This window comes from Tessaracoccus sp. MC1865 (genome assembly GCF_017815535.1).
GTDB lineage: Bacteria > Actinomycetota > Actinomycetes > Propionibacteriales > Propionibacteriaceae > Arachnia.
In genome coordinates this window covers 801454-1258252 of the sequence record NZ_CP072596.1, presented here as the reverse complement: position 1 = coordinate 1258252, position 456799 = coordinate 801454, and the positions used below count along the sequence as shown (strand labels likewise).

The 456799-nt window shown below is 68.4% G+C and carries 427 protein-coding genes, 6 tRNA genes, 4 pseudogenes, 1 riboswitch and 1 other annotated feature (2 of these 439 running past the window's edge); of the genes and pseudogenes, 164 read left to right on the top strand and 273 right to left on the bottom strand.

Annotation, left to right across the window (positions count from 1 at the left end):
* Both J7D54_RS05715 and J7D54_RS05710 read left to right on the top strand, forming a co-directional pair.
* On the top strand, window positions 1–734 hold the 3' portion of the coding sequence (locus tag J7D54_RS05715; protein WP_182764312.1) for a glucose-6-phosphate dehydrogenase. 628 nt of this gene lie to the left of the window's left edge; only the last 734 of its 1362 coding nucleotides appear in the window; its start codon lies off the left edge, out of view; its stop codon occupies window positions 732–734.
* Between the two features lie 61 nt (window positions 735–795).
* Window positions 796–1086 carry a hypothetical protein gene (locus J7D54_RS05710; RefSeq protein ID WP_182764313.1) on the top strand — a complete coding sequence of 97 codons (291 nt, stop codon included), beginning with the start codon at window positions 796–798 and terminating at the stop codon, window positions 1084–1086.
* Window positions 1087–1139: 53 nt separating this feature from the next.
* On the opposite strand, the gene J7D54_RS05705 is transcribed toward J7D54_RS05710, so the two are convergent.
* The gene (locus J7D54_RS05705; protein WP_209455221.1) at window positions 1140–1709 is read right to left on the bottom strand and encodes a DinB family protein; all 570 of its coding nucleotides are present in this window, start codon (window positions 1707–1709) and stop codon (window positions 1140–1142) included.
* 18 nt (window positions 1710–1727) lie between these two features.
* Here J7D54_RS05705 and J7D54_RS05700 point away from each other — a divergent pair, with 18 nt between their 5' ends.
* Window positions 1728–2075, top strand: coding sequence for a helix-turn-helix transcriptional regulator (locus J7D54_RS05700; RefSeq protein ID WP_182764315.1), 348 nt, complete (start codon window positions 1728–1730; stop codon window positions 2073–2075).
* A gap of 17 nt (window positions 2076–2092) precedes the next feature.
* Here J7D54_RS05700 and arsA read toward each other — a convergent pair whose 3' ends face one another.
* Together arsA and arsD are read right to left on the bottom strand one after the other, a co-directional pair.
* Window positions 2093–3832, bottom strand: a complete 1740-nt coding sequence (arsA, locus tag J7D54_RS05695) for an arsenical pump-driving ATPase (RefSeq protein ID WP_182764316.1) — start codon at window positions 3830–3832, stop codon at window positions 2093–2095.
* Entirely contained in the window at window positions 3829–4209 is a 381-nt protein-coding gene (gene arsD, locus J7D54_RS05690; RefSeq protein WP_182764317.1) for an arsenite efflux transporter metallochaperone ArsD, read from the bottom strand. The genes arsA and arsD overlap by 4 nt, the downstream gene beginning before the upstream one ends.
* 96 nt (window positions 4210–4305) lie before the next feature.
* Between arsD and J7D54_RS05685 the strand changes: the two genes are divergently transcribed.
* From J7D54_RS05685 to J7D54_RS05670, 5 genes and pseudogenes are all read left to right on the top strand, one after another.
* Window positions 4306–5352, top strand: a complete 1047-nt coding sequence (locus J7D54_RS05685; RefSeq protein ID WP_182764318.1) for a low molecular weight phosphatase family protein — start codon at window positions 4306–4308, stop codon at window positions 5350–5352.
* Between the two features lie 71 nt (window positions 5353–5423).
* Window positions 5424–5534 (top strand): annotated as a pseudogene (locus tag J7D54_RS14425) (ArsB/NhaD family transporter); the annotation flags it as partial.
* A 63-nt stretch (window positions 5535–5597) separates the two neighbouring features.
* On the top strand, window positions 5598–6299 hold the full coding sequence (locus J7D54_RS05680; protein WP_245244211.1) for an ArsB/NhaD family transporter: 702 nt from the start codon (window positions 5598–5600) through the stop codon (window positions 6297–6299).
* 77 nt (window positions 6300–6376) lie between these two features.
* Entirely contained in the window at window positions 6377–6763 is a 387-nt protein-coding gene (locus J7D54_RS05675; RefSeq protein ID WP_182764319.1) for a hypothetical protein, read from the top strand.
* A gap of 128 nt (window positions 6764–6891) precedes the next feature.
* Window positions 6892–10269 carry a hypothetical protein gene (locus J7D54_RS05670; RefSeq protein ID WP_182764320.1) on the top strand — a complete coding sequence of 1126 codons (3378 nt, stop codon included), beginning with the start codon at window positions 6892–6894 and terminating at the stop codon, window positions 10267–10269.
* A gap of 6 nt (window positions 10270–10275) precedes the next feature.
* Here J7D54_RS05670 and J7D54_RS05665 read toward each other — a convergent pair whose 3' ends face one another.
* Entirely contained in the window at window positions 10276–10935 is a 660-nt protein-coding gene (locus J7D54_RS05665; RefSeq protein ID WP_182764321.1) for an HAD family phosphatase, read from the bottom strand.
* A gap of 219 nt (window positions 10936–11154) precedes the next feature.
* On the opposite strand from J7D54_RS05665, the gene J7D54_RS05660 reads away from it, so the two are divergent.
* The 6 genes from J7D54_RS05660 to J7D54_RS05635 all read left to right on the top strand — a co-directional run bounded on the left by J7D54_RS05660 (window position 11155) and on the right by J7D54_RS05635 (window position 18005).
* Window positions 11155–11814, top strand: a complete 660-nt coding sequence (locus J7D54_RS05660) for a hypothetical protein (RefSeq protein WP_182764322.1) — start codon at window positions 11155–11157, stop codon at window positions 11812–11814.
* Window positions 11814–12863, top strand: a complete 1050-nt coding sequence (locus J7D54_RS05655) for a hypothetical protein (protein ID WP_182764323.1) — start codon at window positions 11814–11816, stop codon at window positions 12861–12863. The genes J7D54_RS05660 and J7D54_RS05655 overlap by 1 nt, the downstream gene beginning before the upstream one ends.
* Window positions 12860–13996 carry an energy-coupling factor transporter transmembrane protein EcfT gene (locus J7D54_RS05650; protein ID WP_245244163.1) on the top strand — a complete coding sequence of 379 codons (1137 nt, stop codon included), beginning with the start codon at window positions 12860–12862 and terminating at the stop codon, window positions 13994–13996. Before J7D54_RS05655 ends, J7D54_RS05650 begins: the two co-directional genes overlap by 4 nt.
* Complete coding sequence (locus J7D54_RS05645) at window positions 13993–15573, top strand: ABC transporter ATP-binding protein (protein ID WP_182764325.1); 1581 nt, start codon at window positions 13993–13995, stop codon at window positions 15571–15573. The genes J7D54_RS05650 and J7D54_RS05645 overlap by 4 nt, the downstream gene beginning before the upstream one ends.
* Window positions 15560–16396: an ECF transporter S component gene (locus J7D54_RS05640; protein ID WP_182764326.1), complete on the top strand. Its 837-nt coding sequence runs from the start codon at window positions 15560–15562 to the stop codon at window positions 16394–16396. The genes J7D54_RS05645 and J7D54_RS05640 overlap by 14 nt, the downstream gene beginning before the upstream one ends.
* 148 nt (window positions 16397–16544) lie before the next feature.
* Entirely contained in the window at window positions 16545–18005 is a 1461-nt protein-coding gene (locus J7D54_RS05635) for a hypothetical protein (RefSeq protein WP_209455218.1), read from the top strand.
* A 63-nt stretch (window positions 18006–18068) separates the two neighbouring features.
* Here J7D54_RS05635 and dprA read toward each other — a convergent pair whose 3' ends face one another.
* The 15 genes from dprA to J7D54_RS05560 all read right to left on the bottom strand — a co-directional run bounded on the left by dprA (window position 18069) and on the right by J7D54_RS05560 (window position 30234).
* The gene (dprA, locus tag J7D54_RS05630; protein ID WP_182764328.1) at window positions 18069–19169 is read right to left on the bottom strand and encodes a DNA-processing protein DprA; all 1101 of its coding nucleotides are present in this window, start codon (window positions 19167–19169) and stop codon (window positions 18069–18071) included.
* Window positions 19169–20701: a YifB family Mg chelatase-like AAA ATPase gene (locus J7D54_RS05625; protein ID WP_182764329.1), complete on the bottom strand. Its 1533-nt coding sequence runs from the start codon at window positions 20699–20701 to the stop codon at window positions 19169–19171. The genes dprA and J7D54_RS05625 overlap by 1 nt, the downstream gene beginning before the upstream one ends.
* Entirely contained in the window at window positions 20698–21066 is a 369-nt protein-coding gene (locus J7D54_RS05620) for a YraN family protein (protein WP_182764330.1), read from the bottom strand. Before J7D54_RS05620 ends, J7D54_RS05625 begins: the two co-directional genes overlap by 4 nt.
* Window positions 21067–21156: 90 nt before the next feature.
* Entirely contained in the window at window positions 21157–21471 is a 315-nt protein-coding gene (locus J7D54_RS05615) for a DUF2469 domain-containing protein (RefSeq protein WP_182764331.1), read from the bottom strand.
* 12 nt (window positions 21472–21483) lie between these two features.
* Complete coding sequence (locus tag J7D54_RS05610) at window positions 21484–22134, bottom strand: ribonuclease HII (RefSeq protein WP_182764332.1); 651 nt, start codon at window positions 22132–22134, stop codon at window positions 21484–21486.
* Window positions 22134–22943 (bottom strand): signal peptidase I, encoded by an 810-nt coding sequence (gene lepB / locus J7D54_RS05605; protein WP_245244161.1) that lies wholly within the window; start codon window positions 22941–22943, stop codon window positions 22134–22136. The genes J7D54_RS05610 and lepB overlap by 1 nt, the downstream gene beginning before the upstream one ends.
* 121 nt (window positions 22944–23064) lie before the next feature.
* Window positions 23065–23412, bottom strand: a complete 348-nt coding sequence (rplS, locus tag J7D54_RS05600; RefSeq protein ID WP_182764333.1) for a 50S ribosomal protein L19 — start codon at window positions 23410–23412, stop codon at window positions 23065–23067.
* A gap of 225 nt (window positions 23413–23637) precedes the next feature.
* Window positions 23638–24393, bottom strand: coding sequence for a succinate dehydrogenase/fumarate reductase iron-sulfur subunit (locus tag J7D54_RS05595; RefSeq protein WP_076062330.1), 756 nt, complete (start codon window positions 24391–24393; stop codon window positions 23638–23640).
* Window positions 24390–26408, bottom strand: a complete 2019-nt coding sequence (locus J7D54_RS05590; protein WP_182764591.1) for a fumarate reductase/succinate dehydrogenase flavoprotein subunit — start codon at window positions 26406–26408, stop codon at window positions 24390–24392. The genes J7D54_RS05595 and J7D54_RS05590 overlap by 4 nt, the downstream gene beginning before the upstream one ends.
* Window positions 26409–26431: 23 nt before the next feature.
* Window positions 26432–27109, bottom strand: coding sequence for a succinate dehydrogenase cytochrome b subunit (locus J7D54_RS05585; protein ID WP_370585871.1), 678 nt, complete (start codon window positions 27107–27109; stop codon window positions 26432–26434).
* Between the two features lie 174 nt (window positions 27110–27283).
* A complete protein-coding gene (gene trmD, locus J7D54_RS05580) occupies window positions 27284–27982 on the bottom strand; it encodes a tRNA (guanosine(37)-N1)-methyltransferase TrmD (protein WP_182764334.1) in 699 nt (232 codons plus the stop codon).
* Window positions 27979–28497: a ribosome maturation factor RimM gene (gene rimM, locus J7D54_RS05575; protein WP_182764335.1), complete on the bottom strand. Its 519-nt coding sequence runs from the start codon at window positions 28495–28497 to the stop codon at window positions 27979–27981. The genes trmD and rimM overlap by 4 nt, the downstream gene beginning before the upstream one ends.
* A 72-nt stretch (window positions 28498–28569) precedes the next feature.
* Window positions 28570–28818 carry an RNA-binding protein gene (locus J7D54_RS05570; protein WP_076062339.1) on the bottom strand — a complete coding sequence of 83 codons (249 nt, stop codon included), beginning with the start codon at window positions 28816–28818 and terminating at the stop codon, window positions 28570–28572.
* A gap of 2 nt (window positions 28819–28820) precedes the next feature.
* Window positions 28821–29309, bottom strand: coding sequence for a 30S ribosomal protein S16 (gene rpsP, locus J7D54_RS05565; RefSeq protein WP_182764336.1), 489 nt, complete (start codon window positions 29307–29309; stop codon window positions 28821–28823).
* Between the two features lie 214 nt (window positions 29310–29523).
* The gene (locus J7D54_RS05560) at window positions 29524–30234 is read right to left on the bottom strand and encodes an FAD-dependent oxidoreductase (RefSeq protein WP_182764337.1); all 711 of its coding nucleotides are present in this window, start codon (window positions 30232–30234) and stop codon (window positions 29524–29526) included.
* A 293-nt stretch (window positions 30235–30527) separates the two neighbouring features.
* On the opposite strand from J7D54_RS05560, the gene J7D54_RS05555 reads away from it, so the two are divergent.
* Both J7D54_RS05555 and J7D54_RS05550 read left to right on the top strand, forming a co-directional pair.
* The gene (locus tag J7D54_RS05555; protein ID WP_182764338.1) at window positions 30528–30797 is read left to right on the top strand and encodes a hypothetical protein; all 270 of its coding nucleotides are present in this window, start codon (window positions 30528–30530) and stop codon (window positions 30795–30797) included.
* A 136-nt stretch (window positions 30798–30933) separates the two neighbouring features.
* Window positions 30934–31281, top strand: coding sequence for a metallopeptidase family protein (locus J7D54_RS05550; RefSeq protein ID WP_209455217.1), 348 nt, complete (start codon window positions 30934–30936; stop codon window positions 31279–31281).
* Here J7D54_RS05550 and J7D54_RS05545 read toward each other — a convergent pair.
* Entirely contained in the window at window positions 31278–32489 is a 1212-nt protein-coding gene (locus J7D54_RS05545) for a S49 family peptidase (RefSeq protein WP_182764339.1), read from the bottom strand. The genes J7D54_RS05550 and J7D54_RS05545 overlap by 4 nt on opposite strands.
* A 109-nt stretch (window positions 32490–32598) precedes the next feature.
* Here J7D54_RS05545 and J7D54_RS05540 point away from each other — a divergent pair, with 109 nt between their 5' ends.
* Complete coding sequence (locus J7D54_RS05540) at window positions 32599–33531, top strand: hypothetical protein (protein WP_182764340.1); 933 nt, start codon at window positions 32599–32601, stop codon at window positions 33529–33531.
* Here J7D54_RS05540 and J7D54_RS05535 read toward each other — a convergent pair.
* Together J7D54_RS05535 and ffh are read right to left on the bottom strand one after the other, a co-directional pair.
* Complete coding sequence (locus J7D54_RS05535) at window positions 33524–34597, bottom strand: amidohydrolase family protein (RefSeq protein ID WP_245244157.1); 1074 nt, start codon at window positions 34595–34597, stop codon at window positions 33524–33526. The genes J7D54_RS05540 and J7D54_RS05535 overlap by 8 nt on opposite strands.
* A gap of 34 nt (window positions 34598–34631) precedes the next feature.
* The gene (gene ffh / locus J7D54_RS05530) at window positions 34632–36176 is read right to left on the bottom strand and encodes a signal recognition particle protein (RefSeq protein ID WP_182764341.1); all 1545 of its coding nucleotides are present in this window, start codon (window positions 36174–36176) and stop codon (window positions 34632–34634) included.
* A 139-nt stretch (window positions 36177–36315) separates the two neighbouring features.
* Between ffh and J7D54_RS05525 the strand changes: the two genes are divergently transcribed.
* The 3 genes from J7D54_RS05525 to J7D54_RS05515 all read left to right on the top strand — a co-directional run bounded on the left by J7D54_RS05525 (window position 36316) and on the right by J7D54_RS05515 (window position 41531).
* A complete protein-coding gene (locus J7D54_RS05525) occupies window positions 36316–38457 on the top strand; it encodes an ATP-dependent DNA helicase RecQ (protein ID WP_182764595.1) in 2142 nt (713 codons plus the stop codon).
* Window positions 38458–38575: 118 nt separating this feature from the next.
* On the top strand, window positions 38576–40111 hold the full coding sequence (locus tag J7D54_RS05520) for a Re/Si-specific NAD(P)(+) transhydrogenase subunit alpha (protein ID WP_182764342.1): 1536 nt from the start codon (window positions 38576–38578) through the stop codon (window positions 40109–40111).
* A gap of 1 nt (window position 40112) precedes the next feature.
* Window positions 40113–41531, top strand: a complete 1419-nt coding sequence (locus J7D54_RS05515) for an NAD(P)(+) transhydrogenase (Re/Si-specific) subunit beta (protein ID WP_182764343.1) — start codon at window positions 40113–40115, stop codon at window positions 41529–41531.
* Here J7D54_RS05515 and ftsY read toward each other — a convergent pair whose 3' ends face one another.
* The 10 genes from ftsY to J7D54_RS05465 all read right to left on the bottom strand — a co-directional run bounded on the left by ftsY (window position 41532) and on the right by J7D54_RS05465 (window position 52557).
* Window positions 41532–42695 (bottom strand): signal recognition particle-docking protein FtsY, encoded by a 1164-nt coding sequence (ftsY, locus tag J7D54_RS05510; RefSeq protein ID WP_182764344.1) that lies wholly within the window; start codon window positions 42693–42695, stop codon window positions 41532–41534. It abuts the gene before it with no gap.
* Between the two features lie 57 nt (window positions 42696–42752).
* Window positions 42753–46313 (bottom strand): chromosome segregation protein SMC, encoded by a 3561-nt coding sequence (smc, locus tag J7D54_RS05505; protein WP_182764345.1) that lies wholly within the window; start codon window positions 46311–46313, stop codon window positions 42753–42755.
* A 1-nt stretch (window position 46314) separates the two neighbouring features.
* Window positions 46315–46887 carry a GtrA family protein gene (locus tag J7D54_RS05500; protein WP_182764346.1) on the bottom strand — a complete coding sequence of 191 codons (573 nt, stop codon included), beginning with the start codon at window positions 46885–46887 and terminating at the stop codon, window positions 46315–46317.
* On the bottom strand, window positions 46884–47723 hold the full coding sequence (gene mutM, locus J7D54_RS05495; protein ID WP_182764347.1) for a bifunctional DNA-formamidopyrimidine glycosylase/DNA-(apurinic or apyrimidinic site) lyase: 840 nt from the start codon (window positions 47721–47723) through the stop codon (window positions 46884–46886). Before mutM ends, J7D54_RS05500 begins: the two co-directional genes overlap by 4 nt.
* Window positions 47716–48393, bottom strand: a complete 678-nt coding sequence (gene rnc, locus J7D54_RS05490) for a ribonuclease III (RefSeq protein ID WP_182764348.1) — start codon at window positions 48391–48393, stop codon at window positions 47716–47718. Before rnc ends, mutM begins: the two co-directional genes overlap by 8 nt.
* A gap of 23 nt (window positions 48394–48416) precedes the next feature.
* Entirely contained in the window at window positions 48417–48608 is a 192-nt protein-coding gene (gene rpmF, locus J7D54_RS05485) for a 50S ribosomal protein L32 (RefSeq protein ID WP_076062368.1), read from the bottom strand.
* A 26-nt stretch (window positions 48609–48634) separates the two neighbouring features.
* Window positions 48635–49183: a DUF177 domain-containing protein gene (locus tag J7D54_RS05480; protein WP_182764349.1), complete on the bottom strand. Its 549-nt coding sequence runs from the start codon at window positions 49181–49183 to the stop codon at window positions 48635–48637.
* An 81-nt stretch (window positions 49184–49264) separates the two neighbouring features.
* Window positions 49265–49738, bottom strand: a complete 474-nt coding sequence (gene coaD, locus J7D54_RS05475; protein WP_182764350.1) for a pantetheine-phosphate adenylyltransferase — start codon at window positions 49736–49738, stop codon at window positions 49265–49267.
* 30 nt (window positions 49739–49768) lie between these two features.
* The gene (rsmD, locus tag J7D54_RS05470) at window positions 49769–50344 is read right to left on the bottom strand and encodes a 16S rRNA (guanine(966)-N(2))-methyltransferase RsmD (protein WP_182764351.1); all 576 of its coding nucleotides are present in this window, start codon (window positions 50342–50344) and stop codon (window positions 49769–49771) included.
* Window positions 50341–52557, bottom strand: a complete 2217-nt coding sequence (locus J7D54_RS05465) for an ATP-dependent DNA helicase RecG (RefSeq protein WP_182764352.1) — start codon at window positions 52555–52557, stop codon at window positions 50341–50343. Before J7D54_RS05465 ends, rsmD begins: the two co-directional genes overlap by 4 nt.
* 38 nt (window positions 52558–52595) lie before the next feature.
* Here J7D54_RS05465 and J7D54_RS05460 point away from each other — a divergent pair, with 38 nt between their 5' ends.
* Complete coding sequence (locus tag J7D54_RS05460; RefSeq protein ID WP_209455216.1) at window positions 52596–53795, top strand: MFS transporter; 1200 nt, start codon at window positions 52596–52598, stop codon at window positions 53793–53795.
* A gap of 49 nt (window positions 53796–53844) precedes the next feature.
* On the opposite strand, the gene rpmB is transcribed toward J7D54_RS05460, so the two are convergent.
* The 5 genes from rpmB to J7D54_RS05435 form a co-directional block, all read right to left on the bottom strand.
* On the bottom strand, window positions 53845–54030 hold the full coding sequence (gene rpmB / locus J7D54_RS05455; RefSeq protein ID WP_076062379.1) for a 50S ribosomal protein L28: 186 nt from the start codon (window positions 54028–54030) through the stop codon (window positions 53845–53847).
* A 95-nt stretch (window positions 54031–54125) separates the two neighbouring features.
* On the bottom strand, window positions 54126–55118 hold the full coding sequence (locus tag J7D54_RS05450; RefSeq protein ID WP_182764353.1) for a ribonucleotide-diphosphate reductase subunit beta: 993 nt from the start codon (window positions 55116–55118) through the stop codon (window positions 54126–54128).
* Window positions 55119–55146: 28 nt separating this feature from the next.
* A complete protein-coding gene (locus tag J7D54_RS05445) occupies window positions 55147–57666 on the bottom strand; it encodes a ribonucleoside-diphosphate reductase subunit alpha (RefSeq protein ID WP_182764354.1) in 2520 nt (839 codons plus the stop codon).
* Window positions 57667–57760: 94 nt separating this feature from the next.
* Window positions 57761–57953: riboswitch (cobalamin riboswitch) on the bottom strand.
* Window positions 57954–58041: 88 nt separating this feature from the next.
* Window positions 58042–61077: an Rne/Rng family ribonuclease gene (locus J7D54_RS05440; protein WP_220486369.1), complete on the bottom strand. Its 3036-nt coding sequence runs from the start codon at window positions 61075–61077 to the stop codon at window positions 58042–58044.
* Between the two features lie 202 nt (window positions 61078–61279).
* Window positions 61280–61984 carry a TIGR03936 family radical SAM-associated protein gene (locus tag J7D54_RS05435; RefSeq protein ID WP_182764355.1) on the bottom strand — a complete coding sequence of 235 codons (705 nt, stop codon included), beginning with the start codon at window positions 61982–61984 and terminating at the stop codon, window positions 61280–61282.
* A gap of 19 nt (window positions 61985–62003) precedes the next feature.
* Here J7D54_RS05435 and J7D54_RS05430 point away from each other — a divergent pair, with 19 nt between their 5' ends.
* From J7D54_RS05430 to J7D54_RS05405, 6 genes are all read left to right on the top strand, one after another.
* Complete coding sequence (locus tag J7D54_RS05430) at window positions 62004–63212, top strand: AGE family epimerase/isomerase (protein WP_245244155.1); 1209 nt, start codon at window positions 62004–62006, stop codon at window positions 63210–63212.
* Window positions 63209–64396 (top strand): MFS transporter, encoded by a 1188-nt coding sequence (locus J7D54_RS05425; protein WP_182764357.1) that lies wholly within the window; start codon window positions 63209–63211, stop codon window positions 64394–64396. Before J7D54_RS05430 ends, J7D54_RS05425 begins: the two co-directional genes overlap by 4 nt.
* A gap of 73 nt (window positions 64397–64469) precedes the next feature.
* Complete coding sequence (locus tag J7D54_RS05420) at window positions 64470–65510, top strand: glycosyltransferase family 1 protein (protein ID WP_182764358.1); 1041 nt, start codon at window positions 64470–64472, stop codon at window positions 65508–65510.
* Window positions 65507–66550, top strand: a complete 1044-nt coding sequence (locus J7D54_RS05415) for a glycosyltransferase (RefSeq protein WP_182764359.1) — start codon at window positions 65507–65509, stop codon at window positions 66548–66550. The genes J7D54_RS05420 and J7D54_RS05415 overlap by 4 nt, the downstream gene beginning before the upstream one ends.
* Entirely contained in the window at window positions 66547–67521 is a 975-nt protein-coding gene (locus tag J7D54_RS05410; protein WP_182764360.1) for a glycosyltransferase, read from the top strand. The genes J7D54_RS05415 and J7D54_RS05410 overlap by 4 nt, the downstream gene beginning before the upstream one ends.
* Window positions 67521–68348 carry a glycosyltransferase family 2 protein gene (locus tag J7D54_RS05405; protein WP_182764598.1) on the top strand — a complete coding sequence of 276 codons (828 nt, stop codon included), beginning with the start codon at window positions 67521–67523 and terminating at the stop codon, window positions 68346–68348. The genes J7D54_RS05410 and J7D54_RS05405 overlap by 1 nt, the downstream gene beginning before the upstream one ends.
* A 14-nt stretch (window positions 68349–68362) precedes the next feature.
* On the opposite strand, the gene J7D54_RS05400 is transcribed toward J7D54_RS05405, so the two are convergent.
* A complete protein-coding gene (locus tag J7D54_RS05400) occupies window positions 68363–69865 on the bottom strand; it encodes a DUF1846 domain-containing protein (RefSeq protein WP_245244153.1) in 1503 nt (500 codons plus the stop codon).
* 62 nt (window positions 69866–69927) lie between these two features.
* Between J7D54_RS05400 and J7D54_RS05395 the strand changes: the two genes are divergently transcribed.
* Window positions 69928–70686 (top strand): alpha/beta fold hydrolase, encoded by a 759-nt coding sequence (locus J7D54_RS05395; protein ID WP_182764361.1) that lies wholly within the window; start codon window positions 69928–69930, stop codon window positions 70684–70686.
* 33 nt (window positions 70687–70719) lie between these two features.
* Here J7D54_RS05395 and J7D54_RS05390 read toward each other — a convergent pair whose 3' ends face one another.
* From J7D54_RS05390 to J7D54_RS05370, 5 genes are read right to left on the bottom strand one after another with little or no spacing between them, the layout of a single operon-like run.
* Window positions 70720–72666, bottom strand: a complete 1947-nt coding sequence (locus J7D54_RS05390; protein WP_182764600.1) for a TIGR03960 family B12-binding radical SAM protein — start codon at window positions 72664–72666, stop codon at window positions 70720–70722.
* A 45-nt stretch (window positions 72667–72711) separates the two neighbouring features.
* Window positions 72712–73746: a CPBP family intramembrane glutamic endopeptidase gene (locus J7D54_RS05385; RefSeq protein ID WP_182764362.1), complete on the bottom strand. Its 1035-nt coding sequence runs from the start codon at window positions 73744–73746 to the stop codon at window positions 72712–72714.
* 31 nt (window positions 73747–73777) lie between these two features.
* A complete protein-coding gene (gene ndk, locus J7D54_RS05380; RefSeq protein ID WP_182764363.1) occupies window positions 73778–74185 on the bottom strand; it encodes a nucleoside-diphosphate kinase in 408 nt (135 codons plus the stop codon).
* On the bottom strand, window positions 74182–74535 hold the full coding sequence (locus J7D54_RS05375) for a DUF4233 domain-containing protein (RefSeq protein ID WP_182764364.1): 354 nt from the start codon (window positions 74533–74535) through the stop codon (window positions 74182–74184). The genes ndk and J7D54_RS05375 overlap by 4 nt, the downstream gene beginning before the upstream one ends.
* Window positions 74532–75866, bottom strand: a complete 1335-nt coding sequence (locus J7D54_RS05370; protein ID WP_182764365.1) for a folylpolyglutamate synthase/dihydrofolate synthase family protein — start codon at window positions 75864–75866, stop codon at window positions 74532–74534. The genes J7D54_RS05375 and J7D54_RS05370 overlap by 4 nt, the downstream gene beginning before the upstream one ends.
* Before the next feature lie 159 nt (window positions 75867–76025).
* Between J7D54_RS05370 and J7D54_RS05365 the strand changes: the two genes are divergently transcribed.
* Window positions 76026–76829 carry a thioredoxin domain-containing protein gene (locus J7D54_RS05365; RefSeq protein ID WP_182764366.1) on the top strand — a complete coding sequence of 268 codons (804 nt, stop codon included), beginning with the start codon at window positions 76026–76028 and terminating at the stop codon, window positions 76827–76829.
* A gap of 110 nt (window positions 76830–76939) precedes the next feature.
* Window positions 76940–79498, top strand: a complete 2559-nt coding sequence (gene valS, locus J7D54_RS05360; protein ID WP_182764367.1) for a valine--tRNA ligase — start codon at window positions 76940–76942, stop codon at window positions 79496–79498.
* A 62-nt stretch (window positions 79499–79560) separates the two neighbouring features.
* Here the strand turns inward: valS and J7D54_RS05355 are convergent, their stop codons facing one another.
* The 5 genes from J7D54_RS05355 to tig form a co-directional block, all read right to left on the bottom strand.
* Window positions 79561–82788 carry a S41 family peptidase gene (locus J7D54_RS05355; RefSeq protein WP_182764368.1) on the bottom strand — a complete coding sequence of 1076 codons (3228 nt, stop codon included), beginning with the start codon at window positions 82786–82788 and terminating at the stop codon, window positions 79561–79563.
* A gap of 52 nt (window positions 82789–82840) precedes the next feature.
* The gene (clpX, locus tag J7D54_RS05350) at window positions 82841–84121 is read right to left on the bottom strand and encodes an ATP-dependent Clp protease ATP-binding subunit ClpX (RefSeq protein ID WP_182764369.1); all 1281 of its coding nucleotides are present in this window, start codon (window positions 84119–84121) and stop codon (window positions 82841–82843) included.
* Window positions 84122–84260: 139 nt separating this feature from the next.
* On the bottom strand, window positions 84261–84911 hold the full coding sequence (locus tag J7D54_RS05345; RefSeq protein ID WP_370585864.1) for an ATP-dependent Clp protease proteolytic subunit: 651 nt from the start codon (window positions 84909–84911) through the stop codon (window positions 84261–84263).
* Window positions 84908–85504, bottom strand: coding sequence for an ATP-dependent Clp protease proteolytic subunit (locus J7D54_RS05340; protein ID WP_076060599.1), 597 nt, complete (start codon window positions 85502–85504; stop codon window positions 84908–84910). Before J7D54_RS05340 ends, J7D54_RS05345 begins: the two co-directional genes overlap by 4 nt.
* Before the next feature lie 174 nt (window positions 85505–85678).
* The gene (gene tig, locus J7D54_RS05335) at window positions 85679–87031 is read right to left on the bottom strand and encodes a trigger factor (RefSeq protein WP_182764370.1); all 1353 of its coding nucleotides are present in this window, start codon (window positions 87029–87031) and stop codon (window positions 85679–85681) included.
* 103 nt (window positions 87032–87134) lie between these two features.
* On the opposite strand from tig, the gene J7D54_RS05330 reads away from it, so the two are divergent.
* From J7D54_RS05330 to J7D54_RS05320, 3 genes are all read left to right on the top strand, one after another.
* Window positions 87135–88046 (top strand): patatin family protein, encoded by a 912-nt coding sequence (locus tag J7D54_RS05330; protein ID WP_209455214.1) that lies wholly within the window; start codon window positions 87135–87137, stop codon window positions 88044–88046.
* A gap of 50 nt (window positions 88047–88096) precedes the next feature.
* Window positions 88097–88167 (top strand) — tRNA-Gly (locus tag J7D54_RS05325).
* 53 nt (window positions 88168–88220) lie between these two features.
* Window positions 88221–88296, top strand: a tRNA-Pro gene (locus J7D54_RS05320).
* Window positions 88297–88332: 36 nt separating this feature from the next.
* Here the strand turns inward: J7D54_RS05320 and J7D54_RS05315 are convergent.
* On the bottom strand, window positions 88333–89202 hold the full coding sequence (locus J7D54_RS05315; protein WP_209455213.1) for a DDE-type integrase/transposase/recombinase: 870 nt from the start codon (window positions 89200–89202) through the stop codon (window positions 88333–88335).
* On the bottom strand, window positions 89199–89528 hold the full coding sequence (locus J7D54_RS05310) for a helix-turn-helix domain-containing protein (RefSeq protein WP_209455212.1): 330 nt from the start codon (window positions 89526–89528) through the stop codon (window positions 89199–89201). The genes J7D54_RS05315 and J7D54_RS05310 overlap by 4 nt, the downstream gene beginning before the upstream one ends.
* 269 nt (window positions 89529–89797) lie before the next feature.
* Between J7D54_RS05310 and J7D54_RS05305 the strand changes: the two genes are divergently transcribed.
* Window positions 89798–90289, top strand: coding sequence for a TspO/MBR family protein (locus J7D54_RS05305; RefSeq protein ID WP_076060591.1), 492 nt, complete (start codon window positions 89798–89800; stop codon window positions 90287–90289).
* Window position 90290: 1 nt separating this feature from the next.
* On the opposite strand, the gene J7D54_RS05300 is transcribed toward J7D54_RS05305, so the two are convergent.
* The 4 genes from J7D54_RS05300 to J7D54_RS05285 all read right to left on the bottom strand — a co-directional run bounded on the left by J7D54_RS05300 (window position 90291) and on the right by J7D54_RS05285 (window position 96095).
* Window positions 90291–92501 (bottom strand): MMPL family transporter, encoded by a 2211-nt coding sequence (locus tag J7D54_RS05300; RefSeq protein WP_182764372.1) that lies wholly within the window; start codon window positions 92499–92501, stop codon window positions 90291–90293.
* Window positions 92502–92551: 50 nt separating this feature from the next.
* Window positions 92552–93022, bottom strand: a complete 471-nt coding sequence (locus tag J7D54_RS05295; RefSeq protein WP_182764373.1) for a MarR family winged helix-turn-helix transcriptional regulator — start codon at window positions 93020–93022, stop codon at window positions 92552–92554.
* A gap of 773 nt (window positions 93023–93795) precedes the next feature.
* Entirely contained in the window at window positions 93796–95658 is a 1863-nt protein-coding gene (locus J7D54_RS05290) for an HYR domain-containing protein (protein ID WP_182764374.1), read from the bottom strand.
* Window positions 95655–96095: a hypothetical protein gene (locus J7D54_RS05285; protein ID WP_182764375.1), complete on the bottom strand. Its 441-nt coding sequence runs from the start codon at window positions 96093–96095 to the stop codon at window positions 95655–95657. The genes J7D54_RS05290 and J7D54_RS05285 overlap by 4 nt, the downstream gene beginning before the upstream one ends.
* 288 nt (window positions 96096–96383) lie before the next feature.
* Between J7D54_RS05285 and J7D54_RS05280 the strand changes: the two genes are divergently transcribed.
* Entirely contained in the window at window positions 96384–96869 is a 486-nt protein-coding gene (locus J7D54_RS05280) for a VOC family protein (protein WP_182764376.1), read from the top strand.
* Window positions 96870–96874: 5 nt separating this feature from the next.
* Here J7D54_RS05280 and J7D54_RS05275 read toward each other — a convergent pair whose 3' ends face one another.
* Window positions 96875–97972 (bottom strand): YihY/virulence factor BrkB family protein, encoded by a 1098-nt coding sequence (locus J7D54_RS05275; protein ID WP_182764377.1) that lies wholly within the window; start codon window positions 97970–97972, stop codon window positions 96875–96877.
* Between the two features lie 244 nt (window positions 97973–98216).
* On the opposite strand from J7D54_RS05275, the gene J7D54_RS05270 reads away from it, so the two are divergent.
* On the top strand, window positions 98217–98441 hold the full coding sequence (locus tag J7D54_RS05270) for a hypothetical protein (protein WP_182764378.1): 225 nt from the start codon (window positions 98217–98219) through the stop codon (window positions 98439–98441).
* A gap of 419 nt (window positions 98442–98860) precedes the next feature.
* On the opposite strand, the gene J7D54_RS05265 is transcribed toward J7D54_RS05270, so the two are convergent.
* From J7D54_RS05265 to J7D54_RS05235, 7 genes are all read right to left on the bottom strand, one after another.
* Window positions 98861–99604: an SDR family oxidoreductase gene (locus J7D54_RS05265; protein ID WP_182764380.1), complete on the bottom strand. Its 744-nt coding sequence runs from the start codon at window positions 99602–99604 to the stop codon at window positions 98861–98863.
* Between the two features lie 140 nt (window positions 99605–99744).
* Entirely contained in the window at window positions 99745–100365 is a 621-nt protein-coding gene (locus J7D54_RS05260) for a response regulator transcription factor (protein ID WP_182764381.1), read from the bottom strand.
* Window positions 100362–101588, bottom strand: a complete 1227-nt coding sequence (locus J7D54_RS05255; RefSeq protein WP_182764382.1) for a sensor histidine kinase — start codon at window positions 101586–101588, stop codon at window positions 100362–100364. Before J7D54_RS05255 ends, J7D54_RS05260 begins: the two co-directional genes overlap by 4 nt.
* Window positions 101589–101812: 224 nt before the next feature.
* Entirely contained in the window at window positions 101813–103108 is a 1296-nt protein-coding gene (locus J7D54_RS05250; protein WP_182764383.1) for a hypothetical protein, read from the bottom strand.
* The gene (locus tag J7D54_RS05245) at window positions 103105–105612 is read right to left on the bottom strand and encodes a glycoside hydrolase family 65 protein (protein ID WP_182764384.1); all 2508 of its coding nucleotides are present in this window, start codon (window positions 105610–105612) and stop codon (window positions 103105–103107) included. The genes J7D54_RS05250 and J7D54_RS05245 overlap by 4 nt, the downstream gene beginning before the upstream one ends.
* Window positions 105609–106322, bottom strand: coding sequence for an HAD family phosphatase (locus J7D54_RS05240; protein WP_182764385.1), 714 nt, complete (start codon window positions 106320–106322; stop codon window positions 105609–105611). The genes J7D54_RS05245 and J7D54_RS05240 overlap by 4 nt, the downstream gene beginning before the upstream one ends.
* Before the next feature lie 58 nt (window positions 106323–106380).
* Window positions 106381–107208, bottom strand: a complete 828-nt coding sequence (locus J7D54_RS05235) for an Fpg/Nei family DNA glycosylase (RefSeq protein WP_182764386.1) — start codon at window positions 107206–107208, stop codon at window positions 106381–106383.
* Between the two features lie 32 nt (window positions 107209–107240).
* Between J7D54_RS05235 and J7D54_RS05230 the strand changes: the two genes are divergently transcribed.
* A complete protein-coding gene (locus J7D54_RS05230; protein WP_182764387.1) occupies window positions 107241–107402 on the top strand; it encodes a hypothetical protein in 162 nt (53 codons plus the stop codon).
* A 119-nt stretch (window positions 107403–107521) separates the two neighbouring features.
* On the opposite strand, the gene J7D54_RS05225 is transcribed toward J7D54_RS05230, so the two are convergent.
* Together J7D54_RS05225 and ligA are read right to left on the bottom strand one after the other, a co-directional pair.
* The gene (locus tag J7D54_RS05225; RefSeq protein WP_182764388.1) at window positions 107522–107968 is read right to left on the bottom strand and encodes a ribose-5-phosphate isomerase; all 447 of its coding nucleotides are present in this window, start codon (window positions 107966–107968) and stop codon (window positions 107522–107524) included.
* Between the two features lie 7 nt (window positions 107969–107975).
* Entirely contained in the window at window positions 107976–110060 is a 2085-nt protein-coding gene (gene ligA / locus J7D54_RS05220) for an NAD-dependent DNA ligase LigA (protein WP_182764389.1), read from the bottom strand.
* 164 nt (window positions 110061–110224) lie between these two features.
* Between ligA and pepN the strand changes: the two genes are divergently transcribed.
* Entirely contained in the window at window positions 110225–112819 is a 2595-nt protein-coding gene (pepN, locus tag J7D54_RS05215; RefSeq protein WP_182764390.1) for an aminopeptidase N, read from the top strand.
* A gap of 60 nt (window positions 112820–112879) precedes the next feature.
* Here pepN and J7D54_RS05210 read toward each other — a convergent pair whose 3' ends face one another.
* Window positions 112880–113089, bottom strand: coding sequence for a hypothetical protein (locus J7D54_RS05210; RefSeq protein WP_076060554.1), 210 nt, complete (start codon window positions 113087–113089; stop codon window positions 112880–112882).
* 77 nt (window positions 113090–113166) lie between these two features.
* On the opposite strand from J7D54_RS05210, the gene pyrR reads away from it, so the two are divergent.
* The 5 genes from pyrR to J7D54_RS05190 all read left to right on the top strand — a co-directional run bounded on the left by pyrR (window position 113167) and on the right by J7D54_RS05190 (window position 120997).
* Window positions 113167–113700 (top strand): bifunctional pyr operon transcriptional regulator/uracil phosphoribosyltransferase PyrR, encoded by a 534-nt coding sequence (pyrR, locus tag J7D54_RS05205; RefSeq protein WP_182764391.1) that lies wholly within the window; start codon window positions 113167–113169, stop codon window positions 113698–113700.
* On the top strand, window positions 113697–114626 hold the full coding sequence (locus J7D54_RS05200) for an aspartate carbamoyltransferase catalytic subunit (RefSeq protein WP_182764392.1): 930 nt from the start codon (window positions 113697–113699) through the stop codon (window positions 114624–114626). The genes pyrR and J7D54_RS05200 overlap by 4 nt, the downstream gene beginning before the upstream one ends.
* Window positions 114627–114629: 3 nt before the next feature.
* The gene (locus tag J7D54_RS05195) at window positions 114630–115904 is read left to right on the top strand and encodes a dihydroorotase (RefSeq protein WP_182764393.1); all 1275 of its coding nucleotides are present in this window, start codon (window positions 114630–114632) and stop codon (window positions 115902–115904) included.
* Window positions 115905–116051: 147 nt separating this feature from the next.
* A complete protein-coding gene (locus J7D54_RS14235) occupies window positions 116052–117389 on the top strand; it encodes a beta-galactosidase (RefSeq protein WP_245244150.1) in 1338 nt (445 codons plus the stop codon).
* Window positions 117390–117685: 296 nt separating this feature from the next.
* Entirely contained in the window at window positions 117686–120997 is a 3312-nt protein-coding gene (locus J7D54_RS05190) for a beta galactosidase jelly roll domain-containing protein (RefSeq protein WP_255433777.1), read from the top strand.
* Here J7D54_RS05190 and J7D54_RS05185 read toward each other — a convergent pair.
* Entirely contained in the window at window positions 120960–121166 is a 207-nt protein-coding gene (locus tag J7D54_RS05185) for a hypothetical protein (RefSeq protein WP_182764394.1), read from the bottom strand. The genes J7D54_RS05190 and J7D54_RS05185 overlap by 38 nt on opposite strands.
* Between J7D54_RS05185 and J7D54_RS05180 the strand changes: the two genes are divergently transcribed.
* Complete coding sequence (locus tag J7D54_RS05180; RefSeq protein ID WP_182764395.1) at window positions 121150–121650, top strand: hypothetical protein; 501 nt, start codon at window positions 121150–121152, stop codon at window positions 121648–121650. The genes J7D54_RS05185 and J7D54_RS05180 overlap by 17 nt on opposite strands.
* A gap of 389 nt (window positions 121651–122039) precedes the next feature.
* Here the strand turns inward: J7D54_RS05180 and J7D54_RS05175 are convergent, their stop codons facing one another.
* The 3 genes from J7D54_RS05175 to J7D54_RS05165 form a co-directional block, all read right to left on the bottom strand.
* Window positions 122040–122966, bottom strand: a complete 927-nt coding sequence (locus tag J7D54_RS05175; protein WP_182764603.1) for a carbohydrate ABC transporter permease — start codon at window positions 122964–122966, stop codon at window positions 122040–122042.
* Complete coding sequence (locus tag J7D54_RS05170) at window positions 122966–123913, bottom strand: carbohydrate ABC transporter permease (protein WP_182764396.1); 948 nt, start codon at window positions 123911–123913, stop codon at window positions 122966–122968. Before J7D54_RS05170 ends, J7D54_RS05175 begins: the two co-directional genes overlap by 1 nt.
* 89 nt (window positions 123914–124002) lie before the next feature.
* Window positions 124003–125376, bottom strand: coding sequence for an ABC transporter substrate-binding protein (locus J7D54_RS05165; RefSeq protein ID WP_245244148.1), 1374 nt, complete (start codon window positions 125374–125376; stop codon window positions 124003–124005).
* Between the two features lie 309 nt (window positions 125377–125685).
* On the opposite strand from J7D54_RS05165, the gene gndA reads away from it, so the two are divergent.
* From gndA to J7D54_RS05145, 4 genes are all read left to right on the top strand, one after another.
* Window positions 125686–127128: an NADP-dependent phosphogluconate dehydrogenase gene (gndA, locus tag J7D54_RS05160; RefSeq protein WP_182764397.1), complete on the top strand. Its 1443-nt coding sequence runs from the start codon at window positions 125686–125688 to the stop codon at window positions 127126–127128.
* Complete coding sequence (locus J7D54_RS05155) at window positions 127128–131693, top strand: DEAD/DEAH box helicase (protein ID WP_182764398.1); 4566 nt, start codon at window positions 127128–127130, stop codon at window positions 131691–131693. The genes gndA and J7D54_RS05155 overlap by 1 nt, the downstream gene beginning before the upstream one ends.
* Window positions 131686–132516 carry an Fpg/Nei family DNA glycosylase gene (locus J7D54_RS05150; protein WP_182764399.1) on the top strand — a complete coding sequence of 277 codons (831 nt, stop codon included), beginning with the start codon at window positions 131686–131688 and terminating at the stop codon, window positions 132514–132516. Before J7D54_RS05155 ends, J7D54_RS05150 begins: the two co-directional genes overlap by 8 nt.
* Before the next feature lie 115 nt (window positions 132517–132631).
* Window positions 132632–133654 (top strand): LacI family DNA-binding transcriptional regulator, encoded by a 1023-nt coding sequence (locus J7D54_RS05145; RefSeq protein ID WP_182764400.1) that lies wholly within the window; start codon window positions 132632–132634, stop codon window positions 133652–133654.
* On the opposite strand, the gene J7D54_RS05140 is transcribed toward J7D54_RS05145, so the two are convergent.
* The 5 genes from J7D54_RS05140 to J7D54_RS05120 are packed head-to-tail and all read right to left on the bottom strand — an operon-like array spanning window position 133597 to window position 138688.
* Window positions 133597–134274 carry a YesL family protein gene (locus J7D54_RS05140; RefSeq protein WP_182764401.1) on the bottom strand — a complete coding sequence of 226 codons (678 nt, stop codon included), beginning with the start codon at window positions 134272–134274 and terminating at the stop codon, window positions 133597–133599. The two genes, J7D54_RS05145 and J7D54_RS05140, sit on opposite strands and share 58 nt — an antisense overlap.
* Window positions 134271–135503, bottom strand: a complete 1233-nt coding sequence (locus J7D54_RS05135) for an arabinan endo-1,5-alpha-L-arabinosidase (RefSeq protein ID WP_182764402.1) — start codon at window positions 135501–135503, stop codon at window positions 134271–134273. The genes J7D54_RS05140 and J7D54_RS05135 overlap by 4 nt, the downstream gene beginning before the upstream one ends.
* 1 nt (window position 135504) lies before the next feature.
* Window positions 135505–136353 carry a carbohydrate ABC transporter permease gene (locus J7D54_RS05130; protein WP_182764403.1) on the bottom strand — a complete coding sequence of 283 codons (849 nt, stop codon included), beginning with the start codon at window positions 136351–136353 and terminating at the stop codon, window positions 135505–135507.
* Between the two features lies 1 nt (window position 136354).
* The gene (locus J7D54_RS05125) at window positions 136355–137284 is read right to left on the bottom strand and encodes a carbohydrate ABC transporter permease (protein WP_182764404.1); all 930 of its coding nucleotides are present in this window, start codon (window positions 137282–137284) and stop codon (window positions 136355–136357) included.
* A gap of 60 nt (window positions 137285–137344) precedes the next feature.
* On the bottom strand, window positions 137345–138688 hold the full coding sequence (locus J7D54_RS05120; RefSeq protein ID WP_182764405.1) for a sugar ABC transporter substrate-binding protein: 1344 nt from the start codon (window positions 138686–138688) through the stop codon (window positions 137345–137347).
* 258 nt (window positions 138689–138946) lie between these two features.
* Here J7D54_RS05120 and J7D54_RS05115 point away from each other — a divergent pair, with 258 nt between their 5' ends.
* The 4 genes from J7D54_RS05115 to J7D54_RS05100 are packed head-to-tail and all read left to right on the top strand — an operon-like array spanning window position 138947 to window position 145345.
* The gene (locus J7D54_RS05115) at window positions 138947–140443 is read left to right on the top strand and encodes an alpha-N-arabinofuranosidase (protein ID WP_182764406.1); all 1497 of its coding nucleotides are present in this window, start codon (window positions 138947–138949) and stop codon (window positions 140441–140443) included.
* Window positions 140440–141447: an arabinan endo-1,5-alpha-L-arabinosidase gene (locus J7D54_RS05110; RefSeq protein ID WP_182764407.1), complete on the top strand. Its 1008-nt coding sequence runs from the start codon at window positions 140440–140442 to the stop codon at window positions 141445–141447. The genes J7D54_RS05115 and J7D54_RS05110 overlap by 4 nt, the downstream gene beginning before the upstream one ends.
* Window positions 141448–141455: 8 nt before the next feature.
* Window positions 141456–142967, top strand: coding sequence for an alpha-N-arabinofuranosidase (locus J7D54_RS05105; RefSeq protein WP_182764408.1), 1512 nt, complete (start codon window positions 141456–141458; stop codon window positions 142965–142967).
* Between the two features lie 20 nt (window positions 142968–142987).
* Complete coding sequence (locus tag J7D54_RS05100) at window positions 142988–145345, top strand: LamG-like jellyroll fold domain-containing protein (RefSeq protein WP_182764409.1); 2358 nt, start codon at window positions 142988–142990, stop codon at window positions 145343–145345.
* Here J7D54_RS05100 and J7D54_RS05095 read toward each other — a convergent pair.
* Both J7D54_RS05095 and J7D54_RS05090 read right to left on the bottom strand, forming a co-directional pair.
* Window positions 145294–146154: a thioesterase family protein gene (locus tag J7D54_RS05095; protein ID WP_255433780.1), complete on the bottom strand. Its 861-nt coding sequence runs from the start codon at window positions 146152–146154 to the stop codon at window positions 145294–145296. The genes J7D54_RS05100 and J7D54_RS05095 overlap by 52 nt on opposite strands.
* Window positions 146155–146194: 40 nt before the next feature.
* Window positions 146195–148030 (bottom strand): long-chain fatty acid--CoA ligase, encoded by a 1836-nt coding sequence (locus J7D54_RS05090; protein WP_182764411.1) that lies wholly within the window; start codon window positions 148028–148030, stop codon window positions 146195–146197.
* A 109-nt stretch (window positions 148031–148139) separates the two neighbouring features.
* Between J7D54_RS05090 and J7D54_RS05085 the strand changes: the two genes are divergently transcribed.
* From J7D54_RS05085 to J7D54_RS05070, 4 genes are all read left to right on the top strand, one after another.
* Window positions 148140–148595, top strand: coding sequence for a MarR family winged helix-turn-helix transcriptional regulator (locus J7D54_RS05085; protein ID WP_182764412.1), 456 nt, complete (start codon window positions 148140–148142; stop codon window positions 148593–148595).
* 63 nt (window positions 148596–148658) lie between these two features.
* On the top strand, window positions 148659–151445 hold the full coding sequence (locus tag J7D54_RS05080; protein ID WP_182764413.1) for an FAD-binding and (Fe-S)-binding domain-containing protein: 2787 nt from the start codon (window positions 148659–148661) through the stop codon (window positions 151443–151445).
* A gap of 79 nt (window positions 151446–151524) precedes the next feature.
* The gene (locus tag J7D54_RS05075; protein WP_182764414.1) at window positions 151525–152016 is read left to right on the top strand and encodes an RNA polymerase sigma factor; all 492 of its coding nucleotides are present in this window, start codon (window positions 151525–151527) and stop codon (window positions 152014–152016) included.
* On the top strand, window positions 152009–152974 hold the full coding sequence (locus tag J7D54_RS05070; protein ID WP_182764415.1) for a hypothetical protein: 966 nt from the start codon (window positions 152009–152011) through the stop codon (window positions 152972–152974). Before J7D54_RS05075 ends, J7D54_RS05070 begins: the two co-directional genes overlap by 8 nt.
* Window positions 152975–153047: 73 nt before the next feature.
* On the opposite strand, the gene J7D54_RS05065 is transcribed toward J7D54_RS05070, so the two are convergent.
* From J7D54_RS05065 to J7D54_RS05045, 5 genes are all read right to left on the bottom strand, one after another.
* Complete coding sequence (locus tag J7D54_RS05065; protein ID WP_182764416.1) at window positions 153048–153536, bottom strand: hypothetical protein; 489 nt, start codon at window positions 153534–153536, stop codon at window positions 153048–153050.
* Between the two features lie 118 nt (window positions 153537–153654).
* On the bottom strand, window positions 153655–155334 hold the full coding sequence (gene ettA, locus J7D54_RS05060; RefSeq protein ID WP_182764417.1) for an energy-dependent translational throttle protein EttA: 1680 nt from the start codon (window positions 155332–155334) through the stop codon (window positions 153655–153657).
* 69 nt (window positions 155335–155403) lie between these two features.
* Window positions 155404–157014 carry a GTPase gene (locus J7D54_RS05055; RefSeq protein ID WP_182764418.1) on the bottom strand — a complete coding sequence of 537 codons (1611 nt, stop codon included), beginning with the start codon at window positions 157012–157014 and terminating at the stop codon, window positions 155404–155406.
* Window positions 157014–158735 carry a GTPase domain-containing protein gene (locus J7D54_RS05050; RefSeq protein WP_182764419.1) on the bottom strand — a complete coding sequence of 574 codons (1722 nt, stop codon included), beginning with the start codon at window positions 158733–158735 and terminating at the stop codon, window positions 157014–157016. Before J7D54_RS05050 ends, J7D54_RS05055 begins: the two co-directional genes overlap by 1 nt.
* A complete protein-coding gene (locus J7D54_RS05045) occupies window positions 158732–160129 on the bottom strand; it encodes a PrsW family intramembrane metalloprotease (RefSeq protein ID WP_182764420.1) in 1398 nt (465 codons plus the stop codon). The genes J7D54_RS05050 and J7D54_RS05045 overlap by 4 nt, the downstream gene beginning before the upstream one ends.
* Window positions 160130–160205: 76 nt before the next feature.
* Here J7D54_RS05045 and J7D54_RS05040 point away from each other — a divergent pair, with 76 nt between their 5' ends.
* The 3 genes from J7D54_RS05040 (at window position 160206) to J7D54_RS05030 (ending at window position 162372) form a co-directional block, all read left to right on the top strand.
* Entirely contained in the window at window positions 160206–160802 is a 597-nt protein-coding gene (locus J7D54_RS05040) for a 2'-5' RNA ligase family protein (protein ID WP_182764421.1), read from the top strand.
* A 129-nt stretch (window positions 160803–160931) separates the two neighbouring features.
* The gene (locus tag J7D54_RS05035; protein WP_182764422.1) at window positions 160932–161819 is read left to right on the top strand and encodes a metallophosphoesterase family protein; all 888 of its coding nucleotides are present in this window, start codon (window positions 160932–160934) and stop codon (window positions 161817–161819) included.
* 19 nt (window positions 161820–161838) lie between these two features.
* Entirely contained in the window at window positions 161839–162372 is a 534-nt protein-coding gene (locus J7D54_RS05030) for a DUF1697 domain-containing protein (protein ID WP_245244207.1), read from the top strand.
* A gap of 228 nt (window positions 162373–162600) precedes the next feature.
* On the opposite strand, the gene J7D54_RS05025 is transcribed toward J7D54_RS05030, so the two are convergent.
* A tRNA-Arg gene (locus J7D54_RS05025) sits at window positions 162601–162673 on the bottom strand.
* A gap of 60 nt (window positions 162674–162733) precedes the next feature.
* On the opposite strand from J7D54_RS05025, the gene orn reads away from it, so the two are divergent.
* From orn to J7D54_RS05010, 3 genes are all read left to right on the top strand, one after another.
* Window positions 162734–163405, top strand: coding sequence for an oligoribonuclease (gene orn / locus J7D54_RS05020; RefSeq protein ID WP_182764424.1), 672 nt, complete (start codon window positions 162734–162736; stop codon window positions 163403–163405).
* Window positions 163406–163469: 64 nt separating this feature from the next.
* Window positions 163470–163542: transfer RNA gene (locus tag J7D54_RS05015), tRNA-His, on the top strand.
* 64 nt (window positions 163543–163606) lie between these two features.
* Entirely contained in the window at window positions 163607–164131 is a 525-nt protein-coding gene (locus J7D54_RS05010; RefSeq protein WP_182764425.1) for an SRPBCC domain-containing protein, read from the top strand.
* Between the two features lie 9 nt (window positions 164132–164140).
* On the opposite strand, the gene J7D54_RS05005 is transcribed toward J7D54_RS05010, so the two are convergent.
* Complete coding sequence (locus J7D54_RS05005) at window positions 164141–164569, bottom strand: DUF1801 domain-containing protein (RefSeq protein WP_182764426.1); 429 nt, start codon at window positions 164567–164569, stop codon at window positions 164141–164143.
* A gap of 40 nt (window positions 164570–164609) precedes the next feature.
* On the bottom strand, window positions 164610–165236 hold the full coding sequence (locus J7D54_RS05000) for a trimeric intracellular cation channel family protein (RefSeq protein ID WP_182764427.1): 627 nt from the start codon (window positions 165234–165236) through the stop codon (window positions 164610–164612).
* Window positions 165237–165271: 35 nt separating this feature from the next.
* Here J7D54_RS05000 and nadE point away from each other — a divergent pair, with 35 nt between their 5' ends.
* The 6 genes from nadE to J7D54_RS04970 all read left to right on the top strand — a co-directional run bounded on the left by nadE (window position 165272) and on the right by J7D54_RS04970 (window position 170302).
* On the top strand, window positions 165272–166096 hold the full coding sequence (gene nadE / locus J7D54_RS04995) for an ammonia-dependent NAD(+) synthetase (protein WP_182764428.1): 825 nt from the start codon (window positions 165272–165274) through the stop codon (window positions 166094–166096).
* The gene (locus tag J7D54_RS04990) at window positions 166093–166662 is read left to right on the top strand and encodes a cysteine hydrolase family protein (RefSeq protein ID WP_182764429.1); all 570 of its coding nucleotides are present in this window, start codon (window positions 166093–166095) and stop codon (window positions 166660–166662) included. The genes nadE and J7D54_RS04990 overlap by 4 nt, the downstream gene beginning before the upstream one ends.
* Before the next feature lie 7 nt (window positions 166663–166669).
* A complete protein-coding gene (locus J7D54_RS04985) occupies window positions 166670–167668 on the top strand; it encodes a DNA topoisomerase IB (RefSeq protein WP_182764430.1) in 999 nt (332 codons plus the stop codon).
* Between the two features lie 240 nt (window positions 167669–167908).
* On the top strand, window positions 167909–168241 hold the full coding sequence (locus J7D54_RS04980; RefSeq protein WP_182764431.1) for a thioredoxin family protein: 333 nt from the start codon (window positions 167909–167911) through the stop codon (window positions 168239–168241).
* Between the two features lie 81 nt (window positions 168242–168322).
* Window positions 168323–168398 (top strand) — tRNA-Lys (locus J7D54_RS04975).
* 305 nt (window positions 168399–168703) lie between these two features.
* Complete coding sequence (locus J7D54_RS04970; protein ID WP_182764432.1) at window positions 168704–170302, top strand: PHB depolymerase family esterase; 1599 nt, start codon at window positions 168704–168706, stop codon at window positions 170300–170302.
* A 366-nt stretch (window positions 170303–170668) separates the two neighbouring features.
* On the opposite strand, the gene J7D54_RS04965 is transcribed toward J7D54_RS04970, so the two are convergent.
* Complete coding sequence (locus tag J7D54_RS04965; RefSeq protein WP_182764433.1) at window positions 170669–171460, bottom strand: hypothetical protein; 792 nt, start codon at window positions 171458–171460, stop codon at window positions 170669–170671.
* 266 nt (window positions 171461–171726) lie between these two features.
* Between J7D54_RS04965 and J7D54_RS04960 the strand changes: the two genes are divergently transcribed.
* The 4 genes from J7D54_RS04960 to J7D54_RS04945 all read left to right on the top strand — a co-directional run bounded on the left by J7D54_RS04960 (window position 171727) and on the right by J7D54_RS04945 (window position 174401).
* Window positions 171727–171969 (top strand): DUF2249 domain-containing protein, encoded by a 243-nt coding sequence (locus tag J7D54_RS04960; RefSeq protein ID WP_182764434.1) that lies wholly within the window; start codon window positions 171727–171729, stop codon window positions 171967–171969.
* A 228-nt stretch (window positions 171970–172197) separates the two neighbouring features.
* The gene (locus J7D54_RS04955; RefSeq protein ID WP_182764435.1) at window positions 172198–173085 is read left to right on the top strand and encodes a serine/threonine-protein kinase; all 888 of its coding nucleotides are present in this window, start codon (window positions 172198–172200) and stop codon (window positions 173083–173085) included.
* A 1-nt stretch (window position 173086) separates the two neighbouring features.
* A complete protein-coding gene (locus J7D54_RS04950) occupies window positions 173087–173515 on the top strand; it encodes an HIT family protein (RefSeq protein ID WP_182764436.1) in 429 nt (142 codons plus the stop codon).
* A gap of 25 nt (window positions 173516–173540) precedes the next feature.
* Window positions 173541–174401: an exodeoxyribonuclease III gene (locus J7D54_RS04945; protein WP_182764437.1), complete on the top strand. Its 861-nt coding sequence runs from the start codon at window positions 173541–173543 to the stop codon at window positions 174399–174401.
* Here the strand turns inward: J7D54_RS04945 and J7D54_RS04940 are convergent.
* Both J7D54_RS04940 and J7D54_RS04935 read right to left on the bottom strand, forming a co-directional pair.
* A complete protein-coding gene (locus J7D54_RS04940) occupies window positions 174398–175183 on the bottom strand; it encodes a TspO/MBR family protein (RefSeq protein WP_182764438.1) in 786 nt (261 codons plus the stop codon). The genes J7D54_RS04945 and J7D54_RS04940 overlap by 4 nt on opposite strands.
* A 79-nt stretch (window positions 175184–175262) precedes the next feature.
* Complete coding sequence (locus J7D54_RS04935; protein WP_255433747.1) at window positions 175263–176189, bottom strand: MerR family transcriptional regulator; 927 nt, start codon at window positions 176187–176189, stop codon at window positions 175263–175265.
* A 76-nt stretch (window positions 176190–176265) separates the two neighbouring features.
* On the opposite strand from J7D54_RS04935, the gene idi reads away from it, so the two are divergent.
* Genes idi through J7D54_RS04920 form a run of 3 tightly spaced genes read left to right on the top strand, consistent with a single transcriptional unit; the run spans window position 176266 to window position 180274 of the window.
* The gene (gene idi / locus J7D54_RS04930) at window positions 176266–177921 is read left to right on the top strand and encodes an isopentenyl-diphosphate Delta-isomerase (protein WP_182764440.1); all 1656 of its coding nucleotides are present in this window, start codon (window positions 176266–176268) and stop codon (window positions 177919–177921) included.
* Window positions 177918–179387 (top strand): phytoene desaturase family protein, encoded by a 1470-nt coding sequence (gene crtI, locus J7D54_RS04925; RefSeq protein ID WP_182764441.1) that lies wholly within the window; start codon window positions 177918–177920, stop codon window positions 179385–179387. The genes idi and crtI overlap by 4 nt, the downstream gene beginning before the upstream one ends.
* Window positions 179387–180274 carry a phytoene/squalene synthase family protein gene (locus tag J7D54_RS04920; RefSeq protein ID WP_182764442.1) on the top strand — a complete coding sequence of 296 codons (888 nt, stop codon included), beginning with the start codon at window positions 179387–179389 and terminating at the stop codon, window positions 180272–180274. Before crtI ends, J7D54_RS04920 begins: the two co-directional genes overlap by 1 nt.
* Here J7D54_RS04920 and J7D54_RS04915 read toward each other — a convergent pair whose 3' ends face one another.
* Genes J7D54_RS04915 through J7D54_RS04885 form a run of 7 tightly spaced genes read right to left on the bottom strand, consistent with a single transcriptional unit; the run spans window position 180275 to window position 185043 of the window.
* A complete protein-coding gene (locus tag J7D54_RS04915; RefSeq protein WP_182764443.1) occupies window positions 180275–181783 on the bottom strand; it encodes an FAD-dependent oxidoreductase in 1509 nt (502 codons plus the stop codon).
* The gene (locus J7D54_RS04910; RefSeq protein WP_182764444.1) at window positions 181780–182496 is read right to left on the bottom strand and encodes a class I SAM-dependent methyltransferase; all 717 of its coding nucleotides are present in this window, start codon (window positions 182494–182496) and stop codon (window positions 181780–181782) included. Before J7D54_RS04910 ends, J7D54_RS04915 begins: the two co-directional genes overlap by 4 nt.
* Window positions 182493–182810 carry a lycopene cyclase domain-containing protein gene (locus tag J7D54_RS04905; RefSeq protein WP_182764445.1) on the bottom strand — a complete coding sequence of 106 codons (318 nt, stop codon included), beginning with the start codon at window positions 182808–182810 and terminating at the stop codon, window positions 182493–182495. The genes J7D54_RS04910 and J7D54_RS04905 overlap by 4 nt, the downstream gene beginning before the upstream one ends.
* Entirely contained in the window at window positions 182803–183138 is a 336-nt protein-coding gene (locus tag J7D54_RS04900) for a lycopene cyclase domain-containing protein (protein ID WP_076060413.1), read from the bottom strand. The genes J7D54_RS04905 and J7D54_RS04900 overlap by 8 nt, the downstream gene beginning before the upstream one ends.
* Before the next feature lie 28 nt (window positions 183139–183166).
* Window positions 183167–184348, bottom strand: coding sequence for a cytochrome P450 (locus tag J7D54_RS04895; RefSeq protein WP_076060411.1), 1182 nt, complete (start codon window positions 184346–184348; stop codon window positions 183167–183169).
* A 51-nt stretch (window positions 184349–184399) separates the two neighbouring features.
* Complete coding sequence (locus J7D54_RS04890) at window positions 184400–184696, bottom strand: co-chaperone GroES (RefSeq protein ID WP_076060408.1); 297 nt, start codon at window positions 184694–184696, stop codon at window positions 184400–184402.
* Window positions 184697–184719: 23 nt separating this feature from the next.
* Window positions 184720–185043: a DUF3618 domain-containing protein gene (locus J7D54_RS04885; protein ID WP_076060406.1), complete on the bottom strand. Its 324-nt coding sequence runs from the start codon at window positions 185041–185043 to the stop codon at window positions 184720–184722.
* Window positions 185044–185150: 107 nt separating this feature from the next.
* Here J7D54_RS04885 and J7D54_RS04880 point away from each other — a divergent pair, with 107 nt between their 5' ends.
* A complete protein-coding gene (locus tag J7D54_RS04880; RefSeq protein WP_182764446.1) occupies window positions 185151–185630 on the top strand; it encodes a peroxiredoxin in 480 nt (159 codons plus the stop codon).
* A complete protein-coding gene (locus tag J7D54_RS04875) occupies window positions 185623–186276 on the top strand; it encodes a YigZ family protein (protein ID WP_370585866.1) in 654 nt (217 codons plus the stop codon). Before J7D54_RS04880 ends, J7D54_RS04875 begins: the two co-directional genes overlap by 8 nt.
* A 64-nt stretch (window positions 186277–186340) precedes the next feature.
* Here J7D54_RS04875 and J7D54_RS04870 read toward each other — a convergent pair whose 3' ends face one another.
* Genes J7D54_RS04870 through J7D54_RS04855 form a run of 4 tightly spaced genes read right to left on the bottom strand, consistent with a single transcriptional unit; the run spans window position 186341 to window position 190146 of the window.
* Window positions 186341–186739 (bottom strand): ATP-binding protein, encoded by a 399-nt coding sequence (locus tag J7D54_RS04870; RefSeq protein ID WP_182764447.1) that lies wholly within the window; start codon window positions 186737–186739, stop codon window positions 186341–186343.
* 19 nt (window positions 186740–186758) lie between these two features.
* Window positions 186759–187088, bottom strand: a complete 330-nt coding sequence (locus tag J7D54_RS04865) for an STAS domain-containing protein (RefSeq protein WP_182764448.1) — start codon at window positions 187086–187088, stop codon at window positions 186759–186761.
* A complete protein-coding gene (locus J7D54_RS04860; protein ID WP_182764449.1) occupies window positions 187085–189034 on the bottom strand; it encodes a glycosyltransferase family 2 protein in 1950 nt (649 codons plus the stop codon). Before J7D54_RS04860 ends, J7D54_RS04865 begins: the two co-directional genes overlap by 4 nt.
* A complete protein-coding gene (locus J7D54_RS04855; RefSeq protein ID WP_182764450.1) occupies window positions 189031–190146 on the bottom strand; it encodes a PP2C family protein-serine/threonine phosphatase in 1116 nt (371 codons plus the stop codon). Before J7D54_RS04855 ends, J7D54_RS04860 begins: the two co-directional genes overlap by 4 nt.
* A gap of 193 nt (window positions 190147–190339) precedes the next feature.
* Here J7D54_RS04855 and J7D54_RS04850 point away from each other — a divergent pair, with 193 nt between their 5' ends.
* The 4 genes from J7D54_RS04850 (at window position 190340) to J7D54_RS04835 (ending at window position 193644) form a co-directional block, all read left to right on the top strand.
* Window positions 190340–191113, top strand: a complete 774-nt coding sequence (locus J7D54_RS04850) for an amino acid ABC transporter ATP-binding protein (RefSeq protein WP_182764451.1) — start codon at window positions 190340–190342, stop codon at window positions 191111–191113.
* Between the two features lie 42 nt (window positions 191114–191155).
* Window positions 191156–192013 (top strand): glutamate ABC transporter substrate-binding protein, encoded by an 858-nt coding sequence (locus tag J7D54_RS04845; protein ID WP_182764452.1) that lies wholly within the window; start codon window positions 191156–191158, stop codon window positions 192011–192013.
* Window positions 192014–192085: 72 nt separating this feature from the next.
* Complete coding sequence (locus tag J7D54_RS04840; RefSeq protein ID WP_143570909.1) at window positions 192086–192766, top strand: amino acid ABC transporter permease; 681 nt, start codon at window positions 192086–192088, stop codon at window positions 192764–192766.
* Entirely contained in the window at window positions 192763–193644 is an 882-nt protein-coding gene (locus tag J7D54_RS04835; RefSeq protein WP_182764453.1) for an amino acid ABC transporter permease, read from the top strand. Before J7D54_RS04840 ends, J7D54_RS04835 begins: the two co-directional genes overlap by 4 nt.
* On the opposite strand, the gene J7D54_RS04830 is transcribed toward J7D54_RS04835, so the two are convergent.
* Both J7D54_RS04830 and thpR read right to left on the bottom strand, forming a co-directional pair.
* Window positions 193626–193707: transfer RNA gene (locus J7D54_RS04830), tRNA-Leu, on the bottom strand. The two genes, J7D54_RS04835 and J7D54_RS04830, sit on opposite strands and share 19 nt — an antisense overlap.
* A 21-nt stretch (window positions 193708–193728) precedes the next feature.
* On the bottom strand, window positions 193729–194307 hold the full coding sequence (gene thpR / locus J7D54_RS04825) for an RNA 2',3'-cyclic phosphodiesterase (RefSeq protein ID WP_182764454.1): 579 nt from the start codon (window positions 194305–194307) through the stop codon (window positions 193729–193731).
* Between the two features lie 70 nt (window positions 194308–194377).
* Between thpR and J7D54_RS04820 the strand changes: the two genes are divergently transcribed.
* Both J7D54_RS04820 and J7D54_RS04815 read left to right on the top strand, forming a co-directional pair.
* Window positions 194378–195682: a DUF2254 domain-containing protein gene (locus J7D54_RS04820; protein WP_182764455.1), complete on the top strand. Its 1305-nt coding sequence runs from the start codon at window positions 194378–194380 to the stop codon at window positions 195680–195682.
* A gap of 81 nt (window positions 195683–195763) precedes the next feature.
* Complete coding sequence (locus J7D54_RS04815) at window positions 195764–196162, top strand: VOC family protein (protein ID WP_209455209.1); 399 nt, start codon at window positions 195764–195766, stop codon at window positions 196160–196162.
* Between the two features lie 15 nt (window positions 196163–196177).
* Here J7D54_RS04815 and J7D54_RS04810 read toward each other — a convergent pair whose 3' ends face one another.
* The 10 genes from J7D54_RS04810 to clpS all read right to left on the bottom strand — a co-directional run bounded on the left by J7D54_RS04810 (window position 196178) and on the right by clpS (window position 204538).
* Window positions 196178–197551, bottom strand: a complete 1374-nt coding sequence (locus tag J7D54_RS04810; RefSeq protein ID WP_182764457.1) for a DNA polymerase IV — start codon at window positions 197549–197551, stop codon at window positions 196178–196180.
* Window positions 197552–197592: 41 nt separating this feature from the next.
* A complete protein-coding gene (locus tag J7D54_RS04805) occupies window positions 197593–198078 on the bottom strand; it encodes a dihydrofolate reductase (protein ID WP_182764458.1) in 486 nt (161 codons plus the stop codon).
* Complete coding sequence (locus J7D54_RS04800) at window positions 198075–198890, bottom strand: DUF1707 domain-containing protein (protein ID WP_182764459.1); 816 nt, start codon at window positions 198888–198890, stop codon at window positions 198075–198077. Before J7D54_RS04800 ends, J7D54_RS04805 begins: the two co-directional genes overlap by 4 nt.
* Before the next feature lie 23 nt (window positions 198891–198913).
* Entirely contained in the window at window positions 198914–199726 is an 813-nt protein-coding gene (locus J7D54_RS04795) for a thymidylate synthase (protein ID WP_182764460.1), read from the bottom strand.
* A 1-nt stretch (window position 199727) separates the two neighbouring features.
* A complete protein-coding gene (gene rdgB, locus J7D54_RS04790; protein ID WP_182764461.1) occupies window positions 199728–200336 on the bottom strand; it encodes an RdgB/HAM1 family non-canonical purine NTP pyrophosphatase in 609 nt (202 codons plus the stop codon).
* Window positions 200333–201058, bottom strand: a complete 726-nt coding sequence (rph, locus tag J7D54_RS04785; RefSeq protein WP_076060371.1) for a ribonuclease PH — start codon at window positions 201056–201058, stop codon at window positions 200333–200335. Before rph ends, rdgB begins: the two co-directional genes overlap by 4 nt.
* A gap of 245 nt (window positions 201059–201303) precedes the next feature.
* A complete protein-coding gene (gene murI, locus J7D54_RS04780) occupies window positions 201304–202113 on the bottom strand; it encodes a glutamate racemase (protein ID WP_182764462.1) in 810 nt (269 codons plus the stop codon).
* A 98-nt stretch (window positions 202114–202211) separates the two neighbouring features.
* The gene (locus tag J7D54_RS04775) at window positions 202212–203639 is read right to left on the bottom strand and encodes a tyrosine phenol-lyase (RefSeq protein WP_182764463.1); all 1428 of its coding nucleotides are present in this window, start codon (window positions 203637–203639) and stop codon (window positions 202212–202214) included.
* 9 nt (window positions 203640–203648) lie between these two features.
* Entirely contained in the window at window positions 203649–204248 is a 600-nt protein-coding gene (locus tag J7D54_RS04770; protein ID WP_076060363.1) for a DUF2017 family protein, read from the bottom strand.
* Window positions 204245–204538 (bottom strand): ATP-dependent Clp protease adapter ClpS, encoded by a 294-nt coding sequence (clpS, locus tag J7D54_RS04765; RefSeq protein WP_182764464.1) that lies wholly within the window; start codon window positions 204536–204538, stop codon window positions 204245–204247. Before clpS ends, J7D54_RS04770 begins: the two co-directional genes overlap by 4 nt.
* Between clpS and J7D54_RS04760 the strand changes: the two genes are divergently transcribed.
* The gene (locus tag J7D54_RS04760; protein WP_371811079.1) at window positions 204497–205921 is read left to right on the top strand and encodes a nicotinate phosphoribosyltransferase; all 1425 of its coding nucleotides are present in this window, start codon (window positions 204497–204499) and stop codon (window positions 205919–205921) included. The two genes, clpS and J7D54_RS04760, sit on opposite strands and share 42 nt — an antisense overlap.
* 5 nt (window positions 205922–205926) lie before the next feature.
* Here the strand turns inward: J7D54_RS04760 and J7D54_RS04755 are convergent, their stop codons facing one another.
* Both J7D54_RS04755 and J7D54_RS04750 read right to left on the bottom strand, forming a co-directional pair.
* Complete coding sequence (locus J7D54_RS04755) at window positions 205927–206796, bottom strand: WXG100 family type VII secretion target (RefSeq protein ID WP_182764466.1); 870 nt, start codon at window positions 206794–206796, stop codon at window positions 205927–205929.
* Complete coding sequence (locus J7D54_RS04750; RefSeq protein WP_182764467.1) at window positions 206793–207119, bottom strand: hypothetical protein; 327 nt, start codon at window positions 207117–207119, stop codon at window positions 206793–206795. Before J7D54_RS04750 ends, J7D54_RS04755 begins: the two co-directional genes overlap by 4 nt.
* Before the next feature lie 53 nt (window positions 207120–207172).
* Between J7D54_RS04750 and J7D54_RS04745 the strand changes: the two genes are divergently transcribed.
* Entirely contained in the window at window positions 207173–207802 is a 630-nt protein-coding gene (locus tag J7D54_RS04745) for a YbaB/EbfC family nucleoid-associated protein (protein WP_182764468.1), read from the top strand.
* Window positions 207803–207811: 9 nt separating this feature from the next.
* Here J7D54_RS04745 and J7D54_RS04740 read toward each other — a convergent pair whose 3' ends face one another.
* From J7D54_RS04740 to J7D54_RS04730, 3 genes are all read right to left on the bottom strand, one after another.
* Window positions 207812–208330 carry a hypothetical protein gene (locus J7D54_RS04740; RefSeq protein WP_182764469.1) on the bottom strand — a complete coding sequence of 173 codons (519 nt, stop codon included), beginning with the start codon at window positions 208328–208330 and terminating at the stop codon, window positions 207812–207814.
* Between the two features lie 73 nt (window positions 208331–208403).
* The gene (gene malQ, locus J7D54_RS04735) at window positions 208404–210554 is read right to left on the bottom strand and encodes a 4-alpha-glucanotransferase (protein ID WP_182764470.1); all 2151 of its coding nucleotides are present in this window, start codon (window positions 210552–210554) and stop codon (window positions 208404–208406) included.
* Window positions 210555–210564: 10 nt separating this feature from the next.
* Window positions 210565–211416, bottom strand: a complete 852-nt coding sequence (locus J7D54_RS04730) for an RDD family protein (protein ID WP_182764471.1) — start codon at window positions 211414–211416, stop codon at window positions 210565–210567.
* A 69-nt stretch (window positions 211417–211485) separates the two neighbouring features.
* Here J7D54_RS04730 and J7D54_RS04725 point away from each other — a divergent pair, with 69 nt between their 5' ends.
* Complete coding sequence (locus J7D54_RS04725) at window positions 211486–212595, top strand: serine/threonine-protein kinase (RefSeq protein WP_182764472.1); 1110 nt, start codon at window positions 211486–211488, stop codon at window positions 212593–212595.
* On the opposite strand, the gene J7D54_RS04720 is transcribed toward J7D54_RS04725, so the two are convergent.
* Window positions 212577–213935 (bottom strand): MFS transporter, encoded by a 1359-nt coding sequence (locus J7D54_RS04720; RefSeq protein WP_182764473.1) that lies wholly within the window; start codon window positions 213933–213935, stop codon window positions 212577–212579. The two genes, J7D54_RS04725 and J7D54_RS04720, sit on opposite strands and share 19 nt — an antisense overlap.
* A gap of 66 nt (window positions 213936–214001) precedes the next feature.
* On the opposite strand from J7D54_RS04720, the gene J7D54_RS04715 reads away from it, so the two are divergent.
* Window positions 214002–214244: a DUF3039 domain-containing protein gene (locus J7D54_RS04715; RefSeq protein WP_182764474.1), complete on the top strand. Its 243-nt coding sequence runs from the start codon at window positions 214002–214004 to the stop codon at window positions 214242–214244.
* A 72-nt stretch (window positions 214245–214316) separates the two neighbouring features.
* Here the strand turns inward: J7D54_RS04715 and ahcY are convergent, their stop codons facing one another.
* From ahcY to J7D54_RS04685, 6 genes are read right to left on the bottom strand one after another with little or no spacing between them, the layout of a single operon-like run.
* Complete coding sequence (gene ahcY, locus J7D54_RS04710; protein ID WP_182764475.1) at window positions 214317–215786, bottom strand: adenosylhomocysteinase; 1470 nt, start codon at window positions 215784–215786, stop codon at window positions 214317–214319.
* Window positions 215752–216174: a type II 3-dehydroquinate dehydratase gene (locus J7D54_RS04705; RefSeq protein WP_182764476.1), complete on the bottom strand. Its 423-nt coding sequence runs from the start codon at window positions 216172–216174 to the stop codon at window positions 215752–215754. The genes ahcY and J7D54_RS04705 overlap by 35 nt, the downstream gene beginning before the upstream one ends.
* A 16-nt stretch (window positions 216175–216190) precedes the next feature.
* Window positions 216191–217213: an SIS domain-containing protein gene (locus J7D54_RS04700; protein WP_245244143.1), complete on the bottom strand. Its 1023-nt coding sequence runs from the start codon at window positions 217211–217213 to the stop codon at window positions 216191–216193.
* Window positions 217210–217398 (bottom strand): Trm112 family protein, encoded by a 189-nt coding sequence (locus J7D54_RS04695; RefSeq protein WP_076060328.1) that lies wholly within the window; start codon window positions 217396–217398, stop codon window positions 217210–217212. Before J7D54_RS04695 ends, J7D54_RS04700 begins: the two co-directional genes overlap by 4 nt.
* A gap of 26 nt (window positions 217399–217424) precedes the next feature.
* Window positions 217425–218783, bottom strand: a complete 1359-nt coding sequence (manB, locus tag J7D54_RS04690; protein WP_182764477.1) for a phosphomannomutase/phosphoglucomutase — start codon at window positions 218781–218783, stop codon at window positions 217425–217427.
* Between the two features lie 22 nt (window positions 218784–218805).
* Window positions 218806–219186 carry a DUF3499 domain-containing protein gene (locus J7D54_RS04685; RefSeq protein ID WP_256437890.1) on the bottom strand — a complete coding sequence of 127 codons (381 nt, stop codon included), beginning with the start codon at window positions 219184–219186 and terminating at the stop codon, window positions 218806–218808.
* A gap of 37 nt (window positions 219187–219223) precedes the next feature.
* On the opposite strand from J7D54_RS04685, the gene J7D54_RS04680 reads away from it, so the two are divergent.
* On the top strand, window positions 219224–219661 hold the full coding sequence (locus J7D54_RS04680) for a metallopeptidase family protein (RefSeq protein ID WP_182764479.1): 438 nt from the start codon (window positions 219224–219226) through the stop codon (window positions 219659–219661).
* Window positions 219662–219679: 18 nt separating this feature from the next.
* On the opposite strand, the gene J7D54_RS04675 is transcribed toward J7D54_RS04680, so the two are convergent.
* From J7D54_RS04675 to J7D54_RS04655, 5 genes are all read right to left on the bottom strand, one after another.
* On the bottom strand, window positions 219680–220924 hold the full coding sequence (locus J7D54_RS04675; RefSeq protein WP_182764480.1) for a DUF5719 family protein: 1245 nt from the start codon (window positions 220922–220924) through the stop codon (window positions 219680–219682).
* Window positions 220921–223908 carry a glycosyltransferase gene (locus tag J7D54_RS04670; RefSeq protein ID WP_182764481.1) on the bottom strand — a complete coding sequence of 996 codons (2988 nt, stop codon included), beginning with the start codon at window positions 223906–223908 and terminating at the stop codon, window positions 220921–220923. The genes J7D54_RS04675 and J7D54_RS04670 overlap by 4 nt, the downstream gene beginning before the upstream one ends.
* A gap of 7 nt (window positions 223909–223915) precedes the next feature.
* Complete coding sequence (locus J7D54_RS04665; RefSeq protein ID WP_182764482.1) at window positions 223916–224170, bottom strand: WhiB family transcriptional regulator; 255 nt, start codon at window positions 224168–224170, stop codon at window positions 223916–223918.
* Window positions 224171–224250: 80 nt separating this feature from the next.
* Window positions 224251–224733, bottom strand: coding sequence for a hypothetical protein (locus tag J7D54_RS04660; RefSeq protein WP_182764483.1), 483 nt, complete (start codon window positions 224731–224733; stop codon window positions 224251–224253).
* A gap of 26 nt (window positions 224734–224759) precedes the next feature.
* Complete coding sequence (locus J7D54_RS04655) at window positions 224760–225839, bottom strand: mannose-1-phosphate guanylyltransferase (protein ID WP_182764484.1); 1080 nt, start codon at window positions 225837–225839, stop codon at window positions 224760–224762.
* 30 nt (window positions 225840–225869) lie between these two features.
* Between J7D54_RS04655 and J7D54_RS04650 the strand changes: the two genes are divergently transcribed.
* Window positions 225870–226520, top strand: coding sequence for a TIGR03089 family protein (locus tag J7D54_RS04650; protein ID WP_182764617.1), 651 nt, complete (start codon window positions 225870–225872; stop codon window positions 226518–226520).
* Here the strand turns inward: J7D54_RS04650 and J7D54_RS04645 are convergent.
* Genes J7D54_RS04645 through J7D54_RS04630 form a run of 4 tightly spaced genes read right to left on the bottom strand, consistent with a single transcriptional unit; the run spans window position 226514 to window position 231582 of the window.
* On the bottom strand, window positions 226514–227611 hold the full coding sequence (locus J7D54_RS04645; protein ID WP_182764485.1) for a hypothetical protein: 1098 nt from the start codon (window positions 227609–227611) through the stop codon (window positions 226514–226516). The two genes, J7D54_RS04650 and J7D54_RS04645, sit on opposite strands and share 7 nt — an antisense overlap.
* Window positions 227608–228984, bottom strand: coding sequence for a hypothetical protein (locus J7D54_RS04640; protein WP_182764486.1), 1377 nt, complete (start codon window positions 228982–228984; stop codon window positions 227608–227610). The genes J7D54_RS04645 and J7D54_RS04640 overlap by 4 nt, the downstream gene beginning before the upstream one ends.
* Before the next feature lie 32 nt (window positions 228985–229016).
* Window positions 229017–230009 carry a glycosyltransferase family 2 protein gene (locus J7D54_RS04635; RefSeq protein WP_256437889.1) on the bottom strand — a complete coding sequence of 331 codons (993 nt, stop codon included), beginning with the start codon at window positions 230007–230009 and terminating at the stop codon, window positions 229017–229019.
* A 43-nt stretch (window positions 230010–230052) separates the two neighbouring features.
* Window positions 230053–231582, bottom strand: a complete 1530-nt coding sequence (locus J7D54_RS04630; RefSeq protein WP_182764487.1) for an LCP family protein — start codon at window positions 231580–231582, stop codon at window positions 230053–230055.
* 131 nt (window positions 231583–231713) lie between these two features.
* On the opposite strand from J7D54_RS04630, the gene J7D54_RS04625 reads away from it, so the two are divergent.
* Complete coding sequence (locus J7D54_RS04625) at window positions 231714–232898, top strand: LCP family protein (RefSeq protein ID WP_182764488.1); 1185 nt, start codon at window positions 231714–231716, stop codon at window positions 232896–232898.
* A 66-nt stretch (window positions 232899–232964) separates the two neighbouring features.
* Window positions 232965–234656 (top strand): hypothetical protein, encoded by a 1692-nt coding sequence (locus J7D54_RS04620; protein ID WP_182764489.1) that lies wholly within the window; start codon window positions 232965–232967, stop codon window positions 234654–234656.
* Here J7D54_RS04620 and purE read toward each other — a convergent pair.
* The 4 genes from purE to J7D54_RS04600 are packed head-to-tail and all read right to left on the bottom strand — an operon-like array spanning window position 234653 to window position 237637.
* Window positions 234653–235153: a 5-(carboxyamino)imidazole ribonucleotide mutase gene (gene purE / locus J7D54_RS04615; RefSeq protein ID WP_182764490.1), complete on the bottom strand. Its 501-nt coding sequence runs from the start codon at window positions 235151–235153 to the stop codon at window positions 234653–234655. The two genes, J7D54_RS04620 and purE, sit on opposite strands and share 4 nt — an antisense overlap.
* Window positions 235146–236306, bottom strand: coding sequence for a 5-(carboxyamino)imidazole ribonucleotide synthase (locus tag J7D54_RS04610; RefSeq protein ID WP_182764491.1), 1161 nt, complete (start codon window positions 236304–236306; stop codon window positions 235146–235148). The genes purE and J7D54_RS04610 overlap by 8 nt, the downstream gene beginning before the upstream one ends.
* 9 nt (window positions 236307–236315) lie before the next feature.
* On the bottom strand, window positions 236316–236822 hold the full coding sequence (locus J7D54_RS04605; RefSeq protein ID WP_182764492.1) for a PH domain-containing protein: 507 nt from the start codon (window positions 236820–236822) through the stop codon (window positions 236316–236318).
* Between the two features lie 26 nt (window positions 236823–236848).
* Window positions 236849–237637 carry a biotin--[acetyl-CoA-carboxylase] ligase gene (locus J7D54_RS04600; protein ID WP_182764493.1) on the bottom strand — a complete coding sequence of 263 codons (789 nt, stop codon included), beginning with the start codon at window positions 237635–237637 and terminating at the stop codon, window positions 236849–236851.
* Between the two features lie 90 nt (window positions 237638–237727).
* Between J7D54_RS04600 and J7D54_RS04595 the strand changes: the two genes are divergently transcribed.
* The 8 genes from J7D54_RS04595 to J7D54_RS04560 all read left to right on the top strand — a co-directional run bounded on the left by J7D54_RS04595 (window position 237728) and on the right by J7D54_RS04560 (window position 246693).
* Window positions 237728–239302 (top strand): acyl-CoA carboxylase subunit beta, encoded by a 1575-nt coding sequence (locus J7D54_RS04595; RefSeq protein WP_182764494.1) that lies wholly within the window; start codon window positions 237728–237730, stop codon window positions 239300–239302.
* On the top strand, window positions 239299–239508 hold the full coding sequence (locus J7D54_RS04590) for an acyl-CoA carboxylase subunit epsilon (protein ID WP_245244139.1): 210 nt from the start codon (window positions 239299–239301) through the stop codon (window positions 239506–239508). Before J7D54_RS04595 ends, J7D54_RS04590 begins: the two co-directional genes overlap by 4 nt.
* A gap of 4 nt (window positions 239509–239512) precedes the next feature.
* On the top strand, window positions 239513–240118 hold the full coding sequence (locus tag J7D54_RS04585; RefSeq protein ID WP_182764495.1) for a nucleoside triphosphate pyrophosphatase: 606 nt from the start codon (window positions 239513–239515) through the stop codon (window positions 240116–240118).
* Between the two features lie 40 nt (window positions 240119–240158).
* Entirely contained in the window at window positions 240159–240590 is a 432-nt protein-coding gene (locus J7D54_RS04580) for a hypothetical protein (RefSeq protein ID WP_182764496.1), read from the top strand.
* A gap of 9 nt (window positions 240591–240599) precedes the next feature.
* Window positions 240600–242012, top strand: coding sequence for a mechanosensitive ion channel family protein (locus tag J7D54_RS04575; protein WP_209455208.1), 1413 nt, complete (start codon window positions 240600–240602; stop codon window positions 242010–242012).
* A gap of 97 nt (window positions 242013–242109) precedes the next feature.
* Complete coding sequence (locus tag J7D54_RS04570) at window positions 242110–243888, top strand: biotin carboxylase N-terminal domain-containing protein (RefSeq protein ID WP_182764497.1); 1779 nt, start codon at window positions 242110–242112, stop codon at window positions 243886–243888.
* A gap of 119 nt (window positions 243889–244007) precedes the next feature.
* On the top strand, window positions 244008–244880 hold the full coding sequence (locus J7D54_RS04565) for a hypothetical protein (RefSeq protein WP_182764498.1): 873 nt from the start codon (window positions 244008–244010) through the stop codon (window positions 244878–244880).
* A gap of 136 nt (window positions 244881–245016) precedes the next feature.
* Entirely contained in the window at window positions 245017–246693 is a 1677-nt protein-coding gene (locus tag J7D54_RS04560; protein WP_182764499.1) for an AMP-binding protein, read from the top strand.
* A gap of 117 nt (window positions 246694–246810) precedes the next feature.
* On the opposite strand, the gene J7D54_RS04555 is transcribed toward J7D54_RS04560, so the two are convergent.
* On the bottom strand, window positions 246811–248214 hold the full coding sequence (locus tag J7D54_RS04555) for an NAD(P)H-quinone dehydrogenase (RefSeq protein ID WP_182764500.1): 1404 nt from the start codon (window positions 248212–248214) through the stop codon (window positions 246811–246813).
* 58 nt (window positions 248215–248272) lie between these two features.
* Between J7D54_RS04555 and J7D54_RS04550 the strand changes: the two genes are divergently transcribed.
* Together J7D54_RS04550 and J7D54_RS04545 are read left to right on the top strand one after the other, a co-directional pair.
* Window positions 248273–249070, top strand: a complete 798-nt coding sequence (locus J7D54_RS04550) for a purine-nucleoside phosphorylase (RefSeq protein WP_245244136.1) — start codon at window positions 248273–248275, stop codon at window positions 249068–249070.
* On the top strand, window positions 249070–250734 hold the full coding sequence (locus J7D54_RS04545; RefSeq protein WP_182764502.1) for a phospho-sugar mutase: 1665 nt from the start codon (window positions 249070–249072) through the stop codon (window positions 250732–250734). Before J7D54_RS04550 ends, J7D54_RS04545 begins: the two co-directional genes overlap by 1 nt.
* On the opposite strand, the gene J7D54_RS04540 is transcribed toward J7D54_RS04545, so the two are convergent.
* The gene (locus J7D54_RS04540; protein ID WP_182764503.1) at window positions 250731–251372 is read right to left on the bottom strand and encodes a response regulator transcription factor; all 642 of its coding nucleotides are present in this window, start codon (window positions 251370–251372) and stop codon (window positions 250731–250733) included. The two genes, J7D54_RS04545 and J7D54_RS04540, sit on opposite strands and share 4 nt — an antisense overlap.
* 111 nt (window positions 251373–251483) lie before the next feature.
* On the opposite strand from J7D54_RS04540, the gene J7D54_RS04535 reads away from it, so the two are divergent.
* Window positions 251484–253283: a DUF2207 domain-containing protein gene (locus J7D54_RS04535; protein ID WP_182764504.1), complete on the top strand. Its 1800-nt coding sequence runs from the start codon at window positions 251484–251486 to the stop codon at window positions 253281–253283.
* Window positions 253284–253346: 63 nt separating this feature from the next.
* On the opposite strand, the gene J7D54_RS04530 is transcribed toward J7D54_RS04535, so the two are convergent.
* Window positions 253347–253814, bottom strand: coding sequence for a hypothetical protein (locus J7D54_RS04530; protein WP_182764505.1), 468 nt, complete (start codon window positions 253812–253814; stop codon window positions 253347–253349).
* A gap of 183 nt (window positions 253815–253997) precedes the next feature.
* Between J7D54_RS04530 and J7D54_RS04525 the strand changes: the two genes are divergently transcribed.
* The 4 genes from J7D54_RS04525 (at window position 253998) to J7D54_RS04510 (ending at window position 258011) form a co-directional block, all read left to right on the top strand.
* Entirely contained in the window at window positions 253998–254588 is a 591-nt protein-coding gene (locus tag J7D54_RS04525) for a uridine kinase (protein WP_182764506.1), read from the top strand.
* Window positions 254589–254704: 116 nt separating this feature from the next.
* Window positions 254705–255355, top strand: a complete 651-nt coding sequence (locus J7D54_RS04520; RefSeq protein WP_245244205.1) for a succinate dehydrogenase cytochrome b subunit — start codon at window positions 254705–254707, stop codon at window positions 255353–255355.
* On the top strand, window positions 255352–257265 hold the full coding sequence (locus J7D54_RS04515; RefSeq protein ID WP_182764507.1) for a fumarate reductase/succinate dehydrogenase flavoprotein subunit: 1914 nt from the start codon (window positions 255352–255354) through the stop codon (window positions 257263–257265). The genes J7D54_RS04520 and J7D54_RS04515 overlap by 4 nt, the downstream gene beginning before the upstream one ends.
* Window positions 257262–258011 (top strand): succinate dehydrogenase/fumarate reductase iron-sulfur subunit, encoded by a 750-nt coding sequence (locus J7D54_RS04510; RefSeq protein WP_182764508.1) that lies wholly within the window; start codon window positions 257262–257264, stop codon window positions 258009–258011. The genes J7D54_RS04515 and J7D54_RS04510 overlap by 4 nt, the downstream gene beginning before the upstream one ends.
* 13 nt (window positions 258012–258024) lie before the next feature.
* On the opposite strand, the gene metG is transcribed toward J7D54_RS04510, so the two are convergent.
* On the bottom strand, window positions 258025–259809 hold the full coding sequence (metG, locus tag J7D54_RS04505) for a methionine--tRNA ligase (protein WP_245244135.1): 1785 nt from the start codon (window positions 259807–259809) through the stop codon (window positions 258025–258027).
* A gap of 252 nt (window positions 259810–260061) precedes the next feature.
* Between metG and pflB the strand changes: the two are divergent.
* The 9 genes and pseudogenes from pflB to J7D54_RS04460 all read left to right on the top strand — a co-directional run bounded on the left by pflB (window position 260062) and on the right by J7D54_RS04460 (window position 269208).
* A pseudogene (gene pflB, locus J7D54_RS04500) lies at window positions 260062–262398 on the top strand (formate C-acetyltransferase).
* A complete protein-coding gene (gene pflA, locus J7D54_RS04495) occupies window positions 262395–263252 on the top strand; it encodes a pyruvate formate-lyase-activating protein (RefSeq protein ID WP_245244131.1) in 858 nt (285 codons plus the stop codon). The pseudogene pflB and the gene pflA overlap by 4 nt, the downstream one beginning before the upstream one ends.
* Window positions 263253–263287: 35 nt before the next feature.
* The gene (locus J7D54_RS04490; RefSeq protein WP_182764510.1) at window positions 263288–263596 is read left to right on the top strand and encodes a hypothetical protein; all 309 of its coding nucleotides are present in this window, start codon (window positions 263288–263290) and stop codon (window positions 263594–263596) included.
* Entirely contained in the window at window positions 263593–265209 is a 1617-nt protein-coding gene (locus J7D54_RS04485; RefSeq protein WP_182764511.1) for a hypothetical protein, read from the top strand. Before J7D54_RS04490 ends, J7D54_RS04485 begins: the two co-directional genes overlap by 4 nt.
* Window positions 265209–265991, top strand: coding sequence for a hypothetical protein (locus J7D54_RS04480; RefSeq protein WP_182764512.1), 783 nt, complete (start codon window positions 265209–265211; stop codon window positions 265989–265991). The genes J7D54_RS04485 and J7D54_RS04480 overlap by 1 nt, the downstream gene beginning before the upstream one ends.
* Before the next feature lie 32 nt (window positions 265992–266023).
* A complete protein-coding gene (locus J7D54_RS04475) occupies window positions 266024–266425 on the top strand; it encodes a hypothetical protein (RefSeq protein ID WP_182764513.1) in 402 nt (133 codons plus the stop codon).
* A gap of 117 nt (window positions 266426–266542) precedes the next feature.
* Window positions 266543–267154: a hypothetical protein gene (locus J7D54_RS04470; RefSeq protein ID WP_182764514.1), complete on the top strand. Its 612-nt coding sequence runs from the start codon at window positions 266543–266545 to the stop codon at window positions 267152–267154.
* A complete protein-coding gene (locus J7D54_RS04465) occupies window positions 267151–267534 on the top strand; it encodes a YchJ family protein (protein ID WP_182764515.1) in 384 nt (127 codons plus the stop codon). Before J7D54_RS04470 ends, J7D54_RS04465 begins: the two co-directional genes overlap by 4 nt.
* A gap of 162 nt (window positions 267535–267696) precedes the next feature.
* The gene (locus tag J7D54_RS04460) at window positions 267697–269208 is read left to right on the top strand and encodes a SulP family inorganic anion transporter (protein ID WP_182764516.1); all 1512 of its coding nucleotides are present in this window, start codon (window positions 267697–267699) and stop codon (window positions 269206–269208) included.
* Window positions 269209–269358: 150 nt separating this feature from the next.
* Here the strand turns inward: J7D54_RS04460 and J7D54_RS04455 are convergent, their stop codons facing one another.
* The gene (locus J7D54_RS04455) at window positions 269359–270282 is read right to left on the bottom strand and encodes a ribonuclease HI family protein (RefSeq protein ID WP_182764517.1); all 924 of its coding nucleotides are present in this window, start codon (window positions 270280–270282) and stop codon (window positions 269359–269361) included.
* A gap of 68 nt (window positions 270283–270350) precedes the next feature.
* Window positions 270351–271241 (bottom strand): GNAT family N-acetyltransferase, encoded by an 891-nt coding sequence (locus J7D54_RS04450; RefSeq protein ID WP_182764518.1) that lies wholly within the window; start codon window positions 271239–271241, stop codon window positions 270351–270353.
* Window positions 271242–271359: 118 nt separating this feature from the next.
* On the opposite strand from J7D54_RS04450, the gene J7D54_RS04445 reads away from it, so the two are divergent.
* Window positions 271360–273636, top strand: a complete 2277-nt coding sequence (locus J7D54_RS04445; protein WP_182764519.1) for an excinuclease ABC subunit UvrA — start codon at window positions 271360–271362, stop codon at window positions 273634–273636.
* Window positions 273637–273646: 10 nt separating this feature from the next.
* Here the strand turns inward: J7D54_RS04445 and J7D54_RS04440 are convergent, their stop codons facing one another.
* From J7D54_RS04440 to J7D54_RS04420, 5 genes are all read right to left on the bottom strand, one after another.
* A complete protein-coding gene (locus J7D54_RS04440) occupies window positions 273647–274192 on the bottom strand; it encodes a DinB family protein (RefSeq protein WP_182764520.1) in 546 nt (181 codons plus the stop codon).
* 96 nt (window positions 274193–274288) lie between these two features.
* Complete coding sequence (locus J7D54_RS04435) at window positions 274289–274909, bottom strand: response regulator transcription factor (protein ID WP_182764521.1); 621 nt, start codon at window positions 274907–274909, stop codon at window positions 274289–274291.
* Complete coding sequence (locus J7D54_RS04430) at window positions 274906–276120, bottom strand: sensor histidine kinase (RefSeq protein WP_182764522.1); 1215 nt, start codon at window positions 276118–276120, stop codon at window positions 274906–274908. Before J7D54_RS04430 ends, J7D54_RS04435 begins: the two co-directional genes overlap by 4 nt.
* Window positions 276117–276563, bottom strand: a complete 447-nt coding sequence (locus J7D54_RS04425) for a DUF2871 domain-containing protein (protein ID WP_182764523.1) — start codon at window positions 276561–276563, stop codon at window positions 276117–276119. The genes J7D54_RS04430 and J7D54_RS04425 overlap by 4 nt, the downstream gene beginning before the upstream one ends.
* 85 nt (window positions 276564–276648) lie before the next feature.
* A complete protein-coding gene (locus J7D54_RS04420; protein ID WP_182764524.1) occupies window positions 276649–277719 on the bottom strand; it encodes an adenosine deaminase in 1071 nt (356 codons plus the stop codon).
* A 59-nt stretch (window positions 277720–277778) separates the two neighbouring features.
* On the opposite strand from J7D54_RS04420, the gene J7D54_RS04415 reads away from it, so the two are divergent.
* Entirely contained in the window at window positions 277779–278804 is a 1026-nt protein-coding gene (locus J7D54_RS04415) for a hypothetical protein (protein ID WP_182764525.1), read from the top strand.
* A 58-nt stretch (window positions 278805–278862) separates the two neighbouring features.
* Here J7D54_RS04415 and J7D54_RS04410 read toward each other — a convergent pair whose 3' ends face one another.
* From J7D54_RS04410 to J7D54_RS04375, 8 genes are all read right to left on the bottom strand, one after another.
* Window positions 278863–279258 carry a cytidine deaminase gene (locus J7D54_RS04410; protein ID WP_182764526.1) on the bottom strand — a complete coding sequence of 132 codons (396 nt, stop codon included), beginning with the start codon at window positions 279256–279258 and terminating at the stop codon, window positions 278863–278865.
* Window positions 279258–280562, bottom strand: coding sequence for an ABC transporter permease (locus J7D54_RS04405; RefSeq protein ID WP_182764527.1), 1305 nt, complete (start codon window positions 280560–280562; stop codon window positions 279258–279260). The genes J7D54_RS04410 and J7D54_RS04405 overlap by 1 nt, the downstream gene beginning before the upstream one ends.
* Window positions 280559–281743 carry an ABC transporter permease gene (locus tag J7D54_RS04400; RefSeq protein ID WP_182764528.1) on the bottom strand — a complete coding sequence of 395 codons (1185 nt, stop codon included), beginning with the start codon at window positions 281741–281743 and terminating at the stop codon, window positions 280559–280561. The genes J7D54_RS04405 and J7D54_RS04400 overlap by 4 nt, the downstream gene beginning before the upstream one ends.
* Entirely contained in the window at window positions 281736–283289 is a 1554-nt protein-coding gene (locus J7D54_RS04395) for an ABC transporter ATP-binding protein (protein ID WP_182764529.1), read from the bottom strand. Before J7D54_RS04395 ends, J7D54_RS04400 begins: the two co-directional genes overlap by 8 nt.
* A 156-nt stretch (window positions 283290–283445) precedes the next feature.
* A complete protein-coding gene (locus tag J7D54_RS04390; protein WP_182764530.1) occupies window positions 283446–284636 on the bottom strand; it encodes a BMP family protein in 1191 nt (396 codons plus the stop codon).
* Window positions 284637–284753: 117 nt separating this feature from the next.
* A complete protein-coding gene (locus J7D54_RS04385; protein WP_182764531.1) occupies window positions 284754–285965 on the bottom strand; it encodes a phosphotransferase in 1212 nt (403 codons plus the stop codon).
* Window positions 285958–287316, bottom strand: coding sequence for a hemolysin family protein (locus J7D54_RS04380; protein WP_370585872.1), 1359 nt, complete (start codon window positions 287314–287316; stop codon window positions 285958–285960). Before J7D54_RS04380 ends, J7D54_RS04385 begins: the two co-directional genes overlap by 8 nt.
* Before the next feature lie 9 nt (window positions 287317–287325).
* A complete protein-coding gene (locus tag J7D54_RS04375) occupies window positions 287326–288174 on the bottom strand; it encodes a formyltetrahydrofolate deformylase (protein ID WP_209455254.1) in 849 nt (282 codons plus the stop codon).
* 170 nt (window positions 288175–288344) lie between these two features.
* On the opposite strand from J7D54_RS04375, the gene J7D54_RS04370 reads away from it, so the two are divergent.
* The gene (locus J7D54_RS04370; RefSeq protein WP_182764533.1) at window positions 288345–288692 is read left to right on the top strand and encodes a DUF485 domain-containing protein; all 348 of its coding nucleotides are present in this window, start codon (window positions 288345–288347) and stop codon (window positions 288690–288692) included.
* Window positions 288689–290314 carry a cation acetate symporter gene (locus J7D54_RS04365; RefSeq protein WP_182764534.1) on the top strand — a complete coding sequence of 542 codons (1626 nt, stop codon included), beginning with the start codon at window positions 288689–288691 and terminating at the stop codon, window positions 290312–290314. The genes J7D54_RS04370 and J7D54_RS04365 overlap by 4 nt, the downstream gene beginning before the upstream one ends.
* 66 nt (window positions 290315–290380) lie before the next feature.
* Here J7D54_RS04365 and J7D54_RS04360 read toward each other — a convergent pair whose 3' ends face one another.
* Complete coding sequence (locus tag J7D54_RS04360; protein WP_182764535.1) at window positions 290381–291370, bottom strand: malate dehydrogenase; 990 nt, start codon at window positions 291368–291370, stop codon at window positions 290381–290383.
* 91 nt (window positions 291371–291461) lie between these two features.
* On the bottom strand, window positions 291462–292124 hold the full coding sequence (locus tag J7D54_RS04355) for a vitamin K epoxide reductase family protein (protein WP_245244128.1): 663 nt from the start codon (window positions 292122–292124) through the stop codon (window positions 291462–291464).
* A 383-nt stretch (window positions 292125–292507) separates the two neighbouring features.
* Here J7D54_RS04355 and J7D54_RS04350 point away from each other — a divergent pair, with 383 nt between their 5' ends.
* Together J7D54_RS04350 and J7D54_RS04345 are read left to right on the top strand one after the other, a co-directional pair.
* Window positions 292508–293434 (top strand): type IV toxin-antitoxin system AbiEi family antitoxin domain-containing protein, encoded by a 927-nt coding sequence (locus J7D54_RS04350; RefSeq protein WP_182764536.1) that lies wholly within the window; start codon window positions 292508–292510, stop codon window positions 293432–293434.
* Between the two features lie 139 nt (window positions 293435–293573).
* On the top strand, window positions 293574–294737 hold the full coding sequence (locus J7D54_RS04345) for a PrsW family intramembrane metalloprotease (RefSeq protein ID WP_182764537.1): 1164 nt from the start codon (window positions 293574–293576) through the stop codon (window positions 294735–294737).
* Here the strand turns inward: J7D54_RS04345 and J7D54_RS04340 are convergent.
* From J7D54_RS04340 to J7D54_RS04320, 5 genes are read right to left on the bottom strand one after another with little or no spacing between them, the layout of a single operon-like run.
* Entirely contained in the window at window positions 294734–295063 is a 330-nt protein-coding gene (locus J7D54_RS04340; RefSeq protein WP_182764538.1) for a DUF3017 domain-containing protein, read from the bottom strand. The two genes, J7D54_RS04345 and J7D54_RS04340, sit on opposite strands and share 4 nt — an antisense overlap.
* Window positions 295047–295907, bottom strand: a complete 861-nt coding sequence (locus J7D54_RS04335; protein ID WP_182764539.1) for a bifunctional methylenetetrahydrofolate dehydrogenase/methenyltetrahydrofolate cyclohydrolase — start codon at window positions 295905–295907, stop codon at window positions 295047–295049. Before J7D54_RS04335 ends, J7D54_RS04340 begins: the two co-directional genes overlap by 17 nt.
* A 14-nt stretch (window positions 295908–295921) precedes the next feature.
* Complete coding sequence (gene purH / locus J7D54_RS04330) at window positions 295922–297475, bottom strand: bifunctional phosphoribosylaminoimidazolecarboxamide formyltransferase/IMP cyclohydrolase (RefSeq protein ID WP_182764540.1); 1554 nt, start codon at window positions 297473–297475, stop codon at window positions 295922–295924.
* The gene (gene purN, locus J7D54_RS04325) at window positions 297472–298047 is read right to left on the bottom strand and encodes a phosphoribosylglycinamide formyltransferase (RefSeq protein WP_182764541.1); all 576 of its coding nucleotides are present in this window, start codon (window positions 298045–298047) and stop codon (window positions 297472–297474) included. Before purN ends, purH begins: the two co-directional genes overlap by 4 nt.
* A gap of 9 nt (window positions 298048–298056) precedes the next feature.
* A complete protein-coding gene (locus tag J7D54_RS04320) occupies window positions 298057–299331 on the bottom strand; it encodes a DUF6350 family protein (protein WP_182764542.1) in 1275 nt (424 codons plus the stop codon).
* A 100-nt stretch (window positions 299332–299431) separates the two neighbouring features.
* Here J7D54_RS04320 and J7D54_RS04315 point away from each other — a divergent pair, with 100 nt between their 5' ends.
* Window positions 299432–301213 carry a hypothetical protein gene (locus J7D54_RS04315; RefSeq protein WP_182764543.1) on the top strand — a complete coding sequence of 594 codons (1782 nt, stop codon included), beginning with the start codon at window positions 299432–299434 and terminating at the stop codon, window positions 301211–301213.
* On the opposite strand, the gene sucD is transcribed toward J7D54_RS04315, so the two are convergent.
* On the bottom strand, window positions 301214–302113 hold the full coding sequence (sucD, locus tag J7D54_RS04310; RefSeq protein ID WP_182764544.1) for a succinate--CoA ligase subunit alpha: 900 nt from the start codon (window positions 302111–302113) through the stop codon (window positions 301214–301216).
* Window position 302114: 1 nt separating this feature from the next.
* Window positions 302115–303290, bottom strand: a complete 1176-nt coding sequence (gene sucC, locus J7D54_RS04305; protein WP_182764545.1) for an ADP-forming succinate--CoA ligase subunit beta — start codon at window positions 303288–303290, stop codon at window positions 302115–302117.
* A 199-nt stretch (window positions 303291–303489) separates the two neighbouring features.
* Here sucC and J7D54_RS04300 point away from each other — a divergent pair, with 199 nt between their 5' ends.
* A complete protein-coding gene (locus J7D54_RS04300) occupies window positions 303490–304563 on the top strand; it encodes a M23 family metallopeptidase (RefSeq protein ID WP_182764546.1) in 1074 nt (357 codons plus the stop codon).
* A 105-nt stretch (window positions 304564–304668) separates the two neighbouring features.
* On the opposite strand, the gene pcrA is transcribed toward J7D54_RS04300, so the two are convergent.
* Entirely contained in the window at window positions 304669–307092 is a 2424-nt protein-coding gene (gene pcrA, locus J7D54_RS04295) for a DNA helicase PcrA (RefSeq protein ID WP_182764547.1), read from the bottom strand.
* 55 nt (window positions 307093–307147) lie between these two features.
* On the opposite strand from pcrA, the gene J7D54_RS04290 reads away from it, so the two are divergent.
* Window positions 307148–308380, top strand: a complete 1233-nt coding sequence (locus J7D54_RS04290; protein WP_182764548.1) for a phosphatidylserine/phosphatidylglycerophosphate/cardiolipin synthase family protein — start codon at window positions 307148–307150, stop codon at window positions 308378–308380.
* Between the two features lie 87 nt (window positions 308381–308467).
* Here the strand turns inward: J7D54_RS04290 and J7D54_RS04285 are convergent, their stop codons facing one another.
* Window positions 308468–308743 carry a GlsB/YeaQ/YmgE family stress response membrane protein gene (locus J7D54_RS04285; RefSeq protein ID WP_182764549.1) on the bottom strand — a complete coding sequence of 92 codons (276 nt, stop codon included), beginning with the start codon at window positions 308741–308743 and terminating at the stop codon, window positions 308468–308470.
* Between the two features lie 112 nt (window positions 308744–308855).
* Here J7D54_RS04285 and J7D54_RS04280 point away from each other — a divergent pair, with 112 nt between their 5' ends.
* Window positions 308856–309197: a hypothetical protein gene (locus tag J7D54_RS04280; protein ID WP_182764550.1), complete on the top strand. Its 342-nt coding sequence runs from the start codon at window positions 308856–308858 to the stop codon at window positions 309195–309197.
* Between the two features lie 3 nt (window positions 309198–309200).
* On the opposite strand, the gene J7D54_RS04275 is transcribed toward J7D54_RS04280, so the two are convergent.
* From J7D54_RS04275 to J7D54_RS04235, 9 genes are all read right to left on the bottom strand, one after another.
* A complete protein-coding gene (locus J7D54_RS04275; protein WP_182764551.1) occupies window positions 309201–309812 on the bottom strand; it encodes an A24 family peptidase in 612 nt (203 codons plus the stop codon).
* Entirely contained in the window at window positions 309809–310687 is an 879-nt protein-coding gene (locus J7D54_RS04270; RefSeq protein WP_182764552.1) for a type II secretion system F family protein, read from the bottom strand. Before J7D54_RS04270 ends, J7D54_RS04275 begins: the two co-directional genes overlap by 4 nt.
* A gap of 12 nt (window positions 310688–310699) precedes the next feature.
* Window positions 310700–311635 (bottom strand): type II secretion system F family protein, encoded by a 936-nt coding sequence (locus tag J7D54_RS04265; protein WP_182764553.1) that lies wholly within the window; start codon window positions 311633–311635, stop codon window positions 310700–310702.
* Window positions 311632–312885, bottom strand: coding sequence for a CpaF family protein (locus tag J7D54_RS04260; RefSeq protein ID WP_245244126.1), 1254 nt, complete (start codon window positions 312883–312885; stop codon window positions 311632–311634). Before J7D54_RS04260 ends, J7D54_RS04265 begins: the two co-directional genes overlap by 4 nt.
* Window positions 312886–313172: 287 nt before the next feature.
* Window positions 313173–314243: an AAA family ATPase gene (locus tag J7D54_RS04255; protein WP_182764555.1), complete on the bottom strand. Its 1071-nt coding sequence runs from the start codon at window positions 314241–314243 to the stop codon at window positions 313173–313175.
* 113 nt (window positions 314244–314356) lie between these two features.
* Window positions 314357–315139, bottom strand: a complete 783-nt coding sequence (locus tag J7D54_RS04250) for a Flp pilus assembly protein CpaB (protein WP_182764556.1) — start codon at window positions 315137–315139, stop codon at window positions 314357–314359.
* Between the two features lie 55 nt (window positions 315140–315194).
* Window positions 315195–316190: a Tad domain-containing protein gene (locus tag J7D54_RS04245; RefSeq protein ID WP_182764557.1), complete on the bottom strand. Its 996-nt coding sequence runs from the start codon at window positions 316188–316190 to the stop codon at window positions 315195–315197.
* Window positions 316187–316537 (bottom strand): TadE/TadG family type IV pilus assembly protein, encoded by a 351-nt coding sequence (locus J7D54_RS04240; RefSeq protein WP_182764558.1) that lies wholly within the window; start codon window positions 316535–316537, stop codon window positions 316187–316189. The genes J7D54_RS04245 and J7D54_RS04240 overlap by 4 nt, the downstream gene beginning before the upstream one ends.
* An 82-nt stretch (window positions 316538–316619) precedes the next feature.
* Window positions 316620–316826, bottom strand: a complete 207-nt coding sequence (locus tag J7D54_RS04235) for a Flp family type IVb pilin (RefSeq protein WP_209455206.1) — start codon at window positions 316824–316826, stop codon at window positions 316620–316622.
* 289 nt (window positions 316827–317115) lie between these two features.
* Here J7D54_RS04235 and J7D54_RS04230 point away from each other — a divergent pair, with 289 nt between their 5' ends.
* The gene (locus tag J7D54_RS04230) at window positions 317116–318603 is read left to right on the top strand and encodes a VWA domain-containing protein (RefSeq protein ID WP_182764559.1); all 1488 of its coding nucleotides are present in this window, start codon (window positions 317116–317118) and stop codon (window positions 318601–318603) included.
* A gap of 13 nt (window positions 318604–318616) precedes the next feature.
* On the opposite strand, the gene J7D54_RS04225 is transcribed toward J7D54_RS04230, so the two are convergent.
* Together J7D54_RS04225 and J7D54_RS04220 are read right to left on the bottom strand one after the other, a co-directional pair.
* Window positions 318617–319282, bottom strand: a complete 666-nt coding sequence (locus J7D54_RS04225) for a response regulator transcription factor (RefSeq protein WP_076064146.1) — start codon at window positions 319280–319282, stop codon at window positions 318617–318619.
* Complete coding sequence (locus J7D54_RS04220; RefSeq protein ID WP_182764560.1) at window positions 319279–320529, bottom strand: ATP-binding protein; 1251 nt, start codon at window positions 320527–320529, stop codon at window positions 319279–319281. Before J7D54_RS04220 ends, J7D54_RS04225 begins: the two co-directional genes overlap by 4 nt.
* A gap of 113 nt (window positions 320530–320642) precedes the next feature.
* Between J7D54_RS04220 and J7D54_RS04215 the strand changes: the two genes are divergently transcribed.
* The 3 genes from J7D54_RS04215 to J7D54_RS04205 are packed head-to-tail and all read left to right on the top strand — an operon-like array spanning window position 320643 to window position 322257.
* Window positions 320643–321797, top strand: coding sequence for a PspC domain-containing protein (locus J7D54_RS04215; RefSeq protein WP_182764561.1), 1155 nt, complete (start codon window positions 320643–320645; stop codon window positions 321795–321797).
* Window positions 321794–321991 (top strand): hypothetical protein, encoded by a 198-nt coding sequence (locus J7D54_RS04210; RefSeq protein ID WP_182764562.1) that lies wholly within the window; start codon window positions 321794–321796, stop codon window positions 321989–321991. Before J7D54_RS04215 ends, J7D54_RS04210 begins: the two co-directional genes overlap by 4 nt.
* On the top strand, window positions 321988–322257 hold the full coding sequence (locus tag J7D54_RS04205) for a PspC domain-containing protein (RefSeq protein WP_182764563.1): 270 nt from the start codon (window positions 321988–321990) through the stop codon (window positions 322255–322257). Before J7D54_RS04210 ends, J7D54_RS04205 begins: the two co-directional genes overlap by 4 nt.
* A gap of 46 nt (window positions 322258–322303) precedes the next feature.
* Here J7D54_RS04205 and guaA read toward each other — a convergent pair whose 3' ends face one another.
* Window positions 322304–323854, bottom strand: coding sequence for a glutamine-hydrolyzing GMP synthase (gene guaA / locus J7D54_RS04200; protein ID WP_182764564.1), 1551 nt, complete (start codon window positions 323852–323854; stop codon window positions 322304–322306).
* A gap of 179 nt (window positions 323855–324033) precedes the next feature.
* Between guaA and cysK the strand changes: the two genes are divergently transcribed.
* Entirely contained in the window at window positions 324034–324963 is a 930-nt protein-coding gene (gene cysK / locus J7D54_RS04195) for a cysteine synthase A (RefSeq protein WP_182764565.1), read from the top strand.
* Window positions 324964–325032: 69 nt separating this feature from the next.
* Window positions 325033–325866 (top strand): NAD(P)-dependent oxidoreductase, encoded by an 834-nt coding sequence (locus tag J7D54_RS04190; RefSeq protein WP_209455205.1) that lies wholly within the window; start codon window positions 325033–325035, stop codon window positions 325864–325866.
* Window positions 325867–325877: 11 nt separating this feature from the next.
* Here J7D54_RS04190 and J7D54_RS04185 read toward each other — a convergent pair whose 3' ends face one another.
* Genes J7D54_RS04185 through J7D54_RS04155 form a run of 7 tightly spaced genes read right to left on the bottom strand, consistent with a single transcriptional unit; the run spans window position 325878 to window position 331930 of the window.
* The gene (locus tag J7D54_RS04185) at window positions 325878–326870 is read right to left on the bottom strand and encodes a hypothetical protein (protein WP_182764566.1); all 993 of its coding nucleotides are present in this window, start codon (window positions 326868–326870) and stop codon (window positions 325878–325880) included.
* The gene (locus J7D54_RS04180) at window positions 326870–327835 is read right to left on the bottom strand and encodes a hypothetical protein (protein WP_182764567.1); all 966 of its coding nucleotides are present in this window, start codon (window positions 327833–327835) and stop codon (window positions 326870–326872) included. Before J7D54_RS04180 ends, J7D54_RS04185 begins: the two co-directional genes overlap by 1 nt.
* A gap of 50 nt (window positions 327836–327885) precedes the next feature.
* On the bottom strand, window positions 327886–328590 hold the full coding sequence (locus tag J7D54_RS04175) for a DNA alkylation repair protein (RefSeq protein ID WP_182764568.1): 705 nt from the start codon (window positions 328588–328590) through the stop codon (window positions 327886–327888).
* Window positions 328591–328593: 3 nt separating this feature from the next.
* On the bottom strand, window positions 328594–330225 hold the full coding sequence (locus J7D54_RS04170) for an ABC transporter permease subunit (protein WP_182764569.1): 1632 nt from the start codon (window positions 330223–330225) through the stop codon (window positions 328594–328596).
* A complete protein-coding gene (locus J7D54_RS04165) occupies window positions 330222–331106 on the bottom strand; it encodes an ABC transporter ATP-binding protein (RefSeq protein WP_182764570.1) in 885 nt (294 codons plus the stop codon). Before J7D54_RS04165 ends, J7D54_RS04170 begins: the two co-directional genes overlap by 4 nt.
* Entirely contained in the window at window positions 331103–331744 is a 642-nt protein-coding gene (locus J7D54_RS04160) for a TetR family transcriptional regulator (protein WP_209455204.1), read from the bottom strand. The genes J7D54_RS04165 and J7D54_RS04160 overlap by 4 nt, the downstream gene beginning before the upstream one ends.
* 15 nt (window positions 331745–331759) lie before the next feature.
* Complete coding sequence (locus tag J7D54_RS04155) at window positions 331760–331930, bottom strand: alpha/beta fold hydrolase (protein WP_182764571.1); 171 nt, start codon at window positions 331928–331930, stop codon at window positions 331760–331762.
* A 103-nt stretch (window positions 331931–332033) separates the two neighbouring features.
* Between J7D54_RS04155 and J7D54_RS04150 the strand changes: the two genes are divergently transcribed.
* Entirely contained in the window at window positions 332034–332414 is a 381-nt protein-coding gene (locus J7D54_RS04150) for a globin (protein ID WP_182764572.1), read from the top strand.
* 36 nt (window positions 332415–332450) lie between these two features.
* On the opposite strand, the gene J7D54_RS04145 is transcribed toward J7D54_RS04150, so the two are convergent.
* The 9 genes from J7D54_RS04145 to J7D54_RS04105 all read right to left on the bottom strand — a co-directional run bounded on the left by J7D54_RS04145 (window position 332451) and on the right by J7D54_RS04105 (window position 341971).
* On the bottom strand, window positions 332451–332747 hold the full coding sequence (locus J7D54_RS04145; protein WP_076060148.1) for a chorismate mutase: 297 nt from the start codon (window positions 332745–332747) through the stop codon (window positions 332451–332453).
* 14 nt (window positions 332748–332761) lie between these two features.
* Window positions 332762–333862 (bottom strand): GuaB3 family IMP dehydrogenase-related protein, encoded by a 1101-nt coding sequence (locus J7D54_RS04140; protein ID WP_182764573.1) that lies wholly within the window; start codon window positions 333860–333862, stop codon window positions 332762–332764.
* A 25-nt stretch (window positions 333863–333887) separates the two neighbouring features.
* The gene (gene guaB / locus J7D54_RS04135; protein WP_209455252.1) at window positions 333888–335393 is read right to left on the bottom strand and encodes an IMP dehydrogenase; all 1506 of its coding nucleotides are present in this window, start codon (window positions 335391–335393) and stop codon (window positions 333888–333890) included.
* A 163-nt stretch (window positions 335394–335556) separates the two neighbouring features.
* Entirely contained in the window at window positions 335557–336024 is a 468-nt protein-coding gene (locus tag J7D54_RS04130; protein WP_182764575.1) for a nucleoside deaminase, read from the bottom strand.
* 27 nt (window positions 336025–336051) lie between these two features.
* Window positions 336052–337539, bottom strand: a complete 1488-nt coding sequence (locus J7D54_RS04125; protein ID WP_182764576.1) for a cytosine permease — start codon at window positions 337537–337539, stop codon at window positions 336052–336054.
* Window positions 337540–337598: 59 nt separating this feature from the next.
* A complete protein-coding gene (locus J7D54_RS04120) occupies window positions 337599–339017 on the bottom strand; it encodes a DUF1116 domain-containing protein (RefSeq protein ID WP_182764577.1) in 1419 nt (472 codons plus the stop codon).
* Window positions 339017–340573 (bottom strand): acyl-CoA synthetase FdrA, encoded by a 1557-nt coding sequence (fdrA, locus tag J7D54_RS04115; RefSeq protein WP_182764578.1) that lies wholly within the window; start codon window positions 340571–340573, stop codon window positions 339017–339019. The genes J7D54_RS04120 and fdrA overlap by 1 nt, the downstream gene beginning before the upstream one ends.
* Entirely contained in the window at window positions 340570–341367 is a 798-nt protein-coding gene (locus J7D54_RS04110; protein WP_182764579.1) for a DUF2877 domain-containing protein, read from the bottom strand. Before J7D54_RS04110 ends, fdrA begins: the two co-directional genes overlap by 4 nt.
* Window position 341368: 1 nt before the next feature.
* Entirely contained in the window at window positions 341369–341971 is a 603-nt protein-coding gene (locus J7D54_RS04105; RefSeq protein WP_182764580.1) for an ankyrin repeat domain-containing protein, read from the bottom strand.
* A 66-nt stretch (window positions 341972–342037) separates the two neighbouring features.
* Between J7D54_RS04105 and J7D54_RS04100 the strand changes: the two genes are divergently transcribed.
* Window positions 342038–342970, top strand: a complete 933-nt coding sequence (locus tag J7D54_RS04100; RefSeq protein WP_182764581.1) for a carbamate kinase — start codon at window positions 342038–342040, stop codon at window positions 342968–342970.
* Between the two features lie 6 nt (window positions 342971–342976).
* Here J7D54_RS04100 and J7D54_RS04095 read toward each other — a convergent pair whose 3' ends face one another.
* The 5 genes from J7D54_RS04095 to groES form a co-directional block, all read right to left on the bottom strand.
* Window positions 342977–343648, bottom strand: a complete 672-nt coding sequence (locus J7D54_RS04095; RefSeq protein WP_182764582.1) for a GntR family transcriptional regulator — start codon at window positions 343646–343648, stop codon at window positions 342977–342979.
* A gap of 7 nt (window positions 343649–343655) precedes the next feature.
* Window positions 343656–346619, bottom strand: coding sequence for a DUF3427 domain-containing protein (locus J7D54_RS04090; RefSeq protein WP_182764583.1), 2964 nt, complete (start codon window positions 346617–346619; stop codon window positions 343656–343658).
* Complete coding sequence (locus J7D54_RS04085) at window positions 346610–346996, bottom strand: (deoxy)nucleoside triphosphate pyrophosphohydrolase (protein WP_209455203.1); 387 nt, start codon at window positions 346994–346996, stop codon at window positions 346610–346612. The genes J7D54_RS04090 and J7D54_RS04085 overlap by 10 nt, the downstream gene beginning before the upstream one ends.
* A 146-nt stretch (window positions 346997–347142) precedes the next feature.
* A complete protein-coding gene (groL, locus tag J7D54_RS04080; protein WP_076059621.1) occupies window positions 347143–348729 on the bottom strand; it encodes a chaperonin GroEL in 1587 nt (528 codons plus the stop codon).
* 15 nt (window positions 348730–348744) lie between these two features.
* A complete protein-coding gene (gene groES / locus J7D54_RS04075) occupies window positions 348745–349041 on the bottom strand; it encodes a co-chaperone GroES (RefSeq protein WP_076059623.1) in 297 nt (98 codons plus the stop codon).
* Between the two features lie 856 nt (window positions 349042–349897).
* Between groES and J7D54_RS04070 the strand changes: the two genes are divergently transcribed.
* A complete protein-coding gene (locus tag J7D54_RS04070; protein ID WP_245244200.1) occupies window positions 349898–350575 on the top strand; it encodes an IS30 family transposase in 678 nt (225 codons plus the stop codon).
* 51 nt (window positions 350576–350626) lie between these two features.
* Here J7D54_RS04070 and J7D54_RS04065 read toward each other — a convergent pair whose 3' ends face one another.
* From J7D54_RS04065 to J7D54_RS04055, 3 genes and pseudogenes are all read right to left on the bottom strand, one after another.
* Window positions 350627–352174, bottom strand: a complete 1548-nt coding sequence (locus J7D54_RS04065; RefSeq protein WP_182761887.1) for a cell wall metabolism sensor histidine kinase WalK — start codon at window positions 352172–352174, stop codon at window positions 350627–350629.
* A gap of 303 nt (window positions 352175–352477) precedes the next feature.
* Window positions 352478–352756 (bottom strand): annotated as a pseudogene (locus tag J7D54_RS04060) (ABC transporter ATP-binding protein); the annotation flags it as partial.
* A 234-nt stretch (window positions 352757–352990) separates the two neighbouring features.
* Window positions 352991–353659: a response regulator transcription factor gene (locus J7D54_RS04055; protein WP_182761889.1), complete on the bottom strand. Its 669-nt coding sequence runs from the start codon at window positions 353657–353659 to the stop codon at window positions 352991–352993.
* Between the two features lie 51 nt (window positions 353660–353710).
* Between J7D54_RS04055 and J7D54_RS04050 the strand changes: the two genes are divergently transcribed.
* On the top strand, window positions 353711–354232 hold the full coding sequence (locus tag J7D54_RS04050) for a DUF427 domain-containing protein (protein ID WP_182761890.1): 522 nt from the start codon (window positions 353711–353713) through the stop codon (window positions 354230–354232).
* Between the two features lie 83 nt (window positions 354233–354315).
* Here the strand turns inward: J7D54_RS04050 and J7D54_RS04045 are convergent, their stop codons facing one another.
* From J7D54_RS04045 to J7D54_RS04010, 8 genes are all read right to left on the bottom strand, one after another.
* Complete coding sequence (locus J7D54_RS04045; RefSeq protein ID WP_182761892.1) at window positions 354316–354621, bottom strand: monooxygenase; 306 nt, start codon at window positions 354619–354621, stop codon at window positions 354316–354318.
* A gap of 618 nt (window positions 354622–355239) precedes the next feature.
* Window positions 355240–356538 carry a right-handed parallel beta-helix repeat-containing protein gene (locus tag J7D54_RS04040; RefSeq protein ID WP_182761894.1) on the bottom strand — a complete coding sequence of 433 codons (1299 nt, stop codon included), beginning with the start codon at window positions 356536–356538 and terminating at the stop codon, window positions 355240–355242.
* A gap of 39 nt (window positions 356539–356577) precedes the next feature.
* Complete coding sequence (locus J7D54_RS04035) at window positions 356578–357588, bottom strand: LacI family DNA-binding transcriptional regulator (RefSeq protein ID WP_182761896.1); 1011 nt, start codon at window positions 357586–357588, stop codon at window positions 356578–356580.
* On the bottom strand, window positions 357585–360569 hold the full coding sequence (locus J7D54_RS04030; protein WP_182761898.1) for a glycoside hydrolase family 2 TIM barrel-domain containing protein: 2985 nt from the start codon (window positions 360567–360569) through the stop codon (window positions 357585–357587). The genes J7D54_RS04035 and J7D54_RS04030 overlap by 4 nt, the downstream gene beginning before the upstream one ends.
* Before the next feature lie 18 nt (window positions 360570–360587).
* Window positions 360588–361475, bottom strand: coding sequence for a carbohydrate ABC transporter permease (locus J7D54_RS04025; RefSeq protein ID WP_077339720.1), 888 nt, complete (start codon window positions 361473–361475; stop codon window positions 360588–360590).
* Complete coding sequence (locus tag J7D54_RS04020) at window positions 361475–362383, bottom strand: carbohydrate ABC transporter permease (RefSeq protein ID WP_077339718.1); 909 nt, start codon at window positions 362381–362383, stop codon at window positions 361475–361477. Before J7D54_RS04020 ends, J7D54_RS04025 begins: the two co-directional genes overlap by 1 nt.
* A gap of 8 nt (window positions 362384–362391) precedes the next feature.
* The gene (locus J7D54_RS04015; RefSeq protein ID WP_182761900.1) at window positions 362392–363666 is read right to left on the bottom strand and encodes an ABC transporter substrate-binding protein; all 1275 of its coding nucleotides are present in this window, start codon (window positions 363664–363666) and stop codon (window positions 362392–362394) included.
* 284 nt (window positions 363667–363950) lie between these two features.
* Window positions 363951–365215, bottom strand: a protein-coding gene (locus J7D54_RS04010) for an IS3 family transposase (RefSeq protein WP_370585828.1) whose coding sequence is annotated in 2 segments (ribosomal slippage) — window positions 363951–364924 and window positions 364924–365215 — 1266 coding nt in all. Because the reading frame shifts where the segments join, the coding sequence is not laid out codon by codon here.
* Window positions 364803–364931, bottom strand: a sequence feature (AL1L pseudoknot). Its footprint overlaps the gene before it by 129 nt.
* A 584-nt stretch (window positions 365216–365799) precedes the next feature.
* Between J7D54_RS04010 and J7D54_RS04005 the strand changes: the two genes are divergently transcribed.
* Together J7D54_RS04005 and J7D54_RS04000 are read left to right on the top strand one after the other, a co-directional pair.
* Window positions 365800–366477: an IS30 family transposase gene (locus J7D54_RS04005; protein WP_245244200.1), complete on the top strand. Its 678-nt coding sequence runs from the start codon at window positions 365800–365802 to the stop codon at window positions 366475–366477.
* A gap of 179 nt (window positions 366478–366656) precedes the next feature.
* Entirely contained in the window at window positions 366657–367856 is a 1200-nt protein-coding gene (locus J7D54_RS04000) for an MFS transporter (protein ID WP_182761902.1), read from the top strand.
* A gap of 8 nt (window positions 367857–367864) precedes the next feature.
* Here the strand turns inward: J7D54_RS04000 and J7D54_RS03995 are convergent, their stop codons facing one another.
* The 14 genes from J7D54_RS03995 to J7D54_RS03930 form a co-directional block, all read right to left on the bottom strand.
* On the bottom strand, window positions 367865–368743 hold the full coding sequence (locus J7D54_RS03995; RefSeq protein ID WP_182761903.1) for a bifunctional 2-polyprenyl-6-hydroxyphenol methylase/3-demethylubiquinol 3-O-methyltransferase UbiG: 879 nt from the start codon (window positions 368741–368743) through the stop codon (window positions 367865–367867).
* A gap of 18 nt (window positions 368744–368761) precedes the next feature.
* A complete protein-coding gene (locus J7D54_RS03990) occupies window positions 368762–369247 on the bottom strand; it encodes an 8-oxo-dGTP diphosphatase (protein ID WP_182761905.1) in 486 nt (161 codons plus the stop codon).
* Window positions 369226–370380 carry a methyltransferase domain-containing protein gene (locus J7D54_RS03985; protein WP_245244124.1) on the bottom strand — a complete coding sequence of 385 codons (1155 nt, stop codon included), beginning with the start codon at window positions 370378–370380 and terminating at the stop codon, window positions 369226–369228. The genes J7D54_RS03990 and J7D54_RS03985 overlap by 22 nt, the downstream gene beginning before the upstream one ends.
* Entirely contained in the window at window positions 370377–372125 is a 1749-nt protein-coding gene (locus tag J7D54_RS03980) for an ABC transporter ATP-binding protein (RefSeq protein ID WP_182761908.1), read from the bottom strand. The genes J7D54_RS03985 and J7D54_RS03980 overlap by 4 nt, the downstream gene beginning before the upstream one ends.
* A 2-nt stretch (window positions 372126–372127) precedes the next feature.
* Entirely contained in the window at window positions 372128–373102 is a 975-nt protein-coding gene (locus J7D54_RS03975) for an ABC transporter permease (protein ID WP_182761909.1), read from the bottom strand.
* A gap of 15 nt (window positions 373103–373117) precedes the next feature.
* Complete coding sequence (locus tag J7D54_RS03970; protein WP_182761911.1) at window positions 373118–374638, bottom strand: ABC transporter permease; 1521 nt, start codon at window positions 374636–374638, stop codon at window positions 373118–373120.
* 169 nt (window positions 374639–374807) lie between these two features.
* Complete coding sequence (locus J7D54_RS03965; protein ID WP_182761913.1) at window positions 374808–376712, bottom strand: ABC transporter family substrate-binding protein; 1905 nt, start codon at window positions 376710–376712, stop codon at window positions 374808–374810.
* Between the two features lie 189 nt (window positions 376713–376901).
* Entirely contained in the window at window positions 376902–377966 is a 1065-nt protein-coding gene (tsaD, locus tag J7D54_RS03960) for a tRNA (adenosine(37)-N6)-threonylcarbamoyltransferase complex transferase subunit TsaD (RefSeq protein WP_182761915.1), read from the bottom strand.
* Window positions 377959–378447 (bottom strand): N-acetyltransferase, encoded by a 489-nt coding sequence (locus J7D54_RS03955; RefSeq protein ID WP_076059648.1) that lies wholly within the window; start codon window positions 378445–378447, stop codon window positions 377959–377961. The genes tsaD and J7D54_RS03955 overlap by 8 nt, the downstream gene beginning before the upstream one ends.
* Window positions 378444–379118 (bottom strand): tRNA (adenosine(37)-N6)-threonylcarbamoyltransferase complex dimerization subunit type 1 TsaB, encoded by a 675-nt coding sequence (gene tsaB, locus J7D54_RS03950; RefSeq protein ID WP_182761917.1) that lies wholly within the window; start codon window positions 379116–379118, stop codon window positions 378444–378446. Before tsaB ends, J7D54_RS03955 begins: the two co-directional genes overlap by 4 nt.
* Window positions 379115–380032, bottom strand: coding sequence for a tRNA (adenosine(37)-N6)-threonylcarbamoyltransferase complex ATPase subunit type 1 TsaE (gene tsaE, locus J7D54_RS03945; RefSeq protein ID WP_182761919.1), 918 nt, complete (start codon window positions 380030–380032; stop codon window positions 379115–379117). The genes tsaB and tsaE overlap by 4 nt, the downstream gene beginning before the upstream one ends.
* 19 nt (window positions 380033–380051) lie before the next feature.
* Window positions 380052–382151, bottom strand: coding sequence for a DEAD/DEAH box helicase (locus J7D54_RS14225; RefSeq protein WP_182761921.1), 2100 nt, complete (start codon window positions 382149–382151; stop codon window positions 380052–380054).
* 212 nt (window positions 382152–382363) lie between these two features.
* Window positions 382364–383500 (bottom strand): glycosyltransferase family 1 protein, encoded by a 1137-nt coding sequence (locus J7D54_RS03935; protein ID WP_182761923.1) that lies wholly within the window; start codon window positions 383498–383500, stop codon window positions 382364–382366.
* A gap of 82 nt (window positions 383501–383582) precedes the next feature.
* On the bottom strand, window positions 383583–384098 hold the full coding sequence (locus tag J7D54_RS03930) for a copper chaperone PCu(A)C (RefSeq protein WP_182761925.1): 516 nt from the start codon (window positions 384096–384098) through the stop codon (window positions 383583–383585).
* Between the two features lie 84 nt (window positions 384099–384182).
* On the opposite strand from J7D54_RS03930, the gene J7D54_RS03925 reads away from it, so the two are divergent.
* Window positions 384183–385385, top strand: coding sequence for a Dyp-type peroxidase (locus tag J7D54_RS03925; RefSeq protein WP_245244122.1), 1203 nt, complete (start codon window positions 384183–384185; stop codon window positions 385383–385385).
* Here the strand turns inward: J7D54_RS03925 and J7D54_RS03920 are convergent.
* The 3 genes from J7D54_RS03920 to glmS all read right to left on the bottom strand — a co-directional run bounded on the left by J7D54_RS03920 (window position 385372) and on the right by glmS (window position 389057).
* Complete coding sequence (locus J7D54_RS03920; protein WP_182761929.1) at window positions 385372–386805, bottom strand: NAD(P)H-hydrate epimerase; 1434 nt, start codon at window positions 386803–386805, stop codon at window positions 385372–385374. The two genes, J7D54_RS03925 and J7D54_RS03920, sit on opposite strands and share 14 nt — an antisense overlap.
* The gene (locus J7D54_RS03915) at window positions 386802–387152 is read right to left on the bottom strand and encodes a holo-ACP synthase (protein ID WP_182761932.1); all 351 of its coding nucleotides are present in this window, start codon (window positions 387150–387152) and stop codon (window positions 386802–386804) included. The genes J7D54_RS03920 and J7D54_RS03915 overlap by 4 nt, the downstream gene beginning before the upstream one ends.
* 72 nt (window positions 387153–387224) lie before the next feature.
* Complete coding sequence (gene glmS, locus J7D54_RS03910) at window positions 387225–389057, bottom strand: glutamine--fructose-6-phosphate transaminase (isomerizing) (protein WP_182761934.1); 1833 nt, start codon at window positions 389055–389057, stop codon at window positions 387225–387227.
* A 131-nt stretch (window positions 389058–389188) separates the two neighbouring features.
* On the opposite strand from glmS, the gene coaA reads away from it, so the two are divergent.
* Window positions 389189–390148, top strand: coding sequence for a type I pantothenate kinase (coaA, locus tag J7D54_RS03905; protein ID WP_220486218.1), 960 nt, complete (start codon window positions 389189–389191; stop codon window positions 390146–390148).
* 55 nt (window positions 390149–390203) lie between these two features.
* Window positions 390204–391649, top strand: coding sequence for an aminopeptidase P family protein (locus J7D54_RS03900; protein ID WP_182761938.1), 1446 nt, complete (start codon window positions 390204–390206; stop codon window positions 391647–391649).
* A 63-nt stretch (window positions 391650–391712) separates the two neighbouring features.
* Here J7D54_RS03900 and J7D54_RS03895 read toward each other — a convergent pair whose 3' ends face one another.
* The 4 genes from J7D54_RS03895 to J7D54_RS03880 form a co-directional block, all read right to left on the bottom strand.
* Complete coding sequence (locus J7D54_RS03895) at window positions 391713–392537, bottom strand: alpha/beta fold hydrolase (protein ID WP_182761940.1); 825 nt, start codon at window positions 392535–392537, stop codon at window positions 391713–391715.
* Between the two features lie 76 nt (window positions 392538–392613).
* Complete coding sequence (locus J7D54_RS03890) at window positions 392614–393225, bottom strand: class I SAM-dependent methyltransferase (protein WP_182761942.1); 612 nt, start codon at window positions 393223–393225, stop codon at window positions 392614–392616.
* Window positions 393222–393722: a general stress protein gene (locus J7D54_RS03885; RefSeq protein WP_076059679.1), complete on the bottom strand. Its 501-nt coding sequence runs from the start codon at window positions 393720–393722 to the stop codon at window positions 393222–393224. Before J7D54_RS03885 ends, J7D54_RS03890 begins: the two co-directional genes overlap by 4 nt.
* A gap of 50 nt (window positions 393723–393772) precedes the next feature.
* The gene (locus J7D54_RS03880) at window positions 393773–394687 is read right to left on the bottom strand and encodes a CoA ester lyase (protein WP_182761944.1); all 915 of its coding nucleotides are present in this window, start codon (window positions 394685–394687) and stop codon (window positions 393773–393775) included.
* A 30-nt stretch (window positions 394688–394717) separates the two neighbouring features.
* On the opposite strand from J7D54_RS03880, the gene J7D54_RS03875 reads away from it, so the two are divergent.
* From J7D54_RS03875 to J7D54_RS03855, 5 genes are all read left to right on the top strand, one after another.
* Window positions 394718–395998, top strand: coding sequence for a magnesium transporter MgtE N-terminal domain-containing protein (locus J7D54_RS03875; RefSeq protein WP_182761946.1), 1281 nt, complete (start codon window positions 394718–394720; stop codon window positions 395996–395998).
* On the top strand, window positions 395991–396500 hold the full coding sequence (locus J7D54_RS03870) for a DUF1003 domain-containing protein (protein WP_182761948.1): 510 nt from the start codon (window positions 395991–395993) through the stop codon (window positions 396498–396500). Before J7D54_RS03875 ends, J7D54_RS03870 begins: the two co-directional genes overlap by 8 nt.
* On the top strand, window positions 396497–396892 hold the full coding sequence (locus J7D54_RS03865) for a hypothetical protein (protein ID WP_182761950.1): 396 nt from the start codon (window positions 396497–396499) through the stop codon (window positions 396890–396892). Before J7D54_RS03870 ends, J7D54_RS03865 begins: the two co-directional genes overlap by 4 nt.
* 105 nt (window positions 396893–396997) lie before the next feature.
* Window positions 396998–398155, top strand: a complete 1158-nt coding sequence (locus J7D54_RS03860; RefSeq protein WP_370585829.1) for an Mrp/NBP35 family ATP-binding protein — start codon at window positions 396998–397000, stop codon at window positions 398153–398155.
* A gap of 7 nt (window positions 398156–398162) precedes the next feature.
* Entirely contained in the window at window positions 398163–398483 is a 321-nt protein-coding gene (locus tag J7D54_RS03855) for a hypothetical protein (protein WP_182761954.1), read from the top strand.
* Here J7D54_RS03855 and J7D54_RS03850 read toward each other — a convergent pair.
* The 4 genes from J7D54_RS03850 to J7D54_RS03835 all read right to left on the bottom strand — a co-directional run bounded on the left by J7D54_RS03850 (window position 398480) and on the right by J7D54_RS03835 (window position 401812).
* On the bottom strand, window positions 398480–398920 hold the full coding sequence (locus J7D54_RS03850; protein ID WP_182761956.1) for a sec-independent translocase: 441 nt from the start codon (window positions 398918–398920) through the stop codon (window positions 398480–398482). The genes J7D54_RS03855 and J7D54_RS03850 overlap by 4 nt on opposite strands.
* A 28-nt stretch (window positions 398921–398948) precedes the next feature.
* Window positions 398949–400370, bottom strand: a complete 1422-nt coding sequence (locus J7D54_RS03845) for a zf-HC2 domain-containing protein (protein WP_182761958.1) — start codon at window positions 400368–400370, stop codon at window positions 398949–398951.
* On the bottom strand, window positions 400371–400949 hold the full coding sequence (gene sigE, locus J7D54_RS03840; RefSeq protein ID WP_245244118.1) for an RNA polymerase sigma factor SigE: 579 nt from the start codon (window positions 400947–400949) through the stop codon (window positions 400371–400373). It lies immediately after the preceding gene.
* Between the two features lie 218 nt (window positions 400950–401167).
* Window positions 401168–401812: an O-methyltransferase gene (locus J7D54_RS03835; protein ID WP_245244116.1), complete on the bottom strand. Its 645-nt coding sequence runs from the start codon at window positions 401810–401812 to the stop codon at window positions 401168–401170.
* 48 nt (window positions 401813–401860) lie between these two features.
* Between J7D54_RS03835 and dapA the strand changes: the two genes are divergently transcribed.
* Window positions 401861–402766, top strand: a complete 906-nt coding sequence (dapA, locus tag J7D54_RS03830) for a 4-hydroxy-tetrahydrodipicolinate synthase (RefSeq protein ID WP_182761964.1) — start codon at window positions 401861–401863, stop codon at window positions 402764–402766.
* A gap of 60 nt (window positions 402767–402826) precedes the next feature.
* Here dapA and glgC read toward each other — a convergent pair whose 3' ends face one another.
* On the bottom strand, window positions 402827–404053 hold the full coding sequence (glgC, locus tag J7D54_RS03825; protein WP_182761965.1) for a glucose-1-phosphate adenylyltransferase: 1227 nt from the start codon (window positions 404051–404053) through the stop codon (window positions 402827–402829).
* 108 nt (window positions 404054–404161) lie between these two features.
* Between glgC and glgA the strand changes: the two genes are divergently transcribed.
* Window positions 404162–405349, top strand: coding sequence for a glycogen synthase (glgA, locus tag J7D54_RS03820; protein ID WP_182763309.1), 1188 nt, complete (start codon window positions 404162–404164; stop codon window positions 405347–405349).
* A 69-nt stretch (window positions 405350–405418) separates the two neighbouring features.
* Here glgA and J7D54_RS03815 read toward each other — a convergent pair whose 3' ends face one another.
* The 8 genes from J7D54_RS03815 to J7D54_RS03780 all read right to left on the bottom strand — a co-directional run bounded on the left by J7D54_RS03815 (window position 405419) and on the right by J7D54_RS03780 (window position 412418).
* A complete protein-coding gene (locus J7D54_RS03815; RefSeq protein WP_076059707.1) occupies window positions 405419–405586 on the bottom strand; it encodes a DUF3117 domain-containing protein in 168 nt (55 codons plus the stop codon).
* Between the two features lie 45 nt (window positions 405587–405631).
* The gene (locus J7D54_RS03810; protein ID WP_182761967.1) at window positions 405632–406078 is read right to left on the bottom strand and encodes a hypothetical protein; all 447 of its coding nucleotides are present in this window, start codon (window positions 406076–406078) and stop codon (window positions 405632–405634) included.
* A 3-nt stretch (window positions 406079–406081) separates the two neighbouring features.
* Window positions 406082–406846: a TIGR00730 family Rossman fold protein gene (locus J7D54_RS03805; RefSeq protein ID WP_182761969.1), complete on the bottom strand. Its 765-nt coding sequence runs from the start codon at window positions 406844–406846 to the stop codon at window positions 406082–406084.
* Window positions 406843–407919 (bottom strand): succinyl-diaminopimelate desuccinylase, encoded by a 1077-nt coding sequence (gene dapE, locus J7D54_RS03800; protein WP_182761971.1) that lies wholly within the window; start codon window positions 407917–407919, stop codon window positions 406843–406845. The genes J7D54_RS03805 and dapE overlap by 4 nt, the downstream gene beginning before the upstream one ends.
* 150 nt (window positions 407920–408069) lie before the next feature.
* A complete protein-coding gene (locus J7D54_RS03795; protein ID WP_182761973.1) occupies window positions 408070–408963 on the bottom strand; it encodes a rhodanese-related sulfurtransferase in 894 nt (297 codons plus the stop codon).
* A 70-nt stretch (window positions 408964–409033) separates the two neighbouring features.
* A complete protein-coding gene (locus J7D54_RS03790) occupies window positions 409034–410386 on the bottom strand; it encodes an MFS transporter (protein ID WP_182761975.1) in 1353 nt (450 codons plus the stop codon).
* A 50-nt stretch (window positions 410387–410436) separates the two neighbouring features.
* Window positions 410437–411465 (bottom strand): 4-hydroxy-2-oxovalerate aldolase, encoded by a 1029-nt coding sequence (dmpG, locus tag J7D54_RS03785; RefSeq protein ID WP_182761977.1) that lies wholly within the window; start codon window positions 411463–411465, stop codon window positions 410437–410439.
* The gene (locus tag J7D54_RS03780; RefSeq protein ID WP_182761980.1) at window positions 411462–412418 is read right to left on the bottom strand and encodes an acetaldehyde dehydrogenase (acetylating); all 957 of its coding nucleotides are present in this window, start codon (window positions 412416–412418) and stop codon (window positions 411462–411464) included. The genes dmpG and J7D54_RS03780 overlap by 4 nt, the downstream gene beginning before the upstream one ends.
* Window positions 412419–412563: 145 nt before the next feature.
* On the opposite strand from J7D54_RS03780, the gene J7D54_RS03775 reads away from it, so the two are divergent.
* The 3 genes from J7D54_RS03775 to J7D54_RS14420 are packed head-to-tail and all read left to right on the top strand — an operon-like array spanning window position 412564 to window position 415149.
* Complete coding sequence (locus J7D54_RS03775) at window positions 412564–413334, top strand: IclR family transcriptional regulator (protein ID WP_182761982.1); 771 nt, start codon at window positions 412564–412566, stop codon at window positions 413332–413334.
* A gap of 52 nt (window positions 413335–413386) precedes the next feature.
* The gene (gene dapD, locus J7D54_RS03770; RefSeq protein ID WP_182761984.1) at window positions 413387–414322 is read left to right on the top strand and encodes a 2,3,4,5-tetrahydropyridine-2,6-dicarboxylate N-succinyltransferase; all 936 of its coding nucleotides are present in this window, start codon (window positions 413387–413389) and stop codon (window positions 414320–414322) included.
* Entirely contained in the window at window positions 414322–415149 is an 828-nt protein-coding gene (locus J7D54_RS14420) for a hypothetical protein (protein ID WP_182761985.1), read from the top strand. Before dapD ends, J7D54_RS14420 begins: the two co-directional genes overlap by 1 nt.
* A 4-nt stretch (window positions 415150–415153) precedes the next feature.
* Here J7D54_RS14420 and J7D54_RS03760 read toward each other — a convergent pair whose 3' ends face one another.
* The 10 genes from J7D54_RS03760 to J7D54_RS03715 form a co-directional block, all read right to left on the bottom strand.
* Window positions 415154–417076, bottom strand: a complete 1923-nt coding sequence (locus J7D54_RS03760) for an ABC transporter ATP-binding protein (protein ID WP_182761987.1) — start codon at window positions 417074–417076, stop codon at window positions 415154–415156.
* Window positions 417069–418925, bottom strand: a complete 1857-nt coding sequence (locus J7D54_RS03755) for an ABC transporter ATP-binding protein (RefSeq protein WP_182761989.1) — start codon at window positions 418923–418925, stop codon at window positions 417069–417071. The genes J7D54_RS03760 and J7D54_RS03755 overlap by 8 nt, the downstream gene beginning before the upstream one ends.
* Window positions 418926–419183: 258 nt before the next feature.
* Window positions 419184–420275, bottom strand: a complete 1092-nt coding sequence (gene dapC / locus J7D54_RS03750) for a succinyldiaminopimelate transaminase (protein WP_182761991.1) — start codon at window positions 420273–420275, stop codon at window positions 419184–419186.
* Complete coding sequence (gene fdxA / locus J7D54_RS03745; protein WP_182761993.1) at window positions 420275–420595, bottom strand: ferredoxin; 321 nt, start codon at window positions 420593–420595, stop codon at window positions 420275–420277. The genes dapC and fdxA overlap by 1 nt, the downstream gene beginning before the upstream one ends.
* A gap of 61 nt (window positions 420596–420656) precedes the next feature.
* Window positions 420657–422357: a VanW family protein gene (locus J7D54_RS03740; RefSeq protein WP_182761995.1), complete on the bottom strand. Its 1701-nt coding sequence runs from the start codon at window positions 422355–422357 to the stop codon at window positions 420657–420659.
* 75 nt (window positions 422358–422432) lie between these two features.
* Window positions 422433–424109, bottom strand: a complete 1677-nt coding sequence (gene sppA / locus J7D54_RS03735; RefSeq protein ID WP_182761997.1) for a signal peptide peptidase SppA — start codon at window positions 424107–424109, stop codon at window positions 422433–422435.
* A 147-nt stretch (window positions 424110–424256) separates the two neighbouring features.
* Complete coding sequence (gene tkt / locus J7D54_RS03730; RefSeq protein ID WP_182761999.1) at window positions 424257–426311, bottom strand: transketolase; 2055 nt, start codon at window positions 426309–426311, stop codon at window positions 424257–424259.
* A gap of 140 nt (window positions 426312–426451) precedes the next feature.
* A complete protein-coding gene (locus tag J7D54_RS03725; protein ID WP_182762002.1) occupies window positions 426452–426682 on the bottom strand; it encodes a hypothetical protein in 231 nt (76 codons plus the stop codon).
* Window positions 426683–427186, bottom strand: a complete 504-nt coding sequence (locus J7D54_RS03720) for a phosphoribosyltransferase (RefSeq protein ID WP_182762003.1) — start codon at window positions 427184–427186, stop codon at window positions 426683–426685.
* 48 nt (window positions 427187–427234) lie between these two features.
* A complete protein-coding gene (locus J7D54_RS03715) occupies window positions 427235–427747 on the bottom strand; it encodes a GNAT family N-acetyltransferase (RefSeq protein ID WP_182762005.1) in 513 nt (170 codons plus the stop codon).
* Window positions 427748–427794: 47 nt separating this feature from the next.
* Here J7D54_RS03715 and J7D54_RS03710 point away from each other — a divergent pair, with 47 nt between their 5' ends.
* Window positions 427795–428601, top strand: a complete 807-nt coding sequence (locus J7D54_RS03710) for a hypothetical protein (RefSeq protein WP_182762007.1) — start codon at window positions 427795–427797, stop codon at window positions 428599–428601.
* A gap of 1 nt (window position 428602) precedes the next feature.
* On the opposite strand, the gene J7D54_RS03705 is transcribed toward J7D54_RS03710, so the two are convergent.
* On the bottom strand, window positions 428603–428989 hold the full coding sequence (locus J7D54_RS03705) for a hypothetical protein (RefSeq protein ID WP_182762009.1): 387 nt from the start codon (window positions 428987–428989) through the stop codon (window positions 428603–428605).
* 165 nt (window positions 428990–429154) lie between these two features.
* Here J7D54_RS03705 and J7D54_RS03700 point away from each other — a divergent pair, with 165 nt between their 5' ends.
* A complete protein-coding gene (locus J7D54_RS03700; RefSeq protein WP_182762011.1) occupies window positions 429155–429718 on the top strand; it encodes an isochorismatase family protein in 564 nt (187 codons plus the stop codon).
* Here J7D54_RS03700 and J7D54_RS03695 read toward each other — a convergent pair.
* The 8 genes and pseudogenes from J7D54_RS03695 to J7D54_RS03660 all read right to left on the bottom strand — a co-directional run bounded on the left by J7D54_RS03695 (window position 429705) and on the right by J7D54_RS03660 (window position 434961).
* The gene (locus J7D54_RS03695) at window positions 429705–430121 is read right to left on the bottom strand and encodes a rhodanese-like domain-containing protein (protein ID WP_182762014.1); all 417 of its coding nucleotides are present in this window, start codon (window positions 430119–430121) and stop codon (window positions 429705–429707) included. The genes J7D54_RS03700 and J7D54_RS03695 overlap by 14 nt on opposite strands.
* Window positions 430118–430546, bottom strand: coding sequence for a CBS domain-containing protein (locus tag J7D54_RS03690; RefSeq protein WP_076059765.1), 429 nt, complete (start codon window positions 430544–430546; stop codon window positions 430118–430120). The genes J7D54_RS03695 and J7D54_RS03690 overlap by 4 nt, the downstream gene beginning before the upstream one ends.
* Window positions 430547–430593: 47 nt before the next feature.
* On the bottom strand, window positions 430594–431460 hold the full coding sequence (gene cysE / locus J7D54_RS14345) for a serine O-acetyltransferase (RefSeq protein ID WP_182762016.1): 867 nt from the start codon (window positions 431458–431460) through the stop codon (window positions 430594–430596).
* Window positions 431461–431540: 80 nt separating this feature from the next.
* On the bottom strand, window positions 431541–431912 hold the full coding sequence (locus J7D54_RS03680; RefSeq protein ID WP_245244113.1) for a response regulator transcription factor: 372 nt from the start codon (window positions 431910–431912) through the stop codon (window positions 431541–431543).
* A 40-nt stretch (window positions 431913–431952) separates the two neighbouring features.
* Window positions 431953–432201: pseudogene (locus J7D54_RS14415) on the bottom strand (ATP-binding cassette domain-containing protein); the annotation flags it as partial.
* Between the two features lie 87 nt (window positions 432202–432288).
* Window positions 432289–433731, bottom strand: a complete 1443-nt coding sequence (gene nhaA / locus J7D54_RS03670) for a Na+/H+ antiporter NhaA (protein ID WP_182762020.1) — start codon at window positions 433729–433731, stop codon at window positions 432289–432291.
* A gap of 211 nt (window positions 433732–433942) precedes the next feature.
* Window positions 433943–434497 carry an NADPH-dependent FMN reductase gene (locus tag J7D54_RS03665; protein WP_182762022.1) on the bottom strand — a complete coding sequence of 185 codons (555 nt, stop codon included), beginning with the start codon at window positions 434495–434497 and terminating at the stop codon, window positions 433943–433945.
* Between the two features lie 83 nt (window positions 434498–434580).
* Window positions 434581–434961 carry a hypothetical protein gene (locus J7D54_RS03660; RefSeq protein ID WP_182762024.1) on the bottom strand — a complete coding sequence of 127 codons (381 nt, stop codon included), beginning with the start codon at window positions 434959–434961 and terminating at the stop codon, window positions 434581–434583.
* Between the two features lie 85 nt (window positions 434962–435046).
* On the opposite strand from J7D54_RS03660, the gene J7D54_RS03655 reads away from it, so the two are divergent.
* The 3 genes from J7D54_RS03655 to J7D54_RS03645 all read left to right on the top strand — a co-directional run bounded on the left by J7D54_RS03655 (window position 435047) and on the right by J7D54_RS03645 (window position 437478).
* A complete protein-coding gene (locus J7D54_RS03655) occupies window positions 435047–435466 on the top strand; it encodes a GNAT family N-acetyltransferase (RefSeq protein ID WP_182762026.1) in 420 nt (139 codons plus the stop codon).
* A 213-nt stretch (window positions 435467–435679) separates the two neighbouring features.
* A complete protein-coding gene (locus J7D54_RS03650; RefSeq protein WP_182762029.1) occupies window positions 435680–436696 on the top strand; it encodes an NAD-dependent epimerase/dehydratase family protein in 1017 nt (338 codons plus the stop codon).
* Window positions 436693–437478 (top strand): YqjF family protein, encoded by a 786-nt coding sequence (locus J7D54_RS03645; protein ID WP_182762031.1) that lies wholly within the window; start codon window positions 436693–436695, stop codon window positions 437476–437478. Before J7D54_RS03650 ends, J7D54_RS03645 begins: the two co-directional genes overlap by 4 nt.
* Here the strand turns inward: J7D54_RS03645 and J7D54_RS03640 are convergent.
* The 5 genes from J7D54_RS03640 to J7D54_RS03620 form a co-directional block, all read right to left on the bottom strand.
* On the bottom strand, window positions 437381–437830 hold the full coding sequence (locus J7D54_RS03640) for a pyrimidine dimer DNA glycosylase/endonuclease V (RefSeq protein ID WP_182762033.1): 450 nt from the start codon (window positions 437828–437830) through the stop codon (window positions 437381–437383). The two genes, J7D54_RS03645 and J7D54_RS03640, sit on opposite strands and share 98 nt — an antisense overlap.
* A gap of 9 nt (window positions 437831–437839) precedes the next feature.
* Entirely contained in the window at window positions 437840–438859 is a 1020-nt protein-coding gene (locus J7D54_RS03635; protein WP_182762035.1) for an NmrA family NAD(P)-binding protein, read from the bottom strand.
* A 6-nt stretch (window positions 438860–438865) separates the two neighbouring features.
* Window positions 438866–439594 (bottom strand): CPBP family intramembrane glutamic endopeptidase, encoded by a 729-nt coding sequence (locus J7D54_RS03630; protein ID WP_182762037.1) that lies wholly within the window; start codon window positions 439592–439594, stop codon window positions 438866–438868.
* 68 nt (window positions 439595–439662) lie between these two features.
* Window positions 439663–440778: a cell wall metabolism sensor histidine kinase WalK gene (locus tag J7D54_RS03625; RefSeq protein ID WP_182762039.1), complete on the bottom strand. Its 1116-nt coding sequence runs from the start codon at window positions 440776–440778 to the stop codon at window positions 439663–439665.
* A complete protein-coding gene (locus tag J7D54_RS03620) occupies window positions 440775–441482 on the bottom strand; it encodes a response regulator transcription factor (protein WP_182762041.1) in 708 nt (235 codons plus the stop codon). Before J7D54_RS03620 ends, J7D54_RS03625 begins: the two co-directional genes overlap by 4 nt.
* A 120-nt stretch (window positions 441483–441602) precedes the next feature.
* On the opposite strand from J7D54_RS03620, the gene J7D54_RS03615 reads away from it, so the two are divergent.
* The 3 genes from J7D54_RS03615 to J7D54_RS03605 are packed head-to-tail and all read left to right on the top strand — an operon-like array spanning window position 441603 to window position 443388.
* Window positions 441603–441905, top strand: coding sequence for a glutaredoxin (locus J7D54_RS03615; protein WP_209455202.1), 303 nt, complete (start codon window positions 441603–441605; stop codon window positions 441903–441905).
* Complete coding sequence (locus J7D54_RS03610) at window positions 441905–442837, top strand: cytochrome c biogenesis CcdA family protein (protein ID WP_182762043.1); 933 nt, start codon at window positions 441905–441907, stop codon at window positions 442835–442837. Before J7D54_RS03615 ends, J7D54_RS03610 begins: the two co-directional genes overlap by 1 nt.
* Window positions 442834–443388, top strand: a complete 555-nt coding sequence (locus J7D54_RS03605) for a peroxiredoxin (RefSeq protein ID WP_182762045.1) — start codon at window positions 442834–442836, stop codon at window positions 443386–443388. Before J7D54_RS03610 ends, J7D54_RS03605 begins: the two co-directional genes overlap by 4 nt.
* A gap of 21 nt (window positions 443389–443409) precedes the next feature.
* Here the strand turns inward: J7D54_RS03605 and J7D54_RS03600 are convergent, their stop codons facing one another.
* The 3 genes from J7D54_RS03600 to J7D54_RS14340 all read right to left on the bottom strand — a co-directional run bounded on the left by J7D54_RS03600 (window position 443410) and on the right by J7D54_RS14340 (window position 444915).
* On the bottom strand, window positions 443410–444195 hold the full coding sequence (locus J7D54_RS03600; RefSeq protein ID WP_182762047.1) for an enoyl-CoA hydratase/isomerase family protein: 786 nt from the start codon (window positions 444193–444195) through the stop codon (window positions 443410–443412).
* Between the two features lie 157 nt (window positions 444196–444352).
* Window positions 444353–444559, bottom strand: a complete 207-nt coding sequence (locus J7D54_RS03595; protein WP_076059814.1) for a cold-shock protein — start codon at window positions 444557–444559, stop codon at window positions 444353–444355.
* A gap of 230 nt (window positions 444560–444789) precedes the next feature.
* Window positions 444790–444915, bottom strand: a complete 126-nt coding sequence (locus tag J7D54_RS14340; protein ID WP_255433444.1) for a hypothetical protein — start codon at window positions 444913–444915, stop codon at window positions 444790–444792.
* Between the two features lie 81 nt (window positions 444916–444996).
* Between J7D54_RS14340 and J7D54_RS03590 the strand changes: the two genes are divergently transcribed.
* Entirely contained in the window at window positions 444997–445752 is a 756-nt protein-coding gene (locus J7D54_RS03590) for a DUF1801 domain-containing protein (protein ID WP_182762049.1), read from the top strand.
* A gap of 15 nt (window positions 445753–445767) precedes the next feature.
* Here J7D54_RS03590 and J7D54_RS03585 read toward each other — a convergent pair whose 3' ends face one another.
* On the bottom strand, window positions 445768–445938 hold the full coding sequence (locus J7D54_RS03585; protein WP_182762051.1) for a hypothetical protein: 171 nt from the start codon (window positions 445936–445938) through the stop codon (window positions 445768–445770).
* A 170-nt stretch (window positions 445939–446108) separates the two neighbouring features.
* On the opposite strand from J7D54_RS03585, the gene J7D54_RS03580 reads away from it, so the two are divergent.
* The 4 genes from J7D54_RS03580 to J7D54_RS03565 all read left to right on the top strand — a co-directional run bounded on the left by J7D54_RS03580 (window position 446109) and on the right by J7D54_RS03565 (window position 454217).
* Window positions 446109–447512 carry a short-chain fatty acyl-CoA regulator family protein gene (locus tag J7D54_RS03580; RefSeq protein ID WP_182762053.1) on the top strand — a complete coding sequence of 468 codons (1404 nt, stop codon included), beginning with the start codon at window positions 446109–446111 and terminating at the stop codon, window positions 447510–447512.
* A gap of 210 nt (window positions 447513–447722) precedes the next feature.
* Window positions 447723–449312 carry a malate synthase gene (locus J7D54_RS03575; protein ID WP_182762055.1) on the top strand — a complete coding sequence of 530 codons (1590 nt, stop codon included), beginning with the start codon at window positions 447723–447725 and terminating at the stop codon, window positions 449310–449312.
* A 42-nt stretch (window positions 449313–449354) separates the two neighbouring features.
* Window positions 449355–453563, top strand: a complete 4209-nt coding sequence (locus tag J7D54_RS03570; RefSeq protein WP_209455201.1) for an isocitrate lyase/phosphoenolpyruvate mutase family protein — start codon at window positions 449355–449357, stop codon at window positions 453561–453563.
* A 99-nt stretch (window positions 453564–453662) separates the two neighbouring features.
* Window positions 453663–454217 carry a hypothetical protein gene (locus J7D54_RS03565; protein WP_182762057.1) on the top strand — a complete coding sequence of 185 codons (555 nt, stop codon included), beginning with the start codon at window positions 453663–453665 and terminating at the stop codon, window positions 454215–454217.
* A 73-nt stretch (window positions 454218–454290) separates the two neighbouring features.
* Here J7D54_RS03565 and J7D54_RS03560 read toward each other — a convergent pair whose 3' ends face one another.
* Window positions 454291–455751, bottom strand: a complete 1461-nt coding sequence (locus tag J7D54_RS03560; RefSeq protein WP_182762059.1) for an HNH endonuclease signature motif containing protein — start codon at window positions 455749–455751, stop codon at window positions 454291–454293.
* A 305-nt stretch (window positions 455752–456056) separates the two neighbouring features.
* On the opposite strand from J7D54_RS03560, the gene J7D54_RS03555 reads away from it, so the two are divergent.
* Window positions 456057–456461: a hypothetical protein gene (locus J7D54_RS03555; protein ID WP_182762061.1), complete on the top strand. Its 405-nt coding sequence runs from the start codon at window positions 456057–456059 to the stop codon at window positions 456459–456461.
* Between the two features lie 16 nt (window positions 456462–456477).
* Here J7D54_RS03555 and J7D54_RS03550 read toward each other — a convergent pair whose 3' ends face one another.
* Window positions 456478–456799: the 3' portion of an OsmC family peroxiredoxin gene (locus J7D54_RS03550; RefSeq protein WP_182762063.1), read on the bottom strand. The gene runs 110 nt beyond the window's last position; the window shows 322 of its 432 coding nt (coding positions 111–432); the start codon falls outside the window, past its right edge; its stop codon occupies window positions 456478–456480.

Here is a 456799-nt window from a genome sequence, read left to right as displayed (position 1 = left end):
GTTACTACGACGGTGCGGGTGCACTCCGCGACATGATCCAGAGCCACCTCCTGCTGGTCCTGGCCCTGTTCGCGATGGAGGAGCCGCCGTCGCTCAACGAGCGTGACGTTCGCGACCTCATCGCCCTGATGCTCCGGCACACCCACGTGTGGGATGACGACCCGGTGGCCTCCTCCCGTCGCGCGCGGTACACGGCCGGCCGGGTCGGCGGCGAGGCCGTCCCGAACTACGTCGACGAGCCGGGTGTCGACGCCTCGCGGAACACCGAGACGCTGGCGGAACTCACCGTGAGGATCAACACGGACCGGTGGGCCGGAGTCCCGTTCCGGTTGCGCAGCGGCAAGGCGCTCGGCGACGCCCGCAACGGCATCACCGTGGCTTTCCGTCCGGTGGACCACGTGCCGGAGGGCTTCACGGAGGCGCCGCCGAACGTGCTGAGCATCGGCATGAAACCCGCCAACATCAGGCTGGGGCTGTCGACCAACGCGGAGTCCAACCGCTTCCAGCTGGACCAGTCGGTGCTCTCGACGGACCTCGCGGAGAGCCCGCTCAAGCCCTACGGCGAAATCCTCGACTCCATCTTCCGCGGCGACCCGCTCCTGACCGTGCGCGGTGACGTGGCCGAGGAATGTTGGCGGATCGTGCAACCGGTCATTCACGCCTGGCAGCAGGGGCTGGTGCCCTTGGATGAGTATGTGGCAGGAGGAGCAGGGCCGACGCGCTGGAACGCGTGACGGAAACAGTTCGGGACGCCTGGCGGACACAGCACGAAGGGTGTGGGCGTAGTTTGGCTCAATGACGCAAGCTTCCGACGTGTCGCCGACCCCGCCGGGCTGGAAGCGGGCCTTCGGCATCCTGGGGATCCTCGCTCACCTCGTGGTGGGCTACATCTACCTGACGGTGGGGCTTGTCACCCCTATGCCATGGCTCCTGGGCTTCTGGGTGATCTGGGTGGTGCTCCTGCTGGTCTGCCTCCGGCTGTTGCGGGACCGTCCGTTGCTTGTCCTCCTGGTCCCGGTTCTGGCGCTCGGCATCCTCATCGGCGGGCTGTCGCTCGGTGAGGCGCTACTGGGGTGGAGTGCCTGACCGGGCAGTGCCACGACGAGGTGGGTGGCCACAGAATGCGCACAGTCCCGGGGTCAGAGGCTCAGGGTCAGTTGGGCGCGGTGGTGTCGATAGTGCTTAGGCGCCCAGTCCAGCACGTCGAGACGCGTCATCCAGGACGCGAAGTAGGGGTCCCAACTCTCGGGCACCGGCATGCCGAGCCTCAATTCGGCGTCGCTGGCGCCCCCGGCCCAGGTCAGGAGCCAGCGGGTGTCGGCGTCCATCCACCGCTCAAGTCGCCCCCTGGAAACGATCCTCACGCCAGCGACCGGTCCGGCGTAGTTGATCCAGTTGTAGGGCCGGCTCAACGCCGTCAGGCCACGCGCGTATCCCGCGGAGACGGGGCGCGGCAGGCGGCCGAAGACCCCGAACAACGGAACGAACACCCTGGCGAGGTGCTGGCCGAACCACATGTGGAACAGCAACTCCCGGTTCGTCCACCGGGTGCCCCGGGTGGGCGCCACCAGATCTGCCGGATTCGCCTCCCTGACGAGGCCTCGGAATTCCTCCCGGCAATCCTCGAGCCGGGCCAGCACCTCGTCGGGCACGACCATGACCCAGTATCCCCCGTCGCAGTTCCGGGGTCGCGCATCGACGTTCGTCAATGCACCTAAGCTGGATGGATGTCCACCGCCCCAGAGTGCGCAACAGCCCCCACCTCGATGATGTCGGCAGAGCGAGCAGCGTGTCTGGCCGAACTCTTCAAGGCGCTCTCAGACCCCACCCGGGTACGGCTCCTGACCCACATCGCGGACTCCCCCGACGGCACCGCCTGCGCCTGCCACATCCCCGACACTCTCGGCATCAGCCAGCCGACCCTGTCGCACCACCTGAAGAAGCTGACGGCCGCCGGCCTCGTGACGCGCGAACAGCGGGGGCGCTGGGCGCACTACACGGCGGCCAGCGACGTGCTGGAGGTGGCGCGTGAGTTCCTGGGCACCACCACTGAGGACGCGGCCCGCTGCTGCTGACGGGCCGCGCCCCCGGTTCAACGTGCGGCGCTCAGGCCCGCCAGTTGGGCGCCGATCGGCGGGACCTGCTGCATGACGAGTTGCGCCAGCCTGGGCGCGCCGGCACTCACCTGGGCCAGCGGACCGGCCTCGTTCGCCGCCCGCTGCCTGAGCAGGGGTGACGAGGTGCCGGTTTGGGACAGGGTCTGGTTGACCACCCACGCCCAGGGCGCGATCCCCGCCCGAGCCAGGTCGTCGACGAGACTCTGCGCCTCCAGCACCGGGGTCGTCTCCGCGGTGGTGACGATGACCAGCTTCGTGTAGTCCGGGTCCTGGAGCCGCATGAGCGGTGTGGTGAACCTGGCACTGCCCAACCCGCGGGCCACCTCCCGGTGGTACGAGCCGGTGGCATCCATCAGCAACAGGGTGTGCCCGGTGGGCGCGGTGTCCATCACCACGAACCGCTTGTCCGCCTGCGCGATCGCCTTCGAGAAGGCCTGGAAGACCGCGATCTCCTCCGTGCACGGCGATTTGAGGTCCTCCTCCAGCGCAGCGCGACCGGCCGCGTCGAGGTTCTTACCCTTCGTGGCCATCACCCGGTCCCGGTAGTCCTGGGTGGCGCGGTCCGGATCGATGCTGGTGACCTCGATCCCCGCCGCGTCCATGCCGACGGTCCTGTCCAGATGCGCGGCGGGATCCGTCGTCGTCAGCAGTACGTCCTTGCCCCGTTCGGCCAGCGCGACGGCCAGTGCAGCGGCAACGGTCGTCTTGCCGACGCCGCCCTTGCCCATACACATCACGAGGCCCTTGTCCGCGCTGACCAACGCGTCGACCAGGGCGCCGAGCCCCGGGGCGCCGGCCGCTGGCTGTCCGGCCGCCACGGCCGCGGGCGGATCCGCCGGGCCGAACATCCGGCGCAGCGCGTCGACGCCCACCATGTTGGTGGCCCTGAGTGGCAAGGTGTCGAGCTCGAGGCGCCGTAGCCCGAGGGGCAACTGCTCCACCGCCTTTGCCTCGCGGGCACGGATGGCGTCGGCGAGCGCATCGTGGATCTCCTCCTGGGGCAGGACTCCGTTCACGACGAGGTGGCTGGCATGAATGCCGACGGTGGCCAGTTCGAGCAGTGCACGCTCAGCCTCGTCGAGGCTGGACCGATCAGCCCGGGCGACCAGGATGATCCTCGTGCGCGCCGGGCTCGCCAGCGCCTCGACGGCCGCCGCATAGGTGCCGCGGGCCTTGTCCAACCCGGACATCGGCCCGAGGCACGAAGCGTCGCCCAACCCCTCGTCGAGGAACCCCGTCCATTCGCCGGGCAGTTCCAGCAGCCGGATGGTGTGTCCCGTAGGTGCGGTGTCGAAGATCACGTGGTCGTAGGCCGCCGTCCGGGCAGGTTCTGCCAGCAGTTCGGTGAACTCGTTGAACGAGGCCACCTCCGTCGTGCACGACCCCGACAGCTGCTCGGTGGCCGCCGCAAGATCCTCAGGCTTCAGGAAGTCGCGCACCGGGGCGAGAGTCCGCTCCCGGTAGCGGTGGGCAGCCTCCTCCGGGTCGATCTCAATGGCATCGAGCCCAGGGACGGCCGGCACCGACACGACGCGGTGACCCACCTCGACGCCGAACACCTGTCCGACGTTGGACGCAGGGTCGGTGGAAATCAGCAGGACACGCCTGCCCTCATCCGCCAGCCGCGTGGCCAGGGCGCACGCCACACTGGTCTTCCCCACCCCGCCCTTACCGGTGAGGAACACGTTGCGGGGCAGGTCCGTGAGGAACCTCATGAGCAGCATCCGCCTCCGCCACAGCAGCCGCCCTCACCAGCGGTGGCAGCCGTGAGGCCCAGATCCGGGTGTTCGTCGACGCCGGCGAATCGCGCCAGCTCAGAGCGGTCCGGGTAACGGCCGGTGAGGACGGTGGTGCCGCCCACGACGACCAGCGGTAGGCCGTCGATGCCGGCCACCCGCATGAATTCCTTGGCCGCCTCTTCCTCTGCGAAGGCTGCCGGGTCCGACGCCAGGTTCGCCCGCGTCACCGCACCCCCACGCTCCTTCAACCAGGCGACGTCCGCAGCGAAGTCCACCAGTGTCTGGTCCACATCGGTGCCACAGACACCGGTGTTGCAGCACAGCGGCGGTTCAAAGACCTTGATCGCGCTCATCATGAGACTCCCTTGTATTGATGCACATCGATATGATTCTCTGAGCATACAACTCGTCCAGCTGAGACTCCCCCCGCCCCTGAGAAAGTGGAACTGATGCCCAAGACCAAGCCCCACCTCCTGTTCGTGTGCGTCAAGAACGGCGGCAAATCGCAGATGGCAGCCGCCCTCGCCCGCCAGTTCGGCGGCGACGCCGTGGAGGTCACGTCAGCGGGCACGAAGCCCGGATCATCCCTCAACGAGGCGTCCGTCGAAGCACTCGCGGAGGTGGGGGCCTCCATGGAGGGCGAGTCGCCGAAACAACTCACCGACGACATGCTGAGGGCCGCCACCCACGTCATCCTCGTAGGAACCGAGGCGCAAGTTGAGCCGGTCCCCGGCATGACCGCCCCCGTCGAGGTCTGGGACACAGACGAGCCGAGCCTCCGCGGCATCGAGGGCGAGGAGCGGATGCGGCTGGTCCGCGAGGACATCTTCACCAGGGTGGCCGAACTGGTCCTCGAGGTGACCGGGCAGAACCGTGCAGACCTCGAGCGGTACCGCGGCATCGTCGGCGACCTGGCACGGCACTATGACGGCATCTTCAGCTACGACGAGGTGCGCGCCGCCGTTCGCACGGCCCACGCCGAACTGGCAGCCACCACCAAGGCACCCCAGTTCCTGCCGCTCTTCGTGGAGCGGTTCGCCCACGACAAGCTCCGCGCTGCAGCGAAGGCCAAGGGACAGCCCACCGACGGCAAGCCGGAATTGCTGTTCGTCTGCGTCCAGAACGCGGGACGCTCGCAGATGGCCGCTGCCATGGCAAAGCACTTCTCCGATGGACGGGTCAACGTGCGCTCGGGAGGATCCAGGCCTGCGGGCAAGCTCAACCCGGACGCCGAGGCAGTCCTGGCCGAGCGTGGCATGGATGCCACCTACCTGTTCTCCAAGCCGCTCACCAACGACGCCGTGGAGGCCTCGGACGTCGTGATCACCATGGGCTGCGGCGACGAGTGCCCGTTCTACCCCGGGAAGCGCTACGAGGACTGGGCGGTAGAGGACCCCAACGGCCGCCCCATCGAGGACTTCCGGCGGATCGCGGACGACCTCGAGACCAGGGTGAAGGCGCTGCTGAGCGACCTCGGCGTCCTTGAGCGTCAGTGAAGCGCACCTCCCGCACCGGGGTTTGACCTGGAGGGAGGTTGGCCCCTAGGTTCATATCGATTTTCATCGATATGTCAGGGTGGACCATGGTCCTGGCGGCAGCAATCTTCGTGGCGACTCTCGTGCTGGTCATCTGGCAACCCCGCGGACTGGGCATCGGGTGGACAGCGTTGGGAGGAGCCGCCGTCGCGCTGGCCCGCCGATCCCCTCGGAGTGCCCGTGGCAGCAGTGGCGGCACCTGCGCCGTGGTCATCTCGTTGATCGCGGCCCGGCAGCCCCGGGCCCTGTTCGGCCTGCTGCTGCCTGCTGCCCCGCAAACGCGCACCCCCGTGGAGGATGCCGAGGAACTGCTCAGCGTGGGTGCGGGACATGTCGCCACGGACCTCCCCGCTGCGCAGGTCGACCACGCCTCCCACACCTCGAATGCTGCGCCCACTTCCACCGCGCTGCGTCCCATCATCGACGTCTGGACCGTGGTGCGGTCCGCGCCGTGGCAGATCGTCCTGTTCAGCCTGGGGATGTATCTCGTCGTCTACGGCTTGCGCAACGCCGGCCTGACCGATCACCTCGGCCAGCTGCTGGCATGGGTGGCGGGCCATGGTCACACTGCCGCCGCCGTCGGCACGGGCTTCCTCGTGGCGGTCATGTCCTCCGTCATGAACAACATGCCCACCACCCTGATCGCCGCCCTCGGGATCGACGCGGCAGGGGTCACCGGCCTGACCCGGGAACTGATGGCCTATGCAGCCGTCATCGGCGCCGACCTCGGGCCCAAGATCACCCCCATCGGCAGCCTGGCGACCCTGCTGTGGTTGTCGGTGCTGGACAAGAAGGGCATGCACATCGGGTGGGGCACGTACTTCCAGGTGGGCATCGTGCTGACCGTCCCGGTGCTCGCCGTCACGTTGCTGGCGCTGGCGGGGTGGCTCACCGTGCTCAGCCTGTGACGGAGGGCCGCGCCACCTGGGTGCGTCAGGCTTCGGTACGCTTGCTCAATACCCTCCCCCGGACACAGGAGTCACCCATGGGCATTCTCAACAAGCTGTTCGGCCGATCTTCGGCCGACGACGACGCCCCGGTGACGCTGTCCGCCTTCGACCCCGATGCGGTCCGCGTGAAGATCGACGAACTGATCGGCTCCTTGGGCGAGCTCGCGGACGCGATGGACACCGATGACGCGCCCCTCTCCAACCCCGGTTGGCGCGGGCGGCTCCGCGACGTGCGCAACGCGCGTGGCGAACTGCGTCTGCTGTCCCGCAGGTCCCAGTTCACCAAGGACGATCTCTATGAGGTGCTGACCACCGTCCGTCCGCTGTACCGGGGTGAACCGCCGAAGGATTTCGCTCACCTCGCGGGCCTCAATGAGCGAGTGGTCAACGGAATCGAAGCGGTCCACACGGCCGCCAACTGAGCCGGCCGCCATAGGGACGCTCAGAGCACTGAGCGATCGAGCAGCCGACGCATCGTAGCGCCACCGGGATTGAGCGATGAGCCACCCCGGCGTGACTGTCGCCACCGCCCCCTCCATAGAGTGGGGCCATGGCGACTTTCGCGGACACCGCTGCAATCAATCTCCGCCTCGGCCTGCTGGGACTTCCCCTCGTCGAGGGCAAGGACTCCCAGGAGGCCCTTAACCTGGTCCGGCCCGTGCTGGCGCGTCAGAGGGAAGCCAACCGGCGCCTCGGGCACCGCCTCCCCGCGGTCGACACCCGGATCCAGAACTTCCTCGATGCCTATCTCGAGGGCGTCGACGCCAAGCCCCGGCTCCCCCGCCAGACCCTGGTGCTCGACCAGGCGGGCCTCGCGCGCGAGATGAGCCTCCCCGTCGACGGTGACACCTTCACCTCCGCACAACTCACGAGCTACCGCCTCGTCAACGGCATCCTCCACAACCCGGCCAACGACCGCCGCACCACCAAGGGCGTGTTCCACATCGCCGAGGGTGGCCTGCCCATCCAGGACGACAAGATCGCCGTGCCCCGAGGCACCTTCGGCAAACTGCTGGAGGAGGCGTTCAACCCGCCGGCCGAGGCGATGATCCTGCCCTACACCTCTGAGCAGCCGGAGCAGCCGAAGTGCTGGGTCTCGCTGCTGATGCGCCCCATCGTGGTGCCGGAAGTGCCGGGCTACATCCAGCAGAAGTCCATGGAGACCCGGTTCTTCGCCCCCGCCACCCTCATGGCCAACCTCGACTTCGTCGAGGGCATCTTCGGCAACGGCGGCGACCCGTACATCCCCGAGAACGACGCGAGCCTCAACCCCGAGACCTGGACGGGCCACACCGGCGCCGTCATCCTGGCACCCCACCTGACCAGGCTGAGGAAGAAGGACCTCGGGCTACCCCACTGGGACGACGCCACTGAGCGCCAGCGCCGCGACGGCATGTGCTGGAAGGACGAGGACGAGCTCTACAACGGCGGCTCCGCCTTCAAGGCCTGTGCCCGCGACGAGCGTGGCGTCATCGTCACGGTCATCGCCGACAACTACTTCGGCTACTGCAAGAAGGAGGTCAAGGCGCAGATCAGCTACGCCGCGAACCTCCTGGGCCTCGTCGAGGAGGAGCACTCGGGCGGCGCCATCGCCTTCCCCCGCTACAACCTGGGCCAGACCTTCACCGCCACCTACACGGACGAGTCATTCAGGATCGCCGACGTGGTGGCCCGCGACCCCGAGCGCTTCACCGTCCAGCCCGAGGGCCACGCCCTCGACGCAGAGCAGCCGCACGTCATCCTCGTGCCGGAACAGGCGAGCTACTCGCTGCGCGATTCGACGGTGAGCTGGCCCATCGACGGTGAGACCCGCACGATCCCGCTGCGCGCCGACGTGCAGTACGTCGGCCCGGACGGCTACCTCGTCGAACTCGGTCACATCGCGGCCGACGGCGACCAGTGGACGCTGCTGGGCACCTCGCCCGTCGCCACGAACTGCCACAAGCCGGCCACGGTGTCCGGCGGCGGCAAGTCCGAGATCTCCAAGTCCATCACCGACGCCTTCGTCTTCGGCAACGCCTACGTCAACGACTTCGTCGAGGACATGGCCGCCGTCGCTGCGATCGTCGACCGCGACTTCTCGACGCGGTTCATCGACCCCGCCGCGGACGACCACCGCCCACTGCTGTCCGACGCGCGCAGCGTGGGCTCCGTGATCAAACTCCTGACCCCCAGCCGCGAGTTCACCGACGAATACAACGAGTGGCTGGCCACCATCCCCCACCACATCAAGGAACTCGTGTTCGTGGTCAAGCGCTTCTACCGCCCCGAGTGGGGTGGCGACTGGGCCTCTCACTTCTCGGTGGGTCGCATCAACGGTCGCGCCGGTCACGCCATGCGTCTCGACGGCGACAAGATCACGGTCAACATGCTGCGGGTGGGGTTCGCACCGGACGGCTCCTGGCGGCTCTTCGGGTTGCGCCACGACTTCCATCCCTCAGCCAAGGTGCAGACGGAGGACGACATCAGCGCCTCCATCGTCGTGCCGGGTGAAGCGGCCGGGCGCGAGGACGGGTTGTCGCGCAAGTACACGACCAACTGCGAGTCGCTGCTCTTCCAACGGCCCGACGACGCCATCCACCGCGGCTACGACAAGCAGGCAGAGGCCGACATCGCCGGCGGCGCGTTCATCAGCAACTTCGAGCCCCTGACCCGCGACGACGCCAGCGCCCTGGTGGACAACGCGATCGAGTTCTCGAAGTTCACCAAGCCGATGCAGAAGCTCATCCGCCGCATGGCGAAGGGCAACCAGAAGGCCGGCTACTTCGTCTCCTCCGCCCATCCCAGGATCATCAACGGGGCCCGCTCCAAGAACCCGCGCTACCTGCAGATCCGCTCCGACGTCTCCCACCCGAGGGCCACCGCAACCGCCGAAATGGTCACTCGCCTCCACCGGTCGCTGCCGATGGACGCGCCGCTGCGCCTCCCCGTCGACATCGTGGCAGCCGGCCGCCGCAACAACGCGGCCGAAGAGGGCGTGCCGCCGCTGTGTTCCTACGCCCCGCTGCACTACATGGAACTGCCTGAGCTGTTCATGGAGTTCATCTCGTCGATGACCGGCAAGTCGCCGTCCACGACGGGCGCGGGCTCCGAGGGTGCGATGACGAAGGGCCCGTTCAACGCGCTGCCCTCCGCCGTGGACCTCAACGCCGCCTTCCTGTCGTTCGCGCTCACCGGGTACGACGGCTGGCTCTCCAGCGCCGGGGTCATCGGCCCCAACGTGCGCGTCGACCATGACATCTCGTTGCTCGTGCCGGAGGTGTTCTGCCGGATGACGCCCGAGGAACGTGACGCGAAGCACCTCATCGGCGAAGGCGCCCTGGAGCGGGTCGAGGACTTCGAACACGACGGCGAGACGCTGGAGGCCTCCCGCCTCGGCTACCGCATGACCGCGAAGTTCCAGTCGAAGTACTTCGGTCGCATCTTCATGCACCCGCACGTGGTGTTCTCAGAGCCCATGCTGAAGCCTGAACTGCAGGACATCGACGCCTACGCAGAATCAGTGCGCACCATCGTCAAGACGCACCAGCGGGTGGCCCAGTCGTACATCGACGACGGGACCATCGCGCTGGCGGTGCCGCCGATCCGGGCGCTGTTGGAGATCATGGCCACCGGAAGCTCCGCCGAGCGCCTGACGTTGCACGACGAGGCGTTCCGCGCCATGTTCGACCGCGACAACGTGCTGGCCTCCGACTGGTACTTCGAGCGGCTCCGCTCGAAGACCGCTGCTGACGCCAAGTTGGCCGAGATGGCCACCGGCGCGATGCAGCGGTTCATCAGCGAAGAGGTCAACGCCGACGCCGCCCAGCGGCTCTGCATCAGCGAGAAGATCTCGGCGATGCAGTCCAAGCTGAAGAAGGCGTCGGGCCAGGAAGCCGCCGAAGCCCTCCGCGGCACCCTGGGCCGCCAGGTCAACTGGCGGTTCTAGCGCGGCTCAATCCGCCACGAGGCCCTCGACAAGCTCATGCGTGAGCTCGTCGAGGGTCTCGAGCGTTGTGGTCTCAGCCAGGAGTTCGGCGGCCGGCGGGTGGAAGTGGGGCGGTACGGCGACCACGGCCATCCCGGCCGCCAGGGCCGACTTGATGCCGTTGGTCGCATCCTCGACGGCCACGGACCGCGTGGGGTCAACGCCGAGCAGTTCACAGGCCCTGAGGTAGCCGTCGGGGGCGGGCTTGCCGCGCTCGACCTCCTCCGTGGAGACACTCACCCGGACGACGTCGGCCAGACCCATCACCTCGACCCCGGTGTCGATCAGCAGCCGGGGCGACGAGCTGGCGATGGCGATCGGGTAGCGCTCAGCCATCCGTCGCACCGCTTCAACCGCTCCGGTGAGCACCGTGATGCCCCTGCGATAAGCCGCCGCCATCCCCTCGATGGTGCGCTGGGCCGCCTCCTCCGGCGCGTACGGCAGCCCCACGACATCGACCAGGTGCCGGGCCCACTCCTGCGTCGACATGCCCATCATCGCCTGGGTCGACCCGTCCGGCCAGGTCAGCCCGGCGTCGGCGGCGAGCCCGCGACGCACCTGGTCCCAGATCTCCTCTGTGTCCGTGAGCGTGCCGTCCATGTCGAACACGATGGCCTGTGGGCCCATGGGTGTCTCCTAACTCGATGCGGTTCCGCGCCAGCCTAGTTCTTTCGATAGCATGGGCTCTTGTCGGACGGCTGAATTCGGTGAGATCCCGGAACTGTCGCGCAACCGTGATCCCGCTGCTGCGGGGAGTCGGACCTCCGCCCGGCACCACGGTTACCTCCGTCGCGACCAGCGGAACCGCCTCTCGGGCGACGGACCTACACAGAAGAGGTCCAGCAGATGCTCCGACGCACCGCCCTCAACCGCCTTGCCGTTCCCACCGCCGCCGTCCTGACCATCGGTCTCGCCATCCCTGCGCTGCATGCCGCCGCCGCCCCCAGCGAAGCCGAAGAATGCGTGCAGGCAGGCAACGTCTGGGTCCACATCGAATACGACGAGACCGTTACCGGGGCCTGCGCCACGGAGTTCGCCAGCGCCCAGGAGGCGCTCCTGAGCACCGGCGTGACCGAGGATGACAGCTGGATCCAGACCGTGGACGGCCGGCTCTCCGAGGGCACCGAGTGGTGGTCCGTCTACTTCATGTCGCCCAACGACGACGGCACGTACCCCGGCGAGTGGGAATTCGCGGAGGTCGGCGTCGCCGAACTGGAGATGTACCCCTCGGAGGTGCTGGCCCTGAAGCTCCAGGACGACTACAACTTCATGGACCAGACGCTCGCTCCCGCCGTGAACCCCGTCGAGGGTGTGGTGCTGACCGACGAGGAGCCCGCCCCCAGCCCGTCGCCCAGCCCCTCGGTGAGCCAGTCCCCCGCCCCGTCCGCCTCGCCGACGGTGTCCGCATCGCCGGTTGCTTCGCCCTCCGCCTCGGTGGAGGTCGCAGACACCGCCACAGCCACCGCCGCTCCGAGCCGCCCGGGCCTGCCCAAGACCGGTAACTGATGAACGTGCGTCCTGCCGCCCTGCTCGCCTCCCTGTTCCTGGCCGTCGCCGGTAGCTGGGTGGCATCACCGTCCGCCTCGGCAGCCGTCACAGACGGTCACTGCACGACGGATACCGGGGTCACCCTCGTGGTGGACCACCAGGAGCTGGGCGGCGGACGCATCATCAAGTGCGTCGAGGACGTACCCGGAGGCACCAGCGGCCTCGGGCTCCTCAAACTGGCCGGCCTGTCGGCCGAGGGAACCCTCCACGACGGGCCCGGCTTCGTGTGCCGGATCAACGGGCGCCCCTCGCTCAACGAGAGCATCCCGGTGGACGGCAGCCCCGACTACAGGGAACGCTGCGTCGACACCCCGCCCAAGACGGCGTTCTGGAGCTACTGGCACGCCCCCAACAACGGTTCCTGGACCTTCTCGCAGATGGGCGGAGGCAACCGTGAGGTGATCCCCGGCGGCTACGAGGGCTGGTCCTTCTCCCTCAACAACACCGAGAACAGCAACCCGCCGCCCGGCGTGACGCCGTCGCACCGGGTGGTGAAGCCGCAGCCCGCCCCCACCACGAAGGCGCCGGCACCCACCACCCAGGCACCGGCGGCCACCACGACAGCCCCTGCCGCGACGACGGCCGCTGCCACCACGCCGGCTCCCGCGACGACGCCGGCGGCCCCCACCACTGCGGCCCCGGCCAGGACGACCACGCAGCCCCGAACGAGCACCAAGCCCCGCGTCGTCAGCACGCCGACGGAGCCGAGCCGGAGCGCGAGCCCTGAGGCCCCGGCCATCACGCCGTCGTCCGCGGCCCCCGAAAACGTCGAGGCCACGCCTTCCGCGTCGGCCAGCCCCACCGTCGCATCCGTCGTGACGGAAACCGCTGCTGCGTCAGCGAGCCCCACTGACGAGCAGGTGGCGGCACCGGAAGGTGCCCCGCCGGTGGCCGCCACTGTCGCCGATGACGGCGGCGTGCCGACGGGCACGCTCGTCGGAGCAGGGGCCGTCGCCGCCATCGGGCTGGGTGGTGGCGTCATGTGGTGGCGACGCCGCGGCCTGTGATCAAACGCTACTTCCTTCCCCGACAACTGCACCCGTTCGCCTGGTGGGGGTGGGCGCTCGCGCTCGCCGTCGCCGCGTCGTCGACCTCCAACCCGCTGTTGCTGGCGGGTTTCATGGCAGTGGCCTCCCTGGTGGTCATCGCACGACGCGCAGACTCGCCCTGGGGAAGGGCCTTCAAGCTGTACCTCTACCTGGGCCTGTTCATCGTGGTGCTACGTGTGGCGTTCCGGATCGTCTTCGGAGGCGGCGACGGCCCCACCGTCCTCTTCACGTTGCCCGAGGTCCCGCTGCCCGTCTGGGTGCGGGGCATCCGGCTGCTCGGGCCGGTCTCCCTGGAAGCGGTGTTGACCGGCTTCTACGACGGAATGCGCCTGGCCACGATCATCGTGTGCGTGGGCGCCGCCAACGCCTTGGCCAACCCCAAGAAGCTCCTCGCCAGCCTGCCCGGCGCGCTGTATGAACTGGGCACTGTGATGGTGGTGGCCGTGTCCGCGCTCCCCCAGCTGGGAGACTCCCTGCAGCGCGTGGCCCGCGCCCGGAGGCTGCGCCGCGCGCCGGCCGCACGGGGTCGCAGGCAGCGGCTGAAGGTGGTGGAGACCATCATCGTGCCCGTCCTGTCGGACGCCCTCGAGCGCTCCCTGGCGCTGGCCGCCTCCATGGATGTGCGCGGCTACGGCCGGGCCGGCAGCGCCTCCCCCAGGGACAGGGCCGTCTCGTTGGCGCTGGGGCTGGGCGCGATGTCGCTGTTGGCGGTGTGGGCCTACCGCTTCCTCGCCGCCGCGCCGGACCAGTACGTGTTCCGGGTGCCGGTAGCCTCCACGCTGCTCCTCCTCGCCGGCGTCACCGCCGCGGTGGGTGCCCTTCGGGTCTCCGGGCGAACGGTGAAGCGAAGCCAGTACCGGCCCATCCGATGGGCGCTGGCGGAAACCGTGGCGGTGGCCGCGGGGGTGGGCGCCGCGGCGGTGGTTTACCTCATCGCCGACTCCGACGACGCAGGGGCGCTGTTCCCCAGCATCTATCCCTTCGTCTGGCCGGAACTGACGCTCCCGCTGCTGTTGGCGCTGGGACTCGCGGCGCTGCCCACATTCGTCACCCCGCCGCCCACCGCCGTCCAGAGGAGGACCAGGGCATGATCCGTTTCGAGAACATCTCCTTCCACTACGCCAGCAGCGAGACGCTGCGCCTCGACGCGGTGGGCTTCCGGATCGACGAGGGCGAACTCTGCCTCGTGGTGGGGCCCACCGGCACCGGCAAGTCCACGCTGCTGGGCTGCATCAACAACCTGGTCCCGCGGTTCACCGGCGGCATCCGCACCGGCCGCGTCTTCATCGACGGCGTCGACACCACGCTCCTGCAGCCCCGCGAGCTCGCCACCACCGTCGGCTACGTCGGCCAGGACCCGCTGGCGGGCTTCGTCACGGACACCGTGGAAGAGGAACTCGCCTATTCCATGGAGCAACTGGGGTTCGCGCCTCCCGAGATGCGACGGCGGGTGGAGGAGACGCTGGACCTGTTGGGCATCGCGGAACTCCGCGACCGCAACCTGCGCACCCTGTCGGGCGGCCAACAGCAGCGGGTGGCCATCGGCAGCGTGCTGGCCAGCTCGCCCAAGGTGCTGGTCCTGGATGAGCCGACCTCGGCCCTCGACCCCATCGCGGCCGAGGAGGTGCTGGCGATCATCAGCCGGCTGGTGCGCGACCTCGGTACCACCGTCGTCATCGCCGAACACCGGATGGAGCGCGTCATCGAGTTCGCTGATTCAGTGCTTCTGGTGGGCGATGAGGTGCACCACGGCGACACGCGCGACATCCTGGCGAAGGCCAGCATCAAGCCCCCGCTCGTCGAGCTGGGCACCCGCATGAGCTGGTCGCCGCTGCCCCTCACCATCCGCGAGGGACGACGGTTCGCCGCAGAGCATCGGCGCGCCTGGGCCGAGGTACCGCCGGCTCTCCCCACGCCGACCCCCCGGACGGAGCCGGAGCTCACCGCCCGCGACATCATCGTGCGCTACGGATCGAAGGTCGCCGTGGCCGGCGTCGACCTCACGTTGCACGCGGGCGAGGTCACCGCGCTGATGGGCCGCAACGGGTGCGGCAAGTCCAGCCTCCTGTGGGCACTGCACGGCGCGGGCAGGCGCGACGGCGGCTCCGTCACCATGCCCGCCCCTGGCCAGGTCTCCGAGGTGCCGGGCATAGCGCTGGTGCCCCAGACCCCTTCGGACCTGCTCTACCTCACGTCGGTGGCCGCCGAATGTGAGCAGAGCGACCGCAGCGCCGGCCTGCCCACGGGCAGCACCCTGGCGCTGCTGCGCAGGCTGGTGCCGGACATCGAGCCCGACGCGCACCCGCGCGACCTGTCCGAGGGCCAGAAGCTCGCCGTCGTCCTCGCCGTGGAACTGGCAGGCAACCCCCGGGTGGTGCTGCTCGATGAACCCACGCGCGGGCTGGACTACGCAGCCAAGCAGGCGCTCACAGAGATCGTGGCCGGGATGGCCGCCGATGGCCGCGCGGTGCTGATCGCCACCCACGACGTGGAGATGGTGGCCCAGACCTGCGAGCGGGTGGTGGTCATGGCCGAGGGCGAGGTCGTCTCCGACGGCCCCACGCGCGATGTCCTCGCGGGGTCCGCGCTGTTGGCCACCCAGGTGGCGAAGGTGGTCAACCCCGTTCCGCTGCTCACGGTGGAGGAGTTCCTCGATGCGGCCCGCTGACCCCACGTTGGAGATCCCGGCGCCGGTGGTGGGCGTCGCCATCGGCTGGCGCAGCTGGCTGGTGATGGCACTGTCCACCGTGCTGGGGCTGTTCGCCATCGGCTGGCCGCTCCTCATCCCGGCCGTCGGGGTCGCCCCCGAGCATGCCGACGACGCCCCCTTCGTCTTCGCGGCGCTCCTGCCGGTGATCCTGCTACTGGTGATCGCCCAGGTCAGCGAGGGCGGACTCGACGCCCGCTCGCTGGCGGTGCTGGGGGTGCTGTCGGCCATCAACGCGGCCATCCGCCCCGCCCTGGGAGCGGGGACGGCCGGCATCGAATCGGTCTTCTTCCTGCTGATCCTCGCCGGCAGGGCCTTCGGCCCCGGCTTTGGCTACCTGCTGGGGTTCACGTCGCTGTTCGCCTCTGCGCTGCTGACCGCCGGCGTGGGTCCGTGGCTGCCCTTCCAGATGCTGTGTGCCGCCTGGGTGGGCCTGGCCGCCGGCCTGCTGCCCAAAAGAGTGAAGGGTGGCTGGGAGATCGGGATGCTGATCGGGCTGGGCATCGTGTCGGCCTACCTCTACGGGGCGCTGATGAACATGTGGTTCTGGCCGTTCATCACGGGGATCAATCTCGACGGCACCGGCGGCAGCCTCGACTACGTGCCCGGCGGCCCCATCCTCGAGAACCTGACCCGCTTCGGCTGGTTTACCCTCCTCACCTCGACTGCGGGCTGGGACACGGGCCGGGCCATCACCACCACCATTGCGCTGCTGATCGTGGGCCGCCCCGTGCTCACGGTGCTGCGCCGGGCCTCGGGAATGGCCAGGGTCCACACCGGTTGATAGAGTCAGGGGCGTCGAGCGGAGAACGCCGGTGTGAATCCGGGACTGACGCGCAACCGTAACTCCAGTGGAGAAGTCGGACCGAAGCTCGTGCATGGATCACCCGCACATCGTGTGCGGGTCTTACGCGAAAGGATCCTCAGTGCGTATGCGCACCCGCCTGATGGCGCTCCCCCTGATTGCCGGCCTCACTTTAGGCCTCGGCTCCCTTGCCTCCGCTGACACCACCAGCGATGCCCGCGCGGCCATGACCTGGGTGGCTGCCCAGACTAACCCCAATGGCACATTGTCTTCCTACGAGGACTATCCGGACATCGGCTTGACTCTTGATGCGGCGCTGGGCGCCGTTGCAGTGGGCGCGCCACAGGCAACAATTGATCGCTGGCTGGCTGGTGTTCAGAATGCGTCGGGCCCGAGTTTCAAGGACCTGACAACGGGCAGCAGCCCCGACAACGGCATGATCGGGAAGGCTCTTGTCACCCTCGCAGCGGCTGGAAAATCAACCACCTCGTTCGGTGGGATCAACCCAGCAAAACTCGCAGAAGGCTCCCTTACTGACAAAGCCATGCCTGGGCACGCGGCCGGTACCAACGCTTTCGGCCAGGCCTACATCATGATTGGACTTACTCGAACCAGTGTCCTTCCGCCGAACACGGTCTCGTTTCTCGCCGGTCAGCAATGCTCCAGCGGCGCATTTCCAATGTTTTTCGACGCCGATCCGGCTAAACACTGTGACGTGGCCAAGAAATCACACGATCCTGACGGAACGGCCATGCTCGTGATGGCACTGCGCGCCGCTGACGCGGCTGGTGTGACCGCTGCCAAGTCCCCGCTTGCCAAGGCAGTGGCCTGGCTGAAGGCTCAGCAGCAAACTGATGGCTCGTACACAGGCGCCATACCTTTCACACCGAGCCGGAACACAAACTCCTCAGGGCTGGTGGCCGCAGCCCTGTCCGGCCTCGAGCCAACGGTCGTTTCGAAAATCGGCAGCTGGGTCAAGACGCTGCAGTTGACGGGACCCGAAAACACCGGAGCTATCGCCTACAACAAGGACGCGCATATTGACGGCACGATCTCCAGCATCGCGCGTGGCCAATGGCTCCGCGCAACGACCCAGGCGGTCTTCGCCCTTTCACCGGTGGATCTCCTGCACGTGGGTGCTTCCCGACACACACGCACGGCGCCCTACACCCTCGCAGGGCAGCACTCTGTCAATGGGCGACAGTGGAAAACACAGTGCGAGCCGTATTCTCGGACTGAGCGCTGCCGCACGGAGATTCTCGCCACGGTTGTTCGAATTGAGAACGGCCTTTTCGTGCGCAGGACTGACTGGGCTTTCAACAACCTCACCTACCTCCCCTACATGACGGAGGCGGCGTGGCAGGGCAACCCCCTCGCCGCGGGCGATGAGGACGGTTTCACCTCCGGTGGGCGAAAGTGGCGCACTGAATGCCATACCGCCCAGACCGGCACCGGCGCGTGCCGCTCCTACACCATGACGACGGTGTACGGCGCCACTGCGAAGCCTTCCCGCGGCTACACCTTCAGCCAGGCCAACCAGTGGGTGTTCAACAACATCGTGATGTTCGGCGGCCCCGAGAAGCGCTGACGCGATCAACCGAACGGGGCCCCGGGGCCTGCGGCTCTGCCGCGGCCCCGGGGCCTCGTCCGTTCAGCGCATGGTGGGCAGGGAGAAGAGCCCGCCCTGCTCGTCGAGCCACCCGGATTCCACGAGTTCTGCAGCGTTGGCCAACGCGTCCATCATCGCCTGGCCGGTACGGGCGGACAGTTGCGCAGCGCTCACGCGCTCCTTCGAGCCAATCGCCTCCCTGATCTCCATGAGCGGGAGCGGCAACTGGTCGATGGGCCGGCTTTTTCCACGACCGGTGGGCTCGGCCACTGCGCCCAACGGGGACAGCACCGCTTGGACGTCCTCAGCACCCGTGACGAGGATGGCCTCGCCGTCGCGGATGAGCTTGTGCGGCGTGGACGACAGCGACGACGTGATGGGGCCTGGCACCGCGAGCACCGGGCGGCCCAGCGAGTTGCCCCACGAGGCAGTGTTCTTGGCGCCGGACCGCGCGGCAGCCTCCACCACGATCACCGCGTCCGCCAGCGCCGCGATGATCCGGTTGCGTGCCAGGAAGGCATAGCGGGTGGGGCGGTAACCCGGAGGCAACTCCGACACGAGCGCGCCCGACTCGATGATCCGATCGGCCAGGCGGCTGTTGGCCGCCGGGTAGGGCTCGTCGACCCCGCTGGCCAGCACCGCCACCGTGGTGCCACGGACCCCGAGCGCACCCCTGTGGGCGGCAGCGTCCACCCCGTACGCAAGCCCGCTGATGACGGGATGATCCTGCATCGCCAGGTCTGCCGCCAGCGTCACGGCTGCGTGTTCGCCGTAGGTGGTGCAGGCCCGGGAACCGACGATGGCCACTCCACCGCCCAGCCCGGTCAGCGGCCGCCCCCTGATCCACAGCCCGATGGGCTCGCCGGTCTGCTTGGCGACCTCCGCCGTTGCCAGGCCGGCCAGGGCGGACGGCCATTCGTCATCTCCCGGGATGATGAACCTGGACCCGCAGCGCTCTGTGCTCCGCTGCAGCCCAGGCAGATCGATCACCTCCGCCCGCCTCCCCCACGACGTGTCCGGCTGGGAGAGGAATCCCCGCCAGAGTTCCTCGGCACCGAAGCGCGCCAGCGCCTGCACCACATTGGGCTGCCCCAGAGGCGTGAGGGCGCACAGCGCCATCCGGGCCTCTCTCTCCGTGACCATCACGCCGCCCTCTCCTGGTCACCCTGGCGAAGGTGCAGCGCGACGCGCAGTTCCCTGTCCGAGATCCCGCTCCCGCCGGCCAGGTCCGCCAGGGTCCAGGCCAGCTTCAGCACCTTGTCCACGCCGCGCGCGCTGATGGTGCCGCGCTGCAGCGCGCTGTTGAGCAACCCCAGATCCAGGGGCAGCGGCAGCTTCTTGCGGAGATAGGGCCCCGCCACCTCGCCGTTGGTGGTCCAGGGAGTACGGCGCAGCCTGTGCCGCTGGCGCTCCCGGGCCTCAAGCACGCGCTGCAACACCACGGCGCTGGGCTCCGGGGCCGCGACATCCGAATCCAGCAGCACCCGGTTGATGCCTGCCATCTGGTGCTTGATGTCGATGCGGTCGAGGATGGGCCCGCTGAGCCGCTCCTGATATCTGCGCACCTTGACGGGCTCGCAGGTGCAGTCCATCCCCGCCACCCCGAAACGTCCACAGGGGCACGGGTTGGCGGCCAGTACCAACTGGAAACGGGCAGGGAAGCGGGTGGACATGCGGGCCCGGCTCACGTTGATCCACCCGTTCTCCAACGGGGTGCGCAGCGCATCCAACTTGCCGCCGAAATCCGGGCACTCGTCAAGGAAGAGCACGCCCCTGTGAGCCAGCGAGATGGCGCCCGGCTTCAACTCGCCGGAGCCGCCCCCCACGAGCGCCACCTGCGTGGTCGAGTGGTGCGGGTCCGCGAAGGGAGGTCGGGTGATCAACCCCGAGAGCTCGTGCCCCGCCAGCGAATGGAGCGCAGACACCTCCACCGACTCGTCGGGGTCCAGTTCCGGCAGGATCGAGGGCAGCCGCGACGCCAACATGGTCTTGCCGACGCCCGGTGCGCCCGTGAGGAACAGGTGGTGCCGGCCTGCAGCCGCAACCTCGAGGGCGAACTTGCCGTCCTCGTGCCCCACGACATCCGCGAGATCAGGGACGAAGACGGAGCCGGGCCCGGCCATGGGCTCGGACGGTGGGGCGGCCTCAGTAGGGTTGTCGACCGTCAGCCCGTTGACCAGCCTGACCACCTCGTCGAGGCGACCCGCTCCGTCCACCGCGATGCCCGGCACCAGGGCAGCCTCCTCCTGCTGGCCGTAAGGGACGATGGCACGCTCGAAGCCGGCTTTCACCGCGGCCAACATGGCGGGTAGGATTCCGCGCACCCTCCGCACCCGCCCGTCGAGCGCCAACTCGCCGATCAGCACCGTACGCGCGGCCCTGCCGGGGCTGATGTAGCCCTGAGTGGCGAGCGCCGCCACGGCGATGGCCAGGTCGTAGTGGGTACCCGCCTTGGGCAGGCCCGCCGGGGACAGGTTGATGGTGACCAGTTGTTCCGGCCACTTGAATTCGCACGCCCGCACGGCCGCCTTGACCCGCTCCTTGGCCTCGTTGAGCGCCTTGTCCGCCAGCCCCACGATCTGGGTGCGGGGCAGGCCGCCGCCCTCCGCGGCCTCCACCTCCACCGGATGCCCGTCGATGCCCTGCAGTGCCACTGACCACGACGACAGGCTCACCGCTCCTCGATCCCACGGGCGTGCACCAGTTCAGAGCCGCCGTTCCGGGGCCAGAGGATGCCGATGGCGTCCACCCTCAGCCGGGGCAGCCCCAACTGGGACTGCCGGGCGTAGATGCCGGCCAGTTGCCGGAGCCGGCGGGCCTTGGCGTACGTGATCGTCTCCAGCGGCGAGCCGAACCCCAGGCCTGCGCGCGTCTTCACTTCGACGACCACCAGGGCCTGCGCATCGGGGTCTATCGCAATGATGTCGGCCTCGCCCTCCTTGCAGCGCCAGTTGCGCTCAAGGATCTGCCAGCCGCATTCCAGCAGGTAGTCCGTTGCTCGTTGTTCTCCCAGACGCCCGAATGTCTGTTTGTGGTTCATGGGTCATCACCTCGGACCCATTTATGGTCAGCGGGGGTGGTCGATCACCGTTATCCACAGATTCCGGCGAACCGGGTGCTGGACGAGGACTCAGTCCTCGTTGTCGGGCACCTGGAGATCCGAGTGCGCGATCTCCTCGATCGACACGTCACGGAACGTCAGCACCTTCGCCGACTTCACGAAGCGGGCCGGGCGGTACATGTCCCACACCCACGCATCGCCCATGGAGACCTCGTAGTAGACGTCACCGCCTTCGGTGCGCACCTTGAGATCCACCGCGTTGCACAGATAGAACCGCCGCTCCGTCTCCACCGCGTAGGTGAAGATGGACACGACGTCCTTGTACTCGCGGTACAGGTCAAGCTCGAGCTTGCTCTCGTACTGTTCAAGATCCTCGGCACTCATGGTTGCTCAACTCTAGCTTGATTCGGCCGCGGTAACATCTGCCCGCCTGGCACTGAGCCGGACGTTCTCAAAGCACCAACGGTGGATGGGTGAGGGCCCGTACTCCTGCAGGGCGCTCTGGTGCACCTTGGTGTTGTAGCCCTTGTGGATGGCGAACCCATAGCCGGGGTAGGTGGCGTCGTATTCGGTCATGATGCGGTCTCTGGTGACCTTCGCGACGATGGACGCGGCGGACACGCAGGCGGCCACCTTGTCGCCCTTCCACATCGCCAGCCCCGGCACGCCGAGGCCGTCCACGGGGAAGCCGTCGGTCAGCACGAAGCCGGCCGCCACCTCCAGGCGCCCCACCGCTCGGCGAAGACCGTGCAGGTCTGCCTGGTGCATGCCCAACTCATCGCATTCCGCCGGCTCCACCAGCGACCACGCAACGGCAACCGCACGCTTGACGATCTCGTCGTGGAGCCGCTCACGGGCTGCGGCGGTGAGGACCTTGGAGTCGTCGAGGCCCTTGATGGGCCTGTCCGGGTTGAGGATGACGGCGGCCGCGACGAGGGGACCGGCAGATGCGCCACGCCCGGCCTCGTCGGCACCGGCGACGGGACCCAGCCCGGCGCGTACCAACGCTCTTTCATACCCGTAGGGGCCTCGACCCGGCCGAATCATCAGCAGCCGGGCTCCACCCGGATGAGGTCCGGCTTGTCCGGCGCAGGGTCCGCCGGCGCGGGCACGCTCGCGTAGGTCTCCGGCACGGTGAAGGTGGAGAGCCTCTGCAGCGGCGCCACGATGGCCACTGACGAGCCCACCACCTTGCTCACCGGCACGAAGGCGCGCTCCCCCGGCACCTGCGACACGTCGCCCAGCCGACAACGGGAGTCGTTCGAGGCGTTGCGGTGGTCTCCCATCACGAAGATGCGGTCCTTCGGCACGATGATGTCGAACGGGACGGTGAACGGAGCCACCTGGACGCCGTTGGCGGCGTACAGGTACGCCGACTCCTCCAGTTTGTGGCCGTTGACCTCCAGGAAGCCGTCATCCGTGGTGCGGACGTGGTCTCCCGGCATGCCGATGACGCGCTTGATGAGGTGCTCGGTGCCTGAGTTGGGCAGCACACCGATGAACTCGAGGGACTTCTTGACCGGGTTGTCCGTGGGGGTGCTGGGCGGCAACCAGTTGCCCGGATCCTCGAAGACGACGACGTCGCCGCGCTGGAACCCCCCGAACTTGGCCACCAGCACCCGGTCATTGACCTGAAGCGTGTTCTCCATGGATCCCGAGGGGATGACGAACATCTGCCCGACGAACGTGCGCAGGAGCGTGGCTATGACGACCGCCCCGACGATGATCAGGATGCCCTCCCCCAACCAGCCGAGCAGGCGACGGCCGAACCCCGGCGGGGCGGGCTCGACATGCTCTGTCGGCGTCTGGGATGCCCCGACTGCGAACGGTTCGGTTGGCTCGGTGGTGGATGCCACGAATTCAGTCCTTAGAGATCAGGCGGGGTCGCTCGTCTGAGCATACCGCCGCCCACAGACGTGGATAACGCAGAACCGCCGGGCACGGCCCGGCGGTTCATGCAGCTCTAGGAGCAGGTGATCAACGCTTCTCGCGGATCTTGGCGGCCTTGCCGCGCAGGCTGCGGAGGTAGTACAGCTTGGCGCGACGAACGTCACCGCGACGCTCGACCTCGATCTTCTCGATGATGGGAGAGTGCAGCGGGAACGTACGCTCCACGCCGACACCGAAGCTCACCTTGCGGACGGTGAACGCCTCCTGCACACCACCGGCGTTGCGGGCGATGACGACGCCGGCGAACACCTGGATACGGGAGCGGCTGCCTTCAACGACGCGCACGTGCACCTTGACGGAGTCACCGGCGCGGAACTGCGGCATGTCATCGCGCAGCGACGCCTTGTTGACCTCTTGGATGAGGGGGTTGGTCATGTTCAAACCTTTCCGTCAGTGCCACAGGTCACCGCGGTGTTGTCTGGCCCGGCAGACGCTCAGACGATCCCCCCGTGGCAGGAGCTGGCATTGCTGGGGTTGCCCAGGTGTGGGCAACGGCTACTCATTATGGCACCTTGCGCGCACCGTCGGAAATCAGGGTCGGTCCCACACAACGAGAAAGGGGCGGCGCCGAAGCGCCGCCCCTCCCTGTGTGGCAGATGACTACTTGCCGTCGCTCATGAACATCGCCTTGATGAGGTCGCGGTTCAACTGTGAGATCGACTCCAACGGGATGCCCTTCGGGCAGACAGCGGCGCACTCACCGATGTTGGTGCAGTTGCCGAAGCCCTCTTCATCGTGCTGCGCCACCATCGACTTCACCCGGCGGTACCGCTCAGGCTGACCCTGCGGCAGCATCGCCAGGTGCGTGATCTTCGACGAGGTGAACAGCATCGCGGAGCTGTTCGGGCAGGCCGCGACGCAGGCGCCGCAACCGATGCAGGTGGCGTTGTCGAAGGCCAGATCTGCTTCGCGCTTCGGTGCCGGGGTTGCGTGGGCGTCCGGCGCCGAACCGGTGTTCGACGAGATGAAGCCGCCTGCGGCGATGATGCGGTCGAACGCGGTGCGATCGACGGCGAGGTCCTTGATCACCGGGAAGGCCCCAGCACGCCAAGGCTCGATGTCGATCGTCGCGCCGTCCTCGAAGGAACGCATGTGCAGCTGGCAGGTGGTGGTGCGGAACTCGCTACCGCCGTGCGCGATGCCGTTGATGACGACGCCACACATGCCGCAGATACCCTCGCGGCAGTCATGGTCAAAGGCCACCGGCTCCTCGTTGCGCTGCGTGAGCTGCTCGTTGAGAAGGTCAAGCATCTCCAGGAACGACATGTCCTCGGACACGCCGTCGAGGTCGTACTCGACCATCTTGCCGGCCGCCTGCGGGCCGGCCTGGCGCCAGATACGTAGCTTGAGCTTCACTTGTAACTCCGTTGCTTCAGTTCGATTGCCTTGTAGATGAGAGGCTCGCGGTGCAGCACGGGCTTGCCGCCCTCGCCACCCCACTCCCAGGCGCCGACATAGAGGTACTCGTCGTCGTTGCGCATGGCCTCGCCGTCCTCCGTCTGCGACTCGGCGCGGAAGTGACCGCCACACGATTCGCGACGGTGCAGGGCGTCGACACACATCAGTTCGCCGAGTTCCATGAAGTCGGCCACACGGCCGGCGCGCTCGAGGGCCTGGTTGAAGTCCTCGTTGACACCCGTCACGCGGACGTTGGTCCAGAATTCCTCACGCAGCGCACGGATGAGGCCGATGGCCTTCGTGAGGCCCTCCTCGGTGCGCTCCATGCCGCAGTACTCCCACATGATGTGGCCGAGTTCCTTGTGGAAGGAGTCGACCGAGCGGGTGCCCTGGATGCTGAGCAGCTTCTCGATCCGGCCGCGGGCGGACCCGACGGCTTCGATGACGGCCGGGTGATCCAGGTCGACCTTGTCGAACGGGGCATCAGCCAGGTAGTCGTTGATGGTGTTCGGCAGCACGAAGTAGCCGTCGGCCAGGCCCTGCATGAGGGCCGAGGCGCCCAGGCGGTTCGCGCCGTGGTCCGAGAAGTTCGCCTCGCCTGTCACGTACAGGCCGGTGATCGACGACTGGAGGTCGTAGTCCACCCACAGGCCACCCATCGTGTAGTGCACCGCCGGGTAGATACGCATCGGCGTCTCGTACGGGTTCTCGCCGGTGATCTGGGCGTACATGTCGAAGAGGTTGCCGTACTTGGTTTCGACGGCCTTCTGACCCAGTCGGTTGATGGCATCCGAGAAGTCGAGGTAGACACCGCGACGCATGTGCCGCTCGTTGCCCTCGGAGTCACGCTCGGCGACCGCCGGGCCGACGCCGCGACCCTCGTCGCACATGTTCTTGGCCTGCCGGGACGCGATGTCGCGCGGCACCAGGTTGCCGAACGCCGGGTAGATGCGCTCCAGATAGTAGTCGCGGTCCTCCTCGGCGATCTCGCGGGGATCCTTGCCACAGTCTTCGGCGCGCTTGGGCACCCAGATGCGGCCGTCGTTGCGCAGCGACTCGGACATGAGCGTGAGCTTCGACTGGGTCTCACCGTGCACCGGGATGCAGGTGGGGTGGATCTGCGTGTAGCAGGGGTTGCCGAAGTAGGCACCCTTGCGGTGCGCGCGCCACGTCGCCGTGACGTTGCAGCCCATCGCGTTGGTGGAAAGGAAGAAGACGTTGCCGTAGCCACCGGTGCCCAGCACGACGGCGTCTGCGGTGAAGGCCTCGATCTTGCCGTTGATCATGTTGCGGGTCACGATGCCGCGCGCCCGGCCGTCGACGACGATCAGTTCGATCATCTCGTGACGGGCGTACATCTTGACCGTGCCCGCGGCGATCTGACGCTCCAATTGCTGGTAGACGCCGATCAGGAGCTGCTGGCCCGTCTGGCCACGCGCGTAGAACGTGCGCTGCACCTGCACGCCGCCGAAGGAGCGGGTGTCGAGCAGGCCGCCGTACTCGCGGGCGAAGGGCACGCCCTGGGCGACGCACTGGTCGATGATGTTGGCCGACACCTCGGCGAGACGGTGCACGTTGGTCTCGCGGGCGCGGTAGTCGCCGCCCTTGACCGTGTCGTAGAACAGGCGGTGCGTCGAGTCGTTGTCATTGCGGTAGTTCTTCGCCGCGTTGATGCCGCCCTGGGCGGCGATCGAGTGGGCCCGACGCGGGCTGTCCTGGTAGCAGAAGTTCAGCACGTTGTAGCCGGCCTCACCGAGCGTCGCGGCGGCGGCGCCACCGGCGAGGCCGGTGCCGACGATGATGACGCTGAGCTTGCGGCGGTTGGCCGGGTTGACCAGGCGGGCCTGGAACTGGCGGGTCTTCCAGACCTCGTCGATGGAGACGCCCTGCGGCGCCTTCGTGTCGGAGATGTCCTGGCCGACGGTCCAGAAGTCCGTGGCCGCAGGCGTGGTGACGGCGGGCGCGGTCTCCACAGGAGCGGTTGCAGTGGTCTCGGTCACGAGATGACTCCAATCAGAACGGCGATCGGCATGACCATGAAGCCGATGAACAGGACAGCGGCGACGATGACGGACAGGATGTTCAGCCACTGGCGCGACTTGGCGCTGGGGTTGCCGCCGAGCGTCGCGAAGGCGCTCCAGAAGCCATGACGGATGTGCATGACGATGAGGACCATGCAGATGCCGTAGATGACGACCATCCACCACAGGCTGAAGCTGGCCAGCACCATCTCGTGGGGGTGTTCGCCACTGCCACCGGCGCCGAGGGAGCCGGGGACGATCGTGAACTGGAGGAGGTGGAAGATCAGGAAGGCCGCGATGATGATGCCGCCCCAGCGCATGGTGCGCGACGAGTAGGTCTGGACCTTCTTCTTCGAGGTCACGTACTTGTCACCACGCTGCGCGAGGGTCTTGGCGGACAGCGTAGCCGCCGACCAGATGTGCAGGACGACCGAAAGCACCAGGGCGAAGCGGAACACCCAGATGAAGGTACCGGCGGGCATGATCGGGTACAGGATGCCGCCATCGGGCGTCTTGCCCTTGAGCCATTCTGCGTAGTAGTCGAAGGCATGGAAGTTGTCCGCCGTGTAGAACATCTTCAGGTTGCCGTACATGTGCACTAGGAGGAAGGCGATCATGATGAGACCGGTCACCGCCATGATGACCTTCTTCACGACCGTGCTTCGCCTCGCACGTTGATGAATGGTGAGATTTGTTGCCACGCCGACACTCTAGCCAACGTGAATCACCTCGTGGGCCAAGGGGGCAGGTTAACCGACAGGCCCTCCTGATCCGCTATTTACGTGCGTTTCCCCTCGCCAAATTCGCTGGAGGTGACCAGGTGGTTGTCAGCCCTCGTGGAGGAGGTCCGGGCGCCGCTCCCGGGTCCGTTCGGTGGCCTGCTCCAGACGCCATTTCGCGATATTCGCATGGTGTCCACTGAACAGGATCTCCGGCACCTCGCGGCCACGCCAGAGCGGGGGCTTGGTGTAGTTCGGGTACTCGAGCAACTGGTGCTCGGAGGAGTGGGATTCCTCGACGAGCGACTCGGGGTTACCCACGACGCCCGGCAGAAGGCGGACCACGGCCTCGGTAACGGCGAGCGCGGCCACCTCTCCCCCGTTGAGCACGTAGTCGCCCAGACTCAGCTCGATGACCTCGTAGCGCTCGGTGCAGTGGTCGATGACGCGCTGGTCGATCCCCTCGTAACGGCCACAGGCGAACACCAGCCGCTCCCTGGCAGTGAGTTCGTAGGCCAGCGCCTGGGTGAACGGCCGGCCGGTCGGGGTGGTCACGATGACGGTCATGGGCCGGGGATCTGATTCCTCCAGCGCGTCGAAGGCCTCACCCCAGGGTTCGGGCTTCATCACCATGCCGGCGCCGCCGCCGTACGGCGTGTCGTCGACGGTGTGGTGCCGGTCATGGGTCCAGGTGCGCAGGTCGTGCACGTCCACGTCGATGATGCCGCTGTCGATGGCCTTGCCCACCAGCGAGAGCTGGAGCGGTGCGAAGTAGTCCGGGAAGATCGTGACGTAGTCGAGCCTCATTCGATGTCCTCCAACAGGCCCGGTACGTCGGCGAGTTGGATGTAGCCCGCCTCCACCTCGACGGTGGGCACCAGCGCCTCGACGAACGGGACGAGCCGCTCCTCACCGTCGACGTCCAGCTGCAGCACGTCCTGCGCCGGGAGGTGCAGCACCTCCGTCACGGTGCCGCGTTCCGCGCCCGTGTGGTCACGCACGACGAGGCCGACCAGGTGCCGGTCGAAGAACTCCTCGGGTTCGCTGGGCAGCTCGGACTCCGCGACCCGGTCGTAAAGCAGCTCTCCGGTGAGCTTCTCGACGGCCGTGCGGTCCGGGGTGTCCGCGAAGCCGACCAGCAGCCTGCCGCGGTTCCAGCGGACGGATGCGAGCTTCACCGGGCGGCGCTTGTCCCCCATCTGCAGCGTGCCGCCGGCGATGAACCGGCGCGCCGGCTCGTCCGTGCGCACGTCGATGAACACCTCGCCCCGGAGGCCGTGGGCCCGGCCGATGCGGCCGACGATGACTTCAATCTCGCTCATGTCTTCATGTCCTAGATAGGCGATGCCCCGGGACTTTCGTCCCGGGGCATTGCTCGGCTTGTGAGGCTGCTGTCAGCGGCGGCTGGGCCGGTCCACATCGACGAAGTCGACACGGACGCTCTCTTTGCCCGCCAGCGCACCGACCACGGTGCGCAGGGCCTGGGCGGTGCGGCCCTGACGGCCGATCACCTTGCCCACGTCGTCGGGGTGCACACGCACCTCGAGCAGACGACCACGGCGCAGATCCTTGTCCTTGACAGTCACGTCGTCAGGATTCGACACGATTCCCGCGACGAGGTGCTCCAGGGCTTCAGCAAGCATGCTCAGGCCTCTTCGGCGGGAGCCTCGGCATCTTCGGCCGGGGTGGCCTCTGCGGCCGGGGCCTCAGCGGCGGCGGCTTCCGCAGCAGCCTTCTTGGCAGCCTCCTCATCGGCCTTCTTCTTGGCCTTCGAGATGGCCGGCGCGGAAGCGTCGGAATCCTCGGCGAGGGCGGCGGCGAACGCGGCGTCGCGGTCACGGGGCTCACGCTGCGGCAGGACGCCGGACGGCGAGGTGTCGCCGGAGAACTGCTGCCAATCACCGGTGCGCTTCAGGATGGCGACCACGGCCTCCGTGGGCTGCGCACCGACACCGAGCCAGTACTGCACGCGCTCAGAATCGACGCGGATGAGGCTGGGCTCGTTCTTCGGGTGGTACAGACCGATCTCTTCGATGGCCTGACCGTCGCGCTTGGCGCGCTCGTCGATCACGATGATGCGGTAGTGGGGCGAGCGAATCTTGCCGAGACGCTTCAGACGAATCTTGGTAGCCACGTGTGTGGGGTCTCCTGTTGTATCTGCCTCTGGGAGGCTGTGTCGAAAGGTGCCGCGCGACGTGTGGGGCACGTCGCACGTAAACCAAAGGGTCCCGCCGGGCGCGTGAGAGGGCACGCCTCGACGAGGTGCATCCGCCATTCTGCCAGAAACGATGCCTCTGGCCCAAACACCGGTTCAAGGTGCCCGTGGCGCACATTCCCGGCGACGGCGGTCAGTAACCCGAGAACTCCTCGGTGCGGATGTTGTCTTCATCTGCGCCGGCTTCCAGAACTAGTCCGCGCATGGCCTTGACCATACCCGCCGGCCCCGACAGATAGTAGATGGGGGCGGCGAGGTCTGCGACATGGCGGCGCAGCATCGCGTGGTCGATCCGCCCCACCTCCCCCTGCCAGTCCTCAGTCGGGCTGGAGAGGGCCTGGACGTAGGTGAAGTTGGGGTTCTCGGCCGCGAACCGTTCGAAGTCGGCGACGAACGGCGCCCCGCTGGCGTCCTCGTTCGCGTGGATGAGCAGCAGCTGGTGCCCGGTCCGGTCGTGGGTCGCCTGCGAGATGATGCTGCGCACGGGCGTCACGCCGATGCCGCCGATGAGGAAGACGGCCGGCGTGGACTCCTTCTTGTGCAGCCTGAAGTCACCCCAGGGCCCGTCGAACTTCACTTCGGTGCCGACGGGAGATTCCCTGAGCACCCGCTTGAAGGCACTGTCACGGAGTCTCGTGGCGAGGACGATCTCGCCCTCATGCGGCGCCTGCACCAGCGAGAAGATGCGGGAGTTGCCCGCCTCGTCGGTTTCCGGAGGATCAAGGAGTGTGAATTCCCCGTACTGACCCGCCCGGAATTCGAAATCCGCGGGCTTCTTGAAATGAAAGGCCATGGTGCCCTCAGCAACCAGTTCCTTGCTCAGCAACCTCAACTTTTCGACCATGAAAAGCCTCCGATCTTTGGCACATAGTATGCCCGCAATGCACGCGTTGAACAGGGCGCACGTCCCTGGACGGAGAACCGCCGGTATAGCTACCGCCGGCCTTCGAAGTGGCCGCATACACCGTCGTCATGGTGTAGCTACGGCACGCACCACGGCCGGTCGCGGGGGTGTCGCATTCGGTGCGCCACTGCCGTCCGGCTGACGAGAACGCCCCGTCCGCGGTGGCGGCAACATCACCGAGCGGGTTGCCCCGCCAAGACTCGCGCGCCATGTACGGGAGGTAGGTGAGGTTGTTGAACGCCCACCCCGACTTCCGCACGAACTGGCCGTCCTCGATGACCACGATGGTCGCCCAGATGTCGGTGCGGCAGCGCTCGGTCTGCGAGTACGACTCGCAGGTGGTCATCCACTCCCGGTTGTTGACCGTGTGCTTACCCGGTGATGTGTACGGTGCGGTGCGCTCGCACTTCGGCGGGGTGGGCGGCGTCGTCGTCGGCTTGCCGGACGGCGACGTCGAGGGCTTCGGCGACGGTTTCGGCGACACCGTCAGCGTGGAGAAGTAGATATTGATGGCCGGCTTCGCGTCGGCGAGCACCTCACTCTTGCTGGGGTCCGTGTCGAAGTCGAAGTGCTGGGTGCTAAAAGTCCGAGCAGTATGAGTGCGCACTTCCTTGGGCCCGCCCGCCTAGGATCGGGTCCGTGGAGATCAGTGGGGATGTGTTTGAAGGGCTCGTCGAGGAGGCGCTCGAGATGCTGCCCGAGCGTCTCACGGAGCGTCTGGACAATCTCGTCTTCGTGATCGAGGACGAACCTGAGGACGGCTCGGACACGCTCGGCTGGTACGAGGGCACCTCGCTGACGGACCGTGGCGAGACCTACGGCTACGGTCAGCTACCCGACCGGATCGTGCTGTTCCAAGGCCCGCTGACCCGCCTCTGCGAGACGGAGGACGATCTCTACGAGGAGATCTGGATCACGCTCGTGCACGAGTTGGGGCACTACCACGGGATCGAAGAGGACTCGCTCCACGAGCTGGGTTGGGGCTAGCCGCAGACTGCGGCCAGTTCGCCGGAGAACGCCAGCGGCTGTCCCCCACCGCACAGGGCGCGGCTCACCGCCGGCACCATGCCTGGCCCCTGCTCGACGGCGGGAGCCTCACCGAAGGCCCGCTGGGCGCCCAGCAATGCTTCCCACGCCGTGGGTTGGCGGGTGGCTTCGACGCGGGTGTTGTCCGGGTCCAGACCGGCGGCCTCCGCCGCGTGCCTGAAGAAGGCGTCGCGGCCCATGATGTCGTCGATGAGGCCGTGTTCCTTCGCCGTCTCCGGGTCGAAGAGGTACGCCCCCAACTGTCCGGTGATCTTCTCTGCCGGGATGTCGCGATGCGTGGCCACGTGGGAGACGAAATTGTCGTACTCGACGTCGAGGCCGGCCAGGTAGTGGGCCCGCTCCTCCTCCGTGATGGGGCGGAAGGGGTTGCCGAAGTCTTTGCCCTTGCCCGCGGACAGGTATTCCTCGGTGATGCCGCCGGTGGTCGTGACGCCGGATTCGAGGATGGTGCCGGTGGTGGCCACCACGTCGGTGTACTGGCGGAACGGGCCGAAGATCACGCCGATGGAGCCGATGAGCGCTCCGTGGTCCGAGATGATCTCGTCTGCCGAGGCCGTGGCGTAGACGCCGCCGGAAGCAGACATGGAGGTGACGTGCACGAGCACCTTGTGTCCGGTGCGCTCCTGGTAGCGGTCGACGGCGTCGCTGATGGCGCGCGACCCACCGATGCTGCCGCCGGGGGTGTTGACCAGCAGCACCAGCCCCGAGGCGTCCTCCGCCGTCAGTTCGTCGATCTGGGTGGCCACCTCGTTGCCGAAGGTGCCCGCGGAGAGCAGCGCCCCGTCGGAGGCGTCGGACAGAATGGCGCCGGAGACGTTGACGGCGCGCAACGTGTCGGAACCGCTCCCCCACATCGTGGTCAGACCGGTGCTCGCGGAGCCCGCAGCTGACGGGGTGAGCGCCGCGAGACCCACCACCATCATGAGGGTGGTGACCAGCGAGGTCACCAGCAGCATCCCGCCCAGACCCAGGCCGAGCCCGACCCCGCCGCCGAAGCCCCGTGCGAACGCCCCCTTCGCCGGGGACGGCCCCACCGGGAGGGGCGGTGGCCCCAGCGGGCCCTGCATGGGCGTGGGATGGGGCGACTGGATGTCGGCGCCGCGTTCGCGGGGTGAGGGTGGGGGAAAGTTGTGCCTGTGGTCGTTCACTGCCTGATGCCTCCTGGTACGCCATGCCCACCCTAGTGGAGCGCCAGTCCGGTAGATTCAAGAACACCTCTCGCCGGCTGTGGTGGAGCCACGGATCAGGAGTAGTCAGATGAAGACCGTCACCCGTTGGGCAGCCGTGATCCTGAGTGCACTCGCGCTGGTCGTAGGTTCCGGCCCGGTGGCTGAGGCTGACTACCCCACCCCCGCCTCCTCGGTCGGGCAGCACCTACTGGACATCGTCAGCGGGTGGAACCAGATTTTCCCGGGCTCGGTCGACGCATGGGAACTCCACGGGTCGGCCGCGCACCTGGCCTATCTCGACAGCTCGGTCCTGACCTGGCCGAGCATGCAGGAGGATCTGCGCCAGAAGATGCGCAAAGCCGGCGCCACCACGGTGAGCTTCACCCCGGTTGCGATACCGTACGCCACCGTCGAGGCGGCCGTGGCGGCGCTCGAGAAGCGTTACGCGGCGGAGTTCACCAGCGGGGCGTTGGCGGCGATCTACCCCACCCCCGGCCTCACGCAACGGTCCCTGCAGGTGGCTGGGGAAAGCGCCGGAGTCGCGCTGCTGCAGGCACAACTCGGCACCAGCTACCAGGGCCTGCCTGTGGTCTACCGCGTGGGCGCGCAGCCGGCACCCGCAGGCCTGGACGTCTACATCACCCCTGGCATGCACCTGCTGAACGGCAGGGAGTGGCGCACCCGATGCGAGCCCTACTCGCGAACCAAGCGCTGCCGCACCGAGATCAAGGCCACTACCATCCAGAACTCGAGCGGCAGTTACGTCCAGACCACCGGCTGGGTGTTCAACAACCTCACCTACGCCGCGTCGCCGCGTTCGCTGTGGAAGGGCAACCCCCTGGGTTACACCGTGCGCTGGTCCGCCGCCGACAGCCGGCAGTGGCGCACGGAGTGTGACACGGCGCTCACCGGTCGCAACGCGTGCCGCTCGTTCGTGATGTCGACGTTCATCGCGTTGGAGAACGGCCGGTTCGTGCAGAAGACGGACTGGCAGTTCAACAACATGGTGCGCTTCAGCTGAGGGCCACCCCGCGCAGCACCATCGCCAGCGGCTGACGGATGGTTTCGGCGCTGGTGCGCGGGTCCGCGTCGAGCACGATGAGGTCTGCGCTGGCCCCCACCTCAAGGCCGTCCGCGCCCAGCCATTCGCGGGCCGCCCAGCTGGCGGCGGCCACGGCGAACGCTCGGCCCCCCACCTCTGCGAGGGCGTCGATCTCGTCGCGGATGCGGCCGTGTTCAACGACGGTGCCCGCGTCGGTGCCGGCGAACACCGGCACCCCGGCTTCGATCGCCTTGCCGATGGTCTGCTTACGGCGCGCGTGGAGGTCGTGCATGTGGGCGTAGTAGCTGGGAAACTTCTCCTGTGCCGGAGCGGCGTACATCGGGAAGTTCTCCAGATTGATCATGGTCGGCACCAGAGCCGTGCCCAGGCCGGCCATCTGCTCGATGCCCTCGTCGCTGAGGCCGGTGCCGTGCTCGATGCAGTCGATGCCGGCGGCAACGAGCTCATGGACGGCCTGCTCGCCGAAGCAGTGGGCGGTCACGCGAGCGCCCTCCTCATGGGCGGCGTCGATGGCCTGCTGCGCGATGTCCGCCGGCCAGAGCGGCGCGAGGTCTCCCACGCCGCGCTCGATCCAGTCGCCGACGAGCTTGATCCAGCCCTCGCCGGAGCGGGCCTCGTGCCGCACCTGTTCGACGAGCTGGTCCGGCTCCACCTCGACGCCGAGGTAGCGGATGTAGCGCCGGGGGCGGGCGATGTGGCGGCCGGAGCGGATCAGCCGGGGCAGGTCGTGCTCGCCGTGCACCCACCTGGTATCCGACGGCGACCCCGCGTCGCGCACGAGCATCGTGCCGGAGCGCAGGTCCTGCGTCGCCTGCCGGCGGGCCGTCTCCGGGCTGACCGCGCCTTCGACGCCCAGCCCGATGTGGGAGTGGGCGTCCACGTAGCCGGGCACGATGAAAGCGTTCCGGGCGAGCATGGTGGCGTCGCGCACCGGTTCGTCGGTGAGGACGCCGTCGACGACCCAGAGGTCGCGCGGCTCCTCCTCAGGGAGGAACGTGCCATGGATGTGCAGGGGTTGGGTCACGGGTCGCTCCTCTGGCTGTCCTCAGACTCGAGAATCAGAACTTCGGCTTGTTCTCGTTGAACATCTTCTGCAGTTCCGGCGGGAGCTGGAAGTCGTCGATGGTCTGCGGGATCTGCGGCGCGGCGGGCTGGGCCGCCGGGCGGTTCGAGCCGGCGGGGCGTGCGGTGCCGCGGCGACCCTTCTTGCCCTTCTGGTTGTGCTGCTTCTGCGGCTTGCGGCCACCGGGCATCCCCGGCATGCCGCCCATGCCGGGCATCCCGCCCATACCCGGGAACTTGCCGCCGGCCATGGATTCCATCATCTTGCGGGCCTCGACGAAGCGGTTGACCAGCTTGTTGACGTCGGAGACCTCGACGCCCGCGCCGCGCGCGATCCGGGCCCGGCGCGAGCCGTTGAGGATGGCCACGTCGTCGCGTTCCTTCGGCGTCATGGAGAAAATGATCGCCTCGATGCGGTCGATCTCCTTCTCGTCGATCTCGTTGATGGCCTGCTTGAACTGCCCGGCGCCCGGCAGCATGCCGAGGATCTTCGACATGGGGCCCATCTTGCGCAACTGCTGCATCTGGGAGAGGAAGTCCTGGAGACCGAACTGGTTCCGGCTCATCAGCTTCTCGGCCGCAGCACGCGACTCTTCGGCGTCGAAGGTCTTCTCCGCCTGCTCGATGAGCGTGAGGACGTCACCCATCCCGAGGATCCGCGAGGCCATCCTGTCCGGGTGGAACATGTCGAAATCTGCCAGCGACTCGCCGTTGGAGGCGAACATGATGGGCTTGCCCAGTACGCGGGCGACCGAGAGCGCGGCGCCACCGCGGGCGTCGCCGTCGAGCTTGGTGAGCACCACGCCGTCGACCCCGACGCCCTCGTCGAACGCCTTGGCGGTGTTGACGGCGTCCTGGCCGATCATCGCGTCCACGACGAACAGCGTCTCGTGCGGGTTGACGGCGGCCTTGATGTCCGCAGCCTGCTGCATCAGCTCCGCGTCGATGCCGAGGCGGCCGGCAGTGTCGACGATGACGACGTCGTAGAGCTTGGCCTCCGCGTGGGCGATGGAGCCCCGGGCGACCGCGATGGGATCACCGACTCCGTTGCCTGGCTCCGGTGCGTAGACGTGCACTCCCGCGCGCTCGCCGACGATCTGGAGCTGCTGCACGGCATTCGGCCGCTGGAGGTCAGCCGCCACCAACAGCGGGGTGTGCTTCTCCGACTTCAGCCAGCGGGCGAGCTTGCCCGCGAGCGTGGTCTTGCCGGCGCCCTGGAGGCCGGCGAGCATGATGACGGTGGGCGGCCGCTTCGCGAAGCGGATCGTGCGCGCCTCCCCGCCGAGGATGGAGACCAGTTCCTCGTTGACGATCTTGATGATTTGCTGCGAAGGGTTCAGGGCCTTGGACAGTTCAACTTCCAGGGCGCGGGTCTTGACCGCTGCGACGAACTCCTTGACGACGCCGAGGTTGACGTCGGCCTCGAGCAGCGCGATGCGGATCTCGCGCATCGTGGCGTCGATGTCGGCCTCGGTCAGCCGGCCCTTGGCGCGCAGCCCCTTGAACACCGACGCGAGCCGGTCCTGCAGAGTGTCAAACACTGAGTCAATCCTTCTACGGTTGGAGGCAACTGAATCAGGATACCCAACGGTGCCCCGACCCTGATCCACGGCGGCGGATGCGGTCACACCGGGGGCTGCTGTTGATAACTTTGGGGGCTTGTCCGAGGGTCGTGCTTCCATGGTGGGCATGAGCGACGAAGCACTCGGCATCCTCCAGCAACTCACCGGCCGGCCGGACGCGCAGTTCCACCCGGGCCAGCGCGAGGCCATCGAAGCACTCACTGAGCACGGGCGCCGTGCGCTGGTGGTGCAACGCACAGGTTGGGGCAAGTCTGCGGTGTACTTCATCGCCGCCCTGATGAGGAGGCGGGCAGGCCACGGCCCGGCGCTGATCATCTCTCCCCTGCTGGCGCTCATGCGGGACCAGGAGGCGGCTGCCGAGCGGGCCGGCGTGCGCGCGGTGGCCATCAACTCCTCCAACGTCACAGACTGGGGCCAGATCGAGGAACGCCTCGCTGAGGACTCGGTCGACGTGCTGTTCGTGTCGCCGGAGCGCCTCGTCAACCCCCGCTTCCGCGCCGAGCAGCTCCCCCGGCTGATGGCCCGCACCGGCCTCCTGGTGATCGATGAAGCGCACTGCATCAGCGACTGGGGCCATGATTTCAGGCCGGATTACCGCCGGCTGCGCACCCTCATCGCAGAACTCCCCGACGGCGTGCCCGTCCTGGCCACCACGGCCACAGCCAACCAGCGCGTCGTCGAGGACGTTGCCGAGCAGATGGCCGCAGGCGGACATGAGGTCTTCACGCTGCGCGGCGCCCTGGCACGCGAATCGCTGCGCCTCGGGGTGCTCGACGTGGGCACGTCCTGGCGCCGGCTGGCATGGCTGACGCAGCACCTGGGGGACCTTCCGGGCAGCGGCATCGTCTACTGCCTGACGGTCTCCGCTGCGGAGGACACGGCTGCGGCCCTCCGCGCCGCGGGGCACCAGGTGCTCGCCTACACCGGTCGCACGGACCCGGCTGACCGTGTTGCGGCCGAAGAAGCGCTCAAGAACAACGAGGTCAAGGCCCTGATCGCCACCTCGGCGCTGGGGATGGGCTTCGACAAGCCGGACCTCGGGTTCGTCGTGCATGTGGGGGCACCGTCGTCGCCGGTTGCGTACTACCAGCAGGTGGGCCGCGCCGGCCGCGCCACGGACCATGCGGAGGTGTTGCTCCTGCCCGGCACTGAGGACCGGGAGATCTGGCACTACTTCGCCACCAACGCGATGCCGACGGAGACCAAGGCCGGCGCCATCCTTGAGGCGCTCAATGCTGAGGGCCGGCCGCTCTCGACACCGGCGCTCGAGGCCCGTGTCGACATCCGCCGCTCGCAACTGGAACTGCTGCTGAAGGTCCTCGCGGTCGACGGCGCGGTGCAGGCGGTGCAGGGCGGTTGGGAGGCGACGGGCCGGCCCTGGGTCTACGACCAGGAGCGCTACGACAGGATCGCGGCGGCGCGGGTTGCGGAGCAGCAGGCCATGGTGGAGTACCAGCGCCTGCCCGAAGGATCCTGCCGGATGGAGTTCCTCACCTCGGAGCTAGACGACCCCACGTCGGCGAGGTGTGGCCGGTGCGACACGTGCGCCGGGCCCTGGTATCCCACGGAGGTCACCGTCGAAGCGGCGGAGCAGGCGCGCTCGACGCTCGACCAGGTGGGCGTGCCCATCGCGCCGCGGGGCCAGTGGCCCTCCGGCCTGGACCAATTGGGCGTCACGGACGAGGACGGAAAGCCGATGCGCGGCAAACTGTCCGGCAACGAGACCCTCGACGAGGGGCGGGTGGTGGCCCGCCTGACGGACCTCGGCTACGGCAACGCCCTGCGCGAACTCTTCGCACCTGGTCCTGACGGGCAGCCCCTCGACGGCGAGGTGCCGGCGGAGCTGGCCGGCGCCTGCCTGCGGGTGCTGAAGGAGTGGAGCTGGCAGGAGCGGCCGACGGCGGTGGCGTGGGTGCCCAGCCTGTCGCGCCCGCAACTGGTGGAGTCGCTGGCCACGGGCATCGCGCGCGCCGGGAGGTTGACGTTGCTCGGGCCGCTGGATCTGAACCCCGGCGCTGAGGAGCTCAGCAGGTCAACCAACAGCGCCTTCCGGGTACGGGACGCGTGGCACCGGTTCCGCGTGCCCGCTGCCATGGCGGAGTCGCTGGCGGCTGGAGGACCGGTCCTGCTGATCGATGACCTGGTGGACTCGCGCTGGACCCTGACGGTCGCCGGCCGGTTGCTGCGTCGGGCCGGGGCCGGCTCGGTGCTGCCCTTCGCGCTGGCCAGCGTGGCCTGACACGCCGGGTCGTCGTCGGCGCCCGATAAAGGGACCCCTGCCCTTCCGCGCCGCGGGTTCCACCAGTAGCCTTCCAGAAGCGAGTCCGCTGCAAGTCAGGACAAAAAAGGAGGCAGCGGTGTTGATCGGCATTCCCAACGAGGCGCCGGAGGCGCGCGTGGCCGCCACGCCGAGCACCGTGGCCCATCTGGCACGTCTCGGGTACGAGGTGGCGGTGGAGGTCGGGGCGGGCTCACGCGCGTCGTTCCCGGACCACGCCTTCGCCGAGGTGGGCGCTCAGGTGGTGTCCACCGAGGCGGTGTGGCAGAGCGACGTCATCGCCATGGTCGGCGCCCCCACTCCGGAACAGACCGCCCTCCTGCGGCCGGGCCAGACGCTCGTCGGGTTCCTGCATCCCCGCACCGATTCGTCGCTGACGGAGGCCCTCGCGGAGCGGGGCGTGACGGCGCTCAGCATGGACATGGTGCCGCGCATCTCGCGCGCCCAGTCGCTCGACGCCCTCTCCTCGATGGCGAACATCGCAGGCTACCGCGCCGTGATCGAGGCCGGTCACGCGTTCGGTCGGATGTTCGGCGGGCAGGTGACTGCCGCCGGCAAGGTGCCGCCGGCCAAGGTGTTCGTCATCGGCACCGGTGTCGCCGGGCTCGCTGCCGTGGGCGCGGCCCGCAGCCTGGGAGCCGAGACCTTCGCGACGGACGTGCGGCCTGAGACTGCCGAGCAGGTCGAATCCATGGGGGCGCGGTTCCTGCACATCGCCACGGCCAAGCAGGTCTCCGCGGACGGGTACGCCCAGGAGGCCTCCGCCGACGACGCCGACAGGGCCGCCGCGCTGTACGCAGAGCAGGCCCACACCGTCGACATCATCATCACCACGGCGGCCATCCCCGGCCGGCCCTCCCCCAAGCTCATCACCGCAGACATGGTGGCCAGCATGCGTCCCGGCAGCGTGATCGTCGACCTCGCCGCGGCCGGCGGCGGCAACTGCGAGCTGACCCGCCCGGGCGAGTCCTACACCACCGACGGCGGTGTGACGATCATCGGCTGGACCGACCTCGCCTCCCGTCTCCCCGGCCAGGCTTCCCAGCTCTACGGCACCAACCTGGTCAACCTGTTCAAGCTGCTCACCCCGCAGGCCGACGGTGCACTCACCGTCGACTTCGACGACGAGGTGCACCGCCAGATGACCGTCACGCGCGACGGCGAGATCACGTTCCCTCCGCCGCCCATCCAGGTGTCGGCAGCCCCCGCGAGGACCACACCGGCCCAGGTGCCGGCCCCGGTGGCCAAGGCCTCCCCACCCGATCAGTGGGCACGGTTCCGGCGCCTGATGCTCGTGGTGGCCGCCTGGCTCCTGCTGGCCCTGCTCCTCCCTGGTGGGTTCCTCAGTCACGTCCTGGTCTTCGGGCTCGCCTGCGTGGTGGGCTACTACGTGGTCTGGGGCGTGCAGCCAGCGCTCTACACCCCGCTGATGAGCGTGTCGAACGCCATCTCCGGCATCACGATCGTCGGGTCCATCACCCAGCTCACGTCGCCCCTGTTGTACGTCCAACTGATCGCGTTCGTCGCGATCGTCCTGGCCGGCATCAACTGCGTCGGCGGCTTCGCCATCACCCAGCGGATGCTGGGCCTGTTCGCTTCGTCGAAGGAGGCCTGAGGTGCTCGACGCCTTTGTCTTCGGCTGCTACATCGCCGCCGCCCTGCTGTTCATCCTGAGCATCGTCGGGCTCGCGAAGCAGACCACCGCCCGCTCCGGCAACGCCTACGGAATCGTCGGCATGACGCTGGCGGTCATCGCCACCGTGGTCCAGACGTTCGCCGCCCAGTGGAACCTCCTCGGGTTCGCGCTGCTGGTGATCGCGCTGGTGATCGCCTTCGCCGTCGGGCTGCTGTACTCGGCCAGGGTCGCCATGACGGGCCTTCCCGGCCTGGTCGCCCTGTTCAACGCCTTCGGCGGTCAGGCGTCCGCGTTCGTGGGCATCAACGCTGCCCTGGGCGTCGAGAGCTACCCGGCGCTGACGGACCAGATCGTGCATGGCGTCGAGGTGTGGGCTGCCGTGTTCGTCGGCTCGCTGACGTTCTCAGGCTCCATCGTCGCCTGGGGCAAACTCAACGGGAAGATCACCTCGAAGCCCACCGCGCTGCCCGCCAAGAACCTCGTCGTAGGCCTGCTGGTGCTGGGCCTGATCGGTTCCCTGGCCTGGCACCTCATCAGCCCCAACCTGTGGGCGCTCATCATCGCCCACCTCCTGGGCTACGCCTTCGGCATCATCATGGTGCTCGCCATCGGCGGCGCGGACATGCCCGTGGTCGTCAGCTTCCTCAACTCGTTCTCCGGCTGGGCCGGGGCGCTGTCGGGCTTCGCGGTGGGCTCTGACCTGCTGATCGTCGCCGGCACCATCGTCGGTCTCTCCGGCATCATCCTGTCCGTCGTGATGGCCCGCGGCATGAACCGTTCCATCACCAATGTGCTGCTCGGCGGGTTCGGCACCGGAGACTCCTCCGGCGCAGCGGTGGCGATCCTGGACGCCGACGGGAACCCGAAGCAGGCTGTCATCACCAACGTCGACGAAGTGGTGGGCTGGCTCACCGATGCCCGCCGGGTGGTCATCGCCCCCGGGTATGGCATGGCTGTCGCGCAGGCCCAGCACCCCGTCGCCGAACTGGCCAAGCGGCTGATCAGCAACGGCACCCAGGTGCGCTTCGCGATCCACCCGGTCGCCGGTCGTCTGCCGGGGCACATGAACGTGCTACTGGCCGAGGCGCACGTCCCCTACGACATCGTGCTGGAGATGGACGAGATCAACGACGACTTCCACGAGACCGACGTGGTGCTGGTGATCGGCGCCAACGACACCGTGAACCCCGCCGCCATGGAGCCGGGCACGCCCATCAGTGGCATGCCGGTGCTGCGCGTGTGGGAGGCCGACAGGGTGATCGTCTTCAAGCGCTCGATGGCCCCCGGCTACTCCGGGGTGGAGAACCCGCTGTTCTTCGAGGACAACGTCACCATGTTGTTGGGGGACGCCAAGGTGAGCTCCGATGCCCTCGTTGCGGCCATCGGGGCCCGCGTCTGATTACTCGCCCAGGATGCCTTGGACGAAGTTCTCGGGGTCGAAGGGCGCGAGGTCGTCGACGCCCTCGCCCAGGCCCACCAACTTGACGGGCACGCCGAGTTCGCGCTGCACCTGGATGACGATGCCGCCCTTGGCGGAGCCGTCCAGCTTGGTCAGCACGATGCCGGTCACGTTGACCACCTCGGCGAAGATGCGGGCCTGGGCCATGCCGTTCTGACCGGTGGTGGCGTCGAGCACGAGCAGCACCTCCGTGACGGGCGCCTTCTTCTCGATGACGCGCTTGACCTTGCCCAGTTCGTCCATGAGCCCGGTCTTGGTGTGGAGCCGGCCGGCCGTGTCGATGATCACGACGTCCACGCCGTCGCGGGCACCCTTGTCGACGGCGTCGAACGCGACGGACGCGGGGTCTGCGCCCTCGCCCGAGCGCACGGTCTCGACGCCGACGCGCTCACCCCACGTCGACAACTGCTCAGCGGCGGCCGCCCGGAAGGTGTCTGCCGCCCCCAGGACCACGGACTTGTTCTCAGCCACCAGCACGCGGGCCAGCTTGCCGACGGTGGTGGTCTTGCCGGTGCCGTTGACGCCGACGACCAGGACGACGGCCGGGTCACCGTCGTTGGCGGGGGTGAGGTTCAGCGACCGGTCGAGGGTGGGGTCCACCAGCTTGAGGAGCTCGGTGCGCAGCACGTTCTTCGCGCGGACGGGGTCTGCCACACCGTCGATGGCGAGCTCCCTGCGGAGCGCCTCCGTCAGTTCAGTGGTGGGGCCGACGCCCAGGTCCGAGGTGATCAGCGTGGTCTCGAAGTCCTCCCACACCTCCTCGTCGATTCGGTCCGCGCTCAGGAGGTCGCCCAGGGCGCGGGCCAGGGCGTTGTTGCTGGAGGAGAGCCGCCTGCGCAGCCGCGCCCAGCGCGTGCCCGCCGCTTCCGGAGCCTCGATGCCGGGCTCCACCACCACGGGTTCGGGTGCGACCACGGGCGGCGCCGGTTCGACCACGACCTCCTCGGGCGCGACGACCGGCGGTTCAAGATCGGTTGGTTCGATCTCCGCCCGGGTCTCAGCCTCGAGCCGGCGCTGCCTGCGTCCGTCGACGGTGATGATGATGCCCGCGACCACGATCGCGAGGCCGATGATCCCGATGATTACCCAGAAAAACCAATCCACGCGCTCATCCTACTGGGCACGCGCGTCCCGGCTGCGGGCGGCTGCGGGGAGCGGGGTTCAGCCGGCCTCTTCGGCAAGTCGCTGCGAGACGACCGTCGAGATGCCGTCGCCGCGCATCGTCACCCCGTACAGCGAATCCGCGATCTCCATGGTGCGCTTCTGGTGAGTGATGACGATGAGCTGCGACGAGGCCCGCAGCTCCTCGTAGATGCCCAGGAGCCGGCCGAGGTTGGCGTCGTCGAGCGCCGCCTCCACCTCGTCGAGGATGTAGAAGGGGCTGGGGCGGGCGATGAACAGCGACACCAGGAAGGCCACCGCCACCAGCGAGCGTTCGCCACCGGACAGCAGCGACAGCCGCTTGACCTGCTTGCCCGCGGGCCGCGCTTCGACGTCGACGCCGGTGGTCAGCCAGTTGCCGGGATCCGTGAGCACGAGCTTGCCCTCGCCGCCGGGGAACAGGCGGGCGAAGACCTTGTCGAAGCTCTCCTCCACGTCGCGGTAGGCGGCCTCGAAGACCTCCTGGACCCGCTTGTCGACCTCGGCGACGATATCGATCAGGTCCGTGCGCGTCTGGCGCAGGTCCTCGAGTTGCTCCGCCAGGAACTGGTGGCGGGCCGTCATGGCGTCGAACTCCTCGAGCGCCAGCGGGTTCACCCGCCCCAGCACGGCGAGGTTCCGCTCAGCGGCGCGCAGCCGGGAGGTCTGCTGATCCCTGTCGTAGGGCACCGACTCGGGCTGCTCGTCGTCATCGCCCAGCGCCGTACCATCGGGGCGCGTGATCACGGGCACCAACTCGTCCGGCCCGTACTCCGTCACCAGTTGCGACGGCTCGAGGCCGAGTTCGCTCAGGGCGCGGTCCTCGAGTTGTTCGATGCGCATCCGGTGTTCGATCCGCACCATTTCATCGCGGTGGGCGCCGCGTACGATCTCGTCGAGGCGCTGGGAGGCGGCCTTGGACGCGTGTCTGGCCCGCGTGGTGCCGGCTTCGGCCTCACGCCTGGCGGCGTCCGCGGCGTCGCGCTGGGCGGCGGCCTTCTGACGGGTGGCCTCCACGCGCTCCGCGAGGATCAGGGCCGCGTCGTTGACCACGCGGGCGATCTCGCCCTCGCGACGCAGGTGCTCCGCCCGCTGCCTGGCCTTCGCCCGCGACTGTCGCTCGTGTTGCGCGGCCCGCAGCAGCGACTCGGCGCGGCCGGAAATGGCCTTGACCTGTTCCTCGACGGAGCGCAGGGCCAGCCGCGCGTCCATCTCGGCCTGTCGTGCACGACGGGCCTCGCCGGCCTTCTCGTCGCGCTCCGCCGGGTCCGGCTCCGTGACGTCCTCTTCGGTCGACGCGGCTTCCAGCCGGTCTGTCAGCTCAATGAGTTGCTGTTCGTCGCGCGCGCGGGAGGAGCGCGCCGTCTCGATCGCCTCGGCGAGCCGCTCGGCCTCTTTCATGGCGGCGGCCTGCGATTGGCGGAAGGAGCCCAGTTGATCGGCGACAGCGGCGAGCTGGGCATCCGAATCGTGCAGGGCCGCCAGTGCGTCCGCCTCGGCGCGCCGCGCGGCGATGAGCTTCTCCTCCAACTCGTCCGCAGCGAACTTCAGGCGGTCCGATTCGTGCCCCGCGGCGGTGAGTGCGTTCTCGGCCTCGGTGAGTTCGGCCTGCACCTCGAGCAGCGACGGAGCCGCCGCGGTGCCGCCCTCGACCAGCCAGGACGAGAAGAAGTCGCCTGCCCTGGTCACAGCGGTGAGGTGGGGATGCTCCCCCACCAGCTGCGCAGCCTCCTCGGCCGTCTCGACCGCAACGGTGTCGCCGAGGAGGCGGTCAAGGGCAGCCGAGAGCGAACCCGGCGCCTCGACGAGGCTCAGCAGCGAAGTGCCCGGCGCGCCCTCCGGCCGAGCGTCGGGCGCCGGGCTCGCGGAAGGGTCTGCCACGACCAGGGGCGCCCGGCCCAGGTCCTGGTCCGCCATGTGTCTCGAGGATGCCAGCGCCCCGTCGAGGCCCTGCACGACGACGGCCTCTGCCAACCCGCGCAGCGCCGCCGACACGGCGGTCTCCCAGCCGGACGTGACGGTGAGCAGGTCGCTCAGGCGGCCCACCACCTCGTCGCGGCCGGCCCCGAGCAGATCCGCTGAGCCGTCCTTGCGCTGGGTCAGCAGCCGCAGCGCGTCCACGCGCGCGTTCAGCCCTGCCCGCAGCCTGCCCACGTCCGCTTCCCGCGCCTTGAGCGCAGCACCGTCGGCCTCGAGCGCTTCCAACGCAGCCGCGGCCTTCTCGTAGTCGGCATCGAGATCCGATTCGGAGGCGCCCAGCCCCGCCAGGGAGGATTCGGTGTGGTGGAACTTCGTCGCAGCCTCCTCGGCGCGGTGCAGCGCTTCGGCCCGGCGGTTGTCGAGCCGGGCGATCTCCTCGTCGGAGGCCTCCAACCGTGACTTGATCGAGTTCACGCGCCCAGTCAGCCGGGCCAGCCCCTCGCGCCGGTCCGCGATCGCCCGGAGCGCGGAGCTGTAGGCCTGCTCGGCGGCCGAATGCTCCTGCTCGGCGCCGTTGCGGCGCAGCGTCGCGTCCGTCAGCGCGCTGTTGGCCGCCTCCACCTCGCGGCGCAGCCCCTGCTCCTTCACGCGGACGTCGGCCGCCTCGGCCTCGAGCGCTTCGGGGTCGCGCCCGCCGACGTCGAGCGTGGGCTGGTTCTCGCCGGCGCGCATGCGCTCTGCGGAGATCGAGATGGTCGTGGTCACGCGCTCGCGCAGGCCGGCCAGCGCGTACCACTGCTCCTGCGCGGCGTCGAAGTCTGTTGCTGCCGCCCGGAGCCGGCGCTCGGCGGCCTCCTCCGAGGCCTGGGCCTCTGCCACGGCCTGCTCGGCGCGCGCCTTGGCCTCCTTGGCGGCCGCCTCGTCTGCCAGTTCGGCCTTCAGTTTGGCCTGCGCGCTGGACAGGTCGTCCGCCAACAACCTGGCCTTCGCGTCGCGCAGTTCGGCCTGGATGACCGCTGCCTTGCGCGCGGCCTGCGCCTGCCGGCCGAGCGGCTTCAACTGGCGTTGGAGTTCGCCCACCAGGTCCTGGAGGCGCTCGAGGTTGGCGTTGGTCGACTCGAGCTTCCGCAGCGCCTTCTCCTTGCGCTTGCGGTGCTTCAGGACTCCGGCGGCCTCCTCGATGAAGCCGCGCCGCGACTCGGGGGTGGCCTGCAGAATGGCGTCGAGCTGCCCTTGGCCGACGATGACATGCATCTCCCGGCCGATGCCCGAGTCGCTGAGCAGCTCCTGGACGTCCAGGAGCCGGGCAGGCGTGCCGTTGATCGCGTACTCCGAACCACCCGAGCGGAACATCGTTCGGGTGATGGTGACCTCGGCGTACTCGATGGGTAGCGCCCCGTCGGTGTTGTCGATGGTGAGCTCCACCTCAGCCCGGCCCAGCGGGGCACGTTTGGCGGTGCCGGCGAAGATGACGTCCTCCATCTTGCCGCCGCGCAGCGTCTTGGCACCCTGCTCACCCATCACCCAGCTGAGGGCGTCGACGACGTTCGACTTGCCGGACCCGTTGGGCCCGACCACGCAGGTGATGCCGGGTTCGAAGACCAGCGTCGTCGCGGACGCGAAGGATTTGAACCCACGCAGGGTGAGTTTCTTGAGATACATGTCAGACGGTGGGTCTCTCTTCGACGGGAGCCTCTGCCACCGTCAGCTTAGAGGAGCGCACCGCCCTGAACGTCCAGACCTTGTTCACGATGAAGTTGATCGGCATGGTGAGCATGATCGCGATCAGCTGTGCCCAGTATTCGCGGGAGCTGAGGCCGCGTTCCTCGTGGAAGTAGGGCTCCGGCAGGTAGACCGGGCTCGAGGGGTTCGTGAGCAGGATCTTGATCACCAGGCCCACTGCGGCCGCCACGGAGCCGACGGCGAGGAAGGGCCAGAACTCGGCCCACCAGGTGGCGTGCTTCGTGCTCTGGAACGTCCACCAGCGATTGAGCTGGAAGTTGTAGAGGTTGGCCACCAGGAACGCCACGATCCACACCACAGCCGTGAAGCGCAGGTTGAACTCGCTGCCCGGGATGGACCAGACGATGTCCTGGGCGTTCTGGGAGCCGCCGTTGAGCCGGTTCATCACCACGGCCACCACCATGTTGACGAGCACGCCGGAGCCGCCGACGATGCCGAACTTCAGGAACTGCCCGAGCGACCTGCGGTAGCGCGCTTTCTGAGAATCGTTCACTGACGTCCTTTCGGGGCCCGCTGACAGGCCGGGCACAGGTAGGAGCTGCGGTTCATGAAGACCCGCCGCACGATGGGGCGGCCGCAGCGGTGGCACGGTTGGCCTTCCCGACCATAGGCGTTGAGGGAGCGGGAGAAGTAGCCGGATTCACCGTTGACGTTCACATAGAGGCTGTCGAACGACGTGCCGCCCTGCTCGAGCGCCTCCGCCATGACCTCACCCGCGGCCCGGATCAGCTCCACCGCCTTGCGCGGCCCCAGATCCGGCGTCGGGGTGTCGAAGTGGACGCGGACCCGCCACAGGGCCTCGTCGGCGTAGATGTTGCCCACGCCGCTGATCAGTGACTGGTCCAAGAGCGCCCGCTTCACGGTCGTGCGTCTGGCCCGCATGCGGGCGGCGACGGCGCGGGCGTCGAAGCAGGGGTCGAACGGGTCCAGCGCGATGTGCGGCACGGGGCACGCGGCCAGTCCAGGACGGAGGTCTAGGCCACCGAACATGCGCTGGTCGACGAACCGCAGTTCGGTGTCGTCGTCCAGGTGGAACACCACGCGGGTGTTGCGCACGAGATCGTCACCCGGGGAGTTGAACCGGAACTGGCCGCTCATCCCGAGGTGCGCCACCAGGGCGTCCTCACCGAGCACGGCCCACAGGTACTTTCCCCTCCGCCGGATCTCGTCGATCCGACGCCCGGCCAGGTCCGCACGGAACCCTTCCGGACCCACCGCGTGGTAACGCACTGGCCGCGGGTGGTGGACTGTCACGTCCGTGATCGTGCGGCCGGCGGCGTGGCGGTGGAGGCCCAGGCGGACCACCTCCACCTCTGGCAGCTCAGGCACCGGTGAGCTCCGCCACGGCGAGCCGCGCGGCGATCTGTTCAGCGCGCTTCTTGCTGGGAGCCGTCCCCTCACCCACGGCGCGTTCCTGCACGTGCACCACTGCGGTGAATGTGCGCTGGTGGTCTGGGCCGGTGCCGTTCACGACGTACCGGGGCAGGCCCCAGCCGTTGGCTGCGGTGAGCTCCTGGAGGACCGTCTTGTAGTCCGCGTAGTCACCGGACTGGGCGGAGGCGGCGATCAGAGGATCGAAGTTGTGGTGGATGAACCGTGCGGAGGCGTCCGGGCCTTCGGAGAGGTGGATGGCGCCGATGACGGCCTCCATCGTGTCCGCCAGGATGGAGGTCTTCTCCTGGCCGCGCGTGGCGATCTCGCCCTTCCCCAACCGCAGGTGCTCACCCAGTTCCAGGGAACGGGCGAGCTCTGCCAACGGTGCGGAGCTCACGACGGAGGCGCGCAGCTTCGCGAGGTGGCCCTCGGCCAGCTCCGGGTAGCTACGCACGATGTGCTCGGTCACCACGATCTGCAGGACCGCGTCGCCCAGGAACTCCAGCCGCTCATTCGAGGGGAGGGAGTTCTCGTAGGCGAAGCTGCGGTGCGTAAAAGACAACTCAAAGAGCTGGGCGTCAACCTCGACGCCCAGCTCCTTCAGCTGGTTTTCAAGCCTGCTCATCCCCTGGCTCGGGGAGAGCCCGCTCAGGCCTCGACGACCTGGCGGCGCGCGCCGCGGGGGCCGTACTGGCCACAGGCGGGGCACGCGGTGTGCTGCAGGTGCGGCTCACGGCAGGCGGGGTTGGCGCACACAACCGTGGGCACAACGCTCGTCTTCCACTGCGCACGGCGCGAACGGGTGTTGCTGCGCGACATCTTCCGCTTCGGAACTGCCATGATCTTCTCCTAGATTCTCAGCAAAGTCAGTTGTTGCTCTCGCCGCTCAGTCCAGAGAGGTTCTCCCAGCGGGGATCAATCTTCTCCCCGTGGCTGTGAGCGGGATCGTCGTTGCGGTTGAAACCGCAATCGGGGCAGAGCCCGAGACAATCTTCGCTGCACAGTGGCGTGAACGGCAATTCGAGCACCACAGCGTCGCGCAGGGTTTCGTCCAGATCGATCGTTTCGTCGACCACGACGCACTCGTCCTCATCGACCTCGCGGCCGGGATAGAAGAAGAGTTCCTGCATATCGAAGGACGCTTCGTCCTCGATGTCATCCAGACAGCGGGCGCATTGGCCGTGCAGTTGCACGGTTGCGGTTCCCGTCACCAGGATGCCTTCGACCACCGCTTCGAGCTTGAGATCAAGATCGATATCGGAGCCCTGTGGCACTCTGATCACTTCGATACCAAGGTCGGCAGGCGCCGGAACCGTCTCGTGGATCACCTTCGTGGAGCCTGCGCTCCGACCAAGCTCATGCACCTCGAGAACAAGGGGTGAGCGACGATCGGGGTGCTGCTGTACCGGTGACACGTCGGATTCCCTTCGCCTAACCGTCCATGACCTCGTCATGACCGACTGCCAACTCTACCGAATCTCCAGGCCCCGGCCAAATCACCGTGCGCGTCTGGACTGGAGCGCCGCGGCCACGTTCGCCGGCACGTACCTAGAGACGTCGCCGCCCAGGTTGTGGACCTGCCGGATGATCGTCGACGACATCGTGACGTGGTCACGCGCGGCCGGCAGGAGGATGGTGTCGAGGGCCCCCATGTCGTAGTTCATGTGGGCCTGCTGCAACTCGAAATCGAAATCTGCACCGAACCTGATGCCCTTGACCACTGCCCCGATCCCACGCTCGCGGCAGAAGTCGACGAGCAGCCCTTCCATCGACTCGACGGTGATCCCCTCCAGGTTGGTGGTGGCCCCCTCGACCAGCGCCACCCGCTCGTCGAACGAGAACAGGTACTTCTTCGACGAATTGTTGCCGATGGCCACCACCACCTCGCCGAACAGTGCCTGAGCACGGCGGATGATGTCGAGGTGCCCCACCGTGATGGGGTCGAACGAGCCGGGGCACAGAACCTTCATCCCGCAACCCTAGCGGCCAAGCCGCGCGGCTCAGTCGACCGAACCGTAGTAGAGGACCGTCTCCCCGTAGCGCTTCTCCCATGTCTCCGTGAAAGCTGGTGGCCAGACGGGCGCCCGATCGCGTTTGGACCGCTCCACCACGACGAGCCCACGCTCCGCGACGACACCCCGGGCGAGGCTGGCCAAGAGCTTTTCGACTTCATCGGTGGTCACGCCGTAGGGCGGGTCCATGATCACCACGTCGAATGACCTGTCCGTGCCGTCGACGAACGTCTGCGCCTTGGCGGCGCGCACGTCCACGTCCACCCGGATGGCGCGGGCGTTGGCCGAGATCAGCCCCGCCGTCACCCTGTCCGCTTCCACCAGCACGACGGGGTTCGCCCCCCGGCTGGCGGCTTCGAGGCCGATGGCCCCCGAGCCGGCGAACAGGTCGAGAACGGAGCACCCGCTGAGATGCTGCGAGGAGTCGTGGTCCACGGTGTCGAACCAGTTGACCAGCGAGGAGAACAGGCCCTCGCGGGTTCGGTCTGTGGTGGGCCGCGTGTTGTCGCCCTTCGGCGTCTCCAAGCGGCGGCCCTTCGCCCGGCCTGCGATGATCCTGCTCACGTCTTCTCCATCCACTCTGCTGCGGCCACCTCTTCGGCTTTGGCCATGAGGTCTGCCAGCAACGGGTCTGTACCTGACCGCGGGTCCGCCAAGACCTTCTCGGCCAGCTTCCTGGCGCGTGTGATGACGTCCGCATCGTCCAACGCGCGCAACAACTTCAGCGAACCGGCTCCGGACTGGGCGGCGCCCAGCACGTCACCCTCGCGGCGCAACTGAAGATCCAGTTCTGCCAGCTCGAAACCGTCCGTAGTGGTGGTCAGCGCGGTGAGCCGCGTGTGGGCGTCGACGTTGTCACCGATGGCCGCCAACAGCAGACACAGGCCCGTGTGGCCGCCCCGGCCGATGCGTCCGCGGAGCTGATGCAACTGGGAGAGACCGTAGCGGTCTGCGTCCATGATCACCATGACGGTGGCGTTGGGCACGTCCACGCCCACCTCGATGACGGTGGTGGCCACCAACACGTCGAGGTCGCCCGCCGCGAAGGCCTCCATCGCCGCATCGCGGTCCTGGACGTGTTGCTTGCCGTGCACGACGCCGATCCGGAGGCCTGCGAGCGGCCCTGCCGCCAGCAGCGGGGCGAGTTCCTCCACGGCGGTGAGTCCCTCCCCCTCTTTCGCCGTGATCGCCGGGCACACGACGAAGGCCTGACGCCCCTGCCCGACCTCCTCGCGGACCCGTTCCCAGGCGCGCGTGACCCAGGTGGGGCTGCGGTGGGTGTCGACGAAGACCGTCTGCACCTCCCCGCGTCCCGCGGGCCGTTCGCGCAGTTCGCTGGTCTCGAGGTCACCGAAGACCGTCATGGCGATGGAACGCGGGATGGGGGTGGCGGTCATCACCAGGGTGTGCGGCTTGTGTTGCGCCTTGGCGGACAGCGCGGCCCGCTGCTCGACACCGAAGCGGTGCTGTTCATCCACCACCACCAGGCCCAGGTCGAAGAACTCGACGGGATCCGACAGCAGGGCGTGCGTGCCGACGACGATGCCCGCCTCGCCCGTGACAATGGCGTTGAGGGCCTCCCTCTTGGCCTGCGTCGAGCGGGAGCCGGTGAGCAGCACCACGCCCGTCGCGTCGGGATGGGCACCCAGGGAGCGGCCCTGACCCAGGTCTCCCATGAAGCGCGCGATGGTGTGGAAGTGCTGCTTGGCGAGCACCTCCGTGGGGGCGAGCAGTACCGCCTGGCCGCCGGAATCCACCACCGCGAGCATGGCGCGCAGCGCCACCAGCGTCTTGCCTGAGCCCACCTCGCCCTGCAGAAGGCGGTTCATGGGGGCGGGGCGCGCCAACTCGCCGAAGACCTGCTCGCCGATGGCGAGCTGACCCTTCGTCGGCGTGAACGGCAGCCGCTCGTCGAAGGCGTCCAGCAGCCCACCCACCCGTCGGGGGCGGGGCGTGGCCGATTCCCCGGCGTACTGGGCGCGACGGTGGGCCATGGCCAACTGGATGCCGAAGGCCTCGTCGAACTTGAGCCGCGCCTTGCCCACCTCCGCCTGCTTCCTGTCCGTGGGCTCGTGGACGGCGGTGAGAGCCTCCTGGAACGGCAGCACGCCGGCCTCCTGCACCACCCACGGGGGCAGCGTGTCGCCGGCAACGGCGGGCAGGGCCATCTGGATGGCTTCCGCGATCACCCACGTGGGCAGCTTGCCGTGCGCCGGGTAGAGGCCCACGAGCGTGGAGCGCTGCACCGCGCGGCTCATGGCGGCGCGGTTCTGCTGCTTCTCGGTCTTGGGATTGCGCACGGCGGCGCCGTCCAGCATCACGAACTCCGGGTGCGTCAGCTGGAGTTGGTCACGGAACACGCCGACCCTGCCGATGAAGATGCCGCGCCTGTCCCCCGAGAGCAGTTCCTTCACCCACCAGTCCGCCATGTTGCTGGCGCGGCCGTAGGACGTGTTGTTCTTCACACGCGGGGCGAAGAACGTGACATCCACATCCGTCTGCCCGTCGGTGATGACCGCGTTGACGCGGAACTGCCCGTTGGATTCGGCCTTGGCGGCCCCCTTCACCTGTGCCACCAGCGCCGCGTCCTCGCCGACGCGCAGGCCCGAGAAATCCGACATCTCCGAGCCGGCCAGGTACCGGCGCGGCACGTGCCGCAGCAGGTCGTCGACGGTGTGGATGCCCAGCTTGGCGAATTCCTTGGCCGTGGGCCCACCGACCACGTCGCCGAGACGTCGGTTCAGTTCGCGGTAGAGGGTGGTGCGCCACATGCGCATAACCCTACCGAGCGCCGCGGACAGTACGATCGGCCATCATGTACCGCCTGATCTTCTGGCCGGTCCTCATGCCGTCCTTCCTGTTCGCGGTCGGCGCGGGCGCGATGCTCCCCGTCATGGTGCTGGCCCTGCTCCAGCTCGGCGCTTCGGAGTCGTTCGCCAGCGCCACCATGGCGCTGTTCGGCGCGGTCGCGCTCATCGTCACCGTGCCGGTGGGGGCCGTCATCGACAAGGTGGGCGACAAGAGGGCCATGACGCTCGCCACGATCTCCTCGGCGGTCCTCTTCGGCGTCAGCGTGGTGGCGCTGGCCTACCCGTCGTCGTTCTCCCTGGCGCTGTTCGTGGGCGCGCTCGTGCTCCAGACGCCCGCCGCCGTCGCGTGGAACCTGGCGCGCCAGGCGGTACTGGCGGAGACGGTCCCGGAGGCCCAGCGTGGCCTCGCCATGACGGCACTGGGCGGCACCATGAGGGCCGGCAACCTCGTCGGCCCGTTGTGCGGCGCTCTCCTGCTGCTGTGGCTCCCCCTGTGGTCGGTCTTCGTCCTGGGCTCCGTCATGGCGGTGGTGGCCACGGGCATGTTGTACATCAAGAGGCTCAACCGCGACTTCGATGCCCAGGTCCAGCGCAACAGGGCGGCGCACCAGCAGGACGAGGCCACCGTCGGCGTGCGGTGGGCGGCAGTGAACCTGGCCGGCATCGCGATGACCACCCTGACCGTGGCCCGCATCGCGCAGCCCATCCTCATCGCCCTGTGGGGCGTCCACCTCGGCTGGAACGAGGCGCAGATCTCGTTCCTCGTCGCGATGGGATCCGGCATCGAACTGCTGTTGATGATGCCTGGCGGCTACGTCAAGGACGCGATGGGCAGGGCCTTCACCCTGGTGGTGTGCCTGGTCATCTACGGTTCCGGCTTCGCGCTCGCGGCGCTGTGGCCCACGTCGTTCGGCTTCATCGCGGCAGTGGTCGTCATGAGCGTCGGCAACGGACTGGGCGCGGGCATCAACATGACGATCGGCGCAGACCTCTCACCGGCGAGGGGGCGCGCCAAGTTCCTGAGCATCTGGGCGATGTTCAGTCAGGGCGGGGCGCTGGGTGGGCCGCTCCTGATCTCAGGGCTGCTCGCAGCAGCGTCCCTGCCGGTGGCGATGTTCAGCGTCGCCGCGGTGGCCGGGGCCGGCGCCGCGTGGATGGCCGCGTGGGCACGCGTCATCGGACTGCCCGGCAGGCGGAGGCAATAGAGAACCGGCGGCCCGCTCAGCGGACCGCCGGTTGTCAGATTGTCTCAGCTCAGCGCGCGACCTTACCGGCCTTCAGGCAGGAGGTGCAGACGTTGACACGCATAGCGGCACCATTCACGGTGGCGCGGACGCGCTGAATGTTCGGGTTCCAGCGACGGTTGGTCTTCTTCTTCGACCAGGGCTTGTTGTGACCGAAGCCGGGTCCCTTGGCGCAAACTTCACACTTGGCAGCCACTGGAATCTCCTTGTTGGTTCGTTAGGGGTACCTTCAAAAAGGCAACCGCACAATGTTAACCCGTTGCGGACAGATTCGCCAAACCGGGGAGCGGTTCAGCTGTGCCGTCCGGTGGCCATCGCATTGACCTCGTAGGACGTGTTGGTGGCTTCGAAGAAGTTCACCAACTGCAGGGTGTCGTTGGCCGTGGCCATCCACTTTGCGGGGTTGGGCACATGATACTCGGGCGCGAAGCCGAGCTCCTCCAACCGTCGATCCGTGAGGTAGCGCACGTAGTCGTTGACCAGCTCGGCGTTCAGCCCCAGGATGCCGCGCGGGAGCAGGTCTCGGTTGTAGGCGACCTCCAGGTCCACTGCCGACAGGATCATCTCCCGGATCTCCGCCGCGAACTCCTCCGTCGCGATCTCGGGGTTCTCCTCGAGCACGGTCAGGATCAGATTGATGCCGAACTTGAGGTGGAGCGACTCGTCGCGCACGATCCAGTCGATCAGCGAGCCGAAGTTGCGCAGCAGGTTGCGCTGCCTGAACGACAGGGCCACCATGAACCCGGAATAGAACCAGATGCCCTCGAGGATCACGTTGTAGGCCACCAGGTTGCGGACGAAATCCTGCTTGCCGGCCACCGTCGAGATGTCGAGGGTGTCCTGCGTCATGCGCCGGATGTAGCGCACTTCGAACTCCTCCTTGGCGGCCATCGACGGCACGCTCACATGCGACTCGTAGGCCGCCTCCCTGTCGACGGGGAACGTCTCCAGCACGTACTCGAACGCCATGCAGTGGTTGGCCTCCTCCCACATCTGCTTGGCCAGGTAGAGATGCGCCTCGGCCGCGTTGACGTAGGGGTAGACGCCGAACGCCAGCGCCTTGTTCACCAGGAGTTCGTTGGGGTTGAAGTAGCTCATCAGGTGGGTCAGGGCATGGCGCTCGTCGTCGCTCATGCGGTGGAAGTCGGCCAGGTCCTCCCCCAACTGGATCTCGTTGGGGAACCAGGTGTTGGCCACGGCCTGGTTGTACAGGTCGTAGGCCCAGGGGTAGGTGACGGGCTTCAACAGGAGCCCGTCCTGGATGCCGGTGCCGAGGATGCTCATGGGTGTGTCCTTCGTGGGAGTGGGGTCGTCACTGGCAGGAGTCGCACTGGAGGCGCTCCTGAGGGTCCACGGGGCAGGCGGCCCCGTCGACGATGTCGATCTCGACGGCGGGACGGGCCACCGCCACGTCCACGGCCGCAACCGCCGGGCGGGCGGCACCGAAGCCACGGCGCGGCGCTCCCCCGGCACCGGCCAGTTCGGCCGCCTTGTTGATCCTGACCGTGCTCTGCTCCGCGGTGTGGCGGGGCATCATGTGCAGGTAGTAGGTGGTCTTCACACCCATCCGCCACGCGAGTCGGTAGAGGTCCTCCATGGTCGCCACGTCACGGTCGGCGAGGTAGATGTTGCGGCTGATGGCCTGGTCGATCCACTTCTGCGCGCGGGCCGCCACCTGCACGTAGGCCGCCGGGTCCACCTGGAAGCTCGTGCGGTAGGTGGCCTTCAGGTGGGCCGGCACCGTGGGCAGCACGCTGAGGTCGCCCTGGCTGCGCAGGAGGTCGTCGCGCACCTCCTCCCACAGGCCCAGGGCCTTGAGGTCGTCCACGAGGTTGCGGTTGACCTCCAGGAACTTGCCCGACGAGGTGGCCCGGCTGAACAACTGCGAGAACTGGGGGTCGATGCCGGGGGTGGTGCCCGCGACCAGCCCGATGGAGGCGGTGGGCGCGATCGCCAGTAGCGTTGCGTTGCGGATGCCCCCGCGGACCTTGACCCGCAACGCATCCCAGTCGAGGCGTTGCGTCCGGTCCACGTCGACGCGCACCCCCCTGTCCTCCTCGAGCGCGTCGAGCGAGTCGATCGGCACCCAGCCCTGCGACCAGCGGGAGCCCACGAAGTTACGGTACGGGCCGCGCTCGCGGGACAGGTCACAGGAGGCGTCGATGGCGTGCCAGCTGATGAACTCCATCACCTCGTCGATGAGCTCATAGGCGGCCGTCGAGTCGTAGGCGTGGCCCAGTTTCTCGAGCACATCCGTGAAGCCCATCACGCCCAGCCCGACGGCGCGGTTGTCGCGGTTGGCACGCTCCGCCTCGCTGACCGACGAGATGGTGATGTCGACCAGGTTGTCCAGCTGCCGCACCGCCGTGCGCACGGTGGCAGCCAGCCTGTTCCAGTCGAACCCGCGCCCCACGAGGTGTCGCGCGAGGTTGACCGACGCCAGGTTGCACACCGCGATGTTGTCGGCGTCCTGCGGCAGGCAGATCTCGGTGCAGAGGTTGGACAGGTGGATGGTGCCGGTGTTGTTGTTCAGGGCGCGGGTGTTGATGGTGTCCTTCCACGTGAGCCAGGGGTGGGAGGTCGTCTGGAGGGTCACCAGGATCTGGCGGTACTGCTCCCGCGCCCCGATCTTCCGGAAACGGCGCAGCTCGCCCGCCTCCGCCATCGCGACGTACTCGCCGTAGCGGGCGGAGAACGCGGCACCGTAGAGCTCGACGAGGTCCGGCGTGTCCAGCGGGTCGAACAGGTACCAGTCGGCGTCGTCGGCCACCCGCTTCATGAACTCGTCACTGATCCACACGGCGGTGTTGGCGGTGCGGACGCGGCGGTACGGGTCCCCCGGGTTCTGCTTCAGGTCGAGGAACTGGGCGAAGTCGAGGTGCCAGTTCTCCATGTAGAAGCACAGCGCGCCGAACTTCTTCCCGCCGCGCGACACCGCCCGCAGCGTCGAGTCGATGGTGTGCATGAACGGGATGGGGCCCGTGGAGGTCGTCTGGTTTGACCGAATCGGGGACCCCTCGCAGCGCAGCTTCGACACCGACAACCCGATGCCGCCGGTGCCCTTCGTCAGCCACATCACGTCGCGCACAGACTTGCCGATGTGTTCGATCTCGTCCTCCATCTGCATCACGAAGCAGTTGGACAGCTGTGCGTAGCTGGTGCCGGCATTGGCCAGGGTGGAGCCGGCAGCGAGGTAGCGCAGCTGGCTCATCGCCTGGTACAGCTCCAGCGCCACGGCAGTGGGGTCTGCCTCGTTCAGGCTCAGCCCCATCGCCACGCGCATCCAGAAGAACTGCGGCACCTCGAGCAGGCGACGGTGCTCGCCGGTCAAGAGGTAGCGGTTGCGCATGGTGGTCACCCCGATGTGGCGCAGCAGGTCGTCGCGCTCGGGGCGCAGGGCGAGAGCCAGCGCCTCTAGATCGAACAGCTCGACGAGCCGGGTATCCAGCAGCCCGCTCCCGACAGCCTTGGCGATCGTCGGGGCGAAGTGTGCAACGTGGAGTTGGCGGATGGTCTCCGGGCCGCCGTCGCCGAACAGGTCGTGGGTGTCGCCGAAAACCAGCTTGTAGATGTGCTTGACCAGCAACCTGGCAGCGATGGTGTCGAAGGCGGGGTCGTCCTTGACATTGGCCAGGGCCACCTGGATCACGGCCTCGTCGAGTTCTTCGGTGGTGATCTGGTCGAAGAGGGTGATCTCCACCTCGGAGCGGAGCTGGACCGCCCGCGTGAGGTCGTCGTCGAGGCCGCGAGCGGCGTCGGAGATGGAGGCGGCGACTTCGGCGCCGTCATAGGGAACCAGGGAGCCGTCACGTTTACGCACACGGATGTACATGGGTGTTTCCTCGCACTCGATGGGGAGTTCGAGAATGCGCGAAACACGATCCTGCGTACGGGCCGTTTCCACGCGGCTCTCGAACCGGACCCCGCGGATGCGGGGCCACGCAGGCAGGTCTTCGGACTCGCGAGCCACCTACTGGCCGTCGCTTCCCGGGGGATCACCCAGTGCTGATGACGGCGGTCGTTCTCACTTACCGCTGCGGGACAGTTCCGGATTTGCACCGGATTCCCTCTTAGCCGACAACCCTGGGGTTGGCGGAACCTTGCGTTGCCGCAACCATATCTGGTGAATCACACGGATGTAAACACCATATATTGGGAATGCGAAAGGGGCGGGTGACACATCGTCACCCGCCCCTTCAGGGCCTGATCAGCGGCCGCGGCCGCCGCGTCGGCGGTTGCCGCCCTTGCGCTCGCCACCGTCGGACGGCGCCTGCGAATCCACCGGCTCTTCGAAGCGGTGGTACCCGGCGCCGTCGCAATGCTCGCACGGCTCGGTGAAGGCTTCCTGCAGACCGGTGCCGATGCGCTTGCGCGTGAGCTGCACCAGACCCAGGCTGGTGACCTCCGAGACCTGATGCCGCGTCCGGTCACGGCTCAGGCACTCGACGAGCCTGCGCAGCAGGAGGTCACGGTTGCTGGGCAACACCATGTCGATGAAGTCGATGACGATCATGCCGCCCAGGTCACGCAGCCGCAGTTGGCGCACGATCTCTTCCGCAGCCTCCAGGTTGTTGCTGGTGACCGTGGCCTCGAGATTGCCCCCGGCGCCGGTGAAGCGGCCGGTGTTCACGTCGATGACAGTCATGGCCTCGGTGCGGTCGATGACGAGCGAGCCACCCGAGGGGAGGAACACCTTGCGATCGAGCGCCTTGGCGATCTGCTCGTCGATCTTGAACTTCGCGAAGATGTCCTTGCCGTCATCCCCCACCTCGAAGCGCTCGAGGCGCTCAGCCAGGTGCGGGGCCACGTGTGACACGTAGGCCGCGATGGCGTCGTAGGAGTCCTCCGGGCCACCGTCGCCCTGGACGATGAGCTGGCCGAAGTCTTCGGTGAAGAGGTCACGCACGATCCGCAGCGTCAGGTCCGGCTCCGAATACAGCGCCTGCGGGGCACTGCCCTTCTTGGACGCCTTCTCGATGACCTCCCACTGCGCCTTCAGGCGGTTCACGTCGCGGACGAGCTCGTCCTCCGGAATGCCCTCGGCGGCGGTGCGCACGATAACCGACTCGTTGTCGGAGATCAGCGAGCTGAGGATGCCGCGCAGGCGGTTGCGCTCGGTGTCCGGCAGCTTGCGCGAGATGCCGGAGAGGTGGCCACCCGGCGAGTACACGATGTAGCGGCCCGGCAGGGAGATGTGGCCGGTGAGGCGCGCACCCTTCGCTCCGACCGGATCCTTGGTGACCTGCACCAGAACGGACTGGCCGGACTTCAGGACGTTCTCGACCTTGCGGTTCTCGCCGCTGACCTGGAAGGCGTCCCAGTCCACCTCGCCGGCGTAGAGCACGGCGTTGCGGCCACGGCCGATGTCAATGAACGCGGCCTCCATGCTGGGCAGGACGTTCTGGACCTTGCCGACGTAGACGTTGCCGATGAGCGACGCGGCCGAGGCCTTGTCCACGTAGTGCTCCACGAGGATGCCGTCCTCGATGACGGCCAGCTGCGTGTAGTCCTCCGACTGGCGGATCACGAGCTTGCGGTCCACCTGTTCGCGGCGGGCCAGGAACTCGGCCTCGCTGAGGATGGGGGCGCGGCGACGGCCTGCGGCGCGGGACTCCTTGCGGCGCTGCCGCTTGGCCTCCATGCGGGTCGAGCCCTCGATGCCGGTCACCTCGTCGTCGTGGCCGCCCTCACCGGAGGATTCTCCGTTGCGACGGCGGCGACGGCGACGACGGCGTACTGTGACGCCTTCGCCATCGGCATCGTCGGCAGACTCCGGGCTGTCGGCGTGCTCGTCCGAATCAGCAGAGTCGTTGTCATCGTCGTCCGACTCCTCGGACGAGTCGTCGTCGCCCTCGGAATCAGCGCGGCCACCACGACGGCGGCGACGGCCCCCCCTGCGACGGCGGCGACGCGTGGGACGGTCGTCGTCCGCCGAGTCTTCATCGGATTCCTCGTCGGAATCGTCGTCGGAATCGTCGTCCGAGGTTTCGTCGTCCTGGGTCTCGGAATCGGACTCGTCCGCGTCGGTGTCAATGTCGGTGTCGACGGTTTCCCCGTCGTCCTCGTCCTCAGCCTCGTCGTCGGCGGTTTCGGCCAGCGCCGAATCTGCCGCGATCGCGCCGGCCAGGGCGGCGAGCTGCGCGTCGCGGGCGGCGGCGGTCATGAAGGGGTCGCTCAGCACAGCCTTGCGGGCCTCTGCGATCTCCTCGGCCGCACGGAGCGCGGCGGCGATGGGGTCTTCGTCGGGATCTGCGGCGGTGCCGCGACGCTCAGGCGCTGCGGCCGGGCGGCTCACGCGACGACGGCGCCCCCTGGGCGCGGTCTCTTCGCGGGCGGTCTCTTCGCTGGGGGTCTCCTCGCGGAGGATCTCCTCACGCGGAGCAGCCTCTTCCTTGGGTGCCTCAGCCTCCTCGGCGACCTCAGGGGCCGGGGTGCTCTCGATGGCCCGCGCCTCAGCACGGCGACCGAGGGCGCGTGACTGGCGTCCACGGCCCAGGGCAGCGGGCTCGCGCTGCGGTTCGGGTTCGGCGGCAGCCTCGGGCGTGCCGGCAGCCTCCGGGGCGGGCGCAGCTTCGGGGGCTGCCGCCTTGCGGGTGGCGCGCCGACGACGGGCGGGCTGGGCGGACTCGGCCGGCGCCTCGACGGGTGCCGGTGCCTCGGCCTGCACGGGCTGGGGTTCGGGTGCGGACTCGACGGCTTCGGTGGTGGTCTCTGCGGGCGAGCCTTGGACCTCTGAGGGGGCTGCGGCCGCGGTGCTGCGGGTGGCGCGGCGACGGGTGGGGCGCTTCTCGGCGACGGGCGCGGCGGCCTGCGCCTCGGGCTGGGCCACCTCGGGCTGGGCGGCCTCGGCCTGGGGCGATTCCGCAGGCTCACTGCCCTCGGCCTTCGGCTCCACGTCGACCTTGCGACGACGCGTGGTGGTGGTGCGGGTGGCGGGCTTCGTCGAGGCCCGGCGACGCTTGGGCGCCAGATCCTCGGCGGGGGCTTCGCTCGTTGTCTCGGGGACGGCCGCGTCAGCGGCCGGCTCGGAAGCGGCCGGGGCGGGGGTGGCATCAGGAGTGGCCCGGCGGGTGGTGCTCTGGGCGGGGGTGCTCTGGGGGGCGGCGGCCGGGGCCTCGACCTGCGCTTCCGCGGCGACTTTGGGGGCACCAGCGGGGCGGGAGGCGGCGCGACGGCGGCGCTGCGTCGGGGCGGGGGTGGCGCTGTCCGGCGTCACTTGATCATTGTTCTCTGATGTGAGCATGCGGCTCCTTACGCGCACTGGGCGCGGACCGGGCACAGCGGACTGTGCCGTAAGACTGTGATCCTCTGAAGCCAGCGAGCAGTCGCGGAAGAATTGTGCCGCGGTGCAGTCTCACTGCCTCAGGGTGGCACCGGGCGGCGCCATGACCTTCGCTCATTCTTCCACACATCACGAGAAACCGTCGCACCGGTTGTACGTGTCGTCAGTTGTGCGGACGCAGGGGGTCCCCGATGTCGCCTTCTTTGAGTGGCCCCTGGCTGAGCCGATTGAGCAACATCTCGCTGGGGATCGTCTCGTCGATGGTGCGCAGCGCGGCCACCACGTCGTCGGGCCGCACCAGCGGAGTGCCGATGTGGGAGCGCAGGCGCAACACTCCATCGTCGACGACCTCGAGCGAGATGATGGCCTCCCGCACGTCGAACGCGCGCATGCCGCGTTTGGTCATGCGCTCGACGGTGAGGTGCTCGCGGCTGAGCAGCTCCGCCACGGCGGCGCTCAGCGCACTTGGGTCGCAGTTGAGCCGGATCTCCCAGTCCGAGGCTTGCAGGAGGTCCCCCAGCGACTCCTTGACCGCCACCGCGGCATCGAGCATCTCGAAGCCTTGGGGCAGTACCTCGTTGAGCGCCCCGACCACCTTCGCCGGATCACAGGCCTCGCTGAGCCCGAGTTCCACGTACTCCGCCTCCGACGACGCGGAGGTGGGCGACGGGCTGGCGTAGGAGATGCGCGGGTGCGGGTTGAAACCGGATGAGTACGCCATGGGGAGGTCCGCCCTGCGGATGGCCCGCTCCAGGGCGCGCCCGAAGTCGCGGTGGGACGTGAAACGCGCGGGGCCGCGCTTGGCGTAACGCAGGCGCAGTTTCTGCTCCGGTGGCGGCTGCTGTACAGGCGGTTGGCGAGTACTCATGGGGCGTAGTGTATGCGCCATGACTGACTGGCTGACCGCCCCCACTCATCGTGCCTGGCTGCAGCAGGAAACCGAGCGGCTCCTGGCGTTCGGGTCCGCCGCGCCGGTCGCCGGACAGGGCGCGGCCTACCTGGACGCCCGGGGCGTCCCGGACCCGACCAGACCCATCGAGACCTGGGTGACCTGCCGCATGGTGCACGTGTACTCGCTCGGCCACCTGATGGGGGTCCCCGGTTCGCGGCCCCTCGCCATCCGCGCGATGAGCGGGCTCACCGGCGCCCTCCATGATGAGCGGCACGGCGGATGGTTCCACACCTCCGCCAGGGACGGCGGCAAGCAGGCCTACGACCACGCGTTCGTGGTGCTGGCCGGCTCCTCCGCCACCGTCGCCGGACTGCCCGGGGGTCGCGAACTGCTCGACAACGCCCTGGCCGTCCTCGACGAACGCTTCTGGGACGAGGCGCACGGCATGGTGGCAGATGCCGCCGAGCCGGACTGGTCATCGGTGGATCCCTACCGCGGGATCAACGCGAACATGCACACCGTGGAGGCCATGCTCGCCGCCGCCGACGCCACCTGGGACCAGCGTTGGCTGGAACGGGCCGAGCGCATCGCCTCGTTCGCCCGCCACCAGGCCGCCGTCCACGACTGGCGCCTGCCGGAGCACTACGACGACACCTGGCAGCCGCAGCTGGAGTACAACGAGGCGCAGCCCGAGGACCGGTTCCGGCCCTACGGCGCCACCATCGGCCACGGGCTCGAATGGGCCCGCCTGTTCCTCCACCTCGAGGCGGCCACGAACAACACCGACGGCACCTGGCTCGACGCCGCCCAGCACCTCTACAACCGGGCGGTCACGGACGGCTGGGGCCGCGACGGGGCCGAGGGCTTCGTCTACACCACAGGCTGGGACGGCACCCCCGTCACGACGGACCGGCTGCACTGGGTCGCTGCCGAAGCCATCGGTGCGGCGGCCGCCCTGTTCCACCGCACCGGCGACAAGCGCTACGCCGCGGACTACTCACGCTGGTGGGACCATGTGGCGGAACACTTCCTCGACCCCGAGCACGGCTCGTGGCACCATCAGCTCGACGGCGGGCTCCGCGTCGCCACGTCGGTGTGGCCCGGCAAACCGGACATCTACCACGCCCTCCAGGCGACGCTGATCCCCCGCCTCCCCCTCGCACCGCAGATGGCCATGGCGTTGGCCCAACGGCAGCTCGTTTGAGCGCGCTCCGCCGCTGGTGGCCGCTGATCGCGCTGCTGGCCCTGGCGTTCAATCTGCGCCCCGTCGCGGTCTCGGTCGGACCGGTCCTGACCGAGATCAGCCGCGACATCGGCCTCGACGGCTTCACCGCCGGTCTGCTCACGTCGCTTCCCACCCTCTGCTTCGCGATCTTCGGCGCCATGGCCCCCTGGATCGCCCGCCGCATCGGGGCGCACCGCTCGATCCTGGTCGCGCTCATCGCCCTGATCTTGGGGCAGGCGGGCCGGCTGCTGGTCGATGACTCAGCCGCATTCCTGGCGTTCTCCACCTTGGCGCTGGCGGGCATGGCGCAGGCGAACGTGTTGCTGCCCTCGCTGGTGCGCCGACACTACCCCCACCAGGTGGGGACGGCCACGGCCCTGTACTCCCTCACCCTGACCATCGGCGTGACGCTGGCCAGCACCGCCACCGTCCCCATGGCCCATGCCTTCGGGGGCTGGCGCGCCTCCCTCGCGGCCGGTGTGGTCATCGCCTTCGCCTCCCTGCTGTGCTGGCTGCCGCTCGCGATCGCCGCCGGGCGGCCGAAGAAGGGCGGCGAGCCCGACATCACGCTCGCGGCCATTTCGCGTACCAGGCTGGGCTGGGCGCTCGCCATCATGTTCGGCGTCCAATCGGCGCAGGCCTACTCGGTGTTCGGCTGGCTGCCCACCATCTTCCGCACGGCGGGCATGGACCAGACGACGGCGGGCTACATGCTCGGCATCGCCACCGGCGTCGGAATCGTCCCGGCCTTCCTCATCCCGGCCTACGTCGCCCGCACGCGCAACCCCAGCGCCCTCTTCCTGTGCCTGATGGCCTTCCTCATCACCGGCTACCTCGGGCTGCTGAACGCGCCGCTCGCCGCGCCCGTCCTTTGGTCCGTCGCCATGGCCCTGGGCACTGCGTCGTTCCCGCTCGTCCTGGCGCTGTTCGGCACCCGGGCACATTCCCCCGCGGCCACGGCGGCGCTCAGCGGCTTCGCCCAGTCAGTGGGCTACACCATCGCCACCCTCGGCCCGCTCAGCTTCGGCATCCTCTACACGTTGTTCGACTCCTGGACCCCTCCCATCATGCTGCAGTTGGGGTTGGCCGTCCCGATGACCATCGCCGGTCTGTACGCCTGCCAGCCCCGGATCATCGAGGACCAGCTCCCCCGTCCGCACTAACCCCCAAGGGGGTGGCGCGCCCGGTACGGCAAGCGTTCCAATAGGGGCACGGCGTGGACGAAGGGGGATCGATTTGATCAGAGTCGCATCTGTTCCTGAGGGGCACGTATACGTCAGGCATCTGGCTGACCCCTGCAACGGCCACGACGTCGTGCGGCTCCCAGATCCGGGCGGGAAGGCGTGGCCCTCGGCCCTGCTCTCGCCCCAGTGGATCGACCAGAATGCTGAGAGCTTCGATGTGTTCCACATCCACTTCGGCTTCGACGCCCTCTCCACACGGGACCTGACCGACGTCCTCGAGGCGCTCGACCGCAACGACAAGCCGCTGGTCTACACGGTCCACGACCTGCGCAACCCGCACCACCTCGACCGGTTGGCGCACGACGAGGCGCTCGATGTGCTGATCCCGGCCGCAGCGGAGCTGATCACGCTCACCGCGGGGGCGGCCCAGGAGATCCGCCGGCGGTGGGACCGCGAGGCGACGGTGCTGCCGCATCCCCACGTCGTGGACCCGGACACCCTGCACCGCCCCAGGCAGCAGCACGCCCGGCCCCGCGTCGGGGTCCATCTCAAGAGCCTGCGCGCCTCCATCGACCCGCTGCCCATCCTCGCCATCCTGGAGCGGGAAGTCCCTGCCCGCAGGATGGAGCTGGTGATCGACGTCCACACCGACGTCATGACCCCCGGCGAGTACCACCACGACGCCGAGGTGGCCGCCTACCTGAAGGGGCTGATGGGGAAGGACGGCGTCACGGTCCACGTGCACGACTACTACTCCGACGACGAACTCTGGGCCTACTTCCTCAGCCTGGACCTGTCGGTGCTCCCCTACCGGTTCGGCACCCATTCCGGGTGGTTGGAGGCCTGCTACGACGTCGGCACCCACGTCATGGCGCCGCTCCTGGGCCACTACCACGACCAGCATCCCGGCATCTTCGGTTACCGCGTGGGCGACGACGGCCCCAGCGTCGCCGACATCGCCGCGGCACTCGACGCGCTGCCGGATGCCGCACCCTGGCGGGCCGATCCGGACGAGCGCCACGCTGAGCGACAGTTCCTCGCGGGCTGCCATGCAGACATCTACCGGCGGGCCATGGCCCGCGTGCGAACGTGAAGGTCGCGATCCTCGCCAACGACCGGTTCCCCATCTCGGCCCCGTTCGCAGGCGGCCTGGAATCGTTCACCTGGCACCTGGCGAAGGGGCTTCGGGACCGTGGCCTCGAGGTCGTGCTGTTCGCGGGACCGGGCAGCGACCTGACGCTGGACTGCGAGGAACTCCCCGTCGCCCGGTTCGCCCTCAGCGACGACGCGCGCGGCGACATCGCGATGCCACCGGAGTCGCAGGTCACCGCCACCATCGCCTACGCCCACGCGCTGCGCACGCTCGCGGGTCGCCCCGACATCGACGTCGTGCACAACAACTCGCTGCACTACCTGCCGATCGTGTTGTCCGATTCGATCCCCCAGCCTCTCATCACGACACTGCACACCCCACCGCATCCCTGGCTAGAACCGGCCCTGCGCCTCACGCCACGGGCCAGGACTGTGGCGGTGTCGCACTGGGTGTCCGAGCGATGGGCCGGGTTCACCGCCGCCCAGGTCATCCACAACGGCATCGACCTCTCCGTCTGGCTGCCGGGCCCCGGCGGCGACGATCTCGTATGGACCGGGCGGATCGCCCCGGAGAAGGCTCCCCACCGCGCCGTCCTGATCGCGCGCCACCTGGGGCGTCGGCTGCGGATCGCCGGCCCCATCGTCGACGTGGCGTACTTCCGCTCCGCGCTCCAGCCGCTCCTGGGCGACGACGTCAGCTACGAGGGCCACCTCGGGCCCTACGCGCTGCCCACGCTCGTCGGATCGTCGGCCGCGTGCCTGGTCACCCCCGAATGGGACGAGCCCTACGGGTTGGTGGCAGCCGAGGCCATGGCGTGCGGCACGCCGGTGCTGGCACTGGCCCGCGGCGGGTTGCCGGAGATCGTGCGCCCGCCGGGTGGGGAGTGCGTCGACCCGTCCGCGAGCCCGGAGGAGGCGGCCGTCGCCCTGGCCCGGGTAATCGGAATGGACCGCGCGGAGGTGCGCCGCCATGCAGAGGTGGCCTGCGGCCTCGACGCCATGGTCGACCACTACGTCGCCCTGTACGAGGAGCTCACATGATCGGCTGGTACGTGCACCACCAGGGGTTGGGACACGCCACGCGAGGCACCCAGATCGCACGCCAACTCGGGCGCGAGGTACTGGGCTTCGGATCCATGCCCACCCCCGACGGCTGGCCCGGAGCGTGGGTCCAGCTCCCCCGGGACATCGCGGACGAACCTGCGGACCCGACGGCCGGCGGCGTGTTCCACTGGGCTCCGCTCGACCACGCCGGGCACCGCGAGCGGCTGGCGCTGATCGCCGAGCGGCTCCGCGGCGACGTGTCCGTGATGGTCGTGGACGTCTCGGCGGAGGTGGCGCTCCTGTCCCGTCTCATGGGGGTACGCACCGTGGTCATGGGCATGCGAGGCGACCGCAGGGACCGCCCGCATGAGGCCGCCTACGATTCGGCCTCCCTGCTGATCGCACCCTGGCCCGAGAGCGCGCCGGAACCCACATGGCCCCTCCGGTGGCGCCGGAAGACCCGGTATGTCGGCGCCATCTCCCGCTTCGACGACCGCGTGCCGCCGCCCCTGACCCGCAGCCGACGCCGCGTGCTGGTGGTGTGGGGCGCCGGCGGCACCGGCGTTACCGACGACGACCTCCGCGCCGCAGAGGCGGCCACCCCCGGCTGGGAGTGGAAGGTCCGCAGCCCCGGACGGGCGGGCTCCCCAGACGTCTGGGCGGACCTCGAGTGGGCAGACGTCGTCGTCACGCATGCCGGGCAGAACGCCGTGGCGGAGGTGGCCGCGGCCGGTCGCCCCGCGGTGGTGGTCGCCCAGCCCAGGCCGTTCGACGAGCAGCTGGGCACCGTCGAGGCGTTGGGGAGCCTGCGGTGCTGCGTCGCACTGCCGCAGTGGCCGGGTGCCCGTGAGTGGCCGGGTCTCCTCGACGAGGCCGCAGAGTCCTGCGGTTGGCACCGCTGGACCACCCGCGACGGGGCCGCCCGGGCCGCCGCCGCGATAGCCGCGCTCGCGGACGGGGTCCCGTGATGGAGCTCGCCATCGTCACCATCGCGCACGGACGCCACGACCACCTCGGCCGTCAGCTGCGCTGGATCGAGGCGCTCGATCCCCGGCCCCTCGTCCACGTCGTGGTGGCGATGGGCGACCCCGCCATCGCAGGCCTGATCGGCGGCAGGGAGCGGACGGTGCTCGTCGAGCTGCCGGCCGACGGCGAACTACCCCTGGCCGGTGCCCGCAACCGCGGGGTGGCCGCAGCCGGGGAGGCGGGGGCGACGATGGTGGCGCTGCTGGATGTGGACTGCCTTCCGGAACCGGGATTCGTGGCCGACTACACCTCCCGTCTGCGTGACGCCGCCACGCAGCCCGGCCCCTCAGTGGTGACCGGACGGGTGAGGTATCTCCCGGAGGGACTCAGGGGGGACGACTACACCCCGGAACGGCTCGCGGAGGTCGGGCGCGACCATCCCGCCCGGACGGTGCCGGAGACCGACGACCTGCTGGCGGCCGATGTGAACCTGTTGTGGTCGCTCAACATCGCCACCAGCATCACCGACTGGCACCGCATCGGCGGTTTCGACGAACGCTACGTGGGCTACGGCGGCGAGGACACCGACTTCGGCCGCCGGCTGGCCGTGGCCGGAGGCCACCTGTGGTGGATCCGCGGGGCCGGGGCGTTCCACCAGTGGCACCCGTCGAGCAGCCCACCCGTCGAGCACGCGGCTGCGATCGCCCGCAACGCGAACCTGTTCCATTCCATCTGGGGCGAGTACCCCATGCCGGGCTGGCTGGAGGCGATGGAGCAGTCCGGCCACCTACTCCGGACCGAGGAGGGCTGGGCGCCGGGCACGCCCTGAGCGCGTCCCAGCCGTCAGCCCTTCTTGTACAGCTTCTTGCTCTGGTAGACCGGCTCGCAGGTGACATGCACCCCGAGGTTGCGGAAGATGGACTCGTCCACCGGGCCGAGGATGACGGAGGCGTGCACGTCGCAGCCGCGCAGCTGCTGCAGTTCGGCCAGCGCCCGGCGGGCGTTCTCGTCGAAGCGGGCGCCGACGGACAACGCGATGAGCACCTCGTCGGTGTGGAGGCGCGGGTTGGCGCTGCCCAGGTGACGGGTCTTGAGGGTCTGGATGGGCTCGATGGTCTCCGGGTCGAGGAGGCGCACCTCATCGGGGAGGCCGGCGAGCATCTTCAGCGCATTGAGCAGCATGGCGGAACTGGCCCCGAGCAGCGCCGAGGTCTTGCCCGTGACGACGGTGCCATCGGGAAGCTGGATGGCGGCGGCCGGGCCCTTGGTGCGCTTCTCCAGTTCGAGCGCCGGCCCGACGACGGGGCGGTCGTCGCGCGTGATGCCGAGGGTGGACATGATCAGGGCGATGCGGTCCGACTGGTGGGGTTCGGACTCGTCGCGGCGTTCGGCCACGAGCGCCTTGAAGTAGCGCCGCAGCACCTCCTGCTTCGAGGCCTCGCGGCACACCTCGTCGTCGGAGATGCAGACGCCCGCCATGTTGACGCCCATGTCCGTGGGTGACTGGTAGGGGCTCTCCCCCGTCAACTGCTCGAAGAGGAGCTTCAGTACAGGGAAGGACTCGACGTCGCGGTTGTAGTTGACGACCTGCTCGCCGTACGCGGCGAGGTGGAAGGGGTCGATCATGTTGACGTCGTCAAGGTCTGCCGTGGCCGCCTCGTAGGCCATGTTGACCGGGTGGTCCAGCGGCAGGTTCCAGATGGGGAAGGTCTCGTACTTGGCGTAGCCGGAGGCGATACCGCGCTTGTGGTCGTGGTAGAGCTGGGAGAGACAGGTGGCCATCTTGCCGCTGCCCGGGCCCGGGGCGGTGACCACGACGACGTCGCGGGTGGTCTCGATGTACTCGTTGCGGCCGTAGCCGTTCTCGCTCACGATCAGCGGGATGTCGTTGGGATAGCCCTTGATCGGGTAGTGGCGGTACACCTTGAGACCCAGCCGCTCCAGCTTGCGCTTGAAGTTGCGGGCCTGGCGGTGGTCGTCGGCCATCTGCGTGATGACCACGGAGCCGACGTAGAGCCCGTAGGTGCGGAACTCGTCGATGAGCCGCAGCACGTCGGCCTCGTAGGTGATGCCGATGTCGGCGCGCACCTTGTTGCGGATGAGGTCGTGGGAGGAGATGACCATGACGATCTCGACCTCGTCGGCGATGGTGTTGAGCATCTCGATCTTGTTGTCCGGGGTGAAGCCGGGCAGGACCCGCGCCGCGTGGTGGTCGTCGAAGAGCTTGCCGCCGAACTCGAGGTAGAGCTTCCCGCCGAAGCGCTTGCGTCGCTGGTCGATGTGCTCCGACTGGAGATCGAGGTACTTCTGACGGTCGAATCCGGGTTTACGAATGCTCTGAGCCACGGACCGCCAGCCTACACGCTGTGGACCTCCCAGCCCTGACCGGAAGGGGGTAGGTTCCTGTCATGGCGCAGCTCAACGTCCACGAACACGGCGACCCCACAGCCCCACCGCTCGTCCTCGTCCACGGCCTGACCGACGACGGCACCTGCTGGCCGGATGCCGTCGCCCGCTGGGAATCAGACTTCCGGATCCTCGCCGTCGACCAGCGCGGGCACGGCCGCTCCCCCCGCTTCACCGACGAGGAGTTGGGCCGCGTCCCCGAAGTGCTGCGCGACGACGTGGCAGACGTGCTGCGCGGGCTGGGCCGGCCGGCATTGGTCGTGGGGCATTCGCTCGGCGGGTTGGTCGCCGCCCGCGTCGCGCAGGCGTATCCGGAGCTCGTGCGCGCCCTCGTGCTGGAGGACCCGGCCAAGCCCGCCCCGCACTGGGATGCGGCGGAGCGGGAGTTCGCGCGCCAGCAGCTCGCCTTCGTGGAGACGGTGACGGACGACCCCGACGGCGAGGTCACCCGCATGCTGCAGGAGACGCCGTGGACGGACACCGAGCTGAAGCCGTGGGCGGAATCGAAGGCCCGTGTCGACCGTGAATACCTCCGACGGGGTCTCTACCTGGGCGCCACCGCCTGGGAGGAGATGTTCACCGGGCTGAGCGTGCCGACGCTGATCCTGGTGCCCGTCAACGGCGAGATGGCCCCTGATCCCGCGAAGATCCACAACGACCTGGTGCGGGTGGTGGAGGTACCGGGCGCCGGGCACTGCATCCGCCGCGACCGCCCCGAAGCCTTCTACGAGCTCGTAGAGGCGTTCCTGCACGTGGGCTGAACCACCCGACGACCCGGGGCGGGCCGGCGGGGGTCAGGCCAGGTTGGGCTTGGCGACGGTGAGCGGCAGCAGCACCTTGCCGGTGGGGCCGATCTGGATCTCGGTGTCCAGCTGCGGGCACACGCCGCAGTCGAAGCACGGGGTCCAGCGGCAGTCCTCGACCTCGCGGCCGTCCAGCGCGTCCTGCCAGTCCTCCCAGAGCCAGTCACGGTCCAAGCCGGCGTCCAGGTGGTCCCACGGGAGAACCTCTTCGTAGCTTCGTTCCCGCTGGGTGTACCACTCCAGGTCGATGCCGAACTTCGCCAGCTCCTCGCTGGCCGAGGAGACCCAGCGCTCGTAGGAGAAATGCTCGCTCCAGCCGTCGAACTTGCCGCCCTCGCGCCAGACGCGCTCGATGACGCGTCCGATGCGGCGGTCGCCGCGCGACAGCAGCCCCTCGACCACACCCGGCTCGCCCTCGTGGTAGCGAAGACCGATCGCGCGGCCGTAGTTGCGGTCCTGCTTGATGGTCTCCTTCAGGAGCATCAGCCGGCTGTTGATGGTCTCGGAGCTCGCCTGACCGGCCCACTGGAAGGGCGTGTGTGCCTTCGGAACGAAGCCGCCGATCGAGACGGTGCAGCGGATGTCCTTGGTACCGGACGCCTGGCGGCCGGTCTCGATGACGCGGCGCGCGAGGTCTGCGATGGCCAGCACGTCCTCGTCGGTCTCCGTGGGCAGCCCGCACATGAAATAGAGCTTGACCTGGCGCCAGCCGGAAGAGAAGGCGGCGGCGACCGTGTTGATCAGGTCCTCCTCGCTGACCATCTTGTTGATGACCTTGCGCATGCGCTCCGAGCCGCCCTCGGGCGCGAACGTGAGGCCGGAGCGCCGACCGTTGCGCGAGAGTTCGTTGGCGAGGTCGATGTTGAACGCGTCCACGCGGGTGGACGGGAGCGAGAGCGAGACGTTGCTGCCCTCGTACCGGTCCGCCAACTGGCGGGTGACTTCAGCGATCTCCGAGTGGTCCGCCGACGACAGCGACAGCAGCCCGATCTCCTCCAGACCGGTGGCCTTGAGGCCGCCCTCCACCATGGCGCCGATGGTCTCGATGCTGCGTTCGCGGACGGGGCGCGTGATCATGCCGGCCTGGCAGAAGCGGCAGCCCCTGGTGCAGCCGCGGAAGATCTCCACGGAGTAGCGCTCGTGAACTGTCTCCGCCATGGGGACGATGGGCTTCTTGGGATAGGGCCACGCGTCGAGATCCATGAGCGTGTGCTTGCGCACCTGGAACGGCACCTCGGGCCGGTTCGGGGCGACGCGTTGGATGCGCCCGTCGTCGAGGTAGTCGACGTCGTAGAACTTGGGCACGTAGAACGCGCCGGTCATGGCCAGGCGCAGCAGCAGCCCGTCGCGGCCGCCTTCGCGGCCCTCGGCCTTCCACTCCCGCACGATGTCGGAGATGTGCAGCGAGGCCTCCTCGCCGTCGCCGAGCACCGCGACGTCGATGAAGTCCGCGATCGGTTCCGGGTTGAATGCCGCGTGCCCGCCGGCCACGACGAGCGGCTCGTACTCACCGCGCTGGTCGGCGTGCAGCGTGAGGCCGGACAGGTCGATGAGGTTGAGCAGGTTCGTGTAACCCAGCTCCGTGGAGAACGAGACGCCCAGCAGGTCGAACATGCCGACGGGGCGGTGGGCGTCGAGCGTGAACTGCGGGATGTGGTTGTCGCGCAGCACCTTCTCCATGTCCGGCCAGACGGAGTAGGTGCGTTCCGCGAGGATCCAGTCGCGTTCGTTGAGGATCTCGTAGAGGATGGCCACGCCCTGGTTGGGCTGGCCCACCTCGTAGGCGTCCGGGTAGGAGAGGCACCAGCGCACGCTGACGCTGTCCCAGTCCTTCACGACGGAGTTGTGTTCACCGCCCACGTACTGGATGGGCTTGCTGACGCTCGCCAGCAGCGGCTCGAGGCGGTCGAACACCGAGTGCGTGGGCAGAGTGGGCATCGTAGTCATAGCGTGCTCAAGGATATCTGCGGGGTGCGCTTTGGCCTAGCCCCGGCCGAGCGTCGCCAGTCGCCGTCGCCGCGCCAACACGTCCAGCAGCACCACGAGGATCACCGAGGCGGTCAGCTGCCACAGGATCACGGGGCCGCCGGCGCCGACGGAGCGGTCGAACAGGCCGCTGACGTCCTGGAAGGGCACGATGGAGAAGCCGATCATGTTGTTGACGATGTGGACCGCGGCCGCCGCCTCCAGGCCACCGGTGCGCCACGTCAGCCAGCTCAACAGGGCACCCAGGCTGAAGTAGAAGACGTTGAGCCACGGGTCTGCCGCGCCGTGCATCACCATGAACAGCGCCGCGTTCAGGACGGTACCGACAATGAAGGCCACGACGGGGGGCCGGAACCAGGAGCCCACGGTGCGGAAGACCACGCCCCGCAGCAGGTACTCCTCTGCCGCTGCCTGGAACGGCGTCACCAGCAGCAGCCCGATCAGCAGCCACCAGGTGTAGGGCCGGATCTGCAGCTCCAGGTCCGCGGTACCCGTCAGCGAGAGTTCGATGCCCATGTTCAGCCCGAGCACCACCAGCGATGCGGCCACGCAGATCCAGAACCAACCCCAGCGCACCCGTCCGACCACCGAGTGCAGGAAGCCGGGGCGTTGCTTCACGAGGTGGCCGGTCAGCAGCGAGAACGGAAGCAACAGACCGATGGCGATGCTGTTGGCCAGCACCAGACCCGGCGTGACACGGCCCTCCTCGAGCATGCCCATGAGGTCGTCGGGGTCCACCACCCCCGTGGCCACCTCGACGCCCACGGCGGCCAGCGTGGCGAGCACCGCGAAGCCGAAGAACGCCACCGCCAGGATGAGCACCACGACGATGGGGCGCCACGGGGCTATCCCCGGCGCGCGCCAGAACTGGTGGTACCCGACCGGCGTCGTCGGCATCGACGGGGGGGCCGGGGTCCAGGGCGGCGCAGGGAACGGCACGTCGCGTCGCTGCTCAGGCAGCGGCGGCGCCCATTGCTGGGGTGGCCCCCACTGGGGGGAGGGCTGTCGTTCGGGCGGGGGAAGCTGGCTCACAGCCCCACCCTAACCTCGTGGGGTTCCGGGGTCAGAGGGCCGGGAACCAGAGCGCGATCTCACGCGCCGCGGACTGAACCGAATCAGAGGCGTGCACCGCGTTGCGCGGGCCGCTGTCGCCGAAATCCGCCCGGATGGTGCCCGGCTCGGCCTTGGCAGGATCCGTGGCCCCGTTGAGCTCACGCACCTGGGAGATACAGTCCGGCCCGCACAGGACGAGGGGGATCATGGGGCCGCTGGTCATGAAGGTGCGCAGCTTCGGGTAGAAGTCCCGCGCCAGGTGCTCCTCGTAGTGCCGGTCCGCGAACGCACCGTCGATGGTGCGCAGTTCCATGGCGACGATGGAGAGTCCGGCCTCCTCGTAGCGGGCCAGTACCTTTCCTGCGTTACCGGCCTCCACCACGTCGGGCTTGATGATGACGAGCGTCTTTTCGCTCACTGTGGGTTACCTCCATGCCGGTGGGCCTCAATCCTCTTGCCGAGGATCACACACGTCGCCCAGATCAAAGCGAAGATGATACCCATGGCGTACATCCACGGGGTGAGAACGCCCAATCCGATGAGGACGGCCTGGGCGGCCCAACCCACGAGATAGCCCCAGCGCTTCCGCAGACCGGCGAGGCCGCCGATGCACAGGAGGGTGGCCACGGCGCTCCAGACGGCCGCTACCGCGAGATCGATGCCGGAGACCTGGATCATGCCGATGTAGGCCAACCAGATGATGATCACCTCGAAGAGCAGCACCGACATGGCCGCGCTACGCATGGGGTTGTCGGGCGCGAGCGTCACTTGGCGTCCTTCTTCTTCAACAGGTCGCGCGCCTCGCCCGCGGCGATGACGGACCCGGCGACGAGCACACCGGCCTGGACGCTGGCGGTGTCTGCCAACATGACGGCCAGGTCCAGCGCCTCACGCATGCTGGCGGCGCGGTGCACCTTGCTGGTCTCCCACACCGTTTCGGCGATGGCGGCGAGGTCGTCGACGGGCCGAGCCCGGGAGGTCGAGGAGACCTGGGTGATGACCACCTGGTCCATCTTCTCCGCGAAGATCTCGAGCACCTCCGCGGCGTCCTTGTCCTGCATCATGGCCACGACACCGATGGTGGGAGCGAAGTCGAAGCTCTCCTCCACGGCGTCGATGGTGGCGCGAGCGGCCTGCGTGTTGTGGGCGGTGTCGATCACGATCGGCGGCGAGGTGCGCACCAGTTCCAGGCGCGCCGGGGCCTCGACGGCGCCCAGCCCCTCGACGATGATCTCCGGATTGAGCGGCTTGCCGCCCAGGAACGCCTCGACCGCCGCCACGGCGAGCACCGCGTTGCGGGCCATGTGCTCCCCGTAGAGGGGCAGGAAGACGTCAGCCACGGGGCCGCCGACGCTCTCGATGCGCAGCAACTGGCCACCCACGGCGAGGCCGCGCTCCAGCAGGCCGAAATCCGGGCCCTCGGCCTTCATCGACGCGCCGGCCTCGACGGCGGCGGCCAGCAGCACCTTGGCGGCCTCGGGAGCCTGGCCGGCGAAGACTGCGGTGCCCCCCGGCTTGATGATGCCGGCCTTCTCGCCCGCGATCTCGGTCAGCGTGTTGCCCAGAATGTGGGTGTGGTCCATCCCGATGGGCGTGACCACGGCGACCGACGCGTCGGCCACCGACGTGGCGTCCCAACGCCCGCCCAGCCCCACCTCCATGACCGCGACATCGACGGGGGCGTCGGCGAACGCCGCGTACGCCATGCCGGTGATGACCTCGAAGAACGTCATGGCCACGCCGTCGAGCTGCTGCTCGTCGACCATGCCGACGTAGGGCTCGATGTCCGCCCACACCTCAGCGAAGCGTTCCTCGCTGATGGGTTCGCCGTCGATCACGATGCGCTCGCGCACGTCCGACAGGTGCGGGCTGGAGAACCGCCCGGTGCGCAGGCCTGCGGAACGCAGCAGCGTCTCGATCATGATGGCGGTGCTGCCCTTGCCGTTGGTGCCGGCCACCTGGATGACGGGATAGGCCCGCTGCGGTTCACCGAGGAGGTCCATCAGTGCGGCGACCCTGGTCAGGCTGGGCGCCACCCGGTGCTCGGGCCAACGGCTGGTCAGGGCCGCCGTCAACGCGGCGTGTGAGGTTTCAGTCATGGTGGGGCCAGCCTACTCGGCCGGGCACCGCGCAGTAGGATTCCGCAGTGTGTAGTAGCTGATTCAACCACCTTGGGCGCGCTGGTTATCATTACTTCCGAACGCGCAGCACTCCACGGTGCCCGCAGCCCCGCACTGGATTTCTGAAGGAGCACCGACATGGCCAACAACTCGAACCTCAGCAAGCGCGCCGCGCTGCGGCAGGCTCAGGAGATGGACGAACGCAACAAGCGCAACAAGCGCATCATGGGGTTCGGTTTCGGCCTGGCGGCCCTGGTGGTCGTCGTGGTGCTCGCCATCGTCATCGTGCAGGCCATCGGCAACCGCACCTCGGTGGCAGAAGAACAGCTGACGCCGCCCGCCGCCACCGAGGGCTACGGCATCCCGCTCGAAGGTAATGCCCCCAGCGCGGACAAGCCGCACCTCGTGCTGTGGGAGGACTACCAGTGCCCGGCGTGTGCCAGTTTCCACGCAACCCTCGGCCCGATCGTGGATCAGCTGGTTGCCGACGGCTCCATCACCACCGAGATCCGCACCGCCCACTTCCTGGATCAGGCCCGCGAGGACGGCCCCTCGTCCCGCACCGCCGTGGCGGCCGCCGCTGCAGCTGAGGTGGGTGCGTTCGAGGACTTCCACCGTGTCGCGTTCGACTTCCAGGACACCGGCTACACGGACCAGGTGCTCCGCAACGACATCCCCCAGGCCGCGGGCATCACCGGTGAAGACCTGACCCGCTACGTCGAGCTGTACAACTCCCGCTCGTTCCAGGAGTGGGTCGACAACGCGGACCAGAAGTTCCTCGACGACGCCGTCGACGCGACCCCGGCCTACGTCGTCTCCGGCCAGCGCCTCGATCTCGGCTCCATCGAGCCCACCACAGAGGGCTTCCTCCGCGCCGTGACCGCCGCCTGGGAAGAGGGCGGCAAGGAGATCGACGTCAAGCCTGAGCCCTACCAGCGCTGATCGCCTCCCCGCACACACCAGCAGCCCGGACGTCCACCGTCCGGGCTGCTGCCGTTTGAGGCCCGTTCCCCGGATCGGCACCAGTGGCGAATCTCGCTAAGATCAACCGCATGACTGACACCACCGCGCCCAAGGGTGCCCTGCCCGACAAGCCCGTCCTCGAAGGACTGGAGGCCAAGTGGGGCGAGGTATGGCAGACGGAGGGCACCTACGCCTTCCGTCGGCCGTCGTCGCGCGACGAGGTGTTCAGCATCGACACTCCCCCGCCCACCGTGTCCGGCTCGCTGCACGTGGGGCACGTCTTCAGCTACACCCACACCGACACCATCGCGCGCTACCAGCGGATGCGCGGCAAGGAAGTCTTCTACCCCATGGGCTGGGACGACAACGGCCTGCCCACCGAGCGCCGGGTGCAGAACTTCTACGGCGTGCGCTGCGACCCGTCGCTGCCCTACGACGCCGGCTTCCAGCCGCCCGCCAAGCCGGACCCGAAGCGGCAGATCCCGATCAGCCGCCGCAACTTCATCGAGCTGTGCCAGGAACTGACGCAGGTGGACGAGCAGGTCTTCGAGGACCTGTGGAAGCAGCTCGGCCTGTCGGTGGACTGGAACACGCTCTACACCACCATCTCGCCCGAGGCCCAGTCCGTCGCGCAGCGCGCGTTCCTGCGCAACCACGCCCGAGGCGAGGCCTACCTCGACCATGCACCGACCCTCTGGGACGTGACGTTCCAGACGGCCGTCGCGCAGGCCGAGCTCGAGGCCCGCGACTACCCCGGCCACTACCACCGGGTCGCCTTCCACAAGCCGGACGGCGAGCCGGTGTGGATCGAGACGACGAGGCCCGAACTCATCGTGTCGGTCTGCGCCCTCATCGCCCACCCGGACGACGAGCGCTACCAGGACCTCTTCGGCACGACCGTGACCTCGCCCATCTTCGGCGTCGAGATCCCCGTGCTGGCCCACGCCGCGGCTGAGCCCGACAAGGGTGCCGGCATCGCCATGTGCTGTACCTTCGGCGACCTCACCGACGTGCTGTGGTGGCGTGAGCTGAACCTGCCCACCCGCACCGTCATCGGCCGCGACGGCCGTTTCCAGGCCGAGACGCCGGAGTGGATCGTCAACACGGAGGCCTATGAAGGGCTGGCGGGCAAGACCGCCTTCTCCGCCCGCGAGGCCACCGTCGCCCAGCTGCGCGAGCAGGGCGACATGCTGGAGGACCCCAAACCCACCACGCGCATGGCCAACTTCTACGAGAAGGGCGACAAGCCCCTCGAGATCGTGGCCACCCGCCAGTGGTACATCACCAACGGCGGCCGCGACGAGGAACTCAAGGCCACCCTCCTGGAGCGCGGCCGGGCCCTCGAGTGGACCCCCGAGCACATGTTGCACCGCTACGACAACTGGGTCTCGGGCCTCAACGGCGACTGGCTCATCTCGCGCCAGCGCTTCTTCGGCGTGCCGTTCCCCGTCTGGTACGAGCTGGACGCCGACGGTGAGCCGCGGTACGAGAGCCCCCTCGTGGCGGACGAGGCCTCGCTGCCCATCGACCCCATGACCGACACCCCGGAGGGCTTCTCCGAGGAGCAGCGCAACCAGCCCGGCGGCTTCATGGCGGACCCCGACGTGATGGACACCTGGGCGACGTCGTCGCTCACCCCGCACCTGGCCACCGGCTGGGAGCGCGATGAGGAGCTGTTCAATCTCACGTTCCCCATGGACATGGCCCCCCAGGCCCACGACATCATCCGCACCTGGCTGTTCAGCCGCGTGGTGCGCGCGCACTTCGAGAACGGCACGCTCCCCTGGAAGCGCGCCACCATCTCGGGCTTCGTCGTGGACCCGGACCGCAAGAAGATGTCGAAGTCGAAGGGGAACGTGGTGGTGCCCACCGACATCCTCGTCAAGTACGGCTCGGACGCCGTGCGCTGGCGCGCCGCCATGGCCCGTCCCGGCCAGGATTCACCGTTCGACGAGACCCAGATGAAGGTGGGCCGTCGCCTCGCGATGAAGATCCTCAACGCCGGCAAGTTCGTGCTCTCGATGCAGGACGCGCCCGCCACGCTGGACGCCGTGACGAACCCCGTGGACAAGGCGCTGCTGCGCGGCTTGGCCGTCGTCGTGGAGAAGGCCACTGAGGAGTTCGAAGACTTCGACTACAGCGGCGCGCTCGAGGCCACGGAGACGTTCTTCTGGTCTTTCTGCGACGACTACCTGGAACTGGTCAAGGAACGCGCCTACACCGGCAGCGACGAGGGCAAGAAGTCGGCGCAGGCCGCGCTGGCCATCGCGCTGAGCGTGCAGGTGCGCCTGTTCGCACCCTTCCTGCCGTTCGTGGCGGAAGAGGTGTGGCGCTGGACCAACGACTCGTCCGTGCACCGCTCCGCCTGGCCCACCGCGGAGGAGTTGTCGATCGACGGCGACGCCGCGCTGCTGGCAGATCTCGCGGAAGCGCTCATCGCCATCCGCGGCGCGAAGTCCAACGCGAAGGTCTCCATGCGGGCAGAGGTGGCGAAGGCCGTCTTCCGCGGGCCGGCCGGCTCCGTCGAGCGGTTGAAGACCATCGAGCCGGACCTGCGCGCCGTGGGCCGTCTGGTGGGCGACGTGGAGTGGGTCGAGGACGGCCAGCACATCGTCGCCGACATCGAGCTGGCGCCCGTCGCCGGGTGATAGTTCCCTGAAACGACGAAGGCCTCGGAGTCCCACGACTCCGAGGCCTTCCTCTCACCCGCTCAGAAGCGCGGCGGCGGGAAGCTCGGCGCCACCGCTGCCGGAGTGCCGTTCAGGCGCAGCAACGCCTCATCCACCGCCGCGTCGAGCTGCTTGTCGCCGTCGGATTCCCAATCAGCCGGTCCCACCTCCACCACGATGTCCGGGTCGACGCCGTGGTTCTCCAGCCCGAAGCCGTGCTGGTCGAAGGCGATCCAGTAGCGCGGCTGTGTCACCTCGGTGCCGTCCACCAGGGTGAACCGGCCGTCGATGCCGACCACGCCGCCCCAACTGCGTTCGCCCACCACCGGGCCGAGGCCCAGGTTCTGTGCGGCGGCGGTCACGATGTCGCCGTCCGAGCCGGCGAACGGGTTCGTGAGGAACACCACGGGACCGCGCGCGGCCTGGCTGGGGTAGGTGCTCGCCCCGTCGTGGTGACGGGCGCCCACCCAGCCGATGGCCCGGCGCGTCAGCCGCTCGATGACCAGCTCTGAGGTGTGGCCGCCGCCGTTGAAGCGCACGTCCACCACCACCCCGTCACACGCCATCGCGGCGTCGATGAGCCGGTGGAACTCCGCCCAGCCGCGGGCCACCATGTCCGGTACGTGCACGTAGCCGATGCGTCCGCCGGAGCGTTCCCGCACGTACTCCACGCGGCTGGTCACCCACTGGTGGTAGCGCAGCGGCGACTCGTTGCTCGTGGGCACGACGGCGACCCGACGCTTCTGGCGCCCCCTGGCCAGGGTCAACTCGACGACCTTCTCCGCCGCGCCCTGGAGCAGCGCTCCGATGTGCGGCGCGTCGGCGGTGGGCCTGCCGTCGACGGCGACGATGACGTCGCCGGGCTCAGCGGCGACGCCGGCCGCCCTCAGCGGCGACCGCGCCGTGGGGTCCGACGTTTCGCCGGGCAGGATGTCGGCGATGACCACTTCGCCCTTGGCGTTGCGGGTGAAGGTGGCGCCCAGGTAGCCGACAGAGGGACCGTCGTCGTCAGGAAGCGACACATAGGCGTGCGAGGTGTTGAGCTCGCCGACGGTCTCCCACAGCACGTCGAGGAGGTCGTCGTGCGTGGCCACGACGTCGAGCAGCGGCCGGTAGCGCGCCACCGCGGCAGCCCAGTCCGTGCCGTCGAAATCCGGCCGCCAGAAGTGGTCGCGCATCAAGCGGGAGTTCTCCTCGAACATCTGCCGCCACTCGGCGCGGGGATCGATCTCGCGCCGCAGCCGGCCCAGGTCGACGGCGACCCGGGCGTCCTCGTCGTCACCGGGGGCCTGCTCGGCGCTCTGCACCCAGACCTCGTCGCCGTTGCGGACGACCAGACGCTCGCCATCGCCGCTGACGCCGGCCCCGTCGCACCCCTCGACCACCGTGGTGACCTTGCGGGTCTTCAGGGAGAAGTGCTCCACGACATCCTTGACCTCGCCCTCGACCCCGGCGCGCAGCGCGCCGAGCTCGCCGGCGGAACGCAGCGACTGCCACACGAACCCGTGCTTGGTCGCCTGGAGGTGCACGTAGCGGCCCGACGGCACGGGGAACGGGACCATCCGGTCCTCCACTCCCCCGACGTCGAAGGCGACCGAGACCTGCTCGGGCTCCTTGCCGTCCTTGCCCTTCTTGCCTTCCTTGGCCGGCTTCCCTGAGTCGTCGTCCTTCTCGTCGTCCTCATCGGCTTCGCTGATGACCCAGCCGTCCGGCGACGGGCCGAACGGGGCGGGCTCTGCCGCGCTCAGTGGCACCAGCCACGGACGCACGGTGTTGGTGAAGGAGAGGTCGAACGTCAACTCGTCGTAGGTGGGGTCGATGGTGCGGCTCGACAGGAACACGAGGTACTTGCCGTCGGCGGTGAAGACCGGCGAGAAGTCGTTGAACTGGCCCCTGGTCAGCGTGAACGCTCGCTTCTCGGTGACGTCGTAGCCGACGAGCTGCCCGAGCATCCCCTCCTGCGCGATGGCGTTGCGCCACACGAGGTAGCGGCCGTCCGGAGACCAGGCGAAGCCGGATGCCTCGCCGACGGTGGACCGGCCGATGTCCTTGACGTTGCCGCGCGCCACGTCGACGAGGTAGACCGTGCCGTCGTGGCTGCCGACGGCGATCCGGGTGCCCTGCTTGTTGGGCTCCAGCGTCATGACGCGGCCGAGGCGGCCCGCTCCGATGCGGCGGGCCTTGTCGCCGCCCTCCAGCAGGCGGATCTCGAGGGCGTCCTCGCCCTCCGCGTCGGTCACCCACACCGCCTTGCCGCCCTTGTGGTCGAGGAAGCGCGGCTCCCTGACCCGAACGCCGGCGTTGTCCGCGAGGGCCCGGGCAGGGCCACCGCGGTGCGTGAGGTAGTAGGCTGCACCCCGCCACTCCAGCAGCGACCCGTCGCCGCCGTTGTCCGGCACGATCGCCTCGAGCCTGTCCGTGGGATGCACCTGCACCGGCGACGGCGCCCCGATGCCGGTGGTCAGTTCGATGAGTTGGGGCTCAGCCTTCAGGCTGACGAGGTGGAACAGTTGGCCGCGCGAGTGGTAGACGACGCCCTGGCCGTCGCTGGTGGCGTCGCGGACGTAGCCGTCCTCTGCGGTGTGGGTGGTGTGGTTGCGCAGATCCGTGCCGTTCAGATCCACCGACCACACCTGCGCCTGCACGTCCGGCGCTTCTCCCAGATCCGAGGTGAAGACGAGGCGGTCGCCCACCCAGGTGGGGTGGTGCAGGCCTGCCTCGATCTCCGGCAGGACCCGGATCCAGTCGCCCTGGCCGTCGCCTATGTGGAGGCGCGCGGCCATGCCGCCGCGGTAGCGCTTCCAGCCCGAGGGATCGCGGTGGTTGATGGACGCGACGGCCACCCTGCCGCTGCTGTGCACGGTCGCCGAGGTGGCGCCGCCCCAGGGCAACCGGGTCAGCTCACCGTCGAGCGAGAGCGAATACATGTAGGTGTCGACCCGGTGGAGCCCCTCGTGGTCCGAGCTGAGGAGGACGTGCTGGCCATCCAGCCACCCTGAGATGACCAGCCTGCGCGTCCCCAGCCAGGTGAGCCTGCGGGTGCCGCCGTCGAGGTCGACGACGTAGGCGTCCCACCGGCCGTGGGTCGTGGCCGCGTAGGCGACCTTCGACCCGTCCGGGGAGAACCGTGGGCTGCGGGGGGTGCCTTCCGCCACCGTGATGCGTGCGGCGCGGCCGCCCGAAAGCGGCCCCAACCACAGGTCGTCGTCTGCGACGAAGACGACCTCGTCCTGATGCAGGTGCGGGAAACGTCGATAACCTCGGCTCACCCGCCCAACCTTACTGGCCCTGCGGATTCCTGAGAGCTTCCGCCGCAGCCGATCAGGCCGAGAGATCCCGACGACGCGCCACCTTGGCCCGCGGGACGAGCGTGGGCGATTCCTCGCCGAGCACCGATTCCTTCGTCACGATCACCTGGGCCACGTCCTCGTCGGAGGGCACGTTGAACATCACGTCGAGGAGCAGCTCCTCGAGGATGGCCCGGAGCCCGCGTGCACCGGTACCGCGTTCTAGCGCCAGACCCGCGATGGCGGCAATGGCCCCGTCCTCGAAATCCAGTTGCACGCCGTCCAGCTCGAACAGCTTCTGGAACTGGCGAACCAAGGCGTTCTTGGGCTCCACCAGGATGCGGGTGAGAGCCTCCTCGTCGAGCGGCGAGACGCTGGTCAGCATGGGGAGGCGGCCGATGAACTCCGGGATGAGGCCGAACTTGTGCAGGTCTTCGGGACGCACCTGGGAGAAGGGGTCCGCCTGCGGCATGCGGGCTTCGGCCTTGTTGTTGAAGCCGAGGGGGCGACGACCGACGCGCTGGTTGATGATCTCGTCCAGGCCTGCGAACGCGCCACCGACGATGAACAGCACCTTGGTGGTGTCGATCTGCAGGAAGTCCTGGTGGGGGTGCTTACGGCCACCCTGCGGCGGGACGGCGGCGACGGTGCCCTCCAGGATCTTGAGCAGCGCCTGCTGCACACCCTCGCCGGACACGTCACGCGTGATCGAGGGGTTCTCCGACTTGCGGGCCACCTTGTCGATCTCGTCGATGTAGATGATGCCTGTCTCCGCCTTGGCGATGTCGAAATCCGCCGCCTGGATCAGCTTCAGCAGGATGTTCTCGACGTCCTCACCGACGTAGCCGGCCTCGGTCAGCGCGGTGGCGTCCGCCATGGCGAACGGGACGTTCAGCATGCGGGCGAGGGTCTGGGCCAGGTACGTCTTGCCGCAGCCCGTGGGGCCGATGAGGAGGATGTTGGATTTGCCGACCTCGATGTCGTCAGAATCCGAACGGCGACCCCGGCCGCCGTGCTCGGCCTGGATGCGCTTGTAATGGTTGTACACGGCCACCGACAGCGTCTTCTTCGCGCTGTCCTGGCCGATGACGTAGGTGTCGAGGAAGTCGCGGATCTCGCGCGGCTTGGGCAGTTCCTTGACCAGACCGGCCTCGGGGGCGTCCGGGAACTCCTCCTCGATGATCTCGTTGCACAGGCCGATGCACTCGTCGCAGATGTAGACGCCAGGGCCGGCGATCAACTTCTTCACCTGCTTCTGCGTTTTCCCGCAGAAGTTGCACTTGAACAGGTCGCCGGATTCACCGATACGAGCCACGACGTCCACCTCCCATCAACAGTTCCTGATTGTTTGCCTTGTTTAACCACCCTACCCGGCAGGCGGGGCGGGAGAAGAGCGAACCGCCGGGCATCCGGGTCGCATTGACCCAGTTGCCCGGCGGGCCCGGTCCGAGCTGTCAGAGACCCTTCAGCGAGGGCAGGATGTCGTCGATGATGCCGTACTCGATCGCCTCCTGGGCGGTCAGGTACTTGTCGCGCTCGATGTCCTTGCTGACCTTTGCCACTTCCTGGCCGGTGTCGACGGCGAGCATCTCCTCCATGAGGGAGCGGATGCGCAGGATCTCGCGGGCCTGGATCTCCAGGTCCGAGGACTGTCCGTAGCCGCCCTCGGTGGCCGGCTGGTGGATGAGGATGCGCGAGTTGGGCAGCGCGAGGCGCTTGCCCTTGGTGCCGGCGGCGAGGATCACGGCGGCGGCCGAAGCCGCCTGGCCGAGACACACCGTCTGGATGTCGGGCTTGATGTAGCGCATCGTGTCGTAGATGGCGGTCAGCGCGGTGAACGAGCCGCCGGGCGAGTTGAGGTAGATCGAGATGTCGCGCTCGGGGTCCATCGACTGGAGCACCAGCAGCTGCGCCATGACCGCGTTGGCCACGTCGTCGTTGATGGGGGTGCCGAGGAAGATGATGCGGTCCTCGAAGAGCTTCGTGTACGGATCCACGCGGCGGATGCCGTAGCTGGTGCGCTCCTCCCACTGCGGGATGAAGTAGTTCATGTCCGGGCCGACGGGGGCCGCGCCCTGGGGCAGGGCGAACGTGTTGTTGATCATTGGTTGGGGGCCTCCGTCTGGATCTGCGACGCGCGCTCATACACGTGGTCGATGAAGCCGTACTCGAGCGCCTGCTCGGCGGTGAACCAGCGGTCACGGTCTGAATCAGCTTCGATCTGCTCGATGCTCTGACCCGTGTGCTCAGCGATGAGGTTGGCCATGGTCTTCTTGATGTGCAGCGACTGCTCCGCCTGGATGCGGATGTCTGAGGCGGTGCCGCCCAGACCACCCGAGGGCTGGTGCATCATGATGCGGCTGTGCGGCAGCGCGAAGCGCTTGCCGGGGGTGCCCGCCGAGAGCAGGAACTGGCCCATCGAAGCGGCCAGGCCCATGGCGACGGTGGCCACATCGTTGCTGATCCACTGCATGGTGTCGAAGATCGCCATGCCGGAGTCCACCGACCCGCCGGGCGAGTTGATGTACAGGTAGATGTCCTGGGTGGGGTCTTCCGCGTTGAGCAGCAGCATCTGCGCGCAGATCGCGTTGGCGTTCTCGTCGCGCACCTCGGAACCGAGGAAAATGATGCGGTTGGCCAGCAACGAGGAATACACGTTGTCTGTCATGCCGAGGCCGGCGCCTGCGGGCCCGGCCATCCGGATCGGGTGGATTGGAGTTTGAGTCACACCAATAACCTACCGGGTGATTCAGACAACCGAAGCGAAGCGCGGCCTGTTCGCGCACAGCGTGCACCGGCGGGAACAGCAACGCCGCCGGTCCCCTGCGGGACCGGCGGCGTCGGCGTCACGCTCATCGCAAGGCGGCTGGGATCACTCCCCGGCGTCCTCGGTCTCCACGGAGGCGAGCGACGTGTCGACGGCGTTGCCCTCGGCATCCTTCACAGTGGCCGCGGCGCAGATCGAGGCCAGGGCCTTGCCGCGGCGGATCTCGTTCATCCACTCGGGCATGTGGTTGTGCTCCATCATGTGGTTGATCTCATCCTGGGGCGAGGAGCCGGACTGCTGCGCCTTGCGGAAGATGAGTTCGGTGAGCTCCTGCTGGGAGACGTCGATCGAGTTGGCCTCGGCGTAGACGTCGAGCACGATCTGGGCGCGCAGCGCATCCGTGGCGCGCTTGTCCATCTCGGCCCAGAACTCTTCGACCGTCTCGGCCTCTTCCTCTTCGGTCTGCTCGAGGTACTGGTCGACCGTCATGCCGCCGCGGGCGAGCTGGCGCTCGATGTCGGCACGGCGTGCTTCGAGTTCCTTCTTGAGGACGTTCTCGGGCAGTTCGAAGTCGACCTTCTCGAGGATGGCTTCGAGCACCTTGTCGCGGGCGTCGGCGATCTGGTCGGCGTTCACCTGCTGCTCGGCGCCGGAACGCAGGTCGGCCTTCATCTCCTCGACGGTGTCGAACTCAGAGATGAGCTGTGCGAAGTCGTCGTCGACCTCCGGCAGTTCCTGCTCGGAGACGGTGACGACGGTCACCTCGATCTCGGCCTCTTCGCCGCGGTGGGCGCCGCCCACGAGGGTGGAGGTGAAGGTCTTGGACTCGCCGGCCTTCAGGCCGGTGACAGCCTCGTCCAGGCCGTCGAGCATGCCCTGGTCGTCGCCGACCACGTAGGCGATGCCTTCTGCGGTGGCGTCGTCGAGTTCCTCGCCGTCCTTGGTGGCCTTGAGGTCGATCTTCAGCAGGTCACCCTCGGCGGCGCCGCGCTCCACCTCGGTGGTGGTGGCGAAGCGCTTGCGGAGCAGTTCGATGCGCTCTTCGACGAGTTCGTCGACGGAGGACGCGCCCTCGACGGTGGCCTCGATGGTGTTGAAGTCCGGCAGCTCGACCTCGGGGCGGATCTCCACCTCGGCGGTGTACTCCACCACGTCCTTGTCTTCGAGCTTGGTGATGTCCACCTCGGGCTGCGCCATGGGGTAGATCTTGTGCTCGTCGATGGCCTGGTTGTAGGTGTCCGGGATGGCCTCGTTGATGGCCTCCTGCAGGACCATGCCGCGGCCGAACCGCTGGTCGATGACCGTGTTGGGCACCTTCCCCTTACGGAAGCCGGGGATCGTCACCTGCTCGGCGATCTCCTTGTAAGCCTTGTCAAGGTAGGGCTTGAGATCAGCGAAGGGGATCTCGACGGTGAGCTTTACCCGGGTGGGCTTCAGCTTCTCAACGGTGCTGGGCACGAGTGGACTCCTGAGGTGTCAATTTTCGAATCGCGCGTCAGTCTATCGGTCGATGCTCCGGCCACCAACACGCGGGCTCCCGCGCCCGGCTAAAGTCGGGGCCGTGAGCGAGCTGACCAGCAACGTGACCGACACCGCCCTCATTTTCGAAGGCGGCGGCATGCGCGCATCGTTCTCCTCAGGGGTCGTGAGCGTCCTGCTGGAGGCCGGGATCCACGCAGACTGGGTGGGCGGGATCTCCGCTGGGTCGAGTTGCGTGGCCAACTACGTCTCGCGCGACGCCCCGCGCGCCGAGAAATCCTTCGTCGACTTCGCGGCCGAGCCCGAGTTCGGCAACTGGCGAACCTGGCTGCAGGGCAAGGGCATGTTCAACGCCGAATGGATCTACGAGCGCACCTCCCTCCCCCATCAGGCGCTCCCCTATGACTGGGAGACGTTCCAGGGGAACCCGGCGCGCGTGGCGATCGGGGCGATGCGCTGCCACGACGGCGAGATGGTCTACTGGGGTCGCGAGGACATCCATCGCATGTATGACCTGATGAAGCGTGTCCGCGCCTCGTCGACGATGCCGTTCTTCATGCCGTTGGCCACCGTCGACGGCGAGGTCTACTGCGACGGCGCGCTCGGCCCCACCGGAGGGTTCGCCCTGGATGCTGCCAAGGCGGCCGGCTTCGAGAAGTTCCTCGTCGTCATGACCCGCACCCGCGGGTACCGCAAGCCGCCGGCCCGGTTCCCCCACGGCTACCGCCGGCTGTTCCGCCAGTATCCGTCCATCGCCCACGGAGTGCTGGAGCGGCCCGCCAACTACAACCGCACCCTCGGGGAATTGTTCGAGCTCGAACGGCAGGGGCGCGCCTACCTGGTGTTCCCGGAGCGGATGCCGATCAGTAACTCCGAGCGTCGGGTCCCGGTGTTGCGCTCAGTCCTCGACGCGGCCCGGGAACAGACCCAACGCGAACTGGACGCCATCCGGGACTTCCTGGGCCTGGAGGGCGCCGGAGACGGTGGCCGATGAGCAGGTTTCCAGGCTTCGGTCAGATCGCTGATACAATCGTCTGCGGTTCTGCGGATGTAGCTCAATGGTAGAGCCCTAGTCTTCCAAACTAGCTACGCGGGTTCGATTCCCGTCATCCGCTCGATGCAGAGATCCACCTGGCCGGAAGCTTCCGGCTAGGTGCTTCCCTGTTCACGGGGCGTAGCGTAGTGGCTAGCGCGCCTGCTTTGGGAGCAGGAGACCGCAGGTTCGAGTCCTGTCGCCCCGACCATTGTGATGTCTCAGGACATCGGAATAGCCTGAACCCTCATTGTGAGGGTTCGGGCTTCTTCTTTTTCGGGTCGATGGGTTGATAGTCCTTGTGGGGGTCGAGGGTGAGCTCGCGCAGGATCTCGCCGGTGGTGGCGTTGATGATGGTGATGTCGAGGTCCTGGATGAGGAGTTTGATGCAGGTTCCCTTGTAGGTGCGGCCGATGCCGATGTGGTGGAGGCGGCCGGCGTGGCGCAGGGTGACGACGCCTTGGGTGTCGACGTGGTCGAGGCGGACCCGGTCGTGGGGCCTGCCGGGCTGGGTGGGGTCTGGGCTGGCTTTGGGTGTGGTGGTGTAGACCGTGGCCGGGGTGGCGTGGTGGGGCAGGGAGCGATGCCCGCGGTGGTGGTTGTAGACCTCGACGAATGTGTGGAGGAGGGTGTCGAGCTCGGCGATCGTGGTGGGCTGGTCGGGTTGCGCGGCGAGCCATTTCTTCATGGTCTGTTGGAAGCGTTCGACTTTGCCGCAGGTGGTGGGGTGGTTGGGTCGGGAGTTCTTCTGGATGATGTGGTGTTCGGCCAGGAGTTCCTCCAGCGGGGTGCGGCCACCTCGGCCGGTGGCGAAGCGGACGGTGTAGACCATGCCGTTGTCGGTGAGGGTGGATGCGGGGTATCCGTACTTGTCAGCGGCTTGGGTGAAGGTTGCGGCCGAGATCGCCGCGGTGATGCGGCGGTGGGCTGAGATGTGTAGCGCGTAGCGGGAGCAGTCGTCGATCCAGGAGATGATCTCGATGTCGTGGCCGGAGGCCAGGCGGTAGTGGGTGAAGTCGGATTGCCAGCAGCCGTTGGGCTGCTCGGCCTGGAACCGGATCCAGGAAGAGCGGGGCCGTTTCCGGGGTTGGGGTGTGACCTGGCCGTGGCGGTTCAAGATCCGGTGGATCGTGGCGCGGCTGACGGTGATGCCGGTGCGCGTTGCAGATGCCAGCCGATCGTCTCAGCGCCGGCGTCGAGTCCTTGAGTGGCGAGGTCTGCGCGCAGGGCCAGGATCATCTCCACCACGGTCGGGTCGGTGGCGTTGGCGATCGTTTTCGGGGCTCTCGAGGCCGGTTCGAACACGGCAGGACCCTCGCGGCGATAGGCCTTCATCAACCGGGATATCCAGCCCTGGGAGACCTCGTACCGGCGGGCTGCTTCGGACTGGGACATCCCCGCCAAGACCGCCTCAATCACCAATCTGCGCTTCGCTGCTGCCATCCACGCAGACTCGCAGAGCCATTCCGATGACCTGAGACAGGGGTATTCCGATGACCCGAGACACCCTATTCCGATGTCCTGAGATCACACACTGTCGCCCCGACCATGTGTTGTCTCAGGAAATCGACGACCCTCCCTCGACGCGAGCGCAAGCTCGTTGGTCTGCCTCCGCACGGTGGCAGAGCGACCCGACGGTAGGGTGGAGGCAGCGGCCACGGCCAGCCACGGTGCTCCACTGAGGCATGCCGGGCCCCTCCGGAAGGACATTCATGGCGACGAGGAAATGGTTCGAACGACCCCTGGCATTGACCAGCGCACTGACGGCCGTCACCGCCCTCTCCGGGTCGCTCGCGACCGACCCCGGCTCGGCCTGGTATCGAGCCTTGGACAAGCCCGGGTGGAAACCCCCGAGCTGGGTGTTCCCCATCGTCTGGACCGCCCTCTACACCGACATCGCGCTGACCAGCGCAAAGGTCATCGAAGACCTTGAGGCCCAGGGCGACCCTGCGTCCGCGGATCGATACCGAAACGCCCTGGTGCTCAACCTCGCCCTCAACCAGGGGTGGAGCTGGGCGTTCTTCCGGGCCCACAGGTTGGGCTCCGCGACCGTTCTGGCCGGGCTCCTGGCTGCCAGTTCGTGGGACCTGGCCCGCCGAGCAGGGCCATCCGGCAGCAGCCGGATGGCCGCGCTGGCGCCCTACGCGGCGTGGTGCAGCTTCGCGACATTCCTCACCGCGGAGATCCGCCGCCGCAACTCCTAGGTCAGCCCACCATTTCCGGTTCCCTCGGCTTCATGGAGTCGACCTGGCCACTGACGTCCGCCGGGGCGGTCGCCGGGTGAGGTGATCGCGTCCGCCGCGGCCACCAGAATGCGTCACCGAGGAGGACCGCAATCGCGGGGACCAGGACAGTGCGCACGAGCAACGTGTCCAGCAGGACGCCGACCCCGATGACGACACCGATCTGGGCTAGCACCACCAGCGGGAGAACGCCCAGCACCGCGAAGACTGCGGCGAGCAGGATCCCTGCGCTGGTGATGACGCCACCGGTGGCCGTCAGAGCCCTCAGCATTCCGCGCCTGCTGCCGTGGTGCCTGCCTTCTTCCCTGGCCCTCGTGACCAGGAAGATGTTGTAGTCGATGCCGAGCGCCACCAGGAAGAGGAAGGTCAGCAGCGGCACGCTGGAGTCCAGTCGTTCGAAGCCCAGCACCTCCACGAAGAGCACCCATGAGGCACCGAGCGCCGCGACGTACGTGCCGACGACGGTCGCCACGAGCACGAGTGGTGCGACCACGGACCTGAGAAGGACGAAGAGGATGCCCAGCACCAGCGCGAGGATGAGCGGGATGATCGTGCGTTGGTCCTCGGCGGCCCCGTCCAGACTGTCGACGGACTGGGCCTCCGTTCCGCCGACGAAGGTCGGCGCGAGGCCCTCGAAAGCCACCCTCAGGTCGCGAACGACCTGACGCGCTTCGTCGCTTCCAGGCTCGGGTTCGAGCACCACGCGCAGCTGGGCGAGGTTCTCTGCGGTCCCTGCAGGAGTGGCAGACACCACCCCGGGGACGCCCTCAGCAACTTCTGCCACGCGCGTGGCGTCCTCTTCTGTGATGACGATCGCGGGGTCGGACTGGCCCGCCGGGAACGACTCGCCGAGGCGCTCCAGCGCCACGATCGCCTCCGGCTTGCGGAGGAACTGGTCCGACGGGCCGAGGCCGGTCTCGATCCGGAACAGCCCGGCACCGAGTACAGCGAGCAGCGCGACGCTGGCCAGCACGAAAACAGTGGGGCGGCGGGCCACCTGGGCCCCGACCCGCGCCCAGACGGAGCGGCCGCTGTCGACCAGTGCCGGTTGCCCCACACGGGGAACGAGTGGCCAGAAGACCCAGCGGCCGAACAGGACGAGCACCGATGGCAGCACGACGAGTGCATAACCGGCCGCGATGACGATGCCGACCGCGCTGGCGAGACCAAGGCCCCGGGTGGCCGGGAAGACCGACAAGAGCAGCGTCAGAACGCCCAGCACGACCGTGGACGCGCTCGTGAGTACGGCCTCGCCGGAGTGTCGCAGTGACGTACGCATGGCCTGGAAGCGGTCCTCACTGCTCCGGAGTTCGTCGCGGTAGCGCGAGATCAACAAGAGGGCGTAATTGGTGCCCGCGCCGAACACCAATACGGACAACACGCCGATGGTGGATTCGTCCCACGGGACGCCGGTCAGGCGCAGGGTGTGCGTGGCCAGGATGGCGGCAAGCCTGTCAGCCAGGCCCACGACGACCAACGGGATGATCCACAGCACCGGGCTGCGGTAGGTCAGCAGCAGGAGGATGGCGACCACCGCGGCGGTAGCGGCGAGCAAGCGGAAGTTCGCCCCGCTGAAGACGGCTCCCAGGTCCGCGCGGATGCCCGCGGGCCCCGTCACCTGCACGTCGACGCCCTCCGCGGCCTCGTCGCGGAGTTCCGCGCGCAACACCTCGACATCGTCGCGATTTTCGGTGGCGGAGTCCGCCTCGACGCTGATCGTCCCGAAGGCGGCTGTGCCGTCCTCACTCACGAGGGGCAGGGGCGGAGGCCCCGAAGGTGGCCCCCCAGCAGCGCCGGCGTCAGAGCCGGTGACGCCGGGAGGCGGCCCGGCGCCGTCCGGAGCGCCCTCGCCGGGCTGCGGCTCTGCGAAACCCGCGTCCCCGGACAGGCGGCTGAGGAGAGACTCGCGGGCGGAGGCGATCTGCTGTTCGGTCAGCTTCCCCCCATCCGTGGACGTCCACAGGATCAGGGCTGTGGCGTCCCCCTCCTGCGGGAACTGCTCGGACAACTCCACCACGCGGGTGCTGTCGAATCCCTGGGCCAGGGAGTCGGTCGGTGAGGCGTCTCGTTCAGCCTCTGGGACGAGGCCGACGACAAGGCCTGCGAGGAGGACGAAGAAGATCGCCACGATCCACGAGCGTCTTCTTCCGATGTACAGGGAGGGGATGGACATGGTGGTCTCCTGAGCTGGTTGGCGGCTGAGTGGCCGATATGACGTGGGGGTCACTGGGCGGATTCGAGGGTGGCGAGCGATTCGAGCCGCTCAGCCAGGCAGGTGTTCATGAAGCGGAGGAACGCGCTCACGGCTCGCACTTCATCGGCGTTGAGCGCCTTCAGGTGGTCGTCGGTGGCGTCCATGAGCGGCCGCATCAACGCCATGATCCTGGTCCAGCCGAGAGGGGTGGTTTCGAGGGTCACCTGACGACGGTCGACCTCGCCTCGACGTCGCACTACGTAGCCCGCGCGCTCGAGCCTGTCCACCAGAGCGGAGGTCGTGGCGGCGGAAGTGCCGAGGGCTCCCCCAAGGTCGCCCAGGGTGACGGCCTTGTCGCGAGGGAGCTGCTGGAGGGTGGAGAGCGCCCGGTAATCGGTTGCGTTCAATCCGAGCAGCCGCGCCAGTTCCCGCTCAAGGCCGTTCGACAGGGCGATGATCGCCTGCATCGCATACGCATCGGGATGGTAGGCCTGCGCCATGGGTTTCCTTTCGTCGGTATGAATATTACTTCAACGGCCCGAAATGTCAATTGTGATTGACTAATTACCTGCACGGGTTGGGCCTCTTCGCAGCACCGGACACCGCCTCCGCCCAGCTGGCGATCGTTGCCGCCGCCCATCTGCGACCTTCTGATATGGCGTGCAAGGACTACAACATGACTTGGTGCCCGCACTATTCGGCAGACTCGACGTCTCAAACCGCTACGAAGGGGCGTGTCCCATGAAGAGGCTTGTTCTCAAGCTCGCGCTGATCCTGACCGGCTGCGCGGCGACTTCGCCTTCGGCGTCTCCCCCCTCCCCCGGGGCCCAGACGCTCCCCCCTGCCACGGTGGCCATACAGGTGGACGGGTCTTCTACGAGACTATTGATGACACGCAGCGAAATCGGACGCCATCGTGGCGGTGAGGATCAAGGCATCGCGCGCCGAGTGGCCCTCTCGCGAACTGGCAGTATCCAGTCGCCGGGGTGATCCGTGAGCAGGTCCAGTTCGAGGGTCTGCATCGGAGTCAGCAACACCGTGTCTTTGCGTAACCCCCGCTCCCTGGGAGCCCCCAGGTGTGGCCGTGGATGTGCTGCGGCCGGCCCGGCCACGGTTGAGATCAACGTGCCGGAGTACCCCAGCGGTGGAGGCGCCGGTCACGACCAGCATTGACAGGCCGCCCATGGACCGCCCTGGAGCCTCTGACCGCACACGAGCAGTGCCCGGCCATATGCCGGGGCCGGGCACTGCTGATGTGCTATTCAGGGCCGATCTATTTGGCCAACTGGACGGTGACGGAGTGCTTGGACCCGTCGTCGAGGACGGCGGTCAGCGTCCACGTACCAGTCGTGAATGCCGTCACCGTGCTGGAGCCCGGGTTGGTGTAGCCCGCCTTGGTGCTGAGGTTGAAGATGTACTGCCCGTCGCTGTACCGGAAGAGATTGCCCGTGGTGGAAGCCGCAGTCGAAACAGCCTCATCCACCCCGGCGTTCGGGACGCCATCCGCCCTCTTCACGTAGAGCTTCGCAACCGCCGTCGAGATCGGCGTGCCGTCGCAGTCCAACCGGAACTTCACCGGGACGGTGCTGCCCAGCTTGAACCTGCTGAGTCCATCCATGTTGATGGGCTGTCGGAAGCCGCCCCACGCGCCGGAGCCGTACACCACGTCGTAGGTGCGGGTCTCAGATGCCGTGTTGTCGGCCTTGTCTCTCGCCGAGGCGGTGTAGCTATAGGTACCCACCCCGGAGGCCGCTGACGGCTCGGCCCACGCCTCGCTCATGGTGGCCGGATCCACCCCGGAAAGGACGTCGCTGGGAGCGAAGGTCGGCTTCGTCGTCGAGCCTGCGGTGCAGAGGTCGACCGTGGCACCGTCAGCCGGGCCGCTGACGTCGAGCAGCGGCGCCGTGCGGTCGATCATGATCCCGGACTTCGTGTCGGAGGTCGCGTTGAGCGACCCGTCCGCGCAGGTTCCGGTGGCGGTCAGCGAACTGCCCTCCCCCGTCACCGTCTCCTCGACGGTCCATTCGCCATCGACGATGTCGAGACACTCCCACACCACCGTGACGTCATCGTTGTACCACCCGTGCGCATTGGGTACGGGTTCGGTGCTCCGCCAGGAGATCGAAGGTGCCGTGGTGTCCACCACGGTGACGGTGAAGCTGGCGGTCGACCGGTTGCCCCAAGCGTCCTCGGCGGTGCAGATCACGACGGTTTCCCCCACCGGATAGAAGCTGGGGTTGTCGCAGGTGACCAGCGGTTCCGCGTCCACCGTGTCAGTCGCCGTGGGCATGGTGAACGAGGTGAGTGCGCCACCCAGTGTGTTGCCCTCGACGGTGAAGCTCTCGGGCATGCTCTCCAGCGTCGGAGGTGTGGTGTCCTCCACGGTGACGGTAAACGTCTGGGCAGCGGAGGCGTTACCCGCATCATCGATGGCCGTGCAGGTCACCGTCGTGGTGTCCAGCGGGAAGATGTCGCCCGACTCCGGGCTGCACGTGACGACCGGGACGGACACCGCGTCAGTCGCGGTGGCCGTGAAGGAGACGACCGCACCCGACGGCGAGGTGGCCTCTGCCGTGATGCTGCCCGGCACGGTGAGCTCCGGAGCTGTGGTGTCCGCCACGTTGATCTGGAATTGGGTTGTCTGGCTGTTGTTCGAGCCGTCCGTCGCAGTACAGATGACCGACGTTGCGCCTAGCGCGAAGGTGCTGCCGGAGGCAGGTGAGCAATCCACTGAAAGGCTCCCCCAAACGACGTCAGAAGCTGCGGGGCTAGTCCAGCTATACGACGCACCCGCCCCTGAGGTGGCCTCCACCGTTGCGCTGTCGGGCGTCCCGGTGATCACCGGTGGAGTCGTGTCGACGATCGTGACGCTGCCCGAGTCATCCGTCGTCTGGCCTGCGGAATCCGTGGCGGTGCACGTCACATCTGTCGTGCCGAGGGAAAGGAGAGATCCGATGGCTGGGGCGCAGGTCACCGCCGGAGTGCTTTCCGCGTCGCTGGCCACGCCCACGTCCCCGAACTCGAGCGTGCGACCCCCCAGGGTGTTGCCCTCCAGCGTCACGTCGTCCACCGTGATGCTGGGCCCCTCGTCGCAGGAGATGACGCTTGCGGTCAGTGCAATCGGATCGCTCTTCACGGTAAGCCCCGAGCCGTTGGCTTTGTTCCCGTGGATGTGAAAGTGACGGAACCGGTACTGGGCCCGACAACGGAGGCATCGAGAGTGATGAGCGAGGTCACGGCGGCTGTCAGGACGTTGTTGTCGACGTTCCGCCAGTCGTCAGGGATAGCAATCTCGTTGCCGACGTCGAAGGACGAGGTGTAGCCGGCACCGGAGACATCCGCGGTGACCACCGCTGTCGTTTCGTTCTTGAAGACGTTCGAGTTGTCGTAATTGCCGTTCCGCTTGATTGCCACATTGACTGTGCGCTGGGCAGCTGAGCCCAGGCAGACCGTCCCGAAATCGATCGTGGAGCCCGAGATGACGGTGGTGGAGTCTCCGGCTGCGACGACCGTGTTGTCGGCGTGGCCCGCCAATGGAGCCGCCAGCATGAGGAGCGCCGTGGCGAACGCCACGGCAGAGCGCTGTAAACAAGTATCTCTCACGATTCCCCCAGGTAGGACAGCGCTCCCCCCTGGCAGCGCTTTGGCCACATTGTGCCTGACCAGCACTTTTCCCGCACGAAATCCTGACAACAGGCGGCTACCTGGAGCCCATGATCGGCAACTATCACGTCACAGGGGATGGTGGAATCTGATTCACGGAGCGCGGTCTCGCCCCCAGTGCAGCCACTTTGGTCAGCTATTGCCGCGGATGGAGAGCAGGGTTAACGTGACGTTCAGTCGACATCGAAGGAGCCGATGATGGCAACCCCCAAAAACAAGATCTGCTTGTGGTTCGTCCAGGACGCACAGGCCGCAGCAGAGTTCTATGCCTCTGTCTTCCCAGACAGCGAGGTGCGGGCTGTGTACCGGGCCCCGGGCGACTACCCCAGCGGCAAAGAAGGGGACGTCCTCACTGTGGATTTCACCGTCTGCGGCATCCCCTGCATGGGACTCAATGGCGGGCCTGAGTTCACCCAGAGTGAAGCCTTCTCCTTCCAGATCGCCACGGACGACCAAGCGGAGACCGACCGCTACTGGAACGCCATCGTCGGCAACGGCGGCCAGGAGAGCGCCTGCGGCTGGTGCAAGGACCGCTGGGGAGTGTCATGGCAGATCACGCCCCGAGCCCTGACCGACGCCCTGGAATCCGAGAATGCAGGCGTGCGGGAACGCGCGTTCGCCGCGATGCTCACCATGCAGAGGATCGACGTCGCGGAGATCGAGCGGGCCGCCGCGCGGGCCTGAAGCCCTCAGCGATCCGTGGAGCGGTCGTTCTCGAGTCGCAACTCCCTGCCCCGCGTGACGAGTCTGCTGTGCCTGTCGGCAAGCTTCTCGGACGCACGGGTGTCGCGCGGGGGCAGCTTGATCGTCTCCTCCGCCTCGATTCCACCCTGGAGTTGCCGCCCACGCTCGATCTCCGCGTCGACCTCAGCGCCGAACAACAGCACATTGTTGACGATCCACAGGCCCAGCAGCAGGACGATGAACGAGCCGATGATGCCGTAGGTGGCGTTGTAGGACGCGAAGTTGGAGACGTAGATCGAGAAGGCTGCCACCGCCACGGCGGCCACCACGAGGGCCAGCACGGCGCCGACGCTGATCCAGCGCAACCTGGGCTGCTTCACGTTGGGGGTGTAGTAGTACAGCATCGCGATGACCAGCACCGCCAAGGCCACGATCACCGGCCACTTCGCAATGTTCCACACCAGCACCGCGGTGCTTCCGAGGCCGATCAGGTCCCCCACCGACTGCGCCAGGTCCCCGGACAGGACCATGGCGAAGACCATGACGGCCAGGATGATCACCAGGACGAGGGTCAGCAGCAGCATCTGTGGCTTGTGCTTCCAGAAGGGGCGGCCCTCCTCAACCTCATAGATCCGGTTCATCGCCCGCGAGAACGCCCCCACGTACCCAGAAGCCGCCCACAACGCCAGGACAAGGCCGGTCACCAGCGCAAAGCCGGCGCCCGTCTGCTCCGCCAACCCGCTGACGGTGTCTCCCAACAGCCCGGCGAGTTCCTCGGGGGCGTACTGCTCGATGAGGGTCCGGATGCCCTGCGCCGACTGCTCCCCCTGTCCGAAGACGCCCAGCAGGGACACCAGCGCCAGAAGCATGGGGAACATCGACAGGACGGCGAAGTAGGTGAGGCTCGCCGCCAGGTCCGTCACGTGGTCTTTCGAGAACTCGGACAGTGCCCTCGTGAAGGCGTACTTCCAGGATGGCTTGTGCAGGTCCGGGGGAGAGTCCGGCTTACGCCCGTCGTTGGGCCCGGGGGCGCTGGCCGCCTTGTCCCGGGTCTGCTCCACTGACTCTGGTTGTGAGGCATGTTCGGCTGCGTGGTTGGGCATCGTGCTGCTCCTTCCGCCGGGCCAGTCGCGAGGAGTCGAGTGCTATGCCCCGATTCCACCGGGAAGGTGGGAACTCGTGGCCAGGTCTCACATCGTAACGGCCAACCCTTGACTATGGAATGGCTGACAGTAAGCGTCCCGACCGGACCTTTCCCTGTCCCCCGCCTACCCTGCGCCGGATCCTCCTCCGGCGGCACGGGCGGCACCGGCGAAGCTCGCAGCCAACTATTCGGCCATCCCAACTATGCCAACGGCCCCCCGGCGACGGTGGGAACCGGAGGTCGGCTTCCTGATCCAGAGGGCTGACAACGTCACCTTCACGAGGCGTGGTCAACGCGACGGTGGGGCCCAACATCACGTCGTTCAGCCAGCCGGCACCGCCGCGAAGACCTACTACTACCGGGTCCTCGCGTTCACCAACACGATCCAGTCGCCGTGGTCGAACACCGCCACGGTCGTCGTCCCGTAACCCACCCACACGACGATGGACCCCGAAGCGTTCTCCGCTTCGGGGTCCATCGGTTCTGTGCCGGCCAACGACTACGCATACCCACCCGAGGGGCGGGGCGCGACGGGCGGCAGGGCGCCGCTGTGGACGCGTCGGATGAAGTAGGTGATCAGTGAAGCGAAGGAGCGCTTCGGCTCGGTCGGCGATTGTGGTCGCTCAAGCTCAAGGCGTCGGAGGGTGGCCTCCCGCTCGAGCTCCGCTGCGCGTTCCTGGTGGATCGCGTATGGAACGTGGTAGTCGTACATTGTGGTCCCCCCGGTCTCGCGGACCCTGCTCCGGATCCGCGCTATTGCTGACAGGTCTAACTGTCCGCCGGAGGGACACCCCGTCGCATCGGGCAGATGCCCTAACCGGTCTCCGCGCCCCATGCCTGGAGCCCATCAGTCATGCGGCACGTCCTCGTCGACCCCCTGCAGGAACGGACCCTGCGGGCCCACCCCCTCCGTGAGCGCGTTCACCGTCTGGCCGCTGTTCCGGCGCACCAGCGAGTCCAGCGCCAGCCCGACGGGATGCACGCCGTCGCGGAACCTGATGGTGATGCCGGGTAGATCCGCCCGGCCGACGACGGCAGCGACCAGCTGGGCGACATTGCCGCGGGAGGTCTCGCCCGAGAGCACGTGGTCGCCGTACTCGATCTTCCCCGTGGCCGGTTCCTCCGTGAGTTGGCCGGGCGCGACAATCGTCCAGTTCAGCGACGACGCCCTCAGGTGCTGGTCGGCGTCGGCCTTCGCCACCGCGTAGTGGTGGAAGGGGTTGTCCTCGGGGACGTCGTCGACGCCGGAGCCCACATAGGAGACCATCACGAACCGCCAGACTCCCGCCTGCAGGGCGGCGTCGACCGCGCGCATGGCCGCGTCCCTGTCGACGGCGTAGGTACGCTCGGGATTGCCGCCGCCGGCGCCGGCCGACCAGATGACGGCGTCCAAGCCGTCGAACTGGGCTGCCAGGCCGTCGGTGTCGAGGTTCTCCACGTCGGCCACCACAGCGCGGGCCCCCGTCTCCTCCACGTCGCTCACCTGGGCCGGGTTGCGGATCAACGCCGCGACCTCGTGGCCGCCCTGCACCAGGAGGGGGTGCAGGAGCAGAGCGATCTTTCCGTGTCCACCGATGATGCAGATCTTCATGCCACCGACCCTACGTGGGTTCGGCGACGTCCGGAAGGACCCCGACGGGGCGTTTACCGTGAGCAATTGGATGGGGTCACGGTGGCGACACGCCGACGAACAGCGTTACAGGTGCCGTGACCCCATCGAATTGCTCGCGGTCAGAGCCAGCCGTTGTCGGTGGCGGTGCGGAGCGCCTCAGCGCGGTTGCGGGCGCCGAGTTTGCCGATGGTGGAGCTGAGGTAGTTGCGCACCGTCCCCTCGGACAGGTAGACGCTCTGCGCTATCTGGGCCGTGGTCGCGCCGCCGGCCGAGGCGGCCAGGACCAGGGCCTCCTTCTCCGTCAGCGGCGAGCGGCCGATGCTCAGCGAGGCGGCCGCCAACTCCGGGTCCACGGTGCGGAGCCCCTCGGACACCCGCCGGATGGACTCCACGAGCCTGTCGACGGGGGTGTCCTTCACCAAGAATCCCACCGCTCCCCGTTCCAGCGCCCGGCGGAGGTAGCCCGGACGGCCGAAGGTGGTCACCACGATGATCCTGCTCTTGGGGGCGACGTCGAGCACGTGCGGGATGGCTTCGATGCCGTCGTCGACGCCCAACCCGCCGTCGGGCATCTGCACATCGAGGAGGATGACCCCGGGCTGGGTCTCCAACGCCCGCTGCACCACCTCTGCGCACGTGCTGGCCTGACCCACCACCTGCAGGTCCTCCTCCAGCGCGAGCATGGTGGCCAGCGCCGTCCGGATCAGCGTCTGGTCATCCGCGATCAGCAACGTGGTCATGCGGCGCCCTCCGGCACGGCCGGCGCCCCGCTGCGGGACTGCGAATAGGACTCGATCTTCGACAGGCAGGACGATCGCAGCGACGCGCCGGACCCGGTGGAGGACACCCCGGTGGAGGCCACCACGGTGGTGCCCACTCCGTCGGCCACCACCTCGAGCCGCCCTCCGGCTTCCGCCACGCGGGCGCGCAGGCCGCTCAGGCCGGTGCCGTTCCGCTCCCGGTCCCCGATCCCACGGCCGTCGTCAGAGACGGTCAGCACCCCGTCGCTGTAACAGATGGTGCAGGTGGACGCTTCGGCGTGCCGCACGACGTTGGTCACGCTCTCCCGTACCACGTAGCCGAGCAGTTCCGACGTCCGGTCGTCCAGGGCAGGCAGGGCCGTCGGGATGACCGCCTCGATGCCGGCTGCGGTCAGCACCGAGCGTGCCGAGGCGATCTCGCTCGCGAGGCGCACCTTGCGCATCCCGGAGGCAGTCGCCCGGACGTCGGCGAGGGCCTGTCGGGCGATCTGGGCCAACTCGGCCACCTCCGCGCGGGCGGCAGTGGCGTCGCGGTCGATCAGGCGTTCTGCCAGGTCCGCTTTGACCGCCACCGCAGTCAGCGAGTGCCCGAGGATGTCGTGGAGATCACGTCCGATCCGCTCCCGCTCCGCCGCGACCGCCAGCACCGCGGTGCGCTGCTCCGACAGCCGCAGCCTGTCGCGGGTGCGGCTCGTCTCCAGCGCCAGCGCGATCACCAGGCCCATAGCCAGCCCCAGGGCACCCATCACCACGATCTGCAGGTTCCGCTCGACCAGTGCCGTCAGGATGGCGACCGCTGTGGTCACGAGGATCACGACACGCGAATGCCGGAATGGGAGGAGCACGGCGGCCGTGGTGGTGATGTAGGGCACCTGGTAGATGGGCATCGTGTGCCCTGGCGACAGCGCCATCAGCCCGACGGTGCCGAGGACGGCCGCCATCCAGAGCCATCGGCCGCGTGCATTCCAGTGGGCAATGGCGGTGGAACCCACCACGAGGAACCCGAGCAGCAGGGAAGTCGCCACCACGAACAGCCAGATGTGCAGCGGCGCCCCGGAGGCGAACACGATGGGGATGAGGACGAAGGCGGCACCGGGCGCGATGTACAGGCCGCCCTGCATCACCATGCGCCGGTACCACGGCAAACCGTCTGCCGCCGGCTGGTGGGCCGGGGCCCGGCTTTCGTCGAGAACGCTATCCATCTACAACCTTCAGGGGTCGGGGTGCGACCTGCGCACAGCATGACCGTAGCCGAGTCCACAGGGCGCAACGCGTCAGACCATCATCGCGGAGCCGGTCATGCCCCCAAGGGCCGTGTGGCACTACATCACCGACGCCGCGACGACGAATGGACCTGCCCCAGCTTCACGGCTGGCACCGCGCGGCGCCAGTAGGCGATGTCACCACTCTGGAATGACATCTGTCATCAACCGACGGACAGCCAGGCCAGATCCACCGGCGACTGCTGCGCCGACAACCAGCACAGGAGACGGTGCTCGGCCATCATCGCGCACGACGAGGCGCGCAGCCCCTGCTCCGTCTCCCCCAGCCCGGCGGCGAACAACTTGGCCACCGCCACGTCACGGCCCCTCATCGGAGCACCCGCCGAGCGGACCCGGCCGTAGCCGATGCGCGACATCGCCTCGATCCCCAGTTCCCGGAAGTTGCCGACCGGCCAGGCTCCGCCGGCCAGGTCGATGGGCACCATGCCGTGCATCGTCAGCACGATCACCTCGTCGACGCGGCCCCGCGACAGCACCTGGGTGGCCGCCTCCTGCGCCTCCTGCTCCAGCGGGAGGCCGAGCTGGGTGGCGAGGTGCGCGGCGACGGCGCCCCACGCCGTAGGCTTCTCGAGCACCTGCCCGAGCACGAAGTCGACGCGGTCCACCAAGTCATCCGGGGTCCAGCTCTCCATCATGTGCCGCACGGCGACATAGGCCCAGGCGTCGTCCACCAGACGCTCAGCGGCCAGCTTCTCGCGGAGCTGCGCCGGGTCGAGGTGGGAGCCGATCTCCAGCAACGTCCGGCCGCCGGGGCCCCATACCCCCACCGTCGACAGCCCGGGCGGCGGGTACAGCTCGAACTCCCCGTCGGTGTCCGTCACCCGGACGCTCTCATCGGCGACCACCAGGCCGTCGGGGACACTCAACTCGACGCCGTGCCCGACGCCGGGATAGCGGTCGAACGGGAACCACGACGGCTCCAGCGGCATGTCCAGAATGTCGCCCTCGAGGGCCTCATAGGTCCACGCCGACGACAGGATGCTCTTCGGCCGCAGCAGCGGCTCCGCCTCCAGGAGGTATGCGGTGCCAGGCTCGGGGCCGTCGCTGCACAGCCCGCGTCGCTGCGTGAGCAGCCCAGGGCCGTGTTCCGACGGGAGGACGATCTCGCCCGACGCCTCGGCCAGCCAGCAGATGGGGGCCTGCTCCCCCACCACCCGCAGCAGGGGGCCTGGGACGGTGACGGTGTCGTCGATCTCCGAGGTGAGGTTGACCTGCAGCCGCAGGCGCGGGCCGGACGACAGCCGCACCGAGCCGGTCACGCCCGAGGTGTGCCGCAGCTCGGCCCCCGCATCGTCGACGGTGTCGTCGAGCAGGGTCCAGCCGTCACCGAATTCGACGCTCAGGTGCCGCAGCCGGCCGTCCCCGCTCATCTCGAAACCGTCCGCCCGGGGGCGCGTCTCGAAGTGTTCGCTGGCGACCCCCGTGAGTTCCAGGCTCATGATGTCTCCTCGGCGATCTCCTGCGGGTGCGACTCCGGCAGCACCGCCTGGACGACGGAACCGTCCTTGCGACGCCCGCCCACCAGAGGGTGACTCCCCTCCAACGATGGCAGGAGGGGACCCTGCCCGTCGAGCGGCACCGCCACCGGACTTCCGGGCAGCACCGTCAACGGCCTCCCGCGCACGGCCAGTTCGACCGGTCCGCCCTCCTCCACGTCGAAGGCGATCGAGGTGCGCTCAAGGCGCACGCGCAGGCGCGACCCGTGCACGGTGATGGAGAAGGTCAGCGACGGCCAGTCCTGGGGCAGGCGTGGGTCGAACGTGAGTTGCCCGTCGTGGTCGCGCAAGCCGCCGAAGCCGTGCACGAGCGCCTTCCACACGCCGGCGGTCGACGCGATGTGCACGCCGTCGCGGGCGTTGGAGTGCAGGTCCGCGAGATCCACGAACAGGCCGGACGTGAAGTACTCCATGGCCATGTCCTGGTACCCCACCTCCGCCGCGAGGATGGACTGCACCACGCTGGAGAGGGTGGAGTCGCCGGTGGTGATGGGGTCGTAGTACTCGAAGTTGGCCTTCTTCTGCTCCGCCGTGAACTGGTCACCCTGCAGGAACATCGCCAACACCACGTCGGCCTGCTTCAACACCTGGAACCGGTAGATCACCAGCGGGTGGTAGTTCAGCAGCAGCGGCCGCTTGTTGTCAGGGGTGTTCTCCAGGTCCCACATCTCCGAGTAGAGGAACTTCTCGTCCTGCGGGTTGATCCCGAAGGTCTCGTCAAAGGGGATCACCATGCCCTTGGCGCAGGCCTCCCACTCGAGCACCTCGTCGTCGGTCAGGCCCAGCTCCTCCACCACGCGCTGGTACGCCGCCTCGTCCATGTGGCGCATCTCGCGGATGAGGGAGACCGCGTAGTTGAGGTTCGCGCGGGCCATGACGTTGGTGTAGAGGTTGTTGTTGACCACCGCGGTGTACTCGTCCGGCCCGGTGACGCCGTGGATGTGGAAGTTGTTGGCGCCCTCGGCGTCGGTGCGCCAGAAACCGAGATCTGCCCACATACGTGCGGTCTCCACCAGCACGGCGGCACCGTCGCGGTACATGAACCTCTGGTCTCCGGTGATGTCGCGGTACTTCTCGAAGGCGAAGGCCACGTCGGCATCGATGTGGTACTGGGCGGTGCCCGCCGCGTAGTACGCCGACGCCTCCTCACCGTTGATCGTGCGCCACGGGAACAGCGCGCCGCGTTGCGACAGCACCGCAGCCCGGTCACGGGCCTGCGGCAACATGATCACCCTGGAGCGCAGCGCGTTGCGGGCCGCCCGCGGCGAGGTGTACGTGAGAAACGGCAGCAGGTAGATCTCCGTGTCCCAGAAGTAGTGGCCCTCGTAGCCCGAGCCCGTCACGCCCTTGGCGGGGATGCCCAACTGGTCCGCGCGGGCCGACGCCTGCGCCAGTTGGAAGAGGCACCAGCGCACGGCCTGCTGGATGGCCGGCTGACCCTCGACGACCACGTCGGAGTCGCGCCAGAAGTTGTCCAGCCAGTGCCGCTGCTGGTCGTAGAAGTAGTCGAAACCCTTGTCGCGGACGCGGTCGAGCGTGCGGCGACAGCGGTCCGACAGTTCGGCCACCGGCACCCCACGCGAGCTGTGGTAGACCGCGGCCTTCGAGATCCTGATCGGCTCGCCCTGCTTCGCGTCGAAGCGGTACACCTGCTTGCCCACGTCTTCGGTGGTGGAGATCACCGCCTCGTACCGGTTCTCCGTCTCCAGGTAGTGGTCTGCCGCCACCGCGAGCGTCATGCCGGAGCGCGCCGTCTGGAAGCCGAGCAACATGCGATCGCCCTTGCTCCAGTTGAGTTCCGGGTTGAGCACCCGCTCCTGGAACGTGCTCGTGCGCCGCGGGTCGAAGCCCTCCGCCTGCTCGGTCGCCCGGTAATCGGAGTACCCGTCCTGCCGGTTGACGATCTGCGAACTGACCACGATGGGGGCCTCACCACCCTCAAGCAGTGTGATCTCGATCTGCATGAGGGCAAGGTGACGGTCGGTGAACGAGACCATGCGGCTGCTCCTGATCTCCACCACCTTGCCTGACGGCGTGCGCCACACCACCTTGCGCTTGAGGCAGCCGGAGCGCAGGTCGAGGACCCGCTCGTAATCGTCGAGGTCTGCCACCGTGAGCGTCAGCGGCTCGTCGTCGACATAGACCTTGAGCAGCTTGGCGTCCGGCACGTTGACGATCGTCTGGCCGGTGTGGGCGAACCCGTAGGCGGCCTCGGCGTGCTCGATGGGCCACGTTTCGTGGAAGCCGTTGATGAACGTGCCGTTGGCGTAGCTGACGCGCCCCTCCTCAGGGTTCCCGCGCATGCCGAGGTAGCCGTTGCCGACGGCGAAGAGTGACTCCGTGGTGCCCACGTCCTTGGCGCTGGGTTCCACCTCCACCAACCGCCACGGGTCCACCGGGAAGCGCGAGCGGTTCATCGGGTCGCTGGTGATCTCCCGGGTCTTCATGCCGTCAGCTCCCGGAGGTCGTCGACGACGACGTCGGCGCCGGCGACGAGCAGCGCCTCGTGCCCGACGCCGCGGTCCACCCCGATGACCAGGCCGAAATCGCCCGCCGCGCCCGCGGCCACGCCCGAGATCGCATCCTCCACGACGACGGCGCTGCGGGTGGGCACGTCGAGCATCTGGGCGGCGTGGATGAAGGTGTCCGGAGCCGGCTTGCCGGCGATGTGCGCCCGGGCGGCGACGTTGCCGTCCATCACCACGGGGAAGTAGGGGGCGAGCCCCGCGGCGCGGAGGATGGCCGGCGCATTCTTCGACGACGACACCACCGCGAGCTTGAAACCGCCGGCCGCGAGCTGCTCGACCAGGAGTTTCGAGCCGGGATAGGGGGCCACGCCGTCGCGCTCGATGATGGTGTTGAAGGCCTCGTTCTTCCGGTTGCCGAGCCCGCACACCGTCAGCTGGCTCGGGTCGTCCGTCGGCCGGCCCTCCGGTAACACGATGCCGCGGGACAGGAGGAAGTCGCGCACCCCGTCGTAGCGCGGTTTACCGTCCACGAAGGCGAAGTAGTCGTCGTCGGTGTACGGCAACTGGCCGCTGCGGGTACTGAGGAAGCCGTTGAACATGTCGGCCCACGCGTGCATGTGCACCTCAGCGGTTGGGGTGATCACTCCATCGAGGTCGAACAGGACTGCTTGGTAGTCGCTCCACTCCATGGGCCCACCCTATGCGGCGCTGGCGGCCGCCGAGCGGATGCGAGGCCGGTCCCGGTATTTACCGCGCCGGTGCTGAGCGACCGACCCGCTTCCGGCGCTGACAGCGACCGCACCAGTACATGTTGCGACCCTCCAGCATGGCGGTGCGGATCTCGGAGCCGCAGACCAGGCACGGCTGCCCGGCCCGGCGATAGACGTAGACCTCCCCGCCGTGCCGGTCGACCCGCGGGTCGCGGCCCTGGGCCTCCGGGCCGTGCTCCTCGCGCACCGTGTCGATGCGGCCGGCGCCGACGGCGTAGTGCATCAGCTCGACCAGATCCGCCCAGATGGCGTCCCAGGTGCGGCGGTCGATGTCACGGCCGGGTATCGCGGGGTCGAGTCGGTGCCGGTAGAGCACCTCAGCGCGGAAGATGTTGCCCACCCCTGCGGCGACGCGCTGGTCCATCAACAGGGCGGCGATCGGCTTGCCGGAGCGCCGCACTCGTTCGAAACCCCGCGACGGGTCTGCGTCGGCGCGCAGCGGATCGGGACCGCTCGAGGCGACCACCGCGTCGCGCTCCTCCGGGGTGATGATGCGGCACCATTGCGGCCCCCGCAGATCTGCGACGGTGACGCCGTTGTGGATGCGCAGCCGCACCTCGCCGACAGGTGGGGCCAGGGGCTCGAAGCGGATCTTGCCGATCAACCCCAGGTGGATGTGCACGACGTCGCCCGTGGCGAAGTCGAGGAAGAGGTGCTTGCCGACGGCTTCCCCGTGGTTGAACACGGAGCCGTCGAGCGGTGTCGCGTCGAAACGGCCCTGCGGGGAGGTGACGGAGACCTCGACCCCGCCGAAGGTGGCGGTGTATTCGGAAGCGAGCCGGTGAATGACGTGACCCTCAGGCATTTCGCCACCTTAGCCGGCCGTAGACTCGGCCCATGAGCGAAGAGCAGCGGCGTGAGTTCGGGCGCGACGGCGTGTCCGGCCTGGTGGACCGGGAGCGGGCCCTTCGGGCCAAGCTGCTCCCGCGTCGGGACCGCAGCACCGAGGACCAGCAGAAGCACCAGCGGCTCCGGAACCGCAACGCCCAGGGAAGTTGAGCGATCAACGGTGTGACTAGGGCGTCCGCACAGATGGACGCCCGAGGTTCCTGGGCAAACTGCGCATAGACTCTGCTCATGTCTCCGAACGACCCGACCAAGGGCGCACTCTCTAAGGCTCAGCGGTTCTCGTATTCCGAAATGAGGTCGATGCGGCGCTGATGCCGGTCCTCCCCCGGGAACTGCGTGGTGACGAAGGTCTTGACGATGTCGTAGGACTCTTCCAGCGACTGCATCCGGCCGCCCAGTGAGATGACGTTGGCGTCATTGTGCTCGCGCGCCAGCCTGGCCAACTCCACGTTGTAGGCCAGCGCCGCGCGCACACCCTTCACCTTGTTGGCCGCGATCTGCTCACCGTTGCCGGAGCCGCCCAGCACGACGCCCAGGGAACCGTCCTCCGCGACGACTGCCTCTGCACAGGGGATGACGAAGGGAGGGTAGTCGTCCAGCGCGTCGTACTCGTGCGCGCCGTGGTCGACGACCTCGAAGCCGTCCTCCTGAAGCCGCTCGACGAGGTAGTTCTTCAACTCGAAGGCCGCGTGGTCAGTGGCAATGTGGATTCGCATGGGTCAACTATCCCAGCCCTGCGGGGCCGCTGCTCAACAGGGTGACGAATCCGGCCTCGTCCAGGATGGGCAGCCCAAGCTCCTCCGCCTTGGCGGCCTTCGTGCCCGCGTTGGCGCCCACCACGACGTAGTCGGTGTTCTTGCTCACCGAGCCCGCGGCCTTGCCCCCGCGGCTGATGATGGCCTCCTTCGCGCCGTCCCGGGTGAAGCCCTCCAGCGAGCCGGTCACCACCACCGTGACGCCCTCCAGTGTGCGGGGCTGTGACTCGTCCACCTCGTCAGCCATCCGGACCCCGGCGGCCGCCCACGTGTCGACGATGGCGACGTGCCAGTCCACGTCGAACCAGTTCTTCACCGACTCCGCGATCACCCCGCCCACGCCCTCCGTCGAGGCGAGCTCCTCCAGCGAGGCGGCGCGGATGGCGTCGAGCGACGCGAACCTGGCGGCCAGCGAGCGGGCGGCCGTGGGGCCGACGTGCCTGATGGACAAGGCCACCAGGACGCGCCAGAGGGGCTGGGTCTTGACGGCCTCGAGGTTGGCGAGGAGCTTCTCCCCCACCGTCGACAACACGCGGCCGTTGCGGCAGGGCGCGTCGGCGTCTGCGGGCTTGGCCAGCCTCGTGTAGAAATCCGTGGCGAGCAGGTCTTCGACCGTCAGGTCGAAGAGGCCGCCTTCGTCCGTCAGCAGACCGGCGCTGAGCAGCGCGTTGGCGCCCTTCTCGCCGAGCGCCTCGATGTCGAACGCGCCACGGGACGCCAGGCTGAACAGACGTTCCCGGAGCTGGCTGGGGCAGGTGCGGGAGTTGGGGCACCGGATGTCCTTGTCGCCCTCCTTCTCCGGCCGCAGTTCGGTGCCGCAGGACGGGCAGTGGGTGGGCATCACGAACGGCCGCTCCGAGCCGTCGCGCAGCGCCACGACGGGCGCGACGATCTCCGGGATGACGTCGCCGGCCTTCCGGAGCACGACGGTGTCGCCGATGAGCACGCCCTTGCGCTCTACCTCGAACGGGTTGTGGAGCGTGGCCATCTCCACCGTCGAGCCACTGACGAAGACGGGCTCCATGATCCCGTACGGGGTGACGCGCCCCGTGCGGCCCACGTTGACCCGGATGTCGAGGAGCTTGGTGTTGACCTCCTCCGGCGGGTACTTGTACGCGATGGCCCAGCGAGGAGCCCTCGACGTGGCCCCCAACCGGTCCTGCTCCGAGAGCTTGTCCACCTTCACCACGACACCGTCGATCTCGTGGGTCAGGCCGTGGCGGTGTTCGCCGTAGTAGGCGACATACTCCGCCACCTCCGCCCGCGATTCCAGCACCTTGTAAGCCGGGGACACCGGCAGGCCCCACTCCTTCAACTGCTCGTAGGCTTCTGACTGCGACTCGAAGGCGGCCCCCTCCACGACGCCGATGCCGTGCACGATCATCTGCAGCGGGCGCGAGGCGCTCACCGCGGGGTTCTTCTGGCGCAGCGAACCCGCCGCGGCGTTGCGCGGGTTGGCGAAGGGCGCCTTGCCGACCTGGACCAGCGCCTCGTTGAGCCGCTCGAAACCGGCGACGGGGAAGAAGACCTCGCCGCGTACCTCCAGCACGGCCGGGGCCGCGCCCTTCAGCCGCCGCGGGATGCCCTTGATAGTTTCCACGTTGGGTGTGACATCTTCGCCCACGCGCCCGTCGCCGCGCGTGGCCGCGACACTCAGGCGGCCGTCGAGGTAGAGGAGGTTGACGGCGAGCCCGTCGATCTTCAGCTCGCACAGGTAGCGGTCTGCCGGGGTGCGGTTGAGCCAGCCGGTGAGTTCCTCGTCCGAGAACACGTTGTCGAGGCTGAGCAGGCGACGGCGGTGCTCCACGGGCTTGAAGTCCGTGATCCGCGCGGTGCCCACGCGCTGGGTGACGGAATCAGGCGTGACCAGCGACGGGTGGGCGTCCTCGAGCGCCTGGAGCTCACGCATCGTCTCGTCGTACTCCGCGTCCGACATGGTGGGCGAATCAGCCCCGTAGTAGGCCTCCTGGGCCTCGGTCAGGCGCGTGTTGAGGTCAGTCCACTGGCGGCGCAACTGCGGGGATTCCACCCCGGCCCGGCTCTCTTCACTCATAGGTTTTATCGTTGCATACGCTGGTGACACCACCCAGATCTACGGTGGCGGAATCATTTGCTCCCGGGAGCGCCCTAAATCCCACCGCCCAGGGCAGTTCAGTAGAACAATGCAGGAAACCCTGACGAGGGCGGACAACATCGACACAGGAGAATAGACACCCCATGGCTACGGCGAACATCACGCGCGACGAGGCCGTCGCACGGTCCCAGATCATGACCACCGAGGCCTACCGTGTTCTCGTGGACCTCACCGGTCGTGAGGTCGAACAGCCCGCCCGGCAGTTCGTCTCGACCACGCACCTCACCTTCTCCTCCGCGGGCGGCTCGACCTACCTCGACCTCATCGCCGACGACGTGCGTGAGGCCACCCTCGACGGTGAGGCGTTCGACACCTCGGCCTTCGACGGCTACCGCCTCCCCCTCCCCGAACTCCTGGAGGGCCAGCACGAGGTGCAGGTCGTGGCCACGTGCCGCTACTCCAACACGGGCGAGGGCCTGCACCGTTTCGTGGACCCCGCCGACGACAAGGCGTACCTCTACACCCAGTTCGAGACGGCCGACGCGCGCCGCATGTTCGCCAACGCCGAGCAGCCGGACCAGAAGGCCACCTTCCAGCTGACCGTGCTGGCCCCGAGCGAATGGGTGGTGTTCACCAACTCGGCCCGCGTGGAGCCGCACGACATCGGCGACGGTTTCGGCCGCTTCGAGCACGAGCCCACACCGCCGGTCTCCACCTACATCACCGCGCTGGTCTGCGGCGAGTTCCACGTGGTGGAGGGCACCATCACCACCGACGGCAAGGAGATTCCGGCGTCGGTAGCGTGCCGCCGCTCCCTGGCCCAGTACCTGGACGCGGACCGCATCCTCACCACCACGCAGCGCGGTTTCGAGGTCTTCGAGGACTCCTTCGGCGTGCCCTACCCCTTCTCCACCTACGACCAGATCTTCGTGCCGGAGTTCAACGCCGGGGCCATGGAGAACGCCGGCTGCGTCACCTTCCGCGACGAGTACCTGTTCCGCTCGCGGGTGACGTCGCGTGAACTGGACGCCCGCGACAACACGATCCTCCACGAGCTGGCCCACATGTGGTTCGGCGACCTCGTCACCATGCGCTGGTGGAACGACCTGTGGCTCAACGAATCCTTCGCCGAATGGGCCTCGCACTACGCCAACGACGAGATCTCGAAGCGCTACGACACCGGCACCAACTCCTGGGCGTCGTTCAGCAACGAGCGCAAGGCCTGGGCCTACCTGCAGGACCAGCTCTCCACGACGCACCCCATCGCCGCCGACATGAGCGACCTCGAGAAGGTCGAGCAGAACTTCGATGGCATCACCTACGCCAAGGGCGCCTCCGTCCTGAAGCTGCTGGTCTCCGTCGTCGGCCGCGAGGCGTTCCTCGCCGGCGTGCACGAGTACTTCCAGAAGCACGCGTGGGGCAACACGGAGCTCTCTGACCTCCTGGTTGAACTGGAAGCGGCCTCCGGCCGCGACCTGTCGTGGTTCTCCACGCAGTGGCTCGAGACGGCCGGTGTCAACACGCTGGCCGCCAGCTTCGACCTCGACGAGGAGGGCCGCTTCACCCGCTTCGATGTCGTGCAGACGGCACACGCGGACTGGCCGACGCTGCGCACGCACCGCCTGGGCATCGGCGTCTACAGCCTCGGCGAGGACGGCCTGCTCACCCGCAGCCACTACGTCGAGACCGATGTGGACGGCGAGCGCACCGCCATCGAGGACCTGGTGGGGGTGCACCGCGGCGACGTCGTGCTCCTCAACGACGGCGACCTCACCTACGCCAAGGTGCGCTTCGACGACGATTCGGCCGCCGCGCTCGTGGAGCACATCGGCGCGCTGACAGATCCCCTGGCCCGCGCCGTCTCGCTCACCGCCTTCTGGGAGATGACGCGCGACGCGGAGTTCCCGGCACAGCAGTACAAGCGCCTGGTGCAGGCCGCGCTCCCCTCGGAGAACGACATGGCTGGCGCTTCGACGCTGCTGGCTCAGGCCAGCAACGCCGCCCTCGCCTTCACTGCTCCGGAGCTGCGCGACGACCTCAACACCCGCTGGGTGGCGGGGCTGGCGCAGCTCCTCAAGGAGACCGAGCCGGGCTCGGACAAGCAGGTGCTGATCGCCAAGGCGCTCATCGGGAATGTGCGCACCGCGGAGGGCATCGAGCTCATCCGCGGGTGGCTCCACGGCGAAGAAGTGCCCCAGGGGCTGGTCATCGACACCGGCATGCGCTGGGCGATCACGGCGGCCCTGGCCAAGCTGGGCGCCATCGGCCACGACGAGATCTCCGCCGAACTGGACCGCGACAACACCTCCGCCGGCGCCGAACAGGCCGCCGGCGCGGGGGCCGCGCTCCCGGACGTGGACTCCAAGTCGCAGGCGTGGGCGCTGGCCACGGACGACCCGGACGTGCCGAATGAGACCCACCGGTCCATCTGCATGGGCTTCTGGCGCTACGGCCAGGACGAGGTGCTGGAGCCCTACCCGGCCGCCTACCTGGACCTGCTCGGCCGCATCTCGCGCCGCGAGGGCACGTGGGCCGACAGGGGCTACGCCACCGTCGGCACCGCGCTGCGTTGGCTGTTCCCGACGCCGCTGGTGACGGAGTCGCTGGTGGCCACCATCCAGGCGTGGCTCGACGACAACGAGCCCAGCGAACAGGTCCGCCGCTCCGTCACTGAACGCCTCGACGAGGCACGCCGCTCGCTGAGGGCCCAGGAGCGCAGCCGCCTCGACGCGTCCTGAACAACGACGAAAGGGCCGCCGGGCAACAATGCCCGGCGGCCCTTCGTCGTTCAGGTGCGGTCAGTTCGGACGGGTGTTCTCCAGTTCGGTGCTGCTGGCCTTCAGCTCGCGCTCGCGGCGTTCGCGCGCCAGCTTGGGGCCGAAGTAGAGCAGAGCCACGATGACGCCGAAGCCCAGCGGGCCAAGCACCATCAGGAACATCAGGAGCATGTCAGAGACGGGCTCCGGCTGGGGCCAGCCCGGCAGGACCTCGAGTGGGAGCAGGTTCATGGCAGGCACTCTATACGGAACTGGCGTGGGAGAGGAGTCAGTCCGTACGGTAGATTGAGCCGACCACGGGAGGAACCATGGAGCCACGCGCCGTAGTAGATGGCGACGAGATGCAGTGGGCGTTGAACCGCATGACGCACGAGATCCTCGAGAAGAACCACGGCAGTGCCGACGTGATCCTGTTGGGCATCATCACACGCGGCGCCCCTCTGGCGGAGCGGATCGCCGCCATCGCCGAGGCGCAAGGGCACACGATCCCTGTCGGGCGACTGGACATCACGATGTACCGCGACGACCTGCGCCGCAACCCCACCCGCATGCCCAGCCCCACCGTCCTGCCGGAGGAGATCGACGACAAGGTCGTGGTGCTGGTGGACGACGTGCTGTTCTCCGGACGCACTATCCAGGCCGCGCTGCTTGCGCTGGCAGACCTGGGCCGGCCGCGCTCCATCCAACTGGTGGCACTCATCGACCGCGGTGGACGCGACCTGCCCATCCAGGCGGACATCGTCGGCAAACACATCCCGACCGCCCGCGACGAACGGGTCCGCGTGAACCTCACCGAGACCGACGGCCAAGACCTCATCACCATCGAACGGAGCGGCCAGTGAAGCATCTCCTCGGCATCGCCGATCTCAGCGCAGAAGAGATCTGGACCATCCTCGACACGGCCGAGGAGATGCACGACATCCAGTCGCGCCCCATCAAGAAGCTGCCCGCCCTGCGCGGCCGCACCATCGTCAACCTGTTCTTCGAGGACTCGACGCGCACCCGCTCGTCCTTCGAGTTGGCGGCCAAATGGCTGTCGGCAGATTCCATCAACATCGCGGCCAAGGGGTCGTCGGTGTCGAAGGGCGAGTCCATGAAGGACACGCTGCAGACCCTCGACGCCATGAGCGTCGACGCCATCGTGATGCGGCACGCCGGCTCCGGCTCGGTGGCGCAGGCGGCCGGCTGGGTCCGCGCGTCGATGATCAACGCCGGCGACGGCATGCACGAACACCCCACCCAGGCGCTCCTGGACGCCCACGCCATCCGTCGGCACCTGCGCGCCAACGATCTGGGCGACCTGAAGGGCAAGCGCATCGCCATCACCGGCGACCTCCTGCACTCCCGCGTGGTGCGCTCCAACGTGCTCCTGTGGGGAAAGGTGGGCGCCAGCGTGGTCCTGGTGGCTCCCCCGACGCTCATGCCGCCCGGCGTGGAGACGTGGGGCGTCGAGACCACCGCGACCTTCGACGAGGTGCTGCCGGAGGTCGACGTGGCCATGATGCTGCGCGTCCAGCGCGAGCGCATGCAGGGCGGGTTCTTCCCCTCAGAGCGCGAATACATCGACGCCTACGGCCTCACCCCCCGACGCCTCAGGATGCTGAAGGACGGCGCCTGCATCGCACACCCCGGCCCGATGAACAGGGGCCTCGAAATCTCGTCAGCGGCCGCCGACGCCGCGCGCTCGATCATCCTCGACCAGGTCTCGGCCGGTGTCGCGGTGCGGATGAGCGTGCTCTACCACCTGCTTGCCGGAGAGGAAAAGTAGTAGATGACCGCCACCACGCTCCACGGGGTGCAACTGCCGGACGGCACCCGCACCGACCTCCACCTTGCCAACGGCGTGATCACCGAGTCAGCACCGGCCGACGCGCGGATCGTGGACTGCCACGGGCTCATCGCGCTGCCGGGCCTCGTCGATCCCCACACCCACCTGCGTGAGCCGGGCCGTGAAGACGCCGAAACGGTGCTGAGCGGCACTGAGGCCGCCGCGCGCGGCGGGTTCACGGCAGTGTGCGCCATGGCGAACACCCAGCCCGTCACCGACACAGCAGAGAAGGCCGAGCACGTGCTCGACCTGGGCCTCAACGCCGGCCTGGTGGACGTCGTCGTGATCGGCGCCATCTCCAAGGGCCTCAAGGGAGAGGAACTCGCCGAACTGGGCCTGATGAACCGCTCCCGCGCCCGCGTGACGATGTTCTCCGACGACGGCATGTGCCTGATGAACCCCCAACTCATGCGCCGCGCGCTGGAGTGGGTGCGCCCCTTCAACGGCGTGGTCGCCCAGCACTCGCAGGATTCGTTCCTGGCCGGCCCCGGCGCCTGCTGCCACGAGGGCGAGTTGTCCGGGCGCCTCGGCCTGGGCGGCTGGCCGCCCGTAGCGGAGTCGACGATCATCGCCCGCGACGCCATGCTGGCTGAGGCCACCGGTTCCCGGCTGCACGTGTGCCACATCACCACCGCCGAGGGCGTCGAAGTGGTGCGGTGGGCCAAGCAGCGCGGCGTGCAGATCACGGCTGAAGTCACGCCCCACCACCTGCTGCTGGGCACCGAGGAACTCACCGGCTACGACACCGTCTACAAGGTGAACCCGCCGTTGCGCACCCCCGAGCACATCGAAGCACTGCGCGCCGCGCTGGAGGACGGCACCATCGACGTGGTGGGCACGGACCATGCGCCCCATGCGCCGCAGGACAAGGACCATGCCTTCGTCGACGCCAGGCCCGGCATGCTGGGTCTGGAGCAGGCGCTGTCCGTCGTCATCGAGACCATGGTCAAGCCAGGGCGTCTCACCTGGGCCCAGGTGGCCGAGCGGATGAGCCACGCTCCCGCCCGGCTGGCGTCCCTGGCGGATCAGGGGCGCCCGCTCCGGGTGGGCGAGCCCGCCAACATCGTGCTGGCCAACCCTGATCGGACCGCGACGGTGGACAGGGCTCAGTCGAGGTCGCTGAGCCGCAACAACCCGTACCACGGACGCACCCTGCCGGACCCTGTGGAGGCCACCTTCCTGAGGGGTCGCCAGACCTTCGCGCGCACCGATTCCTGAGGGGTCCCCGCGCTGGGGGGCCCTGATCCGGCCGGGGCGTTCTCAAACGCTCGTTGAGAACGCGTGATCGTCAGAATTCTTTGCACCTGAACGCTCCGCCTTGCGACACTCACCGCACCTGCACTGTCGCACGGAAGGCCCCCCAGCGTGAATAACCGCTTGTCAAGAAGAGTTCTTGCCATCCTCGCCGTGATCGCCCTCGCGATCACCGGCTTCGTAGCACCCGGCACGGCGAAGGCCGTCGACCCGCCTGCCCACCAGGGCAACAAGATCACGTTCCCCGGCAACGATGGCCAGGATCATGCCGTCTCCTGGGACGGCCATTCGTTCAAGATCGACGGAGAGCGCCTCGTCATCTGGTCCGGCGAACTCCACCATTGGCGGGTACCGCACGAGGACGGATGGCGTGACGTCTTCCAGAAGCTGCGCGCTGCGGGCTTCAACGCAGTGTCTCTCTATTTCTTCTGGGGATTCCACCAGAACGAGGAGGGTGGCCCCTTTGATTTCTCCGGTCCCCGTGATCTCGACAAGCTGCTGACTCTCGCCGCTGAGGAGGGCCTCTACGTCATCGCGCGACCTGGCCCGTACGTCAACGCCGAGGTGTCCATGGGCGGCCTCCCCGCGTACATGGTCAACAAGACTGCCGGCTCCCTGCGCTCCACCGATGCTTCGGTGCTGGAGCCCTCCAAGGAATGGCTCTCCGCTTTCAACGAGATCGCTCGGGAGCACCAGATCACCGACGGTGGCGGTTCCATCATCATGTACCAGGTTGAGAACGAGCTCATCACTGAAGACACCAACCGTCGCGCCTTCCTGAAGACGCTGGCGGAGCACATCGCTGCAGACGGCATCGATGTGCCCCTCTTTCACAATGACTGGGGCATGGGCGGCCGCTTCTCGGACGTGGAGAACCTCGGCCTCGACTATTACGCCTACGACCAGTACCCGCTGGGCTTCTCCTGCGACGCTGGCCGCAACGCGATCAACGATCAGGAACAGGGCTTCCGCAACATTTCCCAGGACACGCCGCACTTCATCACGGAAGCTCAGGGCGGAGCATTCTCCCCCTGGGGCGCACTCTGGACCGAGAACGACAAGTGCAAGGAGTTCGCAGACCCGGCGTTCACCCGTCAGTGGGGTGCGAACAACATCGGTCAGGGCATCACTGCCTTCAACTACTACATGATCATCGGCGGTACGAACTGGGGTTACACCGGGCTCCCGGCTCCGGCTTCACCAGCTACGACTACGGTGCTGCCCTCAACGAGGACCGCACCATCACTCCGAAGCTCGCTGTGCAGAAGGAATTGGGCTACTACCAGCGCGGCTTCCCTCAGCTCACCTCGATGGCGCCAGCACCGCGCATCACCGCTACTGAGCGCACTGGCGGCAACGTCAACATCTACCAGCGCGTCGCCACCGATCAGGAACACAAGGCGCTCTCCGTCAGCGGCAACGGCCCGCGCTACATCGCTGCGCGCCTGAGCAATTCGAATGACACCACCGAGACCTCGTTCACGTTCCCGCTGAGCCTCGGCGAGCCCACTGGTCCGGTAGCGGACGCCTACACCAACGACGACCGTTCGGCCACTATCACGTACTCCAGTGGCTGGACCCAGGTTGCCGACACCTCGGCGTACAAGAGCACCCTGAGCCGCTCTTCGACGGCGGGGTCAACCGCAGCGTTCACGTTCACCGGAACCGGACTTGAGGTCATCGTGCCCACTGGTCCTGATTACGGCAAGGCAACGCTGACCGTCGACGGTGGCACCCCCGTTCAGATGGACGCCTCCTACAACACCAATCAGAACGCCCCTGTGCAGCAGGTTCGTGGCCGCGTCGAGGGTCTGACGCAGGGCACCCACACCGCCACGATCACCGTGACCGGTCAGGCTGGCGCCAACGCCACCGGAACTGCCTTCGCCATCGACGCGCTCAACGTGCTCGGCGCCAGCACCGGCTCCACGAGCACCGTGTACAACAACTCGGACACGGATTTCTTCACCTTCACCCCCGCCCCAGTGGTCTTCACTCCTACGTCCGGCGCGGAAGCCGCGAACTGGACTCAGGCGTCGGGTCACCGCTGGACGTCCGGGAACATCAGCGGCGACGAGACCTACACCCGCACCGCCGGGGACTCGGTGGAGTTCACCTTCACCGGCACGGGCTTCGACGTCATCGCCGCCCACTCCAGCAACCACGGCCCGGCCGATGTCTACATCGACGACGTCCTTGTGGGCCAGACCGAGGAGGACGTGACCCCGAACGCTGTTCCCCAGCAGGTCATCTTCTCCAAGAAGGACCTGTCCGATGGCGAACACACTGTGCGTCTCGTGCACAAGGGTGTGTTCTTCCCAGGAGCTCAGGACCCACGCGGTGTCTACTTCTCGGTCGACGCCGTGCGCGTTCACACCGGTGACGCCACCGTCGATCCGGAGGTTCCGTCGGGCGAGATCGTCTGGCCGCGAGTGCCCCAGAAGGCTGACACCAAGCTGGCCCTGCACGGCCGTGACGCACTGATGATCACCGCAGACGTGAAGCTCGGCGGGGTCCACGACCTGTACTACACCACCTCCCAGCTGTTCGACGAGCCGTTGATCACTGACGCAGGAATGATCCAGACGCTGGTGGGCCACCGTGCCGACGCCGGCGAGACCGTGCTGCGCGTGCCGGCGGGTTACTCCGTCAACGCGCCCGCGGGCGTAACGCAGGACTACGACGCTGCCACGCAGCAGTTGCGCCTCAACTACACCCACGGTGCCACCGCGCAGGACATCAAGGTCACTCGTGCTGACGGGAAGATCCTGATCCTGCGGGTCCTCGATCGCCAGACCGCTGCCACCACCTGGCACATTGAAGGCATCCGTGGCGACGGTAACGACACCGTCGCAGTGCACGGGGCGTATCTGGTGCGCACCGTCGAGTTTGAGGGCACCACCGCCCACCTGACCGGTTCCATGGCTCAGAGCGGCACCCTCAACGTGACCCTGCCAGCAGGTATCACCTCCTACACCTGGAACGGCCAGACACTGACCGGCAATAACGCCCCGTCTCCCGCAGCCGTTGCGACGCCAGCCCTCAACTGGGTGAAGAAGGCCGAGCCCCTGCCCGTCGCAGTCGACTACGACGACTCCGACTGGACCGTCGCCAACGCCCGTACCCCGCTCAACTCACAGCAGGGCCCCGGCACCAATGGTGTGGTGCTCGACTCGAACCGCTACGGCTTCCACAACGGTTCCGTCTGGTACCGCGCCGAGTACACGGCAGCCGACACCGCACCGACGAGCCTGTCGTTCCGCGGTAACGCCGGCACGTACGGCGCGCAGCGCAAGGCGCCGGGCTTCTTCCAGGTCTGGGTCAACGGCCAGTACGCCGGTGCCCGCACCCTCAACGGCTCCACCCAGAGCGTCCCGGTGCCTGCCGGGTCCATCGTCGGCGGCCAGGAAGTCGTCGTCACGGTGCTGGCCAACAACCTGGGTCTGAACCTCGACTGGTCGGATGACGGCCTGTCGCGACAGAACCGTGGTCTCTTCGAAGCCAACCTCGGTTCGAAGGCCGGCACCGAGACCTGGAAGTTGCAGGGCTCCGCAGATGCGTTCGGCCAGTCCGACGCCATGCGTGGCATGTACAACACCGGCGGCAAGATCGGCGAGCTCGAGGGTTGGCACCTACCGGGCGTCGACACCACTGGCTGGACCCCCGCGTCCACGATGGAGGCCACCGAGGCCGGCACCACCTGGTACCGGACCGAGGCCGACCTCAACGTGCCCGAGGGCCAGGACACCGCTTGGCGCCTGGTCATCGACGCCGACAACTTCGGCGGCACCACCGCCACGCGCACCAACGGCAGCCAGGTCGACCTGTACGTCAACGGCTGGAACGCCGGCGTGTTCATCGGCGACGTCGGCCCGCAGTCCGAGTTCACCATCCCGGCGGGATGGCTGAACCCGCGCGGCGAGAACGAGATCGCCGTGTCCGTGGTCGCGAAGTCTGCTGGCCAGGGCCCCACCACCATCCGTCTGGTCCCGGTGCACTCCACCACCGGCGCCCCGGCGGACTGGCAGCCCTATCCCGCCGCCAACCAGGCGCAGTACCTGAGCGGCATCCTCACCGCGCCGTCGATGACGGTCACCTCGGCCCCGGCCGAACTGACCTGGGGCGCCAGCAGCACCGTCAGCTTCGCCATGACCAACGTGCCTGCGGGCAGCACGTTCACCGTCGACGCCCCTGCGGGCTGGACGGTGACGCCTGCGACGCAGACCACCACCGGTGACACCGCGTCGGTGACGGTGAAGGCCCCGCTGGACGGTACTTCGGGCACCATCCGAGCGGTGGCCAGGCTCGCGGACGGTCGCACCGCCAGCGTCTCCACCGCGATCCGCTTGATCGACCCGTCGGTCCTGGACATCGCCGGCATCGTGGCGTGGAACTCCGCCGAACCGAACGAAGGCGGCGGCAGCGGCTACGTCACGGCGTTGGCAGACGGCAACCCGAACACGTACTGGCACACCCGCTGGAGCGGCGGCACCACGCCCTTCCCGCACTACGTGGTGCTAGACCTGGGCGAGGTCAAGGACATCGCCTCGTTGACCTACCTTCCGCGCCAGAGCAGCACCAACGGCCTCATCGGTGAGTACGAGGTCCACGTGGCCGCCGCGGGCGACTTCGGCGTCCGCACCGACGAGCAGCTCAAGCAGATGGCGTACCCCGAGCCGGCCGGTGTCCAGTACACCAAGGTGGCCGAGGGTACGTTCAGCGACGGTCTGGGTCTGAAGACGGTCGAGATCCCCGACGGCCCCGTCGAGGCGCGCTACGTGAAGTTCGTCGCGGTACACCCCCTGATTGCGGGGCACAACTGGACGACTGTGGCGGAACTGACCGTCTCCGGAGATGCTCCGGTGGCGGTGGCCCCCACCCTCGCCGCCATCACCAACCAGTCGGGCAAGGTGGGCACCGCGGTGTCCATCCAACCGACGGTGACCGGCACCGCTCCCTTCACCTGGAGCGCCAGCGGCCTGCCCACCGGCGTGACGATCAACACGACCACGGGTCTCATCACCGCACCCCCACCGTGGACGGGGCGTTCCCCGTGATGGTGTCTGTGACGGACGGGACCGGGCTCAGCGGCTCCACCACGTTCACCCTGAGCGTGGCGAAGACCGCCACTGCCTCGCCTAGCCCGTCGGTGTCGCCTTCGCCGAGCGTGTCGCCGAGCCCCTCGAAGTCGCCTTCGGTGAAGCCCTCGGTGTCGCCTTCGGTCAAGCCGTCGGCGACCCCGACCAAGCCGTCCGACACGTTCGTCCGGACCGCGCCCTACACCGAGCCCGGCACGCACGACTTCAACGGCCGTCAGTGGATGACCATCTGCGAACCGTATTCGCAGACCGAGCGCTGCCGCACCGAGATCTGGGCCACCGTGGTCAAGGTCGAGGACGGCACGTTCGTCCGCAAGTCGGGTTGGGCCTTCAACAACCTGACCTACCTGCCGTACATGACGCGTCAGGCCTGGAAGGGCAACCCCCTCGGTGACCTGGGCTCCACCACGAACGGCGTGTTCACGTCGGCCGGTCGGCAGTGGAAGACCGAGTGCGACACCGCCGCCACGGGCAGGGGTGCCTGCCGCTCCTACACCTGGACGACGGTCTACGCCGCCACGGCGAAGGCTGCGGGTGGGTATTCCTTCTCGCAGAGCAACGAGTGGGTGTTCAACAACATCGTGATGTTCGGAGGACCGGAGAAGCGTTGATCCGTTCCTTGGGCCGGGCGCGCAGTGCCCGGTCGAAGGGGCGGTGAGGTGACTCTCCGCTGAAGTGGACCCCCGGGCTTTCAGGCAACCTGCTTGGAAGCCCGGGGGTTCTTCGCGTGTGCGCTGCTGCTCTCGGCCTCTGGTGCACCCCGTGGGCGAAGGCAGCCAACGCGCGAGCGGGGTGGGCCCGCCGTCGTCCGGCGATGGAGCTGCGATTCCTGCTGGGTCGGCGCTGCCGACGGCGCCACACTCAGCAGTGAAACGGGGCTGGCTGTTCACTGCTGGAGTTGATGCCCAGGACCGCATCAAACCCAGCACCCACCCGCCATGCACAACGACGCGGGGCCGGGCGCAATGCCCGACCCCGCGTCGAATGATCCGGTGGTGGATCAGCCCTTCACGGAACCAGCTGCCAAGCCGGCCTTCCAGAAGCGCTGGAGGAACAGGAACAGGGCGATCAGCGGGATGACGCCCAGGAGTGACCCGAGCATGACGGCACCCCGGTTGGGGTCGAAGTAGCTCATCATCCCGTAGAGACCCAGTGTGACGGGTTTCAGCTCCGCGGAACTGATCATCATCAACGGCAGGAGGAAGTTGTTCCAGGTGGCGACGAAGATGAACAGGAAGACCGTCACCATTGCGGGTGAGAGGAGACGCAACACCATCGTGAAGAAGATGCGGGCCTCGCCGGCGCCGTCGATGCGGGCGGCTTCGAGCAACTCCGTGGGCACCGACGTGGCGGCGTACACGTTGCCGAGGAAGACGCCGAAGGGGGACACCATGCACGGGATGAGAATCGACCAGATGGTGTTGGTGATTCCCATCTGCGTGAACAACAGGTACATCGGAACCGTGAGCAGCGCCACCGGCATCAGCAGGCCGGTCATGACGGCGCCCAGCATGATGCCTCGACCCGGGAACCTGAACTTGGCCAGCGCATAGCCACAGGCCACCGAGATGAGCGTCCCGACTGCTGCGGACACCGTGGAGTAGAACACCGAGTTCGCTACCCAGCGGGGGAACAGGTCCTGCGTCCACGACATCAGGGCGCTCCAGTTGGCCCCCCAGCTGACGTCGTTGCCGAACCAGAAGCCGAAGGTGCCCAAAAGGTCACCCTTGGTCTTGGACGACGCGAAGATCACCCAGACAATGGGCAGGAGGAAATACAACCCGATGAGGGCGAGGACCACCGTCGTGAGGTTGCGGGCCGTCTTGCTCGGCGCGATGGCACGCGGGGGCAGACCGTCGATCGACGGGCGGTACACCAACCCGTCCGGAGTGGTTTTCGTCTTGGGGTTCTTGACCCTGGTGAACATCACTTCTGAAGCCTCCGCTGCGCGAGGAAGTAGACGATGGCGAGTGAGCCGGCGATCAGGGCCATCAGGATGGAGATGGCGGATGCCATTCCAGCGCCGCTCGGGGTGATCTGACCCATCATCGTGTTGTAGGCCATCATCATCGGCGTGTAGCTGTTGGGCATCCAGGTGGCCAACGTCTGCACGACTGCGGGCTCGTTGAACAACTGCACCGTGCCGATGATCGACAGCAGCACTGCCAGCAGCGCTGCGCTGCCCACCATGGGGATCTTGATCTGCGTGGTGATCTTCCAACCCGAGGCGCCATCGATGCGGGCAGCTTCGTACAGGTCTCCGGGGATCGCCTGCAGGGCAGCCAGGAAGATGAGCATGTTGTAGCCCGTGTAGGTCCACGTGGTCATGTTGGCCATGGACCACAGCACCACAGGGGGCGACAGGAAGAAGGGGGATCCCTGGACGCTGCCGAAGGCATCCGCGAAGGGCGACACCTCGGGGATGTAGAGGTATCCCCACACGATGGCGGCGATCAAGCCCGGGATGGCGTAGGGCAGGAAGTAGGACAGGCGCCAGAAGCCGGGGCGGCGAACCAGGTACGAGTCGAGGAGCAGCGCCAGGAGGAGCGCGACTCCGATCATGACGGGAATCTGCACCAGGCCGAACAGCATGACGCGTCCGACACCTTCCCAGAATGCAGGGTTCGACGCCGCGACCCGGAAGTTCTCCAGACCGACGAACTGCTCCGTCATCGTGCCACCACCGTAAAGTCCCCCGCTCGCCTTCATGGTGAACAGGGCCGAGCGGGCGGACGAGACGATGGGAGCGATGAAGACGAGGCAGAACGCCAGGAAGAACGGCAGTGCGAACGCCCAACCGCTGATCGCCTGATGCCTAGCCTGTCGGCTCCACCTTCTGCGTTTCGGCTCAGCTGTAGTGCTGGGCGAGGACATATTCTCTCCTATACATCTTGTGCGGACGGAAACCGGGCCTGGGTGCGGAGGCTCCGCTCCCAGGCCCGGGTCCACTGGATCATCGACGATCAGCTGGCAACCGAAAGACCAGCATCCTGCAGGGCAGCGATGGATGCGGCCTGCGCAGCCACGAACACATCAGCGACCTTGCCGGAACCGTTGGCGGCGGCAGCAGCTGCCTCAGCCATCTTCGGACCCACGGCGGAGAAGCCCGGGATGTAGCCGAACTCGGTGCTCATGCGCTCGTTGGCCTTCACCAGTTCAGCCATGACGTCCTGGCCACCGAACTGGCGGCTCATCTTCTCGGGCGTCGCGGCCACGGCGGTGGCGGCGGGAACGAGGCCCTGCTGCGCGAGGTCATCGACCTGGGTGTTGAACCAGGCGTTGAACTCCATGGCCTCAGCCGGGTTGGCGCAGCCCTTCATGACCGCCACGCCAGAGCCGCCGTTCGGGCCGGTCAGCTCGGAACCGTTGATGGCGGGCATCTGAGCGACGCGCCACTGGCCCTCGAAGGCAGTCCCGTCCAGGGCATCGAGTGCGAAACCCGTCTCCCAGGCGGCGGCGATGTTGCCGATGAGGCTGCCGTCGACCAGGGCTGCGCCGTAGGCGTCGCCCCACCGGTCGTGCGTGAGGACGGCCTTGTTGTCCAGCAGTTCCTGCCACATGGCAGCGACGGCCTGGGATTCCGCGGTGTCGGTCTTCACGACCCACTGATCGTTCTCAGCCCCGTACCAGACGGCGCCGGCGCCGGCGGCCTGGCCGGACAGCCAGTACTGCGCCTCGTCAGGGGTGAAGTCAGCGATGTACTTGCCCTTAGCCGCGGCGGCCTTGGCGGCCTCGACGAACGACGCGGAGTCGGTCGGGACCTCGATGCCGAGCTTCTCGAACTCAGCCTCGTTGTACAGGTAGACGAGCGGGCCCGAATCCTGCGGCAGGCCGACCATGGTGCCTCCGACCGACATCTGGCCGAACGCGCCGCCGAAGTCACCCTCGTACTTCTTGGCCTCTTCAGTGACGTCCTCGACCAGGCCCTTGACGAACATCTCGGGAACTTCGGCGTAACCGAGTTGCGCGAGGCAGGGAGCGTTGTTCGCGTTGACGTCCGTCTCGAGCTTGGTGATCATCTCTTGGGCCTTGCCATCGAACTTGGTGGCGGTGACCTGGATGTCTGGGTTCTCGTCGTTCCAACGCTGAACGATCTCGCTGACCGGGGTCATGCCCTCGCCGTCGGGGAGACGGTGGAGGTACTGGATCTCCACGGGCTCGCCGGCGGGCTCTTCAGCGGGCGTGCTCTCCTCGGCCGGGGTGGTCTCCTGTGCAGGGGTGCTGGCAGCGGGGGTTTCCTCAGCGGCGGGTTCGGTGGTGCCGGTGCCACAGGCACTCAGGCCCAGGGCTGCGACGGCCAGCACTGCGCCGGCCTTCATGTAACGCTTGAAAGTCATTAATCCTCCGGATCTACTTCGAGCAGGAGCTATTCCTAGGGACAGACCGTACACTCGCTCATTCCGCGCCCCACCATTTGGACGCGTTAACGCTCATAGCGAACGACTGATTGAACGGTTAAGGTGAGCGATCCGTAATCATTCCGTGACCAAGCCTTCATCGGTGAGCGTGAGCGGCCGCAGAGTGACACGAAGACATCTTGACGTCAAGGAATATCTGGAGCGGTTTGGGCGCGGCGGCGCAGACGGGCTCCTCCTACTAGCCCCGCACCACTAGGCTCAAGGGGAACGAACGTGAGGAGAACTTCCATGAGCAATCTGGCAGCTGTCGGCGTCATCGGAATGGCGGTGATGGGCTCGAACCTGGCCCGGAACCTGGCACGCAACGGCCATCGCGTAGCTGTGTGGAACCGCAGCCCGGAACGCACCAACGAGCTGGTCGCCGAGCACGGCCACGAGGGCGACTTCGTCCCCGCCGTCGAGCTGGCAGATTTCGTCGCCTCGATCGAGCGCCCGCGCCGCATGATCCTGATGATCAAGGCCGGCGCCCCCACGGATTCCACCATCGACCTGTTGGTCCCGCTGCTCGACGAGGGCGACATCGTCGTCGACGGCGGCAACGCCCACTTCGAGGACACCCGCAGGCGTGAGCTCAAGCTGCGCGAACTGGGCCTCCACTTCGTCGGCGCCGGCATCTCCGGTGGCGAGGTGGGCGCGCTCGAAGGCCCCTCGATCATGCCCGGCGGCTCTCCCGAGTCCTACGAAGCGCTCGGCCCCATCCTCGAATCCATCTCCGCCAAGGTCGACGGCGAACCCTGCTGCACCTACATCGGGCCGGATGGCGCGGGCCACTTCGTGAAGATGGTGCACAACGGCATCGAGTACGCCGACATGCAGTTCATCGGCGAGGCGTACGAACTCCTGAAGGCCGTGGGGTTCTCGCACGACGAGATGGCCGACGTGTTCGCCACCTGGAACACCGGCGACCTGGACTCCTACCTCATCGAGATCACCGCAGAGGTTCTGCGCAAGAAGGATCCCCGCACCGGCCGCCCCCTCGTCGAGGTGATCGTCGACGCCGCCGGCATGAAGGGCACCGGCACCTGGACGGTGCAGTCGGCCCTCAACCTGGGCACCCCGGTCAACACCATTGCCGAGTCCGTCTTCGCCCGCGCGATCTCGTCGGCCCCTGAACTGCGCCAAGCGGCGCAGGCCGCGTTGCAGGGTCCCGACGCGAAGATCCAGGTGGCGGACCGCGAGGCGTTCGTCGAGCAGATCCGCCAGGCGCTGTGGGCCTCCAAGGTGGTCGCCTACGCGCAGGGTCTCGACGAGATCCGCATGGCCGGGGCCGAATACGGTTGGGACATCAACGTCGGCGAGGTGGCCAAGATCTGGCGCGCCGGCTGCATCATCCGCGCGAAGCTGCTCGAGCGCATCCGCTCGGAGTACGCGGACAGGAAGCTCGCCACGCTGCTCGAGGCGCCCTCCGTGGCTGAGGGCCTGGCCAGCACGCAGGACGCGTGGCGCGAGGTGGTGTCGGTGGCCGTCAAGGCCGGCGTCCCCGTTCCCGGCTTCGCGGCAGCCCTGGCGCACTATGACCAGGCGCGCGCACCCCGTCTCAACGCGGCTCTCACCCAGGGCCTGCGCGACTACTTCGGTGCCCACACCTACCGCCGCATCGATGCTGAGGGTGCCTTCCACATCAACTGGAGCACCGACGGCACCGAGGAGCCCGCGGACACCGCTGGCTGATGACCACACCTGACCCGCTGGCGAACTTCTCCGCTCCCACGCGCGAGTGGTTCGCCAGCGTGTTTTCGGCCCCCACCGCAGTCCAGGCCGAGGCCTGGACGGCGATCGCGCGGGGCGAGCATGCGCTCGTCGTCGCGCCCACCGGCTCCGGCAAGACGCTGTCGGCCTTCCTCTCCGCCATCGACGGCCTGGCGACGCGGCCCGAGAGGCTCCCGACGGCCGGGACCAGCGTCGTGTACGTCTCGCCGCTCAAGGCGCTGGGCGTCGACATTGAACGCAACCTGCGCGCGCCACTCACCGGCACCCGATTGGCCGCTGAGCGCCTCGGCGTCCCGTGGAGCGAGGTGTCGGTGGGCGTGCGCTCCGGCGACACACCGCAGCGGGAGCGCGCCGCCCTTATCCGGAGGCCGCCCGACATCCTGATCACCACGCCCGAGTCGCTGTACCTGATGCTGACGAGTTCGGCCCGGCGCACGCTGACCTCCGTCGAGACCGTGATCGTGGACGAGATCCACGCCGTGGCGGGTACGAAGCGTGGCTCGCACCTGGCCCTGTCCCTCGAACGGCTGGACATGCTGGTGGGACGCGACGTCCAACGCGTGGCGTTGTCCGCGACCGTGCGCCCCATCGAGCAGGTCGCTTCGTTCCTCGGCGGCGACAGGGCCGTCACGGTGGTGGCCCCGCCCGCCCACAAGTCGTGGGACGTGACTGTGCGCACCGCGGTGGAGGACCTCACCGACATCCCGGATCCCGACGCAGGCGACGGCACTGCAGGCGACCTGCTGGACCTGCTGCGCAGCGGCCCGGCCACGAACGGCTCGATCTGGCCGCATGTGGAGCGGGAACTCTACGACGCCGTCAAACAGGGCCGCTCCACCCTGATCTTCACCAACGGCCGCCGCTCGGCCGAGCGCATCACCGGCCGGCTCAACGAGATGTGGGCGGAGGAGCACGATCCCGACACGCTCCCACCCATCCCGGCACGCCCGCCCGCCCAGGTGATGGCACCCGTGGACACGGTCCGCGGTGCACCGCTGGTCATCGCGCGCGCCCACCACGGCTCGGTCAGCAAGGAGCAGCGCGCCGAGATCGAGGGCGCGCTGAAATCCGGCGAGCTCAAGTGCGTCGTGGCCACCAGCTCGCTCGAGCTCGGCATCGACATGGGGGCGGTGGACCGGGTCCTCCAGGTCGCCTCTCCCCCGTCGGTGGCCAGCGCCCTGCAGCGCATCGGTCGCGCGGGGCACATCGTGGGAGCCACGTCCGTGGGCCAGGTCTTCCCGTTGCACAGGGGCGACCTCGCCTCGGCCGTCGTCACGACGGAGCGGATGCTAGCCGGCGACATCGAGGAACTCCACATTCCCCAGCATCCGCTGGATGTGCTGGCCCAGCAGACGGTCGCCGCAACGGCCGCAGAGGGCGACGAGGGGCTGGACGTCGACGGGTGGTTCACCGCCGTCACGCGCTCACGGCCCTACTCGGATCTGGACCGGTCGCTGCTCGATTCCGTGGTGGAACTGCTCACGGGCGCCTACCCTTCAGCCGACTTCGGCAACCTGCGCGCCAGGCTGGCGATGGGCGAGGACAACCGGCTCTACCCCAGGCCGGGCGCACTGCGGGTGGCCGCCACCTCGGGCGGCACCATCCCGGACCGGGGGATGTTCGGCGTGTTCCTCGCCGGCGAGGAGGCGGGTGCCCGGCGGGTGGGTGAACTCGACGAGGAGATGGTCCACGAATCACGGGTGGGCGACGTCTTCACGCTGGGCGCGTCGTCATGGCGCGTGGAGGAGATCACGCGCGACCGGGTGCTCGTCACGCCGGCCCCGGGGAACACCGGCCGGTTGCCGTTCTGGCGCGGAGAGGACGAGGGGCGGCCCGCGGAGTTGGGCAGGAACATCGGCCGCCTCCAGCGGGAGGCCTCGCGCAATCCGGAGCGGCTGGACCGCCCCTTCCTGGACAGGAACACCCGCCGCAACCTGGAGCGCTACCTGGCTGAGCAGCGCACGGCGACGGGGTCGGTGCCGGACGAGCACACCGTCGTGCTGGAGCGGTTCCGCGACGAGCTGGGCGACTGGCGCGTGGTGGTCCATTCGCCGCTCGGCCGACGGGTGCTGGGGGCATGGTCGCTCATCATCGCGGACTCGCTGTCGCGGGAGGTCAGCATCGACGTCGTGCCCGTGGCCGGCGACGACGGCATCGTGCTGCGCCTCCCGGATTCGGATCTCGTCGAGCGCCTCCCCGAACTCCTCCTGACCGACCCCGACGACGTGGGCCGCATCGTCGTCGAGCAGGTGGGCGGCACCGCCCTGTTCGCCGCGCGCTTCCGCGAGTGCGCCGCCCGGGCGCTGCTCCTCCCCCGGCCCAACCCGGGCCGGCGCGCGCCGCTCTGGCAGCAGCGGCAGCGCTCGGCCCAACTCCTGGAGGTGGCCAGGCACCACCCGAGGTTCCCGATCATCATCGAAACGGTGCGCGAGGTCACGCAGGACGCCTACGACCTGCCCGGCCTCGTCGAGCTCATGCGCGGGCTGCGCTCCGGGGCAGTGCGGCTCGTGGAGGTGGTCACCGATCAACCCAGCCCGTTCGCGGCCACGCTCCTGTTCCGCTATCCCGGGGCCTTCATCTACGACGGCGACGCGCCGCTCGCGGAGCGCCGCGCCGCCCTGCTCGCCATGGACCCGGAGCTCCTGGCCGCCGCCCTGGGCACGCTGGACCTGCGCGAGGTGCTCGACCCGGACGTCGTGGCCGAGGTGGTCGCCGAGCTGCAGCGCACCGCGTCGAACCGACGGGCCGGCCACGACGACGCGGTGGCCGCGCTGCCGCGGGAACTGGGACCGGTTCCCCTCGTCGAGCTCGAGGGGAAGGTGTCGCCTGAGTGGTGGGCCGCCTCCGGAGCCACCGTGGCGGAGCGGCTCAACGACGTGGTGGTGCTCAACCTGGCCGGGCGCCCGCACCTGGTGGCGGTCTCGGATCTGGCCCTGCTGCGCGACGCGCTCGGGATCCCGGTACCCGCCGGGCACGCCGCGCCCCCGGTGGAGGGCCGCGACCCGCTGACCCAGCTCATCGCCCGCTACGCCCGCACCCACGGCCCGTTCAGTGCGCAGGAGGTGGCCGACGCGTTCGGCCTGGGGGTGGCCACCGTCGGGTTGGTGGTGGAGCGGGAGCGGGTGGCAAAGCGCCTGGTGGCCGGGCGGTTCACCGCCACGGAGCCCCAATTCGTGGACCCGGAGGTGCTCCGCCGGCTGCGCAGCCGCTCGCTCTACAAGGCGCGCTCGGAGCTGCAGCCCGTCTCGCAGGAGGGCTTCGCACGCTTCCTGGCGGCATCACACCACGTCGATGACCGGCCGGTGTCCAGCCCCGACGAGGTGCTGCTCGCCCTGCAACGGCTCGCCGGAGCGGCGCTCCCCGCCAGCGCCTGGGAAACCCACGTGCTGCCCGCCCGTCTGGCGGGTTACCAGGCAGCGCACCTCGACGCGCTGCTCGCCGAGGGCGAGGTGGTGGTCCGCTTGCGTGGCTCCGCGGGGCCGAACGACCCGCTGGTGGCGTTGGTCCCGGCGGACGACCTCGACCTGCTCGGGCCACCGGATCAGCCGCCGTCGGAGGAGGCGCTCGCCGTGGCCGACCGGCTCGCGGAGGGCGACGGTACGTTCGCGTCGATCCACGGCGCTGAGTCCGCTGTGGAACTCGCGGACGCACTCTGGCGCGCGGCGGAGGAGGGCGCGATCGCCCCGGCGTCGATGGCTCCCGTGCGGGCCCGGATCGGCGGCGCCGCCCGGGGAGCGCACAAGGCCAGCCGCCCCTCGCCCCGACGGCGTGCCCGCCTCCCCCGCCCGTCTCGCGCGCTGTTGAGCGGGCAGGGATCGCTCACCCCACCGCAGGTCTCGGGCCGGTGGTACCGGGTGCGGGACACCCAGCCCACCCCAGCTGAGGCGGCCTTGGCGTTGGCGTCCTCGTGGCTCGAGCGCTTCGGCGTGATCACGCGCGGTGGGGTGACGGCTGACGGCACGCCCGGCGGTTTCGCCGCCGCCTATCGCCTGCTGTCCAAGCTGGAGGAAGCCGGCAAGATGCTGCGCGGCTACCTCGTGGAAGGCCTGGGCGGCGCGCAGTTCAGCACGCCGGACCTCATCGAGCAGCTTCGCTCGCACGAGAATCGGGTCCCAGCCGTTCCCGAAGGGTCGGCGGTGGAGGGGCCTCGTAACCTCCAGGTCCTGGCCGCCCTCGACCCGGCCAACCCGTACGGCTCGATCCTCCCTTGGCCCGCGCACCCGACGGCCCGCCCTTCGCGCGCGGCCGGCGCCCTCGTCGTGCTGGGCGACGGCGGCTGCCTCGCACACCTCACCCGCGGGGGCCGCATCCTCACCCTCTTCGGCGGCTCCGAGCACCGCGAACGCCACGCCACCCTGGTCATCCACGCCCTCGTGCGCGCCGTGGGTGAGGGAAGGATGGGCCGGCTCCGCATCGAAGAGGTCGACGGCGAACGTGTGGGGGCGTCGGGTCTCGAGGCCACGCTGCTGGCCGCCGGTGCACGGCTCACGCCGAAGGGCATCACGGTGGAGGCGCCCCGTGCCTGAGGGCGACACCGTCTGGCAACTGTCGCAGCGGCTCCAGCCCCTCGTCGGGCGGATCATCGAGCACAGCGACTTCCGCGTGCCCGCGCTCGCGACTCAGTCCTTGGTGGGCACCACGATCGACCGCATCTGGCCCTACGGCAAGCACCTCTACTGGCAGTGCGCGGACCGCATCCTGCACACGCACCTCCGCATGGACGGCACCTGGCGCATCCATGCGGTGGGGGCGAAATGGTCGGCGCCCGCCCATACCGCCCGCCTGGTGATCCGGGTCGACGGCGGGGTCGAGTTGGTGGGGCATTGGCTCGGCGTCGTCGAGCTCTGGCCCGCCGGGGAGTACGACCGACGCACCGCCCACCTCGGCCCTGATGTGCTCGCCAGCGACTGGCACTCCCCCGGCCGCTGGGACCCCACGGGGCGCGACGAGGCGGTCCGCCGGGTGTCGTCGCGCCCCGAGCGGACCATCGGCGAGGCGCTGCTGGACCAACGCAACCTGGCGGGCCTCGGCAACGAGTACCGCGTCGAAGTCTGCTTCCTGCAGGGCCTCCACCCGACGACGTCGGTGGCCCTGTGCGACGTCCCCGCCGTCGTGGACCTGGCCGCGAAACTGATGCGCGGGAACCTCACGAACCCCGTCCGGACATTCACCGGAATCCACCGGCGAGGAGAGAACACGTTCGTGTTCGGGCGCCGGCACCGCCCATGTCGCCGATGCGGCACGCTGATCGAGGCCTCGGAACTGGGCGGCGGCAGGTCCGTCGCCGACGCCGACGTGGACCAGCAGCGCGTCATCTGGTGGTGCCCCACCTGCCAGCCCGCGCCATAGCGGGGCCGTCGCTTTCCTATCGATGGAATGCGTGTGGAACAATGAAGTTGCGTTGAATTCATCCGCTCCTCCAGAGCAGAATCACCGCGGGGAAGGACTCGAAGTGGCCGCTACGATGCAGGATGTTGCGAAGCTTGCCGGCGTTTCGGTCAAGACCGTTTCCAACGTCGTCAATGAATTCCCACATGTGCGTCCCGAGACCCGCAAGCGGGTTGAGAATGCCATCGAAAAGCTCGGCTATGAGGTGAACTTCACCGCCCGGAACCTCCGTCGTGGACGGACGGGCCTCATTGGACTGGCACTGCCCGAATTGAAGCTCCCCTATTTCGCGGAACTCGCTGATTCCGTCATCGTGGAAGCTGAGAAGGCAGGCCTGCGCGTGTTGATCGAGCAGACCAACTCGGATCGGAACCGCGAGATCGACGTCCTGCACGGTCCGCTCCGCACCATGACCGACGGCACCATCTTCTCGCCGCTGGCCCTCGGGCCGGAGGACATCAGGCTGTTCACCGTCGACTTCCCACTCGTCCTGTTGGGCGAGCGTGTCTTCGGTTCTCCGAACGACCACATCACGATGAGCAACGTGGACGCGGCCGCGGCGGCCACCCGGCACCTCATCGAGCAGGGTCGGACCCGCATCGCCGTCGTCGGCGCGCACCCCGGCGAGGTGGTCGGGTCCGCAGCACTGCGTGAGCGCGGGTTCCGCCGGGCCATGGGCGAGGCCGGGTTGCCCGTCCGGGAGGAACTGATCCGGCCCACGGGGCTGTGGCACCGCAACACCGGAGCCGAGGCGACCGATGAACTCATCGAGTCCGGCGCGGAATTCGACGGCGTCGTCGCCCTGAACGACACGCTCGCGCTGGGCGTGCTGCACTCCCTGCATTCACACCGGATCGACGTGCCCAGCCAGGTGGCGGTCATCGGCTTCGACGACATCGAGGATGCCGCCTTCACGCGCCCCACCCTCAGCACCGTATCTCCGGGACGCCAGCAGATCGCCCGGGTGGCGGTGGCGATGCTGGAGGACCGCGTCCGTGAGGCAGCCACTCCCCTGAAGGACCGGCTGCCCGTGCGCCACCTCTATGCAGACTTCACCATCGTCGAGCGTGAGTCCTCCGGGGCGAAGACCCCGGTCTGATCCAGGCGGCGGCGCATCAACCACGCGGTGAGCAGCGCCACCAACCCCGGCACGGCCAGTGGGACCAGGATCGGGAAGCGCCAGGCGACGACGGCCAGGCCTGCGGCGCTGACCGCCCAGGCAGCCGCCGTCGCCGGCGACACGAGGCAGACGCCCAGCGCGGCACGCCACAGCGTGAGCACGGGGACGCGACGGCCGCGCTCGTCGGCCAGCATGGGCACGACGTAGGCCAGCCCCAGCGACAGGCACGCGGCGACGCCCACCGTGACCACGAACATCGGGGCCATCCACGGCTCATCGCCGAGGCTCAGCACCCAGCCGTTGAAGCCCAGGACGACGAGGGCAAGCGTCGCCGGCCAGCCGACCACGGTGCTGCGGACCAGGGTGGCGCGCCAGGCGCGGACGAAGTCACCGAGCGGACGGGTGCTGGCGTCGTCGGTGCCCAGCCTGCCGAGAACCGACACGGCGGCCACGCTGGCGGGCAGGTGGCCGAACAGGATCAGGCCGAGCAGGGTCGCCACCCACCAGGCGAGGCTGACCTCCACCACCTGGGTGCCGGTGCCGAGCCAGCGCATCGCTGTCTCCGCCCACCCGCCGCCCGTGCGAGGCGACCGCTTCACGCCTTGATGCCCCACACCGTCACTCCCTGCTCGTCGATTCCCGCGAACGCGAGTTCCCCGTCATGGGCGAAGCACACGGCGTCGACGACCTGCCCCGCCAGCGACACGCTCCCGCGGCCAGCCGTGGCGAGTGCCGCTAGATCTGCACCGTTGAGCTCCACCCGAGTGGGGCGCACGGGAATGGGGGCCGACGCCTCCAGCCGGTAGACGAGCCAGTGGCCCGCCCACACGGCGTCCTCGGGCACGTCGTGCCCGGGTGCAGGCAGCGGGTTGGCCACCGGCCAGCCACCGGCGGTCCACTTCAGCGCCCGGAGGTGCGCCGTGTGGCGGGTCGGGTCAACGCCGTCGCGGACGTGGTGCACGAGGACCAGCCCCGAGGACGTCACCAGGTGCGAACTGTGGCCGGGCGCAGCCCAGATGGTGCCGTCCGGCGCTTCGTAGCTCGTCAGGATCAGGGTCCCGACCTGAGCAGGCGGCTCCGAGTCGTCGATGAGGCCGGCTCCGGTGGCGTCCACGTACGGGCCGGTGATCGAATCCGAGGCGGCGACGCGAACGTTGTAGGTGTCGAAGAGCGAGTCGAACGAGCACACCAGGAAATACCGCCCCCGTGCGGCGATGATGTGGCCGCCCTCGACGGCACCGTTGATCGACGCGGCCCGGTGCACGACGGGCTCCCCCAGATCACCGGGTTCCAGCGGGAACCCCGCCTCGTCCAGCGGGAGGATCCGCAGACCACCGAAGAACGAGCCGTACAGCAGCCAGTCGGTGCCGTCGGCATCGGTGGTCACCCCGGCGTCAATGGCGTTGACGTCGTCGGCGTCGTGCCGCGTCGACACGACGAGGGCCCGGTGTTCCCAAGGACCGGTGGCATCAGGGGCCGTTGCCAGCGCAATCGCCGAGGTGCGGGAGCCGAAGGAACTGGCCGAGTAGTACATGCGGTACTCCTCGCCACGCCGGATGACCTCCGGGGCCCAGATGCCGTGGGCACCCGACCACTCGGCGGCGGGACCGGGCACCCCGTCGAAGGCGTGCCCGAACCAGCTCCAGGTCTCCAGATCCCAGGATTGCCGGATCTGGACGCCGGCACCGGGAGCGCCGGCCACCGCGGTGTCCGTGGACATCATCAGCCACCGGCCGTCCCGGGCCCGGACGACGGTGGGGTCATGGGCGCCCCAGAGACCGGGATCGGTGTGGGAGACGGCCTTCACAGCCAGGTAGTCGGGTCCCATGTCAGCCCTTCGTCCCGGTGAGTGCGACGGATTCGATGATCTGCTTCTGGAAGGTGACGAAGATCACGAAAACCGGCACAAGTGCAATCACCGAAGCGGCCATGATCAACGGATAGTCGGTCTGAATGGCGTAATTGGCATTGAAGTTGGCAATGACCACCTGGAGCGTCTGTTTCTCCGGGCTGTTGAGGTAGATGATCGGCGCCAGATAGTCATTCCACACCGCCATGAACCACAGAATGAATTGCGCGGCGATAGCGGGCCGAATAAGAGGCAGCACTATGGAGCCGAAGATCCGCAGATAACCGGCGCCGTCAATCTTGGCGGCCTCAATGAGGGAATCCGGCACGCTGTGCAGGTATTGGCGGAGGAAGAAGATCATCATGATGTTGCCGAACAGGCCCGGAATGATCAGCGGCAGCAGGGTGTCGATCCAACCCAGCTTCGAGAACATCACGAACTGGGGAATCATCAGGGTGGGGAACGGGATCATGATGCCGGCGAGCATGAACAGGAAGATCGCGTTCTTCCCGGGGAGGCGGAGCTTGCTGAAGGCGAACGCCGCCAGCGTCGAGGTGATCGAGCCCACGATGGTCACCGTCAGCGACACGATCAGCGAGTTCTTGATGCCACTGGCCAACGGGCCGGCATCCCACACCCGCAGGTAGTTCTGCCATTGCGGCAGTGGCGGGATCCACTCCGGAGGGAGGGAGAAGACGCCGTCCTGGGTCTTCAGCGAGGTCGACACCATCCACAGCAGCGGAGCCACCATCACGATGCCGCCGATCAGTAGCAGTACCGCGACGATGATGTTGCCGGTGCGATAGCGGGTCTTGGCTGTCGACGCCATGTCACTCAGCTCCTTCGTGGCCGTGCCTGGCGTTGAACCAGAACTGCAGGGCCGTGATGATGAAGACGAGCAGGCCGAGGAGGACCGCCATCGCCGACGCGTAGCCCATCTGCAGGTTGGCGAAGGCCTTCTGCCAGATGTACCAGACGATCGACGCCGACGAATATTCCGGGCCGCCCGTGGGGGTCATGATGTTGATCTCGGTGAAGATCTGGGAGCCGCCGATGACGCCGGTGACAACCAGGAAGAAGGTCACGGGCTGGACCATGGGCAGCGTGATGTGCCAGAACCTGCGGAAGGAACCGGCGCCGTCGAGTTCAGCCGCCTCCATCAGCGAGGCCGGCACGCTCTGCAGCGCGGCGAGGTAGAGCAGCATCGAGTAACCGAGGCCCTTCCACACGGCCATGATGATGAGGGCAGGCTTGACGGTGGCGGTGTTCTGCAGCCAGTTGGGGCCGTCGATGCCGATGAGCTCCAACACCTGGTTGACGAGGCCGAAGTCACCGTTGTAGGCCCATTGCCACAGGATCGAGACGGCCGCGAGCGAGCTGACCACGGGCACGTAGTAGATCGAGCGGAACAGCGCCCGGCCGGGCATGCGCCGGTTCATGGCCAGCGCGAGGGTCAGGGCCAGCACCAGGCCGATCGGGATGCCGATCATGTAGAAGAAGGTGTTGCCCAGCGACGTGAGGAAGTAGGGGTCGTTGAAGGCGGTGACGTAGTTCTGCAGGCCGACAGGCTGGGGGTCGCTGAGCATGTTCCAGTTCGTGAACGACGCATACACCGCGTACAGGAACGGCCCGATGGCGAACACCAGGAAGCCGAGCAGAGGCAGGGCGATGAAGGCTGCGGCGACCCAGTGCTCCCGTCGGTACAGATGGCTCTTTCGCGTGCGGGCCTTGTGGCCGGCAACGTTGACGCTGGTGTGCACAGTGCTCTCCCGTCATGGGGGTGGGACGGGGCAGGAGCCCCGCCCCACCGTCGAAGGTGATCAGATACCGGCGGCCTGGTTGGCGGCGTCGAGCTTCTGCTGCATGCGCGGCTGGACGTCCTTGCAGTAGTCCGCCGCGCTGATCTTCCCGTCGAGCACCGGCTGGATGCCCACCCAGAACTCGTCGTACCACTCGCCGGACCAGGTGGTGGCGGCGGGCAGGGCGCGGCCGTACTCCTCGGCGATCTGGACGAACTCGATCTTGTTCTCGGGCATGCCCTCGGACTCGGCGTATTCGCCGTGGGCCATGTCCACCAGGTTGGGGATCTGGACGCCGGCCTTGTACAGCTGGCGCTGGGTCTCCTCGTTGGCGGAGAGGAACATCGCCAGTTGGGCCGCGAGCTCGGAGTTCTTCGTCTTCGACGACACCGCGATGCCGAGCGAACCCACCCAGGTGGCGGTCTTGCCGGTGGAACCCACCGGGTAGGGGATGAGATCCCAGTCGAAGGGCAGCTTCGCGTAGGTGGAGACGTCCCAGGGGCCGACGGGGAAGAAGCCGATCTGGCCGCGCATCCACCGCTGGTAGGTGTCCATGGTCTGGGCCTGCTCGACCGACGGCGTGGACTTGTCGACCAGCTGGATGTCGGCGAAATCCTGGAAGGCTTCTGCGAACTCGGGGGTGTCGACGGCGACCTTCCGGCGGTCAGCATCGGCCCAGTCGCCGCCGTTGGACCACACCCACGCCTGGAGGTTCCAGGTGACGTTGAGGCCGGTGCCCCACTGTTCGCCCGTGGTCAGTTGCTTGGCGACGTCGCGGAACTCCGCCCAGGTGTAGGGGGTGTCCTTGTCGGGCAGCGCGATGCCGGCCTTCTCGAACATCGTCTTGTTGTAGCCGAAGGAGAAGGGGCCGATGTCCTTGGGCAGCCCGTAGAGGGCGCCTTCGCCCACCTTGGACCCGTCGAAGCGGTAGGAGTCCACGCCGTACTTCCAGACCTTGTCCACCTCGATGCCGGCGGTCTCGATGTCGGCGGTGATGTCCTTGACGACGCCGTTCTTCGCAAACGCCATCACAGCGCCCTGTTCGAGGTAGAAGACGTCCGGCGTCTGGTTGCCGGTGATGGCTGCCTGCAGCTTGGTGCGGTACGAGTCGGCGTCGGTCACGATGACCTTCACCTTGGCGCCAGTCTCGTCTTCGAAGGCCTTGATGGCCTGGTCGTATGCCTTGCGCTCGTCCTCACCGCCACGGAACATGTAGGTGAGCTCGACGCCGGAGCCGGAGCTCCCGCCGTTGCCGCCTGAGCCGGAAGCCGGGTCGTCGCTGCCTCCGCAGGCGGCGAGCGTGGGGGCTGCGAGGGCTGCACTGGCGCCGATAAGGAAGTTGCGGCGGTTGAAGTTGCCAAACATTTCTGGCCCTTTCGTCTCTTTGGGGGCCGGGACCCACGCACCCTCGGTCGTTGAGAGGCGTCACGTTCCCACCCTGGAACTGGTAGCCAGGAAACTACACTTACATCGATGTACACGCAACCGCCGTTATCGAATCGTGACCTTTGCAGGACTCCCTACGCTCAGAAACTACAGTTGCGGCCAGGCCTTGACCTTCCACCGCGCCAGGTGACATGCTGGATTTCCATCGATGTACAGTTTCAGCAAAGGGGCTCAGGCATGCATCATGCCCATGTGGTCATCAATCCAGCGTTCCGGGTCGGCCCGGTGCGCCGACGGACATTCGGCTCGTTCGTCGAGCACCTCGGACGATGCGTCTACACCGGCATCTACGAGCCGGGGCACCCGACGGCCGACGAGAACGGGTTCCGGGGCGACGTCCTCGACCTGGTGCGTGAGCTCGGGGTGTCCACCGTGCGCTACCCGGGCGGCAACTTCGTCTCCGGGTACCGCTGGGAGGACGGCGTGGGGCCCGTCGAGGATCGGCCGCACCGGCTGGATCTCGCCTGGCACTCCTCGGATCCCAACACGTTCGGCACCGACGAATTCATGGCCTGGGCGCGGCTTGCCGGGATCGAGCCGATGATGGCGGTCAACCTCGGCACGCGTGGCACGCAAGAGGCCCTCGACCTGTTGGAGTACTGCAACGTGCCCGGCACGTCCCACTTCGCGGAGCAGCGTCGGGCCAACGGCGCTGACGAGCCGTACCGGGTCCGGATGTGGTGCCTCGGCAACGAGATGGACGGTCCCTGGCAGATCGGTCACAAGACAGCCGAGGAGTACGGCCGCATCGCCACCGAGACGGCCCGCGCCATGCGGATGATCGACCCCTCCCTCGAGCTGGTCGCGTGTGGCTCCTCGCAGCGCTCCATGCCGACCTTCGGTGAGTGGGAGCGCGTCGTCCTCACAGAGGCCTGGGACCACGTGGACATGATCTCCGCGCACGCCTACTACTGGGAGGGCGAGCACGGTCTCCAGGAGTTCCTCGTGTCCGCCGAAGACATGGACCGCTTCATCAGCCAGGTGGGCGCGACGATCGACGCCGTCGGCGCCGCCCGGAAGAGTGACAAGAAGATCGGCATCTCCTTCGACGAGTGGAACATCTGGTACCAGGACCGCACGCCGTCGAGGCCGCCCACCGGCGACGACTGGCCCGTGGCACCCCGACTGCTCGAGGACAACTACTCGGTGGCCGACGCCGTCGTCTTCGGGAACCTGCTCATCTCGCTGCTGCGCCACACCGACAGGGTGTGGTCGGCCAACCTGGCGCAACTCGTCAACGTCATCGCGCCGGTGATGAGCGAGCCCGACGGCCCCGTCTGGAAGCAGACGACCTTCCACCCGTTCGCGCTCACCTCCAGGTACGCCCGGGGCGAAGTGCTCCGCGTCGTCATCGACTCCCCCACGATCGAGAGCCACGCGTTCGGCGTCGTCCCCGCGGTGGACGCCGTCGCGACGTGGGACGAGTCGGCCGGTGCGCTGTTCCTCGTCAACCGCTCCGAGTGCGAGACCATCGAGGTGGGGGTCGATGTCCCCGCAGGCGTGTCCCTGACCGAGGCCGTCACCCTGCACCACACCGACCCCCGGTGGCAGGCCGGCGTTGACGACGACACCACCGTGGCACCGCGCCCGAACGAGAGCGCCACGCTGACCGACGGCTCCCTGGAGATCTCACTTCCGCCGATCTCCTGGACGATGGTGAGGTTCGCCGGATGACCGTCAGGTGGGTCGCGGGCGTGGTGGCTGCCCTCCTGGTGGCAGGCTGTCAGGCGGGCTCCCCCGTGGCGGAGGAACTCGACGTGTCGGGTGACCTCCGCACACACGATCCGGGCCTCGTCGTCGGCAACGACGACCACCCGTGGTTCGTGTTCTCCACCGGCGACCCCCGCGTCGCCCAAGGCGCCATCCAGGTCCGCACCTCCGCTGACGGGCGTGAATGGCGCTACGCCGGTGAGGCGTGGGGGCCCGACACGGCGCCCCAGTGGGCCGTCGAGAAGATCGCCGGCGTGGAGAACTTCTGGGCTCCAGAGGTGGTGGAGCACGAGGGCACCTGGTACCTCTACTACTCCGCCTCCACGTTCGGCTCCAACACGTCGGCCATCGGCCTGATGACCAACGAGGAGCTCGATGCCGAGGATCCGTCGACGGGCTGGACCGACCGGGGCGAGGTGGTCTCGTCCGACGGATCCAAGGACTACAACGCCATCGACCCGGCCGTGCTCGTCGACCAGGAGGGCCAGGGCTGGATGGCGTTCGGGTCGTTCTGGGGCGGCATCCAGTTGGTGCCGCTGGATCTCCCCTCCGGCACGGTCGCGGAGGGAGCCGAACCGGTGACCATTGCCAGTCGCCAGACCGCCACCAACGCCATCGAGGCGCCGGCGCTGCTGTACCGCGACGGCTGGTACTACCTGTTCGTCTCGTTCGACTCGTGCTGCCGGGGTACGGCCAGCAGCTACAACATCAACGTCGGGCGCGCCAGGTCACCCGAGGGGCCTTACCTGGACGCGGAGGGGGTCGATCTCGCAGAGGGCGGCGGCACGCTGCTGCTCGAAATCGTCGACAACCGCATCGGCCCCGGCGGCCAGTCCGTCTCGGGCGACCACATCGCCTACCACTACTACGACGCCGACCTCGGCGGCGACTTCCAGCTGGCCATCCGCACCTTCGGTTGGCGCGACGGCTGGCCGATCCTCCGGACCGAGTCCGAGACCACGAAGTAAGGAGACCCATGCTCACCACCGCCGTCATCAACCTCGACGTCCCCGGCCCCAGGATCAGCCGACACCTCTACGGGCACTTCGCCGAGCACCTCGGCCACTGCATCTACGAGGGGATCTTCGTCGGCGACGATTCCCAGATCCCCCACACCCGTGGCATGCGCACGGATGTGGTGGAGGCGCTGAAGGCCCTGGACATCCCCAATCTCCGGTGGCCCGGCGGCTGCTTCGCCGACGAGTACCACTGGCGCGACGGCGTCGGCCCCCGGGACCAGCGCCCCACCGTGGTCAACACCCACTGGGGCAACGTGGTGGAGGACAACTCCTTCGGCACCCACGAGTTCATGGACCTGTGCGACCAACTGGGCACCGAGCCGTACATCTGCGGCAACGTCGGTTCCGGCACCGTGCAGGAGATGGCTGACTGGGTGGAGTACCTCACCCGCTCCGGCGACGCCCCGATGTCGAAGTTGCGCCGCAAGAACGGGCGCGACGAACCGTGGCGCATCCCCTTCTGGGGCGTGGGCAACGAGTCCTGGGGTTGCGGCGGCAACATGCGCGCCGAGTACTACGCCGACCTGGCCCGCCAGTACTCGACCTACTGCCGCGAACACGACGGCAACAAGCTCTACAAGATCGCCGGCGGCGCCAACGTGGACGACTACCACTGGACCGAGACGCTGATGAAGACCCTCGGCGACCTGGGCTGCGGCTGCAACCCCCGTCATTTCTTCGACGCCATCTCGCTGCACTACTACACGTACCCGGGCGAATGGCCGCCCACCTACAGCGCCACCGAGTTCAGCACGGACGTCTACTACGACACCATGCGCTCGGCGTTCCGGATAGAGGAACTCCTCACGCGGCACGGCACCATCATGGACGCCTACGATCCCGGCAAGCGGATCGGCCTCGTGCTGGACGAGTGGGGCACCTGGTTCGCAGCCGAACCCGGCACCAATCCCGGCTTCCTGTTCCAGCAGAACACCATGCGCGACGCGCTGGTGGCAGCAGTACACTTCGACTCCTTCCACCGCCACGCCGACCGCCTGGTCATGGCCAACATCGCCCAGGTGCTCAACGTCCTGCAGGCCGTCCTCCACACCGACGGCGACCGCCTGGTCAAGACCCCCACCTACCACGTGTTCGAGATGAACAAGGGGCATCACGACGCGGACTCGCTCGCAGTGTCCTGGATCGGCGAGCCGGTCAGCACCCGCGAGGTTGGCAAAGCCACCGTGCCGATGGTTTCGGCATCGGCCTCCACCAAGGACGGCGCGGCGCTGGTCTCCCTGAGCAACATCGATCTCGAGGCCGCCACCACGGTGCGGCTCGCCCTGCGCGGCCGTCCCGTCACAGCGGTGACGGGCCGGGTCCTGACCGCCCCGTCGATCAGTGACCACAACAGCCCCGACGTGCCCGACGCGGTGTCCCCGTCGTCGTTCGAGGTCGGTCTCCCGTCCGACGGCGTCCTCGAGGTCGAACTGCCGCCCCACTCCTTCGTCACCCTGTCCCTGACCTGATACCCACCTGAGGAGCAACAATGTCGTCTCTCCGCTCTCCCCTGTCTATTTCCGTGGCGGTGGTGGCCACTGTGTCGCTGATCGCCGCCTCACCCGCTGAGGCACGGCCGCCCGAGGCACCCCAGCCACCCACGCCGACGTTCGCGGACGCCACGGTGCACGACCCCGACCACATCGAGGTCGACGGTGTGCATTACGTGTTCGGATCCCACCTCCAGGCGGCCTCGAGCACGGACCTGGTCGAGTGGGAGCAGATCGCCGCCGATGTGACCCCTGAGAATCCGTTGTTCGACGACGTCACCGCCGAGCTCTCCGAGGCGCTCACCTGGGCGGAAACCGAAACGCTGTGGGCACCGGACGTGATCCAACTGGCCGACGGCCGCTTCTACATGTACTACAACGCCTGCCGCGGCGACTCACCCCGCTCCGCGATGGGCATCGCGGTGGCCGACGAGGTCACCGGCCCGTACGAGGACCTCGGCCTCATCCTGAAATCCGGCATGTGGGGCCAGCCCTCCGAGGACGGCACCATCTACGACGCCACGGTCCACCCCAATGTCGTCGACCCGGATGTCTTCTTCGATGCCGACGGCCGTCTCTGGATGGTCTACGGCTCCTTCTCAGGAGGCATCTTCATCCTCGAGCTGAACCCCTCCACCGGCTTCCCGCTGCCGGACCAGGGGTACGGCAGGCACCTCTGGGGCGGCAACCACGCCCGCATCGAGGGGCCTGCCGTCAGCTACGACCCCGCCACCGGCTTCTACACCCTGTTCGTCACCTACGGCGGGCTGGATTCGACGGGCGGTTACAACATCCGCGTCGCCCGCGCCACGAGCCCGGACGGGCCGTACCTCGACGCGGAGGGACGCGACATGGCCGAGGTCAAGGCGGACCCGGCCAAGCCGCTGTTCGACGATGCCTCCATCGAGGAGTCAGCCGTGAAGTTGCTGGGCAACCACGAGTTCCAGCGGCTGCCCGGCGACCCCGGAGTGGGACGCGGCCTCGGGTACGTCTCCCCCGGCGGCAGTTCCCCGTTCGTCGACGAGGCCACCGGCCAGCAGTTCCTGGCCTTCCACACGCGCTTCCCGGGCCGCGGGGAGGAGCACCAGATCCGCGTGCACGAGATATACACCGACGTTGACGGGTGGCCGGTCGTCGCGCCGCTGCGCTACGGAGGCACCACAGCCAGGGACATCAAGAGGCACGACGTCGTCGGCAGCTACGCGGTGGTGGACCACGCCCCGCGCACCATCGACACCGACATCCATCAGGCCGACTCCATCGAGTTGACGCAGCAGGGCCAGGTCACCGGCGCCATGAGCGGCACCTGGGAGCGGGACGGCCAGTCCCGCCTCATCCTGCGGCTCGGCGGAACCACGTACGTGGCGGAGGTCGCCCGCCAGTTCGACCCTGACCAGGGGCGATGGGTCACCACCTGGACCGCGCTGGCACCCGACGGGGCGGCACTGGGTGCCATTGGGCGGCTGCAGGTGAGCCCGGACGAGGCGGTGGAGCGGGTGCTGGCCGACCTCACGGTGCCGGACACCGCCATCAGCGACCTCGCTCTGCCGACCGCCGGCACCCAGGGGTCGACCATCGTGTGGACCAGCTCGGACGAGTCGGTCATCGCCGCTGACGGTTCGGTCGTCCGGCCCACGGCCGGGGAGCCCGACGCGACGGTGGAGTTGACCGCCACCGTCACCAACGGCGTCGTCACCGGCTCGCGGCAGTTCACCGTCGTGGTGCCCGCCCGCGTTGAGGGCGGGCTGGTGGCGAGCTACCCCTTCGACGGCGACCTCGACGCCGCCGACGGGCAGACCGCAGGCACGGTGAGCGGCCCGCGGATCGGTGCCCCTGGCGGCAGCATCACGTTCGGCGAGGGGGTACAGGGCCAGGCTGCAATGTTCGACGGCGGCTCGGGCGTGCGGCTCCCCGATGGCCTCGTCTCCGGGCCCACCTGGTCGGTGTCCCTGTGGTTGAAGCCCACCGTGACCACGCAGTTCACCCCCACCTTCTTCGCCGCGCGCGACGAGACCTCCTGGGTGAGCCTGCTGCCGTCCGGCCACGGCGGCGTGGGCGGTGACTCGATGATCTGGTCCGGCTCGGCCTGGTACGACGCCGGCTTCGGGCAGAAGCTGCCCGTCGGTGCCTGGTCCCACGTGGCGTTCACCGTCGACTCCGGGAAGCTCACGGCCTGGGTGGACGGCACCCGGGTGTTCGAGGGCACCGGCTTCCCGGACGTGCTCACCACCACCGACGGGGTCTTCAGCCTGGGCGTGAACTGGTGGGATGCCCCCTACTCCGGGGCGATGGATGAGCTCCGGGTCTACAACGCGCCGCTGTCCGACCCTGAGGTGGCGGAGTTGGCCGCGCGCTGAGGCACCAGGCGCCTCTCCAGGTTGGCCCGCAGTGCCCCGGGCAGCGTCGTCTTGTTCAGGGCCTGATCGGCCACCACCAGGATGGTCCGCGCCCGGTTGTGCACCGTGCCGGTCGCCGGGTCGACGATCTCCGAGGCCAGCACGATCGACGACGATCCCAGGTGCACGGGCGCGACCCGCACCTCGTACGGCTCCGGGCGGTGTTCGAGCTGCGCCAGGTAGTCGACGTCCTGCCGCGCGACGAGCCACATGTGCTCTGCGCCCTCCGAGCCGGCCCGGGCCATCGTCGGATCCCACTGCGTGGTGGCCTCGATGCGCGCCTGCTGCAGGTAGTCGTAGACCTTCGCGTTGTTCACGTGCCCGTAGCTGTCCAGATCCGTCCAGCGCACCGGCAGCGACACCGGGGTCCCCGCGCCCTCCAGCGCCGGAGCCCTCAGCTCGCGCAGCGGCTCCACCTCCTTGCGGTGGGCGTCGAAGAACTCGCGGTACTCGGGCTTCAACCGGATGGGCCGTTGCTCGTCGAAGCAGAAGGCGCACAGCATCGTGCGCGCCACGAGGGCCGCCTCACCGCCCTGGGACACCTCGTAGGCGAGCTCCACCCGCGAGGCCCCCAGCCGTGACACCCCCAGCTCGACGACCACCTGAGCGCCGTCGTAATGGATGGGTCGGCGGTACTCCACCTGGTGGCTGACCACGACGATGCCCTCGTCGAGCAATCCCGAGGCGGCCCCGCCACGCAGGAAGACGACGCGCGCCTCCTGCAGGTAGTCGACCATCACGGCATTGTTGATGTGCCCCTGCGCATCCATGTCCGACCAACGCAGGGGGCACTCCCAGCGGAACAAGGGGTCAGTCCTCCCGCGGGTACAGCGTGTCGACGACATCGGCGTACTTGTCGGTGACCGCGCCGCGGCGCACCTTCATGTTGGCCGTGACGCCGGCGTTCTCGACGGTGAGCTCGTGGTCGAGGATGGCGAACTGCTTCACCGTCTCCCACTTCTCGAGCCGTTCGTTGACCCGGCTCATCCACTTCTCGATGGAGGCCCGGATCTCCGGTCGCTGCGACAGTTCGGCGTAGCTGAGGTTCCCGAGTTCGCGCTTGTCGGCCCACTTCTGCAGCATCACCGGGTCCAGCACGATGAGGGCGGCCACGTACTTGCGCCCCTCGCCCACCGCGATGGACTGCGACACGTAGGGGATGTTCGCCTGGATGGCGCCCTCCACCTTCTGCGGAGCCACGAACTTGCCGCCGGAGGTCTTGAACAGGTCCTTCTTGCGGTCCGTGATCTTGACGTGGCCGGTGGGGGCGATCTCAGCGATGTCGCCGGTGTGGTACCAGCCGTCGTCGTCGATCGCCTCAGCGGTCTGGTCCGGCAGGTTGTGGTAGCCGGGGGTGATGATGGGGCCGCGCAGCAGCAGCTCGCCGTCGTCAGCCAGCTTGCTCTCGACGCCCGGGACGATGGCGCCTACGGTGCCGAAGTGCGGGTCCGCCGGCAGGTCGACGGCGGCGATGGCGCTGGTCTCCGTCGCGCCGTAGCCCTCCACGATGAGGATGCCCGCGCCGTAGAACCACTTCTGGATCTGCGGGCTGAGCTTCGCGGAGCCCGAGATCATGAACTTCATCTGGCCGCCGAGGCGTTCCTTCAGCTTGGAGAACACCAGCTTGTCGGCGATCTTGTACTGCACCGCGAGCGCACCCTTGAGCGGTCGGCCGGCGAGCCGGTCGTCGATGGAGCGGTAGCCCACGGAGAACGCCCAGCGCGCGATCTTCCCCTTGACGCCGGTGCTGCTGGTGAGGACGGCGGCGCGCACCTTCTCGAAGATGCGCGGCGCACCACACATGAAGGTGGGGTGCACCTCTCCAAGGCCTTGGACGATCTTGTCGATGCGGCCGTCGACGGCGGACGCGAAACCGTAGTCCAGCTGCGCGGCGATCAGCGCCTTGCCGAAGACGTGGCTCAACGGCAGCCACAGGAACTGCAGCTCGTCTGGGCCGATGATCTCGAGGTACTTGGTGGCCGCCCCCTCGTACACCCAGGACAGGTGGTTGAGCCGCACGCCCTTGGGGCGGCCGGTGGTGCCGGAGGTGTAGATCAGTGTGGAGAGGGTGTCGTGGTTCGTCGAGGCGATGGATTCGTCCAGCGCGTCGGGCTTCTCCTTGAGGTGGGCCTCGCCCAGTTCCATCAGCTTGTCGTAGGAGATGATGCGGTCGTCGAACGTGACGCCGGTGCCGTCGATCACGACGATGGTGTGGATCTGCTCTGCGAAATCCGGTGTATCCAGCACCTTGGCCAACTGTTCGGCGTTCTCTGCCACGAAGACGCTGGAGCCGGAGTCGCTGACGATGTAGTGCACGTCGCCGGAGGCGGTGTTGGGATACACCGTCGTGGTGGCCCCCGCGGCCACGGCGATGGCGAGGTCCATGAAGATCCATTCGACGCGGGTGCTGGAGCAGATCGCCACCCGGTCCTCGTACTTCACCCCGCGGGCCAGGAGCCCCGCGCCGAGCTTGTCGATGATCTCGTTGGATTCGCGCCAGGTGAGGGCGCTCCAGGTGTTGGGACCCTCGGCCTTCCCGTCGGGATACATGAACGCCAACTTGTCGGGCGTCTCCGCCACACGCCGCCGCAGCATCTGGCCGACCGAATCGGCCGAAAGCGACATGATCTCTTCACGAAGTCCCATGGGGTCCCTTTCAACGGTTGCAGGCTAGGTTAACGTGCCGCTGCGGCGTCGGCTAGGGATTTGGCGGACCAACTACTTGAATCCTCAACCATTGTGCTATCCTGGTCACATGACAGAACCAGTTGCAGGCTGGCTCACGGAGAGCCAGCAACGTGTCTGGCGGAGCTACCTCCTGGCCAACACGCATATCAATGAGTACCTCGACGAGGCGCTGAGCCAGTTTAACCTCTCGCTGCCCGAATATGAGGTGTTGGTACGGCTCAGCGAGTCCCCCAACCACACGCTGCGCATGGGCGAACTCGCCTCCTCGGTGGGCCACTCCCGTTCGCGGTTGACGCACACCGTCAAGCGTATGGAGCGGATGGGCCTGGTCTCGCGCAATTCGTGCGATTCCGACGGCCGCGGCGTGCAGGCCACCATGACGGAAGAGGGCTTCGACCTCCTCAAGCGGGCAGCGCCGCACCACGTCGATTCGGTGCGTAGGGTCTTCGTCGACGCCATCAACCCTGAGGATTACGCGGCCCTGGGCCGCGCGATGCAGTCCGCACTCGCCGTCACGGACTGACCTGCCGAGCGGCGTCGGTGGATACCTTTCGACATTCTCCTCCCGACGCACGAAACTAGGGGGGTGACCGTCGACACCGCTGCCCCCCACGCCCGGCTCCTGAGTGAGCTGGGTGAACTCGCCGGCATCGTCGACACCTCCACGCTGACGCGCGCGCTCTACTCCTCGGACGCGTCGTTGTACCGCGTCGAGCCGCTTGCCGTCGCCCACCCGCGCACCTCCGATGAGCTGATCGCCCTCGTGCGCGCCTGCCTGGCCACCGACACCCCCATCACCGCCCGCGGCGCGGGTACCTCGTGCGCCGGCAACGCCGTCGGGCCCGGGCTGGTGATCGACGTGGCGAAGCATCTCCACACGATCCACTCCATCGACCCCGTCGCCGGCACCGCCGTCATCGATCCGGGGGTGGTGCAGGATCAGCTCCAGATCGCCGCGCGCCCCTACGGCCTGCGGCTCGGGCCGGATCCGTCGACCTCCAGCCGCTGCACCGTCGGCGGCATGATCGGCAACAACGCCTGCGGCCCCCGAGCCCTTGGCTACGGCCGCATGTCGGACAACGTCGTCTCCCTCGACATCATCACCGGCACCGGCGAGCTACTGACGCTCGGGGTCGACGACGTGCCTGAGCTCCGCACGCTCGTCGCCGCCAACCTGGGCGTGATCCGCACGGAGTTCGGCACGTTCATCCGTCAGGTCTCCGGCTACTCGCTCGAACACCTCCTTCCGGAGAAGAAGTTCGACCTGCCCAAGTTCTTCGCCGGCACCGAGGGCACGTTGGGTGTGATCGTGCGCGCCACCGTGCGGCTGGTCACCGACGCGCCGGTCAGCGTGATGGTGGCGCTGGGCTACCCCACGATGCCGGACGCCGGCGACGACATCGCCAACCTGCTGCGCTTCCAGCCCACCGCGTGCGAGGGCATCGACAGGCGCATCGTCGACGTGGTGATCGCCAAGAACGGCCTTGAGGCGGTGGGTGAACTCCCGACCGGCGACGGCTGGATGTTCCTCGAACTCGTCGGCGACGACCGCGCGGAGGTCCTCGAGCGCGCCCACGCCGTCGTCGCCGGATCCGCCGCGACGGAGGGCTGGGTGGTCGACGACCCCGCCCGCGCCAACAGCCTCTGGAAGATCCGTGCCGACGGCGCCGGCCTGGCCGGCGTGAGCCTCGAGAAGCCCGCCTACGGCGGCTGGGAGGACGCGGCCGTCCCGCCGCAGCACCTGGGCGAGTACCTGCGTCGCTTCGACGAACTCCTCGGCCGGTACAACCTGCACGGGCTGCCGTACGGCCACTTCGGCGACGGGTGCGTGCACTGCCGGATCGACTTCCCGCTCACAGAGCCGGACGGCGCCGAGCGCTACAAGGCCTTCGTCGAGAAGGCGGCACAGCTGGTGGCGTCCTTCGGCGGCTCCATGTCCGGCGAACACGGGGACGGCCGCGCCCGCTCCGCCCTGCTGCACCACATGTACTCCCCCGAGGCGCTCGGCCTGTTCCGCCAGATCAAGAACGTCTTCGACCCCAAGGGCCTGCTGAACCCCGGCGTCCTGGTCGACCCTGCCCCCATCGAATCCGACCTGCGGATGGTGGCGGCCAGCAGGTCGCCGTTGTCGCTGAGCCACGCAGATTTCGTCGAGGCCGTGCACCAGTGCTCCGGCGTCGGCAAGTGCCTGGCGAACTCGACGGCGGCCGGCGGCGTGATGTGCCCCAGCTACCAGGCCACCCGCAACGAGAAGGACTCGACGCGCGGCCGGGCGCGCGCCCTCCAGGAGATGGTCAACGGCTCGCTGATCACAGGCGGGTGGCGCTCGCCCGAGGTGCACGCCGCGCTCGACCTCTGCCTCAGCTGCAAGGGTTGCGCGCGCGACTGCCCCACCGGCGTCGACATGGCAGCGTACAAGGCGCGCGTGATCCACGAGACGTACAAGGGTCGCCTCCGTCCCAGGGCGCACTACGCCCTGGGCTGGCTGCCGCGCTGGGGTCGCCTGATCACGCGCGTCCCCGGCCTGGGCAGACTGGTCAACCTCGTCGGCGGCGCGCCCGTGCTGGGTCGCCTCCTGAAGTTCGCCGCCGGCGTCGACGGCCGCCGCCAGATCCCCCGCTTCGCCTCGAACACCGCCCGCAGCTCCCTGAGCCTGGGCGCGGCCGAAGGCACCAAGGGCCGGGTGCTCATCTGGGTGGACTCCTTCTCTGACTGCTTCGAATCCACCTCTTTCGCCGCCATGGTGCAGGTCCTCGTCCGCCTCGGCTACGAGCCCGAGGTGCTCGACGAGGCTGCGTGCTGCGGCCTCACCTGGATCTCCACCGGGCAACTCGACGGCGCCCGCCGCCAACTCACGAACGCCGCGGCCGTGCTCGCCCGGTATGTCCGCGACGGTGTGCCCATCGTCGGCGTGGAACCCTCCTGCACGGCGGTGTGGCGCAGCGACGCCCCTGAACTGCTGCCCGAGGACGAGAACGTCGCGGCACTCGACGGCAAGGTCCTCACCCTGGCCGAGTTCCTCACGGCAGACCCGGATTTCACCCCGCCGGATCTCAGCGGCCACACCATCGTCGCTCAGCCGCACTGTCACCACGCGTCCGTGATCGGGTGGGCGAAGGACCAAACGATCCTGCTGCAGACCGGCGCCGACCTGGTGCAGGTGGGCGGCTGCTGCGGCCTGGCGGGCAACTTCGGCGTCGAACGAGGCCACCACGAGGTGAGCGTCAAGGTCTTCGAGCACGATCTGGGCCCCGCCGTTGAGGCGCACCCGGACGCGATCGTGCTGGCCGACGGCTTCTCCTGCCAGACGCAGCTCACGTCGCTGGCCGGCCGCTCGTCGATGTCGCTCGCGGAGCTCCTCGCCACGCACTGATCGAAGTTGCTCCAGAATCGATGCAACCGAACTCAGGGGCCGTGCGTATTCACAGCAGAACACGCTGAGAGGAGGCGCCATGGACGAGGCACAGTTCGACCGGTTGTACACCGGGTCGTTCCAGAAACTCGTCGGCCAGATCTACGCGATGTGCGGCAATCTGGCCGAGGCGCAGGACTGCGTCCAGGAGGCGTTCATCCGCGCCTGGGACCATCGCAGAAAACTTGACTGGGACCAGAACCCCGAGGCCTGGATCCGCACCACCGCCTACCGCCTGGCCGTCAGCCGCTGGCGCAAGGCCCGCCGGGGATTCCGCCAGGCCGACCGTGCCGTCGAACCGGAGCGCACCTACGAGCCGAGCCCGGACAGGGTCGCGATCAACAGGGCGCTCGACCAACTGCCCGACGACCAACGCCGCGCCATCGTGCTGTACCACCTCTGCGACATGAGCGTGTCTCAGGTGGCCGACGAGGTCGGCTCACCCACCGGGACCGTCAAGGCCCGACTCGCCCGGGGCCGCGCCACGCTGGCGCGTCTTCTCAACACTGACTTGGAGGTCCGACATGCCTGATCGCATTCCTGAGCTGGACCGCCTGGCCGCCGATGCCAAGAAGGTCGACATGCTTCCCCCGTCTGAGATCCGCCGCCGCGGCAACCGGCGCCGCACCACCCGCCACGTGTCCGTGGCTGCAGGCGTCATGGCGCTGGTGCTGACAGCAGGTGTGGGTGTCTGGCAGAGCCCGCTGCTCGACCAGTTGCGCACCCCCCAGTGGGCCAACACCGCCATCCCCCAGACGCCGTCCCCCACGGCGTCCGACGGTGCCACCGAGGTGCCCACGCAGTCGCCGTCGCCCTCACCGACCCCGCAACCGACCGAGACCGTGACCTCGGGCTCCCCCGTGGTGCCGCCCACGGACCCGACGGTGGCCGCCCCCTCGTATGCGAACCTGCCCACGGCGGAGATGCTGTTCCTCGACCAGTCCCCCGGCGTGATCAAGAACGAGTTCGAAGGGCTGGGCGTCTCCTCGCTGTGCCTGCCGGGTGACGTCGGTGCTCCGATCACCGTCCTCAGCCGCGAGTACGGCAGGGAGGGTGACTGGCCCGCCTACATCAGCGCCGCGGTGCTCGGGTACGCCACCCCGGAGGAGGCTTCGGCCGGGTTCGACCTGCTGAAGGCCGACTCCCTGACGTGCACCGACGTCAGTCCCAAGTTCGGGGCCCCGTCGGAAGTCACCACGCGGGATCAGACCGACGAGGTACCGTTCGACGATTCGGCGGTGGACGCCTCCCCTGCTCGGATGAGCTACGTCACCGGCCTCATGATCCTGACCGAGCCGGAGAAGGAGGGCTTCGGCGTCTTCACCGACACCGTCGTTGTCCAGGCAGGGGAACGTGTGTTGTTGCTCACTTCGGCATTCGAGGGCATGGACAACAACTGCGAGCCCAGCGGAGAGGATCCGGACATGGGGCAGTGCCAACTTCCCGCCGCCATTCCAGAGGCGATCCAGGCACTGGTGGAGCCCAGTTGACGGCAACCTCGACGGCCCCGAATGGAGCCCCCGGGCGCTCAAGCCACCCTTCTTGAGCTGCCTGGGGGCTCCGTCACGCCGTGGGGGCCCTCCGCCACTTCCTGACGGCCCTCTCCCCCTCGACGATGATCGACGCCAGCAATGTGACGTACAGCACCGGAACGAGCCAGAACAGCACCGCCGACAGGCCGTTGGCGAAAGCGCTGCCGAACAGCCCCATCACGAACGACGGGTAGACCTCGCCCGGACGCGCTTCCGGTAACGCCAGGGCCAGCACCACCCAGGCGGCGTAGTAGATGAACGACAAGCGTGCCCCCACCGGCCCCAACCAGTGCCGCCACTGGCGACGGCGATAGGTCCACGCCAGCATGCCCGCGATGACCTGCCCGGCGATGATGGCCGGCAGCCCGATGATGGTGAAGAGAGCGAACGTCATGTCCGTGGGAGCGGCTGCGAACCGGACCACCGCCAGCAGCAGCGGGAGCAGCACACTGCCCCACCACAAGCCCTGATACGCATACTCACCCAAGGGGTACCTCGGGACCGGCGTGTGCGAAGGCATGGATTCCAGCCTACCGCGGCCCCGTGCAGCCGCACCGATGACCACCCGTCCCCAATGGGAAACGCCCCGTGGCGCATTGCGCAGACGGGGCGTCGCCCATGCTCAGGGGAACCGACGATCAGCGGGTCAGGCGGCGGTGGGCCGTCGACTTCGGGCGCGACGCCATGGGGCCGAGGCGCTCGATCTTGTTCTGCTCGTAGTCGGCGAAGTTACCCTCGAACCAGAACCAGTTCGCCGGGTCCTCGTCGGTACCCTCCCACGCCAGGATGTGCGTGGCGACACGGTCCAGGAACCAGCGGTCGTGGGAGATCACGACGGCGCAGCCGGGGAAGTCGAGCAGTGCGTCTTCGAGCGACTGCAGCGTCTCCACGTCCAGGTCGTTGGTGGGCTCATCGAGCAGGAGGACGTTGCCGCCCTGCTTCAGCGTCAGCGCCAGGTTGAGGCGGTTGCGCTCACCACCGGACAGCACGCCGGCCAGCTTCTGCTGGTCCGGGCCCTTGAAGCCGAACGATGCGACGTAGGCGCGCGACGGCATCTCGAAGTTCGCCACCTTGATGTGGTCGAGCCCGTCGGAGACGACCTCCCACACGTTCTTCTTCGGGTCGATGCCCGAGCGGCCCTGGTCCACGTAGCTGAACTTCACCGTCTCGCCCACCTTCACCGTGCCGGCGTCGGCCTCCTCAAGACCGGTGATGGTCTTGAACAGCGTGGTCTTGCCGACGCCGTTGGGGCCGATGATGCCCACAATGCCGGCGCGCGGAAGGGTGAACGTGAGGTCGTCGATCAGCACCCGCTCACCGAAGCCCTTCTTGAGGTTGCGCACCTCGAGGACGACGGAGCCCAGGCGCGGGCCCGGCGGGATGTTGATCTCGGAGAGGTCGACGGCGCGACCCCGCTCGGCCTCGGCCGCCAGTTCCTCGTAGCGGGCCAGGCGGGCCTTGCTCTTGGCCTGGCGGGCCTTCGGGTTGGAGCGCACCCACTCGAGTTCCTTTTCGAGGATCTTGGCGCGCTTGGCGTCCTTCTTGCCCTCGATCTGCAGGCGCTCCCGCTTGCTCTGCAGGTAGGTGGAGTAGTTGCCCTCGTACGGGTGCAGCCGGCCGCGGTCGATCTCACAGATCCACTCCGCGACGTTGTCGAGGAAGTAGCGGTCGTGCGTGACCGCCAGGACGGCGCCCGGGTAGTTCTTGAGGTGCTTCTCCAGCCAGTCGACGGATTCGGCGTCGAGGTGGTTGGTGGGCTCGTCGAGGAGCAGCAGGTCAGGCTCTTCCAGCAGCAGCTTGCACAGCGCCACGCGGCGTCGCTCGCCACCGGAGAGCACGTTGACCGGGGCGTCCGGCGGCGGGCACTGGAGCGCGTCCATGGCCTGCTGCAACTTCGAGTCGAGCTCCCACGCCTCGCGGTGGTCGAGCTCCGTCTGGAGCGTGCCCATCTCTTCGAGGAGCTTGTCGAAATCTGCGTCCGGCTCCCCCATCAGGGCGCCGATCTCGTTGAACCGGTCCATCATCGCCTTGGTTTCGGCGACGGCCAGTTCGACGTTCTCGATGACGGTCTTGTCCTCGTCGAGCGGGGGCTCCTGGAGCAGGATCCCGACGGTGGCGTCCTTCTTGAGGGCGGCTTCACCGTTGTTGGGCCGCTCGAGGCCCGCCATCACCTTCAGGAGGGTGGACTTGCCGGCTCCGTTCGGACCGACGACGCCGATCTTGGCGCCTGGCAGGAAGTAGAGGGTGACGTTATCCAAAATGACCTTTTCACCGGCGGTCTTCCGGACGTTCTGCATGCTGTAGATGAACTCAGCCACGTGTATCGGTTTTCCCTTCGTAACGGACCGCGGGCCAGTCTATGCGGGAATGCGGACAACCCAGAAACGCTAGCTGAGCCGATCCAGGGCGGAGCGGGCCTGCACGTAGCGCTGAACCTCCGCCTCGGCAGGGGCGACGACGTGCTCGCTGCCCACCTCCGCCACCGACGCGTTGAGCGCCTTCCTCGCGCGCTTCGCCGCGCCCTTCGCGGCGGCGCTGATCGCGAGGCCGGACAGGCCCGAGAGCACGATCCCGGCCACCACCCCACCGATCACCATCAGCGTGGGCACGGGCAGTTGGAGCCCGCCGTCGGGGCCGACCGGGTAGATGTCCACCTTCGGCAGCCCGAAGTAGCTCAGCACCACGTTGAGCGTCAGCCACAGGGCGCCCGCCACGACGGCGACGATCAGCACCCACTGCAGGGCCCTGATCAGCTGCCACCACACGGGCGTGCGGTCCACCTTGAGGTCGGTGGCGACGACGGCGCGGTCGAGCTGGTCCGGCAGCGTCGCCTCCGACGTGTGCACGGCGCGGCTGATGGCGTCGCGCCAGCCGGCGGGCATGCCGTCGCCCAGTTCGTTGGCGAGCCCACGCAGACCCGTGGAGAGGTGTGACGACGCCGCGGCCGAGCGTGCCGGCAGCGAGCTGCGCGTCAGCCCGCCCGGCGGTTCCAGCTCAGCCGGTGCCGCGCCGCGCTTCACCCCGAGGCGCAGCCGCTTCAACGGATCCGGCTTCAACCTGCCGATCCACTTCACCAGCGGCCAGCCCGTGGCCAGGCGACCCCGGTGCTTCACCGAGTTGCGCACCGCGTCGACCACGATGGGCACCCCCGCTGCGGCGGACAGTTGGGCGTTGAGCCGCTGGACGGTGTCCTTGCTCACGCCGCGGGTGACGGCGCGGCCCATGGCCGCGTCGAGTTCCCGGGCGGCGACGGCGGCGTCTGCCTGGAGCCGGGTGGTCGCCGCGCGCTTCCCGGTGGCAAGCTTCGCCAGGCGGCCGCGGAGGTCGTCGATCCCCATGCCGGTGACCGCCGACGTGGCGAGGATGGGCACGCCGTGGAGCCCGTCGTCGTCGAGCAGCCGGCGGATGTGCGCGAGGCAGCGCGCCAGGTCTTCGGGAGAGAGCTTGTCGGCTTGGTTCAGCACCACGGTGATGACCTCGCGGTGCCGGGCCAACGGCCGCAGGTAGCGCTGGTGGAGGGCGGCGTCGGCGTACTTCTGGGGGTCGAGCACCCAGGTGAACTGGTCGACGAGCGCCACGAGACGGTCCACCTCGTCGCGGTGGGCCGTGGCGGTGGAGTCGTGGTCCGGCAGGTCGAGCAGGATCAGGTCCTGCATGCCGCCTGCGGGCGGCTCCACCTCGTGGCGGCGCGCCACCGCCAGCAGGTCCAGCAGGCGGCTGTTGGTGGCGGAGAAGCTGGCGGCCATGGTGAGCGCCGTCGTGGGCCTGCGGGGGCCCTGCTCTGCCAGGCGGGTGCCGGTGAGGGCGTTGAAGAGGCTGGACTTGCCGGATCCGGTGGCGCCCGCGATGGCGACGACGGTCTGGGCGCCGGCGGCCAGCCTGCGGGGGGCGTGCGCCAGGACGGCGCGGGCGCGGGCCTCCGCCTCGGCTGGGATGCGGCCCTGCGCGAGGTCGAGGACCTCGGTGAGTGCTGCGAGGTGGTCGGCGATCAGGGACATCACAGCTCCGGGGCGGTCAGGTCGTCGAACGCGCTGCGCGCGGCGTCCCGGAGGGTGACGGCGGCGCTCTCGAGTTGGGCGGTGGCGCCGTCGTCGACGGCGAGCGAATCGAGGATGGCGCCGTAGCGTGACAATTCGACGGACAGCACGCCCTGGACGCGGGCCTCGAGGTCTGCCTGGGCCTGTTCGGCGAGCTTCCGGACGGCGCCTTCGCCGAAGACGGCTTCGAGGAGTCGCTGGGCGAGCACCGAGGCGCCGCCGGCGATGCCCACCTCCGCTCCGGTGAGCCCGCCGGTGGCGGCGAACACGACGATCATCAGGGCCAGCGCGAGGATGTTCGTGCCCAGCGCGAGGAAGCGGGCCTTCATGCGTTTGCCGCGGCCCTGCTCCTCGACGAGGCGCATCACGTCGGACTGCCAGGCGCGGATGGCGGCGGTGGCCGCGGCGTCGAAATCCGGCGACGGGTGGGCGAGGCCGGGCTCGGCGACGATGATGTCGCGGCCCCAGCGGGTGCGTGACCACTTCACGGCCACCTGTTCCGCGGCCCACTGGCCCTTCTCCTGGAGGACGGCGGCGAGGTTGTCGGAGATGGCGACCTCGACGGCGTGCACCTCGGGTTCGCCGCGGAACCAACCGGTGAGGCGGTCGCGGAAGGCGCTGATGCGTTCCTCGATGGAGCGCATGAACTCGCCGGTGCCGACGAGGTCCTGCCACCGGCTGAGGATCTCACCGCGCAGCATGGTGCCGTCGCCAGCGGCCTCGGCGACGTCGACGACGGCCTGACGGTAGGTGCTGACGGACTGTTCGCGCAGCTCCTCGATGGCCTCGTTCTGGCGGTGGATGCCGCCGATGAGTTCGTGCAGCTGCGGGTCCAGCGAGCGCACGGAACCGGCCAGCGACTGCACCGCCACCTGCGCCCGGGCCTCGGTCTGCGAGGCGAGCTGCCCCAGCCACTGCCGCAACCCGCCGACATCCGGCAGCGGGAGCATCCCGTCATGCCCCAGGGCGCGCTCGACGATGGCGAACAGCTTGGCCGACGCCAGGCCACGCTCTGCGAGCATCTGGGCGAGGTGCCCGGCCACCTGGGCGATCGCGCCCGGTGGGCAGCGGTTGACGACCACCGCCAGCATCGTGTTGCGCTCCTGCGCCTGGTGGAGGTAGTCCCAGGGCACGGCGTCGGCGTAGCGGGCGGCGGAGGTGACGAAGACCCAGAGGTCTGCCGCGAGGAGGAGTTGGCGGGCCAGCGCCCGGTTGGCGTCGTCGACCGAATCGATGTCGGGTGCGTCGAGCAGAGCCAGGCCCGGGGGCAGGTCGGGGAACGCGACGATGTGCAGCGCCCGGGAGTCGTGGAGTTGGGTGTCGGTGCGCACCAGCCCGGGCAGCACCTTGTCGGAGCGGAACCACTCCTCGTCGTCGGGGTGGCAGATCAACACAGGCGACTTCGTCGTCGGGCGCAGCACACCCGGGCGCGTCACCTCGGCCCGGAGGAGCGAGTTCACGATGGTGGACTTGCCGGCGCCCGTGGAGCCGCCGACCACGGCGAGCAGCGGTGCGTCGAGCCGGGAGGCACGCGGCAGCAGATAGTCGCGGACCTGGTGCGCCAGCGAACCCGCGAGGCTACGCAGGGACTCGGCGCCGTCGAGCGGAAGCGGGAACTGCGCCGACGGCAGCGTGGCGTCGAGCAGGTGGAAGGCGTCGACGAGCTTCTGGGATCCGCTCATGAACGCACAGGATAGTTGCCGCCGACGCCGGCCGGGCCGGGCGCGACGGGTTGGGCATAGTTGCTGGTGAGCGGCCCACCCGGCCCGGCTTCGGGCGGCGGGGGCAGCTCGCTGGCCTTCTTCTTGCGCGGCGGGATCATCGGATGGCCCGCGTAGTCGCTGAACGTGATCTGCTGGAGCGAGTGGATCTCGGTGATCAGTTGGTGGGCGCGGTCGTCGCCGGCCTCCGAGACGAGGCCGCGCGTCATGGCGTTGCGCAGGTACGCCAGCTCCGTGACGCGACGCACCAGCTTCGAGGTGCGCCACCAGATGCGGGGGCCGCGGAACAGGGCGTAGAGCAGCAGCTTGGCGCGGCGGAGGGGACGGCCGTACAGCTCGACGTCGCGCTCGGTGAGCCAACCGGCGTGCTGGTAGTCGCCCAGGCGGGCCCGGATGATCTGCGCATTGCCGACGATGCTGACGATCAGGGAAATGACGATCACGGCCACCAGACCCAGCGCCATGTACCACTGGATCATGAGGTTGTCGATGGAGTTCGTGGACGACAGGCCGTTGAACAGCATGTGGCCCGCGCAGGCGAGCAGATAGCCGCCCACCGGCGCCATGACCCGGACCCACTTCGAGCGGGCGCCCAGCCCGATCGCGAGGCCCGCGGCGGTCATCATCGTGAACAGCGGGTGGCCGAACGAGGTGTACACGCCGCGCAGCATCACCAGTTCCATGAAGGACTCCGCGGGTTCCGCGATGGTGATGTCGTGCGTGGCCTGCATCCAGACGCGGCCGTAGTAGATGATGTTCTCGGTGAACGCGAAGCCGACGGCGGACAGCCCGGCGAGCGTGATGATAGAGAGCCGCGACACGATCTTGTTGCGCCAGAGGATCACCAGCAGCACCAGGATGGTGGCCTTGGCGAACTCCTCCACGAACGGAGCGGAGAAGATCGCGGCGCGCGACCCCGCGTCGGAGTTGGCCTGGGTGGTGGCCATGGCCTGGCCCATCCAGGTGTTGACGTGGATGGAGAACCAGGTGGAGGCGCAGGCTCCCCACCCGAGCGCCAGTAACCAGACGACGGGGCTCGAAGCCCGGAACCGGTCGAGCAGGATGAACAGCGTCGTGTACGCCAGGCCGGTCCACATGGCCCAGTACGCGCCGAGCTTGAGGGCCTCGTTGCTGATGCCCAGCGAACGGGTGCCGTCCTCGAACGTCTGCTCGGGGTGCAGCATCCAGTACTGGTCGTAGAGCGCCCAGAAGTACAGCGGAAACAGGATCAGCGCCAGCCAGAACAGTGGGCTGCGCAGGAGCCGCAGGTACCAGGGGCGCCTGGGCCCATCCTGCGGCAGGCCGTTCAGCCAACGGCCGCGCGTCGTGGGCTGGCTGATCTGCGCTGTACTCATAGTGCGCCCAGACTACCGGCCGATCGTCCTGCGCCCGAGGATCCGCCGCCCGCTTCCCATCGCTAGGCTCAGCGCCATGCGCAGCTTCTTCGAGCAGATGACCCCCTGGACCCAGAACGACGGGTCGCTCCACGTGTACGCCCTCCCCACAGACGACGTCCAGGACCGCCTCGACGAGGCCGCGTCCCGTCTCGACGGCCTGCCGAACCTTCCTCTGATGCCCGCCTCGTGGCGGCACTTCACCGTGCGCCGGCTGGCCCAGTTCGACGACCTGAAGCACGCGGACCTCAGCCGCCTCGCGCAGCACCTGACCGACGAGCTCGACACCGTCCGCGCCTTCGACCTGAACCTGAGCGCGCCCCAGCCCCAACCTGTAGCCGTGGAATGCGTCGCGGACTCAACTTCCGCGTGGGTGTCGCTGGTCGAGGCCGTCGGCCGTGCGGCGGCCAGTTACGGCGGCGACGTCCTCGGGGCGCCGTACGGCCCCCACGTCTCCCTGGCCTACGCCACCGGCGAGGTCGACGACGCGGAACTCCAGCGCCGACTCGAGGGCGCCCCCGAGGTGGGTCCCGTGCGCATCGGGTCCGTCCATCTGGTGTCCGTCACCGTGCGCCCGGAGTTGGGCTGGTTCGACTGGATCGAGCTCGCCAACTGGACCCTCGACGCTGATTGAGGGCGGTTCAGACCGCTCTAAGGCTCGCCCGGCTCGGCAGTGGCCCGTCGAGAAATCGGGGACGACGGCAGCAGCTCAGACCTATGATCGAAGAGAAGCCAGCGAAGGGCGGTGATTCCCGTGAAGACGATGACACGTCTCTCGGAGGCCTACAGGGATGCCCGGGTTGAGCTGATCGACGACACCTCGCGCTACGTGATCATGAGCGACTGCCATCGCGGGGACGGCTCGAAGTCCGACGAATTCCTGAAGAACAAGAACACGTTCACGGCAGCGATGGACTATTACTGGCGCAACGGGTTCACCTACGTGGAGGCCGGGGACGGCGACGAGCTCTGGGAGCACGACTACAAGCACATCATCAGAGCCAACCGCGCCGTGTGGGAACAGGTGCTCCAGTTCCACCGTGCCGACAGGTACATCCGGATGTGGGGCAACCACGACATCGTGTTGAAGGAGCCCCAGTACGTCCGCGAGCACCTGTGGACCGCGAAGGATGTCGCCACCGGCGAGGTGGAGCCGTTCTTCGACGGCTTGGAGCCGGTGGAGGCGGTCGTGTTCCGCCACAAGCGGACGCACCAGGACATCCTGCTGGTGCACGGGCACCAGGGGGACCTGCCCAACGACCAGGCATGGCGATTCAGCCGGTTCATGATGCGCGCCTTCTGGAGGTATGCGCACGCCTTCGGTTTCCACAGCCCCACGAGTCCGGTGGCCAACGCGGACAAGCGGCACAAGGTGGAGCGCAACTACGCGAAGTGGATTCGTCAGAACCGGACGGCACTTATCTGCGGCCACACCCATCGCGAAAGGTTCCCCCGCGAGAACGGGGTGCCCTACTTCAACTCGGGCAGCTGCGTCTACCCGTCGCACATCACGGCCCTGGAAATCACTGGGGACACCATCGCTCTTGTGCGCTGGCGCGTGGACCCGAACGAGGACGCGCTCCTGCAGGTCACCCGCCGGGTGATGGCGGGCCCCGAACCGCTGTCGAAGTTCGATCTCCGCCACGGCTGAACGCGATGGGCCCGTGAGCATGCAGGTGGCGTTCTTCAGGAACATGAACCTCGGCCAGGCGCGGAGCCGGTCGCCGCGCAGTCCCGAGCTGTTGGATGCCTTCGCTGCGGCCGGCGCGACCCGTGCCGTGAACTTCCAGACCAACGGGACCGTGATCTTCTCCGGCGACGAACCCGCCGCACTCGCGGAGTCCGTAGTCGCCCGCCTCACAGCTGTCACGGGTTACTCAGACCTTGTTGTGGTCCGCTCGGCGGACTGGCTCATCGACACCGTTGGGCACCTCGATCCCGACCTACCTGGCGGCGAGTTCACCCTCTTCGACGCCGCCAGCATCCCGGAACTCGTGCTGCCTCACGTCGAGCGCGTTCCCACCGGTGAGCTCGTGGTGCACGCGCTCAGCTCAAGTCACGCGGTCACGAGCGCCACCGGTTCAGGGATCTCCGCCGGCCCGGAGCTGACCCGGTTGCTCGGCATTCCGGTGACCTGCCGGGGAGTCCCCACGATGCAGCGACTCGTCGCCCGGTTGACGATCCTCGCCGCGCAGCAAACGTAGACCCACCTGCGGGACGCATTCATCGGCTACCTACGAACGCCAAGGGCGTACGGCACGATTGCCCTGCTCGAATCAGAGCGTCGCCTCGAGCTCAGGGGCTTGTCAAGTGCCACGCCCATGCCGTCCTTGCCGACGTGAACCATCAGGCCACCATCGGTGACGCCCCGAAGAAGCCTGAACCCCACAATGAGGGTCCAGGCTATTCCGATGTCCTGAGACATCACAAAGCGCCCCAGGCAGGAATCGAACCTGCGCACTACAGATTAGAAGGCTGTTGCTCTATCCGCTGAGCTACTGGGGCTTCGGCCAAACAGTGTAGCCCGTTGGCGTGCAGGTGGCCCGGAGTCATAGGTTGGTGCCCATGAGCGAAAAACTGGTGTGGATCGACTGCGAGATGACGGGTCTAGACCTCGGGGCCGACGCGTTGATCGAGGTCGCCGCCCTCGTGACCGACGGCGACCTCAACGTCCTGGGCGACGGCGTCGACGTGCTCATCAAGCCGACGGACGAGCAACTCACCGCCATGGGCGACTTCGTCCGCGAGATGCACACCAAGTCCGGCCTCCTCGACGAACTCAGCACCGGCACCACCATGGAAGACGCCATGACCCAGGTGCTCGACTACGTCCGCACCCACGTGCCCATCGCCCGCAAGGCGCCCCTGGCCGGCAACACGATCGGCACCGACCGCGCCTTCCTCGCCCGCGACATGCCGGAGCTCGAGCAGTGGGTGCACTACCGCAACGTTGATGTGTCCTCCATCAAGGAACTGGCTCGCCGCTGGTACCCCCGGGTGCAGTACCTGGCCCCCGTGAAGTCCGGCAACCACCGCGCCCTGGCCGACATCCAGGAGTCCATCGAGGAGCTGCGCTACTACCGCGACGCGCTCTTCGTCCCGCGGCCGGGACCCACGTCGTCACAGCTGCGTGAGATCGCCGCCCGCCACCGCGGGGCGCTCACCGGCGCCACCGGGTCCGCGGCCGTCACTCCCCCGGTCGAGACGCCCGCCGAGACCCCCGTCGACGAGGTCTGACGCTCGATTCGCGCAGGCCATTCCCATCCGCTACGATTAGTGGCTGCCGGATCAACCGGCGATGGTGGGTATAGCTCAGCTGGTAGAGCACCTGGTTGTGGTCCAGGAAGTCGCGGGTTCAAGTCCCGTTACTCACCCCGAAGAGAATCGGCCCCGGCTTATGCTGGGGCCGATTGCTTTGTCGCCGAGTTGAGGATGATCATGGCTCCGAACAGCCCACATGGCACGCTCGAATCGGTCGACGGGCGCCCCGCGCTGCGCTTCGAAATCGAGCTCCCCTACCCAGTCGAGCGGGTCTGGCAGGCGGTCAGCAACCCCGCTGAGCTCCAGGAGTTCTTCCCCGGCGCCGCCCCTTGGGGGCCGGAAACCGGCGAGAGCATCGACCTCGGCGGGATGACCCTCACCGTCGACGAGGCCAGCGAGCCGTCGCGCCTGGCATGGACGTTCGCCGGCCAGCCCCAGAGTTTCGACCTCGAACCTACGGAGACCGGCACCCGCCTGACCTTCACCCACACCATCGACGACCTCCCGGCCGCGCAAACCGCCACCGGCTGGCACACCTACCTGTCGCGGCTGGAGCCGCACCTCGCCGGCCAGCCCATGTCCGAGGATGAGGCCCACAAGCACTGGCGCGCCATCCACGAGGGGTACGCCGAGCGGTTCGGCGCAGATCCGGATCCCGGCAGACGGTGGGCCGACCAGTACCTCCCCGCGTCGGCGGACTGACCCCAGCGCCTACATCCGTTCGCCGGGCAACTTGCTCGCCTGCTCGATCCAGGACCTCAGCTGGGCTTCGTCCAAGTCGTCGTCCTCATGGATGTCCAGGTAACGCACCTCCGCATGCTTAGATTCCTTCGGCGGCATGGGCTCCAGTGAGGTGCCCTTCAGGAACTGCACCTGGACGTACTTGGTGTAGCAACGAAACGACAGGAACCAGCCGTCCCCCTCGTTCCCGTAGTGCGGCTGGTTCCACTTCACGGCCCTGCGGACGTCCGGAACCGCCTCGACGATGAGCTCGTCCAGGCGTTGCCCGATGGGCTGCTTCCAGCCGGGCATCGCGGCGATGTAGTCGCGCACAGGGCCGGGACCTTCGCCCTTCGGGATCTGCGGGTTGCCGCCAGAGAGCAGCTTTGGGCGGGCCTGGGTACTTCCACTGTCCTCCATGCCCCATCCTCACCCGGCCTGCGACAAATCTCCAGCCCTTTCAGCGCACCTCGCCCTTTTGGGGCAGCGTCCACCGGTAGCGGTGCGCCAAGAGCCCCAGCACGGTGCACGTCAGGATCGACGCCGCCATGCCCAGGTTCGGGTACCCCAGCTGCGTGAGGATCAGGCTCTCCGCTGCCCCGATCACCGCCACGGACGCGTAGAGCGTGTTACCGCCGAACACCACCGGGATGCGCCCCGTGACGACGTCGCGGATCATCCCCCCGCCCACGGCAGTCAGCACGCCCAGCAGGATGGCGGGCAGCGGGTCGAGCCCGAAGCCCAACGCCTTGATGGTGCCGGTGGCGCTCCAACAGCCCAGCGCGAGCATGTCCAACGAGGTCAGCAGCCGGCTCATCCATCGGCCCTTGAACGTCACCAGGTAGGCGACCCCCGCGGCGCTGACTGCGCCCACGAGGTACAGCGGGTCGATGAAGGCAACGGGACGGGTGGTCAACAGCACATCGCGAAGCATGCCCCCTCCCAGGCCGGTGAGGATGGCGAGGAACAGGAAGCCGATGATGTCGAACCTCAACCTGCGCGCCACAAGGGCCCCGAGTAGCCCGTTGGCGACCACACCCGCCACGTCAACGAACCGGAAAAGCACCGAGGGATCGAACGCATCCACGGGCCAATGGTGCCACCATCCAGCACAATGGGGTGATGCGTGAACTTCAGCAGACCATCATCGACGAGTTCGGTGTGCGGCCCGAGATCGATCCTGCGCAGGAGATCGAGCGGCGCATCCAGTTCCTGGTCGACTACCTAGCCGCCTCTCACACCCGTGGCTACGTGCTCGGCATCTCGGGCGGCATCGACTCCACGCTCGCCGGGAGGATCGCGCAGCTCGCCGCGGAGCGGGTGCGTGCGCAGGGCGGCGACGCCACCTTCTACGCCATGCGGCTGCCCTACAACGTGCAGCACGACGAGGCCGACGCGCAGGCCGCGATGGACTTCGTGGGCGCGGACCGCGACCTCACCTTCAACGTCGGCCCCGCCGTCGACGGCTTCGAGGACGAGTACGCCACGGCCGTCAGCGAGGAGATCACCGACTTCAATAAGGGCAACGTCAAGGCCCGCATCCGCATGGTGGCGCAGTACGCCGTGGCAGGCGACAACAACGCCCTCGTGCTGGGTACGGACCACGGCGCGGAATCCGTCATGGGCTTCTTCACCAAGTTCGGCGACGGCGGCGCGGACATCCTGCCGCTGTTCGGCCTCAACAAGCGCCAGAACCGCCAGCTCCTGAAACACCTGGGTGCGCCTGAGCGGCTGTGGGGCAAGGTGCCCACCGCGGATCTGCTCGACGACAAGGTGGGTCAGCCGGACGAGGTGGAGCTCGGCGTCCCCTACGACGACATCGACGACTACCTCGAGGGCCGCGACGTGCCCACGGCCTCCGCTGAGCGGATCGAGCAGACCTGGCTGCGCAGCAGGCACAAGCGGACGGTGCCGGTGACGATCTCCGACACCTGGTGGCGGGAGTGAGCGGCGACGCCGGACTGGCGCTGGTGGTCATCGACCTCCAGAAGTCCTACTTCGAGCTTCCCGGCCTGGCCGGCAAGGAGGAGCTGCTCCTGCCTCCCACCAACGAGCTGATCGCCGCGGCCCGCGCCAACGGCCGCCCGGTGATCCTGGTGCGGACCCAGCACGAGCCCGACAAGTCCACCTGGACCCTCAACATGCTGGAGGACGACCAGGGCTTCGCCTTTCCCGGCAGCGAACAGGCGGAATTCCTGGACGGCCTCGACACCACCGACTGCGTCGAGATCGTCAAGACCCGCGACAACGCCTTCTTCGGTACCAACCTGAAGGAACAACTCGACTTCCTCGGCATCGACCGCCTGCTGATCTGCGGGGTGTCCACCCACAGCTGCGTGGCCCAGACCGCCATCGGCGCCTTCGCGCACAACATCCGCGCCTACGTCGCCGGTGGCGCCATCGCGTCGGACCATCGTCCCCTCGCCGAAGCCCTACTCGACTTCCTCCGCGAGGAGATGCGCCAGCCGGTGCTGACCCAGCGCGAGAGCCTCAACCTCCTCGCTGGATCCTGAGGTCCTCATGGTCAGGCTCCGTCGGGTCAGCCCACGCATGATGGGCTTCACGCGCCGCAAGCGCGGCAGTGGCTTCAGCTACACAGACGCAGACGGCAACGCGCTACCCAAGGACGAGGTGGAGCGCGTCAAGGCCCTGGCCATCCCGCCCGCCTGGACCGACGTGTGGATCTGCCCCCACCCCAACGGCCACCTGCAGGCCCTGGGCACCGACGACGCGGGCCGCCGCCAGTACCTCTACCACCCGGACTGGCGGTTGAAGCGCGACCGCTCCAAGTTCGAGCGCATCACCGCCGCGGCCGAGATGCTGCCCTCGGCCCGCCGTCGGATCTCGGCCGACCTGGCGCTCGAGGACTCGTCGCTGGAGTGCGTCTGCGCCACGGCCGTGCGGCTGCTCGACATCGGGTACTTCCGCATCGGCAACGACGCCTACACCGACGCCCACGGCTCGTTCGGGCTCACCACCTTGGAGAGGCAGCACGTCCGCCGACGGGGCGACGACCTGGTGTTCTCGTTCACGGGGAAGTCCGGGATCGCGCACACCATCGCCGTCGACGACCAGCCGGCCATCACGGTGCTGGAGAAGCTGCGCAAGCGCACCGACGACTCCCAGCGGCTGCTGGCGTACCGGCAGGACGGCCGGTGGCGCGACCTCAGCAGCGCCGATGTCAACGGGTACCTCTCAGACCTCTTCGGGGGCGCGCTCACCGCGAAGGACTTCCGCACCTGGCACGCCACGGTGATCGCCGCGGAATCGCTGGCGCTGACCGAGGAGCCCGGCACTTCGAAGGCGTCGCGGCAACGCGCGATCAGGCAGGCGGTCCAGGAAGTGGCCAGCTACCTGGGCAACACGCCGACGGTGGCGCGCTCGTCGTACATCGACCCGCGGGTGCTCGACGCCTACGAATCCGGCGACACCATCGCCGAGGCCGCCCGGAAGAAGTACAGCTCGGCCAATGCGCGCCAGACGGGCCTGGAGAAGGCCCTCCTTGCATTGTTGGAGTGACGGGGCCACCTGGACGGTCCCATCAGCGTGGTCGCGGGGCGAGGCGCAGGGGATGCAGGGGGATGCGGGCCCAGTAGGAGCAGTCCCCCATCGAGGTGACTCTCCGCCACGGCGAAGCTGAGACCGGCTACGGCGCCGGGTCAAATGCCCTTGTCTCCATGGACACCGTCCTGCGCCGGATGGTGGGCCAATGTGGCCGATCTCCGGCCTCTGCCCAGGGAGGTCGCCTAGCCTGGGGACATGACGCTCGGTTACCAGGATGAACAGCCCACACGGGAAGAGATCGATGCAACGCGCGGCCTCGTCGCGTTGGAGTTCGGCCAGAACTGGTGCGGCTTCTGCGCCCGGTCCGCGCCGGCGCTGAACGAGGCGTTGGGCAACAGGCCGGACGTCGAGCGCATCAAGGTCGCCGATGGGAAGGGCCTTCCGTTGGGGCGCTCGTTCAAGGTGAAGTTGTGGCCCACGATGATCCTGTTGCGCGACGGGCAGGAGGTCGCCCGGGTGGTGCGGCCGGACTCGCCGCGGGAGATCGACGAGGCGCTGGACCGCGCGCTGCCAAACATCATCGAATAGGCTGCTGACAGCGGGTTTCGTGGAACAGAAGGCCCCGATTGGACAAGCCGAACGGCGAGGGTCTAGAGTTATTCCTCGCGCGCACCACTAGCTCAACTGGCAGAGCAGCTGACTCTTAATCAGCGGGTTCAGGGTTCGAGTCCCTGGTGGTGTACCAAGCCAAAAGCCCCGACTTCGGTCGGGGCTTTTCGGTTCCCAGCGCCCACTGGCCCCCTCGTCAACGGAATCCACGCGAACCATTCATCCGGCCCGGTCCATTCGCGGACCGCTGCCGAATCCACAATGGTTCTTTTGTTGTGCGTCACTACTAATGACCCCGTCGATGGTTAGCATCAGTTCGTGACCGGTCACTATCCAGTGCCTGATCACCGCCGACGGCGCCGCGAGGAGGCGGCGAGGCCTCGGCGAAGTGCGTATTCGGGGGAAAACGACAGGTAACGAACCACACACAGAGAGATCACAATGAAGAGATTCCTCACCGTCGCCATCTCGCTTCTGATGGCCTTCACATTCATCGCCCCCGCCCGGGCGCTCGACATCCCCACCAGCAACAACGTGCACACCCTCCAAGCCGGCGACTTCGGCTCCCTTGACGGCTGGTACTCCGGCGAGATCACCGTCGGCTGGCACGGCAACGCCAACAACTCGGCGGAGCTCACCTGGTCGGGCAACGGCGGCGACGTCGTCGTCGCTCCGTACGCCGTCGACAGCAACCAGCAACGCGACGGCGTGCTGGACGTGCGGATTCAGCAGACCACCCAGGAACAGAGTGTCGTGTTCACCATCACGAAGGTCAACGGGAAGACCATGAGCGCCACTGTTGTCGTTCCGCCGCTGTACAGCGGGCCGATCGGCTACGAGGCGCTCCGCACGTCGAGCAACCCGGGCTACTACTACTCAGGCGCCATCATCGACCTCGGCGCAACCGTCAGCGCCGATGCGATCGACAAGGACACGTTCTCAGCCAAGGCCAGGATCACCGAGGCCGACGGCAGCGTCCAGGGCGGCTTCGGCAACTTCGGCTGGGATCCGGAGAAGGAGAGCTACGCCCTCGGCGACGGCTGGGCCCAGTGGAACATCCTCGACGCCTACGTCGTGGACGCTGACGGCAACCCCGCCGAGCAGGGCCAGTACGTGAAGCTGGAGATCGAGTGGAACACCCGCACCGAACCCAACGGCGCCAGCAGCGCCAACCGCTACGACGTGCCGGCCACGCGGGCGGCCTGGTACACCATCAACGGGCTGATCGCTTTCGCCAGCATCGAGTTGGACATCACACAGCAGAAGGCCATCGCTGGTCTTCACGAGAATGATTACGTGCAGGGCGACACCCGTCACGATCCCATCTTCGACCGGTTCGAGGTCGCGGATGCGCCGGGCGGCGGCACCTACTCGCTGTACACCCCGGCCAACGCGAGCGAGGAGAACCTGCGCCCGCTGTTCGTCTGGTTCCACGGAACCGGTGAGCGCTTCCACGGCACCAACCCCGGCGCCAACCTGATCGGCAACCGGGCGCTCGCCTTCGCCGACACCGAGTTCCAGGACGCTCTGGACGGGGCCTACGTGTTGGCTCCTCAGTCGACGACGACGGGCTGGGGCGCGCACAGGCTGGCCGACATGGAGGCCCTGATCGCCACGATCATCGCCGACAACAACGTCGACCCCGACCGGGTCTACGTGGGCGGCCTGTCCATGGGCACCGCGATGACGACACCGCTCATCACGTCGCAGACCGAGAACCAGCTCGACTTCGCCGCCGCCATCCTCACCTCCGGCGGCAACCTCAATGCCGAGCAGGCCGCGATCGTCGCAGCCAAGGGTTTCCCCGTCTATCTGGTGGGCAACACGTCCGACTGGGCCGCCGCCTCCCAGCCCGCCACGCTCGCGAATCTGCTGGCCGCCGGCGTAGACGCCCAGATGGCCCGCTACCCGGCGGGCCCCGTGTATGACGGTGAGCACTACTTCGGCGCTCACGACTCGTGGAACTACGTGTACAACAATCTCGTGGTCGACGATGAGGGCGAAACCATCTTCGAGTGGATCGCCAAGCAGAGCCGATGAACCCCGAGCGGCCAGCCGACCATCACCCCCGAGATGGCTGGCTGGCCGTTCCCCTGCTCGAAAGAGGGAGCCTTATGCTTCGGCGCGCCGGCCGCGCGCGGCCCCGAGGCCACCTTCTGACGATCGAGTGCAAAGACGCCGCAATGGAACGCGGCCTGGTTATGGATTCACGAAAAGATCGTTAGTGGGGAGGCCAAGGAGCAAGCAGGGCAACGGCCTGACGCTCCGCGCAAACACCAGCGCACAGTCAGGCTCGTTACTCGGTGGTCGCCGCGCGCCAGCCTGCCGTCTCGGCTAAATGTTGTTCCGCCAGCTCAGGCATCGATAGACGTGTACCTGATCTCGGTCAGATGCGAAGCGCCGACACTACTTGGTCCGATCAGCCCGTCGGGCGCTCTGCAACCTTTTGAGGGGATCGTCCCCAAGCAACTCGCGAGCAGCCCTGGCGTCCTCGACACGCTGCTGGGCACTCGCCGTCAACTGCTCGCCTTCGTTGGTCACCGACTCTACGAGCGCGCGGTACTGACGCTCGAATTCCTCGTAGCCCTGCGCTGCCGCGTTCACACTGTGCACGAACTGGCGAACGCCCAGACCAGCTTCCGGTGAGACGCTGCTCACCTCGCTCCATCCGCGCCCCGTCACCACGAAATAGATCTCGCGGGTATCGAGTTTCTTGATTTCGTTGAAGTTGTACGTTTTTCCGCGGGACACGTGGGCACCTCCAGCGACGTGCCCCACTCCAGCCCCGACTGCTAGTCCGGTTGATTTGTGGGTACTGCTTGTGGTCGAAAGGAAACCTGTCACTTCACCAAGAGATTCCAACTCAGCGCGGACATCTGCGCCCATTAGGTACGTCTTTTTGTTCACGGTGACCTCAAGCGGCGTCAAGCTATGTCCTTCTACCGAGGCCACAATCGGGACCTCCTTGGCCTCCTTGACAGCTTTGTCGGCCTTCGCTGATGTCGATTTGAGTTCTCGTTCTGCCGTCTTGATGTCCTTGTCTGCTGCCAGGCATCGGTCGTGCAGTTCTCGATCCGACGGAGACAGGCTGGCCACATCTGCTTGGTGCCGCTTCACTGCTCGGACAACCAGAAAGACCACGCCAACAACCAGCAGGACGACTGCGATCCCGACGACGAGCTGACCTGTGCTGGGCATGATGACTCCTCAGTGAGCCGAAAGAGAAAGGCGCTTCAGCGCCCTCCACCATTCTGACACAGACGACTCGCCGGCCCTGCTGGCGGCGGCGTTAGGCTTCAGCTGCAGGCAGCACATGCCCCCCCCCCGATTGGACCATCCGGAAACAAGTTCGGCGGGGACATCATTCGAGATCCCGGCCCTCCGCTACGGCACCGGGTCTTCCGAGGGTCGAGGCAAACGGCGGACCCATGGATTGTTACCAGGAACCTGTACAATCTCGTGGCATGACGCAAACACCTGATCTGGACGTCCGCGAACTCGCCCCCGCCCAGCGCCACTCGACCATCTTCGGCACCTGGTCCGCCCTGGCTCCCGGCGAGGCTTTCGTCCTCGTGAACGACCACGACCCCAAGCCGCTCTCCTACCAGTTCGCCGCTGAGCACCCGGGCGAGTACACCTGGGACTACCAGGAGAGCGGGCCCGACGTCTGGCGCGTGAAGATCGGCAAGACCGACAAGACCGCCTGACCGGGAGCCCAGAATTAACAGGGAGATTCCTGCCACATCGCCCATACATGGCCCGATGCGGCAGGGATTTCCCTCCGAATTTCAGCCCTAGTTGGCCGGGCGTAACAGCGACTGACTAGCGAAGACAGCAACCAGAACACCCGGCGCAGAATGCAGGTGAAAACACCCCGCCGGGTTATACTCAGAAAGATCCGATACCTCGCCGCGAGGGTGGGTCGGGGAGGTGTCGTGCAACGACTACGGCCGGGACTGGTGCTCTCGGAGCGCTATCGATTGATCGGCCACGTCGCGTCAGGCGGCATGGGGCAGGTCTGGGAAGCTTTCGACGACGTTCTTGAACGCCGTTTGGCACTGAAGATCATGCACCCACACACCCAGGAAGAGCTTGCGCTCGTGGAACGCTTCCGCGACGAGGCGCGCTTCGCCGCGCAGCTCACCCACCCCAACATCGTGACCATCCACGACTACCTCGAGGAAGACGGACTGTCTTGCCTGGTGATGGAGTTCGTCGACGGGCCCACCCTGTACCGCATGCTCTCCGACGGTCCGCTGTCCCCGGAGATCACCCGAACCATCCTCTTCGAGCTGGCCTCGGCGTTGACCGTGGCCCACGAGGCCGGCGTCATCCACCGCGACATCAAGCCGGCCAACGTACTGGTCCCGGAAACCGGGGCCAAGCTCACCGACTTCGGCATCGCCCGTTCGATCGACCGCGATTCGCGCACCCTCACCGGGCAGGTCCTCGGCACCGCCCACTACCTGAGCCCAGAGCAGGCGCTCGGCCAGCAGGTCGGCCCCGCGTCGGACATCTACGGCCTGGGCGTGCTGGCCCACGAGATGCTCACCGGCAAGAAGCCCTTCGACCGCACGAGCCCCATCGCCACCGCGCTGGCCCACGTGCAGGATCCGCCGCCGCCGCTTCCAGAGGGCACGCCGCCTGATCTCGAGTCGCTCATCACCGCCTGCATGGCGAAGGAGCCCGAGGATCGGCCCACCGCTGCCCTGGTGGCGAAACTGCTCGAGCCGGAGACGGTGCCGGTGGCCAGCGAAGAAGAGTTCGACCCCGATGCCACGGCGGCCCTCCCCGCCATCCCGCGGCGCGCCGTCACCATCTGACATGGTCGCCTCCCCGGGCGTCGACATCGTGTGCGGCCTCGCGGCCGGGCAGGTCGAGGCGGAGGTGGTCTACCGCGACGAAGGCATCATCGCCTTCCTCGACCACAGGCCGCTGTTCAAGGGCCATGTTCTCGTGTGCCCCGTCAAGCACGTCGAAACGCTTCTGGAACTGCCCGGGGAGGAGATCGCCCCCCTCTTCGCCGCCGTGCAGCGCGTGGCACGAGCGGTGGTCGAGGCCCTCGGCGCGCAAGGCAGTTTCACCGCGATCAACACCGTCGTCAGCCAGTCGGTGCCCCACCTGCACGTGCACGTGGTGCCCCGCACCAAGGGCGACGGACTCCGGGGATTCTTCTGGCCCCGCACGAAATACGCCGACGGCGAGGCCGCCCAGTACGCGGAGCGCCTTCGCGCCGCACTCACCACCTCGTGACGCACGGCGGCGGTAGCCTCGAGGGGTGAGGATCGCCACCTGGAACGTCAACTCCGCCAAGCAACGGATGCCGCGGCTGCTGCCCTGGCTGGAGGCCCGCCGGCCCGATGTCGTCTGCCTGCAGGAAACCAAACTGACCGACGACGCCTTCACCGATCTCTTCACCGCACCCCTGGCCGAACTGGGCTACGAGGCGGCCCACCACGGGCTGGGCGGGTTCAACGGCGTCGCCGTGTTGTCCCGGGTGGGCATGGAGGACGTGGAGCGGAACTTCGCCGGCCAGCCTGACTACCTCGGCGCGACGGAGGGCCGGGCCATCAGCGCAACCTGCGCCGGCATCCGCATCCACAGCCTGTACGTGCCCAACGGCCGCACCGTGGGCTCAGACCACTACGCCTACAAGCTCGAGTGGCTCGACGCGCTGGCGGCCGCCGTCGCCGCAGGGCCTGCCGAGGTCGCACTGTGCGGCGACATGAACGTGGCGCCCAGCGACGCGGACGTGTTCGACCCCTCCGCCTACGTGGGACACACCCACGTGACCCCGGCTGAGCGTGCGCGGATCGACGCGTTCCGGCTGGTGGACGTCGTGCGGGCCCGCTGGCCCGAGCACGAGCGCCTCTTCAGCTACTGGGACTACCGCGCCGGGATGTTCCACCAGGACCTGGGCATGCGGATCGATCTGGTGCTCGCGTCCCAGCCGGTGGCGGACAGGGTCGCGGCCGCATGGGTGGACCGAGCCGCGCGGAAGGGCAAGGCACCCAGCGACCACGCCCCCGTCATCGTCGACCTCGACGAGGCCCACGACGGCGACATCGGCCCCGTGGTGCCCGCGCCGTCGAACCCGAAGCGTGTGGGCAGGACGAGGCTGCCCCAGTCGCGCGACTAAGCTGCCGACGTCCTGAGCACGGGCTGGCGACGCAACAGGAAGGCTGCGGCAACGACGATCAGCGCAGCGACGATGGCGGAGATGCCCACCAGCGTCGACTCGGGCGCATCGCCGAGGCGCGCGATGGCGATCCACGCCAGACCCCAACCAGCGGCCGCAGCCACTGCCAGGCGGCCGCCGAACTGCCACGCGAACAGCGCGCCGAGGCCGGCGGCAGCGGCGAGCACGACGACGGCGATCACCTGGTCTGCCAGCGCGCCCACGGACCAGCCTGAGGCATCGCCGGCGGCGGCGACATTGGCGCAGGTCGCGACGGTGACCCAGCCCAGGTAGAGGCCGAAGGTGCCGTCGACGACGATCCGCTCAGCCGTGCTGGCACCCGGAATGGCCGTGAGGCTACGCACGATGAAGCCCAGCACGAGAGCCAGGACGGCGATCACCAGCACGCTCACCCAGATCCAGCCGACCTGCGTCACGAGGATCCACGCGGCGTTGAGCAGCATCGACGCCCCGGCGAGCCAACCGGTGGCGCGGGCCCGCTCCGACGTCCTGTTGGCCGGCAGCCACTGCCAGATGGCATACGCGAACAGGCCGATGTAGATCACCGACCAGATGGAGAAGGCGGGGCCGCCGGGCGCGAGCAGCGTCGCGTCGGCAGACAGCGCACCACCCGATGACTGCTCGACGGGGGTGCCGACGACGCCGAAACCGAGCAGCGTGCCGTACACGCAGAGCACGGCGGAGACGGTGACCCAGAGTTGGCGGAGAAGGTCGCGGTTCATGATGTGTCCTCGTTCTGTGGGGTAGATGTCACCACAGTAGCCCAACCGGAGGGTCTTGTTCAATGTTTGTCTAAGGTTGCTACGTTCGGCCGGCCACCAACGCCCGGTGCAATACCTTCGCCGCTTCGGAGGGGGCGTCGGGCAGCGACTCGGCCCCCTCCACTTCCGCGCGTCGCGAGCCGCCGGCCCAGACACTCACCGGCGGGGCGATGCCGGCCAGGCGACTCACCACCTCCTGCGCACCATCAGCAGGCTTCTGCACCGACGTGACGCCCACGACGGCCGCCCGGCCGCGGTGCTCGCGGGCCGCTCTCTCCCACTCAGCCGCGGGGACGTCCGCACCCAGGTAGACGACATCGGCACCGAGACGCCGCAGGCAGGCCGCGAAGGCGAACAGCATCAACTCATGACGCGCCCCGGGCGGCAGGCCCACCAGGACCTTGCCCGGGGTGGTCGCCGGGCCTGCCGCGTCGAAGGCGGCGGCGATGGTGCGCATGAGCGCGGCGCTGGCGAAATGCTCCGCCGCGACACCCAGCTCGCCGCTGGCCCAGGCCTCGCCCAATTCCCGGAGGCCATCCGGCAGCCACACGTCGGCGAACGCCTCAAAGCCCTCGACGGGGGCGGCAGCGGCGATGGCAGCTTCCAGCGCCACGGCGTCGAGGCGCGCCGCAGCTTCCACCATGCCCTGCCCCCCAGGGAAAGCGCTGACGGCGGCACCCGGATCCCGCACCTCGGCCAGCAGGGTGGCGGCGGCGCGCGAAGCGGGCACGCCGGCCCCAACCAGGGCCGCCATCTCCCGCAGCACAGCCACTTGTTCGTCGCTGTAAAGGCGGTAGCGGCCCTCGGATCTCGAGGGCTCCACGATGCCGTACCGGGATTCCCAGGCACGCAATACCGCTTCCGAGACACCAGTGAGCCCCGAAACCTGTTTGATTGTGTACACCTCTGCTCCAGACTGAGGAGGAACGCTTGTCGACCATAACGCTAGCAAGCCTTGGACAAACATTGAACACCGGCCTTGCCTGCATCTCACTTTCACGTTAGAGTTCCATCAACCTTAGACAAACGTTAGACAGGTCGCGATGTCAGTTCACACTTCGGCTCAGAGCACGTCGAGCCCCTCCAATCCGGACCAAGTCATCCTCCTCGACGAGGCGGGCCGCCCCGTCGGCAGCGCAGACCGCCTCACCATCCACACCGACTCCACTCCGCTACACCTGGCCTTCTCCACATACCTCTTCAACGCCGCCGGGCAGGTCCTCGTGACCCGCCGTGCGTTGTCGAAGAAGACCTGGCCAGGCGTGTGGACCAACTCGGCCTGCGGTCACCCCCGGCCGGGCGAGCAGATCGAGGACGCCGCCCGACGCCGGATCCGCGAGGAGATCGGGCTGCACGTCGGTCCCCTCGTATCGCTGCTGCCGCAGTTCCGCTACCAGGCCACGGACGCATCGGGCATCGTCGAGAACGAGATCTGCCCCGTCTTCGCCGCCTTCGTCGGCGACGAGGACCCTGTGGCGAACCCCGAGGAAGTGGCCGAGTGGGCCTGGATCGACTGGGCAGACCTGCACCGCGCGATCGAGGCGACCCCCCACGTCTACAGCCCGTGGGCCGCTCTCCAGATTCCGGAGATCAACACCCTCTTCCCCGGTGCCCACGACCTGCAGCACCGCTCCACCGCCGACCCCGACGCAGCGGTGGCCGAGGTTGACCAGCGCATCGCCGCCGAACTCAACGCGCTCGGCACCGAATGGGGCGCCCTCATCGGCGACCTCGGCGTCGACATCCTGGCCGACGACCTCCCCCAGTGGCTGGCCCGGCTCAGCTCCGGCGGCAAGCGCATCCGCGTGCGGCTGGCGTACTGGGGCTTCATCGCCGGCGGCGGCGCCCACGGCAGCGAGTCCTACCTCCGCCTCCTGCGGATCACCGCCGCCCTCGAACTCCTCCATCTGTTCGCGCTCATCCACGACGACGTAATGGACGAGTCCGATTCCCGCCGCGGCCACCCGTCGGCCCACGTGGAGGCCGCCGACTGGCACCGCAACAGCGCCGCCGTCGGAGAGGCACGGCGCTTCGGCGAGAGCCTGGCGGTCCTGTTGGGCGACCTCGCCCACACCGTCGCCGACCGGCTGGTCGACGGGCTCCCCCGCCGCCTGCGCGAGACGTGGTACCGGCTCTGCGTGGAACTCATCGCCGGCCAGCGCGCGGACCTCACCGGCGCCGTCGCCGGACGCTGGGACCGCCACCACGCCGAATCGGTCGCCCGCCTGAAGTCAGGGCGCTACACCGTGATGCGGCCGCTCCAGTTCGGCGCGATCGCCGCCGGCGCCTCCGCCGAGGCCGAGGAGGCCCTTCTGGCCTGTGGCGAGCTCCTCGGCCGCGCCTTCGCCCTCCGCGACGATTACCTGGGCGTGTGGGGAGACCCCCACATCACCGGGAAGCCGGCCGGCGACGACCTCGTCGACGCGAAGGCCACCGTGCTCCTGTCCATCGCGCGGGAACGGCTCACCGGCACCAGCCGCGACACCCTCGAGGCGCTCGGCACGGACGGATTCGCCCGGAGCGACGCCCCGGAACTGGCCCACGCCATGCGTGAGGCCGGCGTCGATGTCGAACTCGAGAAGCTGATCGCCGACGACCTGGCCGCCGCCCTCGCCCACCTCGACGACGTGGGCCTGGTCCCTGCCGGCGTCGACGGTCTGCACGACGCGGCCCGCGCCGTCGCCTGGCGGGACGCATGAGCAAGAAGGTAGTGATCGTCGGCGCAGGCCTCTCCGGCCTGTCCGCAGCCCTGCACCTAGCCGGCGCGGGGCACCGGGTCACCCTCCTGGAACGCGACGTGGTGCCCGGTGGGCGCAACGGGATCCTGGAGCGCGACGGCTTCCGGTTCGACACCGGGCCGGTGGTGTTCACCATGCTCGGCCTGCTCGAAGAGGCCTTCGCCGCCGTCGGGCGGAGCAGTCGCGACTACGTGCAGATGGCGCTGCTCGACCCCGCGTACCACGCGTTCTTCGCCGACGGCTCACAGCTGCTGGTGCGCCCCGGCCATGAACTGATGCGCGAAGAGATCCTCGCCCAGTGCGGCCCGAAGGACGCCGCGGCGTTCGACCGCTTCGTCGCATGGCTGAAGCGCCTCAACGACGTCGAGGTGCCCAACTTCATCGACACCAACTTCTCCTCCCCGCTCAGCCTCCTGCGCTCCCCCGCCGCCGCGCTGGAGTTGCTGCGGCTCGGGGCGTTCGGTCGCCTCGGCCCGGCCGTCGCGCGCCGCTTCGACGACGAGCGCCTCCACCGGGTGTTCAGCTTCCAGGCGATGTATGCCGGCCTCGCGCCGGCCCAGGCCCTGGCGCTGTACGCGGTGATCACCTACATGGATTCCATCGAGGGCGTGTGGTTCCCCGAGGGCGGGATGCACGCCGTGCCGCGCGCCATGGCCGCGGCGGCGGTCGACGCCGGGGTCGAGGTGCGCTACAACGCCACCGTCGAGAGGGTGCTGCGCGGAGCCGACGGCGCCGTGACCGGGGTCCGCCTGACGGACCACGAGGTGGTGCCCGCGGAAGCCGTCGTCGTGACGGCCGACCTCCCCGTCGCCTACGAGCGGCTGCTGCCAGATCTTCAGGCCCCGAGGGTCGCCCGGCGGGGCAAGTTCTCGCCGTCGGCGCTGGTGTGGCACCTGGGTGTGAAGGGAGACCTGCCTCCCCAGGTGGGCCACCACAACATCCACTTCGGACGCGCGTGGGACGAGGCCTTCACCGACCTCCTCAAGCGCGGCGTGCCCATGGCGGACCCGTCGCGCTACGTGGCGGTCCCGACGGTGCACGCCCCCGACGCAGCGCCCGCGGGTCACCACACGCTCTACGTGCTGGAGCCGGTGCCGAACCTGCAGGTCGGGAAACTCGACTGGGCCCTGGAAGGCCCCCGCCTGCGGGAACGCATGCTGCGTTTCCTCGAGGGCGCCGGCTACCCCGTCGACATCGTCACCGAGGAGCTGGTCACGCCCGCAGACTGGGCCGCCCAGGGCATGGCGGCCGGCACGCCGTTCGCGCTGTCGCACGCCTTCTCACAGACCGGCCCGTTCCGCCCGCGCAACGTGGACAAACGTGCCCGGGGGCTCATCTTCGCGGGCTCCGGCACCACGCCCGGCGTGGGCATCCCGATGGTGCTCATCTCCGGCAAACTCGCCGCCCGACGTGTGGAGGAACTCTGATGGACCAGATGCTCGAGGCGGGCTACCGGCGATGCGGTGAACTGACCCGTCAGTACGGCACCACCTACTACTGGGGAGCGCTGCTCCTGCCCCCCTCACAACGCCGGGATGTCTACTCCGTCTACGCGCTGTGTCGGCTCGCGGACGACATCGTCGACGAGCCGGAACGGGTGGATCTGGCGGTACCCCAGGACGGTACCCCCGCGGAGCGGCTCGACGCGTTCCGGCAGGTGTTCTTCACGGCACTGGCCTCCGGGCAGTCGTCGGATCCGGTGATGGCCGCGATCGCGGACAGCATCCGCCGCCGCGGCACGGATCCCGAATGCTTCGAGCGCTTCTTCGACGCCATGGCCCTGGACCTACACACGGAGACGTGGCCCACCTGGGAGCGCCTCCGCGACGGCTACATGGAGGGCTCGGCGGCCGTGATCGGCGAGATGATGCTGCCGGTGCTCGAGCCGTACACCGTCGAAGCGAGGGGGCCGGCGCGCGCGCTGGGCCACGCTTTCCAGCTGACGAACTTCCTCCGCGACATCGAGGAGGACCTCGACCGGGGCCGCGTCTACGTGCCCCAGGCGGACCTGGCGAAGCACGGCGCGGATCCCTGGCTGCGCCGGGTCACCCCGCAGTGGCGCGCCATGATGGCCGAGCAGTTCGAGCGCAACCGCGCGCTGTACGCCGAGGCGATGACCGGGCTGCCCATGCTGCCGCCGGCGTCGCGCCGCTGCGTCGGCACGGCCCTGGTGCTGTACAGCCGCATCCTGGACCGCATCGAGGCCCGCGGTTACGACGTCTTCTCAGGTCGGGTCCGGGTGCCGGTGGGCGAGAAGCTCGGCGTGGTGGCCCGTACGCTGACCGTCGGGCTCCCCCAGCCGACGCTGGCCTAGTCAGCGCCGGGCGCCGAGGAGTCCGCGCATCGGCACGGTCCACACGTCGTGGCCGGCTGCGCCCCAGCCGGCCAACAGCTCGTTGGCAGCCAGGAAGCCGGTCGTCGCGGCTCGCTCCATGAGCGCCACCGGGTAGTCGCAGCGGAGCCAGTCGCCCGCCAGCACGAGCCGGGAGTCCGGCGTCGTGACGCCTGGGCGCTCACTCCAGCCCGAGGGGCCGATCAGCGTGCAGTCGTCGCGGATGAGCACCTCACGGCCCACCACCCCGGCCGTCGCCGTTTCGGGGAACACCCTGTGCAGTTCCGCCTCCAGCCGCTGCACCACGTCGCCGGCAGCGGCCTGGTCCTCCATGACGGCCGGGTCGCAGGCGTAGGCGTGCAGCTCGACGACTGAGCCGCCGTTGCTCTCGGCCCACCGCTCGGCGCCGTCCTCGAAGCGTTCCAGCACTGAGACGTTGTCGAGCGGGCCGTAGCCCGACGTGCCGAGGAACGCGGGGCGCGTGGCCAGCACCGGGGTGTCGAGCCACAGGCGGACGACGGCGAACGGCGGCGCGTTGTACGTGGCGGCCACGGAGTCACGCCAGGCGGCGAGCCCTTCGCCGTCGACGGTGGCGGCCAGCGCGCGGGCAGCCCGTGGGTCTGCGGCGAGCACCATGGCATCGCCCTCGATGCGCTCAGAGCCGACGGTCACGGCCGCGCCGTTCTCCCCCAGCTGAATCGAAGCGACGGGGGCGCCGAAGCGGATGTCGACGCCCAGGCCGCCGAGCACGCGGGCAAGCGGCGCCCACAGGGCGGTGTCGTAATCGTCGTCCGGCACGTCGAAGAGCAGGCCCTCGGCCGAGCCCAAGAAGTAGGTGTGGAACATCGCCACGAGTTCGCCGGCGCCGAACTCGCGCGGGTCGGCGAAGAAGGAGCGCGCGAACACCTCCAGCGCCAGGTCGCGGGCCCCGTCGGGGAACCGGAGCCGGTCCAGGAAGGCCGCGGCGGATTCGCCGTCGTAGCGCTCATAGGTTTCGGGGAACTGCACCTGGAGCAGCTCGAGGGCCGCAGGGATGCGCACCTTGGCCAGCCCCTTCAGCGAGAACGCGGGGCTGCGGGCGACGAACTGCAACACAGACCACGGCGGCGTCTTCGCCAGGCCGGTGAACGAGTCGCGCAGCCCGTCCGGCCGCTGCAGGGGGTAGTCGTCGATAGGGACGAGGAACGACAGATCGACATCTGCGCGGCGCAGCAGCCGGCGCAGGTTGTAGTACTGGCGGAAGAAGGCGTGGAAGCCGCGGCTCATGGTGCGGCCGTCCTCCAGCGGCCAGGCGGCGACGCGGCCGCCGAGCCTGTCGCCGGCCTCGAACAGCGTGACGCGCACCCCTCGCTCAGCCAGTGCGGTGGCGGCCGCGAGGCCGGCGATGCCGCCGCCCACCACCAGCGCGTGGCGGCCCCCGTCGAGATGACGGGCGCCGGCCTGCCCAGGGTGGCGGACGGCGCGCTTGTCCCTGCCGGGGCGTTGGCTCATGGGGTCTCCTCCGGTTTGCGGGCGATGAAGGTGTGGAGCACTCCGCGCTGCCACCCCACGGCCGTGCGGTGGGCGACATCGACGAACCCGGCAGCGCTCAACCTGTCGGCGAACGTGGAGACCGAATCGAAGTCGATCACGCTGCGCCAGAGGTATCGGTACAGCGTCGGGTTGCGGTCCACGACCGAGCCCAGCGGGATGGTCACGCCGTGGCTGACGGCGTCCCACACCCGGCGCGCGGCGTTGTTGCCGGCCACCGAGTACTCCTGCACGCACAGCCACGCACCGGGGCGCAGCAGCTCGAACACCTCGGCCACCGCGCTGTCACGCTGCTCCCCGGGCACGTTGCGGAACAGGTAACAGGCGAGGGCGCCGTCGAAAGTTCCGCGGGCCCACCTGTCCAGGTTCAGCTCGCCAATGGTGGCCCGCTCGAACCGGACCTGCGGAGGCCAGCGCTTGGCACGGGCCCGCTCCAGCATGCCCGGCGACGCGTCGAGGCCCAGGATGTAGGACCCCTCTGGGGCCGTGTCGGCCAGCGCCCGGGTGGAGGCGCCCGAGCCGCAGGCCAGATCCAGCAGGGCCTGGGGATCACCGTCGAGACGCGACGTCAGGGCCTCGGCCGCGCGGCGCAGTTCGCGGTGGTAGCCGGGGTTGAGCCGCACCATGAGGTCATAGCGGCGGGCACCGCGGTCGAAGGCTTCTGCCATGTTCATGCGGGCTCTCCCTTTCGTCGACCCAGCGCCACCCATACGAGCATTGTGAGGGTGAGCATGGTCCACCCGAAGCCGAAGTCCTCAATCGGGATGTCCCAGGGGAACCGGATGCCGGAATGGTGTGCCGGGTTGTAGAGCACGATGGGGTCTGAGAGCTTCGTGAGCCAGCCGTCGACCAGGCCCTGGAAGAAGAAGATGATGGCCATCGAGATCCAGTACTGCAGCGAGCGGAACAGGCCGGTGCGCAGCCAGAAGGCCTCCAGGGCGATGACGGCGAGGATCCCGATGACGGTAAGGACCGTGTACTCAGGCATCGTCTTTCCTCCCGCGGAGGCGGCCAAGGACGTAGCCGACACCCTCGTACGTCAGCAGCCCGCAGATGGGGATGACCAGGAAGAACAGCAGCTCCTCGAGCGGAAGCACTCCGAGCATGATCCCCGTGGTGAAGCGCTCGCTGTAGGTCCAGTGGTCGCGCAGGATGCCCAGCACGTCCCAGGCGAGGAAGACCACGAGCATGGGGAGCATCGCGAGCAGCAACCGGAGGGGACGCCGGTAGACCCGGGCGCGGAGCACGAACTCGAGCGGCAGGGTGATCGCCACGCACGCGGCCATCAGGATCAGGTACTGGTAGCTGTCAGCCATCACTGTCACCCTAGAGGTTCGACAAACTTTATACAAGCAGTCGGAGGCCACGGAGTACGTAACCCTCGATGAGGTCGTCCCAGGTCAGCGTCGGCTCCTGCGCAAGACGGGGGCGGCGGGCTAGGAGACGCGTGAGCAACTCGTCGGTCTCGAAGATCGCCAGGGGCTGGCCGGGGCACCGATGGGCCCCGTCCCCGAAGGTCATGACGGCCTCGTCGACCCCGGGCGGAAGCTCGCGGGCCGGGCGGAGGGCGAGCGGCCCCTCCCCTACGGCTTGGGCGTCGGCGTTGACCTGCCGGACGCACACGTCGACGAGGTCGCCTGGAGCGATGGTGGCGCGCTGCTCCCCGTCGGTGATCTCGATCTCCTCCTGCGCCCGCCGGTAGAGGTGCCCGACGACGGGCTCCAGCCGGATGATCTCGTTGAGGATGGCGTGGCGCTCCACGCCCCCCGCGACCAGGTAGCGCTCCAGCAGCGCCGGAGTGGTGAGGAGGTGCCAGGCGGCCATCGTGATGAACTCGCGGGTGGTCACCATGCCCGCCGTGCCGTAGGTGACGCACTCCACCAGGATGTCAGCGTTGGTGTAGCCCTCGTCGATGAGGTGGCTGATGACATCGCCCTGGCGTTCCCGTCGACGGCGTCGCACCGCCGGCCGCACATCTGCCCCGTAGAACCTGGCGACGGGCACGAGCCCGCGCCAGGCAGCCTGCATCCATTGGCGACGGGTGCGGCCCAGGTCCTTGCGGGTGATGTCGAGGGGCGGTTGGCGGAAGAACGAGACGAGCCGGGTGGCCATCTTCTCCACCGGCGACTCCGTCAGCCCGACGATCCGCGACGTCACCTCGACGCTGTAGAGGAGCGCCAGGTCGTCGAGGACGACCTCTCCGGAGAGGCCGTCGACGTGCCGCGCGGCCGCCAGGGAGATGTGGTCGCCGTGGCGCTCACGCACCACCTTGGGCGCGAAGAACCGGCCCACCTTCGAGCGCTGCTCGTCGTGCAGGGGGCCGTCCGACATCAGGATGGGGTGGTGCTTGAGCACGCCCTTGGGGATGTACTCGGCGGTGAAGCCCGCCTGGGTGGTGGCGTGGCGGGCGCGCAACACCTGGCGGGCAGCTTCGAGGGAGCGGATCCGCCAGAGGTCTCCCACGCGCTCCAACCTGGGTTCGGTTGGCTCGCCCGGCTTGTGGGCGCGGCGCTGGTCGTCGGTCATTGCACCTCCTGTGACCCTCAGCCTAGGCGGCCGACGGACCGCGGGCGCAGGTCAGAGGTAGAGGCCGGTGCCACCGTCGGCCACGGAGGTGGAGGCGACGGCGTGGATGTCGCGCTCCCGCAGCAGCACGTAGGTGCGCGCCTGGAGTTCGACCTCCGCCCGGTCTTCGGGGTCGAAGAGCACGCGGTCGTCCGTCTCGACCGAGCGCACATTGGGGCCGATGGCCACCACCTTGGCCCAGGTGAGTCGCCTACCCATCTGCACGGTGGCTGGAATGAGAATCCCCCCGCCGCTGCGTCGCTCACCGGACACCGCGTCGACATCGACGAGGACCCGGTCGTGCAGCATTCGAATGGCCAGGTTGGGTTCGCTCACTTCTCGATCGCCCGACGCGCCTGCGAAGCCAGGCTGCGTCTGTTCGCCACCGACGAGACGGCCATGAAGAACACCACCGCCCCCACGACTGCGCCGCCGATCATCAGCAGACGGTCTGTGCGCCAGGCGCCGCTCTCGTCCTTGAACGACGACGTGGCGGTCTCGAACTCGGTCTTGGCGAACTCCTTGACCTGAGACACCGATTCGCGGGCGATGTTCTTCGGCTTCATCGACTCGACGGCCTCGGAGGTGGCGTTGGCCAGCTTCGCGCGGTTGGCGGCGAGGTCGACGCGGATCTCATCGACTGAACGGGTGCTCATAGAGTGCTCCTCGGTAGGTTCTCTGCCCTCCAGCCTATTGACACTGGGGCTCTCACGCCAGAAGACGCGGAGAACGGGCGCGGCGCCGCCGCACTACACTGGCGGCCATGACCGCACGTTTGACCACCGGAACGCCCGCTCCTGACTTCACGCTGCCCGACGAGGCCGGCAACGACGTCTCGCTCAGCAGCTTCGCGGGACGCTCGGTCATTCTCTACTTCTACCCCGCCGCCATGACGCCGGGCTGCACCACGCAGGCCGTCGACTTCTCGGCGTCGTTGAACGCCTTCCAGGACGCCGGATACACCGTGCTCGGCTGCTCACCGGACGCTGTGGAGCGGCTGGCGAAGTTCAAGGCGAACTCCGACATCGAGTTCACGCTGCTGGCAGACCCGGAGAAGAAGGTGCACAACCTTTACGGCGCCTACGGGGTGCGCAAGCTGTACGGCAAGGAGATCGAGGGTGTGCTCCGCTCCACCTTCGTGATCGACGTCGACGACGAGGGCCACGGCCTGGTCCGCGTCGCGCAGTACAACGTGAAGGCCACCGGACACGTGGCGAAGCTGCGCCGCGAACTGGGTGTCTGACCACTTCCTGACCATCGACGCCCCGCCGGGGCACGGCGTCGACGTCGAACTCGAGATCAAGCGCTCCCGCTTCCTCACCCGTCTCAGGCGGGTGACGACCGAGGACGAGGCGCGCGCGGTCATCGAGGAACGCCGCTCGGTGCACTTCAGCGCCAGACATAACTGCTCGGCGTTCGTGCTGGGCCCCGACGCCCGCACGGCGCGAAGTTCTGACGACGGCGAGCCCGCCGGAACCGCGGGGATACCGATGCTGCAGGTGCTGCAGAAGAACTCGCTGACTGATGTCGTGGCCGTGGTCACCCGCTACTTCGGGGGGATCAAACTCGGCGCAGGGGGTCTCGTGCGGGCCTACTCCGACACTGTCGCCCAGGCCGTGGACGCCGCGGGGATCCGGACGGTCCAGCTGTGCCGTCTGCTGCAGATCGACGTCGACTTCGCGTCCGCCGGCGGCATGGAGGACCAGCTCCGCGGCCTGGTGCTGCCGTCGGGCGAGGCGGTCGTCGTTGACGGCGTTGAGTGGAGCGACAAGGCGCACATCAGGGTGGCGGTGAGCGCTGGGCACGAAGAGGAACTGGCGACGGCGCTGGCGACGATGTCGGCCGGCGCCCTCACGGCAACCGGCATCGGCGAGCGCTGGGTCGGCTGATCCGGTGCCCGTCACCCCGAGGCGTGGCGGTCGCCTGGTAACGGCCCCGAACCTTGGTCCTCGATCAGCTACGCACGCCGAAGGAGCGGCCCAACCGCCAGATGTTGCCGCCGGGCGACGGCTCGTGGCTGAACTCGTCGAGTACCGCCTGAGCCAGCGCCAGTCCCCGGCCCGACTCGCTGTCGGCTTCCGGCATCGCGATGGAATCCCAATCAAGGTGGGCGGGAATGGCGTCGTCGGTCAGGCACGCCCCTGCACCCTCTGGCGTGAGGGTCATCCTGGCCGTCAGGGTCACCGCTGTGTCCGTTCGGCTGTGCTGGATGATGTTGGTGGTGACCTCGCTCAGGGCCAGTGCGAAGAGTTGATGGTCCTCCTCGTCCCCGGACGGCCAGCCCTGGCGCAGAAGCTCGTACGCCTCCAGGACCCGCTCGATCAGAGCGGTCTCGGCCAGTCCCTCAACCACGCTGACGCGTGTGGTGTCATCACGCATCGAACGCCGAGTCAGGCGTGGCGTGGTTGCGCAGGACCCTGTCGAGGTTCGTGAGACGCAGCACCGAAACGACCTGCTCGGGCGCGGCCGCGATCCGAAGATCACCTCCGGCAACTCTCGCCGCCTTCAAAGCGCCGATGAGTGCACCGAGGCCGGAGGAGTCAATGAACGCAGTGGCGCCCAGGTCCACCACCACCCTGGTGTGCCCCTCTGAGATGAGGTCATCGACGCGGTGGCGTAGCAGCGGCGCCACCGCGGCGGTGAATCGACCTTCGATCGAGACAATCACATATCGTTCAGCGACATTGGTCGTGAGATTCACTGTTCTCCTTCAGCGAGGGCGGGACGCGGGCCGCGGTAGGCGGCTGCCTGGATGATGACGCTCAGGACGATCAGGTCATAGGCGACCCAGGCGGTGTTGACGAGGGTGCCCAACCCGTCGGCGGTGCCGGCCACGACGCGCAGCGCACCGACGACGACGGCCACGAGCAGCACGGCGATCGCCGTCAACTGCGGCCAGATCTCGCGCCACGGCACGCCTGAGGGATCGCCGCCGTCCTTGCGGGTGACCGCGAAGTTGAGCGGTTTGCGCAGAACAACGTTGGCGAACGCCGTCCAGCACGCCTTGAGCCACACCGGGAACAGGGCCAGCGAATACTGCTGCCCGCGCCAGGTGCGCATCCCTCGGCCCACGACAACGAACAGCAACTGGTTGATGAGGAACGCGGGAATGAACCGGATGAAGAAGTCCTGGCTCCACGCGGAGACCGGAAGCACCCCGAACAGCAGGTAGATCACGGGGGCTGCCAGGTAGACGATGGCGGCGAACCCGGCCAGATAGCTCCACATGGTGGCGAAGTACATGAGCCGCTGCCCGAGCGACAGCCCCCGCTTGACCAGCGGGTTGTCGCGCAGCATCACTTGGAGGGTGCCCTGGGCCCAGCGCAGGCGCTGGGTCAGCATGGTGCGCAGATCCTCCGGAGCCAGGCCGGTGGCCAGCACCTCGTGGTGGTAGACGCTGCGCCAGCCCAGGGCGTGCAACTGCATGGCGGTGGCCATGTCTTCGGTGACGGAGATGGTGGCCAGCGGGAGAACCGGCTGGGCTTCCGCCCCCCGGTCGATGCGCAGCGCATCCAGCAGCCGGGCCACCACTTGGATGGAAGCCACCGGAGACAGATCTGCCTCCGTCAACCTGTCGAGTGCCTGCTCGTCGATGACCACCGTGTCCAGTTCGGCGTCGTGTTCGACGGGCAGGAGGCTGAGTTCGGCGAGGTCCACCTGCATGGCGGTCAGGTCGCGCGCCGCCATCCGCTGTGAGGAGGTGGACACGAGTTCGCGCAGTTCGTAGGTCACCTCGGCGATCGGTTCACCGTCGGCGATGCGGGTGCGGCCGGAGGCCAGCGCGGCCCGCAGTTCAGCGAGCTCGACGCGAAGGTCCTCGTCCGCGGATCTGCTGATCTCGCGGCCGAGCATCTTTTCGGAGGCGCGCAGCACGCGGCGCGTCGAGGCTGCCACGTCCCGCACGTAGCCGACGATGCCCAGCTGCATGAGGGCTTCCCGGCGCAAAACCGCATTGGATCCGCAGAAGAAGGCCGCGTTCCAGCCGTCCTTGCCCTGTTGGATGGGGCCGTAGAACAAGGGGGCCTGGCTACCGAGCACATCGGCATCGTCGACGTTGCCGAACCACTGGGGCGTCTGCACGAGGGCAACCTCAGGGTCGTCGGCGAAATAGCCGAGGGTGCGGTGCAGGATCAGCGGGTCCGGTACCTGGTCGGCGTCGAGGATGAGCAGGAATTCGCCGTCGGTCTGGAAGAGGGCGCTGTTGAGGTTGCCGGCCTTGGCGTGGCGCGGTTTCCCCGCCCAGTCGTCGGGCCTGATGATGTAGCCGATGCCCTCGGCACGCGCGGCGAGCGCCAGGTCCTCACGGGCCCCGTCGTCAAGGATCCACGTGGTGTGTGGGTAGGCGATCCGCTGGGCGGCGCGGGCGGTGCGCAGCACCATCTCGATGGGCTCGTTGTAGGTAGTGATCAACACATCGACGGTGCCCTGGGGCGGTGACATGGGCGCCGGGCGCTCCCTGGAGCGCCACATGGTGAGGGCGAACAGGAAGGTGTCGATGACGCTGTAGGTCTCAGCCATCACCAACGGGACCGCGATCCACCAGGCAGACCAGTTGACCGATTCGAGCCAGCGCCACGCGACATAGTTCGTGCCCAGCAGCACAGTCAGCACCGCTAGCACCCGGATCGCGATGAAGCGCGCGTTCACTGGTCCCTCCGGATGGCCAGAACGGTGAGGTCGTCCGTCGCCGGCGTCGAGGTTGCCAGCGCCATGGCTTCGCGGACCGCGCCGTTGGGGCCGAGCGCCCGCAGCGTCTCCGCCACCTGGGCGAAGGGGTCGTCGGGGTCGAGTACATCGAGCAGGCCGTCGCTGCAGCACAGGAACATGTCGCCCTCCAGGAGGCGGGTGCGGGTGGACACCCGCTGCTCGCCGAGCCCTGCACCCATTCCGAGGGGCAGCCCGGTGGAGCGCAACTGCTCGAACTCCCCGTCGGCTCGCAGGATGAACGCCAACCCGTGGCCGGCATCGACGATTTCCAACATGCCCGAATCGATGTGCAGTTCGGCGTGGACGGCGGTGACGAACAAGGTGGTATCCCACTGAGCAGAGTCGAGGAGACGGTCTGCCTCCGTGACCGCCTCGACGATGTCGCGGCCGGGGGCCGTCCCCAGCGAGGCACGGACGAAGGATGAAGCGATCGCCGGCCCGATCCCCTTGCCCATCGCGTCCGCCAAGCTGACACGCAACCTGCCGTCGCGCAGCACCATGTCATACATGTCGCCGGAAAGGGTGCCGACGGGGCGGGTGTCAGCGGCCACCGTGTAACCCGGCACCTGGGGCAGCGTTCCGGGGCGCAGCGCCTGCTGGACCAGCGCGGCGTGGTTCATCTCCTGATCACGTGCCAGTTCGGATTCAACCCAGAACGCCAGGTCACGCAGCACGCTCATTTCTGCGTCGCTGAAGGCCCTGGGCCTGACGTCGATGATGCAGAGGGTGCCCACAGGTTCGCCCCCGGGCGCGTGCAGCGGCTCCGCGGCGTAGAACCGCACGTGCGGCTCCCCCACCACATAGGGGTTGAGTCCGAACACCTCCGACGAGGTGGCGTCCTCCACCACCACGCTGGCGTTCTGCCGCACCGTGTAATCGCAGAATGAGTCCTGCCGGGGGGACTCCGAGGAGCCGATCCCGACCTCCGATTTGCGCCACTGCCGGTCTCTGTCAATGAGCGAGACGCTCACCATGGGGACGTTGAACATCTGCTGCGCCAGCCTGGTCACGCGGTCCACCCGCTCATCGGGCGGGGTGTCAAGAATGCCCATGGCATCCAGCGCGGATTGGCGTCGTACCTCGTCGATAAGCAAAAGGCCCCCTTGTCAGGCCAGAGCCTAGGCCACCAACCGGACATTCCGGTAGCCGAAAGATGGGGCGGGGAGAGACTGAGCAAAAGTCACGATCCCGTTACAAACCCCGCCTATGCCTGCGAGTGACCGGCCAGGCAACTAACTTGCCTCCATGACCGACACCACTTCGACACGCGACTCCGGGCTCGGCCAGCCTCTCGTCGTGCTCAAGGACGTCAACAAGCACTTCGGTGAACTGCACGTCCTGAAGGACATCAACCTCACCGTCAGGGAGGGCGAGGTCGTCGTGGTCATCGGCCCGTCCGGCTCCGGCAAGTCGACGCTCTGCCGGACCATCAATCGCCTGGAAACCTTCGAGTCCGGCTCCATCACCATCGAAGGCACGGAGTTACCTGAAGAGGGAAAGGCCCTGGCGCAGTTACGCGCAGACGTGGGCATGGTCTTCCAGAGCTTCAACCTCTTCCATCACAAGACGATCCTCGAGAACGTCACGATGGGACCCATCAAGGCCCGGGGCGTCAAACCCGCCGTCGCGAAGGAGCGGGCGATGGAACTGCTCAAGCGGGTCGGCGTCCAGGAGCAGGCCCACAAGTACCCGGCGCAACTCTCCGGCGGCCAGCAGCAGCGTGTCGCGATCGCCAGGTCGCTCGCGATGGAGCCGAAGGTGATGCTCTTCGATGAGCCCACGTCGGCGCTGGATCCGGAAATGATCAATGAGGTCCTCGACGTCATGACCAAACTGGCCCAGTCAGGGATGACGATGATTGTCGTCACCCATGAGATGGGCTTCGCCCGCAAGGCCGCCGACAGGGTTGTGTTCATGTCGGACGGCGCAATCGTAGAGGAGAACACCCCGGAGGAATTCTTCACCAAACCCCAGTCAGCCCGAGCCAAGGATTTCCTCGGCAAGATCCTCACACACTGAGAACCCTTCCCTTCACCACAGACTTTCAAAGGAGAAAGATCCATGCGTAGGACCACTTACCGAATCGCCGCCATCGCGGCGGCGGCTGCACTCGCCCTCACCGCCTGCGGCGGCGACGGCAACGACACCGGGACCGACACCGAAACCGGTGGCGACGGCGCAAGCAGCGGCACCATCAAGATCGGCACCAAGTTCGACCAGCCGGGTCTCGGCCTCCAGGAGGGGGGCGAGATGTCCGGCTTCGATGTCGACGTGGCCAAGGCCGTCGCCGAAAAGCTCGGCTACTCCGAAGACCAGATCGAGTGGACCGAGTCGCCGTCGCCCCAGCGCGAGACCATGCTGGAGGCCGGCACCGTCGACTTCATCGTCGCCACCTACTCGATCACGGATTCCCGCAAGGAACGCGTCCAGTTCGCCGGCCCCTACCTGGTCGCGGGCCAGGACCTGCTGGTGAAGGCCGATGACGACACCATCAACGGGCCTGACGACCTCGAGGGCAAGATCCTCTGCTCGGTGTCGGGTTCGACGCCGGCTGAGCGCGTGGCCGAGGAATACCCGGGCGTGCAGCTGCAGGAGTACGACACCTACTCCTCCTGCGTGGACGCTCTGGCATCGGGCAGCGTCGACGCGCTGACCACCGACGATTCGATCCTCGCCGGCTACGCCGCCCAGGAGCAGTGGGCCGGGCAGTTCCGCGTGGTGGGCCAACCCTTCAGCGAGGAGCTGTACGGCATCGGGGTGGCCAAGGAGAGCGAGCTCTGCGAGCAGATCAATGAGGCGCTCGTCGAGCTGTTCGAGGAGGGCGCCATCGACGAGGCCATCGAGAAGAACCTGGGGCCGGCGAAGTACACGCCGAACCCCGACACCAACCCCGCTGAGCCGGGCGGCCACTGCGACTGACGCGTGACCGGGCGCGACGGGTGCCCCACGCACCCGTCGCGCTCTCCCATCCACATCTGACGAGGAGGTGCCGTGCTGGAACTCATCGAACGCTTCAACTTCCTGGGAGCGGTCTGGCTGACCCTGCAGCTCACCCTGTGGGGCGCGCTGCTGGCGTTCGTGCTCGGCACCATCGTCGCCATCATGCGGCTGACGCCCGTGCGGGCGTTGAACTTCGCCGGCTCGGTGTACGTCAACGTGTTCCGCAACACCCCGCTGACGCTGATCGTGATCGCGGCGAACCTCATCCTGTGGAACCAGTTGGGCCTGCAGCTCGCCTCCCGCGAGTCGGCCACCTACATCATCGACACCAACATCCGGCTGGCCATCATCGCGCTGGCGGTGTACCACGCGGCGTTCGTGTGTGAGGCACTTCGCTCCGGCGTCAACACCATCCCCGTCGGGCAGGCAGAGGCGGCGCGTTCCATCGGCCTGACCTTCAGCCAGAACCTGCGCCACATCATCCTTCCCCAGGCGCTGCGCGGCGCCATCACCCCGCTGGGCAACGTCCTCATCGCGCTCACCAAGAACACCACGGTGGTGACGGCCATCGGTGTGGCCCAGGTGTCGCACTCCATGGCGCGCATGATCGAGTTCCGCTCCGACGTGATCATCCTCATCTTCGGCCTGGTGGCCCTCACCTTCGTGGTGCTCACGCTGCCGATGGGGCTGCTGACCGGCTGGCTGTCGAAGAAGCTGGCGGTTCGTCGGTGAACAGCGCAGCCGCCCTCTTCGACCCGCCCGGCCCCAGCACCCGCCGTCGCCACTTCATCTACGCCTCCATCGGCGTGCTCATCATCTTCGGCGCCGGCGCCTGGATAGTGCTGACGCTCTGGAACGCCGGACAGATCACGCCGGACCGCTGGGCTCCCGTGTTCACGCTGGAGGCGTGGCAGCAGTACTTCCTGCCCGGCATCCAGCAGACCGTCCTCGCCGCCGCCCTCAGCATGGTGTTGGCGTTCATCTTCGGGCTCATGTTCGCGATGGGCCGGATGTCGGACCTCAAGGTGTTGCGGTGGCTCTCGTCGGTCATCGTCGAGTTCTTCCGCGCCGTGCCGGTGCTGATCATGATGCTGTTCGTCTTCTACCTGCTGACGTACAACACGGACCTGGCGGGCCCTTCACTCAGCTTCAGCGCAGTGGTGGTGGGCCTGACCTGCTACAACGGCGCGGTGATCGCCGAGGTGGTCCGCAACGGCGTCGGCTCCCTCCCCTCGGGCCAGCGTGAGGCGGGCCTGTCCATCGGACTGACAGCCAGCCAGACCCGCCGCCTGATCCTGGTACCTCAGGCCCTGACGGCCATGATGCCCACGCTGCTCAGCCAGCTCGTCGTCGTCCTCAAGGACACCGCGCTGGGCTACATCATCCTGTACCCCGAGCTGCTGAACCGGGTGCGCCAGATGGGCAACCGGTTCGGGAACCTGACGGTGACGTTCGTGGTGGGCGCGCTGCTGTTCATCCTGCTCAACCTGCTGGTGACCAGCCTGGCCCAGTTGGTGGAGCAGCGGCTGAAGCAGCGCGGCAAGACGGCCGGGCGAATCACCGCGGCGCAGCCGCCGGCCCGGGAACTGAGTACGCAAGAAGGGACTTGAACCCTCACGCCCGAAGGCACAGGAACCTAAATCCTGCGTGTCTACCAATTCCACCACTTGCGCAAGCGAGCTAGATTCTAGCCGCTACGCGTAGGGATGAACCACAGGCTGTCCCAGCGCGAAACGCGCGGCCACCTCATAGCCGAAGCCGTACCCGGTGCTCCGGGATTCGATGAGCACCAGCTCGTCGGCCTTCCAAGACCAGCCGGGGAACGAGTCCAGCACGGTCAACCACCGGGTGGCCTGTACCCCGCGACTGTTGCGGGCCAACGTCAAATGCCCGACGAACCTGCTGCCGTCGACGTCGATCCCGGCCCGGGAGGCGGCTGTGCGGCAGTGCGCGGAGAGCGACGCCAGCGGCTCGTGGCCCACCGGCACCCCGAGGCCGATGATGCGGGCCCTGACCGGGTTCGGGAACGCGATGCCCCCCGCAATGCGCACCTCGAACGGTTGTGTCCCCGCCGCGACCTCCGCCAGATGGTCCTCCAGGTATTCATCGCGCCCGACACCCACGTGGCCCATGAACGACGTCGTCAGGTGCCACCCCTCGGGGCGGGTCCAGCGCAGGTCACGGTCAGCCTCGCGGCGCGGGGCGACGTAGCTGTCCAGCTCCTGGATCACCTCTGGCGGCGGCAGCACGGCCGTGAACATCCGCTTCGACATACCTCAACGCTACTGGCCTCCCCTGAACCTGTCTGCGGTAGCGTCGAACGACGACGACGAGGAGGACTCCGTGGGCCGATTACGAGCGTTCCTGACCAGCATCCCGCAGCGCTTCTGGTTCGTGCCTGCCCTCTTCATCGCCGCCGCGATACTGGTGGCGCAGACCCTCGTCGCCGCAGATCGCGCCTCGCTCGAGCTTCCCGGCTTCATCCGGAGCTTCCTCTTCGACACCGGCGTCGACGGCGCCCGCGCCCTCCTCGCGTCAGTGGCGGCCTTCCTGGGCGTGGCCGGCACCGCGTTCTCCATCACGATTTCGGTCATCAGCACCGCGTCCACCACCTACGGGCCGCGCCTGGTGCGCAACTTCATGCGCAACCGCGACAACCAGGTGGTGCTGGGGGTGCTCACCGCCACCTTCGTCTACACCCTCCTGGTGCTGCGCACCATCCGTTCGACCAGCGACGACGGCACGGTCTTCGTGCCCCACCTCGCCGTCAACGCGGTCATTCTGCTGGGCATCATCGACGTCTTCCTGTTCGTCTGGTTCATCCACCACATCGCGAGCTCCGTGCAGGTCGAAACCATTTCTGAAGGCGTCCGCCGCGACTTCCAGCGGGCGGTGGGGCGCAACTGGCTCGACCCGGAAGCGCCGGAGCACGACACCATCGACGCCCCCACCGACGGCGGCGCGGTCCTCGGCTCCCCCGTCGACGGCTACCTCACCCATATCGACGGGCGCGCGCTCGCGGACGCGGCCACGGCGGCCGGGGTGTCGGTCCGGCTGCTGAAGCGGGCCGGCGACCAGGTGATCGAGGGCGAGCCCATCGCCCAGATGTGGCCGGCGGAGCGCGCTGAGGGGGTCGAGCCACACCTGAGGGACCACCTCCACACACGGCCCAGCCGCTCCACGGAGCAGGACGTCCGCTTCGCTGAGCAGCAGATCGTCGAACTGGCAGTTCGCGGCCTGTCGCCGGGCAACAACGACCCCTACACCGCCGTCAACGCCATCCAGCAGGTGGCCTCAGGAGTGACGACCGTCGTCAGCCGCGCCGAGAGCGCCAACGTGCTGGTCGACGAGGAGGGCGTGCCCCGCGTCTACCTGCGCCCCGTGACGATCGGGGAGATCGTCGACACGCCCTTCGACCACATCCGCCCCTACGCGCTCGGTGCCCGCATCGTGTTGGAGGCGCTGGTGGACCTGGCCGCACGGATCCGGGTGGCCGCCGTCGATCCCGAGGTCGCCCGCCTCGCTGACCTCCACGTCGACACCATCCTGAGCGAAGCGGAGCTGGGCGCGCGCGACACCGCCGCGCTGCGGAGCTACGTGGAGACCAGCCGGGCTCAGAGCACGCTCACGCCGCCGGCCAAGCCCTGAGGCGGGCCGCCTGAAGGAACCGTCGCCGCGTGGACCCCGGGCGTCGTAGCGTTGGAAGCCCCAACCGGAAGGAACGGTTCCATGCTTCGAATGAGCCCGTACATCGCGTTCAACGGCCAGGCCACCGCCGCCCTGGAGTTCTACCAATCGGTCTTCGGCGGCGAACTGACGACCACCCCGTTTGCGGACTACAGCTCCGCCCCTGAACTGGAGCACAAGATCATGCACGGCCAGCTCGACGCCGAGGGCTTCACCCTGATGGCCGCAGACACCCCGACGAACGACGCGCCCGAGGAGAAGGGCAACACCACCATCGTGATCTGGGGCGAGGACGCCGAGACCGGTCGCCGGTGGTTCGACGCGCTGGCCGAGGGCGGCACAGTGGTCACGCCCTTCGAGCAGCAGATGTGGGGCGACCACTACGGCGACCTCACGGACCAGTTCGGCGTCGAGTGGGGCATCAACATAGCCGCCGGCTAGGCAGCTGCCGTCCCCTCAATCAGCGTCCTCGTCCGGCAACGGGAAGGCGAGCGGCTCCGGGTCTGCCGGGTGCAGGGCCGGATCGTCGACGGGGAACGTGGCGATGCGGCCGCGCCCGCTGTGCCGCGACTCGAACCGCACCGTCACCCGCCCCAGCCCCGAGCCCCAGACCCAGCCGCGGCCGTGTTCGTCGTGCTCGACGTCGGCACCGGGATAGAAGCCGCCCTGCCCACGCACCCCGCTGAGGGGGACAGCCTCGGGGTCCTCACCTGCCACCGTCTGTTCGGTCACGTCGACGGCGCCGCCGGCGCCGGCGCCGGCCGCAGACCCAGGTCCGAGGTCGAAGAGCTTCTCTTGCGCGGCCGTCACGAAATTGGACACGCCGATGCCCAACAGCCGCACGCCCGCGCGGATGTCCACATCGCCGAGCAGGCTGATGCCTTCGGCGGCGATCTCGGCGCCGTCGGCGGTGGCGCCCCCGAGGCTGCGGGCGATGGTGCGCGTCGTGAAGTCTGCGAACCGCACCTTCAGGGTGACGGTGCGCGCGAAGAAGCCGGCCCGGGTGAGCCGTCGGGCCACGTCCGCCGAGTCGCGGCGCAGGATCTGTTCCAGTTGGCCGCGGTCGGTCAGGTCGACGGCGAACGTGTCCTCGGTGGAGATCGACTTCGGGTCGCGTTGCGGCTGCACCCGCCTCGGGTCGCGGCCCCAGGCGAGTTCCGCGAGGCTCTCCCCCGCCGACTGGCCGAGTTCCCTGACCAGCTCCCTCCGGTCGGCCCCGCGCAGGTCTTCGATGGTGTGCAGACCGATGCCGACGAGCTTCTGCTCCGTCGCTGGGCCAACGCCGGGGATGGCGCGCACCGCCAGCGGCGCCAGGAAATCCAGTTCCTCCTCGGGCCGCAGGATCCGGTGGCCGTTCGGCTTGGCGGCTTCGCTGGCCAGCTTGGCCAGGAACTTCGCGGAACCCACCCCCACCGAGGCGGTCAGCCCTTCCGTGCGCCGCTCCAGCTCGGCGCGCAACCATTCGACACGCTCGCCCAGTTCGTCGTCGGGCCAGTCGCTGGGTTCGAGGTCGACGAATGCCTCATCGAGGCTCAACGGCTCCACCAGGGGCGACACTTCGCGCAGGAGCCCCATCACCACCCGCGACGACGCCCGGTAGGCCTGGAACCGGCCGCCGAGGAAGGCCGCGTGCGAGGCCCGCCGTCGCGCCTCGGTGCCGGACATCGCGGAGCGAACACCGAACTTCCTGGCCTCGTAGCTCGCCGTCGCCACCACGCCTCGCGGCCCCGAGCCTCCCACGACCACCGGCTTCCCCCGCAGGGACGGCTTGTCACGCTGCTCGACGGCCGCGAAGAACGCGTCGAGGTCAAGGTGGAGGATACGGCGCATGGAGATCCTCGGGGGTCTCTGACCAGCCGGTGCCGGCTGGCTCAGGAACCGGCGGACGGGGTTGGGCGGTACTGAGCGAAGTCGTAGCCCTGGTGCACCTCGCGGCTGACCTCGGTCCATTCGTTGCTGGAGATCAGCGGGAACGTGGCCACGCCCTCAGGCTCCTGGTGCACGTGCGTGATGTCGAGTTCCGTCAGGTACGGCCACGCCCCCGCATAGATCTCGCTGCCCCCGCCGACGTAACAGATGCGCTCCGGCGTCTCCGCGGCCAGATCAAGCGCCTCGGTGATGGAATGCGCCACCTCGACGCCGTCGTCGCTCCACTCTGGATCCCGCGTCACGACGATGATCCGGCGGTCCGGCAACGTCCGGCCGATCTGCTCGTGCGTCCTGCGCCCGAAGATCAGCGTGTTGCCGCTGGTGACGGCCTTGAAGCGGCGGAAGTCCGGCGGGATGTGCCACAGCATGTCGTCACCGGAACCGATGACCCCGTTGTCTGCCACTGCCGCGATAGCGACGATTCTCACCGGTTCTCCTCCAGAGCGATCAGGTTTCCGTCGATGTCGTACTGCGCGGTGCCCAGCGGGTGCGGGTCCTCAATGGCGAGCACCGTCACCAGTGCCGTGGGACTCCCGCGATCCGTGAACACGAGCTCGACACGGTCAGAATGGCCGTATCCGCCCAAATCCATCGGCGCCTGTTCGATGCTCATCATCACCAGCGACTGCCAGGGCTCCAGTTCCACGGCGGGCGGCACCTCGCCCTCCCACCCCTCAGAGATGACCATGGGCCGGTCGATCCGCCGGCTGAAGGTCCGCAGTTCACCAGGCGCCCTCGGCGACATCGCAGTGCCCGTCACCCCGCCGATCTCGACGGTGAACTCACTGATCAGCGTCAGGCCACGCTCCTGCAGCGTGAAGAAGGTCTCCTCGAGAGCGCCGTAGTCGATCGCGTAGGTCTCGACGTCCCCACCGCCCATGGACGGCTGGGGCTCGACCTCCTCCATCATCGGTCCCCCCATCATGGGGGAACCCAACCGGGCGCCGAACACCCAGGACGCGATGCCACCGACGCCGACCACTGCAGCCGCGGCGAGCCCGCCGATCAGCAGCCCCCGTCGCCCCAGGCCGGCCGGCCGTCGGGTGCGGGTGCCTTCCCGGTAACGCGGCTGCGGCAGCCCGTCGAAGGCGCGCAACGCGTCTCCGTGGCTGGTCGACTGGAGCACCATGTCGCGGCGCGCCTCGAAGTCGGCGTCATCCAGGAGTCCGTCGGCGTAGTGCTGCGCCAACCGGTCTAGATAGGCGTCGCGCTCCGGGAAGTGGGGGCGCAGTTCACTCATGCGAGAAGGGTAGCTCAGCGGGGTCACACCGCGATGGGTGCCTTGATCGCCGGATGCGGGTCGTAGCCCTCCACTACGATGTCGCCCAGTTCGAACGCGTCGATCTCTCGCACATCCGGGTTGAGGCGCAGGGCCGGCAGCGGCCGGAACTCCCGCGCCAACTGCTCCGCGACCTGGTCGAAGTGGTTGGAGTAGATGTGGGCGTCGCCGAAGGTGTGGACGAACTCGCCCACCCGCAGTCCCGTGACCTGGGCCACCAGGTGCGTGAGCAGGGCGTACGAGGCGATGTTGAACGGCACGCCGAGGAACACGTCGGCCGAGCGCTGGTACAGCTGGCAACTCAGAGTGCCGGGGCCGCCGTCGGCCGACGGCGCGACGTAGAACTGGAACATCGTGTGGCACGGCGGCAGCGCCATGTCGTCGACGTCCGCCACGTTCCAGGCCGACACGATGTGGCGACGCGAATCCGGGTTGGTGCGCAGCGACTCGACGACCTTGGCGATCTGGTCGACGTGGTGCCCGTCCGGGGTGGGCCAGGAGCGCCACTGGTAGCCGTAGACCGGGCCGAGGTTTCCGTCGGCGTCCGCCCACTCGTCCCAGATGCTGATGCCGTTGTCGTGCAGCCAGCCGATGTTGGTGTCGCCGCGCAGGAACCACAGCAACTCGCCGAAGACGGAGCGGGTGTGCACCTTCTTGGTGGTCAGCAGGGGGAACCCGTCGCGCAGGTCGAAGCGAAGCTGGTGGCCGAAGACCGACCGGGTGCCCGTGCCGGTGCGATCGGACTTGTCGACGCCGGTGTCCATGATGTGCCGCAGCAGCTGGTGGTACTGGCGCATGTCAGCCGAGTTCCTTGAGGTAGTCGACGAACGCACGCACGGCGATGCCGCGGTGCGAGATCGAGTCCTTCTCCTCCGCCGTCAGCTCACTCGACGTGACGGTCATCCCTGCGGGCACGAACAGCGGGTCATAGCCGAAGCCGTTCTCCCCCGCAGGCTGGTCAGTGATCCGTCCGGGCATCCGGCCGTGCCACACACGACGCTCGCCGTCGGGCGCGACCATGGCCAAGGCGCAGACGAACCGGGCGGAGCGGCGCTCGTCCGGCAGCCCGTCCAGCTGGGCCAGCAGGAGCGCGTTGTTGTCCTCGTCATCGCACGCGGGCCCCGCCCAGCGAGCGGAACGCACCCCGGGCATGCCGTTGAGTTCGTCGACTTCCAGGCCGGAGTCGTCCGCGACGGCGAGCAGCCCCGTCGCGCGCATGGCCGCCTCGGCCTTGAGGAAGGCGTTGCCCTCGAACGTGCGCTCGGCCTCCTCGGGTTCGGGGTAGCGCTCGAAGTCGCCCAGCCCGAGCACCTCGATGTCGAGGCTGGCGCCCTCGAGGATGCGCCGCAGTTCTCTGAGCTTCTTCGGGTTGTTGGTGGCCAGCACCAGCTTGTCTGGGCGGGTCACGCCAGCGCCTCGCGCTGAATCCGGGTCAGTTCGGCGCAGCCGACGGTGCCGAGGTCGATCAGCTCCCCCAACTCCTCGCGGCTGAACGGCACGCCCTCGGCGGTGCCCTGCACTTCGATGAACTTACCGGAGCCCGTCATCACGATGTTCATGTCGGTCTCGGCGGCCACGTCCTCGTCGTAACAGAGGTCCAGCAGCGCGGTGCCCGCCTTGTCGAAGCCGACGGAGACCGCGGCGACGGAGTCGGTCAGGGGCTCCCCTGCGAGGGCGCCGAGGCCCCGCAGGTGGGCGACGGCATCCGCCAGGGCGACGTAGGCGCCGGTGATGGCAGCCGTGCGAGTGCCGCCGTCGGCTTGGAGCACGTCGCAGTCGAGGACGATGGTGTTCTCGCCCAGCGCCTTGTAGTCGACGACGGCGCGCAGCGAGCGGCCGATGAGGCGGGAGATCTCGTGGGTGCGGCCGCCCACCTTGCCGCGGATCGACTCGCGATCCGAGCGGGTGTGGGTGGCGCGGGGCAGCATGGCGTATTCGGCGGTCACCCAGCCGAGGCCCGAACCGGAGCGCCAGCGCGGCACCCCGACGGTGACGGATGCTGCCACCAGCACCCGGGTGCGGCCGAACTCGACGAGCACGGAACCTTCCGCGTGGTCCAGCCAGTTTCGGGTGATGCGCACCGGGCGCAGTTGATCAGTGGTGCGGCCGTCGATGCGGGTCACAGTCATGGGCTCCAACTTAGCTTCTCGGTTGTGCTTGGGCGTCCTTCGAGACCCCTCGCGAGACCACGCCGGCTCGACACCGGGTGGTCCCTGGGAGGCGCTCAGGACCAGGGATCTTTGTCAGCGGGGGCAGTCGCAGCGCTCGGGGACGGGAACGCCCTCGAGGGCCTCTTCGATGTGGGCTCCGCAGCCCTGCCAGGTGGGCTTTCCGCACCGGGCGCAGGTGACTTTCATGCACATGGCGTATCTCCTCAATCGTTGTCGATGACGACGGTGGTGGCGTCCGTGACGAAGCCACCCAATAATCTACGCCCGATTCCCTGGAAGTTATGGGCGTCTCCCGTGGTGAGGAAGATGCGCTCCGCCTCCCGTGGCTGGTGGTGCAGCAGGCCCGCCTGGGTGAGCTGCGAGTAGGTCGACTGGGCGCAGGCCTCCGCCGACGAGACCAGTGTGACGCCGGTGCCCAGCACGTAGCCGATGAGGCCCTGGAGCAGCGGGTAATGCGTGCAGCCGAGGATCAGCGTGTCGACCTGGGCCTTCTTGATGGAGGCCAGGTACTCCTCCGCGATGCCCAGCAACTCGTCGCCGCCGGTGATGCCTGCCTCCACGAATTCCACGAAACGCGGGCAGGGCTGCGGGGTCAGGGAGATGTGGGGCGCGATGGCGAAGGCATCTTCGTAGGAGCGTGAGTTCACGGTCGACTGCGTGGCGACCACGCCGACCCTGCCGTTGCGGGTGGCGGCGACCGCGCGGCTCGCGGCGGGCAGGACGACCTCGGTGATGGGCACGTCGTACCGTTCCCGGGCGTCGCGCAGCACGGCGGAGGATGCAGAGTTGCAGGCGATGACGAGCGCCTTGACGCCGCGCTCCACGAGGTGGTCCAGCCCCTGGAGGGCGAACCTGCGCACCTCCGCGATGGCCCGGGGGCCGTACGGCGCGCGCGCGGTGTCGCCGAGGTACACGAAGTCTTCGTTGGGCAACTGCTCGACCAGCGAGCGGAGGACGGTGAGACCACCGAATCCGGAGTCGAAGACGCCGATGGGTTGTTCGATGCTGGTCACGAGCGGTGATTCTAGCCCTCTGCCCCAATCCTCCAACTATGTGGGTGTGCAGGGCCCTTCCCTGGACCGAGGCTTGCACGCCCACATCGTTGGGGAACTCAGAGGGGTTCGAAGCGAGCCTGGAAGAAGCGCAGGTACCGGGGCTCGTGGACCATCCTGAGCCCACTCACGGATTCGCGGTGGTCGAAGCAGGCCTTCACCGATTCGGCCACCACATCCATGTGCGCCTGCGTGTAGACCCGCCGCGGGATGGTGAGGCGCGTCAGCTCCAGCTTCGGACGGTGGTTCTCACCGGTCACGGCGTCACGGCCGGCCGACACGATGCCCCGTTCCATGGCCCGGATCCCGGACTCGAGATACAGCTCCGCGGCCAGGGTCTGGCCGGGGAACTGGTCCTGCGCCAGGTGCGGATAGAAGTCTCGCGCGTCGAGGAAGATGGCGTGGCCGCCCACCGGTTTCACGAACGGGATGCCCCACTGCTCCAGGAGGGCGCCGAGGTACCGGACCTGGCCGATGCGGCTCTTCATGTAGTCGTCGTTGAGCGCCTCACGGATGCCGATCGCCATGGCCTCCATGTCGCGTCCAGCCATGCCGCCGTACGTGTGGAGGCCCTCGTAGACGACCACCAGGTTGCGCGCCTCCTCGAAGAGTTCGCGGTTGTTGGTGCTCAGCCAGCCGCCGATGTTGACCAGCGGGTCCTTCTTGCCGGACATCGTGGCGCCGTCGGTGTGCGAACAGAACTCCCGCAGGATCTCGGCGATCGGCTTGCCCGCGTAGCCCTCCTCGCGCTCCTGGATGAACAGGGCGTTCTCCATCGCGCGGGTGGCGTCCAGGTAGATCGGGATGCCGTGCTGCTGGGTGAGTTCGCGGACGGCACGCAGGTTCGCCATGGAGATGGGCTGCCCGCCAGCCATGTTCACCGTCGCCGCGACGCAGACGTACGGAATCTTGTCGGCGCCCACCTCGTCGATCAACGTGGAGAGCTTCTCCAGGTCGACGTTGCCCTTGAACGGGTGCAGCGAGTGCGAATCGTGCGCCTCGTCGATGATGATGTCGTGGAAGGTGGCACCGGCGCGCTCCTGGTGGAAGCGGGTGGTGGTGAAGTACATGTTGCCGGGCACGTGGTCCCCCGGCTTGATGAGGCTCTGGGACAGCAGGTTCTCCGCGCCGCGCCCCTGGTGGGTGGGCACCAGGTACTCCCAGCCGTAGCATTCCCGCACGGTCTGTTCGAGGTGGTAGAAGTTCTCGCTGCCTGCGTAGGCCTCGTCGCCCAGCATGATGCCGGCCCATTGGCGGTCGCTCATCGCGTTGGTGCCGGAGTCCGTCAGCAGGTCGATGTACACGTCCCGCGAGCGCAGCAGGAAGGTGTTGAACCCGGCCTCCGCGAGCGCCTGCTTCCGCTCCTCGGCGGTGGTCATGCGCAGCGGCTCCACCATCTTGATCCGGTAGGGCTCAGCCCAGCTGCGTCGGTCCTGCTGCTGTCCCATGGTGTGCAGGGAGCTGGGTGGTTTCGCGTCTCCTGGCATCCACCGATCCTAGGCGTCCGGGCCTGTCAATGGTTCGTAATCGTCGGGGTCGTACACCGACCCGGTGCGCAGGCAGCGCTCCCGCGAGTCGATGAGGTCCTCCAGGATGTAACCCAGCCATTCGACGAGGTCCACCAGGCCGGGATTCGCGGAGGCGACCGCCGGCGTCGGCCGGGCCAGCCGCTCGGTGCCGGCCAGTTCCGCCCACCAGAACAGCCGCAGCGCGCCCAGGGTCCGGGCCCAGTCGTCGACCGCGCCGAGCGTCACCGGGATGTAGTCGTGGTAGGCGTCCAGATTGTCGACGACCACTTGGGCCGCCTCGATCCGCGCCCTCGTCTGGGCGTGGATGGAGTCGCGCCAGAACTCGTCCGTCTGCTTCGCGTCGCCCAGCGCGGCCGGGAACAGCCGGGCGAGGCGGGGGTTGGCGAGCATGCGGTTGGTGGGGTCGTCGGACATGTCGGCGACGATCTGCTCGAACGGGTCGTCGCTCTCGGCGGGGAGGAGCTCCTCCAGGTGCTGGGTGTAGAACCGCACCATGGAGGCCAGCCCCTTGTCGCGGCCGTCCGCGCCGTCGAATTCCCAGACGATGTCCTCAGGCTCCAGGGTCACGACTGCTCCATCGTGGCCCACAGGTTGTACCCCTGCATGGCCAGCACGTCGCGTTCCATGGCTTCTCGGTTGCCGCTGGAGACCACAGCTTTGCCTTCGTGGTGCACGCGCAGCATGAGCTCCTCCGCCTTCTCCAACGGGTACTTGAAGTACTCCTGGAACACGTAGGTGACGTAGCTCATCAGGTTGACCGGGTCATCCCACACGATGGTGACCCACGGCGCGGCGCTCAACGGCGACTCCGTGGGTTGCTCGACGACCTCAACCCCTCCTGCTGGTGCTTGGCTCATGCCCCCTACTCTGCCACTACGCTGAAGCGCATGACCACAGCCCTGCTGACCGATCATTACGAGCTGACGATGGTGCAGGCGGCGATGAACGCCGGCACCGCGCAGCGGCGGAGTCTGTTCGACCTGTTCACCCGTCGCCTCCCCGAAGGTCGCCGCTACGGCGTCGTGGCCGGCCTGGGGCGCGCCATCGATGCCATCGAGAACTTCCGCTTCGGCGACGAAGAGCTCAGCTTCCTGTTGGGGAAGAACATCATCCACGACGAGTTGGCCGAGTACCTCGCCACCTACCGGTTCACCGGCGACATCTGGGGCTATCCCGAGGGAGAGGTGTACTTCCCGGGCTCCCCCGTCCTGTCGGTCGAGGGCACCTTCGCCGAGGCGGTGCTCCTGGAGACCGTCCTGCTCAGCATCTACAACCACGATTCCGCCATCGCCGCCGCCGCTTCACGGATGACCGCGATGGCCGGCAACCGGTCCTGCGCGGAAATGGGCGCCCGCCGAACGCAGGAATATTCAGCCGTCGCCGCCGCCCGGGCCGCATACGTGGCGGGCTTCGCATCCACGTCGAACCTCGAGGCGGGCCGCACCCACGGCATCCCGACGATCGGCACCGCCGCCCACTCGTTCACGCTGCTGCACGACACGGAAGAGGACGCGTTCCGCGCCCAACTGGCCACGCTGGGCGACAACACCACGCTGCTCGTCGACACCTACGACGTCGAGGCCGCCATCCGGCTGGGCGTCGAGCTGACGGAAGGCCGGCTCGGGTCCATCCGCCTGGATTCCGGCGATCTCGCCATCATGGCCCGCCAGGCGCGAGACCTCCTCGACGACCTCGGCGCCACCGCCACGAAGATCATGGTCACCTCAGACCTCGACGAATGGCAGATCGCGCAGTTGCAGGGCTCCCCCGTCGACGGTTACGGCGTCGGCACGTCGCTGGTGACCGGCTCCGGCCACCCCACGTGCGGCTTCGTCTACAAGCTGGTGGCCCGCGCTGAATCCGAGGCGCCCGACGCCCCGTGGGTGCCGGTCGGTAAGAAGTCCAAGGGCAAGAACACTCTGGGCGGCCGCAAGTTCGCCATGCGCCGGCTGGGCTCCGACGGGCGGGCCGAATCCGAGGTGATCGGGCTGGGCACCCCGCCGGTCAACGACGGCAACGACCGCGAACTCCTGGTGCCCATCTACCAGGACGGAAAGCTGGTGCACCACGCCACGCTCGACGACGCCCGTCGCCGCCACCGCGAATCACTGGCTGAGTTGCCGCTGTCCGCCCTGCGGATCTCGAAGGGAGACCCGGCGCTGGAGACCGTCATCCTGGACGCCGCCGGCGATGTGACGACCAACCCGTACCAGGCCGCACCGATCGTCACGAACCTCTGACGCGGTCAGCGGGCGGCACCCACCGCCTCGTTGGAACTTCCGACGGCGTCGGTGGCGTCACCTCCGGCGTTGAGCACCTCGCCGACGCCGCCGGGCATGGACAGGCCCGGCACCCCCGTCACGGCGCTGACTCCGCCGAGCGCGGCGTTGCCCGCCAGGGTGGTGGGGATCTTGATGGGGGCGGCCAGCGCGGTGAGCAGTGCCTTGTCCACCAGCCCGGCGCCCTTCTTGGCCTTCTGGATGGCCAGGAACAGCTCGCGGATGGCCTTGAGGACGTCGGCGACCTTCTTCATCACGGCCTGAATCTTCGTCAGGGCACGTGCCAGCGCCTGGAGCACCTTGGCGGCCCGCTCGACCCCCTTCAGCACAGTGGCCAACGCCTGCGCACCCTTGGCCAGGTTCGCGGCGACCCAGGCGACTGCGGACGCGCCGGCGGTGAAGACGGCCAACGCCCCCGCCACCGCCAGGGATGACACCAGGAACTCGATGACCCCGCGGATGATGTCCAAGATCAGGTTGGCGCAGCTGACGCTGGTCTCCGCGGCCGAGCGCAGGATCTCCTGCGTCTGCGAGATCGCCGGCGCCAGCGACTCGAGATTCTGCCGCACCTGCCGCATCTTCGCGTCGAACGCCATCCGTGCCTGGCCATCCCACATCCCGATGCCGGCCCGCGCCGATTCCACCTCCGCCCCAAGCTGCTGTACCCGTTGGGCGATGGCGTCGTAGGTGGGCGCGTAGCCGGCGACCCTGTTGGGATCGCCCGTGATCCAGCGCAGCGCCTCAGAGGTCTTCTGGTAGGGCCATTCGAGCACCTGCTGCACGGGCCAGGGGCACTGCTGGTACCAGGAGTCCAGGGAGTTGTTGTACTCGGTCACTGCCCGGCCTCCCCGAAGAAGTTGTTGATGGCCTCCGTGGCGGCGGTGTCGATCGCCTCGTACGACTCCGCGGACAACTGGAGCCCATCCGACGTGGAGCCCAGCACGTCAGCCAGTTCCTGCAGGACGGTGGTGCACTCGGCGGTGTGCTCCTGGAAGGACTCGAAGATGCGCGTCTGCAACCATGGGACGCGTCCGAAGTCTGCCTGGGTCAGCTGCACCGAGCCCAGCGTCGACACCTGGTCACTGGCTGTGGCGTGCATCTCGCCGAAACGCTCTCCGGCGGCGCGTAGGTCCGGGTAACTCACAGCGAAATCTGTCACCGGCCTAACGTACGTCACGCCGGGTCCACCCCTGGTCATGCTTCAATTCCCTCATGTCTGATTTCCCACGCGATGCTCTCGACAGCCCCCAGTTGAGGGAACTGATGGCACTCGCCGAGGCCACCTACACCGGCCACAGCCAGGACGGCTCGGCCACGGCCGTCGTCGACGGCGGCCTGTCGGTGCTGTCCACCGACGCCGGGCCCGTGGAGCGGCCTGCCCAGGCCGGGACGGCCCTCGTGCAGGCCATCAACGACGCACTGGCCAACGCCGAGCGCGACATCGAGAGCCGCGTCGAATCCGGCAGCCTGCTCTCCCCGCAACTCCGGGCGGTGTTCGAGACGGGGGTGCTGCCCGACGACGATGCGCCTCCGGTGGGAGACGTGCTGCGCACCTTCGAAGGAGCCTCTGACGACGGCGCGGTGGTCATTCAGGTCGACGCGAGGACGCGCCGTCTCACGGCCTGCTACGTACAGGACGTGCGGCCGGAGACCCTTGCCCAGGTGCCCGCGGCCGCGAACCGGGCGCTCGCCTCGTCGCAGGTGGGGCGCGACGACGCCCAGCCGCTCAGCGAAACCCTGGACAAGCTGCTCAGCCACTTCGACACGGACATGACTGCCCTGGAAGGACGCCTCACCGCCGTCGACGACCAGCTCAACGAGATCCTGCGCAAGCTCAGCTAGCGCAGCCTGTTACCGCGGGAGGCCGACAAGCTCACGCCACGCCGTGACGAGCCGCTGGGCGCGCCGCCAGAAGAACAGGCCTGCGACGAGCCGCACCATCGAGCCGTCCGACATCGTGAGCCGCAGCCGGCCGTGCTGCCCCAGCCGTGGGTCGTGCCGGATCTCCGCCACCGCATCGAGCGGCCAGGCGCCCTTGACGACGGGGGTGCCGTTCACCGGCAGGTCGACGGCGAGCACCCGCGCGTCGGTCAACACCAGGTGGGCGTGTCCGTCGAAAGCCCGCGCCACGTCGGCGGCCAGGGATGCCTGCGAGCCGTTCAGCGTCAGGCCGGAGATGGCTGACTCGGCGGCCCGGTTCCACCGGGGCACGGTCAAACCGTCGATGATGTCGAACGTGACGACATTGTCCTCGGGGCCGGTCTGCTCGCTGCCCGCCATGTAGGCGACGTACGGCGCAGCCACGATGCGTTCCCCCGGCTCGAGGACCCGGGCGAACTCGTCCGCGTAGATCTTCACGGGATCAAACATGGGGCACCTTCCGTTCAACGACTGGCCCGAGTATGCCGCACCACAGGGCGCAGGATGCGTGCTCACCCAGGGGTCAGCCCCAGCGCGACTCGGGCTGGCTGTCGACCCCGTTCATCACCGCGGCCAGGCGTCGAGGCAGCTCGGCCTGGAAGATCTCCGCCAGGTCCAGGCGATGCCCGGTGGCGTCGCCCAGCGGTACCCGCCAGTTCGGGTACTCGTTGATGGTGCCCGGCTGGTTCTGGGCCCGGCGCTCCCCCACCGCGTCGGCGAGGGCCGCGAGCAGCACCTTCGACGGCGTTCGCAGCAGGAATTGGTGCAGCGCGAGCATGACCTCGACGGGGTCGTCGCGGTGCGCGGGATCCAGCAGGCCGTCGACGATGAGCTTGGTCACCCAGTCAGCCTGCTCCTGCTGCGCCGCGGCGAGTTCGGTCTCGAGCGGCTCCGTGAGCAGCCCCAGGTCATGCCGGAGCCGGACGTGGTCGCCGGCGAGGTAGCCCAGCGTCGGCGGAAGGTCGTGAGTGGTGACCGAGGCCATGCAGTACTCGCGCCACCACTGGGCGTCGAGCGGTTCCCCCTGCAGCCCGGATTCGAACCACAGCACCGAGGTGCCGAGGAGCCCACGGCGTGAGAGGTAGTCGCGCACCCAGGGCTCCACCGTGCCGAGGTCTTCCCCGACGACGAGTGCCTGGGCGCGCTGCGCCTCCAACGCCAGGATGCCGATCATGGCCTCGTGGTTGTTGCGCACGTAGGTGCCTGCGGTGGGGCCCAGCCCCTGCGGCACCCACCACAGGCGGAACATGCCGATGATGTGGTCCACCCGCAGGCCACCGACGCGGCGCAACGCCGCCGCCACCATGGCACGGAACGGTTCGTAGGCCAGTTCCTCGAGCCGGTCAGGGCGCCAGGGCGGCTGGCCCCAGTCCTGCCCCGACTGGTTGTACTGGTCCGGCGGTGCCCCGACGCTCATGCCTTGGGCGAACACGTCAGGCATCATCCACGTCTCGGCGCCGTAGCGGTGCACGCCGACGGCGAGGTCTGTGACGATGCCCACCGGCATGCCCACCTCGTCGGCGACGGTCTGGGCGGCGGACACCTGCGTCTGCGCCACCCACTGCAGCCACTCGAAGAAGTCCACCTCCTCGGCGTTCGCCTCCGCGAAGGCAGCCACCGCGGGCGACGAGGGCGAGCGGTAGGCCTCCGGCCACTCCGCCCAGAACTGACCGAACTCGATGCTCAGTGCGCTCCAGAGTGCGAAGAACCGCAGGCCGATGCCCTCGCGGCCGCGGAAGTCCTGGAACGCGATGTGCCTGGCCGGGCGCATGCCCGCCCCGTGGATGATCCGCAGGGCCTCGAGCTTCAACGGCCAGATGGCGTTGCGGTCCACGATGCCGGAGGTGTCGGCCGCCTCCTGCGCCTGCTCCAGCAACAGCTTGATCCGCTTGCGCTCGTCCTTGCCGAGGGTGGCGTACTCGGGGATGGATTCGGGGTGGATGTAGATGGGGTTGATGAACCGGCGGCTGGCGGGCAGGTACGGCGACGGCTCGATCGGGGGTGCCGGCTCAGCCGCGTGGAGCGGGTTGATCAGCACGTAGCCGGCGAACTGGCGCGTGCCGGACCAGGTGATGAGGTCTGCCAGGTCGCCCAGGTCGCCGATGCCCCAGGAACGCGAGGAGGTGACCGAGTACAGCTGGGTGCCGTAGCCCCAGATCCGGTCGCCGCGCATGCGCGTGGGGAAGCCGACGAAGCTCGGCGTGATGATCAGCGACGACCGGTGCTTGCCGGCGACGGTGTGCGCCACGATCTCGTGGTAACCGATGGGCAGGTCGTCGCCCAGCCAGAAGGTCGCCTCCCCGATGGGTGCACCGTCGACCCACCGGTCCGGTCTGGCGTTCTCCGACTGCCACGTGGTGCGGGTCTCGCCGGATTCCAGCCGCACCGAGATCTCGACGGAGGTCCCGGCGGGGACGTGCACGTCGACGTGGATGCCCTGGCCCTCTTCCGCCACGGTGCACGCGGGGAGGGTGCGGCGCCAGCGGTCGTCCTCCAGCCGGGTGAGCGCGTCGTCGGCCGCCTGCGGGGTGGAGGCGTCGATCTCGAAGGCGCGGAGCACCTCGATGATGGTCTCGGCCGGAATGGCCTGGTGGCGGCCCTTCCAATCCCAGAATTCCTGGGCGATGCCGAACTTCTCCGCCAGCTGGGCAAGCCCTGGGTACACGTCGCTCACCGCAACGACCCTAACGGATCTTCAGGACGACGGTGCGCGCGATGAGGTCTGCGAGTGTCTGCTTGCGCGGGGTGAAGGCCGCGAAGAGCCCGTTGATGAGCCCGATGAAGGACAGCGCGTAGAGCACTGGCGACACGATGGAGCGCAGGACGATCGTGCCCCAGCCCATCTTGGCGTCCGGATTGGCGGCGGGCACCGTGCGGGCACCGATGGCCATCTGTCCGAGCGTGGCGCTCTTCCAGGCGTACATGGCGATGCGGTACACCGCCCACACCGCCACTTGGATGAGGGACAAGATGAGGACCGCCTCATTGAAGTCCGCCGGGAGGTCCGGCGGCGCTGTGGTCTGGCTCTCGGACCAGACCATCAGGTCGCGGAACCACTGCTCCATCGCGCCCGTGGCGCGCGCCGTGATGCCGGTGGCAGCGCCCACCAGCCAGTTGGGGATCATGATGACGAGGCCGTCGATGATGAAGCCCAGCACGCGCCACCAGAAACCGGCCGGACGCGGCAGCTGCTGCGCTCCGTAGCCGGCGCCGTAGCCCTGCACGCCGCCGTAGGGCTGCTGCCCGTACTGCGGTTGATAGGGCTGCTGTCCGTACTGGGGCTGCTGCCCGTAGGGCTGCTGGCTGTACTGCTGCTGGGGCTGCTCCCGCTGCTGTGGGGGGCCGGCGTAGGACTGCGTCGCGCCGTAGCCGGACGCCCCGGCCGACCCACCGGGGGCTGCGCCCGGCGCTGCCTCGGGAGCCGCCTTGTCCCGGGTGGACTGCGACCATGCAACGCCGTCCCAGAACCTCTCACCCCCGGATCCGGCGGGATCCGGGTACCAACCGGCGGGGGGCTGCTGCGGGGTATTCGTCATGGTTCCAAGGATGCCAGAGATCAGCGGACTTCCCCGGCGGCTTGTTTTTAGGGGAGAATGCTTATCGCAATGGAGATGATCGGGCGCTACAGGATCACCGGACGTATCGGGTCCGGGTCTTTCGCCACCGTCTACCGCGGCCAGGACGACACGCTCGACGTGCCGGTGGCCGTCAAGGTGCTCGCCGATAACTGGGCCACCAACGACGATGTGCGCGCCCGTTTCCTGGCGGAGGCGCGCCTCCTGCGCCGGATCTCGGATGAACGCATCGTGCGGGTCTACGACATCGGCACCACGGACCGGGGGCAGCCCTACTTCGTGATGGACCTCGCCAACGGCGGGTCGCTGGAGCAGTTGCGCAAGCGCATGGTGGCTCCCGGCCTGGCGCTACGGCTCTGCGCCGAGGCCGCCCGCGCGCTCGAGGTGCTGCACCGCAACCAACTGGTGCACCGCGACATCACGCCCGGCAACATCCTGCTCACGAACTCGTCTGGCGGCGTGCGGGTGATGCTCGCAGATCTCGGCGTGGCGAAGTCGCTGCTGGACGAGTACCGCGACACCATGACGGCCGGCACCCCCGCCTACATGGCGCTGGAACAGGCCAACTCGTCGCAGCTGGACCAGCGCTCGGACATCTACTCGCTGGCCTGCGTCACCTACGCCCTGCTGACAGGACGCCCGCCGTTCCCGGTCAAGACGCTCGCGGAGTTGCTCAGCCGCAACCACACCATCGGCCCGGCCGCCATCGCGGACCAGATCGGCGCCCCGGAACTGCTGGACCAGCTGATGGCCTCGGCCCTCTCGCCGGATCCCAACCGGCGCCCCCAGACCGCCGCCCAGTTCGCGGAGGTGCTGGACCGCTTGGCGGACAAGCTCCCCGGCGGCGACTCGTACCAGCCGCGGCCCATCACCTCGACGACGGCGGTGATCGGGCAGATGCCCTCCGCGCCGCAGCCCATGGGCGCCCTGATCAGCGGCGGCAGGCAGAACGGTGGCAGTCTCCCTTCTCGCAGCGAGACCCCGGCCTCCATGCTGGACAACTACATCGGCCGCGGTCGCTACGCCCCGAAGAAGTCGGTCGAGACACACTCGCCGTGGTTCTACGTGTGGGTCACCAGTTCCGCCATGCTCCTGCTCGGCCTGACGATCTGGCTGACCATCTACGTGCTCACGCGCTGAGCACGCAACTCGTTCTCGATCCAACCGATGCGTCGGCTGAGCGCAATGGCCGCCACCGCGAGGAGCAGCACCGCACCGAGTGACACCGTGTAGCTGAGCTTCCTCGGCTCCCCAAACAGCAGCGCGGTGTAGATGCCGCCGGCGACCGCGGTCACCACGGAGTTACCGACCGATTCGGCCAGTTGGAGCGACGACTGGTGCCGCCCCTGCTCGAACTGCGACGACAACCCCATCACCGCCACGGAGCTGCTGGGCATCGTGAGCCCCATGCCCAGCCCTGCGACGATCCACCCGGCCAGCGCGGCCGCCAGCGGCATCCCGGCGTACCAGGCGAAAGCCACCAGCGTCGCGATCCCGAACGCCGAGAGTGCCGCCCCCAGCGTGATGAAGGCGTCTCGGCTGAGGGGCACCCAGCGCTGCGCCTGCAACCACGACGCGAGGGTCCACCCGAGGCTGCCGACGGTGAGCGCGAGGCCCACCTGGAACGGCGTGTAGCCGCGCAGGTGCTGGAGCGTGACCAGCACGATGGTCTCGGCCGCGAAGAAGGCGCCCGCCTGGGTGGCGCGGGCCAGGACGATGCTCGGGATACCGGGCCCGAACCCCAAAGCCTTGGGCGCGATGATGCGCTTGAGCCCCCAGGCCAACGCGGCCACACCCGCGGTGGCAGAGACCCAACGCCAGAGCCCCAGCGGCTGGCCGGCGAGCAGGATGAACGACGGCGCCAGCGTCACCGCGATGGTGGCGGCGACCGGGACGGGCGGCACGTCGCCGTCGCCGTGGAACTCCGCCTGGACGCGCCGCAGCCCGGGCAACGTGATGGCGAACGCGATGACCATCAGCGGCACCATCACTGCGAAGACCAGCCGCCAGTTGGTCAGCGTCAGCCAGGCGGCGATGGGCGGGCCGACGAAGGCCGGGAGCAGCCAACAGAACGACACCAACGCCATGGCCTTGGGGCGGTCCTCGGGCCGGAACCCGTGCGCGACGATCACCATCAGCGTGAGGTTGAGCGCGCCGGCACCCAGGCCCTGGACGACGCGGCCGGCGAGCAGCACCCACACCGACGGAGCGAGCCAGCCCATCACCAGCCCGATGCCGAACAGCGCGAAGCCCACATAGATGGGGAGCGACGGGCCGCGCCGATCCGTGACCCGGCCGGCCACGATGACGGCCAACAGCATGCCCGACACGAAGGTGGTGAAGGCCCAGGGGTACAGGACGGCGGCGCCCAGGTCCTCCATGACGGTGGGCAACGCCGTCGCGATGCCGATGGCCTGGAAGGCGACCGCGAAGACGCTCAGCATGATGCCCACGATGAGCGCCCACCGTCCCTGCGTCATGAAACCTCCTTGGCCGCGCCCCATTGTGCCGCACGTGTCTCTGCGCGGCCACGTAGAATCTGTCGCATGAGTGAACTGGCCCCCGGATCCCAGACGGTTGTTGACGAGCGCACGGAGTTGTTCGAGGACGGCGACCAAGACCGCTTCTCGCACTACGTGCCCAAGGACAAGCTGATGAAAGCCATGGTCACCGGCACGCCGGTCGTGGCGTTGTGCGGCAAGGTCTGGGTGCCCACCAAGAACCCCGACAAGTTCCCGGTGTGCCCTGAGTGCAAGGAGATCTGGCAGACGCTGAGGCCGGGCGAGTAACACCAACTGTTGGGCAAAAGAATCGCCGGCGAGCAGGTGCTCGCCGGCGACTCGTTTCGGTAGCGGGTTCGCTCAGTAGCGGTAGTACTCGGACTTGTACGGGCCGGCGACGTCGACACCCAGGTAGGCGGCCTGCGTGGCGGACAGTTCCGTCAGCTTCACGCCCAGCGCACCCAGGTGGAGGCGCGCCACCTCCTCGTCCAGCTGCTTCGGGAGCACGTAGACGCCCACCGGGTAGTCGGCCGGCTTGGTGAACAGCTCGATCTGTGCGAGCACCTGGTTGGTGAACGAGTTGCTCATCACGAACGACGGGTGGCCGGTGGCGTTGCCCAGGTTCAGCAGTCGCCCCTCGGACAGGACGAGGACGGAGTGGCCGTCGTCGAAGCGCCACTCGTGGACCTGCGGCTTGATCTCGACCCGCTGCACATCCGTGCGGGCCTCGAGGCCGGCCATGTCGATCTCGTTGTCGAAGTGGCCGATGTTGCCGACGATGGCCTGGTGCTTCATGCGGGCCATCTGCTCGTGCGAGATGACGTTGAGGCAGCCGGTGGCGGTGACGAAGATGTCTGCGGTGTCCACCACGTCGTCGAGCGTGGTGACCTGGTAGCCGTCCATCGCGGCCTGCAGCGCGCAGATGGGGTCCACCTCCGTCACGACGACCCGGGCGCCCTGGCCGCGCAGCGACTCCGCACAGCCCTTGCCGACGTCGCCGTAGCCGCACACGACGGCGACCTTGCCGCCGATCAGCACGTCGGTGGCGCGGTTGATGCCGTCGATGAGCGAATGACGGCAGCCGTACCGGTTGTCGAACTTGGACTTGGTGACCGAGTCGTTGACGTTGATGGCCGGGAACAGCAGCGTGCCGTTCTTCGACATCTCGTAGAGGCGGTGCACTCCGGTGGTGGTCTCCTCGGTCACGCCCTGGATCGACGCGGCGAGGGCCTCCCAGTCCACCTGACCGAACGCGTCGCGCAGGGTCTGCTTGACGACGCGGAACTCGTGGGAGTCGTCGTCGGCGTCAGCCGGGGCCTCGCCCGCGCGCTGGGCTCCGACGCCCTGGTGGACGAGCAGCGTGGCGTCGCCTCCGTCGTCGAGGATCATGTTGGGGTGCCGGCCGTCCGGCCATTCGAGGATCTGGCGGGTGCACCACCAGTACTCCTCCAGCGTCTCGCCCTTCCACGCGAACACCGGGACACCCTGCGGGTTGTCCGGCGTGCCGTCGGGGCCGACGGCGATGGCCGCGGCCGCGTGGTCCTGGGTGGAGAAGATGTTGCACGAGGCCCAGCGCACGTCGGCGCCCAGCGCCACGAGGGTCTCGATCAGCACCGCTGTCTGGATGGTCATGTGCAGCGACCCGGCGATCCGGGCGCCCTTCAGCGGCTTGGAGTCACCGAACCGTTCGCGCATGGCCATGAGGCCGGGCATCTCATGCTCGGCGAGGGTGATCTCCTTGCGGCCGAAGTCGGCCAGGGACAGGTCAGCTACACGAAAATCCACGGGCCCAACTCTACATGGCGGCCACGTGGGCCAGCGCGAGGTCATATCCACCCACGCCGCAGCCGATGATGATGCCGGCCGCCTTGGCCGACAGCACGCTGTGTTCCCGGAAACCCTCGCGCGCGTGCACGTTGGAGATGTGCACCTCCACGTACGTGGTCAGCGCCGCAGCATCCGCGATGGCATACGAGTAGTGCGTCCAGGCCCCTGCGTTGAGGACGACGGGGAGGCCACCGTCGGCCGCCTCGTGGAGCCACTCGATCATCTGGCCCTCGTGCTCCGTCTGCCGGACGTCGACCTCGAGGCCCATGCCTTCACCGGTCTCGACGAGGTGCTCGGCTAGGCCGGCGTAGGTCATGGCGCCGTAGATCTCCGGCTGACGGGTACCGAGCCGGCCGAGGTTGGGGCCGTTGAGGACGAGAACCTTGCGCATGCGCTGAGGATATCGGTCACTCGGTGGCGGTCAGGCCGATCTCCAGGTAAGCAGCGCCGTAGAGGCCCTTCTGCAGCAACGTGATGTAGCGCTCGACGTCCGTGGCGCCGAGGTCCGCGTCGCCGGACGAGACGCGGGCGACCCGCAGGCCGCGCGATTCGGCCACGTCAGCCAGGTCCATCGCCACGCCGGACACCCGGTCCGGCAGTTTGTCGTCGTCGAGCAGGACCAGCACCGGCTGGGTCTCGGAGTCGCCGTCGAAGGGGTCTGCGAACGGGTCACGGATGGGGGCGGAGGTCAGCAGGGTGCGGATCTCCGACGCATCTGCGGCGAGGGCGGGGCGACCACAGGCGCGGCGGACCGCTTCGGCTATGCGCCGCGACGCACGTGCGGCCAGCGTCGTGCCACCCCAGATCAGCGGCAACCTGTCCGCGAGCGCGAGCGCGAGCTCCTTGCCGGGGTTCTCCGACAGGTCACTTGTGGGCGCGCACGCCTCGGCCACGAGGTCTGCCGCGTCTGCCACATGTTCGGGGTACACCAGCGGCCCGAGCCCGAGCGCGCCCAGCTGGGCCAGCACAGACACGGCGGCCGCGACGGGGTCGTTCTCCTCCAGCGGAATCAGCGTGGTGGTGTTGGAGCGCGTCACCTCCGTCAGTTCGCAATCCTCCGGGGCGGCGACGATCAGCGTGGCGCCACGACGGTTGGCCTCCGCGGCGCACTGCACCACCCACCCGGGGGTGTCCGTGGTCCCGAGGATGACCGCGAGGTCCAGAGGACCCACCCAGGCGGGCAGCCCGGGGCCCGGCCAGGCCATGAACGGCACCGGGCAGGCGGGCTCGAGCACGGCGCGCACCAGCCTGGACTCGGCACCCATCGCCAGCACACCCCGCGGGCGGTCTGCCCGCTCGAGGTGCCCGTGCGGCTCGGTCAGCGCGGCGCGCCGGATGCGGGCACCGGCCATGGCCAGGGCGCGAAGGCCCTCGTGCTGCTCGAGATCAGCAGCTTCGAGGCGCGAATCGTCGAACTGGGGGCCGTTCACTGGGTGCTACGGGCCTGGTCGATGAGCAGCACGGGGATCCCGTCGCGCACCGGGTACGCCAGCGCACAGGCGTTGTTGGTGCACACGAGTTCCTGCTGGTCGTAGTCGACGGCGAACTTGGCGTGGCACGCGGGGCACGCGGCGATCGCCATGAATTCGGGCGACAGCTCGAGAGTTTCGGCCATGGTTCCTCCTCAGTGGTGAAGTCAGCTTAGTCGGGCTGCCCGGCCCGGACGAGGGCGAGCACCTCGTCGCGCAGGGCTTCCATCGTGGCCTGGTTGCGGGCCTCCACGTTCAGCCGCAGGAGCGGCTCGGTGTTGCTGGGGCGCAGGTTGATCCACCAGCCCTCCGTAGGGTTGCGGACGCTCAGCCCGTCGAGCCGGTCCGCCTCTCCCCTGCCCTCGAACGCGGCGGCGACCGCGTCCATGCAGGCCTCCGCGTCGTCGACGGTGGAGTTGAGTTCGCCGGAGCGGCGGTAGGAGTCGTAGACGGCGGCCAGCTGCGAGAGCGGCCTGTCCGCGGAGCGGAGCAGTTCGATCACGTGCAGCGCTGCGAGCATGCCGGTGTCGGCCGACCAGAAGTCGCGGAAGTAGTAGTGCGCGGAGTGTTCCCCGCCGAAGACGGCGCCGGTCTCGGCCATCAGCGCCTTGACGTAGGTGTGGCCCACGCGCGACTGCCGGATGGTGCCGCCGGCCGCCTCCACGGCCTCGCCGACGCCCCAGGAGGTGATGGTGTTGGTCACGATGGTGGAACCGGGGTGCTTCGCCAGTTCCGCCACCGCGATCATGGCGGTGATGACCGAGGGGTCCACCACCTCGCCCTGCTCGTCGATGATGAAGCAGCGGTCGGCGTCGCCGTCGAAGACCAGACCGAGGTCGGCGTCGTTGTCGACGACGGCGCGCTGCGCGTCGACTAGGTTCGCGGGCTCCAGGGGGTTGGCAGGATGGTTCGGGAACGAGCCGTCCAGGTCGAGGTAGAGGCCGACGATGTCGAGGGATCGCCCGGCCAGCGCGGTCAGCGCGGTGTGACCGGCCATGCCGTTGCCCGCGTCGACAACGACGGTGAGCTCGCGCTCCCCCGTGGCCGGGACCAGATCGCCGAGCTTGTCCGCGTAGTCCTCCAGGCAGTCGAGTTCGCGGACCTCGCCCCGCACCTCGTCGCCGAGTTCGACCGTGGCGGCGAGGTCACGCAGCCGGTTCATGAAATCCGGCGGCACGGGCCTGGCGTCCGCCAGGCAGAACTTGATGCCGTTGTATTCGGACGGGTTGTGGCTGGCGGTGAACTGCACGCCGGGCAGGCTCAGCTGGCCCGACGCGAACCACAGCTGGTCCGTCGAGCTGAGGCCGATGTCCACCACGGAGGCGCCGGCGCGGCGCGCCCCGTCGATGAAGGCCCAGGACAGTTCGCGGCCGAGCACCCGCATGTCGCGGCCGAGCACGAATTCCTCCGGCTCGAGCAACTCGACGAAGGCGGCGCCCAGCGCCCGGGCCCCGTCAAGGTCCCACTGTGGGTTGTCGCCGACGACGATGCCGCGGATGTCGTTGGCCTTGAAGATGTCTCGCTCAAGCACCTGCTCAGGGTAGCGAACCTGGTCACTCGCCCGTCGGGACGAGCCGCAGGTGGCCGCCACGGGCCGGATCGGGCGCAGCGGCGACGACGGGGATGACCACGCTGGTCAGCGGCGGCGCGACGTCGTCATTCCGTAGGCCGATGGCCCGCACCGCATCCGCCAGCGCCATGAGGTCGTCGGACGTCTCCTGCGTGGGGGCGGGGGCGGTGCCGTTGAGCGGCAGCCGGATCATCTCCCAGCCGTTCGGCGGGCTGGTGCGCTCCGCGTGGCGCTGGCACAGGTCGTAGATCCCCGGTTCCGGCGTCAGCGACAGGGGCCCCAGGACCGCCGTGGAGTCTGCATAGACGTACGTCATCGTCGCCACCGCCGGGGCGGCACACGCGGTACGGGAACAGGAACGCACCCGAGCAAGGTATCTCACCCGCTACTAGAGTGGCGACATGCCACGCAGAAGAGACCGACATGACCGCGGAATGCGGGGCCCGTTGGCCACGCCCAACCCGCTGTCGGGCAAGCCGGTGCCCCTCGGCCGGCCCACGCGCGTGGACTACTTCAACGAATGCGTCACCAACGCGATGGTCGACATCGCCGGTGCCTGCCCGGATGCGCTGAACGGGATCATCGTCGGGGTCGAGGAGGTTCCCCACCTGCGTGGCGGTTGGACGGGAGACCGCGTGCCGCTGTCCGCGGCGGTGGAACCGAGCAGGGGCCGGAAGGCCCAGATCGTGATCTTCGAGCGTCCGCTCGAGCACCGCGCCTCGTCGCGCGCGGAATTGCGCCGCCTGGTGCACCGCACCATCGTCGAGCAGTTGAGCACGCTCACCGGCCGGAGCATCGAAGACCTGGGGGGCGACGAGAACTGGGACGACTGGGACTGACGCCCGCCGGACGGCGGGTCACCTCAGGTGGGCGTCCAGCTCCGCCCTGCCGGTCGAGCGTGGCTCATCGGCCACACCGCCCAGCGGCACGATGATGGTGCCCGTTGCCTCCGACGTGGCGGCCGAAGCGATCACAGGGTCGTCCGCCGTCACGGTGATGAGCTGCTGGGCCGCCAGGGGGAGGACCTGCACGACGGTGGTCCCGGGCGACACCGTCAGCGTGAACCCTTCCCCGGCAGACACCTTCACCTCGACCGGGTCGGTCCCCGGGTTCGTGATCTGGAGGGCGCCACCCATCGTGGTGGCCGCCAGCTCCGGTGCGGCCTCCACGTCGACCAGGGTGGCGGGGCTCCCCGTCGGGCCGCTCACCACCACCCCTGCGGCCACCTCCTGGGTGGATTCGACGCGGATGGCGCTCGCCTCGCCGCCGAGCGATTCCGCGATGGGAACCACGACGCTCGACATGGGCTCGACGCTCAGGTCTGCGGTGGCGGCGAGTTCGTAGGACGACGTGGCGCCCAGCGCGGTCACGGTGATGTCGGCGCGTTCCTCGCGCGGGTTGCTGATCACCAGTTGCACGTCTGACGCGCCGGGGGGCACGCCCCCGATGAGGTGCTCCAGGGCGGGGCGCGTGGGCGCCACGTATCGGGCGGCGCGTCCCTCGACGTTGACCGCAGCCATGGCCACGCGCCCCTCGCTGGCCCGGAATGACACGCCCACCGGCCCCTCCGGGGACAGCACGGACAGCGCGATCCTGCGGGACACACCCGGGGCCACCGCGATGCCGCGGGCACCGATGGCGGCCACCTCACCGTCCGGGCCGAGCAGGGTGAGGTCCACGATGGCCTCGTTCGCGTCGCTGTTGGTGATCAGCAGTTCGGCGTCGCCCGGCTCCGTGACCACGATGGTGCCGGACGTCGCCGCGGGCGCACAGGGCGCGAACGTGCGGGCCGGCCCGGCCGCGTAGATGCCCGCGACCGCCAGGGCATCGGCGCCGATCACGAACGGCCCGTCCACCCCGGCGAACAGGCCCGAGCCGGTGCGGGAGAAGACCTGGTCGCCGGACTCCGTGGCCGTGGCGGTCATCGTCCCGGCCGAATAGGCCAGCGCGTCGCCCGACTGCAGGCAGGTCATCCGCGTGGTGCGGGGCAGGTCCACCGTCGCGGAGGCCGGCACCCGGGCCGGGGTCAGGAGCGACAGTCCCACAGCGAGGCCACCGATGACCAGGAACGCCACGAGGGTCACGAGTATCCGTCTGATCATTCCTGTCCCCTCCGGGCCGCCGTGGCGGCCCCCAGGGTGGGCGCCGCGAGCAGCGCGAGGCCCAGCATCACCAGGAGGTGCAGCACGAACCTGCCGTCGCGCGGCGCAGGCTCGACGACGAGTTCGCCCGCCTCGGCACCCGCGTCGAACGTGAGCATCTCGGTGTCCAGGGCCGCCCAGGAGAACCCGCTGGTGCGCTCAAGGTCGCGGCCGTTGAGCGTGGCCACCCAGTCTGACTCTGCCGGCTCTGCGACGACCAGGTAGCGCCCGTCGTCGCCCTCGGGAAGGTGCCCGTCGGTCACGGGTACGGGTTCCGGGTCCTCCGCTGCGTACGTCACGCGCGAGACCAGCCCGCTGACCGTCCAGACGACGGATCGGTCGTCCGCGGCGGCGCCCACCAGACCCTCCAGATTGTCCATGGCGGCCCGCTGGTCGTCGTCGAAGCCGCGCAGCCACACGTGGGACACGCCCATGAGGCGCAGTCGCTCAGCCAGGTCGTCCGGCACGGAACCGCTCGCGATGGCGTGCACCAGCGTGGTGAACTGGCCGGCGAAGGACCCCGCCGGATTGCGCTCCGCCGAACCCCAGCGGGGCTGGCGCGCATCCACGACGTTCCAGTCGACGGTGCCGTCCGGAGACAGCTCGACGGCCAGGGCCCTGGTGTCACGCGGGGAGAACATCACGTCGCGGACATAGCCCGGCAGCACGCTGGTGGTGGAACGGACCGGGCCGGCGAAGCCCACCCAGCCCCAGGCGCCGAAGGCCAGCAGGGCGGCCAGGACCAGCGCCAGCAGCGCCGCGCGCCGTTTCCGGCCCGCGTCCCGTTCGGCGAACACGACGGGTGCCAGCAGCGCCGCCACCACGAGCAGCGCCCACGGCGACAGCAGCGCGCGGGCCGTGCCGCCGTCGACCTCGAGCGTGAGCCGAGACAGGAGCGTGCCCAGCACCAGGGGCGCCGCGATGCCCACCAGCGTCCAGAGCCACTGGCGGTACCTGAGCCCGGCGACGGCGAACAGCGCCACGACGCCCAGCACAGCGAAGAACGCCACGTTGGCCCAGACGGGTAGGCCCGAGGGGAGGATGCGACCCACGACCAACGCGTACGAGGCGGGCGGGAAGTCCGGCCAGGCGAGCGGGTCCACCCCCGTCAGCAGGCGCCCCGGGTAGCGCGCGAGGGTGGGCAGCCAGGGCGCGAAGAAGATCCAGGCGGGAAGCACCCCCACCACCACGTCGACGACGCGGTGCCGGTGCCGCGCGCCCCAGGCGACGCCCGCGATGGTCACGAAGAGGAGAGCGGCAGGCCACACCGAGGCCACCACGATGAGCCAGAAGCCGGCGCCGGCAGGCGCGCGGAGCCGTTCGGCACCGCTGGCCTCGCTCCGCACGACGGCGAGCACCGCCCGAGCCAGCAAGGGCCCGGCCACCGAGAGCACCATGCCGCTGACGTCGCCGGCCGTCACCAGCCCCAATAGGATGGTGGCGCCGGCCCAGACCGCGCTCACCGCGGCAGCGGGCCCCGCCGCGAGTCCCACCCGCCGCAGCAACGCGAGGGCGGCCAACCCGGCCAGCAGCGGTGTCAACAGCACGGCGAGGAAGGCGAACCAGCCGGGGCTGCCGAGCCCGCCCAGAGACGCGAAAGCGGCCAGGCCCAACCAGGGGGCCTCGCCCGTGAGGTAGGCCTGCCAGGCGGCGCCGAGGGACGACGGCGCCGGCAGCATGCCGCCGCCCGAGACAGGGCCTGCACCCAGCAGGGTGCGCCCGGCGATGAACGCGGCGATGAGCAGGACGACGACCAGGGCGGTCACCGGCGAGAAGACCCTGCGGCGGATCTGCCCGCCGGCGAAGTCATCGCCGGTGAGTTCGTCGATCGAGGTGTCCGCCGAGACGTCGGTGAGGTTGCGGTAGCGCTCGGAGAGTCCGTGGCCCACCTTGTCCGCCGCGTTGCGCACCGGCCACCAACGGTTGGGCAGCAAGTCTGAGGGCGTCATGTCCTCGGTGGGGAAACGGTCCTTCAGCGACCGGGTGAGGGACGAGCTGCGCTGGTACCTGCCCAGCGCGCGCATCTCCGCAGCGGCGAACGACGGCGACTTGCCCAGCAGGAAGCCCAACGCCCGGAACACCGAGGCTGCGGCCAGCCCGAAGCCCGAGGCCCCGCGGGCGCCCGCGATGCGTAGCGCCGCCAGCCTGTCGTCGAGGTGGGGGTGTTGTTTCGAGGGCCGCTCCCCCGTGTGCCCCACCCGCCGGTGGTGCAGCGAGGCCGCGGGCCACGTCAGCACGCGGAAACCAAGCGCGTTGGCGCGCCAGCCGAAGTCGACGCCGTCGCGGTGCCGCTCCACCTCCGGGGCGAGACCACCCACCTCGCGCCAAGTGCCGCCGCGGATCAGCAGGCCCGCGGTGGAGGCGCCCAGCACGTCGCGCGGCTCGGTCTGCCCCTGATCGACGTCGCCGGCCTCCACCATGGGGACCCGGAGCCCGCCCGGTGTGATGGCCTGGCCCACCTCGGAGAGGGTCTCGGGATAGTTGCGGCGCTTGGGCTGCAGGAGTTTGGGCACCACGACGTCGGCCTGGCGGGCGCCCTCCAACAGATGCGCCAGCGCGTCCCGGTGGGGTGCTGAGTCGTCGTGGAGGAGCCAGATCCATTCCGGCTCGGTGTCCGCGAGCGCCGCATGGACCGCGCCACCGAACGTGGTGGTGGCGTCGGCGCGGAGGAAGTCGTCAATGACGCCCTCGTCCAGGGCCCGCGCAACCAGTTCTGGAGTCTCGTCAGTTGAGCCGGTGTCGACGACGACGATCCGGCCGGGTCGGGTGCTCAGCATCGCGACGGACAGCAACTGCCGGGGCAGCCATTCAGCTGCGTTGTGGGTCACCATGACGGCGACCACAGAAGAAGGATCGACCTCGGGGACGTCAGCGACGGGGTCTTCGTGCTCGATCCACGACCAGAGGTCGTCGTCGATCACCCCGCGCTGCGGTTCCTCGGTCACGAGGCGCTCAGCCGGCAGCGCGCTTGAGCTTGCGGCGCTCCCGCTCAGAAAGCCCGCCCCAGATGCCGAAACGCTCGTCGTGTGCGAGGGCGTATTCAAGGCATTCGGTGCGCACTGTGCAACTCAGGCAGACCCGTTTCGCATCACGGGTCGACCCACCCTTCTCAGGGAAGAAGGCTTCCGGATCGGTTTGGGCACACAGCGCTTCAGCCTGCCATGCAAAAGTCCCCTCATCAGCGAAGAGCTCCCATGTCTCGTCCATGTACCCCTCCTTTCTTGCCTTGAATTACACACGAGTGATTTTGATCGGTCAAGCGGAAGGCGGATATCCGTCGAAACTATTCACGCATTGCGGTTGCTCACCCTGTAAGGCGGACGGATCAGGGTGCCGTTGGGATCCTCTTCGTCGGCGCGGGGCCAGGGAGTGGTCGACGTCGTCCATGTCCCGGGTGAGTGCTGCGACTGCTGTTCCGACGGCGTCTGGGGCGACCCGGCCGGTTCCCGCTTGGGGTTGATCACCGTCGAGTGGGCCTCTGGAGTGGGCGCCGCTGTAGGGGGCGGGAGTTGGGCTCGAGCCTGCCGATCCTGGGGCGACGACGACGCCGCCATGGCAGACACCCGGACCACCGTGGTCGCCCCCCAGACGACGACACCGAGGCTCACCGCGAGCGCCGTCACGGACAGCGGCCAGAGGAGGAAGCTGCGCCCCGACTCACCGACGGGGAGGAGGACCAGCCCGACGAGCAGCAGCGCGCTGACGTGAACCACCGCGGAAGCCACCAGGACGACCGCGAGGAGACGCCTCACGAACCGGGTGTCTCGCATGGTTCCTCCAGACGGCTGCGGACGGGTTAGGCGTATTCTGCCCCAACACGGGTTCGCACCAGCTCGACGAGTTCACGGATCCGCTCGGAATCTTCGAGGCCGGCCACCAACGTGGCAGTCTCCGTGGCCACCACGAGACAGTTCTTCAGGCCCAGCGCGGCCACCACATGGTCCGGCCCAGCGGCGTTGACCAGCACCGAGCCCGACGAATCCAGGGTCACCGTCCGGCCGTCGACGGCGTTGCCGTGCTCGTCGCGGGTGAACAACTCCGCGAGCGACAGGAAACCACCCACGTCCTTCCAATGGATGTGCAGCCCGACGCTGACCACCTCGGCGTCGGTCTTGCCCACGGAGGCGGGCTCCATCACCGCGTAGTCCACGGAGATCTTCTGGAGGGTCGGGAACAGCTCATCCAGGCGCTCGGGATGCGCCACGATTTCGCGCACGGTCCGGGCCGTGTCCGGCAGCAGCTGGTCCAGTTGGCTGAGCAAGGTGTTGGCCCGCCAGACGAACATGCCGGCGTTCCACCAGTACTCCCCCGAGTTCACGTATGCGACGGCGACGTCCCGGCTGGGCTTCTCCTTGAACTCCGCGACGCGGTGGACTCCGCTGAAGCCCTCGAGTTCGTCCGCGCGGTGCAGGTAGCCGTAGCCGGTGTGCGGCGAGGTGGGCACGACGCCGAGGGTGACCAGCGCGTTGGGGCGGGCCTCCGCGACGTCGAAGGCGAGCGACAAGGAACGTTGGAACTCGTCGACGGGTTCGATGATCTGGTCAGCCGTCACCATGGCGACCACCCCGTCGGGATCACGGTCCGCGACGACGGCTGCGGACCAGGCCACCGCGTTGAGGGAGTCGCGGCCCTCGGGCTCCCCCAGGATGTTGCCGGGCGCGAGTTCCGGAAGCTGGCGTGCCACGTCGTCGGCGTAGCTGCGGCCCGTGCAGACCAGGATGCGGTTCTTGTCGACGAGTCCGTCCAGTCGTTCGTAGGCCAGCCGGAGCAGGGACTTCCCGCCCACCATCTCCAGCAACTGCTTCGGCCTGCCCTTGCGCGAGAGCGGCCACAGGCGCGTGCCGGACCCACCGGCCATGATGACGACGTAACGCATGGAAAGACCCTAGCCGTCTAGGCTGCACCCATGCTCGTTTCCGCCCTCCAGAAGCGCGTCGCCCGGCAGGGCGCGCAGCCGCTGTTCACCTACTACGACGGAGCGGAAGGCTCACGCATCGAACTGTCCGCGGTCACGTTCGCCAACTGGGTGGACAAGACCGCCAACCTCATCGCGGACCTCGGGCACGACGACGGCGAGCCCATCGACGTCGCGCTGGCCTCGTCGCATCCCGGCCACTGGGTGACGATGGTGTGGATCGCGGCCGCCTGGCAGCGGGGCTGCCCCGTCAACAGCGACGCGACGGGCGCGGATTTCCTGGTGGTGGGGCCCGGCGATGACCGCCGCGCGGAGATCACGGTGGCCTGCTCGCTGCATCCGCTGGGCCTGGGGTTCACCACCCCGCCCGTGGACGCCGTCGACTACCGCGAGGTGTTCGGGCAGCCGGACCTCCACGACGTGGCGCTCGACGGCGAGTCCTTCTCCTGGGACGGCGCCGCCGCCCCGGAAGTGGGCGCGAGCGACGGGCGCGTGCTGCTGCGTGACCCGGCACCCGGGTGGGAGACGGTGGCGCGTGCGTTGGTTGCGCCGGTGCTGGGCACCGGCTCAACCGTCGTGGCCGTCAACACCTCAGACGACGAAGCCGCCCGGATCGGTGCCGACGAGCGCGTCACTCACTGAATGTCTTCGGCGCCCTCTGCCGGGTCCTGATCGTGGACGCGGTTGTCAGGATGGGTCTCGCCCTCGTTCTTCGCGCCTTCGGATGCCTCCTGGGCGTGGACGCGATCATCGTCGTCGTGCTGATGATCCACGTTCGCCGGATCTGCCTGGTTCTGTGACATGGCTGCCTCCTGGTTGTCGACCACCGCGAGCGCGGCGCCTCCACCCAGTGTGGCAAGCATCTGGCGCACATTGGACAGTTGCGCCGTAATCGAATCGCGACGCTGGGTCAGCGCCGACAGTTCGCGGTCCGAGTCGCGGCGGATCCGGTCTGCCTGCGTGCGGGCCTCCCCGATCAGCTCGTCGGCCTCGGCCTGCGCCTTGTTGCGGATGGATTCGGCCTGCGTGTTGGCGTCGGCGATCACGCGCAGCGCGTCGTTCTCGGCGCCGCGCAGGTTCTCCTCGGCGGCAGTGAGCTGCTCCTCGCGCTGGCCCATGGCCAGGTTGAAGTCTGCGGTGGCGGCGTTGCGGCGTTCGGACAGCGTCCGCTCGAAGTCCGCGGCGGCCTGGGCGGCGCGGGCCTGCTGGGACTCGTAGACGGCCTCGGCCTCTTCGCGACGGGCCGCGGCCTCGCGGTCCGCGTTGTCGAGGATCTCGTCGGCCCGGCGCTGGGCGCCGGTGAGCTTCGCCTCGGCGTCGGCGTCTGCGGAGCTGCGCGTGTCGACGGCGTACCGGTCGGCCTCGGTCAGCGCGGCCTGGGCCCTCTTCTGCGCGTCCTCGACGAGCTGGTTGGCCTTCTCCTTCGCCGCCCGTTTCATCTCCTCGGCCTCTTCCTCGGCCAGGGTGAGGATGCGGCCCACGCGCTCGCCGAGATCGGTGAAGGCCGGGCGCGACACCATGGACGCGGCGCGGGACTGCTCCTCGGATCGGCTCTTGGCGGCGGCCAGTTCCTGGGCCAGTTGCTCGCGCTCCGCGGCGGCCTCCTTGAGGCGGATGGTGAACTCACCCAGCTCTGCGCGGGCGGAATCCAGCGCCTGCTGCAGCGTGGCGATCTCGGCGTCGACCTGGGCCGGCTCGTAGCCACGAAGCACGGTGCGGAAAGTGGAGCTCATGAGTGTTCCTCGTCTTGAGTGGTGGTACCTGGCACTGACAGCGCTTCGATCACGCCGGAGAGCGAATTGAGTTGCAGGGTGATGTCGTCGCGGCGCTTCGTCAGCCCCGCGACTTCCTGCCGGGCAGCGGCCAGCATGTCGCGGGCCTGCGTGCGGATGGTCTCGGCCTCGACCCGCGCGTCGGACAGGAGGCGGACGGCCTCCTCGCGGGTGGCGCGGGTGCGTTCGTAGGACGCCTTCTGGGTGCGCTCGAGCTCTGCCGTGAGCTGCTCGCGGAGCATCTCGGAGCTGGCTTCAGCCTCCGTCATGCGCTGATCCGCCCGCTGCACGATCGCCTCCGCTTCGCGCTTCGCCCGTTCCACGGTGTCGGCAGCCTGCTGGTCCGCCTCCGCCCGGGTGCGCTGGGCGTGCTGTGCGGCGGCGGCGAGTTCGGCGTCGGCCCTGCCGCGGGTGTCGTGCGCCTCCACGTCTGCCGCGCGCAGCCGCTGGCGGGCTGCGTTCACGGAACGCTGGGTGGTGGCCGACAGCTTGGCTCTCAGCTCCGCCGTGCGGCGGGCCTGGTCGAGGTGCGCCTGCTGCTTGCGGCGCGCCACGTCCACGCGCGCGCCGTCGAGCAGCGCCGCGACGGTGGTCTGGGCCCACTCCATCTGGCTGGAGGCCGCCGCGAGTTGCGCGTCGGCCTGCCGCTGCGCCTCGGACGTCAGCCGGGCCACCTGGCCCGCCGTCTCCTCGCGCAGCTGCGTCATCTCCCGCTCCACGGCTTCGCGCTCGGCGGCGAGCCGCGCTGCGGCCTCGTCCTCCAGCCGCTGCATCTCTTCCCGGCGGGCGGCGAGTTCCTGGTCCGCTTCGGCCTGTTCCCTGGCGATGCGCTCGTCGTGCGCTGCGCGCTGGGCTGTGAGTTCGTCGTCGACGAGGGCGCGGGCGGCGTGCCCCTCCACCTCGACCTTCTCGCGCCAGGCCGACACCTCCGCCCTGATGCGTGCGGCCTCCGCGGTTGCGTCCTCGAGCTGGCGCGCAGCCCGGCTCTGGGCTTCGGCGACGATGCGCTCCGCATCGGCACGCGCTTCAGCGACGACCTCGTCGGCACCTTCCTGGGCACGTCCGCTGATGGCGCCGGCCTGCGCGACGGCGTCTGACAGCGTGCGCTGGGCGTCCGCCTTCGCCTCCTCCAGCCGACGGCGGGCGAAGGTGACCTCGCCCGCCAGTTCATCGCGCTGCTGGGTGAGTTCGACGGTTTCGGTGCGGATGCGGTCTGCCTCTGACTGGGCCTCTTCGCGCAGCCTGTCTGCCAGTCGTTGGGCTTGCAGGAGTACTTCGGTGGCAGCCCGGGAATCAGTCCCGCGCGATGCGGGCTCCGGGGTCTGCCAACTCATGGGATCCATCTTGGCACGTTCCTGCGGGGCACTCATCCCAGGGTGTCAGCGCGATCCGGCAGACCACGGACGAAGCCCGCGCCCCACGCCACGTGCATGATCGCGAGCACGAGCGGCAGGCGGGTGCGGGCCCGCGCCGTGGTCTCCATCGTTGCGGTGGCCACCGTCAGGAACGACATGTAGACCAGCGGCGCCACGAGGAGCGCGGTGAGCAGCCGGTTGCGCAGCACGAGGCCGAGCAGACCCCCGAGGAGACCGCCGCCCATGCCCAGCACCGCGAACGGCGGGGCGAGATAGCGCAGCGAGGCGGTCTCCGGATGGCGGCGGATCACTTCGCGGCGCCACTGGCCGGTGGTGAAGAACTGCTTGGCGAGCGCCTCGTAGCTGTTGCGGGGACGGTAGACGACGCGCAGGTCCGGGGAGAAGTAGACGAGGTGGCCGGCGGTGCGGAGCCGGTAGTTCAGTTCCCAGTCCTGGGCGCGGTGGAGCGTCTCGTCGAATCCGCCGATCTCCTCCAGCACCTCGCGGCGGAACACGCCGAGGAACACGGTGTCGGCCGGCCCGGGCGGGGTGTCGGCGAGGTGGAACCCACCGCCCCCGAGGCCCAGGCGGGAGTTGTACGCGGCGGCGATGGCCTCCGAGAGGGCCGAGGTGCCCTGCGCGTCCATCCGGCCGCCCACGTTGGCGGCGCCCGTCTCCTCGAGGAGGCGCACCGCGGTGGCGATGTAGCCGGGGCTCAGCTCACCGTGCCCGTCGACACGCACGATGACGGGGTGCCGTGCCGCGTGGATGGCGATGTTGAGCCCGACGGGGGTGTACCCCTCCGGGTTGTCGAGAACCCGGATGCGCGGGTCAGCGGCCGCCAGCTGGTCGGCGATCTCCCTGGTGCGGTCTGTGCTGGGAGCCACTGCGAGCAGGATCTCCAGGTCGCCCGGATAACCCTGGCTGAGGACCCGCTCGACGGCCGCCGTGAGGTGTGGTTCCTCGTTGCGGATCGGCATCACCACGCTGACGCTCTGCTGCACGCTGCGGACTCCCTTCTCCGGCGCCCACTTTAGTGGGCGTGGCTCACGGAACCGAGCAGACCAGCTCAAGGTCGCCAGCGTCACTGACCGATTCGTCGGCCTCCACCTCGGCGCCGGCGGCCTCGACAGGGGCGGGATCCGCGCTGTCGGTGGTGGGTTCGCCGCCCTCGGCGGCTGGGGCCTCGGAGGACGCCACAGGAGACGCCGCAACGGGGGCGGCCTGCGTGGTGGCGGCATCCGGGGAGGCCGCCGGGGCCGGCGACCCCGTCACCTCGTCGAGCGCTTCGGACGCGTCGATCCTGTCGCGGACCGTACTGCGGATCAGGTCGAAATCCGGGTCCCCCGTGACGATCAGCGGGGGCGTGAAGTTGACGGAGACGATGCTGAGTTCCTTGGCCTGCAGGGCCAACTCGGCCAGGCGGGTGATCTCGCCCGTGCCGACGTCGGTGCGCAGCACGTCGCCGCCCGCCTTGGACAGTTCGACGAACTTCGTGGCCACCGTCATGGGGTCCAGCTGGTTGGCCATCGCCGACATCACGCACTTCTGGCGCACCATGCGCTCATAGTCGCTGCTCTCCGCCCGGGAGCGGGCGAACCAGAGCGCCTGGTAGCCGTCGAGCCGGACGTCGTCGCCGGGCTCGATGTAGCCGTGGATGTTGCTTCCGCCGCCGCCCATCGGGATGGGCTTGGTGATGTTGAGCCGGATGCCGCCCATGGCGTTGATGAGGTTCTGGAAACCGGCCATGTCGATCATCGCGAAGTAGTTGAGTTCGAGGCCGAGGGTCTCGCTGATGGCCTCCTTCATCGCCTGGAGGCCCGGGTCCGCCTCGCCGGGGTAGAGATCGGCATGCTGCTCGCCCAGGGTGTAGACCCCGTTGAGCAGGCAGGCGTTGTCGGGGCAGACGTACCCCTCGGCGTAGAGGGCCCGCAGCGGGGAGGAGTCCGGGAAGCGCACCTTCTGCAGGTTGCGCGGCAGCCCGAACAGTACGGTGCGCCCGGTCTCCGCGTCCACGGAGGCCACGTTGATCGAATCCGGGCGCAGGCCGTCGCGGCCTTCAGCCGCGTCGACCCCGAGCAACAGCACGTTGTAGCGGCCGGCCTTCTCGTCGGTGTCGCCGCCGCCCTGCAGCACGACGCCGACGTTCCCGGCGGCCTGGAAACCGCTGGCGGCGACGGTGGTGATGCCGCCGACCCCCAGCGCGAGCGCCAGGGTGGTGACGGTGAGGGTGAGCCGGGTGCCCTGCCCGAGGCGCAGGGGCGCGGCCAGCCGCCAGGCGTCCACCAGGAGCAGCCCCCAGCCGGCGAAGAGGGCCCAGAGGACCACGCGCACGACGGTGGTCGCGGCGGGGTTGAGCAGCAGCCCGACGGTGGGGCCACGGAACAGGAGCAGGCCCAGCACCATCAGCACCAGCAGGGCCAGGGCGGCGCCGTAGACGCGGCCGGCCACGCGGCCCACCGCGCGGTTGCCGGCGAACCACTGCACCGAGCCCGGGAACAGTGCGGACATCAGGACGAAGCCGAAGGCGCGGCGGGCCTGCACGCTCTTGGCGGCTGCGGTCTTGGTGGACGGCACTGGTGATCTCCTCGGGGAAGGCTGATTTCCATCCTCACCCGCAGGTTCCCCTCAGCCCGGTAGCGCCACGCCGCGATGCCGTCGTTGGCGCACTAATGGGTACCCTTGGGCACGCGGAAAGGGGATGGCGAGTGCCACGAGGAGACGACGACATGAACTGGCTCTACCGGGACGAGAAGGACGAAGAGACCTCGGTGCTCCGTCCCGACGAGGTGGAGAACATGCGCCGCAACGACGCCCGTCGCGAGCGCGGCGCCGGCTATCCGCAGGGCACCGCCGGGCCGCAGCCGGCCGCCAAGGCCGGCCCGCCGTCGCAGCCGCCCACCGCTCCGCCTGCCGCTCCCCCGGTTGGCCGACCCAGGAAGCGCCGTCGTTTCCGGCCGCTCCGTCTGCTGGGCTTCGCCCTCATCCTGTGGCTGGCCTTCCTGATCGGCACCCCGCTCTACGCCTGGACGGCCGGCACCACGGTGGACACGGCGTCCGCCGGCGAGCGCCCCGCGGAGCAGCCGGGCAGCACCATCCTCCTCGTCGGCTCCGACGGCCGCGAAGACCTGAGCGCCGAGGACTGGTCGAGGCTGCGCACCGGCACCACCGACGGTCGCCGGACGGACACGATGATGCTGCTGCACACCCCCACCGAGGGTGAGCCGGTGCTGCTGAGCCTCCCGCGCGACTCCATCGTCCAGATCCCCGGCCGCAAGAAGAACAAGCTCAACGCCGCCTACGCCTTCGGCGGCGCTCCCCTGCTCATCGAGACCATCGAACTGAACACCGGCGTGCGCATCGACGGCTACCTCGAGGTGGGCATGCTCGGCGTCGTGGACGTGGTGGACGCCGTCGGCGGGATCGAGGTGTGCCCGAAGTTCGACATCGACGACGAGGACGCCCACATCACGCTCTCCAAGGGTTGCCAGACGGTCGACGGCGTCACCGCGCTGGGCTACGTGCGGATGCGCAAGGCGGACCCGAACGGCGACTTCGGCCGGGTCGAGCGTCAGCGCGAGACCATCGGCGCCATCATGAAAAAGGTCGCAAACCCCCTCACCGTGCTCAATCCGGTGCGGTACTGGAAGGTCAACATGGCGGCCTCGAAGTCGCTCGCGCGTGGCGAGGACACCGGCCTGGGATCCATGGCGCAGGTGGGAACGGGCTTCTTCAGCGTGATGACCGGTTCCGGGCTCAGCCTGACCGTCCCCGGCAGCGTGGCGAACACCAGCGTCGGCTCGTCCGTCATCTGGGACGACGCAGCTGCTGACGAAATCTTCGGGGCGATGGCTGTCGGCAATACGGCCGACTTGGAGAAGTACCGGCAGTAGCGGTCACTGGTCTGCGGTGGACCTATCCTCGAAGCACAGCCCACCCACTGCGCGCAGGAGAACACCGTGACCCAGAACCCACCACCCGGCTGGCAACCCAACGGTCCACAGCCTCCCCAGCCGCAGTGGGGTCGCGCCCCGCAACAGCCGCCGCAGCAGGGTCTGCAGGGCCAGCCCCAGAGTCCGTCCTTCCAGCAGCCCCGCCCGCAGCAGCCGGCGCCGTGGGGCACTCCTCCGCCGCAGCAGGGGCAGTGGGGCACTCCTCCGCCGCAGCAGGGGCAGTGGGGCACGCCCCCGCAACAGCTCCCGGGCCAGTACCAGCCGTACGCAGCTGCTCCCGTGAAGAAGAGGTCGAAGACCCCGGCGATCGTCGCCGGGGCCCTGGCTCTCGCGTTGGTGCTCGGTGGCGTGGCGTTCAGCCTGACGTTCTTCCGCGGTGCCACGCCTGCGGCGGCCAAGGGCCTCCCCTCCACCGTGGCGATGGCCATCGAGCTGAACCTGGCGCCGGCGCCGGCAGACCAGTTGAAGCTCGCCCGCATCGTCAACAAGTTCCCGGTGGGCGAGGAGATGTCGGAGACCACAGATTACAAGCGGGCACTGTGGGACCTCATCCCGGACGATTCCGGGGACAAGCCGTCCTATGAGGAGGTCGAGCCGTGGCTCGGCAACTCCGTCGCCCTCGGGTTCCTGGGCTCGGCACCGGACAGCGCCTCGGGCTTCGGCGACCAGGTCGTGGTGGCCGTCGAGACCACCGACAAGGAGAAGGCCGGGGCGTTCGCTGCGGCTCAGGCCGCCGCCGAGAACGAGTACTTCTTCGTCGACGACGTGCTGGTGATCACCAGCACGGACCTCGGCCTGGACGCCGCGGCGATCAGCGAGTCGTCGCTGGCGGATGACCAGGACTACAAGGCGGACATGGCCAAGCTCGGTACGGGCAGCCTGGCGACCTTCTGGGCAGGCTCCGAGGCCATCGACATGCTGATCAGCCAGAGCGGGCCCGGCCTCTCCCCCATGACCGACGTCGAGGCCCTCCGCGGCTCACACGGCGCCGCAGGCCTCAAGGTGGACGACGACCGTGTCATCCTCGACGGGCAGTTCTTCGCGCCAAACTACCCGCAACCGGAACTCGACGACATTCGCGCCTTCGCGAGTGAACTTCCCGGAGGCGTGTTCGCCGCCGTGGCGGGCGCCGCCTCCACAGAGTCCTATGAGCAGTCCTGGCGGTCCTTCGAGGCAGCCGGCCTGACCCCGGACCTCGAGTCGCTCGGCATCATGTCGGCCGCAGACCTGCAGGCCCTCATGGGCCGCCAGATGGGCGTCACCATCGGCATGGACGGTCAGGGCGAACCCGTGGTGGGAGCCAAGTTCGTCAGCGACGATCCTGCCCGTCAGCTCGAACTGCTGGACGGCGTCAAGCGGGTCCTGATGCCCGAGGGGAGCTTCGACGGGCTCACCGCCGAGCAGGACGGCGACACCGTTTACCTCGCGTACGGCCAGGGCATCGACGACATCCGCAGCCCCGCCACCACCCTGGGGGATTCCCCCGGTTTCACGGAAGTGATCCGGCAGGACGCCAGCAACCTGAGCTTCGTGGACCTCAACGCCGTGAAGAGCATGCCGCTCTACCAGGAGATGGCGGCCAGCGACTACTCGGCCGACTTCACCCAGTGGCTCGAGCCTGTCCGCGCCCTCGGCATGGCGGTTGAAGCCGCCGACGACGGCGACAGCAGCATCCGGCTCGAGGTGGTGTTCAACTAGGAACCGCTGGCTTCGCGGACGACGGCGCCTTTCGCGTGCGCCGCGTCCCGGAGCTGGTCCTGGAAGTCGAGCATCCGCTCGAGCAGTGCCTCGTCGCCGACGGCGAGCATCCGTACCGCCAGCAGGCCGGCGTTGCGGGCGTTGCCGATGGCGACGGTGGCGACGGGGACCCCCGCCGGCATCTGCACGATCGAGAGCAGCGAATCCATCCCGTCGAGGTACTTCAGGGCAACCGGCACGCCGATGACCGGCAGCGGGGTCAGCGACGCGAGCATGCCCGGCAGGTGCGCCGCTCCGCCCGCGCCGGCGATGATCACCTTGATGCCGCGCTCGTGCGCCTCGCGCCCGAAGCGCACCATGTCCTCCGGCATCCGGTGGGCGGACACGACATCCGCCTCGTAGGCGACGCCGAACTCGGCCAACGCGTCGGCCGCGGCGGACATCGTGGGCCAGTCCGAATCAGATCCCATCACGATCGAGACGAGCGGCTCAGGCATCGGGGTCTCCCATCAGGTAGTGCGCGGCGTGCCGCGCGCGACGACGCACATCGTCGAGCGAGGTGCCGAAGCAGGTGACGTGCCCCACCTTACGGCCGGGCGTGACCTCCTTGCCGTAGAGGTGCACGCGCACCTCGCGGTCACGGGCGAACACGTGCTGCAGCGCTCCGGTGAGGTCATCCTCGGCGCCGCCGAGCACGTTGGTCATCACGACGACGTCTGAGCGCATGGCGGGTGAGCCGAGCGGCAGGTCGAGGGCGGCGCGGATGTGGTTCTCGAACTGGCTCGTGAGCGCCCCGTCGATGGTCCAGTGCCCGGTGTTGTGCGGCCGCATGGCCAGCTCGTTGACGACGATGCGGCCGTCGCGGGCCTCCATGAGTTCGACGGCGAGGACGCCCACGACGCCGAGTTCGGTGGCGATGCGCACGGCCATCTGCTGGAGCCCCGCCGCGACCTCGTCGCTCATGCCGGGGGCGGGGGTGACGGTCTCGACGCAGATGCCCTGCTCCTGCAGTGTCTCGCTGATGGGATAGGCCACCACCTGCCCCGAGGGGGAGCGCACGACGATGGCGGACAGCTCCCTGGTGAAGTCGATGAACTCCTCCGCCACGATCCTGACCCGCTCACCCGCGGACGTCTCGGGCAGGTTCGCGAACGGTTCGCCGGCATCTTCGGGTCCGTTCAGCTTCCAGACGCCCTTGCCGTCGTAGCCGCCGCGGGAGGCCTTGGCGATCACCGGCCAGCCCTGGCTGTCGCCGAACGCGATGAGGTCCCGCGGCGAGTCTGCGACGGCGAACGCGGGGCAGGCGATCCCCAGCTCCGCCATCTTCTCGCGCATCTCCGCCTTGTCCTGCGCGAACCGCAGCGCGGCGGAGCCAGGGCGCACGGCGACGTGCTCGGCCAGGATGTCGAGGTGTCTTGTGGGCACGTGCTCATGGTCGAAGGTCAGCACGTCCGCGCCGTCGACGAACTCCACGAGGGTGTCGAGGCTGCGGTAGTCGCCGACGGTGTGGGCGGGTACCACCTGGGCCGCGGAAACGGCCGGCCCCTCGGCGAGCAGCCGCACGTCGATCCCCAGCGGAATGGCCGCCTGCTGCATCATGCGGGCCAGCTGCCCGCCTCCGGCGATGGCCAGTGAGTAGCGTCGAGTCACCCGCGAAGACTACTCGTCGGAGGTGTCCGGTGCCCCATGCATGTCGTAGAGCAGATCGTTGATGGTCACGTGGACGCGCTCCACGTGCGGCACGTCCGGCAGCGCCAGGGGCTGCCCCGCGGCCGTCTCCAGGATGAGCGTGCCGCAGCCGAGCATGCGGTCCGTCATCGAGCGCTCGTAGTTGACGTTGTTGATGCGGCGCAGCGGCAGGTCATGGCCGGTCTTGTTGATGATGCCGCGGCGCGTGACGATGCGGCGGTCCGTGATGGTGTACGTGGAGGTGAGCCAACGCAGGAACGGCAGGACGACCGCACCGATCACGATGACCAGGAACAACGCGATCACCGCGTAGGTGCCCCAGGGCTCCCAATCCGGCGGCAGGAGGGCGATGGCGAAGCCAAGGAGGGAGCCCATCACGATCAGCACCAACGCCGGCACGATCAGCACCTTGCCGTGGGTGCGCATGGAGGCGACGATGTGTTCGTCGCGGCCCAGTTGGTCTCTCTTGATCGCCATGGCCACAGTCTGGCATGCGCCGCCGACTATCCGAGGCGGGCGTGGATGACGTCGCCCACCGCGAACGTCTGGAGGCCCGACGCGGTGGCCACCTGGAGCCTGCCGAAGACGTCGACCCCCCTTCCGGTCCCCTCCACGGTGCGCCGGCCGTCGACCACCACCTTCAACTGCGCGCCGATGGACGAGCAGCGCGACTCGTACTCCTCCCGCAGCGTGCCGCGCAGCTGCCAGGCGGCGTAGAAGCGGGCGAAGTGGTTCAGGACCCCCGCCACGATGCGGCTCTGGTCCGTGGGGATGCCCTCTAGGCTCAGCGACGTTGCGTTGGGCACCGGCAGTTGCTCCTCGGTGAGCGTCACGTTGATGCCGAGGCCGACGACGGCGCGTGCCCCGTCGGGCTGCTCGACGCGCTCCGACAGGATGCCGCAGACCTTCTTGCCCCCGATGAGTACGTCGTTGGGCCACTTGAGTGTGACGCGGAGGGGGTCCGGCGCGAGTTCGGCCAGCGCCGACGACACCGCCATGCCCGCCAGCAGCGAGAGCCAGCCCCAGTGCTGGAACTCCGGCCTGGGCTTGAGGAGCACGGAGAGCGAGATGGACGAGCCGTGCGGTGAGACCCACTGCCTGTCGAGCCGCCCCCTCCCCGCCGTCTGCTCCATGGAGATGAGCGCGGCGCCTTCAGCCTCGCCGTTGTGCGCGCGCTTCGAGAGGTCTGCGTTCGTGGAGCCGGTGCTGTCGACCACCTCGACGCGGGTGAACGGGGTACCCGGTTCGAGGAGGCTGCGGATGGATTCGGCGTCGGGCAGTTCGGCGGTCACCGACTCATCGTAGGGCCGGTGTCAGCGCCTGCCTGTGTCAAAGTTGAGCAAGGGAATTGAGCGAAGTTCAATCCCGCTATGGTGAAGGCCATGGAGATCGACATCCACACCACCGCCGGTAGGATTGCCAATCTCGGAGTGCGCATCGATGAAGCCGTGCACGCCGGGTCCGCCGCAGCCGTGGAGAAGCAGCATGCCAAGGGCAAGATGACTGCCCGCGAACGGGTCATGGCCCTCCTCGATGAGGGTTCTTTCGCGGAATTCGACCAGTTCTCTCGCCACCGTACTAGCGCATTCGGTATGGATGCCCGCCGCCCCTTCGGCGACGGCGTCATCACCGGAACCGGGTCCATCCATGGCCGCCCGGTGTGCATCTTCAGCCAGGACGTCACCATCTTCGGTGGCGCGCTCGGCCAGGTGTACGGCGAAAAGATCGTCAAGATCCAGGACTTCGCCATGAAGACCGGGGTGCCACTCATCGGGATCAACGAGGGCGGTGGCGCACGCATCCAGGAGGGTGTCGTCTCGCTGGCGCTCTACGGGGAGATCTTCAAGCGCAACACCGTCGCCTCCGGGGTGATCCCCCAGATCTCGTTGATCATGGGTGCCGCCGCCGGTGGTCACGTCTACGGCCCGGCGCTGACGGATTTCGTCGTGATGGTGGACCAAACCTCGCAGATGTTCATCACCGGGCCGGAGGTCATCAAGACCGTCACCGGCGAGGACGTCTCGATGGAGGAGTTGGGCGGCGGACGCACGCACAACACGAAGTCGGGCAACGCCCATTACCTGGCCGCCGACGAGAACGACGCCATCGAGTACGTGCGCGACCTCATCAGCTACCTCCCCCAGAACAACCTGGAGGATCCGCCGGTCTGGGACGACGACGAGGTCGACCTGACCATCACGGACCACGACCGCGAGCTCGACCTGCTCATCCCCGACGCCGCTAACCAGCCCTACGACATGCGCGAGGTGATCCGCAACGTCCTCGACGACGACGAGTTCCTCGAGGTCATGCCGTTGTTCGCGGGCTCGATCATCGTCGGCTTCGGCCGCATCGAGGGCCGCTCGATCGGCATCGTCGCGAACCAGCCGACGGTGTTCGCCGGCTGCCTCGACATCGACTCCGCCGAGAAGGCCGCCCGGTTCGTGCGCACCTGTGACGCGTTCAACATCCCGGTGCTGACCTTCGTCGACGTGCCCGGCTTCCTCCCCGGCGTCGGCCAGGAGCACAACGGCATCATCCGCCGCGGCGCGAAGCTCATCTACGCCTACGCCGAGGCCACCGTCCCGCTGCTGACCGTCATCACCCGCAAGGCCTACGGCGGCGCGTACGTGGTCATGGGTTCCAAGCACCTGGGTGCCGACATCAACCTGGCGTGGCCGACGGCGCAGATCGCGGTGATGGGTGCCCAGGGTGCCGTCAACGTCCTCTACCGCAAGCAACTCAGCAACGCGGAGAACCCCGAGGAGGAGCGCGCGCGCCTGATCCAGGAGTACGACGACGAGCTGACCAACCCGTATGTCGCGGCGGACCGCGGCTACGTCGATCAGGTGATCTACCCGCACGAGACCAGGGCCCAGGTCATCCGGGCGCTGCGCCTGCTGCGTTCGAAGCGCGAGGTGCTGCCGCCGAAGAAGCACGGGAACATCCCGCTGTGACCGGCTCGCTCGAATTCGGCAAGGCCACTCTCACCGAGGAGGAGATGGCCGCGGTCACCGCCGTGCTCGTGGCCTCCGCCCGGCGTGAGACGTTGCGCTCGGCGGCCGACCGCCCGCTGGCCGGCGGCTGGAAGTCCTACTACCGCACCGTCCGCGGCCCGTTGATCACGGGCCGCGAGGCGTGGCGTACGTTCAACCGCATGTGATCAGATGCGGGTGATTCTGGCTTCGAAGTCGCCGGCGCGACTGCAGGTCCTGCGCAACGCGGGCCTGGATCCCGAGGTGGTGGTGTCCGGTTTCGACGAGAGTCAGATCGTCGATCCGGTGCCCACCCGCCTGGCGGCCAGGCTCGCGGAGGCCAAGGGCAGCACCGTCGTGCCCCACCTCGTGGGCGACTTCGTGCTCTTCGCGTGTGACACGGTCCTGGAGTTCGAGGGCCGGGCGCACGGCAAGCCCGGTACGGAGGAAGCGGCCATCGCCCGCTGGCAGCGGATGCGCGGGCATGAGGGCCTGTTGCACACCGGCCACCACATCGTCGTGCATCAGGGTGAGCGGTATTCGGAGCAGACGCGGGTCGGCTCCACCATGGTGCGCTTCGCGGACCTGTCCGATGAGGAGATCCGGGCCTACGCGGCCACCGGAGAGCCCCAGCGGGTGGCCGGTGCGTTCACGATCGACGGCTTGGGCGGCGCGTTCGTGACGTCCATCGAGGGCGACCCCTTCAACGTCGTCGGGATCTCGATGCCGCTGGTTCGGCAGATGGTGATCGACTCCGGCGTGCCCTGGCACTCGCTGTGGGTGGACCAGCGTTCCTAGGCGACGGGCCGGGGTTCGGACGTGGCCTAGGATCGTCCCCGTGCAACGGATCGGAATCGCCCTGGTGGCAGCGCTCGCCCTGGTGGGGTGCTCCGCCGCACCGCAACCTTCCCCCTCCGCCCCGGCGTCGTCGCCGCTCGTGAGCGACGCGCCGGAGGGTGGCGTCCTGCTCAGCTCGCTGGGCTACGTCAACGCGCCGGAGATGTTCTCCGTCCCGCTCCACGCGTCGATCACGGACCGCATCGATTCCTACAACAACGTCACCGCGGTGTTCTCCTCCCCCTCCGGGCAGGACATCGCCGCGTACCTCCGCGAGAACCTCGCGGGCATGGGCTTCACGATCACGGCGGACAAGAACCAGTCGATGCTGTTCACCAACGGCCGCTGGCAGGGGGCCTTCACCACGTCGGACTCCTTCGCCGCCCTCTCGCTGCGCACGGATCGCGAGACCCCGCAGGAGTCCGGCGACTAGGCTCTCACCATGACTCCCGACACGCTCGACCTGCTGACGGTGCTGCTCTGGGCAGGGCTCGGGCTCCTCGCAGGTTTCATCGTGTCGCTCATCCTGACGGCCCTGCTGAGGCTCATCGTCAAACGCCGCACCCGCAAGTTCGTCATCCGGCGCATGAGGCTGCCGCAACGGATCTTCTTCATCCTGCTCGGCGCTGGGCTCGCTGTGGCGTTCGTCACCCGCCCGCGCGTGCTGAAGGCCGCGCCCGAGTGGCGGCCGATCTTCCTCCAGGTGTTCCTCATCCTGATGATCTTCGCCGCCGCCTTCCTGCTCACCGGAGTGATCAGGGCCATCGGCGAGACACTCCTCAGCCGCGAGGACGACGCCGAGGAGACGCCCCACTTCCGCAGGATCCGCACCCAGTTGCAGATCGTCATGCGCGTGGGCCTGGCCGTGATCTGGATCTGTGCCCTGGCCGGGGCGCTCCTGACGTTCCCCCAGTTCCGGGCGATCGGCGCGTCATTGATGGCTTCGGCGGGCGTGCTGTCGATCGTCGCCGGCCTCGCCGCGCAGTCGTCGCTGGCCAACATCTTCGCGGGCATGCAGATCGCGTTCTCCGACGCGCTGCGCGTCGGCGACCTCGTGGTCTTCGACGAGCAGATGGGCTCCGTCGAGGAGATCACGCTGACCTACGTCGTCGTCCGGGCGTGGGACGACCGCCGCTGGATCGTGCCCAGCACCTACTTCACCAGCAAGCCCTTCGAGAACTGGACGCGACGCGAGCCCAAGCTGCTCGGCACCGTCGAGTTCGACCTGGACTGGTTGGCGCCGGTGGAGGCCATGCGGGTGGAGCTGACCCGCATCGTGCGCTCCAGCGAACTGTGGGACGGCCGCACGGCCTCCATGCAGGTGACCGACGCCACGGGCGGCCATGTCAGGATCCGCGCGGTCGTCTCCGCCGCGACGTCGGGCCAGCTGTGGGATCTGCGCTGCCTGGTGCGCGAGGACCTCATCGCCTGGGTGCAGCACGAGGCCGTCTACGCCCTGCCCCGCACCCGCCTCGAGCCCGACACGACGACGGCCCCGCCGGTTGAGGAACGCGAGGACTTCGTCGACAGGGTCGTCACCGAATGGGAGGCGGAGCAGGCCCTGGAGGAGACCAGCGTGATGCCGGCGGCCACCGGCAGCCTCGAGGACACGGAGGAGGACCCGGCCCTGCCGAAGTGGCTCCATTCGTGGCTGTCGCACCGCCGCAAGCCTGCCGATGTCCGGAGCAAGGAGGAGTCCCCTCTGGAGACCACGCTGTCGTCGCGCAGCCCGGAGGCCCGCCTCTACTCCGGCTCCCCCGACGCGGAGGAACGCGACCGCAAGATGTCGGGCCCCAGCGCCGCCGACATGGCCGAACGGGAGCAGACGGCGGAGCGCCGCGACACCCCCTCGTGATCGCACATCCGCGCAGAATCCACAAGGTTATGGACATTCCATCCGCGCGAAGCGCCGCCCACTAGACTCCGAGGCACAAACGAATGCAGGAGGAGAAGTGGGCAACGACGCCGTCTCAAAGGTTCTGATCGCAAACCGCGGAGAAATCGCTGTACGAGTCATTCGTGCCGCGCGGGATGCTGGAATCGATTCCGTAGCCGTCTACGCAGATTCCGACGCAGAATCACTGTTCGTCAAGCTGGCCGACGAGGCGTACGCCCTCAACGGCGCGACCCCTGCGGACACCTACCTCAACATCCCCAAGCTGCTCGGGATCGCCGAGCGCGCGGGCGCCAACGCCATCCACCCCGGATACGGCTTCCTCGCCGAGAACGCCCAGTTCGCCCAGGCCGTCATCGACGCCGGCCTGATCTGGATCGGGCCCCCGCCGGCCGCCATCGAGTCGCTCGGCGACAAGGTCAGGGCACGGCACATCGCCCAGAAGGTGGGCGCTCCCCAGGTCCCGGGCACGGCGGATCCCGTCGCCGACGCAGGCGAAGTGGTCGCGTTCGCCGAGGAGTTCGGCCTCCCGGTGGCCATCAAGGCGGCCTTCGGCGGCGGCGGACGCGGCCTGAAGGTGGCGCGCACCCTCGAGGAGATCCCGGACCTGTTCGAGTCCGCCACCCGCGAAGCCGTCACCGCCTTCGGGCGCGGCGAGTGCTTCGTCGAGCGGTACCTCGACAAGCCGCGGCACGTGGAGACCCAGTGCCTGGCGGACACCCACGGCAACGTCGTGGTGGTCTCCACCCGAGACTGCTCGCTGCAGCGCCGCCACCAGAAGCTCGTCGAGGAGGCCCCCGCACCGTTCCTCACCGAGGAACAGGTCACGCTGCTCTACGAATCCTCCAAGGCCATCCTCAAGGAGGCCGGCTACGTCGGCGCCGGCACCTGCGAATTCCTCGTGGGCACCGACGGCACCATCTCGTTCCTCGAGGTCAATACCCGCCTCCAGGTGGAGCACCCCGTCTCCGAGGAGGTCACCGGCATCGACCTGGTGCGCGAGATGTTCCGCATCGCCGCCGGCGAGGAACTGGGCTACGGCGACCCCGAGGTGCGCGGCCACTCCATCGAGTTCCGCATCAACGCTGAAGACGCCGGCCGCAACTTCATGCCCGCCCCCGGCACGCTGGTGAAGTGGCATGCGCCGTCGGGCCCGGGCGTCCGCGTCGACGAGGGGTACCACGTCGGCATGACCGTCCCGGGTGCATTCGACTCCCTCGTGGCCAAGCTCATCGTCACCGGCGCGGACCGGAAGCAGGCCATCGCGCGCTCCCGCCGCGCCCTGGCCGAACTGCAGATCGAGGGCATGCCCACCGTCGTGCCGTTCCACCAGGTGGTGCTGGCAGATCCCGCCTACACCGCGGCGGACGGGCACTTCACAGTGCACACCCGCTGGATCGAGACGGATTTCGCCACCGAGATCCCGCCCTACACCGGCCTCCTCGGCGAAGAGGATGACCACGAAGAGCCGGAGGTCATCACGGTCGAGGTCAACGGCAAGCGCGTCGAGGTCAAGCTGCCCGGCGGCTTCGGCGGCGGCAGGCCCGCGTCCGGCAAGACCATGAAGAAGCCCACGAAGCGCGACCGGGGTGGCTCGAAGGTCGCGGCAGCCAGCGGCAACGCCATGACGTCGCCCATGCAGGGCACCATCGTCAAGGTGGCCGTCGAGGAGGGCCAGCAGGTGGCCGAGGGCGACACCGTCGCCGTGATCGAGGCCATGAAGATGGAACAGCCGCTCAAGGCCCACCGCGACGGCGTGGTGGTGGACCTGAAGGTCGAGGCCGGTCAGGCGGTGACGGCCGGCCAGGTCCTCTGCGAGATCGTCGAGCCCGAGTGACGGGGTACCCCACTGAGCTGTCTCACCGGTGCCGGTGGCGTTGACCGCCACCGGCACCGCCGTCGTTCCACTCCTTGGAGGCGGCGCCTATTCTGGAGGGACTGACGACTGGAGGACGCGTGTTCGGCAGCATTTTCACGATCATGTTCATCATGGTGGCGGTGTCCATCGTGCTCGGCATCGGCCGCTCGGTGCGAGGCAGCGGATCCGACCAGCTCGATCAGCAGCCTCGGCAACCGCAGCTCGGTTGGGGCCAGCAGCAGCAGTTCTTCCGCCCGCCCATGGGCTACGGGCCGCCCACGCGTTACGGGCAGCAGCAGGGCTACGCTCAGCACTTCGGCTTCGGGCAGCAGTTGGGCTACGGCCAGGGTTACGACCCCTCGGCGGCCCAGCCCCTCTCCCCCGCGTCGCGGGACGCGGTCAACGCCGACATCACCACGTTCGGTGAGCAGCTCCGAGACCTCGACTTCGACGTGGTGGGCCGCACCCTCGACGCGGACGCTCAAGCTGATTACGGCAAGGCCCTCGACTCCTACGACGGCGCCAAGCAGCAGCTCGAGTACGCCCGCAGCAACGCCGACGTGAAGCGCATCACGGAGATCCTCGACGAGGGTCGCTACGCGATCGCCTGTGTGAAGGCACGCGCCAACGGCGCGCCGGTCCCGGAGCACCGCCCGCCCTGCTTCTTCGACCCGGCGCACGGCACCTCCGTCGCCAACGTCCAGTGGGCGCCGCCCGGCGGAGCGATGCGTGAGGTCCCCGCGTGCGCCGCCGACGCGCAGCGCGTCCGCACCGGCAACGACCCCTCCATCCGCATGGTGCACGCGGGCCCGCAGCTGATGCCGGTGCCCTACTGGGAGGACCCGCGCCACGCCGCCTGGGCGCAGGGCTACTACGGCCGTTACGGGTCAGATCCCGTGATCCGCCAGATCACGACGGGGGCCCTGATGATCGGCGGCTTCTCACTGTTGATGGGTCTGCTCGACGACTGACAGGGGCCCGGCAGTTGTGGGAGTCCCACAAGTGCGGCCAGCCCTTTACTGACGGAGTCACCAGAGTCGAGGGACAACGCCCGGAGTAATCTCGGAACCAACCTACGCAACCGTAGGTAACGTCCCGAGGAGCCCCATGTCCGACGCCACCACCAAGATCCGCGCCGCCCGCGATCTCCTCCTCGACCTCGTGGGACAGGGCGACGAGGCCCGCGCCCGGTTCGAATGGCCGGACATCACCGGCAATTTCAACTGGGCCATCGACTGGTTCGACGCCATCGGGCGCGACCGCGATGACCTTGCGCTCTGGATCCGCGACGAGGACGGGGCGGACGAGCGCTACACCTACGGCGAACTGGTTGAGCGCTCGGACCGGCTGGCCGGCTGGCTGCAGACGGCGGCCGGTGTGCGCAAGGGCGACGCCGTCATGCTGATGCTCGCCAACCAGGTGGAGTTGTGGGACGCCATGCTGGCCGTGATGAAGATCGGCGGCATCATCCTGCCCACCGCGCAGGCGTTGCAGGACTTCGACCTGGTGGACCGCATCCAGCGCGCCGACGTCCGCGCCGTCATCGCCAACCCCGTCGACGAGGACAAGTTCGACCTCATCGACGGCGCCACCCTCATCACCACGGGGCACGCCCACGACCGATGGCTCAGCATGGCGGAGTCCGCGGACTCCCCCGCCGCCCCGTGCCAGGTGGTCACCGACATCAACGACCCGGTGCTCTATTACTTCACCTCCGGCACCACGAGAGACCCCAAGCTCGTGGCCCACACCCAGCTGAGCTACCCCGTCGGCCACCTGTCGACGATGTACTTCATCGGCGTGCGACCCGGCGACGTGCACCTCAACGTCTCCTCCCCCGGCTGGGGCAAGCACGCCTGGTCGAGCTTCTTCTCGCCGTGGTTGGCCGAGGCGACGGTGTTCTCGTACAACTACAGCCGCTTCGACGCGGCGAAGATGCTGAAGGAACTCGAGGACGCGAAGGTCACCACGTTCTGCGCCCCACCCACCGTGTGGCGGATGATGATCCAGGCGAATCTGGGCTCGAAGCCGTCGGCCCTGCGCGACATCGTCGGCGCGGGCGAACCGCTGAACCCCGAAGTGATTTCGACGGTCGAACGCGCCTGGGGCCTCACGATCCGCGACGGCTACGGTCAGACCGAGACGACCTGCACCATCGGCAACGCGCCGGGCGAGAAGGTCAAGCCTGGGGCCATGGGCAAGATCCTGCCGGGCGTGGGCATCCAGATCGTCGATCCGGACACCGGCGAGGTGGCGAGCCAGGGCGAGATCACGCTGCCGCTCGACCCGTGGCCCTACAACCTGATGTCGGGCTACCTCGGGGGTGCGCCCACGGCGCAGGAGGACGGCCGCTATCACTCAGGCGACCTGGTGACCGTCGACGGGGAGGGCTACCTGACGTATGTCGGGCGCACCGACGACGTGTTCAAGGCGTCGGATTACAAGATCTCGCCGTTCGAACTGGAGTCGGTCCTGATCGAGCACCCCGCCGTCGTCGAGGCCGCGATCGTGCCCGCGCCGGACCCCATCCGCGCCGCCGTCCCGAAGGCGTATGTGTCGCTGGCGGCCGGGTTCGAACCGTCCCGCGAGACAGCGCTGTCCATCCTGCTGCACGCGAAGGAACGCCTGGCGCCGTACCTGCGGATCCGGCGGGTGGAGTTCTCGACGCTTCCCAAGACCCTGAGCGGCAAGGTCCGCAGGGTGGTGCTCCGGGCCCGCGAGCACGACACCGCCGTCCGCATCGAGGACTTCCGCTACGAGCAGTTCCCCGAGCTGCGCGGCTGACGGGCGACACTGCGTACTGCTGGGTTTGTGCCCGTCCATGGCACCAAACCCAGCACCGAGGCGCAGCTCGCCGTTTGGGGCTCGACCAGGGCGAACCGCAGCGGGGGCCTGCTGCGACTACTGCGTCATCAAGGGGTCGTCGCGGTTGTGCAGACGACGGGCAGCCTCGGCGATGGAGCCCGACATCGAGGGGTAGACGGTGAAGGCGTGGCTGAACTCGTCCACGGTGATCTTCTGCGCAACGGCCAGCGACACGGCGTGGATCAGCTCCGAGGCCCGGGGTGCGACCACGACGCCACCGATGATGATGCCGGTGGTGGGCAGGCAGAACAGCTTCACGAACCCGTCGGTGAATCCCATCATCTTCGAGCGGGCGTTGGGGGCCAGCGGCAGCAGCACGGAGGCGACGCGTACCTCACCGGCGTCGACCGCCTTCTGGGTCACCCCCACCGTCGCGATCTCCGGGGTGGTGAACACGTTCGACGACACCGTGCGCATGTCCAGCGGCGCCACCGCGTCGCCCAGCGAGTGCCACATGGCGATGCGGCCCTGCATGGCGGCCACCGAGGCCAGCGCGAACACGCCGGTCACGTCGCCGGCGGCGTAGATGTTGCGGTGCGAGGTGCGCGAGACGCGGTCCACGGGGATGTGTCCCCACTTGCCCAGCTCGACGCCCACCTCTTCGAGACCCAGGCCGGCGGAGTTCGGGATGGCGCCCACTGCCAGCAGGCAGTGCGAACCCTCCACCTCGCGGCCGTCCTCCAGCGTCACGACGACGCCGTCACCCTGCCGCCGGGCGGCGACCGCACGGCTCTCCGACAGGATCTGCATGCCGCGGCGCTCGAACGCGCGCTGCAGCACGGCGGCGGCGTCCTGGTCCTCGCCGGGGAGCACCTGTTTGCGGGACGACACCAGGACGACCTCGCAGCCCAGGCCGTCGTAGGCGGAGGCGAACTCCGCGCCGGTCACACCGGAGCCGACGACGATGAGCCGCTCCGGGACGTCCGTGAGGTTGTAGACCTGCTTCCAGTTCAGGATGCGCTCGCCGTCGCACCTGGCGTCGGGCAGTTCACGCGGCGTGGTGCCCGTGGCCACCAGCACGATGTCGGCCTCGAAGGTCTCTTCGCCCGCCTCGGTGGTGGCGACGACGCGGTTCGCACCGTCGAGGCGCGCCTGGCCGGTCACCAGTTGCACGCCGTCACGACGCAGCTTGGCCGCGATGTCGTCGGACTGGGCCTTGGCCAGTGCCAGCACCCGCTCGTTGACCTCGGCCAGGTCCACCTTGACCACTTCGCGCACGTTCTCCGCCTGGATGTGCAGCCCGAGTTGGTTCGCGTTCTTGATGCGGACCATCACCTCTGCCGTGGCTATGAGCGTCTTCGACGGCACGCAGTCACTCAGCACCGCGGCTCCGCCGAGCCCGTCGCGTTCGATCAGGGTGACCTCACCGCCCAGCTGATTTCCGACGAGGGCGGCCTCATAGCCGCCGGGCCCACCACCGATGATCACAACCTTGGTCACGGCCCCCATCCTTCCATAGCCGCGCCACGCATGAGGCGGCTCACTTATGCTGATGGGCGTGAGTGAAGCATTTGAGCTGGCCGCCGAGGCCGCAACGTATCTACGTGACCGTCTGGGCGAACAGGCGATCGACATCGCCCTCGTGCTGGGTTCCGGCTGGTCCTCCGGGGCAGATTCCCTCGGGGAGCCGGTCGGCGAACTCGAACTGGGCGACGTCCCCGGCTTCAGCAAGCCCGTGGTCAGCGGCCACGGCGGCAAACTGCTCCTCGTCCGCACCGCGCGCGGCAAGCTGGCCGCGATCTTCACCGGCCGCACGCACTACTACGAGGGTCGCGGCGTCGCGCCCGTGGCCCACGGCGTGCGCACCGCTGCGGCCTGGGGCGCCACCACCATGGTGTTGACCAACGGCTGCGGCGGCCTCAACCCGGACTGGGCGCCCGGCACCGTCGTCCTGATCAAGGACCACATCAACCTCACTGGCGACACCCCCCTCGAGGGCGCCAACTTCGTGGACCTCTCCGAGGCCTATTCCACGCGTCTGCGCGCCGAGGCCCAGGAAGCCGCCGGCGGCCTGCCCGAGGGCGTGTACGTCCAGTTCCGCGGACCTCAGTACGAAACGCCCGCAGAGGTCCGAATGGCCGGCATCCTGGGCGGCGACCTCGTCGGCATGTCCACCACGCTGGAGACCATCGCCGCCCGCGAAGCAGGCCTCGAGGTCCTCGGCCTGTCGCTCGTCACCAACGCCGCCGCCGGGCTCAGCGACAGCAACCTCGACCACGCCGAGGTGCTCCAGGCCGGGCGCGACGCGGGCCCGCGGCTGGCCGCGCTGCTTGCCGCCATCGTGGGGAGGCTGTGATGCAGGACCTGCTGAACGCCGCCATCCGCTGGCGCGACATGGACCCGGATCCGGAGACCCGCGAACAGCTCGACCACCTCATCGTCCAGGCCCAGGCCAACGACCCGACGTTCCGCGACGCGGCGGAGAAGGAACTGAAGTTGGCCTTCGCAGGCCCACTGGAGTTCGGCACCGCCGGCCTGCGCGGGGCACTCGGCCCCGGCCCCGCCCGGATGAACCGCTCGGTCGTCACCCAGGCCGCCGCAGGCTTCGCCGCGTGGCTCAAGACCCAGGGGCACGACGGTGGCAAGGTCATCGTCGGCTATGACGCGCGCCACAAGTCGACGGACTTCGCCGAGGACACCGCCCGTGTCATGGCCGGCGCCGGCTTCGAGGTGCTGTGGGTGACGCAACCCACGCCCACTCCGGTGATCGCCTTCGGCATCCAGCACTTCGGCTGCGTCGCCGGCGTCGTGGTGACCGCCAGCCACAACCCGCCGCAGGACAACGGCTACAAGGTGTACCTGGGCGACGGTTCCCAGATCGTGCCGCCCACAGACGCGGAGATTGCCGCCGAGATCGCCAAGGTCGCCGCCCGCGACTGGACGGACCTCCCCCGCGGCGCTGAGCGTACCGACGTCACAGCTGAGCTGCGCCGGGCCTACGTCGCCCGCGCGGTGACGCTCTACCCCGCCGACGCCCCGCGCGACGTCGTCTGGGTGCACACCGCGATGCACGGGGTGGGCACCGCGACCGTCCGCGCCGTCGCCGAGGCGGTCGGGCTCCCGGCCGCCAACGAGGTCGGCGAGCAGTCGCAGCCAGACCCGAACTTCCCCACCGTCGCGTTCCCCAATCCCGAGGAGAAGGGCGCCATCGACCTGGCGGTGGCTCTGGCGGCCGACAAGGGTGCCGACGTCGTGATCGCCAACGACCCCGACGCAGACCGCTGCGCCGTGGCCGCGGTGGTGGACGGTCAGTGGCGCATGCTGACCGGCGACGAACTGGGCTCGCTCCTCGGTGACGACGCCGTCCGTCGCGGCGTCCCCGGACGGTTCGCCAACTCCGTGGTGAGTTCCACCGAGCTCGGCCGCATGGCGCGCGCCGCCGGAAGGCCGCACGTCACGACGCTTACCGGCTTCAAGTGGATCGGCCGGGTGGCAGACCTGGCTTTCGGCTACGAAGAGGCCATCGGCTACTGCTGCGATTCCCGTGCGGTGCCGGACAAGGACGGCATCACCGCGGCCCTGTCCGTGCTGCGGATCGTCGCCGGGCTCAAGGCCGAGGGCCGCACGCTGGCGGACCGGCTCGCCAAGATCTCCCGGACGCACGGGCTCACGGCCACGTCGCAACTGTCGGTGCGGGTGGCGGATCTGTCCCTCATCGCCGACGCCATGGCGCGGCTCCGCGCGGACCCGCCGGCCGCTCTGCTGGGTGAGCCGGTCGTCGTGGCAGACCTCGCGGAGGGCTCCGAGGCGCTACCGCCGACTGACGCCGTCGAACTGACCGGGGGATCCGTGCACGTGGTGGCCCGCCCCTCGGGCACCGAGCCGAAGCTCAAGTGCTACCTGGAGGTGCGGCTGGGCGTCGACGAGTCCCAGGACGTGCCCGCCGCGCGTGTCCGGGCGGCTGAGAAGCTCGTCACGCTGAGGCGTGAGATGGCGGCCGCTCTGGGCGTGGAGGCCTAGAGTTCCCTGCGCTGGCGGCGTGGGAGCATCCCGTTCTCCACGCCCCAGAGCACGGCCTGGCTACGGCGTTCGACGCCCATCTTGCGGTAGGCGGAGCGGATGTAGCTCTTGACGGAGTTGATGCTGAGGTAGCTGGCCTTGGCGATCTCATCGTTGGTGATGCCCTGGGTGATCATGGCGATCACCTCGGCCTCACGCGCCGAGAGGCCGTGACGACGGCCCGGCCAGTCGCCGGATTCGATCTCGTGCGGCACCGGTTTGGGCTCGATGACCCGCTCACCACCGTGGACGCGCACCAGCGCGTCACACAACGTGTTGCCGTCGGCCACCTTGGACACGTAGCCGTGGACGCCGATCTCGAGCGCCTGCGCCACCTGCTCCGGCCTGATGTTCCAGGTGTAGACGACCACTCGGCCGTACTTCGGGTTGGCCAGCAATTGCCGGATGTCGTCTTCGAGATGCAACTGGCCGAACGCATCGAACAGGACGATGTCGACGGCCTGCCGCGGGTGGGTCATGGTGTCCAGCTCGACGAGCTGGAGGCGGGTGTCGTGCGCCAACAACTGCGCCACGCCTTCCACGACTACGGGGTAGTCGTTGACGATCGCCACCGTGATGCGCGCCGGGATTTCATTCACCCCTGAACCGTACCCTTTCTGCGCGTACTCGGCCGGGTTCGCGGAACGGCACGTATCCCTGCGGCTGCCGGGCCACGCTCCCTCTGCTCCCGGCCTGGGTACTCTGGAACCATGCTCAAGCTGCGCGCCGCCTTCACGGCACTTCTGCTCGTCCTGTTCACCGCCTGGGCCGTGGTACCCGCCGCCGCGGACGACTCGGCGCCGATCACGCGCTACTACGTCGACGTCAACCTCACCGAGGACGGGATCGCCCAGGTGGAGGTCGACTTCACGATGGACTTCGCGGCGTTCAACGGGCGGGGGCCCTACTTCCTGTTCCCCACCCAGCAGGAGGGCGACGGCAAGCGCTACATCTTCGAGTACGACAACATCAGCGTCTCCTCCCCCACCGGTGCCCGCACCGACGTGCAGCGTGAGAGCAGCTCCGACGGTTTCCGGCTGCGCATCGGCAATGCCAACGTGGTCAACACCACGCCCCAGGACTACGTCGTCTCCTACGACGTGAAGGGCCTCATCGCCTCTGACCATCCCGAGTCTGGCCTCGACGAGTTCAACTGGGACGTCGTCGGCCCCGCGTGGGAGTCGCGGTTCAGCGACGTGCGGGTCACCGTGACGGGCCCCGCGGGCGTGGAGAAGACGGCCTGTTTCTACGGCCCCTACGACAACCAGACCCCGTGTGAGACGTCCTACAGCGGCAACAGCGCCACGTTCGCCGTCCCCGCCGTCAACCCGAAGACCCCGGTGCAGGTCGTCGCCGGGTTCCCCGCCGGCACCTTCGGCGGCGCCACGCAGACCATCGAGGAGATCGTCAGCCCCTTCGAGCTGACCCCCGCCACCGGCGCGGTCACCGGCGCGGGCCTCATCGCGGCCATCGCCGGGCTGCTGATCGTGCGCCGCAGGCACACCCGCGACGAGGTCTTCCTGGGCCTGACCCCGGGCCTCACGCCCACAGCGGGCGAGCAGGGACGCGTCGGCACCAAGGCGGGCAAGACCCCCGTGACCGTCCAGTTCCATCCGCCGAAGGGCGCCACCCCCGGCGAGATCGGCACCCTGATCGACGCGACGGCCGACAACGTCGACGTGTCCGCGACCATCATCGACCTGGCCGTGCGGGGTTTCCTGCAGATCGAATCGGACGGGCGCAAGGACTTCACCCTCTACGCCACCAATCCGCCGGCGGGCGAGACCCTGTTGCCCTATGAGCGCAAGCTGCTGGGCGACATCTTCAAGGGCCAGGCCGTGCGTCGCTCCCGCGAACTGAGCAAGGCGAAGTTCCAGAATGTGCTGCCCGACGCGCGGCAGGGCCTGTACAACGCCGTCGTCCAGAAGGGCTGGTTCAAGAGCAATCCCCAGGTGGCGCAGATGGTGCCCATCGGCATGGGTGTGCTGCTCCTGCTGGTGGCCGTCGGCATCGGGTTCGTCTTCGGCGCCTTCGGCTGGGGCCTGCTCGCCATCCCGGTGGCGCTGTTCGGCATCGGCCTGATCCTGCTGTCCGGCGGTTTCCGCAAGCGCACGGCCACCGGCTCGGCCTACCTGGCGCAGGCGAAGGGCTTCGAGTTGTACCTGCGCACCGCGGAGAAGGAGACCCTCCGCTTCGAGGAGGGCGAGGACATCTTCTCCAAGTACCTCCCCTACGCCATCGTGTTCGGCGTCGCGGACCGCTGGTCCAAGCTGTTCGCGCAACTCGGCGCCGAGGGCATCTACCAGGCCGACACCTCGTGGTACATCGGCGCAGATCTCATGCACGGCTACTACTTCGCCAGCGCCATGAACAACCTCACCAGCTCGTTCAACAGCGTCATGAACGAGGCCCGGATGGACGGCATGAGCCAGGCCACGGGCGGCTCGTCCGGCTTCTCCGGCTTCAGCGGCGGGGGCGGCTTCGGCGGCGGTGGCGGCGGAAGCTGGTGAACCTCACCCGAACACGAACGAGGGGCGACTCCGGTGGAGTCGCCCCTCGTTCGTTGAGCGGGATCAGTGGCGATGGTCGTCTCGACGGTGGTCGTCTGTGACGCCGCGGTGGGCGTCGGTGTCGCGCAGCTCGTGCGCATCGTGGCGGATCGAACCGTCGTCGCGACGGTCGGGATCGAGTTCCTCGGCCTCGCGGGTACGCCGGTCGATGTCCGCCTGGGTCTCGGCCAGACTGCCGCGCCGCTCGGCGGCCTCCCGCTCGATCCGCTCCGCCTCGATGCGGGCCTTCTCGGCGTTCACCCGGGCCTGCTCCGCCTCGAGCTCCTGCTTACGCACGCCCAGCTCCTGCTCGCGGAGGGCCACCCGGTCGCGGTCAGTGTCCCGCCGCAACTCCTCCGCATGGCGCCGATCCTCGACGAGCTGCTCCGTCCTGCGCTTGCCCGCGGCGCGGACGATGAGCACGATCACAACGATGACAATGATGATGGCGGCGATGATCACCGCGATCAGGGTGGGCGACAGGTCGTTCATGGTGCGTCCCTTCCGGTCTCGCGCTGCTGGCGCAGCGAGATATCCGTCCAGCACACCAGAGGCGCCCCACCTCCGCCACACCCCTTGGTGTCGCGTGGTCAGGCCGGGGCGGTCGCGGGCACAGCCCCCAGCGCCGGTGGCCGATGCTGATCGGCGCTGGTCTGTGGCTTAGGATTCTGTCCCATGGTTCGAACGCTGGTGCTGATCGCGGGTCCCTCCGGCAGCGGTAAATCACGCATCACCAGCCTCGCAGCCGACGGCGAGCACGTCGTCGCGCTGTCCCTCGACGACTTCTACCGCGACCTTGGCCATCCGGGCCTCCCGATGACGCCCATGGGCATCCCGGACTGGGACGATGTCGCCTGCTGGGACATGGAACTGGCCGTCGACACGCTGCGCACCCTCCTGCGGGACGGGCGGGCGGAGTTGCCTGTCTACGACATCTCCCTGTCCCGACGGGTCGGGACCCGCACCGTCGACCTGGGCACCGCGCAGATCGTGCTGGCCGAGGGCATCTTCGCCATCCAGGCGCTGGCCGCCGCCCGCGCCGAAGGTCTGACGGTGGAGGCCCTGTGGCTGGACAGGCGACGGGCGGCCAACTTCCTGCGACGCCTGGCCCGCGACCTCAAGGAACACCGCAAACCACCGGCGGTGTTGCTCCACCGAGGGTGGGCCCTGTACCGCTCCGAGCCGGCGCTGCGGCGGGCCGCGCTGGCGGCCGGCTTCCGGGGGATGTCGATGCGCCGGGCCCTCGGCTCCGTGAAGCGACGGTGACTCACCCCGGCGGTTGATCCCGGCGGGTGCTGGGCTACGGTCGGGACATGACCGCCGTACTGGAACGACCGGCCGCGATGAGGAAACGACCCAGCACCTTTGCGCTGAAGCAGGTGATGGCCGTCACGGGCGTGGTCTTCGTGGGGTTCGTGTTCATCCACATGATCGGCAACCTCAAGGTCTACGGGGGTCGCGCCTCCCTGGACGGTTACGCGACGTGGCTGCGTGAAGTGGGCTACCCACTCATCCCGAAGAAGGGCGTGCTCTGGGCCCTCCGAGTGACCCTCGCGGTGAGCCTGGTCGCCCACGTGTGGGCGGCGGTGACCCTGTGGCTGCGTGGGCGTGCGGCGCGCGGCTCCCACCGCCGTCGGTCCATGCCACGGGCCACCGCCTGGGGCGCGCGCACCATGCTGCCCGGGGGGGCGGTCATCCTCGTGTTCGTGGTGGTGCACCTACTGGACCTCACCATTGGCGCCCTGGTCTCCCCCGGTTCCTACGCCCACGCCGGCCCCGACGGGGTGATCCCCGCCTACGCGAACCTGGTGGCGAGCTTCTCGCGGCCGTGGATGGCGGCCTTCTACACCTTCACCATGGTGGTCATCGGCGTGCACATCTGGCACGGCTGGCGCGCGCTGCTGCAGGACTGGGGCGTGACCGGACGGCGGTTCCGCGCAGCCTGGGCCGCCGTCGGCGCGGTGCTGGCGTTGGCCGTCGTAGCCGGGAACGCCGCCATTCCCGTGCTGGTCCTGGCCGGGGTGATCGCATGATGCTCGACGCGCACGTGCCGGCCGGTAACCCCGCCACCGCGTGGGCGCGGCGCACGTCGCAATACCGTCTCGTCAGCCCCGCGAACCGGCGAAAGATGACCGTGGTGGTGGTGGGCACCGGCCTGGCCGGGGCCGGCGCCGCTGCGGCGTTGGGAGAGTTGGGTTACCACGTCGAGTGCTTCACGTTCCACGATGCGCCGCGGCGGGCCCACAGTGTCGCGGCCCAGGGCGGCATCAACGCGGCCCGGGCCCGGAAGGTCGACGGCGACTCCCTGGCACGGTTCGTCAGCGACACCGTCAAGGGCGGCGACTTCCGCGGTCGCGAGGCCGACGTCGTGCGGCTGGCCACCGAGTCGGTCCGCGTCATCGACCACCTCCAGGCCATCGGCGCCCCCTTCGCCCGCGAGTACGGCGGGCAGTTGGCGACGCGCTCGTTCGGCGGCGTGCAGGTGTCGCGGACGTACTACACGCGCGGCCAGACCGGCCAGCAGCTGCAGGTCGCCGCCGCGCAGGCCCTGCTCCGGCAGGTGTCGCGCGGCACCGTGCGGCTGCACACGCGCAGCGAGATGCTGGACCTGGTCGTGGCCGACGGCCGAGCCCAGGGCATCGTGACGCGCGACCTGGTCACCGGAGAAGTGGGCTTCACTCCCGGCCACGCCGTCGTGCTGGCCACCGGCGGCTACGGCTCCGTCTACTTCCATTCCACGTTGGCGATGAACTCCAATGCGACCGCCACCTGGCGGGCCCACCGGCGCGGCGCGCTCTTCGCCAGCCCGTCGTTCGTGCAGTTCCACCCCACAGCGCTGCCGGTGAGTTCCCACTGGCAGTCCAAGACGACGCTGATGAGCGAGTCGCTGCGCAACGACGGCCGCATCTGGGTGCCCGTGCGGCCGGGCGACGACCGCCCGGCGGGAGACATCCCCGAGGCGGAGCGCGACTACTACCTGGAGCGCCGCTACCCCGCCTTCGGCAACCTCACCCCACGCGATATCGCCTCGCGCGCCGCCAGGGAAGAGATCGAGGCCGGCCGGGGCGTCGGGCCGTTGCGGAACTCGGTGTACCTCGACTTCCGCGACGCGATCGCACGGCTGGGACGGCCCGCGATCGCCGAGCGGTACGGCAACCTGTTCGAGATGTACCAGGACGCCACGGGCGAGGATCCGTACGCCGTTCCGATGCGGATCGCCCCGGGGGCGCACTTCACCATGGGCGGCCTGTGGAGCGACTACGACCAGATGACGACGGTGCCCGGCCTGTTCGTCGGCGGCGAGGCGGGCAGCAACTACCACGGCGCCAACCGGCTGGGCGCGAACTCGCTGCTGAGCGCCTGCGTCGACGGCTGGTTCACGCTGCCGCTGTCGGTGCCGAACTACCTGGCGCCCCTCGTCGGCACTCCCCTCCTCGAAGCGGGCTCGGCTGAGGCCGCCGAGTCGCTGGCCTGGGTGCGGGACCGCACCCGGAGGCTGGTCGACAACGACGGCGTGGCCCGCCCCGCCGCCTTCCACCGCCGCCTCGGCGAGATCCTGTACCGCGGCTGCGGCGTGTCACGCAGCGAGCAGGGCCTGCGGGCGGCGCTCGACGAGGTGCGGGCGCTGCGCGAGGAGTTCTGGCGCGACGTGCGGGTCGCCGGGCCTGCCGACCGGCTGAACCAGGAGTTGGAGCGCGCCGCGAGAGTCGCCGATTTCCTCGAATTGGCGGAGCTGATGGTCCTCGACGCGCTGGACCGCACCGAATCCTGCGGGGCCCATTTCCGCGAGGAGTTCGCGACGGCCGACGGCGAGGCTGCCCGCGACGACGGGCGCTGGTGCAACGTCTCCGCTTGGGAGACCACAACGGAGGGCAGGCACACCCGGCACCTGGAGGAACTCAGCTTCGACCTGGTGCCCCTGGCGGTGAGGAACTACCGATGAGAATAGAGATAGAGGTTTGGCGGCAGGATTCGCCCACGGCCGAGGGACGTTTCGAGACGCATGTCGTCGACGATGCGACGCCGGAGATGAGCCTGCTCGAGTTGTTGGACAGGCTCAACGACCAACTGGCGGACTCGGGCGTGGAGCCGATCCAGTTCGAATCCGACTGCCGGGAGGGGGTCTGCGGTGCCTGCGGTGTGACGGTCAACGACCGCCCCCACGGCCCGGTGCCGAAGACGCCGTCCTGTCGACAGCACCTGCGCGCCTTCGGGGGCATCTCGACGTTGCGCATCGAGCCGCTGCGCTCGGCTGCGTTCCCCGTCGTGCGGGATCTGGTGGTGGACCGTTCGTCGCTGGACCGGCTGATCGAGGCCGGGGGGCACGTCGACATCATGGCCGGCACCGCACCGGACGCCGACGACCTGCTCGTCGGCCACGGCGACGCCGAACTCGCCCTGGATTTCGCGGCGTGCATCGGCTGCGGCGCGTGCGTCGCCGCCTGCCCCAACGGCGCCGCCCACCTGTTCGCCGGCGCGAAGCTCGCCCATCTCGCGTTGATCCCGCACGGGAAGTTGGAGCGCGGCAAGCGCGCCCGGGCCGTGGGACAGGCGCTGGACGCCCAGTTCGGCCCCTGCTCCACCTATGGTGAATGCGTGGAGGTGTGTCCGGCCGGGATCCCACTCACCGCAGTGGCGGCCGTGCACCGGGAGCAGCTCCGCGCCGCCTTCCGCGGGCGCGACAGCTGAGGATAGAGCCGGCCTACTCCGGGATGGGCGCGAACGCGGGGCCGGTCTGGCCCAGCTTCTCGTCGAGCTTCGTGAACAGCGGCGAGGGCTTCTGCAACGGCGTGCCGGCGACGATGGGGCGCGACTCCCACACCGCCTGCTGCGACGCGTAATCGCCCTGCAGGGTGGGGTAGGTCAGGTCACCGTCGGTCACGTCGACGATCTGCGGCTGCGCGGCCCACACCCCTTCGTTGCCGAGCGCCTCGAAGATCTGCTGCGCGGCGTGCGGGAGGTACGGGGTGAGGAGCGTGTTGCAGTCCGAAATCACCTGGAGGGCGACGTGCAGGACGGTGTCGCGGCGGGCGGGGTCGTCCTTCAGCTTCCAGGGCTCCATGTCGGAGATGTACTTGTTGGCGAGGCCGACGACCCGCATGGCCTCGGTGATGCCGGCCTTGAAGCGGCGGGCGGCGATGTGGTCCCCGACGGTGTGGAAGGCCTCCCGCGACGCGTCGAGCAGTGCCCGGTCCTCGTCGGTGAGCTCGCCCATGGCCGGGATGGCGCCGTTGTTCTTGTGCGCCATGGAGATCGAGCGGTTGACCAGGTTGCCCCACTCGTTGGCCAGCTCGAAGTTGGTCCGGCGGACGAACTCCTCCCACGTGAAGTCCGTGTCCTGGTTCTCGGGGCCGGCCACGGCGATGTAGTAGCGCAGCGCATCCGGGCCGAACTCGTTGAGGAAGTCGCCGACGAAGATGGAGGCGCCGCGCGAGCTGGAGACCTTCGAGCCGCGCATCGTCATGAACTCGGAGCTGACCACTTCTGTGGGGAGCCGCAGCTCGCCGAGTTCGGGACGGATGGTGCCGCCCATGGTGCCCTGGCCGTTGGCGCCCAGCAGGATGCCCGGCCAGATGACGGAGTGGAAGACGATGTTGTCCTTGCCCATGAAGTAGTAGGAGTTGGCTTGATCGTCGTTCCACCACTTGCGCCACGCATCCGGGTCGCCGGTGCGCTTGGCCCATTCGATGGACGCGGAGAGATAGCCGATGACGGCGTCGAACCACACGTAGATGCGCTTCATCGGGGCGTCGCGCCAGCCGTCGAGCGGGACGGGCACGCCCCAGTCGAGGTCACGCGTGATGGCGCGCTCACGGATCTCCTTGAGCAGGTTGTGCGAGAACTTCAGCACGTTGGGGCGCCAGTCCTCACGCGAATCGATCCATTCGGCCAGCTGCGGTGCGAGCTTCGGCAGGTCGAGGAAGAAGTGTTCGGTCTCCACGAAGTTGGGGGTCTCGCCGTTGACCTTGGATTTCGGGTCGATGAGATCTGCCGGATCCAACTGGTTGCCACACTTGTCGCACTGGTCGCCGCGGGCGTTGTCGTACCCGCAGATGGGACAGGTGCCCTCGATGAAGCGGTCCGGCAGGGTGCGCCCCGTCGACGGCGAGATGGCGCCCATCTGCGTCTTCGCGACGATGTAGCCGTTCTCGTAGAGTGCGGTGAAGATCTCCTGCACCACGTGGTAATGGTTCGGTGTGGTGGTGCGCGTGTACAGGTCGTAGCTGAGGCCGAGGCCCTGCAGGTCCGAGACGATCTGGCCGTGGTACTTGTCCGCCGTCTGGCGAGCCGTGAGGCCCTCTGAATCGGCCTTCACCTGGATGGCGGTGCCGTGCTCGTCCGAGCCGGAGACCATGAGCACGTCGTGGCCCGCCATGCGCATGTACCGGGAGAACACATCGGAGGGAACCCCGAAGCCCGAGACATGACCGATATGGCGGGGGCCGTTGGCGTAGGGCCAGGCAACGGCAGCAAGAACGTGACTCATGCGCGTCATCCTATCGTCGCTGCCTGAGGGCGGCGATGTGGCGGAAATCCGCCGGGTTCCGGCGTGCGGAAGCGCTCGTTCACTCTGCCCACCGGCCCACCTTCTGGGAGCTGCGGGCCGCCTGGTGCGGATTTATCCAAACTCTGGGCCCCTGCCGGGGCCTCCACCGCTCAACCACTGTGCCCGAATCGCTTAGTCCTACAAATCGTCGTAAACTACTCACTCGTGACGTTGAACGTAGCCGAAGACACATTGGTAAACGACCCCACCGAGTGGGACGGATTCACAGAGGGCCCCTGGCGGACCCAGATCGAGGTGCGGGACTTTGTCCAACGCAACTACACCCCGTATGACGGCGACGCCTCCTTCCTCGCCGGCCCCACCGAGAAGACGACTGCCACCTGGCAGCGCCTCGAAGACAACTACCTCTCCGTCGAGCGCCGCAACCGCGTGTTCGCCGTCGACGCCGAGATCCCGGCCGACATCGACGCCTTCCCGGCGGGCTACATCTGGAAGGGCGACGACGTGGTCGTCGGCCTGCAGACCGACACCCCGCTGAAGCGCGCCATGATGCCGTTCGGCGGCTGGCGCATGGTCGAGACCGCGCTGCGCGAGGCCGGCACCAAGCCGGACGAGCACGTCAAGGAGATCTTCACCAAGTACCGCAAGACGCACAACGAGGCGGTCTTCGACATCTACACGCCGCGCATCCGCGCCGCACGCTCCTCGCACATCATCACCGGCCTGCCGGATGCCTACGGACGCGGTCGCATCATCGGCGACTACCGCCGCGTCGCCCTCTACGGCGTCGACGCCCTCATCGAGGACAAGAAGCGCGCCAAGGACGCAGTCGCCGACGAGGGCTTCAGCGAGCACTGGGCCCGCTACCGCGAGGAGCACTCCGAGCAGATCAAGGCCCTGCAGAAGCTGAAGCACCTCGGCGAGATCTACGGCTTCGACATCTCGCGTCCCGCCAGCACCGCCAAGGAGGCCGTGCAGTGGACGTACTTCGGCTACCTCGCCTCCATCAAGAGCCAGGACGGCGCGGCCATGTCGATCGGCCGGCTGTCGGCCTTCCTCGACGCCTACTTCGAGCGTGACCTGGCCGCCGGCCTCATCACCGAGACCGACGCCCAGGAGATGATCGACGCGCTGGTCATCAAGCTGCGCATCGTGCGGTTCCTGCGCACCATCGACTACGACCAGATCTTCTCCGGCGACCCCTACTGGGCCACCTGGTCCGACGCGGGCCTCGGCGAGGACGGCCGCTCGATGGTCACCAAGACCTCGTTCCGTCTGCTCCAGACGCTGCGCAACCTCGGCCCCGCCCCCGAGCCGAACATCACCGTCTTCTGGGATCCGGCCCTCCCCCAGGGCTACAAGGATTTCTGCGCGGCGATCTCGATCGAGACCAGCTCGCTGCAGTACGAGGCAGATGACCGCATCCGCGACTACTGGGGCGACGACGCGGCCATCGCGTGCTGCGTGTCCCCCATGCGGGTGGGCAAGCAGATGCAGTTCTTCGGCGCCCGCATGAACGCCGCCAAGGCGCTCCTCTACGCCATCAACGGTGGCCGCGATGAGATGAGCGGCAAGCAGATCGTGGAGGGCTACGAACCCGTCACGGGCGACGGCCCCCTGGACTTCGACGACGTGTGGCACCGCTACGAGCAGGTGCTGGACTGGGTGGTGGCCACCTATGTGGAGGCGCTCAACATCATCCACTACAGCCACGACAAGTACGCCTACGAGTCCATCGAGATGGCGCTGCACGATTCGGAGATCCTGCGCACGCTGGGCTGCGGCATCGCCGGCCTGTCGATCGTGGCGGACTCGCTGTCGGCCATCCGTTACGCCACCGTCACCCCGGTGCGCGACGGGACCGGCCTCGTGATCGACTACCTGACCGAGGGTGACTTCCCCCGCTACGGCAACGACGACGACCGTGCCGACGAGATCGCCGCCGTCGTGGTACACACGATCATGCAGAAGATCCGCGCGCAGCACCTCTACCGCGACGCGCTGCCCACGCAGTCCGTGCTCACGATCACCTCGAACGTCGTGTACGGCCGCAACACCGGCGCCTTCCCGTCGGGCCACAAGGCCGGCGCCCCGTTCGCGCCGGGCGCCAACCCGGAGAACGGCGCCGACTCGCACGGCATGCTCGCCTCCATGCTGTCGGTGGGCAAGCTCGACTACCACGATGCCCTCGACGGCATCTCGCTGACCAACACCATCACCCCGTCGGGCCTCGGCCGCGACAAGGCCGAACAGGTGAGCAACCTCGTCGGCCTGCTCGACGCCGGCTTCGTGCCCGAGAACTAAGGAGAACCCCAGATGTCAGTCAAGACCTTCGATGAGCGCCTGGCCACGATGAAGGCGTCGCGCGACGAGCGCTCGCACCAGCCCGGCCTGTTCCACGCCAACATCAACGTGCTCAACCGCGAGACCCTCGAGGACGCGATGGAGAACCCCGACAACTACCCGAACCTGACCATCCGCGTCTCGGGTTACGCGGTGAACTTCGTGAAGCTCACCAAGGACCAGCAGCGCGACGTCCTGGCCCGCACGTTCCACGGGAACGCGTGACCACAGAAGAGCTGCCACTGCTCGACGTCCCGCGCCTGCGCGCGACGTCGGGCACGGCCGGCATCGCGTCGGCCGGCGACATGACGCACGCCGAGCACATCGCTGCCGTCCGCAGCGGCGAGCTCGGCTCCGTCCATTCCTGGGAACTCGTCACCGCTGTCGACGGGCCGGGCACGCGGCTGACGGTCTTCCTGGCCGGCTGCCCGCTGCGCTGCCTGTACTGCCACAACCCGGACACGTATTTCACGAACAAGGGCGAGCCCGTCCTGCTCGACGACATCGTGGCCAGGGTGCGCCGGTACCGCGGGGTCTTCCGCGCCACGGGCGGCGGGCTGACGCTCTCCGGTGGCGAACCCCTCTTCCAACCCGTCTTCGCAGGACGCCTGTTGCGCGCCGCGAAGGAGATGGGCCTGCACACCGCCCTCGACACCTCCGGCTTCCTGGGGCGGAACGCGTCCGACGAACTGCTGGACGACGTCGACCTCGTGCTGCTGGACATCAAATCGGGTGACCCGGACACCTACGTCCGCACCACCGGGCGCGAACTGCAGCCCACGCTCGACTTCTCCCGCCGCCTCGCGGAGCGGGGCAACCGGATGTGGATCCGCTTCGTGCTGGTCCCCGGCCTGACCGACGACACGGCCAACGTCGACGCGGTCGCCGCGCATGTCGCGACGCTGGGTGATGCCGTCGAACGGGTCGAGGTGCTGCCGTTCCACCAGATGGGCCGCGACAAGTGGGCATCCCTCGGCATCCCCTACGAACTCGCGGACACCGAGCCCCCGTCGAAGGACCTCATCGAGCGGGTGATGGGCCAGTTCCGGGCCCACGACCTCCCCACGTTCCGGGGCTAGCCTCGGTGACCCCTGCCCTGCATAGGGTCAGGGGCATGGGTGAGGGCTACAAGGTCGACTACGGCGCGCTTGAGCAGATCGCCCACGACGCGCATGCGCTCGCGGCGGATGCGCCCGGCGCCACGGAGGGCATGCGCCTCAACCGGGTGGTGGCTGCGCTGCCCGGCAGCCTGAGCGCCGGCCGCGCCGCCAAGACCGACGGCGAGTGGGTGACCTCAGCGGAGCAGTTGACGACAGACCTCCTCGGGTTCGCCACCGCGCTCGACACCACCGCCCGCAACTACCGGGCCGCCGAGGATGCCGCCACCGAGTCGGCGACGGGCTTCTTCGGAGGCCTGCGGTGAGGTGGTCCGACGGCCTCGCCATGCAGCCCGTCGAACTGCGGGCCCAGGCCCAGGGCCTGCTCAACAGCCACTCGGCTCTGACGCGGATACACGGGCAGCTGGAGTCCTACGACTTCTCCACCTGGGACGGCGACGCCGCCGGCCGGGGTCGCGAGGCCCACCGCACGCTCACCAGGTCCGTGCGGCGCCGCGCCGACGAACTGCCGCCCGTCGCGAGCGCGCTGGACAGCGCCGCCGGCACCTTCGACGACATCCAGCACGCGCAACACAGCACCCTCGACAAGGCCCACCGGTGGGGTTTCTCCATCGGCGACAGCGGTGGGATCGCCAACGAGCAGGGCTTCAGCCTCGACCCGCGCCGCCCAGTGGTCAGGATGCAGCTCAGCGCCTCCGTCGTCTCGCTGCTGTTCCGGCTGAACGCCTGCGACGCCTCCCTCGCGGCGAAACTGTGGGCGGCAGATGCGCAGAGCACGATCGTCGGCTGGGGCGATGCCGCCGTCGACGGTGGGCGCTGGATCGGAAACCGGGTCGGCGAGGGCATGGAGTGGGCGGTGGACACCGCCACCGACGCGGCCGCCAGCGTCCAGGACTTCTTCGACCGTCGCGCCCAGGCGGTGGGCTCCGCCTGGGACCGCTGGGCGGAGTTGGGAGAGAACCCGCCGCAGTGGCTGGCGAACTGGCGCGAGAACGGAGAGGCGCCCTACCTCTCGCAACTCGGCGCCTACGCCATCACGCGGCTGGGGCAGGGCGCAGGCGTCGTCGGTAACGCCGTGGTGGGCCGGGACCTGCAGATCTTCGAGGACGGCACGCCCTACGTCGGGCCGGTGCAGCGCAATCCCCGCGCGAGCAGCTACGCGGGCCTGTCAGATGTCATGGAGACCATGATGAAGGCCTATGAACGCGGCGGGGCCGAGCGCACCTCCGTCACGGTCACCGCCGTCGAGGACGAGAACGGCGACGTGCGCTACGTGGCCGCCATCTCCGGCACCGCGCACGCGATGACGACCATGGAGGGGTGGGCCGGGCAGCCGTCAGGGCTGGACTGGGCCGCCAACTTCCTCCACCACGGCGTGGGCCCCACCTCTGCCACGCATGCCGCGTCGCAGGCCATCCAGGACGCCATAGCCGAGGACCTGGCCCACCGCCGCGCCAACGGGTTGCCGGTACCCACCGGGCGGCCGGAACTGCTGCTGACGGGGCACTCGCAGGGCGGGATCGTGGCCGGGCAGTTGATCACGGACGACCAGTTCCTCAGCGGCGTGGACGTGAAGGGCATCATCAGCGCGGGTGCGCCGACGGAGTCGCTGAACATGCGGCCGGACGTGCCGGTCTACAACTTCCAGACCCAGTACGACCCCGTCCCCCGAACAGACGTCAACGGATACCGGCTCGACGGCACGAGGGATGTGCCGGGGAACGTGACCAACATCACCCTCGACCACTCCGGCTCCGGGCCGGCGGACTACCTGCCCACGTACACCCACCTGCAGGACACCTACCGGCAGGATGTGGCCGCGTTGGGCCCGGTCCAGGCCCTGGAGGAGAGCTACGGCAGCTTCTTCAACGGCACGACCACCACCTATTCCGTAGAGTTCGGACGAGAGGTGAAGTGATGACCGACGAGACGATGGTGGCCCAGGACGGAATCCGCGTGGGCCTGGTGGGGTTCGAGACCTGGGCCGCGGCCATGGAACAGATCCGCGACGACACACTCCCCCATGCAGACGAGGACACCCTCGCGGGCTGGGAGGCGGCGGGCATCATCACCCCGCGCGGCCTGGCCACCGACTGGGGACTGGCGTTGCGCGTCGCCCAGCAGGCGCGCGCCGGGATGGAACTGGTCTCCGTGTTCCAGAACGTCGCCTTCGACGCCATGGTCTTCGTGCTGGGCGACGACATGGTGACGGTCACGTCGAGAGCCGCGGTGGCGCCCGCCGATGACGGGTGGCAGGCCACCGGCGTGGATCCCATGCTCGAGGTGGCGCTGGCGCCGTCGTCGGATCCGTGGCTGTTGCTGCGCCGCGCCCTTCCACCGCTGGATCTCGCACGCGCCCAGCCCCGGCTGCCCCGCGGCGACGAGGCTGTGCCGTTGACGTTGAAGCTGGAGGAGGTCCCCACCGCGTGGGAGTACGAGCGCACCCTGTTCGCCCAGCGGCTCCTGCAACTCCCCACCCTGCCCGCAGACGTCCGCGACGCCCTCGAGCCTCAGGCCAGCGTCTTCGCCTACGTCGTGGGCGAGCCGAGCACCGGTCCCTCCGCGTCCAACGACGCCTGGGCCGTCGGGCGCAACCTCTACTACATGGTGCCCGGACGCCCGGGTATCACCCAGGTGCCGCCCGGCCAGTTGGGGGCGCAACTCGTCTCCAGGCTTGCTGCCGCGGCCGGAGGACGTTGATGCAGCGAAGGGCACTGTTGATGGGAGTCGGTGTGGGTGTTTTCGGACTGTTCGGATGCGGATCCAAGGACGCCGAGGTCACAGACCAGGAATGGAATCAACGCCTCGTCGAGGCGCTGGAGCCGCTGGACCACGTCGAGGAATTGACGGACTTCCGCTACTCCATGCAGGGGGCCTTCGGGGGGAGGGACTCGGCCTGGGTCTCCGGCACCGTCCGCTCGGACACCAACGACGCCGCCACGAACGAGGCGCTGCTGGAGGAGGTGGGCCGGCAGATCGCCACGGTCCACCGCGACAACGGTGCCAGGCGCTCGTCGATCATGGTCCACGTCCTCAGCCCGAACCTCACGAAGTACACGTTCGAAACAATGTTGGACGTGGATCTCGCCACGCTCGACACCCTCGCTGCGCACTACGGCATCGCGCGTCGCTGAGCGGCGTCCATCCGTGGTCCCAGCCCGGATCCTCCTTCGGTCCAGCGCCGCGGCTCGTGGGTACCGCGGGGCTGACGCCCACAGAAGCCACCGGGGATCAGGCCCTAGGGTCGGGGCATGAGGTTCCTGACATTTCTTGTGCTGGCACTACTGCTGGGCGGCTGTGGCGTCGCGACCCAGCGGGCCGAGCCGGCCGTCGAGGCACCGCCGGAACTGCCGCCCGAGGTCCGTCTCCCGGAGCCCGAGCCATCCCCCCGGGGCGTGGAACCCCTGGACCAGGACCCGCCCGTCGAGGAGAAGCCCCAGATCGTGTACGTCGACGAGGAGCCGCCCTGCTCCGAAGGTCAGGCGTTGTCCGTTGCCTTCGTCGGCTACGACGCGGCGCTGGGCAGCCGCTTCCACTGGGCGCGCGTCCGCAACTGCACCGACGAGACGGTCATCCTGCCAGAACCCGCCTTCCGCGGCCGGGACCTGGGCAACATCTGGGGCGACATGACCACCGCACCGGCCTCCGGCCCTGAGCCCAGCCCGCTCCTCGAGCCAGGCGCCTCCGCGCTACTGACCCTCAAGTGGCTCAGCAACGGTCGCTGCGAGCGAGGAATCCAGGATCTGCGGCTCGTGCTCGGCGGGGAGTCCTTCGACTCGCCGGAGAACTGCCTTCAGCTAGGTGGTAGCTTCGCCCCTGAACGCGAGGCCGACATCACCTGGACCTGGGGAGACAACCTATGAGCGCACCGCTGCCGTGCCCCTGCGACACCGGCAAGGTCTACCCGGCCTGCTGCGGCCGCTTCCATGACGGCCGCCCGGCCCCCACGGCCGTCGCGCTCATGCGGTCGCGCTACTCCGCGTTCGTGTTCGGCCTGAGTGACCACCTCATGGAGACCTGGCACCCGACGACGCGCCCACCGTCGATCAGCCTCGACGACGGCACCCAGTGGTCCGGCCTCGTGATCGAGCAGACCGAGCGGGGCAACGCCTGGGACGACGAGGGCACCGTGCAGTTCACGGCCACGTTCCTCTCCCCTGACGGCATGGGCGTGCTGCGGGAGCGCAGCCGCTTCACCCAGGTGGACGGCCGCTGGTACTACGTCGACGGCACGCTGGGCTGACCCGAGCGCCGCCCGGCCCGCCTCCGGTCCGGACCCCCCTTCGCCGGGGGCAGATTTTTCGCGCACGCCGCCGCTGTCAGTAAAGTGCTGCCCGGCGCGCCCGTCGCGTGCCCTCAGTTCCCCGGCCCGCCGCCTCCGCGTGGGCCTCGTCGCAGGAGATCCATGAGTCAGACCACTGTGTCCACGTCCGCCGTGCCCGAGGCGGGTGAACGCTCCACCTCCACCCTGGCGGCGCTGCGCAACCCGCGCCGGCTCAAGACGGAGGTGCTGGCCGGTCTCGTCGTGGCCCTCGCGCTGATCCCGGAGGCGATCTCGTTCTCGATCATCGCCGGCGTGGATCCGCGGATGGGCCTGTTCTCCAGCTTCGTCATGGCGGTGACCATCGCGGTGGTGGGCGGTCGTCCCGGCATGATCTCTGCCGCCACCGGCGCCGTCGCCCTGGTCATCGCCCCCGTGGTGCGGGACCACGGCGTCGAATACTTCCTGGCGACGGTGCTGCTGGCCGGGCTGCTCCAGATCCTGCTGAGCGTCATCGGCGTGGCGCGGCTGATGCGCTTCATCCCCCGCATGGTGATGGTGGGCTTCGTCAACGCGCTGGCCATCCTGATCTTCATCGCCCAGATCCCCCACCTGCTGGATGTGCCGTGGCTGGTCTACCCCCTCGTCGCGCTGGGGATCGCCATCATGGTCTTCTTCCCGAAGCTCACATCCGTGGTGCCCGCCCCGCTGGTGGCGATCCTGCTGATCACCGGGCTCGTCGTCGCCCTCGGCTGGCAGTTGCCAGATGTCGCCGGGCAGGGCCAGCTGCCCACGTCGCTGCCCGAACTCCTCATCCCCCAGGTACCGTTCACGCTCGAGACGCTGCGCATCATCGCGCCGTACGCGCTGGGCATGGCGCTGGTGGGCCTGATGGAGTCGCTGATGACCGCCAAGCTCGTCGACGACATCACCGACACGCACTCCAACAAGACCCGCGAGGGCTGGGGCCAGGGTGTGGCCAACATCATGTCGGGCCTGTTCGGCGGCATGGGCGGCTGCGCCATGATCGGCCAGACGATGATCAACGTGAAGGTCTCCGGCGCCCGCACGCGCATCTCCACCTTCCTGGCCGGCGTGTTCCTCCTCATCCTGGTGGTGGGCTTCGGCACCGCCGTCGGCCGGATCCCCATGGCCGCCCTGGTGGCCGTCATGGTCATGGTGTCGGTGGCCACGTTCGACTGGCACAGCATCAAGCCTTCCACCCTGCGCCGCATGCCGCACAGCGAGAACATCGTGATGTTCGTCACCGTCATCGTCACGGTGCTGACCAGCAACCTCGCCATCGGCGTGCTGGTGGGCGTCAACGTGGCCATCATCGTCTTCGCCCGCCGCGTGGCGCGCTTCGCGAAGGTGCAGCGCATCGACGGCGAGGGCGGCCCCGTCTACAAGGTGACCGGTGAGCTCTTCTTCGCCACCAGCAACGACCTTGTCTACCAGTTCGACTACGCCGGGGACCCGGGTCACGTGACCATCGACCTCAGCGAGTCGCACGTCTGGGACGCGTCCACCGTCGCCACTCTCGACGCGATCGAGTCGAAGTACGGGCGCTACGGCAAGAGCGTCGAGATCGTCGGCCTGAACCCCTCGTCGGCGGCCCGCCACCAACGACTCTCGGGGCAACTCGGCGCCCACTGACCACGCAGCGCTCCGCGCAGAGAGCCGTGGCAGTGGCCTGCTCTGAAGCTGGGACGACGAGAATGCTCTCTCGCGGGCGCGGCCCAGCGTGACCCCACGCAGGGCGCCCTCCGCGAGGGAGCCTTTTTCTCTTGAGCGGGCCCAGCCCGGTCAGCCGACTGCGTCGGCGAGCGTGACCTGGGCGAACCGCATCAGCCAGCCGTCGGGGGTCTGCTGCCACAGCGAGAAGCGCAGGCGGCTGAGGTCGTCACCCTGGCGCCAGCGCACGCCCGCAACTCCCTCCGCGTAGGTGTCGACGGCGAGCACCTCGAAGCGCGACGACGTGGGCTGCCACGCCCCGTGCGCCTTGTCGACGATCTGGCCGTCGAGCGCATGGGCGACGAAATGGGGGTGGAGCAGCGCGCCGAGCGCCCGGGAGTCGCCTCGCACCTCGTCGTCGAGCAGTTCACGCGTGAGTTGCAGGAGCTTGGCCTTGACCCGCGGTGAGGCGGTGCCGGGGCATCCGCCGGCCGGGCCAGAGGGCGCCGGTTCGGGCTCGCCGAGGGAGAACAGGTCCGGCTCCGGATCTGTGGACCCGATGGCGAACCCCTGCTCCCTCGATTTGGGGGCGGCGGCCGACGGGAAGCCCGGGCCGGGATCGAAGGCGACACCTTGCTGGAACGCGAACGCGGCGGCCCTGGCCCGCTCGTCGGCCGCCTCGTTCATTGCGTGCCCGGCATGACCCTTGACCCACTCGAAGTGCAGGTTGCGCCCCTGCATGGCCACGTCGAGTTCCTTCATCAGTTCGACGTTGAGGACCGGCTTGCCGTCGCCCTTCTTCCAGCCCCGGCGCTTCCACCCCGGCAACCACTTGGTCAGCGAGTTGATGACGTACTGCGAGTCGCAGAGGATGCGCATGGGCTCGTCGACGTGCGCCGTGGACTGCAGCAGGTCCAGCACCGCCATGAGTTCACCCATGTTGTTGGTGCCGTGCGGCCAGCCCCCGGAGGCCCACGCGTCGTCGCTGATGTACCAGGCCCAGCCTGCCGGGCCGGGGTTGGAGAGGGAGGAACCGTCTGCGGCAGCAACAATCACGCCCGACACCCTACCGCCGCCTCCCCCGCCCCGAGAGTTGGCGAGCGCGGGCGAACGCTACGAAGGACTCATCCGGCGGTGGGCGGGAAGAGGTAGGCGTAGGTGTGGTGCTCCACGAAGCCCTCCTTGGCGTACAGCGAGCGGGCGGCGGTGTTCTCCTCCCCCACCTGAAGGGCGACGAAGCGGCACTCCACCGAATCCACCAACGCCCGCGTCATCGCCCGCCCCCAACCGGTGCCCCGCAGTGCGGGAGCGACCTCGACCGACGAGATGACCGCCCACGAACCCCACAGGGCGACGCGCCCCACGGCGATGCCCGGGATCTGCGCATAGGTGGCCGGGGCGCTGGTCATCTCCGCCACCAGGTCGGCGTCCGTGCGGCCACCCCGCCAGATGGAGAGCCACCCCTCGTCGGGCTCAGACGACTTCTTGACCTCGACGTGGTCATACGGCAGGTCATCAGCCCGGGCCACCATCACGACGGTGGGGCCACGCAACTCGTAGCCCGCGGCCTTGGCCAGGTCGATGACGGGATCACCCATGACCACCTGCAGGATGGTGGGCCGGCCGCGCCACTCGTCGGCCAGTGTGAGCGCCTCGTTCCACGGCATCCCGGGGTCGCCGCCCACCAGGGTGGAGTTCGCCCGGGTGGTGCGCCGGTTGCCGTCGCGGAGGACCCAGCCGCCCAACCGGGCGCGACGCAGCCCGGGCCAGGTGCGGTCCAGCATCCGCTGCATGGCGTCGGGGGGCGAGGCCGGCAGCACAGTGCGTTCGGGGACCCGTTTCAGGTTCTTCACCATCGAGCGTTGCAGCCACACGGCCGGCTTGTCCTCTGGGAGCACCACCAGGCGGTCGTCGTCGGCGGCGATGAGGTGGCCGACGAGATCTGAGGCGCGCCCGTCCGCGTCGAGATGCCGCAGCGTGATGCGCGGCGCTCCGGCGGGGACCTCGATGATCATTGCGCCAGATTACTTCACCGCCCCCCGCCCCCTCGGTCCCCCGTCAACCCCGTGAGCACTCGGGTGGGGTGGCCAAGGGGTCTGGCCGGGGCCACTCCTGAGGGGGCATACTTGCCCGGTGGCAGAGCATGATCAGATCAAGGTCCGCGGTGCGCGCGTCAACAACCTCAAGGACGTCTCGGTCGACGTCCCAAAGCGGCAGTTGACCGTCTTCACCGGAGTCTCCGGTTCGGGCAAATCGTCCCTGGTGTTCGGCACCATCGCGGCGGAGTCGCAACGCCTCATCAACGAGACCTACCCCGCGTTCGTGCAGAGTTTCATGGCCTCCCCCGCCCGGCCGGACGTGGACCGGCTGGAGAACCTGTCGGCCGCCATCGTCGTCGACCAGGAAAGGATGGGAGCAAACAGCCGGAGCACCGTCGGCACCGCCACCGACGTCAACTCGTTGCTGCGGCTGGTCTGGTCCCGCCTGGGCACGCCCCACGTGGGACCCAGCTTCCACTTCTCCTTCAACACGCCACAGGGCATGTGCCCGGCCTGCGAGGGCAACGGGAAGGTGTCGGCCGTCGACGAGTCGCTCATCGTCAACACCGAACTCTCCCTCAACGACGGCGCCATCACCGTCCCGGGCTACGGGGTGGGCACCTGGCAGTGGAAGATGTACGGCGAGGACCCGGAACTCGACCCGAACAAGCCAGTCAAGGACTACACGTCGGCGGAGCTCGAACGGCTGATGTACGACCCCGGCACCCGGGTGAAGTTCCTGGGCATGAACACCACGCACGAGGGCATCGTCGTGCGCGTGAAGCGCCAGTTCCTCAACCCGGAGAAGGAAGCCGGCCAAAAGCACATCCGCGAATTCGCGGAGCGGATCGGCACCTTCGTCGCCTGCCGCGAGTGCGGTGGCACGCGGCTCAACGAGGCGTCGCGCTCCGCTGAGGTCGACGGCGTGACGCTGCCCGGCGCGCTGGCATGGCAGGTCTCTGATCTGCGCGAATGGGTCCTGGAACTGGCAGGCCACACCACCTCAGCCAAGGCGCTTCCCGTCCTCACCGCGCTGGCGGACCAACTCGGCTCGCTGGTGGAGGTGGGGCTGGGCTACCTGTCGCTCGACCGCGAATCCGGCACGCTGTCCGGCGGCGAGGCCCAGCGGGTCAAGATGGTGGGTCACCTCGGATCCGCGCTGACGGACGTGACCTACGTGTTCGATGAGCCCACCGTCGGCCTCCACCCGCACGACATCAACCGGATGATCGACCTCCTGCAGTCGCTGCGCGACAAGGGCAACACCGTGCTCGTCGTGGAACACAAGCCGCAGGTCATCGAGCGGGCGGACCACATCGTCGACATCGGCCCCGGCGCCGGCTCCGACGGCGGCGAGATCGTCTACGTCGGCGACCTCGAGGGCCTCAGGAGGTCCGGCTCCATCACCGGCGAACTGATGGACCACAAGCCCACGCTGCGCACCCACCGGCGCACGCCGTCGGGCGCGATGGAGATCCGGGGCGCCACGACGCACAACCTCAAGGGCGTCGATGTCGACGTGCCGCTCGGGGTGCTGACGGTGGTCACGGGCGTGGCGGGCTCGGGCAAGTCGTCGCTGATCCACGGCTCGATCCTGTCTGGGGCGCTGAAGAAGGCCGGCGAGATCCGCGTGGTCGACCAGAGCGCCATCCGCGGCTCCATCCGCTCGAACCCCGCCACCTACACCGGTCTGCTGGACCCCATCAGGTTGGCGTTCGCGAAGGAGAACAAGGTCAAGCCCGCGCTCTTCTCCGCCAACTCGGCCGGTGCCTGCGAGAACTGCAAGGGCCTGGGCATCGTCTACACGGATCTGGGCATGATGGCCGGCGTGGCCAACACCTGCGAGGTGTGCGAGGGCCGACGGTTCACCGACGAGGTGCTGCAGTACCGGCTGCACGGCCTCAACATCGCCGAGGTGCTGGCGCTGCCGATCGGGAGGGCAGCCGAGGTGTTCACCGCCGGCACCCCGAAGAAGATCCTGGACCGCCTCCTGGCGGTGGGCCTGGGCTATCTCAGGCTCGGGCAGCCGCTCTCCACCCTGTCCGGCGGCGAACGCCAGCGCATCAAGCTCGCGATCCGCATGGCCGAGGGTGCCGGCGTCTACGTGCTGGACGAGCCCACCACGGGGCTGCACCTCGCCGACATCGAGGCGATGCTGGAGATGCTCCACGGCCTCGTGGACCGCGGCAACTCCGTCATCGTGATCGAGCATTCGTTGGCCGTGATGTCGCACGCCGACTGGATCATCGACGTGGGCCCGGGCGCCGGCCACGACGGTGGCCGCGTCGTCTACGAGGGTACGCCCGAGGGCCTGATGGATGCGGGCACCCTGACCGGCGACCACCTGAGGCATTACCTCAACGGCGGCTGAGTGCGGGCCCTCAGCCGGCGACGTCGTGCAGGTGGTGGATCAGGTCGTGCGCGAAGTACAGGCCCAGCGACTGCGCCGTGAACTCGGAGCCGTTACCCCGGAGCCCCGCCCAGGACCACTGCTCCCCGACGGGCTCGGCCCACGCCTTCGCCGCCGCTTCAGCCCGCTCCTTGACGAGGACGGCCGTGGCGTGGCCGTTGGCCTTCCAGTACTCCTTCTCGACGGCGGCGGCGTCCTGGTCCCAGTCCTCGAACTCGGTGCCCGCGCCGTCGCTGTCGAGGATCAGGCCCAGGCGTTCCGTCATGACCGCCATGACGTCCGCCACGTGTTGCCCGTATTCGATGGGCGACCACGTCCCCGGCCACGGACGCTCCTCCGCGCCCTTCCGCTCGACGGCGACCTCAAACCGCTCGGCCGCGCCCAGGATGAGCGCGGGCAGGTCATCCGGCGACACCGTCGCGGGATCGAAACCACACTCCGGGCACTGGCGCTCGGTGACCCAGGTCCAGTCCTTCGCGTCAGCGACCGGGGTGACGGGTGCATTGGGCTCACTCATGGCACGACATTAGCGCCCGTGGCATTCAGGAGTTCAGCATCCGCCGTCGCCCGCAAGGGAACTGGGCAGCGATCATCCGGCGAGGATCACCAGCTGTCAGCTCAGCAGGCCGTGCCGGCGCGCCGCAGCGACCGCGGCGGTACGCGAATCAGCCCCCAGTTTTCCGAAGGCGTGCACCAGATGCGTCTTCACGGTGCCCTCGGAGATGAACAACTGCCTGGCAATCTCTCGGTTGGTGCTGCCCTCGGCAACCAAACGCAGCACGTCGAGTTCCCGCGCACTCACGGCGGGCACGCCCTGCGACATCCGTTCGACGACGCGCACCTCGAGGTCGCGCGAGAGCACCAGCCGCCCGGCAGCTGCGTCGGCGATGCCCTCGATGATGTCTTCGGGCTGCGCATCCTTGAGCAGGTACCCCGCGGCCCCGGCCAGGACGGCCCTGGCGATGTCGGAGTCGTTGTCGTAGGTGGTGAGGATCAGCACCGCCGGCGGGCGGGGCCGGCGTCTGACCGCCTCGGTGACGCCCACGCCGTCGAGTCCCTCTCCCAGCCTCAGGTCGCAGAGGACCACGTCGGGCGACAACTCGTCCACCAGCCGCAGTGCTTCCTCGCCCGTGGCTGCGGACCCGATCACCTCGATGGCGTCGGCCCCGCTCAGCAGCGCCGCGACGCCGGACCGCACCACCGGATGGTCGTCCACCAGCAGTACCCGGATCATGGCAACGCCTCGTCCGCCCGCACGAGGGGCAGGCGGGCGGTGACGGCCGTGCCACCTCCCGGCTCCGATTCGACGGTGAGCTCACCGCCCAGGTCTGCGAGGCGCTCGCGGAGAGCGCGCAGCCCGTAGCCCCCGTTCATGGTGCGCTCCACCGTGACGGCCGGGTCGAACCCGATGCCGTCGTCGACGACGTCAAGGTGGACGTGGTCCCCTGCGCGGGCCAGCTCGACGCCGACGCGGCCGGCCCGCGAGTGCTGGCGCACGTTGGCCAACGCGTTCTGCGCCGCGCGCAGGAGCGCCACCTCAGTGGGCGTGGCGAGCCGGGGCAGCTCGGGGTCGACGGTGACGTCCCACTGCGCTTCCAGCGCTTCGGCCACCTCAGCCGTCAGGCGACGCAGCGGTGCGGCGAGGCCACCCGCGCCGGCCTCCTCGGGAGCCAAGGCGTAGACGACGCGGCGTGACTCCGCGAGGTTCTCCGTCGCCGTGGCCTCGATCTGGGCGATGAGGTCCCGGGCCGGGTCGTCGGCGGCTTTACGGCCCGCAGCCCGGGCAAGGAGCACGATGGAGGAGAAGCCCTGCGCCAGGGTGTCGTGGATGTCATGGGCGAGCCGGGTGCGCTCAGCCAACTGACCGGCCTCACGCTGCAGGCGCGCGGTCTCGTCATGGGCCCGCAGCACCTCGTCCAGCAGGCGACGGTGCTCAGAGACCTCGTGCTCGAACTTGAGCACACCGCGCGAAAGCCCCACCGCGATCAGTGCGCCCGACAGTGGCCCCAGAATGGAGCCGACGCCGCCGCCTCCGCCCATGCTCAGCACCGTCACGATCACGGCGAGGGTCACGGCGGTGAGCAGCAGGGATGTCAGCAGCGGCAGCACCGCCGCGCCCAGCAGCCACAGCGGAAAGGCGATCCACAGGTAATTCGGTGAGAGCCACATCAGCGTGGTGGACAACGCGAACAGGACGCTCATCCACACCGTGCGGCCCAGCGCGCCCATCCTGTCGACGCTCTGGAGGACCAACACGAACACCAGCAGGGTCACGGCGGCCACGGGCCAGGCCCAGAAAGCTGCCCAACCGAGTTCCGGCAGGACGCTGGCGATGATCAGCAACCCGACGAACATCACCGCCTGGCCGGCCCTCAACCACCAGGACGCCGACCACCTGGGCGCGCGAGCCACGCCCACGTGGGCACGTCGGGAAGGGGTCGTCACGCCTCCACGGTAGCGGTGTCCAGCGGCTGGCGGGCGTCGGCCTTCAGCGCCCTGCCGAGGATGACGAAGAAGTACACCCAGGTGCCGGTCAGGATCATGTGACCGAGGCCCGCGAAGCCGGGCCACATGGCGGAGGTGGCGATGGGGGCCTCGAGCACCTGGAGGGTGCCCTTCACCACCATGGAGCCGAACGTGAAGCCGAGGCCGATGTTGTAGAGCAGCGTGAAGAGCTTGGCGCTCTTCTCCGCGATGGGGAACACCTTGGCCAGCGCAAGGATGGCGAGGAACACCAGGGTGCCGAGCGCCAGTGCATGCGTGTGGGCGGTCGAGAGCATGGTGTCGCCGGTGAACTCGTTGATCTTGGTCATTTCGCGCCAGTAGAGGCCCGAGGCGAGTCCGAGGGCGGTCCAGGTTCCGGCGGAGAGGAAGAGTCGATTCAGCATGTATCCATCGTCGCGATTCCGCTCACAGGTTTCCCCCGGCAGGCATCCATCCTTCGGTGGATCCAGCAGTCCCGGCCTTTCGCCGTCAGCGGGCGGCGGCGAAGGCCGGGCGGATGACCTCGCGGATCATGGACTCGCGCTGGTCGTGCGGCAGGAACGCCGCGCGCATCGCACCCACTGTGGTCTTCTCGACGTCGTCGAGGTCCCAGTGGAAGGTCTCCACCAGCTTGAGGTACTCCCGCGACATGCTGGTGTCGCTCATCAACCGGTTGTCGCAGTTAACGGTCACGTTGAACTGGAGGCCCTTCAGTAGGTCGATGGGATGGTCCTTCATCTCCCCCGCAATGCCGGTCTGGAGGTTCGACGACGGCGCCACCTCGAGCGGGATCTGGGCGTCACGCACGTAGCCCGCCAGCCGACCGAACCGCACGCGGTCCTCCTCGATGGTCAGGTCCTCGACGATCCGCACGCCGTGGCCCAGGCGGTTGCCGCCGCACAGTTGCACGGCCTCCCAGATCGAGGGCGGCCCGAAGGCCTCGCCTGCGTGGATGGTGAAGAACATGTTGTGCTTCTTGAGCAGCCGGAACGCGCCCTCGAAACGCGACGGCGGGAAGCCGTCCTCCGCTCCGGCGATGTCGAACCCGCAGACGCTGTCGTCACGGTTGTCGATGGCCAGTTGCGCGATCTCGACGGTGGGGTCGTCCTGGCGCAGCGAGGTGAGGATCTGCCGCGCGACGATGGCGTGGCCCGACGCCGCGGCCGCCCTCATGCCCGAGGCCAAGCCGTCGCGCACCGCCTCGACCGACTGCTGCAGCGTCAGCCCCTTGGCCAGGTGCTGCGCGGGGGCCCAGCGCGCCTCGGCATAGACGACGCCGTCCTCGGCCTGGTCGACGACGAACTCGTGCGCCACCCGCTCGAGCTGTTCGGCGGTCTGCATCGCGGCGACCGTGTGTGCGAACGTCTCCAGGTAGCGCACCAGCGAGCCGGAGTCTGCGGCCTCGAAGAACCACCGGCGCAGACCCTCCGGATCCGTCGTCGGCAGCTCGTGGCCGTTGGCTGCGCAGTGCTCGATGACGGTTTCCGGGCGCAGCCCTCCGTCGAGGTGATCGTGGAGCGCAACTTTGGGTAGCGCGCGCAAGTCGTCGAGGCTCAGCATGGGCTCAGGTTACCGGGCAAGGCCGGGGAGCTGCTCCCGATCCGTGGCAAGCTGTAGCAATGGCTGCGCTGAACAGAAGAGCACTGATCGCGGGAACCGCAGCGGGGGGCTTCGCCCTGGCGACGGGTTGCACCGACGAAGGCTCGCCGGAGACACCCCCGTCCCAGAGCCCGACGTCGGCCTCGCCGGCCACGGCTCCCCGCAGCCCGTCGGCTTCAGCGTCGCCCAGCCCGTCGCCGGAGCCGAGCAGCCCCTCCCCCGAGCCCTCGCCCACCCCGCAGGTGGCCGAGTTGCCTGGCGGCGGCACCACCCCGTTCCCGGGCCGACGCATGGTCGCGCTCTACGGACACCCCACGGCCCCGGTGCTCGGCATGCTGGGCGAACAGCCACCCGCCCAGGCGGTCACCCGGGTCAACGCCCTCGTCGCCGAATACCAGCAACTGTTGCCCGACGAGAAGGTCATCGGGGCGTTCGAGATCATCGTCACGGTGGCCTCGGCGTCGAAGACGGCCGACGGTTCCTACTCGAACCGCACACCGATCGAGACGATCATGCCGTGGATCGAGGCCGCTGAGGCCAACGACATCTACGTCATCATCGACCTCCAGCCCGGCCGCGTCGACTTCCTCACGCAGGCCAAGCTGTACGAGGAACTGCTCCGCCGCCCGTCGGTGGGTCTGGCGCTCGATCCGGAGTGGCGCCTCAAGCCCAACCAGGTGCACCTGCGTCAGATCGGGCAGGTGGCGATCGAAGAGGTCAACGCCGTGGGCACCTGGCTGGCAGACCTGGTGCGCGACAACAACCTGCCGTCGAAGGTGCTCGTCCTGCACCAGTTCCAGCCCCGGATGGTCATCGGCAGGGAGCGGCTCGACACCAGCCGCCCGGAGATCCAGTACCTCATGCATGCCGACGGGCAGGGCGGCCAGCCGGCGAAGCAGGCCACCTGGCAGGCGCTGCTGAAGGACCTCCCCCAGAACGTGTTCCTCGGCTGGAAGAACTTCGAGGACGAGGACCTGCCCATGCTGACGCCTCAGCAGACGGTGGCGCAGGTCGAGCCGTTGCCCCACCTCGTGTCGTACCAGTAGACGCGTCGGTCCTCCCGTTGCGTCGCACACCAGCGGCAGCGCCGCGGGAGGCGTGCGGTCAGGTGAGGTTGGCGGGGCCGAAGGCCTGCGGCAACATCTCCGCCAAGGTCACGATGCCCGCCGGGGTCTCCATCAGCAGGTCTGCGCCGCCGTGCTCGAAGAGCAGCTGGCGACACCGTCCGCACGGCGTGATCACCTCGCCGCGCGTCTCCCCACCGACGCAGGTGAACGCCACCAGGCGCCCACCCCCACCGGCGACGAGGTCCGAGATCAGCCCACATTCTGCGCACAGCGTGACGCCGTAGCCGGCGTTCTCCACGTTGCAGCCGCTCACCACGCGCCCGTCGTCCACCAGCGCCGCCGCCCCCACCCGGAACCTCGAGTAGGGCGCATAGGCGCGGGTCATGACGCTGAGGGCGGTGGCCCGCAGCGCCTCCCAGTCGATGCTCGTCATCAGTGGCTCTTGATGAAGTGCGCGCCGTCTGCGGCAGGGGCCCGCACGCGTCCGACGAGGCCCGCCACGGCGATGATGGTGGCCAGGTACGGCAGCATCTCGATGAAGTCGCTGGGGATGGGAAGCTGCATGAGCTTCGTGTTCTGGGCCAGCGCGCGGGCGAAGCCGAAGAACAGGGCGACGAATGCGCCGAGGACGGGGTGCCAGCGGCCCATGATCACCGCGGCGAGCGCGATGAAGCCGTTGCCCGCCGTCGGGTTGTTGTCCTGGAACGACCCCACCGAGCCGATGGTGAAGTACGCGCCACCGATGCCGGCGAACACGCCGCCGAGCAGCACGGCCGAGGCCTTGGTCCAGAGCACGTTGATGCCGACGGTGTCTGCAGCGTGCGGGTGTTCGCCCACCGAGCGGACCCGGAGGCCCCACTTGGTGCGGAACAGCAGGAACCACACCAGCGGCACCGCGACGAACGCGATGTAGGTGAGGGGTCGCTGCGTGAACAGGATGGGCCCGAGGAAGGGGACGTCCGCCAGGCCAGGGATCCGGATGGGCAGCATGGGCCGCACGTTGCTGTAGGTGGCGATGTCCTTGGCCACCAACTGCTGGTAGATGAAGCCCGTGAGGCCCGTGGCCAGCACGTTGATGACGACGCCGATGATGACGTGGTCCACCAGGTAACGCAGCGTGAACAGCGCCAGGATCCCGGCCATCATGACGCCGGCCAACGCGGCCGCGAACAGGGCCGCGACGAACGACTGCGTCATGCTGTAGGTCAGCGAGGCCGAGAACGCCGCGGTGAGGAACATGCCCTCGATGGCGATGTTCACCACGCCCGCCCGCTCCGCCAGCACGCCACCCAGCACGCCGAAGAACAGCGGCGTCGCGTATTCGAGCGTGAGGTTCAGCTGGCTGGTGAGGGTGAACGGCAGCGGTGAGCTGGCCGCGGCCCACACCAGGAAGCCGACGACGATGCCCAGGCCGGCGACCACGGCCGCCAGCGTGCGCATCCTGCCGCTGAGCTTCCCGGTGAGGTAGCCGATACCGGCGCCGAGTACCAGCAGGGCCGCGATGAGGACCGTGGCGGTGCCGGGCAGTTCCAGCGTGGGCAACTGCACCTCGGAGAAGGCATCGGACAGGGCGATCCGCCCGGACTTGTTGACGGTGAACGCCATGACCAACAGCGCGACGCCCATGACGGCGATCAGGGTGCCGGTGGAGAGTCGCTGGGCCTTCGCCTCCGGCGACTCGACCTTCTTGACGAGGCGCAGGTCGCTGTCCGGGATGGGCAGGGTCTGGGTGCTCATGCTTCAGCCACCTTCGCGACAGGAACGGAACGACGCTTGGTCTTGCGCTCGTTGAGGAACGGCAGCAGCCACGCGACGAACGCGGGCGCGGCCACGAACAGCACGACGAGGGCCTGGATGAGGTCTGTCAGCTTGTCCGGCGTGTTGGCCATCGTGACCATCGTGCGGCGCGAAGCCTTGAGGGCACCGAACAGCAGGCCCGCGAGCACCACTCCCAGTGGTCTCGATCTACCGAGCAGTGCCACGGTGATGGCGTCGAAGCCCAGCGTGCCGATGATCGTGCCGGTCATCTGGGTGGGCGTGCCGGTCAGGAGCTCAGGGGCGGTCACGGCCTGCACGCCGGCCAGGCCGGCGAGGCCACCGGCGAGGGCCATGGTGAGGATGGTCACGTTGGCCACGCTGGCGCCGGAGGTGGCGGCGGCGTTCGGGTTCAGGCCCACGGCCTTCAGGTGGATGCCGAACTTGGTGCGCTCCAGCAGCCACCAGCAGACGATGGCGGCGACGATGGCCAGGAAGAAGCCCAGATGCAGCCGCGTACCGGCCAGGCGCGGGAGCGTGGCGGTCCACTCCAGGACCGGCGAGATCGGGTCTGCACGGCCGGGCGTCTGGAATGCCGGCTGCAGCATGAGGAACGCCAACAACGAACCGGCGATGTAGTTCATCATGATGGTCACGATGACCTCGTGCGCGCCGGTCTTCGCCTTCAACAGGCCGACGATGCCGCCCCAGATGGCGCCCGCCACGATGCCCACGACGATGGCCAACGGGAGGTGGATGAAGATCGGCAGGCCCTTGATGCTGAAGCCGATGAAGGCGGCCGTCAGGCCGCCGAGCATCGCCTGGCCCTGGGCGCCGATGTTGAACAGCCCGGCGCGGAACGCCACGGCGACACCGAGGCCCGCGCAGATCAGGGGCGCAGCCTCCGCCGTCGTGTTGGTGATGGCCACCCAGGAGCCCATGGAGCCGACCCACATGGCGTAGAACGTGGCGGAGATCTTGTCCCACGACGCGACGAGCGCGTCGCCGGGCCTGGAGAAGAAGTAGCCCCACGTGGAGGCGACCTCGGCGTCCGTGAACACCATCACGAACGAGCCGACGATGAACGCGAGGATCAGCGAGGCCACCGTGATGATGGCGGAGGTGACCCACGCCGGACGGGGTGCCTTCACTTTGTCACTCATTGCCGGCCTCCTTGATCGTGGCGAGTGCGTCCTCGTGGCTGATGCCGGCCATCATGAGGCCGAGCACATTGCGCGGGGTGTCCGGCGGCACGATGCCGACGATCTTGCCGCGGTACATGACGGCGATCCGGTCCGCGAGGGACTCGACTTCCTCCAGTTCCGTGGAGACGAGCAGCACAGCGGTGCCGCGGTCGCGTTCCTCCACGATGCGGGTGTGGAGGAACTCGATGGCGCCGACGTCCACGCCGCGGGTGGGCTGGTTCGCGACGAGCAGTGACAGGTCGCGCGACAGCTCGCGGGCGAGCACCACCTTCTGCTGGTTGCCGCCGGAGAGCGAGCGCACCGGTTGGGTGTGCGAGCCGGCGCGGATGTCGAACTCCTCGATGCGGGCCACCGCGTTGTCGGCGATCTTCTTCAGCTGCAGCGAACCGCCGCGCGAGAACTCGTCGAGGTTGTTGAGCACGAGGTTCTCCGCGATGGAGAACTCACCGATGAAGCCGTCGCGGTGCCGGTCCTCCGGCACGTAGCCGAGGCCGGCCTTGATGGTCTTCGCCGGCTTGGCGCGGGTGATGTCCAAGCCGTCGAGGGTGGCGGTGCCACTGAGCGCCGTCCTGGTGCCGAGCAGGGTCTCGACGAGTTCGGTCTGGCCGTTGCCCTGCACGCCGGCGATGCACACGATCTCGCCGCCGCGCACATCCAGGCTGAGGTGGTCGACGGCGACCTGACCCGACGGGGCGGCCACCGTCAATTCATTGATCGTGAGGCGGGGTTCGCCGGGCTCCGCCGGCTTCTTGTCCACCTTCAGCGACACCGAACGGCCCACCATCATGGTGGCCAGCTCGGCCTCGGAGGCGCCGGGCTCCGCCTTGCCGACGACCTTGCCGCGGCGGATGACCGTGATGTCATCGGCGACCTGGCGCACCTCGCGCAACTTGTGCGTGATGAAGACGATCGCCCTGCCTTCGTCGCGGAGGGCCTTCATCACGAGCATCAGCTCGTCGATCTCCTGCGGAGTGAGCACCGCCGTCGGCTCGTCGAAGATGAGGTACTGCGCGCCGCCCGCGAGGGCCTTGAGGATCTCCACGCGCTGCTGGATGCCCACCGGCAGGTCTTCGACCAGCGCGTCGGGGTCCACAAACATGTTGTAGCGCTCGCTCAGTTCGCGCACCGCCTTGCGGGCGGAGTTGATGTCGAGGAGGCCCCCGCTGCCGGGTTCGCGGCCGAGCACCATGTTCTCCGCGACGGTGAAGACCGGGATCAGCATGAAGTGCTGGTGCACCATGCCGATGCCCTTGGCCATGGCGTGCTTCGGGTTGGTGAGGTTGAGCACCTCATCACCCATCCGGATCTCGCCCTCGTCCGGCTGCAGGAGCCCGAAGAGGATGTTCATCAACGTCGATTTGCCGGCGCCGTTCTCGCCCAGGAGGCAATGGATGCGCCCCGGCGTGATGTCCACGGTGATGGCGTCATTGGCCGTCAGCGATCCGAATCGCTTGGTGATGTGGTCCAGCGTCAGCGTCGGTGCCTGCGCGGTGGTTACTGTCACGTCGGAGTTCCTCCCCTCGCCTGGTGCGGCGTGGTTCGTAGCGTAGCGGGTCGAGGACGGCGCGGCCTGAGGGCGGCGCCGAAACCCTGTGGGACGGTGCGAAGAAAGGGGAGGGACGCGCCGTTGCGCCCCTCCCCTGGGTCAACTCAGCGAAGCTCAGGGCTGGCTGGGCGACGTGATTTCGATGGTGCCGGCAATGATGTCTTCCTTGACCTGCTCGACCTCGGCCTTGAGTTCCTCCGGGATCTTGCTGTCGAAGTCGTGGTAATCGGACAGCAGAACGCCACCGTTCTCCAGGGTGCCGACGTACGGCTCGGAGGAGAAGCTGCCTTCGAGGGCCGACTTGATGGCCTCGAACACTGCGACGTCCATGCCCTTCTCGACGGACGTCATGATCTGAGCACCGTACTCAGGAGCGGACTCGTAGCCGTCGGTGTCGACCCAGATGGCGTTGACCTTGCCACCGGATTCCTGGGCGGCCTGGAGAGCGCCGATGCCGGCGGGGCCGGCCACGGGGAGGAGCACGTCAGCGCCCTGAGCGATCAGGGTGTTGGCGGTGTTCTTGCCACCGGGGATGTCACCGAACGGGTTGTTGCCGCCGATGAACTGGCCGTCCTGCTTGGCCTCGTCCCAACCGATGACCTTGACGGAAGCGCCCTTGGCCTCGTTGTAGTAGTTGACACCCTCGTGGAAGCCGTCCATGAAGATGGAAACGGTGGGGTAGTTGGCGCCACCGAAGGTGCCGACGGTGCCGGTCTGGCTCATGCCCGCGGCGAGGTAGCCGGCCATGAACGCGGGCTCAGCAGCGTTGAACAGCAGGCCCTTGGCGTTGTCGACGCCTTCGAACGAGCCATAGTCGACGATCGCGAAGTTCGTCTCGGGGTTCTGCTTGGCTGCGGCCTCAGTGGCGTTGGCGAGAGCGAAGCCGACCGTGACGATGATGTTGCAGTTGGCGTCAATCATGGCCTGCACGTTGCCGGCGTACTCGGCTTCGGCGTTGGACTCGATCTGGTTGGTGGCGATGCCGAGTTCGTCCTTGGCGCGCATGAGGCCGTTGTAGGCCGTCTCGTTGAAGGACTTGTCATCGAAGCCACCGGCGTCGGAGACCATGCAGGCGGTGAAGTCTGCGGCGTCCACGCTGCCGGACGCGCTGGCCGAGGCCGACGCGTCGGTCGAGGGCTCCGTCGAGGGGCTCTCTTCCGTGCCAGGGCTTTCCTCGGCGCTGGTCTCAACGGCCGCGGAAGTTTCCGTGCCGGGTTCGGTGGTGGCGGGCGGTTCGGCGCAGCCGGCGAGCGCGAGAGCGCTGGCCGCAGCGACCGAAACGAGGCTGAGCAGGGACTTCTTCACGAAGATCCTCCTTGTTGGTCCGGTTTCAATGGGGCAACCCGACAATACCGCTCCGTGGCTGGGACATTTGTTGCGCTGCAGTTGATCGTTATAGATACGCAACAATCGCGGATTGGATCACACCACCTGGCGCACCAGGGCGCCCGCGGAGCGGATCATCTGCAGTGTCTGCTGCCGCCAGTCCACCTCCTGGCTGCGGTACGGACCCGTCGCCAACGAGATGATCACGGCGGCGGCCCGCAGCCTCAGTTCGACGGGGTCCACGCGTCGGTCGAACACCGGCACCCAGCGCGCCAACAGATCGCGCACCTTGCCCTCCTGCTCCGGGTTCATCCGCTGGATGGTGGAGAGGTGTCCGATGAGGCAGGCCAGGTCGTCGGCCCGTCTGCCGGGCCCGATGGTGTCGACGTCGAGCATGCCGACGATCCGGCCCTCCGAGACGCGCAACTGACCCTCGTGGAAGTCGCCGTGGGTGGCCTCGTCGCCGGGCGGAAAGAGGGCGAGCCTCTTGGTGATCTCGTCGGTCATCCAGGCGAGCTCGTCCCCCGCGTCGGGCAGCGTGGCCGACACCATCCGCGAATAGTGACCGACGGCCTCGGCCCAGGGGGCGCGACGTTCCAACCGGGCGACGGCGGGCGGCATCGCGTCGAGGATGCCGATCAGGTCCTCGGCGGTGCAGGGATCGCCGGGCTCGAAGAGCGCCCTGGCGAGCGCCATGCCCGGCAGTTCGCGGGTCACGAGGAGGTGGTCAGGGGTGGCGAGTGCCACTTCAGGCGCGGGGATGCCGGCATCGCGGAGCATCGTGTGCTTGGCCAGCACGTCCGCGAACAGCCTCTCGCGCAGCACCTTGACGTAGAACACCATGTGCGGGTCGTTCACGACCACCTTCACCACGGCGCGTCGGCGGGGCCGGTAGCCGATCATCGACAACGACAGCTGGCCACCCGTCACCGGACGCGCCAGCACTCCCCCGGCGTTGAGGGCCTCTGCCATCTTCTCCGGGAAGGCCGCCGTCGGGAGCCCGAGCAGGTCCGGGTCGTTGGGGTAGAGCCACACGGCGACGCGGCGGTTGCCGTCGTCGAAGATCTCCGCGCGCGCGTCCGACGCGGACAACTCCCCCGTGCGGGCGCTCACCCCGAGCAGCTCCGTGCGTTCACCGTGGGGCCAGCGGATCTGCGCCAGGTAGGTGGCGGTGGTGGAATGCTCCGGCGCGGCGTCGACGTGGTCGAGCGACCAGCTCACCAGATTCCCGCCCTGATGCTCGACGGCGGCGCGCAGCAGCGGCTCGACGCGGGGCCCGGTGAGCAGCCCCATGCCGTCGTCAGGCATCCGGGTCCCCCTCCTGGTGCGGCGCCGAGCTCTCCTGCTGTGGCTCCGCAGCCGCCTCGCGGCGCAACGTGAACCACGCGGCGCGTCGGCCGTCCAGCTCGCGGACCTCGAGCGTGTACCAGGCGGCGCGCGCCCCGGCGGAGTTCCGCACGGGTTCCAGCATGACGTTGATCAGGCCGCCCGGCACCGGCAGCTTCCCCACCACGGACATGTAGTAGCCGGCGACGGTGTCGTAGGGGCCCTCTGGGATGACGTGGCCCGTCAACTCGGCGAACTCTTCGATGGTGGTCAGCCCGTCGACCTCATTGACCTCGCGCGCCGCATCGCCGTCGGCCAGGTCGTACTCGTCGGTGATGTCGCCGATGAGTTCCTCGAACAGGTCCTCCAGCGTCACGATGCCCGCCGTGCCGCCGTACTCGTCGCGCACGATGGCGAGGTGGGCGCCTCGGCTGCGCATCGCAGTCATGGCGGTGAGGATCTTGACGGTCTCGGGCAGGAAGAGCACGTCACGGGCCAGCGAGCGGACGTCGCCGGAGCGGGCGGCGCCCTCCACGTCCATGAGGTCGCGCACGTGGATGAAGCCGACGATGCGGTCAGAGGAACCGTCGGTGACCGGGTAGCGGGAATGGGGGGCGCCGCGCACCTCCCGGTAGGCCAGCGAGATGGGCATGTCGGCCGGCAGGAAGTCCACCTCGGTGCGCGGCACCATCACCTCGCGGAGGCTGAGCTCGCCGGCGTCGAAGAGTTCGTCGACGATGCTGCGTTCCTCCACCCCGAGGGTGGTGGAGCTGATGACCATGGCCCTCAGTTCCTCGTCGGTGACGGCATCCTTCGACTGGGTGGGGTCGCCGCCGAGGACCCGCACCAGGAAGTTGGTGCTGATGTCGAGCACCCAGATGAGCGGGCGGGCCAGCCTCGCGATGCCGGAGACCAGCGGCGCCAGCGCCAGCGAGAACGTCTCCGGGCGCTGCATGGCGAGACGCTTGGCGGTGAGCTCCCCCACCACGATGGAGAAGTACGCGATCACCACAGTGGTGAGCACCAGCGACAGCGGTGCGGCGACATTCTCCGCCATCCCCCAGCCCACCAGGACCGGGACGAGACGGGCGCCGATGGTGGCGCCACCGAAGGCGGCCGACAGCATGCCGGAGATGGTCACACCGATCTGCACGGCCGACAGGAAGAGGTTGGGATTGCTGGTGAGCCGCTCGACGGCGTGGCCGCGGCTACCCTTCAGCGACAGGCGCCGGATCTGCGACTCCCGCAGGGTCACCAGAGCCATCTCGGCGGCCGCGAAGACCCCGCCGATGATGATGAACAGCCCGATGAGGGCGATATCTCCTAGCAACAGGAGGCCTGGTCAGCGGAAGATGACGGTGCGGTCACCGTCGGTCAGCACACGGTGCTCAGCGAAGAGGCGCACGGCCTCGGCCAGCGTCTGCGACTCCTGGGCCTGACCCTTGCGGACCAGTTTGGCCACGTCCATCGTGTGGTCGACGCGGACGACGTTCTGCTCGATGATCGGGCCCTCGTCGAGGTCGCCGGTGACGAAGTGGGCAGTGGCCCCGATGAGCTTGACGCCGCGGGTGTGTGCCTGGCGGTAGGGGTTGGCGCCCTTGAAGCCGGGCAGGAACGAGTGGTGGATGTTGATGGCCCGGCCGGCGAGGAACTCGCACAGTTCCGGGCTGAGGATCTGCATGTAACGCGCGAGCACCACCAGCTCCACGTCCTCCTCCTCGACGACCCGGCGGATCTCCGCCTCGAAGGCCGGCTTGGTCTCGGGGGTGACGAAGCGGTGCTTGAACGGCACGTCGTAGAACGCGGCCATGGGCGCGAGGACGGCGTGGTTCGCCATGATGCCGACGACGTCGATGGGCAGGTCGCCGCCCTTCCACCGGAACAACAGGTCGTTGAGCGCATGACCGGCCTTGGAGGCGAGCAGCAGGGTGCGCACCGGGCGCGTCGCGTCGTCCACCCGCAGCCGTGCGTCGAAGCCCCGGGTTGCCGTGTCGACGGAGGTGTACAGCGCCTCGGGATCTGCGTCCTCGACGTGGATGCGGGTGAAGAAGCGGCCGGTGTCCGGGGAGGAGAACTGCTGGAGTTCTGTGATGTTCCCGCCTGCCTGGACGATGCCTCCGGTGATCGCGTGGACGATGCCGGGGCGATCAGGGCAGTCGAGAGTGACGACGAGCTGATGCATGGCGCTCAGCCTAGCGGTATGCGGCGCGGTGCCCCGCGGGCGAGGTCCCCCATGCCCGGCGCTGCCCCCTGGACAACCCGCTCCGTGTGATGGGATAAATCACAGATACACGCAAACGAACTGCCCGATTGCTAGCATGCAGGCGCGCAACGATGCGCCACGCCTGAGGAGAATCCGTCATGGATGACGTCACATCGCCCCACCGGGGCATCATTCCCCCAGAAGAGTTCCACCGGGTCCAGCAATCGGAGAACTTCCAACATCTCAAGAAGGTGTTCCGCTCGTTCGCCTTCCCCATGACCGTGGTGTTCCTCGTCTGGTACCTCGCCTACGTCCTGGGCTCGATCTTCGCGAAGGACCTGATGATGACGCCGGTGTTCGGCAACGTGTCGGTGGGCTTCCTCTTCGGCATCGGCCAGTTCATCAGCACGTTCCTGATCACCTGGCTGTACATCCGCTACATGACCCGGAAGGTCGACCCCGTCGCAGGCGAACTGCGCACTGAGCTGGAGGGCCACTCACGATGACCATTCTCGAAACCCAGTTGCTGGGCAACCCGCTGATCAACATCGGCATCTTCGCCGGCTTCGTCGTCATCACCATGTTCGTGGTGATCCGCGTGAGCCAGGGCGGCAAGAAGCGCGCCGGCGACTTCTACACCGGCGGCGCCCAATTCGACGGCCGCCAGAACGGCTTCGCGATCGCGGGCGACTACCTCTCCGCCGCGTCGTTCCTCGGCATCGTCGGCGCCGTGGCGCTGTACGGCTACGACGGCCTCCTCTACTCCGTCGGCTTCCTCGTCGCCTGGCTGGTCGCGCTGCTCCTAGTGGCCGAACCGCTGCGCAACACCGGCAAGTACACGATGGCCGACGTGCTGAGCTTCCGCATGCGTCAGAAGCCCGTCCGCACCGCCGCAGCCACCTCGACCCTCGTCATCTCCTTCTTCTACCTGCTGGCGCAGATGGCCGGCGCAGGTGCGCTGGTGTCGCTGCTGCTGGGCATCAGTTCCGGTTGGGGCCAGAACCTGGTCATCGGCATCGTGGGCGCGCTGATGGTGGGCTACGTGCTCATCGGCGGCATGAAGGGCACCACGTGGGTGCAGATGATCAAGGCCGTGCTGCTCATCACGGGCGCGCTGATCATGACCATCTGGGTGCTGGCGTTCAAGGGCTTCAACATGTCGGCCCTCATCGGTGCGGCGATCGACAAGACCGCGTCCGACGGTGCGGCCAACCCCGAACTGCCCACCTTCGACCTCCTCGCTCCCATGGAGCGCTACACCGATCCCATCGGCCTGATCTCGATGGGCATGGCCCTGGTGCTCGGCGCCTCCGGCCTCCCCCACGTGCTGATGCGCTTCTACACGGTGCCCACCGCCAAGGAGGCGCGTCGCTCCGTGACCTGGGCCATCGGCCTCATCGGTGCGTTCTACCTGTTCACGATGGTGCTCGGCTACGGTGCCGCGTGGCTGGTCGGCCCCGAGGCCATCCGCGGCATGCCCGGCGGCGCCAACGCTGCTGCCCCGGCGCTCGCCTACCACCTGGGCGGCGCCGTCCTGATGGCGGTCATCGCGGGTGTGGCGTTCGCGACCATCCTCGCCGTCGTGGCGGGCCTGGCGATCACGGCCTCCGCGTCGTTCGCGCACGACATCTACAACAACGTACTCAAGGACGGTAAGGCGGACCCGGCCAAGGAGGTCAAGGTGGCCCGCTGGACGTCGGTCCTCATCGGCGGTGTCGCCGTGTTGGGCGGTATCGTCGCGAAGGAGCAGAATGTCGCCTTCCTGGTGTCGCTGGCGTTCGCCATCGCCGCTTCGGCGAACCTGCCCTCCATCCTCTACTCGCTGTACTGGAAGAAGTTCTCGACGGCGGGCGCAGTGTGGTCGATCAGCGGTGGTCTGGTGACCGCCATCGTGCTGATCGCCTTCTCCCCCGCGGTGTCGGGCAGCCCCGGCTCGATGTTCCCCGACGTCGACTTCTCCTGGTTCCCGTGGGATTCGCCGGCCATCTTCTCCGTGCCGGCGGGCTTCTTCCTCGGTTGGCTGGGCTCCGTCCTGAAGCCGGACCACAACCAGTTCGCCGATCAGGCCGCCGAGATGGAGGTCCGCTCCATGACCGGCGCCGGCGCGGCAGGTGCCCTCGACCACTGACCGACAGGCTGAACGCACACCGGCCCGCCCCCGATTCGGGGGCGGGCCGGTGTGTTGTTGTTCAGCTCAGATGAGGCCGAGGGCCGTGACGGCCTCGCGCTCGTCTGTGAGTTCGGCGACCGAGGCGTCGATCTTGGCGCGGGAGAACTCGTTGATCTCGAGGCCCTGGACGATCTCGTACCTGCCGTCCTTCACGGTGCACGGGAAGGACGAGATGATGCCCTCCGGCACGCCGTAGGAACCGTCGGACGGCACGGCCATGGAGACCCAGTCGCCGTCCGGGGTGCCCAGCACCCAGTCGCGCATGTGCTCGACCGTGGCGTTGGCTGCCGACGCTGCCGACGACAGGCCGCGCGCCTCGATGATGGCCGCGCCGCGCTTGGCGACGGTGGGGATGAAGGTGCTCTCCAGCCAGGCCTGGTCGTTGACCAGTTCAGCGGCGCTCTGGCCGTTGACCTTGGCGTTGAAGATGTCCGGGTACTGGGTGGCCGAGTGGTTGCCCCAGATGGTCATGTTCGTGATGTCGGTGACCGGCACGCCCAGCTTGGCGGCCAACTGCGACAGGGCGCGGTTGTGGTCGAGACGGGTCAGCGCGTTGAACTGCTCGGCCGGGATGTCGGGAGCGTTCTTCATGGCGATCAGCGCGTTGGTGTTGGCGGGGTTGCCCGTGACGAGCACCTTGACATCGTCCGCGGCCACGTCGTTGAGGGCCTTGCCCTGCGCGGTGAAGATGGCGCCGTTGGCCGACAGCAGGTCGCCTCGCTCCATGCCTGCCTTGCGCGGCATTGCACCCACCAGCATGGCCAGGTTGACACCGTCGAACACCTTGGCGGGGTCGTCGCCGATCTCGATGTTGACCACGTTGCCGAAGGCGCAGTCGTCGAGCTCCATGACGACGCCCTCGAGGGCCTTCAGCGCCGGGGTGATTTCAAGCAGGCGCAGCTCGATGGGGGTGTCCCCCAGCAGCGAGCCGCTCGCGATGCGAAACAGGAGGCTGTAACAAATCTGACCAGCGGCGCCGGTGACGGCGATCTTGACGGGAGCTGCAGTGCTCACTTCTCATTCCTCTCTTGGAACGGTAGGTCCTACCAGGGAGACTCTACCGCCCCGTCGGAGGCCGGTGCGCACGGGCTCGGTTGAGCGGGGCTCAGATGAACTTGGGCGCGAACTTCAGGATTTCGATGACCACGATGAGCGCGAGCCACGCCATGAACGAGATGGTCAACCAGCCGTTGCGATGGAAACGCTCCAGCTTCTCGGCGGTCTTCGCGGAGAAGTAGTGGTTGCGTTCCTGGATGTTCCACGCGGTCATGGACCAGAACACGAACGTCGTGGCGACGGTGACCGTGAGGCACCAGGGGCACAGCGCGCCGATCTCGAAGGACGACTGGTAGAGGAGCCAGTAGGCGAAGACGACACCGAGGAAGTAGACCGCGTTGGCGGTGAACATGAACCAGCGCGGGAACCGCACCCCGAAGAGCGACGCGACGGCGATCGTCATGACGACGGGTTCGGCGATCATGCCCAGGAATGCATTGGGGAAGCCGAAGATGTTGGCCTGCCAGGTGGCGCCGACCTTGGCGCAGTCGAACACCTCGTTGATGGAACAGGCCAGGTCCGCGTCGGGGTTGGCGGCCAGCACGATGGCGTCGTAGCTCAGCACCCACGACGCGATGAGACTGACGATGGCGAAGGCGAGCATCTCGCCGAAGATGATGTAGCGCTGGCGCTTGCGCGGCACCGGTCGCGGGTCGCCGCCCGGGTTTGCGGGGTCGAGGATCTCCGACGACGAGGTCATGGTCTCTTGCACGCGTACATCGTAACTGCGCGGCGCAAGCTGCGGTCGCGGCCTCCGGAAGGAGTGGTGAACGGTCAACGACGCTGAGCCCGCCGTCGACGCCCGGGAAGGCCGCCCCGGCAAAGTGAAGTTGTGCACCAACTCCGCTGCACAACTCAACAACGCTGGACCCGCCGTCGGGGCCCCCGGCCCGGCAGAGTGAAGTTGTGCACCAACTCCGCTGCACAACTCAACGACGCTGGACCCGCCGTCGGGGCCCCCGGCCCGGCAGAGTGAAGTTGTGCACGAACTCCGCTGCACAACTCAACGACGCTTGACGCACGGTCCGCCTGGGTTGTGCACAGATGTGCGACGGCATGGGAAGCGGGACTGTCTGCTGAACATAAGTGGTGGGCATGAACAAGATCGTCATGCCTGCCCACCTCATCGCCACCGCTCGCACTCAGGGCGGTGTCATCACGACGAAACAGGCCGCCGCAGCCGGCATCACCCGCGCCGTCACGCAGCGCTTCCTGGACGACCATGTCTGGTGGTCCCTCGCCCGGGGGCTCTATTCCCTCTCCCCAGACCCGCCCTGGGACGGCCTCGCGTGGGGCGGCGTCCTGCTCGGCGGGCCGGACGCTGCGCTGGGGTTCGAGGCGGCAGGCCACAAGCTCGGGCTGTGCGCCCCGACGTCGACCATCGACGTGCTCACCCCGCACCAACGGATCAACCGGGGCTCGTGGCGCTTTCACCGGATGCCGGGGTTCGAGGCCAGCGGAGAGCCACCGGTAGCGAGGATCGAGCAGACGGCCCTGCGCATGTGCGCCGACGCCGAGCCCGAGGCGCTGTTCAGCCAACTCGCCCGAGCGGTGACCTCGCGACGGACCACCCCACGCCGGCTGCTCGACGCCGCGCTGGCCACTCCCAATGTCCGGCACAGGGCGCTGATCGTCGAGGCGCTGGGAGACATCGCCGGCGGTGTGCACAGCGCACTGGAGCGCCGCTACTTCCGAGATGTCGAGCAGCGCCACGGTTTGCCCGACGGCGTGCGCCAGGTGAGTCTGCAGCCCAGCCGCTACAGCGACGTGGCCTACGTCGAGGTCGCCGTCGTCATCGAACTCGACGGACGGCTCGGCCACTCCGGAGACGGCGTCTTCCGCGACTTCGAGCGCGACAACAAGAACTCCATGCGTGGCTACGTCACGCTGCGGTTCGGATGGAACGACATCGTCAACCACCCGTGCAAGGTGGCGCGTGCCGTCGCGCAACTGCTTGTCTCTCGCGGTTGGTCCGGCACGATGACGCCCTGCCGAGGCTGTCCCGACGGCCAAGCAGAGTGAAGTTGTGCAGGAAGTCCGCTGCACAACTTCATTCTGGTCGGGTGCGGCCACCCCGCAGACGCAGCCGCACAGCGCGAACCTGCGCCCCGCAGGCCACGGCCACGGGCGCCACGGCACACACAGGCAATACGGTGGGTCCATGAGCTACCCCACCTATCAACAGGCGGCGCGGCACAAGAAGCAGGCGGTCGTGCTGCCGCTGCTCTTCCTCGTCGTCGGCGGCGCCGGCACCCTGCTGGGCCTGCTCGTTTTCCTCGACCGACCGGCTACCCAGTCGGTCGTCGCGGTGCTCGCGTTCACCGCCGTGCTGGCCCTCGGGGTGGCCTTCGTGCGCTGGCTCGACAAGTGGGAGCCCGAGCCGCCGCTGTTCATCATCGGCGCCTTCGTGTGGGGCGCAGGCGTCTCCGCGCTGGTCAGCGGCATCGTGAACACGGTCGTGGCCTATTGGCTCCAGTCCGAGAACGCGGCCGTCATGGTGTCCGCGCCGCTCATCGAGGAGTCGACCAAGGGCCTCTTCCTCGTGATCGTCCTGCTCAGCACCCGACGGGGGCGCGCGGAGTTCAACAGCCTCACCGACGCCATCGTGTACGGCGCAATGGTGGGGCTCGGGTTCTCGTGGATCGAACACATCACCTATGCGCTCAGGCCGGACACCATGTACGACTCCGTCGAGATCATCCTCCTCAGGCTCCTGCTGGTGGCCTACCTGCATCCCATGCTGACCATCATCGTCTCGATCGGCATCTGGGCAGGCGTCAACGCCAGGGGCCTCATGCGGGTGGGGTGGCCGTTCCTCGCCTGGTGCCTGGCCGTCGCGCTGCACTTCATGCACAACTCCTCCACGGACCTCCTCGGCATGCGCGGCCTCCTGATCGCCGCGGGCATCGAACTACTGGTCTTCGTCGGCCTGCTGATCGTCGGCATGGTGGCCAGGCAGCGGGAGCGCGCCACCGTCGTGCGCCAACTCCCCGCGCTCGTGCACTTCGGCTGGATCACGCCCTTGGAGGCGGGATGGCTCGCCGACCTCGGCGCCCGCCGTCGCATGGTGGCAGCAGCTGGGCGGGAGAAGACGCTGCTGAAGGACTTCATCCAGAACGTCACGGAACTCGCTCTGCTCCGTGGGAGGCTCGAGGCCCTCCCGGATGGGCCGCCGCCGCGGGCCTGGTTGGGGATGCACCGTGAACTGACCGAACTGGTGTTCCATCAGCGGCCGGAGGTGCAGCGCATCCTCAGCGGCGGAGGTGGCTGGACGCCCGTGCAGGGCAGGCCCGGCGAACTGTGGGGCGCCCGCCCCAAGAGTTAGGGGGCAGACGGCGGCACGATGAACGCGAGGGCCACGACGGCGGCGCCGAGCATGGCCAGCACGCTCACGTCGATCCAGCGTCGGCGCACCACCAACAGGCCCGCCACCATGCGCGGGAGGATGAGACGCAGCCCGGCGCCGAGCAGCAGCGCCGCCCCGATGACCAGGGACGCGAGGCGCCACCGGCCCAGCGCTGCGAAGACGACGCCGACGCCGAGCACGGCCACGGTGAACGACAGGGCCCACGGGCTGTCAGGGTAGGAGTCTGCGGGACGGTCCCTGGCCCGTCGCTTCAGCCGGCCCTCGAGCCTATCGCCGAAGATCATTCAGTTGCTCCGCGCGGTCCACGACGTTGCTGAGCAACATGGCGCGGGTCATCGGCCCGACGCCGCCCGGGTTCGGCGTGACGAAGCCGGCCTTGTCCCACACGTCGGGGGCGAAGTCGCCCACCGTCTTGCCGTCGACGCGGCTGACGCCCACGTCCACCAGGGCGGCACCCTCGCGGATCATGTCGGCCGTGATCATGCCCGGCACCCCCGCCGCAGCCACCACGATGTCGGCGAGCCGCGTATGGGCCGCCAGGTCCCGGGTGCCGGTGTGGCAGAGGGTCACGGTGGCGTTCTCGCTGCGTCGGGTCAGGATCAGGCCCAGCGGCCGACCGACGGTGATGCCGCGGCCCACCACGCAGACCTCCGCACCCTTGATTTCGACGCCGTGGCGGCGCAGGAGTTCGACGATGCCGCGCGGGGTGCAGGGCAGGGTGGCCGGTTCGTTCAGCACCAGGCGGCCGAGGTTGATGGGGTGGAGGCCGTCGGCGTCCTTGTCGGGGTCGATCAGCGACAACGCCCAGTTCTCGTCGAGGTGCTTCGGGATGGGCAGCTGCACGATGTAGCCGGTGCAGGCCGGGTCGTTGTTGAGCCCCTCGATGGCCTCGCGGAGCTGCTCAGCCGTCGCGTCCTCAGGCAGTTCCACCCGGATGGAGGCGATGCCCACCTCGTCGCAGTCGCGGTGCTTCATCCGCACGTAGCTCTGGCTGGCGGGATCTGCCCCCACGAGCACAGTGGCCAGGCCGGGCACCACGCCCTGCTCGCGCAGCGCCGCCACGCGGACGGTGAGTTCGGCCTTGATCGCGGCGGCCGTGGCCTTGCCGTCGAGCTTGACTGCGGTCATGGGGTGAGCCTCCGTCAGTGGAAGAAGTGGCGGGTGCCGGTGAAGTACATCGTGACGCCGGCCGCGGTCACCGCGTCGATGACCTCCTGGTCACGCACCGAGCCGCCGGGCTGGATGATGGCGCGGATACCCGCGTCGAGCAGCACCTGGGGGCCGTCGGCGAACGGGAAGAACGCGTCCGAGGCCGCAACTGAACCACGGGCCCGGTCACCGGCACGGTCCACCGCGAGGTGGCAGGAATCCACGCGGTTGACCTGCCCCATGCCGACGCCCACGGAGGCACCGTCGCTGGCGAGCAGGATGGCGTTGGACTTGACGGCGCGCACGGCGCGCCAGGCGAACAGCAGGTCCGCGAGGGTGGCGTCGTCGGCCCGCTCGCCCGCGGCGAGCGTCCAGTTGGCGGGGTCGTCGCCGTCAGCGTCGATCGCGTCGGCCTGCTGCACGAGCAGCCCGCCGTCGATCTCGCGGATGGCCATACCCTCGTTGGTGGAGCCTTCGGCGATCAGGATGCGCAGGTTCTTCTTCCCGGAGAGCACCTCGACGGCGCCCTCCTCGTACCCGGGCGCGACGATGACCTCGGTGAAGATCTCCGCCACCTGCTGTGCCATCTCCACCGACACGGGGCGGTTGGCTGCGATGACGCCACCGAACGCAGAGACCGGGTCGCAGGCGTGGGCCTTGCGGTGGGCGTCGGCGATGTTGCTGCCGGTGGCGATGCCGCAGGGGTTGGCGTGCTTGATGATGGCGACGGCGGGCTCTTCGAAGTCGTAGGCCGCACGACGGGCCGCGTCGGCGTCGACGTAGTTGTTGTAGCTCATCTCCTTGCCGTGGAGCTGGGTGGCGTCGGCCAGGCCGGCGGTGCCGTTGCTGTTGCGGTAGACGGCGGCCTTCTGGTGCGAGTTCTCGCCGTAGCGCAGGTCCGCGACCTTGTGCCACGTGGCGCCGTACCAGGCGGGGAACCCGCCGGGGTGCCCGACGACGTCGCCGGACATCCAGGAGGCGACCGCGACGTCGTAGCTGGCGGTGTGCACGAACGCGGCGGCGGCGAGTTCCTTGCGCTGCGCCAGCGTGAAACCGCCGGCTGCGATGGCGGCGCGCAGCATGTGGTACTGCTCGGCGGAGGTGATGATGGCGACGGAGGCGTGGTTCTTGGCGGCCGCGCGCACCATGGTGGGCCCGCCGATGTCGATCTGCTCGATGCACTCATCCTGCGAGGCGCCGGAGGCGACCGTGGCGGCGAACGGGTAGAGGTTGGTGATCACGAGGTCGAAGGGGGCGATGCCCAGGTCGTCGAGCTGTTCACGGTGGGTGGAGAGGCGGCGGTCCGCCAGGATGCCGGCGTGCACGTGCGGGTGGAGCGTCTTCACCCGGCCGTCGAGGCACTCGGGGAAGCCGGTGACCTCTTCCACGCCGGTGACCTCGATGCCGGCGGCGGCCAATTTGGCGGCCGTGGATCCGGTGGACACGATCTCGATGCCTGCGGCCGAAAGGTCACGTCCGAGTTCAATCAGTCCTGACTTGTCGTATACCGAGACGAGGGCTCGGCGCAGCGGGGTCAGCTCGGTCACGGGTGTTCCTTCTTCCACTCGGAGACGGCTCGGATCAGTAAGCGGCGTTCCACCGTCTTGATGCGTTCATGCAGGGATTCGACGTTGTCGTCATCCAGAACGTCGACGGCCCCCTGAAGCAGGATCCTACCGGTGTCGACGCCGTCATCGACGAGGAATACGGTTGCCCCGGCCACTTTGACACCGGCGGCGAGTGCATCGCGCGGACCGTGCATCCCGGGGAAGCTCGGCAGCAGCGCCGGGTGGGTGTTGATGGTGCGGCCACCGAAGCGCGAGAGGAATTCGGAGCCCAGCAGCTTCATGAAGCCGGCGGAGGCGACCAGGTCCGGTTCGAACTCAGAGACGACCCGCGTGAGCTCAGCGTCCCAGGCACCGCGATCGCCACCTCTGGCAAGCGGATGGGCGACGGCGGGGATCCCTGCGGCACGTGCCCGTTCCAGCCCGAGGGCCGAGGGCTGGTCCGAAACGACGGCCACGACCCGGGCGTCGACCTCGCCTGCGTCGATGGCGTCCAGCAGCGCCTGGCACAGGGTGCCCGAACCGGACAGCAGAACGACAACGCGGGTGGTCACCCGCACACCCTACGCCGTGGGCTCGCCGGGTGTCTTGTCGGACGTCTCGTCAGCCGGCTTTCCTGCGTGCGGCCGGCGCCGGACGAGGCCGACGACGAGGCCGGCCACCACTCCGGACAGTCCCAGGATGGTGGGCGCGAAGACCAGCAGTTCCGGCATCCGGGCACCGACGTGGCTGAGGCGGTCGTCCCCCAGGGCGCCAGAGCCCATGCTGCACACGGTGGCGACGAGCACCCCGGCCGCCACTCCGGAGAGCCCGCCCACCAGCGCGGTCTCGTCGAAGCGGGCGCGCGGCCGGGCGAAGGCGACAACCAGGGCCGCGACGGCGCCCGCAATGACGCCGACGGCGAGCCACCACAGGTGCGACGTGGGCGCGGTCCCGCTTGCGGGCACGGCGCCGAAGATGGGGATGGCCGGCAGCAGCCCGACGTCGGTGACCGTCATCGTCACCACGGAGCCGTCGCCCAGCGTGAGGCCCGCGCCGAGGAGCCAGGAGGCGCCCGCCAGCACGATGTTGGGCAGGTAGAGGAGGTGCAGCACCACCAGCAGGACCAACCCGCTCGTGCCGCCGTCGAGGGCATCGACGATGCCGCCCATCCGGTCCCATCCCGAATAGACGGCCAGGCCCGTCACGACGACGGCTCCGACGAGCACCGCGAGGATGGCGCCCCCCATGGCCCTGGGGACCGAACGGAGCCAGACGGGCCAGGTCTCCGTCGGCGAGTAGCCGATGCCGCGGGCTGCTCCCCAGAATCCGGCCACGCCGCCCACGACCAGCCCGCCGACCACCGCTCGCCAGGAGGCGACCCCCAGCGTGGCGGCCAGGACCACCACGGCTGCTCCGTACGTGAGCGCGAAGGTGCCGGCCACCTTGGCGACGAGGCGTTCGCCGTCGACCCAGAGGCCACCGGTGTCGTCTTTCTGGGCGCCCTGGGCCGCGGCCTGCTTGGCCGAGTGGGAGGCCAACGGCAGCGCGAGGAAGAGGAGCAGGAGCGTCAACCCGAGCGGGGCGATCGAGACCGCCTGCCCCGCGATCTGCACGGGCGCGCCGTGGGCGAGGACGAGCACCTCGGCCGCGATCCGGAGGGCCGGGGTGAGCTGGGCGTCGGGAGAGGTGAGCCACGCCACCACGCCGAAGCCGGAGAGGAGGAGCCACCCGGCCACCAGCACCGCCAGCGGGCCGACGATGGCGGGCAGATACCAGGACCACGGCCAGTGCCGCGGCTCCGGGGTCGGCGTCGGATCGACGTCGACCGCCACAGTGCGGTGTTGGAACCCGTCCACCATCACCCTTCCGTTGAGGTTCTCGCGCGGCCTTCAGCCACCCCGGTAGTCTGGCCCAACGTAACTCGGCCAATCAGCGCTCCGGAGGAGGTGAGCCCCTGTGTCTGACGAGACCTTCCGTGCCCGCCGGGCCTTGCAGCCCGACGAGGAACTTCAGGCGCCATTGGTTCCGGACGATACCGCAGCCGCCGACGCGGCCCGGCCGCGACGCGGCGCGGCAGCCCCAGAAGAATCGACGCCCGCCGCCGGGTTGGGCGACGACCCGGTTGAGCCGGTTGCACCCACCGAGCCGACTGAACCGGCCGGGCCCGCCGAGCCCATCGAACCGGCCGCGCCGGCCGCGCCGGCCAGGGGCCAAGGCGACAGCCCCTTCACCCGCCGCGGCAGCGTCCCCTTCAGCGAGACCCCTCCCCCGGTACCCGTCGCCCCAGAACCCGAGCCGATGATCCCCGCCCCCGTCTTCCCGCGCTCCGCCGGGGAGTACGCCGACGGGCCGGGCCCGGCCCCCCGTCGCTCCGCCATGTCGAGCGACACCCCCGTGGAGGTCGAACGCCCCGCGGCCCCCGCGGCGGCTCCCTCCTGGGTCTCCGCGCACAAGATGACGCTGGGCACCTGGGCCCTGGCCGGGCTGGTGGGCGCGCTGGTGGTGGGCCTCATCGCGTTCTTCGTGGTGCGCGGCATGCAGGACGAGCCGAGCGGCGTTCCCAGCGGGCCGGAGTCGCCCACCTCCGGAAGCCCCTCGGTGACGGACCAGCCCGCTGACGTGGCCGACCTGGTGGAGGCGGACGACCTGGTCCCCATCGCCCCGGCCGGAGACTGGTCCGTGATCTCCACCACGGAAACCCAGTCGGACCACACCATGCGGGCGATCTGCCTGAGCACCGCCCAGCCGACGGTCAATCCCACCCATTCCTTCCAGCGCACGCTGGGCACCAGCGGCGACGACAAACTGGCCACGCTGCACCGCATCGACGTGTACGCCAACGTCGACGCCGCCAGCAGCGTCATGAGCGAGCGCATCGCCTCCCTGACCACGTGCGGCGAGGTGCCCGCGCGGCTGGTCCGCGGCACCACCATTGAGGGCCTGGCCGAGGAGACCTTCCAGGTGACGATCGTCCAGGAGGAGGCGGTGGCGAAGTACCACACCGTCCTCCTGACGCGCGACGGCGCCGCCCTGCAGATGGTCGACGTGGCGCGCGACGCGCAGCCCGTCGATGAGAACGCGGTCGCGGATTCGCTGCTGCGGTCGCAGGCGGACCTGGCTGAAGCCCAGGACGCACCCGGCCCCACCGACGTGACGGCTGCCCCCGCGATCGTGCCTCCTGCGCCGCCCGAGGGTTGGCTCGTCCCCATCGACCTTCCGCGTATCCACCCGGGGGCCGGACGCTGGACGATGACCGGCCCGCACCCCGTCGACGGCACCAACATGGGCTGCGAGAACATGGAACTGGCCACCGAGGCCGGCCCCACCGAGCGGCAGCGCACGGCCTACGCCCTGACGCGTGACGAGAAGATCCCGGAGCGCTTCGGCATCGACGAGTTGCTGTTCACCTTCCCCTCCTCGGAGGAGGCCGCGGTCTTCGTCACCAAGCTCGGCACGAACCTGCGCACCTGCGGCCAGCGGGTCCTGACGGCCGAGATCGCGGAGCACGCTCCCGTGCCGGCGAAGGACGCCGAAGGCAACGCGCTGTCGTCGCTGGTGTTCACCGCCACGCAGGCGATCTCGGACACCGAGAAGGTCACCTACCAGCTCATCGTCAGCGTGGCCACGAACAAGGTGGCCTACACCATCATCTCCGCCACCCCCGAGGTGCAGTTCACCCAGGAGCAGCTGACCGAGCTGGCCGCCCGGATCTCCGTCCGGGCCAGCCAGCTCAACTGATCAGACCAGCTGCCCGGCGCGCAGCTTGGCGATGGCGTCGCGGGCGAGCTGCGCGGTCTGCGACGGGGTCTCCCCCACCTGCACACCCGCGGCCTCCAGCGCCTCCTTCTTGGCGCGGGCGGTGCCGCTCGAGCCGGTGATGATGGCGCCCGCGTGGCCCATGGTGCGGCCGGGCGGTGCCGTGAAGCCTGCCACGTAGCCGACGACGGGCTTGGTGATGTTGGCCTTGATGTAGTCGGCGGCGCGTTCCTCCGCGTCGCCTCCGATCTCGCCGATCATCACGATCACGTCGGTCTCGTCGTCCTCCTCGAAGGCCTGCAGCACATCGATGTGCTTGAGCCCGACGACGGGGTCACCGCCGATGCCGACGGCCGTGGAGAAGCCGTGGTCACGCAGTTCGTACATCATCTGGTAGGTCAGCGTGCCGGACTTCGACACCAGGCCGATGCGGCCGGGGCCCGAGATGTGCGCCGGGATGATGCCGACATTGGACCGGCCTGGAGAGATGAGACCCGGGCAGTTCGGGCCGATGATGCGGGTCCCGGCCTCGGCCGCCGCGGCCTGGAACTCGACGCTGTCGCGCACGGGGATGCCCTCGGTGATGACCACGCACAGACCGATCTCGGCCTCCACGGCCTCCATGACGGCGGCCTTGGCGAACTTCGGCGGCACGAACACCACCGACACGTCGGCGTTGGTGGCGGCCACTCCCTCCACCATCGAGCCGAACACCGGTACGGGGTCCTCCTCGAAGAGCACGGATTCGCCGGCCTTGCCGGGCGTCACGCCGCCGACGACGCGGGTGCCGGACATGACCATGCGCTGGGTGTGTTTGCGGCCCTCCCGGCCGGTCATCCCTTGGACGAGGACGCGCGAGGAGGCGTTGATGTAGATCGCCATGTCAGTTTCCTTCCGAGGCGAGCTTGGCCGCGGTGCGGGCCGCCTCGTCCATCGTGTTCTTGACGGTGATGAGCGGGTGGTTGGCCTCTTCGAGGATGGCCTTGCCGACGTCGACGGAGTTGCCGTCGAGCCGGACGACGATGGGCAGCCGCGCCTCGTCGCCCAGCATCTCCAACGCGTGGACGATGCCGTTGGCCACGTCGCTGCAGGCCGTGATGCCGCCGAAGACGTTGACGAACACGGACTTCACCTGGGGGTCGCTCATGATGATGCGCAGCCCGTTGGCCATCACCTGGGCCGACGCGCCGCCGCCGATGTCGAGGAAGTTGGCGGGCTTTGGTTTGCCGGGCAACTCTTCGCCTGCGGCGGCCACCACGTCGAGGGTGCTCATCACGAGGCCCGCGCCGTTGCCGATCACGCCGACGGAGCCGTCGAGCTTCACGTAGTTGAGGTCGAGCTCGCGGGCCTGCCGTTCGAGGTCGACGTCCGCGGTGTGCTCCTCGTACTGCTCCCACTCCGGGTGGCGGAAATCTGCGTTGGCGTCGAGGGTGACCTTGCCGTCGAGGGCGAGGATGGTGCCGTCGGCCGTCTTGACGAGCGGGTTGACCTCGACGAGCGTGGCGTCTGATTCCACGAACACGGTCCACAGCTTCTGGAGCACGGGGCTGACGGCCGCGTGGATCTCCTGGGGGAAGCCCGCCTCGGTGAGGATGCGCTCCGCCGCCTCAGCGGTGATGCCGTCGACGGGGTCCAGTTCGACCTTGGCGAGGGCCTCGGGCCGCTCCTCCGCCAGCGTTTCGATGTCGACGCCGCCCTCCACGCTGCACATCGCGAGATAGCCGCGGGAGGCGCGGTCCAGGAGGATCGAGAAGTAGTACTCCTCGGCGATGTCGGCTCCGGGGCTGAGCATCACAACCTTGACCGGGTGGCCCTTGATCTCCAGGTTGAGGATCTGTTGGGCCGTCTCGACGGCGGCCTCTTCGTCGTGGGCCAGCTTGACGCCGCCCGCCTTGCCACGGCCGCCGGTGCGTACCTGGGCCTTGACGACGACGGTTCCTGAGCCGAGGGACCGGTAGGCCTCACGGGCTTCTTCGGGGGTGGTGGCCGTGCGTCCGGCCAGCACGGGTACGTCGAACCGCTCAAAGAGGTCGCGCGCTTGGTATTCGAGGAGATCCACAGTGATTCCTGTTCAATTGGGACGATCGAGCGTCGCCAGCGTATCGGGACAAGGGCCGATACGGTAGCCCTTCGCACGAACGAGCGCGCCTGGCCCCGCAGTCCCCCGGCCCGTCACACGGCACGGCAGAAAAGATCTGTGGACAATATTTCGGTTTGATTTTGAGAGGTTCCTGAGAACTGTTAAGGTTCCGTTCGGAATGACCTACAGAACCCCTCTTGACGTCAGGAACCAGGTGAACCACAGCCCGTTGCGCAACGCCCGTCGCGCCGCTGACCCTGTAACCGACGAAATCCTCGAAGCAGAGGTCGTCACCCCCGCAGCATCGCCCGCACGCCGCGCCTCCCGCGCGCTGGGCATCTCCCGCCGAATGGTCGCCATGGGCGTCGCCGGCGCCGTCGGGGCCTCCGCACTTTTCGCCTTCGCCTTCACGGCCCGTGGCAATGACCTCGACAGCGGGGTGGACGTAGCGGCCGCCATCCCGGCGGCCGCGATGTCGGCAGCAGCCGAGAGCTTCGAAGACCGCAGCGAGGACGTGAGCCGCAACGCTGTCCGCAGCGGCCTCACGGACGTCGTCGCGGACAAGGCGGCGCAGGAGCGCCAGGAACAGCTCGGCGCCGCGAACCAGTCCGCCACGCAGGCGCAGGCAGATCTCTCCATGGGCGAGCGCGACAAGTTGATGGACGCCGACATGGAGCTCGTCGCCGCCCAGTCGCAGAAGCTGAAGGAGGAGGCCGAAAAGGCCGCCGAGCTGCTCGAGCGGGCCCGCAAGGCCGCCAGCGCCGCGAAGGCCCAGGGCATCACCGTCGGCGACGTCGAGTCGATGACCGCCGAGGACGTCGACAACCTCACCAGCAAGGGCGGCTCGATGCCGGTCAAGTCCGGCTACCGCGTCGGCGCAGGCTTCGGTCAGCGCGGCAAGTGGTCGCGCTACCACACCGGTCAGGACTTCCCGGCCCCCACCGGCACCCCCATCTACGCTGCCGCCTCCGGCGTCGTGCTCAGCCCCACCGCAGGCGGCTGGGCGGGCACCAACGTGGTGATCCAGCACAACAACGGTGGATCCACGCTCTACGCGCACATGAGCCGCAAGGCTGTGCGCACTGGCCAGACGGTCAAGGCGGGCCAGCTCATCGGCTACGTCGGCAACACCGGCCGCTCGTTCGGGTCCCACCTGCACTTCGAGTACTACAAGCCGGGCGTGACGCCGGGCGATGTGTACAGCGCGTCGAACCCGATGGTGTTCCTGCGCTCGCTGGGCGTTTCCAAGTAGTCGTCAGCACTCCTTGAACCCGTAGCTCACACCAGGACAACTGTTCACTGCTCGGTTTGGGACCGTAGACGGTGACAAACCCAGCACTGTCTTTCGCGCGGTGCGCTACAGCTTCTCCATCGGCGCGTGCTTGACGCTCAACCGCTTCGTGCCCGCCGAGCCGAAGTCCACATCGGCCCTCAGGTTGTCGCCGGCTCCTGCCACGGCCACCACGGTGCCCATGCCGAAGCTGGCGTGCAGCACCCTGTCCCCCACGCCCACGCTCAGCACGGTCTTCAGCGGGCCGGTGCCGGAGCCGAAGCTCTGGATCGACGCGGAGGTCTGGCGGTTGCGCGTGGCGGCGGTGCTCGCCCACTGCGTGGTGGCGGCGCCGGTGCGGCGCCAGTCCAGGACGTGGGCCGGCATCTCTTCCAGGAACCGCGACGCCGGGTTGTAGGCCGGCTGCCCGAAGGTGACGCGCACGGCGGCTCGGGTCACGTAGAGCCGTTTCCGGGCGCGCGTGATGCCGACGTAGGCCAGCCGTCGCTCCTCCTCCAGCTCGTTCGGGTCTGTCAGGGCCCGCATGTGCGGGAACATGCCCTCTTCCATGCCGGTGAGGAACACGGTGTCGAACTCCAGGCCCTTGGCCGTGTGCAGGGTCATCAGCGTGACGACGCCCTTGCCCTCGTCGTGGTCCGGCACCTGGTCCGAATCCGCCACCAGCGCGATGCGCTCCAGGAACGCGGCGAGCGAGTCGTCGGGCTCCGGCATGCCGGCCACGAGGCCGGATTCGACGGCCTCCTCGTCGTCGAGGTCGATGGTGTTCGCCGCGGCGACGAACTCCGCCGCCACCGATACGAGCTCGACGAGGTTCTCGATGCGGGTCTCGTCCTGCGGGTCTGTCGACGCCTGCAACTCAGGGAGGTAGTGCGATTCCTTCAGGATGGAGGTGAGCACCTCGTCTGCGGGCTTGCCGGCGGCCACCATGGCGCGGTGGATGTTCATCACGTCCACGAAGCCCTGGATCAGCTTGACGGAGCGGCTGGCGAGGCCGGGCGCCTCTTCCGCGCGCTGGAGCGCGTCGAAGAAGGTGATGCGTTGAGCGCTGGCCAGCGTCGAGATGGCGGCCTCCGCCCTGTCGCCGATGCCGCGCTTGGGCACGTTGAGGATACGGCGCACGGAGACGTCGTCTGCGGGGTTCACGATGGCGCGCAGGTACGCGATGGCGTCGCGGATCTCGCGGCGCTCGTAGAACCGGACGCCGCCCACGACCTTGTAGGGCATCCCGACGCGGATGAACACTTCCTCGAACGCGCGCGACTGGGCGTTGGTGCGGTAGAAGACGGCGGTGTCGCCGTACTGGCTCTCGCCCGCGTCGGAGAGCCTGTCGATCTCGTCCGCGATGAACTGCGCCTCGTCGCGCTCCGTGTCTGCCACCCAGCCGACGATGAGGTCGCCCTCCCCCAGGTCGGACCACAGGTGCTTGTCGCGGCGGCCCTGGTTGCGCGAGATCACCGCGTTGGCGGCGGTGAGGACGTTCTGGGTGGAGCGGTAGTTCTGGTCGAGCACGATGGTGCCGGCGCCCGGGAAGTCCGATTCGAAGTCGAGGATGTTGCGGATGGTGGCGCCGCGGAAGGCGTAGATCGACTGGTCCGAGTCGCCGACGACCATCAGCTCCGCCGGCTCCACCGTCGGGGATCCCTCCACCACGCCGGTGACCTCGCCCGCACACAACTCGCGGATGAGCGCGTACTGGGCATGGTTGGTGTCCTGGTACTCGTCCACCAGCACGTGCCGGAAGCGACGGCGGTACTTCTCTCGGATGTCCGGGAACGCCTGGAACAGGTGGACGGCGGTCATGATGAGGTCGTCGAAGTCGAGCGCGTTGGCGGCGACGAGCCGGCCCTGGTAGTCGGCGTAGGCCCGCGCGATCGTCTCCTGGCGGGAGTTCTCCGCCTCTGCGGCGGCGCGCTCGTGGTCGACCAGTTCGTTCTTGTAGTTGCTCACCGCGTTCATCACGGCGCGCACCGGGTAACGCTTGGGGTCCAGCTCCATGTCGCGCACCACCAGCGACATCAACCGCTTGGAATCTGCGTCGTCGTAGATGGAGAAGGATTTGGCGATGCCGAAGCGGTCGATGTCTGCGCGCAGGATGCGCACACACGCGGAGTGGAAGGTGGAGACCCACATGAGCTTGGCGCGGTTGCCCACCAGTTCGATGACGCGCTGACGCATCTCCGCGGCGGCCTTGTTGGTGAACGTGATGGCCAGGACGGAGCCGGGATGGACGTCACGCTGGCTGACCAGATGCGCGATGCGCCGGGTCAATACCCGCGTCTTGCCGGAGCCGGCGCCGGCCACCACCAGCACGGGGCTGCCCGCATGCACGACGGCTTGGCGCTGCGGAGGGTTGAGACCCTCCAGCAGTTGTTCCTCGCTGACCTGCTTCGCCTTGGCCTTCCGCGGGGTCACCAGTGCCTCCGCGCGCGGCGGAGCGGGCTCGTCGGGCTGGAAGACGGCAAAAAGATCCGGGAAAAGGGAGTCACTCATGTCGGCTGCCCAGCCTACCGGCTCGCGCCGACGACTCCGTCGGTACGCTATGCCCATGCAGACCACCTGGAGCCGCGCACGACGGTTCTTCAACCGCCTCACGGCCGCGGTTCTGATCGGTCAGATCCTCTCCATGATCGCCTTGACCGTCGTCGAGTCCTTCCGGAAGAAGAAGCGCAAGCTGCGCAAGTTCCCGGTGACCCGTCCGGAACCGCTGCCCGTGGCCGATGACGAGATCACCGTCTACACCTACGGCGAGTACCTGTACGACGCGATGATCGAGGCCATCGACGCGGCCGAGCACACCATCTACTTCGAGACCTACATCTGGAAGGGCGACGCCACGGGCCACCGGTTCCGCGACGCGCTGGGCCGCGCCGCCGACCGGGGCGTGAAGGTGCACGCCATCTGGGACGAGTTCGCCAACCTGGTGGTGCCGCGGGCGTTCTTCACGTCGATCCCGAAGAACATCGCGACGATGCCGCACCCCGCGATTCCCATCCCGTGGTCGCCGCGCCACTGGGGTCGCGACCACCGCAAGCTCCTCACCGTCGACGGCCGGGTCGGCTTCATCGGCGGCTACAACATCGGCTCGCTGTACGCCACCGGCTGGCGCGACACCCACGCCCGCGTTGTGGGCCCCGGGGTCGCCGAGCTGGACAACGCGTTCATCGACTTCTGGAACCTCCACGTCCGTAAGGAGCACGACCGGATCGAGGACAACCCGGAGCGCGACTGGCTCCCCACCGTGCGCGTGCACCGCAACATGCCGCGCCTTCAGGTGTACCCCATCCGCAACATGTACCTGGAGGCCATCGACAGGGCCACCTCACACATCTGGCTCACCCACGCCTACCTCATCCCCGACGACGACCTGATCGCCGGCCTCCGTGCCGCCGTCAACCGGGGTGTCGACGTGCGGATCATCGTGCCGGGCCGCTCCAACCACGTGGTGGCCGACTGGCTGTCGCGCGGCTACTACACGAACCTGCTGCGCTCCGGCGTGAAGCTGTACCTGTACCAGGGGGCGATGGTGCACGCGAAGACCGCCACCATGGACGGCGTGTGGTCGACGATCGGCACGGCCAACCTGGACAGGCTGAGCCTGTGGGGCAACTACGAGGTGAACCTCGAGGTGACCGACGAGAGCGTCGCCAAGCACATGGAGGACGTGTTCCGCACGGACCAGTCCAACAGCATCGAGCTGAACGAACAGCGCTGGGCGAGCCGCTCCGTGGTGGCCAAGGTGACGGAATTGTTCCTGTCGCCCTGGCGCCCGTTCTTCTGATCACCCTGCGACCGGTGCCGGTTGCGGCAGACAGAAGAAGGGGCGCCCGGCAGCAGCCGGGCGCCCCTTCGGGGTCAGAGGGAGGGATCAGGCCTTGCGGCGCTGAGCCCAACCGTAGATGGCGAGCACGATGAGGGCACCAATGATGGAGGTGATGACACCGCCGATGGAGAAGTTGGGGCCGGTCAGATTGAGCTCACCTTCGAAGATGAGCGAACCGATGAGACCACCAACGAATGCACCGATGATGCCCAGGATGATGGTGGCCAGCCAGCCCCCACCCTGACGCCCAGGCATGATGGCCTTGGCGATAGCGCCTCCGATGAGGCCGACGATAATCCAAACGATGATTGTCCATAACATGCCTCAAGCATGGCAGTAGGCGGGGTCACTGTAAATGCTTTCGAACCCTGAACTGTCCCTGAGGTGCGTGGAATTGGGCTGGGTTCCCCCCTTAAGGGTAGAGTCTGGAGCCATGGAAATCGTGCATGGAATCTTCTTTCTGCTCCACCTCATCGGCTTCGCGGCGCTCTTCGGAGGCGCTTTTGTTCAGCTGAAGGGGCCCCACCGAATCGTCAATCCGGCCATGTTCCACGGTGCTCTCACGATGCTGATCTCCGGCCTCGCTCTGGTGGGCATTCTGGAGATGGGTGACGGGCACGTCAACAACATCAAGATCGGCATCAAGCTCCTCGTGCTGATCGCGATCTTCGTGCTGGTGCTGATCAACCGCAAGAAGGATCAGGTGGCACCCGGGCAGTTCTGGGGCATCTTCGCCCTCACGCTGCTCAACGCCGGCATCGCCGTCTTCTGGTGAGCCTCAGGCGCTGATCGCGATGGCCGCCGCGGCCCCTGCGATCAGCGCCGGACCCATCGGCACGTCGGCCTTCCTGTCGCGCGTGACGATGAGCACGACCACGGCGAAGAGACCGTGCAGGACGATCCCGAAGAACAGGCCGCGGCCCACCGCCATCCAGCTGTACCAGCCGAGCACGGCGCCCAGTAGCGCCGACAGCTTCACATCGCCGAACCCGAGCATCCCCTTCGCCAGCAATGCCGCGACGAAGAAGCCGGCGAACATCGCGAGCATTGCCAGAAACGCGCGGAGCAGCGCACCCCAGTCCCCCGTCGTGGCGGCCATGGCGACGAGGCCTATCGCCCAGACGATGAGCGCGGTGAGGATCACGGTGTCGGGGAGCCGGTGTTCCTTGAGGTCGACGACGAACAGGACGCCCGCCAACCCGGCGATGACGGCCAGGGTTGCGGCCTCCAGAAGGTCCGAGGTGATGAGGCCTACCCCAGCCCCCAGAATCGCTGCACGAGGTACCGTCCCGATGAGCTTCGTGGTCGGCTCCAGCGCCACTCTGGGGAGGAACCTCGACGCCAGCCCGGCCGCGGCAGCGGCCACGAGCGCCGTCCAGATCCAGGTCATCGAGAGAAGGCCTCGATGATGCTGAGCGCAGCGGGCGTCATGATAACGATCATGAGGGCCGGCATGAGGAACAGGATGAGCGGAAAAACCACCTTCACGGGGATCTCCATGGCCTTGTGTTCGGCGCGCTGACGGCGTGCGATCCGCTGTTCCTTCGCCTGGCTGTGGAGCACCTCACTCAGTGCGATGCCGTGTTCCTCAGCTTGGATGATGGACCGGATGAACCGCCGCAACTCTGGGACTGCCAGTCGGTCGGCCAACGCCAGGTACGCAAGCCGCCGCTGCTGGCCCAGTTGAATGTCCTGCAGTGTGCGGATCAGCTCGGGGGCCAGCACCCCGCGCCCATTTCGGGCCACACGGACGAGGGCGGCGTCGAAGCCCAGCCCCGCCTCAACGGCGATGCTCATCTGATCCAGTACGTCGGGCAACTCCAGCTGGACAGCTTCCCTGCGCTTGATACCTGTGTTCCACAAGAGCAGTTCTGGGAGAAAAAACACGAAGACGACCACGAACAATCCCAGAGCAACGGTTACCAACGATGGATTGCTCCTGACGACGAGGAACGCAAGTGCAACAGTGATGAGCGTTGAGATCATCTTGACGCTGATGACGCGCTCCAGCGGCCACGCTGCTGGCCGGCCCGCCTTCATCAAGAGCTTGTCGAGAGTTCCTGCGGACCGGGTACCCACGAGCTTGAGGCCCAGAGTGGGGGCGGCGACCACTCGCGTTCCTCTGGCGGTGGTCGCAGACAGGCCGCGTTGCAGGTTTGCCCGAACGTCTCGCTGCACACGCCCTTCTCCGGCGAGGAGCATATTCAACAGGTAGGCGACCCCAACCACCAGGAGCGCCAAGCTGACGTAGACCACCTGCGGCATTGACTCACCCCCTCAGAACTTGATCTTGACGACGCGGCTCAGCCAGAAGATGCCAATGGCGAGCGAAATGCCCGCGGCTATCAGTGCGGCGATCCCGAGGATGGATTCGCCAAAACGGCTCACGTAGCCCGGGTTGACGAGCGACAACATCAGAAAGACACCGGGCGGCAGAGCGGACAGGATGATGGCGGAGAGCTTACCCTCGGCGGCAAGGGCCCCCACCTGACGCTTCAGTTGAATCCGCTCACGGATGGTCGCGCCCACGCCGTTCAACACGTCGGCCAGGTTGCCACCCACCTCGCGGTTGATGGCGATGGCCTGGACCACCCAGTCGAAGTCTTCATTCTCATTGCGTCGCGCAACCTCCGCCAATGACTCCACAAAGGACCGGCCGAGGCGGGTCTCATTCACCACCCGGGAGAACTCGGACGAGGTCGGTTCCTCAAGTTCGGTGGCTACCGTAGCGCAAGCTTGGGGGAGGCTGAATCCGGCTCGGAGGCTCCCGGACAGAGTGCTGAGCGTCTCTTCCAATTGGTCCCCGAAGAGTTGGCGCCGTTTGGCGGCTTTCAACCGGACGATCAGCACCGCCGCGAGTGGGACCAGGATCAGCGCCAGAATGGGAAGGAACGCTCCTCCGCTGAGCAGCCCTAAAGCAAAACCAACAACCGTCCCAGAAGCGACCAACACCAGAAAGTCCTGCGGACGCATCCGGATTCCAGCCGCGGAGAGCGACTCCTCAACGACGCCTGCCCGCCCGCCGAGAGCGTACCCCGCGACAGCCGACGCGGCGGTGGCGGCCTGCGGCAACAGACCAACGGGCACCGCGTCCGCAGGGCGCCGCCGCGACATCGGCACCGTGCGGCCAACAGTGAGATACAGCACCAGCCAGGTCAATAAGGCCGTTGCCATTAAACCGCCACCGATGTACGCGAGGCTTTGGGGGCTCATCGCAAGCCGCCCCACCCTGGTCCGCCGAACACGGCGGGAGAGATGACGATGCCGAGATCCTGGAAGCGATCCGTGAACATGGGCCGCACACCGGTCGGAATCGTCCGGCCCCTGAACCGACCATTGGGATCGACGCCGGCGGAATAGTCGAAGAGGAACACATCCTGCAAGGTGATGATCTGGCCCTCCATGCCACTCACTTCCGTGACGGCAGTGATCCGTCGAGTGCCGTCCCTCAGCCGGGTGAGTTGCACGATCAGGTTGACGGCCGAGGAGACCTGCTCTCTGATGGCGCGCAGCGGGAGCTCGAAGCCTGACATCATGACCAGGGTCTCCAGCCTGGCCAGGCAGTCGCGCGGTGAGTTGGCGTGCACCGTTGACAGAGAGCCGTCATGGCCCGTGTTCATGGCCTGCAGCATGTCCAGCGCCTCCGCGCCACGGACCTCACCCACCACGATGCGGTCGGGTCGCATGCGCAGCGAGTTGCGCACCAGGTCCCGGATCGTGATCTCGCCCCTTCCTTCGATGTTGGCCGGCCTGGACTCCAGCTGGATCACGTGGTCCTGCTGGAGTTGGAGCTCCACCGAATCCTCGATGGAGATGATCCGTTCGTTTGAGGGAATGAAGGAGCTCAGCACGTTGAGCAACGTGGTCTTGCCTGTGCCGGTGCCGCCGGAAACCAGAATGTTGAGCCGCGCCTCCACACAGGCCTTGAGCAATTCCGCCATCTCGGGTGTCATGGTGCCGAAGCGTTCCAGATCCAGGACAGAAAGTGCGTCCCTGGAGAACTTACGGACCGTCAAGGTGGAGCCGCTCACCGCGAGCGGGGGAATGATGGCATTGACTCGCGAGCCATCCTCGAGACGAGCATCCACCAACGGGGATGACTCGTCGATGCGCCGACCCACCCTGGTGACGATGCGTTCGATGATTCGCCGCAGATGTGGTTCGCCGTCGAAGAAGACCTCGGTGCGTGTCAATTGGCCCTTGCGTTCGACATATACGGACTCCGGACCGTTGACCATGATCTCGGTGACCGTGGAGTCATTCAGAAGCGGCTCCAGGGGGCCCAAGCCTAGAACGTCGGCCTCTACTTCACGCATCAATCGCTGGCGCTCCGCAGTGGTGAGAGGCACCTTCGCCGCTTCCACAACTGAGTTCAGCTCGTCCATCACCATGCTCCGCAGGCTGGACTCGTCCATATCGGGGTCGTTCACTCGAGTGCCAAGTCGAGCGAACAGGGTGTCCACGGCCGAAGCCTTCAACGCGCTGAGCGCGTCACTCCTGGCAGGCGGAGCCGTTGTCGCGACGGGTGCCCGTTCCGACAGCCGCGCCGTGACTCGTGCCGCGGGGGCGGGCACAGCGTGCAACTCGGCCTCCGGAGCAGGCTCGGGAGAGTCCGCCGACCGAGCTCCCAGCGGCTGCGGCTCCGAGCGCCCCCATGGGCTCTGCTCCGTGAGATCAGGCGGTGACCACACGGCAGCGGCTGGCGCTTCCGCTGACCTCTCCCTGGCCCCCTCCAGACGTTCCCTCAGGCTCATGGATTCCTCCGGAACAGCCGCCCTCTAGCGCTCGTCGGAGTCTGTGGCGCAACGGCATCCACCAGCGACAGGAGCCCCTTGCTCACCGGGTCTCGGCCGCCGCTTTGCAGGAGTGGAATGCCCTGATTCGTTGACAGCGGCACTCCATTGGACTGTGGCAGCGCTACATCGACGCCGGCGCGGATGGTGGCCTCAACATCTGCGATCGTCATACCGCGTGAGCGCTCGTTGAAATTCACGACGATGGTGCGTTTCCCCGTGATCATCTTGAGGTCATTGAGCGTGTCGATCTCCTTACGCAGGCCCCGCACCCCGGGTACATCGAGGCTTGTCACCAGCACCAGATGGTCTGTGTGGTCCAGTGCCGCGAGCGTGTGGTCGGTGAGTCCCGGCGCGGTGTCGATGACCACGTAGGCGAATTGACCACGCAGCAGCGAGACCAGTTGGGCCAGATCGTCGCCAGTGACGGTATCCGCATCAGCGGGAGAATCCGAGCCTGGGACCACGAAGAGTCCGGTCACGTGCTGTGTCACGTAGCTCTTCACTGCGATGCTGTCTCTGGCGGCGGGACCGCGCGCGATGTCCGGCAGCGAGTGCTGTGCCTGCAGGTTGAGCGCACTGGCGACGTCCCCGAAGTGCACGTCGGCGTCGATGAGAACTACCTGCTGCGGAAAGCGTTGAGCCAGGCCAACCGCCAGGTTGGTGGCCACGGTTGTCTTGCCGACGCCGCCCTTGGGGGAAGTGACTGTCACCACGACCCCGGTGCGACCGCTGACAGGGGGCGGCAGCATCCCGGGCATGTCCTGGGCTGCGCGCGATGCGAACACACGATCGGCTGCGCGGTCGAGCGCGGCGCGCAATTCGTGCGGTTCTGCATCGGCCGGGATGATGTCTCGCACCCCTGCCCGGACGGCGGCTACCCCGATGAGGCCCGGATCGGCATGCACCAACAGCACGTCTGCTCGCTGCGCAAGATCCGAAGCGATCCGCATCGCTGCGTCTTCCACTCCGGTGGCATCGAGCACCACGACGTCTGGAATGGCAGCCCTGCCGAACAGCGACGACACGGGGTCATCGTCGTCCGCCAATTGCGGCCGAGGGACCCGGGTGAAACCATCACCGATGGCCTGGTGGAGACGATCCTCGAGCGAATCGTCAGATGTGCTTAGCAGTAGCTGTATCACTTGAACACCGTCCCTGAGGTGACAGGCTCAACGCCAGTCATATCTGTCGACGGAGTCTGCCTCGATAGCCAGAGCGAACCATTCTCTTTGCTGTAGACGATTTTCGCGGCCATCTGAGAGTCCACGGCAACGGTGACCATGAGTTCCGAGGCGGGCAGTTGGTCTCCCGCTGCGGTTCCGTCACCTGCCGGCGGTGCTACGGTGCCCTGGATCCGAGCCACGAGGATGTCAGCCGCCAACAGATCGGTTTGATTCTTCTCGACCCCGGGATCACCTTCGGGGTCGGGTGAGGCCGTGGATGGCTCGGCGCCATCAGACGCAGCCGTCATAGTGACATATATACCCACCTTGTCCCCCGCGATGATCTGCGAGCCCACGACTCGCTCAGGCGGAAGTTGGATCGTGATCAGTTGCAGTCCTTCGGGGACCGGCACGGCAGCTGCCACCTGATTGTCGTCCGGTGTTACGAAACGGCTGAGGAGCACCTGTTCGCCCACCTTGAGGGACGTCACCGTGACCTGCTCGGCGGGCAATTCGTCAAGCTGCTGGATTGCGCCGGGGACGATGGCGTGCAAAGGAATCTGCCGAAGCTCGACGTACTCGGATAAATCGGCGGATCTCATACCAGCGGGGATCTCGTCGCTCACCACCAACACCGGTCTCGGATCCAATGATGCGAGTGCCCGTTGATCGGCGCCACTGACGTAGACAAAGAGCAGGGCACCACCTACCAGCGCCAGCAAGGCGGCTAGAGCGCCCAGGAAGCCGCGTTTATTCATGTGAGGAGCATCCTTGTCGTTTGGGTGCCGCTGGCCATGGAAATGGAATCATCAGTCACTCGGTGAGCCGTACTCCGACCGCCCCCGCGTTGGGGGGAGGACTACTCGGCGAGCCATACTCCAGCACGTCCTTCAACTCCACCATTTCCACGAAACGACCTCGAAGGTTCTGACCCTTGTCCTTGGGATCCAGAGTCAGGCTCTGACAGTCGGGCCAGCCGGGGCTTGACGAGTTGCCGGGCCCAAAGCAGTAACCGGTGACCTCGAGAGCTGCGAAAACATAGACGTGGTACTGAGCGTTCCTGCCGGTGCCCTTCCACGCATCGAACAAAGGCATCAGAACCGTATCGCCCACGTTGAGTACTGTCTCGATGACGCAACCGTTGGGGATGGAACCTCCCGGGTCCGTGGCGACCCATGGGTCCTTCAAGTCGATGGTGGTCTCGCAACCCGAATCAGGCGCAAGCCAACCAAATCCCCCCGCGGTTTCGTTGTGAGCCGAATGCGTCCCGCAGACCAATCCGCCGTCCGCGATCGAGCCGCTCTTACTCTTGAGCGGAATGACAAACTCGGCCGTGGTTGAAGGCGGGGAGACCGCGCTGCTTCCCGTCTGGTACTGGAACCAACACATCGAGGTAGTGAGCGGCAGCGTGACAGCCTTGCTCGGCGGCCCCCACGAGGCGGTGGCGGCGGCGCTCACTGCACTGGAGTCGAACGCTCCGCTGGAGTCCAGCACAGGCGCCAGGAAATGGTCACGTACAGTCTCTACCCTCACCGTCACGGAGGACGTGGCATGGACGACATCCGCTGTCACGTTGGCGTCACTCTTGTTGTGCTCCGCATACCAGGTTGCGGTCGAGTCGGGTTCGCAGCCAGCCGCCGTGGCGCAGCTCTGCGCCAACGCCAGTGCTGCGGAGTCGGCGCCGTTCTGGAGCTGTTTCCGATCCCACCATAGGGCTCCAACGTCAACAGCGAGAGCACCGAAACCCATCAGCACCACCAGCACAAGGGCAACTACGACCGCAGTCGCGCCCCGATCGTCAGCCTTCATCCGCCGCATCGCATTACCCCCTGCCCCTCCATGGTGTAACCGGGAAAGAAGCCGGTCAGTCCGTCGTACTGGTACGTGATCGTGACCGTCACGGGAGCTCCAGGCGAGCAGACGCCAACGTCGATGTTGGCGCCTGGGGGAATGCCGGTCGCTGCAGCGAGTGCCGCTGCGGGGTCCCCTGTGATGGCGTGTGCACGAGCAGCCTCGCGGGCCGCACCTGCGATATTGCCCTGGAGGAAAAACGCGTAACCGAACTCGATTATCCCCATCAAGAGAGTGATGAGCAACATCGACACGAGCGCGAACTCTACCGCCGCCGCGCCGCGTTCATTCCGGTTGTCTCGCATGACTCCCCAAGCACTCCTGATCTAAAACCGAGCGGGGCTCAGGTACGAAGGCCCCGGAGCCCCACTCAGGCCTAGCGATAAGCTACGGGGTCGGCTTCGGGGTGGGAAGCTTCTCAGAGACCGTCTTGAACAGATCGTTCAACTGTCCGCCGAGCGTGAACACGATGGCGATGATGACCACAGCAATGGCGGCGACCATGATGCCGTACTCAACGGCAGTGGCACCCTTCTCGGACTTCATCCGGGGTGCAATGACGCCCCGGAGGACGGCCTGCATGTAATCGAACATGAGTCTTCCTTTCAACGGGGGAAGGCTTGGCAGCCCGGGAGTTGGATTCATCGGGCTTCCGCGACACGTCCCCCAACGGGTCGCAAGCAGGACAATACATGATTTGCAGGAAAGTGCGAGTCCAAACATCCAAACTGAACCTTGGGCATGATAGAGGGGTGCATGCTGATCCCACTACCCGCCCAACGGCACGTGACGCTAGGGTGGGCAGCACGTGACCATCTGGGGGGAGGGCACCATGCGACGCCTGTCAGCCGTGCTCGTCAGTTTGTTGCTTTGTCCGGCACAAGTGGGTGCAGCGTTCGCCGCGCCGCCGGCCGCAACCATCGACGACGTCCTCGAGGCCCTCCAGGTCCGTCCACAGGAATCCGACTACGTGATCGTCGTCGATACGTCGCTGTCGATGCGGGCGGAGGAACGCTACGCCAGGGTCGCGGAAGCGCTCGGCGTGACGCTCACGCAGTTGCAGCCCACCGACCACGTGGCGCTCATCACCTTCGACGACGGCGCACGAGTCGCCTACCGCGGACCCCGCGGCGACGACCCCCAGGCAGTACTGAACGAGCTCCCCGCGCAGCCCTCCGGTGACCAGACCGACATAGGCGCCGGCCTCGAACTTGGCCTTGAGGAGCTTGAACGCCCCGACGCCAAGCCTGCGGGCGCTCTGGTGCTGATCACCGACGGCGACCTCGACACCAAGCTGGACTCGCCGTTCGCCGAGCCCACCTCAGCGGGTTGGGCAGACCTCAGAGCGCGGGCCGCTGCGCTGAGCGGCAGGGACATCGCCACCTACGCCCTGTCAGTGGGGGAAGAAACCGACGCCGGCCTGATGACCGGGGTGTTCCCCGATACGCAGGAGATCCCCGTCGCACAATTCGCCGACGTGCTGAGCGACCTGCGCATGCAGCTGCTCACCTTCCAGGCCAAGCAGAAGCTGGATCCCGACCTGGAGACTGGCGCCCTCACGGCGAAATTCACTGACACCAAGGCCCTGGGCTCCGGCAAGCACGCCACAACGCTGCAGGTCTCGTCCACCTACAGCCTTCTTCCCACCCACCTCACGGGCCTCGCTGCGGAAGTTGCCGGCTCAGTTCCGGTCACCGTCGAAGGGCTGCCGGACGAAGTGGTTCTGGCCCCCGGCCAAACCGTCGACCTTCCGTTGACCTTGACCGTCGGCGAGTGGGACGGCAGCCAATCTGACCTCCTCGTCACCGCCGTGGCGGACAGCTCCTGGAGCGAGGTGGTGCGCACGGAGCTGCGGACCCCCGTGGAACTGACTCTGACGGCCGCCCCGCTCCAGCTGGTCGACGAGCCGGTGCCCGCCGCGTCAGAAGACGCAGTCGCCGGAGAGACGCCACAGCCGAGTCCCTCCCCCACGCCACTGGCACCCCCTCCGGCCGAGACTGAGCAGGCTGAACTCGACCCGCTCCCGCTGATCATCGGCGGCGCGGCGCTCGTCCTCCTGGCCCTGACGGCGCTCTTCTACCTCAGCCGCCCCAAGCTCGAGGGAGCCCTCACCGTGCTGCGCGACGGGCAACTGGTGCAGGAACTGCTGCTCACCGGAAGGTCTGTGTCGTTGACTCCCCCGCAGCCGGGAACAGGACCCTCCGGTGCCGTGTCGGCGGCCGGCAAGCGCGAACAGGTGATCGTGAAGGCCTCCGTTGACGGCGAGAAGGCGGTCAAGGCCAAGCTGGCCGACGGCGAAAGCGTTCGCGTGGGCGAGTACGAACTCGTCTACACCGGCACCCGAAGCCGGGTGTTGGCGAAGATCAGCTGAACAGCGGGAGCGGCTAGACCAGGTGGCGGTCGGTGGCCCACTTGGTGAGCTGGTGCCGGTTCGACAGCTGCAGCTTCCGCAGCACCGACGACACGTGGGTCTCCACCGTCTTGATCGAGATGAACAGCTCCTTCGCGACCTCCTTATAGGAGTAGCCGCGGGCGATGAGCTTCATCACCTCACGCTCGCGGGCGCTCAGCTTGTCCAGCTCCTCGTCCACCTGCGCGATGTCGATGGCGCCGCTGAAGGCGTCCAGCACGAAGCCCGCCAGCCGCGGGGAGAACACCGCGTCACCGGCGGCCACGCGCGCCATCCCCTCGATCAGTTCCTCCGAGCTGATCGACTTGGTCACGTAGCCGCGGGCGCCGGCGCGGATGACGCCGATCACGTCCTGCGCCGCGTCGGAAACCGAGAGCGCCAGGAACTTCACGTCTGGCTTGGTGGGCAGCACCTGCTTGATCACTTCGGCGCCACCGCCACCGGGGAGGTGCACGTCGAGCAGCACGACGTCGGGCTCGGTCTCGAGGATTGCCTTCACCGCGGTCTCGACATCCTCACCCTCACCCACGATGGTGACGTGCTGGCCGATCTCGTGGTTGACGCCCGCCCGGAACATCGCGTGGTCATCAACTATGACAACCCGCAACCCGGCCACATCATGGGCCTGATCCTCACTCATCCGCTCATCTCCAATTTCACTTCAGTGCCGTCCCCGAGCTCCGAGCGGATCGTCGCGCTACCCCCGTAACGTTCCATGCGAGCCCGGATCGATTCTCTCACGCCCATGCGTCCGTCGGGCAATTGCTCGGTATCGAACCCCTTGCCACGGTCCCGAATGAACACCTCGATCTGTCCATCGTCCACTTCGGCGTACACGTCGACGCGTGACGCGCCCGAATGCTTGGCCGCATTCGTGACGGCTTCACCGGTGGCGAGGATGAGGGCCTCCACCTTGTCGTCGACGGTGGCGTCACCCACACAGACCAGTTCGACGTCGACGGGGAACCGGCCCTCCACGTCGGTGGCCATCTCCTGCAGGGCGGAACGCAGCGACGCGGCCCGGGCCGTCTCGCCGTAGAGCCAGGTGCGCAGTTCACGCTCCTGACGGCGGGCCAGTTGGGCGACGGTGGCGGAATCGTCCGCCTGGCGCTGGATGAGGGCAAGCGTCTGGAGGACGGAATCATGCAGGTGCGCAGCCATGTCGGCGCGCGCCTCGGCGCGGTGGCGCTCCGCGTCGGCACGGCGCACCCGGTTGCGGTGCTGGTACAGCCACGGGGCCGCCACAATGAACAGGCCGGCCAGGAGCAGCGCGGAGGCGCCGAGCACCCCTGGGAGTTGGGCCAGGCCGATCTGCGTGGCGAGCGTCCACGAGATTCCGGCGCCCACGAGCACCAGCCCGCCGACCAGGCGCACGATGCTCATCGTGCCGCCGCCGCGGGTGACGCGGGCCCACAACCGCGTGTCGGTGCTGCGGGTGGTGACCACGCGCTCGTCGACCTGCAGCCAGATCACGATGATGCCCACACCACCGATCACCATCGGCCAGAACAGCGCCGTCGGGACCACACCGCCCGAGACGAAAAGCCACAGCAGGCCGACGACCACCAGGCCCCCGGCCACCAGCACACCGTGGTCCGGGCGCGAGGCGGGCAGCAGCGTGGGGCGCATGCCGCGTCGGGTGGCGGCCTCGAGGCCCGCGGCCTCCTCCAGCCTGCCGCTGGGCAGCAGCACCCACATGGCGCCGTAGGCGAGCAGACCCAGGCCGGAGAGCAGGGCGGCGATCACGAAGGCCAACCGCACCATGCGCACGTTGACGCCCAGGTGGGCGGCGAGACCGGCGGCGACACCGGCGATCACCCCGGACTCGACGCGGCGTTGCAGCGGCGCGCGCGTGGGCGCGTTGGGCACCACCGGTAGCTGAGTCATGACCCCAGATTGTCACGGGCATCCTCCTCAGGCCAGACCGGAGAGCCGTTTCCAGGGGCGCTTCAGGGGCTCACCCGATGCTCTTTCGGCCCAGGCGAGAGCAGACTGGAGCCATGACCACAGAACTCGACCTCGGCTGGTTCGACCCGAGCCTCGGCGCCCTGCAGCGCCCGGAGGCCGCCGGCGTCTCCACCGGCCTCAGCCGCGCCATCGCCGAGCGGCTGGGCGTCGACGTGGTCCTTGTGCGCGTCGTGTTCATCGTGCTCGCCTTCTGCGCCGGCCTCGGCCTGGCACTCTACGGCTGGGGCACCGTCCTGACCCGCGGCCCGCAGGGCACCCGCCCCATCGACCAGGTGCTGCCCGGCTTCCGGGACTGGTCCCCCTTGATGCAGAAGGCCGCCGTAGTGATCTCCACCATCATCGTGGTGGCCACCCTCGACGCCGCCCTCCCCCTCCCCTGGGGCGCCGGCGTCCTGGTGCTCATCGCGCTGGTGCTGGTTCGCCGTCGTGCGCGGAATTCCGGAGCTTTCCCGCCGGCCCACCACCCGCTGCCCTCCGGCACGCCCGCCGTCGCCCCGCTCGACGACCAGACCCTGGTGGAGCACTGGCGCCGCGGCATCAACGAGGCGGTGGGCTCGCATCGCGCGGCGGTGCCGTCGAGGCAGTTGCCCACCGTCGACCTCTACGCCCCGGAGGAGCCGCCGGCGCCGCGCATGCTGGTGCCGCAGGCCAAGAACGGTTGGTGGATGGGCGTCGCGGTCATCGTGGCGATGATGGCAGCGTCGTTCGTCTCGGCGGGGCTGCTCGGCTACGACCTGAGCACCACGCTCGCCGCGACCACCGCCACCGGCGGCGTGGTCACCGTGATCTGCGCGCTGGCCGCCCGCGACCGCCGGATCCCCCGCGTGGTGCTGGCCGCTCTGGCCGCCTCGATCGTCGCGACGGGGTGGCTCGCCACCCAGACCGCTGTCGGCCCCGCCCCTGCCCCCACCGACGACACCGACGTGGTGCGGCTCGTCGGCAGGGAGGGCGTCGTGGACCTGAGCGGCATGCAGCTCGACGACCAGACGGTACTGCGGGTTGAGGTGATCGCCTCCGACGTCGAGCTGATCCTGCCCGGGCCCGTCGAGGAGATGACCACCACCTTGTGGCTGGCCGACGTGACCGTGGCGCCGGGAAGCGCCGCAGACGCGGGCACGGCGACCGGTGGTCTCCACATCGACGTCCATGCCCAACTGTCCGACGTGCTCATCAAGGAGTCCGCATGAACCGCCCATCGCTCGACATCGCCGCCCTGGCCATCGGCCTGGTGGCCGTCGGCTTCGCCGTCGTACTCCTCCTCGCGGGGCACATCGCCTCGCCCCTCATTCAGCCCATCCTCGCCGTCACCCTGGCCGCAGCAGGCACGATCGGGCTCCTCGCAACACGTGGCCGCACCACCAACCGGAAGGAACAATCATGAAACTCACCCGCTCCCGTAACGGCATGATCGGTGGCGTCGCCGCCGGCGTCGCCAAGGCCATCAACGTCGACGTCACCATGGTGCGCGTCGCCTTCATCCTCATCTCGATCTTCGCCGGCAGCGGCCTGCTCGTGTACCTCATCCTGTGGGCGGTGGTCCCCCGCGAAGACGGCGGCACCATCGCCGAGGAGGGCTTCGACAAGGCACGCACCTGGTACGACGACCGGAAGAACCAGGGCCCCAAGGGACCCAACTACGACATCTGACCGCACAGGAAAACCCCCAAGCTGCAACGCAGCTTGGGGGTTTTCGTCACTCCCACTCGATGGTGCCCGGCGGCTTGCTCGTGATGTCGAGCGCCACGCGGTTGACCTCAGGGCATTCGTTGGTGATGCGGCTGGAGATCTTCTCCAGCAGCTCGTAGGGCAGACGGGCCCAGTCGGCCGTCATCGCGTCGTCGGACACGACTGGGCGCAGCACGATGGGGTGGCCGTAGGTGCGGCCGTCACCCTGCACGCCCACGGAGCGGACATCCGCCAGCAGCACGACGGGGAACTGCCAGATCTCGCGCTCCAGCTTGGCGTTCGCCAGTTCCTCGCGCGCGATGGCGTCAGCCTGGCGGAGGATCGCGAGGCGGTCCTCGGTGATCTCGCCGACGATGCGGATGGCCAGGCCGGGGCCGGGGAACGGATGGCGCCACACCATGGCCTCAGGAAGGCCGAGCTGCTCGCCCACGGCGCGCACCTCGTCCTTGAACATCTGGCGAAGCGGCTCGATCAGCGTGAACTGCAGGTCGTCCGGCAGGCCGCCAACGTTGTGGTGGCTCTTGATGTTGGCCGCGCCCTCGCCGCCGCCGGACTCGACGACATCCGGGTACAGCGTGCCCTGGACGAGGAAGTCGATGCCCCGGTCGCCCGCGATCTCGCGCGCCTTCTCCTCGAAGGTGCGGATGAACTCGCGGCCGATGATCTTGCGCTTCTCCTCCGGATCGCTGACGCCTGCCAGCGCGGTGAGGAAGCGCTCACGCTCGTCGGCGAAGACGAGGTCCACGCCGGTGGCCGCCACGAAGTCCGTGCGGACCTGCTCGACCTCACCCTCACGAAGGAGGCCGTGGTCGACGAACACGCACGTGAGCTGCGAGCCGATGGCCTGCTGCACGAGCGCGGCGGCGACGGCGGAGTCGACGCCGCCGGACAGCGCGCAGAGGACATGCTTGTCGCCCACCTGGCTGCGGACCGCGTTGATGGACTCCATCACCATGTTCTCCGGGGTCCAGTCGGCAGTCAGCTTGGCGATGTTGAACAGGAAGTGTTCAATGACCTGCTGGCCCCACTGGGTGTGGTTGACCTCGGGGTGCCACTGCACGCCAGCGAGCCCGCGCTCCCTGTCCTCGAACGCCGCCACCGGGGCGCCGGCGGTACGGGCGAGGACCTTGAAGCCCTTGGGGGCTTTGCTCACGGAGTCGCCGTGCGACATCCAGACGTTGAGGGTGTTGGGCAGCGAGCCGAGCAGGCAGCCACCCTCGGCGATCGACAGGGACGTGCGGCCGTACTCGCGCTGGCCGGTCTTCGCGACCGTGCCGCCGAGGGCCTGCGCCATCGCCTGGAAGCCGTAGCAGATGCCCAGGACCGGGACCCCCGCGCTGAAGATGGCGGGATCGACAGAGGGCGCGTCGTCGGCGTACACCGAGGACGGTCCACCGGAGAGGATGATCGCGGCGGGCTTCTGGGCCATCATCTCCTCGACGCTCAGCCTGTGGCTGACGATCTCCGAGTACACATTGGCCTCGCGCACACGGCGCGCGATCAGTTGGGCGTACTGGGCGCCGAAGTCGACGACCAGCACCTTCTCGTGGGCAGTCATGGTGAGGAGTCTAATGTCGCGGGGCTGCTCCGCCCTAACGGGGAGAGCCTCGCTCACCGACCCTGGACACGTCGCCAGTTCGTCGGGATCGAGGCACGTCAGCCGTGCCCTCGAAAAATTCGTGGAGCCGAATTCCCGCGCCGGGGAATAATCCCCCTGTCAGCGCGGTTGGCGGTGGCATGAGCATTTACTCTGACGTCACGGCCCTCGTCGGTCGCACCCCCCTCGTGAAGCTGAACCGGGTCGCCGGCGACAACGCCATCGTCGCCGCGAAGCTCGAGTTCTACAACCCCGCCAACTCCGTCAAGGACCGCATCGGCGTGGCCATCGTCGACGCAGCTGAGGCTTCCGGCGAACTGCAGCCCGGCGGCACCATCGTCGAGGGCACCTCGGGCAACACCGGTATCGCTCTGGCCATGGTGGGCGCCGCCCGCGGCTACAAGGTGGTCCTGACCATGCCCGAGACCATGTCGCTGGAGCGCCGCGCACTGCTGCGCGCCTACGGTGCCGAGCTCGTGCTGACCCCCGGCCCCGCTGGCATGCGCGGCGCGGTCGAGCGCGCCGAGGAGATCGCGGCTGAGCGCGGCGGCATCCTCGCCCGCCAGTTCGCCAACCCCGCCAACGTGGAGATCCACCGCAACACCACCGCGGAGGAGATCTGGAACGACACCGACGGCGCCGTGGACATCGTCGTGGCGGGAATCGGCACCGGCGGCACCATCTCCGGTGTCGGCCAGGTCCTGAAGGAGCGCAAGCCCAGCGTCCAGATCGTCGCCGTGGAACCGCAGGAATCGGCGATCCTCTCCGGCGGCCAGCCCGGCCCGCACAAGATCCAGGGCATCGGCGCCAACTTCATCCCCGAGATCCTGGACCGTTCCGTCATCGACGAGGTCCTGCCCCGCAACATCGACCAGGCCGTCGACTTCGCCCGCCGGGCCGCACGCGAGGAGGGCCTCCTGGTCGGCCTGTCCTCCGGCGCCGCACTGTCGGCAGCAGCCGAGGTTGCGGCCCGCCCGGAGAATGCAGGCAAGACCATCGTGGTCATCGTCCCGTCGTTCGGCGAGCGCTACCTCTCCACAGTCCTGTTCGAGGGCCTGATCGACAACTGATCGACCATCTTTCCGCTTGAGACGAGGGCGGCCGCTGCCGACAGGCAGCGGCCGCCCTAGTCTGAAGGCATGAGAATCGTCATCACGGGCGCCAGCGGCAAGGCCGGGCAGGCCACCCTGCGCCACTTCACCGACAACACCGACCACGACGTCGTGGCCACGGATCTCGCACCGCGCCCCTCCTGGTACGACGGCCGCTTCTTCAAGGCGGACCTGACGCAGGTGGGCGAGGCCATGGACCTCCTCGTCGACGCCGACGCGGTCATCCACCTGGCCAACATCCCGGCAGACAACATCCACACCGACACCCACACGCTCAACCAGAACCTGCTGATGAACACCAACGTGTTCATGGCGGCCTGGAAGCTGCGGCTGAAGCGCATCGTGTGGGCCTCCAGCGAAACCACCCTGGGGCTGCCGTTCGACGAGGTGCGCTATGTCCCCGTCGACGAGGACCACTACCCGCTGCCGAACTCGACGTACTCGCTCAGCAAGGTGATGACGGAGACGATGGCCGCCGAGGTCGCCCGGTGGGCCGGCATCCCGGTGATCGCGCTGCGGTTGTCGAACATCTTCACGGTGGACGACTACGCCATGCAGCCGTCGTTCGCGAAGGATCCCGAGGCGCGCCGCTGGAACCTGTTCGGCTACATCGACGCCCGCGACGTCGCCCAGTCCTGTGAGGACGCGCTCACCGCAGACCTCACCGGCGCGCACTCCTTCGTGATCGCCGCCGACGACATCATCCTCGACATGCCCACGCGCGACGCCCTCAAGGCGATCCACCCGGGCCTGACGGTGCCGGACGAGGTGGCGGAGTTCGGCACGTTGCTCAGCAACCGGGCCGCCGCCGAGAAGCTGGGGTGGCGTCCGCGGCACTCTTGGCGCGACGTCGTGGCCTGAGCCATCGGCGGCTACTTCTCGATGGCCAGCTTCTCGTCGACGGCGGGGAGGTAGTACAGCGCCAGCGAGTCGAGGATGCGCTTGACCTGCGCGAGCGATGCCTGGCGTTCCCCCTCCGTGGTGGCTCCGGCGGCGAGCCTGGCAGCCTTGCCCGCGCGGCGCGCATCCGCGCGGGCGTGTTCCGGGAAATGGCTGAGCCCCAGACGTTCGGCGTTGGCCTGCGCCACGTTGAACGTCAGTTCCACCTCGGTGGCGCGTTCGTCCAGTTCGTCGGTGGAGGTGAGATCCGTGACGTCGTCGAACGCCACCAACGCCGCCTCGAACTCGGCCGTGGCCGGCACCTTCGGGTCGAAGAGCGCCGGCGACTCGATGCGGTAGGCGATGTCGCCGCGCAGGCCCAGGTAGGCGTCGCGGATCGCGTCGACGCGTTGGTAGGCGAGTCCGCGCCGGTCCGAGCCGGGCGTCGGCGGAACCCCCAACTTGCCCGCCTCGCGCGTCAGCGCATAGGCGTGGATCGTCCCCGTCGTCAGGCCCAGACGGTCCGGCGCCAGGAAGGTGAGCCGGCCGCCCTTCCAGAGCCGCCGCACGCCCATGGCGGCCGCGCCGGCGATCATGAACGACAGGTACAGAAACGACATCGGGTTCGAGTTCAGGCTGGTCAGGACCATGAACACGGTGGTCACGAGGGCGCTGGCCAGCAGGGCGGCGATGTTGCGCGGCGAGAACAGCTGGTCCTCGTGCCAGATCACGGCAGGCAGCACCATCGCCCGGGCACCGGGGCCCTCCAGGAGGGAGGCCGCCTGGGCCCCCAGGGACTCGCCGGGCTTCACGTCACGCTCGAACCGCTCGCCGTTGGGCCGCTGGATGCGCAGCTTGATCTTGTCCTTCTGTCCCCGCCGCGCGTCGACGACGACGGCCTCGTCGTCGTTGTAGAGCAGCACCGCGCCGGGCGCGAAGCCGGCCCACGTGGTGTCGGGCGGGACCTGCTGCCAGGTGGCGTACATCAGGAGGCCCGCCTTCCGGGGAGCTGCGGCGGGGTGCTGCCGGTGATGGCCCTGCGCGCTTCCGTCCCGGTGGGCAGGTAGTAGAGCGCCAAGTCGTCGAGGATCTCGACGGCTCGGCGCAGCGCTGTCTCCCGCTCCGGCGCGGGTGCCGCTTCATCGACGGCGAGCCTGGCGGCCTTGAGCGCCGTGGTCGCTCGGAACTGGGCCGCCTGCGGCAGGTGCGCCATCCCGATCCGCTCGGCGTTCGCCCGTGCGGCGGCGAAGGTTGCCCGCACGCGGCGGGCGAGCTCGCGCCGCTCGTCATCGCCGGCCACGCCGTCGTTGTTGTCCCATTGCAGCAGTGCGAGGGTGAACTCCTTCGACGTGGGCTCGTGGGGGTCGAACAGTGCGGGGAACTCGATGCGGTAGACGATGTCACTGAGCAGCCGTCCGTACTCCTCCTTGACGTCGTCGACCTCGATCTCCTCGGGCAGCGCCGGCAGGGGGAAGTCGATGGCCCTGACGTCGCCGTCGCCGGTCTCCACGGCCCAGTCGCGATACCGGCGGCCCTTCTTGAAGGCGTCCTGGGCCACGAGGATGATGGTGATGCCGAGCGCGAGGAACACGAAGCGGAGGAGGCCGAAGGCGTCGCCGACGCCGCCCAGTCCGGCCAGCGCGATCCCCACCACCCACGGCAGGTAGGACAGGAAGGTCTGCGCCGGCCGCAGTTTGGCCGTGACCTCGCCGCCCTCCACCTGGAAGGCCCGGAGCGGGCGGGCGGCCGACACGGTGGCCACGGCCTGCCTCAGGGTGCGCTCCCCGCGCACGCCCTCGAAGTCTGTCTTGCGGCCGTCCGGCAGGTACGCGGTGAGCGTGTGGGTGCCGCCCTGGGAGGTCCTGCGGATGATGCTCCGGCCGGCCTCCGTCTCGACGAGGAGGAGGCGGCCCAGCGCTGAAACGGGGCTGTCGAGGGAGATCTCCACCATGTCCACCCCTCGACGATACCGGTGCGGCGAGGCACGCCCGGCTGGAGGGCTCAACCTGCCGACGACGGGCGGCCCAGCCACTTGAGGCCCTCCCGCACCGAGAGCGGCGAGAGCCTGTCCGCATTGGCCGCGATGTAGGTGCGCACCCATGGGCCGTCGGTTTTGGAGTATTCGCGCAGCGCCCAGCCGATGGCTTTGCGCGCGAAGAAGTCGCCGTCGCTGATGCTGTGCTCGATCGCGTGCGTCAGCAGCTCACGATCGGTGGCCTGCCGGAACAACCGCTGGCAGATGATCGTGGTGCGCCGCAGCCAGAGGTCCTCCTCCTCCACCCAGCCGCGCAGGAGCGGTGTCATGAGGGCGGGCTGGGCGCGGAGGAGTTCCCCCACGGTGCGGGCAGAGATCTCGTCGACGACGTCCCACCATGCGCCGGTCACGATGAGGTGGCGGAGCATGGCGATGTTCTCCGGTGAGGGCTCGAGGGCGAAGGCCCGGTAGCGACCGTGGCGCAGGACTGCGATGGCGGCGTACCACTCCTCGCGGTGGGTGGCGTGGTCCCAGAGGTCGACGACGGCGGCGCGCCACCCGTCGGCCGACGCCAGCCGGGACCGGGACAGGACCGGCTTCAGGGCCGCCCTCAATGCAGGTGACGTCAGGCCGTAGTACGGCAGCGCCGATTTCATGTACCGCTGCTGGCCGGCGGCGCGTGCCGGATAGGCCTGGGCACGCAGCGCGGCGCGGATCTCGTCGGTCAGCATGGCTCAGCGGAGGTCGCGGCGCGCGAACAGGGGAAGCCCTGCCAGGACCAACGCGACGGCGGCGACCAGGAGCCACGTCGGCTGCCACCACGCCATGCCCACCTCGATGGGGGCGCCGTACAGGTAGGCGCGGAAGGGCGACCACCATCCCCACTCCTCCCGGCCCGCCGCCATGAGCAGCGTGTAGCCGAAGTACGTCGCGATGGCCACGCCCGTGGTGCCCCAGACGACGAGGCCGGGGCGGCCGGTGGCGGCGGACAACAGCAGCGCGAAGCCGCCGAAGGCCCAGCCGAGGCAGGCCATCAGGAAGCAGGCGGTCGCGACGTTGGCGAGTGCCACCTCGAGCCCGCCCAGCGCGTTGCCCGCCCACAGGCCGAGGAACAGCCCGACGCTGACCACCAGCACGTAGCCGGCCATGACCGCAGCGGTGGTCCAGTAGACGCGGGAGCGCGAGACGGGGGTGGCGAGCAGTCCCGCGAGCCGCCCAGCGTGCTCCTCCCCCGCGATGCCGGCCGACGCGGCTGCGGTGGCCAGCAGGATCACGGCGATGGGGGCCATCATGCCCATCGTTTCGATGTGGAGGAACCCGGCGGGGGTGGACATGTTGCCACCGCCGAACATCGCCACCATCGCCTCGGGGAAGCTCGCGGCGAACTGGTTGAGGTCGGCCTCCATCGACGAGTACAACGGGCCCATCAAGAGGCCCATCAGCGCGCCCATGATGAACGTCACCGTGATCAGCAGCGTGCGCTGGGAGGCGAAGCGCAGACCCAGGAGGGACTGGCCCCGACCTGTGGGGCGAACCAGTTTCCCGACGACAGGGAGCGCATGGAGCCGCTCCTTCAGCGACGCGCCGCCCTCATGGAGGCGGATCTCGCGCCGTGCGAACCCGACGACCCCCACCGCCACCAGAACCACGGTCCCACCGAGCAGCAGCGCGAGGTGTCCGCCGTCGACGCCGTTGACCAGCGGCTTCGAACCGTTGAACCAGGTCCACGGCACCCAATCCGCCGAGCCCTCACGCAACAGGGGCAGCAGCCCCGCGCCGAGCCACCCCAGCACCATGACACCGGCTGCGATCGCGGCCGCCAGAGACTTGCGACCCGTCAGCGCGCCGACGGCGAACGCGACGGCCGCGTGGAACACGGTGTTGGCCCCGAGGTGGGTCATGAGGGCACCGAGATCGGATTGGCCGATGTCGATGCCGAGGGCCAGGGGCGCCAGCGCGCCGGCCGCCCAGATCACGACCGTCGCGGCCACGAGGAGCAGCACCATGGCCACCGCCCTGCTCAAGGCGTAGGCCGTGCGCGACACGGGCGCGGCCAGCACCAGGGGCAGCGTCCGGTTGCCCTCTTCGCCGGCCACGGCCTGGGCCCCGATCGCGATGCCGACGCCTGCCAGTGCCATCGCGCCGATGGCCCCGAGCATCTCGTTGTAGGCGAGCACGGACGCGTCCGCCTCCACGGGGACACCCATCACGCTGCGGACGGCTTCCGGGAGCGCCTCGTAGATGCTCAGGTCGATGTCCTGGTAGACGATCAGCCCGAACACCAGCATCGCGGCGACGACTGCGGCGGCGGTCGTCAGGCCACGCCACCCGTCGGCCAGGCCCTTGCGGAGGACCGCGGTGCTCACTTCGCGTCCTTGTAGTAGGCCAGGAAGATCTCCTCGAGGTCGGCATCGTTGGTGCGGAGGTCGCGCAGGGTGGTGAGGCCGGTGACGGCCCCGAGCAGCGCGGACATGTCACCGTTGAAGTCGACGACCGCGCGCCCCGGCCTCAGTTCCACGTCGCGCACGCCGTCGATCCGGCGGAGGAAACCCTCCTCGAGTTCGCCGTCGAAATCCAGCTCGATACGGCGCATCTGCATGGCGCGGAGCGCAGCGACCTCCTCCACGGCGACGAGGCGACCGTGACGGATGATGCCCACCCGGTCCGCCACGCGCTCCACCTCTGACAGGGTGTGCGACGACAGGAAGACGCTTCGGCCGTCGTCGGCGACCTCGCGCATCATGGCCCAGAACTCGTGCTGCACGAGGGGGTCGAGGCCTGCGTTGGGTTCGTCGAGCAGGAGCAGTTCGGGCTTGTGCATGAACGTGGCGATCAGGCCGATCTTCTGCCGGTTGCCGCTGGAGAGTTCACCGACGCGCTTGTCGAGGGTCGCCTTGAGGCGCTCCACGAGTTGGTCGACGTAGCGCCAGTCGACTCCCCCGCGGAGATTGGCGAAGAACTTCAGGGTGTCCCGTCCTGTCATCGCCGGCCACAGCGCCAGGTCCGCCGGGAGATAACCCAGCCGGTTGCGGTGGGCCACCTCGCGCGGTGCGGCACCCAGCACCGTGGCCGAGCCCGAGGTCGCGTTGAGCTCGCCCATCAGCACGCGGATGGTGGTGGACTTCCCGGCTCCGTTCGGGCCGAGGAAGCCGAAGACCTCGCCTTGCCGCACGTCGAGATCGAGGTCCACCAGCGCGGGGAAGGACCCGTAGTGCTTGGTGAGCTGCCGCGTTTGGATGGGGATCATGCGTCCTCCTCGGACAGTTTATCGATGGCCGCGAGGTACTGCTCACGGACCGCGGGTTGCAGGAGGCCGCCGAAGACCTCCAGGTGGACGCGGAGGTAGCGCGCGAAGCCGGGCTGGGTGGATGGGTCTGCGCTGCGCAGGTCGATGCCGAAGTGCCTGCTCAGGTGGTTGTGCAGGCTGAGCGAGCCCAACCCGAACATCGTCAGCAGGACGGCCCGGGACCGCTCATCGTCGGTGGGCGTGAGCAGCCCGGCCTGAACGCCTGCCGCGAGGTAGTCCTCGGCGTCGTCGATCATCGCGTCGACGAGGTGGTTGATGCCCTCGGAATCGTCGGTGAGGCGCATGGCGAGGTAGCCCATGACGTGCTCGGAGCCGGTGGCCCGGAGCGCTGCCAGCGCGTCGAACCCGGCGCCCTGGGCGATGGCGTCCTCTTTGCCGTTGCGCACGAGATCCGCGACGTGTTGGTCACAGGCGTGCAGGAGCTGCCCCATGGATCCGAAGTGATGGCGGATGAGGCCCAGCGACACCCCGGCCAGGTCGGCGACGGCGCGCGCCGTCGCGGCCTTCACCCCCGATTCCGCGACGATCTCGATACACGCGTCGCGCAGCTTGGCGCTCGTCGTCCGGTCATCAATCACGATACAAGCGTATAACTACCTATACGCTTGTACAAGGCGTCGCCCAGCGACGACGTACCGCCAGAAGCCGCCGCTGCTGAGGTTGCCGTGCACCAGCAGCAGCGGCGTGCCGTCCATCGGACCTGCCGTCCACACGTTCTGGGTGAGGCGGTTGGTCCGGATCCGCTGCCGGGTCAGTTCGTTCATGGCAGGGCTCCTCGTCGTTGGGGGTGGGCCGCTGCCGCCAATCCTGACACCGCGTTCAGGTTGCTGTAGAGGGTGCGTCACCGGCTCCTGACACAATGGGTCCGTGACAGACAAGAGCTTCTACGACCGCGTGGGCGGCTACGGGACTTTCCAGCAACTCGTGCACGAGTTCTACAAGGGTGTCGCCGATGACGCCCCGCTGCGGGAGCTCTACCCCGAAGCGGACCTGGGCCCGGCGGAGGACCGGTTGAGGATGTTCCTCGAGCAGTACTGGGGCGGCCCGAAGACCTACCAGGAGCAGCGCGGCCACCCGAGGCTGCGGATGCGGCACCTGGAGTTCGCCGTCACCCCGCTGCAGCGCGACCGCTGGGTGCACCACATGATGAACGCCTGCGACACGCTGGATCTCGCCCCGGAGGACGACGCCGCCCTGCGCGACTACCTGGTGCGGGCGGCGGAGTTCATGATCAACGCCCACGACTGACCCGGCAGCCTCCCCCGAGGCCGCCGGCTCAGGGCGTCAGTCTGCCTGCTCCGCGGCGATCCGCTCGTGGTGGCGCACCACCTCGCTGACGATGAACGTCAGGAACTTCTCCGCCAGCTCAGGATCCAGCTCCGCGCTCTCCGCGAGCGCACGGAGCCGGGCGATCTGTTGGGCCTCGCGGCCCGGGTCTGCCGGCGGCAGCCCCGCCCTCGCCTTGAGCTCTCCCACCCGCTGGGTCACCTTGAAACGCTCAGCCAGCAGGTGGATGAGGGCGGAGTCCATGTTGTCGATGCTGCCGCGCAGGCGCTTCAGCTCGTGGAGGGCTTCGTCCATGGGGATCCCCATCGTCAGAGCAGGATGAGTTCGATGCGCTGGAACGACTTGAGGTCCGTGTAACCGGTCAGCGCCATGGCCTTGCGGAGACCGCCAGCCAGGTTCATCGTGCCGTCCGGAACCCGCGACGGGCCGAGCACGACCTCTTCGAGGGTGCCGACCTGCTCGAAGAAGGAGCGCTCGCCACGCGGCAACGAGGCGTGCCAGGCCTCGGAACCCCAGTGCCAGCCGCGGCCGGGGGCCTCGGTGGCGCGGGCCAGCGGCGAGCCGACCATCACGGCGTCGGCACCACAGGCGATGGCCTTGGCGATGTCGCCGGAACGCCCGACGGCGCCGTCGGCGATGATGTGCACGTAGCGGCCGCCGGACTCCTCGAGGTAGTCACGACGGGCCTCCGCCACGTCTGCCACCGCAGAGGCCATGGGCACCTGGATGCCCAGCACCGACGCGGTGGTGTGCGTGGCGCCGCCGCCGAAGCCGACGAGGACGCCGGCCGCACCGGAACGCATGAGGTGAAGACCCGCACGGTAGGTGGCCACCCCACCGACGAGCACCGGGGTGTCGAAGCGGTAGATGAAGTCCTTGAGATTGAGGGTGTCCTCGCCGCCGACGTGCTCCGCAGAGACGGTGGTGCCGCGGATCACGAAGAAGTCCATGCCGGCCTTCTCGATGATGGGCGCGAACTCCTGCGTGCGGGCGGGCGACAGCGACCCGGCCACCGGAACCCCGGCGTCGCGGATCTCGGCCAGGCGATCGCGGATGAGCTCCGCCTTCACCGGCTCGGCGTAGATCTCCTGCAGCCGCTTGGTGGCGGTGACCTGATCCGACTGCTGGGTGATCAGTTCATACTGGGCCTGGGGATCCTCGTAGCGGGTCCAGAGGCCCTCCAGGTTCAGCACGCCCAGGCCGCCGAGTTGCCCCATGCGGATGGCCGCTGCTGGCGACATCACCGAGTCCATGGGGGCGGCCACGATCGGCACGTCGAAGCTGACGGCGTCGATCTTCCAGGAGAGGTCCACCTCCTCGTCGCTGCGGGTGCGACGCGTGGGCGCGATGGCGACGTCGTCGAAGCTGTAGGCGCGGGAGGCGCGCTTGGAACGCTCAAGCTCGTACATGTGGTTGTTTATACCTGTTCTCTTCCTAGCGCGACGAGTAGTTCGGCGCTTCGGCGGTCATCTGGATGTCATGTGGGTGCGATTCGCGCAGGCCGGCGGCCGTGATCCGCACGAAGCGGCCCCGGTCCTGGAGCTCGGCGATGGTGCCCGCTCCGGAGTAGAACATGGACTGCCGCAGGCCACCCACCAGTTGGTAGGCCACGGCGGCCAGCGGACCGCGGTAGGCGACCTGTCCCTCGATGCCTTCGGGGATGAGCTTGTCGTCGGCGGTGACGTCGCCCTGGAAGTAGCGGTCCTTCGAATAGGAGGCCTTGCGCCCGCGCGCGGCCATGGCGCCCAGCGAACCCATGCCGCGGTAGCTCTTGTACTGCTTGCCGTTGATGAACACCAGCTCGCCGGGGCTCTCGGCGCAGCCGGCCAGGAGCGAACCGAGCATGACGCTGGAGGCGCCGGCCACGATGGCCTTGGCGATGTCGCCGGAGTACTGGAGGCCGCCGTCGCCGATGACAGGGACGCCGGCCGGCCTGGCGGCACGGGCCGCGTCGTAGATGGCGGTGACCTGGGGCACGCCCACGCCTGCCACCACGCGGGTGGTGCAGATGGAGCCGGGGCCGACGCCCACCTTCACGGCGTCTGCGCCGGCCTCGACGAGCGCCTTGGCGCCGGCGTAGGTGGCGACGTTGCCGCCGATGATGTCGACGTCAGCCGCGAGGGGTTCTGCCTTGAGGCGCCGGATCATGTCCACGACGCCGCGGCTGTGGCCGTGCGCGGTGTCGACGACGATGGCGTCGACGCCCTTCTCCACCAGCGCCATGGCGCGGTCCCAGGAGTCGCCGAAGAAGCCGACGGCGGCGCCGACGCGCAGGCGGCCGGAGTCGTCCTTGGCGGCGTGGGGGTACTTGTCAGCCTTGACGAAGTCCTTGAGGGTGATGAGCCCCTTGAGCTTGCCCTGGCCGTCGACGATGGGCAGCTTCTCGATCTTGTGCCTGGCCATGAGGCCGATGGCCTCGTCGTTGGTCACGCCGACGTGGGCGGTGACCAGCGGCATCTTCGTCATGACCTCGCCCACCTTGCGGGAGGCGTCGTCCTCGAAGCGCATGTCGCGGTTGGTGATGATGCCCAGGAGCGTGCCGTCGGAATCCACCACGGGCGTGCCGGAGATGCGGAACTGGGCGCAGAGGTCGTCGACCTCCCCGAGCGTGGCGTCGGGACCGACGGTGATGGGTTCAGACACCATGCCGGCCTCCGAGCGCTTCACCTGGTCAACCATGTGCGCCTGGTCTTCGATGCTGAGGTTGCGGTGCAGGATGCCGATGCCACCCTCGCGCGCCATGGCGATGGCCAGGCGGGATTCGGTGACGGTGTCCATCGCGGCGGAGGCGAGCGGAACGTTGAGCCTGATGCGACGGGTCAGCTGGGTGCCGGTGTCCACCTGCGAGGGGATGATGTCTGATTGGTTGGGCTGAAGGAGCACATCGTCATAGGTGAGCCCCAGCACGCCGAACGGCGCGGGCACCCCCGATCCAGTCAGTTCCTCGGACACTTGGTCACCCTTCGGTCGCGGCCATTCGAGGCCTCAGTCTACGCCGCCGCCTGAGGCTGGGCTAACCGGTGGCCGAGCGGCGGACGGCTCCGGAAATGACGAACCCCGCCAGACAGGGGGACGCCTGGCGGGGTTCTCAGTGTGCTGTGGGTCAGGCCCGCTCGGCTTTCAGCCGACCGAACTCGGTCCAGATCTCAGCACAGTCTTCGCGGCCCTCTTCGAGATGCTCGAGGTCGAAGAGGGTGGGGTCGGTCTTGTCGAGGAAGTCGCGCAGGTGCTGGTCCGAGAACCCGGCCTCCGCAGCGTCGGTGCGGGTGGAGGCGTAATAGCACTTCTCCACGCCGGCCCACATCATCACGGCCACGCACATGGGGCAGGGCTCGCACGTGGCGTACATGGTCGAGCCGCTGAGGTCGAGCGTGTTCAACGTGGCGCAGGCCTCACGGACCGCGACGAGCTCGGCGTGGCCCGAGGGGTCCATCTCCTTGAGCACGGTGTTGCCGACGGCGGCGATGACTTCGCCGTTCTTGTCGACGAGGGTGGCGCCGAACGGTCCGCCGGTGCCCTCACGCATGCCTTCCATGGTGGCGTCGACGGCGAGCTTGAAGTATTCGTCCATGAGGAACTCCTTTGTCTGTGGGGACGATCAGTTGGTGGTGGTGCGGGGACGGACGAGCAGGTAGCCCACGAACCCGATGATGAGGCCGCAGAAGAAGGCCCAGTTGTTGATGGTGGCCAGCAGTTCGACGCCGCTGAAGAGCTTCCCGGACATGGTCACGACGAAGCTGACGACCAGCACGCCGATCGCGCGCCAGTTGACGCCGCCCGGGTACGCGCCGTCCGCACCGGGGGCGGTGTAGATGTTGTCGAGGTTAAGGACGCGCTTGCGCTCGAGGTAGTAGCTGGCGAGCATGATGCCGGCGATGGGGCCGAACATCGAGCCGATGAAGCTGTAGAAGAGGTAGAGCATCGTGGTGTTCTCCACGAACTGCCAGGGCAGGATCAGCGTGCCGACGACGGCGGCGAGGAGGCCGCCGGTCTTCACGGTGAACCACTTGGGCAGCTGGGCCGTCATCTGCAGCCCGGAGGGCAGCATGTTGCCGAACACGACGAAGGCGGTGGCGCCGACGTTCATGGCCAGGATCAGCAGGATGACGATGAAGGGGTTGCCGATCGAGTTGATGGCGTCGACGAAGACCGTGGGCTTGTTGACGTCGATCTCACCGCCGCTGACGGCGTACAGGCTGGCCATGAACGACACCGTCACGATGGCGAACAGGATGTAGGACACGATCATGCCGATGGGGAACCCCAGGCGTGGCGCGCGCTGGTTGGCGGCGGTGCGCGAGATGTCGGCGATGTTGACGATCGGGCCGGCCCAGTTGGACACGAGCATCGAGACGCAGGTGACGAAGCCGACGACGGTGACCGGTTCGGTGATCGGGTCGAGCGCGAGCACGTCGCCGACGCCGCCGGCGTTGCTGATCGCGATGATGACACCGACGACCATCAGGATCCAGACGGCGGGCGAGGCCCAGTCGGAGAACTTGCCGATGAACTTCTGGCCGGCGAGGTAGAGCACCACGGTGACGACCCACATCACGACGTAGCTGATCAGCGTCGGGATGGGGAGGCCGAGCACGTCCGCTCCCCCACCGAGGTTCAGGAAGCCCGGGAAGAGCCGCTCGAACACGACGTCGAGGGCCTGGGCCGAGGACACAGTGGTGAGGCCGAAGAAGACGAAGCCGGCGATGAGGCCACGCAGCAGTGCCGGGAACACGGCGCCCTTGACGCCGAAGGTGTCGCGGATGAGCATCGCGAACGGCACACCGTACTTGGCGGCCGCGTGGCCGTTGAGGACGTAGCCGATCGACACGATGACCGCCGCCGTCATGATGGCCCCGATGACCTGCCAGGCGGACAGGCCGAAGGCGAAGAAACCGACGACAGTGAAGTAGCTGAGGATGTTGTGGATGGGCCCCATCCACACCGTCGCGAAGTTGCGGATACCCCAGGTGCGGTCCTTGCGGCGCACCGGCAGCACCTCCTCCGAGTAGCCGCGCGACGCGTACTCGGCGAAGGTCTCGTCCGAGATCTCCACTACGTCAGCAGCGTCAACAGAGAGCGTTGACATGATGTTTCCCCTTTCAAGGGTGGACGGTGGGCAACCCTGCCCACCGATTGTGGTGAGGTTCAGAACTTCTCGGCCAGTGCGAGAGTTGCCGTGTGGAACGCCTCGAGCGGCGGGTAGGTGATGCCTGCACCGATCATGCCGATGCCGGCGTCCTTGTGCGCGATGGCGGTGTTGATGACGGGCAGGATGCCCGTGTCCTCCACCTTGCGCACGTCGATGGCGCTGGCGATCCCACGGAAGTCCAGCAGCGGGATCGTGATGTTCGGGTTGGTCCCGGTGGTGATGTCCATCATGGTCTTCGAGTAGCCGATGGCCTCGGAGACGGTGCCGCCCACCAGGGGGACGATCGCCGGGGCTGCGGCCATGGCGAAGCCGCCGATGCCGTAGGTCTCGGTGATCGCGGAGTCGCCGATGTCGAGGCCGGAGTCCTCCACCGTGTAACCGGCGAACAGCGGGCCGACGACACGCTGGGCCGGCCCGGTGAACCAGGTGTTGCCGCCGATGCCGGAGACCCGGATGCCGAACTCCACGCCGTTGCGGCACATCGTGGTCACGACGGTGGAGTCCGGAATGTTGTGCGCCGCGTCCATGGCGGCCTTGGAGGTGGCCATCCAGGTGGGGCCCGAGAAGTAGTCGGAGCTGAGCACGAAGTTGAAGACGTCCTGCTTGTCCTTCGTCGAGAAGCCCGACTCGAGGATGTGCGGCGTCAGGGCCTGGATGAGCAGCGCGGTCCCGGCGTTGTTGCGGTTGTGGGCCTCGTCGCCCATGTGGATGGCCTGGGCCAGCATCATGCGCAGGTCGATCTCCTTGGCCGACACCATGGCGTCGCGGAGGATCGGGCCGAACACGTCACGCATCCAGTTGAGGCGGTCGATGACGCTCTGGTCGTTGGCGCCCATCCGAAGGATCTTGGCGAGCTGCTCGGACAGGTTGGTGTAGGCGTAGTTGCCGTAGGGGCGGTTCTCCACCACGTGCATGAACATCGATGCGGAGGTTACGCCGGCCATGGAACCCACCGCGTTGTGCTCGTGGCAGGGGCTGAAGTCGATCTCTCCCGAGAGCGCCAACTCATAGGCCTCGTCGAGGTCCTTGGCGAGGCCCTCGAACACCAGCGCGCCGGTGACGGCGCCCTTCATGGCGCCGGCCATGCGCTGGAACTCGATGGGCGGGCCGGCGTGCAGGATGGTCTTCTTCGTCATGCCGGGCACCACGTCGAGGGCCTGACCGAAGCCCACCAGCATGGGCTGGGAGGTGACGATGCGTTCCAGCGCGATGGCGTTGGCGGCCTCGATGCGCTCGGCGTTGGCGGGATCAGCCAGCTTGGTCAGCGCGGCGATCACGTCGGGCCGGCCGCCACCGGGCGGGGTCCAGTCGAGGTGCGTGACGCGGGCGCCCTGGGTGGCGATGTCGTCGGCGAACATCTCGGCCCCGACGTTGACGACCGACAGCGGGTTGGTCAGGAGGTCTGCGATGCTCATCAGTTGTTGCCCTTCTTGACGAATTCGCGGGCGAGGAGCCCGGTGTTGGTGGAAGACGATGCCCACGTGACGCCCGCGTCCGTGAGCTGGTTGACCTGCGAGTCGAAGTCCTGTGGGTCGCCCTCGGTGCCGAGCACGAAGGCGAGGACCTCGAGGTGGCGCCCTTCAGCGGCAGCCTGCTGCTTGGCCTGCTTGATGGCGGGCAGCATCACGCCGACGGGGTCGGGGTTGGCGCCGTAGCCCAGGACGAAGTCGAGCACGATGACGCCGGTCTCCGGGTCAGCGGCCTCCTCCAGGAAGCGCTGGATACGGTTGGACGGATCGATCATGGGGTGCGGCTTGCCGTTGGTGAACTCGTCCGAGCCGAAGTCGAGGAAGGTGTGGCCCTTCGACGTGTCGCCGGCCCCGAGGTGGAACTCACCGGAGCGCAGGTTGGAGTAGACGTCGTCGAAGTCCTCCAGAGCGAGGAACATGGCCTCGTCGCAGAGCGTGCCCCCGGCGAAGATGCCGCGGATGTAGCGCTGCTCGGGAGCGAGCTTGCCGCGGACCTCCTCGATGAGGGGCCAGTTGAGGGGGTGGAGGTTCATGGTGCTGGTGTCGACGCCGCTGGCCTCGAGGGCGGCGATGACGGCGGGCTTGGTGCGGTTGAACGCCTTGACGCCCTTGTCCTCGGCCTCGTCCAGGAGTTCCTGTGGGGCGCCGAGGAAGCACACGACGGCGGGCTTCTTCGAGGCGGCGAGCGCGTCGATGACCTTGCTCGCCACGGAGTGTGCCGGCGGCTTGGACACGACGACGAGCACGTCGGTGCCCGGGTCCGCGTCCAGCGCGGCGATGCCGTCGAGCATCATGATGCCGCCGATCTCCTCGGAGAGGTCGCGGCCGCCGGTGCCGATGAGGTGGCTGATGCCGCCGCCGAAGGCGTGCAGGCGCACGCTCATCTCCTGGCTGCCGGTGCCGGAGGCACCGACGATGCCGATGTGCCCGCGACGTACCTCGTTGGCGAAGCAGAGACCGACGCCGCCGAGGATGGCGGTGCCACAGTCCGGTCCCATCATGAGCAGGCCCCTGTCGTGCGCCTTGCGCTTGAGGGACAGTTCGTCCTCGATGGAGACGTTGTCGGAGAACATCAGCACGCTGAGCCCGGCGTCGAGCGCCGCGTGCGCCTGGTTCGCGGCGAACGCGCCGTTCACGGAGATCACTGCGAGATTAGCGTCCTTGCGGCCACCGGCGGCGCCCTTGAGGGTGCGGTAGGTGATCTCGGATTCCTCGTCGCCGCGGGGTTTGCGGACGAGGAGTTCCTGGACCTGGCCCATGACCTCATCGGTGTCGACGCCGTCGTCGGTGATGGCGATGAGGATGAGGTCACCGGGAGTGGCTTCGGCGACCTCCCCGCTCAGCAGGCCGAGACCCTCCAGCACCTCCTTGTTCATGGGGGTGCCCATGGCGGTGAAGGCCTGCTGCACACCCGGCAGCGCGTTGGCCTTCGTCGAGACCGACATGAGTGAGACCGAGTCGATGTAGGTGTTCTTCTTGATGAGCGTCGTTGTTGTCGTCATCGATGACCTCTTTCAGTGAGTTCCAGGGCGGCGACGAGTCCGCCCACAATGTGCAGTCCTGAGGTGTGCCCGACCGCGAGGCATTGGTTGGTGGCCGCGACGAGGCGGTCGGTGTCGCCTGCGCCGAGCGCATCGACGAGGTGGTGGAGGACGCTGGTCGCGCGGCCGTCGAGGGCCGCCGTCAGCATCGTGAGGCTGATGTCGTTGGTGGCCGCGGCGTGCTCCGCGACGGCGGAGCGCAGCCATCGCAGGGCTGCGTCGCGACCCGTGACGTGGCAGCCGATGATGAAGCCCGCGAGGAGGTCGTCACCGGCCGGGGTGAGACCGGGGCCGAGGCCGATGAGGCCCCCTGCGGCGATCTTGGTGGTGGTGAAGTCGCCGCCGCTCACCGCGGTCTGGAGTCGCACCGCGTGCGTGGCGATCCGCCCCTCTGCCGCGCGCTCGAACGGGTCCGTCGCGTTGGTGACGGGCAGGTGCGCCCGCACCACCTCGACCGCGCTGCGCGTGATCCGCAACGGCCAGCGGGCGGGATTCCAGGTGGTGGCGTTCCTGAGGTCGACGGAGGCGAGATCCACCTCATCTCCGACGGCGAGCTTGAGTGTTGCTGCCGACGGCATGTCCAGTACAGCGGTGCGCGGCCCCACCGGCACCGTCGCGGCTGCGAGGGTCCAGAGGCCGGAGGCGTCGATCATGTTGACGGTGCGCGCGAAGACCGAGTGGACTCGCGCACGCGGGCGGTTGGCGGCCCAGGAGGTGAACTCCCGGTCAGCCACGAGCGCCCTCATCACGGTCATGTCAGGCGCCTGCTGCTACGAGGAGCTCGGCGATCTCGGTGAAGCCCATCTTCTCGGCGTGCTGCAGCGGGGTGACGCCCCACTGGTCGACCATCTTCGGGTCCGCGTCGGCGTCGAGGAGGATCTTCACGATCTCCTGCTGCGCGGGACCCCCGTCGCGGAGAATGATCGCCTCGAGGAGCGGTGTCCAGCCACAGATGTTGGTGTGGTTGACGTTGACGTCGGTCTCCTCGGCCAGGAAGCGTGTGAGTTCCACGAACCCCTTCTCCGCGCAGGGGTGGATGCCCACTCCCCCGAACCGGGTGACCAGCTCGAGGTCGGTGCCGGCCTCCACCATCCGGCGCGCCAAGGTCAGGTCGTTGTTGATGCAGGCCCACAGAAACGGGTTGAGGGAGATGCGGTTCTGGGCGTTGATATCGGCCCCGGCCTCGATCAGCACCTCGAGCGCCTCGGTGTTGCCTGCGCTCGCCGCGATCAACACCGCGGAGGAACGGGCCTGCGCTCCGGTCGCCGTCGCGTTGGGGTCAGCCCCGCCTGCGAGCTGTGCGCGAACCTCGTCGGCGGCGGCACCGGCCACCATGTCCGGCCATGCGGTGTGAGTCATCTTTCCTGCCTGTTCTCCGGGCGTCTCTGCCTTCTTAAACCCTCTGGCATATGGTATACCATATACATGAGGATCTTGGTAGCCCTGGGGGGCAACGCAATGACCGGCCCCGGAGAATCGGTCCGGGCCGATCACCAGATCGCTGCCGTCGAGGCGGCGGCGGAACAGATCGCAGCTCTGGCCCACGACGGCCACCAGGTGCTGATCTCCCACGGAAACGGCCCGCAGGTGGGCAACATCCTGGCCAAGAACGACCTGGCCGCCTACGTGCTGACTCCGGTCCCCCTGGACTGGTGTGTCGCCAATACGCAGGGCTCGATCGGCTTCATCCTGCTCAACGCCCTGGACCGTGCACTGGCGCACCGTCAGATCGACATGTTGCCCGCCGTCGTCGTCACCCGTGCGCTCGTCGCTGCGGATGACCCGGCGTTCGACAAGCCCACCAAGCCCGTCGGGCGTTACGTGGACGAAGCGACGGCAGAGCGCCTGAGCCACTTCGGCCAGATGCTCAGCGAGATCGAGCCCGGACGCTGGCGCCGGCTCGTGCCCAGCCCCGAACCGATCGAGATCCTCGACGCCCCGGCGATCGACGCGCTGCTGAAGGCCGGCCTGCTCGTCGTGGCCGGCGGCGGTGGCGGAATCCCCGTCACACGCGACGCCGAAGGCGTGCTGCACGGCGTTGAGGCCGTCATCGACAAGGACCTGGCCAGCGTGCTGCTGGCCCGCCGGCTGGGCGCCGATGCCCTCGTGCTGGCCACCAACGTGGACAACGCATGGGTCAACTGGGGCAAGGACAACGCGGCCCCGCTCGGTGAGGTGAGCCTGGAGGAGATCCGCCGCCACGAGGCCGAGGGGCAGTTCGGCGCCGGTTCCATGGGCCCGAAGGTCGCGGCGATCCGCCGCTTCGTCGAACAGGGTGGGCCCATGGGCGTCATCACCGCGCTGGACAAGATCGGCGCTGCCCTCGAGGGCAAGGCCGGAACCGTCCTCCGCTCCTGACCCGCGTCAGGCTTCTGTGTCGCCGAAGAGGAGCGTGTGGGCGAGCCGCAGTGAGGTCCCCACATGCACTTCGGCGAGCGCCCGCGCCTTGGCCCTGTCCCCCGACACGATGGCCTGGGCGATCTCGAAGTGCTCGCCGCAGATGGCGGCCGGGTCGTCATTCTGCTTGAACAACCAGTTCAACCGGTTGCGCAGCGGTTCCAGCATCGACGCCATGAGCGAGTTGTGCGTCATCTGGACCAGCACCTCGTGGAACTCCGCGTTGTACCGGCGCACCAGGTCGCGGTTTCCAGATTTCAGGGCGGACTGTTCCTTCTCGACGACGCGCAGCAGCCGGGCGCGTTCCGCTTCGCTGCCGTGCTTGAGTGCGAGCTCGACCTCCTGCACCTCGAGGGCCTCGCGCAGCTCGAAGATCTCCCGCAGGTCCTCCGGGACCAGTTCGGTGACCACCGCGCCGCGGCGGGGCTGCAGGGTGATGAAGCCCTCCGTCGACAGCCCGGCCAGCGCCTCGCGCACCGGGATGCGCGAAATGCCCAGCTCCTCGGAGAGGTCGCGCTCCTTGATCCGGTACCCGGGCTGGTAGGCGCCGGTGGTGATGCGGTCGCGGATGACGTCGCGCGCACGCTCGGCCAGGGAGCGTTGCGTCTGGCCGAGATTGTCGTCGCGCGTGGTGGTCATCGCTCGATTATGGCACTACCTTGTCCGTTTGCGCGGTTCCAGGATGAGCGAATAGCGGCAGGTCAAGCGCTGCCTCCCGCCAACCCAGATCTGCCACTGTCGCCTGGGCGGGGGCCGGGCCGGCCGTGAGGTAGTCGTAGAGTCCGCGTTCCACCGGCTCGTCGAGACGCAGGTGCATCGTGACGACGGACAACCGGTCGTCCGTGGGCATCGTCTCCTGCCGCGCGTTGTGCGGGCTCACGGTGCCGAGATACACGAAGTCGCGACCCTCGGCGTCGTCACGCTTGACGAACAGGTGCAGGTCCACGCTGTGCTCGACGATGCGACGCACCTCCCGGCTGCCGAGATGCAGCCTGCTGCGGGTGAACCACCGCATCGTGGATTCGTCGAGGAACTCGTCGCCGTAGGCCACTGAGGACTCCACCTCGGCGCCCTTGTGGTAGGTCACGAAGATGGGGCAGGTGCGGGAGAACTCGTCCACCTTGTAGCCGTAGAGCGTGGCCGTCTCGTCGCCGCGGAAGTTGAGCAGCCGGCAGGCGTCCTTGCGCGAGTAGCGCCCGCCAGGGCGCAGCGTCTGCGCCCAGCCGTGCCGGTGACGGGCGAGGAAGAGGCCGGTGTCGATGACGTCGGTGGCCTGCGCCCGGAAATCGGTGTTGGCCCATTCGTCGCGGAATTCGGGGCTCAGTTCCAGTCCGCCGTCGCTCTCGACCGCGAGCGGATGGTAGCTGGGCTTCGTCTTCGCCGGGAAGAACCCGAGAGTCAACAGGCTGACGGCGCTCCGCACCACCTCGGGCGTGCTGGTGCAGTCTCGTGCGCGCAAGCGCTCGACGATGTCGGCCCCGGTGAGCCGGCCCTCCTCCAGCAGCGCCCGGAGCACCACGAGTTCGTGCGGCCGCTTCCCATTGAGCAGCTCCACCGTGAGCAGATTGAGCAGTCTGGTCTGGCGGGGCGTGGGGCCTTGCACGTTGGCGAACTTGGCCGACAGCTGCCAGTAGTTCTTCTCCTTGGTGCCCAGCACCACCGGATCCGCAGTGTCGAACCGCGCGAAGTCCAGGAGCTTCGGCTCTCCCCCGACCCTGTTGCGCATCTCTGTGTAGGCCTTCTTCAGCGCCACCATCGAATCAAGCTTGACCTGGGCGATGGCCTTGAAGACATGGTCGCGGGCGATGGCGTCGAAGTTGACGCTGGACAGCCCGGCGATCGAGCCGGCCTCCTCGGCCTCGATGAGATTCTGCCGCACCGAATCCTTCGACAGGCTGGAGTCGCCGAACAACGCCACCGGTACCAGGTAGTTGTTGGCGTAATTGCCGATGAGATCGATTACGACGAGGTAGTCCTTGCCGGCGGCCTTGCGCAGGCCACGACCAAGTTGCTGGGTGAACACGATGGCCGACTGGGTCTGGCGCAGCATCACCACCTGATTGATGGCAGGGATGTCGACGCCCTCGTTGAAGATGTCGACGGTGAGGAGGTAGTCGAGTTCGCCCCGTTCCAACCGTGCGACCGCGTCCTCTCTGGCCCGCACCGAGTCCGTGCCGGACAGGGACATCGTGCGCAGTCTGCGGCCTCGCAGGGTGCGCCCGTTGAGGACCTGGGACAGCTGTCTGGCCTCCTCGTTGCGGGAGCAGAAGATGAGGCCGCGTACCGGGATCCCCGCCTGCCCGTAGCGCTCCACCGCGGCGAGCACATGGTCGACGCGTTCACGGTCCACCAGGCGGGCGAGGCTCGTCGTGTCGTCGATGACCTCACCGTCGCCGGTGACATAGTCGGTGACCCCGTAGTAGTGGAAGGGGGCCAGCATGTCGGCCTCCAGCGCCTTCTGCAGCCGGATCTCGTAGGCCACGTTGTAGTGGAACAGCTCGAAGATGTTGAACCCGTCGGTGCGCTCCGGGGTGGCGGTCATGCCCAGGAGGAAGGCCGGGCTGAGATGCTCGATGATGCGGCGGTAACTCTCGGCTCCGGCCCGGTGCACCTCGTCGATGAGGACGTAGTCGAAGGCGTCCGGTGCGATGTCGCCCAGGGCGTTGGACAGCGACTGGACGGTGGCGAACACGTAGCGGCGATCCACCTCGCGGCGGCCACCCGCCAACTTGCCGAAGTCTCTGGCGGGGGCCCCGAGGACCCGGCGGAACTCAGCGATGGCCTTGTCCAGGATCTGTTCCCGGTGCACCACGAACAGCATGCGTTGCGGTTGAGCCGTTCGCACGTCGAGGGCCGCGAGGATGGTCTTGCCGGTGCCGGTGGCGGACACGACGAGGCCGCGCTTCTCCCCCCGGGCCCGCACCAGGTCGATCTCGGCCAACGCCTCCACCTGCATGGAGTTGGCGACGACCATGCCGGCCGCGCCGGCCCCCGCCTCCGGGCTCTGGTGCGGGGCGCTCGGAGCGGCCGGCGGTCGCCAGGACTTGCGGTAGGCCTCCACCCAGGCGCGGGTGAGGGGCACCGCCCGGGCACGCTGCCTGTCGACGGCGGCTTCGAGCTGGTGCACGATGTCACCGTCCGCCAACGCTGAGAAGCGCAGGTTCCACTCGTGGTTGCGCAGCAGGGCTGACTCGGTGAGGTTCGAGCTGCCCACGATGGCCGTCGAGCTGTGCTCCTGACGGAACACATAGCCCTTCGCGTGGAATCCCTCCGAGGCGCCGTCCAGCAGCAACACTTCGATGCGCGGCAGGTTGAGCAGTTCGTCGAAGGCGGCCGGCGAGTTGAAGCCCAGGTACGTCGAGGTGACGATGGTGCCCGCGCCCGGGAAGTCGAGCAGCGCCTGTCTCAGCGCGGCGATCGCGCCCGGCGTGACGAAAGCGACGGAGAACACGAAGCTCTCGGCGCGGCGCAGCTCGTGGCGGATCGTCCGCAGCATGGTGTCTCGGCCTTCGTTCACGATCAGCCGGGGCTGGTGGAGGCGGGGTGATGTCTGCGTGCGGTCGACGAAACCGAACGTCAGGTCGCGGCCAAAGCCCGCTGTCAGCTCCATTGCCCGCGGGCCGCGAAGATCAGTTCGACGGCCGGGACGTCAGCCGGTGCCCACTCCAGCTCCGTCAGCTCATGGGCGTCCACCCAGCGCAGCTCGGAGTGCTCAGTCGGCGCAGGTTCACCGTCGACGATCCGGCACCAGTAGGTGCTCAGGTCCACGAGCCCGAACGTGTAGTGGTATTCGGTGCGGGTGAGGAAGTCGCCCACCTCGACGGTGCAGCCCAGCTCCTCGTCGATCTCGCGGCGCAGCGTCTCCTGCGGCGTCTCGCCGGGCTCGATCTTCCCACCGGGGAACTCCCAGAGCCCGGGCAGTGACATGGAGTCGCTCCGGCGGGCCGCCAGAATGCGTCCGTCCCGCACCGAAACCGCGCCAACCACAGTGATCCGCTTGCCCACTTCGCCGCCCTCCCAGGTCGGGGACCAGGCTATCGCCGGCGCCGGCAGCTGGCCAGCTCAACGCCCGCGCAATGCAGAAGGCCCCGCCCGGGCGAACCGGGCGGGGCCTTGCAGCGACTGATGTCAGATCAGGCGTCTTCGTCTTCGCGCTTGTCGACGACGAGGGTTTCCGTGGTGAGCAGCAGCGACGCGATGGACGCGGCGTTGGCCAGCGCGGAGCGCGTGACCTTGACCGGGTCGATCACGCCGTTGGCAACGAGATCCTGGTACTCGCCGATCTTGGCGTTGTAGCCGTGACCGACCTCCATCTCGGCAACCTTGGAGGTGATGACGTAGCCTGCTTCGCCACCGTTCTCAGCGATCCAGCGCAGCGGCTCGGCGAGCGACTTGGCCACGACGTTCACGCCGGCGAGCTCGTCGCCTTCGAGGCCGAGGCCGTCAGCGAGCACCGCGCCGGCGTGGATGAGGGCGGAGCCGCCACCGGCGACGATGCCCTCCTCGATGGCCGCACGGGTGGCCGAGACGGCGTCCTCGATGCGGTGCTTCTTCTCCTTGAGCTCCACCTCGGTGGCGGCGCCGACCTGGATCACGCACACGCCACCGGCGAGCTTGGCGACCCGCTCCTGCAGCTTCTCGCGGTCCCAGTCGGAATCCGTGCGCTCGATCTCGGCGCGCAGCTGGGCCACGCGGCCGTCGACCTCGGAGGATTCGCCAGCGCCATCGACGATGGTGGTGGCGTCCTTGGTGACGACGATGCGGCGGGCGCGGCCGAGCACCTCGAGGCCAACCTGGTCGAGCTTGAGGCCGACCTCGGGCGCGACGACCTGGCCACCGGTGAGGATGGCGATGTCTTCGAGCATGGCCTTGCGGCGGTCACCGAAGGCCGGGGCCTTGACGGCCACGGAGGTGAAGGTGCCGCGGATCTTGTTGACCACGAGGGTCGAGAGCGCTTCGCCGTCGACGTCCTCAGCCACGATGAACAGCGTGCCCTTGGCGGCGATGACCTTCTCCAGCAGCGGGAGCAGCTCGTTCATCGACGAGATCTTGCCGCTGTTGATCAGGATGTACGGATCATCCAGCACGGCTTCCATGCGGTCCGTGTCAGTGACCATGTACGGCGACAGGTAGCCCTTGTCGAACTGCATGCCCTCGGTGAACTCCAGCTCGGTGCCGAAGGTCTGCGACTCGTCGACGGTGATGACGCCGTCCTTGCCGACCTTGTCGAACGCCTCGGCGATGAGCTCGCCGATCTGCTCGTCACGCGAGGAGATGGTGGCGACCGACGCCATGTCGGCGGTGGTGTCGACCACGCGGGCGTTCTCACGCAGGCGCTCGACGACGGCCTCAACGGCCTTGTCGATGCCGCGCTTGAGGCCGACCGGGTTGATGCCGGCGGTCACGGCGCGCAGGCCGGCGTGGACCATGGCCTGGGCGAGCACGGTGGCGGTGGTGGTGCCGTCACCTGCGACGTCGTTGGTCTTGGTGGCGACCTCCTTGGCCAGCTGGGCGCCGAGATCCTCGTAAGGATCGTCGAGCTCGACCTCCTTGGCGACGGTGACGCCGTCGTTGGTGATGGTCGGGGCGCCCCACTTCTGGTCGAGGACGACGTAGCGGCCCTTGGGGCCGAGCGTCACCTTGACGGTGTCGGCGAGTGCGTCAACACCGCGCTCGAGAGCGCGGCGGGCTTCCTCGTTGAAAGCGAGAATCTTTGCCATGGGTGAAATCAGCCCTTACTTGGAGACGACGGCGAGGATGTCCCGCGCGTTGAGCAGGAGGTATTCGTTGCCGTCGTACTTGACCTCGGTGCCGCCGTACTTCGAGAAGATGACGACGTCGCCCTCAGCGACATCGAGGGGGATGCGGTTGCCCTTGTCGTCGATGCGGCCGGGGCCGGTGGCGATGACCTTGCCCTCCTGGGGCTTTTCCTTGGCGGTGTCGGGGATGAAGAGGCCCGACTGGGTCTGCTGGGTGGCCTCGAGGGGCTGGATCAGAATGCGGTCCTCGAGAGGCTTGATCGTGGTTGCCACGTCAAACACCTTCCTTTGTGTCTTCCGGCCGAAACCGGCTGAGATGTCTTCTTCTGTTGGACCCGGGCGTCGTCGCGGTGCCGCCTAGGCAGTTAGCACCCGAGGGTGTCGAGTGCCAGTCCCCAAACTATCGCGGCTTTAGCACTCAATCAAGCCGAGTGCCAAGACCGATGTGCCCGGCACACCCCCTCGCGGAACCTCGGCGCGGACTCCGCCTGAGCTTGGGGCCCCCGTGAGCAATTGGATGGGGTCATGGCCGCGACACGCCGCGAGTTCAGGGGGTGAGTGCAACAGAGCTGAAGGGGATGTGTTGTGTCGGTCGCGGAGAAGCGTGGGGTTGCCCTTGCCGGGTTGGCTGAGGGGCTCAGTGCGCGAGAAGTCGCACGGGGGTTGGGTATCTCGCCTGGGATGGTGTGGAGGTGGGCCAAACTCGAGGGTGTGAAGTTGCAGCATGGGCGGCTCGGGGGTGTGCCCGAGCTGCGGCCGCGGGCGGCGCGGGAGCCGCGTCGGGTGCCCGAGGGGGACTGGGTCGATTGCAATGGCAGGCTGACTCAGGCGGGTCGGATGGTGATCGCGATCCGGCTGAGCGAGGGACGTGGTGACACGTGGATCGCTGCCGAGTTGGGGGTGGCCCGTTCGACGGTGTGGCGGGAGCGTCAACGCGGATCCGTTGAGGGTAAGTACCGGTGGCGTCCCGCGCAGACACGTGCCGACCAGGCCCGGAAACGGCCGAAGCCTGGGAAACTGGCCCCTGGTAGCGCGGTGCGTGCTGAGGTGGTCGAGCGGTTGAAGCGGCGTGATTTCTCCCGAGCAGATCTCGGGCCGGTTGAAACTCGAATTCCCTGACCGGGAGGACATGTGGGTGAGTCACGAGACGATCTACCAGGCGCTCTACATCCAGACCGCCGGGTCACTGCGTCACGAATTGACGGTTGACAAGGCGTTACGTCAGGGCCGCAGCAAACGTCGACCGAGATCGAAGCTGCCTGCTAAACCCCGGGGCTGGATCGGGGAGGACGCGGTCCTGGCGAAACGTCCCGAGGAGGCTGACGACAAGCGGGTGCCAGGCCACTGGGAAGGTGACCTGATCATCGGGTCGGATCTACGCTCCGCGCTGGTCACCCTCGATGAGCGTCACACGAAGTACACGATGATGCGGCGGGTCTGTGTCCATGACACCTTCACCGTCACCGACATCCTCACGATCATGGCCCGAGAGTTACCCGCTTCGCTGTGGCGCTCGTTGACCTGGGACCAGGGCGTAGAGATGGCCGCCCATCACCGATTCACCGACGAGACCTCCTGCAAGGTGTACTTCTGTGATCCCCACTCCCCGTGGCAGCGTCCCACCAACGAAAACAGCAACGGACTCAAGCGTCAGTACTTCCCCAAGGGCACCGACTTCACCCGTGTCACCGACGCAGAAGTCGCCGCGGCCGAGTACGAACTCAACACCCGCCCCCGGAAGGGCTTGGATTACGAGACCCCTGCTGAGAAACTGGCCAAACTAGTTGGTGTTGCACCCACCGATTGAATCCGCCCACTGTTACACCGGCGTGTCGTGGCGTTGACCCATCTCATTTGCTCAACTCATCCACCCCCACCCGACCAGGCTGCCGGAGGGTGGGGATACGGACGGGCGGGGTGCGCCCTGAGGCGCGTCGCTACTTCTTCTTGTTGCGACCCGGGGGCACCCAGGGTGCCGGTGTCGGCTCGGGCTCGGGCTCGGGCGCAGGCTCGGGCTCCGGCTCCGGCTCCGGCTCCGGCTAAGGCGTCCCTTGTGCGCCTCGACGATGCTTTCGACAATGGACAGGCCCAGACCTGCGCCGGCCTTCTCCGAGACCCCACGACCGCGGCCGAAGCGGGTGCGGATCTTCTCGATATCGGCTTCGTGGATCCCGATGCCGCGGTCCTCGACGCTGAGGTGGACCTCCCCGCGCACCAGCTCGGAGGCCAGGGTGATGGCGGATTCGGGTTCGGAGTACTTGACGGCGTTGGCCACCAACTGCAGCCAGGCCTGCGTGATCCGGTCGGGATCGAGCCAGGCGTCGGCGGACTCGATGCTGCGCAGCCGCCAACTGCGATCCCCCAGGCCGCGGGAACGCTCGAGCACCTGGTCCGTTAGCGTGGCCAGCGAGAACCACTCCGGCTTCACGAAATCGCTCTGCTGGGACTTTGCCAGCGTCAGGAGGTCACCCACCAGGCCACCCATCCGGTCGAGTTCGTCCAGTGCCAGTTCGCGGGTCTCTTGGATGTCGTAGGGATCGTCGATGTCCATCAGCTCCAAGTGGCCGCGCACGATGGTGAGGGGGGTGCGCAGCTCGTGGCCGACGTCGTCGAGCAGTCGGCGCTGGCCCTCGACGGAGGTCTCGAGCCGGTCCAGCATGTGGTTGATGCTGACCGAAAGCCTTGTCAGATCGTCGTTGCCGCGTTCCGGGACGCGCGTGGTGAGGTCGTTCTCACCGATGCTCTCGGCGGCCTCACGGAGTTCCTCGACGGGTCTGAGGAGCCTGCTGACGAGCAGCCAGGACACTGCGGCCACGGCCAGCGTCGCTCCGATGGCAACGAGGATGAACGCGAAAATGGTCTGGTGGAGTTCCTCGCGGGCGCCGTCGTAGTCATGCACCTGGACCAGGGCACCGCTGGCGGTGGGGAAGTGCACCGGGGTGACCATGTACCGGTACTCGTGCATGGAGGTGGTGATGGCCCCGCTGGAGACGACGTCGAGCGTGGTCAGCGGTGCGATGTGTGCCATCAGCTCCTCGTCGCTCTCGGGGACGAAGGTGGCGTTGTCCGCGGACTGCCAGTGGAGGCGGCCGTCGATGAAGCCGACCTCGCCCTCGTTTGCGTTGAGGACCGAACGGGTGAGGTAGACCTCCAGCAGGCGTGACGGACCGGCGAACGGCTGCCCGGTGTCCGGATCCACCCCCTCCGTGGCCAGGACCGCGAACTCACCCTGGTTGCCGTCGAGTTCCGTGACGACGCGCCGTTCGATGGCGTTGGACTCGAGGAAGTAGACGAGCGTTCCGGTCACCGCGAGCGCAAACATGACCAGCAGCACCAGCGCGAGTGAGATCCGTTGGCGGATCGTCGTCGCGCGGCGCGGCTTCGCCGTCGTCTCGCTGGTGGTCACGGCCCCATTGTTGCCCATCAGAGTCCCGTCATGGCCCGGGCGGGACCGACGTCGAGGATTTCAGCGGCGTGGGGGCAGCGCGCACGGGGACGGGCGCAGCCGCGGGGCAACCGGATGTACATGCGTCCGATTCAACCCGGCCCCGCTGAGCCCGTCGTGAGACCTGGATGAGAGCGCCCTAATCAGGCCAAAGGCCCCGTCGCTGGGCTCCCGTCCCGGGTGAAACGCATCAAGAAGTGGTTTTGGCCCCCACAACGGGCCCCGAACCACTTGTCCAGTTCTCCCGGACCGCCCGAGTCAGCTTCAGCGGGTGATGTCCCAGTTCAGCAACTTGGCGCGGTCCGCCTTCGACGTGGAGCCCTGCAGCGCCAGGAGTTCGGCGTAGATGCCGCCGGTGGTGGCCAGTTCGGCGGGGGAGCCGATCTCGTCGATGGCGCCGTCGCGGATGGTGACGATGCGGTCCACGCCGGCGATGGTGGACAGGCGGTGCGCGATGATCAGGGTGGTCCGCCCGGTCATCAGTTCCTCCAGGCCGGCCTGCACCTGCCGCTCGGCCTTGGTGTCCAGCGACGACGTCGCCTCGCGCACGGTTCCCCGGGCGGGCGCCGTCGTTAGAGGAACCGGGGGCTCGGTCTGCCAGGCGCACGGTTCCCCGGGCGGGCGCCGTCGTTGCAGGGACCGGGGGCTCCGTCTGCCAGGCGCACGGTTCCCCAAGCACGAGCGAGCCTCGAAGGGCGTCCCGTCAGGGCCCTTCGAGGCTCGTTCCCCGCTCAGTGGGCTGGTCGGTGGTGGCTGGTCTAGCCAGCCGCGCGACCCTCAGACCAGGCGGTAGCCCATCCCGCGGACCGTCTCGAAGCGTTCCTTGCCCAGCTTCGTGCGCAGGTACCGGACGTAGACGTCGACGACGTTGGAACCCGGGTCGAAGTCGTAGCCCCAGACGTTGCTCAGCAACTGCTCGCGGCTCAACACCTGTCCGGCGTTCTGCAGGAAGGTGGAGGCGAGCGTGAACTCACGGGCCGAGAGGTCCACGGACCGGCCGTCCACCTCGGCCTGGCGGGTGCGCAGGTCCAACTTCAGGCCGTTGTGCGAGAGCTCGGTGGCCGACGCGTCGGCGAGGGACTCCTTGCGGAGCCGGAGGCGGATGCGGGCCAGGAGTTCCTCGAAGCTGAACGGCTTGGGCATGTAGTCGTCAGCGCCACCCTCGAGGCCGGTGACGCGGTCCGTCACCGAGGCTCGGGCGGTGAGCATGATGACGGGAACGGTCACACCCTGGCCGCGGACCCGTTCCAGGACTTCGAAGCCGTCGATGTCCGGCAGGCCGACGTCGAGGATCACCAGGTCGAAGTTGCCGTGGATGGCCAGCGACGCGCCCTCCACTCCCGAGGCGGTGGTGTGGGTGGTGAAGCCGGCGGCCTTGAGGCCCTTGGCGACGAACGAGGCGATGCGTGCCTCGTCCTCGATGATCAGGATCGTGCTCGGGCGCAAGGACCGCTGAACCCGGGGCAGCCCGCTTCCGCGGGGCAGTACCGTTGGTCCATGGTGCACCGCCCGAAACCTGACCCCGTCGGCCTCGGCCAGGAGTCCGTGTGGGACTACCCCCGGCCGCCCGCCCTGCGCCGCTGCTCGCTGCCGATCGAGGTGATCCTCGGCGGAGAGATCGTGTTCCGCGGGAACGAGTCACTCCAGGTGCTGGAAACCAGCCATCCCCCGACGCACTACCTGCCGCGCTCCGGCTTCGTGCCGGGCGCCCTAACGCCGGCACCCGGGGGCTCGTTCTGCGAGTGGAAGGGCGCGGCCAAGTACCTCGACGTCCGCGGCGGAGAGACGACTGCGTCGGCGGCCGCCTGGTACTATCCGACACCCACCGCTGGATTCGCGGCGCTCGCCGACCACGTCGCGCTCTATCCCGGAGCGATGGACGCCTGCTTCGTCGACGGCGAGCGCGTCTTCGTCGACGGCGAGCGCGTCATTCCGCAGCCCGGCGGCTTCTATGGCGGCTGGATTACCTCGTCGGTGGCCGGACCCTTCAAGGGCACCCCCGGCTCGATGGGCTGGTGAGGCGCGGCCTCGTCGACCGGCGGATGTGGTGGCGACTACGCCATCAGATCCGCCACTCGAAGCCCCCGAGCGGTCATTGAAGGTCAGTCAACGGGCCCGCGGGTGATCTCGGTGAGATCCGGATTGACGTCGAAGAACCGCGCCCGGATGCCCGTGACGCCGAAGCTCTCCAAGCGCTTGGTGTGCATGTCGCAGTAGGCGCGGGCCGAGTCTTCGTCGTTGAAGAGGTAGATGCCTCCCGCGGCGCGGTCGGTGGCGTTCTCGGTCCAGATCTTCCACTGGAGCCCCGGTTCCTGGCTGATGCTCGTGGCGAGGTCCGCGTACGCGTCGGACATCTCCGCCCCGAACGGGCCGTCACTGGGGAAATCGATCTGCAGCAGCGTTGCCATGGAGGTTCCTTCCGTCGGACCAGACCTCCATTCTCCCACCGTAAGAACGTCCCGGTAGGGGATGCACGAGAACCTGTCGACGGCCCCGGCCCGCCGGAGTACCGTGGTTGCGAAGGGGTTGCCATGTTCACGCCGATCCTCGTCCTCATCGGTGCAGCCGGGCTGCTGGTCGCCTGACGACGACGCGCTGCGCGTGTACGGGCCGCGCGACTCCTGAGCGAATGTTCGCTCCCTGAGCTTGTCGCATTCGATCCCTGAGCTTGTCGAAGGGTAACGGCCGCAACCTCTCCCGCCGCCCCCGCCCCAGTGCGACGGCGTCAGGCCAGGCCACGCGGACCCGTCACCAGCCCTTCGATACACGGCCACTCGTACCTCGCGGCCGCTACTCAGGGAAACGGCAAGACCCACGCACCTCGTACCTCGCGGCCGCTACTCAGGAAAACGGCAAGACCCCGCTCCCTGAGCCTGTCGAAGGGTAACGGCCGCAACCTCTCCCGCCCCCGCCCCAGTGCGACGGCGTCAGGCCGAGCCACGCGGACCCGTCACGAGCCCTTCGAGCGCGGCCGCTACTCAGGGAAACGGCAAGGCCCCCGCTACTTAGGGGAACGGCTCGAGCGCTCAGGGCGACGGGGAGGGGGAGGCGGATTCGGTCTGACCGCGGGCCAGTGCGCACTCGTTGTGGGTCAGCGTCGGGGCGGCCGTGTCGGTGACGACTATGCCGAACTCGACGTCGGCGCAGACGTTCTCCGCGAAGGCGCCCGCGGCCTTGCCGCTCACGATGACGGCGGCCCGGTCCGGATTGGTGATGATGTTCTTCTCGGCGATGGGCGCGGCGTCGTCCTGCACCTGGAGGCCCACCTCGCCGCCGGTGATCGCGTTGCCGATCAGCGTGGGGGTGGACTGCTCCGCCACTGCCACGCCAACGGGGTTTGCGTCCATCCAGGAGTCCGCGACCGAGCCGTCGGACTCCCCCAGGAAACAAACGCCACATTCGCCGTTGTCCGCGAAGGTCGACGACTTGACGCTCACCCGGTGCGTCCCGCTGACGGCGAGCCCCGCCCAATCGTTGCCGCTCAGGGTCGAGTCGGTGATCTCCGCCGTCGTCTTTCTCTCGGCGCCCTCCTGCGTGCCCATCAGCATCACAGCAGCGCCTCCCCCGGTATCACCTGCCACGGCGCCCGACACCGTCACCGCCTCCAACACGAGAGAGGCCGCGCCTCCTGCGACGATCCCCGATCCGGCCACCGTGTCGTCGCGCTCGATCGTGAGCCCCTCGAGCGACACCGTCTCAGATGTCGCGATGAGCACCGCCGTGTCTTCCGCAGAGGATCGGAGCACCGTCTCATCCTGACCTGCTCCGGCGATCGTGATGCCGCCGAGAAGCACCAGCGGCTCGGCCAGGTCGAACGTGCCGGCCGCCAACTGAAGCGTCGCTCCCGACGGCGCCTCCGACACCTCAGTGGCCAGGTCCTCGCCCGGCGCCACCGGCACGTGCACCAGTTCGGTGGGGATCCTGCCGTCTAGCCCGGCGACGAGCCTGGCACGGACGGCCTCGGCGATGGTTCCCTCGGCCTCCACCGCGTCGACGCTTGCCTCCACCCAGCCCTGCATGGATTGCGGTGCGCAGTGGCCCTCCTCGACCGACTCCTGAACGGTGGCAAGTGACCCCTCCAGGTCGTCGCCGTCGGACCCCGGAGCCGGGCTCGGCGCTGGCTGCTCGTACGAGTCGACGACCGCCTGCAGCGCCGCGCCGACGCCGTCGGCGAGCTCGCGGCAGCGGTCCGTCGCCCACGGGGTTGGACCGGCGGCCGTGGTCTCAGTCGTCGCAGGGGCCGGGGTGGAGGGCGCCTCAGTAGGCGTGGAGCAGGCCGCCAGTACCGCACACATCAGCGCGGCGGCAACGCTCCCGGCTCTCATGCAGACAAGCTACACCGCGGTCCCCGGAACCCGGAGACGTCAGTCTGGATTCCTCGTCGAAGCGCGCACCACCAGCTCGGTCGGGAATACTCGGTGCCCGGGATCGCCGCCGGTGATCATCTCGTTCAGCATCTCCACCGTCTGGCGGCCGATGTACTCGATCGGCTGCGCAACCGTCGTCAACGTGGGCACCAGTTGCTCGCCCAGGGGGTGGCCGTCGAAGCCAACCACCTGAAGGTCACCGGGGATGAACAGGCCCCGCTCCTGTGCCACCTGGTACACGCCCGCCGCCATCCGGTCTGAGGCGCAGAAGACAGCGTCGAACCCCACACCAGAGTCCAGCAGGCTGCGCATCGCATCGCGACCGGACGGGAGGGTGTAGTCGCCGTGGGCCACCAGAGCCGGATCGTAGGCATCACCGAGAGCGTCGCGGTACCCCATCAATCGCTCGCTGCTGCCGGGCGCGTCCTTGGGTCCGGTGATGGTTGCTATCCGCTTCGCACCGCATTCGCGCAGGTAACGCACCGCGCTGGCCGCGCCCTCCCTGTCAGTGATGGTCACGGTGCGGATCTGCGGCCCCAGGTTGACGCCCGGGAGCGTGCCGCACACCACCATCGGCAGCTTCGCCGCCAAAACCACCGGCAGGATCGGGTCCGCATGGTGCGGCGTGAGGTGAACGACACCGTCGATCCGCTGCTTGTCGAGGAAGCGGACCGCCCGGCGCTGTTCGCGGGGGCTGCCGGCGAGCAGCACCAGGAGCGCCTCCTCACGGTCGCCGAGCCCCTCGTTGACTCCGCGGAACAAACCTCGGATCGTCGGATCGTCGAACAGCTCCTCGGTCGGCTGGGTCATCAGCACCGCGATGGCGTCGCTGCGCCCCGACGCCAGGGACCGCGCATGGGCGTTCAAGCGAAAGCCGGTCTCGGCGATCGCGCGCTCGATGGCCTGCCGAGCCGCGGGCGACACCTTCGGTGAGCCCGTCAGCACGCGGCTGACGGTGCTCTTCGAGACCCCCGCCAGCTTCGCGACGTCTTCGATCGTGCAGCTCACGGGGCCAATTCTAGGGTGAATCCGAAGCTCACCGCTCTCGGCCACAGCTGGTACTGCGGCAGCACATCGGGGCCGCAGGACCGGCTGCCGAGACCGTGCTGGAACGCGTCGAGGTAGAGATGCACCCCGCGGCTCTCGGGTAGCTCGTGCTGGTGCCGCGCCGCAGTCAGCTCGCTGGCGTCGTGGCGCAGTAGAGAGAACCCGGGCACGTCGGGGCCGAATGCCCGGAGGCGGATCGAGGTCGCCTCACCGCTGATGTCGAGTCGCCGGAGCGACTCGCGGTGGCCGGTTTCCTGCGGGACGGCGTACGGGAAGGCGAGCTCGTCGATCGCCGACGCGTGGCGCCCCACCATCGACGCCGACCGCGAATCGGGGTACGCCTCCCCCGGGCCACCGCCAAACCACTCCGCGCGCTCGAACTCGCCGGGGAGCAGCAGATGGAACCCCACCCGGGGCCAGGTGACGTCGGTCCTCGGTCTGATCGGAGAGACCAGCACCTGGCAGCCCGCCGCGTCACCGATCCGACGCCAGCGGTAGGTCACCTCGGCACCGTGACGACCCTGCGCGGGCAGGAGTCGTTCGACGACTACGAACTCGTCACCCTCCGCCCCGGCGCTCACCGTCTGGCGCATCAGTCGGTCGAGGCCCTGGGCGCGCCAGCGCGCCGCGGAGCTGGGTCCGGGCAGGCCGTAGCCCCGGGTCGCGGTGTAGTCGCCGATCTCGTAGGAGCCGAAGTCTCCCAGCGAGTCGTTCTCGGTGGGGGCGCGCCAGAGCTCGACGCCGGACTCCCCCACCTCGACGCCCCCGATCGACAGGACGCGGCCGGACGCCGAGAGCGTGACCGGCCCCACCTCCACGATCTGGCCAGCGCTGACGCTGCCCGTCGGTGCTGGGAGAAGCGGCGCGGCGTTCCGATCGAGCCGGGCCTGCGCCACGACGACTTCGTGACCCTCGCTGCACCAAGGCCGATCGGCGCTCTCGCGGACGGTGACCGTGAGCCAGGAGTCGCGCACGGTCTCCGCTTCGGCGGGAAGCTGCGGCAGCGGGATCGTCACCTCGCCTCCGGCGTCGATGGTGGGGACGTCGAGGTCCCCGTCGGAGCGGCGCTCGCCGTCAACCTCCCAGACCCACGTGAACCGGTAATCCGACGTGTCCGTATCGTGCCGCCTGTTGCGCAGGACGATGCCGTCGCGCATCGCGGTGACGGTCACGGGCGAGAAGACCTGCTTGACCTCGGCCAGGGCGGGCGACGGGCGCCCGTCGGAGTGGACGAGCCCGTCCATGACGAAGCTGCCGTCGTGGGCCACCTCGCCGAAGTCGCCGCCGTAGGCGAAGAACTCGGTCCCGTCGGGGGTGGTGGTGCGGATTCCGTGGTCGCGCCACTCCCAGATGAACCCGCCGTGCCAGTCCTCGAAGCGGTCGAACTCCGCGGCGTAGTCGGCCAGGGCGCCCGGGCCGTTGCCCATGGCATGGGCGTACTCGCACAGCACCTTCGGCTTGTCGCGGAACCGCGACGACTGCGCCGGGCGCGGCGACAGCGCGGACGAGATTCCGGCCGACATATCGCCGAGCTCGGGTATCGGGGCGTACATCCGCGAGACGAGGTCGGAGTAGGACGCCTCGTAGTCGCCCTCGTAGTGCACCGGGCGTGACGGATCGAGCGTCCGCGCCTCCTCCGCCATCGCGGCGAGGTTCGCACCGGTGCCGGATTCGTTGCCGAGGCTCCAGCAGATGACCGACGGGTGGTTCTTGTCGCGCTCGATGGTGCGGCGCATCCGGTCGACCAGCGAAGTCCGCCAGGCCGGGTCGTCGGACGGGTTGTTCTCCCAGCCGTGTAGCTCGAAGGCGTGGGTCTCGAGGTCGCACTCGTCCATCACCCAGAAGCCCAGCTCGTCGGTGAGCTCGAGCAGCCGTGGGTGCGGAGGGTAGTGGCTGGTGCGGATGGCGTTGATGTTGTGGCGCTTCATGAGCAGCAGGCCCTCGCGCGCCGCGTCCTCATCGAAGACGCGGCCTCGGTCGGGGTCGTACTCGTGCCGGTTGACGCCGGCGATGCGCACCTGGTGGCCGTTGACCAACCACCGGTGTCCGTCGATCCGGACCGTGCGGAACCCGATGCGCGACTCGATCGCCTCGGCGTCGTTGCTCAGGCGCACCTGGTAGAGCCGGGGTCGCTCTGGGCTCCACGGTGTCACGGCGTCGAGCGGGATGGGTGCGACATCGTCGGCCGCTCCCCAGCTCTGCTTGATGCCCAGTTCCGGGATCTCCACGGTGACGGGGAACGTGGCATCCCGGAGCTGGACGGTCAGCACTCCCCGTCCCGAGGTGTGGTCGAAGTCCGCCAGCAGGTGGTAGTCCTCGATGCCTGCGGCCGGACGGCCGACGAGCGTCACCTCGCGGAAGATGCCCGGGAGCCACCACTGGTCTTGATCCTCCACGTAGGTCTGGGCTGACCACTGCGCCACGCGGACGTGGACGACGTTCCGGCCCGGCCGCACGACGTCGGTGACGTCGAGCTCCGTCGCCAGCCGGGAGCCGCGCACCACCCCGACGTGGTGACCGTTGACTGCGACGATGCCGATCGATTCGACGCCGTCGAAGCGCAGCCAGATGCTGCCGAGCTCTGACCATTCGGAGGGGAGCTCGAAGTCCCTGCGGTAGTCGCCGATGCCGTTGTCGTCAGGCACCATCGGGGGCGCCATGGGGATGGGCAGCTGGATGTTGGTGTAGATGGGCCGCCCGTAGCGGCCGTCGCCACCGAGCACCCAGTGCCCGGGGACCTCCTGCGTGTCCCACCCGTCGTCGTCGAAGTCCGCGGCATCGCACCCATCAGGCGCCTCGGCGAGACCCGTGGCGTAATGGAAGCGCCAGGTGCCGGTGAGGTCGAGCCGCCACTGCTCCCGACGGCGCCAGGCGCGCGGCCTGACACCGTCGCCGGGTGCGACGTCGACGAGTGACTGGACTGTGAGGTCATGGAGAGACATTGCAGGAGTTCCTATCCGTCAGCCCTTGGTGGCACCGAGTGTGAGGCCGGCGATGAATTGCTTCTGGAGGACGAAGAAGACCACCAGCACGGGCAGAGCCGCGATGATCGAGCCCGCCGAGAGCAGGTTGTAGTCAGTGAAGAAGGATCCCTTGAGGTTGTTGAGCGAGCTCGTCACCGGGAACTTGTCGCCGCTCTGCATCAGCACCGTGGCCCAGAAGAACTCGTTGTAGATCCAGGCGGTCTGGAGGGTGCCGAGCGCTGCCATCGGCGGGCGCAGCAGCGGAAGGGTCAGGCCGTAGAACTGGCGCCAGGCCGTGGCCCCGTCCAGCGACGCCGACTCGTAGATCTCCTTCGGGAACGTCTTCATGTAGTTGCTGAGCACGAAGGTGGTGAAGCCGGTCTGGAAGGCCACGTTGATGAGGATGACGCCCAGGTGCGAGTCGAGGAGGCTCCCGGACTCCGACAGCCACAGCGGCACCTCGATCGTCCGGAACATCCGGTAGACGGGGATGAGCAGCGACTGTGGTGGCAGTAGGTTCGCCGAGACGAACACCGCGAGCATCGCGAGGTTGAACTTGAAGCTGTACCGGGCCAGGACGAACGCCGCGCAGGAGGAGAGCGCCAGCGTCAGGACGACCGCGGTGATCGTGATGATCGCCGAGTTCAGGAAGCTGTTGGTGAAGCCGCCCCGGTTCCAGGCGTTGATGTAGTTGTCGAACGTGAAGCCGCCGAACGAGAGGTAGCCGTTCTGCACCGTGTAGCTGTAGTCACGGAACGAGTTGAACAGTGCCCACAACAGCGGGAACAGCCACACGAGCGAGATGATGACGAGGCCAATCTGTAGCGCGATCCGGGCCGGTGGGGTCGAACGTTTGCGGGTGGAAGCCTCAGTGGTGGCGCTCATCAGTGGTCTCCCTTCATGACGACCCTGAGTTGGATGACGATGAAGACCGAGCTGATCAGCAGCATGATGGTGGCCAGCGCGGAGCCGAAGCCTATTCGGCTCGCCTCTCCGATGACGTTGGTGGTGACCAACGTGGAGATGAGCTCGAGGCCGTTCCTGCCGCGGTTGATGATCCACGCCAGGTCGAACGCCCGCAGGCCTTCGATGACGGTGATCGTCAGCACGATGATGTTGATCGGTCTCATGACGGGGAAGATGATGCGGAGATACGTCTGCCGCTGGTTGGCGCCGTCGATCTGGGCCGCTTCGCGCAGCGCCGGGTCGACGCCCTTGAGGCCCGATAGGTAGAGCAGCATGATGTAGCCGGTGTGCCGCCAGCCGTTGGCGACCATGGCCGCCCAGAGGTTGATCGACGGATCGCCGTACCAGTCGATGGTCGTGCCCAGCATGGCGTTGATCAGGCCCTGATCCCGGCTGTACATGAGCTGCCAGATGAAGCCGACCAGCGCAGCCGACAGCACCACGGGTAGGTAGAGGGCCGTCTGATAGAACTTGGTGCCGCGCAGTTCCTTGTCGAGCAGGATCGCCAGGAACATGCCGAGCGGGGTGAACACTGCGAACAGCACGATCAGCCACAACACGTTGTGCCACAGCGCCGGCCAGAAGGGCGGGTAGATGGTGGCCAGATCGACGTAGTTCTGGACTCCGACGAACTTGATGGTGTCGAGCGAACCGATCCCGTCCCAGGTGGTGAACGACAGCGCTACCGTGATCAGTGCCGGGCCCCAGATGAGGCCCAGCACGATCAGCAGTGGCACCGCGAGCATCAGGGTCAAGACGATCCGGTCAGAACGCGAGGTGCGGACGCCGCTGCGCCGCTTCGGTGGGGTGACCGTCGTGGTACTCATATGTCAGCTCACTCGCTCGCGAAGATCGACTTCTTCTGTTCCTCGACGTTGCTGAGGATCGAATCGATCTGGCTCGGGTCCTGGATGAAGGACTGCAACGCGGGGCCGACGACGGTGTTGGCGAAGTCGGGGCGGGAGTCACGGTCGAGGAACTGCGAGATGGCCTCCGCCTCCTCGATGACCTTGACGGCCTTCTTCTGCAGCGCGTTGTAGCTCGACTGGTCGGCCTTGGAGTTGGCCGCGATGACCGACGGATCGGCCTTGACGGTGTAGGCGACCGCCTCGGGCGTGGCGAGGTAGGCCAACAGCTCCTTGGCGAGCTCCGGGTTCTTCGGGTCCGCGGCCATCATGAAGCCATCGACGGGGGCCTCGACCACCTTCGCACCGATCGCGGGATCCGCCTCGGGGAAGATGAAGAAGTCGAGGTCATCCTCGAGGCCAGCGGCTGCGAACTGCTGCTGGACGAACATGCCCATGACGTAGACGCCGGTGCGGTTCTGGATGAGTCCCTGAGCGGCTTCCTGCCAGGTGCGGCCGAGCGAGTCGGCCTCGTGGTAAGGCATGAGGTCGCTCCACAGCTTGAAGACGTTCTTGACCTTGTCACCGTCCCAGGCCTCCTCGCCCGCCATGAGCGAGACGTGGTAGTCGTAGCCGTTGACGCGCAGGTTCAGCATGTCGAAGGTGCCCATCGCCTCCCAGCCGTCCTTGTCGGCGAAGCCGATGGGGGTGAGGCCGTCGGCCAGCATCCGCTCGTTGAGCGTGATCCACTCGTCGATCGTCGTGGGCTCGGTGTAGCCGCGCTCCTGGAAGAGGCTGGGGCGGTAGAACACGGCCCACGGGTAGTAGGTACTGGGGATGAAGACCTGCTTGCCGTCGCCGCTGGTGGAGGCCACCTTCATCGACTCGGGCATCCCGTCGATGTTGGCCCAGACGTCGCTGAGGTCGCCCACCAGGCCACGCTCCGCGAAGTAGCGGGCCCGGTAGCCGGCGAACCACGTGAAGACGTCGTCGGGGTTTCCCTGGAGGTAGTTGTTGATGCCCTCCTTGAAGGTCTCGTGCTGGATGGTGTTGATCTCGACGTCTCCGCCATCGAACGCCGCCATCATGTCGGCGAATGCCTTCTTGGGGATTTCGTCGGACTGGTAGGAGCCGACCTTGACGATCGACGAGGCCTCCCCCGACGAGGAGGATCCACCGCCGCATGCGGCGAGGGCGCTGGTGCCGAGGGTAAGTCCGCCTGCGACGAGGAGCTGCCTGCGGGAGAGCCTGAATGGTGACGACATTGTCCGTTCCTTTGCTGGAGACGAGTATGGGACCGCTCCTACGCTGACTCCCCAGAATCTTCGCCTGTCAGGGCATCGACAGACTCAACATTCGGGCTTCACTGCGTGGGAGCGGTCCCACAATAACCCACTGCAGTGCCCGGCGTCAAGCCTTTTGTGCTCGGCCCCAGGGATTTGAGCAAATGAGATGGGTCGACGAAACAAAACACCGCGAGTTCAGGGGGTGAGTGCAACAGATCTGAAGGGGATGTGTTGTGTCGGTCGCGGAGTGAATCGCCCCGGGTTTAGTGGAGGGCGAGTTCTCCCAGTCGCGGCAGCGGCTGGGGGTTCATCTCACGGTAGTACTGGTTTTCTTTCTCCGCTGGTGTCATGTAGTCGATCGATGAGTGGAGACGATCCTCGTTGAACCAGTGCACCCATGACAGCGTCGCCAACTCCAGCTCGTCAACGGTGCGGAACGGGCCGTCGATCTTCACGCACTCGGTCTTGTAGAGCCCCACGACGCTCTCAGCGAGGGCGTTGTCGTAGCTGTCCCCGACGGTCCCGATGGAGGCCACGGCCCCGGCGTCCGCGAGCCGTTCGGTGTAGCGCAGCGCGGTGTACTGCGCTCCGGCGTCCGAATGTTGAATGACGCCGGTGACGTCTTCCCCGGCGCGGTCGCGGACCCAGATCGCCATCTCGAGCGCGTCCAGGGGCAGGTCGGTGGGCATCTGGTTCATCGTGCGCCACCCGACGATCCGCCGGGAGAACACGTCCGTGACGAACGCGGTGAACGCCATCCCCGACCATGTCGGAACATAGGTGAAGTCGACGACCCAAAGCTCGTTCGGGCGGTCGGCGCGGAAGCAGCGTTGCACGTGGTCCGGTGGGCGATTCGCAGCGTCATCACGCTTGGTGGTGATGAACTGCTTGCCCCGACGGATGCCGCGGAGCCCCTGCTGCCGCATGAGACGCTCCACCGTGCACCTCGCGACGACAATGCCCTCGCGGCGCAGCAGCCGCCACACTTTCCTGACGCCACTGACCCCACGACCGAGCCTCCGGTCCCAGAACACCCGCTCGATCTGCACGACCAGTTCCGCGTCCGAGATGCTGCGGGCAGAGGCCGGCCGCTTCTTGAAGGCGTAGTAACCGGATGAGGCGATCGGCACGGCATGCTCGGTGAGCACCCGGCAGATCGGCTCGACCCCGAACCGGTCACGATGATCGTCGATGAATTGAACTACCACGGCAGTCGCGGGTCGAGCTCCCGCGCGAAGAACGAGGACGCCGCCAACAAAATCTCATTGGCACGCTTCAGCTCCCGCACTTCGGCCTCGAGCGCCTTGATGCGCTGCGCCTCGCTCGTCGTGGTTCCGGGACGTTCGCCCGCGTCGATCGCGGCCTGTTTGCACCAGCCTCGCAGCGTGTCGGGATTGACCCCGACGCGCTGCCCGACCCGGATCACCGCCGCGTTCAACGACAACTCCGGATCCTCTCTCCTGGCCTCGGCAACAAGCCGCATCGCACGCTCACGAAGCTCCGGCGGGTACTTCCTCGGTGCTGGCATGGTCATCATCCTCTCGGGATTTCAGACCCTCCACCAGACCCGGGGCGATTCAGAGAAGCGTGGGGTTGCCCTTGCCGGGTTGGCTGAGGGGCTCAGTGCGCGAGAAGTCGCACGGGGGTTGGGTATCTCGCCTGGGATGGTGTGGAGGTGGGCCAAACTCGAGGGTGTGAAGTTGCAGCATGGGCGGCTCGGGGGTGTGCCCGAGCTGCGGCCGCGGGCGGCGCGGGAGCCGCGTCGGGTGCCCGAGGGGGACTGGGTCGATTGCAATGGCAGGCTGACTCAGGCGGGTCGGATGGTGATCGCGATCCGGCTGAGCGAGGGACGTGGTGACACGTGGATCGCTGCCGAGTTGGGGGTGGCCCGTTCGACGGTGTGGCGGGAGCGTCAACGCGGATCCGTTGAGGGTAAGTACCGGTGGCGTCCCGCGCAGACACGTGCCGACCAGGCCCGGAAACGGCCGAAGCCTGGGAAACTGGCCCCTGGTAGCGCGGTGCGTGCTGAGGTGGTCGAGCGGTTGAAGCGGCGTGATTTCTCCCGAGCAGATCTCGGGCCGGTTGAAACTCGAATTCCCTGACCGGGAGGACATGTGGGTGAGTCACGAGACGATCTACCAGGCGCTCTACATCCAGACCGCCGGGTCACTGCGTCACGAATTGACGGTTGACAAGGCGTTACGTCAGGGCCGCAGCAAACGTCGACCGAGATCGAAGCTGCCTGCTAAACCCCGGGGCTGGATCGGGGAGGACGCGGTCCTGGCGAAACGTCCCGAGGAGGCTGACGACAAGCGGGTGCCAGGCCACTGGGAAGGTGACCTGATCATCGGGTCGGATCTACGCTCCGCGCTGGTCACCCTCGATGAGCGTCACACGAAGTACACGATGATGCGGCGGGTCTGTGTCCATGACACCTTCACCGTCACCGACATCCTCACGATCATGGCCCGAGAGTTACCCGCTTCGCTGTGGCGCTCGTTGACCTGGGACCAGGGCGTAGAGATGGCCGCCCATCACCGATTCACCGACGAGACCTCCTGCAAGGTGTACTTCTGTGATCCCCACTCCCCGTGGCAGCGTCCCACCAACGAAAACAGCAACGGACTCAAGCGTCAGTACTTCCCCAAGGGCACCGACTTCACCCGTGTCACCGACGCAGAAGTCGCCGCGGCCGAGTACGAACTCAACACCCGCCCCCGGAAGGGCTTGGATTACGAGACCCCTGCTGAGAAACTGGCCAAACTAGTTGGTGTTGCACCCACCGATTGAATCCGCCCGCCGACAGAAGGCCTCAAACAGACCGTGACCCTATCCAATTGCTCACGACAGGCCTCGAGGTGTGCGCCCACCTGGGCGTCCTCAAGGACGGGTCAGGCGGAGACGCTGACCGCCGTCGGGACGGACGCCCGAGCAACCGCGCACTCCGAGTGCTCGCTACCATCGGGCGCATGACAACCGTCCGGACGATTCCCCTCGTGGACCGCAAAGCACGCTTCGCGGTCAACGCCATGTTCTTCACCAACGGCGCGATCGTGGCCAACGTGCTGCCCCGCTACCCCGAGATCAAGGCGGCGCTGGGCCTGGGCAACACTGTCTACGGCTTCGCGGTGGCCGCCATGCCGGTGGGAGCCATCGTGGCCGGCCTGACGGCTGCTTGGTTCATCCGACGGTTCACCTCCGCCCGCGTGGCGACCTACGGCACCATGCTCGCGAGCCTCTTCGTGCTGGCGGCCGGGCTGTCGCCGTCGCTGGCGCTGTTCGCCGGGGCGCTGTTCGCCGTCGGCGCAGCTGACGCCATCATCGACGTGGCCCAGAACGCACACGGGCTGCGCGTGCAGCGGCGCTACGGCTCGTCGATCATCAACTCGTTCCACGCCTTCTGGTCCATGGGCGCCGTGGCGGGCGGGCTGATGGCCGCAGCCGCGATCGCGCTGCAGCTCCCGCTCGGGGTGCACCTGAGCATCTCAGCGGTGCTCTTCACCGTCGTGGCTGTCGTGGCGCAGCGCAACGCCCTGCCCGGTCACGACGGCGACGAGCGCGCCGTCGCCAACCCCCATGAGGTCGCCGACAAGGTCCGACGCGGCATCAGCCCGCGCATCATGGCGCTGCTGGCCGCCCTGTCGCTGATCTCGATCTCCGGCAGCGTCGTCGAAGACCTCGGCAACTCGTGGGCCACCCTGTACCTCCAGACGCTGGGCGCCCCGGCCGCTCTCGCCGCCTTCGGTTTCGTGTCGCTCGTGGGCGCCCAGTTCGTGGGCCGGATCCTGGGCGATCGCATGGTCGACCACTGGGGTGAGCGCGCCGTCGCCCGCTTCGGCGGCGTGCTGATCGCCGTGGGCATGGGCCTCGCCCTCGCCTGGCCGAGCGTGCCCGGCACGGTGCTGGGCTTCGCCGCGGCCGGCTTCGGCTGCGCCACCTTCGTGCCCGCCGCCATGCACGCCGGAGACAACCTGCCGGGACTGCGGGCCGGCACGGGGCTCACGATCGTCTCGTGGCTGCTTCGCGTGGGCTTCCTGGTGTCGCCGCCCATCGTGGGCGCGGTGGCGGACAACGTCTCGCTGCGGATGGGCCTCCTGATCGTCCCGGTGGCAGGCATCTTCGTGGTGTTCCTGTCAGCGGTGCTGCAGGGGCGCAAGCTCGCGCGCTGACCCCCGGGCTACCTACGCGCCGTGATGGTGTACGTCAACGGCACCAGGAACCGCTGGTGTTCGGGCAGCTCGTACGAGCCACCGTCCGCGGTCAGCGTCATCTGCGGCAACGCGTCCCACGGGAGGGTCCGTCCCTCGTCCATCCCCGTGATGGTCAGCCCGGCCCCGATGAGGGCGCTGACGATCTCCGAGAGGGAATGCGGCCAGTCATAGGTGCGCACGTTGGTGAGCTTGTCGTCGCTGCCATAGGTGTCCTCGTCGTCCCACACCTCGGAGGTGCCGTCGGCCATGCCGCGGTACCGGACGACGAGTTCGCCGTCGGTGCGTTCGTCGTCCAGGGAGAACATGACGGGGTGCCCGTCGCGGATGTAGAACGTGCCGCCGGGCCGCAGGAGCTTGGCTATGCCGGCCGCCCAGGCGTCGAGGTCGCGGAACCACGTCACGGTGCCGATGGAGGTGTAGATGACGTCGAAGCTGCCCGGCACGTTGTCGCCGGCGTGCTGCACGTCGGTCTCGATGAAGGTGCCAGGAGCGCCGGAGGCGGCGAAGAGCCGACGTGCCGCCTCGAGGCTGGCCGGTGAGAAGTCCGCGCCCGTGACGCGCGCGCCCAGCCGGGCCAGTGACAGGGTGTCCGTGCCGATGTGGCACTGGAGGTGCAGCAGGTCGAGACCCTCGAGCGGCCTGGCAGCCAGCGGGTCACGGCCGAGGGCCCGCGCCAGGGGTGCGCGGTCGTCGGTCACCACGCTGGAGATCTGTTCGGGGTCTTCGGCGTAGCGAGACACCTCGTAGGAGCCGGCCTCGTGGAGCGTGGCCCGCTCGTCCCAGTTCGCGCGGTTGGCCTCGCGGACGTCGTCGTCCGTCACCTGCTGGTCGCCGAGTTTGCCCATGGCGGTGAGCTTAGGCGCTCATCCGGCGCCGCGCGACACCTTCCAGCCGACGCTGTGCCCACCGTCGTAGGGGATGACGCCGTGGAACTGGGGCCCGTCGTCGAAGACCAGGGGGAGGAAATGGCGGTCGCCGTCCCACATGGGCAGCTCCATCATGGTGGCCACGTCGTGCCAGCCCAGGTCGCCCTCGACGTTGCTGTCCGGGATGCTTCCGGTGAAACCGGTGATGAGGAAGACGAAGCCGAACACGTCGCGGCCGTTGAAGCCCGGCCACGCCACCGTGCCGCGCAGTTCCATCTCCGTGACCTCGATGTTGGCCTCTTCCCGCAACTCGCGGCGCATCGCCTCAGCGACGTCCTCGCCGCGCTCCACCTTGCCGCCCAGGCCGTTGTACTTGCCCAGTTGCTCGTCGTGCGAGCGGGCCACCCGGTGGCAGAGCAGCACCCGCGTGCGGTCTGGCGACGTGATGTAGCCGAGGGTGGTCAGTTCGGGCGCGAAGGGCATGGCTTGACGGTACCAAGGGCGCGGCGGCAGATGAGGGCCCGCGTACCCCGCACCGTGCGGGCCAACACGATCGTCGCGGCGTTGGGCCCCTTGGGCTTCAACTGCCGGCGGAGTGCGGCCGGATCGATCTCCAGCCCGCGCTTCTTGATCTCCAGGGTCCCGACGGAGTTGTCGCGCACCCATGCGCGCAAACCCTTGAGGTCATAGGGCAGGTCCTCTAGCACCTCGAAATCCGTGGCGAACGGCGAGGAGACGGGCTCATCGGACGACAGGTAGGCGATGTGCGCATCGAGCAGCCACCGGTCGCGCTCCGGCTCGATCGCATCCAGCAGGCCCGCCCGGATCACCGCGCCGTCGGGCTCGATCAGGTAGCGGCCCACGGGCCGCACGTCCAGCGGACGGCGCCCGGCCGGGCCCAGTTCGTCCTGCGCCGACGCCAACACCACCGCCTGCGGCCCCTCGGGCAGTCCGCTCCACAGCGAGGCCTCCACGACGTCCCCGTGGTGGCTCACGAAGCACGCCTGGACGTCGCCCGGGATCAGTTCCTTGGGCACTCCCGGGCCGAGCTTCACGCAGGCGAACCGCTCCCCCGCCAGGTGCGCGAGCACGAACTCCCACGACGGCGCGAAATCGGCGACATTCCAGGTTCGGCCCCGCGCGGTTCGCCGGGCCGGGTCGAGGAACACTGCGGCCTCCGCAGGCACGTCGACGTCCTCAGCGGCTGCGACGATGACCTCGCCGCCGCCCACCAGATCGAGGTTGTCCCGGGCCACGGCCGCGGTCTCGGGGTCCAGCTCCACGGCGACGACGCGCAGGCCTGCGGCCGCGAACGCCATGGCGTCCGCACCGATGCCGCAGCCCAGGTCCCAGACCTCCGTGACGCCGGCGGCCAGGAACCGCTGGGCCCTCCAGCGCGCGACTGGTTCGCGGGAGGCCTGCTCCAGCCCGGCCGGAGTGAACAACATCTCCGACGCGCGGGTGAACTTCGCCACTCCCTTGCGCCGGAGCGCCGCCTGGGTGAGCGCCCAGGCGACCTCGTCGGCCGTGAAGCGCGCCCGAAGCCGCTCCCCCGCCTTCAGGGAGGAGGGATCCGCTTCGAGCATCGCCGCCTCAAGTGCGGCCGTGCGCGTCACTTCTCGAAGTCGAGTTCCCGGGCGTCGAACTCCACGATCTCGTCGCCGAGTTCCTTCAGCAACGCGTGGCGGGCGGCGCGACGCTCGCGCTGTTCGATGGGGTCCGGAACGGGCGCGGCGGCGAGGAGTCGCTTGGTGTACTCCTCCCGCGGGTTCAGCAGCACCTGCTCGCGGCTCCCGGCCTCGACGATCTTGCCGTACTGCATCACGACGACGCGGTGCGCCAGCGAGTCGATGACGGCGAGGTCGTGCGAGATGAACAGACACGCGAAGCCGAATTCCTTCTGCAGCGTGGTGAACATCGCCAGCACCGAGGCCTGCACCGACACGTCGAGCGCCGAGGTGGGCTCGTCCGCGATCAGGAGGTCCGGGTTCAGAGCCAGGGCGCGGGCGATGGACACGCGTTGGCGCTGACCGCCGGAGAGCTCGTGCGGGTAGCGGTTGAACGCGGAGCGCGGCAGCTGGACGGCCTCCAGCAGCTCGTGCACGCGGTTCTCGCGCGACTTGCGGTCGCCCACCTTGTGCACCTCGAGCGGCTCGGAGATCACATCGCCGACGGGGAACCGGGGGTTGAGGGAAGCGGCCGGGTCCTGGAAGATGACGCCGATCCGCTTGCGGAGCCGGCGCAGTTCCTTGCCGCGCATGGAGAGGAGGTCCTCGCCCAGCACCTGCACCTCGCCCGAATGGGACGGGATGAGCCCCAGCAGCGCCCGGCCGATCGTCGACTTACCGGAGCCGGATTCGCCCACCAGCCCGACGATCTCGCCGCGGCGCACGTCGAACGACACGTCGTCGACGGCGCGGAACGGCTTCTTGCCCGCGCGGTGGTACTCGACGACGAGGTTGCGCACGTCGAGGGCCGCCTCAGCCTCCTCCGCGACCGGGTTGGGCGCCTCGCCGAACTGGCCGGGGCCGTCGCCCAGGTGCGGCACGGCCGCCAGCAGCCTCTTGGTGTACGGGTGTTGCGGGTTGAGGAGCACCTGCTCGACGGGGCCCCGCTCCACGATGTTGCCCTTGAACATCACGGCCACGTTGTCGGCCATGTCCGCCACGACGCCCATGTTGTGCGTGATGAGCAGGATGCCGGTGTTGAGCTTGTCCTTCAACGAGCGCAGCAGGTCGAGGATCTCGGCCTGCACGGTCACGTCGAGGGCTGTGGTGGGTTCGTCGGCGACGATGACCTCGGGGTCACAGGCCAGCGCCATGGCGATCACGACGCGCTGGCGCATACCGCCTGAAAGTTCGTGGGGGAACTGGTTCACGCGCCGCTCGGCGCCGGGGATGCCGACGGCCTTGAGCAGGTCGATGGCCCGGTTCCACGCCTGGCGCCCGTAGGCGACACCGTGCACCTCCATCGACTCGATGAGCTGGTCACCGATCTTGATGACGGGGTTGAGCGCCGTCATGGGCTCCTGGAACACCATCGCGACGCTCTTGCCGCGCACCTTGCGCAACTCGCGGGGGCTGAGGTGGTTGATGGTCTTGTCGCCGACGCGGGTCTCGCCCTGGATGCGGGCGGTCTTCGGAAGCAGGCCGAGCGCAGTCGTGGCGGACACGGACTTGCCGGAGCCGGACTCGCCGACCAGCGCCATCACTTCGCCGGGCTCCACCGAGAGGGTGAGGCCCTTGACGGCGTGGACGGTGCCGAACTCGGTGCGGAACCGCACGTCGAGTTCGTCGAACTTCAGCACCGGGTTCTCCCCGGTGAACCGCGGGCCGGTGTACTGGTTGTCAGTTGTCGTCATGATCAGTCCATCTGCTGGCGGGGATCGAAGGCATCGCGCAGGCCGTCACCGATGAAGTTGACGCACAGGGCGATGATGAGGATGAAGATGCCGGGCCACCAGAAGAGCCACGGCCGCGTGGTCAGGGCATTCTGGAACTCGCTGACCAGCAGACCGAGCGAGGTGTTGGGCGCCTTGACGCCGAACCCGAGGAACGACAGCGCCGTCTCCAGCAGGATCGCCGACGAGATGAGCAGGGTTGCGTTGACGACGATGGTGCCCAGCGCGTTGGGGAGGATGTGGCGCACGATGATGCGCGGCGCAGACGTGCCGACGGCGCGGGCGGCCGCCACGAACTCGCGCTCGCGCAGCGACAGCACCTCACCGCGCACGAGGCGCGCGAGGCCGGTCCAGGAGACCAGTCCCAGCACCAGTGCCAGCAGGGGGATGCTCGATCCGGCCATCCGGCCCAGCACCGCGGCGAGCACCAGGGTGGGGATGATGATGAACAGGTCGGTGACGCGCATGAGCAGGCTTTCGGCGAAGCCGCGGTAGTAGCCGGCGATGGCGCCGATGCTGGTGCCGATGAAGGTGGCCAGCAGGCCCACCATGAAGGCGATGAACAGCGACTGCTGGGCGCCCTTCATGACCAGCGCGAAGTAGTCCTTGCCGATGGTGTTCTGCCCGAACGGGTGCTCACCGATCTGGAAGGGCCACAACTGCAGCGTCGGCTGGCCGCTGTTGACCGGCGGGTAGGCGTTGATGAAGTCCTTGTCCCACCATCCGGGCAGGGGCCCCACGCCGATGGACGAGAACGCCAACAGGATGAGGAGGATCAGGACGGTCAGGGCGACCATGGCGCCCTTGTGCCTGAAGAAGCGCCTGCGGACCAGCTGGCCCTGCGAGTACGACTTCGTGTTGCTGGTTTCGACGTCGTCCTCGATGGAGAAGGCGTCGCCCTCTATTTGCAGAGGGGTGCGGTTCGGATCCTGAGTCATGATTCGTCAATCTCCTTAGCGCGCGATCCGCGGGTCGAGGAAGGCATAGGCAATGTCCGCCAGCATGTTCATCAGCACGGCTGCCGTGCCGGTGACCAGGAAGAAGGCCATGACGGGTGCCGGGTCAACCTGGTTGAGACCGACGTTGAACAACTGGCCCATGCCCTGCCAGCCGAACACCGTCTCCGTGATGACCGCGCCGCCGATCAGGCCGGCGAAGTCGAACGCGACGATGGTGGCGAGCGGGATCAGCGAGTTGCGGAACGCGTGGCGGGTGATCACCTTGCGCTCCGAGATGCCCTTGGAACGGGCGGTGCGGATGTAGTCCTGGTTGAGCACGTCCAGCATCGACGCGCGGGTGTACCGGGTGTAGGCCGCGATCGAGATCAGCGTCAGCACCACCGTCGGCAGCGCGATGTGCGTCAGAGAGTCGATGGCGTGGTTCCAGAACGTCGAATCGTAGTTGGGGGTCTCCGAGCCGATGGTGGGCACGGGCCGCGGGATCTCCTTGAGGTACTTTGACCAGTTGCTCAGCAACAGGTCTCCGGCCGCCACCAGCGTGGCGATCAGGGACCAGATGAAGGAGGAGATCATCGCCTGCTTGCGGGAGAAGCCTCCCCAGAACCAGCCGCTGATCAGTGCGATGGCCACAGCACCGAGGAAGCACAGCGCCAACAGCAGCCAGGAGGGGTTGGTCATGAGGGTGCCGCGCATCAGCGCGTAGCCGATGATCCCCGCCACTGCGGTGGTGGCCACGGCGTTGCGGACGTTCTTGTTCGCGAAACCGGAGGTCATGCCGACGATCAGGGCGGCCAGCGCCAGCGCGACGATGGCGAAGATGGGCAGGCCGATCGAGGGCCGGCGGAACCAGGTGACGGCGTCGAAATAGAACAGTGCGCCGGCGAAGACGACAAAGGCGACAGCGAAGTTGATGAGCCGACGCTTCCATTCACCGCCGATGGCGGCCATCAGAACGAATGCCAGTAACGCCGCGATGATCACTATTGACTGTGGACTGAAGCTGGCCTCTTTTATCCAGTTGTTGAACTCGATTGCGGCGTAATGCTTGAGCAGCACGGCGAACCAGAAGACCGGCAGCGAGAAGAACACAAAGGCCATGAAGGTGACGGCGTAGTCGAAGCCCGAGTACTGCCGGATGGCGGTCACGATACCCAGCGTCACACCGATGATGATGGCGAGGATGGTGGCGAAGACGACGAGGCGCAGCGTCGAGCCTGCCGCCGTGACGACCATGGCATTGACCGACTGGCCCTTGCGGTCCAGCCCGAGATCACACTGGCCCACGAGACACTTGGACGCTCCCGACAGCCAGTCCCAGTAGCGCTCGTACCAGGGTTGGTTCAACCCCATGTAGTTGATGCGCTGCGCGATGAGGTTGGCGCGGTTGGGGGCGTTGGATTCACGTAGGTCTTCGAGCGGGTCGCCGGAGTTGATCGTCAACACGAACAGCAACAGCGAGCCGAGCAGCAGAACGAGGACGGAGATCCCCAAGCGCTTGGCGATGTATCTGATCACAGGTATGCGTTCCTTACAGGTTTCTCGAGCTGAACCCGCGCTTGTCCAACTCTGGCGCTGGCTGAGTCTACGCCACTTGGCATGGTTGGCAACGAAAGGGGGGCAGGTGACTTCGGGAAGTCACCTGCCCCCTATTCGGTTTCAGCGGCTAGGCACTGACCTCAGGAGGTCAGCTGTTCAGCCACTGCGGCGCGTTCCAGGAAACCTGGTCCTGCGTCGAGGTGGCGCGAACGTTCTGCAGCCCTGCGTCGTAGGCAGCGATGCCGGGGTGGGCGTACAGCGGGATGCCGTACAGCGTGTCCCAGAGAGCCGTCTCGATCTTCTCGATGGCAGCGAGCTGCTCTTCGCGGTCCAGCGTCTTGGTCAGCTCGGCCCATGCGGCGTCGACGTCCTCGTTGCTGTACTCGCCGTAGTTCTGGCTCTTGCCCGTGGCGTAGATGTTCTCGCCCGAGGTGATCTGGCCGGAACCGGCCCACGCGAACAGAGCGACTTCGTAGTCACCGTTGGGCAGCGCGACCTCGAAGAAGTCAGCCGCGTTGGTGTCGATGATGTTGAAGCCGGCCTGGTCACACGAGGCCTTGATCGCGGCAACCGTGTCGGTACGACGCTGGTTACCGGCGCGGTAGCCGATCCGCACGTCCACCGGAGCGGTGACGCCGGCAGCTGCCAGGAGTTCCTTCGACTTCTCGATGTCGACGGTGTCGTACTCGCCACCGTAGGAAGCGTCAACGACACCCTGGTACTCGTCCTGGAACGGGAAGACCTCGCGGGCGTTCATGAGAACAGTGTCGGGGCTGATCGGCTTGATCAGCTGGTCGACGATCTGCTGACGCGGGACGCAGTAGGCGAAGGCCTGACGCAGCTCGAGACCACCGTTGGCATCAGCGAAGGCGCTGGTGTCGCGGAAGTTGAAGTCGAGGTGCTCCCAGGTGAGGGAGGAGTACTTGTCCACCTTGACGGCGTCGCCGATGGCGTCGAGTTGGCCGACGAGGTCGACGGTGCCCTGGGGCTGGATGACCTGAACGTCACCGTTCTGCAGCGACTGCACCTGCTGGGCGTCGTCGATGAAGCGGAAGATGAGGTTCTTCGTGGCGGCGGGAGTACCCCAGTACTCTTCGTTCGCCTCGAGCGTCAGCGACTGACCAGCGGTCCAGCCGCCTTCCTTCAGCTTGTACGGGCCGGAGGAGGGGACGTCAGCCAGGTCTGCCGGGAGTTCACCCGGGTTGTAGGCCCAGCCGGTGTTCCAGAATTCGGCGGCCTTCTTGACGGTCTCGGCATCGCGGTCGAGCACGGCCTGGGCCAGCGCCTCGGGGGTGAGGCCGGACTTCTCAGCGATGACGTGCGCCGGCAGCGCCGAGCCCACGGTCAGCTTGTAGTCGGGGTAGGGGTTGGTGTACTTGACCGTGAAGGTCTTCGAACCGACCTCGCCCTGCGGGCCCTCGGGCACGTACTGGGCGAAGGAGCTGGAGACGTGCTCGAACACGACCGGGGCGTCGGGGTTCTCGCCGCTGGCGTAGCCGGGGACGAGGAACTCGGGGTTCTGGGCTGCCCAGTCCATCAGGTAGTCGTTGATGGTGACCGGGGTGCCGTCAGACCACACCGCGTCATCGTTGATCGTGTACTCGATCTCCAGCGGATCCTCGGACAGCACCTCGTACGAGCCGAAGTCCTTGTTGTCACAGATGGTGCCATCGGTGCCGAAGTAGATGAAGCTCGAGAACATGTGTGCGGCAACGGCCGAGTTGTACGTCGAGTACGTCTTGTAGGTGATGGAGTTGTAACCGCTCCAGTCGCCGGGGCCTGCGGTGTAGCGGACCTCGCCGTCCTGGGTTTCGGTGATGCCGACGTCCTGCAGGCAGGCCGCGGGGTTCTCACCATCGGACGCCGAGGGGTCCGTGGACGCCGAGGGATCGGCGCTGGCGGTGTCTTCAGTACCGGGGCTTTCCGAACCCGTGGCCGCGGTGGTTTCGCCGGCCGGCGGGGTTTCGGTCTCGTCGGGGCTGGTGCAAGCGCTCAGCAGCAGCGCGCCGCTGAGCATCACTGCCAGCGAGGCGGATGTTCGCCTGAACTTCATTGATTCTCCTTGTCGTAGGACGACACTCGTGGGCCCCACGCAGTGGGCCCAACTTAGTGTTGGCGACCTTATCGACAATTAAGTGCGTCGTGGAAGAATCACAGGTTCTTTGACACCAGATCGTTACCTTGTTGCGTCTTTGACCCCGCCGTGCTACTCCCGCACCATTTGAACGAACACATCCGATCCTCAGACGGAGATGGTCCCGACGGGGAGGCCGGAGTGTGCAGAGATGTCCAGACCCGACGGTGCGACGCCCGCCCGGATGACCTCGCTGGCCACGGCCGCGATCATCGCGCCGTTGTCGGTGCAGAGGGCCGGCCGGGGCCGACGCAGTTCGATGCCGACGGCGTTGGCGCGCTCTTCGAGCAGCGTGCGCAGGCGCGAGTTAGCCGCCACTCCCCCGCCCAGCAGGATCGTGTCCACGCCGTACTCCTGCGCCGCGGCGACCGCCTTGGCCGTGAGCACGTCGCACACCGCTTCCTGGAACGAGGCGGCGACGTCTGCGACGGGCATCTCCTCACCGTCGAGGCGCCGCTGCTCCACCCAGCGGGCCACTGCGGTCTTGAGGCCAGAGAACGAGAAGTCGTAGCGGTGCTTCTCCAGGTCGTGCCGCGCCGTGAGGCCGCGCGGGAAGCGGATGGCCTTGGGGTCACCCTCCTGCGCGAGTTTGTCGATGACCGGGCCGCCCGGATAGGACAGGCCGAGGATGCGGGCCACCTTGTCGTAGGCCTCACCGGCCGCGTCGTCGATGGTGGCGCCGATCTCCGTGATCTTCGTGGCGATGTCCTCGACATGCAGCAGCGACGTGTGGCCGCCGGAGACCAGCAGCGCGACGGCGGGTGTGGGCAGCTGGCCGTGGTCCAAGAGGTCGACGGCGACGTGGCCGACGAGGTGGTTGACGCCGTAGAGCGGCTTGCCGAGGTAGGCGGCGAGCGCCTTGGCGGACGCCAGCCCGACGACCAGGGCGCCCATCAGGCCCGGCCCCGCGGTGACGGCGATCGCGTCGACGTCGGCGAGCTTGATCCCCGCCTTCTCGGCGGCGCGCTCGATGGTGGGGATCAGCGCCGACAGGTGCGCGCGGCTCGCGACCTCGGGGACGACGCCGCCGAAGCGGACGTGCAGGTCCACCGAACTGGCGACCTCGTTGGCAAGCAGCGTGCGGCCGCGGACGATGCCGACGCCGGTCTCGTCACAGGACGACTCGAGGCCAAGCACCAGCGGGCCCTGAGCGTCGTCGAGGGGTTCAGTCATCGAGTGCCTCCATGTCCCACATGCCGACGGAATCCGCGTCGACGCCTTCCAGTTGCCGCTCCAGGACGAGCGCGTCGCGGTCCGGCGCGTAGTATCCGCGGCGGACGGCCACCTGCCGGAACCCGTAGCCGCGGTACAGGGCGATGGCCGGCACGTTGGTGTGGTCGACCTCCAGCAGCATGCGGCTGGCGCCCTGGGCGATGGCCCACTGCAGGCCGGCGACGAGCATGACGCGGGCGAAGCCGAGCCGCCGCTCTTCCGGTGCCACCACGATGCGGTGCAGGTCGACCACCTCGTCCACGTGCTGGAAACAGGCGACCCCGATGACGTTGCCCGCCGTCTTCCGGGCGATCAGCACGAGCCGGCCGAGGCCGACGAGTTCGTCGTGCCAGGACTGTTCTGACCAGACGCGTCGTTCGAAGTGGTCTTCGAGCCCGAGGATCGCGGGGAGGTCGTCGAGCGTGGCGATGTCGACGTTCATCGGCGCGCTCGCAGGCGCGGAAGCGCAGACTTGGGCTTGCCCGGCACCGTCGCGTCGGCCGGGCGCAGGTAGTAGGGCTCGTCCCCGGCAGGGGCAAGGGTGGCCCAGCGCGCCGCGAGGACAGCCGGGTCCAGCGCCTGCGGGCCCTGGATGTCGAGGAACTCGTGGTACTCCACGGGGACCGCGCCCGCCACCGGCAGTGCGGGAAGTTCCGTGGGGGCGCTCACCTGAGGCTCGCCGGTGCGATTGCCGTCCGCGTCGTAGGTGGCCCAGTACAACTCCTTGCGCCGGGCGTCGGCGGCGACGATGAAGCCTCCCCCGAGGCGGCCGTCAACGGCCGGCGAGCGGTCCGCGGTTTCAACCCACTGACGTGCGACGACATCGAGCGAACACACCCCGTGCACCGGCTTGTTGCCGGCCAGGGCCAGGGTCCAGGCGGTGGCGATGCCCACCCGGAGCCCCGTGAAGGGCCCGGGGCCCATCCCGACGGCGAACTCGTCCACGTCGGTCAGCGCGATGCCGGCCTGCGCACAGACCTCCAGTACCGACGGCATGAGGGCCTCGGCATGCGCGCGGGTGTCGTCGACGATCACCCTCGCGACGGGTGCACCGTCGCGGGCGATGCCCACGGCCACCACGTGGCTCGTGTCGATTCCCACGGTCCAGGTCATAGCTGCTCCCTGAGCGGTTCCAGGGCCCCGGCCCAGCGCGGGCCGATGCCGGTGAGGTGGACGGTGCGCTGGTCCGAGTTGAGACCGCGCTCGATGTCGATCTCGAGGCGGGAATCGGCCAGCCATTCGGCCAGGCCCGAGCCCCATTCGACGATGGTGACGGCCTCGGAGAGCGACGCGTCGAGGTCGATGTCGGCGAACTCGGCGGAACCCCCCAGCCGGTACGCATCGACATGCACCAGGGCCGGGCCCTCACCCGGATGCGGATGGACGCGCGAGATCACGAAAGTGGGAGAGATGATCGGGCCGGTGACGCCCAGGCCCTCTCCGATGCCCTGCGTGAGCGTCGTCTTGCCGGCGCCGAGGTCGCCGGTGGCGACGATGACGTCGCCCTTGCGCAGCAGCCCCGCCAGCCTGCGGCCGAGCGAGCGCATGTCTTCTGCCGTGGGCACGTCGATGATCACCGGCAGGTCGCGGCCCATCGTGTGGCCGTTGGGCACGCCGCCCAGCACCTCGAAGCCATGGTCCCGCCACCACTGGACGATCTCCGGGAACTCCTGGCGCGCCACCAGTTCGACGCGACGGGCGCCCAGGTCGACGGCGAGCGTCAGGGCGCTCTGCACCAGCATGCGCGCCAGCCCCTTGCCGGCCCATGCGGGCAGCACGGAGACCCGGCGCAACGTCGCCACGTCGCCGTCGAGCTCGATGAGCAGGCCGGCGACGAGGTGACCGTCATTGACCAGCACGACGCCGGAGCCGACGGTGAGCGCATGCTCGATGTCGGCTACGGCGTCTGTGAGGGCCTCTGCGGGTGGGTCCACCGGGCGGCGGGCCGAGAATGCTGCGCGGATGACCTGCAGCAGTTCGGCGGCGTCGGCCGGTTCGGCCACCCGCACTTCGAGATCAGATGTCATAGCGGGGAAATAGTACGCCTCACCAACGGTTGCGGCTACGGCCTCCGCTGCGGTATCCACCGCGGCCACCGCCACGCGGGCCGTCGGGACGACGACGCGGCTGCTGCTTCGGTGCGATGAGCGCCAGGTAATCGGATTCCTGGATCGCCACACCGCTGACGGGGCGGGCGCCGGTGGCCTCGCGGAGTTCGGGCGAACCCGGCTCCACGGTGAGACCCTCGGCCTGCACGCCGGCCTGGCTCAGCAGACGCTGGGCCACCTTGCGCTGGTGGGGCAGCACGATCGTCGCGACGACGCCCTCGTTACCGGCGCGGGCGGTACGCCCGGCGCGGTGGAGGTAGTCCTTCGAGTCGTGCGGCGGATCCACCTGCAGCACGAGCGACACATCGTCGACGTGGATGCCACGGGCCGCGACATCGGTGGCGACCAGGACCGGCACGAGGCCTTCCCGGAACGCCGCCAGGATGCGGGCGCGGGCGCCCTGGGTGAGACCGCCGTGCAGCGAGCCGGCCATGACACCCGCGTCGCGGAGCTGGGCGGCGATACGGTCCGTGCCCATCTGCGTACGGGCGAACAGCACGGTGCGGCCGTCACGGTTGGCGATCTCCGCGGTGACCTGGTTCTTGTGGTGCGGGCGAACCAGCATGGGGCGGTGCACCATGGTGCTGACCGACGCCTTCTCGGAGTCCACCTCGTGGGTGACCGGGTTGGACAGGTACTTGCGCACCAGCGAACCGACGGCGTTGTCCAGGGTGGCGGAGAACAGCAGACGCTGGCCGCCTTCCGGGGTGGCGTCGAGGATGGTGCGAACTTCGGTGAGGAAGCCCATGTCCGCCATGTGGTCTGCCTCGTCGAGGACGGTGACCTGGACCTGGCTGAGGTCTGCGGCGCCCTGCTCGATGAGGTCGATGAGGCGGCCGGGGGTGGCCACGACGACGTCGACGCCGCGGGCGAAGGCCTTCAGCTGCGGCGCGTAGCTCATGCCACCGGTGATCAGCGTGAGGTCGATGCCGACCTTGGAGGCCAGGGGCGACAGGACGTCGGCGATCTGCAGCGCGAGTTCACGGGTGGGCGTCAGGATGATGGCGCGCGGGGATCCGACGGGGGTACCGGCGGCGAGGCGGCTCAGCATCGGCAGTCCGAAGGCGAGCGTCTTGCCGGAGCCGGTACGGCCACGGCCGAGCACGTCGCGGCCCGCGATCGCGTCGGCGATGGTCGCCTGCTGGATCGGGAACGGCTCGGTGATGCCCTGCGCGGCCAGCACGCGGACGAGCTGCTCGTGCACACCCAACTCGAGGAAGCCGGACGAGATCTCGCCCTGCACACCCTCGGCTGTGGTGGCCTCCCAGCTCATCTGATCCGCCTCGGCCTCGAACTCTTCAAGGCTGGGGCGCTCCGGACGGTCGAAACCGTTGCGGCGATCGCGGTCGAACGGACGGCGACGATCCTCGTGACCGCGCGGCTCGTGCGTGTGGCGCTGCTCGAACGGCTTGCGGGCCGGACGCTCGCCCCACGAGTCGCTGCGGCGTTCGCGGCGCTCGGGGCCGGCACCGTTGCGGTCGTCACGGTCGAAGCGGGGGCGACGGTCGTCGCGGTCGAAGCGGTCATTGCGGCCGCGGTCGTCGCGATCGTCACGACGGGGACGGTCATCGCGCTGGAACGACGGACGGCGATCGTCGCGCTCGAAGCGGGGGCGACGGTCGTCACGGTCAAAGCGGGGGCCGCGGTCGTCACGGTCGTCGCGACGGGGACGGTCATCACGCTGGAATGAGGGACGGCGATCGTCGCGCTCAGAACGGTCGTCGCGACGACGGTCGTCGCGGTCGAAACGGGGGCGACGGTCGTCACGGTCATCGCGACGGGGACGGTCGCCCCAGTTGCCGGCGGGACGCGAGGTGCTGGGACGGGTGTCGCGACGGGTCTCGTCGTTGCCCTGGCTCTCGCGGTTCTCGGAACCCGGTTCGCGGTCTGCGAACTGGAGCGCGCGGCGCTGCTTGCGGTTCAGAGGTGCGGAATCATCGCGACGGTCGGTGCGGCCGACGCCACGACGCTGAGGATTGAGGCCCTTGGTGGCGCGCTTGTCAGCGGACCACCGAGCCTTACGGATCGGTGAAGTCATTGTGTTGTTGCCCTTCGAGGGGTATGCGCTCAGGGAATAGGTCCACCTGAGACTGGACTGCCCGCTCAAATAGGAAATTTGACGCTTGGGCGTCAAGTTGGCGCGATTGGGCGCCGCATCGGGCCTGTCGAGCTTACACCAGATTGGCCGCATCCCCTATTTGAGGGGTCTGTGCCCCCTCTTTCGGCACCCGCCGGGAGCGGGGATCACCCTCAGCCGACGAGGTGGCCGCCGCGCACCGACATGCGGATGGCCTTGGTGTAATGCCCCATCAATTCGGCACACACCTTCTCCCACGTGCGCCCCAACACGGACTCGCGGGCGGCCGCGCCGAACGCCTGGCGCTTCGCATCGTCACCGATCAGGTCCACGACGTGACCGCGCATGGCCTCCAGGTCCCCGGGGCGGTACAGCCATCCGGTGCGCGACTGGTCCACCAGGTCGATGGGGCCGCCGCGGTGGGGCGCGACGATGGGCAGGCCGGAGGACTTGGCCTCCTGGATGGCCTGGCAGAACGTCTCGAGGTCTCCGGTGTGGACGAACAGGTCCAGGCTGGCCAACGCGGTGGGCAGGTCCTCGCCCGTGAGCAGGCCGGTGAACACGGCGTTGGGCAGCGTTGCTTCGAGCTGGCCGCGCAACGGGCCGTCGCCGATGATGACGATGCGGGTATTGGGCACTGCTGCGACGGCCGCCAGGTCCTCCACGCGCTTCTCCGAGGCCAACCGCCCCATGAAACCGATGAGCCGCTCCCCGTTGGGGGCGAAGCGCGCGCGGAAGGCGTCGCTGCGCTTGGCGGGGTCGAAACGCACGGAATCCACGCCCCTGCCCCAGACGCCGACGCGGGGAACGCCCTGCTCGATCAGCTGGTCGCGGGCGAAGGTGGACGGAGCGAAGTTCAGCGAGGCGAGCGAGTGCACCTGACGCAGGTGGTGCCAGAAGACGGGCTCCAGCGACGGCACGCCGTAGCGGGCAGCGTAGGTGGGGATCTCCGTCTGATAGATGCCCACCATGGGGATGCCCAGCTTGGCGGCCACCGAGGCCGCCTTGTAGCCGACGATGAACGGCGCGGCCAGGTGCACCACGTCAGGGCGGAAGTTGGTCAGGATGCGCTCGATGTTGAAGCTGGTGGTGGTCACCACGCGCACCACGTCGTAGCCCGGCAGGCCGATCGAGTTGACCGGCACGATGGGGAAGCCCAGGTAGTGCTTGGGGGTCTTGCCACCGTCGGACGGGGCGATGACCATCGCCTCGTGGCCGTGGGCCTTGAGGTGTTCGAGCACGCGGAGCACGGAGTTGGTCACCCCGTTGACATTGGGAAGAAAAGATTCTGCGACGATCGCGACTCTCACAGTTCCACAATACTCACGAGGGTGAACCACTCCCGGTAGCCGGGGGAACACGAGGTGAACGCTGGATGAAACCCGGCGGTGGTCATCCGGCCGGGGTGACCTCTGTGCCGTCCTCGGCATGCTCGTGGTAGGAGTCCTGCTCCTCGGTGAACTGCTTGACGGGTGCGAGGATCTCGATTCTCTGCCCGTCGTCGAACGTGAGGGTGCAGGTGAGTTCCTCCGAGCCGGCCGGAAGTTCGCGGGTGAGCCCCATCAGCATGATGTGCGGACCGCCGGGCGCCAGGTGCCAGTGCTTGCCTGCCGGGACGGTCATGCCGCCCTCGGCCTTGACCATCACCATCTTCCCGTCCTGGTTCTCCATGACGTGGAGCTCGGTCTTCTCGGCGACGTCGCCACAGTCGGCCTCGACCAGTACCCGGTCCTCGTCCGATGGGTTGGTGAGGTTGACGAAGACGGCGGTCATGTCCGGACGCTCAGCGCCGTCGGTGGTGCGGGCCCACGGGTCTGCGGCGAGGACGCCCGGCGCGGCGGGCTGCGCCGACGTGCAGCCGGCGATGAGGAGGGCGGAAACGGCAAGAGCGAGGGCACGCGGCGTCATGGCCGCCAGACTACACAGACAATACCCCGTGGGGTAATCGTCTCGCGGGCGATGAGGGGCCGGAAGACACGTACACTGAGCGCCATGTCCAAGGTCAGCCGTCGAGGGGTGTTCGGTTACGCCGGTGCCGCCGGCATCGCCGGCGCTGCCGGAGTGGTGGCCGGGCGCGCCACCGCTTCACCCGCTCCAGACCAGGGAACCGACGGCGGCGTCGTCGGACAGACCTACTCCCCCTACGGCGCGCACCAGGCCGGCATCTTCACACCGAAGACCCAGGTGAGCGAGCTCGTCGCCTTCGACCTGCTCCCCCAGACCGACAAGGCTGCGCTCGGCCGGCTGCTCCGGGCCTGGACGGGCGATGTGGTGGCGCTCACGGAGGGCCGCCCCGCCGCGGGCGACTTCGCGCCTCACATGGCCCAACCCGGCGTCTCACTGACCGCGCTGGTGGGCCTCGGCCCCCGCGTCTTCGAACTGGACGGCTTGCAGGCGAAGCGCCCGGCCGGGTTCCAGGAGATCCCGCCCATGCAGCACGACGCGCTCGACCAGCGCTGGACGGGCGGCGACCTCCTCGTCTGGGTGTCCGCCGACGACGCCACCAGCGTCGCCCACGCCGTGCGCCGGTTCGTGACCGACGCCGCCCCGTTCGCCACCCGACGATGGGCCCAGCGCGGCTCCTGGCGCTCCGTCGACGCCACGGGTGCCGCGGTCACCGGGCGCAACCTCTTCGGCCAGGTGGACGGCTCGGCGAACCCCACCGGCGACACCCTCAGCGCCGCCGTCGTATCCACCGACGAGTGGCTCACCGGCGGCACCCAACTGGTGGTGCGGCGCATCGAGATGGATCTCGTGGGGTGGGACGAAGCCGTGCGGGACCGGCAGGAGGCGTCGGTGGGTCGTCGGCTCGACACCGGCGCGCCGCTCACCGGGGGTGGGGAACGCGACGACGTCGACCTCGGGGCCACGCAGGACGGGGCGCCGGTCATCGCGCTCGACGCCCACTCCCGGCGGAGCCATCCGTCGCAGAACAACGGCCGCCGGATGCTGCGGCGCGGCCTCAACTACACCCACGACGACTGGGTCGACGGCACGGCGGTCGAGACGTCGGGCCTGATCTTCTGCGCCTTCCAGGCGGACATCGCCGACCAGTTCATCCCCGTGCAGCGGATGCTGGATCAGGGCGACGCGCTCAACGAGTGGACCACGGCCATCGGCTCGGCCGTGTTCGTGATCCCGCCGGGCTTCCAGGAGGGCGGCTGGATCGGCGAAGGACTCTTCACCGGGGAGTGATCGAGGCGATCACCTCGGGCAGCCGCCCGGCAAGCACGTCCGGCGGGTAGGGCCCGGGATGGCGCCAGGCGGTCATCGCCTGGATGCTCGCCCCCAGCACACCGGCCTTCCACGCCGGCAGACCTGCCGCCAGCAACGTGCCGCAGATGCCGGCGAGCACGTCACCCGAACCGGCCTGGGCCGTCCAACTGGGCCCGGGGACCGCGATCGTCACGCGCCCCGACGGCTCAGCCACGTACTGCGTGGCTCCCTTGAGGAGAACGGCCGCCCCAGTGCTGCGGGCCACCTCCCGCGCGCAACTGACCGGCTCGTTCTCCACGTGCGACCGCGAGCAACCGAGGATCCGGGACAGTTCACCGGCGTGCGGAGTCAACAACCAGCCGTCGAGCCGCCCCTGCGGCAGCGCGTACAGGGCGTTGGCGTCCACGACTGCGGGCAGGCCGTGCAGTTTGGCGTTGGCGACTCGCCCTTCGGCGCCGTCGGTGTCGCCCCAGCCCGACCCCAACACCATCGCCTGAGCCCTGCCCTCGCCCATCACCACGCTCGGGAACCGGGTGAGCACCAGGCCGGAGTGCACGCGGCCCGTGTAGCGCACCATGCCGGCGCCCGCGTTGACAGCTCCCGCGATGCTGAGGAGGGCCGCTCCCTGGTAGTGCTCGGACCCGGTGTCCACCATCACCACGCCGCGCGAGTACTTGTCGGAGGTGGCATCGGGAACCGGCCACCAGAGGGCCACGTCGGCCTCCTCCGCCTGTCGCACCTCCTCGAGGCCCGCACCCTTCGACGCGCCCCGCTGCCCGTCCCTCGGGGCACCCTCAGGGAGTGCGACCCCGATGTCCGCGACGTGCACCTCGCCACAGCGCGACGCCGCGGGCTCCTGCACGTGGCAGGCCTTCAACGCGGCGAAGGTGATGGTGTGTTCGGCGCGGAAGCTGTTGTGCGGGTGCCCGGAATCGGCGTCGAGGCCGCTGGGGAGGTCCACGGAGAGCACGGGGACGGCCGCGGCGTCGCACGCCTCCGCGAAGGTCGCGGTGGTGGTGGGCAGGTGCGGGCGTGAACCGAGGCCCGTCACCGCGTCGATCACCAGGGCCGCATCAGCCAGGGCGGCGGCGGCGCCCACGGCGTCGACCACGTGGCACCCTGCCCCACGGGCGGCGGCCAGGCCGGCTTCATGGCATTTCCCCATCGCCGGCCAAACGGTGACGGGCCGGTGGTCCGCCAGGTGGGCGGCGGCGAACAGCCCGTCTCCCCCGTTGTTGCCGGGGCCGACGGCCACGAGAACGGGGCCGTGGGGTGCAATCGCCTCAGCCAGTTGAGCGACCGCGAGGGCCGCCCGGCCCATGAGGTCGACGTCGGGTTCGGCGTCGAAGACACGCTGCTCGGCGTCGCGCATCTGTTGCGCGCTGATGACCTGCTTCATGCTTCGCACACCACCATGGTCGTTGCGAAGCCACCGTCATGGCTGATGGACAAATGGATGCGCCTCACACCCAGCGCCTCTATCCGGGCGGCGACCGAGCCCGTCGTCGCGAACGACGGGACGCCCTCGTCGGAGCGGACCACCTCGCAGTCGAGCCACCGCATGCCGCCCGGCGACCCGAGCGCCTTGGCCAGGGCCTCCTTGGCCGAGAAACGCGCGGCCTGGGATTCGACGGAGAGCTTGCGCTCGCCGTCGGTGAGGAGGCGCTCGCCGAGTTTGGGCCTTTCCTCGAGCATCCGCTTGAAACGCTCGATGACCACTAGGTCCGTCCCGATGCCCACGATCATGGAAGCACCCTAACGCTGGTTGAGCCGGACGCGTCCGAGGCACGAGGGCCGTAGCCGTGTCGGACCGCCCCCCTACTCGACGGTGACGGACTTCGCCAGGTTGCGCGGCTGGTCGACATCGTGACCCTTCACCGTCGCCAGTTCGCAGGCGAACAGCTGCAGCGGGATGACGGCGACCAGGGGCTGCAGCAGCGTCGACACCTTGGGCAGTTCGATGAAGTTCGACGCGACGGCGCGCGCCTCCTCGTCGTCGGCGTCGGCCAGGACGATCGTGCGGGCGCCGCGGGCACGCACCTCGGCGATGTTGGAGATGACCTTGTCGCGCAACTGGTCGCGGCCGCGGGGCGGGACGATCACGAACATCGGCAGGCCCTCGGAGACGAGCGCGATGGGGCCGTGCTTCAGCTCTCCGGCGGCGAAGCCCTCGGCGTGGATGTAGGCCAGTTCCTTGAGCTTCAGGGCGCCCTCCAGCGCGACGGGGTACCCGGCGTGCCGTCCCAGGAACAACACCGACGTGGCGTCGACGAGTTCGGCGGCGAGGTCCAGCACGGGCTGCTTGTTGTCCAGCACCTGCTGGATGGCGGCAGGCATCCGCTCCAGCTCTGCCAGCAGCGCGGCGATCTCGTCGCCGTACTTCATGCCCCGGACCTGGGCCAGGTACAGCCCGAGCAGGTAGCAGGCCACCAGCTGCGTGGTGAAGCCCTTCGTGGACGCGACGCCGATCTCCGGCCCCGCGTGGGTGTAGATCACGGCGTCGGATTCACGCGGGATGGTGGAGCCGTTGGTGTTGCAGATGGCCACCACCTTGGCGTGCTGTTCGCGGGCGTGGCGGATGGCCATCAGGGTGTCTGCGGTCTCGCCGGACTGGGAGATGGTGACCACCAGCGTCATGGGGTCGACGATGGGGTCGCGGTAGCGGAACTCGGAGGCCAGCTCCACCTCGCAGGGGATGCGGGTCCAGTGCTCGATGGCGTACTTGGCCACCAGGCCGGCGTAGAAGGAGGTGCCCGCGGCCACGATCACGATCTTGTTGATCCGGCGCAGGGTCTCGGGGCTGATCCGCAGTTCGTCGAGGACGAGCTCGCCGCGCTCGTTGAGGCGGCCGAGGAGCGTATCGGCGACCGCCTTGGGCTGCTCGAAGATCTCCTTGCGCATGAACCAGTCGAAGCCCTGCTTCTGCGCGGCCTCCAGGTCCCAGTCGACGTGGAAGTCCTTCGTCTCGGCGGGGCCGCCGTCGAACGTGGTGACGTTGACGCCATCAGGGGTGATCTCGACGATCTGGTCCTGGCCGAGCTCGACGGCGTCGCGGGTGTGCGCGATGAACGCGGCGACGTCCGAGGCGAGGAAGTACTCGCCGTCACCCTTGCCCACCACGAGCGGAGAGTTCCGACGGGCCGCCACGATGCGGTCAGGGTCCTGCGCGTCGACGGCGACGAGGGTGAAGGCCCCTTCGAGCTTGGCCGCCACGGTGCGCATGGCCTCCACGAGGCTGGCTCCCCCGTGCACTTCCTTGTTCAGCAGATGCGCGGCGACCTCGGAATCGGTCTCCGAGGTGAACGTGGCACCGTGGAGTTCTGCGCGCAGCTTGTCGTGGTTCTCGATGATGCCGTTGTGCACGATGGCGATGCGCTCGGCGACGTGGGGGTGCGAGTTGGCATCGTTGGGCGCGCCGTGGGTGGCCCACCGCGTGTGGCCGATCGCGACGGCGCTGCGGGGCAGGGGGTCCTCATCGATGGCCGCTGACAGGTTGGCGATCTTGCCGGCGCGCTTGCGCCAGGCGATCTGCCCGTCATGCGGCATGGCGATGCCGGCCGAGTCATAGCCGCGGTACTCGAGGCGGCGCAGACCGCTCAGTACAACGTCGAGTCCGTCACGGGTTCCGAGGTATCCAACGATTCCACACACGTCGAAAACCGTACAGCACCCTTGCCCACTTCTTGACATTGACACTTCGAGGTGCTGACTACCGCCGCCCGTGGTGGGCGCTTCCGCGGGGCGCGCCTGCCACGGAGACACGCCGGGCGTATGCTTGCTGGCTGCACACCCAGCAACCGAGGAGCGCTGTGCCCGAACCGTACGTCACGCTGCAACGCCGCGCGTGGGCCGAGAAGTCGAACGCCACCCAGATCAATCTCGACGAAGAAACACTGACCAGGCTGAGGGGCCTCGGCGACCCGACGAGCCAACTGGACATCGCGGAGGTCTACCGGCCGCTCACGCAGTTGCTGCACCTCCACATGGTCAACACCGGGCGGCTCTACGCCCAGTCCAACGACTTCCTGGGCCTCGATGTGCAGCGCACGCCGTTCGTGATCGGCGTGGCGGGCTCCGTGGCTGTGGGGAAATCGACGGTGGCGCGCCTGCTGCAGGAACTCCTGCGCCGCGCCCCCGGCACCCCCAAGGTGGATCTCATCACCACCGACGGCTTCCTCTATCCCAACGCGGAGCTTCAGCGTCGCGGGCTGCTGGACCGCAAAGGCTTCCCCGAGTCCTACAACCGCCGGGCGCTCCTGCAGTTCGTGATGGGCGTGAAGTCCGGCGAACCCCGGGTGCTCGCCCCGGTCTATTCGCACCTCGTCTACGACATCGTGGAGGGCGAGCACATCGTGGTGGAGAGCCCCGACATCCTCATCGTCGAAGGTCTCAACGTGCTGCAGCCCGCCCGCATCGAGGCAGACGGCCACCCGGGCCTGGCGGTGAGCGACTTCTTCGACTTCACGGTCTACGTGGACGCCAAGGAGGAGCACATCAAGGAATGGTTCCTGGACCGCTTCCTCACCCTCCGGGAGACCGCCTTCCAGGACCAGCGCAGCTTCTTCCGCCGTTTCATGGACCTGTCCGACGCCGAATCGGTCGAGCTCGCCGGCCAGATCTGGGACACCATCAACGGCCCGAACCTCCGGCAGAACATCACGCCCACGCGGGAGCGCGCCACGGCCATCCTGGTCAAGGACCGTGACCACACGATCGAGGCCATCCGCATCCGCAAGGTCTAGCGGTTCCCCAGGATCGCCTGCTGTGGGTCTGCGCCAGCAGCGTAAAGTGGCGGCCATGATCGCACCCTCTGACGCATCCGAGAACCGCCGGGACCCCTATTCCGAGGCGTTCAAGAAGTTCATCGTCCAGGATTGGGAGCCCTATTCCGACGTCATGCCGGAGAAGCTGCCCGCCAGTGAGTGGACGGCTGCGCGCCGCAAGAAGTTGGCGGCGGAGTACCCCGGCCAGACGCTCGTCATCCCCGCCGGCCCGCTGAAGGTGCGCTCCAACGACACCGACTACCGGTTCCGCCCGCACACCGCGTTCACGTACTACAGCGGTCTCGGCGAGGACCGCGAGCCCGATGCCGTCCTCGTCATCCGCGACGACGAAGCCACGCTCTTCTTCAAGCCCCGCGCCCCGCGCACGGACCGCGAGTTCTACGCGGATTCGCGCTACGGCGAGGTGTGGGTGGGCAAGCGTGACTCCCTCGAGGAGATGGCCGCGGCCACGCAGCTGAACTCCCGGGCCATCGCCGACCTCGCTGAGGTGCTGCGCGAGGCCGGGAACCGCACGCTCGTCATCCGCGACGCCGACCCGGCCATCACGGAGATGGTCGACCAGGCGCGCGGCGACCTGGCCACCGCGCTCGACGCCGACCTGGCACGTTCCGTCTCCGAGGCCCGGTTCGTCAAGGACGAGTTCGAGGTGGGCGAGATGAAGCGCGCAATCGACGCCACCCGCGTCGGCTTCGAGGCCGTGGCCCGCGAACTGCCCGCCGCCGTCAGGAACGGCCGGGGCGAGCGCTGGGTGGAGGGCATCTTCGGCCTGCACGCCCGGCACCTGGGCAACGCCGTCGGGTATGACACGATCTCCGCCGGCGGTGACCACGCCAACACTCTGCACTGGATCCGCAACGACGGCGACCTCGTCGACGGCGACCTCCTCCTGCTCGACGCGGGCGTCGAGGTCAACACGCTGTACACCGCCGACGTGACCCGCACCATGCCCGTCAATGGCGCGTTCACCGAGCCGCAGCGCCGCGTCTACGAGGCCGTCCTGGCCGCCCAGACGGCGGGCATCGAGGCGTGCCGCAAGGGCAACCTGTTCGCCGACGTGCACCAGGCCGCCATTACGGTGCTGGCAGAGTTCTTCGAGGAACTGGGCATCCTCCCGGTGTCAGCCGCGGAATCCCTGTCCGAGGAGGGCGGCTTCCACCGCCGATGGATGGTGCACGGCACCAGCCACCACCTGGGCCTCGACGTGCACGACTGCGCCGCAGCCCGCGCGGAGCTGTACCGCGGGGGCACGCTGAAGGCCGGCATGATCATCACCGTGGAGCCCGGCGTCTACTTCAAGCAGGGCGACCTGTTGGTGCCAGAGGAGTACCGCGGCATCGGCATCCGGATCGAGGACGACATCCTGATCACGGACGGCGACCCGGTCAACCTGTCCGGGTCGCTGCCCCGCGAGACCGACGCCGTCGAGAAGTGGATGAGGGACCTACGCGACGCCGGGTGACGGTCCCCTGGCCGGGCGCCCAGCGCCCGGCCAGGGCCCCAGCTCGGCCGGCTCCAGCGGGCCTCAGTCTTCGGACTCGCTCACGACGCGGCTGGCGAGCGGGCGCTCCAGAAGCCCACGCAGCAGCTCAGCGACCTGCACCGGATGCGACACCGGCACCATGTGTGCCGCGCCGTCGACGACGTGCAGCGCACCGCGCAGCACACCCTCCGCGACAGCCTCCACGTTGGCCAGCGGCGTCGAGGTGTCGCGTTCGCCGGCGATCATCATCACGGGGATGCGGATGAGGCCGAGATCGTCGCGCACGTCGTGCTCGGCCAGGGCCCGGCACAGCTGCGCGTAGGAGTGGTCGTCCGACGAGGCCAGACCCTCCATGATCGCGTCGACCGCGGCGGGCTGCTCGGCCCGGAACGCCGGGGTGAACCACCGCTTGGTGGTCTCCTCCAGAAGGCGCTGCGTGCCGCGGGCGTCGACGGCGTCGGCCCGCTCACGCCAGCGCTCGCTCTCCCCCACCTTGGCCGAGGACGCCACGACGGCGACGGCGGCGACGCTCTTCGCGTAGTCACGCGCCAGGTGCAGCGCGGTGGCGCCGGAGATCGAGAGCCCTGCGAAGTACACGGGTACGTCCCCGCCAAGGTCTGCGCGCACCTCGTCCGCCACGTCGGCGATGGCGGCGGCCACGGTGTCGAGCGACGGCTCGTCCGCGTCGTCCCAGACGGCACCCAGGCCGGTGCCGGGGAGGTCGACGAACACGACACGCACGTCGTCGATCAGTTCAGCGGCCACCTTGGTCCACTGATGGGCGGCGTTGCCGCCGAGGCTCGGTCCGACTATCAGTACCCGCTCTGCGGGCGAGTTGGGGTTGTAGTAGCTCCAGTTGAGATCCATGCGGCACTCCTCACGACTCGGTGGGCCTTAACCTACCGGAGACCCCCCGCAGGCCCGAAGGGTGTCTCCGGTTGCCTCAGCCGACGCGAAGGCCGAGGGCCTGGACGACGGAGCTGAGCCCCTGGTGCCCCATGCCCTCGAAGATCCGCCGCTCCAGCAACCGTACGTCGAGGTGCCAGCCCTGCCAATCTGCCGCCACGTCGTCGCGCTTCAGCAGCAGGTCCACGTCCTTCGGCCCGCCCGTGCCCAGCGAGAGCTGCGCCGGCGTGTACGCCTCCAGGATCAACTTGGCGCCCGGAGCCGACTGGCGCGTGACCACCTGAGCCACGCGTCGGCGCAGGTCAGGCGGCAGGTGCACGAAGATCGACACCACGCCATCCCACTGCTCGAGCGGGTCCGGGTTGTGCACCCAGCTGGCCAGGTCGACGTGCCACGTCTCGAGTTCAACGCCCTTCTCCGCAGCGAGCGCCGCCGCCTTGTCGAGGGCGACACGGGAAAAGTCGAGGCTCACGACGCGGTGCCCCAGCCCGGCGAGGTAGACGCCGTTGCGGCCCTCGCCGTCGCCCAGGCACAGCACCCGTGAGTTGGGCTTGAGCAGGAAGGACTGCTGCTTCAGGAAATCGTTGGGGCGGTACCCGTAGAAGTAGTTGGGATGCGAGTAGCGGTTGTCCCAGAACTCCGCCGTCACTCGAAGAGCGCCGCTCGTGCGCCGGGGCGCTGCATCAGCAGGTCCCGCGCTGACTGGGCAACGCGGTGTTCGGCGAGCACCTCGTAGCTGGCCGCCACCGTGACGCGCTGCGAGTTGAAATCGCGCTTGCCGCCGCTCATGGCGTACGTGAGGCCCTGGGCGATGATGCCGAACAGGATGCCCATGGCCAGGCCCACCCACAGCATGGTGGCGTTGCCGCCGCCCACGAAGAACATCAGCATGAGGCCCACGAGAAGGCCGGTCATGACGCCCGAGGCCGCGCCGGCCGCGATCACGCCGCCCCAGGTGCGACGACCCGTGACGCGTTCCAGCAGTTTCAGGTTGGTGCCCACGATCATGATGTTCTCGACTGGGAACTTGTTGTCGGCGAGGTAGTCGACGGCGGACTGGGCCTCTTCATACGTCGAGTACTCGACGACGTGCTGTGGGTAGTTGAGCTTCATCAACTTCCCCATCGGCGATGCGGGCTCGGCCATTGTGTCCTCCTTGAACCGCTTTCAAGCCTACGCGACCCCGCAGACGCCGCTCACCGGGTTTCGGCGATGCGGCCGAGGAGCGCCCGGGCGAGCTTCACCCCGGCCTCGTCGACCATCTCGTCGCCGAGCAGCACAGCCCCGACACCGCGTTCTGCCGCCCGGTCAGCCGCGTCCACCATCGCCCGGGCGCGCTCGATCGCCTCCGTCGATGGGGTGAAGACCTCAGTCCCCGCGCCCACCTGCGTGGGGTGCAACACCCACTTGCCGTCGTAGCCGAGGGCCGCGACCCTCCTGGCCGCGGCCCGGAAGCCGTCGAGGTCATGGATGGCGACGTACGGCCCGTCGATCGCCTGAAGCCCGTTGGCCCGGGCGGCGACCAGGATCTGGGCGAACACGTGGTGCAGCGGATCCCCCGGGTAGCCGTCGACCAGGGCGCCGACGCCCAGGCCGGGCATCCCGAGCGAGGCCATCATGTCGCCTGGACCCATCGTCAGCGACTCCAGCCGCGGGCTGGCCGCGGCGATGGCCTGCACCGCAGCGAGGCCCCGGGCGTCCTCGATGATCGCCTCGATCCCGATCCGCCCGACCGCCAGCCCGTGCTCGCGCTCCACCTGGGTGAGCAGCAGGTCGAGGGCCTCGACGTGCCCCGGGGTGGAGACCTTCGGCAGGATCACGCTGTCCACGGCGGCCCCGGCCCCACCGATCACCTCGAGCACGTCCCGGAGGGTCCACGGCGTCATCCAGTCGTTGACGCGCACCGACACCGTCGGCGCCTTCCACGTCAACGTGCGCAGGGACTCGACGATCAGCCCGCGAGCCTCCTCCTTGGCGCCCACGGCCACGCCGTCCTCGAGGTCGAGGAACACCTCGTCGACGTCGAGCCCGGTGGACTTCGCGATGAACCGCTCACTCGAACCGGGCACCGCGAGGATGGTGCGCCTGGCGCGCTGGTGCCTACCAGTCATTTCCGCTCCGTTCCCAGTACATTTACCCCCATGGTCAGCAAAGATACGCAGGTCTTCATCTCGCGTGTGCTGGGCATGCCCATCGTCGACGCGGCTGGTGACCAGGTGGGGCGCGTGAAGGATGTGGTGTGTTTCCTCCGCGCCGACGGCCGCGCGCCCAGGGTGAAGGGCCTCGTGGTCGAGCTGTTCGCCAGGGCCCGCATCTTCGTGCCGATGATCCGCGTGCACGACATCAGCCCCAACCAGGTGGCCATCCTCGGCCAGGTGGACACCCGGCGCTTCCAGCGACGCGAGGCCGAGGTCCTCGTCGCCGCGGATCTGCTCGACCGCAACATCCACCGCGACCGCCCCACGCGGATCGAGGACATCTCCATGGCCCAGGTGCGCAATCGCGAATGGGAACTCGCCACCGTGGCGCTGCGCGCCTCGACCGGAGTCGGCCGCTTCGGGTTCGGCGGCCGCGGCAAGCCCGAGGTGGTCTCCTGGAAGGAGATCCCGGACCTCATCCTGTCCACCGGCCGCACCGCCGCTCACCTCATCGCCGAGTTCACCGACATGAAGGCCGCCGACATCGCGCAGGAACTCCACGACCTGGAGCCGGAGTCGCGGGCCGAGGTCATCGACGCGCTCGACGACGATATCCTCGCCGAGGCCATCGAGGAACTCCCCGAGGACGAGCAGATCGAGCTCATCTCGCAACTCGACATGGAGCGCGCCGCAGACGTGTTGTCCGAGATGGACCCCGACGACGCGGCAGACCTCATGCGCGACCTGCCGGCCGATGTCGCCGAGGACCTCCTCCAGCGCATGGAGCCCGAGGAACAGGCCGACGTGCGCCGCCTCATGGCTTACGAGGAGTTCACCGCCGGCGGCATGATGACGCCCGAGCCGATCATCCTCGACACTGACGCCACCGTCGCGCAGGCGCTGGCCCACGCCCGCGTCGAGGCCCTCACCCCCGCCCTGGCCTCCATGGTGTTCATCACGCGCCCGCCACTGGAGACGCCCTCGGGCCGCTACGTCGGGGCGGTCCACATCCAGCGCCTGCTCCGCGAACCCCCCACCATCATGGTGACCACGCTCATCGACGACAACCTGGAGCCGCTGCGCCCCCACACCCCCCTCGCGCAGGTCAGCCGCTTCTTCGCGACGTACAACCTCGTCGTGGCCCCCGTGGTCAACGAGGAGGGGCACCTGGTGGGCGCCGTGACGGTCGACGACGTGCTCGACCACATGCTCCCCGACGACTGGCGAGGTGACCTCATGGACGAGGTGGACGCCAGCGAGGTGAGCGAGGCTGCCGATGTCTGAGCGCAATCCCCTTTCGACGCCGGGCCGACGTTCCTGGCTGCCCAAGGTCGCCGTCGACTCCGAGACGTTCGGCATCTTCGCCGAGAGCTTCGCACGATTCATGGGCACCGCGAAGTTCCTCGTCTACATGACGGTCTTCGTCATCGTGTGGGTGATGATCAACCTCATCGGCCTCTTCGGGCTGAAGTGGGACCCTTACCCGTTCATCCTGCTGAACCTGTTCTTCTCGACGCAGGCCTCCTACTCCGCGCCACTGATCCTGCTGGCACAGAACCGTCAGGAGGTGCGCGACAAATTGAGTCTCGACGAAGACCGCCGCGTGGCGCAGCAGTCGCGGGCCGACATGGACTTCCTCGCGCGCGAGATCGCCGCCATCCGCATGCATCTGGGTGAACTGGCCACGCGCGACTTCGTCCGTGGTGAACTGCGTAGCGAACTGCGTGAACTGACGGACCGGTTGGAACGCGCAGATGAGAAGACCGAGAAGAAGGAGGCGCGGTGACGGGTCGGCGAGAGACACGCAACGAGGTGCACCCCGACGAGGTCTCCGAGGTCGCCGAATCGGCCACCGAGGTGCGCTGGTTCGGCATCGTCCTGCTCATCGGCCACCTGGCCCTCATCGTGGTGGGCGCGATCTCCCTGTGGCGGATCGCCGGCGGCTGGTGGCTGGGGGCCGTGGTGGCCGCGCTGTTCGTCCTGGGCTACTTCGCCCTGTGGCGCTACCTGCTCGCCCCGGGTTCGCGGACCCGCCTGGGCTACCGCGAGCGGTTGACGGTGAGCGTGGTGCTGGGCCCCGCCGTCGTCGTGGTGGCCAGCCTGGCCGAGCTCTGGGTGCCTGCCCTGGTGGCCACCTGCGTCATGATCCTCGGCGACGCCCTCAACTCCCGGCGCTGACCACCCGCTTGACGAGGGTCAATCCCCCAGGCGGACCCGATACCCCGGGGCGGTACACCCCGGGTACCGTGGAGGGCACAAGCACCTCCAGATATGAAGGACACCGTGACTGAACACCCGCTGCTCCCGCACGTCCGCGCCGCACTCCACACCGTGGAGGATCCCGAGATCCGGCGCCCCATCACCGACCTGGGCATGGTCGACGACATCCAGGCGAGCAACGACGGCACCGTGTTCGTCCGCGTCCTCCTGACGGTCTCCGGCTGCCCCATGCGCAGCGAGATCACCGGCCGGGTCACGAAGGCGGTCGAGGCCGTCGAGGGCGTCTCCGCCGTCAACGTCGAACTCGGCGTGATGAACGACGAGCAGCGCCAGGCGATGCGCTCGATGCTGCGCGGCGGCGCCGTCGAGCGGAAGATCCAGTTCGCCGAGCCCGGCAACCTCACCCGCGTCATCGCCGTGGCCTCCGGCAAGGGCGGCGTCGGCAAGTCGTCGGTCACGGTCAACCTCGGCCTGGCGCTGGCCAGGCAGGGCCGCTCCGTCGGCATCCTCGACGCGGACATCTACGGCCACTCCATCCCGGACCTCCTGGGGCTGGGCGACGCGCGCCCCACCGTCGTCGACGACATGATCATGCCGGTGCCCGCCATCGGTGGTCTCAAGGTGATCTCCGTGGGCATGCTGAAGCCCTCGCGTGACCAGGTGGTCGCCTGGCGCGGGCCCATCCTGGACCGGGCGCTCACCCAGCTGCTGGCGGACGTGTACTGGGGCGACCTCGACTACCTGCTCCTCGACCTGCCGCCCGGCACCGGCGACGTCGCCATGTCGCTGGGCCAGAAGATCCCCAGCTCCGAGGTGCTCGTGGTGACCACCCCGCAGTCGGCTGCCTCAGAGGTCGCCGAACGCGCCGGCACCATGGCGCACATCCTCGAGCAGCGCGTGATCGGTGTCGTGGAGAACATGAGCTGGCTCGAGACCACCTGCCCCCACTGCACCGAGACCCACCGGATCGAGCTGTTCGGCTCCGGCGGCGGCACGCTCGTTGCCGAGGCCCTCACGGACCGCGTCGTCTACGACGTGCCCATGCTCGCCCAGATCCCGTTCGACGAGCAGTTGCTCGCCGGCGGAGACCGCGGCCTGCCCATCGTGGAGAGCCACCCGGAGCACCCGTCTGCCACCGCCATCATCGACCTGGCCAACCAGATCGCCGCCACCAAGCGCGGGCTCCTCGGGCACCGGCTCCCGCTGTCAACCAACGCCTGAGGCAGCAATGATCGTCATCGTCTGTTTCGCCCCGCTCTCCCACGCCGACGCCGTGCGCTCCGCGCTGGCGGGGGGCGGGGCGGGACAGCTCGGTGAGTACTCCGCCTGCAGCTTCAGTTCCCCGGGCGAGGGACGTTTCCGCCCCAGCGACGCGGCAGACCCGTTCATCGGCACCAGCGGTGAGCTCACCGTGGTGGAGGAGGTCCGGATCGAGGCCGTCTGCACGCGCGAGCACGCGAGAGCGGCCATCGACGCCATGCTGGCCGCACATCCCTACGAAGTGCCGGCCTGGCATGCCTACCAGGCGCTGGATCCCGACCTGATCTAGGTCGCCTCGGGATCGAAGGGTGAGGCGACGGGGCCGGCGAGTGCCAGGGCGTCCGCAGGAGGCTCGTCCAGCGCCGACCCGTCCGCCGCGGCGTTCTTCAGCGCATTCACGTTCGCCGCGCTCTTCACTTCTGTGGCTGTCGACTTCAGCGTGTCCTGTGCCTCGAGCAGTTCGCGCTTGGCGTCTTCGATGAGGGCCACCTCCTCGCGCAACTGCTTGGCGATGAAGGCCTTCGGGTGCAGGTCACGCAGCTCCAGGTCTGCGTACTCGGGGCCCAGTTCGGTTGCCAGCGTGGTCTTGGCGTTGTTCGCCACATCACGGAAGAAGACGAAGAGCCGCGCGGCCTTGCGCGAATACTCGGGGAGCTTCTCGGGGCCGAACATGAGCACGGCCAGCACGAGGATGATGACGAGATCCGTCGCACTGATGCCAAACACGGCTATAGGCTACCCGGCCGCGGCCGGATCAGCGCACCCTGGTCATGCGAACGAGCCCGCCGGCGATCTTCTCGGCGATCGTCTCCCGGTAGGCCTCGGGTTCTGGGAGCTCTCCGGCGATGGCCTTGATCATGGCCGGCGCGCAGTCGCAGGCCACCGAAAGCACCCCGTCGCCCGCCTGCCAGACCTCCACCGTCATGTCCGCCGCGCGGTCACTCTCGGTGAGTGCTCCGTCGCCGAGCACGCCGGTGGTCCAGTCGACGACGGCGGTGTGATAGCCATCCGAGTAGACCAGGCTCATCGACGGCGACTCGTCCTTCTCCGACGACGAGTACGCCACCAGGGACATGCCACCCACTTCGCGGGGGCAGGCGTCCAGGCCGACGCACCAGTCGTCCGCCTCAGAGGAGGAGGCGGGCTGGAGCGAGATCAGCTGGGCCGAGTCGTCCGGCTCGAACGAGGCGTCGTCCAGGGAGAGTTGCTTGTAACCGACGGCCAGGTTGACCCGGCCGAGGGCGTCGTAGCGTTCGGCCCAGAGCATGATTCCGGTGGCGGCGTCGACCCACCACCTGGCAGCCGGAAGTTCGCCGGAGTTGGCCTGGATGCGCACTGCGTCGCGGCCCGCCACCTGCTCAGTGGTGCCGCTGCGGGAGTATTCCCACCCCCAGGGCGCCTCGACGGGGCTGGTGCCGACCTCCGGCAGGAAGGCCGAGCCGAACAGGTCGCCGCGCACGTCGAGCACTTCCAGTTGGGCACCGAAGCCCGCCATCTTCGTGGTGCGCACGTCTGCGGTGCGGTAGCGGCCTTCGCCGTCGCTGGCCCACACCCGCTGCGTGCCGGTGAGGCTGTAATCAGCGTCGGCGGCGCGCCGCAAGAGGTTGGCGGCCAGTTCACGGGTGATGGGCAGCGATTCAGTCTCCGAGGTGAGCGGCACGTAGCTCTCCGGGGCACCGAAGTCAGCGCCGCGCTCGTTGGCGAGCAGCATGGCACCCACGGCTTCGTTGACGCTGATGGCGGTCAGCGACCGGGAGTACTGCTCCCGCGCGGCCTTGACCGGATCCGACACCTTGACGGGGGTGGGCGCAACGAGCACCGCGATCACGACGGCGGACACCATGACGGCGAGCAGCGCGACGCCGCCCTGGTAGGCGAACTGGGCCCTGCGTCGGCGTTGGGAGGGCAGGTCCCCGGCTCCGTGAGCCATGTAGAGGGGGGTGGCGGCGTGTTCGCCGGCGATGTTCTCGAGCCGGGCGGCCAGCGAATCCGGGGTGCCGGTGGAACGGTAGGTGCTCAGCTTCGAGCACACGTCGCTGATGCCCCGGACCTCCTCGCAGCAGCTGTCACAGCCCGCCAGGTGGTAGGTCACCTGTTCCCAGCGTTTGGGCGGCAGAGTCCCGTCGGCATAGGCCGACAGATCTGGGTGGAATTTCTCGCAGGGGCCTTTGGCCATTCAGGACACTCCGGCATAGCGCGTTCGTCCCCCGGTGGGCGCACGGTGCGCGAGGGCTTCGCGCAGTGCTGCCCTGCCGCGGGCGATCCGGGAACGCACCGTGCCGAGCTTCACGTCGAGAACCTTGGCGATCTCTTCGTAGCTCAGCCCCTCAATGTCGCACAGGACCACCGCGACGCGCTGCTCAGGGCTGAGCGCGCGCAAGGCGGCGGAGACGTCGGCGTCAAGCTCGGCGTCGTCGTGCAGTTCCTCGGGGCCAGTGCTTTCGCCCCAGACATGGTCTGGGGCCACCGACAGGGCGTCCAAGCGGATGCGCTGCTTGCGGCGGACCTGGTCGAGGAAGAGGTTTGTCGTGATTCGGTGCAGCCAGCCCTCGAGAGTCCCGGGCTGGAAATTGTGGATCGACTTGAACACGCGCACGAACACGTCCTGGGTGAGGTCTTCCGCGTCGTGCTGATTGCCGGTGAGGCGGTAGGCGAGGCGATACACCTGGGCGGAATGGTCGCGGACCAGTTCCTGCCAGGTGGGCGCGACCCAAGTATGCGCGACAGCCTTGGCCGTCTTGCTTCCTCGGAACATAGGGGGCCTCTCCATACCCGGATACATTGCCAGAGCAACCTGTGAACAAGCTGTGACTCTCTAGGTATAACGCGCCGCGCGCCCGAAAGGTTCCCTGTGGGCTGAACGCCGGGCGAGGCGGGACGGTGGATTGTCCTCGCCGCCCCGTGCGCGGCGGAGACAGCGGTGACGGCCGGAGAGACAGCCTGCGCCCCGGGGGCGGCGGCAACGGCGGCGGCTCAGTCCTTGACCGCCACCAGCAGGCCGTTGCCCACCGGAAGGAGCGCCTGGGTGTAGGACTCAGACTGGGTGATCGCCTCAAGGGCTTCACGGATGATGATGACCTCGTCGGACTCGTCCGAATGATCGGCGACCTTGTTGTGCCACAGCACGTCCCGCACGATCAACAGCCCACCGTGGCGGAGCAGGCGCAGCGCACCGGCGACGTACTCGACGTATTCCAGCTTGTCGCCGGAGATGTAGACGATGTCGTAGGCGCCGTCGCGCAGCTTCGGCATCACCTCGATGGGCGAGCCGGCGATCAGGCGGAACCGCGACGTCGGGAACCCCGACTTCAGGAAGAACTCGCGGGCGGGGATCTGGTTGTCGGCCTCCACGTCGATCGACGTCAGGATGCCGTCGGAGCCCATGCCCTCGAGGAACGTCAGCCCGGTGGCGCCCATCATCGTGCCGATCTCGACGACGTGGCCAGCCCCGATGGCCCGCGTCAGCACCTTCAGGAGGGCGATCTCTCCCGTGGTCACCGGCGTGAGGCCGGACACGGTTGCTTCATCACGCGCCTCGGCGACGGCTTCGGACGGCGACACATGGTCCTCCGCAAAGGTCCAGCTGGCTGCGGTGGGGTTCTCGACAGGAGTGCTCACGGCCACAGCCTACTAAGGCACGGCGCGTCTTGACCTAAGATGTGGCGCATGAGTCCAGACGACGACATGATGCCGGTGTTCGGCCGCGTTCTCACCGCAATGGTGACGCCCATGACCCCCGATGGTCGGGAGGTCGATTATGCGCAGTGCGCGCGCTTGGCCGCTCATCTGGTGGACGATCTGGGCCACGACGGTCTCGTCGTGAACGGCACCACCGGCGAGTCGCCGACCACGTCGGACGTGGAGAAGCGCCAGATCCTCGACGCGGTCGTCACCGCCGTCGGTGACCGCGCCAGCATCGTGGCCGGCGTCGGCACCTTCAGCACCGCGCACACCGTCGACCTGGCGCAGCAGGCCGCGTCGATGGGCGCCGACGGGCTGCTCGTCGTCACCCCCTACTATTCCCGCCCGCCGGCTGATGCGCTGGAGGCGCACTTCGTCACCGTTGCCGATTCCACTGACCTTCCCGTGATGCTCTACGACATCCCCCACCGCTCAGGCATCCCCATTCCCGAAGACATGCTGATCCGTCTGGACGGCCACCCCCGGATCCGGGCGGTCAAGGACGCCAAGGCCAACATCGTGTCGACCTCGACCGTCCTGTCCCGCACCAACCTGGCGTACTACGCGGGTGACGACGCATACCTGCTACCGCTGCTGGCTGTCGGCGGCGTCGGCGTCGTGGGCACCTCCACCCACTTCACGGCCCCTGCGGCCCGCGAGATCATCGAGCACTTCCTGGCCGGTCGCGTGGCCGAGGCCATCGCCGCGAACCAGCACGTGCTGCCCGCCTTCCAGGGCGTCTTCGCGACGCAGGGCTGCATGATGGTCAAGGCCGGTCTCGGCCTGCGGGGCTTCGACGTCGGCCCGTGCCGGGCGCCGATGGGGCGCGTCGCGGACGGTGTAGCTGAGGCCTACGTCGGCCTGTTGGAGAACCTGGGCTTCGCAGCCTGATCCCCACCGACACAGAGAATCGGGCCCGCGCTATGCCGGGCCCGATTCGCATGTGTGGGGTCAGTCGCGGGGAATAGTGACGTTCTTACCGATGGTCACGACACCGGCCGCGGAGACGTCGAAGCCGCGGGCCTTGTCGTGCTGGGGATCCACGCCGATCTGCACGCCGTCGGGGACGACCACGTTCTTGTCGAGGATGGCGCGGCGCACCACTGCGTCGCGGCCGATCCGCACGTTCTCCATCAACACCGAATCCGAGACCTGCGCCCACTTGTCGACGCGGACGTTGGGGCTCAGCACCGTGCGCTCCACCTCGCCGCCGGAGATGATGCAACCCGGTGTCACGATGGAGTCCTCGGCGCGGCCGCGGATGACGAACTTGGCGCCCGGGGCCTGCACCAGGTCCGTCCAGATGGGCCAGTCCTCGTTGTACAGGTTGAACTCCGGGTCGACGCTGACGAGATCCATGTGCGCTTCGTGGAAGGCATCGATGGTGCCCACGTCACGCCAGTAGTTGACGTCCTTCTCCGTGGCTCCGGGGACGATGTTGTCCTTGAAGTCGTACACCTGGGCCTCGCCCTGCTCGGTGAACCACGGGATGATGTCACCGCCCATGTCGTGGCGGGCCGTCGGATCCTCGGCGTCCGCCTTCAGCGCCTCGATGAGGGCCTTGGTGGAGAACACGTAGTTGCCCATCGACGCGAATGATTCGTGCGGCGAATCCGGCAGGCCGGGCGGGTCTGCCGGCTTCTCCAGGAAGTTCTTGATGCGGTTGTCCGCCGCCGCGTCGATGATGCCGAAGGCGGAGGCCTCCTTCCGCGGCACGCGGATGCCGGCGACGGTGGCACCGAGGCCGGAGTCGATGTGCGCGTCGAGCATCTGCTCGATGTCCATGCGGTAGATGTTGTCGGCGCCGAAGACCACGATGTAGTCGGCGTCCGCGTCGAGGATCAGGTTCAGCGACTGGTAGATGGCGTCTGCGGAGCCCTGGTACCACCGCGGCCCCAGCCGCTGCTGCGCCGGGACAGGGGCGACATAGTTGCCCAACATGGTCGAAAACCGCCACGTCTTGGCGATGTGGCGGTCCAGGGAGTGGGACTTGTACTGAGTGAGGACCGCGATCTGCCGTAGGCCCGAGTTCGCGAGGTTCGACAGCACGAAATCGATGAGGCGGTAGGTGCCGCCGAAGGGCACCGCGGGTTTGGCCCGATCGGCCGTCAACGGCATGAGCCGCTTCCCCTCACCACCAGCAAGAACGATTGACAAGACTCTGGGGCGTGCGACCATGCCCTGAACCTATTGCCTTTCCGGCCCATGTGCGTTCGTTTCCATGAATTTGAGCCTCCTGTCTCGGGCACTGAGACAGAAACGATATGCAACGATGTTCGCATGACGATGAAGCTGTCCCTGCTGACCCGGGAGTACCCCCCGTCGATCTACGGCGGAGCGGGGGTTCACGTCGCTCAACTCGTGCCCCAACTCCGCGCCCTCATCGACGTGGAAGTCCATTGCATGGGCGAGCCACGCGACGGCGCCACAGCCCACGCCGAGACTTTTCCGCCGGACGCGAACGCGGCGCTGAGGGTGCTCGGGGCGGACCTGTCGATGGCCGCCGCGGTGGGTGACGTCGACATCGTCCATTCCCACACCTGGTACGCGAACATGGGCGGTCACCTGGCCGCGCTGATGCGCGACATCCCCCACGTGGTCACGTCCCACTCGCTCGAGCCCCACCGTCCCTGGAAGGCCGAGCAGTTGGCGGGCGGCTACCGCGTCTCGTCATGGGCCGAGAAGACCGCCTACGAGGCCGCCGACGCGGTCATCTCCGTCAGCGTCGGCATGCGGCGCGACGTGCTCGAGTCCTACCCGAACCTTGACCCCGCCAGGACGCACGTCGTGAAGAACGGCATCGACACCGACGAGTTCAGGCCGGACCACGACACGACGGTCCTGCGCGAGCTCGGCGTCGACCTGGACCGCCCGTCCGTCGCGTTCGTGGGTCGCATCACCCGGCAGAAGGGCCTGGTGCACCTGGTCCGCGCGGCCACGCAGTTCGACCCGGACACCCAGGTGGTGCTGCTGGCCGGCGCCCCCGACACCCCGGAGATCGCCGCCGAGTTCGACGCGGCGTTCGTCGAGCTCCAGAAGCAGCGCACCGCACCAGTCATCTGGGTCCAGGAGATGCTCCCCCGCGCCGCTGTGCGCCAGGTGCTGACCAACGCGACGGTGTTCGCGTGCCCGTCCATCTACGAGCCGCTCGGCATCGTCAACCTCGAGGCGATGGCCTGCGAGACCCCCGTCGTGGCCAGTGCCGTGGGCGGCATCCCCGAGGTCGTCGTCGACGGCGAGACCGGCCTGCTGGTCGCCTACGACCCCGCTCAGGCCGACGACCCCCACTACGTCGCCGACTTCGAGGCGGGCTTCGCCGAGTCCATCAACCGCGTCACCCGCGACGGGGCCCTGGCGGAGCGGTTCGGCAAGGCCGGCCGGCAGCGCTGCATCGACGAATTCTCCTGGGCGAAGATCGCCCGGGAGACCGTGGACGTCTACCAGAAGGCGATCGAGGCGCATCGCTCCCGCTGAGGGAGCACGGTTGCACCAACCTGCAAGGGCCGCCCCGAGGGGCGGCCCTTGTCATGTTTCGGCGGGAACTCAGCCGACGACACCCTTGAGTGCATCGAGCAGCGAGGTGGCTTCCTGAGCGTTCATCTCAACGACCAGACGCCCACCTCCGTCAACGGGGACGCGCATGACGATGCCGCGGCCTTCCTTCGTGACTTCCATCGGACCGTCGCCGGTGCGGGGCTTCATCGCTGCCATCTGCAACCCTCATTCTTGTGACTAGACGAACTGCGTTGCGGCCCATTATTCCGCATCCGGCAAGTTCGTGCCCGGTTGGGCCACCAAAGCCGGCTCTGCAGTGGGCGGCCGGAACGCCGCCTGGTCGTCTTCCGCGACGCTGTCGTCGGCCATTTCCGGGAGTTGGGAGGGGCGGGGACGCTCGATCAGGTCGTCGACCACCTGCATGTCGTAACCGCGCCTGACGACGTCGAACGACTGCGTGCCGGCCGGTGCAGCACGGCCTGATGCGATGCCGGCGAGGTAGGGGTCCACCTGCTCCGGGCGGTAGCCGGTGAAGGCCCTGGGCACCCGCAGCACCTCCAGGAATTCCGGGGTGACAGGGCCCGCCGGAACGTTGCCCTTCGGCCTGTCGTTGACCGCTACCTGCGGCATGGCGCCCAACTTGCCCGATCCGGCATAGACGGCGGCCCCCAGCACGGCGAGGGCTACCACGGAGATGGCGATCCACATGGGCTAAACAGTACCGAACTGCCCGGGCTCCCCCATCGCCTCGACCGCCTCGTCGACATCGTCGGTGAGCGTGACCAGGTCAAGGTCGCCGTCGGAGATGTAGCCGCCGCCCAGCACGGTGCCGCGCACCCAGTCGATCAGCGGCGACCAGTACTCGGTGCCGAACAGGATCATCGGGAAGTGCGTCACTTTGCCGGTCTGGATGAGGGTGAGCGCCTCGAACAGTTCGTCGAGGGTGCCGAAGCCGCCCGGCATGGTGATGAAGCCCTGGCTGTACTTGAGGAACATCGTCTTGCGGACGAAGAAGTAGCGGAAGTTGATCCCGAGCGTGATGTAGTCGTTGAGGCCCTGCTCATGCGGCAGCTCGATGCCGAGCCCCACGGAACAGCCGTCGGCGTCCATGGCGCCCTTGTTGCCGGCCTCCATGATGCCCGGGCCCCCGCCCGTGATGATGGCGAAGCCCTTCTGCACGAGTCTCCTGCCGAGTTCCTCGCCGGCCTTGTACATGGGCGAACCGGGCTTGGTACGCGCGGACCCGAAGATGCTGACGGCGGGGGGAAGCTTGGCGAGGGCGTCGAAGCCGTCGACGAACTCCGACTGGATCCGCAGCACCCGCCACGGGTCCCAGTGGGTCCACCCCTGCTTGTCCTCCTTCTCCAGCAGCGCGCTGTCGGCCATGGGCTGGTTGAGCTCCTGGCCGCGCAACACGACGGGGCCCTGGCGCCGACGGCGTCCGGGCTCAAGGTCCTGGGGGCGGGGTTCGGTCATGAGCGGGTCTCCTCAGCGGCGGTGAGCCAACGGGTGAGCCCCGCGGCACATTTCTCCAGGTCGGACACGGGGCAGAACTCGTCGTCGCGGTGCGCGTAGGCCGGATCCCCCGGGCCGTAGTTCACGGCGGGTACGCCGAGGGCGCTGAAGCGGGCGACGTCCGTCCAGCCGTACTTGGGGCCTGCAGGCTCGCCGATGGCGTCGACGAATTCGCGCGCGAGCGGCAGGGTGAGCCCGGGGCGGGCGGCGGGTGACAGGTCGGTGACTTTCATCTCGTACCCGGTGAACCACCGCCCCAACAGCGCGAGCGCCTCGTCGCCGGACTTGTCCGGCGCGTAACGGTAGTTGATCGTGAGGGTGGCCCGGGGCGGGATGACGTTCGAGGCCATGCCACCGGAGACGGCCACGGCGTTGAGCCCCTCGCGGTAGACGAGCCCGTCCACCTCGATCTCCTCGCCCCGGTACTCGGCCAGCGTCTGCAGGGCGGGGGCCAGATCGTGGATGGCGTTGTGGCCCATCCAGGACCTCGCGCTGTGGGCTGCGGTGCCCGTCGTCGACAGTTCGACGCGGATGGTGCCCTGGCAGCCTCCCTCGATGTGGGCTGAGGTGGGTTCCATCAGGACGGCGAAGTCCCCCTCGATGAGGTCAGGCCGGTTACGCGCCAAGCGGCCGAGCCCGTTGCGGGTGGCCTCCACCTCTTCATGGTCGTAGAAGATCCACGTGATGTCGCGGTTGGGCGCGGTCAGGGTTTCCGCGAGGTGCAGCATGACGGCGACGCCGCCCTTCATGTCGCAGGCACCCCTGCCCCAGATGCGGTCGCCGTCGGCGTGTTCGATCCGCCGCGACGGCAGGTTCCCCGCCACCGGCACCGTGTCGAGGTGACCGGCCACGACCACCCGCTCGGCCCGGCCGAGGGTGGTGCGTGCGACGACACAGTCGTCGTCGCGGAAGACCGTCAGATGCGGCAACCGCCGGAGGCGGCGCTCGACGAGGTCTGCGAGTTCGCGTTCGTTCCCCGACACGGACTCGACGTCCATGATCTCCTGCAGCAATCGGGCCAGATCAGAAACCATGGTGACGAGACTATCCACTCTACTCACCCACCCGAAGAACCAAATCTAGATTTGGTGTCGTGCACGCCCCCGAATCTGAATTCGGGGCGATTGGCGCCGGGCGTCGGATCTAGATGTGGTGTCGTCCAGAACCCCGAATCTAGATTTGGGTCAGGCAGCGGTGGGATGGGCGAAACAACCCACCGGCTGCGCCGCGCAGTCGGGGCAGGTGACCAGCCGGACGCGGCACGCCAGGTCGGCGCAGTTCACCAGCTGCGAGGTGGCCGTGCCGCAGCGGTGGCACGCGCCGATGGGCTCGGCTCCTTCGGGCGCCACGGTCTCCCTCGCGTCGAAGACGGTGAGCGCACCCTTCCACCGCGACGATGCCCCGAACCGCTCCAGGTAGCGCACGATGCCGCCGTCGAGCTGGTAGACCTCCTCGAAGCCCCGGTCCTTCATCAGGGCGCTGAGGATCTCGCAGCGGACCCCGCCGGTGCAGTAGGTGACGACGGGGCGGCCCTTGAGGTGGTCGTACTTGCCTGAGTCGAGTTCGGCCACGAAATCGGGCGTGCTCACCACGTCGGGGACGACGGCGCCGTCGAACCGGCCCACCTCCGCCTCGATCTTGTTGCGACCATCGAAGAAGACGACGTCCGGTCGGTCCGCCGCCAGGGCGTCCACCTCGTCGGGCGTCAGCCGCACTCCCCCACCGACCACACCGTCGGTGGTGACTTCGAGGTCGGGTACGCCGAAGGCGACCAGTTCCGGGCGGGTCTTGACCGACAGCCGCGGGAAGTCGAGCGAGGCGCCGGCGTCGTCGACGCCGGTGCCGGCCGACCACTTCTCGTCGAGTTCTCTGAACGGCGCGAACTGCTTCGTCGCGCGGAGATAGGCCTTGCAGGCGTCGAGTTCCCCGCCGAGCGTGCCGTTGATGCCGTGCGGGGACACGATGATGCGGCCACGCAGCCCCAGACGGGTACACAGCTCGAACTGCCACAGCTTCACGGCCTCGGGGTCGGTCAGCGGCACGAACCGGTAGAACAGGAGGATCTTCGGCACGGACATGGCTGGGAGTGTACCGACGCACCACGGGGCCGCCCCCGAAGGAGCGGCCCCGTGTGTGCCGAGCGATGGATCAGTGGCTGTCGAGGACCTGACCGGAGCGGTCACGCGTCATCAGGACGGCGACGAACGAGATCGCGGCGCACACGGCCACGAAGACGCCCACGAGCCACCAGTTGTTGGTCGTGCCGACGAGCGCCGTGGCGATCAGCGGCGCCGGGCCGCCCACGATGGCGGCGCCCACCTGGTAGCCGAGCGAGATGCCGGTGTAGCGGACATCGGCGGTGAACGACTCTGCCAGGAAGGTGCCCATGAGGGCTCCGTAGATGGACCAGATGGCGCCGAAGCCGACGACGGTGGCCAGCGTGAGGAGGAGCACCGACTTCTGGTTGATCATCCAGAAGTAGGGGAAGATGTACGCCACAGCCAGCGCCGTGCCGATCAGGTACATCGGCTTGCGGCCGACACGGTCCGACAGCGCACCGAGGGCGAGCATGCAGGGCACCGCCACGACAGCCGCGAAGAGCACGGCGCCGAGAGCCTGACCACGGGTGAAGCCCAGACCCACCGCGTAGCTGACGGAGTACGTCGCGAAGATGAAGAACGTCGAGGTCTCAATGAACTTGGCGCCGATGGCCTTGAGCACCGAGGGCCACTGGGTCTTGAAGATCTCGACGATCGGGACCTTGACCTCTTTGCGCTCAGACTTGATCTTGCGGAACGCGGGGGTCTCGTCGACCTTGGCGCGGATCCAGAGGCCGAACATGACCAGCAGTGCCGACAGGAGGAACGGGATGCGCCAGCCCCAGCTGAGGAAGGCGTTCTCCGGCAGGAGCCAGTCCAGGAACCAGAGGGTCAGGTTGCCCAGGGCGAGGCCGAGGAGCGCGCCGGTCTGCGGGACCGCGCCGTAGAAGCCGCGCTTCTTGCGCGGGGAGTATTCGACCGCCAGCAGCACGCCGCCGCCCCATTCGCCGCCCAGCGCAAGGCCCTGCACGAGGCGCAGCAGCGTGAGCAGGACGCCTGCCCAGGCGCCGATGGCGGCGTGAGTGGGCAGCAGGCCCATCAGGGCCGTCGAGACGCCCATGAGGGAGAGCGTGAAGACGAGCGTCTTCTTGCGGCCGATGCGGTCGCCGATGTGGCTGAAGATGACGCCGCCGATGGGGCGAACCAGGAAGGCCAGCGCGAACGAGGCCAGCGAGAGCAGCGTCGAGGTGAGCTGGTCCTCCGAGGGGAAGAACAGGGGGCCGAACACGACCGAGGCCATGGTGCCGTAGAGGAAGAAGTCGTACCACTCCACGGTGGATCCGACCGCGGAGCCCATGAGGGCCTTGATCCGCGTTCCCTTGTCGATGTTCTCGACGTCGAATGAGTCTTCGTTGTTCTCATTGATGGGCTTGACGATATCGCCTTGTGCCAGTTTGCTCATGATGTGCTTCCTCCTTGAAGCAGGCGGGTCTTTTAGGGGGGTGGTGAGTTTCAGCTGGCCGCGCGCGACTTGGCGAGGTCCAGGGCGACGTCGACGATCATGTCCTCCTGGCCGCCGACCATGTTGCGGCGACCGAGTTCCATGAGGATCTGCGGCGTGGGGATGCCGTAGCGCTCCGAGGCCCGGCGGGCGTGCAGGAGGAAGCTGCCGTACACCCCGGCGTAACCGATGGAGAGCGTGTCGCGGTCGACGCGGACCGGCTGGTGCATGAGGGGGCGCACCAGGTCGTCGGCGGCGTCGGCGAGCTTGAACACGTCGCAGCCCGTCTCCCAGCCCATGCGGTCGGCGACCGCGATGAAGGCCTCGAGGGGTGTGTTGCCGGCAGCGGCGCCGAGACCGGCGAGGCTGGCGTCGACGCGGTAGGCGCCGTTCTGCACGGCGGCCACGGAGTTCGCGACGGAGACCGACAGGTTCTCGTGGGCGTGCACGCCCACCTCGGTCTCGGGCCTCAGGGCTGCGCGCACGGCCTTGATCTTGGCCGCGTACTGCTCGGGAACCATGGCGCCCGCAGAGTCAGTGACGTAGACGCACTGCGCGCCGTAGCCCTCCATGAGGAGGGCCTGCTCGACGAGCTTGTCCTCGTCGGCCATGTGGCTCATCATCAGGAAGCCGGCGGTGTTGAAGCCGAGCTCGCGGGCCTTGGCGATGTGCTGGGCGGACGTGTCGGCCTCGGTGCAGTGGGTGGCGACGCGGACGTAGCGCGCCCCTGCTTCGTAGGCCTCGCGGAGGTTCGGGATGACGCCGACGCCGGGCAGCAGCAGGATGGCGATCTTGGCGCGCTTGACCACTGCGGCGGCGGCCTCGATCTTCTCCAGGTCGGAGTGGGTGGCGAAGCCGTAGTTGACGGTGGAGCCGCCCATGCCGTCGCCGTGGGCGACCTCGATGGAGTCGACCCCGGCCTCGTCGAGCGCTGCGGCGACGGAGGCCACCTGCTCAGGCGTGAACGTGTGGCGCACGGCGTGCGAGCCGTCGCGCAGGGTCACGTCGGAGATGAAGAGCTTGCCTTCGGGGGTGCTCATGCGACGGCCTCCTCAGCCTTGTCGTTCAGGTGGGCGGCGATTTCGACGCCGGTGCGCAGCGCCGCGGCGGTCATGATGTCGAGGTTGCCCGAGTAGGCGGGGAGGTAGTCGCCGACGCCCTCCACCTCGAGGAACACGGACACCTTGAGGCCGTGGAACCGGCCGACGCCCGGGATGTTGACGCTCTGGTCCTCGGGGATCTCCTCGAACTGCACGTCCTGCTTCAGGCGGTAGCCCGGCACGTACTCGGCGACCTCGCCGATGCGGGCGTTGACCGCGGCGCGGATGTGGTCGCGGTCCCCGTCGGAGGTGAGGACGAACACGGTGTCGCGCATCAGGACGGGGGGCTCGGCGGGGTTCAGGATGATGATGGCCTTGCCCTTCTTGGCGCCGCCGATCTTCTCCAGCGCGTGGGCGGTGGTCTCCGTGAACTCGTCGATGTTGGCGCGGGTGCCGGGTCCGGCCGACTTCGAGCTGATCGACGCGACGATCTCGGCGTACTCAACGGTGGCACCGGTCGAGGAGATCGCGTGCACGATCGGCGCGGTGGCCTGGCCGCCGCAGGTGACCATGTTGACGTTCATGTCGGTGGTGATGGTGTCGAGGTTGGCCACCGGCACGCAGAACGGACCGATCGCGGCAGGGGTCAGGTCGACGAGGCGGATCTCGGGCCTGGCGGCCCGCAGCACCTTCTCGTCGTAGAGGTGGGCCTTGGCCGAGGTGGCGTCGAACACGATCTCGACGTCGGCGAACACCTCGTCGGCGACCAGACCGTCGACACCGGTGGCGATGGGCTTCACGCCCAGCCGTTCCGCCCGCTTCAGGCCGTCGGACTCGGGATCGATGCCGACCATGGCGACGATCTCCAACGCGGTCTGCTGCGGCTTCAGGATCTTCATCATCAGATCGGTACCGATGTTTCCGGAACCGATGATGGCGACTTTCGTGGTCACTAGGCTTCCTCCTCACACGTCTTCGTGTTCGAGATGTCGAAATCTTGTTCGAGATTTCGTTATAACTTTCTAAGTATCGAATACGTCTGACGTCGTGTCAAGACATATGCAAGAATCAATTTCGGAAGACCTGAGACGGTGAGACATGGCCCGATTGACCCCCGCACTGATGCGCGCACTCGACATCATGGAGTTGTTCGTCGAGCGCGGAGCGCGCTGGAACGCCGCCCAGATCGCCGAGGCAACCGGGCTCCCGCGCACGACGGTCCACGAACTGCTCACCACGCTGACCCACCGCGGTTACCTCACGCGCGACGAGATCGGGAACTTCGAGTTGGGCGTGCGCACCGTCCAACTGGGCAACGCCTACGCGGCGCGCTTCGACCTGCTGGGCGCTGCCACGGAAGTGGCCCGCGACGTCGGCCAGGCCACCGGCCACACCTGTTCGGTGGCCATCCGGGAGGGCGCGGAGGTCTTCTACCTGGCGAAGGTCGAGGGCAGCGAGTCCCTCTCGCTGATCTCCAGCGTCGGTAAGCGGGCCCCCGCCAGCTGCACCGGGCTCGGCAAGGCGCTGCTCTCCGAACTGGAACCGGCGGAGGTGGACCGCCTCTACCCCACCGGTCAGCTCCCGGCATTGTCCGAACACTCGATCACGGACCTTGGCCAGCTCAAGAAGGCGCTGGCCACGTCGCGGTTGCGCGGCTACGCCATCGAGCGGGAGGAATCCGGCCCGGGCGTGGCCTGTGCCGCCGCCGTCATCCGCGACGCGGCGGGCGCCGCCGTCGCCGCCCTCTCCATCTCCGTGCCCCTGGCCCGTTGGGATCAGCTGCCCGAGAAATACTGGGCGGACATCGCGCTGGAGGGCTCAGGCCGCCTGAGTGAACAGCTCGGGTGGATCGACCGCAACGCCGGTTGAGCGCGACGGCGGCCGACACCGGTCGCTCCGGCACGCCGATAGACTGGCGTCCATGACCAATGAGACCCGCACCGCCTGGGCCTGGGGCCTGGCCAGCGTCCACACCACCGGCGCCGTCCTCGACGCCTGGTACCCGGAGCCCAAGCTCGGCTCGGACCACACCGACGAGCCCAACTCGTTGCTGGCTGATGCCCAGTTCGTCGACGAGATCCGCCAGGTGGAGACCAAGGTGGTGCGCACCAGCATCAATCTGGACGAGGCGCCGGAGACGGTGGAGGATGCCTACCTGCGCCTCCACCTCCTGAGCGCCCGCCTCGTGCAGCCGCACCAGGTCAACCTGAACGGCATCTTCGGCGTGCTGCCCAACAACGCCTGGACGACGATGGGCCCCGTGCGGGTGGGCGACGTCGCCCGCGTGCGGGTGCTGCTGCGGGCCCGCGGTGAGCAGCTGACGGTCTACGGCATCGACAAGTTCCCCCGCATGGTGGACTACATCGTCCCCAGCGGCGTGCGGATCGCAGACGCAGACCGCGTCCGCCTAGGCGCCCACCTCGCCGAGGGCACCACCGTGATGCACGAGGGCTTCGTGAACTTCAACGCCGGCACGCTCGGCACCTCCATGGTCGAGGGACGCATCTCGGCCGGTGTCGTCGTGGGCGACGGCACCGACGTCGGCGGCGGCGCGTCCATCATGGGCACCCTCTCGGGCGGTGGCCAGGAGGTCATCCGGCTCGGCGAGCGGTGCCTGCTGGGCGCGAACTCCGGTGTGGGCATCTCCCTGGGTGACGACTGCGTGGTGGAGGCCGGCCTGTACATCACCGCCGGCACCAAGGTCACGCTCGACGACGGCGCCGTGGTGAAGGCCCGCGAGCTCAGCGGCCAGAACGACCTGCTGTTCCTCCGCGACTCGGTGCAGGGTAAGGTGATCGCCCGCCACCGCCGCGGCCAGAAGGTCGAGCTGAACTCGGCCCTCCACGCCAACGACTGATGAGGCGACCACTGATCGTGGCGCTCGTCACGATCCTCGTGGTCGGTGGCCTCGCCCTGGCCGGGTGGATGGGCTTCCGCTACCTCCAGAAACGCATCACCCCGGAGGTCTGCCACGTGCAGGTCACCGACGGCTCGCTCACGCTGTCCCCTGCCCAGGCCCGCAACGCCTCGATCATCGTGGCGGCCTCCGTGGAGCGCGACCTTCCTGAGCAGGCTGCGGTGATCGCCATCGCCACCGCCTACCAGGAATCCGGTTTGCGCAACCTCGATTACGGCGACCGCGACTCCCTCGGCCTGTTCCAGCAGCGCCCCTCCTTCGGGTGGGGCACGGAGGAGCAGATCATGGACCCGTGGTACTCGTCGGCCCGCTTCTACGAGGAGCTGGTGAAGTTCACCAACTGGGACACCACCGACGTCAACGACATCGCCCAGAAGGTGCAGCGCAGCGGCCATCCCGACGCGTATCGCAAGCACGTCGAGAACTCGAAGGCCGTCGTGGGGGCGCTGCGCGGCTCCGTGCCGGCGTCGCTGGGCTGCATCAGCTTCGAGCCGGACCCCAGCCCCGCGCGCGAGGGCCTCGACAGGGTGTTGGAGGCTTTCGGGTCTACGCTCACCGTCGAGGAGACCGACGACGGCCTGAGCATCACGGCCACGGACGGGACAACCGCGTGGGCCGCGGCCCAGCATGCCGTGGCCAACTCCTACGACGCCGCCGTCACCGGCGTTGCGCTGGGAGACCGGCAATGGCGGGCCGCGAGCCGGCAGTGGGAAACCCTGCAGACCCCCGGCCCCGAGCTCACCGTGACGGTCACCCTCGCCGGGTGACCCCTCAGCTGCGCCAGGTCCGCCACAGGTGGGCGTACTGGCCGTCGAGGCCCATCAGTTCGTCGTGCGAGCCGAGTTCCACGATGCGCCCGTTGTCCACCACCGCGATGCGGTCCGCGTCGTGCGCCGTGTGCAGCCGATGCGCGATCGCGATCACCGCACGGCCGTCGAGCAGCGCCGACATCGAGTCCTCCAGGTGGCGGGCCGACGACGGGTCGATCAGCGAGGTCGCCTCGTCGAGCACCAGCGTGTGCGGGTCCGCGACGATCAGCCGCGCGAGCGCAACCTGCTGCGCCTGAGCGGGCGTCAGGTTGTTCTTGCCGTGACCGAGTTGCGCGTTGATGCCTCCCGGCAGCCGCGACACCCAGCCCCAGGCGTCGACCGCCCGCAGCGCCTCCTCCACCTCGGCGTCCGAGGCCGTGGTCTCGCGGGCCAGCACGATGTTGTCGCGCACCGACCCGACGAACACGTGGTGCTCCTGCGTCACCAGCGCCACCTCCGTGCGGAGGCGGTCCAGCGGCAGGTCCATCACGTCGACACCACCGACGGTGACCCCACCCTGGCGCGGCCGGTTGACGCCGGCCACGAGCCGGGCCAGCGTCGACTTGCCGGAGCCCGAGGGCCCCACCACGGCGAGCCGCTCCCCCGGCACCAGGTCGACGTCGACGCCGTGCAGCACGTCCACGTCCGGCCGGTACCCGAAGCGCAGTTCGGAGCCGGTCAGCTTGACGCCGTCGGGCACCGCGTGGCCCGGGGTGCGGTCGTCGTCCACCTGCGCGACACCGATCAGCCTGGCGGTGGAGACCAGCCCGAGCTGCAGGTGGTCCAGCACCGCGATGACGCGGTCGAGCGGCCCCTGCAACTGCGACACGTACAGGGCTGCGGTGGTGATCTGGCCGATCGTCACCCAGCCCGACGTGTACCCCCAGGTGCCGAGCAGCACGATGCCCACCAGCGGCAGCTGGAACGAGACGTCCACCATCCCGAAGAGGATGTTGCGCAGCGTCATCGTGTAGCGCTCCACCTGGGCCGACGCCTCGGTGTCCTCATCGAGCTGGCCCACGCGCAGGTCGCCCAGGCCGAGGGCCTCGACGGTGCGCGCGCTCTCCACCGTCTCGGTGGTCGTGGTGTTGATGACCGAGTACGAGCGCGATTCAGCGATGTAGCCGGCCGGTGCCCGCGCGAGGTAATAGCGCCCGCCGAACCACATGATCAGGGCCGTCACCAGCATGGGCAGGGTGAGCAGCCACGAGTTCAGCAGCATCGCGATCAGGGTGGCGCCGATGAGCACCACCGACACGATGAGGGTGGGGATGGCCCAGCGGGCCGCGACTCCCATCTTCGCGACGTCGGAGGTGATGCGCGTCAGCAGGTCCCCCGAGCCGGACGACTCAACATGGCTCAGCGGCAGGCGCAGCACGATCCGCACCACCTCTTCGCGGGCGGCGGCGAGCAGGTCGTAGCCGAGCACCGCGGACACGCGACGCGCCGCGAAGGTGAACAGCGACTGCAGCACCACCACGCCGGCCACGATCATCACCAGCAAGGTGAGCCCCTCGAAGCTCAGCCGTCCGCCGGTGACGCGGTCCATCAGGACGCCGAGCAGGTACGGGGCGATGAGCCCCGCCCCGGCCGCAGCCAGGTTGCCGGCGATCGCCCAGCCGAGGAGGGCTCGGCGGTTCCGCATGAGGTCGCCGATGAAGCCGAAGGCGACCTTCGAGGAGGCCACCGGGAAGCCGTGCGCCGGGGCGCGCGAATCGAGATACACCGCCCGCGCGGTCGCGGTGCGGGCGTGGTGCCGGGTGACCAGCGCCTGCAGGCGACGCCGCGGCCCGACGCCCCGCGGGGGATGCATCTCCGGCGGGACGCGCGGCGCCGGCGCTTCAGCGCGCCAGGTACGGGCTGAGCCCGGAAGGTGTTCACTCATGGCTGTCCTCCATGCCGCGCGCGATGATGCGGCGGTAGTACGGGTTGTCATGCAGGTCGTCGTGGCTGCCGCGAACGACTTCGCGTCCGTCGACCAGCACGGCGATTTCGTCGGCGTGGCGCAGCATCAGCGGCGAGGCGGTCACCACGACCGTGGTGCGGCCACGCCGCAGTTCGGCCAACCGCTCGGCGATCCGCGCCTCGGTGTGCGCGTCGACGGCCGACGTGGGCTCCACCAGCACCAGGACGTCCGGGTCCAGGAGGAGCGCCCGTGCCAGGACGAGCCGCTGTCGCTGCCCGCCCGACAGACCGCGGCCCTTCTCGTCGATGCGCCCCTGCCACCCGCCGGGCAACGACTCGAAGATGTCCTCGGCCGAGGCCGCCACCAGCGCCGTGTCCGCGGCCTCCCTGGAATGCGTGCCCCACGGGTCGACGGCGGTCTGCAGCGTTCCCGCGAAGAGGCCGGCCCCGGTGTGGGACACGACGATGCGGCGTCGCAGGTCAGCCACGCTGAGGTCGCGGTAGTCGACGCCGTCGGCCGTCACCCCCCAGGGTTGCTGGGCGACGGTGGCGTCGACGGCGGCCTGACGGCGCCGGGCCTCGAACCGCTCCCGGCGGGCGCGGCGCAGCGCACGGCCGGAGAGTCCCTCGTCGTCGTCCTCCTCCTTCACCTCGTCAGGGAGGTAACGGCCCAGGCGGTCGGCCAGGGCGGCGGAGTCGTCCGGATCTGCGGACACGATGCCCAGCATCCGGCCGGGTTCGACCGTGACGCCCGAGGCCTCGTCGTGGAGGACAGGGTTGCTGCCGAGGCGGCTGTCCCCGTCGCGCCAGGGCACGTCGGTGCCCAGCAGCGCGCCGGTCTTCTGCGCGCTGACCAGGCCCTGCACCCACTTCTGGGCGAAGTCGAAGGCCATCTGCATGGGAGTCATCAGGAAGACGGCGTAGCCGAAGAAGCTGATCAACTGGCCTACGCTGAGCGTGCCCTCGATGAGTTGGCGGGAGCCGAGGTAGACCAGCGCCACGAGCAGCAGGCCGGACAGGAGCACGCTGATGGCCTCGACGACCGCCTGCCAGGTGCCGAGCCGCACGCCGAGCCCACGGACCTTCTGCGACTGGCGCGCGTAGTTGTCCGCGAACGTCTTCTCACCGCCGATCCCGCGCAGGATCCGCAGCCCGGTGGCGATGTCCGTGGCCATGGAGGTCAGCGTGGAGTTCTCGGTCCGCTCGGCAGCCTGCGCCGCGGTGAGCGGACGCAGCACCGGGGTGGAGGCTGCCAGCAGCAGCGGCGTGGCCACGAGCACGAGCAGGCCCAGCGGAACCGAGGTGGTGAGCATGAGGGCGGTGGCCACGAGGAAGCTGATGAGCGCGGCCAGCGCGCCGCCGAAGGCTTCGACGGTGGCGCCGAACTGGTTGCTGTCCGACGAGGCGACGCTCAGCACCTCGCCCGTCGGCACGCGGCGGTTGAGGACGTGCCCCAGCCGCACGGCCTTCCGCGAGACGCGGCGCTGCGTGCCGTAGATCCCGAGCAGCCACATGCGCACCGCGTAGGTGTGGAACAGGATGCCGCCCACGACGCCGAAGGCGATGACGCCCAGCAGCAGCGCCACCCAGCCGACCGTCGCTGGCAGGTCCTGACGAAGGACGCCCGCGTCGATGGCCCGCCCCAACAGCCACGGGGTGAGCGCGCCCGGCACCATCCAGGACGAGGCCGCCAATGTCATGGCGGGCACGACCCAGCCGAAGGAGCGGATGAGCCAGAAGAGGAAACGGCTGGGCGAGCGGGTGTCAGGCGCGTCGCCGGCGGAAATGGGCGGAGGGAAGTCGTAACGGCCGCGATGGGGCGAGAGCATGGGTGTTCCTTGACGCGTCAGGCGACGCAGAAAGATGATCCGAAAGGAGGGGTGGACGCAGGGGCGTCAGAGGGCGCAGTGGTGGCTCAGGCGGCAGCAGCGCGCGGACGGCCGAGGAGCGCGACGAACGCTGCCAGCACGGTTGTGTTCAACATTGCGGCACCTCCTATCGACGTCGCCGGTAACGCTACGCGCCGGTCTGAGACTCTGTCAACCCGCCACGGACATCACGCCGGGAAGGGGCCAGGGGCTTTTCGCTCAGGCGCTCAGACGCTCCGCGGCAGCGAGGATCCGCTCATCCGTGGCTGTCAGCGCGACGCGGACGTGCTGGGCCGCGGCGGTGCCGTAGAAGTCTCCGGGGGCTGCGAGGATGCCGCGTTCGGCCAGCCAGTTGATGGTGTCGCGGCAGTTCTCGCCGCGGGTTGCCCACAGGTACAGCGAGCCTTCGGAGTGGTCGATGCGGAAGCCGGCCGCCTCGAGCGCGGGCTTCAACACGGCCCTGCGCGCCAGGTATCGCCGGCGCTGTTCCTCAACGTGGCCCTGGTCCCCCAGCATCGCGGCCATCGCGGCCTGGATGGGGGCCGGCACCATCATGCCGAGGTGCTTGCGCACGCCGATGAGCGGCTGGACCACGGCCGGATCGCCCGCGACGAAACCGCCGCGGTAACCGGCTGCGTTGGAGCGTTTGGAGACGGAGTGGACGGCCAGGAGGCCGGTGAGGTCTCCGTCGTTGACCCGCGGGTCGAGCACCGAGACGGCCTCTGCGTCCCAGGCGAACTCGCCGTAGCACTCGTCGCTGGCGAGCACGGCGCCCACCCTGCGGGCTGCGGCGACGAAGGCGCGGAGCTCCTCGAGTGACAGGATGCGGCCCGTCGGGTTGGCCGGGGAATTGATCCAGATCACGCGCGCGTTGGCCGGAAGGCCCTCAGGATCGTCCAGTGGCACCGGTCGGGCGTTCGCTACCAGCGCACCCACTTCGTACGTCGGATAGGCGCATTCGGGGAAAACGACGGCGTCTGACGGCCCCAGCCCCAGGAGGAGGGGCAGCCAGGCGACGAGTTCCTTGGTGCCGACGACGGGCAGGATGCCCTCGTCGACGAGTGGGACGGAGGCCCAGCGCCGCTCGAGGTAGGCGCGGATGGACGAGCGCGTCTCCGCAGCGCCCCACACCGTCGGGTAGCCGTGGGCGTCACCCGCCGCGGTCAAGGCATCGATCGCGAGCTGCGGGGCGGGGTCGACGGGCGTGCCGACCGACAGGTCGACGAGGCCGCCCGGGTGGGCGCTGGCGACGCGCTTCGCGTCAGCCAGCGTGTCCCAGGGGAAATCCGGCAGCCGGGCCCCCAGGCCCATCAGTTGCCCTGCGGCGGCAGCGCCTCAACTACCGGATGGTCCTTGTCGATGGTGCCGAGCTTGGCGGCGCCACCGGGTGAGCCGATCTCGTCGAAGAACTGGACGTTGACATCGTAGAACTCGGCCTGCTCCTCCGGCACGTCATCTTCGTAGTAGATGGCCTCGACGGGGCACACCGGTTCGCAGGCGCCACAGTCGACACACTCCTCGGGGTGGATGTAGAGCATCCGGTTGCCCTCGTAGATGCAGTCGACGGGGCACTCTTCAACGCAGGCGCGGTCCTTCACATCAACACACGGCAGTCCGATGATGTACGTCACAGTTTCTCCTCACAAGCGGGCGTCCCCCAGCTTAGCGCTACCTGGCTGGAGGGCCCACCCGTCAGGGCTGGCAGATGATGCGATCGCCCGCGCTGTACTTCCAGCTGTAGGGCTCCCTCTTGACAACCTTGCCGTCCTTGTGGAAAAGGCGTTCCCAGTTGACGGTGAAGCCCTGGATGGGCGCCTGCGGCTCACAGGCCGGGTCCCCCGTGACGGTGCGTTCCTTGCCGGTGTAGAAGCCGGACTTCGTCAGCTCTGTGGAGGTGACCTTGTCCCAGGTGGGCTTGGACCAGATCTTGAAGGTGATCGAGCCGCGCTTCGACGACGAGGAGGGGCTGATGTAGCCCTGGATGATCGCCGGGAACTCAGTGTTGTTCTGGAAACGCATGTCCAGGGAGCCGTAGTAGACCGTGGCCTCGCGGCCGGCCGGGTAGCGGTCGAAGTAGAGGCTGTGCGGCTTGTGCTCGACGTCCTTGAACCCGGCGAAGAAGCCGGCGTTGAAGAGGGTCGTGGCGGCCTGCGAGATGCCGCCGCCGGATTCCTTGACCAGGCGACCCTTGTTGATCACGTAGCCGTCCACGTAGCCGTTGGCCGTCGTCCGCTCGCCCAGGGTGTCGTTGAGCGAGAAGGTCTCGCCCGGCATCAGCACGGTGCCGTTGACGCTCTTGGCGGCCTGTCCCAGGTTGTTGTTGCGGTAGGCGGCGTGGGGGTAGGTGGTGGTGAATTCGCCGATCACGGTGAACGCACCGAGTGCAGTGGCCTTCGCCGTCGGGTACTCGGGCTCGACCGTTTCCACCTCGACGGGCACCGTGCGGGCCTCACCGGTGGCCGTGGCGGCCTTCTCGACGGCGGCCGCGAAGGCCTCTTCCGTGAGCTCCTGGCCGGTGACGGCGGGCACGACGACGACCTTGCCGCCCTCGAACGTGAAGGTGGCGTCCTGGGCCTCGGTGAGCTTCAACGCGCGCCGCGCCTCAGCGGTCTGTTCGAACAATGTCGCAGTGTCGAGGGTGCCCACGATCTCGTCGTCCTGCACCTCGAGCGTCGCGGCCTCCGCCAGCGAGCCGGGGGCGATCTCCATCTGCACGTCCCCGTGGGTGAGGATGACCGGTCCGCTGATGAGCGGCTCCGCGAAGTTCTTCACCACGTCGTCGACCATGGCGTCGGTGACCTTCGCGGGGGTGTTGACGAGGGTGACCGCCACGTTGCCCTTGCCCTCTTCGAACGCGGCACGGGCGGTCTCCACGGTGGCGTCGACGTCCATGGCCTGCGCGTCCGTGGCAGGAGTGCGCACGATCTTGCCCCCGTCGAATGCGACGGTGGCGTCGACGCCCTCGACGGCGAACTCAGGCGCCTTGGCCTCGATCGCCGAGCGGAGCGCGGCCTCGTCCACGGTGCGCTGCACGGCGACCTCGCTGCCGCCGGTGAGGGTCTCGTAGATGTCCGCCGGGTTCCAGCTGTGGCCGCCTCCGGCCGCCTGGACGGTGGCCTCGTAGTCGAAGCCCAGCCCTGCCTCCGAGGGGACGATCTCCGTCGACACGCTGCCCGCGCTGAGAGTGACCGGTTCAGTGAGCTTGGGCGCGATCTCGGTCTCGAGCTTCGCCCTGGCCTGCTCGGGTGACATCCCGCCGATGGGCACGCCGTCGACGGCGGCCTGCGCCGGCACCTGGTTGCCCGCCACGAAATAGGCGGCCACATAGGCGCCGCCCACGAGGATCAGTACCCCGATGATGCAACCGATGACAATCTTGCTGGCTCTACTCACGTCCACCCCTCGTGTACCGCGGCGGTACAAGCGGGTCCATCGTACGTTTAAAGGTCAAGCGCTCCCAAAACAACGTCACGAGATCCGCAGGTTCCAGGGCATGCTGAGTGCGCCCTGACTACGGATGCCGAGACTGCCGGCCAAGGAGACGAGCATCTGTTCAGGCCCTGCCAGGCTCGCTCCCCCTGCGACGGCTTCCGAGGAGGTGGCCGGCTTGATGAGGTCGAAGATGCCGGAGTCGCCGACGTGGCTGATCTTCACGGCCTCCGGATCGAGGCCGGCGAGGTCGCAGGCACGTTCGACGGCGAGCCGCTGCCCACCGAGATGGTCCACCAGGCCACGCTCCTTCGCGTCGGCGCCCGTCCAGACACGGCCCCGCGCCAGGCGCTCGAGGTCGTCGTAGGCCATGCCGCGGTCTGCCGCCGCGAAGGTGGTGAAGTCCAGGTAGATGCGGTCCAACCAGCGGTCGAGTCGCTCCCAGTCCTCCTGCGAGAACTCGTGCGCGCTGGAGAACGTGCCGGCCGCTGCCCCGACCGGGATGGTCTCGCGGACCAGGCCGAGCTTGTCGTACAGCCTCTCGGTCACCATCTTGCCGGCGAGTACGCCGATGGACCCCGTCAAGGTGGACGACTGCGCCACGATCTCATTGCACGGCATCGACACGTAGTAGCCGCCCGAGGCCGCATACGCGCCCATGTGGGCGACGACCGGCTTGTCGGCCTCCCGCAGGCGCAGGACCGAGCGCCGGATGAAGTCTGAGGCGACGGCTGAGCCACCCGGCGAGTCCACCTCGAAGACGACGGCCTTCACCTCGTCGTCGCGCAGCGCGGCCCGGAAGTGCTCGTCGACGACGTCTGCCCCGGCCTGTTCGCCGCCCATCGGAGAGCGGACGCCGCGGCCGGTGACGATGGAGCCGCGGAGGCTGACGACGGCGACCTTCGGCTGCTTGGGGCGCAGCTTCTTCAGCAGTGCGGCGCGCGAGGTGTAGCGGTGGGCGAACAGCAGGTTCTCCGGCTCGGCACCCCATTCCTTGAGCGTGTGGGCGTAGGCCTCGTCGCGGTACCCGACGTGGTCGATGAGACCGAGGGTGAGGGCACGCTGTGGCTCGACGGGCGAGGAGTTCACCGCCTCCCACACGGTGTCGGCCGTCAGCCCACGCAGCCGGGCGACGTCGTCGACCACTCGGTCGACGATGGACTGGCCGATGCGCTGCATCATCTCGCGGTGCGGTTCGGTGACCGTGTCTGCGGCGAACGTGTTCGCGGCGCTCTTGTACTCGTGGCGCTGGCCGAACTGCGGCTCGACGCCCACCTTGTTCAGCAGCCCCTTGAGCAGGGTGATCGACAACTCCACGCCCTCGATCGAGAGCATGCCGGTGGGCTGCACCCAGACCTTCTGCGCGGCCGCGGCGAGGCGGTAGCCGCCCAGGCCCTGCACGAGCTCCCCGAAGGACTCGGCCCAGGCCATCGTCTTCTTCTTCTCCCCGAACTCCTCGATCAGCCCCGCAACCTCCTCGAGGTTCGCGAGCTGGAGTTGGGTGGGGTTGGCGTGCACGATCAGCCCCAGCACGCGGTCATCGTCCGCGGCGGCGTGGAGGTGTTCACGTAGGGCGGAGATGGTGGGGCTGTTGATCAGTTGGATGGCCTGCAGCGGATTGGTCGGCTTCGCGACCAGCACCCCCCGCGCCATGTCCAGTTCGAGTACCACCGGCTTGTCGCCGACGATCTTGCCAAGCACGTCCTTGAGGCTCATGGGCCAAGGATACTTGCGGGCTCCAGCTGCCACCGTGGATCCGGCGAGGCCCCCCGACGCGGCCGGAAACGCGGGCAGCCCCGCCCACTTCCGTGGACGGGGCTGCCCGCGTGCCTGCCGGGGGCGCGGGTCAGAGCGGGCTGGGCGTCAGAGGATGCCCTTGGCGGTGGCGGCCACGTTCTCGGCGGTGAAGCCGAACTCCTCGAAGCACTTGGCACCCGACGCCGAGGCGCCGTAATGCTCGATGCTCACCGAGGCGCCCTTGGCGCCGACGTACTTGCCCCAGCCCATCTCGATGCCGGCCTCGACGCTCACGCGTGCGGTGACCGCCGCGGGCAGCACCGATTCCTTGTACTCGTCGGACTGCTCCTCGAACCATTCCTGGCACGGCATCGACACGACCCGGGTGGGCACGCCGTCGGCCTCGAGGAGGTCCTGCGCATCGAGCGCCACGGCGACCTCGGAGCCGGTGGCGATGAGGATCAGCTTCGGCTCTGCGGAGGCCTCGCTCAGCACGTAGGCACCGTTGGCGACACCCTCTGCGGAGGCGTACTTGTCACCGCGGGCGACGGTACGCAGGTCCTGACGCGACAGGATGAGCCCGGCCGGACGGTCCGTACGACGCAGCAGCTCGCCCCAGGCGACGGAGGTCTCGTTCGCGTCTGCGGGGCGCACGACGTCAAGCTTCGGGATGGCGCGCAGCGCGGCGAGGTGCTCGATGGGCTGGTGGGTGGGGCCGTCCTCGCCCACGCCGACGGAGTCATGCGTCCAGACGAACACCGAAGGCAGGTTCATGATGGCTGCCAGCCTGACTGCGGGGCGCATGTAATCCGAGAAGACCAGGAACGTGCCCCCGTAGGCCCGCGTGAGGCCCGAAAGGTTGATGCCGTTGACGATGCCGCCCATGGCGTGCTCGCGGATGCCGAAGTGCAGGGTGCGGCCGTACTGGTTGCCGGCCCACTCCTTGGTGGCGCGCTCCTTGGGCAGGAACGAGGGCTCGCCCTTCATGGTGGTGTTGTTGGAGCCGGCCAGATCGGCGGAACCGCCCCACAGCTCCGGCAACTGGTCTGCCAACGCGGCGAGCACCTCACCGGAGGCGGCGCGCGTGGACTTCTTGCCCTCCTCGAAGACCGGCAGGGAGAAGTCCTCGGGCAGCTTGCGTGCCGACACCCGCTCCAGCAGAGCGTTGCGCTCCGGGTTGGCCTGCTTCCAGGCCTCGAACTTTGCGTCCCATGCCTCGCGGGCGGCCTTGCCGCGTGCAGCCGCGTTCTCACGGGCGTGCTTGACGGCCTCGAGGTCGACGGCGAACGGCTCGTGCTCGAAACCGAGCACGTCCTTGAGTGCCTTGATCTCCTCGCCACCGATCTTCGAACCATGCACTGCTGCCATGCCCTGCTTGGTGGGCATCGGCCAGCCGATGACGGTGGTCAGCTTGATGAACGACGGCTTGTCCGTGACCGCCTTGGCGGCCTCGATGGCGTCGTACAGCGCCTGGAGGTCTTCGGTGTACTCGGTGCCCCCGTTGGTCCAGTCGACGTGCTGGACGTGCCAGCCGTAGGCCGCGTAGCGGGCGCTGACGTCCTCGGTGAAGGCGATGTCCGTCTGGCCTTCGATGGTGATGCGGTTGTCGTCGTAGATCAGGACGAGGTTGCCCAGGTTCTGGGTGGCGGCCAGCGACGAGGCCTCGGACGCGACGCCCTCCTGGAGGCAGCCGTCACCCGCGATCGTGTAGATCATGCGGTCGAACACCGATTCGCCCTCAGGGGCGTCCGGGTCGAACAGGCCACGCTCGCGGCGGGCGGCCATGGCCATGCCGACGGCGTTGGAGATGCCGGCGCCCAAGGGGCCCGTGGTGCACTCCACGAACTTGGTGTGCATGTACTCCGGGTGGCCCGGCGTCTTGGCACCCCAGGTGCGCAGAGCGGCGATGTCGTCGAGCTCCATGTCCATGCCGGCCAGGTACAGCTGCGTGTACTGGGTCAGCGACGCGTGGCCGGCCGACAGGATGAAGCGGTCACGGCCCAGCCACAGGTGATCCGTGGGGTCGCTGTTCATCACCTTCTGGTACAGCAGGTAGGCAGCAGGGGCGAGGGACACTGGCGTCCCGGGGTGGCCGTTGCCGACCTTCTCGACGGCGTCGACGGCGAGGATGCGGGCCGTATCGACAGCGCGGGCATCCTTCTCGGTCCACTCAAGAGTCACAGTTGTTCCTAACTCGTAGCTGTGCAGCGCAGCGCATGCTTCCTTGCTGCGGCGGTCATGCGCGCAAGCCTATCTTGCACTTCCCCGGAACCCCGTCCTCGGGTGGGGTAACAGGTGCAACATTGGGCAACTGCCCAACTTCACCAGGACCCGCCGCCACCCCCGGTGTTGCCGGAATCAGGGAGGAGCAGGTGACCGGGCACGCGGGCCGCGTCGAGGGCCTCCTGATCGGGGGCCTCCTGCTCCGTATTCTCATCGGATTCCCGGGTCTGGCCGGGCGCGACGGGGCGGACAGTCTCGCCGAGCGCCTCGCGCACCAGCTTCTGGATCCCCTCGCCGCTGGAGGGGTCGAACTTGCGGATCTCAGCCATTCATCGCTCCTCAGTGACAGGCGGCTCAGCCGACCAGGGGAACACGATCCACTTGTCGGTGGCCTTCCAGACGTAGTCCGGCTCCACAATGGTACGCGGCTTGGAGAACAACACGGCCGAGCGGACGTCGGCGCCGAAGCCACGCAGCAACTTGATGACGAGCTGCAGGGTGCGGCCGGAGTCAGCCACGTCGTCGACGACGAGGATCCTGCGCTCAGCGATGGATTCGGTGTCCAGCATGGGCGCGAGCAGGATGGGGTCTGGCAGCGTCTCGTTCACGTCGGTGTAGAACTCGACGTTGATCGCATCCGAGAGTTTGACGCCCAGGGAGTAGCTCATGGCACCGGCCAGGGTGAGCCCGCCCCGTGCGACGGCGATGATGATCTCGGGGAGGAACTCCGATGCGGCCACCGCGGACGACAACTCGCGCTGGGCGTCACCGAAACCTTCCCAGGTGAGAACTTCCTTGTCAGTGAGGTCCCGAGCGTCCGCGTGATAAGCCATGGGGCAATGTTAATGGGTAGGACTTGAGGCCCGTCCCCACCCTTGCGCTCAGCTCGGCTCGTTGCTCTCGAAGATCATCGTCATGAACACCACGTCGAGCCAACGGCCGAACTTGCGGCCCACCTGCGGGAGCCGCCCGGCCACCTCGAAGCCCAGCCTGCGGTGGAACGCGATCGAATCCTCGTTCGAGCCGTCCACGACGCCCAGCATGACGTGCACGCCGCGGCCCTGCGCGTAGTCGATGAGTGCCGTCATCAACATGCGACCCGCCCCCGCCGTCCGGTGCCCGGACCGGATGTAGACGCTGTGCTCGACCGTGTGGCGGTAGCCCTCCAGGGGGCGGAACTGGCCGTAGCTGGCGTACCCGATGATGAGCCCGTCGGGGTCCTCCATGACGAGCACCGGGTAACCGGTGGCGGTGAGCCGTTCGAACCACTTCTGGCGGTCGGCGACCGACACGGGCTCGAGGGCATAGGACGCCGTCGTACCCACTCCGGCCTCGTTGTAGATGTCGGTGATAGCCGGGATGTCGCGGAGATGGGCAGGGCGAATGGTCGGCATGGCTCCATCGTAGGGCGCTCGCCCGGTGGGCCACTACGCTCGACGCCATGAGGATCCACGAACTGAGCGGCGCCTGGGGCACCGCACGCGTCGCCGAGTTGGGGGGCTGTGTGCTGTCCTGGCGTCCGCGCGGCGGCGACGACGTGCTCCTCCTGTCGAAGGACGCGCAACTGGTCCCTGGCACCATGTGGCACGGCGGCATCCCGGTCTGCGCGCCCTGGTTCGGCACCGGGCAGGGCGACTGGGACGTGCCCCACGGCCACGGGCTCGTCAGCCGGGTGCCGTGGCGGACGGATCTCCTCGAGCAGAACGACGACGGGGCCAAGCTTGTGCTGACGCTCACCTCGGCAGACGTCGCCCACCTGCCGGGCGCCCAGCGTTACCCCGACGACCTCACCTACCGCCTCGACCTCACCATCGACGTTGCCGCGCTCACCGTCGCGCTGACGATCGGCTCCCCCACCCGCGAGGTCTCCGTCGACCAGGCCTTCCATCCCTACCTGCGCATCGACGCCACGCGGGCCACGGTGACCGGGCTCGAGGACGTGGACTTCCAGGACGTGCCGCACGGGTGGCGGCCCGGGCGCGACGCGGATCCGCTCACCTTCGGAGAACACACCGATCGTGTCTATGCCGAGGCCCCGCCCCTGTTCCTCAGCGACGGCCGGCGCACCCGCCGGCTCAGCAGTCACGGTGCGAGCCGCACAGTGGTGTGGAATCCGGGCCCGACGAACACCGATGTGGGCGAGGAATGGCGCGAATTCGTCTGCCTCGAGTACGGCACTGTGCGCGACGGCGCAGTCACCATCCCGGCCGGCGGCGACCACCGGTTGGCGATGACGATCGAGGTGTGATTCAGCCCCGGTAGACGGTGGTTTCGGCGGGCAGACCCATGCCTCCCTCGAGAGGTGCATCGCCCGTGAAGACGCAGCCCAGCGTGGGCGAGTACAGGCAGACACCGGCATGTCCGTTCGGCGCCCGGACCGCCTGCAGCGTCACCGCCCCGACGGTGAACTCCTGGCCGACATGGGGCGTGGCCCAGACGGGCGCACCGGTGCGCTCCTCCAGCCTGCGCACGGCGTCGTTGCCGGCGGGGTCCGTGGTGTACACGACGGCGACCACGCGCCGCCCGTCGACGATGTCGAGGATCGTGTCGGGATCAGCCACGGCATTGACGGCGATCACCTCACGCTCGTCGCCCACCAGCCACGTGTTGCGTCCACCCTCGGTGGCCGCCAACATGACTGGAGGCATACTGTCGTCCCCCATATTTGACTGCATACGGGTCAGCGTAACCCCGGTCCCCACCCTTGGGGGAGGGTTTGGCAGGTCCCGCAATGCGAATCCGCATCTCTGGCCCCCGGGCCGCCCCTACAGTGGAATCCACAGTCAGGGAGGGGTCTCGAGATGGCACGTGCACTGATCGTCGTCGACTGCCAGGTCGACTTCTGCGAGGGCGGCGCGCTGGCCGTCGAGGGCGGCAACGCGGTGGCGGAGGGGATTGCGGAACTCCTGGCGTTGCGACACGGCTACGACTACGTCGTGGCCACCCGGGACCACCACATCGACCCCGGCGCCCATTTCTCACCCACGCCGGACTTCGTCGACTCCTGGCCCCCGCACTGCGTCGTCGGGACGGCGGGGCAGCAACTCCACGAGGCGCTGCGCCCCTATCCTTTCGACGCCGTCTTCGACAAGGGCTCGTACCGCGCCGCCTACTCCGGCTTCGAGGGCACGATCGGCGCGCACGACGACGGCGTCGGGCTGGCGCAGTGGCTCGGCGAGCAGGGCGTCACCCGCGTGGATGTGGTGGGCATCGCCACGGATTACTGCGTGCGGGCCACGTCCCTCGACGCCGCTCGCGAGGGTTTCGACACCACGGTGCTCAGCCGGCTCACGGCCGCGGTGCACCCGGCGAACGTCCCGGCGGTTGCGGAAGAGGCCGCCGGGGAACGCATCACCTGGGCTTGAGCGGTTCGACGGGGTGCCCGGCCTCTGCCCATGCGCTGAACCCGCCGTCGAGATGGGTCACGTCCGTGCGGCCCATCTCGTGCAGCGCCGCCGCGGCCAGCGCTGAGCGCCAGGCCGAGCCGCAGTAGAGGACCAGCCTGCGCCCGTCGTCGAGGGACTTACGGTAGTAGGGCGACGCCGGGTCCACCCAGAATTCGAGCATCCCGCGCGGCGCCCGGTAGGCACCGGGGATGACGCCGAGCTTCTCCAGTTCGCCCTGCTCGCGGATGTCGACGAACAGCACCGAGGTGTCGTCGAGCAGGGGGAGGGCGTCCTCGATCGCCACGGGTGGCACGACGCTGTTGGCTTCGGCCACGAGATCCTGCGCCGTGCGGCGCAGCGGTTGTCCGGGGGCCCGCGTCATCCGTGCAGGTACTTGACGAGATGTTCCTGTTCCGTCTGCAGTTGGTCGATCCGGCTCTTGACGATGTCGCCGATGGAGACGATCGCGGCGAGGTGCCCGTCGACCATGACCGGCAGGTGCCGCGCGCGGAACCTGGTCATGTCCGTGGCCACAGCGGCCAGTTCGTCGTCCATGCCGCAGGTGTGCACGTCGGAATCCATGACGTCGGAGATGGGCCTGTCGAGGAGGTCCGGACCGAATCTGCGGAGGCCCTGCACGATGTCACGCTCGCCGACGATGCCGGTGACCGTGTCGTCGTCGTCCGTGATGACCACCGCGCCGATGCGATGTTCGGCCAGGAGGTCGACGAGGTGCCGCACGTCCTGGTCAGCACGCGCGGTGATGACCGAGCTGCCCTTGTTGTGAATGACTTCGTTGATCCGCATGCCCCAAACTAACGCGTCCGCGGGGCGTGCGCAGCACTTCGTCGGTGTTATTCGCGGACTTCCCCGGTGTCCGAGGGCTTTGCGTCGCCATCGCCGTTGCCGTTCCCCTTGCCGTTGCCGTTGCCCAGGGTTTGGATCATGTCGAACGCGGGGAGCGAGGCCGGCGGCACGTTGACCACCTTCGCGGGCACACCGGCGACGGTGGTGTGTGGTTCGACGTCCTTCAGCACCACGGAACCGGCACCGATCTTGGCGCACTCCCCCACCCGGATGTTGCCCAGCACCTTCGCGCCGGCGCCGATCATCACGCCGCGGCCGATCTTGGGGTGGCGGTCGCCACCCTCCTTGCCGGACCCGCCCAAAGTCACCTCGTGCAGCATGGAGAAGTCGTCCTCCACGACGGCGGTCTCGCCGATAACGACCGACGTGGCGTGGTCGAACATGATCGACTTGCCGATCCGGGCGCCGGGGTGGATGTCGACGGCGAACGCCTCGGAGATGCGGCTCTGGAGGTACAGCGCCAGGGGCTTGCGGTCATGCGTCCAGTAGAAGTGGGCCACGCGGTAGGCCTGGATGGACTGGAAGCCCTTGAAGTACAGCAGCGGGTTCGCGTAGCCGGGGCAGGCCGGGTCCCGCGTCACGACGGCCTGCAGGTCCGCCCGGATGGCCTCCTGGATGCATTCCTGTTCGTGCAGCACGTCGTGGAAGATGTCGCGCAGGCCCAGCGCCGGCAGGGTGGGGCTGTCGAGCTTGCTGGCCAGGATGTAGGCCAGCGACTCCTCGACGTCAGGCTGGCTGAGGATGGTGGCGTGCAGGAACCCGGCCAGCAGCGGCTCGCTGTCCGCAGCCTCGCGGCATTCGCGCTTGATCGCGTCCCAGATCTGGTCATCGGGCACGAGGCGGGCGGGATCCATGACGGCCTCCTGAAGTCGGGTCGTCCCACAGGTTACCCGCAGCGCAGGCTGGGCTGAGCGTTGTTCGCCGTGGGCAGTGGCTACAGGAGGCCGCGGTCGAAGGCGACCCGCACCGCCGCGGCGCGGTCCCCCACCCCGAGTTTGCCGAACACCCGCGAGAGGTGGGTCTTCAACGTCGCCTCACTGATGAACAGTCGCGCGGCAGCCTCCCTGTTCGTGCCCCCTGCCGCGACCTCCCGCAACACCTCCAGTTCGCGCTCCGTCAACGACGTCCCGCAGCCCCTGCCACTCAGCACGCTCAGGGCTCTGGGTGTCAGCACCGGATGGCCCGCGGCGAGTTGGCGCACGGCGTCGACGAGGTCGTCGCGCGGGGTGTCCTTGAGGAGGTACCCGTCCGCGCCGGCCTCCAGGGCATGCCGGATGTCCTGGTCCGTGTCGTAGGTGATCAGCACGAGGATCCGCGGCCGGCTGGGATGCCGGCAACTGGCACTGCTGGAGTTGCATGCCGACGAGGCTGCGGAACCCCCGGGGGTCGTCCGCAGGGTCCATGCCGTCGACAGAGATGGACCCACCGTCGCGGCTGCGGAGGCCGCCGATGCATTCGACGGTGGTGGTCTTACCGGCGCCGTTGGGACCGAGGATGCCGACGATCTCGCCCTCGTCCACGCTGAGGTTGATGCCGTTCAACACGCGGTGCGCGCCGTACCTCTTGGTCAGTCCGGAGACATGGATCAGTGCCATGTCTCCATCATTCCGCGGCTGGAGCCCCGGCGGATCAGCCAGGAGGATCGACGCGGGGTCATCCGATCGGATGATTCGGGCCCGGCGTCAGTCTTCGGAGCTCGGGCCGTAGCGGCTGTCGCGCTCCTCGTCCAGGGACTCCTTGAACTCGGTTTCGACGTCGAGTTCCACCCCGTCGAGCGCGGCCATGTAGTCCATGTCAGGATCCGGGATGTCCTCGCCGTCCATGAATCCGATCACGTCCGGGTGCCAGGACAGGTCGCGTCGCTCGTCGCCCGTGATGGGCTCGGTGTCGACGTCCGGGACACCGTCGAGGTTCATGTCCGCCCGGCGCGCCATCCGAGCGTCCCGCGACAGCGCGATGGCGCCCGCGATGGCCGAGACCGCGGTGCCCAGCAGCACGCCGATCTTGGCGCCGGCGGTGTGGGTGCCGTCGGCGAACGAGAGATCCGCGATCAGCAGCGACACCGTGAAGCCCATGCCGCACACTAGACCGATGGGCAGGAGGTCCCTCAGCCCGATGGCGTCCGGGAGTCGCAGCGGGGTCAGTTTCGTCACCAGGGTGGTGGTGAGTAGGACGCCGGCGATCTTGCCGACGAACAGGCCCGCGACGATGGCCAGCACCACCGGCTGCAGGACGATGTCGCCGATGCCCTCGCCGGTGATGAACGTCACGCCGGCCGCGAAGAAGGCGAAGATCGGCAGCACGAGGCCGGCGGAGTAGGGCTGGAGCGCATTGTTGATCGTGTGCGTGCGCGCCTCCTCCTCGCCGTGGACGGGGTGGGCCGGCACGCAGAAGCCGAGGATGACCCCGGCGATGGTGGCGTGCACGCCGGAGGAGTGCATGAACCACCAGGCGGCCAGGCCCAGCAGCACCAGCACCCAGCGCGGCCAGCGCCGGGTGCGCACCACGAACCAGAAGGCGACTGCGGCGGCGGCGGTGCCCAGCAGCATCAGGATGTTGAGGTCGCTGGTGTAGAACACGGCGATCACGATGATGGCCAGCAGGTCGTCCACCACCGCCAACGTCATGAGGAACATGCGCAGCGCGCGCGGCAGGCCCCGTCCGAAGACGGCCAGCACGGCAAGCGCGAAGGCGATGTCGGTGGCGGTGGGGATGGCCCAGCCGTGCGCGGCGCTGGAGTCGCCGGTCAGGAGGATGACCAGCGAGAAGATGATGGCGGGCATCGCCATGCCGCCCACCGCCGCGAGGACGGGGACAGCCGCTTCCTTGAGGTTGCGCAGCGAGCCGACCACGAGGTCGTGCTTGAGTTCGACGCCGACGAGGAAGAAGAAGAGGGCGAGCAGCCCGTCAGAGGCCCAGGCCGCGAGGGGCAGGTCGAGGTGCCAGGCTTCGGGGCCGACGCGCAACTCCGACAACGCGTGATAGGCATCGGCCCACGGGGTGTTGGCCCAGATGAGCGCCACCATCGCCGCAGCGAGGAGCAGCGCTCCGCCGGTGGTCTCCCGGGTCACCCAGAGGCGGAGCCTCTCGGCCGTGGGGGGCCGTTCCATCACGTCGGTCGTCATTGATTCTCCAGTCCGTGGCGCTGGGTGATGTGCGCCAAATTACGCTGCTCACCCTGGCGGTCCTCCGGGTTGCCAATTGTTGCAGGGGGCCGCAACGGTGAGAATCTACCGTCCACGCCAGATGGGGGGACGGGTGCCCCGACGACGGAAACACCCGGCGCGCCGACGCACACCGGGTGTTCTGGTTGTCGAGTTGAGGCTCGGCTGAGCCTCAGGCTGCGAGCCGCTCCTCAGCGCCGCTGAAGGTGATGAAGGCCCCGACGAAGCCCTCGATGATCGCGCGGAGGTTCTCCGACTGGATGGTGCCGTCCTCGCGCAGGTCGCCGTCGCGGAACTGGACGAACGCCTCGGGCTGGCCCATGACCTGCATGTCGAGGTGGGCGAGCACGTTGCGCAGGTGCTGCTGCGCCATGGCGGTACCGGCGCCGCCGGGCGAGGTGCCGATGACGGCGGCGGGCTTGCCGCCCCACACCGAGGTGCCCCAGGGACGGCCGCCCCATTCGAGGGCGTTCTTGAGCGCGGCGGGCACGGTGCGGGAGTACTCGGGGGTGACGAAGATCACGGCATCGACGTCGGCGACGGCCGCCTTGAAGTCGAGGGCGACCTGGGGGTAGTCGACATCCGCGTCACGGTTGTACAACGGCAGGTCCGCGATGGCGACCTCGACGTATTCGACACCGGCCGGCAGCACGGTGCCGATCGCCTTGGCGAGGGAGCGGTTGATGGAGGTCGACGAGAGAGAGCCGACGATGTAGCCGATGCGCATGGAAAACCTTTCGAAGTTCATTGCTAGTTGAAATGTTAACCATTCGCCGGAGGTATGCCAAATCGGTTCGGTGGGCGCGCGGCTCAGGCCTCGTCGAAGGCGTCGGGTTCCTCCGCGTACTTCGCCTCGAGCGCCTCCTGGAGCCCGGCGTCGTCGGGGATGAGGGCGTAGTAGTCGTTGTCCGCACTCTGCTCGAGGTCCTCGAGGGCTTCCACGTCGCCGACGACCTCAGCGGACTCGGCCTCGATGCGCTTGATGAGCTCAGCCACCTGGTCCAGCCCCAGCCAGCGATATCCCTCCTTGGCCTCGGAGAGTTCCTCGGGGTCGATCGTCTCCACGGCGTGGAGGGCGCCCCCGTTCATCACCATGCCGTGGAAGACCAGAGCAGCGGCGAGCGCGATGTCCCCGTCGCCCTCTCCCCCGCCGTCGAGTGCGCGGTTCCAGATTCCGTCCAGGTTGCTCATGCGCGGAATTCTAGGCGGTTGTTCCGTGGTGTCCATTCCGCCGTCGGCGCCGAAGAGTGGCCCGGGTGCTGACTACGCTTGATTCATGACGGCGATCGAGTTGACCGAGCACGACCTCCCCACCAGGGAGGAGCTCGTGACGCTCTACGACAGCGTCGGATGGAGTGTGTACACCACGGATCCCGAACGCCTGTACGACGCGGTGAGCCGCTCGCTGCGGGTCGTGTGTGCCCGCGAGGACGGCCAACTCGTCGGCCTTGCTCGCGTCGTCGGCGACGGCCTGACCATCGTCTACCTGCAGGACATCCTCGTAGATCCCGCGCACCAGCGCACGGGCATCGGCAGGCGCCTGTTCGAGCGCATCCTGGAGCCGTTCGGCGACGTGCGCCGGCAGGTGCTCATCACCGATGACCAGCCGGGGCAGCGGAACTTCTACGAGTCGCTCGGCCTCACTGAGATCGCGGACGTGGCGCACCCGATCAAGGCCTTCGTCCGCTTCGCGTGAGTCACGAGCACTCTCCCCGGGCGCGCCGTGCACCCCGGGACGGAGCCTGTCGAACCCTTCTCCCGGGTCTGGATCGGTGTTAGTTTGAGCGCATCGCCGGCCCGCGGGCGGGCGTCGACTCCCCCGGAAGGAACGCTCATGGCCAGCATCTCCATCATCGGTCCGGGCGGCGTGGGCCGAGGATCGCGTCCTGGAGCCGGGTGACGCCACAAGATGAAGTTGCTGATCCTCGGAGGCACCGGATTCCTCGGCCGCGCCGTCGTGGCGGAAGCGCTACTGAAGGGCTGCGACGTGACCTGCCTGGCCCGCGGCAACGGACCGGTGCCCCGCGGGGCCGAACTGGTGCGTGAGGATCGGAACGACGACGACGCGCTGTCGGTCGTGTCCCCCACAGGCTGGGACGCCGTGATCGATCTGGCGAGCGACCCGGGGCACGCCCGCCGGGCAGCCCGCGACCTGGACGCCCGCCGCTGGGTGTTCGTCTCGACGGGCAGCGTCTACACGCGGTTCGACTCGCCCGAGCAGGACGAGGCGGCGGAGGTCCACGCGCCCCTCGAGGCGGACCGGATGACAGAGATGACGCAGTACGGGCCGGCGAAGGTCACCTGCGAGGAGGCCTACCGACGACGCTCGCCCAACCACACCATCATCAGGGCCGGCCTCATCGGCGGCGAGGGCGACGTGTCCGGCCGCTCGGGCTACTACCCGTGGCGCTTCGCCCACCCCACCGGCCCAGACGTGCTCGTGCCGGATCCCACTTTCCCGACGGCACTCATCGACGTGCGCGACCTTGCCGACTGGATCGTGCACTGCGCCGCCCACCCTGTGAACGGCACGTTCAACGCCGCAGGGGTGAGCACGACCCTGGCTGAGGTGTACGAACTGTCCCGCGACATCTCAGGCAGCCCCGCGGTCCCGCGGATGGTGGACGACGCCACCCTCGTCGAAGCCGGCATCGCACCGTGGGCCGGTCCCCGATCGCTCCCTCTCTGGGTGGACGACCCGGCCTGGCGCTACGCGGCGACGCTCGACAGCGAGAAGGCCCGTGGACAGGGCCTGCGCACACGCCCCCTCCGCGAGACGCTCGCGGCCGCCCTCGCCTATGAGGACATCCGAACCGAGCCCCGACGCGCCGGGTTGACCGACGAGGAGGAGCTCGCGCTTCGCGCGTTCGTCGAGGCGACGAGTCAGGGCTCCACCCACCGAGACGCGGAAGGAACGCAGACATGAGTGGCCGATTGCCCGACATGCCCCTCCACACCCCCGTGAACCTCCAGGACTGGCAGGACACGACGTTCCTGCACTGGGACTACCCGCCGGATCTGGTGCAGCGGCTCCTGCCCCCCGGGCTCCGCGTCCAACAGTGGGGCGGCGTCACCTGGATTGGCGTCATCCCGTTCCGGATGGCCAACGTGCGCGGGCCCGGCATGCCCGTGGTTCCCGGATGGAAGGCCTTCGCCGAACTCAACGTCCGCGCCTACGTGACCGCGCCCGACGGCAGCGAGGGCATCTGGTTCCTCGGGATGCTGGTGGCACGGTCCTCGTTCGCGTTGGCGCTGCGCACGATCGGCCTGCCCTACTGGGTGTCGAACTCGGAGGTGCGGACGGCGTGGCCCCGGATCGACTACCGCTTCGGCGCCCCGGGGCTCCTCGGCCCGCGGGTCAAGGACTGGTTCACCGCCACCGTCGAGGTGGGAGCACCGCTGACGGAAAAGGAGCGCACCCCGCTGGTGGACACGCTCACGGGGCGGTTCACCGCGTTCCACCGCCGCGGCATCATGTGGCAGACGCCCGTGGAGCACCAGCCGTGGCCGCTGCACCGCGCCACCGTCGACGGCGAGCTCACCGCGCCACTGCGCTGGGTGGGGCTGCCGGAACCGGACAGCGCACCCATGATCCAGTCGTCGCCCGGGGTCAACGTGAAGCTGGCGAGCCTGCGGCCCGCTCCCATGCTTCGACTCCCCCATGCACCACCCGGAAGAGCCTATGCACCGTCGGCTGCACGTCAGTGAGGCTGCGGTGCACCTCCGGGCTGCGGGCGGCGAGCTTCGCCAGTAGGTGCTGCCATTCGAACGCCACCTGGCCGTCTGTGACGTCGATCACGTCCGCCGTGCGGGGCACGTTGAGGATCCGCGTGCGGTCAAAGGTGTAGCCGCGCTCAGTGGCGGCGTCGGCGATGCCGTCGAGAAAGGCCGCCATCGCCGACAACGGTTCGGCGGTGGACCGGAACCGCACGAGTTGTGGATGGTGCACGTAGCCCTTCGTGCCGCCGGCCAGCACCTTCTGCGCGAGGAGCGCCTCCCGCCACGCGGCGGTGAGGCCCTGCCTGTCGAGCAGCGAGGGGGTGAGGGACCAGAGTCGCATCGCCGGGCGTCAGTTTCGCATCGCGAGGAACGCTGCGGTCGCCAGGACCGTGAGGGCTGCGGCCACCGCCGCGACGTTCCGCAGGGCGTGGTCCGCCGGGGCCTCCACCATGGCGGCGCGCACGGCGTCGTCGAAGTCGGTGAGGCCACCGTCGGGTGCCGGCACGTAGCGGTCGATGTCGTTCTCCCGGCAGAAGACCTCATGGACGAGACTGCCGATCAGGGGTTTGGCCACCCCCACATCGAGGGGGGTCACCAGCCCGATCCACAGGCTGGCGAGGTGCGGGGTCAGGACCGGCAGCGTCACGATGAGTCGGTGCCGGAGGCCCGTCACCGCGGAGAACCGCTGCAGCATGTCGGCGTAGGTGAGTACCTCGGGGCCGCCGACATCGAAGGTGCGGTTCACGTCATCGGGCAGATCGGCGGCGCCCACGAGGTAGTGGAGGACGTCGTCGATGGCGATCGGCTGGATGCGGTTGTTCAGCCACTTCGGCGCCACCATCACCGGGAGACGTTCCGCGAGATAGCGGAGCATGTCGAAGGACACCGACCCGTTGCCGACGACGACGGCGGCCTGGATGACGGCCGTGGGCACTCCGGACGCCAGGAGGATGTCGCCCACCTCCACGCGGGACGCGAGGTGCGGTGACAGTTCACCGTCGGGGTGGAGACCGCTGAGGTAGACGATGCGGCGCACGCCCGCCCGGGCCGCCGCGTCGCCGAACGTCTGGGCCAGGGCCCGGTCGCGCGCCGCGAAGTCGTCGGCCTGACCCATCGAGTGGATGAGGTAGTAGGCCGTCTGCACTCCCTCGAACGCGGTGGCGAGGTCGTCGGGAGAGTCCGCGTTGCCTTCGGCGATCTCCACGCGTTGTCCCCACGTCTGCCGTTCGATGCCTTCCTTGTGGCGGGTGAGCACACGTACCCGCCACCCCTCGTCGAGGAGGCGTTGGGTGAGGAGGCCGCCGATGTAGCCGGTGGCGCCGGTCACGAGCGCGGTGCGGTCTGCGGGTGGGGACGCTTCGGTGGTCATGTCGGGTTACCTCGAGATCTGTAGAACGGTGGGGAGCAGCAGGAGCATGCCGGTGGACCAGGTGATGTGCGTGATGATGGGCGCGAGCACGCCGCCGGTGACGCGGCGTTGCAGCGCGGTCACGAACCCGAGCACCGCGGCCGCCAGCACGAGCAACGGCACGCCGGAGCCGATGGTGGTCAGGGTGCAGAGCACGGTTGTGCCCGCGACGGCATGGCGCGGGGCGAAGGCCGAGAAGAGGGCGCCGCGGAAGTACAACTCCTCCACGACCCCGTTGAGCAGTGTGAGGGCGAGCACGATGGGCAGCGACCCGTAGCGGGCGTGGTCGAGGAGGTCGTCCACGGGCTCCCGCAGTAGGGGGATGCCCGCCACGACCGCTGCGCCGGCGAGGAAGAGGACCACGAGCAGCGCCCCGAGCGCGAAGGGTTGGATGACGGGGGTGGTCACGCCCCCCGCACGGGTACGGGCCGAGCCGAGCCGCAGCGGCCCCGCCACCAGGGCCCCCACCCCCCAGACTGCCGCGAGCCCGAGCGCCGCCGGGTAGAAAAGGTCGTCGCCGGCCTCAATGCGCAAAGTTGCCGCCAACGCGATGGTGCCGACGGCGTAGCCGAGCCCGGCGACGATGCGGCGGCGCCGTAGCACGCGCGGTTCTTCGGGGACGTGGGCCGTGACCGGCTCTGCCAGGGAGGCGCGCAGGAAGTCGCGCAGTTCGGTGATGACTGCTGCGTGCCACATGAGCGCCAGTCTGCCATGCACCCCGGCGCGCGACAGCACGTCGGGCGGGCCGGCATCGGCGGCTGCGGTCAATCCTCGACGGCAGCCGGCAGGGTGAGCGTGAACGTCGACCCTTGTCCGGGCCCAGCACTGGTCGCGGTCAGCGACCCGCCGTGCGCCAGGGCCAGGCTCCGGGCGATGGTGAGCCCGATGCCGGAGCCGGCCGCATCGCGGCTCCGGGCCGTGTCCGTCCGGTAGAAACGGTCGAACACCTTGGCCAACTGGTCGGGCGTGAGCCCGTCTCCGGTGTCGGTGACCCGGATCTGGACATTGCCGGGGAGCGCGGCCGTCGAGATGGTGACGTGCCCGCCGGCTGCGGTGTGCCGCAGTGCGTTGCCCAGCAGGTTGGCGAGGATCTGTCCCACCCGCTGCGCATCGGCCAGGACGACGGCGGTCGTGTCGTCAGCGGTCAGGGCGACTCCCTTCTCCTCGAACCTGTGCGCCAGTGAAACGACGGCGGCGGCCACCAGGTCCCGGACCGCCTGGGGCTGCGTCTCGAGGGTGAAGCGACCCTCCTCGGCACGGGACACATCGTCGAGATCGGCTGCGATCTGCCGCAGGCGCGACGCCTGCAGCGCGAGGAGGTCCTGGCTCGCGCCGTCCCACGGGACCACGCCGTCGGTGAGCGCCTCCAACTCGGCCGTCAGCGTCGCCAACGGCGTCCGGAGTTCGTGGGCGACATCGGACAGGAGCCGTCGTCGGCTGCTTTCGACGGAGTCCAGGCGTCCGGCCATCGCGTTGAAGGCCTCAGCCACGGCGTCGAACTCGCGGCTGGTGCCGCCGATGGGGACCCGGGCGTGGTAGTCCCCCACCTCCAGGCGTTCGCTGGCCGCGGTGAGTTCGTCCAAGGGGCGCCGCAGCCTGCGCGTCTCCAGCCAGGCCAGGCCGGTCGCCACGCCCAGCGCAACCAGGAACCCGGCCCCCAGGGATGTGAGCCCAGCTTCCATGAACGCCTGCTCGACGTGCCTCATCTCGGGGGATCCCTCGGTGTGTCCGAGCTGGAGGAGGTGTCCGTGGAAGAGGGGCGGCCCGACGACCCCGGCCACGAGTGCCGCGGCGAGGAGCCCCGCTGTGACCACCATCGCCTGAGTGAGGAAGGCACGGGTTCCCCACCGCAGACGCCCGAGCACCGCGGCCCGGCTCATCCCTGCCCCATCCGGTAGCCGACGCCGCGGATGGTGAGGAGGTAGCGGGGCTCGCCCGGTGGATCAGCGAGCTTCTTGCGCAGGTTCGCCACGTGGACGTCGACCACATGCTCATCGCCCACCCACGAGGGGCCCCACACCTCATCGATGATCTGACGGCGACTCATGGCCAGGTGGGGTCGCGCCGAAAGGGCATCGAGGATGTCGAATTCCGTGCGGGTCAGGGGCACCTCCTCACCCGCCACCGACGCCTCCCGGCCGTCACTGTCGATTCGGAGCGCACCGAAGGTCCGGGTCTCGGATGCTTCCGCCGTCGGCGCCGGGGCACGACGCGGTCTGCGGAGCACGGCGTTGACCCTGGCCACCACTTCGCGGGGGCTGAACGGCTTGGTGACGTAGTCGTCGGCACCCACCGAGAGACCGATCAACTTGTCCACCTCGTCGGTGCGGGCCGTGAGCATCAGGATGTAGCAGTCAGAGAAGGTACGTACCTCGCGGCACACCTCGATGCCGTCCAGCCCGGGCAGCCCGAGGTCGAGGATGATGACGTCCGGGTCCAGCGCCCGCGCCCTCGACACCGCCTCAGGCCCGGTGTGGGCGAGAAACGTCGCGAAGCCGGCACGGTCGAGGTAGGACGCGACGATGCCGGCGAGCGCACGTTCGTCGTCCACGATCAGGATCTGCGGGGTTCCCGGGTTCGTCATGCGGCCATTATCCGGGTCATGCTCCTCCCGCCACGTGATTGAGCGCACCCACCGGTTTCCTTGATCGGACCTTGACCTCTCCTGAACCGATTCCTGACCTCGTGAGGCGACTCTGGAGGGGTGAGAGAGACAGCACTGACCGCAGCGCCGCGAGCCGGCACCGAACCGGCCGAGGTGATCCTGGTCACGGCCCCCGCCTGCCACTTCTGCGACGACGCCCACGCGCGGCTCCGGGACCTGCAGGATGTGGGCCTCGTGCGCCTGAGGACGGTGGCCGCCGATTCCGACGAAGGTGCCGCGCTCATCGCCGCGCACAGGCCGGCGATGTTCCCGCTCACGCTGGTCGAGGGGCGGCGGTTCCACGACGGGCGGATCCCGCGCGGCAAACTGGCGCGCCTCGTCAGTGAACTAGAGGCCCGCTGATGGGCGCCGATCTCCTGGGTGCCGGGGGCATCCTTGCCGCGTTCCTCGCCGGGGGTGTGGCTCTGTTCGCTCCCTGCTGCATCGTCTTCCTCGCCCCCAGTTACCTCGCCGCGGCGGCGAAGAACCGACGGTGGCGTCTACTCCCCCTCACGTTCGTGTTCGCGGCGGGCCTGGCCGCCGTGTTGGTGCCCATCACGATGGGCGTCAGCATCATCGCCGGCGCCATCGCGAAATACCACGTGGTGCTCTACTGGGCGGGCGGCCTCCTGATGATCGGGCTGGGCGCGCTGGCCCTGTCAGGTGCCATGTGGTCGATGCCCTCGTTCCTGCGCGCGCCGGACACCGCACGCGGCGACACCGGCACCTTCTTCAGTCTCGGCGTCTTCTCCGGCATCGCCTCGAGTTGTTGCGCCCCGGTTCTCGCCGGCGTCATGACGCTGTCGGCCCTCTCCGGCTCGGCTGCCGGAGGGCTCCTGCTGGGCGCCGCCTACGTGTTCGGCATGGTCATCCCCCTCTTCGTCATGGCGTTGCTGTGGGACAAGCGACCGGAGGCCATGCGTCGCCTCCGGGCGCGGCCGGTGAAGCTGTCGCTCGGTCGGTTCAGCTACTCCACGAACACGGTGAATCTGCTCGTGGCGACCGGTTTCGTCATCATGGGCGTCCTGGTCATCGGGCAGGCCGGCGCGGACGACATGACCGGCGGAGATGCACCGCTTCTCGGGTTCGGCGCCTGGCTGAGCGACAGCTTCGCATGGCTGGTCGCAGTCACCGCGCCCGTTCCGGAGGCGATCCTCGGCCTCGGCCTGCTCGCGCTCGTGTCCCTCTTCGTGGTCGCCACGCTGCGCGACCGCACCCGGCGCCGCGACACCGTCGCGGCGGCCCATGACTGCTGCCCGGCCGAACCCGCCACGTCTTCGAAGGAGCTTCGATGAAGGACCCCAGGCTCGTCTGGATCAGGGCGCTCGGCGCGCTGACGACCGTCGTCATCCTCGCCGTCACCGGCTACGGCCTGTGGACCGCCGTCCCGGAATCCGGCGACACGGAGCACCGGGCGCCGGACTTCACCCTCACCACCACAACGGGCGAGAGCGTCACGCTCAGCGAGCTGCGCCCCAGCCCCGTGATCCTGTACTTCAACGAGGGGGCGGGCTGCGGGTCCTGCACGATGCAGATGGCGGAGATCGAAAAGCATGCGGGCTTCGCCGAGGCCGGCATCAAGGTGCTGCCCATCGTGATGAACACGGCTGAGCAGATCCAGGCCGACATGGACCAGTTCGGCGTGACAACGCCGTTCCTCCTGGATGACGGGAAGGTGTCGAAGGCCTACGACGTCCTCGACAAGGGCATGCATCCGGGCCTGCCCGGCCACGGCTTCGTGCTCATCGACGGCGACGGGGTCCAGCGGTGGTACGGAAACTACCCGTCGATGTGGCTCCCTCCCCAGGACCTGCTCGACGAGGCCCTCGGACGGCTCAAGAGCTGAGCCGTCCGAACAGCGGGCCGGTCACGAACCGCGCGTCGCCCGATCCGTCTTGGCCTGCAGGAACGCGTTGATCCGGTCCCGCGCCTCGTCCGTACCGAAGCTGGCGGCTATGGTGCGGGCCTCCTCGTCCAGTTGATCCGCGAAGGACCGCGAGCACGATGACCGGATGAGTCGCTTCGCCTCGCCGTAGGCACTGGCCGCGCCGTCCAGCCAGCTCCGGGCGACGGCGTGCGCGCGGGTGGCGTATCCCTCGCCCCGCACCACTTCGGCGACCAGGCCCCAGCACTGCGCTTCTTCGGCGGTGAGCATGCGGTCTGACAACACGAGTTGCAGCGCGCGACGGGTGCCGACGGCGCGGGACAACTGCGCGGTGACGGATAGGTCAGGCGTGAGGCCGATGTTCGCGTAGCGGCTTCCGATCCGGGCTCCGGCGGCGGCCACCACGTAGTCAGAGCTGAGCAGCACGCCCAGCCCGCCGCCTGCCGTCACGCCGTGGACGGCAGCCACCACAGGGATGCTCGACTCCGTCAGGGCCCGGATCCCCCGGTTGATGGTGTGCGCCAACTCCTCCAGATCCGACGGCGAGCCCATGGTCGTGGCCATGTCGACGACGTCCCCGCCCGCGCAGAAGCCCGGGCCGGCCCCGTCGATCAGGATGGCCCCGACGTCGCTGCGCGAGGTTATGTCGACCGTCGCCTTCTCCCAGGCGCGGGCGAGATCAGCGTTGAAGGCGTTGAGCCGCTCAGGGCGGTTGAGGGTGAGATGGGCCAGGCCATCGTCGATTGAGACCAGGAGAGGATCTGTCACGGCACGCTCCTTTGCGTCGGATCCTGGATCAACCCTAGACCCACGCGGGTCAAGGGAGTTTGAGGCGGTGTCGCAACCTTCCGGTGGGGAGACTGGCGGAATAACAAAGGGCCGCTGCCTCCATTCCTGGAGGCAACGGCCCTTTGAGCTCTAAGCGTCAGCGAAGGACGGTGACGTTCGAGGCCTGGAGACCCTTGGGACCCTGCTCGACGTCGTACTCGACCTTCTCTCCTTCTTCTACCGACCGGTAGCCCGTGGACTTGATGGCCGAGAAGTGCACGAATACATCTTCCGACTTGTCGTCGGGTGCAATGAACCCGAAGCCCTTCTCACCGTTGAACCACTTGACCGTACCTGTAGCCATGACTTAAGCCCTTCTGGCTTTGTGTGGCCGACTTTCGACCACAACTGGTGTCTGCTCGTCACACTTCTCAGAGGGAACCGCGTGGCCTGACGACCATTGCCTAATGGCTGTACAACACCTACTGCCGAGCAGGTCTCCAGCTTAGCCTCATTCGGGCCCAAACGGCGAGTCGGGCGTCAAAATCGAGGATTTTGATTCCTGGCACTTCTCTGCATGGCCGCCAGAACGGGTCAGGACGCGCCCTCCGCCCGGGCCTGCCCGGCGTCGAGGCCGGCGGTCTCGTCGAGCTGGTGGACGCCGAAGACGCTGCCCTGCGTGTCCACGAAGTAGCCCTGCCAGGCCATTCCCGGGTTCATTGCTGCTCCTCGTGCGCGTGTGACGCACGCCGCGTGCGCCAATCACGATTCTCCTCGCCGACCGTGGCTTAGCGTGTGGGTATGGAGAACAAGACCCGACCCACCACCACTCCGGTGCCGGACTTCCTCGACGGCCTGGACGCGCGTCGTCGCGGGGAGGCTGAGGATCTCATCGCCATGATGCGGGAGGTCTCAGGGGAGGAACCGGTGATGTGGGGACCCAGCATCATCGGCTTCGGCAGCACCTCCTACCGGCTCGCGTCCGGGCGCGAGGGCGAGATGGGGCTACTGTCCTTCAGCCCACGGAGATCCGCCATCACGGTCTACATCCCCGAGGGTTTCGAGCGGCACGGAGACCTGCTCGACCGCCTGGGCAAGCACCGCACCAGCGTCAGTTGCCTGTATCTCAACAAGCTCGCCGATGTCGACGCGGAGGTCCTGCGCGAGTTGGTGCAACGCTCGTTCCAGCACCACACCGGACCCCCGCCGGCCAAACCCACCACCGTCGACGAATACCTGGCCTCGGTGCCGAACGCCGCCCGTCCCCATCTGGATGAGTTGAGGGCACTGGTCCGCGAGGTTGCCCCTGAGGCGCAGGAGGTGCTCAGCTACGACATCATCGGCTACCGCCCGGCGGGCACGAAACGGGCCCACGGATTCATCTCGGGGTGGCGCGATCACATCGGCGTCTACCCCGTGCCGAAGGACAGTGCCCTGGAGGCGGAGCTGAAGCCCTACCGCCGGGGCAAGGGCACGCTCTGGTTCCCGCTGGACGAGCCCCTCCCCCGGGAACTGCTGGCCCGGGTCTTCGCGGCCCTGCTGACGACGGGAGGCTGAGCCCGTTCGACGGGGTCAGCGTCGACGGAATTGTCCCTGCAGCGTGCGCACGAGCAACACCGCGCCGATGACGACGGTGATGAGACCCAGCCCGCCCAGGCCGGGTGAGTCGTCGGCCTGGCCAGCCATGACCACGAGACCGCCGAACGCCACGAGGAACACCCCTGCCGCAATCGAGAGAACCATCCACCAGCGATCCACGCCGCACCTCCGAGGACGAAATCTACTCCCCGTTCCCGCAGGGCCGCGGCCGGGAAGCCGACGGCAATCCCCCGCCCCGGGTGGCCAGTTGGCAGCGCCAGCCACAGGTTGCCAATTCTGCCAACGCGGGAGACGCGGGACGCTAGCGTGTCGACATGGAGAAGGTGTTCGGTGGTGCACGCCTGAGGAGACTGCGCGAGGAGCGCGGGCTGTCCCAGGTGGAGCTCGCGCGCGTGCTGGTGATCTCCCCCAGCTACCTCAACCAGATCGAGCACGACACCCGGCCGCTGACCGTCACGGTCCTCGTCCGTCTGACGGAACTGTTCGGCATCGATCCGTCGTACTTCTCCCCGCGTGACACTGCGCGCCAGTTGGCGCAACTGCGGGAGGCGCTGCGCGAATCCTCCGACGACGAGGCACGCACCCTCCCGTTGAGCGACCTGCAGCAGATCGCCCGCACCATGCCTGAGGTCACCGAGGCCATCGTCCGTCTCCACCGCGGGTACCGCGATGCCGTCACCCTCGTGGAATCGGACACGGCGCGCGCCGGCGGGCGGCTGGCGCTGATGCCGCACGAGAGGGTCTTGGAGTTCTTCGACAAGCACCTCAACTACTTCAACGCGCTCGACCGTACCGCCGAGCGACTCGCGAAGGCTGTGGGGCACCGAGGCGGCGACCTGATGCACCAACTCCGCTCCCACCTGGAGACGGTCCATGGGGTGCAGGTCACCATCGACCGTGGCGGGCTCGCCCAGGACATGCACGCCTACGACGAGCGGCACCGCACGCTCGTCCTGGCCCCGGATCTGCGCCAAGGGCAACAGGCCTTCCGGATGGCGACGCAACTGGCCTACCTCGAGGCCGAGCACCTGCTGGACGAGGCGCTGACCACCGTCGAGTGGCCCGACGAAACGAGCCGGACCCTCGCGCGGATCGGTCTGGCGCACTACTTCGCGGCGGCACTGGTGCTGCCGTACACGGAGTTCTTCAGGCGCGCGGAGAGGCTCCGCTACGACGTCGAGGAACTGGCCGAGCACTTCGACGTGGGCTACGAGACCGCCGCGCACCGTCTCAGCACGCTGCAGCGACCCGGGATGCGCGGCGTCCCCCTGATCTTCATCCGCGTCGACCGGGCCGGGAACGTCTCTAAGCGCCAGTCGGCCACGGGCTTCCATTTCTCGCGCGACGGCGGTACCTGCCCCCTGTGGAACATCTACGAAGCGTTCAGTTCGCCTGGCCAGGTCAAGGTGCAGGTGGCGGAGATGCCCGACGGTCAGCGCTACCTGTGGATCGCCCGCACGGTCACCCACCGTCGGGGTGGCTACGGTAGCCCCGCCAAGACCTTCGTGATCGGGCTCGGCTGCGAACTGCGGCAGGCGGGCAGGCTCATCTACAGCCTCGGCCTCGACCTCATCGAGCCGGACGTGGTGCCCATCGGCCCCGGCTGCCGGACGTGCGACCGGCCCCGCTGCATCCAGCGGGCCACCCCTCCCGTCGGGCTGGCGCTGCGCGTCGACGAGTCACGCAGTAGCTTCGCTCCGTACCCACTGTCAACCTGAGGCGTCGCTTCCCGCTTGGCGGTTCTTCGCACGTGGAGGTGTGGGCAGGACCTAGCCAGAGCTGATTGCGCAGGCGGTGTGAGCGTTCTCAACCTCCGACGCAGCGGTGCGTGCGTTCACTGGCTTCACAGACACGTCATTTGTGGTTTTCGATACTTGGCAAATCGGCACCCTTGTGGCCTCCTCGCGGCGCACCGGATGCTTATCGACATGTTCACGAACCCATCCCAGACAAACCGTCTCCAGGCAACGACGCCCTCCGCGGGATACCACCTGTCGGTGGTCGGGGATCCGGTCCCCGGAGACGAAACCCTTCTCACCCCCGAGGCGCTGGAATTCATCCGTGCCCTCCACCGCAAGTTCAGCAAGCGCCGCCTAGCTCTTCTGGATGCCCGCTTCCGCCGCACCACCCGCCGCGACACCCTCGGCTTCCTGCCCGAGACCACCGCGATCCGCAACGACGACTGGTCGGTCCCGGCGCCGGCCCCCGGCCTCGAGCGTCGCGTCGTCGAGTTGAGCGGCCCGGTGGATGCAGCCTCCTGCATCGAGGCGGTCAACTCGGACGCCGACGTCTGGATCGCCGACTTCGAGGATTCCACGAGCCCCACCTGGGCCAACATCATCACCGGCCACCTCAACCTCAAGGCCACGGTGGCGGGCGGCCTGCCCGGGATCCGGGCCGAGGGTGGCCCCACCGTCGTCCTGCGCCCGCGGGGCTGGCACCTCCTCGAGCGCCACATCAAGGTCGACTCCGAGCCCGTCCCCGCCAGCCTCGTGGACTTCGCACTGCACTGCTTCCACAACGCGGCCCCGCTGCTCGAGCAGGACCGTGGCCCGTACTTCTACCTGCCGAAGCTCGAAACCCACCAGGAGGCCCGCCTCTGGAACGACGTCTTCGACTTCGCCGAGGCCTCACTGGGGCTGCCGGCCAACTGCATCCGGGCGACAGTCCTCATCGAGACCATCACCGCAGCCTTCGAGATGGACGAGATCCTCTTCGAACTGCGCGGGCACGCGGCGGGCCTCGCTGCGGGCCGCTGGGATTACATCTTCAGCATCATCAAGCAGCTCGGCGGGGATGCCAGCTTCCAGCTGCCGGACCGCCGGGACATCACCTTCGACGCCGGTCACCTGCAGGCCTTCTTCGACCTGCTGGTCCACACGGCGCACCGACGCGGGGCCCATGCCCTCGGCGGGCTCACCGCCACGACCACGGACGAGGTGGATTCCTCGGAGCAGGTCCGAGCCGCCAAGGAGAGCGACGCCCGCCGCGGTTTCGACGGCTCCTGGGTCGCGCAGGTGGACCTGATCGGCACGTGCCGCGAGGCCTACGCCGGTGTCCTGGCCAGCCGGCCCCACCAGCTCGAGGCCAAGCTCGACGACCCCGGCGTCACCTCGGAGCACCTGCTCACCCTGGAGGAGCCCGGCCCCGTCACGGCCGATGGGATCGCGGCGAACATGGCCGTCCTGGTCCGGTTCCTCGACGCCTGGCTCGACGGCCGCGGCGAGATCGCCGTCGACGGCCTGCTGCAGGAGACCTCCACCACCGAGATCGCGCGGGCCCAACTGTGGCAGTGGTCCCGGACCGGGGTCACCAGCGACGGCGGACTGCCCGTCACCCGGCACGTGCTGGTCGACGCCCTGGACCGGGAACTCGAGGCGCTCAGCGCCGACGACGATTCCCGCCACGACGGCCGGCTCGCGGCGATCCGCCACCTCGTCGAGTTCGGAGCCCTGGGCGAGGTCCTGCCCCCGTCGGTCACCGAACACGCCTACCGGCGCTACCTCCTCGACGCCTGACCTCCCCCATCACCCCGTCCAGAAAAGAAGGAGCACCCGTCAATGTCGACCGCGCAGACCACCATTCGCATCAACCCCGCGGCTCTTGCCGCCTACCCGGACGTCTACACCCCGGAAGCCGTGGCCGCCCTCGAGGCGCTCGCCGGGCTGGACACCCAGCGCGCTGAGCTCATGGACCGCCGCATCCAGCGCCGGACCACACGCGCCAACGAGCGGCAACCCCTCGAGTTCCTGGCTGAGGACTCCGTCATCGAGGGCACCGGGATCACCGTCGCCGATGCGCGCGCCGGCCGCTTCACCGGCCCGGTGATTCCCGCGGACCTGCGTCGGCAGTGGATCCAAGGCACAGGGCCGAGCACGAAGCCGCAGGCGAGCGTCGCGTCCGGGCTGCGCAACGTCGCCTACGCCCTGCTGTCCGGCGCCGACGGCTGGATGTTCGACGGCGAGGACGCCCTCGGCCAGACCGGGTTCATGTCTCTCGACGCCCAGCGCAACCTGCGCCTCATGGTGGCCAACGATCCGCAGTTCCTCGCCGTGGCCGAGCAGGTCGCCGGCGAGATGAATGAGTGGGCGCGCGGCTTCCTCGGCCGAGAGATCATCGGCGACTGGCGGGAGCAGTTGGAGTTCACCACGCGGATCTTCCGCTGCCGCGGACTCCACCTGGACGACCGCCACCTCACACACGACGACGCCCGGGGCTTCTCGGCCAGCATCACCGATCTGGTGCTCTACGTCGTGCACAACCACCGCAACCTGGCTGAGCAGGGTCGCTCGATCGTGCTGTACCTGCCCAAGATCCAGACCGCTGCCGAGGCCGCCCACTGGGGCCGGTTGATGGACGCGCTCGAGGACCATCTGGGCCTCACCCGGGGCACCATCCTCGGCTACGTGCTGGTGGAGCAGGTGGAGGCCTCCTTCCAGCTGATGGAGATCCGGGCGGCGCTCGGCCTCCACTTCGTCGGCTTCAACACCGGCCGCTGGGACTACATCAACTCAGTCTCCGACGCCATGGCCTGGGATCCCGAGTTCACCAACCCCAACATCGACGCCATCACCATGACGTACGCCTACATGCGCGCCTACGAGGACCGCGTCCGCAGGGCCGTCAACACGCCCGACGCGGCAGGCAACTTCTCGCTCTGGCAGGGCGGGATGGAGCCCAACATCCCCGTCGGCAGCGAGGAGGGGGTCGCCACGGCCATGACCAGGGCGGTGGCCGGCGGCGAGCGCGAGCAGCGCGAGGGCGCCTCGGGCAAGTGGGTGGCCCACTGGAAGATGGTGCACATCATGCGGCCGGTCTGGGAACGCGTCGGCGACGACAACCAGCTCGGGCGCGAGTTCCCGGCGCTGACCTACACCGCCGAGGACGCCCGTGCCCTGACCCAGCTGGAGGACGCGCCCCGCACCGTCCGCGGCGCCCGCGACCTCCTGAGCGTGGGGCTCCAGTACGGCAACGCGTTCGGCCAGGGGTTCCAGGCCGCGGCGCTTAAGCCTGCGGATTTCTTCGGCGACGACAGCGTGCTCTACCTGATGGAGGACGCGGCCACGGGCGAGATCCGCCTCTCGGTGCTGTGGGAGTGGTTGCACAAGCGCGCCACGTTCACCACCGACGACGACGAGACCGGCGTCAGGGCCGGGGATCCGATGACCGCGGAACTGTTCGAACGGCTGCTCGACGAGGAGTATCGCAAGCTCGTCGCCGCGGATGCCAGAGACGTCCACGAGGTGTCGAAGACCACGACCCTGCCCATCGCGCGGGAGATCGTGCGCGCCTACGTCACGTACCCGGTCAAGGCGCCCTGGTACATCGATCTGCTCAACCTCAACCTCAACAACCACGGCCTGCGCGAGGCCGAGGCCCGGATCGAGCGGTACCTCACCGCGTTCGCCGACGACGGCACCCGCATCACCTGGAACCTCGATCTGGCCGCAGCGCCGACGCCCACCGACCATCCCATCACGTCAACCAACGAGGGACCTGACATGACCATCGATCAGACCGCCACCGACATCCAGCAGTACATGGACGGCGACCGCTTCGCCGGAATCAAGCGGCTCTACTCGGCCCGCCAGGTGGCGGAGCAGCGCGGCACCATCCCCACGGCGTACCCGATCGCCCGCGACAACGCCGCCGCCTTCCACACGCGGCTGCGCGAGCTGTTCTCGGAGAAGAAGTCGATCACCACATTCGGCCCCTACTCCCCCAGCCAGGCCGTGACCATGAAGCGCATGGGCATGGAGGGCATCTACCTGGGCGGGTGGGCCACCTCGGCCAAGGGATCGGTCACCGAGGACCCAGGCGCGGACCTGGCCAGTTACCCCCTCTCGCAGGTTCCCGACGAGGCGGCCGGCATCGTGCGCGCGCTGCTGACCGCTGACCGCAACCAGACCTACCTACGGGCCCGCATGCGCCCAGAGGACCTCGCGGTGGCCCCCGCCCCCGTCGACTACCGGCCGTTCATCATCGCCGATGCCGACACCGGCCACGGTGGCGACGCCCACGTGCGCAACCTCATCCGCCGCTTCGTCGAGGTGGGCGTGACGGGCTACCACATCGAGGACCAGCGCCCCGGCACGAAGAAGTGCGGCCACCAGGGCGGCAAGGTGCTCGTGGGGGTCGACGAGCAGATCAAGCGTCTCAACGCGGCGCGGTTCCAGCTCGACATCATGGGTGTGCCGGGCCTCATCGTCGCCCGCACCGACGCCGAAGCGGCCACCCTCCTCGACAACAACGGTGACGAGCGCGACCACCCCTTCGTCCTGGGCGCGACCAATCCGTCCATCCCGTCGTACAAGCTCGTCACCCTTGCGCTCATGCGCGCCATGCACACGGCGGGCACGAAGGTGTTGTCCGGCTTCCAGCTCTACACGATCACCGACGAGGAGTACGCCGCGGCCGACGAGTGGCTGGAGCACAACGGCCTGATGGCCAAGGCAGGGCAGGCGGCCACCCGGCTCGTGGGCGCAGCCGAGCCCATCGTCGATGAGACCTACGACGGCCTGGTCAACGACATGGTGGGCCTGTGGGAGGCCGCAGCCGGCCTGATGACCATCGGGGAGGCCGTGGCGAACCGGCTCCAACTGCTGGCCGCCGACGACGCAGACCTGCCGATCAGCGAGGAGGAGTGGCGCGAGTTCGCGGCGGATGCCTCCTTCTGGATGGTGCGTGACAAGGCGCGCGAGCTAGGCATCGACTTCTACTGGAACGCCGACGTCGCCCGCACCCCCGAAGGCTTCTACCAGGTGCGCGGGGGTATCGAGTACGCCATCCGCAAGTCGCTGAGCGTGGCGCCCTACGCGGACATCATCTGGATGGAGACGGCTTCGGCCGACATCAGGGAGGCCGAGCACTTCGCCAGGGCGATGCACGAGGTGTTCCCCGACAAGATGCTCGCCTACAACCTGTCACCATCGTTCAACTGGGACTCCACCGGCATGACCGACGACGAGATGCGCGAGTTCCCGGCGAAACTGGGAGCTGCGGGCTTCGTGTTCAACTTCATCACCTACGGCGGGCACCAGATCGACGGTGTGGCCGGCGAGGAGTTCGCCTCCGCGCTCATGCACGACGGCATGCTGGCCCTCGCCAAGGTGCAGCGCCGGATCAGGCTGCTGGAGTCGCCGTACCGAACGCCGCAGACCCATGTCGGCGGCCCGCGTCTCGACGCGGCGCTGGCCGCCTGCTCGGCACGCACCGCCACCACCAAGGCGATGGGCAAGGGCTCCACCCAGACCCAGCACCTGGTGCAGACCGAACTGCCGAAGAAGGTCCTCGAAGACTGGCTGGCCGAGTGGGCTGAGTTCAACGGGCTCGGGGCACCGCTGCAGGCGAGCCTGCGGCCCAGCCGGGAGGCGCCCGAACTGCTGGAACTGGCGGTCTACCGCGGGCCGGACGACAAGGTGCACAACATCGTGTTCGCCCCCATCAACGACCGCCACGGACGCACCTTCATCTCGGTGCGCGACCAGAACACCTTCGACGACAACCTCCGCAAGAAGCGCCTCTCGATGCTGGTGCACCTGTACATGATCCAGCGCTTCAAGGCCGACGCTGTGCACTACGTCTCGCCCACGGAAGCCAACGCCGCCCAATGCGAGCGGATGAAGGCCCAGGGCCTGTACTCCGACGTCGCCACTGAACTGGGCAACATCATCGTCGCGCGGGTCAGCAAGGAGCGGATGGCTGACCTGACCGCGCCGAACAGCGGCGAGATGTCGGACCTGATCTCCCGGGCCGACGTGAACGCCTGATTACCCGTTCCAACGGGGAGGGCCGTGCGGCACGTGTCGCACGGCCCCTCCTGTGGATAACTTTGACGGCCTGGCCCCGCCCGCAGCGAAGATCAGGGCATGTCGATGAGCAATCTGCATCCAGTTCCTCCACCATCCGCACCCGACCGCCGGGGTGAGCCCTGGACCGACGACGACTACCGCACCATGGTCACGCTCTGCCGACAGGGCGCCGTGATCGACGAGCTCTGCCAGGCACTCGGGCGAACGAGTCAGGCCGTCCTGGGCAGGGCCAAACGGCTGCTCCCCATGGCGGAGCGTGGCGCCCCCGGCGAGCGCGTGCTCGCGCAACTGCACAAGCACCTCGTCTCAGACGACCATTACGACTGGGAATCTCACCTGGCCGCACTCCCCCCTCCGCGTCCCGTGATCAACCACGTCCACCCGCCGGACCAGCTCACGGGCATTCCGGGACTCCACGACAATGAACTGCTCCTGGTGGCCGCCGCTCTTTTCCAGGCCGGGAAACATACACCGACCGGTCGGCTGATGGATGAGTGCGCCAGCGCTATCCGGCGAAGAAATCTCGTGGACCGCTTCATACAGGAGATGGTGGATCAGGCCCACGATGTCGTGAACCGCTCCGGCTACGGTTTCTACCCGGGATACCGCTGATCGGCGGCGCCGTGTCCTGAGCGGGTCGCTCTGGGGCCGGCCGAAGGGCCGACGACCCAATTTCGCGCCCCGGTCAGGATGGAACGGGAAGCGGGTCGCTCCGGTCTCGGTGCCAGACGGCCGCGCTGCGTTCGAGGAGTTCGTCGAGCCGGCGGAAGTCAGGTTCCTCCACATCAGCTTGGGTGCTGACCTGTTCAGCGATTCCGGACTCATCTGGGCAGGGTGGTGCCTTGGCTGACGGGGTGAGTTCGCGCAGCAGGTGTCGTGGGTGTTGCCTGGGTCTGCGCGCCGGATCGACATGTCGGGGTGGGGTGAACCATGCCCTTCCGGTGTCCGGGTCGAGGTGGACTTGCCACTGCGATTCGGGTGACTGTTGTGGGTCTGGCTCGACCAGCCGGTGATGGTGCGGGCAGAGGAGAACGCCGTTGGCGAGTGAGGATTCTCCGCCTGCCCACCAGGGGACGATGTGGTGCGCGTCACACGAGGCCGGTGTGGCGGTGCAGTGGGGGAACGCGCAGCCCCCGTCCCGCAGCATCAGGGCAGCGCGGATGGCGGGGGTGAACAGCCGATGTTCGCGGCCGACGTCCAAGGGCTGGGAGTCGCTGCCGAGCACCATCGGGATCACGCCCGCGTCGCAGGAGAGGCGACGGGCTTCGCCTGCGGTGAGGCCGTCGACGTCGAGGCCCGGCAACCCGACCGCTCCCAGCCCGGTGGTGAGGGTGTCGAGGTTCATGGTGATGTGGACCCGCGGCCGGTCCCCGCCATGAGCAGGCAGGTCACCGGCAGCGGCGGCGGCCTGAGCCAGCAGCACCAGGGCGTCGGCGCGTCGAACGTCCGGCCCCGGAGTTTCGCCCGCGTCCGCGTAGGAGGAGGCCGACGGCAGCAACGCCTCCAGCTGCGCGGCCAACAACGCGGCATCTGCCACCGGCAGCAGGCCAGTGATCCGGATCGAGCCGTGATGGTCCGGAGAAAGACGCAGAAACCTTCCCCTGCGAGCGGCCCGCTCTTCGGCTGCCAGACGCTTCGCGTCGTCAGCCTCCGCCAGGTCAGGATCAATCACCTCGACCAGCCGCGACGCCAACTCCCGCAACTCCGAAGGCCCCAGCGTGTCCACGTGTTCAAGCACCGACCTCTGGCACTCCACCAGATCTGCGCGGGTCAACCGGCCGGGCAGCTTCCGCAGCCCGGAGACGATCGCCTCGGCCTGCGCCAACGAAATTTCCCCGTCGTTCAACGCCGCAGCGATCAGCGAGAACCGCTCCCCGAGATCCATCGCCAGTTTCAACGACGCGGTGGCCTGGGAGGTGGTGGTGCGCACCGATTGACGGACCTCGTCGACGACACTGTCTGCGGCGGAGAGGCGGGCCTCGTGCAGGAGGTGGAGACGCAGGCCGGCCAGTTGGGCCTCGGCCTCGGTGACGGTGTGCACCATGTGGGCCAACCGTTCTGCGGCCGGTGAATCAGTGCGGAGTGAGCCTGCGGCGTCCCAGAGCGCAGCGATACCCTGCTGCATCAGTTCCCGCGCTTCGCTCATGTGAACTATTCTAAAGGAACGCACGGTCTAAAACAAGGGAAAACACCTTGTCAGAGGCAACTTGTGCTAGCAGGTACCCCTGACAATTCGCCGTCAACACATCGCCGATGAGCGGGGTGGGCGTCACGACCGGCGTCGATCCTTCGACCACAGGCCGCTGGCTCAGGAAACCGCGGAGCAGCCGCAGGGGGTAGCCCAGGAATCGCGCTCGACCGGCCGCCAGCCGCGCACGATCGATATGGAGAGTTATCCACAGCCCGCCAACGGAGCCGCTAGTGCCACGGGTACTCCCACACGATGGACCCATGAGCTTTCACGATCTCCCCCAAGAATGGTCCGCGCTTCCGCTGACGGACACCACCCTCGCCGTCGACGTTGTCGACCTTTTCCTCAAGGATTCCGACCGGCGGCAGAACTCCGCATTGCTCCTCATCTGCGATGAAGAGGGGCATGCCCTGCAACCCGTGGTGATAGGCGACATCGACTGGTACATGACTGCCGATGAACGGGTAGGGCTGTTCCGTCTGTTCGAGCACCTGGCGGTGCCGGGCGTGGTGGTGGCCGTATCTGCGGGCAGACCCATCGAACCCGAGGTCGCCGACCGGTGGCTCCAGACCGCACGCGCCGAACTGGCGAAGCATCACGTTCAACTGTTCGGCTTCTACAGTGCAGACCTGCGCGAGGTCTGGGAGCACCGGCCGGCGGCCTGAGCCGCCTCGCCGTGCCTCAGGCGAGGGTTGCTTCGAGGGTGATCTCGACGGCCTTCAGCGCCTGGCTGATGGGGCAGTTCTCCTTCGCACCGTTCGCGATCGTCTGGAAGGTCTCCTCATCCAGGCCTTCGGCCTGCACGTTCGTGATGAGGTGAATCCCGGTGACGCCGGTGCCGGCCACGAAGCTGACTTCGGCGTTCGTCGTGATCTCCGTGGGCGGGGTGCCGTTCTTCTTCAGTTCGTTGGAGAACGCCATGGAGAAACAGGTGGCGTGCGCTGCGGCCAAGAGTTCCTCGGGCGTCGTGGTGACATCCGAACCTTCGGCGCGGGCGTTCCAC

Coding starts and splice junctions, on each gene's coding strand:
- J7D54_RS04740 (WP_182764469.1), bottom strand. CDS start 208,330: ATGTTTGATCCCGTGAAGATCTACGCGGACGAGTTCGCCCGGGTCCTC.
- J7D54_RS04450 (WP_182764518.1), bottom strand. CDS start 271,241: ATGATCATCGAGGTCCCCGCCGGAGCGCCGCGCATCACGCTGCGGCAT.
- J7D54_RS05430 (WP_245244155.1), top strand. CDS start 62,004: ATGACTGACTGGCTGACCGCCCCCACTCATCGTGCCTGGCTGCAGCAG.
- J7D54_RS04040 (WP_182761894.1), bottom strand. CDS start 356,538: ATGAGAGCCGGGAGCGTTGCCGCCGCGCTGATGTGTGCGGTACTGGCG.
- J7D54_RS04425 (WP_182764523.1), bottom strand. CDS start 276,563: ATGCTGAATCGACTCTTCCTCTCCGCCGGAACCTGGACCGCCCTCGGA.
- J7D54_RS04145 (WP_076060148.1), bottom strand. CDS start 332,747: ATGGACGAAGCCCTCCACGAGCTGAAGCGCCTGCGCGGCAGCATCGAC.
- J7D54_RS04045 (WP_182761892.1), bottom strand. CDS start 354,621: ATGGCAACGCTGCTGCAGATCGATTTCCCCAGTGACGGCCCGTTCGGG.
- J7D54_RS05055 (WP_182764418.1), bottom strand. CDS start 157,014: ATGTCCCTGATCGCCGACCACCTCGCAGCACTCACCGAGGTCCTCGAC.
- trmD (WP_182764334.1), bottom strand. CDS start 27,982: ATGAGGCTCGACTACGTCACGATCTTCCCGGACTACTTCGCACCGCTC.
- sigE (WP_245244118.1), bottom strand. CDS start 400,949: ATGTTCCGAGGAAGCAAGACGGCCAAGGCTGTCGCGCATACTTGGGTC.
- J7D54_RS05640 (WP_182764326.1), top strand. CDS start 15,560: ATGCGGCCCGCTGACCCCACGTTGGAGATCCCGGCGCCGGTGGTGGGC.
- J7D54_RS05370 (WP_182764365.1), bottom strand. CDS start 75,866: ATGACTGAAACCTCACACGCCGCGTTGACGGCGGCCCTGACCAGCCGT.
- rpmF (WP_076062368.1), bottom strand. CDS start 48,608: ATGGCAGTTCCGAAGCGGAAGATGTCGCGCAGCAACACCCGTTCGCGC.
- J7D54_RS05660 (WP_182764322.1), top strand. CDS start 11,155: ATGCTCCGACGCACCGCCCTCAACCGCCTTGCCGTTCCCACCGCCGCC.
- J7D54_RS04640 (WP_182764486.1), bottom strand. CDS start 228,984: ATGAGTTGGCAGACCCCGGAGCCCGCATCGCGCGGGACTGATTCCCGG.
- J7D54_RS04460 (WP_182764516.1), top strand. CDS start 267,697: ATGAGTCAGACCACTGTGTCCACGTCCGCCGTGCCCGAGGCGGGTGAA.
- J7D54_RS04730 (WP_182764471.1), bottom strand. CDS start 211,416: ATGACGAATACCCCGCAGCAGCCCCCCGCCGGTTGGTACCCGGATCCC.
- J7D54_RS03610 (WP_182762043.1), top strand. CDS start 441,905: ATGGGCGCCGATCTCCTGGGTGCCGGGGGCATCCTTGCCGCGTTCCTC.
- dmpG (WP_182761977.1), bottom strand. CDS start 411,465: ATGAGCACCCCCGAAGGCAAGCTCTTCATCTCCGACGTGACCCTGCGC.
- J7D54_RS05090 (WP_182764411.1), bottom strand. CDS start 148,030: ATGGGACTTCGTGAAGAGATCATGTCGCTTTCGGCCGATTCGGTCGGC.
- J7D54_RS05450 (WP_182764353.1), bottom strand. CDS start 55,118: ATGAGCATCCTCGGCACCGGCATCCAGGACGGGCTCCTGTTGAAGCCC.
- J7D54_RS05115 (WP_182764406.1), top strand. CDS start 138,947: ATGCATCATGCCCATGTGGTCATCAATCCAGCGTTCCGGGTCGGCCCG.
- J7D54_RS05050 (WP_182764419.1), bottom strand. CDS start 158,735: ATGAGCGGATCCCAGAAGCTCGTCGACGCCTTCCACCTGCTCGACGCC.
- J7D54_RS03965 (WP_182761913.1), bottom strand. CDS start 376,712: ATGAAGTTCAGGCGAACATCCGCCTCGCTGGCAGTGATGCTCAGCGGC.
- J7D54_RS05110 (WP_182764407.1), top strand. CDS start 140,440: ATGACCGTCAGGTGGGTCGCGGGCGTGGTGGCTGCCCTCCTGGTGGCA.
- dprA (WP_182764328.1), bottom strand. CDS start 19,169: ATGGTCACGGAGAGAGAGGCCCGGATGGCGCTGTGCGCCCTCACGCCT.
- J7D54_RS04225 (WP_076064146.1), bottom strand. CDS start 319,282: ATGAGTGAGGATCAGGCCCATGATGTGGCCGGGTTGCGGGTTGTCATA.
- J7D54_RS05085 (WP_182764412.1), top strand. CDS start 148,140: ATGACAGAACCAGTTGCAGGCTGGCTCACGGAGAGCCAGCAACGTGTC.
- J7D54_RS03720 (WP_182762003.1), bottom strand. CDS start 427,186: ATGGCTTATCACGCGGACGCTCGGGACCTCACTGACAAGGAAGTTCTC.
- J7D54_RS04175 (WP_182764568.1), bottom strand. CDS start 328,590: ATGCTGACCGACGAGATCCGCGCCGCGCTGCGTGCCCAGGCCTATCCG.
- J7D54_RS04645 (WP_182764485.1), bottom strand. CDS start 227,611: ATGAGCTCCACTTTCCGCACCGTGCTTCGTGGCTACGAGCCGGCCCAG.
- J7D54_RS04240 (WP_182764558.1), bottom strand. CDS start 316,537: ATGCGAGACAACCGGAATGAACGCGGCGCGGCGGCGGTAGAGTTCGCG.
- J7D54_RS03605 (WP_182762045.1), top strand. CDS start 442,834: ATGAAGGACCCCAGGCTCGTCTGGATCAGGGCGCTCGGCGCGCTGACG.
- J7D54_RS04905 (WP_182764445.1), bottom strand. CDS start 182,810: ATGCCTGAGTACACGGTCCTTACCGTCATCGGGATCCTCGCCGTCATC.
- J7D54_RS03815 (WP_076059707.1), bottom strand. CDS start 405,586: ATGGCAGCGATGAAGCCCCGCACCGGCGACGGTCCGATGGAAGTCACG.
- J7D54_RS04800 (WP_182764459.1), bottom strand. CDS start 198,890: ATGAGTGAACTGCGCCCCCACTTCCCGGAGCGCGACGCCTATCTAGAC.
- J7D54_RS04210 (WP_182764562.1), top strand. CDS start 321,794: ATGAACCGCCCATCGCTCGACATCGCCGCCCTGGCCATCGGCCTGGTG.
- J7D54_RS05675 (WP_182764319.1), top strand. CDS start 6,377: ATGGGCATTCTCAACAAGCTGTTCGGCCGATCTTCGGCCGACGACGAC.
- J7D54_RS04090 (WP_182764583.1), bottom strand. CDS start 346,619: ATGGAGCTGACAGCGGGCTTTGGCCGCGACCTGACGTTCGGTTTCGTC.
- J7D54_RS04155 (WP_182764571.1), bottom strand. CDS start 331,930: ATGAACGAACTGACCCGGCAGCGGATCCGGACCAACCGCCTCACCCAG.
- J7D54_RS04140 (WP_182764573.1), bottom strand. CDS start 333,862: ATGTACGAGCTTGAGCGTTCCAAGCGCGCCTCCCGCGCCTACAGCTTC.
- J7D54_RS05365 (WP_182764366.1), top strand. CDS start 76,026: ATGGCCAACAACTCGAACCTCAGCAAGCGCGCCGCGCTGCGGCAGGCT.
- J7D54_RS03705 (WP_182762009.1), bottom strand. CDS start 428,989: ATGTTGGCGGCCACCGAGGGTGGACGCAACACGTGGCTGGTGGGCGAC.
- J7D54_RS03980 (WP_182761908.1), bottom strand. CDS start 372,125: ATGACGACAACTGACAACCAGTACACCGGCCCGCGGTTCACCGGGGAG.
- J7D54_RS04705 (WP_182764476.1), bottom strand. CDS start 216,174: ATGCGCAAGGTTCTCGTCCTCAACGGCCCCAACCTCGGCCGGCTCGGT.
- J7D54_RS03580 (WP_182762053.1), top strand. CDS start 446,109: ATGGAGAAGGTGTTCGGTGGTGCACGCCTGAGGAGACTGCGCGAGGAG.
- J7D54_RS04205 (WP_182764563.1), top strand. CDS start 321,988: ATGAAACTCACCCGCTCCCGTAACGGCATGATCGGTGGCGTCGCCGCC.
- J7D54_RS04695 (WP_076060328.1), bottom strand. CDS start 217,398: ATGGCCGAAACTCTCGAGCTGTCGCCCGAATTCATGGCGATCGCCGCG.
- rph (WP_076060371.1), bottom strand. CDS start 201,058: ATGACTGTGACCCGCATCGACGGCCGCACCACTGATCAACTGCGCCCG.
- J7D54_RS05710 (WP_182764313.1), top strand. CDS start 796: ATGACGCAAGCTTCCGACGTGTCGCCGACCCCGCCGGGCTGGAAGCGG.
- J7D54_RS05295 (WP_182764373.1), bottom strand. CDS start 93,022: ATGGCGCAGGCCTACCATCCCGATGCGTATGCGATGCAGGCGATCATC.
- smc (WP_182764345.1), bottom strand. CDS start 46,313: ATGTATCTCAAGAAACTCACCCTGCGTGGGTTCAAATCCTTCGCGTCC.
- J7D54_RS04970 (WP_182764432.1), top strand. CDS start 168,704: ATGAAGAGATTCCTCACCGTCGCCATCTCGCTTCTGATGGCCTTCACA.
- J7D54_RS04810 (WP_182764457.1), bottom strand. CDS start 197,551: ATGCGCCGTATCCTCCACCTTGACCTCGACGCGTTCTTCGCGGCCGTC.
- pcrA (WP_182764547.1), bottom strand. CDS start 307,092: ATGAGTGACTCCCTTTTCCCGGATCTTTTTGCCGTCTTCCAGCCCGAC.
- J7D54_RS04890 (WP_076060408.1), bottom strand. CDS start 184,696: ATGCTGCACGACCGGGTCCTCGTCGATGTCGACGCGGTGTCCGGTGAG.
- J7D54_RS05170 (WP_182764396.1), bottom strand. CDS start 123,913: ATGTCCTCGCCCAGCACTACAGCTGAGCCGAAACGCAGAAGGTGGAGC.
- coaD (WP_182764350.1), bottom strand. CDS start 49,738: ATGAAGGTTCTGTGCCCCGGCTCGTTCGACCCCATCACGGTGGGGCAC.
- J7D54_RS03775 (WP_182761982.1), top strand. CDS start 412,564: ATGGCCCGATTGACCCCCGCACTGATGCGCGCACTCGACATCATGGAG.
- J7D54_RS03595 (WP_076059814.1), bottom strand. CDS start 444,559: ATGGCTACAGGTACGGTCAAGTGGTTCAACGGTGAGAAGGGCTTCGGG.
- J7D54_RS03690 (WP_076059765.1), bottom strand. CDS start 430,546: ATGCGGATCAACGAAGTCATTCACAACAAGGGCAGCTCGGTCATCACC.
- J7D54_RS05260 (WP_182764381.1), bottom strand. CDS start 100,365: ATGACCACGTTGCTGATCGCGGATGACCAGACGCTGATCCGGACGGCG.
- J7D54_RS05155 (WP_182764398.1), top strand. CDS start 127,128: ATGACCACACCTGACCCGCTGGCGAACTTCTCCGCTCCCACGCGCGAG.
- J7D54_RS05105 (WP_182764408.1), top strand. CDS start 141,456: ATGCTCACCACCGCCGTCATCAACCTCGACGTCCCCGGCCCCAGGATC.
- J7D54_RS04595 (WP_182764494.1), top strand. CDS start 237,728: ATGGAGATCGACATCCACACCACCGCCGGTAGGATTGCCAATCTCGGA.
- J7D54_RS04270 (WP_182764552.1), bottom strand. CDS start 310,687: ATGCCGCAGGTGGTCTACGTCAGCTTGGCGCTCCTGGTGGTTGGGGTC.
- sucD (WP_182764544.1), bottom strand. CDS start 302,113: ATGGCGATCTACATCAACGCCTCCTCGCGCGTCCTCGTCCAAGGGATG.
- J7D54_RS05195 (WP_182764393.1), top strand. CDS start 114,630: ATGACCGCCACCACGCTCCACGGGGTGCAACTGCCGGACGGCACCCGC.
- J7D54_RS03585 (WP_182762051.1), bottom strand. CDS start 445,938: ATGGTTCTCTCGATTGCGGCAGGGGTGTTCCTCGTGGCGTTCGGCGGT.
- J7D54_RS03635 (WP_182762035.1), bottom strand. CDS start 438,859: ATGACCACCGAAGCGTCCCCACCCGCAGACCGCACCGCGCTCGTGACC.
- J7D54_RS04105 (WP_182764580.1), bottom strand. CDS start 341,971: ATGACTCACACCGCATGGCCGGACATGGTGGCCGGTGCCGCCGCCGAC.
- J7D54_RS03955 (WP_076059648.1), bottom strand. CDS start 378,447: ATGAACGTCGACATCGCCACGCTCGACGACCTCCCCGCGATCCTCGGG.
- J7D54_RS03630 (WP_182762037.1), bottom strand. CDS start 439,594: ATGTGGCACGCAGCAGTCATCACCGAACTGCGCGACTTCCTGCGCGCC.
- pyrR (WP_182764391.1), top strand. CDS start 113,167: ATGGAGCCACGCGCCGTAGTAGATGGCGACGAGATGCAGTGGGCGTTG.
- J7D54_RS04715 (WP_182764474.1), top strand. CDS start 214,002: ATGAGTGAACTGGCCCCCGGATCCCAGACGGTTGTTGACGAGCGCACG.
- J7D54_RS05410 (WP_182764360.1), top strand. CDS start 66,547: ATGATCGGCTGGTACGTGCACCACCAGGGGTTGGGACACGCCACGCGA.
- idi (WP_182764440.1), top strand. CDS start 176,266: ATGTCAGTTCACACTTCGGCTCAGAGCACGTCGAGCCCCTCCAATCCG.
- glgA (WP_182763309.1), top strand. CDS start 404,162: ATGAAGCTGTCCCTGCTGACCCGGGAGTACCCCCCGTCGATCTACGGC.
- J7D54_RS04005 (WP_245244200.1), top strand. CDS start 365,800: ATGTGGGTGAGTCACGAGACGATCTACCAGGCGCTCTACATCCAGACC.
- J7D54_RS14420 (WP_182761985.1), top strand. CDS start 414,322: ATGAGGCGACCACTGATCGTGGCGCTCGTCACGATCCTCGTGGTCGGT.
- J7D54_RS04130 (WP_182764575.1), bottom strand. CDS start 336,024: ATGGACGAATACTTCAAGCTCGCCGTCGACGCCACCATGGAAGGCATG.
- J7D54_RS03620 (WP_182762041.1), bottom strand. CDS start 441,482: ATGACGAACCCGGGAACCCCGCAGATCCTGATCGTGGACGACGAACGT.
- groL (WP_076059621.1), bottom strand. CDS start 348,729: ATGGCAAAGATTCTCGCTTTCAACGAGGAAGCCCGCCGCGCTCTCGAG.
- J7D54_RS04535 (WP_182764504.1), top strand. CDS start 251,484: ATGCTCAAGCTGCGCGCCGCCTTCACGGCACTTCTGCTCGTCCTGTTC.
- J7D54_RS04275 (WP_182764551.1), bottom strand. CDS start 309,812: ATGACCTGGATCTGGACGGCGCTCGTGGCCGCTGCCGCGGCCGGGCTG.
- J7D54_RS04125 (WP_182764576.1), bottom strand. CDS start 337,539: ATGTCAACGCTCTCTGTTGACGCTGCTGACGTAGTGGAGATCTCGGAC.
- J7D54_RS05620 (WP_182764330.1), bottom strand. CDS start 21,066: ATGAACCACAAACAGACATTCGGGCGTCTGGGAGAACAACGAGCAACG.
- J7D54_RS04920 (WP_182764442.1), top strand. CDS start 179,387: ATGGACCAGATGCTCGAGGCGGGCTACCGGCGATGCGGTGAACTGACC.
- J7D54_RS04250 (WP_182764556.1), bottom strand. CDS start 315,139: ATGAATAAACGCGGCTTCCTGGGCGCTCTAGCCGCCTTGCTGGCGCTG.
- J7D54_RS04720 (WP_182764473.1), bottom strand. CDS start 213,935: ATGACGCAGGGACGGTGGGCGCTCATCGTGGGCATCATGCTGAGCGTC.
- J7D54_RS03995 (WP_182761903.1), bottom strand. CDS start 368,743: ATGGGCAAACTCGGCGACCAGCAGGTGACGGACGACGACGTCCGCGAG.
- J7D54_RS03900 (WP_182761938.1), top strand. CDS start 390,204: ATGATCGCACCCTCTGACGCATCCGAGAACCGCCGGGACCCCTATTCC.
- J7D54_RS05525 (WP_182764595.1), top strand. CDS start 36,316: ATGGTGGGCATGAGCGACGAAGCACTCGGCATCCTCCAGCAACTCACC.
- ligA (WP_182764389.1), bottom strand. CDS start 110,060: ATGAGTGAAGAGAGCCGGGCCGGGGTGGAATCCCCGCAGTTGCGCCGC.
- J7D54_RS04850 (WP_182764451.1), top strand. CDS start 190,340: ATGACCGACACCACTTCGACACGCGACTCCGGGCTCGGCCAGCCTCTC.
- J7D54_RS04950 (WP_182764436.1), top strand. CDS start 173,087: ATGGTCGCCTCCCCGGGCGTCGACATCGTGTGCGGCCTCGCGGCCGGG.
- J7D54_RS03885 (WP_076059679.1), bottom strand. CDS start 393,722: ATGGCCGAGCCCGCATCGCCGATGGGGAAGTTGATGAAGCTCAACTAC.
- J7D54_RS03790 (WP_182761975.1), bottom strand. CDS start 410,386: ATGAGCAAACTGGCACAAGGCGATATCGTCAAGCCCATCAATGAGAAC.
- J7D54_RS04245 (WP_182764557.1), bottom strand. CDS start 316,190: ATGAAGGCTGACGATCGGGGCGCGACTGCGGTCGTAGTTGCCCTTGTG.
- pepN (WP_182764390.1), top strand. CDS start 110,225: ATGGCTACGGCGAACATCACGCGCGACGAGGCCGTCGCACGGTCCCAG.
- J7D54_RS05700 (WP_182764315.1), top strand. CDS start 1,728: ATGTCCACCGCCCCAGAGTGCGCAACAGCCCCCACCTCGATGATGTCG.
- J7D54_RS05135 (WP_182764402.1), bottom strand. CDS start 135,503: ATGGGACCCGACTACCTGGCTGTGAAGGCCGTCTCCCACACCGATCCC.
- J7D54_RS05465 (WP_182764352.1), bottom strand. CDS start 52,557: ATGCGCATGTGGCGCACCACCCTCTACCGCGAACTGAACCGACGTCTC.
- J7D54_RS05275 (WP_182764377.1), bottom strand. CDS start 97,972: ATGCCCAACCACGCAGCCGAACATGCCTCACAACCAGAGTCAGTGGAG.
- sppA (WP_182761997.1), bottom strand. CDS start 424,109: ATGAGCCTCAAGGACGTGCTTGGCAAGATCGTCGGCGACAAGCCGGTG.
- ahcY (WP_182764475.1), bottom strand. CDS start 215,786: ATGACCTCGCGCTGGCCCACGTGGCCGCCATGTAGAGTTGGGCCCGTG.
- purE (WP_182764490.1), bottom strand. CDS start 235,153: ATGCCTGAGCCGCTCGTCTCGATCGTGATGGGATCTGATTCGGACTGG.
- J7D54_RS04665 (WP_182764482.1), bottom strand. CDS start 224,170: ATGGACGAGACATGGGAGCTCTTCGCTGATGAGGGGACTTTTGCATGG.
- J7D54_RS05175 (WP_182764603.1), bottom strand. CDS start 122,966: ATGTTCACCAGGGTCAAGAACCCCAAGACGAAAACCACTCCGGACGGG.
- J7D54_RS05250 (WP_182764383.1), bottom strand. CDS start 103,108: ATGAGCCTGGAACTCACGGGGGTCGCCAGCGAACACTTCGAGACGCGC.
- J7D54_RS04365 (WP_182764534.1), top strand. CDS start 288,689: ATGACCATTCTCGAAACCCAGTTGCTGGGCAACCCGCTGATCAACATC.
- J7D54_RS03895 (WP_182761940.1), bottom strand. CDS start 392,537: ATGGATCTCAACTGGAGCTACTACAACCCCAACTCGCCCGCAGAGCGG.
- J7D54_RS05145 (WP_182764400.1), top strand. CDS start 132,632: ATGCAGGATGTTGCGAAGCTTGCCGGCGTTTCGGTCAAGACCGTTTCC.
- J7D54_RS04980 (WP_182764431.1), top strand. CDS start 167,909: ATGACGCTCGGTTACCAGGATGAACAGCCCACACGGGAAGAGATCGAT.
- J7D54_RS04585 (WP_182764495.1), top strand. CDS start 239,513: ATGCGGGTGATTCTGGCTTCGAAGTCGCCGGCGCGACTGCAGGTCCTG.
- cysE (WP_182762016.1), bottom strand. CDS start 431,460: ATGGATCCCGCCCGCCTCGTGCCCGATGACCAGATCTGGGACGCGATC.
- J7D54_RS03725 (WP_182762002.1), bottom strand. CDS start 426,682: ATGGCTGAGATCCGCAAGTTCGACCCCTCCAGCGGCGAGGGGATCCAG.
- J7D54_RS05045 (WP_182764420.1), bottom strand. CDS start 160,129: ATGAGTACAGCGCAGATCAGCCAGCCCACGACGCGCGGCCGTTGGCTG.
- J7D54_RS04220 (WP_182764560.1), bottom strand. CDS start 320,529: ATGACTCAGCTACCGGTGGTGCCCAACGCGCCCACGCGCGCGCCGCTG.
- J7D54_RS04020 (WP_077339718.1), bottom strand. CDS start 362,383: ATGAGTACCACGACGGTCACCCCACCGAAGCGGCGCAGCGGCGTCCGC.
- J7D54_RS04280 (WP_182764550.1), top strand. CDS start 308,856: ATGGAAATCGTGCATGGAATCTTCTTTCTGCTCCACCTCATCGGCTTC.
- J7D54_RS05540 (WP_182764340.1), top strand. CDS start 32,599: ATGAAGACCGTCACCCGTTGGGCAGCCGTGATCCTGAGTGCACTCGCG.
- J7D54_RS14225 (WP_182761921.1), bottom strand. CDS start 382,151: ATGACTTCACCGATCCGTAAGGCTCGGTGGTCCGCTGACAAGCGCGCC.
- J7D54_RS04050 (WP_182761890.1), top strand. CDS start 353,711: ATGGTGCACCGCCCGAAACCTGACCCCGTCGGCCTCGGCCAGGAGTCC.
- J7D54_RS03565 (WP_182762057.1), top strand. CDS start 453,663: ATGTCGATGAGCAATCTGCATCCAGTTCCTCCACCATCCGCACCCGAC.
- J7D54_RS05395 (WP_182764361.1), top strand. CDS start 69,928: ATGGCGCAGCTCAACGTCCACGAACACGGCGACCCCACAGCCCCACCG.
- J7D54_RS05070 (WP_182764415.1), top strand. CDS start 152,009: ATGCCTGATCGCATTCCTGAGCTGGACCGCCTGGCCGCCGATGCCAAG.
- J7D54_RS03715 (WP_182762005.1), bottom strand. CDS start 427,747: ATGCCGACCATTCGCCCTGCCCATCTCCGCGACATCCCGGCTATCACC.
- J7D54_RS05405 (WP_182764598.1), top strand. CDS start 67,521: ATGGAGCTCGCCATCGTCACCATCGCGCACGGACGCCACGACCACCTC.
- J7D54_RS04680 (WP_182764479.1), top strand. CDS start 219,224: ATGCCACGCAGAAGAGACCGACATGACCGCGGAATGCGGGGCCCGTTG.
- J7D54_RS04510 (WP_182764508.1), top strand. CDS start 257,262: ATGAGAATAGAGATAGAGGTTTGGCGGCAGGATTCGCCCACGGCCGAG.
- J7D54_RS04960 (WP_182764434.1), top strand. CDS start 171,727: ATGACGCAAACACCTGATCTGGACGTCCGCGAACTCGCCCCCGCCCAG.
- J7D54_RS03805 (WP_182761969.1), bottom strand. CDS start 406,846: ATGACCGAACCCCGCCCCCAGGACCTTGAGCCCGGACGCCGTCGGCGC.
- J7D54_RS04795 (WP_182764460.1), bottom strand. CDS start 199,726: ATGCGCCAGTACCACCAGCTGCTGCGGCACATCATGGACACCGGCGTC.
- J7D54_RS04480 (WP_182764512.1), top strand. CDS start 265,209: ATGACCGACGAGACGATGGTGGCCCAGGACGGAATCCGCGTGGGCCTG.
- J7D54_RS05435 (WP_182764355.1), bottom strand. CDS start 61,984: ATGAGTACTCGCCAACCGCCTGTACAGCAGCCGCCACCGGAGCAGAAA.
- J7D54_RS03700 (WP_182762011.1), top strand. CDS start 429,155: ATGGCACGTGCACTGATCGTCGTCGACTGCCAGGTCGACTTCTGCGAG.
- J7D54_RS04190 (WP_209455205.1), top strand. CDS start 325,033: ATGAGAATCGTCATCACGGGCGCCAGCGGCAAGGCCGGGCAGGCCACC.
- J7D54_RS04340 (WP_182764538.1), bottom strand. CDS start 295,063: ATGATCTTCGGCGATAGGCTCGAGGGCCGGCTGAAGCGACGGGCCAGG.
- dapC (WP_182761991.1), bottom strand. CDS start 420,275: ATGGGCCTGGGGGCCCGGCTGCCGGATTTCCCCTGGGACACGCTGGCT.
- J7D54_RS04910 (WP_182764444.1), bottom strand. CDS start 182,496: ATGAACATGGCAGAAGCCTTCGACCGCGGTGCCCGCCGCTATGACCTC.
- J7D54_RS05065 (WP_182764416.1), bottom strand. CDS start 153,536: ATGCCTTCGCACACGCCGGTCCCGAGGTACCCCTTGGGTGAGTATGCG.
- J7D54_RS04650 (WP_182764617.1), top strand. CDS start 225,870: ATGCTCGTTTCCGCCCTCCAGAAGCGCGTCGCCCGGCAGGGCGCGCAG.
- J7D54_RS05310 (WP_209455212.1), bottom strand. CDS start 89,528: ATGGCAGCAGCGAAGCGCAGATTGGTGATTGAGGCGGTCTTGGCGGGG.
- J7D54_RS05610 (WP_182764332.1), bottom strand. CDS start 22,134: ATGATTCGGCCGGGTCGAGGCCCCTACGGGTATGAAAGAGCGTTGGTA.
- J7D54_RS05095 (WP_255433780.1), bottom strand. CDS start 146,154: ATGGATGCGCAGGGGCACATCAACAATGCCGTGATGGTCGACTACCTG.
- J7D54_RS04725 (WP_182764472.1), top strand. CDS start 211,486: ATGGAGATGATCGGGCGCTACAGGATCACCGGACGTATCGGGTCCGGG.
- J7D54_RS05210 (WP_076060554.1), bottom strand. CDS start 113,089: ATGAACCTGCTCCCACTCGAGGTCCTGCCGGGCTGGCCCCAGCCGGAG.
- J7D54_RS04335 (WP_182764539.1), bottom strand. CDS start 295,907: ATGACCGCAGTCAAGCTCGACGGCAAGGCCACGGCCGCCGCGATCAAG.
- J7D54_RS05300 (WP_182764372.1), bottom strand. CDS start 92,501: ATGTCCATCCCCTCCCTGTACATCGGAAGAAGACGCTCGTGGATCGTG.
- J7D54_RS04515 (WP_182764507.1), top strand. CDS start 255,352: ATGATGCTCGACGCGCACGTGCCGGCCGGTAACCCCGCCACCGCGTGG.
- J7D54_RS05100 (WP_182764409.1), top strand. CDS start 142,988: ATGTCGTCTCTCCGCTCTCCCCTGTCTATTTCCGTGGCGGTGGTGGCC.
- J7D54_RS04405 (WP_182764527.1), bottom strand. CDS start 280,562: ATGAGCACCCAGACCCTGCCCATCCCGGACAGCGACCTGCGCCTCGTC.
- J7D54_RS05670 (WP_182764320.1), top strand. CDS start 6,892: ATGGCGACTTTCGCGGACACCGCTGCAATCAATCTCCGCCTCGGCCTG.
- tsaE (WP_182761919.1), bottom strand. CDS start 380,032: ATGACATCTGATCTCGAAGTGCGGGTGGCCGAACCGGCCGACGCCGCC.
- J7D54_RS04110 (WP_182764579.1), bottom strand. CDS start 341,367: ATGACCGTGATGAGGGCGCTCGTGGCTGACCGGGAGTTCACCTCCTGG.
- J7D54_RS04440 (WP_182764520.1), bottom strand. CDS start 274,192: ATGAGTGAGCCCAATGCACCCGTCACCCCGGTCGCTGACGCGAAGGAC.
- J7D54_RS04530 (WP_182764505.1), bottom strand. CDS start 253,814: ATGAACGACCTGTCGCCCACCCTGATCGCGGTGATCATCGCCGCCATC.
- J7D54_RS03915 (WP_182761932.1), bottom strand. CDS start 387,152: ATGATCGTGGGCATCGGGACGGACCTAGTGGTCATCGAGCGTTTCAAG.
- valS (WP_182764367.1), top strand. CDS start 76,940: ATGACTGACACCACCGCGCCCAAGGGTGCCCTGCCCGACAAGCCCGTC.
- J7D54_RS04655 (WP_182764484.1), bottom strand. CDS start 225,839: ATGCGTTACGTCGTCATCATGGCCGGTGGGTCCGGCACGCGCCTGTGG.
- J7D54_RS03920 (WP_182761929.1), bottom strand. CDS start 386,805: ATGAAGCAGGTCATCAGCGCGCAACAGATGCGCGACGCCGAGCAGCGT.
- J7D54_RS05255 (WP_182764382.1), bottom strand. CDS start 101,588: ATGGATAGCGTTCTCGACGAAAGCCGGGCCCCGGCCCACCAGCCGGCG.
- J7D54_RS05130 (WP_182764403.1), bottom strand. CDS start 136,353: ATGGCGTCGACAGCCAAGACCCGCTATCGCACCGGCAACATCATCGTC.
- nhaA (WP_182762020.1), bottom strand. CDS start 433,731: ATGACGACCGACGTGATGGAACGGCCCCCCACGGCCGAGAGGCTCCGC.
- J7D54_RS04165 (WP_182764570.1), bottom strand. CDS start 331,106: ATGATCCCCATCCAAACGCGGCAGCTCACCAAGCACTACGGGTCCTTC.
- J7D54_RS04000 (WP_182761902.1), top strand. CDS start 366,657: ATGACAACCGTCCGGACGATTCCCCTCGTGGACCGCAAAGCACGCTTC.
- J7D54_RS05305 (WP_076060591.1), top strand. CDS start 89,798: ATGGCGACGAGGAAATGGTTCGAACGACCCCTGGCATTGACCAGCGCA.
- J7D54_RS04385 (WP_182764531.1), bottom strand. CDS start 285,965: ATGCCTGACGACGGCATGGGGCTGCTCACCGGGCCCCGCGTCGAGCCG.
- J7D54_RS03875 (WP_182761946.1), top strand. CDS start 394,718: ATGGTCAGCAAAGATACGCAGGTCTTCATCTCGCGTGTGCTGGGCATG.
- metG (WP_245244135.1), bottom strand. CDS start 259,809: ATGAGTCACGTTCTTGCTGCCGTTGCCTGGCCCTACGCCAACGGCCCC.
- J7D54_RS03590 (WP_182762049.1), top strand. CDS start 444,997: ATGGAGAACAAGACCCGACCCACCACCACTCCGGTGCCGGACTTCCTC.
- J7D54_RS04985 (WP_182764430.1), top strand. CDS start 166,670: ATGGTCAGGCTCCGTCGGGTCAGCCCACGCATGATGGGCTTCACGCGC.
- J7D54_RS05445 (WP_182764354.1), bottom strand. CDS start 57,666: ATGTACATCCGTGTGCGTAAACGTGACGGCTCCCTGGTTCCCTATGAC.
- J7D54_RS04290 (WP_182764548.1), top strand. CDS start 307,148: ATGCAGACCACCTGGAGCCGCGCACGACGGTTCTTCAACCGCCTCACG.
- J7D54_RS05235 (WP_182764386.1), bottom strand. CDS start 107,208: ATGCCTGAGGGTCACGTCATTCACCGGCTCGCTTCCGAATACACCGCC.
- J7D54_RS05230 (WP_182764387.1), top strand. CDS start 107,241: ATGAGCGAAGAGCAGCGGCGTGAGTTCGGGCGCGACGGCGTGTCCGGC.
- J7D54_RS03975 (WP_182761909.1), bottom strand. CDS start 373,102: ATGACTCAGGATCCGAACCGCACCCCTCTGCAAATAGAGGGCGACGCC.
- J7D54_RS03655 (WP_182762026.1), top strand. CDS start 435,047: ATGACGGCGATCGAGTTGACCGAGCACGACCTCCCCACCAGGGAGGAG.
- rplS (WP_182764333.1), bottom strand. CDS start 23,412: ATGACCAACCCCCTCATCCAAGAGGTCAACAAGGCGTCGCTGCGCGAT.
- J7D54_RS04560 (WP_182764499.1), top strand. CDS start 245,017: ATGTCCGACGCCACCACCAAGATCCGCGCCGCCCGCGATCTCCTCCTC.
- rnc (WP_182764348.1), bottom strand. CDS start 48,393: ATGAGCAGGCTTGAAAACCAGCTGAAGGAGCTGGGCGTCGAGGTTGAC.
- J7D54_RS05240 (WP_182764385.1), bottom strand. CDS start 106,322: ATGGAGTGGAGCGACTACCAAGCAGTCCTGTTCGACCTCGATGGAGTG.
- J7D54_RS04815 (WP_209455209.1), top strand. CDS start 195,764: ATGCTTCGAATGAGCCCGTACATCGCGTTCAACGGCCAGGCCACCGCC.
- J7D54_RS05120 (WP_182764405.1), bottom strand. CDS start 138,688: ATGTTTGGCAACTTCAACCGCCGCAACTTCCTTATCGGCGCCAGTGCA.
- dapD (WP_182761984.1), top strand. CDS start 413,387: ATGACCAATGAGACCCGCACCGCCTGGGCCTGGGGCCTGGCCAGCGTC.
- J7D54_RS03660 (WP_182762024.1), bottom strand. CDS start 434,961: ATGAGCAACCTGGACGGAATCTGGAACCGCGCACTCGACGGCGGGGGA.
- J7D54_RS05615 (WP_182764331.1), bottom strand. CDS start 21,471: ATGAGTGCCGAGGATCTTGAACAGTACGAGAGCAAGCTCGAGCTTGAC.
- J7D54_RS04345 (WP_182764537.1), top strand. CDS start 293,574: ATGAGCTACCCCACCTATCAACAGGCGGCGCGGCACAAGAAGCAGGCG.
- cysK (WP_182764565.1), top strand. CDS start 324,034: ATGAGCATTTACTCTGACGTCACGGCCCTCGTCGGTCGCACCCCCCTC.
- J7D54_RS04490 (WP_182764510.1), top strand. CDS start 263,288: ATGGGTGAGGGCTACAAGGTCGACTACGGCGCGCTTGAGCAGATCGCC.
- J7D54_RS03555 (WP_182762061.1), top strand. CDS start 456,057: ATGAGCTTTCACGATCTCCCCCAAGAATGGTCCGCGCTTCCGCTGACG.
- J7D54_RS04095 (WP_182764582.1), bottom strand. CDS start 343,648: ATGACCACCACGCGCGACGACAATCTCGGCCAGACGCAACGCTCCCTG.
- J7D54_RS04025 (WP_077339720.1), bottom strand. CDS start 361,475: ATGAGCGCCACCACTGAGGCTTCCACCCGCAAACGTTCGACCCCACCG.
- J7D54_RS03990 (WP_182761905.1), bottom strand. CDS start 369,247: ATGCCCTTCGCGCCCGAACTGACCACCCTCGGCTACATCACGTCGCCA.
- nadE (WP_182764428.1), top strand. CDS start 165,272: ATGCGTGAACTTCAGCAGACCATCATCGACGAGTTCGGTGTGCGGCCC.
- J7D54_RS04435 (WP_182764521.1), bottom strand. CDS start 274,909: ATGATCCGGGTACTGCTGGTGGACGACCATCCGGTGGTGCGGTCCGGC.
- gndA (WP_182764397.1), top strand. CDS start 125,686: ATGAGCAATCTGGCAGCTGTCGGCGTCATCGGAATGGCGGTGATGGGC.
- J7D54_RS05075 (WP_182764414.1), top strand. CDS start 151,525: ATGGACGAGGCACAGTTCGACCGGTTGTACACCGGGTCGTTCCAGAAA.
- J7D54_RS04575 (WP_209455208.1), top strand. CDS start 240,600: ATGACTCCCGACACGCTCGACCTGCTGACGGTGCTGCTCTGGGCAGGG.
- J7D54_RS03695 (WP_182762014.1), bottom strand. CDS start 430,121: ATGACGCGGGCCCCCGGACAACCGCTGCGCCGCACGGCGCAGGATCTC.
- tsaB (WP_182761917.1), bottom strand. CDS start 379,118: ATGACCTGGACCGTGGGAATCGACACGAGCCACGTGGTGGCCGTGGGC.
- J7D54_RS03645 (WP_182762031.1), top strand. CDS start 436,693: ATGAGTGGCCGATTGCCCGACATGCCCCTCCACACCCCCGTGAACCTC.
- J7D54_RS04935 (WP_255433747.1), bottom strand. CDS start 176,189: ATGTTTGTCCAAGGCTTGCTAGCGTTATGGTCGACAAGCGTTCCTCCT.
- J7D54_RS04400 (WP_182764528.1), bottom strand. CDS start 281,743: ATGAGTGACAAAGTGAAGGCACCCCGTCCGGCGTGGGTCACCTCCGCC.
- clpS (WP_182764464.1), bottom strand. CDS start 204,538: ATGAGCCAAGCACCAGCAGGAGGGGTTGAGGTCGTCGAGCAACCCACG.
- J7D54_RS05245 (WP_182764384.1), bottom strand. CDS start 105,612: ATGAAGACCCGGGAGATCACCAGCGACCCGATGAACCGCTCGCGCTTC.
- J7D54_RS04180 (WP_182764567.1), bottom strand. CDS start 327,835: ATGGTGGAGATCTCCCTCGACAGCCCCGTTTCAGCGCTGGGCCGCCTC.
- J7D54_RS04465 (WP_182764515.1), top strand. CDS start 267,151: ATGAGCGCACCGCTGCCGTGCCCCTGCGACACCGGCAAGGTCTACCCG.
- J7D54_RS05030 (WP_245244207.1), top strand. CDS start 161,839: ATGCAGGTGGCGTTCTTCAGGAACATGAACCTCGGCCAGGCGCGGAGC.
- J7D54_RS03640 (WP_182762033.1), bottom strand. CDS start 437,830: ATGCGACTCTGGTCCCTCACCCCCTCGCTGCTCGACAGGCAGGGCCTC.
- J7D54_RS03925 (WP_245244122.1), top strand. CDS start 384,183: ATGTCCAAGGTCAGCCGTCGAGGGGTGTTCGGTTACGCCGGTGCCGCC.
- J7D54_RS04120 (WP_182764577.1), bottom strand. CDS start 339,017: ATGAGCATCGCAGACCTCCTGACCAACCCGCTGTCGGTCGTCAACGTC.
- J7D54_RS04675 (WP_182764480.1), bottom strand. CDS start 220,924: ATGATCAGACGGATACTCGTGACCCTCGTGGCGTTCCTGGTCATCGGT.
- J7D54_RS04470 (WP_182764514.1), top strand. CDS start 266,543: ATGAGGTTCCTGACATTTCTTGTGCTGGCACTACTGCTGGGCGGCTGT.
- J7D54_RS05225 (WP_182764388.1), bottom strand. CDS start 107,968: ATGCGAATCCACATTGCCACTGACCACGCGGCCTTCGAGTTGAAGAAC.
- J7D54_RS04370 (WP_182764533.1), top strand. CDS start 288,345: ATGGATGACGTCACATCGCCCCACCGGGGCATCATTCCCCCAGAAGAG.
- J7D54_RS03710 (WP_182762007.1), top strand. CDS start 427,795: ATGAGGATCCACGAACTGAGCGGCGCCTGGGGCACCGCACGCGTCGCC.
- J7D54_RS05460 (WP_209455216.1), top strand. CDS start 52,596: ATGTACCGCCTGATCTTCTGGCCGGTCCTCATGCCGTCCTTCCTGTTC.
- guaA (WP_182764564.1), bottom strand. CDS start 323,854: ATGACTGCCCACGAGAAGGTGCTGGTCGTCGACTTCGGCGCCCAGTAC.
- J7D54_RS05345 (WP_370585864.1), bottom strand. CDS start 84,911: ATGATCAACAACACGTTCGCCCTGCCCCAGGGCGCGGCCCCCGTCGGC.
- J7D54_RS05685 (WP_182764318.1), top strand. CDS start 4,306: ATGCCCAAGACCAAGCCCCACCTCCTGTTCGTGTGCGTCAAGAACGGC.
- J7D54_RS05645 (WP_182764325.1), top strand. CDS start 13,993: ATGATCCGTTTCGAGAACATCTCCTTCCACTACGCCAGCAGCGAGACG.
- J7D54_RS05005 (WP_182764426.1), bottom strand. CDS start 164,569: ATGGAGGACAGTGGAAGTACCCAGGCCCGCCCAAAGCTGCTCTCTGGC.
- J7D54_RS14340 (WP_255433444.1), bottom strand. CDS start 444,915: ATGAACCCGGGAATGGCCTGGCAGGGCTACTTCGTGGACACGCAGGGC.
- thpR (WP_182764454.1), bottom strand. CDS start 194,307: ATGTCGAAGCGGATGTTCACGGCCGTGCTGCCGCCGCCAGAGGTGATC.
- J7D54_RS03870 (WP_182761948.1), top strand. CDS start 395,991: ATGTCTGAGCGCAATCCCCTTTCGACGCCGGGCCGACGTTCCTGGCTG.
- J7D54_RS03625 (WP_182762039.1), bottom strand. CDS start 440,778: ATGAGCCGGGCCGCGGTGCTCGGGCGTCTGCGGTGGGGAACCCGTGCC.
- J7D54_RS05040 (WP_182764421.1), top strand. CDS start 160,206: ATGCGCAGCTTCTTCGAGCAGATGACCCCCTGGACCCAGAACGACGGG.
- J7D54_RS04605 (WP_182764492.1), bottom strand. CDS start 236,822: ATGGCGATCAAGAGAGACCAACTGGGCCGCGACGAACACATCGTCGCC.
- J7D54_RS04775 (WP_182764463.1), bottom strand. CDS start 203,639: ATGCCAGGAGACGCGAAACCACCCAGCTCCCTGCACACCATGGGACAG.
- J7D54_RS03810 (WP_182761967.1), bottom strand. CDS start 406,078: ATGTGGATCGCCATCTCCGTGGTAGCCCTCGCCGTGCTGGGGGCCGCC.
- J7D54_RS04745 (WP_182764468.1), top strand. CDS start 207,173: ATGTCTGATTTCCCACGCGATGCTCTCGACAGCCCCCAGTTGAGGGAA.
- J7D54_RS04845 (WP_182764452.1), top strand. CDS start 191,156: ATGCGTAGGACCACTTACCGAATCGCCGCCATCGCGGCGGCGGCTGCA.
- J7D54_RS03760 (WP_182761987.1), bottom strand. CDS start 417,076: ATGAGTGAACACCTTCCGGGCTCAGCCCGTACCTGGCGCGCTGAAGCG.
- J7D54_RS04885 (WP_076060406.1), bottom strand. CDS start 185,043: ATGAGCACCCGTTCAGTCGATGAGATCCGCGTCGACCTCGCCGCCAAC.
- arsD (WP_182764317.1), bottom strand. CDS start 4,209: ATGAGCGCGATCAAGGTCTTTGAACCGCCGCTGTGCTGCAACACCGGT.
- dapE (WP_182761971.1), bottom strand. CDS start 407,919: ATGGTTTCTGATCTGGCCCGATTGCTGCAGGAGATCATGGACGTCGAG.
- J7D54_RS03845 (WP_182761958.1), bottom strand. CDS start 400,370: ATGGCCAAAGGCCCCTGCGAGAAATTCCACCCAGATCTGTCGGCCTAT.
- J7D54_RS04520 (WP_245244205.1), top strand. CDS start 254,705: ATGGCCGTCACGGGCGTGGTCTTCGTGGGGTTCGTGTTCATCCACATG.
- J7D54_RS04215 (WP_182764561.1), top strand. CDS start 320,643: ATGACCACAGAACTCGACCTCGGCTGGTTCGACCCGAGCCTCGGCGCC.
- J7D54_RS05265 (WP_182764380.1), bottom strand. CDS start 99,604: ATGAAGATCTGCATCATCGGTGGACACGGAAAGATCGCTCTGCTCCTG.
- glgC (WP_182761965.1), bottom strand. CDS start 404,053: ATGGTCGCACGCCCCAGAGTCTTGTCAATCGTTCTTGCTGGTGGTGAG.
- fdrA (WP_182764578.1), bottom strand. CDS start 340,573: ATGACGACAACAACGACGCTCATCAAGAAGAACACCTACATCGACTCG.
- J7D54_RS05165 (WP_245244148.1), bottom strand. CDS start 125,376: ATGACTTTCAAGCGTTACATGAAGGCCGGCGCAGTGCTGGCCGTCGCA.
- J7D54_RS05010 (WP_182764425.1), top strand. CDS start 163,607: ATGGCTCCGAACAGCCCACATGGCACGCTCGAATCGGTCGACGGGCGC.
- J7D54_RS04070 (WP_245244200.1), top strand. CDS start 349,898: ATGTGGGTGAGTCACGAGACGATCTACCAGGCGCTCTACATCCAGACC.
- J7D54_RS04030 (WP_182761898.1), bottom strand. CDS start 360,569: ATGTCTCTCCATGACCTCACAGTCCAGTCACTCGTCGACGTCGCACCC.
- arsA (WP_182764316.1), bottom strand. CDS start 3,832: ATGAGGTTCCTCACGGACCTGCCCCGCAACGTGTTCCTCACCGGTAAG.
- J7D54_RS03560 (WP_182762059.1), bottom strand. CDS start 455,751: ATGAGCGAAGCGCGGGAACTGATGCAGCAGGGTATCGCTGCGCTCTGG.
- J7D54_RS04285 (WP_182764549.1), bottom strand. CDS start 308,743: ATGTTATGGACAATCATCGTTTGGATTATCGTCGGCCTCATCGGAGGC.
- J7D54_RS05635 (WP_209455218.1), top strand. CDS start 16,545: ATGCGCACCCGCCTGATGGCGCTCCCCCTGATTGCCGGCCTCACTTTA.
- J7D54_RS03855 (WP_182761954.1), top strand. CDS start 398,163: ATGATCGTCATCGTCTGTTTCGCCCCGCTCTCCCACGCCGACGCCGTG.
- J7D54_RS05270 (WP_182764378.1), top strand. CDS start 98,217: ATGCCAACGGCCCCCCGGCGACGGTGGGAACCGGAGGTCGGCTTCCTG.
- J7D54_RS03795 (WP_182761973.1), bottom strand. CDS start 408,963: ATGTCCGTGCCGAAGATCCTCCTGTTCTACCGGTTCGTGCCGCTGACC.
- J7D54_RS03755 (WP_182761989.1), bottom strand. CDS start 418,925: ATGCTCTCGCCCCATCGCGGCCGTTACGACTTCCCTCCGCCCATTTCC.
- J7D54_RS05190 (WP_255433777.1), top strand. CDS start 117,686: ATGGACGCCTCCTACAACACCAATCAGAACGCCCCTGTGCAGCAGGTT.
- J7D54_RS04300 (WP_182764546.1), top strand. CDS start 303,490: ATGACCTACAGAACCCCTCTTGACGTCAGGAACCAGGTGAACCACAGC.
- J7D54_RS05035 (WP_182764422.1), top strand. CDS start 160,932: ATGACACGTCTCTCGGAGGCCTACAGGGATGCCCGGGTTGAGCTGATC.
- J7D54_RS04545 (WP_182764502.1), top strand. CDS start 249,070: ATGCAGGACCTGCTGAACGCCGCCATCCGCTGGCGCGACATGGACCCG.
- J7D54_RS03880 (WP_182761944.1), bottom strand. CDS start 394,687: ATGACTGGTAGGCACCAGCGCGCCAGGCGCACCATCCTCGCGGTGCCC.
- J7D54_RS04015 (WP_182761900.1), bottom strand. CDS start 363,666: ATGTCGTCACCATTCAGGCTCTCCCGCAGGCAGCTCCTCGTCGCAGGC.
- J7D54_RS04350 (WP_182764536.1), top strand. CDS start 292,508: ATGAACAAGATCGTCATGCCTGCCCACCTCATCGCCACCGCTCGCACT.
- dapA (WP_182761964.1), top strand. CDS start 401,861: ATGAGTCCAGACGACGACATGATGCCGGTGTTCGGCCGCGTTCTCACC.
- rimM (WP_182764335.1), bottom strand. CDS start 28,497: ATGAGCGAGATTGAAGTCATCGTCGGCCGCATCGGCCGGGCCCACGGC.
- J7D54_RS05570 (WP_076062339.1), bottom strand. CDS start 28,818: ATGCTTGCTGAAGCCCTGGAGCACCTCGTCGCGGGAATCGTGTCGAAT.
- J7D54_RS05340 (WP_076060599.1), bottom strand. CDS start 85,504: ATGGCCGGGCCCGCAGGCGCCGGCCTCGGCATGACAGACAACGTGTAT.
- J7D54_RS03575 (WP_182762055.1), top strand. CDS start 447,723: ATGTTCACGAACCCATCCCAGACAAACCGTCTCCAGGCAACGACGCCC.
- J7D54_RS05655 (WP_182764323.1), top strand. CDS start 11,814: ATGAACGTGCGTCCTGCCGCCCTGCTCGCCTCCCTGTTCCTGGCCGTC.
- J7D54_RS04965 (WP_182764433.1), bottom strand. CDS start 171,460: ATGCCCAGCACAGGTCAGCTCGTCGTCGGGATCGCAGTCGTCCTGCTG.
- J7D54_RS04855 (WP_182764450.1), bottom strand. CDS start 190,146: ATGGGCATTCTTGACACCCCGCCCGATGAGCGGGTGGACCGCGTGACC.
- J7D54_RS03930 (WP_182761925.1), bottom strand. CDS start 384,098: ATGACGCCGCGTGCCCTCGCTCTTGCCGTTTCCGCCCTCCTCATCGCC.
- J7D54_RS05560 (WP_182764337.1), bottom strand. CDS start 30,234: ATGGTCGAAAAGTTGAGGTTGCTGAGCAAGGAACTGGTTGCTGAGGGC.
- J7D54_RS05280 (WP_182764376.1), top strand. CDS start 96,384: ATGGCAACCCCCAAAAACAAGATCTGCTTGTGGTTCGTCCAGGACGCA.
- J7D54_RS03665 (WP_182762022.1), bottom strand. CDS start 434,497: ATGCGCATCGGCTACATCGTCGGCTCTCTCTCGTCGACCTCCATCAAC.
- tsaD (WP_182761915.1), bottom strand. CDS start 377,966: ATGACTGAACCCCTCGACGACGCTCAGGGCCCGCTGGTGCTTGGCCTC.
- J7D54_RS03650 (WP_182762029.1), top strand. CDS start 435,680: ATGAAGTTGCTGATCCTCGGAGGCACCGGATTCCTCGGCCGCGCCGTC.
- J7D54_RS03570 (WP_209455201.1), top strand. CDS start 449,355: ATGTCGACCGCGCAGACCACCATTCGCATCAACCCCGCGGCTCTTGCC.
- orn (WP_182764424.1), top strand. CDS start 162,734: ATGAGCGAAAAACTGGTGTGGATCGACTGCGAGATGACGGGTCTAGAC.
- J7D54_RS05665 (WP_182764321.1), bottom strand. CDS start 10,935: ATGGGCCCACAGGCCATCGTGTTCGACATGGACGGCACGCTCACGGAC.
- J7D54_RS04235 (WP_209455206.1), bottom strand. CDS start 316,826: ATGTTCGATTACATGCAGGCCGTCCTCCGGGGCGTCATTGCACCCCGG.
- J7D54_RS04940 (WP_182764438.1), bottom strand. CDS start 175,183: ATGAACCGCGACCTTCTCCGCCAACTCTGGGTCACCGTCTCCGCCGTG.
- J7D54_RS04100 (WP_182764581.1), top strand. CDS start 342,038: ATGAGGATCTTGGTAGCCCTGGGGGGCAACGCAATGACCGGCCCCGGA.
- J7D54_RS04420 (WP_182764524.1), bottom strand. CDS start 277,719: ATGCTGAGCCTCGACGACTTGCGCGCGCTACCCAAAGTTGCGCTCCAC.
- J7D54_RS04915 (WP_182764443.1), bottom strand. CDS start 181,783: ATGAGCCAACGCCCCGGCAGGGACAAGCGCGCCGTCCGCCACCCTGGG.
- J7D54_RS04185 (WP_182764566.1), bottom strand. CDS start 326,870: ATGTACGCCACCTGGCAGCAGGTCCCGCCCGACACCACGTGGGCCGGC.
- J7D54_RS04265 (WP_182764553.1), bottom strand. CDS start 311,635: ATGAGCCCCCAAAGCCTCGCGTACATCGGTGGCGGTTTAATGGCAACG.
- J7D54_RS04880 (WP_182764446.1), top strand. CDS start 185,151: ATGACCGCACGTTTGACCACCGGAACGCCCGCTCCTGACTTCACGCTG.
- J7D54_RS04895 (WP_076060411.1), bottom strand. CDS start 184,348: ATGACCGACGACCAGCGCCGCGCCCACAAGCCGGGCGAGCCAACCGAA.
- J7D54_RS04660 (WP_182764483.1), bottom strand. CDS start 224,733: ATGCGAGACACCCGGTTCGTGAGGCGTCTCCTCGCGGTCGTCCTGGTG.
- J7D54_RS05390 (WP_182764600.1), bottom strand. CDS start 72,666: ATGCCCACTCTGCCCACGCACTCGGTGTTCGACCGCCTCGAGCCGCTG.
- crtI (WP_182764441.1), top strand. CDS start 177,918: ATGAGCAAGAAGGTAGTGATCGTCGGCGCAGGCCTCTCCGGCCTGTCC.
- J7D54_RS04410 (WP_182764526.1), bottom strand. CDS start 279,258: ATGACGAGCATCGACTGGGAGGCGCTGCGGGCCACCGCCCTCAGCGTC.
- J7D54_RS04415 (WP_182764525.1), top strand. CDS start 277,779: ATGGCTGCGCTGAACAGAAGAGCACTGATCGCGGGAACCGCAGCGGGG.
- J7D54_RS04900 (WP_076060413.1), bottom strand. CDS start 183,138: ATGGCTGACAGCTACCAGTACCTGATCCTGATGGCCGCGTGCGTGGCG.
- J7D54_RS05440 (WP_220486369.1), bottom strand. CDS start 61,077: ATGCTCACATCAGAGAACAATGATCAAGTGACGCCGGACAGCGCCACC.
- J7D54_RS04525 (WP_182764506.1), top strand. CDS start 253,998: ATGGTTCGAACGCTGGTGCTGATCGCGGGTCCCTCCGGCAGCGGTAAA.